Origin of the sequence: Comamonas koreensis, assembly GCF_021026195.1 — a bacterium.
Taxonomy (GTDB): Bacteria; Pseudomonadota; Gammaproteobacteria; order Burkholderiales; family Burkholderiaceae_C; genus Comamonas; species Comamonas koreensis.
In genome coordinates this window covers 222178-559040 of record NZ_JAJNCT010000010.1, presented here as the reverse complement: position 1 = coordinate 559040, position 336863 = coordinate 222178, and the positions used below count along the sequence as shown (strand labels likewise).

The window sequence follows — 336863 nt, the reverse complement described above, 5'->3', positions numbered from 1 at the left end:
TTGGCATATTCGCCTCCTAAACGCATCATGTCATTCGATGTGTCCGGAAAACCGGGGGAAGCCCAGGCAGCGCAAACTTCATTTGGAGCTTGTTGTCGCTCTTGGCGATGCCTCGGTAGCGCACTGTCTCTTGCTCATGTTTCTCGTCCAAGTGAAGTCCACCTATCGATGTGTCCGGGGAGACTAGACCAGCACACATTTCATGCTCTGCTACCAAGTCAACATCCTGCGCAGCTCGAACGGAGATGCGGCCAATCAGGCCTGCAGGGGCGAGTAGCCCAAAAACTGAAATGCCTCTTTGGTGCTATATGCGGCGCCTAGGAGGTATTTTTGTTTCTGCGCTTAGATTGTGTGCACAGCGTTGATTGCTTCAATGTCTAATCATAGTTGTAAGAAATTGGAAAGGTATTTCTGATAGTATTCATTGATCATCAGGCTCAGGTCGCGTGATGATGCAGGCAAATTTACGCCGACCGTGAAATACATAAGTCGGCTTATTTGATTTCTATCAGGAGAGAATTTTGAAAAAATTTATTATTCTAGCTTCAGCTGCAATTTGTAGTGTAAATTTATATGCTAATGAGCAATCCACAACTGTAGATTTTTACGCTTCGAAAGAAGAGGCACTAGAAGCAGCAAACTTGGAGAAATTCAACACAAAAGAAAACATTGAATTAGTCTCAAAAATTTCAACAAACTTAGAAAAAATAAAAGCTAACCCTGAGTTAGGTTATGCTGGAACTTGGATCCGATATGATTCGGAAAATCGCGCAAAGCATGTTATAGCAATTTCGGGAAACACTGATGAAAGCAAACTAACTGAGTTAGTGCCTGCTCTAGAGATAGTTAATGTGAAATATAGCTATAAAGATTTAGAAGGAAAACGTAGTGAAATATTAAATATATTTAAACCTTATTCTAGCGAGAATAATCCACTAATCCTTAGTATTGCCATTAATGATGAGGAAAATAGGTTGATCGTCCGCACGATGAAGGAAAACTTCTCCATTGTGAATGAGATTTTGAGTAAATATGAATTTTCTTCAGATCTCTTTGATCTTGAAGAACAGTCTGCTCCTGCGAGATTTATGTGGGATCTTTATGGAGGCACTAAAATTGGCTCGACCACAGCTGGAACCAGTGCGATGTACCTCTGCAGTGCAGGATTCAATGTGCTTATTGATGGAATTTATCAAGGAAATGTAACGGCGGCTCATTGTTATGAACAGAATCGAGCTTGGAAAGATGTGCACTTTAATATGGGTGGGAGTCCGACGGGATCGAGAAAGGGAGGGTATATTGGGGAGTATTTGGCAAGTGGGATGCCATTTGCGATGGATGCTGTTCTCTTTGGGAACGTTAACCATGCTCATAATCTTCCGCCTGTGATGATGTATCAGAATAATACGGCAAGATGGGTAAACGATGTGGCGTCTCCAGTTATGGGGCAGACCGTATGCAGGTTTGGTGGGACAACTGGGTGGAGGTGTGGAGTTCAGAAATCAACTAATACAAGTGTCGCTATTAAAGGACGTTTGTATAATTTGGCTGAGGCTACATTCTGTGGGGGCGGTGGCGATTCTGGCGGCCCCGTAGTGAATAGTAATTTCAATGCGTTAGGCGTTTATACCGGGATTCTAGGAGCTTCAAATAATACCTGCGGCGCAGTTGTAGGTGGCGGCACAACAATTTCTATCTATCAACCGCTTATACCTTATTTTGCACATTTTAGCAATGTTAAGATAAAGCTTAATTGAAATTTATATAAATTAAATTAAAAAAATAGGGTGGTAGATTAATTTCTAACTGATTGTCTGGTTGAGGTTTTTGCTGGCCCTATTATTTTCTTTTGAAATTTCTATAGAGAAATCGCCGAAAATAACTGCGTTACCTACCTGTTAAGCAACTATTGTTGTGAAGTTTATGTTAGTGTTGCTCGGGGATGTGAAAATGATCGCATGTTCTGTGACTACTCCTAGGGATCCTCTGCAATACTCTCTGCCATGGTCTGAGCGCGGGCTTGGGCGATCCGCTGCGTTGTCTTCCTTGCCAATAGCTACGGCTATTGGCAAGGAAGACGCCTTGCGGCTCATCCCGATCCGCGCCTATCCCGATCCGCGCCTATCCCGATCCGCGCCTATCCCGATCCGCGCCTATCCCGCTGTGCGATGGTTTTGCAGAGCATCCCTAGGTGTCGCATCCCGTACGATCATAGGGCCGCTTATTGAACAGTTCAGGACGCGTTTGGTGCCACTGCTTCATAGCCCGAATGGGCGTTTTGCTTTGCAGCGGTGATTGCAGTAATTGGTGGTTGTACAAGGCCACGTAGCGCATCAGTGTTTGCTCCAAATCCTCGGCACTGTTAGAGCGGTGGGTGTTGAGGACATCAGAGATGCGGCCGTTGAAGCGTTCAACCATGCTGTTGGTTCTGGATGCCCGGGGCAGGGTCAGGCGATGCTCGATGCCCAGTTGCTCGCAAAGCAAGTCCAGCTCATGGTTGCCACTGGGCTCCTTTTGCCGACTGGCGAATAAGCGATCAGTGAACTCTTTGCCGTTGTCGGTGAGCAGCCTGGTTATCTTGATTGGACAGGCTTTATGCAGGGCTCTCAAAAATGCCTTGGCGCTCGCTGCCGTCTTGGCAGGCTTGATCTGCACGAACACCCAGCGCGTGGCCCTGCCGATGGCCACGAACAGATAGCGGCGCTTGGTCTCGTCCTGCATCTGAGACAAGTACTTCACATCCATGTGCAAATAGCTCTTAAAAGCCTTGTGCACCTCTTTGGGCTCAGCGGGCTTCAAAGCGTTGAGATTGCCCACGCCGTGCCTGCGCAGGCACCGGTTCAGGCCCGAGCGCGACACCGTGGTGCAGATGAACTCGCGGGTGACGGCTAGCAAGTCATCAAGCGGCAGTAGCAGGGCTCGGCGAAGGGGTACCACCAGCATTTCTTGCGCAGGTGTGAGCTGCGTCTACAGCCGATGAGCGGTATGAGAGCGGTCTTGCACGCTTTCACGCTTATTCCATTTGTAGACAGTCTGCTCGGTAATGCCAAAAAGCTGGGCAAGCACGCTGGCGGTCTCATCGCTGGCGGCGATCAGAGCACGCACTGCTGGGGCGGTGCGGGCATTCTTGTGCAAGGCTATTTGCATGACCGGCTCCCGGTGGACTGCACTGACTGTACAAGCTCACGCAGCACTTCGCGAGCTATGAACAAAGGATAGCGGTTTTTATCTATGCAATCGTCAGGGATGCGATACCGAGGATTGATGAATAATGCTGATATTTTTTTAAAATAGAGTCAGGCGATCGTTTTGATTTTCAATTAGAACATTTGACATATCAAATTTATCATAAACTAAAGTATTTTTAATTTTTTGAAAATTTTCAGCTTTTCCTCTAACTAGGATAAGACATTTTTTTTCGTCAATTCCTACGCTATAAATGATATCGGAAGACTTTAGGTATTTATAGGCGATTTCATTTTTTTTACTATTGATTTTATCTAGGGAGCATTGATTTTTATCTATTGAGTTGAATTGATGAAATAATTTAGTATCATTGTAGCTGTGATTGATCAAAATGGTAGAAATGAGTACTGTAAAAATCACACCGATAATATATGTGGTATTTGAAAATTTATACACAATGATCTTTCAAAAATTAACTTGTATATTAGAATATTTTGCTGAAAATCGTTCATGCATCTTAACTGATGCTGATGGGCTTAGCAATTGCCGGGGCAGCGGCATTCGGCTTTGTTCACAAATCCGGGCCGCAGCGTTAGTAGGCTCAGATGGTGATTGAGACGAACTGGGGACGGCGCAAGGAGTTCATCACAAACTGAAAGAGTTACAACGCAGCTTTGAAAGCGCGAGGGGAGCTGATCAGCTCCCTGAATAGGGATATGCAATGGCTGGCCGTTCCTAGCGATAAGCGTGTGTGTCGCCACATATGTATCGACCCAGCAGTTCCTGCACAGGTCAGGCCACTAATGCATACGCCTCAGCGGGAGTTTTCATCTTCAGCGCCTGGTGCGGGCGCTGGTGGTTGTAAAAGCCAATCCAGTCACCAATCACCCGGCTGGCGTTCTGCAGGCTCTCGAAGCGGTGTCGATGCACGCATTGCTCCTTGCGTGTTCGGATCACGCGTTCAACCATGCCATTTTGCTGTGGGCAATGTGGGGTGATGAATTCCTGGCGCAGCCCGTAACTTCTGACCAGCGCCGTGTAATGGCGACTGGTGAACACCAGTCCATTGCCTGAGCGCAGCAGCAACGGCTGGGGCACAGCCCCAAGCGTTCCGAATCGGGCGATAAGGGCCTGCCCCAGCGCACTGGCAGCCGTAGTGGCCCGGCCTGTGCGAGATAAGTGCCAGCCCAGCAACTCCTGCGTATGGCAGTCGATAACCAGGGCTAGAGATGCCCAGCCGTCTCGCCCAGCCCCGATACGGCACAGGTCCGTCGACAAACGCTCATTGGACGCCTTGGCCACAGAAGGTAAAGCCTGCACACGGGGCCGCATGCCAATGGCCCTCTTGCGTACCTGCTAGCCATGGATCTGGAAGATGCGCTGCACGGTGTTGTTGTTGAAACCCAGCAGATGCGCCACTGTCCGGTATCCGAACGACTAGTTCTCCTCGATCATCACCTTGATTGGCCGGGCAAACTGCGCATCGACCTTGGGCTTGGCTTTGACCGCTTGGTAGTAAACGGTGCGACGCGGTACTTCGAACCAGCGGCACAGCTGGCTCAGGCTGGCCGCCACCCATCATTGCGCAAGCCTTGCTGCGCGCGAAGGATCATTTCCCTTCCTCGTCCAGCAAAGCTTGCAGCGTTTTTCGCGCACGCAGCTCCAGCATCGCTTCACCGTAGGCCTGCTGCAGCAGCTGCAACTGGCGCTCATACTGCTCACGCACATCCTCTGGCTTGGCCCGCAAGGCGTTCTCCATACCGCGCTTGCCTTCATCCACCCAGCCTTCAACTTCAGACGGTGACAGGTCGTATGCCCGACTGGCCTCGGCCACAGTGGTTTTTGCCTGGATGATCTCTAATACCAGCGCACTCTTGCGCCTGGCCGTCCACCGTTTGATTTCGTCTTCTGTCTTCATCTTTCAGATCCCTTTTTTCCAAGTTTAGGACCTGTGCAGGTTTTTACTGGGTCAATACATGCATTCTCAAAAACCCAGGGCCCTTGATTCACGGTGATGGCCAAAGTGCTTTGCCCGCCAAGCTCTACTGCAGCTGAGAAGAATACCTTGCTGACGTTGGGCGCATCGGCTACCAAGCGCGAGGGCACTGGTGGTGACGGCATCGCAGTGGCAAAAGGCTCAGGCCTCGGACGCCTGCATGGGATAGAAGTGCCGGCAATCGCGCCAGTCCTGCACCGGCTGGTCGTCCAGATAAGTTGTCGGTTTTGGCAAAAATCCGGAAAAGAACTGGGCAATCCCAAGCTCATTGGCGGTGTGCCGGCAATAGTCGGCACCACCGGAGCTCCAGAGGTACAAGACCGCGCCTTCCAGGTGAAGACGCCGCACCTGTTCAAGCACCGACGGCATCGGAATTCTCTTGGATCCGACGGTACGCACCAAGGTGTCGTCAACATCGATAAATACTATTTTTTTCTGCATATTTTTAAGGCACCCAAGCGTGGATGGAGCCAGCATCGTAGACCAAGGACGGGCCGCCAGATAGGCCTTTTTACCGCTGCTTGCGTCCGCAGGGCATCGGCCAGATTAGATGTGTTCTACCCAAGGTTTGCGCTTGGCGACGCATCCCTGATAAAGCCACTGGGAACCCTGCCCAAGCGCTTGCAGAACATGGTCGAAAAGGCGCTGGGGCTGTCATAACCAAGGTCCAGCGCCACCTGCGTGACCGACTGCCCACCCGACAGCCTGGGGAGGGCCGCGAGCAAACAGGCCTGCTGGCGCCAGGCGCCAAAGCTCATGCCTGTTTGCTGCCGAAAGAAGCGATTGAAGCTGCGCAGGCTTTTGTGCAGCTGTTCGGCCCAGTCCTCTGGCGCGGCTTGTATCTGTGGTGCCTTCAAGAACGCCTTGCACAATGCAGCCAGCACCGCATCCTGCGGGATGGGCGCAAACAAGGGCATGGTCTGGGCCAGGCGCACCTCATGCAGCAGTAGCTGTGCCAGCGCGCCGTCGCGGCCATGTTCGTCATAGAGCGCGGGCAGCGCAATCGATGCCAGCAGCAACTGGTGCAGCAGTGGGCTGACCACCAGGGCCTCGCAGTGTTCGCCCTCGCGCGGCGCGGCAGCCGGTTCGATATACAGGCTGCGTGTGCTGACCCCTTGCATGCGTACCTTGTGCCGTTTGCCTGCCGGAATCCAGACGCCGCTGAACGGCGGTATCACCCAGGCGCCATCATCCGTCTCCACCTCCATCAAACCGCTCATTCCGTACAGCACCTGCGCACGGCGGTGGGTGTGGGTGTCCAGCAAGGTGCCGGGGCGGTAATCGGTGCTGATGGCCAGCAGAGGGCGGGGCACGGCGTCCACCGTATTGAGGGCGATGTTGTGCATTCCTGGATCTTGGCCTAAATGCGAGGGTGCTTGGCTGTTTGTTGAATGTCAGCCGCCGCATTTTTTTCTATCGTGGTGCTTTACCACCTTGGATGTCTGCTTCTCATGTATTTGCTGCTGCTGTGTTTTGGCGTTCTGGCCGGTGTGACCACCGTGCTGTTTGGTTTTGGGGGCGGCTTTGTGGTCGTGCCGCTGCTGTACTCGGTGCTGATCGGGGTCTACGGTGCCGATAGCAAGATGGGGCGCGCTGCGATGCATATCGCGGTCGCCACCTCTACCTGTGTGATGATTTTTGGTTCGGGCATGGCGAGCTGGCGGCACCACCAGGCCGGCACCTTGCCCTGGCGCCAGGTGCGGCCTCTGCTGTGCTATGTCGCCGTGGGCGCAATACCCGGTGCGATCGCGGCGCTGATGCTGAGCGGCAGCTGGATCCGCTGGGCCTTTATCTTCTATCTGGTCTTGACGATTCTGGACAGCCTGTTGCGCTCGGGCTTCACCCACAGCCATCGCAGCGAGATGCGCCCCATGGCCAAACCCGCTGCCGCTGCGGCCGGCCTGTCAATCGGTGCGATTGCTGCTTTTCTGGGCGTGGGCGGCAGTGTGATGACGGTGCCGCTGATGCGCCGGCGCGGCGCCAGCATGACGGCGGCCACGGCCGCAGCCAACCCGCTGTCGCTGCCGATGGCCATCGTGGGCACCGCCACCTATGCGCTGATGGCCTGGAACACCGCATCCTTGGGGGCCTGGCATCTGGGCTTTATCGATCTGCGCGCTTGTACCGCGTTGGTGCTGGGCTCCTGGATCGGAATCCGCACAACATCGCGATGGATTGGTAAGATCCCGGACGGCATCCATGCCAAGGTCTATATAGCTCTGCTGTGCGCCGTGCTTTTGGCGATGGTGCTTGGCTGACGGTATGGCTGGGCCGTTCGCGCCCATGCCGGCGCCCGCGCATGTGGGTGTTTTCCATCCTCAGGAGGTCCGCAAGTGTTCAAAAAACTTTCAGCAGTGTTGGTAGCTACGCTTGTCCTGGCTGGATGCGGATCCGCCCCATCGCAAAGCCGGGCCGAGGTGGACCAGGGGCGTTGCGCGGGCTATGGTTACCAGCCCGGAACCGACGCATTCGCCAAGTGCATGATGACCATCGATGTCGCGCGCGAAAAGCGTGATGCCCAGGACCATCCGAGCGATGCACGCATGAAGGCGCTGAGCATCGAGCGCAATGGCGATACGCGCTTTCCCATTTGCTCTGCAGCCGGTATGGACAACAACCTGGACACTTTCAACAACGCCTGGTATGGGCCGAACTGCCGTCAGCGATGAAGTGCTGCTGCCAGCAGCGCATACCGCCATACCGCGTCAACTGAACTGGTCGGTGTAGTAGCGCGCAGCACAGCAGGAACAGGCAAACAGAGATACTTCTTGAAGCGATTCGGGCGGGCCTTGGGTGTCGAATGTCCTGGGCCTTTTCCCCAGGCCCTTTTCCCAATACTGCTGCGATTGCTGCGTGGCCAGCAGCTGCTGAAAATCAATGGGTGACCCTGTGAATTCACACCAGGTGTCGCAGCAAAACGGCCAGTCAAAGCAGCCCTGCAGAAAATGCGGAATGCCGGGTAACTGGTTGAACGCGTGCCAAGCGCGGGCGGGGTCTTTGGCCAGGCTTTGAACAGTTTGTTCCACATCGCGTCGGTTAGACCGAACTACATTGCCGCCCTGGATGCAGTCGGCGCACAGGTAATACACCTCGGGTTCCTGTTGCGCCAGTTCTTCATCCGCCGCTAGGTGGGGCTGCACAATGGTTCCGGTATAGCCATAGACGGGTACACCGGCGCGCTCGCATTGCTGGCAGACCTCATTCGCGACGCTGCGCAGGGCAGCATCTGCAACATAGGTGAATACGGTTCCCATGGCCTGCCTTTCTCAGATGGCTTGTAGTATCGGCGAACTGCGCTCGGGGCATGCTCTCCACCAATCATCAACAAGACCGCGACAGTTCGTCGCTAGCATCGTTGCTTTCTATCTACCAGGGGGCGAGGAGTGAGCAAGGTTTTGAAGTGGGTAGCGCTCGCGGCGGTGGTTTCAGGTTGTGCATCCAAGCCTCAGTATGCGTGGCGCCAGCAAGGTGTCTCGCAGCACTAGGCGGAATCTGATCTGTCCAAATGCAAGTTCGATATTGAAAAGCGCGGCAACAGTGGCGACAAACGACGTCATCTGCTCAAGCTGTGCATGCAGGGCGAAGGCTATCGCTTTGTACGGGTGAACTAAAGAGCGAATGGACCGTTTGCGCTGAGGCGGTAGATATCTTGATCTGCTGTGCTTATTAAGCCGCCCTGCAACGGATACCAGAGCGCTTCGCAGCAGGCGCCCTCCATGCATCCAGCGGCATGCCAAAGCTTGCGGTAGCCGCGCCATGCGGGTCCAGGAGCGCAGGCGCCCTACGAGCTGCGAGACTCCGCGCTGGCGCTCCAGCACTGCCATTGCGCGGCCGGTCAGCCCCTCTTGGTGCGCTATCTTCGTCATGGTGCCCTTCAACCATTTGCCTCGCTCAAGGGTAACCCCTCAAAGTTCTACCCCCGAGACCAGGTGCAACGCTGCAGGACGGTGACAACCCAAATCGGGCAACGGTGCCCGCTTCTGGGCCGGTGAGCAGCGCTGGGTCCCATGCGAAGCCTTGGGCTGAAGAGCAGAAGGGGGCATGGCGCCAACGCCAGAACGCCGTGCAACCCTCCCCGGGTGCAGAGCCATGCGGAGGCATCGATTGGCGCACAAGCGCTGATGGAGCCGGCTAAGCCAGACCTGCACGCCGACCCGCATCGCAAAGGCTTTCCAGTGTCTCAAGGCCTGACCGCTGAGGACGGCTGCATGAAGCTCTGGGAAGTCGTGGCGCTGCGGGGAGGGGGCTTGGTTGGAAGCGGACCGTCCGGCAGCCTGCCAGGCTGCCCGGGATACTGCGAGGGTGACCGCCACCCAGCGCCAGGCATTGCTCGCGCTGTTCCACATCGGTGACCATCGCTGCCCATAGTGCTCAAGCTGGCGGCAGTTCTGAACCTGGCTGACAACGACCAGGCCTGCAGCCAACAGGCCAAGTGGACCATTCGACGGCCTGAGGCTGATGACGGGGCGGTAATGCCGATCCCACCCCATGCAAAGCGGTCCTTTGAAATACGAGGGTCAAGCCGATCAAAAAATTTACAAAAAATGCGACAAAAAACAGTTGTTAACAAATGTACAAAATATTACAATTGTAGTTTATTTAAATTTGTCGCTAAGGCGCGCTTATGTATTTCTATCAACGTGCAGCATTTGTCGTTTTTTCAGGGTTGTGCATGGCTACAGTGAATGCTGCCCCTGCCACCTACAATCCGGTGGGTGTGCAGCAAAACATTGCCGTGCAAACGGTAACGGACGGCGGATGGACGGAATGTTACAAAGAGACATTCGACAAAAATGGGAAATCCATCGAAGAAATATCCACCGCTTGTGGTGGCACGCAGCTCATGATGGCCTGTCGTCCCACCGGGGATACCAACCTGCAACTGGTGGCGCAAGCTCCCAAAGTTGACGTGATGACGGACACCGGCGAAGTTGACATGACTACCACTCACCAAGCCAATGGAGTTTCATGGTATTTCAATCCGAATTGGTCTTGGGGCTTTGCGGCAGCGGGGCAGGTCGTCACCAAAAGCAGTTGCGACACGCAAAATTCTTCGGGTGCAGGCAGTGAAACCCGCATGTGCATTCATACCGGCGGTGGCTCTTTGGAATCGGGTTACAGATGCGGGGCTACTACGCTGAATGGCAGGGCAACTTTTGAGCGTATCTTCTACACCGCCAACGCGGCTCCCACGGCCGCCAAGCCAGACCCTGTTTCCTCTGTGGGTGTTTCAAATGTGGGGGACCAAGCGCTGACCGTCAACTGGACAGCTCCGAGCGAGAATGGTTCGGTGATCACCAAGTACACCGTGACGGGCGTTCCTGGCGGATCTTGTGTCAGCGAGGTTGTTCCCCCTGCGACCACGCCTGAAACCAGCTGCACCGTCACTGGTCTTACCAACGGCACCTCCTACAAGTTTACGGTGGTGGCCACTAACGCCAATGGCGACAGCGCTCCCTCGCCTGAAAGTGCTGAAGCTGTGCCTAGCGCCGACCTTACCTTCAATGGTGGTGGCGCTAGCATTACGCTTGCTGGCGGCGTCGTTGCAGTCGCTTATTCCCAAGCGCTGCAGGTAACGGGCGGCCTGCCCCCATATACCTTCTCCGTGACAGGCGAATTGCCGCCTGGCCTGAGCCTCGACACGGCTAGCGGCGTGGTATCTGGAACGCCAACGACACCTGGCACATACAGCTTCTCGGTCATGGCTATGGATAGCGCGGTGCAACCTACGCTGGCGGAAAAAGCCGTCCATGTCGCTGAGCAGACCTTCACGATCGTGATCACTGCAGCACCCGTGGTCCAAATCCCCGCTACACCCGTACCCGCGCTGGGCGGCCTGGGTCTGATGCTACTGTCCGGAGTGGTTGCGGGCTCAATGGCTGTGATGCGCCGACGCAAATCGGTCTGATCCGGTAGCCCTCTTCGGAGGGCTTTTTGTTCATTTTTGAGAATGTGCCGCGTGATGGCAGATGAAATGCATGCAGCAAGATCCTCGAGGTGGTTGCGAACCTCGGCGGCGATCCTTGACAACGACAGGCCGAAGTCACTGCGCGGGGCATTCAACTGAACATCGATCGCTGGCTGAACGGGGACGACGGCGAACAAGCTTGCAAAGGGTGTTCAGATTATGTTTCCAGGCGGTTTAGGACGCGGAGCTTTCATTCATATTTCGCGTCATTCATTGCCGGTACAGATGGCCGCCGATTTCATGCAGTGAAAGCATCTCCCGCTCTGAGATGCTCCTCTCTATATCACTCATTGACACAGCCAAATGCGGTCCCGGAGAGTTCGCGTTACAAGGGATGTGCAGCTTGTCCATGCATTCGTCCTGAAGGTTTAGGCTCTCTATGTGAGGGTGTGGTTCAGTCATGTGATCCTCTTCTGGTGTAGTAGCTGAATAACTCCGACTGCTGGCGTGGCCAACCATAAAATGGCGGGAAATGAACCACCGGGCAAACGGGGAAGGTTTACGAAAGAGTTAGCGTGAGTCAGTGAAGTTGGCTTTAGGCGCCCCACGTTGGGGGCTGCCACCCTTTAGCCTTGGAAACTGATGCCATTCTTTTCATCTACCGGTCGGCTAGCCGACCGGATAACTTCATGTATGAACTGCAGCTTCGCCACTGCCTTTCGAGGCAGTACGAAAGGGTAGAAATCGGGCTGGCCCATGCTGCGAGTCAATTCATTCAGCGCATTGGTCAGGACGACCCACGTATTTAGGAAAGACAGGAAAAATTGCGCATCTTCGCGGTCCGGATCCCACAGATCTTCGAGGGTGTAAGGCTCGCTCTCGATTTCCACGTTGTTGGCATCAATGCCGAAGCTAACTGCTGTATCTACCGCATCGGCCATGTGGAGGTAATGGGCCCAGGTTTCCGCCCAGTCTTCCCACGGATGGGTGGTCGCATAGCTCGAGATGAAGTGAAGTGGCCAGTCGGGTGGTGGTCCATTCTTGTAATGGCGCTTCAGGGATTCGCTGTAGTCGATGGATTCATCACCGAACAACTCGCGATAGGGTGAATGCCACGATGTGTCGAGCACCAAGCGATCCCAGTAGTAGTGGCCCACCTCATGGCGAAAATGACCGAGTAATGTTCGATACGACTCGTGCATTTCGGCTCGTATTTTTTCCCGCTTGGCGTCATCCGCTTCAGCAATATTCAGGGTGATGCGGCCTTCGTCATGGCCGGTCAAGACCTTAGGTCCATCGGGAAGCTGCTCAAGCATATCGAACACCAGTCCGTTCGGTCTTACCTTCCGAGTTTCGATGGGTAAGGCCAGAGCGAGGAGTTGGGAGAGCAGTCGGCGCTTTGCCAGTTCCAGTCGTCCATACAGTTTGCGATTCACATCTTTGGAGAGGTCGGGGATGGTGCCCGTCGTACTGCAGGACAGGCATAACGAAGGTGTCAGATTGCGCGGCACCTGACGCTGCTCGGCTGTTCCGCCTGGGATAAGCCAGTTGCACGACGAAGAGGACAATAAATTGGCACATCGATGCACAATCCTGCCGCTCGTATCGTCTGCGATGGACCAATCACTTGAGGTAAGGCCGGGCTCGAGCGCTACCACCGCCCTCGATATGGGGTCGTATCCCAGTGAGCGACCACAGCTTAGACACTGAGAATTGCGAAGGAACACAGGCTTGCCGCAGATGCATCGATAGGAGCGGCTGGGTGTTAGGCTGACGCCAGAGGCTGGGTTAGTGGTCATGGAAGTGTCAAGGTGGTGGATCACCAATGTCTTTGATGACTCTTCAACCTTGCGTAGGCGTAAGTTGCGACTACATGTGCCGTTAACGCTGATCACCTATCGCATCTCTGCTCTCAAGCCTGTGCCCACACGTCGAAATCTTAATTTTCTGGGCCGAAGTTGAAGATGGGAAAATTCAACCGCGGTTTGCACCACCAATCCGTGCAGCCAAGAATAGAAAGAGCCTCCGGCAATTAAAAATTACGGAGGCTCAATTTTTTCATGAGTGCCGAGTAAAATTTACGCACCGATCCATGACATTGTTTGATGACGCCGCGTTGATATTGAAGATGTGTTTTCAACGAGTGTTCGGGCTTTGCCAAGAGGGGGCAGGCTGTTTCTTGATTTTATCTATGCCTTTGCCTGCTGTTGCAACCTCGTTGCAGCGTCTAATAATTGTGGCCCAGGTCGCATTTATGTGATCCTCTTGTTCGCTCTCGTTAAGAGAGTTGAAGGATTTCTTGTTTACCTCCGCTTCAAATTGCTGAATGGCAAGGTCACGTATCCCTCTCGACTCCAAGCGTTCATTCACGTATATCTTTCCAGCTGCTTGATAGGCTAGGTCTTTGTAGTTTGCTGCTTTGGGAACACCTGGTAGATCGCCGCCTTGTGCGTACATGTGTTGAAACAGCGCATGAGAATTGCAAATCATCATGGCATTTGCGAACTGCAGGCTGGGATTTTTCTCTTCGCTGGAGGCTGAGGTGTATCCATAGCTGCACAGGATCAAAAGTGTGACAAGACTCAGTCTTTTAAGCATAGGATTGCTACTCGGTAAATTAACACGCAACGAAATGTAAATAAGGCAAAGTATTGTGACGTGTGATTTTGCTAGCCTCCCCGGCGCCATTAGGGCACGGAGAGGCATTTATTGTTCACGGGTTAGCAGTTACTACATAAAAGCTAACTGGCGGTGGCTGCTGGAGCGATCCCCGTAAACGTTTCCCAGCCCCTTAGCCGACGCACTGGGAGAGTGTTGGGTGGACCTCATAACCACCCCATCCTAAGCGCACAGAACAGCCCCACCCATAGCAGCAGCAGGGCCACAAAAGTAGCCTTGATGTAGATTGGCCAGCTCAAGATCACCTGCCAGATGTTTTTGTTCTTCCATGCCATGTTCGGTCGTTGATTCGTTTCTAGGGCCTGCGCTAAGCAGAAAGCCGATTGGAGCGGCGAGGACAATAACTAGGCCTGTATGGGCAAATAGCCGATAAGAAATCCAGTCTATCGCAGCTCAATGCTCTTGGCCTGGTGTCCACCAAGGGATAGCTTCGAATCCCTGTTCAACTTCACCAGTCGCAAGCGGCTCAAAAATTAGTTCCGCAACTGGGTCTACGCCATCTTCGTAGCTCAGGGCGAATTGCCTCAAGGTAACTTGATAAATGCCAGATGGGATGGACAGCGTCAGATGGCTGCTTGTTATTGGTGGCTCGTCGGCGAACTGCGCTGACATAGTTAACTGGGTGTAGTCCGTGACATGAATCCCAGCGTGACCAACTTGGATGAGAGAGGCGGATTCTCTCAGGGCGGTTATCGGAGAACGTGTCGACGAAATGCGCAGAGGCTCGTTGGCTAGCTCTGGGCCGAGGTGAGCAACAAAGAGAGCGCCAGTGTTCAAATTTTTTAGGAAACACGGAATCAATTGATCCAGTGTCCAGTCTTCACCAATGAATCCGCTATACGCATCAGAACAAACCAGTGCTACGAATCCGTCTTCGTCAACCTCCGTTTGAAGTTCGAAGTTCAACTGAATCATTGAATCCCTCTTTTTAGTAAGTTTCCATTATGCTTGATACCTCAGCCGCAAAGCTATGCCTCCCCTGCACCACTACGGCACTGAACTGACCCCCAGAAGTTGGACACCGATCTAGCTTTCGGTAGGGTTGATGGGAAGATGTGACGAAGATTCCAAGCGGGCTGCGGTCCTGAACTATCTTGAGGGCAATAGAGGGTTCAAGACAGTTGCGCGTGAACATGACATAGATCCTTTTTTGCTTCGCCGGTAGGTCGAGGTGTACCGCGTGCATGGCGAAGCTGGACTTCGAAGAAAGAGTCAATGGGCTTCTTCGGAACCTTGTAATCCGAATTCTTCCACCTCAACAAGTTCTGCAGTGTGGCGCAGCTTCAAGAAGGTCTTCACGACTACATCCATTACTACAATCACCAACGCATCAAGCTAAAACTAAAGGGCCTGAGTCCGGTGCAGTACCCGATTCAGGCTTTCAGTCCCTAGCTTCCAATTGTCCAACTTCTTGGGGTCAATTCAATTTTCGAGCTTTTTTACTTTAGTTTTGCTTTAGTCGTATTCCGAAGCGACTAAGAGAATCCATTCAATACTTCCTTCGTGCTTTGGGTGCTGAGCGTGATTTTGGGGCGGGAAGGGGTCGTTAGCGTTGGCTGCTATTTCACTTTCGCAATTCGCGCATCGATAAATTCCCGAGTAAGGGACCGTAGAGCCAGGTTTGTGCTTCGCAGAAAAAGCTGCGCCTGCTTTGCTTTTGTGAACCCGGCGAACGTCAATATAAATAGCCATTTCTCTCCTCCATTAGTTGAGTCCGCATCTTATTTGTTGAACCTTACAAAGGTTGTAAGCTTCGTTTGTTGAATTTTTACAAATGTGCTGGGTTTTCTGCTGCAGCAAGCGCGGCCCGCACCCGAGCGGGTGCGGCATCTCCTACTGAGAGCTTCCCAGTGCTTGAAGAAGCGAACAGCAACCCCAGCCAATGAGGGTTGTCTGATGGGGTACGAATACCATGGCCAGCCAAGTGCTGGCTTTTCTTTCGGAGCAAGCGCATGGATACACGGCAAGCGTGGGTCACGGCTTTCGGGCTTCTGTTGCTGGCCCGCAGCTAAGCCGGCCAGCTGCCCGTAAAGGTAGACTGGCCAGCTCGCTGGTGTAGACAGTGTGAACGTCGGTTCTAAATTTGCATGCACTAAGATGGCCTACCGTAAGATTGAGTCAGCAAAGAAGCTGCTGGCCAAGGGCCTGTCGACTCGGGACGTAGGCAAGAAACTCGGTTTATCGGTTCCAACGCTGTACCGCCGGGTGCCAGCCTCTGCGCACGCTTAGCGTGCTTTATTGTCGTTTTCCGAGAGGACGCCTACTAAAATGAACCGCATTCGCACATTTCATGATCCAGAGACGGGGAAAACGTGGGGGACACGGATCGATGGGTTGAATGTCATCCTCGCCTCAGGTGGCTTGGGTAAGACGAAGGAGGTTGTCAAGCCACAAGCGGACGAGCCGGCCATGCGTCGCATTCTTGAAAAGGAAGAAGGTGTGCGGCTTCGCAAGGGCATGGTGCTTGCCGATCCCCATGCAATGGCCGGCTCACCCTGCATGCTGCGACATCTCGGTCGCGTATACACGGGCGCGCTGGCGATTGCAGAGTTCGACGGCGGCCTCCTGGTCAATCAATTCGAAGATGCCGGCCAAGGAGACGCGCTGTGGCGAATCGCACGGGATGGAAGCGCGGAACGACTGACGTTCGTTGGCGCGAATACCCTTGCGTGGAAGCTGATACCTGTTCCGACGCTGAACAAAGTGCTGTTTCTCGCTGACCATCAGATTCGGGCATGGGACCCGGCTACCAACGGCGTCGTTGAACTAACGCGGCGGAATGGGATGCCTGTGAGCTTTCTGGATAGCCAGGGTACGTTAGCGGCGTGGCATGAAGAGCCAGAACTCGTCGTGCGCGATCTGGCAACCGAGAAGGATCAATTTCGCTTGAAGGTCGAACCGGTGCTCTACTCAGGCCACAGTCCACAGCTCACCGGCGCACTATCTGCAGACGGATCGATGCTGGCACATTGCGCTCAGGCGGGGAGAATTTTAGTCCATGATGTTGCCAGCGGTACGATCCGCTTCACTATTAGCGGTGGCTTCGAGATGGTCAGCAAGCTCGTGTTCACACCCGACAATCGGCAGTTGATTGTCAAGGAGCTATACGGACGCTGGGGCCTGAAGGCCTACGATCTGGCCACGGGCGAACCAGCTACAGGATGGCCGGATTTGAATGATCTGGGTGATAGCGAGTTTGCGGTCGATAACGCGCGTGACCGTCTGGCTTTCTTCATCCATGACCGAGCACATGTGTACGAATGGTCGACTATGCGCAAGCACTCTGAGTTGCGGATCGATCAAGTTGTCAAGTCCGCCGCTCTTGCGTGGACGCACGACGGCTTGCTGGCCGTTCGAACTGATCTGGGTTGTGTCGGGATCTACCGGGTCGAATAAGAGTCTTCATGGACGCACCGTTTGGCGATTTTGCACAAATACCGTCCCCGGTTATTGTGTTGCATTGACCAGCTGAATCCATAGCCGTTAGCCGCAATCCCACCTTCGAATGGACCAGACGCAACAGCAGCCTCACAGGCCGGCTACCGGCTGGAAGCCGCCCCAGCACTTCCTCTGGCTGAGCTCAAGTCGCTCCGAGTTCAAACTTCAGTGATAAAAATTCAAAACTCGCGGAGAACCGACACCCGCAGGGGTCGACCGGTCAACCCGCGCGCGTAGTGAGTGTGAGCGTCGGTTCTCAATTTGCATGTAGTGAGAAAATTTGCAAGATCAATGAAGACCTACAAGAGGACACTGGTCGGCGCCACAGGCAAAAGAGGAGCGGAATGCAGTACGCACCTATGAAAAAAACCAGCTAACGACCTGCCAAAATAGGTCTAATTAATCTGGTTTTGTCCCGATCTTGTCCCGTTTGTGTTTTTATAGCGCTTATGCTATTGATTCCATTGCAGAATCATGGTCCCCCCGACAGGAATCGAACCTGTATCTAGCGCTTAGGAGGCACTCGTTCTATCCATTGAACTACGGAGAGGGGCAGTGGCCTATTGTAGAGGACTTGCCGGGCCTCCCAGCCAATCTGGCGGGGGACTGCATCCGCTGCACTGATCGGCGAGCGGGGCGCCCTGCCGCGCCGCTTGCTGCCCGGGCTGTAAGAAGTCGCGACTCCGGGCAAACTCCTGCGAAAGTGCAAAATTTCACAGCATGTTTCCTTTCCCTTCCACCCTACTCCCCACATTGGCGGCATTGAGCGACCGCTGGCAACCCATCGGTTCCGTGCAAACGCTGTACGTCAGAGCCGGCAAGGCGCCTGAGCCGCGATCGGTGGCAGAGGCCCAGGCCATCGGCGGCTATGGTCTGGCAGAGGATCGCCATGCGTCCATTTTGTCTCCCCGGCAGCTGCTGGTCGCAGACAACGGTGCCTACCGGCGCTGGGATTTTCCTGAAGGCATGCTCCGAGAGAATCTGCGGGTGGACTTCTCGACCCGGGGACTTGCCTCTGGAGATCTGCTGCGGATTGGCAGTGACGTGGTGCTTTGGATCACGTTTGTCTGTGAACCCTGCCGGCTGCTGGAGCGCAGGGCGCCGGGGATCGCTGCCAAGATCGGCCGAGACCGAGGCATGCTTGCCCGCGTGCTGCGAGGCGGAACCATCCGCCGTGGCGCAGAGATAGCGGTATGCCGCGCGATAGCGCCTGCGCTCAGCGACCAGTGGCAGCAGAGGGTCCAGCAGGTGGCCTGCGCGGTGCCCGAGGGCGCCTGGATCAGCTACCGGCAGCTGGCGGAGATGGCCGGCGTGCAAACGGCCTATTGCAGAGCTTTTCCCAAGGTCCTGGCACAGTTGCCAGCGCCTGTTGCCGCCAGGGTGCGGAGCCCGCGCAGTGGTGCAGGCGAGGCGCCCTGGTCCGGTGCTGGATTCTTTGGCATGGCCCAGGATTGACGCCTACTTGCCTGAGAAACGGCGGCCTCAACGTCGGCAGACCCACTGACAAACAAGCCCCGCCGTTGCGCAACGGCGGGGCTTGTCTTTGTGTGTTGCAAGCGGTCAGGGGCTCAATCAGTCATACCGCAGGGTGTAGATCAGATCCAGCGCGCTGGTAGTACCAGCGGAGCCGCGCAGCTGCAGATTGCGGGTGAAGTCATAGAAGATGTAGAGGGCGCCCAGGGTGCCGGCCAGGCCGGCTTCGTAGGTCACATACAGGTCCTGCGAGATGCGTTTGCCCAGGGACAGGCTGGCGGAGTCGCGGTCGGTACCGCCAAAGCCGATTTCGTCCAGGCCCAGGCCCTTGGCAATATTGCCGGTGATGCTCTCGCCCGAGCCGCCGCTGAGCAAGGCCAGCGCCGCCTGCTGCATCAGTGCGCTGCTGGCGCCACCTTCGGCTGGGTCGCGTCCCATCACCACCCAGGAGATCTTCTCCGCATCGGGCATTTCGGGGTTGGAGTACAGGCGCACGCGCGGCGCCTGTGCCGAGCCGCTGACCTGCACACCCGCCCGCACAGCGATGTTCGGACGCAGCGCCAGAATATCGAGCGAGGGGTTGTTGTACGGGCCATTGAAACGGATCAGGCCGGTTTCCACATTCAGCACCTGGCCCCAGGCGCGGTAGCGGCCTTCTTCGGTGCTGATGACGCCGGTGATACGCGGCATGCCGATGCCGGCGCCGCCGCTGCTTTGCACATTGAGCGTGCCAGTCAGGCGGGTGGTGATGCCATAGCCTTGCAGCGCGAAGTCGTGGCCCATGTCGAGCTTGACGTTCAGGATCAGCGGCTTGGCGGGTGTCACCTGGCCTGCAGGGGCATCGAGCTTGGCCTGGGCGGCCTTGGCCGCTTCCTGCTTGGCCTTCTCGGCAGCGGCTGCGCGGCTGGCCTTGGTGCTGACCACGACATCACTGCCAAGCTTGGGCGAGGATTCATCGGCCAGCATGATGCTGGCGCGGTCCACGGTCAGGTCCCCGGTGATGCTCATCTGGCCTTGCTGCAGCTGGCTGCGCACCTGGCCGGAGACGCTGACCTGGCGGTCGGCACGCACCAGCACCTGCAGGGCCTTGGCCTGGGTGCGGATGTCCATGCGGATATCGGGTGCAGCGCCGTTTTGCGGCATGGTCCAGCTGATGGTGCCGGTGGCATCCAGGGTACCGCCGCTGGTGGGCGCGGCCGTCAGGTTGCCGCTGTAGCCAGCAATGCGGGCACGGCTGCCTTCGCCGCCGTCAAAGTGCAGGCTTTGCAGCTCCAATGTATTGCCGTTGAGCTGCGCACGCAGGCTGCCGTTGCGCAGGTCCACGCCATCCAGCTGCGATTGGACGTGCATCTTGTCGGCGGTGATGGTGCCGCTCCAACGCGGGTCTTGCAGATTGCCCGCCAACTGCACATTGGCTGCCAGGCTGCCCGCTACGCGCCAGCCCGGGGGCGCAAAGCTGGCCCAGATGCCCAGGTCGGGCATTTGCGCCTGCACGCTGCCGCTCAGTGGCGCATCGGGGGCCACGGTGGCGCCCAGGTAGTTCTTGCCTTCGTACTGCAGCGCGGTTTGCACATCGGCCGTCAGCTGGCCGGCATTGACCGAATCCCACTGCACGCGGCTGCGCACCTGGCGGTCTTGCACGGTCACTTCCACCTTGGCAGTGCGGATGCGCGCGATGACGGTCTGGCCCTCTGCCGAGAAGGCCTTGGAGATGGCGCCTTCCTTGCCACTGGAGTGGAAGGTCACGTTCTTCGGCGCACTGCCCTGGGTGTGCAGCTGCAGATCGCCACTGGCGCGCTCGATCTCGAGCTTGGCATTGAGGCCGTTTTGCGTGTTGACATCCCAGCGGCCCTGGACGACGAGGTCCGAATCGAGCGGGCTGTGTTTTTGCGCCTGGCTCGGATCGGGCTTTTGAAAGGCGCGTATCCAGCGCACAGGCAGGCCTTGCAGGGTGCCCGTGCTTTGCAGTTGCACAGCCTTGTCCGCCCCCTGGCTGAACTGCAAGGGGTTCCATTGCAAGGTGACCGTGCCGGGCTGGGGGCCGGTCAGCTGCAACTGGCTGGCGCCGGTGCTGACGCGCAGGGGCTGGCTGCCTGCCGGCAGCTGCAGTTGGAAGTCCAGCGGCTGCTGCAGCTGTACCTGCCAGGGCTCCTTGTTGGGCGGCAGCGTGGCGCGGGCTTGCAGTTTGCTCAAGGCGCCACTCCACCGCTGGGCGGCCGTGCTGTTGGCCGCCAGGCTGACCTGGGCGGCCATTTGCTGCTCGCCATGCTGGGCTTGCGTGCGCAGGTCCAGTTGCACCTTTTTGAGGTTGCCGACCAGGGCCAGCTCGGTATCGCGCAGCTGCCACAAGTCGGCGGCATCGGCGCTGGGGCGCACGCTCAGCTGCGGGGTGGTGATGCTGGCATCGAGTGCAAAGGGCTGGCCACCAGAGGGAATGCCCTCTGGCAATCGGGCCAGCAGGCCGGCCTGCTGCAGCTGGCGCAGCGCATCGCCATAACCGCCGCTAAAGCGCAGCTTGGCATCCAGGCTGCCCTGGGCCAGCATGCCCTCGGGCAGCGCCTGGGCCATGCCCGGCACCTTGCGCAGCCACTGCAGCAGTTGCTCGGCGCTGCTCAGCCGCAGCGCGACATTGCCCTGGCCTTGCTGAGGCGTGGCCTGGGCCTTGGCCTCCAGGTTGGCACCGGGCGCCTGCACGGACAGCTCGCCCGCGCCGCTGCGCTGGTCGATATTGGCCGTGAGCTGCTTGGCGTTGATGTGGGCACCCAGCGCATCAATCTGCGCACTTTGCAGCTGCAGTTCGGGCGCTTTCCACTGACCCTTGGCTACCACGCGGTCGATCGGCAAGCTGGTGCTGGCCGCCGTGGCCTTGGCCGGCGTGCGGCGGTCGGAGGTGATGTTGGCGTCAAAAACAATGGCCTCGTTCTGCGACTGGGCAGACAGGGTGCCAGATAGCGGTGCACTGTCGATGCGGGTATCGACCAGCGCCGGGTTGATGGCGCGCAGTGCTGCCTGGATGCCTGCATGGTGGTCGGCCAGGCGGTAGTGGCCTTGGGCCGTCAGGCTGCCGCTGCCCAGTTGCACCTGGCTGCCGTCGAGGACATCCACGCGCTGGCCGTCAAACAGCGCATGGGTCTGCACGGCACTCACGGGCAGGAGCTGGTGGTTGATGGGGCCGGGCAGGGCGTTGCTGATATCGACCTGGATATCCAGCGGCACCGGCAGCAGCGCTGGGGGCGTGGCGGGGGCGGCATCCTGGGCATCGGCGGCGGTGGTTGCGTCGGCTTTGTTGGCCGTGGGGTCCACCGGCACATCCACCAGCGCTGGCGCGGGATGGGCGGCATGGGTGCTGCTGACCAGCTCCGGCGCAGCCTCGCTCACCGCCAACTGGCCGTTGAGCAAGGTGGTCGGCAGGCTGGGTAAGAAGGCGCCCAGGTTGACGCTTTGCAGCTGGGCCTGTGCGGGGCCCAGCGGCCAGGGGCGCCAGGGGTAGACGGTGGCATCCACATTGGCCTGCATGGGCGCGGCACCGGCCAGTGCTTGGGCAGCGCGGGCAGCCTGGGCCTTGGCGGCTTTCTCTTGCGCGGAAGGTGGCTTGGGCGCAGTCTTTTTGTTGCCGGCGGGTGGTGCGGGTTTGGTGTCCGCTGGTTGGGCGGCTGCAGCGGGCAGCTGGGGGTTGACCTGGGCCTGCACGCGCAAGGCGGCATCCAGGCCCGACAAGGTGCCCGAAACCTGCACACCGGCATCAGCCAGGATGGCGGGCAGGGTGGCAGTGGCGGGCTGGTCGAGCTGGGCTTTTAGATCGGCGTTGATCTGCATGGGGGCCAGCGCATCCACATCGGCCTTCAGCTGCAGGTTGCTATTGAAGGCTTGGACCTGGTCGATCTGCAGCTGGTGCTTGTCGGCCGCATAGAGGTAGTGGCCCTGCAATTGCGTGACGGTGATGGGCTGCGGCGCGGCCCAGACGATCTCGTCCACGCTGAAAGGCACTTCCAGCACGCGCAGCGGCAGCGGTAATTGCTCCAAAGGCTTGGTTGGCTCTTTGGGTTTGTCGATGCCCGACGGCGTGATGGTGAGCTTGGCGATATGGATGGGCGCCAGGCGCAGCTCGCGGTCCAGAATCTTGTCCAGGCTCCAGCCGATGGTGGCCTGGTCGACTTGGACGCTGATCGACGGGTTGCTCCACTGCAACTGGCCAATGCTGCCGCCGCCGCGCAGGCTGCCTTGCACATCCTGGGCTTGCAGTTGCATGTCGGCCGGCAAAAAGCGCTGGGCCAGGGTGATCGTGCGGGCGAGCGAATCGTTCTGCCCGGTCCACCACCAGGCGCCGCCCAGCAAGGCGGCCAGCAGCACGATGAGGGCGATCAGCAGCCACAGCAGGTAGCGCGCGGCACGGCGCAGCCCGCTGCGCTTTTTGGGAGAAGTGGGCCCAGAAGACGGGCGGCTGGGCGGCGACGCCGCTGGCGCTGCGGCGCTGGCCGGGGGTGCAATAGCGTGTGTATCTGCCATGTTTTAGAAGCTGTATCCCAGACGCAAGTGCAAGCGGAAACGTTCGTCTTTCAAGCCATAGGCCACATCGGCCTGCAGCGCGCCCACGGGGCTGCGCCAGCGCAGGCCCGTGCCAATGCCCCAGAAGGGGGTCAAATCACCGGCCTTGTCGGCCACCGAGCCCACATCGGCAAACACGGCCGATTCCCAGGCGCTGATCTCGCCATTGCGCACCAGCGGGCGCTGGTACTCGACACTGCCCACATACATGTAGCGGCCGCCGTAGACCTGGTCATCGGCCACGCGGGTACCGATCTTTTTGTAGCCATAGCCACGCACCGTGGTGTCGCCACCGGTGATGAACAGCTGGGTGGCGGGGATCACGGCTGAATCCTTGGCCATGATGGCGCCGCCCTCGGCCCGCAGCGCGATGCGGGCGCTGCGCGAACTGCCATTGGGCGCCGTGACCTTGCCGGCCGGCACAAAGCCTTGCCAGCGCAGCAGGCTGCGCACAAAGGGCTCGCGGTCTGGTGTGATGGTGTAGCCGGCACCCAGCTCGGCGGCAATGCCGTAGCCGCGCGTGGGGTCGGTATTGTTGTTGAAGTAGCGGCCCGTCCAGCCGTAGTTGACGCTCAGGGCACTACTTGACGGAATCCGCTCCTGGCCCTGCACCGACGAGAAGTCGTACTGCAGAAAAGCGCTGCGGTCGATATGGTCAGAGCTTTTCTTGTGACCACCGCGCAGCTGCATGGAGTTGACGGTGAAGTCGCCATTGAGTTCGCGCTTGACCTCGCCGGCGCCAAAATAGGCCCAGCCGCTTTCCTTGGGCAGATCGGTCCATTCGGTGGACAGCAGCTTCTTGTCGCGCTCGAACGAGAACTTGCTCACTGCCCGCCAGCCCAGCCCGGGCATCTTGTTGTGGATGTGGTCCAGGCTCAGGCGCGGCCCGGTGTCGGTGGACATACCGATACCGAACACCACCTTTTGCAGCTTGGCCTCGCGCACCTGGGCGATCACTGGCGCTTCCTTGGGGTTGGCAGTGTCGGTGTCCAGGGTCAGAAAGACCGAGTCGTAATAGCCGCTCCCTGCCAAGCGGGTCTGCGCATCCAGCATGTCGGCTTCGCTGTAGTTCTGGCCGCTGGGCAGGCGGGCGATGCGGGCAATGCCCTCGGCGTCGTAGCGTTCGGTGCCTTCGATGCGCAAGGGGCCAAACTTGTAGAGCGGGCCGCTGTCATAGCCCACCGAGAGCTTGGCCTCGTTGGTATCGCCATCGATATTGGCCTGGCTGTTGCTGATCTTGGCCGTCGGGTAACGGTTGCGCTGCAGGCTGCGCAGGCCCTCGGACTTGGCGCTGCTCCATTCCTTCTGGGTAAAGCCCTCGCCGGGCTGCAGATCCCAGTTGCGCTGAAAGCGGGCGCGGCGTGCAGCAAAGTTCTTCTCCTGGGTCACTTCGCCACTGTAGTCCAGCTCCACCTCGGTCACCTTGGTCTGCGGGCCGGGCTCCACCTCGATCACCAGCTGCGGGCGTGCCTGGCTGTTTTCCATCGATATGCCGATATCGGCAGGGGCGGTACCGGTGTCATAGGCATCGATCTTGATCTCGGGGCTGAAGTAGCCCAAGGTGCCCAACAGTTCACGCACATCTTCATCGGCACTGCCCAGCAGACGCGTCATCTCGCTCATCTGCAGACCGGGAAAGTTGCGGTAGCGCTTGAGGTCCACATACTGCTCCAGGTACTCCTGCACCTTCTTGGGTGCCTTGACGGTGATATCAAACGCGGGTTCGCTGTTGGCATGCGTCGCGGAATCCTCCGCGTCGTCGCCCTTGGGGGTGCTGCTGCAGCCTGCCAGCAGGGCAGCAGTAAGAATAAAAAACGCCGGCAGGACCGGCGTCGTCAGACGTTGGCGCATGGTCACTTTGACAGCAAACGCATCGTGTCCTCCAGCCCTTTGAGTGACAGGGGAAACATGCGGTCGCCTACGAGTTGTTGTATCAGGCTGATGCTCTGGCGGTATTGCCATACGCCCTGGGGTTCCGGATTGATCCAGGCGTGCTTGGGAAAGGCGTGGGTCAATCGCTTAAGCCACTCGGCCCCAGGCTCCTCATTGTTGTACTCAACAGAGCCTCCGGCTTGTAGGACTTCGTATGGACTCATTGTGGCATCGCCTACAAATATGAGTTTGTAATCTTTGTTGTATTTTCTAATGATATCCCAGGTGGGAAATTTTTCAGCGTAACGCCGTTTATTGTTCTTCCACATGTAGTCGTAGACGCAATTGTGAAAATAATAAAACTCGAGGTGTTTGAACTCGCTTTTGACGGCGCTGAATAACTCCTCGACGCGTTGAATATGGTCGTCCATGGTGCCGCCCACATCCATCAGCAGCAGCACCTTCACATGGTTATGGCGCTCGGGCACCATCTTGATGTCGAGGTAGCCGGCATTGGCGGCGGTGGCGCGAATGGTGTCGGGCAGGTCCAGTTCAAGATCATTGCCTTCACGGGCAAAGCGGCGCAGGCGGCGCAGCGCCACCTTGATATTGCGGGTGCCCAGCTCCTGGGTGTCATCGTAATCGCGGTAGGCGCGCTGCTCCCAGACCTTGACGGCGCTGCGGCTCTTGCCGGGGCCGCCAATGCGCACGCCGGCTGGGTTGTAGCCGCCATGGCCAAAGGGGCTGGTGCCGTTGGTGCCTATCCATTTGCTGCCGCCCTCGTGCCGGCCTTTTTGCTCTTCCAGGCGTTTTTTGAGCGTTTCCATCAGCGCATCCCAGCCCATGGCCTCGATGGCTGCTTTTTGTTCTGCGCTCAGCTCTTTTTCCAGCACCTGCTTGAGCCAGTCCTCCGGCAGCTCCTTCTTCCAGTCGGTGAGCATCTCCATCCCCTTGAAATAGGCGCCGAAGGCCTGGTCGAACTTGTCGAACAGCTTCTCATCCTTGACCAGGCAAAGACGGGCCAGAAAATAAAAGTCGTCCAGGCTCCAGGCGTCCTGGGAGCGGGGGCCGGCCAGGCCCTTGTCCAGCGCTTCGAGCAGGGTCAGCAGCTCCTTGACCGACACCGGCAACTTGGCCGCGCGCAAGGTGTAGAAAAAGTCTATCAACATGGTCTTGTAAACAATCCGTAACAGTTTGACGCTAGCCTCTCCAGGCTAAAGGGTACTCAAAAGGCAAGCTGTCATGGTGATGATCAAAACGGACAAGGCACGCCAGGCGTTGCGTGACCGCGGCAGCCTGTCTGTACAGGAGCGCCAGATTCTGATCTTGTGCGATGGCAACCGCTCGCGTCAAGAGATTGCGCGTTGGGTCGGGGACAGCGCCGGTAGCGTACTGGATGCCTTGATTTCCGCCGGCTACCTGGACGCGCAGCAGTCGCTGGCGCCTCCTCCTCCCCCGCGACCCGCCCCAGCGTCTGCACCAGTACAGCAGTCACCCAGCCCACCCGCTGCGCCGGTGTATGTGGAGCAAACGCGTGCCAGCCAGGGCAGCAAACGCTCGCTGGCGGGCTGCAAGATGTATGCCGTAGGCATTTTGCAGATGCAGCGCAGCGCCGATGCGATGGCGCTGGCCGTGCGGGTACAGCAGGCGGGCGACGAGACCGAGCTGCTCCTGGGCCTGGTCGACATGGTGACCTTCCTGGAGCAGATGACCAATACCGGCTATGCCGACAACGTCAAAACCCATCTGCGCCAGATTCTGCCGGAGCAGTATCTGGGCGTGTTGAACCTGCAGACTGCCTGAGCTGGCAGCTCTTCAAGTCTCAGCGCGGCTGGTCCAGCAGGTACAGCAGCTGGGCCTTGGCCTCGGGCCATTCACCGGCCAGCATGCTGTAGAGCACGGTGTCGCGCACGGTGCCATCGCGGCGCGGCGCATGGTGGCGGATGACGCCATCCTTCTTGGCGCCCAGGCGCTCGATCGCGCGCTGGCTGGCAAAGTTGTAGTTGTCGGTGCGCCAGCCCACGACGGAAGCGCCCAGGGTCTCAAAGGCGTGGGTCAGCAGCAGCAGCTTGCAGGTGGTGTTGACATGGCTGCGCTGCACGCTGCGCGCATACCAGGTGTAGCCAATCTCGACGCGCTTCAACGCGGGCACGATGTCGTGGTAGCTGCTGGTGCCCAGCGGCTGGCCGCTGGCCTCGTCCACCACCGCAAAGGGCATGCGGTTGCCGGCATCGCGCATGGCCAAGGCCTGCTCGATATAGGCGCGGGTGTTTTCGGGCTCGGGCACCGAGGTGACGCGGATGTTCCACAGCTCGCCGTCTTGCGCTGCGGCGCGCAGGCCTGCCTCATGCGCGAGGGTCAGCGGGGTCAGCAGCACGCCACGGGCGCGCAGTTCAGTCGGTTCTACAAAGGCCATATGCCTCTTCCCTATTGTTGGTTTTAGGAGCTTTTGTCGGCATGGCGGCTGCGCCAGCGCCGGGCCAGTTGCAGGCCTGCGCCGCCACCCAGGCCCACCAGCACAATCGCAGCAATGCTACCTGCGCCATAGCCTTCGGAGAACAGTTCCCAGCCGAAGAGGGCGCCCAGCCCCCAGCCCAGCACGGCGCCCGCGACAAAGCCGACGGCATCCGTCAGCCCTTCGATCAGCAGTTGCTGCGGCGTGGCCATGGCTGTTTTAGCGGTTGCGCTGGTTCATGAAGACCAGCTTTTCAAACAGGCTCACGTCCTGCTCGTTTTTCAGCAGCGCACCCACCAGCGGCGGGATGGCGATCTTCTGGTCGGCCGTCTGCAGTACTTCCGGCGGAATGTCTTCGGCCACCAGCAGTTTGAGCCAGTCGATCAGCTCGCTGGTAGACGGTTTTTTCTTCAGGCCCGGCAGGTTGCGGATGTCGAAGAACACCTTCATCGCCGCCGACAGCAGCTCTTGCTTGAGCTGGGGGAAGTGCACGGCCACGATCTGCTGCATGGTCTCGGCATCGGGGAAGCGGATGTAGTGGAAAAAGCAGCGGCGCAGGAAGGCATCGGGCAGCTCTTTTTCGTTGTTCGACGTGATGACCACCAGCGGGCGGTGCTTGGCGCGGATCATCTGGCGCGTCTCGTAGCAGTAGAACTCCATCCGATCGATTTCACGCAAGAGATCATTGGGGAATTCAATATCCGCCTTGTCGATCTCGTCGATCAGCAGGGCCACCGGCTGGTCTGCCGTGAAGGCCTGCCACAGCACACCCTTGATGATGTAGTTGTTGATGTCCTTGACGCGGCCCGCGCTCTCGGGGTCGGCGAGCTGGCTGTCACGCAAACGACTGACCGCATCGTATTCATACAAACCCTGCTGTGCCTTGGTGGTGGACTTGATATGCCACTGCAGCAGCGGCATGCCTAACGCCTGTGCAACCTCCTCCGCCAGCATGGTTTTCCCTGTCCCTGGTTCCCCCTTGACGAGAAGCGGTCTTTGAAGGGTAATTGCCGCATTGACCGCCAGCATGAGGTCATTGGTCGCGACGTAGTTCTGTGTGCCTTGGAATTTCATGGAAGTGGATGCAGAATCGTGATGACGGGGCCGGTACAGCGTTGACTATAAACCCAGATCTCCGCAGCAAAGCGGCGGCCTGAACCACACGATTGTGCGCACAATGAATAAAAGATGGACCACGATATTTGCCTTGCTTGTCGCGTCAGCGACCGGCGCAGTCTGCGCGCAGGAGATCAAGGGCAACGCCAAGGCGGCTGAGGGCAAGGTGGCGATGTGCATCGGCTGCCACGGCATTGTGGGCTACAAGGCCAGCTTCCCCGAGGTTTACCAAGTGCCCAAGATTTCGGGCCAGAGCGAGAAGTACATCGACGCCGCTCTGCACGCCTACAAGAAGGGTGACCGCAAGCACCCGACGATGCGCGCCATTGCCGATTCACTGAGCGACCAGGACATTGCCGATCTGGCTGCGTACTATGCGCAGCACACGGTGGGTGAAACCAAGCTGGCGGACAAACCATCCAAGGTGCCCAGCGCCGAGGTGGCGGAACTGCTGAAAAAGGGCACCTGCGTCAGCTGCCATGGCGACAACTTCTCCAAGCCGCTCGATCCTTCATACGCCAAGCTGGGTGGCCAGCATCCTGACTACCTCTACGCGGCGCTGAAGTCCTATACCGTCGAGAAAAACTCCCGCATCGGCCGCAACCACCCGATCATGGTGGGCATGGCCAAGCAACTGACCCATGCCGAGATGAAGGCGCTGGCCAACTACATCGGCAGTCTGGACGGCCCGCTGCAAATCGTGCCCGAGTCGCGTTTTCGCAGCAAGCAAGCGGCCAACTAAGGCACTGCAGTCGTCAGCCGCTCAGTCCTTGGTGGCCTGGCGCTGCACCGCAGCCACATAGGCATTGCCATCGGGCGGGCGGCCTGAGCGCTGGCTCTCCCACAGCATCGTTCCCAGGCACTCCATGGCCACATGGTGGGCCTCATGCAAGGAGCCCAGGCGCTTGGCCAGCAGCTCCACCGCCTGGCGAATGCCACGCGGCTGGTCAATGCTGCACTGCTCGCTGATCGACAGGTGCATCGACAGGTGCAGGAAGGGATTGGTCTTTTCCGGCGTCAGGTCGTAGTTGCGGGCAATGGCCGCATCCACGTCACTCAGGTCTTCGCGGTATTCCGGGTGCTCATCGATCCACAGGCTGGCCAGGGTCTCGATGGCCTCCATCGGCTGGCCCGCCTGGTGCTTGGCATTGGCGGCGCAGAAAAAACGCCGGACATCGGCTTGGGAGGGGTTGAACATAGGGCGTACAGCGTAGCATGCGTCTGGCAGCTACGCTGGGTTGTGGTTAAGCCGGTGAATGGGCGTCAGATCTGGCTGTGCGGGTCTTCGGGCGGTGGCGGGTAGGGGCTGCTCGGTGCATCCTTGGCTTCCTGCACCTGCTCTTGCCGCTCCTGGCGCTCGCGCGCCATTTGCTCGACCAGCTGCTCGCGGCCCTGCTTGGCAACGGCCAGCATGGTTTCGCGGTCATGGTGGTGTTCGTACATCTTGTCGGAGAGCTCGATGTTGTGCGCGCGGAACACCGTCACCACATACTGCGCATCTTCTTCGCTGTAGCCCATCAACTCCAGCGCCTTCTCGGCCGTTTGCAGGCTGGAGTCAAACACCTCGCGGTCGACATGGTGCACGCCCATGTCGCGCAGCGCATACCAGTGCGCCACATCCTTGGCCCGGGCAACGATCTTGAGGTGCGGAAAATGCTGCTGCACCAGGCGCACGATCTGGTTGGTCTGCAGCTCGTCATCCACCGCAATCACCATCACCTCGGCCTTTTCGGCGCCGGCAATGCGCAGCAGGTCCTGGCGCGTGGCGTCGCCATAGAACACCCGGTAGCCAAAGTTCTGCGCCACTTCCAGCATCTCGACACTGTGGTCCAGGATGACCGCCTTGATGCCCTGGCTCAGCAGCACGCGGGTGACGATCTGGCCGTAGCGGCCAAAGCCGGCGATCAGAACGGGTGCCTCCTGCTGCTCACTGAGTTCGGGCGGAGCGTCGTCGCCCTTGGCCAGGTTGGCAAAGCGGGGCATCAGCCAGCGGTCCATCGCGGCCACGATCAGCGGCGTGGCCACCATCGAGATGGCGACCGAGCCGATCAGCAGGGATGACTGCTGGGGCGTCAGAATGCGCTGGGCCTGGGCGGCGCTGAACACCACAAAGGCGAACTCGCCGCCCTGGGCGAGCAGCAAGGTGAAGAGAGGGCGCTCCTGCACCGGCATGCGCAGCAGCTTGGCCAACCCATAGATGACCACGGACTTGATCAGCAGGAACATCAGCACCAGCACCAGCATCGTGAGCGGCGCCTGCAGGATGACGGAGAAGTCGATGCTCATGCCCACCGCGATAAAGAACAGGCCAAGCAGCAGGCCCTTGAAGGGCTCGATATCGGTTTCCAGCTCGGCGCGGAATTCGCTGTCGGCCAGCAGCACGCCAGCGAGGAAGGCGCCCAGCGCCATCGACAGGCCAATCTGCAGCATCAGGAACGCAATGCCCACCACCAACAACAAGGCCGTGGCGGTCGATATCTCGCGCGATTCGCTTTGGGCAATCCAGCGCAGCACCGGGCGCAGCAGGTAGCGGCCCACCAGGATGACGGCCACGATGATGGCCAGGGTCTTGCCGATCTCCATCAGCACATTGCCATCGTTCTGGGCGGCCTGGTGGCCCACGGCCAGCAGCGGGATCAACGCGAGGATGGGAATAGCGGCCACGTCCTGGAACAGCAGGATCGCAAAGCTGGTCTTGCCGCTGGTGGTAGACATCAGGTTGCGCTCGGCAATGCTTTGCAGCGCGATGGCGGTGGATGACAGCGCCAGGCCCAGTGCGGCAATCAGCGCCAGATGCCAGTCATAGCCAAAGGCCAGGCCGGCGGCAAACAGCCCGGCGGTGCACAGCAGCACCTGGGCGGTGCCCACGCCAAATATGGGCCGGCGCATGCTCCACAAGCGGCTGGGCTGCAGCTCCAGCCCGATGAGGAACAGCATCAGCACCACGCCAAATTCGGAAAAATGCAAGATGTCCTGGACGTTGCTGACCAGTTGCAGGCCGCTGGGGCCAATGATCATGCCTGCCACCAGGTAGCCAATGATGGTGCCCAGCCCCAGTGCGCGGGAGATGGGCACGGCAATCACGGCAGCCGCCAGGTAGAGAAAGGTGTAGGTAAGCCAGACGGGAGCGTGTTCCATGCTTGCGTTTTGTTATCGGTGTTTTGTCGTTGCGGTGCACAGATTACTTTTATTTGCCAGGTCACGGTAATTTATTGCAATGTTTTGCGGTTGGCGCTTGTGGGTATTGCCGCGCTAGCTATCAAAAAAATATATTTGCGGCCATGGCTGCAGCCCCCACGCGCCCCGCCGGGCAGCGCGATAATCCTGGCTTTGCCCCGACGGGGCTGAGTTGGTGGCGGACTGCTCCGCTGCCCCAGGAAGAACCATGGACTTGCATACTTGGATGGCGTATTTCGTTGCGGCTTGCATCATTGCCGTGTCTCCCGGATCGGGCGCCGTGTTGTCAATGAGCCACGGGCTCTCCTACGGCGTGCGCAAGACCAGCGCCACCATCCTGGGCCTGCAACTGGGCCTGCTGCTGATCCTGCTGATTGCCGGTGCCGGTGTGGGCTCGCTGCTGATCGCCTCGGAGACTGCCTTTAACGTCGTCAAGATCGTCGGCGCCTGCTACCTGATCTACATCGGCTTTGCGCAGTGGCGTGCCAAGGGCGGCATCATGGACACCCAGGCCGAGCAGCCGGCCAGCGGCAGCTGGCAAAAGCGCGCACTGAGCGGCTTTTTGACCAATGCCACCAACCCCAAGGGCATCATCTTCATGGTGGCGGTGCTGCCCCAGTTCATGACGCCGGACCGCCCGCTGTGGCTGCAGCTGCTGATTCTGGCTGCCACCACCTTGGCGGTCGACACCGTGGTGATGCATGGCTACGCCGGTAGCGCCAGCGTGCTGCGCCGCCTGCTGCGCGACAGCCGCGCCATGCGTATCCAGAACAAGGTATTTGGCGGCTTGCTGATGCTGGTGGGCATGGGCCTGTTCTTCGTCAAGCGCTCGCAAAGCGCGGCTTGACCTGCGGTAGCCCCGCTGAGGACGCGGGGCAGATGAATAGTTACTGAGCAGGCCTGCCGTCCGGCATCGCAAAGCCATTCTGGCGCCAGGCCTCGAACACCGTCACCGCCACGGCATTGGACAGGTTGAGGCTGCGCTGGCCGGCCACCATCGGCAGGCGCACCCGCTGGCTCGTGGGAAAGCTTTCGCGCACGGCAACCGGCAAGCCCCGGGTCTCACAGCCAAAAACCAGCCAGTCGCCGGGCTGAAAGCGCACTTCAAAAGCCGGGCTGCTGCCATGGGTGGTCATTGCAAACATGCGGTCGGCGGCGGGCTGCATGCGCTCCAGAAAGGCTTCCCAGTTCGCATGGCGCTGGGTGGCGGCGTACTCGTGGTAGTCCAGGCCGGCGCGGCGCATCAAGCGGTCTTCCATCGAAAAGCCCAGCGGCTCGATCAGGTGCAAGCGGCTGCCGGTATTGGCACACAGGCGGATCACATTACCGGTGTTGGGAGGGATTTCGGGTTCGACCAGGACGACGTTGAACATGGCAAATGCGCAAAAACAAGGGCGCCAGTGTAGCGGCCCGGCCAAACAGGGGTGGGTCGCTGCGCTATTGGCCCGGGGCTGGCGTTCTGGCAAACACCAGGGCTTGCACAGCCGGTGCGCCGCGCGTCTGCAGCAGCTGCGCCACCGCGCCCAGGGTGGCGCCGGTGGTCATCACATCATCCACCAGCAGGGGGCAGGCACCCAGATCCTGCGCCTGCAGCCCCGGCCGCAGCGCAAAGGCATGGCGCAGGTTGCGCAGCCGGGCCGCGCGGTCCAGGCCGGCCTGGGCGGGTGTGTCCACCAGCCGCTGCAGGTAGTGGGGCTGCACCACTGCCAGCCGCAACCCAGTGGGGGCTTGCCGGCACAAGGCCTTGGCCAGCAGCAGCGCCTGGTTGTAGCCGCGCTCGCGCATGCGGCCGGCAGACAGCGGCACCGGCAGGATCACGCTGGCCTGCTGCAGGCTGGCCATTACCCCCGGGGTGCGCAGCAGCAGCTGGGCCATGCGGTTTGCCCATGCCAGCTGCTGGTGAAATTTGAGCCGCAGCACCATGCCATCCCAAGGCGGGCTATAGTCCACGGCGGCATGGCAGCGCTGCAACAGCGGTGTATCGCGCAGGCAGCCGGCGCAGACCTCGGTACTGGCAGGCAAGGGCAGCGCGCAGCGGCTGCAGCGGCGCAGGCCCGGCTGCCAGCAGACCTGGGCGCAGGGCGAACAGATCCAGTCACTGGGCCAGCTGCGGCATATCAGGCATTGGCTGGGCACGTGGCCCAGTGCCTGGGCCGCACGCTGCCACAGGCTGGGCCGCTGCTTTTCGGGTGTCGCTGCTGTCATTGCTTTTATCCCAATCCATAATCTGCGCGCCAAAGCGCAGGTGTCCCCCATGGCTGAATTTACCGCACCTCCATCGATTGACCCCCAAGCCGCCCATGCCTGGCAGCGGCGCGCGCCTGCGCACAGCCCCTGGCTGCATGAAGAGGTGGGCCGTCGCATGCAAGACCGCCTGCAGTGGATCGTGCAAAAGCCCGATGCCTGGTGCAGCTGGGAGCCGGTCTATGGCGGGCTGGAGGCGCATCAGCAGGTGGCCGAGCGCTACCCGGCAGCCGATATCCATATCGCGGAAAGCCGCCCAGCCCATGCTGCGCTGCTGCGCAGCCAACTGGACAAGCCCTGGTGGGCGCTGAGCCGCTGGCGCCAGGCCAAGCTGCACTGGGGCCTGCCTGCGCCCGGAAGTGTGCAGATGCTCTGGGCCAATATGGCGCTGCACCAGCATCCCAACCCCCAGCAGCTGTTGCAGACCTGGCACCAGAGCCTGGCGGTGAATGGCTTTGTGATGTTTTCCTGCTTCGGGCCCGACACCCTCAAAGAGCTGCGCGCGGCCTACGCCAGCCAGGGCTGGCCCGCTGCCAGCCATGAGTTCACCGACATGCACGACTGGGGCGACATGCTGGTGCAGGCTGGCTTTGCCGAGCCGGTGATGGACATGGAGCGCATCACCCTGTCTTATTCCGGCGCCGCCCAATTGCGCGCCGAGCTGCGCGAGCTGGGCCGCAACCTGCACCCGGCCCGCTTTGGCGGCCTGCGCGGCCGCCTGTGGCGCGAGCAGCTCGATGCCTTGCTGACCGCCAAGCTGGCCGATGCCCAGGAGCAGGGGCGCCTGGTGCTCTCGTTCGAGATCATCTACGGCCATGCCTTCAAGCCCACGCCACGCATGAAGGTGCAGGGCGAGAGCAGCATCAGCGTGCAGGACATGCAGCAGATGCTGCGCCAGGGGCGCCCAGGCGGCGCCTGATGGCTGGGGCCACCCCTTACGCCTTATGTGTAGGCGATTAGGTGGCTCAGCAAACGACCTAACATATTCAGCGACTGTCCAGTGTTGGACAGTCGCTGTTGTCAATCTCCTATGATCCCGGGATTGCATGGGTTGCAATCTTGCGCGGTTGCGGCCATGCTCGGCGTAATGACCAAGTGGCATGGGTGCAAGCGGAGATGCACCCGGCGGTGTCTGCACCACGCGGTGGGATGGTTTCCCCAGCTATCCCCGCCTGCCCCTATAACGATGAGAAGATGAGAAGTAAGTGACAACTATGAAAAGTGATTCTCATAAGCTGGCTTCTTGGCTGCTGTTGGTGGCATCCGGCCTCACCTCCGCCGCACATGCGGTGCAAAGTCTTCCCGGCGGTCCGGCCGTAGGGCAGATGAATCTGGCTCCCCCCGTTACCCGTATTGCCCAGGAGCAGCACACCCTGCACTGGATGATGCTCTGGATCTGCACCATCATCTTTGTCGGCGTGTTCGCGGTGATGTTCTATTCCATCTGGAAGCACCGCAAATCCAAGGGGGCTGTGCCTGCCACCTTCCATGAATCGGTCACGGTCGAGGTCACCTGGACGGTGCTGCCCTTTATCATCGTGATCCTGATGGCCCTGCCGGCCACCAAGGTGCTGGTCGCGCAAAAGGACACCACCAATGCCGACCTGACCGTGAAGGTGACCGGCTACCAGTGGAAATGGGGCTACGACTACCTGACCGGCGAAGGCGAAGGCCTGAACTTTATCTCCACCCTGGACAGCGGCCAGCGCGCGATGTCCAACAGTGGCGATGTCTCCAAGGCGCCCAATGACTACCTGCTGCGCGTCGACAAGCCTTTGGTCGTGCCAGTCGATAAAAAAGTGCGCATCATCACCACCGCCGCCGATGTGATCCACTCGTTCATGGTGCCGGCCTTTGGTATCAAGCAGGATGCGATTCCCGGCTTTGTGCGTGACACCTGGTTCCGCGCCGAGAAAACCGGCGACTACTATGGTCAGTGTGCCGAGCTTTGCGGCAAGGAACATGCCTACATGCCCATCCATGTGAAGGTGCTGTCGGCCGCTGATTACAGCGCCTGGGTGGCGGAGCAAAAGAAGCTGCTCGCCGCCAAGGCCGATGACCCGAACAAGGTCTGGGAACTGGCCGATCTGGTCGCCCGGGGCGAAAAGGTCTATGCCGCCAACTGCGCCGCCTGCCACCAGGCCAACGGCAAGGGTGCTGGCCCCATCAAGGCGCTGGATGGCAGCCCTGTGGTGCTGGGCCCCACGGCCGACATGATGCACGCCGTGCTGGAAGGCCGCGCCAATGGCGCCATGCCATCCTGGAAGCAGCTGAGCGATACCGACCTGGCAGCGGTTGTTACCTTCACCAAGAACCACTGGGGCAACAAGACCGGCACCATGGTGCAGCCCGCCCAGTTTGTGGCGGCGCGTACCGGCACTTTCCCCGAAGGCGGAGGCACGGCTGGTGTTGCGCCGGCAGCAGCGCCCGCAGCGGCACCTGCTGCCCCTGAGGCGGGCGCTGCTGCTGCCACGCCTGCAAGCCCTGCCGCTGCCGCACCTGCTACCGCTGCTGCAACCGCAGAAGCACCCATCGGCCAAGTGCTGTTTGCCAGCGGCAAGAGTGACCTCGACAGCCAGGCCCAGGAGGCCGTGAAGAAAGCGGCCACGGCGCTGGCTAGCCAGAGCGGCAAGGTGGCATTGTCCGGTTTTGTCGATGGCACCGGCAATGCCGACCAGAATGCCGAATTGGCCAAGAAGCGCGCCCAGGCCGTGGCCGAGCTGCTGGTGGCCCAAGGCGTGGCCGAGGCGCGCATTGAGATGCGCAAGCCGCAGACCATTACCGCAGGTGAGGGCGCTGACAGCCAGGCGCGCCGTGTCGATATTGTTGCTGCACCCTAAGGCGTGCAAGCCCCAGAAGAGCCATCGGAGTCAAGATTTATGAGCGCTGTTCTCCCCACAGACCCCAGCCATAGCGACCACGGCCACGCCGACCATGCCCATGACGACCACCACCATGGTGCGCCCACGGGCTGGCGGCGCTGGGTGTTTGCCACCAACCACAAGGACATCGGCACGCTCTACCTGCTGTTCTCGTTCACCATGCTGATGGTGGGCGGGGTGCTGGCCTTGCTGATCCGTGCCGAGCTGTTCCAGCCCGGGCTGCAGCTGGTCAACCCCGAGCTGTTCAACCAGCTGACGACGATGCACGGGCTGATCATGGTGTTCGGCGCCATCATGCCGGCCTTTGTCGGCTTTGCGAACTGGATGCTGCCGCTGCAGATTGGCGCCAGCGACATGGCTTTTGCCCGCATGAACAACTTCAGCTTCTGGCTGATGATCCCCGCCGGCCTGATGCTGGTGGGCTCGTTCTTCATGCCCGGCGGCGCACCCGCTGCGGGCTGGACCTTGTATGCACCACTGACCCTGCAGATGGGTCCGTCGATGGACACCAGCATTTTTGCGATGCATGTGATGGGCGCCTCGTCCATCATGGGCTCGATCAACATCATCGTCACCATCCTGAACATGCGCGCACCGGGCATGACCCTGATGAAGATGCCGATGTTCGCCTGGACCTGGCTGATCACCGCCTACCTGCTGATCGCCGTGATGCCGGTGCTGGCGGGCGCGATCACGATGACCCTGACGGATCGCCACTTTGGCACCAGCTTCTTCAACCCCGCTGGTGGTGGTGATCCGGTGATGTACCAGCATATCTTCTGGTTCTTCGGCCACCCCGAGGTCTACATCATGATCTTGCCGGCCTTTGGCATCATCAGCCAGATCGTGCCGGCCTTCAGCCGCAAGAAGCTGTTTGGCTATGCCTCGATGGTCTATGCGGTGGCGGCGATTGCGATCCTGTCCTTCATCGTCTGGGCGCACCACATGTTCACCACCGGCATGCCGGTCACCGGCCAGCTGTTCTTCATGTACGCGACTATGCTGATCTCGGTGCCGACGGCGGTGAAGATCTTCAACTGGGTGGCGACGATGTGGCGCGGCTCGATGACCTTCGAGACGCCAATGCTGTTCTCGGTGGGCTTTATCTTTGTGTTCACGATGGGCGGCTTTACCGGCCTGATCCTGTCGATGGCGCCGATCGATATCCAGCTGCAGGACACCTACTATGTGGTGGCGCACTTCCACTATGTGCTGGTGGCGGGCTCGCTGTTCTCGATGTTTGCCGGCTACTACTACTGGGCGCCCAAATGGACGGGCGTGATGTATTCCGAATCGCGCGGCCGCATCCATTTCTGGGGCTCGCTGATCTTCTTCAATATCACCTTCTTCCCGATGCACTTCCTGGGCCTGGCCGGCATGCCACGCCGCTATGCCGACTACCCGATGCAGTTCGCCGATTTCAACATGATCGCGTCGATCGGCGCGTTCGGCTTTGGTCTGATGCAGGTGTACTTCTTCGCCTTTGTGGTCTGGCCTGGCATGCGCCACCGTGGCGAGAAGGCCCCGCAAAAGCCCTGGGAAGGTGCCGAAGGTCTGGAGTGGGAAGTGCCATCGCCCGCGCCTTTCCACACTTTTGAGACCCCGCCCAAACTGGACGCTACCGCCACCAAGGTGATTGGATGATCACGCCGGCGCAGCGCAAGGCCAACCGGCGACTGGCATGGATTCTGGCGTCGATCGCCGTGGCGTTCTTCATCGGATTTCTCGTAAAAATGACGGTGCTCTAGCAGCACAGGGAGCAGCAGGTGAGCAGACACGCAGACAACGCGAAGATGGTGGGCAAGCTGGCCGTGGTTGCCTTTGGCATGTTTGCCTTTGGCTACGCGCTGATCCCGCTGTACAAGCGCATCTGCGAGGTCACGGGCATCAACATCCTGGCGCTGACCGAGCGCGATGTGCCGGGCAACGGCACCGCAGGCAAGAACGTCAAGCTCAACAGCCAGGTCGACGAGAGCCGCACCATCACGGTGGAGTTCGATGCGAATGCGCGCGGGCCCTGGAGCTTCAAGCCGGCGGTGCGCACGATGCAGGTCCACCCCGGCGCGCTGAGCACGGTGATGTATGAGTTCCGCAACGAGCAGGACCACCGCATGTCGGCCCAGGCAATTCCCAGCTACGCGCCCAAGCAGGCCGCGCCGTATTTCAATAAGCTCGAGTGCTTTTGCTTCAACCAGTACACCCTGGAGCCCGGCGAGCGCAAGGAATGGCCGGTGGCCTTTGTGATCGACCCCAAGCTGTCCAAGGATGTGACCACGATCACCCTGTCCTACACCTTCTTTGAAGTCGGCGGCCGCATCCCGGCGGCACCGGCCTCCACGGCGGTGCTGGTGCCTGCAGTGCAGGGTGGCGGGGCGCAGGCAGGGGCATCCTGATGGCCAGCGCCCCCGGCCCGCAACCGCCGCGCAAAGGCAATCTCTGGCGCACGGTCAAGGCCGTAGCCTGGTCCTTCTTGGGGGTGCGCAAGGGTGCGGAATGGCAAGAGGATGGCGTGCAGATCACGCCATTGCAGGTGATCGCCGTGGGTTTGGTGGCGATCTTCCTGTTTGTGCTGGGGTTGATGGCCCTGGTGCAGTGGCTGGTTTGATGCCAGTATTGGCATAGCGGAAGAATGAATCAATAAACGAAATATCAGGAGCAGCGATGAGTGCGACTTCCCATGGCACCACACCGTACTACTATGTTCCGGCCGAGTCCCGCCACCCGGTGATGGCGGCCATTGGCCTGGGCTTTGTGATTGCCGGCGCCGGCAACTGGGTCAACGGCCATACCTGGGGCATGTACCTGCTCTTTGTCGGCATTGCCTGGTGGCTGTTTGTGCTGTACCAGTGGTTTGGCGATGCAATCCGCGAAAGCGAGCAGGGCCTCTACAGCCACCGCATCGACCTGTCCTACCGCTGGAGCATGAGCTGGTTCATCTTCTCGGAGGTGATGTTCTTCGGTGCCTTCTTCACGGCGCTGTGGTGGGCACGCTCCCATTCGCTGCCGGCGCTGGGCAGTCTGGACAATGCCCTTCTCTGGCCCGATTTCAAGGCCGTGTGGCCCAGTGTGGAATTGGGCGCCACCGCCTCGCCCGCCGGCATCGTCGAGCCGTTCCAGACCGTGGGACCTTTCTGGTTGCCCACCATCAATACCGCGCTGCTGCTGACTTCGGGCGTTACCTTGACCATCGCCCACCATGCCTTGCAGGCCGACCAGCGCAGCAAGTGCATCCGCTTCATGTGGATGACCGTGGTGCTGGGCATCATCTTCCTCTGCGTGCAGGGCTATGAGTACTTCCACCTCTACACCGAGCTGAACCTCAAGCTCAACTCCGGCACCTACGGCTCCACCTTCTACATGCTGACGGGCTTCCACGGCCTGCATGTGTTCATCGGCATGCTGATGCTGCTGGTCATCACCCTGCGGCTGCAGAAGGGCCATTTCACCGCCAAGAAGCATTTTGGCTTTGAGGGCGCCGCCTGGTACTGGCACTTTGTCGATGTGGTCTGGCTGGGCCTCTACATCCTGGTGTACTGGATGTAGCGGAAGGTTTACCGCTGCCGGGGCCTCAAGCCCCCAGCGGTATGCCATGGGGCTGCAGGTAGCCCAGCTTCCAGGCCAGCAGAATGCCTGCAAACACCAGCACCGACAGCGCAATGCGCAAGGTCAGTGCCCAGGCCATGCGCTTGCTGCCGGCGTCGGACTGGTTGCCGCGCAGCATGAAAAGCCCGGCCGCTGCCAGGCAGGCCAGGATCACCACAAAGGCGAGTGCGATGAGCAGGTGCATAGTGCTGTCCTCAAGGTTGTCTCGGTGTTCTTGGAATGCGCTGCATGGCGCTCTTATTGCCTCTCTGGCAGCCGGCGCAGCCAACCCATTGTGCGGCAGCACCAGTCAGGGCGCCATCGGCCCGCACCCCAATTGTCTTGCCCAGCAGCATCGCCGCCCGCGCGGTGCTGGTTGCTGCGCTCTGCACCGGGTATAACCAGCCTATGCCCGCGCCTTCTGCTTCCTCCTCCATCCCCAATACCGCCACGGAGCGCCGAGCGAAGCTGCGTTGGGTGTTGATCACCGTTGCCGCAGCGGCCTCGATGCTGCTGACCGCATCGCTCGGCTTCTGGCAGCTGCGCCGCGCCGACCAGAAGCTGGCCTACCAGGCCCAGTTGGAGGCGCGTGCGGCCCTGCCGGCGCTGGACGGGGCCAGTCTGCTGCAACCCATGGGCGAGGCCGAGCGTGCCAGCCTGCAGCACCGCCAGGTGGTGCTGCGCGGCGAATGGCTGCCGCAGTACACGGTCTACCTGGACAACCGCCAGATGCAGGCACGCCCGGGGTTTTATGTGCTGACGCCGCTGCGGCTGGCCGGCCCGGTAGCGCCAGGCCAGCCGCAAACGGTGCTGGTGCAGCGCGGCTGGGTACTGCGCAATTTTGAAGACCGGCTGGCGCTGCCCGAGGTGCAGACACCGGCCGGCACGGTGCAGTTGGAGGGGCGGGTGGCGGGCCAACCAGCGCGGCTTTTTGAGCTGCAGACGTCCGCCGGGAACCCAGGGGTTTCCCGAATCCGGCAGAATCTCGACACCGATGGTTACGCGCAGGAAACCGGCCAGCCACTGGCAGCACTCACCGTGGTGCAGACCGGGCCGGCCACTGAAGGCCTGCTGCGCGACTGGCCCGTAGTAGGCAGCGGCGTGGAAAAGCATTATGGTTATGCATTTCAATGGTTTGGTCTGTGTAGCCTGATTGCGATCCTCTATGTCTGGTTCCAAATTGTCCGACGTGTCCTTCGACGCCGCAGCCACCCAGGCCCCGCCGCCCGCTGATGAAGCGCTGCTGGGCCTGACGGTGCATGGCCTGCCGCCTGCCGAGCAGGCGGAAGCCGCCCTGGAGCAGGCCGAGCGCTCGCGCAGCGGCCGCCTCAAGATGTTCCTGGTGCTGCTGGTCTGTGCGGCGCCGGTGATTGCCTCCTACTTCACCTACTACGTGATCCGTCCCGAAGGGCGGCGCAATTTTGGCGAGCTGGTGAGCCAGCAGCCGACGATTCCGGCCGCGCAGGTCAAGACCCTGGACGGCCAGCCGTTTGCGCTGCAAAGCCTCAAGGGCCAGTGGCTGCTGCTGAGTGCTTCGGGCGCCGCCTGCGACGAGGTCTGCCAGAACAACCTCTACCTGCAGCGCCAGCTGCGCGAGAGCCTGGGCCGCGAGAAAGACCGGCTGGACTGGGTCTGGCTGGTGACCGATGACGGCGAGCCGCCGCAGGCCCTGCGCGCCGCGCTGGACCAGGCCACCGTGCTGCGCGTGCCCCAGGCCTTGGTGGCCCAGTGGCTGCAGCCGGCGGCCGGCCAGCAGCTGGGCGAACATTTGTATGTGGTGGACCCGCTGGGCCACTGGATGATGCGTTTCCCCGCGCAGCTCAGCCGCTCCGATGCGGCCAAGGCACGCAAGGATCTGGAGCGTTTGTTGCGTGCGTCGTCGAGTTGGGACCAGGAAGGGCGGTAGTGGATAGCTAGCATGACTTCGCAGGATTTGTATGATTTCGCGCCGCTGGCGCGTGTGTTGCTCACCGGGGCCATCATTGCGCTGGGCCCCATCGTCTGGATTTGGTGGCGCCACCGTGGCGCCACGCCGCTCAAGCGCCTGCAAGTGCTCGCCGTTCTGACCCTGTTTCTGTCCTTCGACCTGGTGATGTTTGGCGCCTTTACGCGCCTGACCGATTCCGGCCTGGGCTGCCCGGACTGGCCCGGCTGCTACGGCAATGCCAGCCCGATTGGCGCGCATGCCGAGATTTCCGCCGCGCAAGCGGCCATGCCGACCGGCCCCGTCACCCATGGCAAGGCCTGGGTGGAGATGATCCACCGCTACTTGGCCACTGCCGTGGGCGGCCTGATCATTGTGCTGACGGCCAGTGCCTGGCTGCAGCGCAAACGCGGTGGATCCCAGCCGATCAGCCCCTGGTGGCCGACCGCCACCCTGGTCTGGGTGCTGATCCAGGGGGCCTTCGGCGCGCTCACGGTGACGATGAAACTGTTCCCCGCCATCGTGACCCTGCACCTGCTGGGCGGCACCGTGCTCTTGATGCTATTAACCGTGCAGGCAACGCGCCACACGCAATTTGCCGATAATCTAGGGTTAGTCCCAGTGCCGCGCCTGTTGCGGGGCCTGGTGGCGGTCACGGCGCTGCTGGTGTTTGCGCAGGTGACCCTGGGTGGCTGGGTCAGTACCAACTATGCGGTGCTGGCCTGCACCAGCTTTCCCATGTGCAATGGCGCCTGGTGGCCGGCAATGAACTTCGACGGGTTCCAGATCTGGCGCCCGCTCGGCTTTCTGGCCGACGGGTCGCACATCAGCTACGAAGCGCTGGTGGCCATCCACTACATGCACCGGCTGTTTGCCTACCTGGTGATTGCCGCCTTGTTGTGGCTGGGCTGGATGCTGCGCACGGTGCCGCTGCTGCGGCAGCAGCGCCGCTGGCTGATCGGCCTGACGCTGCTGCAATTTGCCACGGGACTGTCGAATGTGGTGCTGGACTGGCCGATGCTGGCGGCTGTTCTGCACACCGGGGGCGCTGCCGCCATCATGGTGGTGCTGACCTGGATCTGGTGTACTGCGGGCGCTGAACCTGCCCGCCGTGCTTCTAGCTGATGACGCTGTATGGAACAAAGACTGAGTGCCCCGATGACCGAACTTGCCGCAACGCCAATGCCGAACCGCTTTGCGCAGTTTTATGCATTGACCAAACCCAAGGTGGTGCAGCTGATTGTGTTTTGCGCACTGATCGGCATGGTGCTGGCCGTGCCCGGTGTGCCGAGCGGCGCCGAGCTGCTGCGCATGGCCGTTGCTTGCGCGGGCATTTGGCTGGTGGCGGGGGCCGCCGCCGCCTTCAACTGCCTGGTGGAGCAGAGCATTGATGCGCGCATGAAGCGCACCGCCTGGCGCCCCACGGCGCGCGGCGAGCTGTCCAACATGCAGACCCTGATGTTTTCTGCAGCGCTGTGCATCGCTGGCTCAGCCATCCTGATCCTCTGGATCAACGCCATCACGATGTGGCTGACCTTTGCCACCTTTGTTGGCTATGCCGTCATCTACACGGTGATCCTCAAGCCGCTGACGCCGCAGAACATCGTGATCGGTGGCGCATCGGGCGCCATGCCGCCGGTGCTGGGCTGGGCCGCGATGACCGGTGATGTCTCGCCCCAGGCGCTGCTGCTGTTCCTGATCATCTTCCTGTGGACGCCCCCGCACTTCTGGGCGCTGGCGCTGTACCGGGTGGAGGACTACCGCAAGTCCGGTCTGCCGATGCTGCCGGTCACCCATGGGAACTATTACACCCGCGTGCAGGTCTTGCTCTACACCGTGGTCTTGTTCGCCGCTGGTCTGCTGCCCTTCATCATCCAGATGAGCTCCTGGATCTACCTGGTGGCGGCCGTCGTGCTCGGTGCCGGGTTCTTTGGCTACGCCTTTGCGCTGTGGCGCAATTACTCCGATGCGCTGGCGCGCAAGACTTTCCGTTTTTCACTGGTCTATCTCAGCCTGCTGTTTGTGGCGCTGCTGGTGGACCACTATGTGACCTGGTAAATCTGCAATGAACAAGCGCAATGCCCTTCGCTGGCTGGCGGGCTCGGCCGTGCTGGCCTCGACCGCCGGTTTTCTGACCGCCTGCAAATCCAAGGCCGATTTCAACGCCATCGACCTGACGGGCAGCAAAGAGTATGGCCAGGATTTCTCCATGCCCGACCAGCATGGCCAGCGCCGCAGCATGGCGGACTTCAAGGGCAAGGTCGTGCTGGTGTTTTTTGGCTTTACCCAGTGCCCCGATGTCTGCCCGACCACCTTGGGTGACCTGGCCGCCGTCAAGCAAAAGCTCGGCGCCAAGGGCGACAAGCTGCAGGTGATCTTTGCCTCGGTCGATCCTGCCCGCGATACGCCCGAAATCCTGCAGGCCTACCTGGCCAACTTTGACCCCAGCTTTCTGGCGCTGCGCGGCAGCGACGAGGAAACGGCCAAGATGGCCAAGGACTTCAAGGTCTACTACAAGCGGGTCGAGGGCCAGACCCCGGGCAGCTACACCATGGACCACACTGCTGGCGACTACATCTTCGACCCCGAGGGCCGTCTGCGCCTGTACAGCCGCTATGGCACCCCGGTCGATACCCTGGCAAAAGACATCGAGCAGCTGATCGACGGCGCCTAAGCGCTCGGGGCAGACAGCCCCTTTGAACAGGTCCTACATCGACCAGATACGCGGCCGCTGCGCCGGCAAGCCCCAGAGGCTGCTGCGCCAGTGGCCCCAGACCGTCTTCCACAACTGCATGGCCGGCTCCACTACGGGCGCCAGGCCGCGTAGCACCAGCATATGCTCGTTCGGCGCAGTCACGCCCGCCATCACCTCTGCAGGGGCGGCTTCCAGCAACTGCTGGGTGCTCTCCAGCAGTGCTTCGCGCTGGGCGCGGGCGATGGGCGAGCCGCTGGCATAGACCAGGCTGCCCATGCAGCGCTGGCCCGCTAGGCCGAGCTGGCCGTTGAGCAGCAGCCCATCATCGGCCCGGATGCGGCCACGCTCCAGAAAATGCCCCGGCCAGGAGATGTGCTGGGAGAACACCCCCTGCACAAAGGGCTGGCCGGCCAGCGGCAGGCCCAGCGCGGTGATGTCCCAGGTCAGCAGCTCGGCGCCAGGTGCCAGCTCCATCTGCAGCTCGTTCGCCGCATCGCAGGCGTTGTAGGCAATGGCCTCCAGCGGCAGCCATTCCAGCCGGGCGCCGGCCTGCAGCTGCAGGCGGGTACGCTGCAAGGCCGGCTGGCCATTGCTCTTGTAAAAGCGCGTGGCCCCTGGCGTGGTGACCAGGGCATGCGCGCCTGCCGCCACTTCGACCGAGATATCCAGCACATCGCCGCCCACCAGGCCGCCGGGCGGGTGCACCAGCACGTTGTGGCAAATGCCCGGGCCCTCTGGGTAGAGGCTTTTGAGAATGCGCAGCGGGCCATCGTGGCTGAAATGCACCGAGGTTTTGCCGGCGTGCTGGCGGTACTGCAGCGCCAATTGGGCATGCCAGCTCATGGTTGTGGCAGGTGCTGAATGCCCGTGGGCCAGCAAAGGCCAGGGGCCGGGATCGGAGGCGAGAAGGGTGTGCAAGACATGCCTGGGCTTTTGCAAGCCACGTGCCAGGAACTGCACCGCTCTGGGGTGCTGGTTGTGCTGAATTGGTGCATGCGCGGCAGGTCTGCATGCTTGTGGTGCAGGTGGATGGAAATGCAGCACGGAAAGCGTGCATGGCCTTGGCATGTGCCTTGCTTTGCACTCTGTATGGAACTGACACCTCGCGAAAAAGACAAGCTGCTGCTCTTTACCGCCGCCTTGCTGGCCGAGCGGCGCATGGCCCGGGGCCTCAAGCTGAACTACCCCGAGGCGGTGGCGCTGATCAGCGCCTTTGTAATGGAAGGTGCGCGTGATGGCCAAACCGTTGCCCAGCTGATGAGCGCTGGCCGCACGGTGTTGACCCGCGCCGATGTGATGGAGGGCATTCCCGAGATGATTGCCGATATCCAGATCGAGGCCACCTTCCCCGATGGCACCAAGCTCGTCACCGTGCACGAGCCCATTGTCTGAACCCCCTCTTTCCCCTGCGCAAGATAGCACCATGAACTTCAAGAAACTCTCTGCCAGCGTGGCGCTTGCCGCTGCCGCCTTCCCCCTGTCTGCACTCGCCCATGTGGGCAGCGATGGCGGTGGCCACCATGGCTTTTTGAGCAGCTTTGGCCATGCCTTTGCCCACCCCTTTACCGGTGCCGACCACATGGCCGCCATGCTGGCCGTGGGTGCCTGGAGTGCGCTGACCGTGACGCCCGCCTGGCGCGCACCTGCCGCCTTTGTGGCCCTGCTGGTAGCCGGCGCACTGGCTGGTTTTGCGGGCCTGTGGGTGCCCGGCGTGGAGCCGATGATTGCCGCATCGGTGCTGGTGCTGGGCCTGCTGGTGGCCGTACAAAAGCAGATGCCCTGGGTGCTGGCCGCAGCGCTGGCCGGGGTGTTTGCGTTTTTCCATGGTGCGGCCCACGGCTTTGAGCTGGCGGCCGATTCTGCACTGGCATCTGCCGGCGCGCTGGCGGGCATGGCGCTGGGCTCGGCCCTGCTGCATGTTGCCGGCATGGTGCTGGGCAAGGTCTTCATGCAGCGCCACCGCTGGCTGGCCAGGCTGGCGGGCGGCGCCACCGCCGTCCTGGGCGCAGCCATGCTGACCCGCATGGCCTGACGAGGAGCCGCACGATGATCCCAGGTGAACTGTTGCTGGACGCGGGCGAACATACGCTGAACCCGGGGCGCCGTACCACCAGCCTGGTGGTGCACAACGCCAGCGACCGGCCCATCCAGGTCGGCTCGCACTACCACTTTGCCGAGACCAATGCCGGCCTAGTGTTCGACCGCCAGGCGGCCCACGGCATGCGCCTGCATATTGCCAGCGGCATGGCGGTGCGCTTTGAGCCCGGCCAGCAACGCACGGTGGAGCTGGTGGACATCGGTGGTGACCGGCAGATCTACGGCTTTCGCGGCCTGGTGCAAGGGGCGCTGGAATGACGCAGAGCAAGCGGTGGCCAGGTTCTAAGACAGGATGGTTCTGATGGCAACGATGGACAGACGTGCATACGCAGAAACCTATGGGCCCACAGTGGGCGACCGCCTGCGCCTGGCCGATACTGCGCTGGTCGTGCAGGTGGAGCAGGACTTCACCCTGCGCGCAGGCGGCTACGGTGAAGAGGTGAAGTTTGGCGGTGGCAAGACCATCCGGGACGGCATGGCGCAAAGCCAGCGCAGCAGTGCGCAGGGCGCGATGGACACGGTGCTGACCAATGCGCTGATCATTGACCACTGGGGCATCGTCAAGGCGGACATGGGACTCAAGGGCGGCCGCATTGCAGCGATTGGCAAGGCGGGCAACCCGGACACGCAACCGGGGGTGGACATCATCATCGGCCCGGGCACCGAGATCATCAGCTGCGAAGGCAATATCGTCACCGCCGGTGGTATCGACACGCACATCCACTTCATCGCGCCCCAGCAGATCGAGGAGGCGCTGACCAGCGGGGTGACCACGATGATTGGCGGTGGCACCGGCCCGGCCACCGGCACCTTTGCGACGACCTGCACGCCCGGCGCCTGGAACATGGAGCGCATGCTGCAGGCGGCCGATGCCTTTCCGATGAACCTGGGTTTTCTGGGCAAGGGCAATGCCAGCCTGCCGCTGGCGCTGCATGAGCAGATCAGCGCCGGCGCGATTGGCCTCAAGCTGCATGAGGACTGGGGCAGCACGCCGGCCGCCATCGACAACTGCCTGGATGTGGCCGAACTCACCGACACCCAGGTGGCGATCCATACCGACACGCTGAACGAGAGCGGCTTTGTCGAAGACACGGTGGCCGCGTTCAAGGGCCGCACCATCCACACCTTCCACACCGAAGGCGCGGGCGGCGGCCATGCGCCGGACATTTTGAAGGTGGTGGGCGAGAGCAATGTGCTGCCCAGCTCCACCAACCCGACGCGGCCCTACACGATCAACACCTTGGACGAGCATGTGGACATGCTGATGGTCTGCCACCATCTGGATGCGGGCATTGCCGAGGACCTGGCCTTTGCCGAGAGCCGTATCCGCAAGGAAACCATTGCGGCCGAGGACATCCTGCACGACATCGGCGCAATCAGCATGTTCAGCTCCGACAGCCAGGCCATGGGCCGGGTGGGCGAGGTGATTCTGCGCACCTGGCAGACGGCGCACAAGATGAAGCTGCAGCGCGGCGCCCTGCCGGGCGACAGCGACCGGCATGACAACTTTCGCATCAAGCGCTACATCGCCAAGTACACCATCAACCCGGCCATTGCCCATGGCATCAGCCATGAGGTGGGCAGCCTGGAAGTAGGCAAGTGGGCGGACATCGTGATCTGGAAGCCGGCCTTTTTTGGCGTCAAGCCCAGCTGCATTCTCAAGGGCGGCTTTATTGCGATGGCGGCCATGGGCGACCCCAATGCCTCGATCCCGACGCCGCAGCCGGTGCACTACCGTCCGATGTTCGGCGCCTTTGGCGGGGCGATGGCCAGGACCTCGCTGACCTTTGTCTCGCAAGCCGGCCTGGCCGCCGGCATTGGCCAGCGCTTTGGGCTGGCCAAGAGCTTGTCGGCCGTCAAGGGCATACGCGGCCTGCAAAAGCAGCAGATGGTGCACAACGACCTGGCGCCGCACATGGAGGTGGATCCCCAGACCTATGCGGTGCGTGCCGATGGCCAGCTGCTGACCTGCGAGCCGGCCAGCAGCCTGCCGATGGCCCAGCGTTATTTTCTGTTTTGAAGCGGTAGAGACCCATGGCAAGCCCATTGATTTTCAAGCGCGACCCGGTGACCGACCCGCGCGTGCTGGCGTTTTTGGAAGAGCACCTGAGCGATATGCGCCGCATCTCGCCGCCCGAGAGCGTGCATGCGCTGGACCCGGAGCAACTGCGTGCGCCCGGAATGTACCTCTGGACCGCCTGGACGGCCGGGCAAGAGCCCCAGGCGCTGGTCGCCACCTGCGCGCTCAAGACCCTGGATGCCGGCCATCTGGAGCTCAAGTCGATGCGGGTGGGCGCCGAGCGGCGCGGCTCGGGCGCAGCCCAGCAGGTGCTGGACCATGTACTGGCCCAAGCCCGGGCAATGGGGGCTGCACGCATCAGCCTGGAGACGGGTACCGAGGCCTTCTTTGCGCCGGCGCGCCGCTTCTATGCGCGCAATGGCTTTGCCCACTGCGCGCCGTTTGGCAGCTACCAGCCCGATCCGAACAGCTGCTTCATGCGCCTGGAGCTGTCATGACGGCGCAAGCGATGCTGCAGGTCTCCAAATGTCTGCCCGGTGGCCAAGGCCTGGCACCCGCCCTGTGCAAGCGCGCAAGCTTTGTCGAACTGGACTGGGATGTGCGCCAGAAATCGCGCTTCTCGGCCACCGACAGCAGCGGCCGCGCGCTGGCGATTTTTCTGCCACGCGGCCAGGCCGTGCGCGGTGGTGATGTGCTGGTCGCCGAAGACGGCTCGGTGGTCGTCGTGCAGGCCGCGCCGCAGAAAGTGCTGCACATCAGCGCCTGCGCGCAGCATGGCTCGGCGTTTGACCTGATGCGTGCCGCCTACCACCTGGGCAACCGCCATGTGCCGATCGAACTGCAGCCCGACCACCTCAAGATCGAGCCCGACCATGTGCTGGCCGACATGCTGCGCAGCATGCATATGACCGTCGTAGAGGCGGAGCTGCCTTTTGAGCCCGAAGGTGGTGCCTATGGCGGGCATGTCACCAACGACGGCCACAGCCACCATGGGCACGGCCACGGGCACAGCCATGACCACCCCCATGACCACGGGCATGGCCATGCCCATCCGCACCACCACGGATGAGCATGCAGCCCCTCAGCCTCTCGCCCGCCAGTTTTTTGCAGCTGATGTGGCTGGCCTCGCCAGCTTTGCCCATTGGTGGCTTCTCCTATTCGGAAGGCTTGGAGGCGGGCGTGAATGCCGCGCTGGTAGGCAACGAGGAGCAGGCCGCAGACTGGATTGACCAGCAGCTGCAGCTGAGCCAGGCACGGGGCGATATGGCGGTGCTGGCCCAGGCGATGCAGGCCTGGCAGCGCGATGAGCGCGTCCGCATTGTTGCGCTCAATGCCTGGGTGCTGCAGACGCGCGAGAGCAGTGAGCTGCGCCTGCAGACCGAGCAGATGGGCCGCTCGCTGGTGGCCTGGCTGCAGAACCGCTATGCCGATGATGCCCAGGCCTTGGCGCTGGTGCACTGGCTGGCGGCCGAGGATGCAAGCTACCCGCTGGCCTTTGCGCTGGCCGCGCACCTGGCGGGGGCGGGCGCGCGCGATGCGCTGCTGGCCTATGCCTTTGGCTGGGCCGAGAACATGGTGCAGGCGGCCATCAAATCGGTACCGCTGGGGCAGAGTGCCGGCCAGCGCATTCTGGCGCGGCTGGCGCAGGCGATACCGGACGCGGCCAACCATGCGCTGGCGCTGGGCGATGACCAGCGCCAGGCTTTTTCCCCGATGCTGGCCATTCTCTCGGCCCGGCATGAACACCAATACTCACGGCTTTTTCGATCATGAGCACTGCACTGCACCACATTCCCCACCGCAGCAAAAAGCTGCCTCCGTTGCGCGTCGGTATCGGCGGGCCGGTGGGCTCGGGCAAGACCACCATCCTCGAGATGCTGTGCAAGGCCATGCGCGACAAATGGGACCTGATCGCCATCACCAACGACATCTACACCAAGGAGGACCAGCGCCTGCTGACCGTCAGCGGCGCGCTGCCGGCCGAGCGCATCATGGGCGTGGAGACGGGCGGCTGCCCGCACACGGCCATCCGCGAGGATGCGTCGATCAACCTCGAAGCGATTGACCGCATGCTCGGCCAGTTTCCCGATGCCGACATCGTCTTTATCGAATCGGGCGGGGACAACCTGGCTGCCACCTTCAGCCCCGAGCTGTCGGACCTGACGATCTATGTGATCGATGTGGCGGCCGGCGAGAAGATCCCGCGCAAGGGCGGCCCCGGCATCACCAAGAGCGATCTGTTTGTGATCAACAAGACCGATCTGGCGCCCTATGTCGGTGCCAATCTGGATGTCATGCGCAGCGACACCGAGCGCATGCGCAGCGGCCCCAAGGGCACCAAGCCCTTTGTGATGACCAACCTGAAGACGCTGGATGGTCTGGACGAGGTGGTCGCTTTTATCGAAAAGCAGGGTCTGCTGCTGGGCTGAGCCCCTGGCTTGGGCGTTTGCAGCTTAGCCCGGGGGCGTGTTCAAGCTGAATGCCGTATCGGGGTGCTCGCGGCCCTGCTGCGCAATCCATTCCAGCCAGTCCTGCGCGGTGATCTGCGTGCGTCCGTGCAGGGCGGGGGGCAGGGCCTCGTACACGAGTACCTCCAGCGGCTGCTGGCCGCCGCTGACCAGCTCCACATCCAGGGTCAGCACGCGCTTGGTGTATTCGCCAATGTCCACCGGCCAGATGCCTTCGATGCGGTCCATCGCCTGCTCCAGCGCATCGCTCAATGGGTAGACCTCGGCCAACACCAGGCCGCTGCCCTGCAGTTGCAGGCCGGGGTACCAGCCCAGGTCATACAAGGTGCCGGTCAGCATGGTGCGCCCCACGCAGGCGAGCTGGTCGGCCAGGCGGGTGATGTCGTTGACGCCGCCGGCGCGCAAGGTGCCATAGACGGCGACATGGCCGGCGCCGCAAGGGCTCCAGCGTGCGGGGATGGGGTGTTCGGGGGGCGGCGTCTGCATCGGAAGGTGGTGGGGGACGGTGGCTCAGCTGGGTTGGGGGGAACGGCCGGCGGCCTGCCGGGTCTTGGCGATTTCGCGGCTGGGCAGCGGGGTCTCACCGGTGGCCATGCGCATCAGCAGGCAGTGCAGCATCTCGGTGGACAGGCCATGGAGCACCAGGCGGTGGCCGGCGCGCAGGGTGGACAGGGGCACCAGCGGGTGCTTGTTGTTGAGCATCACCAGATGCTCGGGCGAGGACAGGATCTTGGCCGCATAGATGGCGACCGTCTCATCGAGCTGCAGCGAATTGCTGGCGCGCCAGAAATCGTTGTCGGTCAGCAGCAGCTGGTAGACCGGCGTGTAGATCTCGATGGCGCTTTGCAGATCGAGAATGTTGAACCGCCCCTGCGGCATCGCCGCCAGCTCCAGCGGCGGATCGCAGAGCATGCCAAAGTTGGGCTCGGCGACAGGGCCCATGTGCTGGCCATGGGTGCGCAAGCTGGTGTTGAGCCGGATGACAAAGTTGAACAGGTTCAGGTCGTGCTTGAGGAACAGCTCGTCCTTGATGTCATCGATCTCCATCGGTGCCAGCGGCTGCGTGGGCACGGGCGTGGGGGCATTGGCACCGATAAAGCTCAGGATCTGCGAGCCCAGGTGGAAGTGGCGCATGATGAGCCAGTTCGCCTCGGGCGAGACAAAGCGGTTCATGCTGAAGGCCAGGGTGCGGTGCAGCAGCTTGGAATGCGCCCAGCGCTTGGGCAGCAGCACCTTCAGGATCTGGATCAGGATGATGCTCAGCCGCGCGAGTGGCCGGATAAAGGGCAGCAGAAACTGGCGCGAGCGGCTGCTGGAATCCTTGAGCCAGGCTGCCTTGACATGGTCGGGCAGCGGAGTGCTGTCGTCCAGGTAGAGCGCCAGCCAGGGGTTGGGATCGCGCTCGTCGTGGGGAATGTCGCGGAAGTCGGTCATCGTGCGGGCTCCGTGGCCGTGGCATCCAGAATGTGCCGGAACTGCATCAGGTAAAGCGCAGCAGTATGGCGTGCGGTGGCGGCAATCGCCGCAGTGGCAGTGCCGGTCGCGTCCAGCGCCATGGCCATCTGCACGGCCATCAGCCAGCGCTCCAGATGGTCTTCGTCATTGGCGCCGTGGTATTCCAGAAAACGGAAGCAGTCCGGTCCCAGCGCCAGGTGCTGGCGCAGCAGCGGCAGCAGGCTGGGAACGATGCGCTGGCCCGTGCCTTCGATGATGTAGATGGCACCCAGGAGCCCAATCGGGTTGGGGGTGGCCGCCAGGCCGTGCAGGTAGCTGTTGAGCGCCTCGCCGCCGGGGTTGCGGCGCAGCTGCTGGATGTCGGTTTGCGTGCCGCCGGCGTTGAGGTAGTCCTGGTGCAGGATCTTGAAGTCGTTCTGCTCCTCGCTGGCATGCACGCCCATCAGCGCGGCCAGCTCGGCATAGGCGCCTGTGAGCGAGGCCGCGCCTTCGCGCATCCACAGGCTGCCTTCGCGTACCTGGGGCACCCACTGGCTCATCCAGCGCACATAGTCGGCCTGCTGGATCTGGCCGCTGTGGATGCGGTGCACCAGCGGCGTGCGCCAGACCTGGGAGCGGTAGTCATGCCAGATGCTGGCCAGCTCGGTCAGCAGGGGTGCCAGGCCTGCCGGGGCGGCGGCCGGGTCATGGGGTGGGGCGATCAGCGCGCTTTGTGCAGCGGCGGCGGGGGTGGCTCGCTGGGCTGGCATGCTGGCACGGGTTGCTGCCGGGCTGGCGGGCGTGTGGTTCTCCACCTCCAGCAGCATATAGCCAGCGGTAAAGCGGCCGGACTCGGGCACAAAGCAGAGCATCGTGTCGCCGGGTTTCAGGCGCTCGTGCTGGGTCTGCAGGTACTCGGCGATCATCACAAAAATGGAGGCCGCACCGGTGTTGCCGCGCCAGGCCAGGTTGCTCCACCAGCGCTCGCGCGGGATGGACAGCTGGGCCTTGTTCAGCAGCTCATCGACGACGGGGATGAATTTCTCCGACGAGTAATGGCACAGAAAGTGGTCGATGCAGCGCTCGGGCAGCCAGCCCTGGTGGGCGATGCGCGCGTACTCGTGGATGCAGACATCAAAGAGGTGGGGCAGCAGGCGGATGTCCTGGCGCAGGGACAGCGCGCCCGCGGCCTCGGCGTCGGCCCAGGACGGGAAATCCAGATGGCTGCGCTGGCGGTCATGCGTCAGGCCCAGCTGCATGCACACGGGGTAGTCGCCGGCAAAGCTGCGCTGGTGTGTCCAGCGCAGCTTCAGGCGCAGGTCGGGGCGCTGGGGCAGCGCGGCGCCCTGGCCCAACAGCACGGCACCGGCGCCATCGCTCAGCATCCAGCGCAAAAAGTGCGCATCAAAATCGGTGTTGTAGTCCTGGCCCGCGTAGCGCGAACGCTTGAAGAGCCGGGACGGCATCTCGCTGGCCACCGCCAGCGCATGGCCATGCGTGCCATGCTCCACCGCCAGCGCCGCGCTTTGCAGCGCGCCGACGCTGGCCGCGCAGACGCCATGCACGCTGAGCAGTTCCATCGGCGGGGCGGCCATCTCGCCCTGGATCATGCTGGCAAAGCCGGGCATCAGCGCGTCGCCGCCCGATGAGCCACTGGCCAGAAAGCCGATGTCGGCCAGCGGGCGTGCAGCCTGCACCAGTGCCGCTTCGATGGCGCCCTTGGCCATCTGCGCATTGCTGTAGCTGGTGCTGCCATCGGGCGCAATCGCGTAGTGGCGTTGCTGGATGCCGTTTTCCGCCAGGATGCGGCGCTTGATGCGCTCGGACAGCCGGTTGAGCGGAGCCACATAGGCATCCATGCCGTCATTGGCAACGGGGGCACCGGGCATGAAGTGTCCGGCGGATTCGATATAGACCTGCGAGTATGCGACTGGCATAGATGACTAGTTTTTCTCCATAGGCGGCATCAGCGACCGGCTGCGGGCCGATCGGCGCACCAACCCTCCTACAAAGACCCGCGCCATATACGGCAACAGGCCTGCCTCGTTGAGCACCGGGTGGACCCGGTGTCGGTATTCATCGGCATGCAGGCGGGTCAACGCGGACCAGTGTGCATGCGGGCATTCATGGTGGGCGGTGTGCAGGCCAATATTAAAGAGCAGGGGGTTGACCATGCCCTCGAAATTGCGTGCGTAGTTCAGCATGCCACTGCCGGTATCGTTTTCCGGCTTGGGGGGCTTGCGTCCATCGGCATGGGCATGTTGCAGGTAGTTGGTGGCCAGCAGCCAGTGCAGGCCATGGAGCTGGGGCAGGATGACAAAGAGCAGCGCCTTTTTCCAGTCCAGCACCAGCAGCCCCGCCCAGCTGCCCAGCCACAGCGCGTACTGGCCCATGCAGTAGCGAAACGCGCCCGGATGCCGTTGGCGCAGGCCACGGAGCCAGCGGATGAACAGCGGATACAACACCCAGGCAGCCTGGAGCGGATGGACCAGGTAACCCCAGAGGTGGTTGGTATCACCGCCAAAGCGGTAGGTGCGGGCGATGTCCTGCTCGCCATGTTTGTAGCGGTGGTGGTTGGCCACATGGGCGGGCCAGAATACAAAGGTGGGATGGCCCTGCAGCAGGGTCAGTGCATAGTCGGTGGCACGGTTGGGCCAGCGGCTGTGTGGCCCGGTCCACATGCGCAGATGCGTGTGGTTATGGTGGATGACGCCGATGCCCAGAGTCAGAAACAGCGCGACCAAATAGAGCCACCAGACCAGGCCATGCTGCCATTGCCAGGCGGCGATCAGTGGCAGCGCCAGCATGTAGAGCAGCGATTGCCAGTCACGCCAATGGCGCAGCCGGGGCAGCTTGCGGGAGGCGGTGGCGGGCAGGGGCGGGCTGTTGTCGGGGGTCATGCCAACCGGGTCAAGCAGCGGGGCGCCCGGGGGCTGGGCGCGGCGGCAGCGGGTCTGCCTCGCTACGCATCAGGCGGTCCATGAAGGCCAGCGCAAAGCCGTAGTTGCCGGCCGGCCGGGCATGGTGCAGGTGGTGGCGGCGGCTGGCAGCCAGCGGGTGGCGGGGCCCCACAAGTGGGAAGAAGTCGTAATTGGCATGGCCGACCGCGTTGAGGAAGATGCTGAACACCGGCACCGAAGCGAGTGACCAGAACGCAAAGTCATGCAGCACCATCGGCAGCAGGATCACATTGCCCAGCATCATCGCCTCGATCGGGTGGAAGCTGTAGGTCGACCACGGTGTGACGACGACCGAGCGGTGGTGGTCACCATGGAAGCGCTTGAACCAGCGCGTGTGCAGCAGGCGGTGGTTGATCCAGAAGTGCACATCGTTCCAGATCAGCAGCACCCAGATCTCGATGGCGATCTGCCAGCCGCTGGGGGCGATGGCGAAATGCGCCCAGCCCAGCTGAACAAAGCCCCAGGGCACGACCATGCCCAGGCCAAACACCAGGATGGAGTGAAAGGACTGGCGCCACTCGCGCTGCAGTTGGTCAGGCTTGAGCGGCCGGGTATCGAGCACCCGGCCGATGCCGCGCTTTTGCAGAAAGCGGGTGAGCGCCGTCATGCCCAGCCCTCCGATCAGGTACAGCGCGCTGAAGAACACGAGGCCCCAGGCCATCACCTGCCAGGCGCTGAGATCGGAGAAGACTTGGGCGGCCGTCATTGCGCGCGGATGTTCTGCTCTTTGATGATGGCGCCCAGCGCCTTCACATCGGCATCAATGCGGTTCTTCAGGCCTTCGGGCGAGCTGCCCACGGCCTGCCAGCCCTGCAGGGCCAGCTTCTGGCGCATCTCGGGGCTGCGCACGATCTCGCCCACGGCGGCGGCCAGCTTGTCGACATGGGCCTTGGGCATGGCCTTGGGCGCTGCCACGGCGTTCCAAATTTCCATGTCGTAGTTGGCAATGCCCAGCTCCTTGAGGCTGGGCAGGCCGGGGGCCAGCGGACTGCGGGCGGCCGAGCTCACACCGATGCCGCGCAGCTTGCCGGCCTGGATCTGGTTCATCGCCAGCGCCGGTGGCAGCATCGACAGCTGCAGGTCGCCGCCCTGGATGCCATTGAACACCTGCGGATAGCCAGGGTAGGGGATGTGCTCGGGCTTGATCTTGGCGCGGCTCTTGAGCAGCTCCATGCCCAGGTGGCCGATGGTGCCCACACCCGGCGAGCCATAGCTCCAGCTGCTGCCCGCCTGGGTGGCGGCCTCGAAGAAGGCCTTGCCCTCAGGGGCTTTGGCCGGCGCCACCAGCACCAGCGGAGCCACGCCAATCAGGCCGACAGGCTGCAGATCGGTCAGCGGGTCATAGCGGATCGACGGATTGAGCAGCTTGGCAATCGTCATATTGCCGTTGATCATCACGCTGAAAGTGTAGCCATCGGTCGCGCGCGCTACATATTCGGCGGCGATATTGCCACCGGCCCCGACCTTGTTTTCGACGATGATCGGTTGGCCCAGTGCTTTTTCCAAGGGCTCGGCCAGTGCGCGGGCGGTCAGGTCAGGGGAGGAGCCGGCCGGAAAGCCCACGATCAGGTGCAGGGGTTTGCTGGGCCAGTTGTCCGCAGCCAGGGCGCCAGTGCTGGCGAGGGTGACCAAAGTGGCTGCCACCAAACAGCGGCGGGACAGGGAAAAATGCATAAGAGCTCCAGATTCGCATGGCTGCCCGCATGGGTGGAGGTTTATCCGTCTGTACGTCCGCCGGGCTCATACGGGCCATAAAAAAAGCGTACAGGTCTTGCGACCCATACGCTTTTATTATCACCAATTGCAATGGCTCTATGTGATGCGAAGGCAGAGCACCGTGTGCGGCTTAGGCATATTCGGCCAGGGCCTTGCGCATTTTCTTCATCGCTGCCGATTCGATTTGGCGAATCCGCTCGGCGCTGACGCCATACACCGCAGCCAGGTCATGCAAGGTCATGCCGCCCGAGCCATCGTCGTTCACCTTGAGCCAGCGCTCTTCCACAATGTGGCGGCTGCGCTCGTCCAGGGTGGCCAGGGCCTCCTGGATACCATCGGTGGCCAGGTAATCGCGCTGGCGCGATTCGATCATCGCGGTGGGCTCATGCGATGCATCGGCCAGATAAGCGATGGGGCCATAGGCTTGCTCGCCGTCATCGGAGGGGCTCGGATCGAGCAGCACATCGCCGCCCGACAAACGCGTTTCCATCTCGATTACGTCTTCGCGCTTGACATTCAGATGCGCGGCCATCGCGTCGATTTCGCTCTCGGAGAGCGTCTCGCGCTGCATCGCGCCGTCTTCCATGCCCGCTTCTGCCTTGAAGCCCTGCTTCATCGAGCGCAGGTTGAAGAACAGCTTGCGCTGGCTCTTGGTGGTGGCCACCTTGACCATGCGCCAGTTCTTCAGGATGTATTCGTGGATCTCGGCCTTGATCCAGTGCATGGCGTAGCTGACTAGACGCACGCCCTGGTCCGGGTCAAAGCGCTTGACGGCCTTCATCAGACCGACATTGCCTTCCTGGATCAGATCGCCGTGCGGCAGACCGTAGCCCATGTACTGGCGGGCAATGGATACCACCAGGCGCAGGTGCGACAGCACCAAGCGGCCAGCGGCCTCGACATCACCGTTTTCCTTGAGTTTTTTCGCATAGCCCAGCTCTTCCTCGGGGGTGAGCATGGGGATGCGATTGACCGCAGTGATGTACGCGTCCAGATTGCCCAGGGGTGGTACCAACGACCATGGGTTTGCAGGAGCCAATGCGGTAGAAATGGTGGCGGCTCCAGAATGAGTTGTCACGCTAGAAGTCCTTTCGTCTATGCAATACATAGTAACACCGGTAGGAGTCCCTTGATGCTGTGGGAGTTCCCATGCTGCGGTGCGGTAATCTCGGGTTTAAGTCTCAACTAAGAATGGCTGGGATTGGCGTTGATAAAGAATAGCTTGCTACTGATTTTGATGCTATTCACATTTCTTTATCGGGGCCATAGCGGCTGGCGGGGCGCTGTCTGACAGCCCTTTCCGCCTTCAGCGCAGTTGGAGTGCTCGGTCTGTGGATAAGTTCCATACCGAAGCCTAAAAAATCTGGATATATTCTCAGTGGTTTGGGGGCTGTGAAGCGGCATCCAAAGCGCAGCCTGTTTGATACAAATCATGGAGTTGAATGATGCACCCCTTGGCCATGGACCCCGGCGCTAGCGGCCTCTGCCTGGTGGCATGGGCCAGCACGACGGTGGACAGCGAATCGGCAGCACAAGCACTGGCCCAGGCAGGCGTACAGGCCCGCCTGGCCGCCTGCGCCCAGGTCGAGAAAATCCATTCGCACTATTGGTGGGACGGTCAGTTGCAGCAGGCGGATGAATGGCGCATCACCTGGAAGACCACGCCCCAAAGTCTGCCCGCTTTGCAGCGTTTGCTGCTGCCGCTGCACCCCTATGCCTTGCCGCAGTGGCTCTGGGGCGAGACGGCAGCCAGCCCGGCGTATGCGGCCTGGGTGGCGGGCGAGGTCGGCCCGGCACTGCAGGCCTGAATGCCATCAGACGGGGATGACCGCCACGCCTTGGGCGTTCAGCGCTTCCAAGGCCTCGGTGTTGGCCGCATGGGCATTGGTGACCAGGGTCTGCTGGCTGGGTGGGCAGGCCACCGCATAGCGGCTGCGAAGTCCTATCTTGCTGTAGTCGGCCAGAACGACCAGGGACGATGACTGCTCGGCCATGGCCGTGGCCAGGCTGGCCTCATGCTCATTGCCAAAGGTCACGCCATCCTGCGCGCTGATGGCCACGGGCGAGAGCAGGGTGACATCGGCGCGGTAGCGGCGGATCTCGTTGAGGGTGACCGGTCCATAGGTACAAGGAATTTCCGGGTTGGTATCGCCGCCCAGCAGCACCACGCGCATGCTGCTGGCGCTGCCGGCCGTGGCTTGGGTGCCAGCGAGCTTGAGGGCGACCGTGATGGAGTTGGTGACTACAACCAGGCGGCTGATCAGGCTGAGTTCTTCGGCCAGGATGGCGGTCGTGGTGCCGGCATCGATAAACACCATCTGCCCCGGCTGCAGGCGTTTGACTGCCGCCTTCGCAATCGCGCGTTTTTCTGCCACGCGCAACGCCTGGCGCTGCACAAACGGGGGCTCGTCCTGTGTGACGCGGGCGACGCCGCCATGCACGCGCCGCACCAGGCCCATGGACTCGAGCGCCAGCAAGTCCTGGCGCACGGTTTCGCGCGAGACCTGCATGTCCTGAATGAGTCTTTCGGTGCTGAGCCGGTCGATCGAGGCGAGCAGCGATTGGATGCGGACGAAGCGGTCTTCTTGCAGCATGGATGTGTTTCCTTCGGGGGGCAGGCTGCTCGGGCAGCCCGCGCTATTTTGCAACACCGGCCCCGGCAGATACGTGCTGGGGCCGGTGGGCCGTTCAGCGGTGGCGCCTTGCGGCCACAGCCATTGCGATCAGCAGCAGTGATGCCAGCAGCAATGCCAGAGGCTGGTTGGCGGGCACCGGCTGGGCGGCAGGCACCGGGGGCACCACCACATCGGCAGGCACAGCGACCAGCACCGGATCGACGATGGCGCCGTTGACCACCCCGTCTTCATCCAGCGGGCCACCGTCAGTGATGGTGTAGCGGACGACGCCCCCGGCAATGCTGGCACCGGTGATCTCGCTGACCGTCCGCTGGCCGTTGCTCGCGGTGTGTACCTTCATGACCCGGCTGTTGGCGGGCAGGTCGGCGGGCAGCTCCAGGCGGACCTGGGCGCTGAAGCCTGCATGGTCGCAGCCCGAGAGCGTGAAGGACAGCAGGCCACTAGCCGCTTGCAGGCCGGCGGGCAGCAGGCCGGCAGGCACGGCGCTGACGCTGGCGTTTGACTGGTCGCAGCGGGTGGCGGCCTGGATGTTCAGGTTCATCGCAGGCAGGTTGCTACCGGGGCTGGGCAGGCCGGTGTCAATCAGGTCCTGCACGGGAGGCTCGGGCTCAGGCACAGGGTTGCCCAGCTCGAAGGAGCCGGTGGCACTCCAGCCGGACCAGTTCAGGTGCGTATCGCGCACCCGCACACGCCAGTACCAGCGCTCATCCTGGCCCAGCTGCAGCACCTGCGCTGGCTGGCCCTGGAAGGGGTCCCAGGCCGAGCCTTTGCTGCCATCGGCCTGCAACAGCTGCGCATAGCACTGGCGGCCGCCCTGGCGCTCGGCACCGCTGTCACCGTCCTCGTCCCACTTGTAGCTGCAGCTCCAGCGGTCGCGCAGGCTGTTGCCGCCGGCAATGATGGCGCCCGTCAGCTTGCCGCGTGCCGTGTTGGCCGCCACATTGGGGTAGATGCGCTGGGGGTTAGCCAGCAGCTGGCCCAGCGGCAGGGTGGTGATGTCGGCATCCTTTTGCGTGTTGGTGCGCACGCCGTTCAGGTAGGTCCAGTTTTCGCTGCGGGTGTCGTTGCCCCAGACGTCGTAGACCGGCTGGCCGGCGGCAAATTGCGGGTCCTTGGAGACCTGCCACTGCGCTTCGTAGAGCGCTGACCCGGCCACTGGGCGGTAGGCCAGCTGCAGACGGGCTGGATCGACCTGGCCCAGCTTGGCCTGGACCAGCTCCGGCTTGAGGGACCAGGCCTGGCTGGTGATGGCGATGCTGTCGTCCGGCGTGTTGCTGGTGGTGGAGGCGCCCAGGTCGTAGCGCTTCCAGGTCAGGGCCGGGGTAGCGCTGCCAAAGCTGGCTTCCAGGGTGCCATAGCCAAAGCTGAGTTTGGTGTTGGCGATCACGTCCAGATCGCTGTCGTCGTCTTGCTTGGCGCCTTCCAGTGCGCCGCTGCCCGAGGCCACATTCAGCCAGAGGTGGCGGCTGTTCATCGAATTGCCGCGCTCATAGAAGTGCACATGGCCGTTGAGGTTGGCGGTGATCGCGCCGGTCGTGCGGCCATAGTCTTCCAGCTGCGCAATGAAATCACAGGTGGCCATCACCTCGCCCTGGCGCCATTTTTCGCTCAGGCAGGGGTGGTGGTTGAGCAGCACCATATAGGGCTTCTTGTCCACGCGGGTCTGGGCCATCAGGCCGCTGAACCAGTCCAGGTGCTCCTGCATGTAGTCGGCGCGGAACAGCCCGCGGCCGTTGTCATAGCTGCTCCATCCCCCGGTGTTGTGCATGGCCGAGGCGGGGTTGAAGTCGCTGCCGACAATGCGCATGCCCAGGTAGTCCAGCTGGTACCAGTGCAGCGGATGCTTCTCCGAGCCATTGGCAGGCATGCGGTTGAAGTATTTGCGGTAGGTCTTGGCCCAGCTCTTTTCAGCGCCGGCACTGGCTTGTTCTCCACCAAAATATTCGTGGTTGCCTGGCGCGGGAATCAGCGGCACGTAAGCGGTGATGGCGGCCAGCGGTCCGAAGAACTGGTCCTTCCAGTTGCTGCGTGTGCCGCCCGATCCGACCAGGTCACCCGGCACCATGAAGCCGGCCAGGTTCTGCGCGCATTGGGCAGCCGCGCCTGCGCAGTCGTTGTTGATGATGCCCTGGGTGATGTTCTTGAGGCGGTTGGCCAGGCCATCCTGGGTGTCAGAGACCACGGCGAACTTGGCGGCAGTGACGCCATCGCCCTCGCGTGGCCAGGTCTTGAACTGGAAAGGGCCTGCCAGCTTGGGTGCTGCGCTGGTGCCTGTCACCACCGCGTACTCATAGAGCGTGTTCGATTGCAGACCGGTGATGTCGGCAAAGAAGATGTTGCTGTCGGCAAAATCGCCGACCGGGTTCTTGGCGGGCAGCAAGGTGTAAGGCCCCGTGCTGCCGGCCAGGCGCCACCAGATGGTGGGTGCGGATTCGCTGGTCTCGAGCATCACGGCCATGTGGTCGGGGCCGGGGTTTTGCAACGTGGGCCCGACGGTCAGCGCGGGCGCGTTGGCGGTGTTGGGCAGCTTGGCGGGGTCAAAGGGCTTGGGCGGCTCGCTGCTGGCTTGCGTCAGCACCACATCATCGAGGCCCCAGTACCAGTTGTTGTCAGTGTTCAGGTAGCTGAAGCGCAGGCTGACCTTCTTGGCACCGGCCGGTGCGCTGAAGGCCAGGTTCTCGTTAAGGTTCAGGCGCGAGGCGCTGGTCTCATGCAGCAGGGTCTGGACCGAACTGTCATCAAAGACGGCCTCCACCTTGATGCTTTCCTTCTTCGTCGAGCCCATCTGGAAATGGTTGAGAAAGGCCAGCGTGTAGCTGCTGCCACCCAGCACCGCAATGCTGGGGCTTTCCATCACGGTGCTGAAGTACAGACCGCTGGTGGGCCGCAGGCCATCCGATTCGGCCACGGCGATCTTGCCGCTGGCCTTGGTCAACTTGGCACGCTCACCGCCCGAGACCTGGGTGGTCCAGTAGCTGGGCGTCACAAACTTCCAGCCCAGCCAGGGCAGTTTGGCGGCGGTCGAGCGGCCGCTGGTGGCCACTGTCTCGGCATTCTCCAGCCGCAGCTTCCAGCCGGCGGGCGCTGTCGTGCCCAGGCCGGCTGGCGCATCGGCGCCCGCTGCATCAAAGTTCTCGCTAAAGACCACCGTCTGGGCCAGCGCCAACCCGCTGATGGCCCAGAGCCCGGCGGCACATAACTGCCGCACGCTTGCTATTTTCATGAAACCTCCTGCCTTCAAGGCCAATGTGGTGAAAGCATGTCTTCACCAGGAAGTGCAAAAAATAACAAGATTGCATGAAACTACAATGACGCGGCCCAGAAAAAGCCCCGCTGGGCAGAGCGGGGCTAGCTCGGGGAGGGCCGGTGCGGCGCTCAGGCCAGCAGGGCCTGCGCGAATTCCTTGGCGCTGAAGGTCTCCAGGTCTTCGACCTTTTCGCCAACGCCGATGAAGTACACGGGGATGGGGCGCTCCTGCGCAATGGCCGCCAGCACACCGCCCTTGGCAGTGCCGTCGAGCTTGGTGACGATGAGGCCCGTCAGCTGCAGGGCATCGTCAAAGGCCCGCACCTGGTTGAGGGCGTTCTGGCCGGTGTTGCCATCAATGACCAGCAGCACCTCATGCGGGGCGCTGCCATCGGCCTTGGTGACGACGCGCTTGATCTTCTTGAGCTCTTCCATCAGGTGCAGCTGGGTGGGCAGGCGGCCGGCGGTATCCACCAGCACGACATCCTTGCCCCGGGCCTTGCCGGCGGTCACGGCATCAAAGCTGACGGCAGCGGGGTCGCCCCCTTCCTGGCTGATGATCTCGACGGTGTTGCGGGTGGCCCAGACGCCGAGCTGCTCGCGCGCCGCAGCGCGGAAGGTGTCGGCCGCCGCCAGCAGCACGCTCTGGCCCGCATCGGCCAGGTGCTTGGTCAGCTTGCCGATCGAGGTGGTCTTGCCAGCGCCGTTGACACCGGCCACCATGATGACCGTGGGGCTGTGCTCGCCAATGACCAGCGGCTTTTCCAGCGGTGCCAGCAGGTCGGCCAGCGCGCTGGCCAGCAGTTCCTTGACGGCGGCGGGGTCGGTGGTCTTGCTGTCCTTGACGCGCTGCCTGAGGTCGTCCAGCAGATGCTGGGTGGCCTTGACACCGGTATCGGCCATCAGCAAGGCCTCTTCCAGCTCTTCGTAGAGCTGTTCGTCGATCTTGGTGCCGGTGAAAACCGTCGCGATGCTGGAGCCGGTTTTGCGCAGCCCGTTCTTCAGGCGGCCCATCCAGCTGTCGCGGCTGCTGGCGGGCTCGGGTGCTATAGTGATAGGAGCTATCGGCGCCTGCGGGGCTTGTGCAGAGGGGGTTTTTGTTACCGTTTCTGCAGCTGTTGGTGCCGGGGCTGCGGCCTTGCCGCCCATGCCCAGGCCACGCAGCCAGCCGGTCTTGGCAGGCTCGGCTGCCACGGGGGGCATGGGGGCCACCGGCGCGCTGGGCACCTGGGGTGCGGGCGCCGCGGTGTCGGCTACCGGAGCGGGCGCTGGCGCTGGCTCGGCGGCGGAAGGGCTGGGGGCTGCGTCGGCAGCGGGAGATTTTTTCTTGAAAAAACTGAACATTGTGCGCTACGTAGAATCAGCCTATTTTATGAAACGTTCCACCATTTTGCTGGCCTTGATGGCCTCCCTGGGCGCTGGGGCTTCTTCAGCGCTGGCGGCATCGCCTGTGTCCAGCGCTGCCGTCGCCTCCAATTCTGCCGGTGCCCAGCAGTTCACCCTGTCCAACGGCATGGGCCTGATCGTACAGCCAGACAAGCGCGCCCCGACGGCCGTGCACATGGTCTGGGTGCGCGTGGGCTCGATGGACGAGGTCGATGGCCGCTCGGGCCTGGCCCATGCGCTGGAGCACATGATGTTCAAGGGCACGGCCACTGTGGCGCCTGGCGATTTTTCGCGCAAGGTGGCGGCGCTGGGCGGGCAGGACAATGCCTTCACCAACCGCGACTACACCGGCTACTACCAGCAGATCCCGTCCGGCAAGCTCGAAGACGTGATGCGCCTGGAATCGGACCGCTTTGCCAACAACCAGTGGCCTGACAGCGAGTTCAAGAAAGAGATCGAGGTCATCAAGGAAGAGCGCCGCATGCGCACCGATGACAACCCGCGTGCCAGCCTGATGGAGCAACTCAATGCCGCGACCTGGCAGGCCTCGCCCTACCACCGCCCGGTGATTGGCTGGATGGGCGACCTCGAATCCATGCACCCCGATGATGCCCGTGCCTTCCACAAGGCCTGGTATGTGCCGGAGAACGCCGTGGTCGTCGTTGCAGGCGATGTGGATGTGAAGAAGGTGCGTGCGCTGGCTGAAAAATACTACGGCAGCATTCCCAGCCGCGCGCTGCCCGAGCGCAAGCCCCGGCCCGAGCCGCTGCAAAAGGGCGAGCGCCGGCTGGACTACAAGGCGCCTGCCGAGCAGGCCTATGTGGTGATGAGCTTCAAGGTGCCCGACCTGCGCAACCTGGTCGAGCCCAAGGACAGCGACAAGGATGCGATGGCGCTGTTGATGCTCGGGTCCGTGCTCAGCGGCTATGACGGCGCGCGCCTGGACCGCCAACTGACCCAGGGTGCCAACCGTGTGGCCGATGCCACCTTCAGCGGTGCCAGCGTGGTCAATCGCGGGCCATCCACCTTCTTGCTCGGCGGCGTGCCATCGCATGGCAAGACCGCCAAAGAGGTAGAGACGGCCTTGCGTGCCGAAGTGGCCCGCGTGGCCAAGGACGGCGTGGGCGAGGCCGAACTGGAGCGGGTGCGCACGCAGTGGCAGGCCTCGACCGTCTATGAACGCGACTCGGTTTTTGGCCAGGCCAATGACCTGGGCTCCAACTGGGTGCTGGGCCTGCCGCTGGACGCCAATGACAAGCTGCTGGCGCTGATGAAAACGGTGACGGCCGCGCAAGTGCAATCGGTGGCAGCCCGCTATTTTGGCGATGACCAGATGACGGTGGCGACCCTGGTTCCCCAGCCGCTGACCGATGCCGACCGCGCCGCGCAAAAGCGCAGCGGTGACGCCACCAAGGATGGATCGGTGCACTGACCAGAACCCCGTGGCGGATGCGCTGTGTGATGCGTCCGCCATCGATTGTTTTCTCCAGGGTCTGTCTCAGATGGCAGCGGGCCCTGGCTAGCAGAGATACCCATGCGAACCTCTTTTTGCAAAACACTGGTCGGCGGCGCAGCAGCCTTGCTGGCCTCCCATTCGGCCTGGGCCTTGCTGCCCATCGAACACTGGACGCAGGACAGTGGCGCCCAAGTCTGGCTGGTCAACAGCCCCACGATCCCGATGGTCGATGTGCAGCTGAACTTTGATGCCGGCAGCCGGCGCGACCCTGCGAACCAGGCCGGCCTGGCCAGCGCTGCGGCCATGATGGCGTCCAAGGGCGTCAAGGCCCAGGGCAGTGCGCCTGCGCTGGACGAAAACGCCGTCGGCGAAGCCTGGGCCGATCTGGGTGCCAGCTTTGGCGCCGGTGCCAGCAGCGATGCGCTGACTTTTTCGCTGCGGTCGCTGACCGATAGCAGCCTGCTGAACCGCGCGGCCGACCTGGCGGCCCGCCAGATGGCCCAGCCCAGCTATGACGACGCCGTCTGGCAACGCGAGCGCGAGCGCTGGAATGCGGCGATCAAGGAGGGCAATACCCGCCCTGCGGTCGTAGCAGGTCGTGCCTTCAACAAAGCGGTGTTTGGCAGCCATCCTTACGGACAGCGGGCCACCGAAGAGACCCTGGCCCAGATCAGCCCGGCCGTGATGCAGCAGTACCTGGCGCGCTCGGTCGATGCCTGCCGCGCCAAGGTGACCCTGGTGGGCGCGTTGGACAAGGCCCAGGCCGATGCACTGGTCAAGCGCCTGCTGGCGCAGGTGCCGGCCACGCCCAAGGCGCAGTGCGCTGCACCGGCCGAGGTGCCTGCAGTGCAGCCGCTGGCCAAGGCCGATGACATCCAGATCGCGTTTGACTCGGCCCAGGCCCAGGTGCTGCTGGGCCAGCCCGGCATCCGCCGCGCCGATCCGGATTTTCTGGCTGTACTGGTGGGCAACCATATTCTGGGCGGCGGCGGATTCGCGTCGCGCCTGATGGAAGAGGTGCGTGAGAAGCGTGGCCTGGTCTATGGCGTGTATTCCTCGTTCAACCCAGGGCTGGATGCCGGCGCCTTCCAGATCGGTCTGCAGACCCGGCCTGACCAGGCGGCGGAGGCGCTCAAGGTGACGCGCGAGGTGCTGCGCGACTTCATCGCCAAGGGCCCCACGGACCAGGAACTGCGCGATGCCAAGGACAACCTGATTGGTGGCTTTGCGCTGCGCGTGGACAGCAATGCCAAGCTCTTGGGCAATGTGACCAATATCGCCTGGAATGGCCTGCCGCTGGACTACCTGGACCACTGGACGGACCGGGTGGAAGCCCTCAGCGCGGACGATGTGCGCAAGGCCATGGCGCGCATGGTGCAGCCGGACAAGCAAGTGACCGTGGTCTTGGGAGCAAAACCATAATGGGACGCAGTGCCATCAAAAGCGAGGGCGCGCTGCGCGCCCTGGTGCAAAAGGCAGCCGCTGCTGCCGAGGCCGCGCCTGACGCGGCGCCCGCCCGCAAGCGCGGCACGGCCGGAAACAGCAGCAATGCTGCCCGCGTGGCCGCATCTGCTGCCGGCGAGATCCGCATCATTGGCGGCCAATGGCGCCGCACCAAGCTGGCGGTACTGACCCGCCCCGACCTGCGGCCCACGCCGGACCGCGTGCGCGAGACCCTGTTCAACTGGCTGGGCCAGGACCTGGCGGGCTGGCGCTGCCTCGATGCCTTTGCCGGCACCGGCGCGCTGGGGCTGGAGGCCGCATCGCGCAACGCAACCCAGGTGCGCATGGTCGAGTCCGATGTGCAGCTGGCCGCGCAGATCAAGCAGCTGGCGCAGAAGCTGGGTGCCACCCAGGTCGAGGTGAGCCGGGGCGATGCGTTGGCAGCGCTGCAGGCCTACCCCGCGCACTGGGATCTGATCTTTCTGGACCCGCCGTTTTCCGGCCAGCTGTTTGTGCCGGCGCTCAAGGCCGCGCATGCGGCGGTGACGGCGCAGGGCTTCATCTACCTCGAAGCCCCCGAAGCCTGGAGCGAAGAGGCGCTGGCCGAACTGGGCCTGGTGCGCCACCGCTACCTGAAGGCGGGTGCCGTGCATGCGCACTTGCTGAAGAAGGCCGAGGCCGCAGAGCACTGAAAGGGAATGCCTGTGGCCTAGCGGGGTGGTGACAGAAATCGTTTATGCTGCGCTGCAATGTGCCAGGTCGGCTGGCACCACCAAGATGCTTTGCAGGAGACATACATGACACTGGCCATCTACCCAGGCACCTTTGACCCCATGACCCTGGGCCACGAAGATGTGGTGCGCAGGGCCTACCAGCTGTTTGGCAATGTGATCGTGGCGGTGGCCGAGGGCCACCACAAGAAGACCATGTTTACGCTCAAGGAGCGCATGGACATGGCGCGCGAAGCGGTCAAGCACTACCCCAGCGTGCGGGTCGAAAGCTATTCGGGACTGCTGCGTGATTTTGTCGTGGCCCAAGGCGGCAATGCCATCGTGCGCGGCCTGCGCGCAGTCACCGATTTCGACTACGAGTTCCAGCTCGCCGGTATGAACCGCTCGCTGATGCCCGATGTCGAAGCTGTGTTCCTGACCCCGAGCACCCGCTACCAGTTCATCAGCAGCACCTTTGTGCGCGAGATTGCCATGCTCAGCGGCGAGGTCGACAAGTTTGTGTCGCCCTATGTCGCCCAGGAGCTGCAGCGCAAGGTGACGCAGCGCAAGGCGGAAGAGGCCTGAGCCTCAGCCTGCATCCGCTGCACTGCTGGCTAGGCGGCTGAGGGCTGGGCCAGCGCGTTGCCAGCGGGGTTGTCCGCAGGGTGTGGGCGCCGCACGATGTCATGCACATAGCGCAGCTTTTGCAGCGCACCGGCAGACAGTGCAAACGGGTAGGCATCCTGCTGGCCCAGGCTGCGGTTGAGGCTGTTGAGCAGCAAGGTCACCGGCACCCATTGCGCCACCATGTCTTCAAAGCTAGGGGCGGGCTGGATGAAAGGGTCAGCCATGGTGACCAGCGGGCTGCCTTCGCCCATTGTCAATCCGGTCTGGTAGCTCGCTGCCGTCTCCAGCACATCGACCATGTGCAGGTAGTGCGCCCAGGATTCGGCCCAGTCTTCCCAGGGATGGGCGCTGGCATAGGCGCTCACATGTTGCGCACTCCATTGCATGTAGCCTGGCGGGTTGGCATAGTAGTTCTGCAGCGCCTGCGGGTAGCTCTCGCGCTCATCGCCAAAGAGCTGGCGAAAGCTGTCGAGCTCGCCACCATCGCGCACCAGCTTGTCCCAGAAGAAATGCCCGGACTCATGGCGCAGATGGCCCAGCAAGGTGCGGTAAGGCTCATGCAGTGCCACGCGGCGGCGCACACGCTCGTCATCGTCGGCCTCGGCGATATTGATGGTGATGAGCCCGTTGGCATGGCCGGTCATCACCGGCTGGTCGGGCACATCGGCAAGGAACTGGTAGTGGGGCGTCCAGTCGGGCAGGTCGGGGTGCAAGCCCAGTCGCGCCAAGGTGTAGTAGAGCCGGCGCTTGGCGCTCTCGAGCTTCTGCCAGCGCAAAGTGTTGCCGGTGACTGAGAGATCGGGCAGCACCAGGGTCTGCCGGCAGGAGCTGCACAGGGTAAAGGGCGCATCGGCCGGAATTGCAAAATTGCATGCCTGGTACTGGTCGCGGTTGCCGCACATGCGGTAGCGCTGGCCGCTGGGTGAGGCCTTGGTGGTGATGCGTTGCCACAGTGGGCCAGGTGCCGCCACCGGGCTGTCTGCGTCCGATGCCGCCATCGCGCCTACATCGTCGCAGTCGGGCAGGTAGGCCAGCGCCGCGCCGCAGTTGACGCAGTGCACGCTCTCGAAAAAAACCAGGTGACCGCATTGGTCGCAGTGGAACAGGCGCATCAAACTAGCTTAACGCATCGCTGCTCTGTTGACCATGGCCTGCAGGTCAGACCAGGCCTTGTGTGCAGGCACAAAAAAACCAGCTGGCTTGCACCAGCTGGTTCTTGGCAGAGCGGAGTCGCGAAGCTTATTGCTTGACGATCAGGCTGTTGCGCACCTCGGTCACGCCCTTCACGCCGCGAGCGATCTGGCCGGCGCGGTCCTTTTCCATTTGCGACTTGGCAAAGCCGGACAGTTGCACGATACCGCCGTCCATGGTCTTGACATTGATGGAGCTGGCCGAGGTGTCCTTGTCTTCAGCCAGCTTGGCCTTGACAGCAGTGGTCACGGCAGAGCCGTCAATGTATTCACCCACGGTTTCTTGCTTGCGAGCCACGGAGCAGCCAGAGGCCAACACCAGAGTTGCACCAGCGAAAGCAGCGATAGCGATAGTACGGGAGAGTTTCATTTTTGTTTCCTCGCAAAGTATTGTTAGGGTGCTTGAAAATCGATCGGCATTTGCACCGCACTTATCCGTTGTATGCCGATAGATGCTTGAAAATCAGTCGCGGCGGCGGGTTGCCATGATGACCAGGGTTGCCAATGCGGCACCGGCAGCCATCGCAATGGCCATCGACTTGCCGGGTTGGTCGGCAACGTACTCGTTGGCACGCTCTTGCGCACGGTAGAACTGCTCACGGGCACGGTGCGACGAGTCGGCCGCCAGGCCAATTCCGCGCTCTGCCCAGTCCTGGGCGCGAGAGGCGATATGGTCGATGGAGTGGTTCTTTTCATGGCCGTATTCATCGACAGCACGCTCGGCCTTGTTGGCAGCGGACTTGACTGCACGACGGGTGCTGTCTACCGCCTTTTCAGCGCCGTCAAGCACGTCGTTAGCCGTGTCTTTGACTTTGTCCACAGCGTCCTTGGCAATTTTTTCGGTATCCATGAAATAGCCTCTTTCTATGATGTTCAATGAAGATCTTGCAGTGTACGTTGACCTGCTCGAACCAGATAAATGTATCGTGTGGTGAGCACAGCTTCAAGGGCTGTCAAAGTGCTACTTTTTCAACAATCCCATCAGGAACGATGCGATGGCCAGCACGATGAAGATCACAAACAGAATCTTGGCAATGCCGACCGCGCTGGCTGCAATACCGCCAAAGCCGAAGACGGCTGCAATCAGAGCAATGACCAGGAAGACAACGGCGTAATGCAGCATATTTTTCTCCTCATGTTGTTTGCTGTGCAAGAAGGTGCGAGCAATGACTGCATTCTGGCTGCTGCCCGCAGGGCGTCTTGCCAGCAGGTGCGAAGAACAGGTGTAGGACGGTTCCCGCTGTCGCGTGCCCGCTGCGGCAACGCGGCAGCTGCGCGGCCGCATGCAGCAAGGGCCGCCTGTCGGCGGCCCTTGCGCGGTCTGTGCTGTGGTGGAGGCGGATTCTGGCGCAGCGGGGAAGGCGGATAAAAGGGCTGCCCACCGCCTCAGTTCTGCGGCAGGTTGGCCGAGATCGTGGTTCCCTGCTGGGGCGCGGAGGCAATGTGCAGCCGCCCGCCGCTGGCCTCGATGCGGTGGCGCATGCCGGCCAGGCCGTGGGAGTTCGGATGGGCCTGGCTGGGGTCGAAGCCGACGCCATCATCGCGCACCTGTACGAACACATGCTTGGGGTGGCTCTGAAGGCTGATGAGCACGTTGCGCGCCTGCGCATACTTTCCGATATTGGTGAGCGACTCCTGGATCAGGCGATAGATGCTCAGCTGCATGGCCTCGGGCACATTGATCTGCTCCAGGCTCAGCTCCACTGCCACATTGCTGCTTTCAGAAAACTCCTTGGCCAGGATCTCCAGCGAGGCGGTGAGGCCCAGGTTGGATAGCGACGAGGGCCGCAGGTTTTCGATGATGCGGCGCTTCAAGGCAATGCCGCTGTTGAGCGTTTCGATCAGGTGCTTGATGCGCTCCTGCACATCGGGTGCGGCCATGTCGATCTTGGATTTGAGCCGTGCCACATCGAGCTTGGCCGTGGTCAGCAACGCGCCCAGTTCATCGTGCAGCTCGCGCGCCAGATGGGCGCGTTCGTCTTCACGCACCTGCTGCAAGTGGGTGGCCAGCTCGCCCAGGGTGGCGGTGCGCTGGCGTACCTGCTTTTCGAGCTGGTCACGCTCGTCCTCCAGCATGCGCTGCTCGCGCAGCATCAGGCCGGTGAGGCGGTTGGACTGGCGCAAGTACAGGTAGAACGCGAGCAGCCCCACGATGCTGACGATGGCGATACCCAGCCGGGCAAGGGTGAGCGATTTGAGAATCTCGGCCTCGTTGTGCATGCGCCGTTCATTGCTGTGGATTACCAGCTCATTGCTGAGCTTGCGCATGCTCTCCATCGTGGCCTTGGCTTCCGGGCTTTTGACCAGGAAGCGCCAAGCCTCGTCGAGGCCCTGGCGGCGCAGCGCGATACTGGTGTCCATCTGGCTCAGACGCTTGGCCACTTCGCGGCCCAGCATCGACGAGGTCTGCAGGTCTTCAGGAAAGACGCTGTAGATGGCGCGCAGTTCATCGACTGCGTTGTTGACGTTGGTGCAGGCCTGCTGGTAGTCGGCCAGGTTGCTGTCCTCGCCGCTCAGCAGGTAGCCGCGTGCATGGGTTTCAGCATCCACGACCTGCTGCATCAGCTTGTCCAGGGTGGTGCGTGTCTGGTAGGTGACCGTGAGGTTCTGCAGCGAATCGTGCGAGCGGTAGTAACCAGCTTCGTTGATGCCGATCAGCACGGCAGCGGCCAAAAAGGCGGCAGGCAGACTGATGGCCCATTTGCGCAAGCGAGACCAACGCATGGAGCTTCCTTTTTTGATGGTTTTTGGTTTATGCGAGTGATAATAGAGCAAACTTCGGGCAGCGCCTGCATCTTGCAGGTGCTGCAGTTTGCGCTGCATGAGGGGATATATGATTAAAGTTGGTATCGTCGATGACCACGCGATTGTGCGCTCGGGCCTCAAGCAATTTTTGGCAGAGCATGTCGACCTGCGGGTAGTGGGGGAGGCGGCCAATGGCCGGGAAGCCATTGACCTGGTGCGCAAGGAAGAGATCGATGTGCTGATCATGGATCTGTCCATGCCCGGCCAAAGCGGTATCGACGCGCTGGCCATGCTGCGTGCCAAGGCGCCCGACATGGGCATTCTGATCCTGAGCGGCTACCCCGAAGCCCATTATGCGATCAACCTGATCCGCCAGGGCGCAAGCGGTTACCTGAACAAGGAGTGCGATCCGTCCGAAATTGTCGAGGCGCTGCGCACCATTTCGCTGGGCAAGCGCTACCTGACACCTGCGGTGGCCGATCTGCTGGCCCAGCAGCTGCACCGCAAGGAAGACGCACCGCCGCACGAGCAGCTTTCGGAGCGTGAATTTCAGGTGTTTTTGAAGCTCGCCAAGGGTGAGACAGCGGGCAATATTGCCGACCAGCTGTCGCTCAGCGTCAAAACGGTGAGCACTTACCGCACGCGTTTGATGGAAAAAATGGGCCTGGCATCGAACAGCGACCTGACCTACTACGCACTCAAAAATGGTCTCATCGACTGAGCGCGCATGCCTTTGTGAAACCAGCGGCCTACCCAGGCCGCTTTTTTGTAGTTGCCAACTGGGCCACATGCTGGCCTTCACTGCAACTGTGATGTGCGCTCCACGCAATAGTCGATGAGCGCGTCGATGTCTTCGGACTTGTCGAACACCCGATTGGCGCCGAGTTGCGCGCAACGTTCGCGCATGCTGGGCGTGGCGTAGTTGCTGAGAATCACCAGGTGCTGGTGCGGCGCACGTTCCTGCAATTTCTCCAGCACCCCCAGGCCGCTGCCTTCAAGCAAAAAGATGTCAACCACGGCCAAATCCCAGTCTGTGGAAGGATTGCTGAGCCACTCCGTAGCGTCAATTTCGGTGCTGGCATGCCCCACGGTCTCCACCTGTGCCAAGTCCTCTAACGTGGCTATCAGGTTGTCGCGGATGGTCTTGTTGTCTTCCACCAGATAAGTTTTCAAACGGCGATGCATATACGGCTACACGGGTGTGTCTTACCGTAACAATGATAGCAACAAGCCATGCGTACACCATCGGTCTGAAAGGATGGCGTAAGTAGGACAACACCTCGTAGGTTTAATTTAAATCAATAAATATATACAAAAAACAAATAACAGGGCCAAATATCAGGTATGAAGATGCCCGCAGACCGGGCAGGCGGGATGGCGGCCGATGCGCATCGTGCTCCACTCCATGTCCTTGAGCTCCGGCATCATCTGCCGGCCATCCCATCCAGGCCGCGGCCAATGCTGGCGATGAGCATCAGATATGCAGATGCCCGCAGACCGGGCAGGCAGGATTGCGGCCAATGCTGGCGATGAGCATCAGGTATGCAGTTGCCCGCAGACCGGGCAGCCGGGGTTACGGCTGATGCGCATCGTACTCCACTCCATGTCCTTGAGCTCCAGCATCATCAGCCGGCCGTCGAGGCTGCGGCCAATGCCGGCGATGAGCTTGAGCGCCTCGGCAGCCTGCATCGTACCGATAATGCCCACCAGCGGCGCAAACACACCCATGGTGGAGCAGCTGGCCTCCTCGAACTGCTCGTCGGGTGCGAACAGGCAGGCATAGCAGGCGGCGCCTTCGTGGCGCCTGTCAAACACGCTGATCTGGCCATCAAAGCGGATGGCCGCGCCGCTCACCAGGGGCTTGGCCTGCGCCACGCAGGCGGCATTGATGGCCTGGCGCGTGCGGTAGTTGTCGGTGCAGTCCAGCACCACGCTGGCATCGGCCACCAGGGCCTGCAGCCGCAGTTCATCGACCCGCTCCTGCACGGTACCGATATGGACATGCGGGTTGATGGCCTGCAGGCTGGCTGCGCAGGAGCTGACCTTGGTCTGGCCCACGCGCTCGGTGGTGTGGGCAATCTGGCGCTGCAGGTTGGTCAGGTCCACTGTGTCGTCATCGACCAGGGTGATGCGGCCCACACCAGCGGATGCCAGGTACATGGCCGCGGGGCTGCCCAGGCCGCCCGCGCCAATCACCACCGCATGCGCCGCGAGGATGGCCTCTTGGCCTTCGATGCCGATCTCGTCCAGAAAGATGTGGCGCGAGTAGCGCAGCAGTTGCTCGTCGTTCATGGGGCCTATTGTCGGAAAAAACAAAGGCCGCAGCAGAAACTCTGCTTGCGGCCTTTTGATGCAGCCTCAAAAAGGCTGGATTGGGGCTTTACTTTTTGGGCTCGGTCGCGGGCGGCAGCTTGGTGTCGTCCGTGTTCGACTCTGCGGGCTTGTCGCTGGCGCTGGTCTTTTCCTCGTCCTTCTTCTCGGCAGGGCGCTCGGTCTTGGTCTGGCTGACCTGTACAGGCTCGCCCTTGAGCTGGTGCAGCGCTTGCTGCAGCTGGAAGTCCTTGTCCGAGCCAAACTCGGGCGGACGGCGCTCGGAGGCGGGCTTCTTGCTCTCTTCGTCCAGGCGCTTCAACGCGGCTTCGCGGGCTTTTTCGCGGGCCTCGTCCTTGACTTCAGGGCCTTGGCCGCTGGACAAGTGCTTCTCCAGATCCGCTTCACGGGTGCGCAACGCGGCGAACAGATCGCCTTCTGCCGACTCGTCCACCATGATGTCGGGCACGATGCCCTTGGCTTGGATCGACTTGCCGCTTGGCGTGTAGTAACGTGCCGTGGTCAGCTTGATGCCGGTGTCCGGACCCAGGGGGCGCACGGTTTGCACCGAGCCCTTGCCAAAGGTCTGGGCGCCCATGATGGTGGCACGCTTGTGGTCCTGCAGCGCGCCCGAGACGATCTCGGATGCGGAGGCAGAGCCTTCGTTGACCAGCACGACCAGCGGAATGTTCTTGATGGCGGCGGGCAGCGACTTGATCGGATCGCTGCCACGGCGAGCATAGAACTCGGGCGAGGCGCGGAAGATGGCCTTGCTCTCGGCCAGCTGGCCGTCGGTGGTCACCACGGTCACATTTGGCTGCAGGAAGGCCGCCGAGATGGCCACGGCCGCGTCGAGCAAACCACCGGGGTCATTGCGCAGATCCAGCACCAGGCCCTTCAGGTTCGGGTCCTGCTTGTACAAGTCGTCGACCTTGCGCACAAAGTCGTCCACCGTGCGTTCCTGGAACTGCGAGACGCGCACCCAACCGTAGCCCGGCTCGATCATCTTGGCCTTGACGGACTGGGTCTTGATCTCGGTACGGGTGATCGTCACAGGGAAGCTGCGGCTCTCGTCCTTGCGCAGGATCGTCAGCACCACCTTGGTGTTGGGCTCGCCACGCATGCGCTTGACGGCATCGTTGAGCGACAGGCCCTTGACTGCCGTGTCGTCGATCTTGGTGATCAGGTCATTGGTCTTGAGGCCGGCCAGGTCAGCGGGCGAGCCTTCGATCGGGGAGACGATGCGAATCAGGCCGTCTTCCTGGGTGATCTCGATGCCGACACCGACGAACTTGCCGCTGGTGCCTTCCTGAAACTCGCGGAAGGACTTCTTGTCGAAGTACTGCGAGTGGGGGTCGAGCCCGGAGACCATGCCGGAGATGGCATCGGTGATGAGCTTCTTGTCATCGGCCGGCTCGACATAGTCGGTCTTGATCAGGCCGAAAACGGCCGACAGCTGTTGGATTTCTTCCAGCGGCATGGGGGACATCACGCCCCTTGCGACCGTCTGCAAAGACACAGTGGTGAGCGCGCCGGCGACCACGCCCAGTGAAACCCAACCGGCAATCTTCAATTTTTGGCCCATATGCTCACAACTTTCTATAGCGTGCCAATATACACCCAAGCGCCTGCACCGGTGCGGCGCAGCAGCCGTTTTCGGGTGATAAGACAAGTATTTACTTTCGGCAGCCGCCCATTGGCGCCGGCATGCGGCGCTGGCTGACAGTCGTCATTTCCGTCCGCCTGCTGATCCGGGCAGGCGCTAGATCTAGCCGGAAGGCGCTGGCTTTTTGCCAGAACGGCGAGGCGCCCCATCCTTGTCTACAGCCCCTGGGCTGCCTCGCTCGGACTCCAGGCGCAGGCAGTAGTTCCCGTGGGGGCTTGCACGGCCGCCCGTGGGTGGCGGGCAGCCCGGTGCTTCAGGCCTTGCCTTGCGAGGCGACAGCTGCAGCGGCCTTGGCGGCGGCTTCAGCGTCACCCAGGTAGTAGTGGCGCAGCGGCTTCAGGTTGGCGTCCAGCTCATAGACCAGCGGGATGCCATTGGGGATGTTCAGGTTCACGATGTCGCTGTCGGAGACGCCATCGAGGTACTTGATCAGCGCGCGGATGGAGTTGCCGTGGGCGGCAATCACCACACGCTCACCGCGCTGGATGGCCGGTGCAATGGCATCGTTCCAGAACGGCACGACGCGCTCGACGGTGTCCTTGAGGCATTCGGTCAGCGGCACCTGGTCGGCAGCGCTGGCGTAGCGGCGGTCGGTTTTTTCGCAGCGTGGGTCGTCAGATTCCAGCGCGGGTGGTGGGGTGTCATAGCTGCGGCGCCAGACCAGCACCTGCTCGTCGCCAAACTTCTTGGCGGTTTCCGCCTTGTTCAGGCCTTGCAGCGCGCCGTAGTGGCGCTCGTTGAGCTGCCAGCACTTGTGCACCGGCAGCCAGGTGCGGTCCATCTCGTCCAAGGTGTGCCAGAGAGTGCGGATCGCGCGCTTGAGCACGCTGGTGTAGGCCACATCGAAGTCATAGCCTTCTGCCTTGAGCAGCTGGCCGGCTTGCTTGGCTTGTGCCACGCCGGTGTCGGTCAGGTCCACATCGGTCCAGCCGGTGAAGCGGTTTTCCAGGTTCCAGGTCGATTCACCGTGGCGAATCAGGACAAGCTTGTACATGCAATCCTCGTGCGATAGTCAAAAATCGAAAAATCGGTGCGTGTCGCTGGCGGGTGGCGCTACAGGGCCTGGGCAGCCCGCTGCATTCACAATGGCGCCGATTGTAGAGGCAGGCACAAATCCCGGGTGCCTGCACAGCTTGGCGGCGCTAGCGACGCGCGCTTCAAAGGCTTTTATCCTGCAGCGGCTCGGTGGCCCTTTTAGAATGCGAGGCTGTTTGAGCATTTTTTGACAAGGGACTTGTGTGAACTTTCTGATCGACAACTGGTATCTGATCGTGCTGGTACTGGGCTCGGGCGCGATGCTGATGATGCCCGCCATGAAGAACATGGGCGGCGGCACGCTCAGCCCCGCCAACGCCGTGGCACTGATCAACCGCGAAAAAGCGGTGGTGGTGGATGTCTCGGACGCGCAGGAATTCAGCGCAGGCCATATCAGCAACGCCAAGAACGTGCCCCTGGACCAGCTCGAAGCGCAGCTGCCCTCCGTCGTGAAGAACAAGGCCTTGCCGCTGATCCTTGTCTGCGCACAGGGCCAGCGCTCGCAGCGTGCCGTGGCCGTGGCCAAGAAGCTGGGCTACACCAACGTGCAGGCCCTGGCCGGTGGCATGAAGGGCTGGCGCGCTGCCAGCATGCCGCTCAAGAAGGCTTGATTTTTGGGGCGCATGGCCCCATGTACTGCCTTTAGATACCCACTATTGGGCTGGCGGCCTCTCGCAGGGCCGCAGCCGCAGGACACTCTGATGCAAGCTGTAAAGATGTACACCACCGCCTACTGCCCTTATTGCACGCGTGCCAAGCAGGTGCTGCAAGCCAAGGGGGTTGCGCAGATTGAAGAAATCCGCATCGACACCGATCCCGAGCAACGGGCGGTGATGATGGAGGCCACCGGCCGCCGCACCGTGCCGCAGATCTTCATTGGTGACACCCACGTCGGCGGCTGTGATGACCTGATTGCGCTGGACCAGCGCGGTGAACTGGTCCCCTTGCTCCAATCCTGAGCCCCGCGCTTGCGCGTGCTCGCCAGCGGGCACCCGGGCTTTTCCATGCTGCCACTCAGCCATTGCATAATGGCAGGCTGCATGCGAGGGGCGCACACACCGGGCGGCATCGCAGCTGCACTCCATTCCTTTTTCTAGCGAAAGACAGACAACCATGGCGGATCAAGAAAATCCCGTGTTCCAAATTCAACGCGTGTACCTGAAGGACGCATCGCTGGAGCAACCCAACTCGCCAGCCATTCTGCTGGAGCAGACCCAGCCCAGCGTGGATATCCAGCTGGGCGTGGAAGCCACCCCTGTGGCCGATGGCATTTTCGAAGTGGCCGTGACCGCCACCGTGCAGACCAAGATCGAAGACAAGACCGTGTTCCTGGTGGAAGCCAAGCAAGCCGGTATCTTCGAGATCCGTGGCATCCCTGACGACCAGATGGGCGCCGTGATCGGTGTGGCATGCCCACAGATCGTCTACCCTTACCTGCGCGGCAACGTGGCAGACATCGTGACGCGCGCCGGCTTCCCGCCTGTGCACCTGGCGGAAATCAACTTCCAGGCCATGTACGAACAGCAACAAGCCCAGGCCAATGGCGCTGGTGCAGGTGCCGCACTGGCCCAGTAATCGCCGCTGCTGACAACGCTAGGGCCTTGCAGTCTCGGTTGCAAGGCCTTTGTTGTATCTGCCGGGGGCCGGCAGCAGGCAGCGCCAGCATGTGAGTTGAGGTAAGAGGGGGTTTGTGGCTATGAAGATCTTGGTGATTGGCGCGGGTGCCTGGGGAACGGCTTTGGCCATGCATGCGGCCGCACGCCACAGCGTGCAGTTGTGGGCGCGCGATGCGCAGCAGGCCAGCCAGCTGCAAACCAGCCGTGAGAACCAGCGCTATCTGCCAGGCATCCGCTTGCCCGATGCACTGGAGGTACGCAGTGGCGATCTGCCAGCGCTGGTGGCCCAGGCCGAGCTGATTGTGCTGGGCACGCCGATGGCGGCACTGCGCAGCGGCCTGGCCATGCTGCGCGACTGCCAGGTGCCGGTGGCCTGGCTCAGCAAGGGTTTTGAGGCTGTGCCCGCCGATGCACCCGCCGGCAGCCATGGGCTGCTGGGCAACGAGGTCTGCGCCCAGGTGGCGCCCGCGCTGCATGCCGGCGTGCTGAGTGGTCCCAGCTTTGCGCAGGAAGTGGCCCAGCACCAGCCCACCGCCTTGGTGGCGGCCAGCCGCCATGCCGATGTGCGCGATGCGCTGGTCGCAGCCTTCCATGGCGACAACCTGCGCGTCTATGCCAATGAGGACATCAGCGGGGTCGAAGTCGGCGGCGCCGTGAAGAACGTGCTGGCCATTGCCACCGGCCTCTGCGATGGCCTGAATTTGGGGCTGAATGCCCGTGCCGCGCTGGTGACCCGTGGCCTGGCCGAGATGACGCGCCTGGGCGTAGCACTGGGCGCGCACACCGATACCTTCATGGGCCTGTCGGGCCTGGGCGATCTGGTGCTGACGGCCACAGGGGATCTTTCGCGCAACCGCAAGATCGGCCTCTTGCTGGCCCAGGGCCAGAGCCTGGAGCAGGCAGTGCAGTCGCTCGGCCATGTGGCCGAAGGGGTGTACAGCGCCCGCACGGTGCTGCAACGTGCCCAGAAGCTGGGCGTGGAGATGCCGATCACGGCCGCTGTCGTGGCCTTGCTCGACGGCAGCCTGTCAGCCCCCGATGTGGTGCAGGCGCTGATGGGGCGCGAGCCCCGCGCTGAATAATCAGGACTTGGCCAGCAGACCGATCAGGGCCGGCAGCATGGCATCGCCGTGCTGGGCCTGGACCTGGTTCTGCAAGGTCGTCGATGCCGCATCGGCGATCAGGCTTGCGGCTTCGGCATCGTGGGCCATAGTGGCGTAGTAGCTCAAATCCTTGGCCGCGTTGGAGATCGAGAACGCGATGCCCGAGGGGTCGTCGGCAAGGATGTAGGACTGCAGACGGTCCAGCGCCACACCTGCGCCGCCGCCGGATGCCAGCACGCTGTGGAAGGCCTGCATGTCCATGCCCTGCTTGCGCGCGCAGGCGGTGGCCTCGGCCAGCAGGCTCATCTGGCCCACCGAGACAAAGTTGTGCAACAGCTTCATGCGGTGGCCGTCGCCCAGCGCGCCCACATGGGTGACCTGGCTGGTGAAGGTGGCCAGCACTGGTTGCACCTGGGCGAGTACGGCGGCATCACCGCCGACCAGCAGATTGAGCTGGCCGTCATGCGCCTGCTTGGAGGTCTTGGTCATCGGCGCATCGATGAATTTTCCGCCCGCAGCCTGCACGGCCTGGGCCATGCGCACGGTCGATGCGGGCACGGCGGTCGAGCAGTCGATCACCACCGTGCCCGGGCGCAGCGCCGACAGCAGGCCCTGCTCGCCGGTCAGCACGGCTTCGACCTGGGGCGAACCGGTCACGCAGAGAATGACCACATCGCAGTGGCTGGCCAACTCCGCCGGACTTTGGCAGGTGCGCGTGCCCAGGCTCAGCAGCTCGGTCAGCGGCTGGTTGCCGGGGTGCTCCAGCACATAGAGTTGAAAGCCTTTGGCGGCGACGTTGCGGGCGATGCCGTGGCCCATCAGGCCGACCCCGATCAGGCCGACGACCGGCTGGGCTGTTTGCGATGGCATGTAAATCTCCTGGCGGTGTGCACAAATAAGCAAGGGTTCCCAGCGTACCGCAAGGCCTTTGGGCCATGGCGGGCGCATGGGTGGCCGCAGTCAACTTGGCGACCGGCTGCCGCGTCCTCTGTGCCAGACCAGACAGACACAAGCCCCGTACCACCTGCTGGGCAGTACGAGGCTTGGCGGCGGATGCGTGGCTGCTATCAGCGTTGTGGGCGGCCCCACTGGCGCCTGCGTGCCTGGATCCACACCAGCGCGATCGTCAGCGCGGACAGGATCGCCATCGCCCAGTTGCCAAGGGTGGGCACTTTTTCAGGGGTGGGCTGGGGATCTGGATCCAGCGGGATGATCTCGCTGCTGATTTCGGCGTCTGCCGTGGCCGTGCAGCCCGTGCTGGCGTCGCAGATCGCACCTGGGCCGGGCTCGATGGTGACGACGCTCGTCAGGCTGCCCGATTCGGCCACCTTACCGGAGAGGCCAAATACCAGCTCGCCGCCTGGCGGCAGTTCAAAACTGAAAGGTGCATTGCCCAGATCACTGGGGCAGACCGCACCGTTGGCCGCGCTGCAGGACCAGGCTGCTTCGCTCAGCGCCGTTGGCATTGCATTGCTGAGGGTCACCAGGCTGGCATCGGATGCGCCCGGGTTGCGCACGGTGATCGTGTAGTTCGCTGTCTCTCCTGGGGCGTAGCTAGGCTTGTCGATGGTTTTTTGGATGGTCAGCGAGGTCTGGCACAGCAAGTCATTGGGCTGTATATGGGCCAGCATCCCCGAGCCCCAGCCTCCATCGAAGACCGAGAAGATCAAGGTGTTGAGACCGGTAACCCAGGGTCCCGTCAGGGGGGCATTTCGTACGGAGATAGCGTCAAAGCCTCCTTGCGGCAAAGGCTGGAACACGCCATTGATCGATACGCCTCGCATGCCATCGTCACTGTAGTAGTCCATGCTCAGCTTCAGCGCGCTGGGGGGAATGCCGGCAGGCAGATTGAACTGCATGCGGTAGTAGTTGGTGACCGTGGGATTAAAGGGGTACGGGCGAGGGCGGGTCGTGGCGTTGGGTAGGGGAGAGATCCAGTTGGTCTGGCCGCCCAGGGCGCTGCCCGATACCCAAGCGGTAGGCAATGCTGCCAACGTGGGAACGGAGCTTGGCTTCCAGGTGGCGTCCGGGCTGGGACCCAGCGCACCCGTTGGATCGGTCTGGCTGGAGGATACCCACCATTGCATATCCTCGCCGCCGTTGGGGACCAGCGCACCCGCTTCAAAGTCATAACCTGTATTCAGAATGGCGTTGTTGGCCTGGCAGCTGAACGTCGGAATATAGGGTACGGGCTGCGCGCTCGCCCATTGGCAGGCCAACAAGGTGGCGGCCGTAGCCATCCATTTTGCAAACATATGAACTCTTTCTACAGTCGAAGGGAGGGTTTGAGTTTATTTGTATTGCAAAAATGATTTCAATAAAAAATATCAATAATATTAAGAACTGTATTTGTCTGTAAATCATCGCTGAAATACGCAAGATATTTACAACGTTGCTAGCAGGTTGTCGTGGAATACAAGTGAATACCCGCTGATCCCTGCGCCGTCGGCGGGCCGGACGGTGCGTCTGCATGCGGAGCTGTCTGTCGCCCCCGGTTCGCAGCCGCCACTTAACTTGCATCAAGCTGTATGTATTTCCGCACGAAGCTGATGTGTGTATGGAAAGCGACTGTATATTGCGGCGCGGAGCAAGCGGTGCCCCGCGCTCCATGGTCTCAGCGCTGGCGCAGCTCGGCCAGCACTTCCAGTGCGCGGTCGGTGCGCACATCGTGCTCGGCGGCCAGGCGCTTGGCGACCTGGTCGACCTCTGCACCGACGGCCCCTGCCACCAGCGCGATATTGCGCGCATGCAAGGCCATGTGGCCGCGCTGGATGCCTTCGGTGGCCAGCGCGCGCAAGGCGCCCAGGTTTTGCGCCAAGCCCACGGCGGCCGCGATCTCGCCCAGCTCCTGGGCCGATTTCACATCCATGATCTTCAGCGCCAGACGGGCCAGCGGATGGGTCTTGGTGGCGCCGCCGACCAGGCCCACGGGCATCGGCAGCTCGATGGTGCCGACCAGCGCGCCGCTGCCGTCTTTCTCCCAGGTGGTGAGCGAGGTATAGCGCCCGTTGCGGCTGGCATAGGCATGAGCGCCAGCCTCCACCGCGCGCCAGTCGTTGCCGGTGGCGACGATGACCGGGTCGATGCCGTTCATGATGCCCTTGTTGTGGGTCGCCGCGCGGTAGGGGTCGATGGCGGCAAAGGTGTAGGCGTCGAGCACGCCCTCGATGATTTCCTCGCCGCTGCGCTCGGTGGTCTTCAAGGTCTGGGGCGTCAGGCGTACACGGGCGCGGGCCAGGCGCAGATCGGCCAAGTTGGACAGAATGCGCAGCCGTACCGAGCCGCCGCTGATTTGCTCGACCAACGGCGAGACCGATTCGGCCATGGTGTTGACGGTGTTGGCGCCCATCGCATCGCGCACATCAACGATCAGGTGCATGACCACCATGGGGCCACGGGGCGAGTCGGGGAAGACATGGACCTCGATGTCCTTGCAGCCGCCACCCAGGCCGATCAGCACCTTGTCGCGGCTGTTGGCCAGCTCCAGGATCTGGGCACGCGCCTGGTACAGCGCCAGCCGCACGCCGTAGGGGTCCTGGATGCCGACGATCTGCACCTGGGCGCGCATCAGCGGCTGGGTGCTGGAGGTCTGAAAACCCCCGTCCTCGCGTGCCAGCTTGGCCATGTATGAGGCCGCCGCGATGATCGAGGGCTCTTCAACCGCCAGCGGCACCAGCACATCGCGGCCATTGATCTGGAAGTTGCCGGCCACGCCCATCGGCAGCTCAAAGGTGCCGATCACGTTCTCGATCATGCCGTCGGCCACGCTGCTGGGCAGGGCCCCTGGCTGGGTCAGCAGCGCGCGGTCTTCGTCGCTCAGCTGGCAGGCCTTGGCGATGACGTCCCAGCGCTGGGCGGGGCTGAGGGCGCGGAACTGCGGCAGGCGGGAATCGGTGGCCATGGTGTCTCCTGGTGATTTTTTGCTGGAATGCGTTGAGGTCCAGCCCGCAATCTACCTAAACTGTACCGCTATAGACAGGTACAGTTTGCCGGGACAGTGCTGCTGCAACGCAGCATCGTGCCCAGCCTTTCTCCAGGAGCACCCATGCCCACCGCCACCGGCCGCAAGGCCTCGATTGCTGAAAACCTGGCCGCCATGCTGGGCCGGCAGATTGCAGGCGGCGTGCTGCGCGCAGGTGACAAGCTGCCCTCCTTGCGCGCGCTGGCGCAGCTGCATGGCTATGCCAAGAACACCGTGGTGGCGGCCTTTGAGCTGCTGGTATCGCGCGGTTTGGTGGAGGCGCGGCGGGGATCGGGCTTTTATGTGCTGGCCCAGCGGCCAGCGGCGGGCCTGGCTGTGGGGGAGGGTGCTGCGCCACTGCAGCGCGCGATGGATGTGGTCTGGCTGATGCGCGAGCAGCTCAAGACCCAGCCCGACGCGCTGGCGCTGGGCGATGGTTTTCCGCCGATCGGCTGGCTGGCCGATATGCGCCTGGACCGCTACCACCAGAAGGTGGTGCGCACGGGGTTGGGCGCGCTGTTCCGCTACGGCAGTCGCATGGGCTATGCGCCCTTGCGCGACAGCCTGGTGCGCAAGCTCGGCATGTTCGGCCTGGAGGTGAGCTCTCAGCAGCTGCTGCTGACCCAGGGCGCCAATGACGCACTCGACCTGGTCATCCGCCACTGGGTGACGCCGGGCACGACCGTGCTGGTGGACGATCCCGGCTACTACCTGCTGTTTGGCAAGCTCCAACTGGCCGGCGCGCGCGTGCTGGGCGTGCCGCGCCAGGCCGATGGCCCCGATGTGCAGGCGCTGGAGCGCCTGCTGCAGACCGAGCGGCCGCGCCTGTTCTTTACCCAATCGCTGGCGCATAACCCCACTGGCTCGGACCTGAGCGCTGCCAAGGCCTACCGCATCCTGCAGTTGGCGGCCCAGCAGCAGATGCTGGTGGTTGAAAACGACCCGCTGGCCGATTTCAAACCAACCACGGCCACGCGCCTGTCGGTGCTGAACCAGCTGACTAACACCATCTACATCGGCAGTTTTTCCAAGTCATTCTCGGCGGCGCTGCGGGTGGGCTTCATCGCCTGCCACCCCGATCTGGCCAGCGACCTGGCCGATCTGCGCAGCCTCATCCATGTGAGCGGTTCGGAGTACTGCGAGCGCATGGTCGATGTGATGCTGCGCGAGGGCCAGTATGAGCGGCACCTGGTGCGGCTGCGCGGGCGCCTGGGCCAGGCCACGGCGCAGGCGCTGGACTGGATGGACCGCCAGGGCTGCGAGGTGTTTGCGCGCAGCGAGCAGTCGCTCTACCTCTGGGCGGCCTTCCCCGGTTGCGAGGATTCAGCCCAGCTGGCCAGCGCGCTGCTGGCGCGGCAGGTGACGATGGCGCCGGGCCGGGTGTTCAGCCTGGACAGCAGCGCCACCTCGCGCTGGTCGCGCTGCAATGTCGGGGCCATGCAATCGCCGCGCCTGGATGCGGCAATGGCGCCATGGCGCGCGGCGCCGGGCTGATCAGAGGCCGAGTTCCAGTGCCAGCAGCTCGTCCACCGTCTGGCGGCGGCGGATGAGGCGCGCCTTGCCGTCTTCGACCAGCACCTCGGCCGCCAGCGGGCGGCTGTTGTAGTTGCTGGACATCGAGGCGCCGTAGGCACCGGTGTCGTGGATCACCAGCAGATCGCCCACCTGCGCATCACCCAGCGGACGGGGCAGCACCACGCCGGATTCGCCCTGGGTGAAGACATCACCGGACTCGCAGAGCGGGCCGGCGACGACGGCATCGCCCTGCGCAGGCAGCACGCCGACGCCACGGCGCTGCACATGCATGCCGTGGTAGCTGCCGTACATCGACGGACGCATCAGCTCGTTGAAGCCGGTATCGACCAGCACAAAGTGGTTGCTGCCGGCATCCTTGGTGGCGCGCACGGTGCCCAGCAGCACACCGGATTCGGCCACCAGGTAACGGCCCGGCTCCAGCTCCAGGCCCAGGTGGTGGCCCACCAGTGCCTCGGCCTGCTTGCGGGCCGCATCCCAGAGGCCAAAGTAGTGCTGGGTGTCGATGGTGGCATCGCCCTCCTTGTAGGGGATGGACAGGCCGCCGCCGGCCGAGATGGCCTGCAGGCGGTGGCCGGCTGCGTGGGTGCGCTGCACCAGCTGCACCATCGCGCCGCAAACTTCCTGCAGGTGGCCGTAGTCCACGCCCGAGCCGATGTGCATGTGCAGACCCACCAGCTGCAGGCCGCGCTCGGCGATCACCGCCAGCGCCATCGTCAGGTCGCTGTGCCAGATGCCGTGCTTGCTGTGCTCGCCGCCGGTATTGGTCTTGTTGCTGTGGCCATGGCCAAAGCCGGGGTTGATGCGCAGCCAGACCGCATGGCCGGGCGATGCCTGGCCCAGCTGGTGCAGCATGTCGATGGAGCCGGCATTGACGGGGATTTGGTGCTCGACCACGGTGGCCAGGGTGGCCTCGTCCATCACATCGGCGGTGAACACGATGTCGGAAGGCTCGCCAAAACCGCCCTGGTAGCCGGCTGCCAGCGCGCGCAGCACTTCGCCGCGCGAGACCGCATCCACCTTGACGCCTTGCGCACGCATCAGCTGCAGCACATGGATGTTGGAGCAGGCCTTTTGCGCAAAGCGCACGGTGTCGAAGGCCTGCAGCTCGGCAATGCGCTGGCGGATGGTGTCCGCGTCATACACCCACAGCGGGGTGTTGAAGTCATCGGCCAGCTGCCACAGCAGATCGGGGGTAAAGGGGTTGCTCATAGTCGGTGTGCCGCAGGGCTTGGAATCGGGGAGTCGGAGAGATTGGAGAAATCAGCTGCCCAGTGTGCCTGGGGCGGGGTATTTGGTCTAATGCTTATTTGTCGGCATGTCATTCATAATGGATATGTCTCTGTCGTCGTGCCTCCTGCCCATGCCCCGTTCGCCAAGCCCCGCTCCCTCCGCTTCCGATCCATCCCGGGAGCCGAGCCCGTCAGCGCCCCGGCTGCAGCACCGCCATATCGAGGTGTTCCGCGCCGTCATGCTGGCGGGCGGGGTGACCGGCGCGGCGGGGCTGCTGTTCAGCTCCCAGCCCACGGTGAGCCGCGATCTGGCGCGCATGGAGCAGCTGCTGGGCTACCCGCTGTTTGAGCGGGTGCAAGGCCGGCTGCGGCCCAATGCCCGCGCCTTGGCGCTGTGGGAAGAGGTTCAGCGCAGCTGGCAGGGCTTGGACCGGGTGATTGACCGCGCGGTGGCGCTGTCGCGCCCGCAAGCTGCGCGCATCAGCGTGCTGAGCATGCCGGCACTCAGCCATGCGCTGCTGCCGGCGGCGCTGGCGCGGATGCAGCAGGCGCAGGGGCCAGTGGCGGTCAGCGTCGCCACGCAGGAGGCGCCACTGTTGCAGCAATGGATGGCCGCCCAGCGCTATGACCTGGGCCTGACCGAGCATGGCGAGGCACCGGCCGGCACCCGTGCCGTGGCCTTGCCGGCATTGGACGAGGTGGCGGTTCTGCCCGCCGGCCACCCGCTGGCGCGCAGGCCCAGGCTGGAGCCCGCTGACTTTGCGGACCAGGCCTTTATCAGCCTGGCCGAGGGCGACCCCTACCGCACCCAGATCGACCAGGTGTTTGCCGATGCCGGCGTGGGCCGGCAAATGCTGCTGGAGACGCACAGCGCCGTGGCGGTCTGCGCGATGGTGCAAAACGGCCTGGGCCTGGCGATTGTGAACCCCTTCACTGCGCAGGCCTGCATGGGCCAGGGCCTGGTGCAGCGGCCGCTGGCCTTTTCGATTCCGTTCCGCACCCAGGTGCTGCTGCCGCTGCACCGGGCGGCGGTCCCCGAGGTCGATGCCTTGGTGACAGCGCTGGGCCAGGCTGCAGCCACGCTGCCGACCTACAATGCGCAGCACGCCGGACCGCGTTGATATGCCGCTGATATACCGGTGGTCTGACCAGGAGAAATACCCCATGCCCCGTGCCCCGTTTCGCTCTCTCGCCCGGCCACTGTGCGCCAGCGCCCTGTTGCTGGCGTTGCTCTCAGGTTGCGCCAGCACCGGCAGCCAGCCGCCCAAGACGGCCCAGGCCGCGCCACCGGTTCAGGTGAAGGTGTTTGTGGCGGCCATGTTCGAGATCGGTGCCAACACCGGCGACCGGGCCGGCGAGTTCCAGCACTGGTATGAGCGCTACTTCCGCAATGCCCAGCCTATCCAGGTGCCGGGCGCGCTGGGGCCGGTGTTCTGCAATACCGATGGCGTCTGCGGCAGCGTGCTGGGCATGGGCAAGGTCAATGCCTCGGCCTCGATGCAGGCCATCGTGCTGAACCCGCAGTTCAATTTTGACCAGGCCTACTATGTGATCAGCGGCGTGGCCGGCACGCCGCCATCGCGCGGCACCATTGGTGATGTGACCTGGGGCAGCTGGCTGGTCGACTATGACCTGGGCCACCGCTGGGCGCCGGAAGAGGGCCAGGCCGGCGCGCCCGTCTTTATGCCGCGCAAGGGCTATGAGGACTACCGCCGCTTTGCGCTGAACCCGGCCTTGACCCAGGCCGCCTATGCGATGACCCGCGCCGTGCCGCTGCAGGACAGCGAATCGGCCCAGCGCTACCGCATGCGCTACCCCGATGCGGCGGCGCGCAAGGTGCCCAGCGTGCATGTGGGCACGCATATGACGGGCGACACCTTCTTCCATGGCCCGGGTCTGTCCAAGGAGGCGCAGTACATCGCCAAGCTCTACGGTGCGGACGACTATGTCGCCACCGAGATGGAAGCCGCCGCCATTGCGCTGGTGCTCAAGCGCAGCCATGGCACGGACCGGATTCTGAGCCTGCGCGGCTCGGTCAATTTTGACCAGGGCAACCCGCAGGAAACGACCCAGGCCCACCTGGACCCCAAGCCCGGCGAAACCGCAGGCGGCTTTGCCGAAACGGTGGCCAATGTGGCGGCCGTGGGCGGCGTCTTTGTCGACACGGTGGTGAAGGACTGGCCGCAATGGAAAGACGGCGTGCCAGCGCAGCGCTGAGCTGAACCGCTACGCACAGCAGGCCCCCATACGCTGGGGGCCTTTTTTGTGGCTTATTTCCAGGGCTGGCTCAGGATGGATGCCAGGCTCTTGACGCCATCGAAGTAGTTGCCCAGGCGCATGTTCTCGTTCTTGCTGTGCTGGTTGTTGTCCGCATTGACCATGGGCACGATCACAAAGGGCACCTTCAACGCCTGCACCGCTGCACCCGTGGGCACCGTGCCGCCCATCATGCGGATCTGCACAGGCGCCTGGCCCCAGGCTTGCTGCATGCCCTGGCGCAGCCAGTCGCCAATGGGGGCGTTCAGGTCGGTACGCACGGCGCTGGACGAGGCCGATACGCCGCCCATCTTCAGGCTGGCCAGCTTGGGATACTGGGCGCGCTGCTCGGCGCTGGGCTCGCCGTCAATCAGGGTGAAGCCCTGGCCTTCGATATGGGTCTTGAGCAGCTGCAGCAGGCGCTCGGGTGGGGTCTCGGGCACCGTGCGCAGGTCCAGCTCGGCAATCGCCTGGGCGGGCACCACGGTACGGGCCTTGGCCCCCACATCCGCACTTTGCAGGCCGCGCACATTGAGCGAGGGGTACTGCATCGCTTCCTGGTAGTTGTTGCCCACCTTCTCGGCCTGGGCAATGCCCAGGCGCTTGCGCAGCGCGGTCTCGTCATCGGGCACAGCCTTCATCACGGCCTGGGTCTGGGCATCAAAGCTGATGCCGTCGTAGTAGCCCTTGACGAGCACGCGGCCATCGGGCGCCTTCATCGAGGCGAGCAGCTGCGCCATCGTGAACGCGGGGTTGGCGGCGTAGTTGCCGTAGTGGCCGCTGTGCAGATCCTGGCTGGGGCCATAGATGGTCAAGGTGGCCTGGGCCACGCCCCGGTTGCCAAACACCAGGGTGGGGCGGTTGCTGGCATGCATGGGGCCATCGAGCACCAGCAGTGCATCGGCCTTCAGGGCATCCAGGTTGGCATGGATGACGCCGCCCAGCGATGGCGAACCTTTTTCCTCTTCGGAGTCGAGCAGGATCTTGATATTGGTGCTGGGCGCCAGGCCCTGCTGCTGCAGTGCATCGATGGCGGCCATCAGCATGATGATGGGGGCCTTGTCATCGGACGAAGAACGGCCAAACACGCGCCACTCGGGGTTGGGCTGGGCGCCGTAGAGCTGCTCCAGTGCAATCTCTTTCCAGGCGCCATCGGCCTGGCGTTCCTTCAGCACCGGCTTCCAGGGGCTCTCCTGCTGCCATTCGGACGGGGTCACGGCCTGGCCGTCCATATGGGCGTAGAACAGCACCGTCTTGGTGGCGCCGGGCACTGGGGGCAGGGTGGCCAGCACCATGGGCTTGCCCTGGTTGGGCAGCAGCTGGGCCTGGAAGCCGCGCTTCTCCAGCGCCGCCTTGAACCACTGCGCATTCTTCTCGATGTCGGCCGCCACGTTCGAGTCATTGGGCAGGGCCAGCACCTCGATCCATTCACGCAGGCTGGCGCTGCTGGCTTGTTGCACGGCGGCATCGGAGGGGGCAGCGGCCTGGGCCAGGCCGGCGGCGCACAGCGCGGCGCTGAGCAGGGTGAGGGTCGAGAACTTCATGCAAGGGCTCCGTCAGAGAAATGGAAATACGAGGATAAGCAATGGCCTGGAGTATCTCCGAGTGCGCGCTCACCCACGGGCGCGCAGGCGGGCGCATTGTCGCCAGGGCGCCAATTATGAATGTGCTGCACGCAGGCGTTCGTACTGCGCGATCAGGCCGTCAAAGGACTGCTGCAGCGCCTGCAGCGGCGGTGCGCCATCGGGCCAGGCCTCCAGCTGTTGCAGCGCCAGCGCGGCTGCCTCCAGGGTCGAGAGCTGGCCTGCGCGCGGCGCCTTGCGGATGCGGTAGCCGGCCGGCCCGGTATCGGTCAACGCCAGGCGGGGCAACCGGGCCAGCAGCGGGTTGGCATAGAGCATCTTGCGGCTCTTGCGCCAGGTCCCGTCGATCAGCACCAGGCGCTGGACGGGTGCTGGCGCGTCGCGGCCCGTCAGCGCCATCAGGGCGGCGGGCTGGTCGGGTGTCTGGGGGTAGAGCAGCAGGGTGTGCTGGGGGGCTTCTGCGCCGGGCCAGGCGCCGTACAGCCATTGCTCCAGCTGCTGCGGCGCAAAGGCCTCCCCCACTTCCAGCCGGCTGCCCGGCAGGCACAGGTGCAGCAGGCGCGCGGTGCCCTTGGCCTCCTGCAGCTCCAGCGGGTGCTGCAGGATCAGCACCTGGGTAGCAGCCTGCAGCGGCTGCGCCAGCGCGCAGATGCAGGCGCTTTGCGGACGGTGGCAGCGGGGGCATTGGAGGCGGCGCGGGGCAGAGGACACGGGGCAGGCAGGGAGCGGACAGATGGCTATTGTCCTGCAAGGACAAGGCGGCGCCGCTATGCTGGCGCCCCTATGACAGCGCACAAGCCCTTTTCTGCCCGCATCGATATGGGCCAGCCCTTGTCCGGTGCCGAGCGCCTGCGCCTGACCCTGTCCGGCCCGGACCGGGTGCTGGAGGCACAGGATGCAGCTACCTTGCGCGCCTTGCTGGATGCCGTGGAACAGGCCGCCCGCGCGGGCGCCTGCTGCGTGGGCGGCCTGCGCTATGAGGCCGCCTCGGCGCTGAACCCCTATCTGCCGACACAGCCCGCGCCCAGCGGCGAGCCCCTGGCCTGGTTTGCGGTCTGGGATGCGCCACCCGTTGACTTGGAGCCATTCCCTGAGGCCGACACGCCCGCCGTGCAACTGCAATGGCACGGTACGCTGAGCCGCCAGCAGTTTGATGCGCAGATGGCGCGCATCCATGCGGACATCCGCAACGGCGCTTACTACCAGATCAACTACACCCAGCAGCTGCAAGGCCAGAGCGCCTTGCCCGGCAGCGATCAGCTGGATGGCGCCGCGCTGTTTGCCGCGTTGCAGCAGGCCCAGCCCGGCGGCTATGCGCTGCATATCGACCGGGGCGATGAGCAGCTGCTGTCGGTATCGCCCGAGCTGTTTTTCGACTGGCACCAACCGGCCAGCGGCGCGGGTGATATCTTGACCCGCCCGATGAAGGGCACGGCCGCAAGGGGCAGCAACCCTGCACAGGACGAGGCCCAGGCCCAGGGCTTGCGCGCATCGGCCAAGGAGCGGGCCGAGAACGTGATGGTGGTTGACCTGCTGCGCAATGACCTGGCGCGCATTGCGCAGCTGGGCAGCGTGCAGGTGCCGCAGCTGTTTGCTTTGCAGGCGCTGCCCACGGTGTGGCAGATGACCTCGGACGTGCGGGCCCGGCTGCCCCAGGGCACCGGCCTGGTCGATGTGATGCAGGCCTTGTTCCCCTGCGGCTCGGTCACCGGCGCGCCCAAGCGGGCGGCGATGCAGGCGATTGCCGAGTTGGAACTAGAGCCGCGCGGCTGGTACTGCGGCGCCTTGGGCGTTGTGCGCTCCGATGGTGCTGGTGGTATACGCGCCACTTTCAACGTCCCCATCCGCACGGTGGCCTTGCGCGGCACGCAGCTGCAATGCGGCATTGGCAGCGGCATCACCGCTGATGCCACGGCTGACGGCGAGTGGCGCGAATGGATGCACAAGCGTGCCTTTCTGGAGCGGGCCAGCATGCCCTTTGAGCTGATCGAAACCCTGGCGCTGGACGATGGCCAGCTGCGCCATGCCGCGCTGCACCTGGAGCGCATGGCCGCAGCGGCCGCGCATTTTGGCTACCGCTGGGATGGGGTGGCCGCGCGAGCGGCTTTGGACTGCCTGGCCCAAGCCCATCCGCAAGGCCTGTGGCGCCTGCGCCTGCTGCTCCATGCCCAGGGCAGGTTCCAGGCCGAGGCCTTTGCCTGCCCGCCATCGCCTGCGCAGGTCAGTCTGCAATGGGCGGCTGCGCCGCTGGCCGAGGCGCATGGCGAGTTTGTGCGCTTCAAGACCAGCCGCCGCGCGCACTACGAGCGCTGGGCGCCGCAGGACAGCAGCGTGTTCGACACCCTGTTGTGGAACGAGGCCGGTGAGATCACCGAGACCACCCGGGGCAATATCGCCATGCAAATCGACGGCCGCTGGATCACGCCCGCACTGCACTGCGGCCTGCTGCCTGGCGTGGGGCGCCGCCTGGCGCTGGAGGCGGGCCAGGTGGTGGAAGGTGTGGTGACCTTGAGCGATGTACCGCGTGTGCAGGCCTGGGCTTTTCTCAACAGCCTGCGCGGCTGGATACCGGCGCAGGTGCTGGGTAAGGCGCCGGTCTGGCCGCAGCCTGACGCCGGCCCATAGGCTTATTGCTGGCGGGAAGACGCCAGCAGTTTTCTCAGCGCTCGAACCTCGGCCAAGAGGCGTGGCATGTCTTGCCGCGCAGCGGCGATGAAATCCTGGTCCGCCACGGTCGCGCCGCTCAGTTCGATGTCTTCGCCTCGGGCGGCACCTTCACCGGTTTGGATGAAGTCGGAACCGCATGTATGGTCGCGACCTTCAACATAAGAAGTCCATGGCGCTGCTTGCGTGGCTGCCAAGCGCTGTTCCATCGCGAGCAAATCTTCATCGGTCAAAGAAGAAGGCATAAGGGTTGAGCGTTCAAGATAGGAGGCTTGTGCAGCATGTCGCTCCCGTGACGAATGGGCCAGACTCCAAGGGTTTTTGTGCCGCACGTTAGGATGGAGGCTGTTTAGCAACCCTTCGGATTTTATGCCCGACAACCCGGACCCTGAGCCTCTCCCGTGCGCGACCACCCTGTCGCTGTCCTTTAGTTCTAGCCCCAGTACACCGCTGACGGTGTCTCTGCCCCTCGAAGGGAGCGCCGCATGATCGAGCTGCTCTCCGACCCGCAGATATGGATTGGTCTTCTCACCCTGGTGGTGCTTGAGATCGTTCTGGGCATAGACAATCTCATCTTTATCGCGATCCTTGCCGACAAGTTGCCGCCACACCAGCGGGACAAGGCACGTGTCATCGGCCTGTCCCTGGCCCTGGTGATGCGACTGGGTCTGCTGACGGCCATCTCCTGGCTGGTTACCCTCACCCAACCGCTGTTTTCCGTCGGGCCGCTCAGTTTTTCGGGGCGCGACCTGATCTTGCTGCTGGGCGGTCTGTTCCTGCTGTTCAAGGCCACGACCGAGCTCCATGAGCGCATGGAAGGCGTGAGCATGAGCAAGTCGAGCAGCACGGTCTACGCCAGCTTCTCAGCCGTGGTCGCGCAGATCGTGGTGCTGGATGCAGTCTTCTCGCTGGATGCGGTGATCACCGCGGTGGGCATGGTCAACAACCTGGGCGTGATGATGGCGGCCGTCATCATCTCGATCGGTGTGATGCTGTTTGCCTCCAAGCCGCTGACCCGCTTTGTCAATGCGCACCCGACCATCGTCATCCTCTGCCTGAGCTTCCTGCTGATGATCGGCTTCAGCCTGGTGGCCGAAGGCCTGGGCTTCCATGTGCCCAAGGGCTATCTGTACGCCGCCATTGGTTTCTCGATCCTGATCGAGACCTTCAACCAGGTGTCCTCACGCAACGCGATCCGCCATGAGCAGCGCGTGCCGATGCGTGAGCGCACGGCGATGAAAGTGCTGTCCTTGATGGCTGGCCGCAGCGGCAATGACCAGACCGAGCATGCGCAGGACGACCCGACCGCTGCCGAGGCCGAGCTGACCTTTGCACCGGAAGAGCGCATCATGGTCAGCGGCGTGCTGTCGCTGGGCGACCGCAAGGTGCGCTCGATCATGACCCCGGTCTCGGATGTGGACTGGGTGGACCTGAGCGACGATGCCGAGGCCATCCAGCGCTCGCTCAATGACAACCCGCACAGCCACTTGCCGGTGTGCATGGGCCAGGTGGACCAGCTCCAGGGTGTGGCGCGTGCCAAGGACATGCTGATGGACCTGATGCAGCATGGCGCCATCCAGCCCGCCACCATCCGCAAGCCGCTGATGGTGCCCGAAGGCGCTGGCGTGATCGCGCTGATCAACGACCTGCGCCAGTCCAAGGGCCATATGGTGATCGTGATCAATGAATTCCATGTGATGAGTGGCGTGGTGACGCCGGTCGATGTGCTCGAAGCGATTGCTGGTGAGTTCCCCGACGAGGACGAGAGCTTCACGATCCAGGCGGTGGAGGGCGAGCCCGACACCTGGATCGCCAGCGGCGCCGCCGATGTGCATATGGTGCAGCAGCTGCTGGGTTCGAATGAGCTGGTCTCGTCTGCTGATGCCTTCACCACCTTGGGCGGTCTGCTCACCGAGTTCAACGGTGCGCTGCCCCAGCAAGGCGATGTGGTGGTGATCGATGGCTGGCAGTTTGCCGTCACCGAGGCCACCGATGGCGTGATGCGCAAGATCCGCATCGAGAAGGAAAACAAGGGCCAGATGCCCTCGGAGCACTGAACCCTGCCTAGGCGGCTGCCTGGCGCTGCCGCTGCATGAAAAAGGCCTGCCGTCTTGCGAGAGACGGCAGGCCTTTGTATTGGTGGCGCCGCGAAGCTCGCGGCCGCTACAGGCTGCTTACAGCGAGCCCTTGTAGTAAGCGCCCCGGTCCATGTCGACAATGTCCACGCTCAGCTGCACCAGCATGCCTTCGGGGTGGGGCGTGAACTCGCGCAGCACGGCGCCGATGCGATCGGACAGGTCGCGCTTGGCCTCGGGCGTGCGGCCGGCCAGCAGGCGCAGCTCGGCATGCACAAAGCCGCGCAGTGCCGTGGGGTCGGCGCCAATGACGAACTGCTCGGTGCGCACAACGCGGCTCTTGAGGTCCTGCTCGTTCTGCACCTGGCCGCTGGCGATCACGGCTGCGTTGAGGGCGTCGAGCAGATGGGCCTCGGGGAAGTTCTCGAGGTTGTTGGTGTATTCGATGACGAGATGCGGCATGGTGGTCTCCGTTGGAATAGGGCGATAGCAGGGAAAAGGGGTGGGTGCGTGGGCAGGCGCTGGCTCAGACGGGCGTGTACGACAGCCGCACATAGATGGGCGCAAAGGCTTCGGCCTGGGTGATTTCGATCAAGGTTTCCTTGGCCAACTCCAGCAGCGCAATAAAGGTCACCACCAGCACGGTGCTGCCTTTCTCGGGCTCGAAGATGTCCTCGAACTCCACAAAGCGCCGGCCTTGCAGGCGCTTGAGGATGGCGCTCATGTACTCGCGCACCGAGAGCTCTTCGCGGGTGATCTTGTGGGTCTGCACCAGCTTGGCGCGTTTGAGGATGTCGCGCCAGGCTTCCTGCAGCTCGGACATCTCCACATCCGGAAAGCGCGGCTGCAGTGCCTGCTCTATAAAGACCTGGGCTTTGATGAAATCGCGCCCGTACTGCGGCACGGCGCCCAGGCCCTGGGCGGCCAGCTTCATCTGCTCGTACTCCAGCAGGCGGCGCACCAGCTCGGCCCGGGGGTCTTCGGCTTCTTCACCCTCGGCCTGCTTTTTGGGCGGCAGCAGCATGCGCGACTTGATCTCGATCAGCATCGCGGCCATCAGCAGGTATTCGGCGGCCAGCTCCAGGTTGCGGCTGCGGATCTCGTCCACATAGCTCAGGTACTGGCGGGTGACGCTCAGCATCGGAATGTCGAGGATGTTGAAGTTCTGCTTGCGGATCAGGTAGAGCAGCAAGTCCAGCGGACCTTCAAAAGCCTCCAGGAACACCTCGAGCGCATCGGGCGGGATGTAGAGATCCGTCGGCATGGCGAACAGGGGTTCGCCGTAGAGACGGGCGAGCGCCACCTGGTCCACCACCTCGGGCATGGCGGCGTCACCTGCGGCGGGGCGTGCGTCGTCCTCAGCCGTGTTCAGGTTGCCGGGTGTTGCCATGCGCGGGGGCTATGCGGGATCGAAAGCCGCTGCGGGGCCAGGCGGCCGGCAGCGGGCTGGGCGATCAATCGTGGTTGGTTTGGTACACGTAGGGCTTTTGCGCCACACGTGCAGTCTGGTACTCGGCTTGCTGCTGGCGGTCCAGATCCTTGTCCCACAGCAGGGCGCGGCCTTCGCGCTGGCCTTGCTCCAGCTCGGGCTTGTCGGCCTTGAGCTTCAGCAGGAACTGGGTGGTGTCGGATTGGTAGTCGGGGCGGCGAAAGAAAGACATAGCGTATATTTACCTCTTGTGCCTGGATTCTACCGAACCTCACCATGTCCTTCCTGACCAAATTTGCAATCGCCGCCTCTGCGCTGGCCGTTTCCGTGTATTTGGCGGGCTGCGACCAGCAGCGCATCAAGGAACTGGAGGAGCACGTCTCGACCGAGCAGGACGTGCGCGACCGTTTTGGCGAGCCCAACCAGATCTGGGACGAGGCCGATGGCTCGCACACCTTGGAATACACGCGCCAGCCTGCCGGTGCGCAGAACTACATGATCACCATTGGCACCGACGGCAAGATGAGCGCGCTGCGCCAGGTGCTGGCCCCGGCTTACTTTGCGAAGGTGCAGCCGGGCATGGACCAGCAGCAGATCCGCCGCCTGCTGGGCCAGCCGGCCAAGCGCACCAGCTATCCGCTGAAGAACGAAGCCGAATGGGACTGGGGCTGGATTGATCCGCCCAATACCAAGATGCTGTTTACCGTGGTGTTTGATGCCCAGGGCAAGGTGCTGCGCAGCAACAGCACCCAGGTGGTGCCCAGCCGCTGATGGCGGCTTCCATTGGCGCTGATGACCCAGAACTGTTGCGGATATGCCTCAGGACCTTCTGCAAAACTCCCTGCCGTGGTCTGAACGCGGGCTCGGGCGATCCGCTGCGTGGTCTTCCTTGTCAATAGCTACGGCTATTGACCGCGAAAGACGCCTTGCGTCTCATCCCGATCCGCGCCCATCCCGCTTGGCGAGGGTCTTGCAGAAGATCCTTTACCGTAACGGGCTGAAACTCTTTAAAATTCGGGTTTATACCTAGCATCACCCATGCCAGGCAGCCCCGCGCGCCACCCTTGCGCGGGCACGAAACTTGCTGTCAACCCGACATGTCCTCACCGCTATCCCGCCCCACCGCTACCACGGGCCTGCCCGGCACCGTGGCCGTTGCTCCTGCCGCGCTGCCGGGGCCTGCCATGCGCCATGGCCGCTTTGAAGATGCACAGGCGCTGTTTACCGGCTCGCTGTTTGTCTCGATCACCTTGGGCCTGTTCGCGCAGGCGGGTTTGCTGACGGGCAGCACAGCGGGCCTGGCCTTTTTGCTGCACTACGCCACGGGGCTGCCGTTTGGCGCGATTTTCTTCGCGATCAATCTGCCTTTTTACTGGTTCGCCTGGACGCGCATGGGGCCGGAGTTCACCGTCAAGACCTTTATCTCGGTAGCGATGCTGGCGCTGCTGGTCGATATCGGCCCGCGCTTTATCCATATCGATTACCTCAACCCGTTGTATGCCGCCATCGCCGGTGGCCTGCTGATGGGCACGGGCTGCCTCTTTTTGGCGCGCCACCGCTCCAGCCTGGGCGGCGCCACCATCGTGTCGCTCTACCTGCAGGACCGCTATGGCATCCGCGCCGGCAAGGTGCAGATGGTCATCGACTGCACCGTGGTGCTGCTGGCGCTGTGGGTGGTGCCATTCGAGCGCGTGGCCTACTCGGTGCTGGCGGCCGTGGTGATGAGCGTCTTCCTGTGGATCAGCCACCGGCCCGGTCGCTACGCGGGTAACTGAGCGCTATCCAATCCGGGTTGTTCAGGGACCGCTGGGGATGGCGGTTTCTGGTGCCGCTGCAGGCTTGGCCGGCGGCATTGGCGGGGTAGGTGCGGGCCCTTGCGTTGCCAGCTGCTCGCTGGGCTGCGGCGGCGGGAAGGTTTCGCCCGGCCGGGGCTCCCGGTAGCGCACTGTTATTCCGCTGTTGTCCTGTTCTTCGCCGGTCGCCATGTCATAGGCCTTGCCAACGCCTTTGCCCACCACCTTGGCGGTGCCCACGGCCGCATCGGCGGCCAGCCCCACCGCCGTGGCGGTCACGCTAACGGCGGCGGCGCCGACGGCCACAACGCTGCAGCCGCCCAGCAGCAAGGCCGAGGCGCAGTAAAAAGCCCCTGCGGCTACGGAGCGCAGGGGCTGCAAGAGGCGGCGGTCAGCGGCCATCCGGATCAATGGATGCGCATGCCTGGCAGCGCGCCGGGGAAGGGCTCCAACACATAGATGCCGGGGTGGGCCTTCTCGTCGGCATGGCTGGCAGCCAGCACCATGCCTTCGGAGATTCCGAACTTCATCTTGCGCGGCGCCAGGTTGGCGACCAGCACGGTGAGCTTGCCTTGCAGCTGCTCGGGCGTGTACATGCTGCTGATGCCGCTGAACACATTGCGGGTCTTGGGATGGCCGTCTTCACCCTTTTCACCAACGTCCAGGGTCAGCTGCAGCAGCTTGGTCGAGCCTTCGACGGCCTTACATTCGACAATCCTGGCAATGCGCAGGTCGATGCGGGCAAAGTCGTCGATGCCAATGGTGTCGGCCAGCGGCTCGCCACCGGGGGCGTTCGGGTCCACCACGGCTTCGGCTTTCTTCTCCGCCTTCTTGGCCTTGGCAGGCGCTGCAGCGGCCGCCGCCTTTTCCTGGCTGGCAGGGGTTTCGAACAGCGCTTCGAGCTGCAGCGGGTCCACGCGTTGCATCAGATGCTGGTAGATGCCGATCTGGTGACCAGCGCCCAGCGGCTTGTCCACGTCGGCAAATTGCTCGGGCGGCACGATCAGGAAGTTCGCCACCTCGGCAGCCACACCCGGCAGGATCGGCTTGAGGTAGATGGTCAGGATACGGAAGGCTTCGATGCAGACCGTGCAGACATCGTGCAGGCGCTGCTCCATGCCGTCCTTTTTGGCCAGCTCCCAGGGCTTGTTGGCATCGACATAGCTGTTGACCTTGTCGCACAGCTGCATGATCTCGCGGGCGGCGCGGGCGGTGTCGCGTGCCTCGTAGGCGGCCACAATCGCCTCCTTTTGCGCGCGCAGCAGGGCCAGCAGCTCCTGGCCGTCGGCGCTCACCTCGCCCAGGCGGCCTTCAAAGCGCTTGCTGATAAAGCCGGCAGCGCGCGAGGCGATGTTCACATACTTGCCGATCAGGTCGGAATTGACGCGCAGCATGAAGTCTTCGGCGGTGAAGTCGATGTCTTCGTTCTTGCCATTGAGCTTGGCGCCCAGGTAGTAGCGCAGCCACTCGGGGTTCATCTTGAGGGCCAGGTACTTGAGCGGATCGAGGCCGGTGCCACGGCTCTTGCTCATCTTCTCGCCGTTGTTCACGGTCAGGAAGCCGTGCACGCAGATCTTGGTGGGGGTCTTGCGGCCGCTGAACTTCAGCATCGCCGGCCAGAACAGGGTGTGGAAGGTGATGATGTCCTTGCCGATGAAGTGGTACTGCTCCAGCGCCGGATCGGCCATGTAGGCGTCGTAGTCCTCGCCGCGCTGGGCCAGCAGGTTCTTCAGCGAGGCCAGGTAGCCCACAGGCGCATCCAGCCAGACATAGAAGTACTTGCCCGGTGCGTCAGGGATTTCGATGCCGAAGTAGGGCGCATCGCGCGAGATGTCCCAGTCGTCCAGGCCTTCGCTGGTCGAGCCATCGGGGTTGGTGCGCACGCCGAACCATTCCTTGATCTTGGCGGCCACTTCGGGCTGCACATGCTGGCCGTCCTGGGTCCACTGGGTCAGGAACTCGACCGCGCGCGGGTCGGACAGCTTGAAGAAGAAATGCTCCGAACTCTTCATCACCGGCTTGGCGCCAGACAGTGCCGAGTAGGGGTTGATCAGGTCGGTGGGCGCATAGACGGAGCTGCAGACTTCGCAGTTGTCGCCGTACTGGTCCTTGGCGTGGCAGCGCGGGCATTCGCCCTTGATGAAGCGGTCAGGCAGGAACATGTTCTTCTCGGGGTCGAAGAACTGCTCGATGGTGCGCGTCTCGATAAAGCCGGCGGCCTTCAGGTCCAGGTAGATCTGCTTGGACAGCTCGTGGTTCTCGGGGCTGTCGGTATTGCTCCAGTTGTCAAAACCGATGTGGAAGCCGTCGAGGTACTGCTTGCGGCCGGCGGCGATGTCGGCGACAAACTGCTGGGGCGTCTTGCCGGCTTTTTCGGCGGCAATCATGATGGGCGCGCCATGGGCGTCATCGGCGCCGACAAAGTTCACCGCATTGCCCTGCATTCGCTGCGCACGCACCCAGGTATCGGCCTGGATGTATTCCATGATGTGGCCGATGTGGAAGTTGCCGTTGGCATACGGCAGGGCGGTGGTGACGAAAATCTTTCGTTGAGACATAGGGTTGCGGAACTTTCTAATCACAGAGAGGACGCAGGCCGGTGGCCGTTGCGGATTCTGGTCACAGGGAGGGTGGCGCAGCCAGCCCTCGCGCGCGCAGGCGCTCCAGAACCGGCCAATTCTAGGCGCTTACGGGGCCAGATGGCGCGACCAGGGGATTGGCGGGGCCCGCCGGGCGGCTGCCCCAGCCAAAAAAGGCGCAGACCTCGTCGCGCCGCGCCATGGTATCGGCCCGGCCCAGCGCAATCAGTGCGCGGGTATAGCCCGGCTCAAACAGCAGATAGCTGGCCAGCGCAGCGCTGCCCACGTTCTGGCTGTGCACCGACACGCCCATCGCACCCAGCAGCGCCCGCACCGGCGTGGGCAGCTCTTGCAGGTGCTCCAGCGCCAACGCGTCCAGCGATTGCGATGGCGTGATCACCAGCAAATCCAGCGGCCGCAGTGCGCTGCGGGCGCGCTCGGCTTCCGGGATCAGGCTCAGCGTGTGGTTGATGCGCTGGGCCCGTTCCACATCGACCGACAGCGCATCAAGAAAGATGGTGGACAGTGCATGGCCGGCCACCTGGGCCAGCGACGGAAACGGCGGGTGCTCGCCCTGGGGCAGGTGCAGCACCTCGTGCGAGCGGCCTACACCGACCACCACAATGCGCTGAGCGCCCAGGTGCACGGCAGGCGCCAACGGGGCGGTCTGGCGCATCGCGCCGTCGCCCAGGTAGTTGTACTGGCCACGCAGCATCAGCTCGGCGGGTGGAAAGATAAAGGGGATCGACGACGAGGCCATCAGGTGCTGGTGGCTGATGCGGTCCTGGATGGCGCGGCGCTGCGTGCGCGACCAGCTGGGCACATGCGGGCCGGCTTCGTAGAAGGTGATGTGCTCGCCGGTGGTGTAGCTCGATGCGGTGATGGCCAGCGCCGACAGCTTGCCGCTGTGCAGCAGCTGGGGTATTTTTTCCAGCGGCAGCTCGGCCTGCAGCAGATCCAGCAAGGGGGCGTTGTCCAGCAGCGAGCGCGGTTTGCTGTGGTGCCAGCGGGTCAGTGCCCAGCCCAGGGTCAGCAGGCTGAGCCAGCGCGCCCCGCTGCGCATGACTCCAAAGGCATCGGCACGGTAGACCTGGCTGGTGGAGAAATTGCGCCACACCCGCGAGAGCCGCTGCACCGCCAGGTCGAAATGGTCCGCGCCACAGGCCAGGCCGGCCGCATTGATCGCGCCGGCCGAGGTGCCTACTGCTATGGGGAAGGGCGTAGGTTCATGGTCGGCCCCGGCGTTCTGGCGCAAGCGCGACAGCGCCTGCAAAACCCCCACCTGGTAGGCGGCGCGCGCGCCGCCCCCCGAGAGCACGATGGCGGTGGCGGCGGAATGGGGGCTGTAGTGCAGAGCGGGAGACATGGGCAGCACCATAGCCGAAACGGGGGTGCTGCGCCAAGCGCTGCTGTCGCTGGGCTGTGCCCCAACGGAAAAAAATCAGGCCTTCGCCGCCGCCTTTTTCAGCAGGGTTGCCAGCGCCAGGTTCTGCAGCAGCACGATTTTCTGGTCGCGGGCAAACGTGCGCGCGTTGTCACTGAGCTCGCCTTGCAGCAGCACATAGACGCTGGCCGCGCCCGCCTGGCTGGCGGCCTCATGCAGCGCCCGCAGCGGCTCGATGCCATGCACGCCAGCCTTGCTGCGCTTGGTTTGCACCAGGGTGGTCTGGCCGTTGCGCGCCAGCTGCAGATCGGCCGCGCCTTGCTGCACGGCTGTGACGGTATAGCCCTCGGCCTGCCAAGCGCGGCTCAGCCAGGCCTGCAGATCGCGGCTGGACATGGCGCTGGCCTGCGCCAGCAGCGCCTCGGTGGCTGCAGCGCTGGGCTGGTTCCACTGGCGCTTGGCGGCCATGGCGCCGATCACCAGAAAAGGCAGGCTGCCGGCGGCGCCGACAAAGCGGATGTCCTTGGGCAGCAGCGCCAGGCATAGCACCACGATGATGGCTCCGACCACCACACTGATCCACCACGACGAGCGCAGCAAGATCGCAAACACGGAGTTCTCGGCCATTTTCAGTTTCACGGGTGCAGGTCTTTCAAGAGGTGCAGGGGAAAAGCCCAGATTGTCGCTGGTTCGCAAGGGCAAGCGCGGTTCGCTAGACTTATTGCTGTCTCAGGAATAGAAAACACGATGACAGTGACCGAAACAACGTTACTGGCCGCGCTGGCCAGCGTTCAAGACCCCCACACGGGCAAAGATTTTGTCAGCACGCGTGCCGTGCGCAACCTCCAGATCAATGGCGGCGATGTCGCCTTTGATGTGGAGATGGGCTACCCCGCCAAAAGCCTGGTGCCGCAGCTGCGCAGCCAGTTCGTGGCGGCCGCCAAGTCGGTGCCGGGCGTGGAGAACGTCTCGGTGAGCATCAGCAACAAGGTGATCACGCATGCGGTGCAGCGCGGTGTGCCGCTGATCCCGGGCGTGAAGAACATCATTGCCGTGGCATCGGGCAAGGGCGGCGTGGGCAAGAGCACCACCACCGCCAACCTGGCGCTGGCCCTGGCGGCCGAGGGCGCCAGCGTCGGCGTGCTGGATGCCGATATCTACGGCCCCAGCCAGACGATGATGATGGGCGTGGACGGCAAGCCCGAGAGCAGCGATGGCAAGACCATGGAGCCCAAGCTCAACCATGGCGTGCAGGTGATGTCGATCGGCCTGCTGGTCGACCAGGACCAGGCGATGATCTGGCGCGGCCCGATGGCCGTGCAGGCGCTGGAGCAGATGCTGCGCCAGACCAACTGGGCCGGCCTCGACTACCTGCTGATCGACATGCCACCGGGCACCGGCGACATCCAGCTGACCCTGAGCCAGCGCGTGCCGCTGACCGGTGCCGTGATCGTCACCACGCCGCAGGACATTGCCTTGCTCGACGCGCGCAAGGGCATCAAGATGTTCGAGAAGGTCGGCGTGCCGCTGCTGGGCGTGATCGAGAACATGGCCATGCATGTCTGCACCCACTGCGGCCATGTGGAGCATATCTTTGGCGCCGATGGCGGCAAGCACATGGCCGCCGACTACCAGCTCGACTACCTGGGCGCGCTGCCGCTGTCGATGCAGATCCGCGAGCAGGCCGACAGTGGCACCCCCACCGTGGTGGCGGCGCCTGACAGCGAAGTGGCCGCCATCTACAAGCAGGTGGCCCGCAGCATCGCCGTCAAGATTGCGCAGCAGGCCAAGGACTTCTCGTCGAAGTTCCCGACCATCTCCGTCAGCAGCAACACCTGATGAACCTGCTCGCTGCCATGCGCTACCTGGCCGCGCTCCATGCGCATGGCCATTTCGCGCGGGCAGCACAGGCCTGCCATATCACCCAGCCGGCCCTGTCCAATGCGCTGCGCGCGCTGGAGGCCGAGTTTGGCGTGGCCATCGTGCGCCGGGGCCGGGTGTTTGCCGGCTTCACGCCCGAGGGTGAGCAGGTGCTGCAAACCGGCCTGGAGATGCTGCAAAGCGAGGCGCGCCTGCGCCAACGCCTGAGCGCCCAGGCGGGCCAGTTGCAAGGGCAGCTGCGCATGGCGGCCGTGCCCACGGCCATGCCGATGCTGCTGCGCTTTGCCAGCCTGCTGCGCCGCCAGCACCCGGGCCTGGTGCCTGTGCTGCATGCGATGAGTTCCCCCGATATTGAACGCGGCCTCGAAGAGTTGAGCCTGGATCTGGCGCTGGGCTACAGCGACCGCATCCGCCGCCCGCGCACCCATTGCGCGCCCCAGTACCAGGAACACTACTACCTGTTGCAAGCGGCGCCGAACCCGGCCTGCGTGGCCGATTCCCTGCATGCGGCCGAGCCCCTGGGCTGGGCCCAGGCCGCGCAGCAGCCGCTGTGCCTGCTGACGCCCGATATGCACAACCGCCAGATTGTGGAGCGCAGCTTGTTGGCCGTCGGCGTGCAGGTGCAGCCGGCCATGGAGACCAATTCCGTCCAGGCATTGCTGCAGGCGGTGGGCGAGGGCCAGGTGGCCAGCATCGTGCCCGGCGCCGTGTTGGCCACCGTGCGGCACACGCCGGGCCTGCGTGCCTGGCCGCTGGTGGAGCCGGTGGTCGAGAGCGAAGTCGCCTTTCTCTACCAGCAATCCCAGCAGGGCATGCCAGCGCTTGAGGCGGCGCGCGCGCTGATGGCGCAGGCTGAATGGCAGCAGCAGTGCCTGCAGCATGCCGGCGCCTTGGCTGCGGCGGCACCGGCAGCCCAGGCATAGTTTTGCGAATGCTGGCATTGCGGCATTGAATTTGACGCTGGCAGGGCAGCGGGTTGAAATGCAGGGCTCAACGAGTCCTGCCATGCAAGAACAAAAAATCGCCTTCTACAAAGGCCCAGCCGGTGGCTGGGGCGCCCTGAACAGTGTCAAGAACACGCTGCTGCACCACGACATCGCCGTCAAGGGGGCCAAGACGCTGCTGTCCGCCAACCAGCCCGACGGCTTTGACTGCCCGGGCTGCGCCTGGCCCGACCGCAACCATGCCTCGACCTTCGAGTTCTGCGAGAACGGCGTCAAGGCCGTTGCCGCCGAGGCCACGGCCCGCCGCGCAGGCCCCGAGCTGTTTGCCCGCTACAGCGTGCGCGAGCTCGCCCAGCAAAGCGATTTCTGGCTGGAGGACCAGGGCCGGCTGACGCATCCGATGGTCTATGACCCGGCCAGCGACCACTACCTGCCGATTGCCTGGGACGATGCCTTTGCGCTGATCGCCCGGCACCTGAACGCGCTGCCCAGCCCGGACCAGGCGGTGTTCTACACCTCGGGGCGGGCCAGCAATGAGGCGGCCTTCCTCTACCAGCTGTTTGTGCGCGAATACGGCACCAACAATTTCCCCGATTGCTCCAACATGTGCCATGAGCCCAGCGGCTCGGCCATGCGCGAGCAGATTGGCGTGGGCAAGGGCACGGTGACCCTGGCGGATTTTGAAGAGGCTGATGCGATCTTCATCTTTGGCCAGAACCCGGGCACCAACCACCCGCGCATGCTCGGCGAGCTGCGCGAGGCGCACAAGCGTGGCGCGCGCATCGTCAGCTTCAACCCCTTGCGCGAGCGCGGACTGGAGCGCTTTGCCGACCCGCAGGACAAGCTGGAGATGGCGACGCTGGGCTCGACCCCCATCAGCACGCACTACTTTCAGCTGCGCGTGGGCGGCGACCTGGCGGCGCTGCGGGGCATGCTCAAGCATGTGCTGGAGCAAGAGGCGGCCCGGGGCGGCGTGCTGGACCATGGCTTCATCGCCGCGCACACCACCGGTTTTGAGGCGCTGGCGCAGAGCCTGCACGAGGAAGACTGGGCGCTGCTGGCGCAGGAGTCGGGCCTGAGCGAAGCGCAGATGCGGGCAGCAGCCGATGTCTACCTGGGCGCGGACAAGGTGATTGCCTGCTGGGGCATGGGCATCACCCAGCATGCGCATTCGGTCGCCACCATCCAGATGATTCTGAACCTGCTGCTGCTGCGCGGCCATATCGGCCGCCCCGGGGCAGGGCCTTGCCCGGTGCGCGGCCACAGCAATGTGCAGGGCGACCGCAGCATGGGCATTTGGGAAAAACCGCCCCCAGCGCTGCTGGACCGGCTGCAAGAGGTCTATGGCTTTGCGCCACCGCGCGCCCACGGGATGGACACGGTGGAGGCCATTGCCAGCATGCGCGACGGCCAGGCCCAGGTGTTTTTTGCGCTGGGGGGCAATTTTGCCGCTGCCACGCCCGATACCTATGAAACCTGGAAAGGCCTGCAGCGCTGCGCGCTGACCGTGCAGGTCACCACCAAGCTCAACCGCAGCCATGTGGTGCATGGCCGCCAGGCCTTGCTGCTGCCCTGCCTGGGGCGCACCGAGATCGACCTGCAAAACGGCCAGCCCCAGGGCGTGACGGTGGAGGATTCGATGAGCATGGTGCACTTGTCGATGGGCATGAACCCACCGGCCTCGGCCCATCTGCTGTCCGAGCCGGCGATTGTGGCGCGCCTGGCCCATGCCACCCTGGGCGCGCGCAGCCGGGTGGACTGGCTGGCGCTGGCCGCCGACTACGCGCTGATCCGCGACGAGATCGCCAAGGTCTTCCCCGACTTTGCCGACTTCAACCAGCGCGTGGCCGTGCCCGGTGGCTTTCGGCTGCGCAACACGGCCAGCGAGCGCATCTGGGCCACCGCCAGTGGCAAGGCCAGCTTCCACGCCCATGCGGTGCCGGTAGATACCCCTGTGCACCGGGCGCGTGCGCGGCTGCGTGACCAGCGCGTGTTCACGTTGCTGACCACCCGCTCGCACGACCAGTACAACACCACCATCTATGGCATGGACGACCGCTACCGGGGCGTGTTTGGCCAGCGCCGGGTGGTCTTCATCCATGCCGATGACATCCGCGATCTGGGCCTGGCCGATGGCGACTGGGTCAATATCCGCACCGTCTGGGACGATGGCCAGCAGCGCTGTGTCGAGGGCTTCAAGCTGGTGGCCTATGACATTCCGCGCGGCAACCTGGCCGCCTACTACCCGGAGACCAATCCGCTGGTGCCCTTGTCGGCCGTGGCCGCGCATGCGGGCACGCCCACCTCCAAATCCATTCCGGTGGTGCTGGAGCCCGGCCTGGCGCCGCAGTGATGGGGAGCTTGGGCGCCGCCGCTCCGGCAATCTCGCCGCTGGCGCAGCGCATGTTGCAGGCCTTGGCGCAGGAGCAGCAGGCGCGTGGCGGCCAGGCGGTTGCGCTGGTGCGTATCGCCAAATGCCTGGATGCCCCTGCCAGCGGCCTGCTGCGCGAGCTGGCCATGCTCAACCTGCTGCTGGAGCAGGCCCTGCAACCCGCTTGGGTGCAGGCGGAGGCGGTGGAGGGGCGCTGGATGCTGGCCTTGACGGCGGCCGGCGCCGCAGCCGCCGCGCAGATCACCGAGGGCTGATCTGCGCCCCAGGGTAGTGGGGCTGTGAATCAGGCGGCGACCGGGTGGCGCGCTTTGCGGGCCTGCTTGGTCTGGTACATCGCCAGGTCGGCCTGCTGCAAGGCGGTGTCCGCATCGGTGCCCGGCGTGACGGCTACCAGGCCCACGCTGGCGCCGGTGTAGTTCAGGCTCAGGCCCTGGCCCAGGCAGAGCGACTCGGCCCGGGTGCTGGCAAACAGACGTGCCTGTGTCTCCGTGAGGGCCGGGGCCACCGATTCGTTCAGGTAGGGGCCGAGTCCGGCAAAGACAAATTCGTCACCGCCCTGGCGGGCAATCAGGTCCGAGTCGCGCATGGCCCCGCGCATCTGGTCGGCCAGCAGCTGCAAAAAGCGGTCGCCCGCCTCATGACCGTAGCCGTCGTTGATGGCCTTGAAGCCATCCATGTCGATCATGCCGACGAGCACGTAACGCTCCTGGCGGCGGGCAATGGTCTGCAGTTGGTCGAACTGCTCGATCAGTGCGCGGCGGTTGGGCAGGCCGGTCAGGGCATCGGTGCGCGCCAGACGCTGCAGCTCTTCGTTCTGTACCTGGATCTGCACCAGCAGCTGCTCACGCTCGACCTGCTGGCCCAGGATCTGGGCAAACAGGCGCATCACATCGCGGGTATCGGGCTGCAGCGGTTTGCGCGATGCGCTGGCGCCGCACAGTGTGCCGTAAAGCGCGCCATCGGACAGGTGCACCGGCGTGCTGGCATAGGTCTGGATGCCCAGCGCCTGCGCGGCCTGCGAGTCGCCCCAGTGGCGGCTTACATCGTCGGTGTAGAGGCAGTTCTCATCGATGGCGCGTTTGCACAAGGTGTCTTCCCAAGGCACGTTCAGGTTCTCGGGGATCTGCAGGCTTTGGGTATTGCGCGCAAACAGCACTTGCTGGACGCGCTGGCCCAGATCGATGCGGGTGAGGTAGGTGGATTCCAGACTGGTGACTCTTTGCAGCATCTCCAGCAAGGGGCGTGTCAGCTCCTCCAGACTGCGAGCTTTGGCAAACGTCTGGCCCAATTGTGAAATCAAGGCTTGCATAGGAATGGCTCGTGGAGAGATTGTTGTTTCATATCGTAACTCGCAATTGCCCGCTTGGGGATGATCTCTTTCAATGGGGCGCTTGAGGGGCGTCTACAAAATCTCCTGCCCGACAGGCATCCAAGAATTGCTGGGGTATCTGGCAGTGCAGGCGGTGGTGCTTTTTCTAAAACATGCTGGTTTAGATCCCCTTTGCTGTGGCCTTGACCCTGCTTGCGGCATGCTCTTTACTGGGGTGGAGATCGCCCCGGCGCCAGGAAATCCGGCAAGGTCTGGGGGTAAACGCGCATCAGTTATGTTTGCTGCATGAAACACAACTTTTTTGCGCTGGGCTGGCGCCAGCTGATGCGGGACTGGCGCGCCGGTGAGCTGCGCCTCCTGCTGGTGGCGGTGGCCCTGGCCGTGGCGGCGCTCACGTCCGTGAGCTTTTTCTCCGACCGCCTCCAGGCGGGGCTGCAGCGCGATGCCAGCCAGTTGCTGGGCGGCGATGTAGTGGTGGTGAGCGACAACCGCACGCCAGCGGCCTTCAGCGACAAGGCCCAGGCGCTGGGCTTAAAGGGCGTGACGACGGTCACGTTCCCGACGATGGCGCGCTCGGACGATGCCGATGGCGGGGAATCACGCCTGGTGGGCCTCAAGGCGGTGCAGGCCGGCTACCCGCTGCGCGGCAGCCTGCGTACGGCCCCGGCAGCGGGCCAGCCCGATGCGCCGACCCGCGACATTCCTGCGCCCGGTGAGGTCTGGGTGGACCCGAGCCTGATCGAGGCGTTGGGCCTGAAGACCGGCGCGGTGCTGTGGCTGGGCGACAAGCGCTTCACCATTGGCCGGGTGCTGACGATCGAGCCGGACCGGGGCGCGGGGTTTCTGGGCTTTTCTCCCCGTGTGATGCTGGATTGGAATGACCTGGCCGCCACTGGCCTGGTGCAGCCTGCCAGCCGCTTGCTGTACCGCTTTGCGGTGGCGGGTGAACCTGCTGCGGCAGCGCAGTTCTTGCAATGGGCCGAGACCGAAGTGGCCCAGCCCCATACCCATGGCGTGCGCATCGAGTCGCTGCAAAGCGGCCGGCCCGAGATGGAGCAGACCCTGGAGCGTGCGCAGAAATTCCTGAACCTGGTGGCCCTGCTGGCGGCGCTGCTGTCGGCTGTGGCCGTGGCACTGGCCGCGCGTACCTTTGCCAGCGCCCACCTCAACGGCGCGGCGCTGTTGCGCGTGCTGGGTCTGGCCCAGCGCGCCATCGCCGGCGCCTATGTGGTCGAGTTTGTGATTGTTGGCCTGGCCGCCAGCCTGCTGGGCGTTGCGCTGGGCTATGCGATGCACTACCTGTTTGTCTGGCTGATGGCCGGCCTGCTGGCCGTGACCTTGCCTGCTGCCAGCGGCTGGCCCATGGTGATGGGCGTGGGCATGGGCATGACCTTGCTGCTGGCCTTTGGCCTGCCGCCTGTGCTGCAGCTGGCCCAGGTGCCGCCGCTGCGCGTGCTGCGCCGCGACCTGGGTGCCTTGCGCCCGGCATCGGCCACCGTGCTGCTGCTGGGGGTGCTGGGCTTTGCGGCCATGCTGCTGCTGGTCAGCGGCGATGCCAAGCTGGGCGGCATTGCCGTCGGCGGCTTTGCGATGGCGATCGTGGTGTTTGGCCTGCTCAGCGCGGCGGCCATCACTTTGCTGCGCCGGGTGGTGAACGAGCGCACGGCGCCGCGCTGGCTGTTGCTGGCCACGCGCCAGGTGGCCGCCCGGCCCTGGTTTGCCGTGGTGCAGGTCAGCAGCCTGGCCGTGGGCCTGATGGCCTTGGTGCTGCTGGTGCTGCTGCGCACCGACCTGATCCAGACCTGGCGCCAGACCACGCCGCCCGATGCGATGAACCGCTTTGTCATCAACATCATGCCGGACCAGGCCGATACCTTCCAGCAGCGCCTGCGCCAGGCCGGTATCGACAAATGGGACTGGTACCCGATGATTCGCGGCCGTCTGATCCAGATCAATGGCAAGGATGTGGGCCCGAGCGACTACACCGAGGACCGCGCCAAGCGCCTGGTGGACCGCGAGTTCAACATCTCCCACAGCGATGTGCTGCAGGAGCACAACCAGATCGTGCAAGGCCGGTGGACGCCGGGCGAGGCCGGTGGTGTCAGCGTGGAAGAGGGCATTGCCGAAACCCTGGGCCTGAAGATGGGCGACCGCCTGCTGTTTGACATGGGCGGCGTGCAACACGAAAGCACCATCACCAGCCTGCGAAAGGTGGACTGGGGCTCGATGCGTGCGAATTTCTTTGTGATGTACCCGGTCGCGAAGATGGACGAGGTGGCCGTCACCTACCTGGCGGCCTACCGCGCGCCGGACACCCCCGGCTTTGACAATGCGCTGGTGCGCGAGTTTCCCAACATCACCAATGTGGACTTGCGCGCCACCGTGGCCCAGCTGCAGCAGGTGCTGGGCCAGGTGATCCGCGCGGTGGAGTTCCTGTTTGGCTTTACCTTGGCCGCTGGCCTGGTGGTGCTGTTTGCCGCGATCACCGCGACGCGCGAGGAGCGCGCCCGCGAGTACGCCATCATGCGGGCCGTGGGCGCGCGCAGCCAGTTGCTGCAGCAGGTGCAACGGGCCGAGCTGGCCGGTGTGGGCCTGTTGGCCGGTGTGCTCGCCAGCGTAGTGGCCATGGCCATTGGCTGGGCGCTCGCCCAGTTTGTGTTTGACTTTGCCTGGGTGCCGCGCTGGTGGGTGCCGCTGGCCGGCGGTGTCTGCGGTGCCTTGCTGGCACTGGTGGCTGGCTGGTGGGGCCTGCGCGAAGTGCTGCGCCGCCCGGTCGTGGTGACTCTGCGCGAAGCGGTGTGAAGGCCTGCAAAAGCAGTAATATCGCGGGCCCAAGGCGGTGGCCGCTGTCCATATGCAGCGGCCGCCGCCTGATCCCTTGACCCTGAGAGCCATCTATGCACATCGAAGAAAAGCCCCCGTTTGACACCCCCTTTGAATGGATAGGCGGCGAGGAAAAAGTGCGGGCGCTGGTGGACCGCTTCTACGACCTGATGGACCTGGAGCCCGGTTACAAGGAACTGCGCGAGGCCCATGGCAGCAGCTTGCAGGATGCGCGCGACAAGCTGTTCTGGTTTCTCTGCGGCTGGCTGGGCGGCCCCGACCATTACCAGCAGCGCTTTGGCCATCCGCGCCTGCGCATGCGCCATATGCCGTTCTCGATCGGCATTCTGGAGCGCGACCAGTGGCTGGCCTGCATGGACCAGGCCATGGGCGATGTTGGGGTGGACGAGAAACTGCGCAGCCGCCTGGGCCAGAGCTTTTTCCAGACCGCTGACTGGATGCGCAACCGCTGACAAGGCCCGGATCCACCGCGATGCATCTGCGGGTTTCTGCGGGTGCCCGTGCTGTGGCTGCGGCCCCGCAGCCCAATACCTGATTTCTTGACTTCTGTCATGCGCCGGGTTCGCAAAATGCAACGCCAACCCTGGTTTGCATTCCCAATGGGGGAGCCGCAGCGCTTTGGCCCATAATCAAGCCACTAAAAATTATCGAGGGTGGATGAGGGTTATGAATACCAATTTGATGGTGGTCTCTGCGGTGATTGCCGCCTTGCTGGTCTGGGGCGTGTTGGTCTACAACCGCTTGATGGCCTTGCGCAACCGCACCAGCAATGCCTTGGCGCAGATCGATGTGCAGCTCAAGCGGCGCTATGACCTGGTGCCCAATCTGGTGGCGGTGGCCAAAAAATACCTGGAGCACGAGTCCCAGACCTTGGAGGCCGTGATCCGCGCGCGCGGCCAGGCCCAGGCAGCGGCCAGTGCGCTGCGCGCTGCGCCCGGCAAGCCCGAGGTGGCCGAGGCGATGGTGGCGGCAGAAGGCGCGCTGGGTGGCGCGTTGGGCCGTTTGATGGTGCTGACCGAGAGCTACCCCGATCTGAAGGCCGATGACACCATGCGCTCGCTGAGCGAAGAGCTGGGCAGCACCGAGAACCGCATCGGCTACGCGCGCCAGGCCTACAACGACCAGGTGCTGGAGTTCAACAACGCCTCCCGCGCCTTCCCGGCGATTGTCGTGGCCTCGATCCTCGGCTTCCATGCGATGCCGATGCTGCAGTCGACGCAAAGCGCCCAGGAACGCGAAGCCGTTCGTGTGCAGTTCTAAGGGCCATGGCCCGGTGCGCTGCCAAGCCGTAGCCGCCACCGCATGAAATTCTGGGATTTCCAAGCCAGCGCAAGGCGCCGCACCTGGGGCTTGTTGGCCGCCTTTGCGTTGCTCGTTCTGGGCATTGTGGTCGGAGTGCACCTGGCGCTGGCGCTGGTGTTCTGGACCCCTGCGCTGGTGGCGGTGGCTTTCAGCACACTGCGGCTGGAGCAGGTGGCGGTGCATTACCCGGCCGGTTTTTTGGCCACCAATATCGGCATTGTGACCCTGATGGTGCTGGGCGGCGCATGGATCAAGCGCAGCAACCTGCGCCAGGGCGGCCTGCACCTGGCCAGGCAACTGGGCGCGCGGGAGCTGCGCCCGTCGGTATCGCATGCCGAGCAGCAGTACCAGAACATTGTGGATGAGCTTTGCATTGCTGCCGGTGCCCGGCGGCCCCAGGCCATGGTGCTGCCGCGTGACCTGTCACTCAACGCCTTTGCCGCCGCCTGGGAGGCCGAGGATGCGGTGATCGTCGTGTCGATGGGCGCATTGGAGTACCTCAGCCGCGACGAGCTCAAGGGCGTGGTCGCGCATGAGCTGTCCCATCTGCACGAGGGCGATACGCGGCTCAACATGGAGCTGGCCGGCTATGTGTTCGGGCTGGAGATGCTTTTCAACTACGGGCGCGATTGGGTCGAACGCGGCGTGTCGCTGTTTGGCCGGCCGCTGATGGCCGTGGGCTGGCTGGGCTGGTTGGCGGCCCAGGCGCTCAAGGCGGCGGTATCGCGCCAGCGCGAGTACCTGGCCGATGCCCGCGCTGTGCAGTGGACGCGCAACCCCGATGGCCTGGGCCGCGTGCTGCGCAAGGCACTGTGGCAGCAGGACTACCCCTCCCAGGCCGATGCGCTCCAGACGCGGGGCAGCACGGCCGGGCTGTATTCGCCGCTGGTCGATCACATGCTACTGGTAGAGGTGCACAGCATCGAAGAGATGCAGGACTTCTGGCACCTGGGCGGCGCGCGCTGGCTGGCCAGCCATCCCCGCTTGGAAGAGCGCATCGCCCGCATCTATGGCGAAGAGGATGCGCACGAGGCACTGCCGCTGCAGGACCCGGACAAGCGCTGGGTCAACCCCTTCAGCGCGCCCCTGCCGCTGGGCAAGCCCGAAGCTTCTTAAAAACGCACGGTCAGCGCTTGGGCCTGGCGCTGCGGTACTGCGCCGCCCAGGATGCCACCTGCTGGGCCACCGGGTCGGGTGCCGGCTCGGCGGCGGCCTGCTGGGCCAGCGCCTGCATCTCCAGCAGCGCATCGGCCACGTTGACGGCACTGGCCGTCATCGATGCGGCACGCAGCAGCACCACCAGCGCGCCAGCGCCGCCTTCGGCCGGGCGGGCCTGCACAAAGGCCAGCACCTCGTTTTTCTGCACCAGCCAGCTGTGCACCCGGCCTTTGAGCACCGGCATGCGCCCGGGCGAGCCCAAGCCCTTGCCATGCACCACGCGCACGCAGCGCAGCCCCTGGCGTTGGGACTGGCGGATAAACGTACCCAGCGCCTGGCGCGCCTCGTCGGTGCGCAGACCATGCAGATCGATCTGGCGCTGGATGGTCCAGTGCCCGGCACGCAGCTTGTGGACGACATCGCGGCCAATGCCTTTGCGTCTGAAGCTCAGCTGGTCATCGGTATCGAGCAGGGTGCTGGCGTCGAACTCGTCGCTCATCGCTTCGAGCAGCACGCGTTTTTCATCGGCCCAGTGCTGCAGCGGCAGCGGATCGGGCAGCGCCATCTCAGCGTGGATCTGGCCACTGCTGGGCAGCGGGCGCACGGCGCCCACGGTCTGCCGGAACAGCAGGCGGTCGCGTTCGGTCTGGCGCAGCGCCTGTTGGCGGGCGGCTTCCTGCAGCTGGCGCTGGGCCGCCTGCTCGGCCTGCAAGGCCGTCAGCGCCTTGCGCAGCTGCTTGAGCTCGCGCAGGGATGAAGCGCCTCGGGCTTTGTCCTGTTTACTCACATCTCACCTTCCTCGGCCATCGACAGTGCAGCCCCGGGGCCCACAATGATATGGTCCAGCACACGCACATCGACCAGGGACAAGGCGGCCTGCAGGCTCTGGGTGAGTTGCTTGTCCGCCTGGCTGGGCGTGACCTGGCCGCTGGGGTGATTGTGCGCCAATATCACCGCTGCGCTGTGGTGGTGCAGTGCGCGCACCACCACTTCGCGCGGATAGACGCTGGCCTGGCCCAGGGTGCCCCGGAACAACTCCTCCAGCGCAATCAGCTGGTGCTGGCTATCGAGAAACAGCACGGCAAACACCTCATGCTGCTTGTGGGCCAGGTGCAGCTGCACATAGGCTTTGACGGTGGAGGCCCGGTCGAGCAGGCTGCGCTGCTGCAGTTGCTGGGCCATCGCGCGCCGGGCCAGCTCCAGCACGGCGATCAGCTCGGCGCGCTTGGCGGGCCCCAGGCCCTTGACCTGGGAGAGCTCGGCGCTGCTGGCCTGCAGCAGGCCGTTGATGCTGCCAAAGCTGCCAACACTGCCAACACTGCCAAGGGCATCCGACTGGCGCGGCGCCAGCAGCTCGGCCGCCCATTGCAGCACGCTTTTGCCGGCCATGCCGGTGCGCAGCACAATGGCCAGCAGCTCGGCATCGCTGAGCGCACCCGCGCCTTTGGCAAGCAGTTTCTCGCGTGGCTGGCAGTCGCTGGGGAGGTCTTTGAGGGGCATGCAGTCCTTTCAGTCCGGCTGGCCGGTCACAGGGTGGGCGCCAGACGGGCGGGGCAGGGGCGGTGCATGCCATGCGCAGGCAGGGGCAAGGCAGCAAAGATGGGTGTTCATGGGCACTCCTGGAGGTTCGCTGTCGGCCGGTGGCCTTGTGCCCGGGCAAAAACCTCCATGGGGTCGGGTTCTGCCGGGCATCTTTTGATATAGGTTGCATGCAGGGGTTTCACCCTACAACCTACAATACACCCCAGTTTATAGGGATTTGCATGACTACTCCGATGGCCCCCGTGACGCCGCTGCCTGTTGATGCGCCAGTGGTACAACCCGGATCGTTTCTGACCTTGCACTACCGCCTGGCTGGCCCGGCGGGCGATGTGATCAACACCTTTGAAGGCAAGCCCGCGACCCTGTCGCTGGGCATGGGCGAGCTCTCGCCTGCGGTCGAAAACCTGCTGCTGGGTCTGCCCGAGGGCACGCATGCGACCTTTCACGTGCCCGCTGGCGAGGCCTTTGGCGAGCGCAACCCCGAGATGGTGCAGTGGGTGGCACGGCGCCTGCTCAACGAGCTGGGCGACCCGATGGAGCAGTACACGCTGGGCGATGTGGTGCAGTTCCCCACCCCCGATGGTGCCAGCACCTACGCCGGTGTGGCGATGCAGGTGCGCGACGACGGCGCCGTGCAATTCGACTTCAACCACCCGCTGGCCAGCCAGCCGGTGACCTTTGAAGTCCAGCTGATCGGAGTGCTCTGAGCATGTTGCGGCCCCAGGAAATCGTATTGGCCGAGCCGCGCGGCTTTTGCGCCGGTGTGGACCGGGCGATCGAGATCGTCGAGCGTGCGATCGAAAAGTTTGGTGCGCCCATCTATGTGCGCCACGAGATCGTGCATAACACCTATGTGGTCAACGACCTCAAGGCCAAGGGTGCGATCTTCATCGAAGAATTGGACGACGTGCCCCCGGGCGCGACCTTGATCTTCTCGGCCCATGGCGTGAGCAAGGCCGTGCAGCTGGAGGCCGAGCGCCGCGGTTTCAGCATCTTCGATGCCACCTGCCCGCTGGTGACCAAGGTCCATGTGGAAGTGGCCAAGCTGGCCAAAGAGGGCTATGAGTTCATCATGATCGGCCACAAGGGGCATCCCGAGGTCGAGGGCACGATGGGCCAGCTGTCCGAAGGTATCCACCTGGTCGAAGAAGTGGGCGATGTGGCCCATGTCAACCCCGGCCAGACCGACAAACTGGCGGTGGTGACGCAGACCACGCTGAGCGTGGACGATGCCGCCGAGATCACTGCGGCCGTCAAGCGGCGCTTTCCGCAGATCCGCGAGCCCAAGCAGCAGGACATTTGCTACGCGACGCAGAACCGCCAGGATGCCGTCAAGGTAATGAGCAGCCAGGTGGATCTCGTCATCGTCGTGGGCAGCCCCACCAGCTCCAACAGCAACCGCCTGCGCGAGCTGGCCGTCAAGCTGGGCACGCCGGGCTATATGGTGGACAACGCCGATGAGCTGAAGCCCGAATGGTTTGATGGCATCGCCCGCGTCGGCCTGACGGCGGGCGCCTCGGCCCCCGAGGTGCTGGTCAAGCAGGTGATCGAGCGCATCAAGGTGCTGGGCGCCACATCGGTGCGCAAGATGGATGGCATCGAGGAGACCGTGAAGTTCCCGCTGCCCAAGGGCCTGAAAATCGATGTCGGCGGGCTGGAGATTTCTGCACGATCTCCGGAGACGGGTCGCTGAACAAGGCCTGGTGGCCTGGCGGCTCGTCCACTTCCCTTTGATCGCGGTGGGCGGCGCCCACCTCACCCCCCTTTCATGGGCAGGCCTCGGCGCTGCCCCACCCCAAGAGGTTATTCATGCTTGATATTTTGTTGCTTCGCAAAGACCTGGACTCGGTCATCGCCCGCTTGCAGACCCGCAAGAACCCCCAGCAGTTTCTGAATGTCGAGGCCTTCAAGGCCCTGGAAGCCGAGCGCAAGACCATCCAGACCCGCACCGAAGAGCTGCAGGCCAAGCGCAACCAGCTGTCCAAGCAAATCGGCATGCTGATGGGCAAGGGCGAGAAGGACGCTGCCGAAGCCGCCAAGGCCGATGTGGCCGCGATGAAGACCGAGCTGGAGCAGTCGGCCACGCGCCTGGATGCGCTGCAGGCCGAGCTGCAGGCCATGCTGGTGGCCGTGCCCAACCTGCCGCACGAGAGCGTGCCAGTGGGCGAGGACGAATCGGCGAACGTCGAGGTGCGCCGCTGGGGCACGCCCCGCAGCTTTGATTTCGAGATCAAGGACCATGTCGATGTGGGCACACCACTGGGCCTGGACTTTGAGGCCGGCGTCAAGCTGACCGGCTCGCGCTTCACGGTGATGAAGGGCCCCATCGCCCGCCTGCACCGCGCGCTGGCGCAGTTCATGATTGACCTGCAGACCGAGCAGCATGGCTACACCGAGTGCTATGTGCCCTACATCGTCAACAGCGACTCGCTCAAGGGCACGGGCCAGCTGCCCAAGTTCGAAGGGGACCTGTTCGCCGCCAACAAGGGTGGCCAGGATGCCGAGCCGGTGCCCGACACCGCAGCGCTCTACCTGATCCCGACCTCGGAAGTGCCGCTGACCAACCTGGTGCGCGACGAAGTGCTGAGCGAAGACCAGCTGCCGATCAAGCTGACGGCGCACAGCCCCTGCTTCCGCTCGGAGGCGGGCTCGGCCGGCCGCGACACGCGTGGTCTGATCCGCCAGCACCAGTTCGACAAGGTCGAGATGGTGCAGGTGGTGCACCCGGACAAGAGCTATGAAGCGCTGGAAGAGATGACACGCCATGCCGAAGACGTGCTGCAGCGCCTGGGCCTGCCGTACCGCGTGCTGGCGCTGTCGACCGGTGACATGGGCTTTGGCGCTGCCAAGACCTATGATCTGGAAGTCTGGCTGCCCGCGCAGAACACCTACCGCGAAATCAGCTCGGTCAGCAACTGCGAAGCCTTCCAGGCCCGCCGCATGCAGGCCCGCTTCAAGAACGCGCAAGGCCGCAACGAGCTGGTCCACACCTTGAACGGCTCGGGCCTGGCCGTGGGCCGCACCCTGGTGGCCGTGCTGGAGAACTACCAGAACGCCGACGGCTCGGTGACCGTGCCTGAGGCACTGCAGCCCTACCTGGGCGGCGTCGCCGTGCTGAAGGTCTAAGCTTTCAGGCTCTCACCTCCCCAAGCCGGTGCAGCGATGCACCGGCTTTTTTGTTGCTGCCGCCTCATGCCAGCGCCAGGCGCGCCTCTCCCCAAACGGGCATGTAAAACAGGCGCGGGCGCGGCAGCTGTGCCGTCCAGGCGCTGTAGGTGCGCGCGGCGATCTGGTGCAGCGGGCGGATGTGCTGGGGCAACTGCGCCAGGATCTGCGCCTGGCTTTGCACGGCGGGGCCCGCAGCGCTGCGCAGCTCAGGCGCGCCTTCATCGCACCAGTCGCGCACGCTCTGGGCGGTGACCTCCAGATGGCCTTGGAAGGCCCAGTGCGGCCCATGCACAAAGCCCTTGTTCAGGCAGTGGCTGCCGTACATGCTGCGGCTGGCGCCTTGCGGAATTTCAAAGCTGTCGTAGTGCCAGTGGAAGATGGTGGCCTCGGCGGGCAGGTCCATGCAGGCCTGCGCCTGCGGGGTGATCCAGACGCGGCTCCAGCCGATGTTGGCGCAGGGGTTGCGCCAGACGCGCGCGCCCATCGCACGGGCCAGCATCTGCGCGCCAAAGCAGTGGCCGAGCACGGGCACGTCCGCCGCCAGGGCGTTTTGCAGCAGGCAGCGTTCCTGCTCGATCCAGCGCAGCTGCTCATTGGCGCAATGGTTGCTGCCGAGCACGACGATGCCACGGTAATCACGCGCCCGCATGGCTGCGATGCCCTCGTTGCAGGGCCTTATCAATGCATAGGGGATGCCGTGCTGCTGCAAGTGCGCGAGCAGCACGCCTGGGCCCTGCGAGGTTTCATGCTGGAGGATGGCGACAGGTTTCATGGAGGCTGGCTTGCAGGTCAAGCCCTGGGTGAAGAGGCCCCCACTGTAGAAAGCCTGGCATTGAGCGCATGTCTAGACTGCGTGTGCCGCCATCAAGATCGCATCAAGCTGGCGCGACCTGCCTTGTGGTCTTTTTCGGCGCTGCTGCAGCGCGCCGTGCTCCTCTCTATGATCGTCAGCAGGTGGCCCCCAGCACTTGCGCCTGCACCCCCGCCGGGCCGCAGCGATGGGCCCCAGCCATGTACAGAAAGCTGAGGTAAAGCATGTCGGATCAACCCTACCAACCGCCCAAGGTCTGGACCTGGGACAAAGGCAACGGAGGCGCCTTCGCCCATATCAACCGCCCCGAAGCGGGCGCCACGCATGACAAGGTACTGCCCGTGGGCGAGCACCCCTTGCAGCTGTATTCGCTGGGAACGCCCAATGGCGTCAAGGTGACGATCATGCTCGAAGAGCTGCTGGAGCTGGGCATTGCCGAGGCCGAGTACGACGCCTGGCTGATCAATATCGGCGAAGGCGACCAATTTGGCAGCGGCTTTGTCGATGTCAACCCGAACTCCAAGATCCCCGCGCTGCTGGACCGCAGTGGCAGCACCCCTGTGCGGGTGTTCGAGTCGGGCTCCATCCTGGTGCACCTGGCCGAGAAGTTTGGCCAGTTCCTGCCCAAGGAGGCAGCGGCCCGCACCGAGGTGCTGAACTGGCTGTTCTGGCAGGTGGGCAGCGCGGCATTTCTGGGCGGCGGCTTTGGCCACTTCTATGCCTATGCGCCCGAGAAGATGGCCTACCCGATCAACCGCTATGCGATGGAAGTCAAGCGCCAGCTCGATGTGCTCGACCGCCAGCTCGCCGAGCACCGCTTTATCGCTGGGCAGCACTACAGCATTGCCGACATGGCTGCCTGGCCCTGGTATGGCGCGCTGCTGAACAACGAGGTCTACAACGCGGCCGAGTTCCTGGATGTCCAGTCCTACCAGCATGTGCGCCGCTGGACCGATGAGATCGCGCAGCGCCCTGCGGTGCAACGCGGCAAGCGGGTCAACAAGGTGCGCGGTAGCTCGCCGATGCCTGAGCGGCACAGCGCGGCGGATTTTCTGCGCTGACCACCCTGCCTGGCGGACTGGGCCGATCAGGCCCGCCAGAAGTACCAGCCCGCCAGTACCAGGACCAGCACCACCACGAACACCGCTGTCCAGGCACCCGAGCTTTGCACCCGGCCGGGCTCGTGGCCGGGTTCCATCCAGGCGGCCGCATCTGCGGGTGCGGATGCTGGGTGGCCGGGGGAATTGGGGGAACTGGGGGGGTGGGGCAAACGGGCTTCCACCTGCCACTGCTGTGGGTCGCCGGATTCAATGCGGTCCTTGGCGTCCTTCAAGCCGATGCCGGTCGCATCCTTGAGCAGCTTGATGGCGACGATCTTGTCGCCCCGGGCCAAGGCGTTCTCGATGGCGGCGCGCAGTGCCTCACCCTCGCGTGGTGGTTCCAGCCCATCGTCGCCATCCAGTTGCGACTCCAGCGCCTGCTTGGCTTCTGCCAGGCCCATGCCGGTTTCTTCGCGCAGGCGCTTGATCGCGGCAATCTTGTCGTTATTGCGCCAGAGCGACGCGATATGGGCAGGGATGGGAGCGGACATGGGCAAGGCTGCGGATGGTGGAGCAGCAGCCTTTGTACCCCGTTTGTGCCGCTGTGCTTATAGGACGGAGGCTGACATTACGGCCTCCTGGATGGGCGCCTTAACCCGGTGTCCAACCCTTGGGCACGCGCGGCTTGTCGATGCCTGCCAGGCCGCAGAGCACATCGGCCATGCCGGAGAAATCCAGGCCGCCGTGCTGGCTGGCGCGGGCCAGGCTGTAGGACTCATGCACCGCAGCAGCCACCGGCATGGGCACCTTGCTGGCATGGGCGGCAGCGACGACCAGCGACATGTCCTTGTGCGCCAGGTCAATCGTGAAGCCCGGTGTGGTGTCGCCCAGCAGCACCTTGTTGGCAAAGTTCATGCGCAGCTGGCCATTGGTGGCCGAGGTGCCCAGCAGCACCTGCAAGGTCTTGGTGATGTCCAGGCCAAAGCGCTGCGACAGCGCCAGTGCCTCGGCATTCACCTGCGTCAGGGTGACGGCCAGGTAGTTGTTGACCAGCTTGGTGCGCCCGCCTGTGCCCACCGGGCCGCAGTGGTGGGTGGTGGTGCCCATCGCATTCAGCAAGGGCTGCACGCGGGCCAGATCGGCATCGCTGGCGCCCACCATGAAGAGCGATTCGCCCCGGTCGGCATGCTCGGCCAGGCGGCCCACGGGGGCATCCACCATGCTCAGGCCCTTGGTGGCCGCCTGCTGCGCCAGCCGGTCGGTGGCCAGCGGGTCGATGGTGCTCATGTCCATCAGGATGCTGCCGGGCTGGGCATGCGCAAAGATGCCGCCATCACCCAGCGCGATCTGTTCCACCTCCAGCGAAGAGGGCAGCATGGTGACGATGATGCTGCAGTCACGGGCCAGTTCGGGCACGTCGGCGCTTTGCGCGCCCATGGCGACCAGGTCCTTGACGGCCGTCTGGTTGAGATCATGGACGACCAGCGCGAAACCCTTTTTGACGAGGTTGGCGGCCATGGGCTTGCCCATGCGACCCAGGCCGATAAAACCGATCTTGTCTGCCATGCATGTCTCCTTGTTGTATGCATCCATGATGGCAGGCGCGGGGCCCTGGCCCCTGTCAAACACAGGACATCAGCCCGGCAGCGCAAAGGCGGCCAGCACCGCCAGCACGGCAGCGGCTGCCGGGTTGTGGCTGCCATCGCGGCGGTGGGCCACGGCCATCGGGCGCATCAGGCGGGGCCAGAGATGGCGCACCTGCACGCCGGGCAGCTGCAGCTGGTCTTCGACCTCTTCGAGCGGCAGGATGACGGCGCTCTGGCTGGCAGCAGCCAGGCTTTTGAGGGCACCGGGGTAGCTCAGGGTCAGAAAAGGCCGGGGGTGGTGGCCGGCCTGCCCGAACCAGCCGGCGATCAGCCCATGCATCTGCGTGGCCGGTGCAAACGAGGCCCAGCGCCTGCCGGCCAGCCAGTCCGGCGTTACCCGCTTGGGCGCCTTCCAGGCGGCGGGCAGCAGCACCACCATCGGGTCATTGCGCCAGGGCGTCAGCACAATCTCGGCGCTGCTGGGCTGGGGGCTGGCCACAATGGCCACATCCAGCGAGCCGGCACGCAGGCGCTGCATCGCATCGGCCGAGCCCACCGCTTCGAGCTTGACTTCCACCCCCGGGCTGCGGCTGCTCAGCTGCTCCAGCATCATCGGCAGCAAGCGGGTGCTGACCCCTGCCGACACGCCCACCTTGACCAGGCCTTCGCGGCCGCTGGCGCGGCGCTGCACCAGGTCGATCAGCTCATCGCTGGCATCGAGCAGCTTGCGGCCATGGGCCACCAGCAGCTCCCCCGCTGCGGTGAGCACGGCCTGGCGCCGCCCGCGCAGCAGCAGGGCGGTGTCCATGCGCGTTTCCAACTCCTTGATATGCAGGCTGATGGCCGGTGGCGACAGGTGCAGCGCCTGCGCGGCCGCTGCAAAGGTGCCCAGGTCGGCAATGGCGACCAGGGTCTGCACCTGGTCGAGGTTGAGGTTTCGCATCAGTTTTTCTGAAGTGAATGCATAGGAAATTCAACTTTACAGAAGTCTGGCGGACGCCGAGCATCGGTGGCCATGCAAAACCCTCGACCACTGCCTGAACCCTTGCCCCATCCGCCACCGCTAGCGGCCCCGCTGCCGCGCAGCTGGCTGGCCCGGCGCTGGCATGGCTGGCTGAATCTATGCCAGCGCGCCGAGCGGCGCATCAGCGAGAACTTCCGGGTGCCGCCAGGCGGAGGCTAGGACTGTGTACCGCTTCTCCATGGCGCCAACTGCCAGCGGTCGCCGTCGAATGCCAGCCGGTGTGTCAAGGCCAGTGCATCGAGCAGCGCCTCATCGTGCGAGACGACGACCAGGCAGCCGGGGTAGCTGCGCAGCATCTGCTCCAGCGCTTGCAGCGCCGGCAGGTCCAGGTGGTTGTCGGGCTCGTCCAGCAACAGCAGTTGCGCGGGCGCATCGCGGTAGAGCGCGCAGGCCATGGCGGCTTTGAGCCGTTCGCCACCGCTCAGCTGGCCGCTGGGCTGCAGAATGCAGCGCGCATCCAGCCCCAGTTGCGCCAGGCGCATGCGCAGTACGCCTTCCGGTGTCTGCTGGTTGCCTTGCTGCAGCTGGGACAGCAGGCTGCGCGCCGGATCGAGCAGGCTTTGCTGCTGATCCAGCATGGCCCAGGGCACATGCAGCTGGCGCTGGCCTGCGCCAGGCGCCAACTGGCCCGCCAGGATCTGCAGCAGACTGCTTTTGCCGCAGCCGTTGGGCCCCGTGATGGCCAGGCGCTGGCCCGCGCGCAGCTGCAGGTTCAGCGGCTGGGTGCCCGCCAGGCGGGGGGACTGCAGGTCCTGCAATTCGGCAACCAGGGCATCGCTGCTGCGGCCCCGGTCAAAGGCCTCGGGTGGCAACTGCCAGTGGATGGGGCCGGCCTGCCAGTCGATGGCCTGGGCGGCTTCGCTGACGCGGGCGTTCAAGGCCTCCCGGGCAGCGGCATGCTGGGCTACGAGCTTGCCCGAGCTGGCCTCGGCACGCTGCTTGGCGCGGCCCAGCAGGATCTTGGCCTGGTTGGCTTGCTTGCCTTGTTGGTCGCCCCGCGCCTGTTTGCGTTGCTGGCGCTCCTGCTGGCCCTGCAGCGCTAGTTCGCTGCGCTTGCGCTCCTGCTTGCTGCGGGCCAGCGCATCCAGCGCATGCTGCGCGCGCTGCTGCTGCGCCTGCTGGTAGCCGCCGAAGGAGCCGCTGTACATGCGCAGCCCCTGGCTGCTCAGCTCGGCGATCACCTCCATCTGGGCGAGCAGGCGCCGGTCATGGCTGATCAGCAGCAGGCCGCCGGGCCAGTGCTGCAGGCGCTGCGCCAGTGCCGCGCGGCCAGCGGCATCCAGGTGGTTGCTGGGCTCGTCCAGAATCAGAAAATCGGCCTGGGCCAGTTGCGCGCCTAACAGCGCCACGCGCATCGCCTGGCCGCCGCTCAAGGTGTGGGCCGGGGTCTGGGCGGGCAGGGCGGGCAAGCCGCTGTCGTGCAGCAGGGTTTGGAACTGCTGGCGCAGATCCCAGCGCTCGGCCAGCAGCGCAAAGTCCAGCGGGTCGCTGCTGCCTTGCTCGATGCGATCCAAGGCGGCCAGCGCAGGCGCCAGGCCGGCCAGCTCGGCAATGCTCTGCGCGGGGTGCTGCACCAGCAGGTTTTGCGCCAGGTAGTGGATACGGCCTGCGCGGCTGATGCGGCCGCTCGTGGGCTCCAGCGCGCCGGCCAGCAGCCGGGCCAGCACCGTTTTGCCCACGCCATTGCGGCCGACCAGCGCGGTGTGCTGGCGGTCAAAGCGGGCGTGGAGATCGGAGAAAAGCTGCCGGCCTTGCGGCAGCGAATAGGAGACGCCATGCAGCGCCAAATGGGTGTCTGTCATACCAGTGCGAATACATCGATGCCGAGCATCCCCGAGCCATGGCTGGTGAGCCTTGCAGCCTTGGCACCTGTTAGACAGGGCAGCCGCTGCAATCAAGGGGCGGGACGTGGGCCGTCAGCAGGACGGCAGCATCAATAACGCATGGGTAGAAGACCTCGCACAGGTAAGGAAGCGGCCCATTGTAGGCCGCATGGCGCAGCGGTCAAGGCCGCTGCGGCCAGACCCTCAGCCCATCATGGATGCAAAAGCCTGCTGGTACTGCTGTAGCTTGTGCGGGAAGTGGGCCGCGCCGGTGTCGAACACCCAGTGCTCGATGGTGGGCGCGGCCGCCAGCCCCAGGCTGTGCAGCTGCTGCAAGGCATCGAGCTGGGTTTTGAAGCCATGCAGCATGGGGCCGTTGACGTCCTCATCGGAGTGGATGCCGGTGTCCAGAATGCTGGGCGCTATCGCCACGCTGCGCGCGCCGCGCAGATGGCCTACCCGCAGCGCGCAAGCCACGGCGGCCGCGCTGGTGGCGGGGCTCCAGTCTTCGGGATGGCCCATGCCGATCACCAGGATGGCGGGGGCTTGCGCGGCGCCTGCCGGTGGTGTGATCAACAGCGTCTCCAGCGGCTGGGCGCGGAAGGCGCCATCGCGCCGGGCCTGGGCCAGCTGGCCGCCCAGGGCTGCATCGAGGTGGGCCAGGCCGCCTGCCATGGGCTGGTGGTCCACTTCATGCGTGAACATGCAGGCGCAGGAGAGATCGACCTGCGCGCCAGTGGCGTCCACCGTCACCAGTTCCAGCCGCACACCACGGTACTGCCCGATATCGCCACGTTCTACTGCTGCTGCTGCTGCTGCCATTGGGGGATCTCCTGTTGGATGGGGTTGCGCTGCGGCGGGGTGCCGCAGGGGTCTCGGTCCATCCTAACAAGCGCCTCAACCGGGTGCTGTGGGAGGGAGTCCAACGTCGGCGTCTTGCTGCGCCAGCTGTTCTTGCAGCAGCTCAACAAAGGCGCGCACCTTCACCGGGCGAAAGCGCGCGGCGGGAAACACGGCATGGATGCCACCCGAAGGCAGTTTCCAATCCGGCAGCACCTGCAGCAGCCGGCCGCTGTGCAGGTCGTCGGCGACGGCATAGTCGGGCAGCACCGACAGGCCTGCGCCGTGGCGCACCGCCTCGCGCACGGCCATCGTGGCGTTGAGCGACAGCACAGACGGCATGCTGACGTTCTGGCGCTCCAGGGCCGTGCGCGAAAAGCTCCAGTGCAGGGGATCGCGCAGCGCGGTGTTGGCCACAAAGGGCAGGGTGGCCAGCTGTTGCGGCTCCTGTACGCTGGCAAGCTGCTGGGTCCAGGCGGGTGAGGCCACCAGCAGCTGGCGAAAGCTGCCGATCTGGCGCGCCTGCAGGTGCAGCTCGGTCAGCCAGCCCACGCGGATGGCCAGCTCCACCTTGCCGTCCATCAGGTCCAGCGATTGGTCGCTGAGCGAGGCATCGACCTTGCACTGTGGGTAGCGGCGGCAGAAGGCGGTGATGGCCGGCACGATGGCGGCGATGCCGTAGTCGAGCGGTGCCGTCAGCCGCAAGGTGCCCGAGGGCGCCTCGGCCCCCTGGGCCAGCTCGTCAAAGGCATCGGCCGCTTCCTTGAGGATCAGCGCGCAGCGCTGGTAAAAGGCCTGGCCCGCATCGGTGGGCACCACCTTGCGGGTGCTGCGCGTCAGCAGGCTGGTGCGGAAGTCGGCCTCCAGCCGCGCCACCTGCTGGCTGACCACTGCCTTGGTGATGCCCAGGCGCTCGGCGGCGGCCGTGAAGCTGCCGGTTTCCACCACCGCACTGAAATAGGCCAGGCGCTTGAGGTTGGAGAAGTTGCCGATCGCCGCATCCTCCAGATTGTTTGCTTTTTGCATACGAGTTATCTATTTGATTGCGGTTTATTTGTCAATCCAAATTGACTACTATGGCGCCATCGCATTCGATAAGCAATGAATATGAATCGCCTGTACTACCTCTTTGATCCTCTGTGTGGCTGGTGCTATGGCGCCGGCCCGGTGCTGGACAGCCTGGCGCAGCAAGCTGCCGAGCAGCTGCAATTGCTGCCCAGCGGACTTTTCTCGGGCGAAGGCGCCCGCCCCATGGACGAGGCCTTTGCCGCCTATGCCTGGAGCAATGACCAGCGCATCGAGCGCTTGACCGGCCAGCCTTTCAGCCAGCGCTATCGCAGCGAGGTGCTGGAGAAACCACAGCAGATGTTTGACAGCGGCCCGGCCACAGTGGCGCTGACTGCCGTGCACCTGACGGCACCTGAGCGCGAGGCCGAGGCGCTCAAGGCCATCCAGCATGCGCGCTATGTGGATGGGCTGGACAACACCGCCATCCCCGTATTGCTGGAGCTGCTGCGCGGCCTGGGCCTGAACGACGCTGCCGCCCGGCTGGCCCAGCCCGATGCCGCTTTGATGGACGCCAACAACAGCCGCATGGCCCAGGCCCGGCAGCTGATGCGCCAGCTGGGCGCCCAGGGTGTGCCCAGCTTTGTGCTGGAGCGCAATGGCCAGCGCCAGCTGCTGAACGCCAGCGCCGCTTTCTCCAACCCCCAGGCGTTTGTGGCGCAGTGCCTAGCCGCCTGAATCTGTACGGAGACTCTCTATGACCACCCGCAACCTGGACACCATCCGTGCTACCTATGAAGGCAGCCCCGAGGACAACGCCCGCCATTTGATGGCAGCGCTGGCGCCCGAGGTGCTGTGGATCGAGGCGGCCGGATCGCCCTATGCCGGCACGTATGTGGGCGCGGCGCAGATCGTGGCGGGCGTGTTTGCGCGCCTGGGCAACGACTGGGCGGACTTCCGCGTGCAGGTGCACAGCTACCTGGCCGATGGCGACTGGGTGGCCGCCTTTGGCCGCTACACCGGCACCCACCGCGCCAGCGGCCGGGCGATGGCGGCGAGCTTTTCGCACCTCTACCAGCTGCGCGATGGCCAGATCATCCGCATGGAGCAGGTGGTGGACAGCGCCGCCATGCGCCAGGCGATGCAGCCATGACCGCCATGCAGACGCCGGACGAGCTGCGCCAGTTGCAAATGCTGGCAGCCCAGCTGCAAGCGGGCGAGTGGCATGCCGCCCACGACGGCGTGCAGCGCATCCCCGGCCTGCTGGCCTCCTGGTTGCACGGCATCGTGCATTTGCAGGAAGGCGATCTGGAAGACGCCGAGAACTGGTACGAGCGCGCCGGCAAGCGCTTTCGCCAGCGCGAAAGCTACGCGCAGGAACTGGCCCAGCTGCAGGCGGCCCTTGCGCAAGCAATGGCAGAGGGCCCTGCCCATGCCTGAATCACCGGGTTGCAGCCCCGGCTGCGCCCACCTTTGTTGAATCCTTTTTTGAAAGCAAACCAGACCATGAAGCAACGCTACTACGCCCTGTCCGCCTGCGCACTCGCCGCCGCTCTGTTGGTGGGCTGTGACCGCAGCAGCAGCACATCGGCGCCCGCTGCCACAGCGGCCAGCGCGCCCGCAGCAACCGCGCCGGCCGACACCCAACAGGCCGCACTGACCACCGAGGTCTTCAACCCGGGTGAGCAGGCGATCTTCGCCGTGTCTTCGGTGCTGGTGCAGGGCAAGACTGAGGTGCTGCTGATCGATGCGCAGTTCTCGGCCGAGCAGGCGCGCAAGCTGGCTGACAAGATCAAGGCCACCGGCAAGCGCCTGACGACCATCTACATCAGCCATGGCGACCCGGACTTCTACTTTGGTCTGGACACCCTGCAGGCCGCTTTCCCAGAAGCCAAGATTGTGGCCACACCGCAGACCATTGCCCATATCGAGGCCACCAAGGATGAGAAGCTCAAGGTTTGGGGCCCGCAACTGGGCGAGAACGCGCCCAAGCAACTGGTGGTGCCCCAGCCGCTGCAGGGTGACAGCCTGCAGGTGGATGGCCAGACCTTGCAGCTGATTGGCCTGGATGGCCCGACGCCGGACCGCACGGTGGTCTGGATTCCGTCGATCAAGACGGTGGCCGGTGGCATCCCGGTGATGGCCGGTGAGCATGTCTGGATGGCCGATACCCAGACGCCGCAGTCGCACAGCGACTGGCTGGCGACGCTGGCGCGCATCAAGGCACTGGGCCCCGATGTGGTGATCCCCGGCCACTTTGCCGGCACGATGCCCGCGGGCACGGCGGCCGTGGACTTTACCGCCGATTACATCCGCGCCTTTGACGAAGAAACGGCCAAGGCCAAGGACGGCGCTGCGCTGGAAGCGGCGATGAAGCAGCGCTTTCCCCACCTGGGCGGTCTGGAAGGCCTGGCGCTGAGCGCCAAGGTGGCCAAGGGCGAGATGCAGTGGCATTGATGAGGGGCTGATACGGCCCACAGCACGGCACCCCGGCGGGATCGGCTATCCCCGCTGGGGTGCATTGCTTTTTGCCTACAATGCGTGTTTTGGCTGGAATCTCCAGCCCCCTTTGGCGTGCGCGCCCGATTCCAGGCCTTTTTCCGTTGTTTGTTAATGCAGCACATTCGTAATTTTTCCATCATTGCCCATATTGACCATGGCAAGTCGACCTTGGCGGACCGCCTGATCCAGTATTGCGGAGGCCTGGCCGAGCGCGACATGGAGGCACAGGTGCTGGACTCGATGGACATCGAGAAAGAGCGCGGTATCACCATCAAGGCGCAGACAGCCGCCTTGCAGTACAAGGCCAAGGACGGCAAGGTCTACAACCTGAACCTGATCGACACCCCCGGCCACGTGGACTTCTCCTATGAAGTCTCGCGTTCGCTGTCGGCCTGCGAAGGCGCGCTGCTGGTGGTCGATGCGTCGCAGGGCGTTGAAGCCCAGACGGTGGCCAACTGCTACACCGCACTGGACCTGGGCGTGGAAGTGTTCGCCGTGCTCAACAAGATGGATCTGCCCAATGCAGACCCGGACAATGCCAAGGCCGAGATCGAGGATGTGATCGGCATTGACGCCAGCGACGCGATTCCCTGCTCGGCCAAGACCGGCATGGGCATTGAAGAAATTCTGGAAGCCGTGGTGGCCAAGGTGCCGCCACCCAAGGGCGAGCCCGAAGCACCCCTGCGCGCGATGATCGTGGACAGCTGGTTTGACCCCTATGTGGGCGTCGTGATGCTGGTGCGCGTGGTCGATGGCCAGCTCAAGAAGAACGAGCGCTTCAAGATGATGGCCACCGGCGCGGCCTATGAAGCCAACAGCCTGGGCGTGTTCACGCCCGCCAATGAGCCGCGCGATGTGCTCAAGGCCGGTGAGGTGGGCTACATCATTGCCGGTATCAAGGAGCTGAAGGCCGCCAAGGTGGGTGACACCATCACGTTGGAAAAGAAGCTGCCCAACAACCTGGGCCCCGCCAGCGCGCCGCTGCCGGGCTTCAAGGAAGTCAAATCCCAGGTGTTTGCCGGCCTGTACCCGACCGAGGCCTCTGAATATGACCAGCTGCGTGATGCGCTGGAAAAACTGCAGCTCAACGATGCAGCACTGCATTACGAGCCCGAAGTGTCGCAGGCGCTGGGCTTTGGCTTCCGTTGCGGCTTCCTGGGCCTGCTGCACATGGAAATCGTGCAGGAGCGCCTGGAGCGCGAGTTCGACCAGGACCTGATCACCACCGCGCCCAGCGTGGTCTACCAGGTGCTCAAGGCCGATGGCGAGCTCATCGATGTGGAAAACCCCTCGAAGATGCCCGATGCCGGCCGTCTGGAAGAGGTGCGGGAACCGATCGTGACCGTGCACCTCTATATGCCGCAGGACTATGTGGGCCCGGTGATGACCCTGGCGAACCAGAAGCGCGGTGTTCAGATGGACATGGCCTACCACGGACGCCAGGTGATGCTCACCTACGAAATGCCGCTGGGCGAAATCGTGCTGGACTTCTTTGACAAGCTCAAATCGGTCTCGCGCGGCTATGCCTCGATGGACTACGAGTTCAAGGAATACCGGGCCTCCGACGTGGTCAAGGTCGACATCCTGCTCAACGGCGAGAAGGTGGACGCGCTGTCCATCATCGTGCACCGTTCGCAGTCGGTCTACCGGGGCCGTGCGGTGGTGGCCAAGATGCGCGAAATCATCAGCCGCCAGATGTTCGATGTGGCGATCCAGGCGGCGATTGGTGCCAACATCATCGCCCGCGAGACCGTCAAGGCGATGCGCAAGAACGTGCTGGCCAAGTGCTATGGTGGCGACATCACGCGTAAGCGCAAGCTGCTGGAAAAGCAGAAGGCCGGTAAGAAGCGCATGAAACAGATCGGTTCGGTCGAAGTGCCCCAAGAGGCGTTCCTGGCGATTCTGCAAGTGGACGATTAAGAAGAGAAGAAGCCAAAAGCAAAGCTATGCAACTCCTGACAACACTGATTCTGGCCGCCTTTGTGGCCTATATGGGCGCCTGGTACAGCGGCGCCATCGAAGGCAATTTTGCACTGCTGCTGTTTTTGGCCACGGTGATCACCGGCGCCTACTGGCTGGCGGAGCGCTTTTACTTCTTCCCCCGGCGCCAGGCAGCTGCCGCGCAGCTGGAGGTCTCGGCGGCCGAGCGCCGCCGGCAGCTCGATGCCCAGGGTATCGACAAGGTGGACGGCATCGACGTGCAAGAGGGCAAGACGCGCCTTCTGATGCAGCCCTGGTGGCTGGACTGGACCGCTGGTCTGTTCCCGGTGATCGCCGTGGTCTTCATCCTGCGCTCCTTTCTGTTCGAGCCGTTCAAGATCCCGTCGGGCTCGATGATCCCGACCCTGCAGGTTGGCGACCTGATCCTGGTCAACAAGTTCACCTATGGCGTGCGCCTGCCGGTGATCAACAAGAAGATCACCGAAGGCAATGCCCCCAAGCGCGGCGATGTGATGGTGTTCCGCTACCCGCCACAGCCCAGCATGGACTACATCAAGCGTGTGGTCGGTGTGCCCGGTGACGAGGTGGCCTACATCAACAAGCGCCTGACGATCAATGGCAAGGTCGTGCCGACCACCAACCAGCCCGATTACTTCGAGCAGGATGCGATGCGCTACTTCAAGCAGATTGAAGAGCAGTTGGGTGACAAGCCGCACCGCTCCATCATCAACCCGGACGTGCCCAATTTCGTCCAGGGCGTGACGGACTTCAAGTACAAGGACAACTGCCGCTACAGCGTTGAAGGCGTGACCTGCAAGGTGCCCGAAGGCCATTACTTCATGATGGGCGACAACCGCGACAACTCGTTGGATTCCCGTTACTGGGGCTTTGTGCCCGATGCCAATATTGTGGGCCGGGCCTTCTTTGTGTGGATGAATTTCGGTAACATCAAGCGTATCGGACCGTTTAACTAAAAAAGTTTTCTAAGAGGGATTGACTATGCAGGCTATGAAACATGCACCCAGACACCGCCAACGCGGCATGTCGTTCATCGGTGTGGTGCTCTGGGGTTTCATCATCGTGGCTCTGGCCATTGTGGGCAGCAAGGCAGTCCCTGTCGTGATCGAGAACATGAACATCAAGAAGGCAGCGATCAAGGCTGCCCGCCAGGGCACGACAGTGCAGGAGGTGCGCAGCATTTATGAGCGCTCGCAGGCCATTGATGACATGACCTCGGTCAATGCCAATGATTTGGAAGTGACCAAGGACACGGACGGCAAGATTGTGGTGTCGTACAACTACGAGCGGGACATTCCGCTGTACGGGCCCGTTTATCTGGTCTTCCGTTTTAACGATAGTGTGAAGTAGGTGGAATCAGAACTCAGTCGATTGCAGGAACGCCTGCAGTATTCTTTTGCGAACGGTGCGTTGCTGCAGCGAGCGGTAACGCACCGTAGTTTTTGTGCAGATCACAATGAGCGCCTGGAGTTTCTGGGTGACTCGGTGCTGGGCCTGGCGGTGTCGACGATGCTGTTCCAGAAGCTCAAGGGCACCCCGGAGGGCGAGCTCTCGCGCATGCGTGCCAACCTGGTCAAGCAAGACACCTTGCACCAGATTGCGCTGCGCCTGCAGCTGGCCAAGGTGCTGCGCCTGGGCGAAGGCGAGTCCAAATCGGGCGGGCGTGAGCGCCCTTCGATCCTTGCCGATGCGGTCGAGGCGATTATCGGAGCGGTTTACTTGGATGCCGGCTATACGCAGGCCGAGGCGATCGTGCATCATCTCTACGAGCGTGTAGAGATCTCGCAGCACATGCCCGCCGCGTCCAAGGATGCCAAGACGGCGCTGCAGGAGTGGCTGCAGGCACGCAAGAAATCGGTTCCGGAGTATGTGGTGACCGGCACAACCGGGGCTGCGCATGCGCAGACCTTCCATGTCGACTGCGTGGTGCCGGCCTTCCAGGCCCGCAGCGAAGGCGCTGGCGCATCGCGCCGTGCAGCCGAGCAGGCGGCAGCCGCCATCATGTTGCAACAACTGCAGACCCAGCATCGCTAAGCTTTTATGACCTCGAAAAAATCTCCTTCTCCAAGCGCTGCTGGCCAAGACCCTGCAGAGCTGTTGCCTTCGGGCCAGACCCTCTCCGACCTGGACGCGATGCTGGCCGCCGCCAAGCCTGGTGCGACCGTGGCCCGCGTCAGCGCCCCCGATGCCGAGCAGGCCGAGGCGCCCGCCGCGCCTACCGGCCCGCAGCGCTGCGGCCTGATTGCCATCGTCGGCAAGCCCAATGTGGGCAAGTCCACCTTGATGAATGCGCTGGTCGGCCAGAAGATCTCGATCACCTCGCGCAAGGCGCAGACCACGCGCCACCGCATCACCGGTATCCGCACAAAGGACAACACCCAGTTCGTGTTTGTCGATACGCCCGGCTTCCAGACCCGCCATTCGCGCGCGTTGAACAAGTCGCTCAACAAGACGGTGATGGGTGCCATCGGCGATGTGGACCTGATCCTGTTCGTCGTCGAGGCGGGCAGCTTTACGCTGGCCGATGCCAAGGTGCTGTCGCTGTTCAAGCCCGGCATTCCGACCCTGCTGATTGCCAACAAGCTCGACACCGTGCACCGCCGCCACGAGATTGCGCCCTGGCTGCGTGACATGCAGGAGCGCCACCCCTTTGCCGAGTTCGTGCCGATGTCCGCCAAGAACAAGGGCGATATCGATCGCCTGTTCGGCATCTGCGAAAAATACCTGCCCGAGCAGGCCTGGTTCTATGGTCCCGAAGAGCTGACCGACCGCAGCGAGAAGTTTCTGGCATCCGAGACGGTGCGCGAAAAGCTCTTCCGCTTTACTGGCGATGAGCTGCCCTACACCTCGACCGTTGTCATCGACAAGTTCGACGAAGAGCCTAGCAAGACGCATGGCCGCTTCATGCGCATTGCCGCGACCATCGTCGTCGAGCGCGATGGCCACAAGGCCATGGTGATTGGCGAGAAGGGCGAAAAGCTCAAGCGCATCAGCACCGAAGCGCGCCAGGAGCTGGAAAAGCTGCTGGGTGCCAAGGTGTTCCTGGAGGTCTGGGTCAAGGTCAAGTCCGGCTGGGCCGACGACGAGGCCCGGGTCAAGTCCTTCGGCTACGAATAAGCGTCAACGGGCACAACACCGGCGCACAGCCTGCTGTGCCCGGTTGGCGCCCAGTGCCTGGTACCTGACCTCTTCTGTGGCCCTGCGCGGGCCACGCAATGCAACCCCCTGAGCCATGGCTGTCAAGCGCGTCAATGAGGAACCGGCCTATATCCTGCACCGGTATGACTGGAGTGAATCCAGCCTGGTGCTGGAGTGCTTTACCCGCCACCGGGGGCGCGTGGCGCTGGTTGCCAAGGGCGTCAAGAAACCCACTTCCAACTTTCGTCCGGTGCTGCTGGCCTTGCAGCCGCTGCGCCTGTCCTGGGGCATCGCGGGCGAGGGCGGCTCGGACATCCACACGCTCAAAAGCGCTGAATGGGTGGGCGGCCACACGATGCCGGTGGGCGGTGGCCTGCTGTCGGGCCTCTACCTCAATGAGCTGCTGATGCGGCTGCTGGCGCGCGAGGACCCCTTTGCCAACCTGTTCGACATCTATGCCGGTGTGGTGCGCGTGCTGGCCACCGACCATGGCGATGTGCTCGAGCCCGTGCTGCGCGCCTTCGAGCTGCTGCTGCTGCGCGAGCTGGGGCTGCTGCCCTCGCTGGCGGCGCAGACGCTGTCGCTGCAGCCGCTCCAACCCGCCACGCGCTATGTGCTGGTGCCCGATGCCGGCCTGCGCGAGGCCCATGGGCAGGACAGGGCGGGCCTGACCGGTGCACAATGGGAGGCCCTGGAGGAAGCGCTGTCGGCGGCAAATCCCTATCCGGCTGTTCTGAGGGCTTGCGTGTTGTGTGCCGGCGAGTTAAAAGTTCAGTTGCGTACGCTGCTGCAACACCACTGTGGTCAGCCGGTATTGCGTACGCGCCAGTTGATGATGGATATCCAATCGCTATGACTACCCCCGTGAAAACTGCCCTGTCTATCAACCTCAACAAGGTGGCACTGGTACGTAACACCCGCCACCTGGAGATTCCCAGCGTGACGCGTGCGGCACGGCTGTGCCTGGAAGCGGGCGCGCAGGGGATCACCGTGCACCCCCGGCCGGACGAGCGCCACATCCGCCCCGGCGATGTGGAAAAGCTCGCAGGCGTGATCGCCACCTGGCCGGTCAAGCGCGAGTACAACATCGAAGGCAATCCTTTCCAGAATCTGATGGACTATGTGCGCAAGTACCGTCCGCACCAGGCTACCTTTGTGCCCGATGGCGAGGACCAGTTCACCAGCGACCATGGCTGGAGCTTTCCGCAGGATGCCGAGCGCCTCAAGCCCCTGATTGACGAGTGCAAGGCTTTGGGCGTGCGCGTGAGCCTGTTCATGGACCCGATCCCGGAGCAGATGGCCGCTGCCAAGGCCGTGGGCGCCGACCGGGTCGAGCTGTACACCGAGCCCTATGCGGCCGCCTTTGGCACGCCCGAGCAAGGCACGCAGTTGGCACGCTACGTGGCAGCGGCCAAGGCCGCACAGGCTGTGGGCCTGGGCGTCAATGCCGGCCATGACCTGAGCCTGCGCAACCTCACCCCCTTTGTGACCCATGTGCCCCAGGTGCTGGAAGTGTCGATCGGCCACGCCTTTGTGACCGACGCGCTGGAGATGGGCTACGCCGAAGCCGTGCGCGCCTACCGCCGCTCGCTCGATGCCCGCGCCGATGGCGTGCTGCTCTAAACCCCCAGGTCTGTGACAGCATGATCTACGGTATTGGCACCGACATCTGCGACATCCGCCGCATCCGCGCGACCTTGGAGCGCCAGGGCGAGCGCTTTGCCCACAAGGTGCTGGCCGAGGGCGAGCTGGCCGTCTGGCGCCGCCGCAGCGAGCGCTGGCCCGACCGGGGCGTGCGCTACATGGCCACGCGCTTTTCGGCCAAGGAGGCCTTCAGCAAGGCCGTGGGCCTGGGCATGCGCATGCCGATGACCTGGCGCCACTGCGAGGTCATCAACCTGCCCAGCGGAAAGCCCGGCATCCGGCTGCATGGTGAGCTGGCCACCTGGTTCGAGGCGCAAGGCCTGACCGCCCATATCACCGTGACCGACGAGGTCGACTACGCCGCCAGCTTTTGCGTGGTCGAGAAGCTCTGACTCCCGATTCCCCGGGCCCTGCCAGGGCCCGTTTCTGACTTTTCTGCACCCCTTCCATGCACGCTCCTCTGATCATTGATATCGCCGGCAAGGCCCTGACCGATGCCGACCGCGCCCGCCTGGCCCACCCGCTGGTCGGGGGCATCATCCTGTTTGCCCGCAACTGGGAGAGCCGCTCGGCGCTGGTGCAGCTGTGCGCGCAGATCAAGGCCATCAAGCCCGATCTGCTGATCTGTGTGGACCACGAGGGCGGGCGCGTGCAGCGCTTCCGTACGGATGGCTTCACGCACCTGCCATCGATGCGGCATTTTGGCCAGATGTGGATGGACGACGGCCAGGGCAGCAAGCACCGCCCGGGCAGCGGCGCAATGCGGGCGATGAATGCCGCTACCGCTGCCGGCTATGTGCTGGGCGCCGAGCTGCGGGCCTGCGCGGTGGATTTCAGCTTCACCCCGGTGCTGGATCTGGACTATGGCGAAAGCTCGGTCATCGGTGACCGCAGCTTTCACCGTGACCCGCGCGTGGTCGCGATGCTGGCCAAGAGCCTGATGCACGGCCTGCTGCAGGCGGGCATGGGCAACTGCGGCAAGCATTTCCCCGGCCATGGTTTTGTCAAGGCCGATTCGCATGTCGATATCCCCGTTGACGGGCGCAGCCTGAGCGCCATCCTGGCCGAGGATGCCGCGCCTTACCCCTGGCTGAGCAGCGTGCTGACGGCGGTGATGCCCGCGCATGTGATTTATCCCAAGGTGGACAAGCGCCCGGCCGGCTTCAGCGAGAAATGGCTCAAGGACGTGCTGCGCAGCCGCCTGCGCTACGACGGTGCGATCTTCAGCGACGACCTGAGCATGGAGGGCGCGCGCCGCATCAATGGCAGCGTGATCAGCTACACTGAGGCCGCGCTGGCCGCCTTGTCTGCTGGCTGCGACATGGTGCTGCTGTGCAACCAGAGCCTGGGCCTGGGCGCCCATGTGGATGAGCTGCTCGACGGCATGGACGACGCGCTGCGCAGTGGCCGCTGGCAGCCGGACGAGGATTCGGAATCGCGCCGCCTGGCGCTGCTGCCCGAAACCGTGCCCCAGCCCTGGGATGAGCTGATGCGCCAGCCGGCCTACCAGGACGCGCTGGATCTGCTGGGCTGAGCGGGAAGGGCCTCCCGTGTTGCTGGCTGAGGTGGCGGTTTAAGCCTCGCCTCAGCCCCGTCCTCTAGATTGCTCTCTGACCCCACGAATGGCAGAGAGCTATGTCCCTTCACAACCCCTTGCGCCGCGTGGCGCTGGCCGGCCGCGAGGCCCTGGCGCTGACGCGGCCGTATTTTGTATCCGAGGACAAGGTCCGTGCCTGGGGCCTGCTGGCGGCCATTGTGGCGCTGAACCTGGCTGCCGTGTTCATGCTGGTGCAGATCAACAGCTGGAACCGGGTGTTCTACGATGCGCTGCAGAACAAGCAGGCCGATGTGTTCTGGCACCAGCTCTGGCGCTTTCTGTGGCTGGCGCTGGTCTACATCGTCATTGCGGTCTACAAGTTCTACCTCACCCAGCTGCTGCAATGGCACTGGCGCCGCTGGCTCACCGAGCACCTGCAAGGCCGCTGGCTGGCCAACAAGGCCTTCTACCGCATGGAGCTGGGCCGCTACAGCGGCAGCCAGCAGATGCCGGACAACCCCGACCAGCGCATCCAGGAAGACATCAACCTGTTCAGCAGCTACACCGTGGCGCTCAGCATGGGCCTGCTCAACGCCCTGGTCACCTTTGTCAGCTTTGTCGGCATCCTCTGGGGGCTGAGTGCAGCGATGGACCTGGACCTGTCTGCCGTGCTGGGCGGCGGCAGCCTGCATATTCCCGGCTTCATGGTCTGGATGGCCGTCGTGTACTGCCTGGTGGGCAGTGCCATATCGCTGTGGCTGGGCAAGCCGCAGGTGGGCCTGAATATCCAGCAACAGCGCCTGGAGGCCAACTACCGCCACCACATGATCCGCGTGCGCGAGCATGCCGAAGCCATTGCGATGGACGGCGGCGAGCGGGTAGAGGGCGAGCAGCTGCGCCTGCGCTTTGGCGATGTGCTGGGCAACTACCTGTTGCTGATCCGCCAGCAAAAAAAACTCGCCTGGTTCACCAATTTCTTTGGTCAGGCTGCCGTGGTGTTTCCCTTCATCATTGCCGCGCCGCGCTTTTTCAGCGGCGCCATCCAGCTGGGCCAGCTGATGCAGATTGCCTCGGCCTTCAACCAGGTGCAGGATTCGCTCAGCTGGATCGTCAACAACTACAGCGATATAGCGGCCTGGCGCGCCACCACGCGGCGTCTGGCGAGCTTTGAGGCCGGTCTGCAGGCCCAGGCCCAAGGCCAGGGCCCGATGCTGGAGGCAGCTGACCATCTGCAAACCCAGGGCCTGCAAGTGGCGCTGCCCGATGGCCGGGTCGTGATCGACAATGCGGCATTGCAGCTGGGAGCTGGCCAGGATGTGCTGATCAGCGGGCGTTCGGGCAGTGGCAAATCGACCTTGCTGCGCAGCCTGGCCGGCATCTGGCCCTTTGCGCGCGGCCGGGTGCAGCGGCCGATGGACAGCATGTTCATTGCGCAGCGCCCTTATTTCCCCGCTGGCAGCCTGCGCCAGGCCCTGGCTTACCCGCAGCCCGCTGCGGACTATGGCGATGCCCAGCTGCAGGCGGCCTTGCGCGCAGCGCAGCTGGCACCGTTGGTGAAGCGGCTTGATGAGGCCGCCGCCTGGAATGCCGTGCTCTCGGGCGGGGAGCAGCAGCGCCTGGCGATTGCGCGGGTCTTGCTCAAACGCCCGGCCTGGGTGTTTGCAGATGAGGCCACCAGCGCGCTGGACCAGGCGACCGAGGCCGAGGTCTATGCGGCGCTGGTGGCGCTGGTGCGAGAGCGTGGGGGATCGCTGGTGTCCGTCGCCCATCGCGACAGCGTGCAGGCCTTCCATGGCGGGCGCTGGCAGCTCGATCCAGCGCAGCATGCGGTGCTGACGGCCTCTGCAACGCGTTAGGCTGCATCGCCTCAGCCTATGACCCGCTGCGCGGGGCCCAAAAAAATGCCTGCACAAGGCAGGCATTTGTCAGCTTTGGCTAGTCAAGGCGGAGGTCAGGCAACGGCGCCGACACCCAGCAGGGCGATCACCAGGAAGATGACCGTGATGGCGATGAAGATGAAGAAAAGGATCTTCGCAATACCCGCTGCGCCGGAGGCAACACCGGTAAAACCGAACACACCGGCGAGCAACGAGATCACCGCAAAAATAATGGCCCACTTAAGCATCGAACACCTCCTGTTGTCATGTGATGGTTGATCTTAAGCAGGGGGGCGAATCAGCGCCGTGGGCCGAAGAGGCAAGTACCGGTAGGCTGGCGCTGACAGCCGCCTGGAATGCGCGGTGTCATGGCACGGCGGGCGTATCGGCTGGCGCAGCCGGGCTGGCCTCTGGCGGCTGCTGGGGCGGGGGATCATCGGTCCAGCGGCGCACCACCTTCTGGAAGATGTGGGTGTTGGGGATTTGCAGCACCACGCTTTGGCTGCGGTCCGCCACAAAATCTTCCAGTGTCGTGTAGAGCATGTTGATATCGACCACCCGGCCCTTGGCACCAGGCTTGTCTAGGCCGTCCAGCACCTCGATGTAGTCGCCCAGCCGGTAGGGCCGCACGGTGAAGATCAGCACCGCGCAGAAGAAGTTGGACAGCACGCTCCAGGCAGCGAAGAAAGCCACGGCGCCGACCGCCGCAAAGCCGGAGAACGCCGTCCACAGCACCGTGGCGCTGACCCCCAGGCGCTCCAGAATCAGCAGGCAGGTGCCGCCAATGATGAGCCAGCGCACCAGGCCCTTGATGGGCACGGCCAGCTCCAGTGGCCAGTGGTAGTGCTGGGCCACGCGGGTGATGAGCTTGCGGGTGACATAGTTGAGCGTGATGGCCAGCAGCAGGATCAGGGTGATCTGTATGGCGGGCACGATGATGTCCACCCATTCAGTGGCCCATTCGGGGATCAGGAGTTTGAGTCGGTTCATGGCGGGAGCGGAGCATGCCACGGGCGCTGAAGGGGCCCGTGCTGGGAGAAGCGCTGATTATCGGGGACGACGGAGCGGTGTTCAGGCCAGCGGCAGCTGGCTTTGCTGAGCGCGGCAGGCCTCGTCGTGCCAGTCGACCATAGCCTGGATGTCCATGCCCATGTGGGCCTGGCCCAACTGCGCAATGAACTGGCAGGCGCTGTACTGCGCCGCTCGCTGGTCGTAGACCTGCGTCCATTCCGCCCGGGCCGCCAGCTGGTTGGCCGCGACCGGCCAGCGCCGCACCTGCGGGCTTGGGCCGGACAGGCCCATGCGCCAGGGCTTGCCGGTCACGCGGGCGCGAAAGCACTGCTGCTGCAGGCACAGGCGCTGGTAGACCGGATCGACCTGCAACGCGGCGAACAGTGCCTGCACCGCGCTGTCCGTGGGCCGCATGGCCTCGTGGGTGACGATGATGCGCAGCCCCTTGGGCGTGCTGTAAACGCGCAGACCCCAGTCGGGGTGCTGCTGGCTGAAGGCGGTGACCCGCTCCAGCGCCAGTTGCCGGGGATCGGCGCTGCCGGCCTGTTTTTGGCGCAGGTTCAACCAGCGCCTGAGCCACAGCGCCAAGACCACGACCGCACCCGCCAGCACCGCCACAGCGGGCAGCACACCGCCCAATGGAAACATGACGAAGCCCGCTGCCAGCGCCAAGAGTGCCGCGATCAGCAGCGGCGTTGCGCTGGGTGGCTTCGGTTGCGGCGGGAAGTCCATGTCGGCGATGGCGACATCGGGGGTGTTGAGGCAGTGCGCGCCATAGCTGTTGCGCGTCATCACCGTCTGGCCGCGCTGGCCCAGAATTTCTTCCCGGATGGGAGTCTGGCCGTTCAGGCCATATTCACCCAAGCGCTCCATGCGCTGAAAGCTGGCATCGAGGTTGCGCAGCTGCGGGGCACTGAGCACCTGGTCGAGCGCGGCCTGGGCACGCTGCTGGGCGTGGGCTTGAGCGGCATCAGGGCTTTGGTCGGACCAGCCCCAGCGTTGAACGGTGGCGCCATGGCGCGGGCTGGTTTCATGGCGCAGGCGTGCTTGCGCCCAGTAACGGGGTATTTGCATGCAGGCCAGTATATCGGCGGCGGCCGGCCATGAAAAAGCGGCACAGGCTCTGGGCAGAACCTGTGCCGCTGGGCGCTGGGTGCACGCCGAGGGCCTGCCGCGCGCTTTATTGCTCCCGGCGCAGCGCGGGGAACAGGATGATGTCGCGGATGCTGGCGCTGTCGGTCAGCAGCATCATGAAGCGGTCGATACCGATACCGCAGCCGCCGGTGGGCGGCATGCCGTACTCGAGCGCGCGCACAAAGTCGTGGTCGTAGTACATGGCTTCGTCATCGCCGCCATCCTTGGCAGCAACCTGGGCGTTGAAGCGGGCGGCCTGGTCTTCGGCGTCGTTGAGCTCGGAGAAGCCGTTGCCGAATTCGCGGCCGGTGATGTAGAGCTCAAAGCGCTCAGTCACTTCGGGGCGGTCATCGTTGGCGCGGGCCAGCGGGCTGATCTCGGTCGGGTGCTCCATGATGAAGGTGGGGTTCCAGAGCTTGTCTTCAACCACTTCCTCGAAGTACAGCACCTGCAGGCTGGCCAGGGTGCGGCCCGCCAGCTTGTCCTTCTCTTCCTTCATGCCCAGCTTCTTCAGGGCATTGGTGAGCCATTCGCGGTTGCCCACGTTCTCGCCAGCATCGGTGTACTTGACGATGGCTTCGGTGATGGTCAGGCGCTCGAAAGGCTTGGTCAGATCCACCGGCTTGCCGCCATAGGTCAGCTCCAAGGTGCCCACGGCCTTCATCGCGGCGTCGCGGATCAGCGCTTCGGTGTAGTCCATCAGGTCGCGGTAGTTCCAGTAGGCCGCGTAGAACTCCATCATCGTAAACTCAGGGTTGTGGCGTACCGACACCCCTTCGTTGCGGAAGTTGCGGTTGATCTCGAACACGCGCTCGAAGCCACCGACGATCAGGCGCTTGAGGTAGAGCTCAGGGGCGATGCGCAGATACATCTCCTGGTCCAGCGCATTGTGGTGGGTGATGAAGGGCTTGGCATTGGCACCGCCGGGGATCGGGTGCAACATGGGGGTCTCGACTTCGAGGAAGCCGTGCTCAACCATGAACTCACGGATGCCGGACACCGCCTTGGAGCGGGCCACAAACCGCTTGCGCGCGTCTTCGTCGGTCATCAGGTCGACATAGCGCTGGCGCACCTTCTGCTCCAGATCGGCCATGCCGTGGAACTTGTCGGGCATGGGGCGCAGGCTCTTGGTGAGCATGCGGATCTTGGTCACCTTGATCGACAGCTCGCCGGTCTTGGTCTTCATCAGCTGGCCTTCGGCGCCGATGATGTCGCCCAGATCCCATTTCTTGAAATCGGCGTACAGCTCTTCGCCTACCGCATCGCGGGTGACGTAAAGCTGGATGCGGCCGGTGGCATCCTGCACGGTGGCAAAACTGGCCTTGCCCATCACGCGCTTGAGCATCATGCGGCCGCCGACGCTGACCGACAGTGCGGCAGCGTCCAGGTCGGCGGCGTCCTTCTCGGCATGGGCCGCAATCAGGTCGGCTGCGCGGTCGGCGGGCTTGAAGTCATTGGGGAAAGCCACACCTTTGCCTTGGCGCTGTGCTTCGCGCAGGGCTTTGAGTTTTTCGCGGCGCTCGGCAATCAGTTGGTTTTCGTCGTGCGCAACCGGCGCGGTCTCGGGAGTGGTGTGGTTTTCAGACATGAAGAGGCCAGCATTGCGCTGGTAAACGGCCAAAACCTGTCATTTTAAGATTTTTAGCGGGCCCTGTGCCGGCAAAAGCCGTAGTGTCCGACTGCTGCACCGCTTTTCGTCCCTGGCGCATCGGGGGATTTGCTGGCGCCGGCCAGGCTCGCGGCTCTAGAATATGAGCTTCAAGCCCTTTGTCATTGGCCTGCCAGCTTCATTTTTAATAGCAAATTCGCATTCTCGGGATGGCTCCCGACTGGAAACACCGATGCTTTTTCAAATCCTGTCCCTGCTGCTCAATATTGCAGGTGGTCTGCTGACCGGCGCCTGCCTGCTGCGCTGGTACATGCAGTACCAGCGCGTCTCCTTCAACAACCCGCTGGGGCAGTTGGTGCTGGCGCTGACCAGCTGGATGGTGCTGCCGCTGCGCAGAATCACCAAGGGCCTGCGCGGCGGCGACTGGGCCAGCATCCTGGGAGCCTGGCTGGTGCAGGTGGTCCAGTTTGTGCTGCTCTGGCTGGCCTCGGGCGGCCTGGCATCCCTGCTGTCGGTGCTGGTGGTGGCCACCATTGGGGTGGCCAATATCGGCATCTCCACGATGGTCGTCGTGACCCTGGTGCATGTCGTGCTGTCCTGGCTGTCCTCGGGCAATGCAGTGATGAATGCCGTGTTCTACCAGCTCACGGCGCCCCTGCTGCGCCCCCTGCGCAAGATCATTCCGCTGATTGGTGGCGTGGATCTGTCCCCCATTGTGCTGCTGGTGGGCTTGCAGATCATCTCCATCATGCTCGCGCACCTGCAGTCGCGGCTGCTGCTGGCTGTGTGATCTGACACTTGTGGGGCGCAAGCCCGGACGCGAAAAAACCGCCTAGGGCGGTTTTTTTGTGGGGGTAGCGGTCCTGAGTTGACCGCTGGGGTATCGGGCCGATCAGGCCACGGCGTCAGCAGGCAGGCGCTGCAGCATGGCCAGGCTGCTGGCGATGCGGTCGCGCAGCTCGCGGCGGTCGACGATCATGTCCACGCCGCCCTTTTGTTGCAGGAACTCGGCGCGCTGGAAGCCTTCGGGCAGCTTCACGCGCACGGTGTTCTCGATCACGCGGGGGCCGGCAAAGCCGATCAGCGCCTTGGGTTCGGCCATGACGATATCGCCCATGAAGGCAAAACCGGCGGACACGCCGCCCATGGTCGGATCGGTCAGCACGCTGATGTAGGGCAGGCCCTTCTTGGCAAAGCGGGTCAGCGCGGCATTGGTCTTGGCCATCTGCATCAGGCTGAGCAGGCCTTCCTGCATGCGCGCACCACCGGTGGCGGTGAAGCACACAAACGGCACCTTTTGCTCAATGGCGGTTTCGACGCCGCGCACAAAGCGCTCGCCGACGACCGAGCCCATCGAGCCGCCCATGAATTCAAACTCGAAGCAGGCGACCACCAGGTTGACGCTCTTGACCGAGCCGCCCATCACTACCAGGGCATCGGTCTCACCGGTGTTTTCCAGCGCTTCCTTGAGGCGTTCGGGGTACTTGCGGCTGTCCTTGAACTTCAGCGCATCGACGGGCAGCACTTCCTGCCCAATCTCATAGCGGCCTTCGGCGTCGAGGAACTGGTTCAGGCGCGCGCGCGCCGACATGCGGTGGTGGTGGCTGCACTTGGGGCAGACATTGAAGTTGTGCTCCAGGTCGGCCTTGTACAGCACGGCTTCGCAGGCTGGACACTTGATCCACAGACCTTCGGGCATCTGGCGACGCTCGGCCGGGTCGGTGTGTTGGATCTTGGCGGGTAACAGTTTCTCTAGCCAGGACATGGTTGTTTTCCTTTGCTCTCGCACTCATGGGGCTGTGCACTGCACAGCCCGGGAGGCGCATTATGCGTCAAGCGCCTTGCGGATGCCACGCAAAAAATCGGAGACCAGCGCCACGACTTTCTCGTGCGGCTGGTTTTCGATCAGCTGGATGATGCGGGTGCCGATCACCACGGCATCGGCCACCTTGCCGATGGCCTGGGCCGTCTGCGCATCGCGAATGCCAAAGCCTACGCCGACAGGGATGTGCACATGCTGGCGGATTTGCGGCAGCATCGCTTCGACGGCGCCGGTATCGAGCGTGCCCGCACCGGTGACGCCCTTGAGCGAGACGTAGTACACATAGCCACTGGCCACGCGTGCGACTTGCTGCATGCGCTCTTGCGTGGAGGTGGGGGCCAGCAGGAAGATCAGGTCCATGCCGTGTGCGCGCAGATCGGCCGCAAAGGCTTCGCATTCTTCGGGCGGGTAGTCTACCACCAGCAGGCCATCGACTCCGGCGGCAGCGGCATCGCGCACAAAGGCGCCCTTGCCGTGCACCTGGTCATAGCGCTCGACCGGGTTGGCGTAGCCCATCAGCACCACGGGGGTGGTGTTGTCCTTCACACGGAACTCGGCCACCATGGCCAGCACCTGCTTCATGCCAATGCCCAGCGACAGCGCCTTTTCTCCGGCCTTCTGGATGACGATGCCGTCGGCCATCGGGTCCGAGAAGGGCACGCCCAGCTCGATCACATTGGCGCCCGCATCGACCATGCCGTGCATCAGCGCAGGTGTGATGTCGGCAAACGGAAAACCGGCGGTGACATAGGGAATCAAGGCCTTGCGGCCGGCCAGCTTCAGCTGGTCAAAAGTAGCGGCGATACGGCTCATTTGGTGTAGCTTCCCTTGACGGCCACGCCGCGGCTGGAGGGTTGGGCATAAAAGTCGACGCCCGAGAGATCGGCCACGGTGCCGATGTCCTTGTCGCCCCGGCCCGACAGGCTCACGAGGATGGACTGGTCCTGGCGCATGGTCTTGGCCAGCTTCATCGCATAGGCCACGGCGTGGCTGGATTCCAGCGCCGGGATGATGCCCTCGGTATGGCAGAGGTAGTGGAAGGCATCGAGCGCCTCCTGGTCGGTGATGCCGACATACTGGGCTCGGCCGATTTCCTGCAACCAGGCGTGCTCGGGGCCCACGCCGGGGTAGTCCAGGCCGGCGCTGATGGAATGGGTCTCGGTGATCTGGCCGTTGTCGTCCTGCAGGATGTAGGTGCGGTTGCCATGCAGCACACCGGAAGAGCCGCGCTGCAGCGATGCCGAATGCTTGCCGCTGTCCAGGCCTTCGCCGGCCGCTTCCACGCCGATCAGGCGCGTGTTCTCATAGGGGATGTAGGGGTAGAAGATACCCATGGCATTGCTGCCGCCCCCGACGCAGGCAATCACCGCATCGGGCTGCTCAGCAGCCATGTTCTGCTCCTTGAACAGCGCCGGCATCTGGGTCAGGCACTCGTTGCCGATCACGCTCTGGAAATCGCGCACCATCATCGGGTAGGGGTGGGGGCCGGCCACGGTGCCGATGATGTAGAAGGTGTTGTCCACATTGGCCACCCAGTCGCGCATGGCTTCGTTCAGCGCGTCCTTCAGGGTCTTGCTGCCCGACTCGACCGGCACCACGGTGGCGCCCAGGAGCTTCATGCGGTAGACGTTGGGGCTTTGGCGGCGCACGTCTTCGCTGCCCATGTACACCACGCATTCGAGGCCATAGCGGGCGCAGATGGTGGCAGTGGCCACACCGTGCTGGCCGGCGCCGGTCTCGGCAATGATGCGCGGCTTGCCCATGCGCTTAGCCAGCATCGCCTGGCCGATCACATTGTTGATCTTGTGGGCGCCGGTGTGGTTGAGGTCCTCGCGCTTGAGGTAGATCTGCGCGCCACCCATCTCGCGCGACATGCGCGCAGCGTGGTAGACGGGCGAGGGGCGGCCGACATAGTGGGCCAGCTCGTACTGGAATTCGCGCAGGAACTCCGGATCGTTCTGGTACTTGTCATAGGCCTCGCGCAGCTCGACCAGGGCGTGGGTCAGGGTTTCGCTGGCAAAGCTGCCGCCATAGGGGCCGAAATGGCCTGCGGTATCGGGTTGCTGGTATTCAAACATGGAAGGGATTCTTGGCAAGTAGTGTGTCAGCGGCACGCACGGCAGCGACAAACTGTTGGATTTTTTCGGCGTCCTTGGTGCCCTTGATGGCCTTGCCATCGGCACCGGTCATCTCAACGCCGGAGCTCACATCCACCGCGAGCGAGAGGCAGCGCGGTCTGACTTGCACAATGCCATCGGTCACGTTTGCAGGCGTGAGTCCACCAGACAAAACGAGATGAGAGGCTACGTTTGTTGGAAGCAGTGACCAATTGAATGCTTTGCCGCCCCCGCCGAACCCCTCGACATGGGCGTCGAGCAGGATGGCCTTGGCGTGTGAATATCGATGCGCATATTCTACGAGGTCGAACTGCACCGCAGCGTCGCCAAGGGGTATGCGTGCGGCGCGCAAAAAGCTGCGCTCGCCGCCGCCGGTCGATGCCAGGCATTGCTCTGGCGTTTCGTCACCATGGAACTGCGCGATCGCGCCGGGCACCTTGCCGCAGGCGGCCATGACCTTGGCAGGCGGTTCATTGACAAACAGCAGCACCGGCGTCACAAAGGCCGGCAGGCGGCGCGCCAGTTCGGCGGCGCGCTCGACGGTGACGGCACGGGGGCTGGCGGGGTAGAGCACAAAGCCAATGGCATCGGCCCCAGCGGCCACAGCCGCGTCCACATCCTGTTCGCGGGTCAGGCCACAGATCTTTATGCGGGTGCGGCCCGCGCTTGCTTGCATGGTGGTCAATGGAGCTCCTTGTTCAGGCAAACCAGTCAAAGGAAATGGCCTCGGTGGGCAGGCCCCAGTGCGCATCGTACTGGGGGCCCAGAAAGTACAGGCCATCGGGCGAGAAGGTGGGGGCGGCGGTCTCGCGGCTGCGCGCTTCGAGCACCTCCAGCATCCATTCCGGCGGCTTGGTGCCCTGGCCAATCACGACCAGGCAGCCCATGATGTTGCGGATCATGTGGTGCAGAAAGGCGCTGCCCTGGAAGTCAAAGCGCCAGTAGCACGAAGGCACGCCATCGCGCGAGGCGCTGGGGCGCTGGGTGCTGCGGCCAATATTGATCGCATACAGGGTCTTGACCGGCGACTTGGCCTGGCAGCCGGCGGCACGAAACGAGGAGAAATCGTGCTCGCCCAGCAGGTACTGCACGGCGCGCTCCATGGCTTGCAGGTCGAGCGGCTGGAACACCCAGCCGACCCGGCCGGCCTCGACGCTGGGGCGCACCGGCGACTGCAGCAAGGCATAGCCATAGCGGCGCGAGGTGGCGCAGGCGCGGCTGTGGAAGGCCTCAGGCACGGATCGCGCCCACTGGACGGCGATGTCCTTGGGCAAAAAGGTATTGGTGCCGCGCACCCAGGAGGCCTCGGCGCGCTCGACGGGGGCGTCGAAATGCACCACCTGCATGAGGCCGTGCACACCGGCATCGGTGCGGCCAGCGCAAAGGGTGGAGATGGGGGAGGCGGCAAAGCGGCTCAGCGCCGCTTCAAGATGGTCTTGGACAGTGTTCCCACTCGGCTGGCTTTGCCAGCCCTGGTAGGCCTGTCCGTTATAGGTGATGCCCAGGGCGATTCGCATGGCGCCATCATAAAGGGGCTGGCTGACCGGGCCGTAAAAAAGCCCCGCAGAGCGGGGCTGGTGGGCGAAGCGCTGTTGATCAGCGGCTTTGGTCCAGCAAGCGCTGGGCCTGGGCCTTGACCGTGGCGCTGGAGGACTCGGCCATGACCTCTTCGGCCAGCGAGCGGGCACCTTCCTTGTCGCCAATGGCCAGGAATTCCTGGGCCAGGGTCAGCTTGGTGGCCAGCGGATCACTGTCATCGATCTCCAGACCGGCCATGTCATCGGCCAGGGTGACCGGATGCGTGTGGTCTGGCTCGCCGGAGCCCGGCAGATCCAGTGACAGCGAGGTCATGTCGAAGTCCATGGTCGGCACGTTCTTGTCGCCGATGGGCATCTGCGCGGTGCTCTGGCTGTCAAAGTCGCTCAGCTGGAAGTCCAGTGCGCCGGGCTGGGTCTCCAGGCTCTGGGCAGCGCTGTGGCTTGCGCTGGGCGACAGCTCCGACGGAATGCTCAGCGCTTCGGCCAGCTGGCGGTCAAAGTCTTCCATCGACAGCGCAGGCTTGCCAGCGGCAGGTGCCAGCGCTTCAAAGGCCAGGCCCGCATCAGCAGCAGGTGCGGGCGGCGCGGCCACAGGGGCGGCGGGTGCTGCCGATGCCTGGAACTGCGAGGCTGCATCCGGGGTTTCGGTCAGCTGGCTGCTCATTGCGAAATCCAGACCCGTGGAGGGGCTGAACGCGCTGGCAGGGCTGGCAGCAGCGATCGTCGTAGGGGGCAGCGTGTTCTCGAACGGGATAGGTTCGGCGCGTGCAGCTGCGGCGGCAGCGGCCAGCGCGGCGGGCGTAGCGATATCGGTAGCAGAAGGCACCGCAGCGGTGTTGTTCTGGTAGATGGGGTTGCTGGAGTCCAGTTCCTGGCCCAGCGCGGCGATGCGCAGCCAGTCCGGGCCAGCGCCACCAGTCAGCTGGCGGGCATCCTTGGCGATGCTCTCCAGCGCCAGGCGGTCCTTGCGCTTGGCGTAGATCTCTGCCAGCTTGGCATGCAGTGCGCTGCGGGTGGGGGTGGTGCGCAGCGCTTCCTTGAGGATTTCCTCGGCTTGCAAGTCACGGCCATAGGCCAGGTAGACATCAGCTTCGGCCACAGGGTCCACATCGCCGGCATCGAGCTGGCTGGGGGTGTAGGCCAGCGAGGAGTTGCCGGTGGTCATTGCGCTCACCGAGGTGTCGATGTGCTGGCCTCCACTGGCGCCAAAGAACGAGTCCTGGGCCAGGCTGCTCTCGAGCACCGAGTCGGTTGCGGCATCCACCCCTTGCTTGCGCTTTTTGTTGCGGTACCAGAGTCCACCCAGCAGCGCGAGGATGGCCAGGCCGCCCGCCACGGGCAGTAGTGGGTTGTCCAGCAGCTCGTCGACAAAGCTGGGCTCCTGGACAGGAGCAGGTGCTGGAGCGGGCTTAGGCTTGGGTGCGGGGGCCGGAGCTGCTGCAGGCGCAGCAGCGTCAGCGGTGCCAGCAGCAGGTGCAGTCGCAGGGGCGGGCGCCGTTGCCGCTGGCGTGGCGGGCGTTGCTGGTGCAGACGCGGTGGCAGCAGGTGCCGGAGCCGCTGGGGTTGCGGCCGCAGGCGTGTTGCCGGTGGCTGGCACGGTTGCGGTACCAGCGGGCTTGCCGTCTGCAGAAGCCGAAGGAGCCGCAGCGGATGCACCGGCGGCGGCCGAGCCTGCTGCGGCTTGCTTGAGCTTGTTCAGCTCTTCGATGTTCTTGTTCAGCTCCGAGGTACGTTCCTGGGTCGCATTGGCCTGCTGGGCGCTGGCGACACTGGCTTCCGCCGACTTCGTACCCTTGGCGGCTTCCTTGCTCAGCTTGAGCTGGTCCGGTGCCACGTTCTGGACCTTTTTGTCGTCGACCGAGGCTTCGACCTTGCCGCTGGCGGCGCGGGTGTCGGTAGCGACTTGGACAGGAGCTGCCTTGGCGGCGAGCTGGCTGCGGTAGCTGTTGAAGTCGCGGCTTTGTGCGGCCACCATCTGGCGCGCCTGGCGGGGTGATACCGCGCGGGCTTGCTCGGCCGACGGCATGGTCAGGTTCACGCCCGCCTTCATGCGGTTGACGTTGCCACCCACAAAGGCGTGCGGGTTGCTTTGGACCACGGCGATCAGCATCTGGTCCAGCGATATATCGGCAGGCTTGTTTTGCGCCGCGATGCGGCCCAAGGTGTCTCCACGCTGGGTACGCACGGTGTCGCCGCCGGCGTTGTTGCTGGCGGTGGCTGGAATATTGGCTCGCGCTGCCGGTGCAGGGCGTGTTGCGGCCGCCGCAGGGCGGGTGGCAGGGGCTGGTGCCGGCGTGGCCGATGCCAGCGGCTCCTCGATCACCCGCACAGGTGGTGCTGGTGGGCGCGCTGCCGGTGCAGCCGCAGCGCTGAGCTGCGGTGCCACGGTGACCGCAGGTTCTGGCCTGCGCAGATTGGGCGGATCAAACAGCATGGTGTAGCTGCGCACCACCTGGCCGGAGTTCCAGTTGGCGTCGATCACATAGTCGACAAAGGGATCGTTGACGGGGCGCTGCGTGGTCAACACAATCACGGCCGTGCCATTGGCGCGGCGCTGCAGCTGGGCGCGCACGGCGCTGGCGGTGCCAGAGTAGTCCATGCCCTGCGTGCGGAACACGGCCGACGAGGCCGTCTTGACCTGCAAGGTGTCGGCCTCGGCGTCGGTGATTTGCGGAACTTCGATTTCCGCGCGCAGGGGCTCGCCCAGCGCGGATTTCACATTGATCTTGCCCAGCGCGAGCGCTGATGCTTCCCCTGTGTACAGGCCAAAGGCTGCCATGGCGGCGGCAAGCGCAGTGATTTTCCAGCGATGCATAGTGCTATTTGATTGAATAGTAGAAGCGTGCGGGGTTGTTTTTGTACCCATGAGAAAGCCCTCCCCCTAAGACGCGAAATCGGTAATTATCAGTAAAAAGAACCTTAACAGTAATGTCTTGGGGTGACAAGTTAAGGAACGGGCTTGCCTTTTGATAGGCAGCCTGGGCTGGGCCCGGCCTGCATGAATGTTGTGTTGGAGCAACTTTTCAGAGGGCGGCGCCTGCACACCCCGATCCCTCGGCGCTGGGACCAGTCACCAGAAAAAACACCTTCCGGCTGCATCGGGCAGATCCGGAAGGTGTGGTGTGGGTTGGCGGGAAATCAGCCGGCCATCAAGCGGCGAGCAGGATGCGCAGCATGCGGCGCAGCGGCTCGGCAGCGCCCCAGAGCAGCTGGTCGCCGATCACGAAGGCCGACAGGTACTCGGGGCCCATGTTCAGCTTGCGCACACGGCCCACGGCCACTTCCAGGCCACCGGTCACGGCAGCGGGGGTCAGTTCCTGGACGGTCACGGCGCGCTCATTGGGCACCCACTTGACCCAGTCGTTGCCGCCCTTGATCAGCGCTTCGATCTCGGCCAGCGGCAGGTCCTTGTTCAGCTTCAGGGTCAGCGCCAGGCTGTGGCAGCGCATCGCGCCAATGCGCACGCACAGGCCATCGACGGGGATGGTGGCATCAGTGCCCAGGATCTTGTTGACCTCGGCCTGGCCCTTCCACTCTTCCTTGGACTGGCCGTTGTCCAGCTGGGCGTCGATCCAGGGAATCAGGCCGCCGGCCAGGGGGGCGCCGAAGAACTCGGTGGGCACATCGCTGCGGATGGCCTGGGCGACCTTGCGGTCGATTTCCAGAATGGCCGAAGCGGGCGTGGCCAGCTCGTCGGCCACAGCGGCGTGCACCACGCCCATGCCCTTGAGCAGCTCGCGCATGTGGTTGGCGCCGCCACCGGATGCGGCTTGGTAGGTCATCGACGAGACCCATTCGACCAGACCGGCGTTGAACAGGCCCGACAGGCCCATCAGCAAGATGGAGTTGGTGCAGTTGCCGCCGATCCAGTTCTTGCCGCCAGCGGCCAGCTTGCGCTGGATCAGTGCGTCATTGACAGGGTCCAGCACGATGACGGCGTCTTCTTGCATGCGCAGCGACGAGGCAGCATCGATCCAGTGGCCGTTCCAGCCGGCAGCGCGGATCTTGGGGAAGACTCCCTTGGTGTAGTCGCCGCCTTGGCAGGTGATGATGATGTCGCACTTGGACAGCTCGGCGATGTCATTGGCATCCTTGAGCTGGGTGTGCACGGTGGCCATCGCAGGGGCCTTGCCACCGGCGTTGGAGGTCGAGAAAAACACCGGCTCGATCAGCGCGAAGTCACCCTCGGCCTGCATGCGGTCCATCAACACCGAGCCGACCATGCCGCGCCAGCCCACCAAACCTACCAATTGCTTGCTCATAAAACGCCCTTGTCTACCTAAACGAAAGGAAATGCCACGGGGGCTGAGGGCCTGGCTCGTCGGCCAGTTGGAGGCGCACGACGAACCAGGCTGAATCAGCCGGTAATCTTCGTGGTGGTTGTGAATGTGTATGCGCGCGCAGCCATACCCGCCTCAATGGGGGTGGTGGTGTTCAGCCAAGAAATAGGGCAGTGCGCAGACATAGGGAGCTATTCTAGCGCCAAATTTTAAAACCTGTGCAAGAAATTTTATAAGTTTCGAGTGCTGGCGCATCGAAGCGCATGCATATATGACGCTGAAAAGTATTTTTCGACCATTTATGTCTTTTTAATTCGTCGAAATGACTAAAGTCGAAAGCGCGCTGTGCTTCTGTCGTCGTTTTGGTGTTGAAACGGGGTGGCTGCTTGCGCGGTACCAGCGCTTCATTGTTCTGCAGGCGCAAAAAAGCGACCCGCAGGTCGCTCTTGGTGAGGCATCGTGAAGAGGACTATTTACAGCGCGGCCACCACGGCATCGCCCATTTGCTGGGTGCCGACCTTGGTCGTGCCTTCGCTGTAGATATCGGGCGTGCGCAGGCCCTGGGCCAGCACCTTTTGCACAGCCGCTTCAATCTTCTGGGCAGCGGCTTCCTGGCCCAGGCTGAAGCGCAGCATCATCGCGGCCGACAGGATGGTGGCCAGCGGGTTGGCGACGCCCTTGCCGGCGATGTCCGGTGCCGAGCCGTGGCTGGGCTCATACAGGCCTTGCTTCTTGTCGTTGAGGCTGGCCGAGGGCAGCATGCCGATCGAGCCGGTCAGCATCGAGGCTTCGTCGCTCAGGATGTCGCCAAACATATTGCCGGTGACGACGACGTCGAAACGCTTGGGTTCCTTGACCAGCTGCATCGCGGCGTTGTCGACATACATGTGGTCCAGCTGCACATCGGGGTACTGCTTGCCCACTTCGGTCATCACGTCCTTCCACAGCTGGAAGGTCTCCAGCACATTGGCCTTGTCGACGCTGGTCACGCGCTTGCTGCGCTTTTGCGCGGCCTGGAAGGCCACATGGCCGATGCGCTCGATTTCGGGGCGGGTGTAGCGCATCGTGTCGAACGCTTCTTCGGCGCCGGGGAAGTGGCCGTCCGGTGCGCTGCGGCGGCCGCGTGGCTGGCCGAAATAGATGTCGCCGGTCAGTTCGCGGATGATCAGGATGTCGAGGCCGGACACCAGCTCAGGCTTCAGGCTGGAGGCGTGGGTCAGCTCCTTGTAGCAGATCGCGGGGCGGAAGTTGGCGAACAGGCCCAGCGCCTTGCGCAGGCCCAGAATCGCCTGTTCGGGGCGCAGTGCGCGTTCCAGCGTGTCGTATTTCCAGTCGCCCACAGCGCCAAACAGGATGGCGTCCGATGCCTTGGCCAGCTCCAGCGTGGCGGGTGGCAGCGGGTGGCCGGAGGCCTCATAGGCGGCGCCACCGACGGGTGCGCTTTGCAGGTGCAGGTCCAGCTTCAGGGCGTCGAGCACCTTCACGGCTTCTGCAACGATTTCTGGACCAATGCCGTCTCCGGGCAATACAGCGATTTTCATGGTTTTTTCTCAGTCAGGATGGCAGGGCCGCGCCCGGTGGGGCGCAGCAGGGATGGCGGTGAACCGTCTCTCGTGGCGCTCAGGCCTTGGCTTGCACCAGGCTGTGTGCCAGCCAGGGCTTGGTGGCCAAGCGGTTGGCTTCATAGGCCTGGATCTTGTCCTTGTGGCGCAGGGTCAGGCCAATGTCGTCAAAGCCGTTGAGCAGGCAGTACTTGCGGAAGGCGATCACATCGAAGGGGATGCTTTCGCCGCCGGGACGCAGGATGACCTGCTGGTCCAGGTCGATGGTCAGGCTGTAGCCGGGGTTGACCGCGACTTCATTGAACAGCATGTCGATCGTGGCCTCGGGCAGCACGATGGGCAGCAGGCCGTTCTTGAAGCAGTTGTTGAAGAAGATGTCTGCAAAGCTGGGTGCGAGGATCGCGCGGAAGCCGAACTGGTCCAGCGCCCACGGGGCGTGCTCACGGCTGGAGCCGCAGCCGAAGTTCTTGCGGGCGATCAGGATGCTGGCACCCTGGAAACGCTGCTGGTTCAGCACGAAGTCCGGGTTGGGCTTGCGGGCGGACTCGGGCACGCCAGGCTGGCCGGGCTGGTCCAGGTAGCGCCATTCGTCGAAGGCGTTGACGCCAAAGCCGGTCTTCTTGATCGACTTCAGGAACTGCTTGGGGATGATGGCGTCGGTGTCGACGTTCTCGCGGTCCATGGGCGCCACGAGGCCGGTGTGGATGGTGAATTTCTGCATTTCAAGCCTTTGGGCTACCCGCCATCATCGGATGAGCGCGGGCAGCGGTATGTGTGATGGTTTAGCGTGCTGCGCGAGAGATGGCGTTGCCCGCTCCCTGCACATCCTGGCCAATGCCGTGGACGGTGTTGCAGCCCGACAGCAGCGCGGCGAGCGCGATGGTGATGAAGGCAAAACGGGTTTTCATCGCATAGCTCCTGGGGTCATGCAAAACGGCGGATATCCACAAAGTGGCCGTGCACGGCAGCGGCGGCTGCCATCGCGGGGCTGACCAGGTGGGTGCGGCCACCGGCGCCCTGGCGGCCTTCAAAGTTGCGGTTGCTGGTCGATGCGCAGCGCTCGCCGGGCTCCAGGCGGTCGGCATTCATCGCCAGGCACATCGAGCAACCGGGCTCGCGCCACTCAAAACCGGCGGCGGTGAAGATCTGGTCCAGGCCTTCGGCTTCGGCCTGGGCCTTGACCAGGCCCGAGCCGGGCACCACCATGGCCAGCTTCACATTTTTTGCCACTTTCTGGCCCAGCTTCTTGACCACGGCAGCGGCTTCGCGCATGTCTTCGATGCGGCTGTTGGTGCAGCTGCCGATGAACACCTTGTCGACGAAGATGTCGTTGATCGGCTTGCCCGGCTCCAGGTTCATATAGGTCAGTGCACGCTCGATAGCGCCGCGCTTGTTCGGGTCCTTTTCCTTGTCTGGATCGGGCACGGTCGCATCGACACCCAGCACCATCTCGGGGCTGGTGCCCCAGGTGACCTGGGGCACGATGTCTTCGGCGCGCAGGGTGACCACGGTGTCGAACTTGGCATCGACGTCGGAATGCAGGGTCTTCCAGTAGCTGACGGCCTGGTCCCATTCCACGCCGGTAGGTGCCAGCGGGCGGCCCTTGACGTAGTCGATGGTCTTGCTGTCCACGGCCACGAGACCGGCGCGCGCGCCAGCTTCAATCGCCATGTTGCAGACCGTCATGCGGCCTTCGATGGACAGGTCACGGATGGCGGAGCCGGCGAACTCGATGGTGTAGCCGGTGCCGCCTGCGGTGCCGATGCGGCCGATGATGGCCAGCACGATGTCCTTGGCAGTCACGCCCGGGGCGACCTTGCCGTCCACCTTGATCAGCATGTTCTTGGCCTTCTTGGCCAGCAGGGTCTGGGTGGCCATCACGTGCTCGACCTCGGAGGTGCCGATGCCATGGGCCAGTGCGCCAAAGGCGCCATGGGTGCTGGTGTGGCTGTCGCCGCAGACCACGGTCATGCCGGGCAGGGTGGCGCCTTGCTCAGGGCCCATCACGTGGACGATGCCCTGGCCCTTGTCCATGAAGGGGAAGAAGGCGGCTGCGCCGAATTCGCCGATGTTGTCGTTCAAGGTGACGATCTGCTCCTTGCTGATCGGGTCCTCGATGCCGTCATAGCCGCGCTCCCAGCCGGTGGTGGGGGTGTTGTGGTCGGCGGTGGCGACCACGGAGCTGACGCGCCAGAGCTTGCGGCCTGCCATGCGCAGACCTTCAAAGGCCTGGGGGCTGGTCACTTCGTGCACCAGATGGCGGTCGATATACAGCACGGCGGTGCCATCCTCTTCGGTGTGGATGGTGTGCTCGTCAAAAATCTTGTCGTAGAGGGTGCGTCCGGTCATCGTGGTTCTCTTTGGGTCAAGGGTCTCATCAAGGGGGCGAAATACGGAATATCAGAGATGGGCAAAGGTCTGCAGGTGCGCGGCCAGGTCGGCGTCTTGCTGGTCTGCGGCCTGGGCCTCATCGGCGGGCCGGGGGCTCAGGTGCTCGACCAGCAAGCGGGCGGTCACCGGCAGCGCCTCAAAATCGCGGGCCATCAGGCGCAGCTCGCGGTGCGCCCAGGCGTCGGCCAGGCGGATGCCGCGCAGGTTGCCCACGCCATGCATCAGCGCAAAGGCGCGATCCGGCAGCAGGCCAATGCCCAAGCCGTTGTCGATCATGCGGCACATGGCATCGAGGCTGGTGACCTGGATGCGCTGGCGCAGTGGCCGGCGCAGCTGGGCCGATGCGGTGCGCATCGCCTGGCTGATGCTGCTGCCCGATTGCAGGCCGACGATGTCCCATTCCAGTGCTTCTTCAAAGCTGATCGTGTTGCGCTGGGCCAGCGCATGGTCCAGCGGCACGACCAGCATCAGGTGGTCGCTGCGGTAGGGGCGCGACTGCAGATCAAGCTCGGCGGTGTTGGCGACGGCATCGGGGTTGCAGATGCCCAGGTCGGCCGTGCCTTCATGCACCGCCTGGATCACCTGCGCGCTCAGGTGCTCCTGCAGGTCGATCTTGATCTGGCTGTGCGCGCGTGCAAAACTGCCCAGGTCCTCGGGCAGAAACTGCACGATCGCCGAAATATTGGCATGGATGCGCACATGGCCGCGCACGCCATCGGCGTACTCGCTGAGCTCGCCCTGCATGCGTTCCAGCCCGAACAGCACATTGCGGGCATGGTGCAGCAGGCTCTCGCCCGCTGGGGTCAAGGTGACGCCCCGGCTGTGGCGGTACAGCAGCTGGGTGTCGACGGCCGTTTCCAGGTCGGACAAGCGCTTGCTGACGGCCGAGGCTGCGATGAACTCCCGCTCTGCCGCGCGGCCAATGCTGCCCAGCTCGCACACCGCCACAAACAGCTGGAGCGAGGTCAGGTCGATGCGGCGCGCAAAACTGCGCTCTGAGCTTTTCATGGCGGGGAGGTATCGTATTTTTAGAAATCAGCAGCCATTTTATAGGCAAATAGCGCAACTGGTATCGCGAATGACGATGGCTGATGTGTCATTTGCATGAAAACGTAGCTAGGCGGCCAACCGGGATTTGTCGCCAGCAGGCGCGGAATGTGTTCGTTTTTGTAAAGCCTTGACCCCATTCGGCAGGCCCACGGCGATTGAGCAGACATCGCAAGCAGCGATGCTCTAGAAACGGAATTACCGATGTTTTCTCGCTCCCCTTCTTCTGGCCTGTTCAATGCGCGTTCTGGTGGCCTGGCGGCCATTGCCATCGCGGTGGCCGCCTTGCTGGCCGGCTGCTCGCCAGATGCCGGGCAGAGCGCGCCGCCTGCAGAAGTGCAACTGGCGGCCCCGGCTGCACCCGCGCCGGTAGCGCCGATGGCGGCGCGCTCCATGGCCAAGATGGCGAGCAAGGAGATGGCGCCCGCCGCCGATATGGCCATGGGGCAGGGCGGTGCGGCCGCGCCCAGCGCGCGCTTTTTGGCGATCAGCCACCGCATCCAGGTGGAGACGCCTGCTGCCGATCTGGCGGGGCTGTGGGAAGAGGTCAAGGCGCGCTGCGAGCGGCTGGACTGCTATGTCGAGGGCTCGCAACTGCGGCGCGAAACCCCGCAGTCGGCTGCCGAGGCCATGCTGGCGATGCGGGTCAGCCCCCGGGATTTTGCTGCGCTGACCTCGTCGCTGGGCGCCGGCGCCCGGGTGCTCAACCACCAGACCACGACCGAGGACAAGACCTATGAGGTGGTGGACGTGGAGGCGCAAATCAAGAACCGGACCGAATACCGGGACAGCCTGCGCGCGCTGATGCTGGAGAAGAATGTCAAACGCAGCCTGCAGGACCTGATGGCCATCCGCGACACGCTCTCCCAGGTGCAGGCAGAGATCGATGCGGCCAACACCCACCGCGCGCTGCTGCAGCGCGATACCGCCAAGCAGTTTGTGCAGATGCGGTTCCAGCCCACGCGCGCCATCGTCAGTGGCACCTACAGCCCCTGGCAGCAAACCTGGCAGCGCAGCTGGGATGGCCTGACCCGCAGCGTGCAGTCGCTGATTCTGACCGCTGCACAAGCGCTGCCCTGGTTGCTGGTGCTGGCCCTGGTGGTGCTGCTGCCGCTGCGCTTCGCCATCAAGCGCTGGATGCGCCGCAGCGCTGCCCGGGCGCAAGTGGTGCAAAAGGCAGACACCAAGGACTGAGGCGCGCAGCGGCCATGAAAAAAGCACCAGCGAGGCTGGTGCTTGTAGAAGAGGCGCCGCATCGGCTGGATGCGGCGTTTCTTTCTATCAGGTGAACAGGTTCTTCAGGCGGTCGGCCCAGGACTGGTTATTGGGCGTGTGCTTGGCACCGCCCTTTTTCAGCGATTCATCGAGTTCCTTGAGCAGCTTGCGCTGGTGCTCGGTGAGCTTGACGGGCGTCTCCACGACGATGTGCACATACAAGTCGCCCGGGTAGCTGGCGCGCACGCCCTTGATGCCCTTGCCGCGCAGGCGGAACTGCTTGCCGGTCTGGGTGCCCTCGGGGATGTCGATTGCCGCCTTGCCGCTCAAGGTGGGTACTTCGATTTCGCCGCCCAGTGCCGCGGTGACCATGCTGACAGGCACTTCGCAGTGCAGGTCATCGCCATCGCGCTCGAACACCTCATGCTTGCGCACGCGGATCTCGATATACAGATCGCCGGGCGGGCCGCCATTCTGGCCGGGTTCGCCGTCGCCGGTAGAGCGGATGCGCATGCCGTCGTCGATACCGGCGGGGATGCTCACTTCCAAGGTCTTTTGCGACTTGGTGCGGCCCTGGCCGTGGCAGCTGGTGCAAGGCTCAGGGATGATTTTGCCGGTGCCGCGGCAGTGCGGGCAGGTTTGCTGCACCGCGAAAAATCCTTGGCGCATCTGCACCTGGCCGCTGCCGTGGCAGGTGCTGCAGGTCTTGACCTGGGTGCCGGGCTTGGCGCCGCTGCCGTGGCAGGTGTCGCACTCGTCCCACGAAGGAATCTTGATCTGGGCGTTCTTGCCCGCAGCCGCCTCTTCGAGGCTGATGTCCATCGCGTAGGACAGGTCGTTGCCCCGGTAGACCTGGGGGCCACCGCCGCCACGACGCCCACCACCAAACATCTCGCCAAAGATGTCGCCAAACGATTCGGCAAAACCACCAAAGCCCTCGCCGCCCATGCCTGAGCGCATGTTGGGATCGACCCCGGCGTGCCCGTACTGGTCGTAAGCACTGCGCTTTTGGCCGTCGGAGAGCATTTCGTAGGCTTCTTTGCACTCCTTGAATTTCTCCTCCGCTTCCTTGGCCTTGTCGCCCTGGTTGCGGTCGGGGTGGTACTTCATGGCCAGCTTGCGGTAGGCCGTCTTGATGTCGACTTCCGTGGCGGATTTGCTCACGCCGAGGACTTCGTAGTAATCGCGTTTGGACATGGTGTTCTTGAATTCTGTGGGTAGTTAACCAGCGGCGTTCAGGTACGCCCGGGCATGGGTGCCCACAAAGCTGCGGCCAGGATTGTCGCCGTCAATCCATTGCTGCGGTGGAAATAGCTCAAACAAGCCCACCTTGAAGAGCGTGGGGATTGCCATCTTCAGCTCTTCTTCAACGGCACCGCGCTCGCCGGCATTGTAGAGAGCGATGTTGTAGAGCATGGTGGCCACGGTGCCGGTCTGCACCCGGCTGCCGTCTTTGAGCGTAACGGCAGGCAGGTCTGCCACGCCGTCGGTGATCTTCTGGTTGACACGGCTGAGCTCTGCAACATGCAGTGCGTCGGTCGCAGGTGCTGTGGTAGATGTCATCGTGTACCTTTGGATGCTGGCTGGAATGCGGGCGGAGCCTGCGCTGAGTCGCACTGGGTGCTGCACTACAGAAGAAAGGGCGATTCTGTAGAAAAACCATGCCGGAGTGCGGCGATGCGAACTCCGGCATGGGTGCTTGGCAGCAGTCGGCTCCAGGCCCGTCGGAAGGGGATTAGTCCTTCTTCACTTCCTTGACTTCGGCATCGACGACATTGTCATCGGCTGCCGCAGCGCCGGCCGCGCCTGCTGCTGCACCGGCGGCTCCTGCCTGTGCAGCCTGGGCGTCGGCATACACCTTCTCGCCCAGCTTCTGGCTGGCAGTCATCAAGGCCGTGGTCTTGGCTTCGATGGCGTCCTTGTCTTCGGTCTTCAGGGCTTCTTCCAGCTCCTGGACCGCCGTGTCGATGGCCGACTTCTCTGCGGCATCGAGCTTGTCGCCATGCTCGCCCAGGCTCTTCTTGACGCTGTGGACAGCGGCTTCGCCTTGGTTGCGGGCCTGCACCAGCTCCAGCTTCTTCTTGTCGTCGGCGGCGTTCAGCTCGGCGTCCTTGACCATCTTCTGGATCTCGTCCTCGGACAGACCGGAACTGGCCTTGATGGTGATCTTGTTTTCCTTGCCGGTGCCCTTGTCCTTGGCAGAGACGTTCAAGATACCGTTGGCGTCGATGTCGAAAGCCACCTCGATCTGGGGCGTGCCACGTGGGGCGGCTGGAATGCCTTCCAGGTTGAACTCGCCCAGCAGCTTGTTGGCGCTGGCGATTTCACGCTCGCCCTGGAACACCTTGATGGTCACGGCAGGCTGGTTGTCCTCGGCCGTCGAGTAGGTCTGCGCGAACTTGGTCGGGATCGTGGTGTTCTTCGTGATCATCTTGGTCATCACGCCGCCCAGGGTTTCGATACCCAGGGAAAGAGGCGTCACGTCCAGCAGCAGCACGTCGGAGCGGTCACCGCCCAGCACCTGGCCTTGCACGGCAGCGCCCACGGCCACGGCTTCGTCAGGGTTCACATCCTTGCGGGGATCCTTGCCGAAGAATTCCTTGACCTTCTCCTGCACCTTGGGCATACGGCTCATGCCGCCGACCAGGATCACATCGTCGATGTCGGACACGGCGATGCCAGCGTCCTTGATCGCGGTGCGGCAAGGGGCGATGGTGCGCTCGATCAGCTCGTCCACCAGGCTTTCGAGCTTGGCGCGGGTGAGCTTGATGTTCAGGTGCTTGGGACCCGAAGCGTCAGCGGTGATGTAGGGCAGGTTGATGTCGGTGGCAGCCGAGCTGGACAGCTCGATCTTGGCCTTTTCAGCCGCTTCCTTCAGGCGTTGCAGAGCCAGCACGTCCTTGGACAGGTCCACGCCTTGCTCTTTCTTGAACTCGGTGATGATGTATTCGATCACGCGTTGGTCAAAGTCTTCACCGCCCAGGAAGGTGTCGCCATTGGTCGACAGCACTTCGAACTGCTTTTCGCCATCCACATCGGCAATTTCGATGATGGACACGTCAAAGGTACCACCGCCCAGGTCATACACGGCGATCTTGCGGTCACCCTTGCCGCCCTTGTCCAGGCCGAAGGCCAGGGCTGCAGCGGTAGGTTCGTTGATGATGCGCTTGACTTCCAGACCGGCGATGCGGCCGGCGTCCTTGGTGGCCTGGCGCTGTGCGTCATTGAAGTACGCAGGCACGGTGATCACGGCTTCGGTGACGGGCTCGCCCAGGAAGTCCTCAGCGGTCTTCTTCATCTTGCGCAGCACTTCTGCGGAGATCTGTGGCGGGGCCAGCTTCTGGTCACGCACTTGCACCCAGGCGTCGCCATTGTCGGCCTTGACGATCTGGAACGGCATCAGGTCGATGTCCTTTTGCACTTCCTTCTCGTCGAACTTGCGGCCGATCAGACGCTTGGCAGCGTAAATCGTGTTCTTGGGGTTGGTGACGGCCTGGCGCTTGGCAGAAGCGCCCACCAGGATTTCGCCGTCTTCCTGGTATGCAACGATCGATGGCGTGGTGCGTGCACCTTCGCTGTTTTCGATCACGCGGGTGGTGTTGCCTTCCATCACGGCCACGCAGCTGTTGGTCGTGCCCAAATCAATACCGATAATCTTTCCCATTTCTCTACTCCTGTATTCTTGAGGCGGCGTTGCGCCCTAATTGACTGTTATTTGTGGCTTTTTTACCGTTGTTCAAGTGCGCAACGCAAAAAAGCCGGGAGGTGCGTTTTATTGAGGTGCGGCAACGGTCACCAGTGCAGGGCGCAGCACGCGCTCGGCAATGGCATACCCCTTTTGCAGCACGGCCACCACGGTGTTGGGGTCCTGCGCCGCAGGCACGGCAGAGATCGCTTGGTGGTGGTGGGGGTCGAACTTGTCGCCGGCAGCCGGGTTGATGGCAACCACCTTGTTGCGTTCAAGTGCGGAGACGAGCTGGCGCAAGGTGGCATCCGAGCCTTCGCGCAGTTGCTCGGGGCTGGCATTCTGGATCGCCAATGCGGCGTCCAGGCTGTCGATCACCGGCAGCAGGCTTTCGGCAAAGCTTTCGACGCCGAACTTGCGGGCCTTGGCCACTTCATCATCGGCGCGGCGGCGGGCGTTTTCAACTTCTGCCTTGGCACGCAGGTACTGGTCGGCCAGCTCGGCGTTCTTGGCCTTCAACTCCGCCAGCTCTGCTTCCAGTTGCGACTGGTTGGCAGCAGCAGCGGCTTCCAGCTCTTCGGCGGACATGGGGTTTTGGCCTTCGGGGTGGAGGTTGTCTGACATTGTGCTGTTCGTATGGGGTTAACAAAAAGGACTCTTGTGGCCGCACCTGGGGGCATTTCCTTGCTTTTCAAGGGGCTTATTTGGCTTTTTAACCTCCTGGCCATGCGCGCCGAGGCAGCAGCGGCCCGTGTTTATAAACCATGTTTGACGGCATTCGAATTGGTTTGTATAATCTCTGGTTTCCCTTGCCACACCGTGGTGCAATCTTTGCAAAGAGAGGCATTAGCGGGTGGCGCAATCCACAAGGAGTTTGCATGCGTCACTATGAGATCGTGCTGCTGATCCACCCCGATCAGAGCGAACAAGTTCCAGCTATGCTGGAGCGTTACAAAGGCATGATTACCGCCGGCGGCGGTAAGATCCACCGCGTTGAAGACTGGGGCCGCCGTCAACTGGCCTACATGATCAACAAGCTGGCCAAGGCCCACTATCTGTGCCTGAATATCGAAGCCGACCAGGCTGTGATGGCTGAACTGGAACACGCATTCAAGTTCAACGACGCTGTGCTGCGCCAACTGACTGTGCAGAAGAAGAAGGCTGAAACCGCTCCTTCCGCCATGATGAAGACCGTGGAACGCGAAGAAGCGCGCAAGGCCAACCAGGCTGAGCACGCCGCTGCAGAGCGTTAATCACACAGGAGGTGGAGAACCGCGTACTTGTCACTGCCGTCATCGCTGAAATCAAGATTTTGCGATACACGCCGGCCGGGCTACCTGCTGTAGATGTCGTGCTGGAGCACCGCTCCACCCAGACCGAAGCAGCCCAACCCCGACAAGTCAATGCCGTGCTCAAGGCGGTTGCCTTTGGTGCACTGGCAGAGCGAATCGCTCGGCAGGCTGTAGGGAGCACCTGGACATTCCAGGGTTTTCTGGCCACACCGCGCAACAGCAAATCGCTGGTTCTGCACATCCAGGATATTCAACAAGATACTTATTGAGAGGTCCGAAAATGGCCACGTTCAAGAAATTCAACAAAGACAAGCGCCCAAAGCGCAACACCCAGTCGCTGCTGTTCAAGCGCAAGCGTTTCTGCCGCTTCACCGTGGCTGGCGTCGAAGAAATCGACTACAAGGATGTCGACACCCTGCGTGACTTCGTTGCTGAAAACGGCAAGATCATTCCCGCACGTCTGACCGGCACCCGCGCCATCTACCAACGTCAGTTGAACACTGCCATCAAGCGCGCTCGCTTCCTGGCCATGGTTCCTTACTCTGACCAACACAAGATCTAAGGAGCACGAACATGCAAATCATTCTGCTCGACAAGGTCGTGAACCTGGGCAACCTGGGTGAAATCGTCAAGGTCAAGGACGGCTACGCACGTAACTTCCTGATCCCTTCGGGCCGCGCACGCCGTGCTACCGAAGCCGCCAAGGCTGAGTTCGAAGCCAAGCGCGCTGAGCTGGAAAAGGCTGCTGCTGAGAAGCTGGCTGCTGCACAAGCCCAAGGCGAGAAGCTGGCCGGCCAGACCGTGAAGCTGACCCAAAAGGCAGGTGTCGATGGCCGTCTGTTCGGCTCCGTCACCAACCACGACATCGCTGATGAACTGGGCAAGATGGGTTTCCAAGTGGTCAAGTCGCAAGTGCGTCTGCCTAACGGTCCTATCAAGACCGTGAGCGAGACCGCTGTGGAAGTGGCTCTGCACACCGACGTGGTGGTGGAAGTGAACGTGTCCGTCTACGGCGAACACGTGTAAATTCCTCACGCTTTGCGTTGGAAGCCGCCTTCGGGCGGCTTTTTCGTTTCTGGTCACCGCGTTCCCCGGATGCGGGTTTTGTTCGCCGCCGCCAGCCTTGTGCGGCATCTGCGCTATTCTTGTGGATTGCTGGCTGCCAAGCCGGCGTTTGCTCATTTGGATTCCCCATGTCAGAGACTTTTCCTCCCCTGGATGACGCTGCCTTCATCACCCCCGACAAGCAGGTGGCACAGCTGCGCATACCGCCGCATTCGATCGAATCGGAGTCCAGCGTGCTCGGTGGCCTGCTGCTGGACAACAATGCCTGGGACCGCGTTGGCGATGTGCTGGCCGAGGACAACTTCTACCGCCATGAGCACAAGCTGATCTTCGCGGCCATGGCCAGCATGATCAATGCCGGCAAGCCCGCCGATGTGATCACGGTCTATGAGCACCTGCAAAGCATCGGCAAGGCCGAGGAAGTGGGCGGGCTGGCCTACCTGAACCAGCTGGCCCAGTATGTGCCCAGCGCCACCAATATCCGCCGCTATGGCGAGATCGTGCGCGAGCGCTCGATTCTGCGCAAGCTCGTTACTGCCAGCGACGAGATCGCCACCAATGCCTTCAACCAGCAGGGTAAGACGGTGGACCGCATTCTGGACGAGGCCGAGCAGAAGATCTTTGCGATTGGCGAGGAAGGCTCGCGCATGAAGCAGGGCTTCCAGTCGCTGGACAACCTGGTCGTGGATTTGCTCGACCGGGTGCAGGAGATGGCGGACAACCCGGTCGATGTGACCGGCGTGCCCACCGGCTTTGCCGACCTCGACCGCATGACGAGTGGCCTGCAGGCCGGGGACCTGGTGGTGCTGGCCGCCCGTCCTTCGATGGGCAAGACCTCGTTTGCGGTGAACATTGCCGAGCATGTGGCGCTCAACGAAGGTCTGCCGGTGGCCATCTTCTCGATGGAAATGGGCGCCGCCCAATTGGCGGTGCGTATCGTCGGCTCGATTGGCCGGGTGAACCAGGGCAATCTGCGCACCGGCAAGCTGACTGATGAGGAATGGCCGCGCCTGTCCGAAGCGATCGAGCGGCTGCGCACCGTCTCGCTGCACATCGATGAGACCCCGGGCCTGACGCCATCGGAGCTGCGCGCCAACTCGCGCCGCCTGGCCCGCCAGTGCGGCAAGCTCGGTCTGATCGTGGTCGACTACCTCCAGCTGATGAGTGGCTCGGGCTCTGCCGCCAGCTCGGACAACCGGGCGACCGAACTGGGTGAGATCTCGCGCGGTTTGAAGATGCTGGCCAAGGAGCTGCAATGCCCGGTGATTGCGCTGTCGCAGCTCAACCGCTCGGTGGAGCAGCGTACCGACAAGCGCCCGATGATGTCCGACTTGCGGGAATCGGGCGCCATCGAACAGGACGCGGACATCATCATGTTCATCTACCGCGACGACTACTACAACAAAGAGAGCAACGAGCCCAATGTGGCCGAGGTCATCATCGGCAAGCAGCGTAACGGCCCGACTGGCACGGTCAAGCTGTTCTTCCAGAAGAACCAGACCCGCTTTGAAAACCTGGCCGTGGGCGGCGACGACTACTGATGCCAGCCAGGGCCGGGCAGGCTGGCGCAGCGCTCAGTCCTGCTGTCCCTGGCTTTGCTGGATCACCCACTGCTCAAACGCCTGCAGCGCCGGCGAAGGCTCTCGGTACGTGGGGTAGCTGAACCAGTAGCTCTGCGTGCCCGGCAAGGTTTGGGTATGGGCAGGAATTACCTGGCCGGCGTCCAGCGCGGTTTGCACCAGCACCTCAGGCACCAGGCCCACGCCCAGGCCGGCAGCGGCCGCCATGATGACCATGGAAAACAGCTCATAGCGCGGCCCGCGCGAGGCCTGCACCGAGTAATCCCAGCCCAGGCCGCTGTACCAATCGCGCCAGGCGGCGGGGCGGCTTTCCAGGCCGATGTGTACCAGCTGCTGCCAGTCCTCCTGCGTGGCCAGCGCGTGCTGCGCCGCAAAGGCGGGGCTGCAGATGGGGATACAGGCACCGTCGCGGGCAATGCGCTGGCCCTGGGTCTTGGACCAGAGGCCGTCGCCCGAGTAGATGGCGCCGTCAAAGCCGCTTTCCTCGAACGCAAACGGCTCGGAGCGCACCGACAGGTGGACGTGGATGTCCGGGTGCTGCTGCGCAAAGGCCGGCAGGCGCGGCACCAGCCACTGCGTGGCAAAGCTGGAGACGACGGCCAGGTGGATCGCATAGCCCTGTGCGCGGCTGTTGGCGATCTCTTGCGTGTCGCGCTCCAGGCCATTGAGGTGCACACGCACGCGCTGCGCATATCGTTTACCCGCATCTGTCAGCATCACGCGGCGTTTGTGGCGCACAAAAAGCGGCACACCCAGGCGGTCCTCCAGCGCCGCCACATGGCGGCTGACGGCACTGGCGGTCAACGCTAACTCATTGGCAGCGCGGGAGAAATTGCCGTGCCGGGCCGAGGCTTCAAAAGCCATCAACAGGCCGATATTGGGAATCGCGTTGCGCATGGATGGAGACTTTGTTCAAAAAACGCACTATGTCTCACCATTTTCTCATTTTGTTGTTCCTGATAGTTCACATAGTATTTTTAAGTTCGGCGATTTAGCCCCATGCGCTGCGCTTGCCGACTGCCGCATGCCCCGATGTGCAGCCCTGTCACGGGCGGGGTGTACAAAGTGCCGTGCCTGCATCGGTGCCTGCCGCGCCTTAAGCTGCAGGGCAGCGCCCCCCATCATGGTCCGGGCCCGCCGAGTGGGCCGGACAGTTTCTGTTGTGATAGTGAATAGGAAAGACGAGCGATGACGCAATCCACCCAACGTTTGAACGATATCCTGAAGGCGCTTGCGCTCGACTTGAAGCCATTGGCAGGGCAGGACATCACCAGCCGCTCGCCTGCCGATGGCGCCACCCTGGCCGTCTTGAAGGCCCACAGCGCGCAGCAGGCGCAAGACGCCATCGCGGCAGCCCACCAGGCCTACCTGCAGTGGCGCACCGTGCCCGCACCGGTGCGTGGTGAGCTGGTGCGCCGCTTTGGCCAGACCCTGCGCCAGCACAAGGCCGCGCTGGGCGCGCTGGTGTCGATCGAAGCGGGCAAGATCACCTCCGAAGGCCTGGGTGAAGTCCAGGAAATGATCGATATCTGCGACTTTGCCGTTGGCCTGTCGCGCCAGCTCCATGGCCTGACGATTGCCAGCGAGCGCCCCGGCCACCGCATGATGGAAACCTGGCACCCGATGGGCGTCGTGGGCATCATCTCGGCCTTCAACTTCCCGGTGGCCGTCTGGTGCTGGAACAGCGCGCTGGCGCTGGTCTGCGGTGACTCGGTGGTCTGGAAGCCTTCCGAGAAGACCCCGCTGACCGCCGTGGCCTGCCAGCACCTGCTGGAGCAGACCATTGCCGCCTTCAACCAGGAGCAGCCCGGTGCCGTACCGGCCGGCCTGGCCCAGCTGCTGATTGGCGCCCGTGAAGTGGGTGAAGTGCTGGTGGACAGCCCCCTGGTGCCCGTGGTCAGCGCCACAGGTTCGACCCGCATGGGCCGCCAGGTCGGCGTCAAGGTCGCCGAGCGTTTTGGCCGCTCCATCCTGGAGCTGGGTGGCAACAACGCAATGATCGTCACGCCATCGGCCGATCTGGAGCTGGCCGCCCGCGCCATCACCTTTGCCGCTGTAGGTACCGCTGGCCAGCGTTGCACCACTCTGCGTCGCCTGATCGTGCACAAGTCGGTGGCCGACCAGCTGGTGGCTCGCCTGGAAAAGATCTACGGCAGCGTCACCGTGGGTGACCCGCTGACCGACGGCACCCTCGTAGGTCCGCTGATCGACAAGGCCTCGTTCGACGGCATGCAGGCCGCACTGGCCCAGGCCAAGGAGGAGGGCGGCACCGTCATCGGTGGCCAGCGTGAGCGCGAAGACCTGGGCCAGGACGCCTACTATGTGCGCCCCGCGTTGGTGAAGATGCCTGCGCAGACCAAGGTGATGGAGCACGAAACCTTTGCGCCCATCCTCTACATCGTCACCTACGAAGGCAGCGCCGACGATGCGATTGCCGTGCAGAACGCCGTGCCACAGGGCCTGTCTTCCGCCATCTTCACCAGCGACCTGCGCGATGCGGAGCGCTTCATGTCGTCGGCCGGCAGTGACTGCGGCATTGCCAACGTCAATATCGGCACCTCGGGTGCGGAAATCGGTGGCGCCTTCGGTGGCGAGAAGGAAACCGGCGGTGGCCGCGAATCCGGCTCGGACGCCTGGAAGGGCTATATGCGCCGTGCCACCAACACCATCAACTACAGTGGCGCGCTGCCATTGGCGCAAGGCGTACGCTTTGACGTGTGATGAGCGGGCAGCCGCAGGCTGGCGCCGTGGGCATGCAGCCCGCTGCCCGGGCTGGCAGGCATCCCAACCGGGGCGGCCGCTGCGCCGCCGGGTGTGTGCTGCCAGCGCAGGCCACTGATATGCCTGTGCCCTGTGCGGCCTCCCACCCAGACAGGGGCTTGGTGCTCCTGTCTCCCACTACGCCAGCATCCGCCAAGGGCTGGCCTGCCACCGTTGCAGGCCGGCCCTTGTTGCATCCGATGCTGCCGTTTTTTGTGGCGCTGCGCAGCCGTTTGCTGCGCTGGCGCAATGTGTAGCCAGGCCAGATGCGGTCCAATCCCCCGCTTCTGGCGCATCGATGACAAGACAAAGGAGACAAGACATGGCAGACAAGCAACAAGCACGCACCGGTGGCCAGCTGGTGGTGGACCAGCTGCTGATCCACGGTGTGCAGCAGATTTTCACGGTGCCGGGCGAGAGCTTTCTGGCCGTGCTCGATGCACTGTATGACGCGCCTATCGAAACGACGATCTGCCGCCAGGAGGGTGGCGCCGCGATGATGGCCGAAGCCCAGGGCAAGCTGACCGGCCAGCCCGGGATCTGCATGGTGACCCGGGGGCCTGGTGCGACCAATGCCTCGGCCGGCTTGCACATCGCGATGCAGGACTCGACCCCGATGATCCTCTTCGTCGGCCAGATCGAGCGCTCGGCACGTGGCCGCGAGGCCTTCCAGGAGCTGGACTACCGCGCCGTGTTTGGCAGCATGGTCAAGTGGGCCACCGAGATCGATGATGCGGCGCGCATTCCCGAGACCATTGCCCGCGCCTTTGCGGTGGCCACCAGCGGCCGCCCCGGCCCGGTGGTGATTGCGCTGCCTGAAGACATGCTGCGCGATGCCGTCAGCGTGCCCGATGCCCGCCGCTACCAGCCCGCGCCCGCGCACGCCGCCGATGCCGATGTGGCCACCGTCGTGGCCCAAATGGCCGCTGCGCAAAACCCCATCATCATTGCCGGCGGCTCGCGCTGGAGTGCGCAGGCCCATGCGGATATCGCCGCCTTTGCGGCCGCCCACGCGGTGCCGGTGGCCTGCTCCTTCCGCCGCCAGATGGTCTTCCCCGCCCACCATGGCAACTATGCCGGCGATGTGGGTCTGGGCGTCAATCCCAAGCTTATCGAACGCGTCAAGAAGGCCGATCTGGTGCTGCTGCTGGGCGGGCGCATGTCCGAGGTGCCATCGCAGGGCTACAGCCTGCTGGGCATCCCGGCCAGCAGCGGCCAGCGGCTCATCCATGTGCACCCGGATCCGGATGAGCTGGGCCGGGTCTACCAGGCCGACCAGGCGATTGTGGCGGCGCCCGACTCCTTCTGCGCGGCCCTGGCCCGCCAGCCTGCTGCTGCGCCGCGCGCCGAGCGCCAGGCGCTGGTGCAGCAGGCCCATGCCGACTACCTGGCCTGGAGCAACCCCGCCCCGATCCAGGTGCCCGGCGCACTGCAGATGGGCCAGTTGATGGCCCATGTGCGCGAGGTGTTGCCTGCCGACACGGTCTGGTGCAATGGCGCTGGCAACTTTGCCACCTGGGTGCACCGCTTCTGGCCGTTCACGCACTATGGCAGCCAGCTGGCCCCCACCAGCGGCAGCATGGGCTATGGCCTGCCCGCCGCTGTGGGTGCCAAGCGCCTGGACAAGCAGCGCAGCGTCGTCTGCATCGCCGGCGATGGCGACTTTCTGATGCATGGCCAGGAGTTTGCAACCGCCGTGCAGTACCAGCTGCCCGTCATCGTGCTGCTGATCGACAACGGCATGTACGGCACCATCCGCATGCACCAGGAGCGCGACTATCCGAACCGGGTCAGCGCCACCGAGCTGCGCAACCCCGACTTTGTGGCCTACGCCAAGGCCTTTGGCGGCAATGCGGCCCTGGTCGAGAAGACCGAAGACTTTGCGCCTGCGCTGGCTGCCATGCGCAGCTGGGCGGAACAGCACCAGCTGCCGGTGATCCTGCACTGCAAGCTCGATCCGCAGGCGATTACGCCGGCGCGTAGCCTGGACCAGATCCGAGGCACCGGCGTTTGAGTCCCGGCTGAAGGCGCAAAAAAAGGCACCGAGCAAAAACTCGGTGCCTTTGTCTTGGGCGTTTGGCGGAGGCTGTGCAGCCCCCGTCGCAACCTAACGCTGTTTACAGCACATCACTGGCAAAGTCGGCCAGGCGCGAGCGCTCACCGCGTGCCAAGGTGATGTGGCCGCTGTGTGGCCAGCCCTTGAAGCGATCCACCACATAGGTGAGGCCCGAGGAGCCTTCGGTCAGGTAAGGCGTATCGATCTGGGCCAGGTTGCCCATGCAGATGATCTTGGTGCCGGGGCCGGCGCGGGTGATCAGGGTCTTCATCTGCTTGGGCGTCAGGTTCTGCGCCTCGTCAATGATCACGTACTTGTTCAGGAAGGTGCGGCCGCGCATGAAGTTCATGCTCTTGATCTTGATGCGGCTGCGGATCAGGTCATTGGTGGCAGAGCGCCCCCATTCGCCCGGGTTGCCGCCGTCGCCCTTGGCCAGGAACTCCAGGTTGTCGTCCAGCGCGCCCATCCAGGGGCCCATCTTCTCTTCTTCGGTACCAGGCAGAAAGCCGATGTCCTCGCCCACGCTGACGGTAGCGCGGGTCATGATGATCTCGGTGTAGCGGCGCTCGTCCAGCACCTGGTTCAGACCGGCGGCCAAGGCCATCAAGGTCTTGCCGGTGCCAGCCGTACCGGCCAGCGTGACAAAGTCCACGTCCGGGTCCATCAGCAGGTTCATCGCGAAGTTCTGCTCGCGGTTGCGCGTGGTCACGCCCCACACATTGTTCTTCTGGTGGCCGTAGTCCTTCAAGGTCTCCAGCACGGCGGTCTTGTCGCGGATCTCGATCACGCGGGCAAACAGGCTGTTTTCGCCGGGGGCTTCGTAGTAGACGAACTGGTTGATGTGCAATTGCTGGGTGATGGCGCCGCTGATGCGGTAGCAGGTCGAGGCGCCCGATTGCCAGCTCTCGACTTTCTTGCCGACCTTGGCCCAGAAATCCAGCGGCAGCTGCAGCATGCCGGTGTAGAGCAGGTCGCCGTCTTCCAGGGTCTTGTCGTTTTGGTAGTCCTCTGCCTCCAGACCCAGCGCACGCGCCTTGACGCGCATGTTGATGTCCTTAGAGACCAGCACCACGGGGCGGTCCGGGTGGCGCTGTCGCAGGGCCTCGACCACGCCCAGAATCTGGTTGTCGGCCTTGCCCTGGGGCAGGCTCTCGGGCAGCTGGTAGTGCAGCGGCTCGGTCTGGAAGAACAGGCAGCCGCTGGCACCCTTCTGGCCGGTGGCATCCAGGCGAATGCCCTGGGCCAGATGGGCCTCCTGGCTGGCGACCAGCGCATCGAGCGTGCGGCTGGCCTGGCGGCCGTTACGGGCCACTTCGGTCATGCCCTTCTTGTGGCCGTCGAGCTCTTCGAGCACGATCATCGGCAGGTAGATGTCGTGCTCTTCAAAGCGGAACAGGCTGCTGGGGTCGTGCAGCAGTACATTCGTGTCCAGCACAAAGAGCTTGGCCTTATCGCTGCGCGGCTTGGCGGCCTTGGCAGGCTTGCTGGCCACTACGGGGCTGGCTTCGGCCACGGCCGGGCTGCGGGCCGGTTGCGCAGGCTTGGCGGCTGCTGGCGCCTTGGCGCTTGCGGCCACAGGCGCAGGGGCTTGCACCGGGGTAGGGGCGGCCGCCACTTTCTTGCTGCGGCTGCTGGCCTTGGGCGCAGCAGCGGCTGTTGCACGGCGCGGCGCAGGGCTTGCAGCCACGGCGACAGGCGCGGTGTCCAGGTCTAAAACATCGTCGTCTTGTTCATCGCGCGCAGTGGCGGCGGATGCACGGGATTTGGCGTTGGTCTTGGCGGAAAAGTCACCAGCGGAAAGCTGGCTGCCACGGCGGGTAGGTGCGGGAGGCAAGGGCATGGAGCTCGGGGCCTTTATCTAAACACTCGCCAAATGGGCGAACTCACTCCAGACGCCTGCCATCCCTGATGCAAAAAAGGCCATCTCGCAAGCAAGACAGCCTTTTTCATGGGGAATGACAGAACAATCCGGACTCACATACATATGGAGCCCATTATGCACATTCTGGGCGCCCCGAAACCAGCAATCGCAGTCATGGATCGCCGTATCGGCCCAGAAAGACGGAAACAGCAACGGCGCGCATCCGCAGATGGCGCGCCGCCGCGCAGTTGCCGCCTGGCGCAGCTGTTTAGGCAGCCTTCTTTTGCGCAGCCTTCATCGACTTGACGGCCTTGAGCACTTCTTCGACGTGGCCCAGTACCTTCAGGCCGCGCCATTCTTGCACCAAGATGCCATCAGGGCCGACCAGGAAGGTCGAGCGCTCGATGCCCTTGACCTTCTTGCCGTACATGATCTTGTTCTTGACGACGCCGAACATGTGGCACAGCTTTTCTTCGGTATCAGCGATCAGCTCGAAGGGCAGTTCAAGCTTTTCCTTGAAGTCGTCGTGCGACTTCATGTTGTCGCGCGACACGCCGAAGACGGCTGCACCGGCCTTGACGAAATCCGCGTACTTGTCGCGGAATTGCATGGCTTCGGTGGTACAACCGGGGGTGTTATCCTTGGGGTAGAAGTACAGCACCAGAATTTGCCCCTGATGCGACGAATTGGAGACCTTCAGGCCTCCCGTCGCTTGTGCATCAAATTCTGGCAAGGGTTTGTTGACAACAACAGCCATAGCTCTCTATTTTCTCCGGAGTAATCGCAAAAAGGCCGCAGGAATCAAAGTATTCATCTAGTTGTTATTCAGGCCCGCGGCCGCAAGCGAGTATTTTAACCCGAATCGAAATATTTATCGAGCCCCACTGATAAACACAGGCTATCGATTGTGGTTATAGCGCAGGAGCCTCTACCAGGGCAGCCAGTAACACCTTGCGTCCTTCACCCGCCAATACGTTGTAGGTACGGCACGCAGCGGGCGTATCCATGGTCTCGAAGCCGATACGTTTTGCAATCAGTGGCGCCAGCCAGGCGGGCGAAGGAAAACGTAACCGATTGCCACTGCCGAAAATGATCGTTTCGACATCGGCCTCGGCCAGCTGGGCGAAAAGGGCTGGCCCCAGGTCCTCGAAGCGGGCGCAGTCCCAGGGCTGCAGGCTGCCGTTGGAGCTGACCACCAGGCTGTGCGAGTAGGTCTGCTTGTCCACCGCCAGCCAGCCCGGGCCATAGCCGGTGACGGTCAAGGTGTCGGATTTATCGGGCTGGAACTTCATGGCGCGGGCTTTCGGCAAACGGGGCAAGGACAGGGCGGGGCCCGGTGCCACGGGCACAGGGAGCCACTACAGAGCGATCAACGCAAGGATCTGTGGTCAAATTATAGTTTTCACCTAGTTGGGTTGTGGGTTCGAGGTATTGGCGTGGGCGCCAGCCGGCTGCAATCCCGTGTTTTCAGAGGTAGTGGTTTCTGTCATGAAGACGATTCAAAAATCCGCCAAGCTGGCCAATGTGTGTTACGACATTCGAGGGCCGATCATGGACGCGGCGAAGCGGATGGAGGACGAAGGACAGAAGATCACCAAGCTCAACATCGGCAACCTGGCGGTGTTCGGCTTCGATGCCCCTGAAGAGGTGCAGCAGGACATGATCCGCAACCTGCCCAACTCGGCAGGCTACTCCGACAGCAAGGGCATCTTTGCCGCGCGCAAGGCGGTGATGCACGAAACCCAGCGCCTGGGCATCAAGGGCGTGGGTCTGGACGATATCTACCTGGGCAATGGCGCCTCCGAGCTGATCAGCCTGGCCACCAATGCGCTGCTGGACACCGGCGACGAAATGCTGCTGCCGGCCCCTGATTACCCGCTGTGGACGGCTGCCACCAGCCTGTCGGGCGGCACGCCGGTGCACTATATGTGCGACGAAGAAAACGGTTGGATGCCCAACCTGGCCGACATCCGCGCCAAGATCACGCCCCGCACCAAGGGTATCGTCGTCATCAACCCCAACAACCCCACGGGCGCGCTGTATTCCGACGCACTGCTGCGCGACATCGTGCAGATCGCGCGTGAGCACGGCCTGGTCATCTTTGCCGATGAGGTCTATGACAAGGTGCTGTACGAAGATGCCAAGCACACACCGATGGCCTCGCTGTCGCAGGATGTGCTGACGATCACCTTCAATTCGCTCTCCAAGGCCTACCGCAGCTGCGGCTACCGCGCCGGCTGGATGGTGATCTCCGGCGACAAGAGCGGTGCTGCCGACTATATCGAGGGCCTGAACATGCTCTCGAACATGCGCCTCTGCGCCAATGTGCCCGGCCAGTGGGCGGTGCAGACCGCGCTGGGCGGCCACCAGAGCATTGACGAGCTGGTGCAAGAAGGCGGCCGCCTGCGCAAGCAGCGCGACCTGGCCTGGGAGCTGATCAACGCGATCCCCGGTGTCAGCTGCGTCAAGCCACAAGGCGCGCTCTACATGTTCCCCAAGCTCGACCCTGCGATCTACCCGATCGAGGACGACCAGGAATTCTTCCTGCAGGTGCTCAAGGAGACCCGCGTGATGCTGGTCCAGGGCACCGGCTTCAACTGGCCACGGCCTGACCACTTTCGCATTGTGTTCCTGCCCCATGAGGCGGACCTGCGCGAAGCGATCAACCGCCTGGCCGCCTTCCTGGCCAAGTACCGCCTTCGCCACGGAACCGAGCAGCTTGCACAAGCCCATAAGGCCGATATCAAGCTGGTCAAGACCAAGGCAGAAAAATCCGCTGCCTGAGTCGCCGCTTTTCCTATCTGACAACGACAGGCGTCCAGCAGGGCGCCTTGTTGGTTATTCAACGTATTCAAGAGACTTTATGAAACCGATCCAAGTAGGCTTGTTGGGCATCGGCACCGTCGGTAGCGGTGTCTTCAACGTGTTGCAACGTAACCATGACGAAATTCGCCGCCGCGCTGGCCGCGATATTGCAGTGACCATGGTGGCCGATCTGGACGAGACCCGTGCGCGCGCCGTGGTGGGTGACCAGGTGGCCGTGGTCAAGGATGCCCGCGAAGTGATCGCCAATCCCGACATCGATGTGGTGATCGAGCTGATCGGCGGCTACGGCGTGGCCAAGACCCTGGTGCTGGAGGCGATTGCCGCCGGCAAGCATGTGGTGACGGCCAATAAGGCCCTGCTCGCCGTGCATGGCTCGGAGATCTTCAAGGCCGCTGCCGACAAGGGCGTGATGGTGGCCTACGAAGCGGCCGTGGCCGGTGGCATCCCGATCATCAAGGCGCTGCGCGAAGGCCTGACCGCCAACCAGATCCAGTGGATTGCCGGCATCATCAACGGCACCACCAACTTCATCCTGTCCGAGATGCGTGACAAGGGTCTGGACTTTGACGTGGTGCTGAAAGAAGCACAACGCCTGGGCTATGCTGAAGCCGACCCGACCTTCGACATTGAAGGTGTGGACGCCGCCCACAAGGCCACCTTGATGAGCGCCATCGCCTTTGGCGTGCCGGTGCAGTTCGACAAGGCCTATGTCGAGGGCATCACCAAGCTGTCGTCCATCGATATCCGCTACGCCGAGCAACTGGGCTACCGCATCAAGCTGCTGGGCATCACCAAGCGCACCGACAAGGGCATTGAGCTGCGGGTGCACCCCTCGCTGGTGCCCGCCAAGCGCCTGATCGCCAATGTGGAAGGCGCGATGAATGCCGTGGTGGTGCATGGCGATGCCGTGGGCACGACCCTGTACTACGGCAAGGGCGCAGGCTCCGAGCCGACCGCCTCGGCCGTGATTGCCGACCTGGTCGACATCGCCCGCCTGGAAGGCGCCGCTGTGGCCCACCGTGTGCCGCCGCTGGCCTTCCAGAGCAGCACCTTGCGTGAAGCGGGCCAGGAACTGCCGGTGCTGCCGATGGCCGACATCACCACCAGCTACTACCTGCGCATGCGCGTGGCCGATGAGGCGGGCGTGCTGGCCAAGGTCACCGGCCTGCTCGCTGGCGCCGGTATCAGCATCGACGCGGTGCTGCAGCGCGAAGCGGACGAAATCGGTGGCGAGGGTTCGACCCAGACCGACCTGATCATCCTGACGCACGAAACGCGCGAAGGCGATATGGACAAGGCGCTGGCCGAAATCCAGGGCCTGCCCACCGTGCTGGCACCGATCACCCGCATCCGCAAGGAAGAGCTGAACTAAACAGCTGCTGCGACCCCCGTGTCGCAACATCGGGCACCTGCCGCCTCAAGAACCGCCTGTGGCCCTTCCGGCCCCGGCGGTTTTTTTAGGTGCTCAATAGCCGCGATAGCGCCCGCTTCATTCTGTTACTTGTCGGTATTTGTTTACTTCATTATTTTTATAAATAATGGCCGCTCACAAAGGCAGCGCCTCCGGGCTGGACCCGGCGGCGCTGCTGATCGATAACAAAGACGGGGAGTTGCACGATGTCGGAGACCGACAAAAAATGGCTGGCGCTGGCCAAGCGCTGGGGAGTGTTGTTTGGGATTCCGCTGCTGATGCTGGCCATCGGCATCTGGCAATGGTCGCGGGCGGATACGCCGGTGACCGATGTGAGCGCGCAAATCGCAGAGTACCAGCAGGTGGTGCGCCAGCTCGAAGCGATCGAGGCCGAAAAGCCCGGGCGCAGTGCCACGGTTCGAGACAGCCAGGGCAAGGAATACCCGGTCTGGAAGGTCAAAAACGAGTACCTGATGGCCATCAAGGACCTGCAAACCCAGGGCCTGAATGTCACCACCCGTAACTTGCAGCCGGTGCTGGCGGGCTGCACCATCGCGTTCAGCGTGCTGGCGCTGTTCTGGTCGGCACTGGGGGTGGTGTACCAGCGCGGCATGGGTGCCAAGGCCATGCAGTCGCGGGAGCAGCTGCTTGCCACCTTCCAGAAGGGCCGCAAGCTCTTGCCCACCTACATGGTGGTCATGGTGCTGCTGCTGTTTGGTGCGGCCATCCCGCTGCTGGTCTACGAGATGATGCCCATCCTGCGCCACCGCAACTACAGCAAGGGCGACATGAAGCTCATGTTCATCCTCGGCGGCCTGGCGCTGTTCCTGCTGTACTCGGGCTGCAAGGTGCTGATCGATGTCTGGAAGGCATCGCGCAAGCCGCTGGAGAACGAGCCCATCGAGGTGATGGGCCAGACCGTGAGCCGCCAGCAGGCGCCTGAGCTCTGGGCCTTTGTGGACGGTGTGGCCGCCAAGACAGGTGCGGGCATGCCCGATGCGCTGGTGGTGGGGCTGAACGAAGGCTTTTTTGTGACCGAGCACCCGGTGCAGCTGTCCAATGGCGCCTTGCTGCCCCAGGGCCGCGTGCTCTACCTGCCCTTGCCCTACATGGCCTTTCTCAATGCCGGCGAAGTCGCTGCCGTGATCGGCCACGAACTGGGCCACTTCATCGGCGAAGACACGCTCTACAGCCAGCGCTTCTCGCCCATCTACAGCGCCACCATCCACCACCTGGTGGCCATCAGTGGCGGCGAGCGGCATGAGGAGTCTTGGATGGACATCCTGCGCCGCCCGGCCACCTTGTTCGGAGAGATGTTTCTGGACAGCTTCCACGAAGCAGTGCGCTACTGGAGCCGCAAGCGCGAACTGGCCGCCGATGCGGTGGGCGCGCAGGTGGTGAGCCCGCAGGCCGTCGCCTCGTCCTTGCTGCGCATCAGCGCGCTGGCGCCGCATGTGGATGAGGCCCTGCAGGCCAACTGGGACCGGGGCGAGACCGTCGAAGGTGGGGTGCTGGGCCATGTGCGCCAGCTGGTGGCCGCCAAGGGCATGACTGACCCGAGCGAGCACCTGGACAAGCGCCAGGCCCACCCCACCGATACCCACCCCGAGCTGGCCGAGCGCCTGGCTGCGCTGGGTGTGCCCGTCAGTCCCGAGTTGCTGGCGCGCGCCATGGATGCCCAGGGCAGCCAGCTGCTGCAGGAGTTTGGCCTGGAGCAGGGCGCTCCTGCCGCCAGCAGCCGCACCCTGGCCGGGGCGGTCGCGCCAGCCCCGGTTGCCGATCTGAATGCCGCCTTGCAAAACGAGCTCAGCAGCGCAGCCGCGGCCAACCGCAGCGCCAAGCTGGTGGAGCTGCGCGAGATCGCGGCGCTGGCCACGCCCGAAACCGTGATCCATGAGCGCTCGGCCTTCATGATGGGCTTGTTCGGCTTTCTGGCCCTGGCCTGTTTTGGCGGGGCGGTGGCCTTGTTCATGGCGGGCCTGCATATGGCCGTCGGTGCGGGTGTGCTGGCCGGTGGTCTTGTCTGCCTGTGGGTGGCGCGGCTGTTCTGGCGCGATGGCCAGAGCCCGGCCATGGTGCTGCAGCCTGCGGGTGTGCGCCTGTTCAACGCGCAGGAGTTGCTGCCCTGGTCGGCAATCGATGATTTCGAGTTCAACCAGGCCAACCATATGCTCACCGTCATCATGGCGCTGGAGCCCGGTGTGCAGCCTCCCGCCATGGGTGTGGGCAAGCGCCGCGCGCAGTTTCAGAAGAAAAAGCAGCGCGTGGTGGTGATGCTCAAGGGCGTCAAGAAGATGAAGAACCAGGCCTTTGCCGAGCTGGTGGTGAACCAGTGGCGCGCCTACTATGCCCGCCAGGAACTGGCGCGCATGGGTGAGCAGGCCTGACGGCTGCTCCACAACCCTGCCAGGCCTCGGACTTTGTCCGGGGCTTTTTTATGCCAGCAGCTGCCTTGCGGATCGCAGCCTGGCCGCTGCTGCCAGCTGCTGTGCCCCACATTCCTGCGCAAGCTGTGCCAGTACTGGCGACTGCAGGATAATAGGTAGTTGCTCCTTGCCCGTGAGCGGGCTGTGTCCACTTATTTCGCACCCTCCATGCTGTATCTCTCCACGCGCGGCCATGCCGAACAAAAACGTTTTTGCGACATTTTGCTCGAGGGCCTGGCGCCCGATGGCGGCCTTTACATGCCGGTGCAGTACCCGCAGATTGACGATGCCAAGCTGACGGCGCTGCGCGAGACGCTCCAGAACCAGGGCTATGCCGCGCTGGCGTTCGAGATTCTGTCGCTGTACATCGACGACATCCCGGCCGAGGACCTGCGCGCGCTGTGCAACAAGACCTATACCGAAGCGGTGTTCGGCACGGCGGCGATTGTTCCAGTGCGCCAGCTCGAAGGCCAGCTGATGATCGAGGCGCTCTCCAATGGCCCCACCTTGGCCTTCAAGGACATGGCCATGCAGCTGCTGGGCAACCTGTTCGAGTACGAACTGGCGCGCCGTGGCGAAGAGCTCAATATTTTGGGTGCCACCAGTGGTGACACCGGCAGCGCGGCGGAATACGCGATGCGCGGCAAAAAGGGCGTGCGCGTGTTCATGACCAGCCCGCATGGCCGCATGAGCCCCTTCCAGCAGGCACAGATGTTCAGCCTGCAGGACGAGAACATCCACAACATCGCCATCGAAGGCGTGTTTGACGACTGCCAGGACATCGTCAAGGCGGTCAGCAATGACCACGCCTTCAAGGCGCAGTACAAGATCGGTACCGTCAACTCCATCAACTGGGCGCGCTTGCTGGCCCAGGTGGTCTACTACTTTGCCGGCTACCTGCAGGCCACCAGCAAGAACAGCGAGAAGGTGAGCTTCACGGTGCCGAGCGGCAACTTTGGCAATGTCTGCGCCGGCCATGTGGCGCGCCAGATGGGCCTGCCGATTGCCAAGCTGGTGGTGGCCACCAACGAGAACGATGTGCTGGACGAATTCTTCCGCACCGGCGTCTACCAGGTGCGTGGCGCTGCCCACACCTTCGAGACCTCCAGCCCTTCGATGGACATCTCCAAGGCCAGCAACTTCGAGCGCTTTGTGTTCGACCTGGTGGGCCGCGATGGCGCCCGTCTGCAGCAGCTGTTCTCGCAAGGCGTGGCCCAAGAAGGCCGTTTTGACCTGCAGGCCGATCCGGCCTTCAAGGATGCAGCAGGCCGCTATGGCTTTGTCAGCGGCAAGAGCAGCCATGCCGACCGCCTGGCCACCATCCAGGACACCTACCAGCGCCTGGGCCAGATGATCGACACCCATACCGCCGATGGCGTGAAGGTGGCGCGCGAGCACCTGGGTGCCGAGCCGATGATCGTGCTGGAAACTGCGTTGCCGATCAAGTTTGCCGCCACCATCGAAGAGGCCCTGGGCCATCTGCCCGAGCGCCCCGCCAAGTTTGATGGCATCGAAGCCCTGCCCAAGCGCGTGGTCGTGATGCCTGCCGATGTGGACCAGGTCAAGACCTATATCAAGGACCACTGCCGCTGAACCGGCTAAGCTGCCGCCATCGCCTCGTGCCTGGATGCCGAGGCGGGCAGTGGATTCATCAAGGAGGCGGGTATGCAGGTGGTGTGTTTTGCAGGCTATTCCGGCAGTGGCAAGACGACCTTGATCGAGCAGGTCATCCCGGTGCTGATCGCGCAGGGCCAGCAGGTGTCGGTCATCAAGCATGCCCACCACCGCTTTGATATCGACACCCCCGGCAAGGACACCTGGCGCCACCGCCAGGCCGGCGCCTACGAGGTGCTGGCTGCCTCCGACCAGCGCGTGGTGCTGATGCGCGAGCTGCCCCAGACGCAGGAGCCCGATGTGCATGCGCTGATCGCCCAGCTCGACAGCCAGGTGGACTGGGTGCTGGTGGAAGGCTTCAAGGACTGCGACCTGCCCAAGCTGGAGGTGCTGGCCAATGCGCCAGAGGCCAACGGCAAGGCGCCGCTCTATCCGCAGGATGCGGCCGTGCAGGCGGTGGTGCTGTCGCCCGCCCGCCAGTTGCTGCCCGCCACGGCCTTGCCACAGCTGTCCCGCGATATCCCTGCCGACGTGGCGCAGTGGCTGCTGGCGCACAGCGCCCGCTTTGCCTATACCCCGCCCTGTGTATTTGCGATCGATACCGCCGGCTGAGCGGGCTGTATCGATGTTCGGCCCGCCTGGAGGCGGCCGACAACCCAAGGAATGATTGAATGAACAGCCAGCCCCGTCCCCCTCTGAAATCACTCGATGCCGCCCTGGCCGAGCTGCTGGCCTATGCCCAGCCGCTGGAAGGCCATGAGCTGCTGGACACCTTTGATGCCGATGGCCGCGTGCTGGCGCAGGACCTGGTCGCTGCCTTGCAGGTGCCGCCTTTCGACAACAGCGCGATGGACGGCTATGCGCTGCGCGCGGCCGACCTGAGCGGGCCCGAGCTGGCCCTGCCGGTGAGCCAGCGCATTGCAGCGGGCAGCATCGGCGAGCCGCTGGCTGCCGGCACCGCCGCCCGCATCTTTACCGGAGCAGCCGTGCCAGCGGGCGCCGATGCCGTGGTGATGCAGGAAGAATGCAGCCTGCTGGACGATGGCCGGGTGCAGATCAATGCGGCGGTCAAGGCAGGGCAGAACATCCGTAAAAGTGGCGAAGACATGCAGCTGGGCAGCACGGTGCTGACCGCCGGCACGCGCCTGGGCCCTGCCGAGCTGGGCCTGGCTGCCAGCATGGGCTGTGCACGCTTGCAACTGGCGCGCCGCCCGCGCATGGCCTTGTTCTCTACCGGTGACGAGCTGGTCATGCCCGGCGATGTGGCGCCCCAGGACTTGCCCGCCGGCAGCATCTACAACAGCAACCGCTTCTTCTTGCGCGCCATGCTGCAGCGCCTGGGCTGCGAGGTGCGTGATCTGGGCATCGTGCCCGACAGCTACGAGGCCACCGTGGCCGCGCTGCAGGCCGCCGCGCAGCACAGCGACCTGGTGCTGACCAGTGGTGGTGTGTCGGTGGGCGAGGAAGACCATATCAAGCCGGCCGTGCAGGCCTTGGGCAGCCTCGATCTCTGGGCGATTGCGGTCAAGCCGGGCAAGCCCTTTGCCTATGGCCGGGTGGGCCAGGCCCATTTCATCGGCCTGCCGGGCAACCCGGTCTCCAGCTTTGTGACCTTTGCGCTCCTGGTGCGGCCTTTTCTGCTGCGCCTGCAAGGCGTGCAGGCGCTGGCGCCGCAGGCGATCGATATGCGTGCCGATTTCGACTGGCCGCGTGCCGACAAGCGCCGCGAGTTTTTGCGGGTGCGCCTCAATGCGCAAGGCGGACTGGAGCGTTTTGCCAACCAGGGCTCGGGCGTGCTGACCTCGGCAGTCTGGGCTGATGGCCTGGTCGACAACCCACCCGGCCAGTCGATTGCGCGGGGTGACACCGTGCGCTTTGTGCCCTTTGCCCAGCTGCTGGGTTGAGCCTGGGCTGCCAACGAGGGGAGAACACCATGACCATGAAGACCGTACAACTGCGCTATTTCGCCGCCATCCGCGAGGCCATTGGCAGCGGCAGCGAGTCCTTTGCCACCGATGCCGACACTGTCGCCGAGCTGCGCGAGGCCCTGCTGGCACGGGGCGAGCCCTATGCCAGCTGCCTGGCCCGGGGGCGCGCGGTGCGCACCGCCGTCAACCAGGTGCTCAGCGATGACAGCGCGGTGCTGGAAGCGGGTGCCGAGGTGGCGTTTTTTCCGCCGGTGACGGGCGGTTAAGCGCTCTTAAGCAGCGCCATCTTCTGCGGGGCTGGGCAGCAGCAACTCGGGCGCTTTCCATTCCAGCAGTTCGGACAGGCGCAGTACCACCCAGCGGGCTTCCTCGGCGCTGATGCCGGCGTCTGGCGTTTGCAGACCGCTGTAGATGGTCTGCAGGATGGCGCTCTCGGAGGGCGCGCTTTGGTGGTAGAGGATCTGCGCCTGCTCGACCAGCATCTGCGCCAAGTCTTCGCAGAGCTCATAGCGCTGGGCGATCTCATTGAGCGGCTGGCGCAGGCGCTGGTTGCGGCCCTGGAAGAGGGCGATGAAGGAATCAGGGACAAAGATCTGGCTGCCGTCTTGCATGGGAGTCCGTCAGGTGATTGGCGTGTTCAGGGCGTAAAGCGCTTTTCGAAGCGGGCCACATCTTCTTCCAGCTCAAAGGTCACCACCTGGCCCATTTTCTTGTCGCTCTCGCGGCAGGCGGCGTAGACGCTGGTCTTGCCGACCAGGTCCATCGCCGGGATGTCGATGATCGCGTAGGGGTAGGGCACGAACACGTGGTACTCGAACACAATCCGGTGCTGGTTGCGCGGATTGGGGTAGAGCAGGAAGCCGTGGGCATTCAGGGTCTGACTGGGCATGGAAAGCATCCAAAGAGAAAACAGGTCTTGCTAGCGCGCGGGCAGGCGGCGGAATGCGGGCATTCCAGCAGCCCAAAGCTTGCAGAGGGCCACCAGTGTGCCGCAATCGCGAAGCTGGGGTGGCCCGCCATGGTTTGCAGCCGGGCCCGGCGGGCATGCTAGGCTTGGGTTTTGCTGCCTTTTTGCCGAGCCCCGCCCATGCTGCACACCCATATCGCCGTACAAACCGCTGACTTTGATGTAAGCGAGGAGTTGCGCCTGCTGCGCGCCGCCGATGGCCGCATTGGCGCGGTCTGCAGCTTTGTCGGCACCGTGCGCGACCGCAATGCGGGCAGCCAGGTGGCGACCATGGAGCTGGAGCACTACCCCGGCATGACGGAAAAATCGATTGCCCATATGGTCGAGGCCGCCAGCCAGCGCTTTGACATCTTTGGCGCCCGCATCATCCACCGCGTGGGGCTGCTGGCGCCTGGCGACCAGATTGTGCTGGTCGCCGTCTCCTCGGCGCACCGGGGAGAGAGCTTCCAGGCCTGCGAGTTCTTGATGGACTACCTCAAGACCGAGGCGCCGTTCTGGAAGAAGGAAGACACGCCGGAAGGCGCACGCTGGGTCGATGCCCGCGTCAGCGACGAAGCGGCGATGGCGCGCTGGGGTCTGCCCAAGCGCTGACTGCGCCCCGCCTGTTTACACCAAGCTTGACCGGGCGCAAGCTGTGGCCAGCGCATGGCTGCTGCAATGGATGCGGGGAACAGGCCGTTTTTGCACGGGCCCACAGGCCGTAGGATATAGCGCACAGCGTTTGGCGATGTGCACTGACAAGGCCTATATGTGCAGCGAGGTTCTTGAAAATTCGAGGTACAGCGCAAAATATTCCCCAGTAACAATTGTTGAGTGGGGAACATTCATGCGAATCGACAAACTGACAACCAAATTTCAAGAAGCGCTGGCCGACGCCCAATCGTTGGCCCTGGGCAATGACAATGCCTATATTGAACCGGTCCATGTGCTGGCGGCCATGCTGCGCCAGCCCGATGGCCCCAAATCGCTGCTGGCGCGCGCAGGCGCCAATGCCACGGCGATGAGCACGGCGGCAGAAAACGCGATCAAGCGCCTGCCGCAGGTGCAAGGCCAGGACCAGGTGACGGTGGGCCCCGATCTTCAGCGCATGCTGCAGGCCACCGAGAAGGAGGCCATCAAGCGTGGCGACCAGTTCTATGCCAGCGAGCTGTTCTTGCTGGCGCTCACCGATGACAAGGGTGAGGCGGGCCGCATCGTCAAGGAAGGCGGCCTGAGCCGCAAGGCGCTGGAAGCAGCGATTGACGCCGTGCGCGGCGGTCAAGCTATGGACAGCGCCGATGGCGAAAGCCAGCGCGAAGCCTTGAAGAAATACACGCTGGACCTGACCGAACGCGCCAAGCTGGGCAAGCTCGATCCGGTCATTGGCCGCGATGACGAAATCCGCCGCACCATCCAGGTGCTGCAGCGCCGCAGCAAGAACAACCCCGTGCTGATCGGTGAGCCCGGCGTGGGCAAGACGGCCATCGTCGAAGGCCTGGCCCAGCGCATTGTCGCCGGCGAAGTGCCGGACACCTTGCGCGACAAGAAGGTGCTGGTGCTGGACATGGCGGGCCTGCTGGCCGGCGCCAAGTACCGTGGTGATTTTGAAGAGCGCCTCAAATCCGTGCTCAAGGAAGTCGCGCAGGAAGAGGGCCGGGTGATTCTCTTCATCGACGAAATCCACACCATGGTCGGCGCGGGCAAGGCCGATGGCGCCATGGATGCGGGCAATATGCTCAAGCCTGCGCTGTCGCGCGGCGAGTTGCACTGCATTGGCGCGACCACCTTGGACGAGTACCGCAAGTACATCGAAAAGGATGCGGCGCTGGAGCGGCGCTTCCAGAAGGTGCTGGTCAATGAGCCTTCGGTGGAAGACACCATCGCCATCCTGCGCGGCCTGCAGGAAAAGTACGAAGCCCACCATGGCGTGGACATTACCGATCCGGCCATCGTGGCAGCGGCCGAGCTGTCTGCGCGCTATATCACCGACCGCTTCCTGCCCGACAAGGCGATCGACCTGATCGACGAGGCAGCGGCCAAGATCAAGATCGAGATCGACTCCAAGCCCGAGGTCATGGACAAGCTTGAGCGCCGCATGATCCAGCTCAAGATCGAGCGTGAGGCGATGAAGAAGGAAAAGGACGAGGCCTCGCAAAAGCGCCTGTCGCTGATCGAAGAGGACCTGTCCAAGATCGAGCGCGAATACGCCGACATGGAAGAGATCTGGAAAGCCGAGAAGGCCGACGCGATGGGCTCGGAGCAGCTGCGCAAGGAGCTGGACCAGGTGCGCTTCCAGATCCAGGAAGCCACCCGCAGCGGTGACTTCAACAAGGTCGCCGAGCTGCAGTACGGCAAGCTGCCCGCGCTGGAAAAGCAGCTGGCCGAAGTGCAGGCCGACGAGAAAACCGAAGGCGCCAAGGACAAGGGCCACAAGCTGCTGCGCACGCAGGTGGGTGCCGAAGAGATTGCCGAAGTGGTCAGCCGCGCCACGGGGATTCCTGTGTCCAAGATGATGCAGGGCGAGCGTGACAAGCTCTTGCGCATGGAAGACAAGCTCCACGAACGCGTGGTGGGCCAGGACGAGGCGATTTCTGCGGTGTCCAACGCCATCCGCCGCTCGCGCTCTGGCCTGTCCGATCCGAACCGGCCAACCGGCTCCTTCCTGTTCCTGGGCCCGACCGGCGTGGGCAAGACCGAGCTGTGCAAGGCGCTGGCGGGCTTCCTGTTTGACAGCGAAGACCACCTGATCCGCATCGACATGAGCGAGTTCATGGAGAAGCATTCGGTCTCGCGCCTCATTGGTGCGCCTCCGGGTTATGTCGGCTATGACGAAGGCGGTTACCTGACTGAGGCCGTGCGCCGCAAGCCCTATAGCGTGATCTTGCTCGACGAGGTGGAAAAGGCCCACCCCGATGTGTTCAATATCCTGCTGCAGGTGCTGGACGACGGCCGCCTGACCGATGGCCAGGGCCGCACGGTGGACTTCAAGAACACCGTGATCGTGATGACCAGCAATATTGGCTCGCAGCTGATCCAGGCGATGGTGGGCGAATCGTATGAGGATGTAAAAGACGCGGTCTGGGGGGAACTGAAAAACCATTTCCGTCCCGAATTCCTCAACCGCATCGATGAAACCGTGGTGTTCCATGGCCTCGACGCCCAGCACATCGAGTCGATTGCACGCATCCAGCTGAAGCAACTCGAAAACCGCTTGGCGAAGATGGATCTGCATCTGCAGGTCTCCGATGCGGCGATGGCCGAGTTGGCCAAGGTGGGCTTTGATCCGGTGTTTGGTGCCCGGCCGCTGAAGCGGGCGATCCAGCAGCGCATCGAGAACCCGCTGTCGCGTTTACTGCTCGAAGGCGTTTACCCGCCCAAGAGCAATATTCCGGTGACGGTGGATCCGGTGCAGGCACCGGGCGAGTTCCATTTTGGCAAGGCGGAAGTGCAGTAATGCACTGAGCGAAGGGCCATGCAAAACCATGCATGGCCCTTCATCTTTACGCTGCGATATGCTTGTTGACAGTGACAGGGGCTTGAAAAAGCCCGGCAACGGCATAACATGGGTAACAAGCGCTGTCATACAGCGATGAAAGGAAGTGCGTTGAACGAGTTGTTGGCAACTGTGGTGAGCTGGACTTTGCGAATTGCGATGGTGCTGGCTGGTCTGGTGTTTTTTGTCAGTCTGATGGTCGTGGCCGCAATCGCTGCCATGCTCTGGGCTGTGCGCCTGCTGTGGGCCAAAGTCACCGGCAAACCCGTGGTGCCTTTCGCGTTCAAGATGAACCCCGCATCGGGCTGGACCACGGTCTATCGCAGCACGGCGCGCTGGTCGGCCAACAAGGGCGCACGCGCTTCCGAGTCGGCAGCCAGCCCATCGGGCATGCGCGCTTCCGTGATCGATGTGACGGATGTGGAGCCTCGTGAAATCCGTTCACAACACTGACTGACCTGATGCAGGCTGCGGCCTGCTGGTGTGCAAAGCCCGGTTGTGCCTGATGCAGACCGGGTTTTTTTATGGGGCCAAGCTATGGATGTGAGCGAGTTGCACAGCCGTTTTGAGGCCATGCGCGCGGCCAGCCGCGCGCAGGCCGATACGCCGTTGCTGCTGCGGCGCGAGCGCTTGCTGCGCCTGCAAAAGCTGCTGCAGGATAACGAAGCGCGGCTGTGCGCCAGCGTGCAGGCCGATTTTGGCCAGCGCTCGGCCCGGGTGACGACCTTGACGGAGCTGCTGCCGCTGCACAGCCAACTGCGCCAGGCGCTAGGTGCCCTGCGGCGCTGGGCAGCGCCCCGGCCCGAGGCCACGCCTTGGCATTTTTGGCCTGCGCGCGCCTGGGTGCAGGCCATGCCGTTGGGCGTGGTCGGGGTGATTGCCCCCTGGAACTACCCCTTGCTGCTGTCCTTGGGCCCATTGGTCAGCGCGCTGGCCGCCGGCAACCGCGTGATCATCAAGCCCAGCGAATACACCCCCGAGACCATGCACTTGCTCGCCGAGCTGGTGCCCAGTTACTTCGCCGACGACGAGGTGGGCTTGCTCGCGGGGGATGCCGGGGCCTCGGCCGAGCTGGCCTCCCTGCCGCTGGATCACCTGCTTTTCACCGGCTCGGCCGCCACCGGCCGCAAGGTGGCGCTGGCCGCCGCCAACCAGCTGGTGCCCACGACCTTGGAGTTGGGCGGCAAATCGCCCTGCCTGCTGGAGCAAAGCTGCGATATCCAGGATGCGGCGCGCAAGATTGCCCACGCCAAGCTGCTCAATGCCGGCCAGACCTGCATCGCCCCGGATTATGTCCTGCTGCCGCGCGGCAGCGCTGCCGCTTTTGTTGAAGCCTATGCCCAGGCGGTGCAGCACATGTACCCGCAGCAGCAAGGCAATCCCGATTACACCTCTGTCATCCATGCAGCCCATGCCAGCCGGGTGCTGGGCATGCTGGCCCAGGCGGAGCAGGCGGGTGCCCAGGTGATTCGACTGCAAAGCGGTGGGGCGGAGGTCTCCCAAAGCCGCATCGGCGATGGCATCAGCCGCCAGTTGGCGCCGGCCTTGGTGCTGGGCGTGAGCGCGCAGATGCAGCTGATGCAGGAGGAGATCTTTGGACCGGTGCTGCCGGTGCTGCAGTACGACGACCGCGAGGAGGCGATTGCAGCCATCAACCAGGGCGAGATACCGCTGGCGCTGTACTGGTTTGGCCAGGACCGCCGCCAGGGCCGGGATGTGGCCCAGCGCGTGCGGGCGGCCGGCATGTGCATGAATGACTGCCTGCTGCAGTTTGCCCATGGCAGTCTGCCCTTTGGCGGCTGGGGCAAGAGTGGCTGGGGTGCGCTGCATGGCTACCATGGATTCATGCGCTTTTCTCATGCCAAGCCTGTGCTGCGTCAAGGTACCTGGTCGGCCGCGAAATGGCTGTATCCGCCCTATGGCAGGCGCTTTGACGGGTTGATGCGCTGGCTGAGCCGCAGCTTTATGCGCTAAGCCATTGATTTTGCTTTGGAGATGCGCCTCGGGTAAACGCCTAGCGCAAATGCAGTCATTTGCAAACCCCTGCACAAATTGACCTACAAGCCAATTGTGGGGCTACCCAAATGATGTCAGGAGTGAGACAATGGCCGGCTTTCGCGCACCATATCTCTGCAGCGCGCTGTTCACGCGCTGACTCTTCCATATGCCCTTAAAAAAGCCCTCAGCGGTGCCTTGTTGCCTGCTGATGCTGCGTGAGCCATGGTGTGTTGCAGGTGGGGGATGTTGAGCCTCAGGGTGCTCCATTCCCACTTGACACCCGGCCGGGCGTGATGGTCGCAGTGTACGACGAGATATACGTGCTTTTTGGTTAATTCATTGATTTTTGTTTTCGGTTACCCATGTCTGAAACTATCCAGGTTCGTCCCGCAACTCTCCGTGATGCCAAAGCCATTGCCCAAATCCATGCCGCCGCTTCGGTGGAGAGCTATCGCGGTGTTTTGCCCGATGACCAACTGAAGTCCATCTCTTCCGTCGAAAAGCGCCAGGCTTACTGGCGCGAAGCCATCGAATTCTGTGAGCCACAGGTCCAAGTGGCCGTCGAAAACGACAAGATCGTCGGTTTCATCGGTTTTGACCGTTCGCGCGACGCCAAGACCCGTCCCACCACCGGTGAGATCTGGGCGATCTATGCTGCCCCCACCCACTGGGACCAGGGCGTGGGCGTGGCGCTGTGGGATGCCGCGCGTGACGGCCTGTCCGAAGAAGGCTGCACCTCGGTGACCGCCTGGGTGCCGCTGCGCAATGAGCGCGCACTGCGTTTCCATGAGTCTGCCGGTTTCAAGCGCGAGATGTCGACCGCCAAGACGGCCACCGTCGGTGCCATCAAGATCGAAGAAGTGCGCATGCAGCGCTCCTTGATGAACCGCTGATCCTTGCTGGCCGGGCATGCACCGGCCCTGCGTTGGCAGGGCGGCGATGCCCTGCTCTCAAGAGGCCGTCTTGGACGGCCTCTTTGTTTTTCCCTCGTTGGCAGCTGGCGCATCGCTGGCCTGCCCCAGAAAGCCTTTTGTATGACCACTGCCCAGCCAGAGAGTTTGCCCACCATCCACTGGGAGGAAGACGGCGAGCCGCGCAGCGCGCGCTGGCGCAGCGAGCGCGGTGCTGCCGCTGCCAGCCGCGTGGTGCTGGCCGATGACACCTTGCCCGCCGATGTGGCCTACCGCATGGCCTGTGAGGGCACGGCGCTCTTGTGGCGCGGTGATTTCCAAAATGCGCGCATGCTGCTGCAGTCGCTGACGCGCCGTCTCGACAAGACCGGTGAGCGCAAGACCAAGAAAAAGCCTGCTGCACCTGCAGTGGCCGGCATGCCCACGCCACAGCTGGCCCTGCCCTTCCACCAGCAGCGCCAGCTGCAAGCGCAGCGCGCCCGTGTGCTGTCGATGGTGCTGATCGAGCTGGACCCGCAGTACGCCATCCACCTGCGCCGTGCGCCACAGGTGCAGGCCGCCTGCGTCGATGCCTGGGGCGCGCCCGAGGGCGATCTGGCCCAGGTGGTGTCCTTGCGCGAGCTGCAGGCCCTGGTGGGCGCCCATGAGTGGCGCAAAAAGGGTGTGGAAATCCCCGCGCTGGCCAAGCTGGCCCCCAAGGCCTATGACCGCATCCACCCGCACTACGGCGTTTTCTCGCCGGTGCGGGGCGAGTATGTCGATCTGATTGCCCAGGCGCCGCTGCCCACCGCACTGGCCAAACAGTCGCTGGCCTATGACATCGGCACCGGTACCGGCGTGATCGCCGCGGTGCTGGCGCGCCGTGGCATCCAGAAGGTGCTGGCCACCGATACCGATCCGCGTGCACTGGCTTGCGCCCAGGAAAACCTGGAGCGCCTGGGTGTGGACCAGAAGGTGGAGCTGGCGCAGATCGATCTGTTCCCCGAAGGCAAGGCCGCGCTCGTGGTCTGCAACCCGCCCTGGGTGCCCGCCAAGCCCAGCGCGCCGGTCGAGCGTGCGGTGTACGACGAAGGCAGCCGCATGCTGCGCGGCTTTCTGGCAGGCGTGTCGGCGCACCTGGTGCCCGGTGGCGAGGCCTGGCTGATCCTGTCCGATTTTGCCGAGCACCTGGGCCTGCGCAGCCGCGAGGAGCTGCTCACCTGGATCTCCCAAGCCGGCTTGCAAGTCGTTGGCAAGAACCATATCCGCCCGCGCCACCCCAAGGCCCAGGATGCCGCCAACCCGCTGCACCAGGCCCGTGCGGCCGAGATGACCACGCTATGGCGCCTGCAGGTGGCTTGGTGATCTGCCGGATGATGCCGGTGGCCCCGTCCTTGGGCGCTTGCTGAACGGGGCCAACCATGCGCTTGTTGCTTGCGCCCATGGAGGGCCTGCTTGATTTTGTGCTGCGCGATGTGCTCACCAGCATTGGCGGTGCCGACCGCTGCGTGTCGGAGTTCATCCGCATCACCGGCAGCTTGCTGCCCGACAAGGTCTACCTGCGCACCATGCCGGAGTTGCACAATGGTAGCTGCACGGCAGCGGGCACGCCGGTGCGCGCCCAGCTGCTGGGCAGCGATGCCGCCAGCATGGCGGCCAATGCCGTGCAGCTGGCAGCGCTGGCGCCCGAGGGCATTGATCTGAACTTTGGCTGCCCGGCCAAGGTGGTCAACCGCCATGGCGGCGGTGCCGCCTTGCTGCAGGACCCGGCCGCCATCCATGCGGTGGTCAGCGCGGTGCGAGCAGCCGTGCCTGCCGCCATGCCGGTGTCGGCCAAGATGCGCCTGGGCTTTAGCGACCGGGCGCTGATGCTGGACTGTGCCTTGGCGATGCAGGAGGCGGGTGCCTGTGAGCTGGTCGTGCATGGCCGCACCAAGCTCGATGGCTACCGCCCGCCTGCCTACTGGGACCAGATTGCGCGGATCCGCGAGGCCGTGCGCATCCCCGTCGTAGCCAATGGGGAGATCTGGACCGTGGAGGACGCCTTGCGTTGCCAGGCAGAATCCGGTTGCCAGGACCTGATGCTGGGCCGTGGCATTGTGGCCGACCCGGGCCTGGCCTGGCGCATCCGCAAAGCCGTCGCCGAGCGCGACGGCCTGCCGTTGCCCACAGGCATGCGCGATGTGCAGTGGCCGGACCTGCTGCCGGCCTTGCTGCGCTTTTGGCACCTGGTCTGTGAGGACCTGGAGCCACGCCAGCGCGCCGGCCGCCTGAAGCAATGGCTGAACCTGATGCGCCGGGCCTTCCCCGAAGCCGAGAAAGCCTACCAGCATGTGCGGGTGATGACGGACCAGGCAGCGATCACCGTGTGGCTGGATGACTTGCAGCAGCAGACGCTGCTGCAAACAGCTGCTTAAAGCAAAGAGTCCGGTGTAAACGGGCTGATGATTTTCAGCATCAGCCGCAGCGGCAGGCTGGCATCAGGCTCGGTGGTCTGGTCTTTCAAGCGGCTGTTCTGCGGTGCCTGCCATACCAGGTCGCCGTCTTTCAGCACCACATGCCAGGCGGCACTCTCCAGACCCTTCTCGATCATGCCGGCTGCCTGGCCCGAGAGCTTGCGGCTGCGCACCAGCACCGCTATTTCGGTGTTCTGCAATTTGGAGCGCTGGTCCAGGTTCATCGAACCCACGACCAGCAACTGGCCGTCAAGCACCAGCACCTTGCTGTGCAGCATCACGCGGCGCCCTTCACGGAAGCTGTTCTGCCCGCTGCCCAGGCCAAAGGCGGCGCGCAGGTCGCTCTCATCGCTGACCAGCTCGTACAGCTCAACGCCATCGCGCAGCAAGGTCTCGCGGTGGCGGGCATAGCCGATATGCGCAATCGGCGCATCATTGGAGGACAGCGAGTTGGTCAGAATGCGTACGCGCACGCCGCGCTGCACGGCATCCTTGAAAGCCTGGCGCATCGTTTCACCGGGCACGAAGTAGGGTGAGACGATCAGCAAATCCTTCTTGGCATAGCCCAGCAGTTGCACCAGGCCATCCACCACGGAATCGGCGCTGGGGCTGTGGCCGGGATTGCGGGTTTCGGCCAGCACGCGCAGTTGTGCCAGGCGCTTGTTTTCCAAAACGCCTGGCGCGGCGCTCAGCGGGTTGGTCTGGCCGTCGGAATCGACGGACGGTATCTTGCTGGGCGCATCGGCCAGTACCACTGAATGGGCCCAGACCAGCGGAACCGTTTTCAGATCCACTGGCTGCATGTCCCAGGCACGTTCACGTTGCTCGGGCGAGATGGCGCCGCCAGGGCGCGGCTCGCCATCAGGAGGGGAGGGCAGTGCGCCGCTGGTGCTGCGCGCGCTGGACTCGGGCGCCGTTTCCGTCGCATCGTCATCACCGCCTTTGCTGGGGCGGGCCTGGTAGGTCTTTTGCATGTCCTCCAGCGCCTGTTTGCTGATCAGCGACTGAACCGGGTAGGCGCGCTCGTTGTTCCAGTAGCTGTCAAAGCTGCTCGACAGATCCCGCACGGCCGGGCCCATGATGAGCACATCGGTGTCCAGGAAGTTGGAGCTCTCGTCATTGTCGAAATAGGCATCGCCCAGATTGCGCCCGCCCATGATGCCCATCGTGTTGTCGGCAAGGAACAGCTTGTTGTGCATGCGCTGCTGCGCGCGCTGGAAATCGGTGGCCGCATTCCACATGCGGCTGATGGGAGAGTCGCGGTCACCTGGGAGCGGGTTGAACATGCGCATCTCGATGTTGGGCTCAAAGGCCAGGCGCATCACCTGCGCATTGCGCCCTGTGCCGTGAAAGTCGTCGAGCAGCACACGCACGCGTACGCCCCGGCGCGCCGCATTCACCACACCTTCGAGCAAACGTGCGGTACTCGCATCGGCATGGATGGCGTAGTACTGCACATCCAGGGTGTATTTGGCGCCTTGCACCAGAGCCAGCCGCGCACCATATGCCGCTTGCGCGCCAGCCAGAATCTCAAAACCGGATGCCCCGGGGCCCGCCTTGCTCTCGGCCTTCTGGCGCTGCTGGCTGATCTGCACCAGCGGGCTGCTGGCCTCAGGCGCCTGCGCGGACGAAGCGGGGCGTTCCACCTGCGCAGGGAGCTTGCTGGCGCAGGCGCTGAGCAAGAATGTTGTACATACCAACACGATTCCACACCGCAGCTTGTGCCAAGGTGATCTCTCCACGAAGCGCGATGGAAATAAAGCAGAGGTCAGCGAAGCAATCGGCATAGTGGCAGGTTCAGTCAGTGGGCTGGCGCTATTGTGCGGGAGCGCAGGCCGTTTCGGAGGCGGCGTCGACGCTTTGGCGGTGCTGTCGTACAGGGCCGAGCGTCTGATGCGTCGTGGCGCCGCAACGCAGCTGCGCGCCAGAGGATCGGGTCGGCAGGGTTTGTGCCCGGGCGGTTCCTGCGGGCGCTTCTGTACGATTGCAAAAAACATTTGAATGCTTGCTTTTCATAGCCATAAGGAGGCCTGCTTATGACCAGATCACTGCGCCTTTGCACCTTTGCCTTGCTGCTGGCGGCCATCGCGATGCCGCCCCAAGCCGCCTGGGCCGCACGCAAGAAAACCACCGAGGCCACCCAGGCGCCCAGGAAGCCGGCCAAGGTCAAGGTCAAACGCCAGCGCAGCAGCAGTGCTGAAACCCCCGCCGAGCGCGACCGCCGCCTGCTGCGCGAATGCAAGGGCCTGCCCAACGCTGGCGCCTGCCTGGGCTATGCCAACTAAACTCTTTCGTCAGAATGCGGCGTGGCCCTGGACACGGGCCAGCACACGAAAGTCGGCGCCAAAGGGCTCGATGGAGCGGATGTCCAAGTCCGGCGCCTGGTCCAGCTGCTGCAGCGCCATACCGGCAAACGCGGGCAGCCCCTGGCCGACGAGCTTGGGAGCCAGGTAGAACAGGCACTCATCGACCAGGCCCGCTTGCAGCAGCGCGCCATTCAGGATGCCACCCGCTTCCACATGCAGTTCGTTGACTTCCCGTTGACCCAGGTCTTGCATCAACGCCGCCAGGTCAATGCGGGCGTTGGGGACTGTTGAAACTGGACCCGGCAGGCGCACAATGGTCGCGCCAGCGGCCTCCAGTGCAGCCTGGCGTGCGCTGTCTTCGCTGCGGGTGTAGATCAGCACCTCGCGTTCAGCGGCAAAGATGCGGGCTTGAGGAGGGGTGCGCAGCTGGCTGTCCAGCACCACCAGGCGGGGCTGGCGCGGGGTGTCCACATAGCGCACATCCAGGGCCGGGTCATCGGCCAGCACGGTGCCCACGCCGGTCAGGATGGCGCAGGCCCGGGCGCGCCAGAAATGGCCATCGGCCCGGGCGGCTTCGCCGGTGATCCACTGGCTGCGGCCATCGGGCAAGGCGGTGGCACCATCGAGCGACATGGCGGCCTTGACACGCACCCAGGGCTGCCTGCGTACCATGCGGCTGAAAAAGCCGATGTTCAACTCCCGCGAGGCCTCCCCACCGTCTTGCGGCGCGCACACCACCACCTCGACGCCGGCGGCACGCAGCCGGCCAAAGCCATTGCCGGCAACCAGCGGGTTCGGGTCGGTGATGGCCCCCACCACCTTGGCCACACCGGCTGCTGCCAGTGCATCGCAGCAAGGCCCTGTACGGCCATGGTGCGCGCAGGGCTCCAACGTGACATAGGCGGTTGCACCCACGGTGCTATGGCCTCGGGCCGCTGCATCGCGCAAGGCCATGATTTCGGCATGCGGCCCACCGGCCCGCTGGGTGTGGCCTTGGCCTATGACCTGGCCATCGGCAGCCACCAGCACGCAACCGACGCGGGGGTTGGGGGAAGTAATGAACAGGGCGCTGGCAGCCAGGTCCAGCGCGGATTGCATCGATTGATCAGTCATGGAGCTTTGTCGCAATAGGGGCCATACCTAGACGCGTGGCAGTCAACGCCAGGCCGGCTTGGCGATTATCGGCGCAAGACCGCGCCAGCGCTGCATGGCCTGTTTTTCAACGCGAGCGAATTTAATTTTTTAATGGGAGAGGGCTTTACGTGATTGCATGAAATATAAATAATCAAAACTATGAATTCAATAGTTTTAATTGATTTATTAAACTGTAAAAGTTGGCGCAGGCATCTTGGGCTGACCGCCGTCGAGTTGATGGTGGTCATCAGCCTGCTGGCCATTATTGCGAGCATCGCGGTGCCCAATTTCAACGGCCTGCTGCAGCGCTGGCGGGTGCGGCAATCGCTGGAGGCCATGCATTCTGCGATCCATCTTGCGCGCTCCGAGGCGATCAAACGCAGTGGCCAGGTGGCCTTGCAGCGCATCTCCACCAGCGGGCACTGCCAGGCCCGCGCGCGAACCAACGATTGGAGCTGTGGCTGGCAGGTCTGTGTGCATGGCTTGGGTCAGCAGCTATGTGCGCCAGATGCTCTGGTCATCCAGCGTTTTGAGGCGCCGCCAGGTTTGCAGGTGCAGCGCAGCAGTCTGGGGGAGGGCATCCGGTTTGACCGCTGGGGCATGCCGGTGGGGGGCTTCAGCTTTTCGCTGCTTCCCAAGGGCAAAGGCCTGGAGGATGCTGCCGCCAAAGGGCTGTGTACCAGCCGAGGCGGTCGGGTGCGGATCGCCGACAAGCCGCCTTGCCCGGCACGGGGATGACTGAGGTTCCAGTCCATGTTCATGCCATCCCATACCCAGGCTTCCTATTCGCGCGGCATCAGCTTGCTGGAGTCGATGGTTGCCATCGTCGTGCTGGTCCTCGGCGTGTTGTCGATGCTGGCCATGCAGATGCATACGCTGGCGGACACACAGACCAGTACCCGCCGGGTGCAGGCCATCCGTCTGATCGAAGACCTGGGGGAGCGTATACGCGCCAATCCCCATGCCTGGGACCAGTTGGAGCGCTATGTCAGCGACTGGCAGGACGCTGCCGGCTCCTCCATTGCCGCATCTTGCACTGCGCGGCCCTGTAGCGCTGCTGAGCTGGCCGAGCATGAATTGACCCAGTGGCGGCTGCAGGTCAAGCGCAGCTTGCCGCTGGGTCAGTCCCGGATTTTTCTGGCACCCGGCGAAAACCAGGCTGCCAACCGGCGCCAACTGGGCGTAATGATCCGCTGGCGCGAAAGCACGCATGCCAGCCCAGACTCCACAAGCCAGGCGCAGTACCGCAACCAGGTCGATACCACCAGGAGTGTGGGCGAAGGGCCCAGCACCAATGCGGTCGAGGAACGCGGCGGCGAGGTGGTTTGCCAGGACGACGATGGTGATTTGCGCTACACCTGCCATCTCCAGTACCTGGCCCTGAATGCGCGCTGTACCGCAGAGCGCATGGGCGGCGCGGTGCATTACCACTGCGGGGGGGCTTGATATGCCAACCCATCTCAGTCCCTTATCGCCGTTGTCGCACTGTGAATCGGTATTGCTGCCCTTGTCCAAACCTCGGCGTCGACAACAAGGCTTTAGTCTGGTCGAGCTGATGGTGGGTATGGCGCTGGGCTTGCTGGTGATCGCCGCTGCCAGCATGGCCTTGCTGGCTTCCCGCAGCCTGTCCGTGACTGTCAGCGATGCCAGCCACTTGCAGCAGCAGGCCAGCTATGCGTTGCGCATCATCGGGCTGCAGCTGCGCCAGGCGGGCGGCCTGTACCTCAACCCGAACCTGCCCGACGGCGCCGATGGATCACTGAGCGCAGCGCTGGCGCCTGCGGCTTTTGAGACCACCGCACCCGCCGTGGGCAGTGCCCGTGGCTATGCCCCCCAGTCCGATGCACTGCGGGGCAGCCATAACAGTCTGGTGACGGGCTACCGGCGCTACAAGGAGCCCGTCTTTGCCCAGTCCGCCCTGGCCGCGCAAGCGCGCAACTGCCTGGGCGGACCGGTGGATGCCAGCGCTGACCAGCGGCTGGAATCGCACTTTCGGCTGCGCGGCCATGTGCTGCGCTGTGGCGGTAACGATACCGCTGCATCGCCCCAGCCCCTGGTTGAGAACGTGGCGGCTTTTCAGCTGCGCTATTTGCGCATGCAGGCAGCGGGCACGGCGCAACCGCAACTCCAGTATGTGAATGCGCAGCAGGCGGGCCGCGATTGGTCAGAGGTGGTGGCGGTGGAAGTGTGCCTGGTGCTGTTCGGCAGCCGGCCCAGTTCGTTGCCTGCAGGCAGCGGCTATACCGGTTGCGATGGCGAATGGGTGGCGGTCGCTGATTTGCCCGGCCCGCGCAGAGAGCGCATGCACCGCGTCTTTCGCAATCTGTTCCAGCTGCGCAGCCAGGGAAGCCTATGAGACGCCTGGGCCATCTTTATCCTGGCAGCCTTGCGCAACGCGCGCGGGGTGCTGCGTTGCTGACAGTGCTGGTCTTCAGCATGCTGTCGATGCTGCTGGCGTTGTGGGCGGCGCGGACCGCCTGGTATGGCGAGCTGGTGGTCGGCAACGATGCCGATTACCAGCGGGCCTTTGAAGCTGCAGAAGCCTTGCTGTTGGACGCCGAACTCGATATTCGCGGCGAGCGGGCCGATGGCCGACCCTGTGCTTATGGAGGGTTGCCGCATGGGGCGGCAGCCAGTATGTGCCGCAGCGGGGGCACCACCAAGGTACCGATGGAGAACGCCGACCTGCCTGCCTTCTTGGCAACACTCAGTGCCCAGCCGCAACGCTGCATCGATGCGCTCTGTGCCAAGCGCGTAGGGCGCCAGGATATCTGGAATGCGCCTGCCCCTGGCACCGCAGCCCGGCAGGCGGGCGAGCAAGACCTGTTCGCATTGATTCGCGCTGGCACCGGCGCGCGATACGGCCAGTACACCGGCGCACAACTGGGCGATGCAGACCGGCCAGCCCATCCCATTCTGGCCGACCGGGGTGCGGCCGAAGCGGGCGGCTGGTACTGGATCGAGGTCATCCCCTATACCGACAGCAAACCCGGCCTGGTCAGCAATGCACCGGCCAGGCAGCTGGAGCTGGTGGGCCTGTCCCCCCATGTCGTCTACCGCATCACCGCTGCGGCCTTTGGCAGGAAGCCGGACACCTTGGTGGTGCTGGAGCAGAGCTATGCCCGCCCAAGGCGCAAAGACTGAGAGGCAGATATGGATCGCAAGAACGCAGGCATGGCTTCACTGTGCAACCCCACCAGCGCTCGGAGCTGCATACTGGCTTGGACCGCTCTGATGCCTGCTGCCGCCTGGCCGCTGGAGCTGGCCACCGAGCCCGCCGGAGGTGCCAGCACTTTTGTGGCCCCCAATGTCATTGTCTCCATTGATGACTCTGCCGCCATGCAGCGCCGCATGGGCAGCACGGAGGCGGGTTTGGCCAGCATTACCGCGCCGGATGGCGAGGGCCAGTGGGATGCGCGGGCAGCGCGCATGGCCGTGTTGCGCCATGCGCTCAAGGATGTCCTGGGGGATGGACAGCAGCTACCCGATGGCGCCATACGCCTGGCCTGGCAGGCCATGTGGAACCATGGCGCAGCGCCCGGTGGCGGGCCAGCGGGCATGGTGCAAGGCCAGCGCCGCCGGGCTGGGGCCAGCTCGGTCAACAGCCCGCGTCTGGCCAGCAATGGTCTGCAGACGCTGCAGGGCCGGCATCGCCAGCAATTTCTGGCCTTTGCCGAATCGCTCAGCACCGGGCACAGCAGTGACCTGCACCACCTGTTCGGCCAGGCCGATGCCTATCTGCGCCGGCCCCTGGGCCCGCAAGGCCCCTGGTCCAGCCAACCGGGAGCCGCCACGGTTGCCAGCAGCACTTACCTGGGCTGCCGCCGCAACTTCCACATTGTGTTGGCCGGCAGCCGCTGGTCTGGCCCGGCTACCGGCGGTGCGCAAGACGACCACACACGCGCCAAGACCTTGCCCGACGGCCAGGTCTACGGCGGCGGCAGCGCCGCGCAAAGGGCCGCCACCCAGCTCTACAGCGATGCGGTGCCCAGCACCTTGGCGGACTGGGCTTTCCGCAGCTGGGCCGACCCCTTGCAGCGGTCAGGCCTGAGCGGCCGCCTGGCGCCTGAGGCTGACTACCGCCATGCGCCGCCCCGCGAGCGTTTTGCCGACGGTAGCGGCCAAACTGCCGTGCTGGAGCGCTACTGGAACCCGCGCTACAACCCCGCCAGTTGGCCGCATCTGCAAACCTATACGGTGGGCATTGGGCTGGAGGCCAGCACCTGGCCCGGCGCGCCACAGATCCTGGCACCTACGCAACAGCTGCCCTTGGGCTACGACGGCAGCTTTGCGGCGCTGGCCAAAGGAAATGTGGTTTGGCCCGATATGCAGGCGCAGGGCGAAGGCGTGCGCGCACTGGATCTCTGGCATGCAGCGATCAATGGGCGAGGTCGCTTTTATGCGGCGACAGATGCAGGCGATGTGGCGACGGCACTGCGCAGCATCTTGGCCGATATCCAGGCCCAGCATGCAGGCCGTACGCTGGGCGCAGCCAAAGCCAGCACGGGTGCTGCCAGCGCCAGCCAAGCCATCGCGCAGGATGCCTTGCTGTTTACCGCCAGCTACGACCCGGGCCGTGCCTGGTCGGGTGCCATCCAGGCGCAGGCGATGGGCAGCGATGGCCGCTTGCGAGCGGCACCCGGCTGGGGCGGGCAGACAACGGCCGACAAACTCGATGCGATTGCCTGGCAGCAGCGCCTGGTGCTGACCTGGGGCGATGTGCAGCAGCGCGGCGTGCCTTTTCGCTGGGCGGCGGATGACAGTTACTTGAGCGCAGAGCACAAGCTGGCCTTGCAAGGCCAAGCCGATAGCGCGCAAGGCCAGGCAAGCGGCGAGCAGCGCCTGAACTACCTGCGGGGCGAGCGCCGGCAGGAAGCCCAGCACGGCGGCAGCCTGCGCAACCGGCACTCGCGCCAGGGCGATATCGTGCATTCGCAAATCTGGTACCTGGGCAAGCCTTCTGCGCGCCATACCGACGCGAGCTATCTCGACTTTGTGCTGCGCCACCAAAACCGCTTGCCCATGCTCTATGTCGGTGGCAATGACGGCATGCTGCACGGCTTCTCGGCCCGCAGCGGCGAAGAAAAAATAGCCTATGTGCCCCGGGGCGTGATCCCCGGTCTGCGTGCGTTGACCAGCCCAGGCTACGATGGCCAGCACCGCTATTTTGTCGACGGCTCGCCACTGGCTGGGGATGCCAACCTCGGCACCGCCAGCAGCCCGCGCTGGCGCAGCCTGCTGGCGGGCACCTTGGGTGCCGGTGGCAAAGGCTATTTTGTGCTCGATGTCACCGAGCCCGAGACCGGGTTTGCCGAGGCGCAAGCCGCCGGTCTGGTGCTGATGGACCGCAGCTGGCATGCGACGGAATCCGCACCGCGCTGCGAGGCGGAGACGGGCGCTGCGCTGCAGTCTTGCATCCGCCTGGCCGAGGCCTTTGCCGATATCGGCCATATCACCGCCAGCCCCTCGCGCGACGACATCGACCCGCAGCGCACAACACAAATCGCCCAGCTCAACAATGGCCGCTGGGCGCTGGTGCTGGGCAATGGCTACAACAGCGCCAACGGCAGGCCGGTGCTGCTGATCCAGTACCTCGATGGCGCGCAAGAGCTGCTGCGTTTGGTGGCGACCGGCGCCACCACGGCGCAGACTTGCCGGCAGGAGGCCGCGCCCCAGGCGGCGTGCCGCCAGGTGCAGGACAACGGGCTTTCCGCGCCCAGGCTGGTCGATATCAATGGCGATGGCCGGCCCGATGTGGTCTACGCCGGCGACAACCAGGGCAATCTCTGGAAGTTTCTGATCAGTGCCGACAACGATGCGGCATGGGGCGTGGCGCAGTGGGGCGCGCTCGCGGCGACCACCAGCAACCAGGGCACGTCCGGCGTGCCGCTCTACCAGGCGCGGGGCGGCCCGCGCAGTGCGCCGGGGCAGCGCAGCTTGCACCAGCCGATCAGCACCGCCCCCTTGGTGCGCAGCAATGACCGCTTGCGCACCCTGCAGCAGGCGGGTGGCCAGCGCCAGGTGCCTGTGGGCGGCCTGATGGTGGCTTTTGGCACCGGCCGCAATGCCAGCCGCCAAGACCCGCAAGACGACAGTGTGCAGAGCCTGTATGCCGTGCTCGACACCAGCCGCTACAAGAGGGTGGGCGAGCGCGGTGAGCGGGTGGAGGTATGCGCCTCGGCGGCCGATGCGGAATGCCAGTCGGCGCTGGGCAGCGATGCTGATTTGCCCAGTCCGGTGGCGCCAAGCCAGCTGCTGCAGCGCCGCATCAACCCGAGCGCCTTAAATACCCGCAGCAGCGACAGCCGCGAGTTCTGGGCGATGGAGGAAAGCGAAGGCGCCGACGCGCTGGATTGGAACCAGCACCGAGGCTGGTTTCTGGACCTGCCCGAAGCAGGCGAGCGGCTGTTGCAGCCCCTGGGTTTTTTCAGCGGCAGCAACTTGCTGGCGGTGATCAGCGAGGTGCCAGCACATGCCCGCGATGGCGAACCCGGCCAGGAGCGTTGTGAGCCGGCGGAGGGCACTGAAGCACGCCAGTATTTCAGCCTGCTCAACCTCATCGATGGCTCGCGGCCGCGCTTGCAGTTGCTGGATGCCGATGGCGATGGGGTGTTCGATCCGCAGTCCGATGGCCGGGCATCGCGCATGTCGCTGGGTGCTGGCCCGCATGCGATGCTGCGCGTGCGCGATGACGAGGGGCAGCAGCGCATCCGCCTCGACGGCGAATCTCTGCGTGATCTGCCCGAAGTGCCGATCCGGCCCACCTGGCGACAGGCGCGATGAAAAGGTCGGGCATGCAAATTCGTCCTTCTACGGCATGCACTGGCTTGACCTTGATCGAGCTGATGATGGTGCTGGCCATCATCGGCATCTTGAGCGCGGTGGCTTTGCCCAACTACAGCGAATACCTGCGCCGGGGCCACCGCACGGAGGCCCGAACGGGGCTGTTCCAAGCCGCGCAATGGCTGGAGCGTGCTGCCACCGCCAATGGTGTCTATCCGCTGGAACTGCCTGCGGCGTTGACATGGCAAGAACTGCCGGACAAGCGCTACACCATTGGTTTTGCCGACGGCAACAGCCCTGCGCGCTATACCCTGGTGGCAACTCGTAAACCGGGGGCGCAGCAGCGGGACCGCTGTGGCAACTACACGTTGACGCAGGATGGGCGGCAAGGCAATCTGCAGCTGGCGCAAGGCAGCAGCACGGCGGAGTGCTGGCGCTGATGCGCGGACTGCTTCGGTCAGAAGAGGCCGCAAATGCAGACGCTTATTGCGCGCTCCAACGGTCGTTCCAGCTGCGCAGCTCCTGCATGTCGCGGCGGTCTTTCTTCGTGGGGCGGCCGGCCTGCAGGCTATTGGCAGGCTCGGGCGCCAGGCGGCGCTGCTCGCTGAGCACTTCGCGCTGGCGAATGCTGTCGGCAGTCTCCTCGTACATCTGCTGGGCCACCGGGGCGGGGCCGCGGGTAGCGGCCATGCCCAGCACGGCGACGGTGCGCGGCGTCTGCGCCTGCAGCAGCTCGACGGTGTCTTGCGCACGCACTTCCTTGGAAGGTTTGGCGACGGTGCCGTTGACCTTCACATGGCCCTTGTGGATGGCCTCGACCGCAATGGCGCGGGTCTTGTAAAAGCGGGCGCACCACAGCCATTTGTCGATGCGCATTGTGGGAGTCTGGTCGGTCTCAGTGTGGGCCATCTTCGGCAGGTGGTTGGACATTCGGTTTGAACTCTACTACAGCATCGAAACCTTGGATATGGCCATGGTGCTGGCGGTTGTGCAACGACAGGCGGGCGCCCAGCGCCGTCACGATGGAGTGGCAGATCGCCAAGCCCAGGCCGGAGCCATCGCGCAGGTTGCCAGTGACAAAGGGCTCGGTCAGCCGCGCCTGCATCTCGGCGCTGACGCCGGGGCCCCAGTCGCTGATGCGCAAGCTGGCAGCCGGGCCTTGCTGCGTCAGCTGCAGCAGCAGTGGCGCATCGGGTGGCGAGTGCTGGATGGCATTGTGCAAAAGGTTGCGCACCAGCTCGCGCAGCATCCAGGGGTGGGCGGCCAGCAGTACCTCATCGCTTTGCAGCTCGAACTGCAGGTTCTTGTCGGCCAGCAGTGGCGATAGCTCGATCACCATGTCCCGCACGATGGCTGTCAGGTCGACGGTCTGGGTGTGTTCGGACTGGTGCAGCTGCTCGACCTTGGCCAGCGACAGCATCTGGTTGGCCAGCAAGGTGGCGCGGTCCACGGTGGCGGCAATTTCCCTGAGTGCCTGCTCGGGCTCCACATCGCCGCGCTGGGCCGACTGCACCTGCACCTTCAGCACCGCCAGCGGCGTGCGCAGCTGGTGCGAGGCATCGCGCACAAAGCGCTTCTGGTGCTGCACCAGGTGCGACAGCCGCGCCATCACCCGGTTGGTGGCATCGACCAGTGGCAGCACTTCTGATGGCGTCGCGGCCGGGGTTTTGAGCGGCTGCAATGCATGGTCGCTGCGCGCATTGAGCTGGTCGCTCAGCTGCAGAATCGGCAAGGTGGCGCGCCGCACCACCACCACCACCACGACGGCAATGCAGCCAAACAGCAAGGCCTGCTGCACCAGCGTGCCCCAGAGCATGTCGCGGGCCAGCGATTCGCGGATCTCCAGGGTCTCTGCCACCTGGATCAAGGCCATGCCCCGGCCGGTGGCGCTGGCCACCGGCTGCAGCAGCGCGGCCATGCGCACCGGCATGCCGCGGAACTCGGCATTGTAGAAATCCACGAGCGCGGCATAGGGCGGCTGCTGGGCGATGCGCCCGCGCCAGATCGGCAGCTCGGCAAAGCCGCCAATCAGCTCGCCGCTCATGTTGGAGACGCGGTAGAACAGCCGCGATTGGTTGTCCGCCTCAAAAGCCTCCAGCGCCGAATAGGGCACGGCCGAATCAACAATCGCCAGGTCGTCGTAACCGGCGACGGTCAGCTGCTCGCCAATCACCTTGGCCGATGCCAGCAGGCTGCGGTCGTAAGCGGTGTTGATGGCCTGCAGCGATTGCCGGTAGAGGCTGCTGGTGTTGTAGATGATGAATACCACCACGGGCAGCAAGATGCCCAGCAGCAGGTTGCGGCGCAGCGAGCGTATGCGCGGCGGCTGGGACCGGCCCGGGGCCTTGCTGCTGTCAGGCGCCATCGGCGGCACCGGGCTTGAGCAGGTAGCCCAGGCCGCGCAGGGTCATCAGCTGCATATTCGTCGGTGCCAGCTTTTTGCGCAGGCGGTAGGCCACTACCTCGACCGCCTCCAGCTGCACATCGGTCTCGCCAGCAAAGACGGCGCTGAACAGACGCTCCTTGGTCACCGCCTGGCCCATAGGCTGGCTCAGCACGCGCAGAAAAGCCACTTCGCGCGGCGTCAGTTCAAACAGCTGGCCGCGCCAGTAAAACGATTCGGAGGCCTTGTCATAGCGCAGTGCCATGCCGGGCGCCACAGCCGGTGCTGCGGGCTCGGCCACCAAGGGTTGCGCGCGCCGCACCAGCGCGCGGATGCGCGCTTCCAGCTCGTCCAGGTCAAAGGGCTTGGCCAGGTAGTCATCGGCACCCGAGTTCAGGCCCAGAATGCGGTCGCCGACGGTGCCACGCGCAGTCAGGATCAGGGTGGGGGCGGCCAGGCCTTCGCTGCGCGCCTGGGCAATGATTTCCAGCCCGTCCATCGTCGGCAAGCTCAGGTCCAGCACCACCACATCGGGCGCGAGCTTGCGCCAGGCCGGCAGCGCCGCACCGCCATCGGTGATGGGCGTGACCTCCATGCCCCGCCGGCGCAAGGTGCGCTGCAAGGTGGTCTGCATCGTGGGGTCGTCTTCGATCAGCAAGAGGTGCATGGCGGGAGTGTGCACCAATTCCTCGGCGCCTCCAGACTCAGTGTTTTCCCTAGCTCTGGACCGCCTGGCTGACAGCCATTTGACAGCTAGGGCCACGATGATTCAGGCACTAACAACACGATCAGGAGACAACCATGCGCCGTGATGCATTCCTCAAATCCATGCTTGCGCTGGCCGCTGCCGGCAGCCTGCCGATGCAGGCCTTTGCTGCCACCAATGTCAAGATGCTGCTGCCCGCCAACCCCGGTGGCGGCTGGGACACGACCGGCCGTGCGCTGGGCAAGGCGTTGCAGGATGCCGGCGTCGCTGGCACCGTGACCTATGACAACAAGGGCGGCGCCGCAGGCGCCATCGGCCTGGCGCAGTTCGTCAATGGCAGCAAGGGCGATCCGAACGCGATGATGGTCATGGGCGCCGTCATGCTGGGCGGCATCATCACCGGCAAGCCACCGGTGGACCTGAACCAGGCCACGCCGCTGGCGCGCCTGACCAGCGAATACAACGTCTTCGTGCTGCCCGCCAACTCGCCCTACAAGAGCATGGCCGAAGTGGTCGCCCAGCTCAAGAAGGACCCTGGCTCGATCAAGTGGGGCGGCGGCTCGCGCGGCTCGACCGAGCACATTGCTGCGGCGATGATTGCCCGTGCCGTGGGTGTGGACCCGGCCAAGATCAACTATGTCGCCTTCCGGGGCGGCGGTGAGGCGATTGCTGCCGTGCTGGGTGGCAATGTCACCGTCGGCGGCAGCGGCTTCAGCGAGTTTGCCGAGTACATCGCTACCGGCAAGATGCGCCCGATCGCCGTCACCTCGGCCCAGCGCCTGGAAGGCTCGACCGTGCCCACGCTCAAGGAGCAGGGCATTGATGTGGAAATCGGCAACTGGCGCGGCGTCTATGGCGCGCCCGGCATCTCGGCGGACCAGCGCGCGCAGCTGATCGCGATGCTGGAAAAAGCCACCAAGAGCAGCAGCTGGGCCGAGTCGATGAAGAAGAACGACTGGACCTCGGCATGGCTCGCCGGCGATGCCTTCAGCCAGTTCGTCACGGCCGAGTTCGCCAATCTCAAGGACACCATGACCCGCGCAGGCATGGTCTAAGCGCAGCCGGCATGGCCGCTGGCGGCCATGCGCTGCGCATTGCGCTCCCCTTTGCCATCTGTCTGAGGCACCGGCCTGGCCCGGTGCCCGGCTGGGCTGTTGCCGCCTGATCGGTGGCATGAGGGAGGCGCCGTCATCTTTTCAGGAGTTTCGATATGAGCAACACCGCAGATTCTTCGGGGCCCGACGCCAACGGCGCCGCCGCGCCTGCGCCGGAGGCTTTCGAGCATGCGCACACACCGCGCACTACCTCGCAGCTGCTGGTCGGCATAGCGGTCTTGGTGATCGCTGGCCTGCTGTCCTGGGGGGCATTGCACATCCCCTCGCAGGCGGGCTACAGCGGCGTGGGGCCGGATTTTCTGCCCTGGCTGTCTGCCAGCGTGCTGGGCCTGTGCGGCATCTGGCTGTGCTGGGAGGCGCTGACCGGCGGCTTCCACCACCTCGATGCCCCCGATGGCGCCCAGCACGGTGACTGGGGTGCGCTCACCTGGGTTTGCGCAGGGCTGATCAGCAGCGCGGCGCTGATCACCACATTGGGCTTCATCCTCAGCTGCAGCCTGTGCTATGTGCTGGCCACGCAAGGGCTGCGCCGTGCCACCGGCCAAACGCAGGCGGGCTCGTTCAAGACCATGGGCAAGGACCTGGTGACGGGTCTGCTGATCTCTGCGCCCGTGTTCTGGGCCTTTACCCAATTCCTGGCAATCAACTTGCCCGGACTGACCGAGACAGGGTGGCTGTGATGGAAATTTTCAATGCACTGATTCAAGGCTTCATGACGGCGGCCACGCCGGTGAACCTGCTTTGGGCCCTGGTGGGCTGCGCCTTGGGCACGGCCGTGGGCGTGCTGCCCGGCATTGGCCCCGCTGTGGCTGTGGCGATGCTGCTGCCAATCACGGCCAAGGTCGAGGTGACCGCCTCGATGATCTTCTTTGCTGGCATCTACTACGGCGCCATGTATGGCGGCTCGACCACCTCGATCCTGCTCAACACCCCGGGTGAGACGGCGAGCATGGTGACGGCGATGGAGGGCAACAAGATGGCCAAGAGCGGCCGCGCCGGTGCGGCGCTGGCGACCTCGGCCATCGGCTCCTTTGTGGCCGGCACGATTGCCACCGTGGTGGTGACCTTGTTTGCGCCCACCGTGGCCGAGTTTGCCGTGCGCCTGGGCCCGCCCGAGTACTTCATGCTGATGGTGCTGGCCTTCACCACCGTCAGTGCGGTGCTGGGCAAGAGCAGCCTGCGCGGTTTGACCGCCTTGTTCCTGGGCCTGGCCGTGGGCTGCATCGGCATGGACCAGATCACGGGCGCCGCGCGCTACACGATGGGCAAGCCCGAGCTGCTCGATGGCATCGACATCGTGCTGGTTGCAGTGGGCCTGTTTGCGGTGGCCGAGGTGCTGTACTTTGCGCTCTACGAAGCCAAGACCCGTGACACGCAAAACAAAATGGGCCGCGTGCACATGACGCGCCGCGACTGGAAGCGCTCGATACCCGCCTGGATCCGTGGCACGGTCATCGGCACGCCGTTTGGCTGCATCCCAGCGGGCGGCACCGAGATCCCGACCTTTCTGAGCTATGCGGCCGAGAAAAAACTGGCCAAGGGCGATGACAAGGCCGAGTTCGGCAGCACTGGCGCCATCGAAGGCGTGGCCGGCCCCGAAGCGGCCAACAATGCCACGGTGACGGCCGCGCTGATCCCGCTGCTGACCCTGGGCATTCCCACCAGCAATACCACGGCGGTGCTGCTGGGCGCGTTCCAGAACTACGGCATCAACCCCGGCCCCCAGCTGTTCACCAGCTCGGCAGCGCTGGTGTGGGCGCTGATTGCCTCGCTCTACATCGGCAATGTGATGCTGCTGGTGCTGAACTTGCCGATGGTCGGCATGTGGGTCAAGCTGCTGAAAATCCCCAAGCCGCAGCTCTATGCCGGCATCCTGATTTTCGCCACCGTTGGCGCCTATGGCATGCGCCAGAGCACCTTCGATTTGTTCCTGCTGCTGGGCATTGGCGTGCTGGGTGTGGTGATGCGGCGCTTTGACTTCCCCACCGCGCCGGTCGTGGTCGGCATGATCCTGGGCCCGCTGGCCGAGGCCCAGATGCGCAACGCCGTCGCCATTGGCGAGGGCAGCTGGACCATCTTCCTGCAGCGCCCGATGTCGCTGACCCTGATCATCATCGTGCTGGCGGTGCTGATCGTCCCCCGGGTTCTGAAGTGGATGGGCAACAAAAAGGCGCTGCAGGCTGCAGCGGCCTGATGCCCGGCACCTCAACCGGTCCTTCTCTTGGCACCCTGCGGGGTGCCTTTTTTATGCCTTTGCCATGCGCATCGTTCCCGTGCTGCAACACTGTATTGCCCATTTGCGGGCTAGGCAGTGGCGGTGCCATGGCCTACCATTTGCAGATTACCAACTGGTGCTGCCAAGGCAGCGTGGAAACGGCCTGCGTTCATGGATTTCATTGTTGCCCTGGTGCGCGAATACGGTGTTGGCATCGTCTTTCTCAATGTGCTGATCGAGCAGTTGGGCGCGCCCATTCCCGCGTATCCGGTGCTGATGGTCACCGGTGCCATCCACGGCGGTTCGCTGTCGCAGCAGTTGCTGCTGATCGCAGTGGCGGTGTTGGCGGCATTGATCGCAGATGGCGTCTGGTATGCGATGGGGCGGCGCTACGGCAGGCGGGTGCTGGCCCGGGTCTGCAAGATTTCGCTGTCGCCCGATTCCTGCGTGCAGAACACCGAATCGCTCTACGGCCGCTGGGGCGCCAAGTCGCTGCTGATCGCCAAGTTTGTGCCCGGCTTTGCGTCGATTGCCAGCGCGCTGGCTGGCGCCGTAGGCACCACGCCGAGCCGCTTTGTGCTGTTCGATGGCCTGGGCGCCTTGCTCTGGGTGGGCTCGGCAGTGCTGCTGGGCGGGCTGTTCAGCTCCACGGTCGAGGACCTGCTGGCCGTGCTGGCGCAGCTGGGCCAGTGGGGCTTGCTGCTGCTGGGCATTGTGTTTGCCGTCTTCATTGCGCGCCGCTGGTGGAGCCGCCGCCAGGTGATCCGCTCGCTGCGCATGGAGCGGCTCACGGTCGATGAACTCAATGACATGCTGAGCGGCGATGAACTGCCCGTCATCCTCGATGTGCGTGCCGGTACGGCATTCGAGGCATCGCACATTCCCGGCGCCCATTCCTATGACCCGCATGCCAAGGGTGCGCGCCTGCCGGCCATTGATCCCGAGGCCTCGGTCATCATCTACTGCGCCTGCCCCAATGAGGTGTCGGCTGCCCGCATGGCCCAGCTGCTGCGCCGTGCCGGCATCCGGCGGGTGCGGCCGCTGCTGGGCGGTATCGATGCCTGGGTCGATGCGGGCTACCAAGTGCATGGCAGCAGCGCTGCGCCGGCTTGATCAGCAGCGATTTATAGGCAGAGGAAGGCCAGCGCCGCAATGGCGGTGGGCAGCAAGGCCCCCAGCAACAGGCCGCCAATGCTGATGGTCGCGTTGCTGAAGCCATGCTTGAGCAGCGCGACACCGGCAGGGTTGGGGGCATTGGCAATCACCGTCAGGCCACCACCGGCGACGGCACCGGCCATCAGCATGTACTTGGCCGCATCGCTCATGCCTTCGATCTGCGAGCCCAGGTAGGTCAGCGCCGCGTTGTCGGTGATGGCGGTCAGCCCCAGCGCCCCAAAGAACAGCACCAACGGCGCCATGCTGGCCACCAGCGGCTGCAGCCACCAGCTTTGCAGGCCGCCCAGCACCACCAGGCCCGCCAGGAAAAAGCCCACCAGCAGCGCTTCCTTGAGGATCAGCGGGCTTTGGTACTTAGCATAGGCATGGGTGTAGCCCAGAAACAGCAGAAACACGCCGAGGAACAGCACCGGGTGGTGGGCAAGCACGACCACGGCCGCCAGCAAGGCCGCATGCACGGCCACCACACCCAGCGGCATGTGCGCCTGCGCGTCCTCGCTTGGCGGTGCTGCCGCCAGATGGCCGCGCATGCACCAGGTGGCAATGCTGGCGTTGACCAGCACGGCAATCACCGCTTTCCAGCCAAACTGGCTCAGCATGAAGGCGCTGTCCCAGCCCCAGGTCGCCGCCACCATCAGCACCGGCGGCGCAGCGTAGGAGGTGAGCGTGCCGCCAATCGAGATATTGACAAAGAGCACGCCCAGCGCCAGGTACTTGAGGCGGGTGGGCATGCGCGGGGTAAAGACCAGCGGGGCGAGGGTCAGCGCGGCAATGGTCATCGCAGCTGGCTCGGTGATCAGCGATCCCATCAGCGGCACGGCGGCCAGGCCCAGCCAGGCCAGGCTCAGGGCCGTGGGCAGCGGCGTGGCGCTGGCCAATGCGGCCAGTGTGCGCTGCACCGTCATCACGATGGGGCGGGATGCCGCCATCACCATGACGACAAAAACGAACAGGGGTTCGGTGTAGTTGCGCGACTCGGCGTAGTCAATCGCCTGGGTCGGGCCGCTGGCAAAGGCCATGACGCCGATCAGCACCATGGCCCAGAAGCCGAAGACGATCTCGACCTCGCCCAAAAGATGGAAAACGCCCGCGTGGCGTGGATAGCGGTGCGACAGGCGTTCGAATTGCTTGGCGAGAAAGGTGTGGAGCAGCGCAATGGCAAAAATGCCGGCGGCCAGATACTCAATGGAAAACATGGTGTGCTTTGGGCTGAAGCATGCAGCGGTTGGCAAGCAGCCAGACACAGACGACGATTGTCAGCGCGCTGATGGCAAACCGGAGCAGGCAACGGGGTTCCAGCGAGGCGGCCCGACCTTCGCTCACAACCTGCCGCTACACCCTATGTGACGACACCCAAGCCCTCCATTTTACAAAAAAATAATCAGATATGGGTTTTCAATGTCTTTTTGCAGACTTTGCACAAGCTCTCAGACCGGCGGATTGCGGCGCTTGCTGCGCAGCCACCAGGCCGCGACCAGCGAGAACAGCACGATCACGCCGACCAGCAGCCAAAAGCCCAAGGGGTCTTGGCTAAGCGGGATGCCGCCCACATTCATGCCGAACAGACCGGCCATCATGTTCACCGGCAGCGCCAGCACGGTGATCATCGTCAAGGTGTAGAGCGAACGGTTGGTGTCCTCGTTGGTGCCGGCGGCAATCTCTTCCTGCAGCAGCTTGATGCGCTCTTCGAGCGATTGCATATCGCGCAGAAACACGGAGAACTCCTCGCTGGCGGCGCGCAGCGCATGCAGGTCTTCGTCACGCATCCACTGTGGCGGCGTCTGCAGCAGGCGGAACATGGCCGAGGGCTCAGGCGCCAGCAAACGCTTCAGCCGCACCAGCAGGCGGCGCAGCGCGCCCAGCTGGCGCGGCTGCATGCGCGTGCGCCCACTCAGCATGGTGTCCTCGATCTGGTCAACGCGGTGGGTCACATCGCGCACGATGCGCACCAGCACGTCGGCTTGGGCGCGCAGCAGGCGCTCCAGCAGTTGCGGGCTGGAGCCGGGCGTGTCACCCTGGCGAATCTGCTGGCGCAGCGCATCGACCGAGCGCAGCGGATGGGCACGCGCCGATATCACCCACTGGGGCGAGGCCTGGATCCACATCGTGTGGATGTCGCTGGACTCGAACTGGAAGTCGAAATCGATGTCGTTGATGACGGCGAGCAGCGCATCATCCATGCGCTCGATACGGGTCGAGGCCAGGCCATCGCGCAGCGCCTCGAAGTACTGCTCATCGAGCGCCGCATACTGCTGCAGCCAGCGCAGGCAATGGGCATGGGAGAGGTTGAAATGCAGCCAGATAAAGCCCGTGGTGTTGGGCGGTGCGGCCAGCCAGGCCTGCGCTTGCTCGGCATTCAGCGCGGTGGCGGGGCCATGGCCGTCAAAGGCATAGCCCCAGATCAGGCCGCTGTTGTCATGGGGGGTGACCAGCGGAAGCGGGTCGGTCTCCCGCGGCAGGGGTTCGTTCAAGATAGCACTCCGGGGACGGGCGGTTGCCCCTCGCCAAACCCCGTATTTTTGGTGGCTACCGTGACTTTTTCATGACAAAGCCATGACGCGCGCTGGCGTGCTCAGTCGGGCATCGAGCAGTGGCCGCCGCTGGCGTGCTGGCCCGAGCCCGCTGCGATCAGCGGCGCCTCGTAGCGCAGGTCCACCGGCTGGCTGTGGACATAATCCCAGGCGATGAAGGCGACCAGCAGCACCCAGAAGGCGCTGCGCAAAACGGTGGTGTTCATATGCGGCTCCTGCGCTTAAAAACCAAAATGGCGGCGAATGCGCAGCCCGAAGATCGTGCCGACAAAGGCCAGCGGCACCCAGATCCAGCCATGGATGCTGCCGGTGCTGATGCCAGAGAGCATCGCGCCCACATTGCAGCCAAAGGCCAGGCGCGAGCTATAGCCCAGCACCAGGCCGGCGACCAGGGCCACCAGCCATTGGGTGCCGGTCAGCGCCTTGGCGGCCGCGGGCTTGCCCGCAGCAATCCACAGCGCACCGGCCAGAATGCCGATGTTGGTGATGCTGGTGATGTCCAGCAGCACGGTTTCATGCAGGCGCTGGGCATTGCCCGGCTGGCTCCAGAACCAGTTGCCTGCCAGGTCCACCATGCCGGTGCCGTTCGCTACCTTGGCGGCCCAGAGGCCAAAGCCATAGACGATGCCCCAAGGCTGGCCGGCAATCACCAGGTTCAGGGTCGCGAAGATGGCCAGGCCAATCGCGCCCATCACCCACTTGCGCTGCCACAGGCCGGGCATGCTGCGCTGCTGCGCCGCATTGGCCTTGGCGCAATAGGCCTGGACCGCAAAGCCGATGACGGCCAGGGCCGCCAAGGTGGCGAGCAGCGCAGGCAGCCAGCCCCAGGTGCTGACCAGGCCCACGGCCGGCATGCGGCCCAGGTCCAGCCACCAGCCCAGGTGCAGCGATCCCAGAAAGCTGCCGATGGCAAACATCGGCAGGATGGCCGTGTTCATCGGGATGCCCATGCCCGCCTTGTACAAGGTGCCGCTGCCGCAGCCATCGGCAATCTGCATGCACAGGCCAAACACAAAGGCCCCCACCAGCAGGCTGATGCTGGGCGGGCCCAGCGCGGCCGTCAGCTCAGGGTAGTGGCCCAGCAGCGGCATGGCCATGGCGGCGGCCAGTGCCAGCAGCAGCAACTGGCCAAACACGCCGCGCGGGTCCTTGTCCTCGACCAGCATGCGCCAGCCGGTGGTAAAGCCAAAGCGCTGGCCGGCCAGGATGGCACCCAGGCCGATACCGACCAGGAACAGCGCCGCCTGGCGCAGCGATACCGACCACAGCAGCCAGCCAAAAAAGGCCGCCATCAGGATCGACAAGGGAAGTCGTTTCATCACGATCACCGTTGAGAGTCAATACAACAAAAAGCTGCCAGCACCTTTGCGGGAGTGCTGGCAGCCAAAGAACCGGGTCTGGCTTACTTGAACTTGCGCTGCCACCATTGCTTGGCGTCATAGGCCAGCGATTCGGCGCGGCCAGGCTGGTTTTCCATCGCCGGGGCATCGGGCTGCTGGGTCCAGTCCACCATCGAGCCGGCATACAGCTTGACATTGGGCAGGCCAGCCATTTCGCTCAGGCCAAACCAGTCGGTGGCGGCCCAGTGGCCGGTATTGCAGAAGGCGACGGTGTCCTGCCCGTCCTTGCGGCTGACCTTGTCGGCGATCTGCCGGGCGGTGGCCGGGTCGACAAACTGGGCCGTGCCCTTGACAAACCACTGGTTGAAATCCAGCTGCTGCGCGCCGGGCAGGGTGCCCGAGAGCTTGGCCGCTGGCGCCCGGGTCTTGCCCTGGTAGAAGGCGTCAGGGCGGGAATCGACCAGCGCGGCATTGCTCAGGTCCACATGGGAGCGCACCTGGTCGCGCGTGGCAATCAGGCTCTCGTCCAGCACGGGCTGGTAGCTGCTGGCCTGCACCTGGGGCGCCTCGGTGCTAACGGGCTTGCCCTCGGCCACCCAGGTCTTCATGCCGCCGTTGACGATGGACAGGTCCTTCAGGCCCAGCACCTTCAGGCTCCAGTAGACACGCGCCATCGCGCCAAAATCGGTGGCATCGGCGCCGGTGGACACGACGACGGCATGCGTGGCCGGGGTCAGGCCCAGCGACTGCACCAAGGCGGTGAGCTTGGGCAGATCGGGCAGCTCACCGGGGTTGGTGGCCGGGCCGCGCCACTTGCCATAGGGCGCGTTGAGCGCGCCGGGGATATGGCCTTCGGCATAGAGCTTGGGCTCGCGGATATCGATGACGACGGGCGCGGCAGCGCTTTGTTGGGCGGTAGCCAGCTCGGCGGGGCTCAAAAGCGGCTGCGCGGCATGGGCTGCCGTGAGCCAGCTGCTGGCAAACAGAGCGCTGGCCACAGCCAGATGGCGAAGGGTTGTCATGGCAATAGCTTGTAGAGGCAAATCAATGGGCTCTATTGTCCCGCGATTGCGGTCCGTCAGCACGCTATGCACAGATTGAATATATGGCGGTAAGGTTATATGCCCTGATGGAATAAAGGGCGCGCTACCTGCCTGGTCTGTCTATACCCAGAGCCCCGCGCGAAAGCCGCGCGCCGCGTAATAGGACTGCACGCCATTGTGGTAGCTGAACACGCGCTCATAGCGCCGGTCGCCAAACAGCGCGCCACCCAGGCGGCGCATCTCGTCGGGCGTGGCCAGCCAGCTGGAGGTCTTGCAGTCAAACGCGCCCAGGGTCTGCAGATGGCGGTACTGCTGCTCATCGAGCAATTGCACACCCATCGCTGCGGCCATGCCTAGCGCGCTGCCGGCGGGCTTGTTTTCCTTGCGGGCGGCCAGTGCCTGCTCGTCAAAGCAGAGGCTGCGCCGGCCGCTGGGGCTTTCGGCGGCGCAATCGGCAAACAGCAGCCGGCCGCTCGCGTCCTGCAATATGACATCGGGCTCGCCGCCGGTGGCCTCCATCTGGGCCAGCGCTTCGTGGGCGGCCGTGTTCTTGTCCAGGCGCTGCTGCACCTGCGCCCAGGCCAGTTGGGGGTGGCGCGGCATGTGGGCTTCAAAGCGTGCTTGCAGCACGGCCACCAAAGTCTGCAGTTCGGTCTTGTTCATGGCGTTCAAATCCTTGTCAAGCGGCTGCCACTTTTGCGCACTTCTACAATCGGCGCAAGCTTTTTGAAGGATTACCCAACGGCGGCACCTGCCGCCGCGCTGCATTATGGATATTGTTGTCAACGAAGAACTCAAGGCCTACATCGACCCGCTGACCCCTGACGAGCATGCCTCGCTGGAGCGCAGCATTTTGGCCGAAGGCTGCCGCGATGCGCTGGTGCTCTGGGGCAATGTGCTGGTCGACGGCCACAACCGCTACGGCATCTGCCAAAAGCATGGCCTGCCTTTCAACACGGTACAGAACACCCAGTTCCAGTCGATGGAAGATGTTTACCTGTGGATGATCGACCAGCACCTGGGGCGCCGCAGCGTCTCGGATTTTCAGCGTGGCGTGCTGGCGCTGCGCAAGCGCGAGATTCTGGAGCACCGCAAGCTGGAGAAGGCCCACCCGGTGCCTGCGCAGCCCGCCGAAGGCGAGGCGCCAGCGGTCAGCAATGCCGACGAGGCTTTCTCGCCGGTCGATGCTGCCGAGCTGGAAAAGGTAGCCACCCGCGAGGCCATCGCCAAGGCGGCCCGCCTGTCGAGCAGCCAGGTCGCGCAGATCGAGAAGATCCAGAAGAGCGCCGCACCGGCGCTGGTCGAGGCCTTGAAGGCCGGCGACATCTCCATCAATGCCGCCGCCGTGGTGGCGACCTTGCCGCATGAAGAGCAGCAGGCCGCTGCCCAGGGCGGCAAGGATGGCTTGAAGCAGGTGGTCAAGCAGGTGCGCGATGCCAAGCGCAAGCCCAAGGAAGAGGCGCCCGAAGCCGAAGAACCCGCCAGCGCCCCTTCGGCCGCGCATGGCGCCGAAGCGGTGGATGCGGCGCTGGACAAGGCCCAGCAGCAGATCAGCGACTTGCGCGCCCGTGTGCAGGAGCTGGAGTTGGAAAACGCCCAGCTGCGCTTGCAGCTGGCGGCAGCCTCGTCGCAGGATCTGCCTGTCCCAGACGAAGCCTGATCCAGGCTTTCGTCCTTTCGCGCTCCGCCTTTAATCCAGCGGCGGGCGTTTGGCCGGCTTGGGCAGCAGCCGCTGGCGTGAGCGCTGGGCACGGGGCCGTGCTGCATCGGCACGCTGGCAGGCCAGGCGGTACTGCAGCAGGCTGGCCTCGGCCGCCTGCACCAGCGCAAGCGGCAGGCGCTGTGCCTCGGGCATGGGGTGCTCGGCGTTGGCGGGCAGCTCGCACTGGTCCATCAGCAGCGCCAGGCCCTGGCCCACATGCTCGGCCGTGTAGACATGGAACTGCCCGGCCTCCACCGCCTGCACCACGCGCTCGGCCAGCATCAGATGGCGCTGGTTGCGCGCGGGGATCAGCACGCCATGGCTGCCATCCAGGCCTTGCTCGGCACAGAGGTCAAACCAGCCTTCGATCTTTTCATTGAGGCCGCCCACGGGCAGCACCTCGCCATGCTGGTTGAGCGCGCCGGTGACGGCAATGCTCTGGCGCAGTGGCAGGCCCGACAGCGATGACAGCAGCGCATAGAGCTCGGCGCAGCTGGCCGAGTCGCCTTCTACACCGCTGTATTCCTGCTCAAACACCACCGAGGCGTTGAGCGCCAAGGGCGCAAGATGGCCAAACAAGGCCGTCAGATAGCCTTGCAAAATCAGCACGCCCTTGTCGTGGATGGGGCCGGACATGGCCACCTCGCGCTCGATGTTCATCACCCCTTCCTGGCCGGCATGGGTGCGCGCGCTGATGCGCACCGGCAGGCCAAAACGGTGGTCGCCGGTGTCAATCTGCGACATGCCATTGATCTGGCCGACCTGGCTGCCGGTAAAGGAGATCAGGTGCTCGCCGTCGCTGATGGCGGCATGCAGGTCCTGCTCCATCGCGTTGTGGCGCAGGCGCTGCGCGGCCAGTGCGGCCTCCACATCGGCGGCCTGTACCAGACGGTCCTGCCCTGAGCGTCGGGCACGCTGCGCGCTTTCCAGCAGCAAGGCTTCGAGCTGGTTCAAGCGGCCGCTTTGGCGCTGCTGGTCATCGGCCTCGCGGTGGGATTGCTCCAGCAGCCGGGCGACTGCGCTGGCGTCGCAGTGCGGCATCTGGTAGAGCTTGCAGCGCTGCGCCATCAGTGCGGCGGTGGCGCGGTAGGTGGCGGCCGAGGCCTTGAACTGCTCGGCAAAATCGACCTTGACCCGAAAGCGCCGGGCCATGTCGGGGTCGCTCTCCTGCAGCTGGTAGTAGGCCTCTTCAGAGCCGACGAGTACGAGCTTGAAGTTCAGCGGCAGCAGCTCGGGCAGCATCGCGCCGCTGCTGCTGGGGCCTTGGGCGGCATGGGCATCTTCAATGCGCAGCTGGCGCGTGCGCAGCACCCGGCGCAGCGCCTGCCAGCTGTCTTCGTCACCCAGCAGGTCGCGCAGGTGCAGCATCAAGAAGCCGCCATCGGCACGCAGCACGCTGCCCGCGCGGATGCAGGAGAAATCACTGCGGCGCTCGTCCTCTTCGGGCGGGTCGATGGTGCCAAACAGGTTGCGCAGGCTGGGCTGGTCCTCCAGCACCACAGGGGCATGGGCCTCGCCATGGTGGTCCACGATCAGGTTGAGCTGGCTGAGTGCGCGCAGCGCCTTGCGCTTGGCCTCCAGCAGGGCGCGGGCATCGTCGCGCGCATCCTGGCTTTCGCCTTCGCCCTCAATGCTGTCGGTCTGGTCGAGCAGCGCATCGGCATCCTGCGCAATGCTGCCCGGCACCCACAGCGCCATGTTCTTGAGCCAGTCTGCCTGCATCTGCGACAGCCAGCGCTGCAAGGTCGCCGCATGCTCGGCGCTGGGCGTCAGGCCCTCCAGCACCTGCGCCGATGCGGCCTGCCACAGCGGCGTGGCCAGCGATTGGTAGAACAGGTTCAGCGCCGCATCGCGCGCCATCTGTGCCTGCCGCACCTGTCCGCGGAACTGCGCCAGCTGCACGCGCAGCTGGTATTCCAGGTCTTCGGCGGGGGCTGTGGGGCTGGGGGCATCGGCGGCATCTTCGCCTTCGCCGGGCGACAGCAGCAGCGCGGGGTCGGCGTCGTTGTCTACCTGAGGCGGGGTGGCGCTAGCCAGCGCTGGGGACAGGTCATCAGACTCTGCCGGGGGCTGGTCTTGCTGCACATCCGCTGCATTCAACACAACAGGCGACTCGGCAGCGGGCTGGCCGGCATCCGGGCCGCTGGCGTCGCCAGGCGCGTTGTCCTGGCTGTCCACCACCAGTTGGCCTTCCTCACGGCGAATGCGCAGGCCGGCGCCCTGGGCCCAGTCGTGCAGCGTAGCAAAGGCGGCTTCTTCGGCCTGGCGGGCCTGGTTGTAGAGCTGCTCGATCTGGCTGCGGTGCTGCGCTTGCTGCACGGCTTTGTCGAGCTGCTCGGGCAGCTTGTCCACCATGGCCTCGATGCGGCGGCGCAGGCTGCGGCCCTGGCCGGCGGGCAGGCGCAGCGCCTGGGGGCGCTCGGGCACGGCGAAGTTGTGCACAAAGGCGATATCTTGCGCAGCGGGGCGGCGTTGCGCCTCGGCCTGCATGGCCTGGCGCAGCAGCGATGTGCGGCCGCTGCCTTCCTCGCCCAGCACAAACAGGTGGTAGTCGGGCGGGTCCATCGCCAGGCCAAACTCGGCTGCCGCCTGCGCGCGTTGCTGGCCGATCCAGGAGAAGGGCTCGTGCACCAGCTCGGCGGTGCTGGCAAAGCCCAGTTGGGCCGGATCAATGCGCAGGCGCAGTTGGTCGGCCTGCAGCAGCTCGGCGCACAGCAGCGGGTTGGCAGGTTGGGAAGGGGTCAATGGCGTGTCGGACAAGGGGATATTTTTCTGGAGGGCCCCAGGGGCGCGGGGCGCCTGGGGCCTTGTGGGTGGGTCGAGGGGTGCCTGGACAAAGCGCAAGCGGGGCTAGAGCGCCAGCCGCATGATGTGCTGCGGGCCGTAGCCGCCATCCAGGTACAGTTCGCCGGTGTCTTCAAAGCCGCACTGGCGGTACAGCGGTATCGCGGCGGCGTTCTTGCAGTTCACCGTCAAAAATACGTACGTAGCAGCCAAGCCCTGCGCCCGCAGGTAGGCGGGCAGCGCTTGCAGGCTGCGCTTGGCCAGGCCCTTGCCCTGAAAGCGCTGGTCGATGAAGAAGCTGCGCAGGCCCAGGCTGTCCGCCGGCGCAAAGGGGTAGTGTTGCGCATAGTCCTGGTCGATCAGGAAAAAGCCGGCAATCTGCTCGCCATCGGCAATCAGATGGGCGCCGAGCCGGGGGTGCAGCTCGGCCAGGGTCTGGGCAATCGGGGCGACAAAGGGCAGCTGCGCCTCGTGCAAGGACAGACCCAGCACGCGCTCGCGCTGCTCGGGCCGGTAAGGGGAGAGGAGGGTCATGGTGGTGCGGTCTGTGGCAGCGTGGTGCGGGGCGGCTCAGCGGGGCTGGGATGGCGCCGTGCCGGTGTCCCAGCCTTGCAGGTGCTGCAGGGCCAGTTCGCGCAGCGCCTGGATCCAGCGGGACTGGTCGTTCAAACAGGCAATGTAGTCGAACTGCTGGCCGCCTGCATGCACAAAGGCTTCGCGCACCTCCTGGTTGATCTCTTCAAGCGTCTCCAGGCAATCGGCGGGAAAGCCGGGGCACATGACCTGCACATGGCGCAGGCCTTGCTGGGCCAGCGCGATCAGGCTGGGTTCGGTATAGGGCTCCAGCCATTTGGCCTTGCCAAAGCGCGACTGGAAGGTCAGCAGGTACTCGCTCTCGGCCAGGCCCAGCTCGGCGGCCAGCAGGCGGGCCGTCTCCTGCGATTGCTGCTGGTAGGGATCGCCCAGGCGCACATTGCGCTCGGGAATGCCGTGGAAGCTCATCACCAGCTTGGGCGCGCGGCCGTCCAGCTGCCACTGCTTGCGCACACTCTGGGCCAGCGCCTGGATATAGCCAGGGTCTCGGTGGTAGCTGCGCACAAAGCGGATCTCGGGAATGTCGCGCGCGCTGGCGCACCAGGCATTGACGGCATCCACCACGCTGGCCGTGGTGGTGGCCGAGTACTGCGGGTACAGCGGCAGCACCAGCACACGGCGCACACCCTCGGCCTTGAAGGCATCGAGCTGGCTGGCGATCGAGGGGTTGCCATAGCGCATGGCTGGCCGCACCAGCACCTGGTGGCCCGCTTCGCCCAAGGTGCCGCGCAGCAGCTTGGCCTGCTTCTCCGTCCAGACGGCCAGCGGCGAGCCCTCGGGCATCCAGATGCTGCGGTACTTGGCGGCCGACTTGGCCGGACGCGTGCGCAAAATCACGCCGTGCAGCAGCGGCTTCCAGACCAGCGGCGGGATCTCGACGACGCGCTGGTCGCTCAGAAACTCGGCCAGGTAGCGGCGGGTGGCCGCTGTGGTGGGCGCATCCGGTGTGCCCAGGTTGCACAGCAGGATGCCGGTTTTGTCAGGGAGGGGTTGGCCAAGAGGCTCGGGTCGGAAGCGTGAAACCATGGCTGGGATTGTCGCAGCTTGGCAGTGGGCCCCGGCGCATACCCCTGGCCGCAGCGGGCCTGCGCGCCCTTGTCCGACACCGGACCGCTGGGGCGCGCTGGCCCGCAGCGATCCGCTATGCTTGGCGCCATGCTCGATCTCTCCCGAATCCGTGCCATCAGCCTTGATCTGGATGACACCCTCTGGCCGGTGCTGCCGACCCTGAAGGCGGCCGAAGCCGCACAGCACGCATTTTTGCTGGACCATGCGCCGGCAACCGCTGCCTTGCTGCAGGACGCGGCCGAGGCCCAGCGCATTCGCCAGTCGGTGCGCGATGACTTTGTGCACCTGTCGCATGACATGACGCATTTCCGCCAGCAGTTCATCCGCCGCGCGCTGCAGCAAAGCGGTGGCGATGAGGCGCTGGTCGAGGCCGTATTTGCCCAGTTCTTTGCGGCCCGCAACCGGGTGACTTGGTTTGCCGAGGTCGAAGACGCGCTGGCCTGGCTGTCCTCGCGCTACCCGCTGGTCGCCGTCTCCAACGGCAATGCCCAGCTGGACCTGGTGGGTCTGTCGCCCTGGTTTGTGGCCAGCACCAGCGCACGCGAGGTGGGCGTGGCCAAGCCCGACCGGCGCATTTTTGCCGCTGCATCCGCGCGCGCCGGCATCGATCTGCCCGCCTTCTTGCATGTGGGCGACGACGCCGAGCTGGATGTGCAAGGCGCGCTGGCCTGCGGCATGCAGGCCGCCTGGGTGCAGCGCCAGGAGCTGGACCACCACCAGCGCAGCGAAGCCGGCCAGGCCTTGCGCTGGCCCTTGAGCAGCCCCCCGCCCCAGGCGCTGGTGCGCAATTTGACCGAGTTGTGTGGTCTGCTGGGGCGGCCCGCTCCCTGACAGACCGGCATCGCCACGGCGGCAATTGCTGCACCCACTGCAGCTATCAACTGTATGGTGCGCTATTTATCTGTTGCCATGCAGGCTCTAAGCTGGCGCCATCGACAAAACCGCAAGGAGTGATGCATGGCGCAAGTGATTCGTTTGGCAGCAGCCGGTGGCCCGGAATGCATGCAACTGCAGCAGCTGGAGCTGGCCGCACCCGGCCCGGGTGAGGTCTTGCTCGCGCAAGAAGCGGTGGGCGTGAACCCGCTCGATCTGCTGCAGCGCAAGGGCATTGCGCCCATCCCGCTGCCCTCTGGCCTGGGGTTGGAAGGCGCTGGCCAGGTGCTGGCGCTGGGCGCCGGGGTGAGCCAGTTTGCCGTCGGCGACCGGGTGGCCTATGCCACCGGCCCGCTGGGCGCCTATGCGAGTGAACGCCTCTACCCGGCCGAGCGCCTGGTCAAGCTGCCCGATGGCATCAGCGCCGAGCAGGCCGCCGCCGTGCTGTTCAAAGGCATTACCGCGCAGTACCTGCTGACGAGCACCTATGCCGTCGGCCCCGGCACCGTCGTGCTGCTCTATGGCGCATCCGGCGGAGTGGGCCAGCTGATGGCCTCCTGGGCCAAGCACCTGGGCGCTACCGTCATCGGCGTGGTCTCCAAACCGCAAAGCCAGGCCCGGGCGCTGGCCGCCGGTTGCGACCAGGCGCTGGTGTTCGATCCCCAGACCCTGGCCGCGCAGGTGCGCGATGCCACCGGCGGCCGCATGGCCGATGTGGTCTATGACGGCCTGGGCAAGCTGTCCTTTGCCGCATCGCTGGACTGCCTGCGACCCCGGGGCCTGATGGTCTCCTTTGGCGCGACCACCGGTGCGCCGCCCGCCATCGACATGGCCACGCTCAACGCCAAGGGCTCGCTCTACATTACCCGCCCCTCGCTGGCCGCGCACACCGCGACCGCGGCCGAGTACCAGCAACGCGCCAGCGCCGTGCTGCAGGCGGTGGAGCAGGGCATCATCCAACCGGCCATTGGGCGCCGCTATGCGCTGGCGGATGTGGCTGCCGCGCATGCGGATCTGGAGGCGGGGCAGACCCAGGGCGCGGTGGTGCTGCTGCCTTGATGCAAAGCCGCTGCGGCGGCGGCGGCGTTGCCGCATCGTCCACCGTGTCTTGGCCTATAGTGCGGACACCAGCCACTCCGCCCCACCACCATGCCCCTGCTCGACAGCCAACACGCCGATGAACTCAGCGCCTTGCTGGCGGTGTTCGATGCCGGGTCCTTTGTCGCGGCGGCCGCGCAGCTGCAGCGCCACCCGACGGTGCTGTCGCGCCGGCTGAGTGCGCTGGAGGCGCGGTTGGGGATTCGCTTGCTGGAGCGGTCTACGCGCCAGCTGCGGTTTACCAGCGCAGGCCAGCATTTTGTGGCCCAGGTGCGCGAGGCCATGGCCTTGCTGGACCAGGCCCAGCGCCAGGCCAGCGAGGCCGCAGCGGTTGTGCGCGGGTCGCTGCGGCTGTCCTTGCCGGCCAGCATGGGGCGGCGCTGGCTCAGCCCCATGGTGGCGGGGTTTGCCAAGGCCCATCCGCAGGTGGTGATGGATGTGGTCTATGCCGAGCGCTTTGTGGACATCATTGGCGAGCATTTTGATGCGGCGATCCGCATTGGGTCGCTGGCCGACAGCAGCCTGGTGGCGACCCGGCTGTGCGACCACCGGCGCCTGGTCTGCGCTGCACCCAGCTATCTGGCCGAGCAGGGCTGGCCGCATACGCCGCAGGATCTGGCCCGGCACCGCTGCCTGGGCTTTACCGGGCTGCGCAGCTATCCGCAGTGGCAGTTCTCGCGTGGGGCCGAATCCTGCCTGGTCAGCATCCGCGCCAGCATGGTCAGCAATGACAACGAGGCCCTGCTGGTGGCCGCACGCCAGGGCCTGGGCATCATCGCGGGCGGCGACTGGCTGCTGGGCCCCGAGGTGGCAGCCGGCCATTTGCAGGAGGTGTTGCCGCAGTGGCAGCTGCAGGCCGATGCCGGCATCTACCTGGTGCGGCCGTCCAGCCAATGGAGCAGTGCCGCATCCAGCGCCTGGCGCGACTGGGTAATTGCGCATTTTGCGCAGGGTGCGCCTTGGCGCCAGGCTGCGGGTGCTGTTTGAATCCTGATCAGGCCAGCGCGTGGGCGGCGGCGATGCCGCTGCGCACTGCGCCTTCCAAGGTGGCCGGGTAGGGCCCGTCGATGTAGTCGCCGCAGGCCAGCAGGCCGGGTGCAATCAGCATGCCGGGGCGCTGCATGCCGGGGGTACAGGCAAAGGTGGCGCGCTTTTCCACCACGGTTTTGAGGGGCTGCAAGGCCAGGCCCAGTTGGGCTTGTGCCTGGGCGATGACCTGCTGCTCGATCTCGGCGCGGTCGCCCTCGCTGGTGCTGATGACAAAGGCCAAGAGGCCGGCAGGGTCGCCCAGCTGGGCACGGTCAAACACAAACTGCGCGGGCTGGCTGGGGCTGCTGTGCAGCGCCAACCAAGGGGCATGCAGGCTATGGCCTTGGGCGTTGGGGGCCGGGTTCCAGGCGTAGACGGTGGCAATGGCGGTGTGCGTCAGGCGCCCGGCGTCGTCGGCCCAGGCCAGGGCCTCAGCGTGGTCGTTGGCTGGATGGGCAAAGGCGGCTTGCACCAGGCGCGCCGCCTCCCAGGCCGGGCAGGCCAGCAGGACCTGGTCATAGTGCTGCCCCTGGATCTGCCAGCCAGCACTGGCCTGCACCAACTGCGGCACCCGGCTGCCCAGATGGCAGTCATGGCCCCGGGCCTGCAGCCAGCTGGCGGCGGCAACGGGGAACAGCTGGCCCAGGTCCACCAGCGGCAGCCAGAAGTGCGAACCCTTGTCGACTGCGAACAGGCTGTCTTGCAGCACGCGCAGAAAGACCTGTCCACTGGCCTGGTGCAGAGGGGTGTTCAGCGCCGAGATGCACAGCGGCTCAAAAAACTCGGACCGCAGGCGCGGGGGCAGGCCGGCGCAGAGATCGGCCACGCTGGCCTGTGGCGCGCAGCGAAAGCCCTGGCGTTGCCAAGCAGCGGCCCGGCGCAGCAGGTGCAGCCGCTCCAGCAAGGACCAGCCTTTGGCGGTGGCAATGCCGATCAGCGCATCCCAGGGCGGTGCGCAGTCGGGAAAACGGATGCCCCGGCCATCGGGGTAGCGCATGGCCAGCGGCCGTTGGATGAACGACGCATCGGTGCTGACCCCCACCCGCTCCATCAGTGCGCGGCAGGCGGTGTAGGCGCCAATCAGAATATGCTGGCCGTTGTCGACGGTGATCTCCTCGCCGCTGGGCAAAGCCAAGGCCAGGCCGCGCGCGCGGCCGCCCCAGTGGGCTGAGGATTCCCAGACCGTCACTTGGTGGGCGCTGGCCGAGGCGAGCTCGACGGCGGCGGCCATGCCGGCCCAGCCGCCACCGACCACGGCGATGCGTTGGCTGCTGGCCACGTTACATGCGGCCCAGTGCCTGCATGCGCCAGGCCAGCCAGAGCTTGCGCAGGGGGGTCAGGCTCACGCGCTGGTGCAGCACCTGGAACTTGTCCTGCTCGATCTCGCGCAGCAGGGTGCGGTAGATGCTGGCCATCATCAGTCCGGGCTTCTGGGCACGGTAATCGGCCTGCGGCAGCAGGGCCAGTGCCTCGTCATAGAGCTGGTGGGCGCGCTGGGCCTGGAAACGCATCAGCGCCTCGAAGCGGTCCGAGTACTTGCGGTTGAGAATCTCATGCGCCTTGACATCGAACTGCTGCAGCTCGTTGACGGGCAGGTAGATGCGGCCGCGCATCGCGTCCTCGCCCACATCGCGGATGATGTTGGTGAGCTGGAACGCCAGGCCCAGCTTGTGGGCGTACTGCGTGGTTTGCGGGCTGGTCTGGCCAAAGATGCGGGCTGCCACTTCGCCGACGATGCCGGCCACCAGGTGGCAGTAGCGTTGCAGGCCTGGAAAATCCAGGTAACGGGTTTGCTCCAGGTCCATCTGGCAGCCTTCAATCACCGCCAGAAGGTGCTCGGCCTGGATGGAGAAGGTGCCGGCATGGGGCATCAGTGCCTGCATCACGGGGTGGCTGGGTTGGCCGGCAAAGCTCTTGCGGACCTCGCTCTGCCACCAGGCCAGCTTGGTCGCCGCCACGCCCGGGTCGCTCACCTCGTCGACGACATCGTCGACCTCTCTGCAAAAGGCATAAAAGGCGGTGATCGCTGCACGCCTGTCCTTGGGCAGAAAGAGGAAGGCATAGTAAAAGCTGCTGCCTGAGGCTGCGGCCTTGTTTTGAACATACTGCTGGGGCGTGGTCATAAGCGCCGTATTGTCCCATGGGCCAGAGGCCCGGGAAGAGATTACCCCGGCGACTGCTGCTCCAGCCATTGCAGCGCCTTGCCGGACTGGTACCTCCTCCCCGGTGCCGTAGCCTCAACTGCCCGCATCAACGGGGTGAGCGCTTGCACAGCTTTGTTGACATTGCCCAGGGGCTGCGCTGGCGGATACCAAGGTATGCAGGTTTTCTCAACAAATTCATGATGGTAGCAAGATGCTGGGACAAGATGCCCTGCTGTTGGCGAGGCGAAGGAAGTCTTTTGTTGCAATAGTGCCTGGTTATTGACATCTGCGCGTCCATATAATCGCGGTCGCCATGGAGCACAAGGGACGGACCATCTCGCCAGGACGCCAGGACCAAAGCCAACAATAAGTCCGAACGTTCATTCATACGGCGGTATGCGCGGAGGCAGGTTGCGCACAAAGCGATTGACGCAATGTGGGCCACTTATTTGTCTGCCAACCATCATGCGGGTTGCGGGCTGATCACCATTGAGGGGGTCAGCCCGTTTTCCTTCTGGGCCTGTTTCCCGTCACGTTATTGGCCGCTTGCATAATGCTGCCATGCGCATACTCCTGGTAGAAGATGATCAGATGATTGGCGAAGTGGTGCTGGATGCACTGCGTGCCGAATCATGGGCGGTGGATTGGGTCAAGGACGGGGCGATGGCGCAGACGGCGCTGGCGACTGCCGGCTATGACCTGGTGCTGCTGGACCTGGGCCTGCCCAAGGTGGATGGACTGCAGGTGTTGCGCGAGATGCGCGCGCGCCAGGTCCGCATTCCGGTGCTGGTGGCGACAGCGCGTGATGCCATCGCCGAGCGGGTGGCGGGGCTTGACGCCGGCGCCGACGACTACATCATCAAACCCTATGACCTGGACGAGCTGCTGGCGCGCATTCGTGCGCTGTTGCGCCGTGCCAGCGGCCGGGCCGAGCCCGAGTACTGCTGGGGCCAGGTGCGGCTGGTGCCCGCCTCGCGCGAGGCCTTTGTGGCCGGGCAGCCGGTGCAGCTGTCAGCCCGCGAATGGGCGGTGCTTGAGCCTTTGATCGCCCGGCCTGGCCGCGTGCTCTCCCGCGCACAGCTGGAGGAGAAGCTCTATTCCTGGCGCGATGACATTAGCAGCAATGCGGTCGAGGTCTATATCCACGGGGTGCGCAAAAAACTGGGTGCCGAGCTGATCCAGAATGTGCGCGGCCTGGGCTATCTGGTGCCGGTCGAGTCGCTGCCCACCGGGGTGGCACCTTGAGCAAGCCGCTGTGGACCGGGCGGCCTTTTTCGCTGCGAGCGCGGCTGATCTGGGCGCTGCTGGGTGTGGTGGTGGTGGCCGCTGGGCTGCAGGCCGTCAGCATTTACCGCACCGCGCGGGCAGAGACCGAGGCGCTGTTCGATGTGCAGATGCAGCGCATTGCGCTGGCGTTGTCGGCCGGGCTGGCCTCCGAGGTGGCCTCGGACGCGCTGGCCGATCCGCAGGCCAAGGCGCAGGACATGATCGTGCAGATTTGGCGCTCGGACGGCATCATGCTCTACCGCTCCAGCAATTCGCGCCTGCTGCCCCAGGTCGCCGTGCTGGGTTTCAGCGATGCGCGTGCCCATGGCGTGGCCTTTCGCATCTACGCGCTGCAGACGCCGACCCAGGTCATTCAGGTGGCGCAGGAGGCGGCATCGCGCGGCCAGATGGCTGGCCAGGTGGCCTTGCGCTCCATCGTGCCGGTGCTGCTGCTGGCCCCGCTGATCATGCTGGTGGTGTGGTGGGTGGTGGCCCATACCCTGGCGCCGCTGGCGCGCACGCGCGAGCAGCTGGCGGCGCGCCAGGCCGATGACTTGTCACCGCTGGCCGATGCCGATCTGCCGCTGGAAGTGCAGCCCCTGGTGCAGGAGATGAACCTGCTGCTGGCACGCTTGCAGGCTGCGTTTGATGCGCTGCAGCGCTTTGTCGGCGATGCCGCCCACGAGCTGCGCACACCGCTGGCGGCCCTGCGCCTGCAGGTGCAGGGCCTCGCCCGCGCGCCCGATGATGCTGCGCGGCGCGTGGCCAGCGAGCGGGTGATGGCGGGCATCGACCGGGCCACGCGCATGGTCGAACAACTGCTGCATCTGGCCCGCCAGGAGGCCGGGCAGATGCAGGCAGCGCCTGCGCAGCCAGTCGCCGTGGCTGCACTGTGCGAGATGACGGTGGATGAGCTGCAACCGCTGGCCCAGCAGGCCGGCTTGACCTTGCAGCACGAACTGGACGAGACCCTGGCGCCCGTGCAGGGCCAGGCCGATGCGCTGGGCCTGCTGCTGCGCAACCTGCTGGAAAACGCGCTGCGCTACACCCCTGCCGGCGGCCAGGTGCGCTGCCGCTGGTACCGCGATGCAGAGGGCCGGCAGGTGCTCAGCGTCGAAGACAGCGGGCCCGGCGTGGTCCCCGAAGAGCGCGAACGGGTGCTGGACCGCTTCTACCGCGTGCCCGGCACCAGCGCGCATGGCAGCGGGTTGGGGCTGGCGATTGTCAGTGCCGTGGCACGCCAGCATGGCGCGCAGCTGCTGCTGGATGCGTCCGAAGAGCTGGGCGGCCTGCGCGTGCGGGTCATCTTCTGAGCGCGCCGTGGCCAACTGATTCTTTGCGCTATCCGCTTGTTCAATCTGCGAGTGTCGCGGGTTGGCACGGTAAAGCGGCGGGTGGCCGTTCAGCGTTTCAGAAGCGCATAAGACACCTTGACGGGACCGGCATGAACTGGTGGTTGTGGCACCTCGCAGCCCCAGCGGCGCTGTCCGGGTCAGTGCGCAAGGCATTTGACACCGAAGACAACGCAGCGGATGGCCGGGGCCCGTGCTGAGTTCGGCGATGCGTTGCGCCGACAGTTCCTGGCAATGGCGCGTCTAAGTTTCTTCTAAGTCTGGGCAGGCACATTAGCTCCATCGACATCATGCTAGTGGTCTTCAGGAGTACAAAAATGTCTGTTCCTTCTTTTCAACTTGGTTCGCGCAAACTGGTAGCTGCCTTGCTGACGGCAGGTGTGTTGGGCGGCGTTGGTGCCTCTGCACTGCAGCATGTGCAATGGAGCGCCCATGCCGAAGGCACGCCTGCGGTCATGGCGCAAGCAGCGCCTGCTGCAGCGCCGATGGTGAGCCTGCCCAACTTCAGCACCATCACCCAGCAGGCCGGGCCTGCGGTGGTCAATATCAGTGTGCGCGGCACGCGCAAGGTCTCGGACGATGAGGACGACGGCGACGATGCCGACGCCGCACCCTCGGCCAACCGGGGCCAGCAGATCGACCCCAATGACCCGATGCTGCAGTTCTTCCGCCAGTTCGGCTTTGGCGTGCCGCAGCAAGGCATGCCGCGCGGGTTTGGCCGCCAGGTGCCGCAAGAGGTGCCGATGGCCGGTGAAGGCTCGGGCTTCATCATCAGCCCTGATGGCACGATCCTGACCAATGCCCACGTGGTCAAGGGCGCCAAGACGGTGACAGTGAAGCTGACCGACCGGCGCGAGTTCAAGGCCAAGGTGCTGGGCTCGGACCCCAAGACCGATATCGCGGTGATCAAGATCGATGCCAAGGATTTGCCCGTTGCCAAGATCGGCGACTCCAAGGCCATCCAGCAAGGTGAATGGGTGCTGGCCATTGGCTCGCCCTTTGGCTTCGAGAACTCGGTGACGGCCGGTGTGGTCAGCGCCAAGGGGCGTGCATTGCCCGATGACAGCTCGGTGCCCTTCATCCAGACCGATGTGGCGATCAACCCCGGCAACTCCGGCGGTCCGCTGATCAATGCCCGGGGCGAAGTGGTGGGCATCAACTCGCAGATCTACAGCAAGAGCGGCGGCTACCAAGGCCTGTCTTTTGCAATCCCGATTGACCTGGCGGTCAACATCAAGGACCAGATTGTCTCGCACGGCAAGGTCGACCATGCCCGCCTCGGTGTCGTGATCCAGGAGGTCAACCAGGCCTTTGCCGATTCCTTCAAGCTGCCCAAGCCCGAAGGCGCCCTGGTGGCCAGTGTGGAAAAGGGCGGCCCTGCCGACAAGGCCGGCCTGCAGCCCGGCGATGTGATCACCGGCTACAACGGCCAGGCGATTGTCTCGTCCAACGACCTGCCTGCGGCCATTGCCACGGCGCGGCCTGGCACCAAGGCCGAGTTGCAAGTCTGGCGCGGCGGCAAGGCCACCAGCTTGCAGGCTACCTTGGGCGGCAATGTCAGCAAGGGCGAGCAGGTGGCTGGCAATGAGAAGGTCGGCAAGGGCAAGCTGGGCCTGGCGCTGCGCGAGCTGACGCCCCAGGAAAAGCAGGCCAGCGGCAGCCAGCAGGGCTTGATCGTCGAGCAAGCGGCCGGGCCTGCAGCGCTGGCCGGTGTGCAACCCGGTGACGTGGTGCTGTCCGTCAACGGCGCGGCGGTGAACGGGATCGAGGATCTGCGCAAGCAGGTCGCCCAGTCCGACAAGTCGGTGGCGCTGCTGATCGAGCGCAATGGCCAGAAGATTTTTGTACCCGTGCAGCTGGGCTAAGAACGTTGAGAAAGGCTAGACCGTGTCAAACACATTCCCCACTTGGACAAGGGATGGCTGAGCCCTGAGCCGCCTGGCCGCAAGGCCCGTAAACACTCTCCTCGGGGGTTCCCATAACCCCTTTAGGCCGGATCGCAGGATTCGGCCTTTTTTTGTGGGGATGGCCGCGGGCGAATAGCGGGCAGATCGCGGCTTACATGCGCCAGGCGCGCCACAGCATCAGCGGCACATCGCCCTTGCCAATGGTGCGGCGCTGCCACAGGCTCTGGCCTTGCAGCGCCTCGACCTTGTCCAGAATGCGCAAGCCCCCTTGCACGACCAGGCGCAGCTCCCAGCCGGCGCGGCCGGGCACGCGGTGCACCAGCGGCGCGCCTTCTTCCATCAGACGGCGGGCCCAGGCGGCCTGGTCCATCACCAGCTGGCGCAGCGCCGGGCTGTCCTGGCGCTGCTGCATGGCGGCCGTGGTGATACCGGCGGCCTGGCAGTCGGCATCATTGAGGTAGTAGCGGCCACGCGGAATATCGACGCTCAGGTCCTGCCAGAAGTTGATCAGCTGCAGCGCGCTGCAGATGGCATCGCTCTGAACCAGGGATGGGGCATCGTCCACGCCATAGAGATGCAGCAGCAAGCGGCCCACCGGGTTGGCCGAGCGGCGGCAGTAGTCGAGCAGCTCGCTGCGGTCGGCATAGCGCGCGCTTCGGGCGGTCTTGTCGATGTCCTGCATGAAGGCGCTGATCAAATCATCCAGCAAGGCGACCGGCAACTGCCACTGCACGATGGCGGCCTGTAGAGGCGCAAACACGGCCTGCCAGCGCGCCTGTGGCGGCTTTCCCGCAGCGATATGGGTCAGCGCATCGCGGTAGGCCTGCAGCTCGGCCAGGCGGGCGGGGGCATCGGCGTCGCCCTCGTCGGCAATGTCATCGGCCGTGCGCGCAAAGTGGTAGATCGCCGCAATGGGAGGGCGCAGTGCCGGCGGGCACAGCCAGGAGGCCACCGGAAAATTCTCGTAGTGGGTGACGGGCGTGGTCACGGCGTGCGTGGCGGCAGTCGCAGAAGAGGAGGGCGTGGAATCTTTCACAGCGCCGATGCTAGCGCATCCCACGCTGTGTAGCGGCCAAGCATTGACAGGCAAGGGCGAACTGTCTAAATTAGTGACCGTTTGGTCATTAAGGGCCCTCTGCACAGCGCGCGTCCGGGTGTTGGGCAGAGGGTCCTTGGTGCATTTCCCTCTTTTTCTTCTGCCGGGCCAGGTTCTTCCTGGCCTCTCACCGCCCGCATGCACACCATGTTCCTACCTCTTCGAGCGCCCAGTGCGCGTGCCGCAGTGCTGCTGCTGTCGATGGCTGCCTTGGCCAGCTTGACGGCCTGTTCGCGCCAGGAATCTCCTCCCGAGCCAATCCGGGCGGTCAAGCTGCAAACGGTGGGTGCGGCCCCGCTGCAGGCGCAGACGGCGTTTGCCGGCGATATCCGGGCGCGCACCGAGGCGCAGCTGGGCTTTCGTGTGGCGGGCAAGGTGCTGAGCCGCAATGTGGAGCTGGGCCAGGCCATCAAGCCCGGCCAGTTGCTGGCCCAGCTCGATGGCACCGACTACGCGCTGGCGGCGCAAGGTGCGCAGGCCCAGGTGCAGGCCGCCACCACGCAGCGTGATCTGGAGGCGGCCAACTACCGCCGCTTCAAGGAGCTGCGCGACAAGAACTTCATCAGCGCGGCCGAGATGGAGCGCCATGCGGCGGCACTGAAATCGGCCCAGGCCCAGCTCGACCAGGCCAAGGCCAATGCGGCCAGCCAAGGTAACCAGACGGCCTATACGCGCCTGGTGTCCGAGGTGGCCGGTGTGGTGACTGCGGTGAATGTGGAGCCTGGCCAGGTGGTGTCTGCCGGCACGCCCGTGCTGCGCGTAGCCAAGGATGGTGCGCGTGATGCGGTGTTTGCCGTGCCTGAGGACCGCATTGCCCAGCTCAAGCCCGGCCAGCCGGTGCAGGTCAAGGTCTGGCCTGAAGAGCAGTTGCTGGGCGCCCACATCCGCGAGGTGGCGGCCAGCGCCGATGCCGCTACGCGCACCTACCAGGTCAAGGCCTCGCTGGATGCGGCGCCCAATGATGTGCTGCCCAAGCTGGGCGCCACGGTGACCGTGCTGCCGCCCGAGCGCCCCGCCGGCGCCGACAAGGCGGCCGATGTGATCAAGCTGCCTTTGTCGGCGCTGTGGGACCAGGCCGGCAGCAGCAAGGTCTGGGTGTATGACCCGGCCAGCTCCACGGTGCAACCCCAGGCAGTGGTGGTGGCGCGCATGGACGGCAATGACGCCGTCATCCAGAGCGGTCTGCAGGCCGGGCAGCAGGTGGTGGTTGCCGGCGTGCATGTGCTCAATGCCGGCCAGAAGGTGACGGTGTTCCAGTCCAAGTACGCGGCCTCTGCGCCCGCGCAGACCCAGGCCGATGCTCCGGTGGTGAATGCGCCTGCCGCTGCAGATGCCGCTGCGCCTGCAGCTGCACCAAAGCAATAAGAGGTGACCATGCAAACACCTCAGAACACGCCGCAAGGCGCTGGCACGCCACCTTCGTCCCCGGAGCCCGATGGCGAGAAGCACAGCAGCAGCAAGGGCTTCAACCTCTCGCGCTGGGCGCTGCAGCATGTGCCGCTCACGCGCTACCTGCTCATCATGCTGCTGGTGCTGGGCATCGGCGCCTATTTTCAGCTGGGCCAGGATGAGGACCCGCCGTTCACCTTCCGTGCGATGGTGGTGTCCGCCGCCTGGCCAGGCGCCACGGCCCAGCAGATGGCCGAGCAGGTCACCGACAAGGTCGAGCGCACCCTGCAGGACGTGCCCAATGCCGACAAGATCGTCAGCTACTCCAAGCCCGGCGAGATGCTGGTCATCCTGAACCTGCGCGAAGACACGCGCCCGCAGGATGTGCCGCAGACCTGGCTGGCGGTGCGCAAAAAGGTGGGCGATATGCGCGCCAGCTTGCCCCAGGGCGTGCTCGGCCCCTTCTACAACGATGACTTTGGCGATGTCTACGGCGTGATCTATGCGCTGCAGGGCGAGGGCTATAGCTACGCCGAACTCAAGGAATATGCCGACAGCGTGCGCCAGAGCCTGCTGCGGGTGAAGGATGTCGCCAAGGTCGAACTCTTTGGCGTGCAGGACGAGAAGCTCTATATCGAGATCTCGCGCAGCAAGCTGGCCCAGCTGGGGCTGGACATGAACCAGGTCATCGCCCAGCTCGGCCAGCAAAACGCCGTGCAAAGCGGTGGCGAGGTGCAGGCCGGTGCCGACCGGGTGCAGGTCGAGGTGACGGGCGAGTTCCGCCAGTTGGACGACGTCAAGGCCATGCCGATCCGCGGCCCCAACGGCAACCAGCTCAAGCTGGGCGATATTGCCGACATCTACCGCAGCTATCTGGATCCGGCCAAGACCAAGGTGCATTTCCAGGGTCAGCCGACGGTGGCCCTGGGTATCTCCATGCGCAAGGGCGGCGATGTGATTGCGCTGGGCAAGCACCTGCATGAGGCGGTCGACAAGATCGTGCCCACCTTGCCCGCCGGCCTGAGCCTGGAGAACGTGCAGGACCAGCCCAAGGCCGTGTCCACCTCGGTGAACGAGTTTGTGCGCGTGCTGATCGAGGCGGTGGTCATTGTGCTGGCCGTGAGCTTTGTGAGCCTGGGCATGCACATCCGCAAGGGCAAGGACCCGCTGTGGCGCCGCATCAGCCTGGATCCGCGCCCGGGGCTGGTGGTGGGCATCACCATTCCGCTGGTGCTCTGCGCCACCTTCCTGGCGATGTGGTACTGGGGCATTGGCCTGCACAAGGTCTCGCTGGGTTCGCTGATCATTGCGCTGGGCCTGCTGGTGGACGATGCCATCATTGCGGTCGAGATGATGGTGCGCAAGATGGAAGAGGGCTATGACAAGCTGAGCGCGGCTACTGCCGCCTATGACATCACTGCCAAGCCGATGCTGACGGGTACCTTGATCACGGCGGCGGGCTTCATGCCGATTGGCATCGCCAAGTCCACGACCGGCGAGTACACCTTTGCGATCTTTGCGGTGACGGTGATTGCGCTGGTCATCAGCTGGGTGGCCTCGGTCTACTTTGTGCCCTACCTGGGTACGGTGTTCCTGAAGAAGCCCAAGCATGCGCCGCAAGAGGAGGGTGGCGAGCATGCGATGTTCGACACGCCTTTCTACAACCGCTTCCGCCGCACTGTCTCCTGGTGCGTGGAGCACCGCTGGCTGACGATTGGCGCCACGGTGCTGGTGTTTGCACTCGGCCTGTTTGGCATGAGCCGGGTGCAGCAGCAGTTCTTCCCCGATTCCAACCGCACCGAGATCCTGATGGATGTCTGGCTGCCCGAGGGATCGAGCATGGCTGCCAACGAGGAGGTGACACGGCGCATCGAGCAGCGCATGCTGGCCCAGGAGGGCATTGAGTCCGTCACCTCCTGGATCGGCTCGGGCGTGCCGCGCTTCTACCTGCCGCTGGACCAGATCTTCCCGCAGTCCAATGTGTCGCAGCTGATCCTGCTGCCCCACAACCTGGCCGACCGCGACAGCTTGATGAAGCGCCTGCCGACCTTGCTGGCCCAGGAGTTCCCGGAAGTGCGCGCCCGCGTCAAGCTGCTGCCCAGCGGCCCGCCGGTGCCCTACCCGGTGCAGTTCCGCGTGATGGGCCAGGACCCCAAGCTGCTGCGCACGCTGGCCAGCGAGGTGCGTGCCAAGCTGGAAGCCTCGCCCGATATGCGGGGTGTGAACGACAACTGGAACGAATCCATCAAGGTGCTGCGCCTGGAGGTGGACCAGAGCAAGGCCCGTGCGCTGGGCGTGAGCAACCAGAGCATTGCCCAGGCCACGCGCACCCAGCTGTCGGGCAACACCATCGGCCAGTACCGCGAAGGCGACAAGCTGATCGACATGGTGCTGCGCCAGCCGGTGGACGAGCGCCAGGCCGTGACCGATGTGGGCAACGCCTATGTGGCGTCAAGCAGCGGCCAGGCCATTCTGCTGTCGCAGATTGCCAAGCCCAGCTTTGTCTGGGAGCCGGGCATTCTCTGGCGCCAGGGCCGGGAGTATGCGATCACCGTGCAAGGCGATGTGGCCGCCGGCCTGCAAGGCCCGACCGTGACACAAAAGCTCTGGCCCGATCTGCAGAAGCTGCAGCAGGGCTGGGCCGACAAGGGCCTGAACCAGTACCGCATCGAGATTGCCGGTGCGGTGGAGGAGAGCGCCAAGGGCTCGGACTCCATCATGGCGGGCATGCCCATCATGGTCTTCATCGTCTTCACCTTGCTGATGCTGCAGCTGCACAGCTTCAGCCGCTCGGTGCTGGTCTATATCACCGGCTTCCTGGGCATCGCGGGCGTGACTGCTGCCTTGCTGCTGCTGAACCGGCCTTTTGGTTTTGTCGCCTTGCTGGGTGTCATCGCACTGATGGGCATGATCCAGCGCAACTCGGTGATCCTGATCGACCAGATCGAGGCCAACCATGCGGCGGGCCTGTCGACCTGGGATGCCATTGTCGAAGCTGCCACCCACCGGCTGCGCCCGATTGCGCTGACCGCCGCTGCTGCCGTGCTGGCGATGATCCCGCTGTCGCGCAGCATCTTCTGGGGGCCGATGGCCGTTGCCATCATGGGCGGCCTGGTCGTTGCCACGGTGCTGACCTTGCTGGCGCTGCCGGCGATGTATGCGGCCTGGTTCCGCGTGAAAAAGGAGCACAGCGACGTGCCACTGTCGGCTGCGGTTTGAGTGGTGTTTGCCAGGGGCCCTCGGCATAACCCTCGCCAAGCGGGATGGACGCGGATCGGGATGAGATGCAAGGCGTCTTTTGCAGTCAATAGCGAGCTATTGACAAGGAAGACAACACAGCAGATCGCCCGAGACCGCGTTCAGACCACGGCAGGGAGTTATGCAGAGGGTCCCTTAGCGAGTTTTTGCTCAGGTTTGCCCAGGGCAGCAGTGGCTTGCATTAGAATCGCGGATTGACCTAAAAACAGGCGGGTTGGCTGACAAGCTGGCTGCGGCCGCAGCGCGCGGGTGGCGAAATTGGTAGACGCACCAGGTTTAGGTCCTGACGCCAGCAATGGTGTGGGGGTTCGAGTCCCCCCCCGCGCACCAAAATTTAATAGCAGAAGGTATAAGCACCATCTGCTGTTGCAATGCATATGAGCCGAATTTCCTGCAGGAGATTCGGCTTTTTTCTTGGCGTTTTGCGCCAACGGCTGCCGGCCTCTGGGGCTGACCCTGCACCAAGACGGTATTGGCATCCAGGAAAAGAGCTGGCTTTATATATAATGTTCGGTTTCGGTCGATGGCGCCTTGCGCTGCACCGCTTTCGTGACAACGCTGGTTTTTGCTGCGTCACGCCAGGTGTTGCTTGCTACTGAATGCGCTGTCATCGTTTGATTTTTGGGTGTGCTGGGCTTAGGGCCAGTCGCCTATCTACTGGGACCCCAGGTTGTAAAACGGTGCCAATCCCCGTTGATGCCATCCCCGATGTGACACGGAATGTCCTCGCATCGGACGCAAGCTTTGCCGCTTGCAGGCTGGCTTGAATGGCGTTTGCACACCGTGGCCGGAAGGGTTCGTGCCTAACTAGGATTAACCATGGCAGTGAATGTTGAAACCCTTGAAAAGCTCGAGCGCAAAATTTCGCTGAGCTTGCCTCTCGCATCCGTGCAAACCGAAGTGGACAGCCGCTTGAAGCGCCTGGCCCGCACCGTGAAGATGGACGGCTTCCGTCCAGGCAAGGTGCCGATGAACGTGGTGGCACAGCGCTATGGCTATTCCGTGCAGTACGAAGTGCTCAACGAGAAGGTCGGCGAGGCGTTTGCCAAGGCCGCCAACGAAGCCGAGCTGCGCGTGGCCGGTCAGCCCAAGATCACTGAAAAAGAAGGCGCACCCGAGGGTGAGCTGGCATTTGATGCCGTGTTCGAAGTGTTCCCCGAAGTCAAGATCGGTGACCTGGCTTCCGCGGAAGTCGAGAAGCTGGCTGCCGACGTGGACGACGCCGCCATCGAAAAGACCATCGACATCCTGCGCAAGCAGCGTCGCACCTTCGCCCAGCGCCCAGCCGACACGGCTGCCGTGGATGGCGACCGCGTGACCGTGGACTTCGAAGGCAAGATCGACGGCGAACCCTTCGCTGGCGGCAAGGCTGAAGCATTCCAGTTCCTGATCGGCGAAGGCCAGATGCTCAAGGAATTCGAAGACGCAGTGCGCGGCATGAAGACCGGCGAATCCAAGACCTTCCCCCTGGCATTCCCAGAGGACTACCACGGCAAGGAAGTGGCTGGCAAGACCGCCGACTTCCTGGTGACCGTCAAGAAGGTGGAAGCCGCCAACCTGCCCGAAGTGAACGAAGCACTGGCCAAGTCCCTGGGCATTGCTGACGGTTCCGTCGAAGGCCTGCGCGCCGACATCAAGAAGAACCTGGAGCGTGAAGTCAAGTTCCGCGTTCAGTCGCGCAACAAGCAAGCCGTCATGGAAGCCCTGGTTTCCAAGGCTGAGCTGGACCTGCCCAAGGCCAGCATCGATGCCGAAGTCGGCCGTCTGCTGGAAGGCGCCCGTGAAGAGCTGAAGCAACGCGGCATCAAGGACGCTGAAAAGGCGGAAATCCCTGCTGACGTGTTCCTGCCCCAAGCCGAGCGCCGCGTGCGTCTGGGTCTGGTGGTGGCCGAGCTGGTCAAGGCCAACAAGCTGGAAGCCACGCCTGAGCAAATCAAGGCCCACATCGACGAGCTGGCATCGAGCTACGAGAAGCCAGAAGACGTCGTGCGTTGGTACTTTGGTGACCGCCAACGTCTGGCCGAAGTCGAAGCCGTTGTGATCGAAAACAACGTGACCGAATTCGTGCTGGGCAAGGCCAAGGTCAGCAACAAGACCGTGTCCTTCGACGAACTGATGGGCCAGCAAGGCTGAGAAGCGCGCGGGGCGGCCATGGCCGCCAGCGCGGCGGCCAACTGAAAACAGGGGCTTGTGCTTTTGGGCGCAGGCCCCATTTTATTGGGGTACAGTTAGCGCAGTCACAGTGCATTGACGCTAGCTTCCACCTATCCTGAACGGAGATGTAATGAGCGCACAAGATATTCAGAACTTGGGTTTGATCCCGATGGTGATCGAGCAATCGGGCCGTGGTGAGCGCTCGTTTGACATTTACTCGCGTCTGCTCAAGGACCGCGTGATTTTCCTGGTGGGCGAAGTCAACGACCAGACCGCCAACCTGGTGGTCGCCCAGATGCTGTTCCTGGAAAGCGAAAACCCCGACAAGGAGATTTCGCTCTACATCAACTCGCCTGGCGGCAGCGTGACGGCCGGCATGGCCATCTATGACACCATGCAGTTCATCAAGCCACAGGTCTCGACCATGTGCCTGGGCTTTGCTGCCAGCATGGGTGCTTTCCTGCTGGCCGCTGGCGAGAAGGGCAAGCGCTACTCGCTGCCCAACTCCAAGATCATGATCCACCAGGTGCTGGGCGGCGCCCGTGGCCAGGCGACGGACATCGAAATCCATGCCCGCGACATCATCCGCACCAAGGAGCAGATGAACCGCATCCTGGCAGACCGCACTGGCCAGCCTTATGAAAAGGTCAAGGCCGACACCGAGCGCGACTACTTCATGACGGCGCCAGAAGCCCAGGAGTACGGTTTGGTCGATACTGTGGTAGAAAAGCGCCCATAAGTAGGCTTTTCCGGTGAAGCGGCCCCAACCCTACCGGTTGAGGCCGCTTTGTAGTTGGTTATCATTGTTTCCACATAGATTCGATTGAAGGCATTGCCCCCATGGCCGAGAAAAAAGGCTCATCCAGCGAAAAAACCCTGTACTGCTCCTTCTGCGGCAAGAGCCAGCATGAGGTGAAGAAACTCATTGCCGGACCGTCCGTGTTCATCTGCGATGAGTGCATCAACCTCTGCAATGACATCGTGCGCGACGAAGTGGCGGCAGAAGGCAAGGAGGGCGAGAAGGCCAAGGGCAATGATCTGCCGACACCGGCCGAGATCAAGGCCACCCTGGACAACTATGTCATCGGTCAGGATCCCGCCAAACGCACCTTGGCTGTGGCGGTGTACAACCACTACAAGCGCCTGGCGCACAAGGACAAGGCCGGCAAGGACGATGTGGAGCTGGCCAAGAGCAATATCTTGCTGATCGGCCCCACCGGCTCGGGCAAGACCTTGCTGGCCCAGACGCTGGCCCGCCAGCTGAACGTGCCCTTTGTGATGGCGGACGCCACCACGTTGACGGAAGCGGGCTATGTCGGCGAGGACGTCGAGAACATCGTGCAAAAGCTGCTGCAAAGCTGCAACTACGATGTGGAGCGCGCCCAGCGCGGCATCGTCTACATCGACGAAATCGACAAGATCACGCGCAAGGCGGACAACCCCTCGATCACCCGTGATGTGTCGGGCGAAGGCGTGCAGCAGGCGCTGCTCAAGCTGATCGAAGGCACGATGGCCTCGATCCCGCCCCAAGGCGGCCGCAAGCACCCGAACCAGGATTTCCTGCAGGTCGACACGACCAATATCCTGTTCATCTGCGGCGGCGCGTTTGCCGGGCTTGAGAAGGTCATCGAGAACCGTTCCGAAGCGTCGGGCATCGGTTTCAGTGCCACCGTCAAGAGCAAGCAGCAACGCTCCATCTCCGAGGCTTTCCGCGACATCGAGCCGGAAGACCTGATCAAGTTCGGCATCATCCCCGAGCTGGTGGGTCGTCTGCCGGTGGTCACCGCGCTGGCCGAGCTGTCGGAAGACGCGCTGGTCCAGATCCTGACCCAGCCCAAGAATGCGCTGGTCAAGCAGTACAACAAGCTGCTGGGCATGGAAGGCGTGGAGCTGGAGGTGCGCCCGGATGCCCTGATCGCGATTGCGAAGAAGGCGCTGGCCCGCAAGACCGGCGCGCGTGGTTTGCGCTCGATTCTGGAGCAGTCGCTGATGACCACCATGTTTGACCTGCCCACCACCGACAATGTGGCCAAGGTGGTGGTCGAAGAGGCGACCATCAACGAAGGCAAGCCGCCCCTCCTGGTGTACCGGGAAGCGGCCAAGAAGGCCTGACAGGCTGCGATGGCAGAGACCGCATGGGCTCTGCCATCGGTGTTTTACAAGGATCGTCTGGCGCTGCCGGGCGCCATCCCAAGGGCTTGAGGGTGCATTTGCTGGCCTGCACCCGCCCTGGCCCCTGGTTTTTCATGGCCAAGGGTTGAAAAATCACTTTTACGAATCATCTTCGTACAAGTTTCAAAAGGATTTTCATGTCCGACAACCAAACCCCTTCCTCCCATCCCCTGGAATTGCCCATGCTCCCGCTGCGGGACGTGGTCGTTTTTCCGCACATGGTGATCCCGCTGTTCGTTGGCCGTCCCAAGAGCATTAAGGCCTTGGAGACCGCGATGGAGGGCGACCGCAAGATCATGCTGGTGGCCCAGAAGACGGCCGCCAAGGACGATCCCACCGTCAACGACATGTTCAATGTTGGTTGCGTCTCGACCATTCTGCAGATGCTCAAACTCCCCGATGGCACCGTCAAAGTGCTGGTCGAGGGCGTGCAGCGCGCGCTGGTGCAGGAGATTGCGGAAGGCGAGGACTACTTCACCGCCCGGATCGAACCGGTAGAGGCCGGCGACAGCGCCGACAAGGCCAGCGAGATCGAGGCCCTGCGCCGCGCCGTGATGCAGCAGTTTGACCAGTACGTCAAGCTCAACAAGAAGATCCCGTCCGAGATCCTGACCTCCATCTCCGGCATCGACGACGCCGGCCGCCTGGCTGACACCATTGCCGCCCATCTGCCGCTGAAGCTGGAGAACAAGCAGGCCGTGCTGGAGCTGCAAAAGGTGCAGGACCGCCTGGAAAACCTGTACGACCAGCTCGAACGCGAAGTCGACATCCTCAATGTCGACAAGAAGATCCGTGGCCGCGTCAAGAAGCAGATGGAAAAGAGCCAGCGCGACTTCTACCTGAACGAGCAGGTCAAGGCCATCCAGAAGGAGCTGGGCGAGGGTGAAGACGGCGCCGATCTGGAAGACCTTGAGAAGAAGATCAAGCTCGCCAAGATGACGCAGGATGCGCGCAAGAAGGCCGAGGGCGAGCTCAAGAAGCTCAAGCTGATGTCGCCGATGTCGGCCGAGGCCTCGGTGGTGCGCAACTACATCGAAACCCTGGTGAACCTGCCCTGGGGCAAGAAGACCAAGGTCAAGAAAGACCTGGTGGTCGCCGAGGATGTGCTGAACGAAGACCACTACGGCCTGGACAAGGTCAAGGACCGCATCCTGGAATACCTCGCAGTGCAACAGCGCGTGGACAAGGTCAAGGCACCGATCCTGTGCCTGGTCGGCCCTCCTGGCGTGGGCAAGACCTCGCTGGGCCAGTCGATTGCCAAGGCCACCGGCCGCAAGTATGTGCGCATGGCGCTGGGCGGCATGCGTGACGAGGCCGAGATCCGCGGTCACCGCCGCACCTACATCGGCGCGATGCCGGGCAAGGTGCTGCAGAACCTGTCCAAGGTCGGCACACGCAATCCGCTGTTCCTGCTTGACGAAATCGACAAGCTGGGCATGGACTTCCGGGGCGACCCATCCAGCGCCTTGTTGGAGGTGCTCGACCCCGAGCAGAACAGCAAGTTTGGCGACCACTATGTGGAAGTCGACTTCGACCTCAGCGATGTGATGTTCGTGGCGACCTCGAACTCGATGAACATCCCGCCCGCCTTGCTGGACCGGATGGAAGTGATCCGCCTGGCCGGTTACACCGAGGACGAGAAGACCAATATCGCGATGCGCTACCTGCTGCCCAAGCAGATCGAGAACAACGGCGTCAAGGCCGGCGAGCTCGAACTGCGCGAGGACGCTGTGCGCGACATCGTGCGCTACTACACCCGTGAAGCCGGTGTGCGTTCGCTCGAGCGTGAGCTGTCCAAGATCTGCCGCAAGGTGGTCAAGAACATCCAGCTGGGCAAGGCGCAGGCACCGGTGCAGGTGACGGCCGACAACCTGCCCGACTACCTGGGTGTGCGCAAGTTCACTTATGGCCATGCCGAGCAGAAGAACCAGGTCGGTCAGGTCGTGGGCCTGGCCTGGACCGAGGTGGGCGGCGATCTGCTGACCATCGAAGCCGCTGCCATGCCCGGCAAGGGCGTCATCAACCGCACCGGCTCGCTGGGCGATGTGATGAAGGAATCGGTCGAAGCAGCCCGCACCGTGGTGCGCAGCCGTGCACGCTCCCTGGGTATCCGCGACGACGTGTTCGAAAAGCGCGACATCCACATCCACGTGCCCGATGGCGCCACCCCCAAGGATGGCCCGAGCGCTGGTGCCGCGATGACGACCGCGCTGGTGTCGGTGCTGACCGGTATCCCCGTGCGTGCCGATGTGGCGATGACCGGCGAGATCACCTTGCGCGGTGAAGTCACCGCCATCGGTGGCCTGAAGGAAAAGCTGCTGGCCGCACTGCGTGGTGGCATCAAGACCGTGATGATCCCGGAAGAGAACGTCAAGGACCTGGCCGAGATCCCCGACAACGTCAAGAGCGGTCTGGAGATCGTGCCGGTGCGCTGGATCGACAAGGTGCTGGAAGTGGCGCTGGAAGTCAAACCCACGCCGTTGAGCGACAGCGATGCGCCTGCCGCTGAGCCGGTGCCCGTGGTGCCTGCAGTGGCTGTGGCAGCTACGGCCGCCAAGGCCGCACCAGCGCGCCGCTCGCGTGCCGTCAAGCACTGATAAACCGCAAAGCAGCAAGGAAAACCGGCCCGTCATCAAAAACGGGCCGGTTTGCCAAAAAGACCAAAAAATATGCGTTACAATGCATACCATCGCGGAGCCCGGTATATAATAGCGGACTTCCGGTAAAGCGGATATGCGGGAATAGCTCAGTTGGTAGAGCGATACCTTGCCAAGGTATAGGTCGACGGTTCGAACCCGTTTTCCCGCTCCAAATTGGCTGTGTTGATGGCTTCAGCATGGCAACAATCCATGGCGCGATAGCAAAGCGGTTATGCCCCGGATTGCAAATCCGGTTAGTCCAGTTCGACTCTGGATCGCGCCTCCAGGACATGCTTGTCAGTACGTTTTGGGTTCGTTGAGATACGAACAATGTTTGCGGGAATAGCTCAGTTGGTAGAGCGATACCTTGCCAAGGTATAGGTCGACGGTTCGAACCCGTTTTCCCGCTCCAGTTTTCAAAGCTGGTGTGGATCCGTTCATGCTAGTTTTTGCGGGAATAGCTCAGTTGGTAGAGCGATACCTTGCCAAGGTATAGGTCGACGGTTCGAACCCGTTTTCCCGCTCCAGTTTCAAAGCTGGTGTGGATCCGTTCATGCTGGTTTTTGCGGGAATAGCTCAGTTGGTAGAGCGATACCTTGCCAAGGTATAGGTCGACGGTTCGAACCCGTTTTCCCGCTCCAACACATTGCGAAAAGAGCCTCAGGGCTCTTTTTTGCTTTTCAGCTTCGGCCTTTTGCGTGGCGGAGCTGGCTGCCACCGCGAGCCTGCGGGTCGCGCAGCATTCGCAGCTTCCTTCTTCTCTCTATCCCTCAGCCGCATGTGCTTGCGATCGCCGCTGCAGCGTTGCGCGCTGCCACGATCTGCAGCGGTCTTCGTCCAACAGCGTAGCTGGAGCAGCTAGAATGGCAGGCTGCGTGCCTCGATGGTGAAATTGGTAGACACCCGGGACTTAAAATCCCGTGCCGCGAAAGTGGCGTGCCGGTTCGATCCCGGCTCGAGGCACCATCAACATGATGAATTCCAGTAGGAATTCACTCGCCACACAGAGTCCCGTGAAGCTCCAAGAATTCACGAGCATCTCCTGCAGACACTCAAGCAAACCCATCAGCGATGCAGCACTCAACTGTGCCGCTGCAGGCAGCCTAACGGTCCTCCTTCAGCGGAAACCGCTGACCCGGAAAGAACACCCGCTCAATCTCTCGCAGCGTGCGTGCGCCAATCGTGTGGATCTTCAATAACTTATGCGGATAGGCCTCACGCAGTTGCTCGGGCGTCTTGATGCCCGCGCGCGCGAGCGTGCGCACCGTCACCAGCGGCAGCCTGCCATTCAAGGACGAATCCTGGGCAAACCGGATGGACGGCGGGGCAAAGTCTGGCTCATAGCACTGGTCGGGGAAAAAGGCCATCTCAATATGGCGCAAGCGCATCATGCCGATGCCATGCATGCGCAGTAACCGCAGCGGATAGGCTTGGCGGACACCTTCCACCGAATCCACGCCGTTTTTGACCAGGATTCGGATGATACGGTCTGACAAAAGACCGTCGAGAGGGGTCTGCGTGGGCGGTGCTTTGTTGTATTCATTCGACATCCAGGCCGATCCTAGGGCTTGGTATACCGGAGCAAGGACAGCCGCCAGAGGGCATCGGCTGTAGGCCTTCGCAGACAGAACATGCAAGCCCCATGAAGAGACGGCTCAACACATTCGCTACTTTGGGTGTGCGCTCCGTGCCTAACGGTCTCGCGGACTTTGTTTTTCCACGCTGCTCTGCATCTCTTCGCGGTCTGCCGACTCGTCCTCTTCCAATAGGTGCAGCGGTCCCATCCAGCGGAACGGCCTGCGGTTGGGGCTTTGTTGGCGTGCCAGCGCATCGACTGACTGCAGCCAATGGGCCAGTTCCTCGGCCCGCATCGTGGCACTGCGCTGGGTGCCCAAGCGGCTCAGAAAGCGGCCCAGTTCCTCGTGCCAGGCAGCGTAGTCGCCGCAGCCATGGGTGCACCAGTGCGGGCGCATGCCCAGCCAGGCCTTGATACTGGGGTGCTGGCTCAGCGCGCTGGTGTCGAGGATGCAATGCACATCGACATGCGGGGGGAACATCGCTTCGACCTCGCGCAGAAACACCAGAAACTCCTGGTGCCGCAGGCGTGGCTTGCACTGTGCGCTGGGGCTTTTGCTGACGGTGTTCAGTGCCTTACAAAGCGCGGCCGATAGGGGGTGCGGGCAGCCTTCGCTATCGGACAGGCTTGGGGGGGCACTGGGCTTTTCCGGGGCGGCGGGCAGGCTGAGCGGGCTTTTGGTATCCAGGCAGATGACCAGGGCCTTGTCGCTGCCGCTCAGGTAGAGCGCGGCAGGTGCCTGCAGTTGCTCCAGCAGGAGCGGATCACTGAAGAGCGCGAAGTGGGGCGGTGATTTGGTCTTGCCAAGCAGCTGCAGATAGCGGGCCACGCTGCTTTTGGACATGCCCGTGCGTGCAGCCAGCGCGCGCACGCTGTCGGATGCGGCATCCTCAGACGCCAGTGCTGCTTTGGCGGTGGTGGTGATGGCCAGCAGCTGGCGGTCATCGATGGTGCGGGGTTTGCCGGTGCGCATGCTGTCGTAGAGCCCCAGGATGCGATGGCTCGCAAAGCGGCGGCGCCATTTGCCTACCGTCGCCTGGGTCAGCGCCATGCTGTTGGCAATGCTGACGTTGCTGTCGCCTTCCACACTGCGCAGGATGATCCTGGCGCGGGTGGAGAGATGGGCGGGCTGGCCGGGGCTGTTGGCCATGATTTCCAGCTGTTCGCGTTCCCGCGCAGTCAGTGTGATTCCTGACTTGGGTCTGCCTTTTTCCATCGAGTTTCTCCGTTTCTTGGAATCTTCTGCGCGGCCCTTTGCAACGGGAATGGCTACGGATCGGTAAGCGGTGTAAGGCGTCTTCGCAGGTTTGCGGGCAGCTATTGATAACAACGGGCGGCGCCGCAGATCTACCGATTTCGTATCCAGACTACTTCAGGGTTTTCCAGAAGGTTCCTTGCTATGTATTGGAGCGGCTATTAATGCTGCTTATTTAGTGGACAGATGAAGTGATTGCAAGTTAATTATGGCAATTTATTATGGGACAGTATCGAATATCGATTGTGTATATATGTGGTGTAGTTATGGGACGAGGCGCCGTGTGTTCAGCTTGGGTCATGATTTCTATGGAATTATTGGATTTTTGCGCAGTTGCTGCTGAGGATTGTTCAATAACCCATTGATGTCATCAATATGACAGAAGAAAAATTTCATCTCGCAACAAATTAATTTTGACAAATAAGCTCATTCAGTCTATTTAGGCATGGAAACACTTTGTTAACATTTTAATGAAAATGGCATGTACATTGGCAAAACAGATAGATACCATTGCGCCGTTCAGTAATTGCGCTGCGCGGTCGCATGGCATGGTTTCTGAAAACCTTGAATTTCATCTGAATAGTCCATGAATGAGGAGCTCGCCTTGAATATGACAAATCACACCAATTCCCCTATCGCAACTGTTGCCAAGCCAGTGGCCAAGCGTAAATCGCGCGGTCAGGGTATGACGGAATACATCATTATCTTGGGCCTGATCGCCATTGCTGCCATTGCCGCTTTCAGCTTTTTCGGCCAAACCGTTCGCAGCCAGGTTGCGGGTATGGCCAAGGAAGTCGGCGGTGAATCGGGCAAGGAAGGTATTACTGCCGCACAGGCAGCATCGGGTAAGGCGCTGACCAATGCCCAGAAGAACATGAATATGTCGACCTATACCGAAGGCGGTAACGACGGCGCCAAGTAAGAGCCGCTATCGCAACCCGGGGTGCCTTGCTGCAAAGCCGCAGGCCTTGGCCTCTGTCGGATAGTGCTAATGCCTGCATCTTAGGCTGGGTACTCAGTGCAAACCCTTGGGTGTGCCGGGTTGAGATAATGGCTTTGAGCCATCAACGGGAGGGAGGGCCTCCGGAATTCAGCGAATTACATAATAGTGGCCATCATGCATAAACCATCTTCGTATCAGTGTGGAGATCGCGTACAAAAAGGCCAGGTGATTGTCTATTTGTTGGCCATCATTCCGGTGGTTTGTCTCAGCATATTCCTGGTCTATAACACGGCCATTGTTGCGCGAGACAAAATGAAGCTGCAAAACAATGCCGATGCGATGACTTATAGCGCGTCCACAGTATTTGCGCGGCAGATGAATTTTCTGGCCTATACCAACCGGGCCATGGCTGCGAATGAAGCGGGCGTGGCCATGCTGGCGAGCTTTCAGACGTCTGTTGGCATGGTGGTGAGCACGGCGGCCAACATACAAGTGGCGCGGGTGGAGATCGAAGGGCAGAAGGGTGTCTGGAACCTGGCCCAGGCTGCAGCAGCCGCTGCGCGTTATGACTTCATCAGCGCCATCAATTACCTGGTGAAGTGGGGTGGCAATGTGCAGGCTGCTGCCAAGTACCAGCGCCAGGCCAACAACATCGCCAAGGTGATCGAGCCCTCAGCCCGCCCGTTCCAGATCATGGTCGATGCACTGCGGGTGCTGAACACCGCCATCTCGCTGGCCCAGGCAGCAACCACGGGCGTCAGCATTCCCGAGGCCATCGTGGTCGCCAAGGATGTGCTCAACGACAACGACGACAAGGCCTATTTGCCCGTGGCTGCCAATGCGCCACTGATTGCCAGCTCGTCGCTGGAGTTTCTCAACTTCATCAAGCTCTACAGCACCACGTCGGACCGCCGCAACGACGAAGACGATTTTTTTGATGCAATGCGCTTTGCCCATGCAGCCCAGGCTACGCGCGATGACTTCACCAAGGACCGGCGCATTTTTCCGGCCCTGATCGGACAGGGCATCAGCGGCATGCAGAACGAGGACTCCAGCTTTGACCTGTCCAGTGGCCCGATTGCCACGGCCATGCAGGAGCTGCTCAAAGGCACGGTGTCCTGGAAGGGCGGTACCGAGCTGGTCGCCACCCGGGGCTCGGATCTGGCCGATGAACGTGGCCGCATCCGCTGGCAATCTGCCGATTCGGTAAACGTTGCCGGTGCCGGAATGCTGCTGGCTGAGCGCTTTGTCGGTGATTTCGGGTTGGGCGCGGCCGCTGCCACCGGCGGCTCCGGCTATGCGGACAAAGGCTGGTCCGGCAACCGCTTGGCCTTGCGTTCTTACGACAAGAACTTCAAACCACGCAATGTGGATCCCGAATACCAAAGCGATGAAAAGCGCAACTACGGCAAGCTGACCTCGGATGGCCTGTCCGACAGCGCCATCTATGCGGCCGGCCGCGACCGCGATGGCAACAATTTGCTGGTGCCTTATGCCGTGCTGCAGTTCAACTCGGCCTACAAGTACAAGCCGCGCACCGACATTGGCCTGGCCACCAGGAATTTCTCTCTGCCCCGCTACTGGGATGTGCGCCAGGTGCGCACGCTCAAGGGCCGGGACCAGGACAAATGGTATGGCGACCTGTCAATGACCAGCATCAACCCACGCAAGTGGGGCAGCCTGACCGACAAGGGACCCACCATCTCGGTGATGGTGGCACGCCGGGGCAGTGATGTGCGCACCGGAGAGCAGGCCGGCTTTGGCTATGCCAAGGATGACTACAGCATCGGTCTGCGCGACCGCTTGTTTGGTGGCGACATGAGTGCGCTGTCCTCCGCCCAGCTGTATTTCAAGCGGCCACAGGACCGCTGGCAGCGCCGCGACATGACCAAGGACCAGTACAAGTCGCTGCAGATTGCCGGCCGCACGATCAAGGTCGGGTTCACCGGTGGCTTTATCGAGCACAAGAACCTTTTCTCGCCGTACTGGCAGGTCCACCATGTCGAGCCCTCCATCTGGGCGCGTGGCGTGGCCGTGGCTGGCTCGGCTTTGGGCGGGTCGGATGGCCTGTTTGGCGGCGGCGAGCCCGACAACCAGGATGCGGCGCAATGATGTACCCGAACCTCCCTATGAAGGCCCCGCGCCGCGCGCAGCGGGGCAGCGCTCTGGTCGAGGTCACCTTGATCAGCGGTTTTGCAGCGCTCCTGATGGCGGCTGTGCCGTTGATCGCCGACTACGGCCAGGCACGCATGCAGGTCACGGCGGCGGCCAAGCTCAATGCCTGGCAGCGCTCGGTCTGGTTTCCTGCAGCGACGGAGACCGAGGTCATGTCGGCCGACCAGTACAAGGGCGCGAGCGGCGCCATCCGCAAGTCCGATGCCGAGCTGGGCAATGATCTGCGCCGCCATGTGTTCCGCGACCCCAAGCAGGACACCGACACCGGCGTGCATGGCGAGACCGTATCCGAGTTCACATCCGGCCAGGCGCGTATGCCCGACTTCAACGAGTCGCTCACCGCCAGGACCACGGCTGCACCGCTGCCCTCGGTCGCTGCGTTCATGGACACCATCTTCTCCAAGGTCGGTGAGGTGCAGAACCTGGCCAAGGGCGAGTCGATCGCCAAGTTCCGCTTTGTCACCCAGGGCTATATGCGCACCGAGGTGGCACTGGAGCGGGGTGCCGGTTTTTCCGCCCAGCGCTTCCCAACCGAATTTGGCAAGGTGGAGTCGGCCTTGCACAAGAACGACACGCCGCTGCCGCTCAAGCTGGAGATCAAGGACCATGTGACCATGCTGTCCGAGCCCTGGAGCGCCGGCGGCACCAACCGCGAGGAATCCAAGATCCAGGGCCTGGTGCCGATGAAGCTGTTGGACCGGCCTGAGTACCAGGACTTCCGCGCGCCGCTGGGGCAGCTGGGCAGCACGCTCAAGTGGCTCTGGCCCACCTTCGACGTCAACTCGCTCACCATGGGCCTGACACCTGGTGATGCGCAGGAGAAGTCGGTGCCACTGGATCGCTACGAATGGCTGCAGAAGGTGCCTGCGAATGAGCATTACAACGACAACCCGGGTGAGCATGAATGCGGGCCGCTGGAGAAGCCCGACGGCAAGGATTGCTTCCGTTTCTACCGCGCGTTCCCGCCACCGCCGGTGGTCAACACCTTGCCATGACGATGATGCCGTTGTGCTGGCCTGGGTGGGGAACCGGAGCTGCCCGGCGGCTAAGCGGGCTGGGCACACGGCTGGCCTGGCTGCTGGTCGCTATATGGGCCGCCCTGCCGCTGGCAGTACCTGCCGCCCCCGGCAGCGCGATTGCCTGGCCGGCCATCCTGTTCCCCGACAAGAACCTGTCGCCGTACTGGGTGGCCGAGCTGATCGTGCAGAACAAGATACCGATGCAGATCCAGGCCTTTGATGTCGACGGCGACACCCGCAAGGCCCAGCGCTTTTACCAGGAGTGGCTGGGCGGCAAGGCCGATTATTCGGAGACCACGTTGGAGGGCATTCCTATCGTCGGGGCGCGCGACGGCAATTTCCGCATCACCGTGGAGTTCCGGCCCTTGCCCAGCGGCAAGCAGCAGGTGCGCATCTCCTCGGCCTGGCTGCACGGCGCGGTGCCGCAACTGGTTAGTGACCAGCTGCAGCGCCGCAGCTACCTGGCCGTGCCCATGGGCACCGATGAGTTCTCGGACACCTTTTCGTTTGATGCAGACCGGGTCAACCGCACCACCGTCTGGGGCAATACCCTGAGCGTCGAGGCCAATGAACTCTACATCCGCGAACAGGCACTGGTGGCCGGCTGGACGGTGCTGAGCCGCAAGACCATCAAGGGCGGCACGCGCGCCCAGGTGGTGCTGCGGCGCGGCGGCCAGGAGGCGGTGATCGCCATCGCCCACAACGGCGTGGGTTGCTCCATCGTCATCAGCAACACCTTGCCGCAGGCCTAGCCGTTTCTCCTCATGCCGATACCGAAGCACCCCACCCTTTTTCCTCACGCCAGCCGGCAGTCCGGGCAGATCATGACCGAGTACCTGATCGTCGCGGGCGTGTTGGCGGCCGTCTTTTTCGCACCCATGCCGGGTGCCGACAAGTCTTTGTTTCAGCTGCTGATTGATGCCTTTCGCGCAGCCTGGGCTTCCTATTCCTACACGATCTCTTTGCCATGGTGACCCCAAACTCTCCCAAACCGAATCGTTTCTCGCGGCTGGCCAATGGCTCGCGCCGTGCCGCCCCGCTGATCGCCGCCATCACCCTGGGTGTGGTCGCCGCCGGCCTGGGCTGGTACTACCTCAAGACCTCCGAGGCCGAGATCCAGGCCAACCTGGAATCCGAAGCCGAGCGCCTGCGCACCGATGTGGTCGTGCCGATCCAGAACATTCCCGCCGGTACCGCACTGCAGCCCGAGATGGTGGCCAAGCGCAGCGTGCCCTCAGCCTATGTGCATGCCGATGTGCTGACGCCGGACATGATCGACGGCTTTCTGGGCCGCCAGCTGTCGGTGGACATCAGCGCCGGCAAGCCGCTGCTGGCCAACTTTTTTGTGACGCCGCGCAAGCTGTTCTCCGAAGAGCTCGAAGCCGGCGTGCGCGCGGTGACCATCCCGGTCGATGAGGTCAGCACCATCTCGGGCATGCTGCGTGCGGGCGACCATATCGACTTCCTGTTCATCGCCGACAAGGATGGCGGCACCCAGGCGGAAGATGCCATCGTCGTGCCGCTGTTGCAGGACGTGGTGGTGCGCGCCACCGGCCAGATCACCTCGGAGCAGTTCTCCGAGCTGCGCAAGCGCCCCGACATCGCCAATACCGTCGATCCCTACCGCCAGCGCAGCTACACCACAGTGACCGTGGGCCTGCCGCCGGTTGATGCGCAGCGCCTGATCCTGGCACAGAAGCTCGGCAAGATCGTCGCGGCACTGCGCAATGCCGATGACCGCCAGAAGCTCGACACCGGCACCAACGCCCAGCAGCTGGCCAGCTACATCGACAGCTTCCGACCCCAGCAGCCCGTGGTGCGCGCAGCGCCCGGCCGTGCGCCGGCGATGGTCGAGTACATCGTCGGTGGTGGTGGCGTCAAAACCCAGGTGCAAACGCCGTTGGCCGCCTTGCTGGGCGCTGCGGCCGTGCCCGGCGCCACCGTGCCCACGCCCCAGGCGCCCGCAGTTGCCGGTGCTTACTGATTGTTTTTGTCCTGATTTATTCCCTGGCCCCGCTGCGCCATTCGCTCCAAAGATTTGCTAGACCATGAATTCCTCGATGATCTGTATGTCCCGTCCCCGTCCGGCCCTTCAGACCTGGGGTGCGACGGCTTGCGTCGCGCTCGTCCTGGCCCTGCCTACGGCGCCCTTGTCGGCTGCGCAGCCCTCTGCCGGCACCACGCAGCCCTCAGCCCCCGGCGCACTCGGTGATCTGCTGCGCGCTGCGCAATCGGCATCGCTGCAGGCGGAGGCCGAGCAGCGTGGACAAGGCGGAGACGGTGGCGATTTCGCCCGCGACACCGAGGGCCAGGCTGCGCCTATGACCTCGCCGGGCTTTCGCACCTTGCCCACCGTCAGCGTCAACACCCAGCCTGCGGCAGATGCCTCCAGCATCGGTGGCGTGCAGCCCTTGGTGATCAAGCACCTGCCCGCATCGCTGTCGCTCTATGTGGGGCAGATGACCTTGATCGAGGTGCGCGATGTTGTGCGTGTGGCCGTCGGCAACGGCAAGATCATGGAAGCGCGCGTGGTGGACCAGAAGAGCCTGTTGCTGACGGCATTGGACGCCGGTGAAAGCACGATCCATGTCTGGCGCAAGGACGGCCAGGTCAGCAGCCTCAAGGCGCGTGTCAACGTGGTCGATCTGGACCGCATCGAAGGCGAGATCTCGATGCTGACCGCCGGTATCACCGGTGTGAGCATCTCCCGTGTCGGTGAAAAGATCATCCTGGACGGCTCCAACCTCGACCCCGCTGCCGTCACACGGCTGCGCGAGATTGCGCGCATGTACGGCCCGGCCGTCGTGTCCTTCGCCACCTCGGAGCGCCTGCGTGTCGACCGCATGATCGAGATGGACGTGCGCATTGTGGAGTTCTCGCGCTCGGCGCTGGACGACCTGGGCATGAAGTGGGACACGACAGGTGGCGGCTTCAACTTTGGCCTGTTCTCCGATATCGCCTCCAACGGCGGCTACCGCATCCTGCCGGAGAACTCGCCCTTTCTGAACATGGACAGCGGCTACGGCCAAGGCTTTCTGGACCAGCGCCGGCGCAAGGCACGCTACTACTTTGGTTTGAGCACGGCGCTGACCTCGGCCATCAACCTGCAGGTGCAGCGCGGCAATGCGATGCTGCTGGCCTCGCCCAAGCTCACCACCCGCAGTGGCGGCGAAGCGCGTTTCCTCTCGGGCGGTGAAATCCCCTTGCCTGCAATGAGCGCGCTGGGTACTGGCTCGGTCAACTACAAGCCCTATGGCCTGCGTCTGCATGTCAAGCCCATGGCCGATGGCGCCGGCAACATCTCTGGCTCGATCCTGGCCGAGGTCAGCAACATCGACCAGTCCATCTCGGTCGATGGCATCCCGGGGCTGCTGACGCGCCGCACCGAGAGTGAGTTCAACGTCGATGACGGTGACACCATCATCCTCTCGGGCCTCATCAGCCGCCAGTCCTCGCGCGCTACCGATGGCCTGCCGGGCCTGCGCAATGTGCCGGTGCTGGGCTGGGCCTTCAAGAACAACAACGACAGCGATAACCAGATCGAGACCGTGGTGTTCATCACCCCGCGTGTGGTCACCGCGCGCGATTCGCGCCCCCGCCTGGAGCGCAGCCAGCAGATGGAGGAGCAGATCTCCAACGGTTTTACCGACCTGACCGAAGACCTCTACCGTAACTCCAAAAAGGTCGAACCGCCGATGCCCGAGCGGGGTCTGGACCCCGAGAGCTATTCGCACAACTGATGGCTGCGGCCGCTGATCCCGGAGAAGACCGTGCATAAGTTACTAGTCAATTCGCCCCGCCAGAAGGCGCAGGAGTTCGAGCTCGGTGCCGAGACTTTCACCATCGGCAAATCCAGCGACCGCTCCCTGCATCTGACCGGCTGGAACGTGGCCCGCGACCATGCGGTGGTGATGCTGCATGACGGCGACGTCTTCATCGAAGACCGGGGCAGCCTGTTTGGCACCTGGGTCAACAACGAGCGCGTGACCCGCTATGGCCCCTGCCGAGGGGGTGAGGAAGTGGTGGTTGGTGGGCACTCGATCATCGTGGTGCTCGATGACAAGCTGGGCGGACAGCGCGAAGAAACGCAGAGCCCCGGCCAGACCTCCCAGCCATTACTGGAGCACCAGCGCCCCACGCGCACGGAGCCGCGCCCGGAAGACCCCATGCTGCAGTGGCGCCGCCTGCTGCACCGCCAGCTGCTGGAGCAGCTCGAAGCGCGCCGCATCGACACCATCAAGATGAAGGACGATGAGCTGCGCTCCAATGTGCGCGCACTGATTGCCGAAATCATCCGCGACACACCCAGCCTACCCGAGACCATTGATCGCAACGAACTGAGCCAGCAACTGCTGGATGAGGCGATTGGCCTGGGCCCGCTGGAAGTGCTGCTGCAGGACGACTCGGTGACCGAAGTGATGGTCAACCGTTTTGACGAGATCTGGATCGAGCGGCGCGGCCGGCTGGAGCGCACCGATGTGTCCTTCACCAGCGACCTGGCCGTCAACGGCGCAATCGAGCGCATTGTGACGCCGCTGGGCCGGCGTATTGACGAGAGCTCGCCAATGGTCGATGCGCGCCTGAAGGACGGCTCGCGGGTGAACGCCATCATCCCGCCGCTGGCGATTCGCGGCCCCAGCATCACCATCCGTAAGTTTCCGAAGAAGCGCATGGGCGCCGAGGGCATGGTGCAGTACCAGTCGATCTCGCAGGCCATGGTCGATTTTCTGCAGCTGGCTGTCGAGAACAAGCTCAACATCGTGGTCTCGGGCGGTACCGGCACCGGCAAGACCACCTTGCTGAACATGATGTCCAACTTCATCCCCAACGACGAGCGGATACTGACGGTGGAGGATGCCGCCGAACTTTCGTTGAACCAGCCCAACCTGGTATCGCTGGAAGCGCGCCCGGCCAACGTCGAAGGCAAGGGCGCCGTGTCGATCCGGGACCTGGTCAAGAACTCGCTGCGGATGCGCCCCGACCGCATCGTCGTCGGTGAGTGCCGAAGCGGCGAAGCGCTGGACATGCTGCAGGCGATGAACACCGGCCACGATGGCTCGCTCACCACCTTGCACGCCAACTCGCCGCGCGATGCCGCAGCCCGTATGGAAGTGCTGGTGACCATGGCGGGCATGAACATTCCGGTTACCGCCATCCGAGAGCAGATCGCCTCGGCCATCCACCTGATGGTGCAGCTCACCCGCTTTCCCTGCGGCAGCCGCAAAATCACCCAGATCACCGAGGTGCTCAACTGCACCGATGGCGTGATCCAGATGCAGGATATCTTTGTGTTCCGCAAGACCGGGCTGGATGCCGAGTTCCGCACCCAGGGCCGCTTTGAGGCGACCGGGGTGATCCCGGACTTTGTCGCCAGGCTGGTCGAGCACGGTGTGCCGGTGAACATGGAGGAACTGTTCTTCCAGGGAGAAGCGGCATGAAGAACTGGCAGTTCCTCGGCTTTTTGCTGGCCGCCGCCGGCTTTGTGGTGCTCTCGGGCTGGCTCGTCTACAGCCGCATGGGGGAGTGGCGCGACAAGTCCAATGTCTACCTGCGCGGCCGGGGTCTCCGGATTCTGGGCATCTCGGAGTTCCATGCGCAAAAGGCGCTGACCCTGGCGACCGGCCACGTGGCCATGGTGGTCGTGGCCGGCATCCTCACCTACCTGATTGCACGCAACTGGTTGCTGGTGGTGGTGGTCTGCGGCGCTGTCTACTTTTTGCCAGCGCGCTATTTCGCCTGGCAGCGCAAGAAGCGGCGTGAGCGCATCGAGGCCGAGCTGCCCGATGCCTTGCTCTTCATTGCCAGCGCATTGCGTGCGGGCAGTGCGCTGTCGGTGGCACTGCAGATTCTGGTGCGTGACCAGAAAGGGCCATTGGGCGATGAGTTCGCCATCGTGCTCAAGGAGCAGCGCATTGGCCTGTCTTTCGACGACGCGGTGCAGAACATGGCGCGGCGCATCCAGATTCCGGACTTCATGCTGGTGGTGGTGGCCTTGCGCGTGGCCAAGGAAGTGGGGGGCAACCTGTCCGAGCCGCTGCAGCTGCTGGCCGAGACCCTGCGCAAGAAAGCCATGCTGGAAGGGCGCATCAAGGCGCTGACGGCACAAGGCCGCATCCAGGGCCTGGTGATGACCATGTTCCCCGTGGTGCTGGGCGGCATTCTGTACCTGATGCAGCCGACCATGCACCTGCTGTTTGTCACCCCCATCGGCTGGGGGGTACTGGCCGTGATGATCGTGATGCTCACCCTGGGCTACATGTCCATCAAGAAAATTGTCGCGATTGACATCTGAGCCATGAAAAACGCCATTCTGCTTGCCGCCATCTTTCTGTCCGCTGTGATGGCGGCCATTATCTTGCTGTACTTTGTGGCCATTGTGCGCAAGGCCCGGCCGTCCGTGCGCGAGCACATGGACCCGCTGCCCTGGGGCATCCGGCTCATCTGGCCGGCCGTCAACGTGCTGCAGTTCCATGTCTCGGAGATTGCGCCCACCTCCAGCCTGCTGCGCTGGAAGCGCAAGCTGCAGCTGGCCGGCCTGGAGTATGTGCTCAAGGCCGAGGAGATCATCGCCGTGCGTGTGATCTCGATGGCATTGGTCGGGCTGGCCTTTGCGGGCGCCACGATGGCGCTGAAGATCGATGGGCAGTGGGTGCGTCTGGCCTGTCTGGCGGGCTTGCTGCTGGGCTGGATGCTGCCGGCCATCTGGGTCAACGACCGCAAGAAACGCCGCGACAAGGAAGTGCTGCGCACCTTGCCCGGTTACCTCGACCTGATCACGCTCTGCTGCCAGGCGGGGCTGGGCTTGACGGCGGCGATCTCGCAGGCGGTGCAAAAGGGCCCCCCTGGTGCGATGCACGAAGAGCTCGAGCGCCTGCTGCGCGAAATGCGCACCGGCATGAGCCGTATGGATGCGTTCAACGCCATGGCCGAGCGCATGGACAACAAGCATGTGCGCGGCCTGGTCTCCAACCTGACCCAGGCCGAATCGCTGGGTGCCAGCGTCACCGACACCCTGGTCGCCATCTCCGAGCAGCGCCGTACCGAGCGCTTTCAGCACGCCGAAAAGCTGGCGATGGAAGCGCCCGTGAAGATGCTCGGCCCGTTGGTGATCTTTATCTTTCCGGTCACCTTCATGGTGATCTTTTTTCCACTCGCGGTGCAGATGTACCAAACCTTGAAATGAAGGCGCCTGGTATGCCCGCACTCAAAGTCCAGCTGGCCCAGCGCTTTTCCGAGCGCGCCTTTGGGCTGATCTTTCGCCCGCCGCCCGCCAGCGGTGAGGCGCTGGCGTTCGACCGCTGCGCGGCCGTGCACACCTGCTTCATGCGCTATGCGATCGATGTGGTGTTTGTCGATGCGCAGCAGCAGGTGCTGCGCATCAGCGCCGGCCTGGCGCCCTGGCGCATGGCCTGGTGCCGGGGCGCACAACGGGTGCTGGAGCTGCGCAGTGGCGAGGCAGCGCGCCTGGGGCTGGCACCGGGCCAGCGGCTGCAACTGTGTTGAAAGGGCTTGAAATGCGCATGAAAAAACCAAGCGGCGCCCGGCAGCGCGGCGTGTCGATGACGGAGACCTTGATCGCGCTGCCGGTGGTGCTGGTGTTCACGCTGTCGCTGATCCAGTTTGCGCTGATCTACCGCGCCAGGCTGACCCTGCAGTACGCCGCCAATGAGGCGGCACGCGTGGGTTCGCTCAACAACGCACTGCCGCTGCCCTACGACCTGCGCATTCCGCTGGCCAAGAAGGGCATGCTGGCCGATGTGAGCCTGGGCAATGTCAAATCCGCGCTCACCAAGGGCAGTGTCTGGCAAGGCTTTGTGCGGGGGATGATGCCGCTGTATGTGTCCGAATCCAGCGTCTCGGGCCTGCTCAAGGGCTGGGTCAACACCAACACCGACCTGATCCAGGGCAGCTGTATCGAGTACGTCAACCCCACGCAGAACACCTTTTTGGACTGGGCCATGGTGGAGAACTATGGCGAATCGCGCGGCATTGTACGCATCCCCAACGACAGCCTGCGCTACCGCAAGCCGCTGCCCTATGAGCGCGATGCGCGTACCGGCGCGACCGACGCCTACAACGGCGACACCCCGAACCTGGAAGACACGCGGCTGCGTGGTGCCGTCTCCAACAAGACCTTGGGCGAGACCAATATCCTGCACCTGCGGGTGCACTATGGCTACAAGCTCAGCGTGCCGATCGCCGGGCCCATCATCATCAAGGCCATGCAGGGCTACCGCTATGTCTCCAAGCACATCGGCTCGGTGCTGACCACGGGCGACGATGTGCTCAGTGCCGAAGCCACCGACCTCTCGGCCATTGATGCCTTCTTTCTGGCGAGCGACCGCTTTCCGCTGACGCAGGAGGCCTCGGTGGGCATGCAGTCCTCGCTGTACTGGCATCCCTTCTATTCCTTTGGGCCGGCCCGCGATACCTCGGACCTCAATGCCAGCTTCAAATGGGAAGTGGCCGACGGCAACAGCGGCCTGGGTGACTACGCCACCCTGGTGCCCGACCTGGTCGGCAATATCCGCAACGGGGCGCAGTGGGTGACCGCCCATGTGGGCAATGCGGCCATGGACGGCCTCAAGGATGTGGTGGGCCTGCGCAATGCCTTCTGCCCTGCGATCTGGGCCAATCCGATGGGGGTGGAGAATGTTCCCAATCCATTCGATGCGGCGCCTTGATGGGCCACTGGCCGCAGCGGCAGCGCTGCTGCTGACCGCCATGCTGGGCGCTGCGCCGGCGGTGGCGCAGACGGTGTGCAAGGACGCTGGCGTGGAATACATCCTTGGCGGTGCCGCTGCCGCCGGACCCGGCTGCAAGGCCGCTGCTGCGGCAGCCGTTGCTGCACCGCCCGCACGCCGTACGCTGCGCACGGCAGCCGCCGCCCCAGCCCCAGCCCACACCCAGTCGCCAAGCCCGCGCCCGCGTGAGCGCGCCGATTTTGGCCAGGACGAGCGCCGCCTGATCCTGGAGACCGAGCTGAAAAAGGCCCAGCAGGTGCTGCAGGGCTTCTCCCAGGCGTTGGGTGGATCAGCGAATGGCGCGGTACCTGCCGACAAGACCCGCGCGCTGGCCGATGTGCGCGCACTGACTGCCGAGCTGGCGCGGCTGCCGCCAGCGGTACGCTGAGGGCCTAGTCAGGGTTCTCCAAGGACCGCACCAAATCGGCCGCATGCGGGTAGCCCGAGGCCCTGGCCCGTTGGGCCCAGTACAGCGCGCTGGCGCTGTCATGCTCGTAGATGCCGATCTGGGCCAGGTTGAACTGGGCCGAGGCATGGCCCAGGTCGGCCGCCAGGATCAGCCAGTCGCGCGCCTGGGCATCGTCGTTCTCTACCGAGCGCAGATGCTGGTAGACGTTCAAGGCCGCGCGTTTGTCGCCCTCCTGGGCCAGGCGCTTTTGGCGCAGCAGTTCCGCCTCCGACATGCGCGCAATGCCGGCGCTGTTGGCACCCGGCTCATAGCGGATGCCGGTGGGCGGGGCCGGCAACGGGGCATAGGGGATTTGCTGGCAGCCAGTGCTGGCCAGCACGGCCAACAAGGCAAGGGGGAGGGCGACGGGCGTTATGCGCATCGCCGCATTGTGGCATTGCGGTGCCGTCAACGCCTTCAGCGCACAAAGGTGGACGGCTGCAGATCCGGTGTGGTGGCCTTGCGCCGCTCCAGCCAGAAAGCCTCGTTCCTGGTCAGCATCTGGAAATCCTGCGCATCCTGCAGCTTTTGCGCCGCATCCATCGGCCAGTTGGGGTTGTAGATCAGCTCGCGCGCCAGGGCGACCAGGTCCGCATGGCCATTGCGCAAAATGGCCTCGGCCTGCTGTGCATGCACGATCAGGCCCACGGCCATCGTGCAGGCGCCGGTGGCGGCCTTGATGGCCGAGGCCAGTTCCACCTGGTAGCCATAGGTGGCGGACTCGCCGCCGCGCAGTGGCGAGCCGGCAATGCCACCCGAGGAGCAGTCGATCGCATCCACCCCCAGCGGCAGCAGGCGCTGGACCAGTGCGATGCTGTCTTCCAAGGTCCAGCCGCCGGGCGCCCCATCGCTGCAGGACAGGCGCACCAGCAGCGGCAGACCCGCTGGCCACACGGCGCGCACCGCTTCGACGACCGTCAGCAGCAGCCGGCAGCGGTTGTCAAAGCTGCCACCCCAGGCATCGTCGCGCTGGTTGGCCAGCGGCGACAAAAAGCTGTGCAGCAGATAGCCATGGCCGGCATGCAGCTCCAGCACCTGGTAGCCGGCGCGCGCGGCGCGGCTGGCGGCAGCGGCAAAGGCCTCCACCACCTGCTGGATGTGCTGCAGCGACATGGGTGTCGGCGTGTCCAGGCCCTTGCCGGCCGGGATGGCGCTTGGGCCCATCGGCATCCAGGCCTCCCAGTCGGCGATATCCGGCTGGGAGGGCAAGGGCCCTCTGCCCTGGGCAGGGGTCAGCTGCCGGGCCTTGCGGCCCGCATGCATCAGCTGGATGCCTGGCGTGGTGCCGCAGTCGCGCATCAGCTGCACGATGCGCTGCAGGGGCGCCACCATGTCGTCCTGCCACAGACCGATATCGCCCAGGGTGCCGCAGCCACGCCGCTCCACACCGGTGCCTTCCTGGAACACCAGGCCGCTGCCGCCTGCGGCCAGGCGGCCCAGGTGCATCAAATGCCAATCCTGCACCTGGCCTTGGCGGCCCTGGTACTGCCACATGGGGGCGGCCACGATGCGGTTCTTGAGCACGACATCGCGCAGCTGCAGCGGGCTGAAAAGCTGGTTCTGGGTTTCGCGGTGGGCCATGGTGCGGCGGCCTACTTCTTGACGAGAGGGCAGGCCGATTCGGACAGCGGCAGGAAGGCCTTGTCCGCCGGCACCGTGCTGATGACCTTGTAGTAGTCCCAAGGCGCCTTGGACTCCTGCGGTGACTTGACCTGGAACAGGTACATGTCGTGCACCATCATGCCGTCTTCGCGCAGGCGGCCGTTCTTGGTGAACACATCGTTGATCGGCATCTCGCGCATCTTGGCCATCACCGCCTTGGCATCGGTGCTGCCGGCGGCTTCCACCGCCTTCAGGTAGTGCTTGACCGAGGAGTAGGCGCCCATCTGGCTCATGTTGGGCATGGCATTGACCTTGGCGAAGTACTTCTTCGAGAAGGCACGCGTCTCGTCATTCATGTCCCAGTAAAAGGCCTCGGACAGCAGCATGCCCTGCGCGGTGCGCAGGCCTACAGAATGCACATCGTTGATGTACATCAGCAGCGAGGCGAGCTTTTGCTTGCTCTCGGGGGTGATGCCGAACTCGCGCGCAGCCTTGATCGAGTTGACCAGGTCATTGCCAAAGTTGGCCAGGCCGATCACATCGGCCTTGCTGGCCTGGGCCTGCACCACGGCAGACGAGAAATCCGAGCCATTGAGCGGGTGCCGTGTCTCGCCGATCACCTTGCCGCCGACCGTGCTGATCGCCTGGGTGGTGGCCTTGACGATGTCATAGCCGCCGGAGTAGTCGGCGGTCAGAAAGTACCACTGCTTGCCGAATTTCTCGGCCGCCGCCTTGCCCACGGCATTGGCCAGCGAATAGGAGTTGTAGGCCCAGTGGGCCACCGTGGGGCCGCACATGTCGCCGGTGATGCGGTCGCTGGCCGGGCCGCTCATCACCAGCACCTTGCCTTTTTCCTTGGCAATGTTCAGCACCGCCAGCGCAGCAGCCGAGCCGCCCACGTCCTGGATCGCGTCCACGCCGGTGTCGTACCATTCGCGCGCCTTGGCCGCTGCCGAGTCGGCCTTGCTCTGGTGGTCAAAGGTCAGCAGCTCCACCTTGCGGCCCAGCACCTGGCCGCCGGCCTCGTCCAGCGCCATCTGGGCGGCGGTGATGCTGCCCTTGCCGGTGATGGCCGAGTAGACGCCGGACTGGTCAACGATCAGGCCGATGCGCACCGGCGGGCCCGATTGCGCCATGGCGCCCAGCGACAGGCAGAGCAGCGCTGCCGCCAGGCCCAGGGGTTGGAGGGGGGTGCGCAGAGCGCGGATGTGAGAGATAGCCATGTTCTTGTCTCCTGTTCAGCCGGTGGTCAGTACCTGGGATTCGCGGATCATCTGTTGCCAGCGCAGGCGCTCGGCCTGCAGGAATTTCTCGTAGGCGTCCGGGCCCTGGGCGGTGACCGAGACGCCTTGCTTTTCCAGCAGGTTCTTCAGCTCGGGCGCCTGCAACTGGGCGACGGTGACCTTGCCCAGGCGGTCGACCACATCGGCGCCGGTCTTGCGCGGCACAAAAAAGCCGTTCCAGATCGGCGCGGCAAAGCCGGGGTAGCCCAGCTCGGCCACGGTGGGGATTTCGGGCCAGGAGGCCATGCGCTGCGCGCTCAAGGTGGCCAGTACGCGCAGCTTGCCCGACTGCACCTGCGGCCGGGTGAAAAGCGCCGTCATCGTGCCCACATCCACGCGCTGCTGCAGCAGATCGGGCAGGGCCGGGGCCTCGCCCTTGTAGGGCGCATGGATCATCTGCGCGCCGCTGAGCTTGCCCAGGTACTGCAAGGCCACATGCAGCGGGCCCAGCGGCCCGGTGGACATATAGCGCAGCTTGTCCGGGTGCTGCTTGGCATCGGCCAGCAGCTCGCCCAGGGTCTGGTAGGGGCTGTCCTGGGCCACCGCCAGCACATAGTCCACATTGCAGATCGAGGCCACCGCCGCAAAGTCGCGCTGGGGCCGGTAGCCCAGGTCGGGCATCGTGTGCTCCAACACGATATTGGTGCCCACGCCGCCCATCAGGATGTTGTAGCCATCGGGTTCGGCATGGGCCACCTGGTTGGCGCCGATGGCCCCTGCCGCGCCGACCTTGTTGTCGACCACCACCGGTTGGCCCAGGCCGGGCTCCAGCGCCTTAGCCAGCAAGCGGCCCAGCACATCGGTGGCGCCGCCGGCCGCAAAGGGCACCACCAGCCGCACCGGCCGCGACGGGTAGGGGCTCTGCGCCCAGGCCTGGTGGCTGGCCAGCAGGCTGGCTGCACCCCAGGCGGTGCTGCGTGCCAGCCACCGTCGCCTGCCGGGATTGACCGGTGCTTGTTCCAGGGAAAGCTTGTCGTTCATGGCATTGTCTCCGTTCCGTTTTTTGTGGTGTGCCGTGTCCTAAGCGAGATGCGAGAGGCGCTATAGCCGGGTGGCGCTGATCGTCAGTCCTCCATCGATATGCAAGGTCTGGCCGGTGATGTAGCCGGCGAGAGGATGCAGCAGAAAGTCGATCGCATGGGCGATCTCGACCGGCTCGGACACCCGCTGCAGCGGCACGGCGGCGAGCAGCGCTTCGGTCTGCGGCGCGCCGGGCGGGCTGGCGGTCTTGAACAGTTCGGTGGCCACGGGGCCGGGGGCGATCACATTGACGGTGATCTGGTCCGTGGCCAGCTCCAGCGCCCAGGTGCGGCTCATGCCGATGACGGCGGCCTTGGTGGCGCTGTAGGCGGTGCGGTTGGGTTTGCCCAGCGCGGCGCGCGAGGAGATATTGACGACCCGGCCAGCGCGCGCCTGGCGCATGCCTGGCAGCAGCGCCTGCATGCACACCAGGCAGGCGTTCACGTTCAGCGCCATGGCCTCGTTCATGTCGGCCACGCTGGTGTGGGCCAGGTCGGTGGTGTGGGCCAGTGCGGCGTTGTTGACCAGGCCATAGAAGGGGGCCTGCGCGGCCAGCTGCTCCACCTGCTGGCGCGTGGCCTCCAGGTCCATCAGGTCGCAGGCGATGAACTGCTCATCGGCCTGCGCGTCGGTGGGGATGCTGCGGGCCAGGCCAATGGGCTGGTAGCCCTTGTCGGCCAGGTAGCGCATGGTGGCGCGGCCAATGCCCCGGCTGGCGCCGGTGACCAAAACGCGGGGTTTGCGGTTGCTGTCTGTCATGCCAGGCCTTTCAAAATTTGCCGACCGATGATGGTCTTTTGCACTTCGGTCGCCCCTTCGTAGATGCGCATGGGGCGGACTTCGCGGTAGAGGCGCTCGACCACGCTGCCGCAAGTGATGCCCATGCCGCCCCAGAGCTGCACGGCCGCATCCACGACCTGGAAGGCGGCCTCGGTGCCCTGCATCTTGGCCATGGCCGCCTCGGTGCTGATGCGGCGCTGGCGCACATCGCGGCACCAGGCGGCCTTGTGCACCAGCAGGCGCGCGGCCTCCAACTGTGTGGCCATGTCGGCCAGCTTGTGCTGCACGGTCTGCATCTCGGCCATCGCCTGGCCATAGAGCTGGCGCTGGCTGACCCGCGCAAGGGTTTCATCGAGCGCACGCTGGCCCATGCCCAGCGCGGCGGCACCGACGGAGCTGCGGAAGATATCGAGCACGCCCATCGCCACCTTGAAGCCTTCGCCGGGCTGGCCTAGCAGACGGTTGGCAGGCACCTTGCAGTGCTCAAAATGGATCTCCGCGAGCGGATGGGGCGCGATGATGTCGATCGCGCGGTGGATGCGCAGGCCCGGGGTGTCGGCATCGACCAGCAAGGCCGACAGGCCGCTGGCGCCCTTGGCCTCTTCGGTGCGGGCGATGACAACGTAGAAGTCGGCAATGCCGCCGTTGGAGATATAGGACTTGGCGCCATCGAGCAGATAGTGGTCGCCTTGCAGCAGGGCCCGCGTCTTGGTGGCCGCTACATCGGATCCGCCATCGGGCTCGGTCAGCGCAAAGGCCGCTACCTTGCGGCCCTCGCTGCAAGCCTGCACATAGGGCGCCACCAGGCGGGGATCGCCCTTTTGCCACAGCGCGGCGCTGCCAATGCCCTGCATGCTGAAGACAAAATCCGCCAGCGGCGCGTAGTAGCCCAGGCATTCGCGCACCAGGCAGATGGCGCGCAGGTCCACCGCTGGCGCCATGCCATCTGCCATCGCCGGCGCGGCATACTCCAGCAGGCCATGCCGGGCCAGGCTCTGCAGCCAGTGGCGGCATTCGGCCTGCAGGTCCTGCGGGGTTTCATCGGCCAGAAGCGCGCGGTTGTCGCTGATCCAGCGGTTGAGCCGGGCGATGACCTCGTCATGCCGCGTATCAAAGAAAGGCGTTTCGGCCAGGGTCCATTGCTGCTTCATGCGGTGGCCTCCTGGGCGAGCAGGCGCTGGGCCAGGTCGCGCAGCTCATTGCGTTTGACCTTCTTGCCATTGGGCCCCATGGTGTAGGGAAAGGTATCGACCCGGAAGATGCGGATGGGCACCTTGTAGCGGGCAATCTGCTGCTGCAACTGGGCCTTGATGGCCTCTTCATCCCAAGGTCCATTGGCGCTGTCGCTGGGATCCAGCACAAAGGCCACCGGGCGCGAGCTGCCCGAGGCATTGACGGCGACCACCTGGCAGGCGCTGGCGCCGCTGAGCGCGATCACAGACTCTTCGATCTCGGCCGGGTTGACCAGAAATCCCCCGATGCGCAGCACATCGCCCAGGCGCGAGATATGGGTAAAGCCGCCGTCGCCATTGAGGTAGCCCAGATCGCCGGAGCGCAGATAGCCGTCTTCGGTAAAAGCTTGCTGCGTGGCCTGTGCATCGTGCAGGTACTGCTGCATCAGGGTGGGGCTGTAGAACTCCAGCTCGCCGGGCTCTTGCGCCTGGGCGAGGGTACCGGTCTCCAGATTGCGCACGCGCACCCGCGCCTGCGGGCAGACCGGAAATCCGCCGGACTGGGCGCGGCGCGGCAGGGGGGCGGCCGGGTCCTGGTGGGCGAACAGCGCAAAGGTCTCGCTCATGCCAAAGCAGCCCACCATCGGGATGCCGAACTGGCCTGCGCGGGCCGGCAGCGCATCGAGCCCGGGCACAAAGTTGGCATGGCCAAAAAAGCGCAGCGCCTGCGGCTGCCAGCCGGCGGGCAGGTCGGCGATGAGCTTGTCGACCATGTCATTGGTGCCAAACATGTGGGTGATGGGCTCGTGCTGCAGGCAAGCTGCCGCACGCGCGGTATCAAATTCCTCATGCAGCACCAGGCAGGCGCCTGCGGCCAGGGTGGCCATCGCTGCGGTGTAGCCAAAGGCCCCGCACAGTGGCAGCGCCAGCAGGCTGCGGCAGTGCGCGTCGATGCCAAAGCCGGGGGCCACATCCTGCGCATGCTGGGCCACGCTGGACTGGCGGTGCACGATGAGCTTGGGCTGGCTGGTGGTGCCCGACGAGGACAGGATGATGCAGGTCTGATCGCCCTGGCAGGCGCTGGGGGGCTGGGGCATTGCGGGCGCTGCCATCAGCGTTTGCCAGGGCTGGATCGGCAGCGCCGTGCCAGCGACTGGCATCGGTGCTGCTGCCGAGGTGGGCGGGCCCAGGCTGGCGTCGATCAGGCACTTCAGGCTGCCGCCTTGCTGCGCCAGGATCTGCTCCAGGCTGTTGCCGGGCAGCAGGCTGGCTGCGCTGGCGGCAGCGCCATTCATAACGGCAAGCGCATTGGCGGTGGTGCGGTCAAAGGCCAGTGCCTTGCAACCGGAGCGGTCGATAAAGCTGCTGATTTCCTTGACGCCCAGCTTGAGGTTGAGGCTCAGGGTGGTGATGCCCAGCTCGGCGCAGGCCAGGTGCAGCAGCAGCCAGTGGGGGGTATTGGGCAGCCACAGGCCCAGCACATCGCCGGCCGCGAGGCCTTGCTGGCGCAGGCCGTTGGCACATTGCTGCACCTGGCTGCGCAGCTGCGCATAGCTGTGGGTGCTGCCGCCAAACTGCAGCGCGGGCGCGTCGCCCGCGCCCAGTGCCAGCAGGCTGCGCATATCGTTGGCCCGCGCGCTGCAGGGCGCGCTGGCCATGGGTTGGGAGGTCATAGGCGGCCTTCAGACGGTGGCGACCGGGGTCACGGGTGAGCCCACGGCACCGGGCAGACGCAGCGCCGGCGCAGTCAGCATGAAGCGGTAGCGGCCATGGGCCTCTAGCCACTGCGCCAGCGGGTGCAGGTACCAGAGTTCGCCAAACGGCATGCCGAGCTTGAACAGGCACAGCTCATGCAGCGGCAGAAAGGCGCAACTGCCATCGATTGGCCGGCCGGGCACCGATTCGATGCCGTAGTTGTCTGCGACCAAGGTGGTGATGTGGCTGTCGATGATCCATTGCTGCAGCTCGGGATCGCGCCCATCAAGCACCGCTCCCACGGTCTCGGGCATGTCCGGCTTGGGGGGGCCATCGCAGGCGAGCAGCAGTTCGCTGAAGCCGGTGTAGAGCGCCACGATGTCGCCTTTGGTGACCTCGATGCCATCGGCTTGCAGCACCTCCTTGAGCATCTTGCCCGAGACGAGAGTGTGGCCGTCGCCAAAGTGGCGGCGCAGGTTGACCAGCACACCCCGGCCCTGGATGGCCTGCTCGGCCAGGCGCTCCACGCCCAGCGCCTTGGCGCGGGATTGGCCACCCATGTCCGGCAGGTCATCGGGTGCCAGGATGTCGATGCCAGCCTGGAAGCCGTTGTAGTAGACCAGCTCGTCCACGCCATCGCCATTGATGTCGAAATGGCTGCCCACGTGCGACAGCGCATCCCATTGCGTCGAGTACTGCAGGTAGATCTCGGCATAGTCGTCGCTGACCACATCGGTGTAGAGCGGGTTTTCACGCGAGAGCGCAAAGTTCAGGCCCGGGCCCAGCGGCCGGCGCGAGGGCTTGATGATGGGCGGGTGTCGGCGCGGGTTGAGTGCATTGCCGCCGGGTTTGTCCAGCGGCAGGCTCAGACAGAAGCGCTCGCCCGTCTGTATTTCCTGCGCCGCTTCCTTCACCTTGTCCGCCGTCAGGTAGTTCAGGCGGCCGAGCTGGTCGTCGGGGCCAAAATCGCCCCAGTTCGATTGCGCGGGGCGCTGGGTCCAGCGGGGTGAGCCAGCGCTGCCGACAACAGGGGCAAGGTGCGGGGCATGTACAGGGCGGTAGGCGTTCATAGGGTTTTCCAGGTAAACGGGGGAGACAGGCCCCGGCAGCCTTCTGCATTAGCTTGTGCGGGCCTTGTGGGGTGACGACCAACTATGAAACGGGAAGCGCTGGGATGGCAAAAGCTGGCAGCAGGGATGTTCACGATATGAACTCAGGTTTTCCCGGGGCGCAGAGCCCTGCACGCCTGGTCAAGGTGCTGCGGCTGCTGACGCGCCACCATGTGCAAGGCCTGTCGATTGCCGATCTGACGGCGCTGTCGGGGCTGGACCGTTCGACCGCGCGGCGGCTGCTGATGGTGCTGGCGCAATCCGGCTATGCGGCCAAGGATGCCGAATCGGGCCGCTACCGCCTGGGGGTGGAGGCCATGCTGACGGGCCTGGCCGCGATGGCCAAGCCGCCCATCTTTGAGGTTTGCCACCCGGTGATGGTGAGCGTGGCACGGCGCACCGGCGATACGGTGTTTCTGATCATCCGCGTCGGCGACTTTGCCCATTGCCTGCATGTGCAGCCGGGCAGCACGGTGCTGCCTGCCCACAGCCTGATGACCGGCCAGATCCGCCTGCTGGGCCAGGGCACGGCCAGCCTGGCCTTGGCCGCCAGCCTGCGCGATGCAGAGCTGGAGCAGATCTACCAGCGCCGCCGGCTCGACTACGAGGCCGCCGGCATCAGCCAGGAGCGGCTGATGGACATGGTGCGCCAGACGCGCAAGCGCGGCCATTCGCTGAGCGTCAACCTGCTGACCTCGGGCGCCACCGGCGTAGGGCTGGCGATCGAGTTCCAGACCGCCCATAGCGCGCATATCGCCGCCATCAGCGTGGCCAACCATGATGCGCAGATGGATGCCAGGCACCAGGCCCAGGCGCTGCAGGTGCTGCGCGATGAGCTGGCGCAGGCGGGTATTGCGCAGGTGGGCGGCGGCGATCGCGTAGGACGGTAGCGCAGAGTGGTGGCTGGCAGGCCTGGGTGCGGAACCTGGGCCGCGCCCTGGGCTCCAAGTGCCTTCTTTTGTGCACTTTTAATGCGGAGCCCTGATCCATGACGACTGAAGAAATTCGTGCCACTTTGACCCTGTGCCTGCTTGCCTCGTTCGCCGATGGCGAGAAGCACGAGCGTGAGCGCGAGCAGATCCGCCAGGTGGCCGAGGGCCTGGCGGCTGACCAGCAGATCAACCTGCCCCACCTCTACCAGGATGTGCTGCTGCGCCGCGTGCAACTGAGCGATGTACTGGCCCAGCTGCAGACGACCGAATCGCGCCAGCTCGCCTATGAGATGGCGCTTTGCGTTTGCGAGGCCGATGGCAGCACCAGCCCCAAGGAAGCAGAATTTTTGGCGCAGCTGCGCGAGGCTTTTGGTGCGGCGGGGCAGGCATCCACCGCGCCCGCTTCTGCCGCAGCGCCTGCACTGGCTGCTGCTACGGGGATGGCTGCGGCCACCTTGGCCACGCCGCCCGCGCAGGCGCTGGCTGGCAACCTGGTCGATGCGCCTTTGAACGCTGCCTTGCCCGAAGCCCCGCTGGCGCTGACAGAGCCAGCGCCCCATCCGGCTGCCGCTGACCCGCTGGTGCCGGCACAGACCGAGCGCCGCCCCTCGACCTTGTCGGTGGAGGCCATGGACCAGAAGATCCTCAAGGCCTCGATTCTCAACGGTGCCATTGAGCTGTTGCCCGAGAACCTCTCGACGCTGGCCATCATTCCGCTGCAGATGCGGCTGGTCTACCAGATCGGGCAGAACTACGGCTACGAGCTGGACAAGGGCCATATCAAGGACCTGCTGGGTGCCCTGGGTGTGGGCTTGACCTCGCAGTACCTGGAGCAGGCAGGGCGCAAGCTTTTGGGTGGTTTGTTGGGCAAGGCGGGCAAGGGCCTGCTCGGTGGCCTGGGCAAGCAGGCGGTCAGCAGCGGCATGAGCTTTGCCTCCACCTATGCGCTCGGCCATGTCGCGAACCAGTACTACGCCGGCGGGCGCCAGCTGTCGACCGAAATGCTGAAAAACGCCTACCAGCATGTAATGCAGGATGGCCGCCAGCTCCAGTCGCGCTACCAGGCACAGATGCAGGAAACCGCCAGCGGTCTGAATACCGCCAAGATCCTGTCGATGGTGCGAGGCGGTCAGTGAAAATATATCTAAATGTAACAATAACTGTAGGCCAGAGCCTGAAAAAAATGCAGGACGATACCGTCGGTATTGTCGGAATTTATTGATCGCTGATCGATTTTTTGCGACCGAACCCTAGCCAACCCGCCTTCATAGGCGGGTTTTTTTGTCTGGGTGCTGCACGATGAGATGTCTTACAGAAACCAGCACTTATCCCATATTTCTCCTGTGAAAAATGGCTCACGAAGGCCGGAAAAACCGGTTTGCATCCTGAAGTTGGGGCGCCGATGGAGGCACCTTTCTCAAACAGTGGGACAGGCGCGCAGAGCTGGCTTGGCTTATAGACCGGAACTAGCTGCGGTTATATGTTATTTCAATAAATTAATTTACGTTTTACCAAAGATTCAAAGTACGGTTGCCCCTGTGAATGGTTGTGTTTGTAAGAGTAATCAGCGGCACTTACTCTCGCGCGTCGGTTGGCCTGGTCTGAGTGGATCTCTGCCCCATCCTGGCGTCTTGGCGTGGTGCACAAGGAGACGCTATGAACCCGATTAGAGCGCAGAGGACACTTCGCCGTCTGCTGTACGGTGGGCTCGCGAGCCTGGCCCTCGTCTGCAGTTTTAACGCTTTGGCGGCATCTACAGGAGCTGGCCGGGCCTATGGCCTGCAGGTGACTGCCGATGTTCCGGGGGTAGGGCTCGGCGTCCCGATTGCCGATACCGGGCAGAAAACGGCACCGCCGGATTTCAACACCCCTGTGTCGGTCCTCAATGCATCGGTCGCTGCAGGCGTGGGCAATTTGCTGACGGTGCGCACGGGTGTTCTCAACGCTGCCACGCAGAGCAAGCTGGCGCAAAACAGTGTGGTGTCCTCGTCGTCCGTCAATGGCTTGGCCCTCAAGCTCGCCGGGCTGGCGCTTGGAGCCGATACCGTCAGTTCGCAAGCCAAGATGTCCTGCGTCAATGGGACGCTGACGCCAGAGGGCAGTGCACAAATTCTGGGAGCCTCCGGATCGCTTGTCGGCGTCAGTGTTGCAGCAAACACCCGGGTCGATCTGACGATTGGTGTGCCCACCTTCGGAACCATGGTGGGGGTCATTCTCCACACCAATGAGCAAACCCTGAGTCCAGACGGCAAGACCTTCAGCGTCAATGCGCTGCGGGTGGAGCTCGTGGCGTCTGCGGTGGGTATTCGCTTGCTCGGCGCTTCGGTCATCGTGGGCAACTCCTCCGTCACGATGGCCGATTGTGCGCCCACGGTCACCTTGGGTTCCTTGCCCTTGATTACCACCAGCAACCAGGCGGCTATCCCCGTCAGCGGAAGCTGCAGCGCTGGCAGTGGCAATGTGACGATCAGCTCCACGCCCACCGGCGTGGCGCAGTCGCTGCCTTGCTCGGCCACTGGCAGCTATTCCGGTTCGGTGAACACCACAGCGTTGGCCGATGGCCCCGTGACGCTGACGGCATCACAGCCTCCCGCAGGGCCGGCCAGATCTGCGAGCCAGTCCACTACCAAGAATACGGCCCCGGTCTTGCAACCGCCGGTCGTGACGGTGGTCTCTGCGCCCCATATCACGGCGGCCAACCAAGCGTCCTATAGTGTCTCAGGGACTTGCTCGGCCAATGGTGCTGCGGTATCCATCCTGGTCGGCGCAGTGCCCGCATCGGCACAGTGCAGCGGCGGCCTCTGGTCCGCCTCCGGCCTGAATGTCACCGCCGTGCCCAATGGATCGGTCACCGTCACGGCCTCGCAAACTGTCAGTGGTCTGGTCGGCACGGCTACCTTCACCACCAGCAAGGATGCCGCAGGAGTTCTGCCTGTCGTGGTCGTTACCTCGGCACCTGCGATCACCGCAGCGAACCAGGCTTCCTATACCGTCTCGGGCAGCTGTTCGGTGAATGGCACCAACGTTTCTGTCGTGATCGACACCGTGTCTGATTCGGTGCCCTGCAGCGGCAATATCTGGGCCGCTGCAGGCCTGGACGTCACTGCCCTGCCCAATGGTCCCGTCACGGTCACGGCCTCGCAGACCGTGGGTAGCCAAACAGGATCGGGCAGTCTGGGTACCACGAAAGATGCGGCCGGCGCCATCCCGGTGGTGACCATCGGCCTGGCACCCGCCATCACGCAGGCCAACCAGGCGGGCTACACGGTCTCCGGTACCTGCTCGGTCAATGGCAACAACGTGGCGGTGCTGGTGGGCTCTGTAGCTGCCTCTGCGCTGTGCACCAACGGCAGCTGGTCGACTGCAGGCCTGGATGTCAGTGCCTTGCCCAATGGTGCGGTCACGGTCATGGCTTCGCAGACCGTGGGCGCGCAAACCGGATCCGCGACCCTGGTCACGAGCAAGGATGTGACGGGTGCTGTGCCTGTCGTCGCCGTTACCTCGGCTCCCACGATCACCCCAGCGAACCAGGCGTCTTACACGGTCTCAGGCAGCTGTTCGGTCAACAGCACTGACGTGGCTGTTCTGATCGGCTCCATCGCTGCCACGGCGACCTGCAATGGAGGCCTCTGGTCGTCGGCAGGCCTCGATGTCAGCAGCTTGCTGGATGGATCGGTCACGGTGACAGCCTCACAGACGGTAGGCAACCAGACAGGATCAGGCAGCCTGCTGACCACCAAGAACACCGTGGTGGATGCCCCCGTGGTGACCATCACTTCGGCACCCGCCATTACAGCGCTGAATGTGGCGTCCTACACCGTTTCAGGCACCTGCTCGGCCAACGGCACGAATGTCGCTGTTCTGGTCGGTTCCGTGGCGGCCTCGGCAGCTTGTACCGGCAGCATCTGGTCCAGCTCGGGCATGGATGTCAGCGGCTTGGCGGATGGTCCAGTCCTGGTCACAGCCTCGCAAACCGTCAGTGCCCAGACCGGATCAGGCAGCCTGGTGACTGCGAAGGACACAGCGGGTATTGCCCCCGTGGTGTCCATCAGCTCGGCGCCTGCCATCACGGCAACGAACCAATCGGCCTATACCGTCTCGGGCACCTGCTCGGTCATTGACACGAATGTAGCGGTATTGATCGGCTCCATCCCTGCGTCGGCGATGTGCAATGCCGGGCTCTGGACCACCTCGGCGGTGAATGTCGGCACCTTGCCGGATGGCGCGGTCACGGTGACAGCGTCGCAGACCGCCGATGGCCGAACAGGATCGGGCACGCTGGTCATCAGCAAAGACACGGCCGGCGTCGCACCCGCAGTTGTTGTCACCTCGGCTCCTCCTATCACCATCGCCAACCAGGCTTCCTATATCGTTTCGGGCACCTGCTCGGCCAACGGCAGCACGGTGAGCGTTCTGGTGGGCTCCGTCGCCGCTTCGGCCCTATGCGATAGCAGTGCCTGGGCTACTGCAGGCCTGGACGTCAGCAGTTTGCCGGATGGACCCGTCACGATCACGGCCTCACAAACGGTGAATGCCCAGACGGGATCGGGCAGCCTGGTGACGAGCAAGACTGCGGTCGGGATCGCTCCTGTGGTGACCATCACCTCGGCGCCCCTCATCACTGCAGCGAACCAGTCCGCGTATACCGTCTCTGGCACCTGCTCGGCCAATGGCTCGGGCGTTGGGGTGCTGATCGGCTCCGTCGCTGCCTCGGCGCAGTGCAGTGGCGGCATTTGGGCCACTGCAGGCGTTGATGTCAGTGGCTTGGCAAACGGGCCCGTTTCGGTTGTTGCCTCGCAGACGGTGGGCGACCTGACGGGCTCGGGCAGTTTGGTCATCGTCAAGGACTCGCAGGGCATCGCCCCCGTCGTCACCATTACTTCGGCACCCGCGATCACGGCAGCCAACCAGACGGCCTATACCGTCTCTGGCACCTGCTCGGAAAACGGTGTGGTGCTGATGGTGCATGTAGGCGACGTGGTCGCTGTGCCGCAGCCGGTTTGCAGCGGTGGCATCTGGTCCACTGCAGCCTTGGATGTCAGTGGCTTGCCGGATGAAACGGTGCTGGTGACGGCTTCGCAGACGGTGGGTACCCAGACGGGGACCGGTAGCCTGGTGACTACCAAGGACACTGCAGGCGTGGCGCCTGTGGTGGTCATCACCTCGGCGCCCGCCATCGCAGCGGATAACCAATTGGCTTATTCCGTCTCTGGTACCTGCACGGTGAACGGCACGGACGTGGCTGTCCTGGTTGGATCGGTAGCCGCATCTGCACCCTGCAGCGGCGGCCTGTGGGCCACCGCAGCGCTGGATGTCAGTGGCTTGGCAGATGGATCGGTCACGGTAACGGCCTCGCAGACAGCGGGCAGCCTCACGGGATCGGGCAGTTTGGTGACCAGCAAGAGTGTGGCAGTGGCAGTACCTTCGGTGGCCATCACCTCGGCACCGGCGATCACGGCCGCCAACCAGGCTGCCTATGTCGTATCCGGCAGTTGCTCGGTCAATGGCGCCGATGTGTCTGTTCTGGTCGGCCAGGTCGCTGCAACGGCGCCTTGCAGCAGCGGTACCTGGATTACCGCTGGCATGGACGTGAGCGGCTTGCCCGCTGGCGCGGTCACGGTCATGGCATCGCAAACGGCGGGTAGCCAAACGGGCTCGGTGAGCCTGGTGATCAACAAGGAGCCGGCGGGGATCGTGCCCGTGGTGGCCATCACCCTGCCACCTGACATTACCGTATCTAACCAGGCGGCCTACACCGTCTCGGGCACCTGCTCGGTGGCCGGTACCAACGTGGCGGTTCAGGTTGGATCCATCGCCGCATCGGTGGCATGCGACGGCAGCAGTTGGACCACGGCTCCGCTGGATGTCAGTGGCTTGCCGGATGGATTGGTGACGGTGACCGCCTCGCAGACCGTGAGTGGCGGCTCGGGATCGGCCAGTGTGGTGGTCAACAAGACGGCGGCCGCTACTGCGCCTGTGGTGACCATTGGCTTGGCTCCCGCCATTACGCTGGCCAACCAGGCGTCCTACACGGTCTCGGGCACTTGCTCGGCGAGCGGCACCAGTGTCGCCGTCCAGGTCGGCAGTGTCCCAGCGTCTGCAACCTGTGACGCGGGAGCCTGGACTGCGTCGGGTCTGAATGTCAGTGCCTTGCCTGACGGGGTGGTCGTCGTGACCGCAGAGCAAATCGTTGGCGGCTTGTCCGGGTCGGACAGCGTGGAGACCACCAAGGCCACTGCAGCGATTGTTCCTGTGGTGGTCATCACCTCCGCACCTGCAATCACCGCCTTGAATGAGGCCGCCTATACCGTCTCGGGCACCTGCTCGGTCAACGGTGAAGTGGTGACGGTACTCGTCGGCTCGATACCCGCATCGGCAACCTGCAGCGATGGCATCTGGGCCACCGAGCCCACCAATGTCAGTGGGCTGGCTGATGGACAGATTACGGTGCAGGCCTCGCAAGACGCCGGTGGCCAGACGGGAACAGTCAGCCTGGTGATCAGCAAGGACTCTGCCGGAGCTGCGCCCGCCGTGGGTGTGATCTCGGCACCGCCGATCACGGCAGCGAACCAATCGGCTTACACCGTCTCGGGTACCTGCTCAGCCAATGGCGCAGCGGTGGCTGTTCAAATCGGCTCGGTTCCTGCATCGGCGCAGTGCAATGCCGGTATCTGGTCGAGCACGGCCGTGGATGTCAGTGCCTTGCCCGATGGCCCGGTCACCGTGACAGTTTCGCAAACGCTGGGCACCCAAACCGGCACGGGCAGCCTGGTGACCACCAAGGACGCGACCGGAATCGTACCCGTGGTGAGCGTGACGTCGGCACCTGCGATCACGTTGGCGAACCAGGCAGCCTATACCGTCTCGGGCTCTTGCTCGGTGGACGGCAGCAACGTGGCGGTCCTGGTCGGCTCGGTATCGGCGTCGGCAGTGTGCAATGCGGGCATCTGGTCCTCAGCAGCTGTTGATGTCACTGCCTTGCCTGATGGAGCAGTCACCGTCATGGCCTCGCAAACTGCCAGTGGTCAAACGGGATCGGGCAGCTTGGTGACCAGCAAGGAGACGGCAGGCGCCGCCCCGGTGGTGACCGTCAGCTCGGCACCTGCCATTACGGCAGCCAACCAGGCGTCGTATACCGTCTCGGGCAGCTGCTCGGCCGACGGCATCCCTGTTGCGGTTCAGGTCGGTTCGGTTGCTGCAAGCGCGCCATGCGCGGCTGGCAACTGGTCCGCCGCTGGTCTGGATGTCACTGGCCTGGCCGATGGACCGGTCACCGTAACTGCGGCGCAGACCGTCGGCAGTGTGCTGGGCTCGGGTAGCCTGGTGACCCTCAAGGACACCGCAGGTGTCGTCCCGGTGGTGACCGTTACTTCGGCTCCCGCCATCACGGCTGCCAACCAGGGCTCGTATGTCGTCTCGGGCAGCTGCTCGGTCAACAATACGACGGTGGCTGTACAGATCGGCTCGGTGTCGTCATCGGCGCCATGCGCCGGAAACCTCTGGACCATCCCCGCAGTGGATGTCAGTGGTCTGCCCGATGGATCGGTCACGGTGACCGCTGCGCAGACGGTTGGCGCCCTGCAGGGATCGGGCAGCCTGGTGACCAACAAGAGCACAGGTGGTGTCCAACCCGTGGTGACGATTACCTCGGCTGCGGACATCACGGCAGCCAACCAGTCGGCCTATAGCGTCTCGGGAACCTGCTCGGTCAACGGCACCAATGTGGATGTGCTGGTCGGCTCGGTGTCCGCATCGGTGCCCTGCACCAGCGGCAGTTGGATGACCGCAGCGTTGAATGTCAGTGGCTTGCAGGACGGCACGGTCACCGTGACGGCTCAGCAAACGGTGGGGGCCCTGGTGGGGTCGGCCAATGTGCAGGTCAACAAGGGCACTGGCGTAGCTACACCTGTGGTGACCATTACGTCGGCACCTGCCATCACGGCAGCCAATGCATCGGCGTACTCCGTCTCGGGCACTTGCTCGGTCAACGGCAGCAATGTGGATGTGCAGGTCGGCTCGGTGTCTGCAACGGCGCCGTGCATGGGTGGCCTCTGGGCGACCGAGGGCATGGACGTGAGTGGGCTGGCGGATGGGCCGGTTGCGGTGACGGCGACCCAAGTGGCGGGTGGCCAGACGGGCACGGGCAGCTTTGCCACCAGCAAGGACACCGCAGGCGTGGCACCGGTGGTGGCAATCACCTCGGCGCCGGTGATCACGGCAGCCAACCAGTCGGCCTATAGCGTATCGGGCAATTGCTCGGCAGATGGCGCTGCTGTCACGGTGCTGATTGGATCCATCCCGGCATCGGCACAGTGCAACGCGGGCATCTGGGCCAGCTCGGGTGTGGATGTCAGCGGCCTGCCCGATGGCGCGGTCACCATCATGGCCTCGCAAACCGCTGGTGCCCAAACGGGATCGGGTAGCCTGGTGACCACCAAGGACTCGGCGGGCGCTTCACCTGCGGTGGCCATTACCTCGGCGCCAGCCATCACGGCGGCGAACCAGTCGGCCTATACCGTCTCGGGCACCTGCTCGGCCGATGGCGGCAATGTGGCTGTGCTGGTGGGCTCCGTCTCGGCATCGGCGGTGTGCACCGGGGGCATCTGGGCCAGTCCGGCCATGGATGTCAGTGGCTTGGCTGATGGACCGGTCTCCGTGTCGGTGTCGCTGACGGCGGGTGGACAGACGGGCACCGGCGGCTTTGTGACCAGCAAGGATGCGGCGGGGGCTATTCCTGCTGTGGCGATTACTTCGGCACCTGCGATCACGGCGGCCAACCAAGCGTCCTATACCGTATCGGGTACCTGCTCGGTCGGTGGTACCAATGTGACGGTTCTGGTTGGCAGCATCTCTGCGACGGCCGTGTGCAGCGGTGGCACCTGGTCCGTTACGGGCCTGGATGTCAGCGGCTTGCCCAATGGACCGGTGACGGTGACGGTGGCGCAGACGGCGGGAGGCCAGACGGGCTCCGGCGGTTTTGTGACCAGCAAGGACGCGGCTGGGGTAGTGCCTGCCGTGGCCGTGACCTCGGCGCCGGCGATCACGGCGGCCAACCAGACTGCCTATACCGTATCGGGCACCTGCTCGGTCGATGGCGCCAATGTCACTGTGCTGGTCGGCTCCATCTCTGTCACAGCATTGTGCAGTGGTGGAACCTGGTCGACACCTGGCCTGGATGTCAGCGGCTTGCCAGATGGCGCGGTCACGGTGACTGTCGCACAGACAGCGGGTGGCCAGACGGGAACCGGTGGTTTTGTGACCAGCAAGAGTGCGGGTGGCGGCACGCCAGTGTTTGCCATCACTTCGGCGCCAGCCATCTCCTTGTCCAACCAAGCGTCCTACACCGTCTCGGGCACTTGCGCGGCCAGCGGCAGCAATGTGACCGTCGTGGTCGGCTCCCTGTCTGTGTCGGTGCCTTGCAATGGCGGCACCTGGTCCACGGCAGGGCTGGATGTCCGTGGCTTGCCTGATGGTGCGGTCATGGTGACGGCTTCGCAGACGGTGGATGGTGCAGTGGTCTCCAGTTCCCAGAACGCGGTCAAGGACACCGTGGCACCCGTCGTCTCGATCGGCATGGCGCCGAGCATCGATACGTCTAACCAGGGCGCCTACAGCCCTGCGGGCGGCTGCACCTCGGGTGACGGCACCATGACGGTGAAGGTGGGTACTGTCCAGGCTTCGGCAGCGTGCATCAACGGCAGCTGGACGGCGCCTGGCATGGATGTCCGTGGTCTGCCCGATGGAGCAGTTGCCGTGACGGCATCGCAGACGGACCAAGCCGGCAACACGGGCAGCATCACCCGCGAAGTCTCGAAGTCGACCGGCTCTGGCGGCGAGCCGCCCGAGCCTCCCGTTGCCCGGATTGCGCCCCAGAACGGTACCTGGATCATCAGCGATGAGCTCAATGGCGAGCCAGGCCGTGGCATGGGTATCGACATCCAGGACGGCGTGCTGTTCATGCAGGTCTACAACTACCGCCAGTCGGGGGAGGCGACCTTCCACACGGCACTGGGCACCTTGCGCGACAACAAAGTGACCGCTCCGCTGTACTTCTACGAAGGCGGGCGCTACTTTGGCAGCGAGCAACGCGATGGCCATGCGGCCGGCAGCCCTGGCAATGTGGTCATCACCTTCACCAGCCGCAGCACCGGTACGATCCAGTTCCCGGGCGAGCCGGTAAAGGCCATGCACCGCTTTGACTATGAGGGCACGCCCGCTGGTGTCTTCTCCGATCCGGCCTTTGTCGACCGCTGGGCCATGGTCGAGCTCAACAGCAGCAACCAACCGGTGCGCAGCTGGTGGGCCGATATCGGCACGAGCGAGCAGGTCTCGATGAGCGAGGATTGGGCGGCAGCAGCGATGGGCTGGCCATACCCACCTACCGTGGCAACGGCGGTCCATGGCTTTGGCGGCACCTTGTCGGGCCATCTGGTGGCGCAATGCAGCTACGGCGGCCGGGGTCTGGTGTTCAACTGCTCGGGCAACCGTGCGGGGGCTAACGGTGCGCCGGTGATCGCGATGACGATGCAGCGTGGTGTGGACCAGCTCAGCGGCACGGTGAAGGAGGGCGGTGGCGACACCCGGCGCCTGGTGGGCTTCCGCGTGGCCCGTGCTGCCTACGCCTGGCAGGACAACCAGAGCGTGCGCACCAGCTACTACGCGCCAGGCTACTTGCCGGAGTCGGGCACCTGGGTCGTCAGCAGTGAGTTGCGGGGCCTGCCAGGTCGCGGTATTTCCATCGAGCTGCAAAAGCCGCTGAACCAGGAAGACCATCTGTTGTTCATGTCGGTGTACGACTACCAGAGCGACGGCAAGGCGACGTTCCACAGTGTGCTTGGCGCGCATGACGCATCGACCACACCAGAGCCCAACACCCCCGATCTGCCCACGGTGCAGTACCAGGGCGGGCGTTACTTTGGTGGCCCGGCTGCGAGTGCTCGCTTCAAGGCGGATGCGGGACCGACCCAGTCGATCCACTTCAGTGCGCCGTCGGTAGGGACGCTGGCCTTCCCGGGTGAAGAGCCGGTGCAGATCGAACGCTTCTACTACAGCCTGAACAAGGGATCGGCCCAGTCGCTGCGCGGGTCCTGGTCGGTGCTGTCTGCCACGGATGCGATGCCCAGCCGGATCTTCCGCTTCCAAAAGCGCGATGAGAACTCGGTCATCGATACCGACTCGGGCTATGTCTGTGTCGCCGAAGTGCTGCGCCAGTACAACTTCCGCTGCACGGGTCCTGCGGGCGCACCGGCCTTCCGTTTTGTTGCCGGATTCTATGGCGCCAGCTCCGGCATTGTGGGAGACGCCGAAGATGCCCCAGCCATCACCGTGATGCGGGTGACGGATCCGAACGGCGAGATGGTGCAGGCAGGCGACTGAGGGCAGGGAGCCACCGCTGGCCGGCCAAGGCGCAGCGGTGGCAACTGAGCCGGGTTGCGGTCCAGATAAAGCATCTGCTTGCGGGGTGAAGGCTATGGCGCTGTTGCCAAATCGGCATCGAATCTATGCCAGGATGTAACCGACGCTGTAAGCCGAGGCCTTGATTTGACGGTGGAAGGCGCTGTCAGATATGTCAGACGGAGCAGGGTTGAGAGGGCTCCCGGGGCTATGAACCTCTCCACCGCACCTGGCCCACGGTGATTGAAGGGCTCTTTGGTGACTGCGATGGCTGCGAGCGAGCATGGCAGAAAACTGCATTTATGCGCGATTTCTCCTCTGTAAATCCGCAGTGCAGCAGCAAGGGTGGGCCCGACATGGCCGGCTTGGACAGGTCCGCTCCCCTGTGCCGTGCGGCCCGCAAAGCGCCGGGGCTGCGGTAACCAGCTATTGGTCGGAAATGCTTGTGCTTATAAGTGTGCTCAATAAAATAATTTACCGTTTACCAAAGATTCGCAGTACCTTTGCGCTTGTGAGTAGTTGTGTTTGTATGAGCAATCAGCAGCACCTGTCCTCGGCCGGTTGGTGGGGTCTGAGTGGATCACACCCAACGGGCGTTCTGGCGGTGCAGAAGGAGACGCTATGAACCCGATTGGTGCACAGAGAACTATCCGCCGTCTGCTGTACGGGGGGCTTGCAGGCCTGGCCTTCGTCTGCAGCACTTCCGCCCTGGCGGCATCCTCAGGATCCGGGCGGGCCTATGGCCTGCAGGTCACAGCCGATGTACTCGGGGCAGGGCTGGGCGTCCCATTTGCGGATACCGGCCAAAAGAGTGCACCACCGGATTTCAACACGCCGGTTTCTGTAGCGAGTGTGGGCGTGACCGCCGGAGCCAATCTGCTGAACGTGGGCACGGGTGTCATCAACTCCTCCACCCAAAGCAATCTGGCGCAGAACAACGTGGTATCCAACAGCTCCGTGGACGGTTTGAATCTGACGCTGGCGGGGTTGTCGCTGGGTGCCAATACCATCAGCTCTCAAGCCCGTATGGCCTGCGTCAACGGTGTGCCGCAAGGCTCGGGCGATGCCCAGATCCTCGGCGGAACCGGCGCGCTCAGCGGCGTCAGTGCAAGCCTCAATGGTCTGGTGAACCTGACGATCGGGGTGCCAACCATTGGCACGGAGGTGGGTGTCAAGCTCTACACCAATGAGCAAAGCCAAAGCGGCACCTCCATGAGCGTGACCGCGCTGCGCATTGAGTTGGTGGCCAAGGCCTTGACCTTGCCTTTGCTCAACGCCTCGGTGATCGTCGGCAACTCCACCGCATCGATGCCCGATTGCAAGCCCACGGTGACCTTGAATCCGCTGCCGCCGATCAATGCGGGCAACCAGACCTCCGTGCCCATCAGCGGCACCTGCAGCGCTGGCAGCGGCAATGTGGCCATCAGCTCCAGTCCTGCCGGCGTCAGCCAGTCGCTGCCCTGTTCCGCAGGCGGTACGTACGCTGGCTCGGTGAATGCACAAGGCCTGCCCGATGGCACGGTGACGATCACGGCAACGCAGACGGTCGCCGGACAGCCACCTGGTTCCGCGAGCCAGTCGACCACCAAATCCACGGGGTCGGTGCCGCCACTGCCGGTGGTGTCCGTCGTCGCGGCTCCACAGATCACCGCGTCCAACCAGGCTTCGTACACCGTCTCGGGCACCTGCTCAGCCAATGGTGAAACGGTGGCCGTCATGGTTGGATCGGTCCCGGCATCGGCATTGTGCGGTGGCGGTGTCTGGTCGGCCTCGGGTATCAATGTCAGCGGCCTTCCCGACGGGGCGGTGACCGTGACCGCGTCGCAAACTGTCGGCGGGCAAACCGGATCGGGCAGCTTGGTGACGGGCAAGGACGCGACCGCACCGGCAGTGGCCATTACCTCGGCCCCGGTGATCAATGCAGGCAATCAATCGGCCTACGGCGTAGCCGGTAGCTGCTCTGAAAACGGCGTTGTGGTGACCGTGCGCGTGGGTAGCGTGGCAGCGGTGCCGCAGCCCGTTTGCAACAGCGGTATCTGGTCTGCCTCGGGCATGGATGTCAGTGGCTTGCCTGCGGGTTCTGTCACGGTGACTGCCATGCAAACCGATGCCGCAGGCAATACCGGCAGCGCCAGCCGCGCAACCAGCAAGGAGAGCACGGCCGCTGCTGTGACCGTGGTTGTCGCGCCGCGCATCAACAGTGGTAACCAGGCCAGTTATGGCGGCGTCTCCGGTGCCTGCAGCGCTTCTGGCGGTGGGGTGACGGTAGCGATCGGCAGTGTCAGCAGCTCGGCGGCCTGCAATGCCGGCAACTGGGTGGTGAGCGGTGTCGACGTGCGCAGCCTGCCAGAGGGCACGGTGGTGGTGAAAGCCTCGCAGACGGTGGCAGGCACTGTCATCTCCGGCTCGCTGAACACGGTGAAGGACACGACGGCGCCGGCGGTCTCGATCAGCACCGCGCCGACCATCGACACCTCCAACCAGAATTCGTACAGCCCAGCGGGAACGTGCACCAGCGGTGATGGTGCGGTGACGGTGAGCGTCGGTGCGATCAAGGTGACGGTGGCTTGCGTCAACGGTAACTGGACTGCACCCGGTATGCAGGTAGGGGCCTTGCCCAAGGGCTCGGTCACGGTGACGGCATCGCAGACCGATGACGCGGGCAATACCGGCAGCAGCACGCGCCAGGTCTCGAAAACCTCCGACGCCACCGGCGAGTTGCCCACCACCCTGATTGCGGCCCAGAGTGGCACCTGGATCATCAGCGATGAACTCAATGGCGAGCCAGGGCGTGGCATGGGCATCGACATCCAGGATGGCGTGCTGTTCATGCAGGTCTACAACTACCGCCAATCAGGTGCGCCGACCTTCCATACCGCACTCGGTACCTTGCACGACAACACGGTGACCGCTCCGCTGTACTTCTATGAAGGCGGGCGCTTCTTTGGCAGCGAGCAACGCGATGGCCATGAAGCGGGCAGCCCTGGTAATGTCGTGATCACGTTCACCAGCCGCAGCAGGGGCACGATCCAGTTCCCCGGCGAACCTGTCAAGGCCATGCAGCGCTACGACTATGAGGGCACGCCAGCCGGCGTCTTCTCCGACCCGGCCTTTGTGGATCGCTGGGCCATGGTCGAGTTCAACAGCAACAACCAGCCGGTGCGCAGCTGGTGGGCGGACATTGGCAGCAGCGAACAGGTCGCGATGAGCGAAGCGCTGACCACCGCCGCGATCACCTGGCCCTATCCTCCAACCGCCGCGACCACTGTGCACGGCTTTGGCGGTACCTTGAGCGGCCATGTGCTGGCGCAGTGCAGCTATGGTGGCTCGGGGGTGGTCTTCAACTGCTCTGGCAACCGAGCAGGGGGTGCGGGTAGCGGTGGCCCAGTGGCGCTGACCTTGCAGCGTGGTGTCGACCAGCTGAGCGGAACCGTGCGCGAAGGCGGCGACGAGGCGCGGCGCCTGGTGGGCTTCCGCGTGGCGCGCGCCGCCTACACCCGGCAGAACAACCAGAATGTGCGCACCAGCTACTACGCGCCAGGCTATGCGCCGGAATCGGGCACCTGGATCGTCAGCAGCGAATTGCGCGGCCTGCCTGGACGCGGTATTTCGATTGAGCTGCAAAAGCCCACGAACGCTGAGGACCATATGCTGTTCATGTCGGTATACAACTACGAAAGCAATGGCCAGGCGACCTTCCACAGCCTGCTGGGCGCGCACGATGCCTCCACCACGCCAGAGCCCAACACGCCTGATCTGCCTACCGTGCAGTACCAGGGCGGGCGCTACTTTGGTGGCCCGGCAGCGGTGGCGCGTTTCAAGGCGGATGCGGGACTGACCAAGTCGATCCACTTCAGCGCGCCGTCGGTAGGGACGCTGGCCTTCCCGGGTGAAGAGCCGGTACAGATCGAGCGCTTCTACTACGGCGTCAACAAGGGCTCGGCCCAGTCGCTGCGCGGCTCGTGGGTGCTGCTGTCGGCCAGCACGGCGATACCGAGCCGCATCCTCCGCTTCCAGACCCGGGACGCCAACTCGGTGATCGACACGAGCTCGGGCTATGTCTGTGTCGCCGAAGTGCTGCGCCAGTACAACTTCCGCTGCACGGGCCCTGCGGGCGCACCGGCCTTCCGCTTCGTTGCAGGCTTCTATGGTGCCAGCACCGGCATCGTGGGAGACGCAGAGGATGCACCGGTCATCACCGTGGTGCGGGTGACCGACCCGAACGGCGAGATGGTGCAGGCGGGCGACTGAGGCTGAGGGCGCCACCGCTGGCCTGGCAAGGCACAGCGGTGGCTTCCAACCCTGCAGAACCTGGCCCCAGGCCGGAACTGTTAAAATGCCCTAGCGCATTGCAATACAGAGCAACGGTTTCGCAGAAAACACCTGCAAACCGTTGTTTTTTATTGCCCGCGCCACAGGCACTGGCCGGGCATTGCGAAGCGTGCCGGCAGTGTTGAAGACCGTTTTGCAGCCCCGACCTTTGGTAGCGGTAGAGCCAAGCGTGAGCCAGCAGGCACCCTGCTGGCTTTTTCTTCGTCTGTGATCGACAAACCGGGCACAATGTCCGATATTGTGGATATTGCGCCGCTCGGGTGGGTGGCGCATGGAGAGTCGCCGGTCCGGCCCTGTAACAGAGGCTGTGCTGGCGCCTTGTGGAGAGCGATGCGGCGTGCCGTGTCATCAGGCGTGGGGTTGGCCAGTGCAAGCAGGCGGCCCCCATTTAGGAAGGTACAGAACATGCCCAGTTACAACCCACCCTTTGAGATCCATGTCCACGGACAAGTGCTGCTGCGTTCCGATGTCGGCTTTGACCAGCTGCAAGAGGCCTTGAAACCGCTGTGGGGCTACGCGGGCGCCAAGTCGCTGGTCGATGGCGCGGAGAGCGCTTACGAGGAGGAGCCCGGCATTCTGTTCGAGCCCAAGGACCATGTGCTGCAGATGTGCTGGACCGTGCGCGGCGATGATGATTTTCGCCAGTCGCTGGACGACATGTGCATGAATCTCAACGAACTGGCCGACCAGGGCGCAGCGATCGAGGTCACCTTCTACGACGCCGAGTTCGACGACGAGGAGCAGGACCGCAGCGCAGAGTCGCGCGACGACTTCATGATGCTGTTTGTGGGCCCGACGCCTGCGGCCATCATGCAGGTGCAACGCGACATGCTGGTGCAGGACGTGGTCAGCACGATGGAGCGCCACTTCGATGCCGGCGAGCTCGTCGGTGTGGTGGGCGAGATCGACAAGCTGTTCAGCCAGCGCTTTGATGCGCTGGTCGATTCGCTGGAGATCGGCAAGCCACCCCGTGGTACCGGTGGCCCTGGTGGCGGCCATGGCGGTGGCGGACGCCGCCCACGCCACCTGCATTGATCATTGGCTGCGCTGCCAAAGGCGCAGCATTCCTTGTATCTGACCCCAAGGCAGCCGCTGTGCTGCCTTTGTTATTGGCCTTGCCCATGTCCAGCCCAGTCTTGCTTCCCTATCTGCAGTCCTACCCCGCCAGTTTGCAGCAGCAGGCGGGCAGCCTGGTGCAATCGGGCAAGCTGGGCCAGTGGCTGCTGCAGCGCCATCCGCAGCCGCACCAGATGCGATCGGACAAGGCCTTGCATGCCTATGTGATGGGCCTCAAGGGCGAGCACATGCGCAACAGCGCGGCGCTGGCCAAGGTGGTCTATGACAGCAAGCTGCAACTGGTCTACCAGGCGCTGGGCATCCATGTGCGTACCGGCAAGAACCATGGCGGCAAGACCCAGTCGCGCCATGAAATCCGCATTGGCAGCCTGTTCAAGCATGCGCCCGAGGCCTTTTTGCGCATGATCGCCGTGCATGAGCTCGCGCACCTGCGCGAGTCCGACCACAACAAGGCCTTCTACCAGCTGTGCGAGTACATGGAGCCGTCCTACCACCAGCTGGAGCTGGAGGTGCGCCTCTACCTGACCTGGCTGGACCAGGGCGGCCACCGGCTGTGGCAGCAGGGGGCTGATGCGGCGGACAGCGCCAGCTGATCAGTCCGCGGCCTGGCAGAACTGAGGCGGCAACCCCAGCCACTGGGCGGCAGCGTATTGCAGCGCGGCCAGCTCGCCGGTGGTCGCCAGGCTGAACGCATCGTCGGCACCAGGGGCCTGCGCTGGCTTGCGCAGCATGCCGGTGGCATGCAGCAGGCTGTAGGTGCGGCGCGCCACGGGCGTGGCCGTGTCGATCAGCGCCACCTGGTCGCCCACCAGCGCGCGCAAGGTATCAGCGGCAAAAATATAGTGCGTGCAGCCCAGCACCAGGGTGTCGATCTGGCCGGGCTGTGTGCCAAAGTCACCCATCGCGGCCAGGTAGGTCTGGCACAGGCCCTGGATATGCGCAGCATCGGCGGCTGCATCGCGCCCAGGCCGGGTGCTGTCTTCAATCGCGCGCGCCAGCCCATTGCAGGCCTGCACCGCAAAGCGGGTTTGCGTGGCATGCGCGGCCTGCAGGGTGGCAAAGCGGCTGCTGTTCACGGTGCCCTGGGTGGCAATCACGCCCACCACATGGGTCTGGCTGTGCTGGGCGGCGGGCTTGAGGGCGGGCTCCACACCGATGATGGGCAGGCCCGGGTGCTGCTCGCGCAGGCCCTCGATGGCCGCTGCAGTGGCCGTGTTGCAGGCAATGACCAGCGCCTTGATGCCATGGCGCTCGCGCATCTGCTGCGTGATGTGGGCGCAGCGCTGCTGCACAAAGGCGTCGCCACGCTCGCCATAGGGGGCGTTGCCGCTGTCGGCCACATAGACGAACTGCTCATCGGGCAGCACATCGCGCAGTGCACGCAGCACGCTCAGGCCGCCGATACCGCTGTCAAAAACACCAATGGGGGAAAGAGGGCTGGGCATGGAAGCGTGCAGGGTGGGGGCTATGGAAAAAGAAGCAGGCGCCGTGATTGTAGGCAGGCTGCAGCTTTTATGCACCGGTCGCCGCCAGCAGCATCATGCAGGTGCAGACAATACTGGTGAGCCAGACGCCCAAGGCCACGCCCAGCACATGGGGCCAGCGCGACAGGCCTGGCCGCCAGCGCCGCAGCATGCAATGCGCAGGCGTGATCAGCAAGGCCTGCAAAAAGCTCGCCGAGATGAGGATGGGCCAGAGGTTGTCACCCCGGATGGCATCGAGCAGCGCGCCATCGCCAGCCCAGACAAAGAGCTGCTCGGCGGGCGCATAGCTGGCAAAGCCGGGCAGGCCCAGTAAAACAAAGGATAGCCCCCAGCACCCAGCGCTCCAGAGAAGAGGTGTGCGCTGGGCCGTCGCCCACCGCCATAGTTTCTGTAAAGAAGACATCCTGATATTGTGCCCATGAACGGTTGCCGCAGCTTTGCAGCCCACGCCCCGGCGTCGTTTGACCGCAGCGATGCCCCAGGTTTTTGGCAAAGATTTCCCCTTATGCCCAGCACAGCCTTGGGCGGCGGTGTATAAATTTGCCCTGTCAATCTGGGCTTTGCCCGGCATTGTTGCCAGCAGCCACCGCTGCTGCCCAACCAACAACTAGGAAAACGCAGCCATGGGCGCGCAATGGAAAGCAAAGGGCAAGGCGCTGGTCGCCGATGCCAAGGGAAAACTCTTTGGCAAACTGGTCAAGGAAATCACGGTCGCGGCGCGTTTGGGCGGGGGTGACCCGGCCAGCAACTCGCGCCTGCGCATGGCTGTGGAAGCGGCCCGCAAGGCATCGATGCCCAAGGACACCTTGGAGCGCGCGATCAAGAAGGGCTCGGGCGCTGGCGCCGATGCGGTCAACTACTCGACCGTGCTGTTCGAAGGCTATGCACCGCACCGCGTGCCGGTGATGGTGGAGTGCCTGACCGACAACCCCAACCGCACGGCACCCAATATGCGCGTGTGCTTCCGCAAGGGCCAACTGACCGCAGTGGCCTGGGATTTTGACCATGTGGGCATGGTCGAAGGTGAGCCAGAAAACGGCGCCGATGTGGAATTGGCTGCCATCGAAGCGGGTGCGCAGGATTTCGAGCCGGCCGAAGAAGAGGGCGTGACCCTGTTCATCACCGAGCCCACGGACCTGGACACCGTCAGCAAGGCCTTGCCCGAACAGGGCATCAAGGTGCTGTCGGCCAAGCTGGGTTACAAGGCCAAGACCCCCATCAGCATGGGCAGCCTGCCTGCCGAAGCGCAGGAAGAAGTGCAAGCCTTCCTGGCCGGTCTGGAAAACGACGACGACGTGCAAAACATCTATGTCGGTCTGGTGGACTGAGCACCGCCCAGCAACCCCAACCGAAACGGCCGATCAGGCCGTTTTTTCATGGGCGCATGCGAGGCCGTCGTAGGCAGTTTGCGCTTCTTCATCATCTGCCCATTGACACACCGGTCCAGATATGCAGAAATTCGCTTGCGCTGGTCGTCGGCGCAGTTTAGATAAGAGCCCATACCATGAAAAAACTCATCGTCCTTGCCAGCATCGCGCTGGCATCCCAGTTCGCGCTGGCAGCCGACAAGACCCCCACGGCCCAGCAGCAGCTGATGGGCACCTGCAACACCGAGGCCAAGACCAAGGAACTCAAGGGCGATCAACGCAAGGCGTTCATGTCCAGCTGCCTGTCTGACGGCCGCAAGCGCCAGCAGGAGCGCATGAAGACCTGTAATGTCGACGCTACCGGCAAGAAGGGCGACGAGCGCAAGGCCTTCATGAGCGAGTGCCTGAAGAAGTAAGCCATTGTCCGCTACGGCGCTGATGCGCTGGGTCTGCCCAAGCGGCAAGAAAAAACGCCAAGCATGCACAGATGCTTGGCGTTTTGCGTGGTGGGCCCGAAGCCCGCACAGACCGCTACACGAGCCGCTTAGAAGCGGTGGCGGATGCCGACGCCAAAGCTGGTGCCGTTGCCAAAGTCCTTGACCTTGTCGTACATCACGATGGCGTAGCCGTCGGTGCGCTTGGAGAAGTCGTAGTTGTAGCCGACGGAGACGGTGTCACGCTTGGCATTGCTGTCTTGCAGCTTGCTGTGCGCCCAACCGGCGAGGATGCGGCTGGTGGCGCCCAGCGGCACGGTGGCTCCCAGGCTGGCGGTCTTGATCTTGCTGTCTGTGTCCTTGCCCGTGGTCTGGCCATAGGTGGCATAGGCCTTGGCAAAACCTGCGTCATAGCTGGTGCCGACCATCCAGTTGCGGTAGTTCTGGTCGAGGACGGTAGAGACGGGATTGCTCAGATCCACGGTTTCGTAGAAGGCTGTCACGGCCAAGGGGCCGCTGGCATAGGTCGCGTTCAGACCGATGTTGTTCTTGCCACCGTCCCCGGCCTGTTCGCCAAACTGGTAGTGCAGGTTGCCGCTGAAACCACCGACCTTGGGGGTGCTGTAGATGACCTGGTTGCCCCAGCCGGTGTCGGAGGGGTTGCTTTTTTGCCAGCCGCTTTTGTTGAACAGCGACACGTTTTGGTGCAGCACCAGCGGGGAGAAGGTGAACGAATCACCAAAGGGGTTCATCGAGATGGTCGGCACAAAGTTGGGCGCCACGGTGCGGCCCAAGGTGACGGCACCAAAATCGCCGGACAGCGACACCAACGCATCGCGCGACCAGAAAATGTCGCCGTTGAAGCGGCCGGGCGTGCCGGTGTCGGCGCGCATGAAGCTGGTCAGCAGGAAGCTGGCCTTGAGGCCGCCGCCCAGATCTTCGGTGCCCTTGAAGCCAAACCAGGAGGTGGTCATGCCTCCGCTGCCCAGGGTGGAGGTGCGTCCGTCATCGCCGGGGGATTTCATCGAGCCGATATACATATCGACCAAGCCGGTTGCAGTCACCGACGATTGGGCTTGCGCCGCAGAGGCGCAGACGGCCATCACGGCCAGGGCGAGCAGTTTGTTATTCATGGCATTCCTTTGTTACAAACGTGTGAATTTGTGATAGCGGCGAATTGTGAAGTCAGTGCCGACCGCTCTGAGCAATATGTGTGCCAAAAGCTAAAAAAACCGCTGGTAAAGACCCGTGGTGTGGCGTGAACGCCGCATATTCCGGGTATACGGTTTTTGAATGCACTGGAAGGCGGGTAGCTGGTTAGTGCGGCTTCGTGCGCGTCGCAAGCACCAACTTTTGGCGTGCAGATCTGGGGCAAGGATTGATGTAGCTCAATGTGCACAGGCTGCAATCGCGGCAAAGTGCGGCCCATGCCTGACTTACTCTGCCTGGATGAATTTGCCCCCCACAGCGCCAGCGCGGGTGCTTTGCTGCGCCAGCGCCACCAGCCATTGATGGATGTGTTGTACCTGGAGCGGGGCTCGGTCGCTTTTGGCGTGCAGGAAGAGGGGCGCATGCGCCACCTGCTCGGGGTGATGGAGGGCCCCTGCTGGCTGGATGCTGCCCCCGCGTTGGCCAACCAGCCCTGCGCTGTGGATATGGTGGCGCAGACCGCCGTGCAATGGCGAGCGGTGCCGGTGGAGCAACTGCGCGGCTACCTGCTGCAATGGCCGGCAGAGGCCCAGGGCCTGGTGGCCAGCATGGCCCAGGGCTACTGCCAGCAGGCTGCGCTGGCGGTCAGCCGGGTGGCGCAGGACGCCGTGGCGCGTTGCGCCGAATGGCTGCTGCTGCATGCCGAGCCCGGTGACCAGGGTCTCAGGGTGCAGCTGGCGCAATCCAAGCGCCAGATTGCCGCCCACCTGGGCATCGCGCCCGAGACGCTCTCGCGTGTGCTGCGCCAGCTGCGCGATCAGGGCCTGCTTGACGGCCTGGGCAAAAACCTCTGGCTGCCGCAGCCCGAATCGCTGCGCCAACTCGCCAAAGCCTGATGGGCGCATTTGTAACCCGGGTTTTCTCCGTCCGGTTTTGTCCCGATACCCGCGCTGGTACATAACCGCCAATATGTGGCACCTGAAAGGAGGTGCCGCATGCCAGAGTCTGTTATTTGCCATCACCAGAATCTGGTTCCCGCCGCCATGGTGGCCAGGTAGCGCGGCATGGATGGCAGGCAGGTGCATTGGCAGCCCGATCCTCCACCGCCGGTAGAAGGCCTGCGCGATACGGCCGGGCCCTGGCTGTGGCGGCTGTGGGTGGTGGTGCCCTTGATGGTGCTGCTGGGCACGGCGCTGCTGCAGTGGCTGGCGATCCATGCCAGCCAGCAGACGGTGATCACCCAGCTATCGACCCAGCAGGCGGATGAAGCAGAGATGCTGGCCCGGCTGATGGGCAGCAAGCTGGAGCAGAGCCAGAAGGTGCTGGGCGCGCTGGCCGAAGCGGCAGCGCCCTGGGTGCAAGGCCCCGCGTCCCAACCGCCCCCGCTGCTGGAGCAAGGACTGGCGGCTACGCGCTACTTTGACAGCCTGGTGTTTGCGCGCGGCGCCCAGGTCATCCGGCGGCAGGTGCGCGATGCGGGCCAGGGCGACGAGGCCGTCGAGCCCGCCGAGCGGGATCTGCTGCGCCGGGTCATGGTCGATGGCAAACCGCAGGTGTCCGAACCCTTCAAAAGTGCCGCCGGCGGTCCGAGCATTGCGCTGGGCATTCCACTGCGCGACAAGCAGGGCAGCGTGCAGGGCGCCATGGCCGGGGTGCTGCGCCTGCAGTCGCAAAGCCTGCTGCCGGTATCGCTGGCGGCCACCCCGCCTGACAGCGGGCAACTGGTGCTGATGACGGCTGCTGGTGTGTTGATCTCCCACCCCGATCCGACCCGGATTCTGGGTACCTCCGACGATGACCCCTTGCTGGCCCAGGTGCTGCAGCGCTGGCAGGAGCGCGCAGCCGCTGGTGGCCCTCTTTCTGCGCAGTCCTGGTGGCTGGCACCCCATCTCGTGAGCGTGGCGCAAATGCCTTCCGTCCGCTGGCTGGTGCTGCGGGTGATGCCTCATGACCAGAGCCTGCAAAGCTGGGGCCGCCAATGGCGCAGCTGGTGGTGGCTGCTGCTGATGCCGCTGGCTCTGGCAGCGCTGACCTGGTTGTGGCTTTGGGGCCATAGCCGGCGTTTCAAGCTGCTGGTGGCGCAGACACCGCTGCCGATTGCACCGGCGCCGGTGCTGTCGCTGGCCTCGGGTCCTGTCCAGACTGCCGACCTGGCCAGCGGCCCGCCGCCCGACGAGATCGACCGCATGGGTATGCACCTCCAAGAGTTGGGCCAGCAGCGCGACTCGCTCGCCGAGCAATTGCGCCAGCAGCAGCAATTGGCCGAGAGTGTGCTCGCGCATGCGCGCTTTTCTTTTTTGCTGCTGCAGGGAGACCAGATCCAGCAGGTGTCGCAGGCGCTGGCGCATCTGCTGGGCTACAGCCGCCAGGACTTGCAAGGCCAGCCGGTACGCATGCTGGCGATGGCCGACCAGGATTTTGACGAGGCCTGGGAACAACTGGCCCCGGATCTGGAGCGCCAGGGCAGTGCCGAGACCAGTGTGGTGCTGCGCCACCAGTCGGGCGCGCCCGTGATGGTCAGCCTGCATCTGGTGAACATCGCGGAGGCGGGATCGGAGTTGCGCTGGTGCTTTGTGCGCGCCGGCCAGGCCCGGGTGGCCGCGCAGTCGCCCAGCCGCATGGACAAGCTCACCCTGCTGCCCAACTACGAAGCGCTGCTGCTGCACCTGACCGCCTTGCTGCAGGCCCGGCGCGAGGGGCTGGACCAGTCCTCGCCCAGTGCGCCGGTGCTGTTCTATGTGAATGTGGACAATATGTCCGCCATCAATGCGCTGGCCGGCCATGCGCAGGGCGATCTGGTGCTGCAGCATGTGGCGCGCCAGCTGCAGCTGCTGCAGCCATTCCAGGGCTATGCGGCGCGGGTGGCGGGCGACAAGTTTGCGCTGGTGCTGCGCCAGTGCAGCCCGGAAAAGGCCCATGAGCTGGCCGCCCAGCTCTGCGACACCTTGCAGAACTGGCAGCCCCAGCTGCGCAGCAAGCATTTTGTGGTCACCGTCAGCATCGGCCTGCTGCAGATCGATGCCTCGTTTGCCGATGCGCTGCAGGCGGTGCGCGCGGCCGACATGGCCAGCTACAGCGCCAAACGCCAGGGCGGCAACCGCGCCTGCTGGCGCGAGGCCAAGGTGGCTTGAAGACTTCGTTGGCCCCGGCTTGGGGTAAGAACCGGGACGCCCTGCAGGTCCCGGCTGCTAAGCTTGAATGTCCACATTCAAAATACTCGCATGCGCGACCAAGCCCTGTTTGACAAGATTGACCTGCACCTGATCCGGGTGCTGCACACGGTGCTGACCGAGCGCAGCGTCTCGCGGGCGGCCTTGCGGCTGGGCATGTACCAGCCGGCGGTGTCGGCGGCGCTCAAGCGCCTGCGCGATCTGGCGGGCGATCCTCTGCTGGTGCGTTCGGGCGCGGCGATGACGCCGACCGACAAGGGCCAGCGCATGGTCGAGCCCGCGGCCGCCATCCTGCGCGCTGCCGAGAGCCTGTTCAGCAATGCCCGCGATTTTGACCCGCAGACGGCGACCCGTACTTTCCGTATTGCAGCGAGTGATTACTTCGATCCGCTGTTTCTGCCTGCGCTGGTGGCGCGCATCAAGTCCGAGGCGCCGCTGTGTGTAGTGGAGATCTATCCGCTGTCGTCCGAGACCCATTACCACGCCCAGCTCGCCAACGGCGATATCGACGTGGTGGTGGGCAACTGGCTGCAGCCCACCGGCGATCTGCACATGACCAGCCTGATGAGTGACGACGTGGTGAGCATGGTGAGCAGCCGCCACCCGGCCGTGCGGCGGGGTTGGGATGTGGAGGCCTGGCTGCAGGCCGAGCATATTGCGCCGACGGCCACGCACCCGGGCGCGCGCGGCATCATTGATGCCCGCCTCGATGCGCTGGGGGTGGAACGGCGCATCATGGCGCGCTGCGCCCATTTCAGTGCGATACCGGCGATGGTGGCATCGAGCTTGCTTGTGCTGACCACGGGGCGCCAGTTCTGTGAGCGCTTTGTCGACAAGCATGCGCTGACGATTCTGGACTGCCCGCTGGCGCTGCCGCCGCTGGACTATTACCTGCTGTGGCATGCCCGAACCCATGCCTCCGATGCCGCCATCTGGCTGCGTGCCTGTTTGAAAAAAACCGCTCTCTCTTTGCGCAGCCCGGCGGGCCTTTCGGTGTGAGTGCGCGCATCTTGAGGCCAAATGCCCACATTGGGTAACAATTTGAGGGACAATTGCCGCCCATGAAAGAACAGACCCCGACACCGACAACCGATGGCGCGGCCGCGCCCCGGTTACAGCTGATCGGCATTACCAAGCGCTACCCAGCGGTTGTAGCCAATAACAAAGTATCGTTAAAAGTACGGGCCGGGGAAATCCACGCCGTGCTGGGCGAGAACGGCGCTGGCAAGTCCACGTTGATGAAGATCATCTACGGCTCGGTCAAGCCCGATGAGGGCCAGATCCTGGTCGATGGCCAGCCGGCGCAGATCCGCAACCCCCAGGAGGCGCGCCAACTGGGCATCAGCATGGTGTTCCAGCATTTCAGCCTGTTCGACACCTTGACCGTAGCCGAGAACGTCTGGCTGGGCCAAAACAAGAGCCTGTCGCTCGCAGAAGTGACTGCTCGCATCACCGAGGTGGCCAGCGAATATGGGCTGGACATTGACCCCCAGCGGCCGGTGCACAGCCTGTCGGTGGGCGAGATGCAGCGGGTGGAGATCATCCGTGGCCTGCTGACCCGGCCCCGGGTGCTGATTCTCGATGAGCCGACCTCGGTGCTCACGCCCCAGGCGGTCGAGAAGCTGTTCATCGTGCTGCGCAAGCTGGCCGCCGAGGGCTGCAGCATTCTTTACATCAGCCACAAGCTCCATGAAATCCGCGCGCTCTGCACCGCCTGCACGGTGCTGCGTGGCGGTGAAGTGACGGGCGAATGCGATCCGCGCGAGCAAAGCAATGCCTCGCTGTCGCGCATGATGATTGGCGCCGAGCCCCCGATGCTGGAGCTGCGCCCCAGCCAGGCGGGTGCGACGGTGCTGACGGTGCAGCAACTGCGCCTGGCCAAGCAGGACCCGTTTGGTGTGGACCTGGACGGCATCTCGTTGCAGGTGCGGGCCGGCGAGGTGGTGGGCATTGCCGGTGTCTCGGGCAATGGCCAGAAGGAGCTGCTGTATGCGCTCTCGGGCGAAGACATGCGCGCCGAGCCGCAGGCCGTGTTGATGGACACGACGCCGATGGGGCGCATGGGCCCGGGCCAGCGCCGCGCGCTGGGCCTGCATTTTGTACCTGAGGAGCGCCTGGGCCGGGGCGCCGTGCCCAGCATGAGTCTGGCGCACAACCTGGTGCTGACCCGCAATGAGATGCTGGGCGCAGGTGGTTGGCTGCGCATGGGCCAGCTCGACCAGATGGCACGCGGCATCATTGCGCGCTTTGGCGTCAAGGCCGGTGGGCCGCATGCCAGTGCGCAGTCGCTCTCGGGCGGCAACCTGCAAAAGTTCATCGTGGGCCGGGAGATCGATGCCAAGCCCCGCCTGCTGATCGTCTCGCAGCCCACCTGGGGGGTGGATGTGGGCGCGGCAGCGCAGATCCGGGGCGAGATCCTGGCGCTGCGCGATGCGGGCTGCGCCGTCTTGGTGCTCAGTGAGGAGTTGGAAGAATTGTTTGAAATCAGTGACCGCCTGCATGTGATTGCCAAGGGGCGCCTGTCGCCATCGGTGGCGCGGGCTGATGCCTCGGTGCAGCTGATCGGCGAATGGATGAGCGGCCTTTGGGAAGGCCGCAGTGCCGCCCCGGCTGCCGTGGCTGCGGTTGCTGCTGAGGAGGGCCGCCATGCTTAAGCTGGAGCAACGCCCCCAGGCCTCGCGCTTCTGGACCTTTGGCTCACCGGTGCTGGCCTTGCTGATCACGGTGCTGATCGGTGTGGGCCTGTTCGTGCTGCTGGGCAAGGACCCCGTCAAGGGCCTGCAGGCCTTTTTCTGGGAACCGATCAAGTCCGGCTATGCGCTGGGCGAATTGACGATGAAGGCCACGCCGCTGCTGCTGATTGCGCTGGGCCTGGCGGTCTGCTTTCGCTCCAATGTCTGGAACATTGGTGCCGAAGGCCAGTTTGTCATCGGCGCCGTGGCTGCGGGCGGCATGGCCTTGCTGGCCGACAAGAACACCGGCCCCTGGATCGTGCCTGTCATCCTGCTGGCCGGCATGCTTGGCGGCATGGTCTGGGCCGGCATCGTTGCTTGGCTGCGCGACCGCTTCAATGCCAACGAGATTCTGGTCAGCCTGATGCTGGTCTATGTCGCGACCCTGGTGCTGGGCTACCTGGTCTATGGGCCCTGGAAGGACCCGATGGGCTACAACTTCCCGCAGACCAAGAGCTTCGAGAAGATCACGCAAATCCCCAAATTGGTGCAAGGCATGCGCATGAACATCGGCGTGCTGATCGCACTGGCCGGTGCTGCGATGCTCTGGATCTACCTGTTCCGCACCCGTGCTGGCTTGGCCCAGCAGGTCGGTGGCCTGGCGCCATCGGCAGCCCGCTATGCCGGCTTCTCGTCGCGCAAGGCCTTGTGGACGGCGCTGATGATCTCGGGCGCCACCGCCGGCCTGGCTGGCGCGCTGGAAGTGGCCGGCCCCCTGGGCCAGCTCACCCCCTATGTGCCCGCCGGCTATGGCTTTGCGGCCATCATCGTCGCCTTTGTCGGCCGCCTGCATCCGGTGGGCATGGTTTTCTCCGCGATTCTTATGAGCATGTTCTATATCGGCGGCGAGCTGGCGCAGTCGCGCCTGGGTCTGCCCAAGGCCCTGACCGGCGTTTTCCAGGGGCTGCTGCTGTTCACCTTGCTGGCCTGTGACACCTTGGTGGTCTACCGCCTGCGTTGGGTGGCATCGCGCGCCGCAGTGAAGGGAGGCCTGTGATGGAATCCTATGCACTGCTTTTGGGCGCCACCTTGAGCGCTGGCACCGTGTTGGCGCTGGCCGCGCTGGGCCTGCTGATCAATGAGAAGGCGGGTATCGTCAACCTGGGTGCCGAGGGCATGATGCTGTGCGCGGCCATCGCCGGTTTTGCCACCGTGGTCCACACCGGCAGCACCTGGCTGGGCTTTGGCGCGGGCATGCTGGCGGGTGCTGTGCTGGCCGCCATCTTTGGCGTGCTGGTGATCTGGCTCAACACCAACCAGTACGCGACTGGCCTGGCGCTGTCCTTGTTCGGCGCGGGCTTCTCGGCCTTTGTCGGCCTGTCCTATGTGCAGGCCAAGCTGCCCAGCCTGCCCAAGTACGCCATCCCTGGCCTGGCCGATATCCCGCTGCTGGGCCCGGCGCTGTTTACCCTGCATCCGCTGGTCTATGGCGCGATGGCGCTGGTGCTGGTGATGATGTGGTTCCTTTACCGCACCCGCGCCGGCCTGGTGCTGCGTGCCGTCGGTGAATCGCCCACATCCGCCCATGCGCTGGGCTACCCGGTGCGCCGCATCCGCCTGATGGCTGTGGTGTTTGGCGGCGCGATGTGTGGCCTGGCTGGTGCCTACATCTCGACCGTCTACACGCCCCTGTGGGTCGAAGGCATGGTCTCGGGCCGGGGCTGGATTGCGCTGGCGCTGACCACCTTTGCCACCTGGCGCCCCGCGCGGGTGCTGCTGGGCGCCTACCTGTTCGGTGGTGTCACCATGCTGCAGTTCCACCTGCAGGCCAGCGGTGTGCAACTGGCCAGCCAGCTGCTGTCCATGCTGCCTTACCTGGCCACCATCGTGGTGCTGGTGCTGATCTCGCGCAATCCAACCTGGATTCGCGCCAACATGCCTGCCTCTTTGGGCAAGCCTTTCTATCCGGGCTCATAGGCGCGTGTCTCCACGCGCCCATAACGATAACAACGGCCCGGCATTCGTTCGTTTTTCATAAAAACCAAGGATTCATCCATGCAAACCGTGCGCAAGCGCTCCGTGATCAAGCTGATCGGCCTGTCGGCCCTCTCTCTGGCAGCGCTGACTGCCTGTGGCAAGAAGGAAGAGCCAGCGGCTCCTGCGGCGCCCGCGCCGGCAGCAGCAGCGCCGGCTGCTGACAAGCTCAAGGTCAGCTTCATGTATGTGAGCCCGATTGGCGATGGCGGCTGGACTTTCCAGCACGAGCTGGCGCGCAAGGCGATTGCGCAGAAGTTTGGCGACAAGATCGAGACCTCGATGGTAGAGAGCGTGCCCGAGTCGGCCGATGCCGAACGCGTGCTGCGCGACATGGCAGGCCAGGGCAACAAGCTCATTTTTGCGACCAGCTTTGGCTACCAGGAGTTTGTGCAGAAGGCGGCCGCAGATCTGCCCAACGTAAAGTTTGAGCACGCCACCGGCTACAAGCAGGCCGACAACGTGGCGGTCTACGACACCAAGACCTTCGAAGGCGCCTACCTGGCCGGTATCGTGGCCGGCTCGATGACCAAGACCAAGACCGTCGGTGTGGTCGCCTCGGTGCCGATTCCGGAAGTGGTGCGCAACATCAACAGCTTTGTGCTGGGCGCGCAAAGCGTGGACCCCAGCATCCAGGCCAAGGTGGTCTGGGTGAACGAATGGTTTGCGCCACCCAAGGAATCGGAAGCGGCCACCAGCCTGATCAATGGCGGCGTGGACGTGATGTACCAGAACACCAACTCGCCGGCCGTCCTCAAGACCGCTGAAGAGCGCGGCGTCTACGCCTTTGGCAAGGACGGCGACATGAGCGCCTTCGCACCCAAGGCCCACCTGGGCTCGGCGGTGATCGACTGGACGCCTTACTACAGCAAGGTGGTGGAAGACACCCTGGCTGGCAAGTGGCAGTCGGGCAACTTCTGGTGGGGCGTGAAGGAAGGCGCGATGGACCTGGTCAAGATCGCCGACCAGGTGCCCCAGGAAGCCAAGGACAAGGTGGCCAAGGCCAAGCAAGGCCTGAAGGACGGCAGCTTCGCCGTCTGGACCGGCCCGATCGTGGACAACAAGGGCCAGGAAGTGCTGGCCAGCGGCGTGGTGGGCGATGACGCCTTCCTGCGTGGCATCAACTTCTATGTCAAGGGCATCGAAGGCGCAGTGCCGGGCGCCAAGTAAAGGCGCTGCCCGGCTGCCGCCTTTGAAAGCGGCAGCCGGGCTTGCTGGCAAACAAACAACAAAGCAGCGCCGCGAACTGGCCAGCACTTGGAACCTGGCCCGATTTATGCATATATTGGCCGGGCGATGTTCTACCCCGCTGCAGGCCCGCATGCTGGCCTGTACAGCTCGACATTCCAACAACATTCGAGGACACAGAGATGACTGATTTCCATAAGCGTTCGCTGATCAAGGTCGCCGCGCTCTCCGCGCTGGCCGCTGCCGCCGTGGTGGGTTGCAGCAAGAAGGAAGAGGCGCCCGCGCCCGCACCGGCTGCTGCCCCAGCGGCCGCGGCGCCTGCTGCCGAGCCCTTGAAGATTTCCTTTGCCTACGTCGGCCCGGTGGGCGACGGCGGCTGGACCTTCGCACACGACCAGGCGCGCAAGGCGCTGGAGAAGGAATTTGGCGACAAGATCCAGACCAGCTATGTGGAAAGCGTGCCCGAAGGCGCAGACGCCGAGCGCGTGCTGCGCGATATGGCTACCCAGGGCAACAAGCTGGTATTTGGCACCACCTTTGGCTACATGGACGTGATCCAGAAGCTGGCGCCCGATTTTGCCGATATCAAGTGGGAACACGCCACGGGCTACAAGGTGGCCGGCAATGTCAGCACCTATGACAGCCGCACCTACGAAGGCGCTTACCTGGCCGGCATCATCGCCGGCTCGATGACCAAGAGCAACACACTGGGCGTGGTGGGCTCGGTGCCAATCCCCGAAGTGATCCGCAACATCAACAGCTTCACCCTGGGTGCGCAAAGCGTCAACCCCAAGATCAGCACCAAGGTGGTCTGGGTCAATGAATGGTTCAGCCCTCCGAAGGAAACCGAAGCGGCCACCAGCCTGATCAATGGCGGCGCCGACATTCTGTTCCAGAACACCGACTCGCCCGCTGTGCTCAAGACCGCCGAAGAAAAGGGCAAGCGCGCTTTTGGTTGGGATTCGGACATGACCGCCTACGGCCCCAAGGCCCACCTGGGCTCGGCCATCATCAACTGGACGCCGTACTACATTGACACCACCCGCAGCGCGCTGGAAGGCAAGTGGACCAGCCGCCAGACCTGGTGGGGTGTGAAGGAAGGCACGATCGACCTGGTGTCCATCGCCGAAGACGTGCCTGCCGAAGCCAAGGCCAAGGTGGAAGAAGTCAAGAAGGGCCTGAAAGACGGTACCTTCAGCATCTGGAAGGGCCCCATCCTGGGCCAGGACGGCAAGGAAATCCTGGCCGCCGACAAGGTTGCCGACGACGAATTCCTCAAGGGCATCAGCTTCTACATCAAGGGCGTGGAAGGCAATGTCCCTGGCAAGTGATGCGCGGGCGTTGCGCCGCATTTAAACGCGAGTAGCACAGGTGTTCTTTATGCCAGTGCTAACATCGTGACCCAAGGCTGCCTCAGGGCAGCCTTGTCATTTATACAAAGAGATTCCCCGATGATCGAAGCCCAACAATGGCACCCGGTTGCCTTGTCTGATGCGGTGGTGAGCGCCCCGCTGCCGGTGCGCCTGCTGGACCAGGAACTGGTGCTGTGGCGCGATGCGCAAGGCCAGGTGCAGGCCTTTGTCGACCGCTGCCCGCACCGTGGCGCCCGCCTGTCGCTGGGCCGCGTGCAGGATGGCCAGCTGGAGTGCCCCTACCATGGCTGGCAGTTTGCCAGCGGCGGCCAGTGTGTGAAGGTGCCGGCCGTGCCCGCCTTTGTGCCGCCGGCCAAGCACTGTGTTGCATCCTATGGCGTGCAGGAGGCCCATGGCCTGGTGTGGGTGCAGCTGGCGACCGATGCGGAGGGCCAGCCGGCCACGCCGCTGCCGGTGTTCGAGGCCGAGGCCGATGAGCGCCTGCGCAAGCTCAACTGCGGACCCTACGATGTGGAGGCCAGCGCGCCCCGCATCATCGAGAACTTTCTGGACATGTCGCACTTCGGCTTTGTGCACGAGGGCTGGCTGGGCAGCCGCGATGCAACCGAGATGTCGCACTACGAGGTGGAAACCACGGAGCGGGGCGTCAAGGCCACTGGCTGCAAGGCGATCCAGCCCCAGTCGAACCTGCATTCGACCAAGCCCGCTGAAGTGGACTACACCTATGAGGTGACTGCCCCCTATACCGCCTTGCTGACCAAGGTGCCCGAGAGCGGTTCGAGCAAGCAGGGCTGGCGCGAGGCCATTGGCCTGTTTGTCTGCCCGGTCACGCCCGATCGCAGCCGTGTCTGGTTCCGCCTGGCGGTGGCTGATTTCGACAGCACGGACGAGCAGCTGCAGCAGTTTCAGCATACGATCTTTACCCAGGACCAGCCCGTGCTGGAGTCCCAGATGCCCAAGCCGCTGCCACTCGATGCCAAGGCAGAACTGAACTCACCGGCCGACCGCATGTCGGTGGCCTACCGCCGCTACCTCAAGGCCAGTGGCGTCACTTTTGGAGTGTGTTGAGATGTACACCGTCCCACAAATCGATGCCGCCCGCCTGCCAGGCCTGCTGCGTGCCATGCCCAAGGCAGAACTGCACATGCACATCGAAGGCTCGCTGGAGCCCGAGCTGATTTTTGCGCTGGCCCAGCGCAACGGCGTGGCCTTGCCCTATGCCGATGTCGAGAGCCTGCGCGCCGCATACGCCTTCACCAACCTGCAGAGCTTTCTCGATATCTACTACGCGGGTGCCAGTGTCTTGCTGACCGAGCAGGACTTCTACGACATGGCCATGGCCTACCTGGAGCGCGCCGTAGCCGACAACGTGGTGCACACCGAGATCTTCTTCGATCCGCAGACGCACACCGCCCGTGGTGTGGCGATGGCCCATGTGATCCAGGGTCTGCACAAGGCCTGTGTGGATGCGGAAAAGCGCTGGGGCATCAGCTCGCAGCTGATCCTGAATTTTCTGCGCCACCTGAGCGAAGAAGAAGCGCTGCAGACCCTGGAAGAGGCGCTGCCTTACCGCGCCTATTTCAGCGGCGTGGGCCTGGACAGCAGCGAGGTCGGCAACCCGCCGGAGAAGTTTGCCCGCGTGTTCACCCGCTGCAAGGACCTGGGCCTGCGCCGCGTGGCCCATGCCGGTGAGGAGGGGCCACCCGCCTATATCTGGGGTGCGCTGGATTTGCTGCATGCCGAGCGGGTGGACCATGGCGTGCAAGCCGTGCACGATGACGCGCTGATGCAGCGCCTGCGCGACGAGCGCATTCCGCTCACCGTCTGCCCGCTGTCCAACCAGAAGCTGCAGGTCTTCCCCGACCTGGCCGACCACAATATGCCGCAGCTGCTGGCGGCCGGCCTGGTGGCCACCGTCAACTCGGACGATCCGGCCTACTTCGGTGGCTATATCAACGAGAACTTTGTGCAGCTGTTTGCCGCCACCGGCATGCACTCCGAGCAGGCCTACCAGCTGGCGGCCAACAGCTTTGAGGCGAGCTTTGTGCCAGCCAGCCGCAAGCAGGCCTGGCTGGGCCAGCTGCAGATGGCCTTTGCAGAGGCCGCCCGCCAAGGCTAAACGCAACAAGGGCGCCGTAAGGCGCCCTTGTTCTTTGGTGGGTGACGGCCTTAAGCCGCTACCGGCACCGATTCGGACAGCATTGCATTGCGCAGCTGCAGCGCATAGCCTTCCAGTACGGCACCACCGGGTTCCTTGCGCGGCCAGCTGAAGCTCACGCCATCATCGGCATGGCGCGGCACCACATGCAGGTGGAAGTGCGCGACGGTCTGGCCGCCTTCGACGCCATTGGCCTGGAGCAAGGTGAGGCCTGCGGGCTCGAAAGCGATCTTGGCAGCCAGTGCCACCTTGCGTGCGGTCTGCATCACCGCAGCCGATTCCTCGTCGGTGATCTCGAAAATATTGGCCGCATGGCGCTTGGTCGCCACCAACACATGGCCGGGGTTGACCTGGCCTAGGTCCATGAAGGCAATCGTCAAGGCGTCTTCATACACCTTGGCCGAGGGAATTTCTCCTTGCACGATTCGGCAGAAAATGCAGACACCGGCAGGGGACGGATCAACAAAATGCGGCATGGGACGGGCTTCCTCCTTGCAATGGTGCAGCGGGCGCTGTCTTGGCAGCGCCGCAGACTGTTTTAACCAACAGGTAAAACAAACACTATAGACCGCAGGGATGACCTGCGCATGGGTCGAGGACTGGGGTTTTCCCTGGTTAACGATGTGCCTACTGTCAGCGTACTGCCCGTGTCGCACGCCACCCCAAGCTGGCGCGGCCAACAGCCCTGTATCCGCGCATAGAAACTATTGCTGAGCTTATATAACGGCAGCCCTTGGCAGCCGCTAAGCTTGGCGCCATGCATATTTACCGATCCGCCTTGTTGCGCTTTGCCGAAGATGGCCAGGCGCTGTATGAAGAAGATGGCCTGCTGGCCGTGGCACCCGGCGCCGATGGGCGCGAGCGCGTGCTGGCCGCAGGCAGCTGGCAGGCGCTGTCTGCCCAGTTGCTGGCCCAGGCGGGGGCCGATGCCGTGGTCGAGCACCTGCCAGGCCGCATCATCGCGCCGGGCTTTGTGGACATGCACATCCACTACCCGCAGACCGATGTGATCGGCTCGCCCGCCAGCGGCCTCTTGCCCTGGCTCAATGACTACACCTTTCCCCATGAATCGCGCTTTGTCGATGCCCCCTACGCGGGCGAAGTCGCGCATTTCTTTGTCGATGAGCTGCTGCGCAATGGCGTGACCACGTCGCTGACGTTTGCGACCTCGCACCCGGCGTCGGCCGATGCGCTGTTTGCCGAGGCGCAAAAGCGCCAGATGCGGCTGATCACCGGCAAGGTGCTGCAGGACCGCCATTCGCCCGACGGCGTGCGCGATGAGACCGAACAAAGCCTGGTCGACACCGAGGCGCTGATCCGCCGCTGGCATGGCGTGGACCGCCTCGGCTATGCGATCACGCCGCGCTTTGCCCCCACCAGCACCGATGCCCAGCTGCGCGGTGCCGGCGAGCTGGCGGCGCGCTACAGCGATGTCTGGATCCAGTCGCATGTGGCGGAAAACCTGGACGAGATTGCCTGGGTGCGCGAGCTCTTCCCCGACAGCCGCAGCTACCTGCAGGTCTATGCCGACCGGGGCCTGATGCGCGAGCGCGCCGTCTATGCGCACTGCATCTACCTCGATGCGCGTGACCGCGCGCTGATGCACGAGACCGGCACCGCTGCGGCCATCAGCCCGACCAGCAACCTGTTTCTGGCCAGCGGCTTTTTTGACTATGCCCAGGCCGATGCGGCGCAGATGCTGTACGGCCTGGCCAGCGATGTGGGCGGCGGCACCAGCTTCAGCCCTTTCCGCACCATGCTGGCGGCCTATTTTGTGGGCCGCGAGGGGCGCGACAAGCAGGGCCTGTCGCTGGCGCCCAGCCATCTGTGGTGGCAGCACACGGCGGGCGCGGCGCGGGCGCTGGGCCTGGCGGGCGTCGTGGGCAACCTGCAACCGGGCTGCGAGGCCGACTTTGTCGTGGTCAATCCGCAGGCCACGCCACTGATCGCCCGCAAGACGGCGCAGGCCCGCAATCTGGAAGAGCTGCTGTTCAGTCTGATCGTGCTGGGCGATGACCGCCTGATCGAGCGCAGCCAGATCGCGCAGAAGCTGGGCTGATCCTGGTGCAGCGGTCGTGGAGCAAGGCCCCGGGGCGGCTGCAGATGCCGCCCGCTGGGGCCATGCCTTTCGCTACAATGCCGCCTAGGAGTTTTTTCAGACATGAGCATTCAAAGCGACAAGTGGATTCGCCGCATGGCGGAACAGCACGGCATGATCGAGCCCTTCGAGCCCGGTCAGGTGCGCCAGGTGGATGGCAAGAAAATCATCAGCTACGGCACCTCCAGCTATGGCTACGACATCCGCTGCGCCCGCGAATTCAAGGTGTTCACCAACATCCACAGCACCGTGGTCGATCCCAAGAACTTCGACGAGAAGAGCTTTGTCGATTTCGAGGGCGATTACTGCATCATTCCGCCCAACAGCTTCGCGCTGGCCCGCACCGTCGAGTACTTCCGCATTCCGCGCGATGTGCTGACCGTCTGCCTGGGCAAGAGCACCTATGCGCGCTGCGGCATCATCGTCAATGTGACGCCGTTCGAGCCGGAGTGGGAAGGTTATGTGACCCTGGAGTTCTCCAACACCACGCCGCTGCCAGCCAAAATCTACGCCGGTGAGGGCTGCGCACAGGTGCTGTTCCTGCGCGGTGATGAGCCTTGCGAGGTGAGCTACAAGGACCGCAATGGCAAGTACCAGGGCCAGCACGGCGTCACCTTGCCAAAGGCCTGAAAACGCCCCGCCCAGCCCCGCAGCCACTCCCGTTTTGGAGTGGCTTTTTTACTGGCGGGTGGCAGCGTCGCCCGGGGCTTTGCAAATTTTCTTCAATGGGGGCGCTGCAGGCAAATTTTCTGCGTGCTCGGGAGCCGGTCTTACGGACCGGCCCACCCCAAATGCGCTACTGTAGGCGGATCAATAACAGAGGCAGTGCCAGGGCACTGCAAGGAGAGCGACCATGAAATGGGAAGGCAACCGCGAATCGAGCAATGTGGAAGACCGCCGAGGCAGTGGCGGTGGAGGCGGCGGAGGCTTTGGCCTGGGCGGGCGCAGCATCGGCATCGGCACCGTGGTGCTGGCGCTGATTGGCTGGGGCGTGTTCGGCATCAACCCGCTCACCACCATTGGCGTGCTTTCGGGTGGCGGCTCGCCCGCACCCACGCAGCAAGGCCCGGCCAAGGCGCCGCCGGCCAATGACCAGGGTGCCAAGTTCGTCTCCACGGTGCTGGCATCGACCGAAGATGTCTGGACCGATATCTTTACCAAGGGCGGCGCCCAGTACCGCGCACCTCGCCTGGTGTTGTTCACTGGCGTCACGCGCACCGCCTGCGGCACCGGCCAATCGGCGATGGGCCCGTTCTACTGCCCTGGTGACCAGAAGGTCTACCTGGACATGGACTTTTTCAACACCATGAGCCGCCAGCTGGGCGCGCCAGGTGAGTTTGCGCGTGCCTATGTGGTGGCGCACGAGGTGGGCCACCATGTGCAGAACCTGCTGGGTATCTCGGGCAAGGTCGATGCGATGCGCGGCCGCATCAGCGAGCGCGAGCAAAACGCGCTGTCGGTGCGCCTGGAGCTGCAGGCCGACTGCTATGCCGGCATCTGGGCCAACCATTCGCAGCAGGCCAAGAGCTGGCTGGAGCAGGGCGATATCGAATCGGCCGTGAATGCCGCCCAGCAGATTGGTGACGACAAGCTGCAGCGCGAAGCCACCGGCACCGTGCGCCCCGACAGCTTTACCCACGGCTCCAGCGCCCAGCGCGTGCGCTGGTTCACCCAGGGCTACAAGACCGGCAGCGTCCAGTCTTGCGACACCTTCCAGGCCGGTAGCCTGTGATGCACCGGGCCCAGGCCGCAAAAACCGGGCTGGGCCCCTCCGCTGCAATACCCCGGGCTGCAGTCTCTGGCAGCAGCACCTACGCTGGTCTGCCAGGATTTGCACTGGCTCGGGGCGAATCCGTAAGGCAAGACAGGGTTAAGCCAAGCGCCGATTTGTCTGCAGTGCGACAATAGGGGGCTTACATGACAAATTCTTTCTCCAACCTTCATCTGGCCGAGCCCCTGGCCAAAGCCATCTCCGAGATGGGCTACGCATCCATGACTCCCATTCAGGCACAGGCGATCCCTGTGGTGCTGACTGGCAAGGACGTCATGGGCGCGGCACAAACTGGCACGGGCAAGACAGCTGCTTTCTCACTGCCGCTGCTGCAGCGGATGATGGTGCACGAAAACAGCTCGGCATCGCCTGCCCGCCACCCGGTGCGCGCGCTGGTGCTGCTGCCTACGCGTGAACTGGCCGACCAGGTCGCCCAGCAGATTGCCCAGTTCGCCAAGCACACCAAGCTGCGCAGCACCGTGGTGTTCGGCGGCATGGACATGAAGCCCCAGACGCTGGAGCTGAAAAAGGGCGTCGAAATCCTGGTGGCGACGCCTGGACGCCTGTTGGACCACATCGAGGCCAAGAACGCGGTGCTCAACCAGGTGGAATATGTGGTGCTGGACGAGGCCGACCGCATGCTCGACATCGGTTTTCTGCCCGATCTGCAGCGCATCCTGTCCTTCCTGCCCAAAAAGCGCACCACCTTGCTGTTCTCGGCCACGTTCTCGCCCGAGATCAAGCGCCTGGCCGGCAGCTACCTGCAAGACCCGATCACGATCGAGGTTGCACGCCCCAATGAAACCGCGTCCACCGTCGAGCAGCGGTTTTACGCCGCCTCGGACGACGACAAGCGCCGTGTGCTGACCAAGGTGCTGCGGGATCGCCAGATCCGCCAGGCCTTTGTGTTCGTCAACAGCAAGCTGGGCTGCTCGCGCCTGGCCCGCACCCTGGAGCGTGAAGGCCTGCGGGCTGCTGCGCTGCACGGCGACAAGAGCCAGGACGAGCGCCTCAAGGCGCTCGAAGCCTTCAAGCAGGGCGACGTGGATCTGCTGGTCTGTACCGATGTGGCCGCACGCGGTCTGGACATCAAGGATGTGCCCGCCGTCTTCAACTTCGATGTGCCTTTCAATGCCGAAGACTATGTGCACCGCATTGGCCGTACCGGCCGTGCTGGTGCATCGGGCCTGGCCGTCACCCTGGTCTCGCATGCCGATACCCGCCATGTGTCGGACATTGAGAAACTGATCAAGAAAAAGATCGACGTCGAGAACTTTGCACTGGATGCGCAGCCCCAGCGTGAGCGTTTCAACGACGGCAACCGCGAACGCCGTGAGCGTGAAGCCGGCCGTGAGCGTGACAGCTCGCGCAGCCGCGACCGCCGCGCACCCCGCGAAGACGAAGGCCAGGACCGCCGCGAGCGCTACCGCCCGGCACCCGTCTCGCGCGATCCCTTCTTTGACAAGCCTTACGAGCCCAAGGCGGCCGAGCCTGCTGCCTGGGATGCAAATGCCAAGCCAGCGCCGGCACGCGGCCCCGGCATCAAGCCACGCCGCAAGGTGGCGGCACTGTTCAAGCCGTCGCCTGCTTCTGAATAATCTCGGTAACGATGATTGACCAAGGCCTCAGCTACACGCTGAGGCCTTTTTTTTAGAACCTGTTGACGATCTCTACGCAGCCGCGTTGAAGTGCAATCGGGATGAGTTCGAAGGGCTGGTTCGCAGCTTGCACCGGGGTGCAAGCAAGAGCCAGTGCGAAGAAATCGCCCGATTCCACTCCAACCCGTAGGGACAGTGGCTTTGCGGCCGCCCGGGCAGGGGCACCTTAGCTATTTTGTTCGCAGCCTCACATTCCGCAAAGTGACTGTCGCGGCGCGAGGAGATCGTTAACAGGTTCTTAGCCCGGCTGCTGGGCCTGCTCGCAATCGACATGAATCAGCTCGCGCTCGGCCAGCGCAGTGCCAAAGCGCACCGCGCTCAGGCAGCCGCCCCAGACGCAGCCGGTATCCAGCGCCAGCAGGTGGGGGCGTTGCAGATCGCCCAGGGTGGACCAGTGGCCAAAGGCGATGGTGGTGTTGGCAGTGGCGCGGCCGGGCAGGTCAAACCAGGCGGTCAGGCCTTCAGGGGCTTCGGCCAGGCTTTCGGTGCTCTCAAAATCCAGGCTGCCATCGGCATGGCAAAAGCGCATGCGGGTGAGCACATTGGTGATCATGCGCAGGCGCTCCATGCCGCTCAGTTGCGGATCCCACTGCGCTGGCGTATTGCCATACATGGCGTGCAAGAAGCTGGTCAACGCGTCGCTGCGCAGCACGGCCTCTACCTCGGCGGCATAGCGCAGCGTGTCGGCGGCGTCCCAGCTGCGGTGCACGCCGGCATGCACCATCAGCAACTGCTCGCCACCCAAGGTGTGCGTGCGGGCCAGTGGCTGCTGGCGCACCCACTCCAGCAACTGCGCAGCATCCGGCGCCTGCAGCACTTCCAGCAAGGTATCGCGCCGTGAGAACTTGCGCCGGCCATGCGCCGCGGCCAGCAGGTGCAGGTCATGGTTGCCGAGCAAGGCCAGGATGCTGCCGTCCGAAGCTATGCAGCGGCGCAAGGTCTGGGCCGATTCCGGGCCCCGGTTGACCAGGTCGCCCAGCAGATACACGGTGTCGCGGCTGGGCGAGAAATCGATTTTGGTCAGCAGACGGCCCAAAGCGCTATCGCAGCCTTGGATATCGCCGATACAGTAAAGTGACATGCTTGTAGAACTACCTGTGAACTATTTTGTTAGACGTACTCTTGATCGCGCTTTTGACCTTGTTGAACGGGGTCTTCGCCATGTCCGAACTGGCGCTCGCCAGCAGCCGCAAGTCCCGTTTGCTGGCCATGGCCGAAAGTGGCGACAAGGGCGCCAAGGCGGCGCTGGATCTGCTCAGCAATCCTACCCAATTTCTGTCCTCGATTCAGGTTGGCATCACCTCGATCGGCATGCTCAACGGCATTTTTGGTGAAGCAGCGTTCAGCGACGGGCTTGCGCAGTGGCTGATCACCTGGGGCATGCCGGCCTCGTTTGCCTCGGTGGTGGCCACCACCACGGTGATTATTGTCATTACCTTCATGACCATTGTGTTTGGCGAGCTGGTGCCCAAGCGCATTGGCCAGATGTACCCCGAGGCCTCGTCGCGCCTCATTGCGCTGCCGCTGACCTGGGTGTCCAGGATTGCCAAGCCCTTTGTGTGGCTGCTGGCAATCTCTGCGCAAGGCGTGCTCAAGCTGCTGCGCATCAAGGATGAGTCAGACCGCGCCGTGACCGAAGAGGAAATCGTTGCCAGCCTGGATGAAGGGCGAGACGCTGGTGTGATCGAGCACCACGAACACCAGATGGTGCAAAACGTATTCCATCTGGATGACCGTCCGCTGATTTCGATGATGGTGCCACGTGGCGATGTGGAATGGCTGGATGCCAATTTGACGGTGGCGCAGGCCTTGCATGAGGTGCGTGCCTCCAGCGGCAAGGGCGCACATTCGTGGTACCCGGTTTGCCGTGAATCTCTGGACAACGTGGTGGGCCTGGTCAGCGTGGCGCACCTGCTCGACGTGGCCGATACCCAGAACACCTCGATTGCGAAGGTGGCCGTGGCGGCCAGCTATGTGCCTGAAACGCTCAGCGGCTTTGAACTGCTGGAGCAATTCCGCGCGCGCGCGGGCCGCATGATTTTTGTCGTCGATGAATACGGGGTAGTGCAGGGCATCATCACGCCGCGCGATGTGCTGGAAGCGATTACCGGTGAACTCAAGCCCGGTGCCGCCAGCGAAGCCTGGGCAGTACAAAATGAAGATGGCTCCTGGTACCTGGATGGCCTGATGCCGGTGTCTGAATTGAAGGCGCGATTGGAAATCAAGGAGTTACCGGATGAGGACAAGGGCCGCTATAACACCCTGGCTGGCATGCTGATGGCAGAGTCGGGCCATCTGCCACCTTTGGGTGAAAAGATTTACTGCGCGGGCTGGGTATTTGAGGTGTTGGCACTGGAAGGCAAGCGCGTCGACAAAGTAATGGCCCGGGTCGATGCGATGGAGCTTGATTACTAAAAGTTACAGGTGGATGGGTCTGGGTTTACCATTCCTTTAAATAGAAAAATGTGTGGGCTTACTCGGTTATCGCATTTTTGGGTATACTGCCCACGTTAACTGAATTGAATGGATATTAAACATGCCTACTTTGAAGGAAATCGATGCCCAACTGGCAGCCCTGCAACAACAGCGTGAAGAAGTTCGTCGCAACGAACTCAAGACCGCCGTTGATCAGGTGCGCAAGCTGGTGGCGGATTACGGTCTGACTGAACAGGACGTATTCCCTCCTGCACGCGGTCGCTCGGCTTCCGCCGGCTCCAAAGTTGCTCCTAAGTACCGCGATCCTGCAACAGGCGCTACCTGGACGGGCCGTGGCAAGGCGCCAAAGTGGATCGAAGGCCAGGATCGTGAAAAGTTCGCGATTTAAGTTGGACGTCCTTCAAAGAAAGACCTGCTTCGGCAGGTTTTTTTTCGTTGCGGGGTCGACGAGCTGCAGTGCTTTATAAAAATTAGCACATATCTTCTTAATTTCTCCTATTTTTGTAGGAAAGGATTGTTGCTAGCTATCCGCATGGCTATCCCCCATATCCGAACGATGCTAAATGTATGCAATTGCTCATAGTGCCTTGCTATAATTGCCATTGTTAATCTATAGGCTTATCCATTTTTTTTACGATTTTGTAGATTCTATGGAGGTATTGCGGAGGCTTGGTTGCTGTCGGAGTGGTTCGCATTTCCATACCCGGGACGCTTGGCATGGATGGTTAATGTGCTGGCTTGAACCGCATCGTGATTGCATAGGCGATTGCAGGGCTTAGGCATTGGATGACATATGCAAGACCCGGCCCGGGAGTAGACTGCTTGCAGCGTTCGGTCTAATACCCGCTAAACAGGAGTCACGATGAAATCAGGTGTGCAAGAGACAGCGCAGCACGCGTTCGCCTCGACCTTCAAATCCCTCTCGATCGCTTCGTCCAAGAAGTCAGAAAAAAGCAGCAAGGGCAAGTTCTACTCGCTGCCCGAGCTGAGCAAGCAATTCCCCAATATCCAGCGTCTGCCGATGTCCCTGCGCATCGTGCTGGAGTCCGTCTTGCGCAATTGCGACGGCCAGCGCGTGTTGCCCGAGCACGTGGAGCAGCTGGCCAACTGGAAGCCGCAGGCCGAGCGTACCGAAGAGATTCCCTTTGTCGTCGCACGTGTGGTGCTGCAGGATTTCACTGGCGTGCCGCTGCTCGCCGATCTGGCGGCAATGCGCAGCACGGCCGAGCGCATGGGCAAGAACGCCAGCGCCATCGAGCCGCTGGTGCCCGTCGATCTGGTGGTGGACCACTCGATCATGGTCGATTACTACGGCAGCAAGAATGCGCTGGACCTGAACATGAAGCTGGAGTTCGAGCGCAACAACGAGCGCTACCAGTTCATGAAATGGGGCATGCAGGCCTTTGACACCTTTGGCGTCGTGCCTCCGGGCTTTGGCATCGTGCACCAGGTCAATCTGGAATACCTGGCGCGCGGCGTGCACCAGGACAAGCAACACGTCTATTACCCGGATTCGCTGGTGGGCACCGACAGCCACACCACGATGATCAATGGCGTGGGCGTGGTGGCCTGGGGCGTGGGCGGTATCGAGGCCGAGGCCGCGATGCTGGGCCAGCCGGTCTACTTCCTCACCCCCGATGTGGTGGGTTTTGAGCTCTCGGGCAGCCTGCGCGAAGGCGTGACTGCTACCGACCTGGTGCTGACCGTGACCGAGATGCTGCGCCGCGAAAAGGTGGTGGGCAAGTTCGTCGAGTTCTTTGGCGAGGGCACGCGCAGCCTGTCGGTGCCCGACCGCGCCACCATCGGCAATATGGCGCCCGAATACGGTGCCACGATGGGCTTCTTCCCGGTCGACGACAAGACCATGGAGTACTTCAAGGGCACCGGCCGCAGCAAGGCCGAGATTGCCGCCTTTGAGGCTTACTTCAAGGCCCAGGGTCTGTATGGCGTGCCCAAGGCCGGTGATATTGACTACTCCCAGGTTGTGCGGCTGGACCTGGCCACAGTAGCGCCCAGTCTGGCCGGCCCCAAGCGGCCGCAGGACCGCATCGAGATTGGCCAGGTTGCTGCCCAGTTCGACACCCTGTTCAGCGCTCCGGTTGCCCAGAACGGCTTCAACCTGCCGGCGGACCAACTGGCTCGCCCGGTCAAGGTGCATATCAATGGCGCTGGCGAGACCGCCGAGCCGCAGACCAGGCCTTTGCCTGCTGGCTCGCCCCGCAATGCGGAGGAGATGGTTGCCAACAAGCCTGCCGTGGTTGACGAAGAGGCCGCGTTGGAAGCCGCCGATGCCCATGCCGAGCGCATCGAAGGCCGTGATGTGGAACTGCACAACGGCGATGTGCTGATTGCCGCCATCACCAGCTGCACCAACACATCCAACCCCAGCGTGATGCTGGCTGCGGGCCTGCTGGCCAAGAAGGCTGTCAAGGCGGGGCTGCGGGTGCAGTCGCATATCAAGACATCGCTGGCGCCCGGCTCGCGTCTGGTGACCTTGTACCTGACCGAATCGGGCTTGCTGCCTTACCTGGAGCAACTGGGCTTCAGCATTGCCGGTTATGGCTGCACCACCTGTATCGGCAATGCCGGTGATCTGTTGCCCGAATTCAACAGCGCCATCCAGCACCATGACCTGGTCTGCGCGGCCGTGCTGTCGGGCAACCGCAACTTCGAGGCACGTATCCATCCCAATATCCGCGCCAACTTCCTCGCCAGCCCACCGCTGGTGGTGGCCTATGCGATTGCCGGTAATGTGCGCAAGGACCTGATGACCGAGCCCGTTGGGCAAGGCAAGAACGGTCGCGATGTCTATCTGGGCGATATCTGGCCGACGACTGACGAGGTGCAGGCACTGATGAAGTTCGCGATGAACGGCAAGGCCTTCCGTGCCAACTATGAAAAGGTCAGCAGCGAACCTGGCAAGCTCTGGGAAAAGATCAAGGGCGTCACCGGTGCCACCTACACCTGGCCGGACAGCACCTATATCGCCGAGCCTCCTTTCTTCAAGGATTTCTCGCTGGCTGCGCCTGAGCCCACTGCCGAGCAACGCGACAATGCGGTGCGCAAGGCCAGGGTGATGGCTTTATTTGGGGATTCGATCACCACTGACCATATCTCGCCCGCCGGTTCGATCAAGGACAGCTCGCCTGCCGGCCAGTGGCTGCTGGCCAACGGCGTCAAGAAAAGCGACTTCAACAGCTATGGATCGCGCCGGGGCAACCATGAGGTGATGATGCGCGGCACCTTTGCCAATGTGCGTATCAAGAACCTGATGCTGGAGGCCAAACCGGATGGATCCCGTGAGGAGGGGGGCTTGACGCTCTACCAGAATCCGGGCGAGGAACAAGGCAGTAAGCTCTTCATTTACGATGCCGCCATGCGCTATAAGGCTGCAGGCACGCCTACGGTGGTGTTCGCGGGTGAAGAATACGGCACCGGCTCCAGCCGCGACTGGGCGGCCAAGGGCACCCAGTTGCTGGGCATCAAGGCCGTTGTGGCGCGCAGTTTTGAGCGTATCCACCGCGCCAATCTGGTGGGCATGGGCGTGCTGCCGCTGCAGTTCAAGCAGGGCGAGAGCTGGGAGACGCTGAAGCTGCGCGGTGATGAGCTGATCGACATCGTGCCCGACCCCTCTTTGGCTCCGCGCAGCAAGGCCAAGCTCATCATCCAGCGCGCCGATGGAAGCGTTACCGAAGCTGAGCTTGTGTTGCGTATTGACACGCCTATCGAGGTCGAGTACTACAAGGACGGGGGTATACTGCCCTTCGTTTTGCGCCAGCTGCTGTAAGAGCTGACCTACGCGTGACTAACACGGGCCTTGTTTGCAACGAGGCCCGTTTGCATTTGTTGACCGTTACTGGTCAAATAGATGGAAGTTAGTTTACTTTTAATTACATTTAGCCACCTATGGCCCACCCCTACACCCCCTTGTCGCTAGGCCGGCGCATGCATGAGATCCATACGCGGATCATGTGGTGTTTGCTCGCTGGCGGGGTGCTGTTGGCGGGCCTGGTGTCCACCGATGCGCAGGGCGTGGGCTTTGCCCGGGCGCTGCAGACCTGGGTGCAGGTCCTGCTGCTGCTCGCTGCTCTGGCGACTCTGGGCTGGGGCGGGCGCTTGCTGCTGCAGGGCACCGCCGGCAGCGCCTTCATGGGCCGCCCGCTCTGGGTGTGCTGCGCCGTGGTGCTGGGCGGTTTTGCGGTGGTGCTGGCACTGCCGCTGCGCATGTCCGAGCACGGCAGCCGGCCGGCTTTGTGGATGGAGCTGGCTGTCAATATTTTGCTATCAATAAGCCTATTGATAGTCTCCATAGATTTATTGTCGTCTGCACGGCGCAACAGTCCGGGTGCGGTGGCTCGGGCCAGCCAATGGCTGTACCTGCAAAGCAATCGCGCGGTGCTGACGGCAACGGCGCTCCTGGTGGCGCTCACGGCGGTGGTCGCGCAGGGCCTGGTTGATCTGGACGGCGTGCGCCGCTATCTTTTGCCGCTGGGCATGCTGGCCTGCTGTGCCTGGGCTGCGCAGCAGAGCCGCCACTTTGCCGGCCAGTCCGGCCGCTGGACGGTGTTGAGAATCGCAGCCGCCTTGGCCGTGGGTGCCGCAGCTATCTTGTTCGGTGCGGGCAGCCACTGGGCCATGCTGCTGGAGCAGGCCGCCTGGTGCTATGCGCTGTCGGTGCTGGCGCTGGTGTTGATCATGGCCTCGCTGCGCCACAGCCTGGTCGGCTGGGCATCCGCCCATCCCTCGCGCCTGCAGGGCGAGGAATGGCTGGAGCAGGCCCCCATCGGCGTGGTGCGGGTTGATGGCACAGGCGCCATCGTGCATGCCAACCGCACCCAGCTGGACTGGCTGGGCGTGCCCAGCCTGGTAGACCAGCCCTGGACCGAGGCGCTCGCACCCAGCCTGCGCGGCCAGGCCCCGGATTGGCTGGCACGCCTGCGCGCGGGGCAATCGCTGGCCTTTGAGCAAAGCATTGATACGCCCCAGGGCCTGCGCCATTTCCAGACCGATATCCTGGTCGCCCCGCAAGGCCGTGATGCCCATGCCTTCATGCTGCTGTCGCACGATGTTTCCATGCAAAAGCTGATGGTCGGCCGCGTGCAGGAGCAGCAGTCGCAGCTGGTGTCGCTGGTCAGTGCCATCCCGGACCTGGTCGTGCTCAAGGGTGCGGACGGACGCTTTCTGCACTGCAACCAGGCTTTCGAGCGTCTGGTGGGTCTGACCCATGCGCAAATCATTGGCCGTACCACCTCCGATCTGGGGCTGCAGGCGCGCATGCCTTCGGATTGGGAGACGGACCTACGAGCGCGCAATGCAAATACCCCGGTGGTCTATGAGGAAACCCTGCAGTTTGCCGACAACGGCTACCAGGGGCGTTTTGAAATCACCAAATCGGCGATCCGGGCAGCGAATGGCGAGGTCACCGGCCTGCTGTGCATCTCGCGCGATCTGGCCGAGCGCAGCCGCGCCCGCAAGGAAATCGAGCGGCTGGAGTTCTTCGACGTGCTCACCGGCCTGCCCAACCGCCGCATGCTGATGGACCGGCTGGAGTGGTCCATCATTGCCTGCAAGCAGCGCGGCACCTATGCGGCGCTGCTGTTCATCGACCTGGACAATTTCAAGGACCTCAATGATTCGCTGGGCCACCAAAAGGGTGACCGGCTGCTGTGCGAAGTGGGCAAACGCCTGATTGCCAGCGTGCGCAGCGGCGACGTGGTGGCGCGCTTTGGCGGCGACGAGTTTGTGGTGCTGGTCGAGAACCTCGGCGCGGAGCGCACGCAGGCCGAGGCCCATGTGCGCGCCGTGGTCGAGCATGTGATCACCCGTTTCAAGCAGCCGTTTGCGCTCGATGGCCAGTCCCACCACAGCACGCCCAGCATTGGCGTGACCGTGTTTGGCGACCATGAATCGCTGACGGTGCAGGAGCTGCTCAAGCGCGCCGACCTGGCCATGTACGAAGCCAAATCGGCCGGCCGCAACACCCAGCGCTTCTTTGACCCGCAGATGCAGGCCATTGTCAATGCGCGTGCCAATCTGGAAAACGACCTGCGCCAGGCCATCCATGACGGCGAACTGCAGGTGTACTACCAACCAGTGATGAACGGCAGCGGCAGCCTGGTGGGCGCCGAAGCCCTCGTGCGCTGGCGCCACCCGGCACGTGGCCTGGTCATGCCGATCGAGTTCATCGACCTGGCCGAGCAGACCGGGCTGATTGTGGACCTGGGCAATTTTGTGATGCGCACCGCCTGCGAGCAGCTGGCGCTGTGGGCGGCCAGCCCCTCCACCCAGGCGCTGACCATGTCGGTCAATGTCAGCCCCAGGCAGTTCCACAACCAGGGCTTTGTTGACGAGGTGCTGGGCATTGTGGCGCAGACGGGCGCCAACCCCGCACGCCTGAAGCTGGAGCTGACCGAGAACCTGCTGCTCGGCGACGTCAACGAGACCGTGAACCGCATGCGCCAGCTCAAGGAGCGCGGCGTGGGCTTCTCGCTCGATGACTTTGGCGTGGGTTACTCATCGCTGGCCTATCTCAAGCGCCTGCCGCTGGACCAGCTGAAGATCGACCGCAGCTTTGTCAGCGATGTGCTGAGCGATGTCAGCGATGCGGTGATCGTGCGTACCATTCTGGCGCTGGCCCAGAGCCTGGAGCTCGAAGTGGTGGCCGAAGGCGTGGAGAACTCCGAGCAGGTGGACTTCCTCGTCAGCAATGGCTGCAAGCGCTTCCAGGGCTTTCACTTTGGCCGCCCGGTGCCGATTGGCGAGTTCGAGCGCCTGCACAGCTTCCCTATCTGCCGTCCGGCTTGAGCCGCACCATCGCCGGGTGCTGCAGCCAGGCACTGGGCTGTTGCGCTAGCGCACAAGCCCGCCCCTGCAATCTGGGCACAATGGCGACATGCAAGAACAGATTTTGATCGCCGGCGGCGGCATCGGCGGCCTGGCTGCGGCGCTGGCCGCCATTCGCGCGGGCACCGAGGTGCGCTTGTTTGAGCGCGCTGCGCAGTTCAGCGAAGTGGGTGCCGGTGTGCAACTGGGTCCCAATGTGGTGCGGCGCCTGCAGGCCTGGGGCCTGCAAAGGCCGCTGCAGGCGGTGGCGGCTTTTCCGCAGGCGCTGGTGTCGCGCAATGCGATCAGCGGGCAAGAGCTGGCCCGGCTGGACCTGGGCGCGCAAGCGGTGGCCCGCTATGGCGCTGCCTACGCTACCATCCATCGCGCCGATCTGCACCAGCTTCTGCTCGATGCAGTAAGGCCCAGCGCCGACCTGCACCTCAATCTGGACAATCCCGTGGACTACCACGAGGACAACGGCCGGGTCGTCACCATCACCACCAAGCAGGGCAAGCAGATTGAAGGCGATGCGCTGGTGGGCGCCGACGGCGTCTGGAGCCGCACGCGCCTGCGCTTGCTGCATGATGCGCCACCGCGCGTGACCGGCCACCTGGCCTACCGGGCGCTGGTGCGCCAGAGCGATCTGCCTGCTGCCTGGCGTACCGACGTGGTGACCGCCTGGATGGGGCCGCGCTTTCATGCGGTGCAGTACCCCGTGCGGGGTGGCGAACTGCAGAACCTGGTCATCATTGTGGAAGGTGCAGCGCCTGATGACCTGGAGCACTGGGACCATGCCGGCAATGGTGCCGATCTGCAGCGCTGTCTGGCCGGTGCGCACCGGCAGCTGCTGGGCCTGGTGGATGCGGTGAATGCCACAGGCGCTGCCTGGCGGCTCTGGCCGCTGGCGGACCGTGCACCGATGGCCGGCCCCCAGGAGATGGCACAGGGCCTGGTCGTATTGCTGGGCGATGCCGCCCACCCGATGCGGCCCTATCTGGCCCAGGGTGCCGGCATGGCGATTGAAGATGCTGCCGAGCTGCAGCGCGCGTTGACCATGCACGACCTGGAGATGCCGTTGCGCCTGCGGCGCTATGCGCTCAACCGCTGGCAGCGCAATGCCCGGGTGCAGGCGCGAGCAATCCGCAATGGTGAGATTTTCCATGCGCGCGGCCTTGTCGCATTGGGGCGCGATACAGCACTGCGCGCGCTGGGCGCCAAGCTGATGGATGTGCCCTGGCTGTACCGGGGCGATGGATCCTCGGCCTCGGTGCTGTAGCCATCGCCTGGTTAAGGGCTGGCGGGGCTCTTTGGGGCCAGCAGTGGGGACTGCGGCAGAAACCGGAAGGCCAGGCAGCCCAGCATCAGCATGCCGGCCACAAACAGCATCACATACTGGTAGATCTCGCCACCATGCTGCTGCGCATAGGAGGCGACGATGCCCGAGAGCCACTGCATCAGCGCGACGCCCAGGAACATCGCCATCGTGTAGACCGACAGCGCGCGGCCCGTGGTTTCCTTGGGGTAGGAAGAACGCACATCGGCATACTGCAGCACCGAGTAGCCCGAGGCCAGGCCCATGAACATGATCAGCGCCACGGTGGCTGCCGCATGGTGCACAAAGGCCAGCGCACAGAAGGTGCAGGCCATCACCGCAGCTCCGGCGATGATGCGGCGCCGGCGGCGCGCCGGGCCCGGATCGAGCCGGCCAAAAACCGACGGCGTGAACAGCGAGATCATCGAGACGATCAGAGCCACATTGCCGGTCGCCACCAGCGAGAAGCCATAGCGGTCGATCAGCATGGGGCTGAGCCAGAGGCCGCGCACCGTCAGAAACGAGGCATAGCCGACCATGCCCATGATGGCGATGGCCCAGGTATGGGGCACCAGCAGCAGGCCGCCAAAGCCTTTGACGGCCGTGAGCCAGCTGGGCTTGGGCAGGTCATCGCTGGGCAGGTGCGGCTCATGCACGCGCAGAAATATCGCAATCCAGGACAGCGCGCAGAGCACCGCCAGCAGGCCAAAGCCCCAACGCCAGCCATGGTGCTGCACCAGCCAAGCCAGCGGCGTGCCGGTAAACAGCAGGCCCAACCCCCCCACGCCCATGCCGACGCCGGACATGAAGGCAAAGCGGTCGCTCGGAAAATGCCGTGCAATGAACATGGTGCAGGCCAAGAAGGCCGGCGAGCAGCCGATGCCGATCAGCAGCTGGCCCAGCATCAGCCCGTGGTAGCTGGGCGCCAGTGCGGATATCAGCGAGCCGGCAATGGCCAGCGGAAAGGCGGTGAGCACGGTCTTGCGCAGGCCATACAGGTCCATGCCCACGCCCATGAAGAGCTGGGTCACCCCGAAGGACAAACCAAACAGCCCGGCAAAGGCACCCAGCGACTCGGCCGAGAGGCCGAAATCGGTGCGCAGCCCATCGGCAATGATGGAGGTGACGGTGCGGAAGGCCTGGCTCAGCGAGAAGGCCGACAGCAAGGTCAGCAGCATGGCCCAGAGCAGGGTGGACGAGGGCGCCGCAGGGCGTCCGGTGGGGGAGGGTGTAGGTGGGACCGGCATGGCTGAGAGTGCGGGCAACAAGCCAGGGCCAGAGGGTGCAGGTCCTTTTTGTATGCGCCATCGGCCAGCAGGGGGCGGGCGCGGCTTGTTATATGCGCCTGCCACTATAGAGGACTCTGGCCGGCTCTGCACGGTGCAGTGTCACTTGGGGCAACCCCTGGGCGGGGTTGCGGAGGCTTAGAACAGTTGCTTAGAGATTGGTACGCAGGGTCCAGATCTCGGGGAAGAGCACCACATCGAGCATTTTCTTGAGGTAGCTCACGCCGCCGGTGCCGCCGGTGCCGCGCTTGAAGCCGATCACGCGCTCGACGGTGGTCAGATGGCGGAAGCGCCAGAGGCGGAAGGCATCCTCGATATCGGTCAACTTCTCGCCCAGCTGGTAGAGGTCCCAGTACTTGTGCGGATCGCTGTACACGGTGATCCAGGCCTGCTTGACGCCTTCGCTCTCCACATAGGGCTGGGTCCAGTCGCGCTGCAGTGCCTCGGCCGGCACGGCAATGCCTTCGCGGGCCAGCAGCTGCAAGGCAATGTCGTAGAGCGATGGCGATTCATAAGCCGCCTGCACCTGGGCCAGCAGGTCTGCGCGGTGCGCATGGGGCTTGAGCATGGCGGCGTTCTTGTTGCCCAGCGAGAACTCGATGCAGCGGTACTGTGCGCTCTGAAAGCCGCTGGAGTTGGCCAGGTAGGGGCGCATGGCCGTGTACTCGGGCGGCGTCATCGTCGACAGCACGGTCCAGGCACTGACCAGCTGCTCCATGATGCGCGAGACGCGCGCGAGCATCTTGAAGGCCTCGGGCTTGGTGTTGGCCTCGGGGTTGGCAATGGCCTGCATGGCCGCGCGCAGCTCATGCAGCATCAGCTTCATCCACAACTCGCTGGTCTGGTGCTGCACGATGAACAGCATCTCGTCGTGCGCGGGCGACAGCGGGTGCTGGGCATTCAGGATCTCGTCCAGGTGCAGGTAGTCGCCATAGCTCATGTCTTTGCTGAAGTCGAGCTGGGCGCGCTCTTCATGCACAATGGATTCGGGCTTGCTGTTGGTGTCTCGCATGGTGTGTGGGGCAGTGGAAGCGGCTTCAATTGCAGCGCAAGAATGGCACTGCGCAACGGGGCCGCAAGGCCTAAAGTGGCTGCATCGATTGTACTGAGGTGATCCGCATGAAACAGTCTGCCCCATCCACACCACGCTCCACGTCGGCTGCCAGCATGTCCAACGCCGCTGCGCTGGCCGCCACCCGCGCACAGCAAACCCTGGCCGATCCGCGCTGGGCCGATGTGCAAGGCCGCCACGCTGCGGCCGACGGCCGCTTTGTCTATGCCGTGCGCAGCACCGGTATTTTTTGCCGGCCGTCCTGCAGCTCGCGCCTGGCCAAGCCCGAGAACGTCAGCTTTTTCGACACCGCAGCGCAGGCCCAGGCCGCCGGCTACCGCGCCTGCAAGCGCTGCCAGCCCGAGGCAGCAGCCAAGCCCGGCCATGCGGCCTTGATGGCCCAGCTCTGCGACTGGATCGCCAGCGCCGAAGAAGAGCCTAGCCTGGCCGAGCTGGCCGAGCGGGCCGGCATGAGCCCCTTCCATCTGCAGCGCGTCTTCAAGGCCGCAGTGGGCGTATCGCCCAAGGCCTATGCCAAGGCCCAGCGCCGCCAGCGGCTGCAAACCGCGCTGGGTGATGCGCAAGAGGCGCCCCGCGTCATCGATGCGATCTTTGATGCCGGCTTTGCCAGCACCGCGCAGCTGTACCGCGACAGCCAGGCCGTGCTGGGGATGACCCCGCGCCAGTACCGCACCGGCGGCGCGGCGCAGCAGATCCGCTTTGGCGTGGCCGAATGCAGCCTGGGCCCCATCCTGGTGGCCGCCACTGCGCAAGGCATTTGCGCCATCTTGCTGGGCGACGATGCCGATGCGCTGGTGCAGGACCTGCAGCAGCGTTTTCCCAAAGCCCAGCTGGCGGGTGGCGATGCAGCCTTTGAGCGCTGGATGGCCCAGGTCATCGGCTTTGTTGACGAACCCACGCGCGGCCTGGCGCTGCCGCTGGATGTGCGCGGCACCGCCTTTCAGCAGCAGGTCTGGCAGGCGCTGCGGTTGATTCCGGTCGGCAGCACCGTCAGCTACAGCGAACTGGCGCGCAAGCTGGGCATGCCCCAGGCCAGCCGCGCTGTTGCTGGTGCCTGCGCGGCCAATGCGATTGCCGTGGCCATTCCCTGCCACCGGGTGGTGCGCAATGACGGCGGCATCTCCGGCTACCGCTGGGGCGTGGACCGCAAGCGCGCACTGCTGCAGCACGAGGCCGAGCTGGCGCCGCAGGCGCCGCGCGTAGCCCGCCATGGGTAAGCGCCTGGCCTGCGCTGCGCAGGTTGCGTTGCCGCTGGATGTTGAGACCAGTGCAACGCCCGCAGGCTTAGCCGGTTCCGACACGGATAGCGCGGGTGAGGCAAGCTTGCGGCGCTATGACTGGACCGCCGTTGAAAGCCAGCTGGACCGCCAAGGCTGGGGCCTGCTACCCCGTTTACTGGATGCGGCGCAGTGCCAGCAGATCGCCGCGATGTACGACGAGGCGGCGCATTTTCGCAGCCGCATCCAGATGCAGCGCCATGCCTTTGGCCGGGGGGAGTACCAGTACTTTGCCTACCCGCTGCCAGCGTTGCTGCAGGCCTTGCGCACGGCGCTCTATGCCCGGCTGCAACCCGTGGCGGAGCAATGGCGCCAGCAGTTCACATCCACAGCCCCGCCTTGGCCTGCGCAGCATGCGGCCTTGCTGGCGCAGTGCCATGCAGCGGGCCAGTTGCGGCCCACACCGCTGCTGCTGCGCTATGGCGCAGACGACTACAACTGCCTGCACCAGGACCTGTATGGTGCGCTGGTGTTTCCGCTGCAGGTGATCGTGCTGCTGTCGCAGCCGGGCGAGGATTTTGACGGCGGCGAACTGGTGCTGACCGAGCAGCGCCCCCGCATGCAGTCGCGCGCGCAGGTGCTGCCGCTGCAGCGTGGCGATGCTGCCATCATTGCGGTGCGCGAGCGGCCGGTGCAGGGCACGCGCGGCAGCTACCGCGTGCAGCACCGGCATGGGGTGTCCACGGTGCTGCGTGGCCAGCGCCATACGCTGGGCATTGTGTTCCACGACGCGGAATAGCCGTAGCGCATGAAAACAGCTGTGACTGCATTGCCTTCCATCCATCCCCTATAGTGGGGAACCGCGCCCGCCGCCGCCTTCCGCACGCCCTCCCATGCCCCTGGTCCTGAGCACCCAAGTCGCCCTGCCTGCCAACTACCGCCCGCAGGACATGCTGGCCCTGCATGCCCGGGATGCGCTGCAGGCTTCCGAGAAGGTCGAGGGGCTGCGGGTCAGCAAGGGCCTGACCTGGCAAGGCCGGCCAGCGTTGCTGCAGCTGGAGCTGGCGGAGGGCGCCGCGCTGGCGGTTGCCAGCTTGGCGGTCGATGGGCCGGCCGACACCGGCGATGACCAGACCGCATTGGATGCGATGGTGGCGCGCATGCTGGGCCTGGGCGAGGGGGCGGACCAGCTGGCGCTGCAGCATGGCAAGCACCCGGTGCTGGGCCCCTTGCTGCTGAGCCAGATGGGGCTGCGTGTGCCCGCCAGCAGCAGCCCGTTTGAGGCCCTGGTATGGGCCATCACCGGCCAGCAGATTAGCGTGGCGGCGGCCATTGCACTGCGCCGCCGCCTGATTGCGGCCACGGCCGTGCAGCACAGCAGCGGCATGCTCTGCCACCCGGATGCCAGCGCGCTGGCGGCGCTGACGCCCGAGCAGCTGCGGGCCGCAGGCTTCTCGGTCAGCAAGATCGCCACGCTGGAGCGTGTCTTCGCCGCCGTGCTGGATGGCAGCCTGCCGCTCGATGCCTGGGGCACCCAGCCCTTACAGGCGCAAGACGCCCAGGCGATTGAAGATGCGCTGCTGGCCATCAAGGGCATTGGCCCCTGGACGGTGCACTACGCACTGCTGCGCGGCTTTGGCTGGCTGGATGGCAGCCTGCATGGCGATGTGGCGGTGCGCAATGCGCTGGCCCGCTTGCTGGAGGTGCCCAGCGTCTCGCAGCGCGAGGCCGAGCAGTGGCTGGGCGCGTTTGCGCCCTGGCGGGCGCTGGTGGCGGCCCACCTCTGGGCCAGCCTGTCGGCCAAAAGCTACTGAGCGGTCGCATCAGCGACTTGCAGCGCATCGCCACTGGCCGGGCGCAGCAGGCCCAGCACCACCAGGGCCGAGACCGTGGCTATCGCCGCCAGCACCTGCAGCAGCTGTGCAAAGGCCTGGCCATAGGCCTTTTGCAAACCCAACGTCGCTGCCGCATCGGGCTGGGCAGGCAGCAAGGCCAGCGCCTGGCGCAGCTCACCCATTGCCAGCTGCTGGGCGGCAGTCTGCAGGCTGGCCACCTCCAGGGATGCCGGCAGGTGCGGCGTGATAAAGCCGGCCAGCAGCGCGGTCACCATTGCCAGCGCAATGCCTTCACCGGCCACGCGCACGGTGCTGAAAATACCGGTGGCCATGCCCGCGCGTTCCTTGGGCACCATGCTGACCGACAGCCCATCCATCAGGCCCCAGGGCAGGCCCGCGCCGCTGCCGATCAGCAACAGCGGCAGCACACGTGCCATGCCACCGGCCTCCACGGGGATCTGCGCCAACCACAGCAGGCCGCCGGCCGCGAGCAGCAAGCCCGCTGCCGAAATGGGACCGGGGCCGAACCAGCGCGTCAGCCAGGCTGCGGCCAGTGGTACTACCAGCATCGGCGCGGACAGCGCCAGCATCCACCAGCCGGCCGCCACCTCGCTGTAGCCGCCAATGCCGATCAGCTGCAGCGGCAGCAGCACCAGCAGCACCACATAGCAGTAGCAGGTCGCAATCGGCAGCACCTGCACGCCGATAAAGCGCGGGTAGTGGAACAGGCTCAGGTCCAGCATGGGCCGGGCCACGCGCCGTTCCACGGCGATGAAGAGCAACAGCGCAATGGCAGAGGCCAGCAGCAGCGCGATGACCAGCGGGCTGTGCCAGCCCCGCGCGGCGGCCTCCACCATGCCCAGGGTCAGCAAGGCCAGCATGCTGGTGAACAGCAGCGCACCCGGCCAGTCCAGGCCCTGGGCTTGCGGGTCGCGCGATTCGCGCATCGCGACCATGCCGACTAGCAAGGCCAGCAGCCCCAGGCCGGTGCAGAGCGCAAAGCCGGCCTGCCAACCGGTGTGCTCAATCAGCCAGCCTGTCAGCAGCGGGCCAAAGGCCAGGCCGGTGCCAAAGGTGGTGCCCAGCAGGCTGAAGGCCTGGGCGCGCTGCGCTGCTGCAAACTCCTGCGCCAGCGCGGCCGTGCCGCCGGCCAAGGTGGCGGCAGCGGCCACGCCTTGCAGCGCGCGCAGCAGGTCAATCTGCCAGACGCTGCGCGCCAGCATCAGCGCCAGGCCCGCGAGGCAGAAGGTGGACAGGCCCAGCAAAAACAGCCGCTTGCGCCCCCACTGGTCGGCCAGCGCGCCGGCGGCCATCAGGCAGCTGCCAAAGCCGAGCATGAAGGCATTGGTGATCCAGCCCAGGCTGGTGGCGCTGCCACCCAGTGCGCGGCCAATCGCCGGCGTGGCCACGGCCCCGCCAGAAAAACTCAGCGGCAGCACCAGCGCTGCCATACAAACGGATGCCAGAACCATCCAGGGCCCGCGCCCGGTGGCGGGTAAAAATTGAGGCATAGCCAACTCCTGCAAAAACACGCTGTTGAGCTTAATGAGGAATGGATAGCTAATAAATGGGCCAGTCGTTGTTTGATTAACAACCAAATTTCCGTAATATGCGCGCATGGACAACCTGAACCACATCGCCGCCTTTGTGCAGGCGGCCGAGCGCCGCAGTTTTGTGGCTGCTGCCCGCGCCTTGGGCATCTCGGCATCGGCCGTCGGCAAGAGCGTGGCCAAGCTGGAGGCGCAGCTGGGCACGCAGCTGCTGGTGCGCACCACGCGGCGGGTGTCGCTGTCGCACGAGGGCGAGCTGATGTACACGCACTGGCGCCGCATTCTGGATGACCTGCAGGATGCGCAGGCGCTGCTGTCAAGCACGCAGAGCAGCCCCCGGGGCCTGCTGCGCATTGGCCTGCCCACCATTGGCTACCGCTTCTTGCTGCCGGTGATTCCGGCTTTCCGCGCGCACTACCCGGATATCGAGCTGGACCTGGACTTCAACGACCGGCTGGTCGATGTGGTCGAGGCGCGCCTGGATGCGGTGATCCGCAGCGGCGTGCTGGCCGATTCCAGCCTCAGCGCGCGGCGCCTGGGCCTGTTCCGCTTTGTGCTCTGCGCATCCCCGGCCTATCTGGCGCAGCGCGGCCGGCCGCAGCGGCCCGGGGATCTGGCGGCGCATGACTGCCTGCGTTTTCGCTTTCCCACCTCGGGCAAGCTGCAGCCCTGGCAGATGGGGCGCGATAGCGCCGACGCCGCGCATGATGCTGCCGCCCACCCGCCGGCGCTGACCTGCAACAACATGGAGGCGTTGCGCGGCGCGGCCATTGGCGGCCTGGGCATTGCCTATATGCCCGATTTTCTGGCCCGCGACGCGCTGGCCGATGGCAGTCTGCAGACGGTGCTGGACGACTGTCTGACCTATGCCGGCCAGTTCAGCATCCTTTGGCCCTCGGGCCGGCTGATGTCGCCGCGCCTGCGTGTGTTTGTGGACTTTGTGGCCGAGCGGTTGTTCCAGCCATCTTCGTGATGACGGCACTGCAAGGGGCCATCAGCCCCCATGCGCAGGCGCCGCCACCAGCAGGATGAAATGCGCCACGCCCCGGCCTTCGTTGGCAAAGTGGTGCTCGGTGTCCATCGCCAGCTGGGCGCTGTCGCCCGCCTGCAGCAGCACTGAATCAGTACCGGTGAAGACGCGCAGGCTGCCGGTCTCGACATAGAAGACCTCGCGCGTGCCCGGGCGGTGCGGCGCAAAGTGGCTGGAAGCCTGGCCTGGCGGCACGGCATAGTGCAGCAGCTCCAGCCCCGGCTGCGGGCGGGCCAGGGCCAGGCGCACGATGCCAGTGTCTTCATGCACAAAGCGCGCATGTTCGCCCGCACGGGTGATCTGCGCCGGCGCAGGGCTTTGCACCAGCTCGCTCAGCTCGCAGCCCAGGCCGCGCGCAATGGCCATGGCGTTGCGCAGGCTGACGCTGAGCAGGCCCCGCTCCACCCTGGACAGCGCCCCCGAGGTGACGCCGCTGGCCTGGGCCAATTGGTCCAGGGTGATGGCCAGCTGCGCACGGCGGGCGCGCACGGCCAGGCCGAATTGCAGGTCGGAATCGGTGCTGGGTGGGGAATTTTCAGTCGACATGGATTGACTATATTTCGTGTAGGAAATATTATTTGCTTATATGCAATTTCAACAAGAGTTCCTTCAATGTACCTGTTCTTGAGTGCGTCACCGGTCCTGGCTGTCATCGCGGGGCTGCTGCTGGGGCTGCGTTCGCTGTATGCGGCGCTGATCGGGGTGGTGCTGGCGCTGGCCGGCTGCCTGCTGGCTTTTCCGCTCAGTGGGCCTGTGGCGCTGCAGGCAGTGACCAGCTGGATGCCGGTGCTGGCCGAGGTGCTGCTGATCGTGGGCGGCGGCCTGCTGCTGTCCGAAGTGCTGCGCGCTGCCGGGGCGCAAAAGGCGCTGGCGCAGTGGGTGATGGGCCGCACCGGCGAAGGCGTGGGCGCCGTGCTGCTGGTGGTGCATGGGGTCACGCCCTTTGCCGAATCGCTGACCGGCTTTGGCATTGGCATCACCATCGGCATTCCGCTGCTGGCGCACAGCGGTTTGCCGGCGCGCAAGATCGCGCTGATTGGGCTGCTGGGCCTCTGCGCCGTGCCCTGGGGTTCGATGGGCCCGGGCACCTTGATTGCGGCCACCATGGCCGGGCTTGGCTTTGATGCGCTGGGTGTGGCATCGGCGATGGTGAGTGTGATTCCGATGGTGGTTGTCGGTGTGGTGGCAGCGGGGCTGGCCAGTGCGCCGGACCGGCGTGCGGGTGCCATGCTGCAGGGTGCCCTGTCGGGCCTGGTGCTGGCGCTGGCCATTGGGCTGAGCAATGCGCTGGCAGGCACCTCGGCCGCTGGTGCGCTGGGCGCTTTGCTGATGACCGTGCTCTGGCTCTGGCTGGGCCGGCGCGGTGCGACTGCCTCTGCGGGCCAGGCTGCGGCGCCGCTGGGGCCTTTGGGTTGGCGCGCGTTGGCAGCCTATGGTTTGTTGCTGCTGGGCGTGCTGGTGGCGGGTGCGGTGCTACGGGCCTTGCAAGGCGCAGGCGCCTGGCATTTGCTGGCATCACCTGCGCTGTGGCTGTTTGTGGCGGCGGCCTGGTTTGCGCGTGGCCTGCCGGCGGCCAGCAGCCTGCAGCGGGTCTGGCAATCCTGGCGCCAGGTGGCGCCGGTCACAGGTTTGTTCATCGTGCTGGGCGTGGTGATGGCCGTGTCGGGCATGGCGGCGCAACTGGCCCATGCCTTGGCGCAGGGCGGTAGCGCCTATGTGTTTGCCGCGCCTTTTGTGGGGGCCTTGGGTGGTTTTGTGACCGGCTCCAACACGGGCGCCAATGCGATGTTTGCGGCCACCCAGGCCGAGATTGCGCAGGCCCTGGGCGTGGCGGTGCTGCCGTTTATGGCGGTCCACAATGTCAGCGCGGCACTGCTGCTGATGGCCTCTCCCGGCAAGGTGGAGATGGCCTGCCAGCTGGTGCCCGGTGCTGCGCAGGCCGAGCGCGCCTGGGTACAGTCCAGGGTGCTGCTGGTGACCGGGCTGGCCGTGCTGCTGATGGCGGCGCTGAATGTGCTGCTCAGCGTGTTGCTGGCGCAGCCATAGGCATCACGGTGTTGGCCAGCTCAGGCAGCTGCGGCTGGGTCTGGCGCGCGGAGGTGCTGCTGAGCCAGCGGCCCAGGTGCTTGCGCTGGCAGACCTGCAATTCGCTCAGCAGCGCATGGCTGGGCTCGGGGATGTGCCAGCGGCTGCGCAGATCGGCCTGCATGCGCAGCAGCAGGTGGGCGGTCATCTCGGCATCGGCCAGTGCCCGGTGGGCCTTGTCGGCCGGCGGCAGCTGCAGGTGGCGCACGATCTTGCCCAGCGAGTGGCTGGGTGCCTCGGGGTAGAGGCGGCGCGACAGCAACACGGTGCAGGCAAACAGCTTGCCGGCAGGCGCTGCGGCCGGGCTGGCTGCGCAGCCAGCGCGTTCCAGCTCATCCAGCCAGAACTTGCTGTCAAACGATGCGTTGTGTGCCACCAGCGGCGCCGTGCCGACAAAGTCCGCTGCCTCGCGCATCACCTGCTCTGCGGGCGCTGCCGCCTGCAGCATCGCGGTGGTGATGCCGGTGAGCTGGGTGATGAAGCTGGGCATGCGCTGGCCGGCGTTCATCAGGTTCTGGTAGCGGTCGACGATGCGGCCGTTCTCGACCATGACGATGCCAACCTCGGCCGCCCGCGCGCCATGCGCGGGGCTCATGCCGGTGGTTTCAAAGTCGAGAATGGCAATGCGTTCGGACATGGCGGGGCGGATGCTGGACGGGCTGTGCAATCAGGTCACCGCGTTGATGCGGTTGAACTCGGGCTTTTGCCATTCGCCCGATTCCAGCACTTGGCGCAGGTGCTCGACCGCGTTCCACACGTCTTCAAAACGGGTGTAGAGAGGGGTGAAGCCAAAACGCAGAATGTCCTTGTGCGGGCCCTTGCCGCCATCGCCCTTGCGGAAGTCGCCGATGACGCCACGGGCGATCAGCGCTTGCACGATGGCATAGGCGCCGCTGCCCTGGCCGTCCACGCCCGCACCGTCGTCGCGGGTCAGGCAGACCTGGGAGCCGCGCGCAAAGATATCGCGTGGCGTGGCCAGGCCCAGGCCGTAGCCGGCGCAGCGGGTCTCCACCAGCTCGATGAACAGGTCGGTCAGCGCGATGGACTTGCGGCGCAGCGCCGTCATGCCACCGTACTTCTCGGCTTCGCTGAAGATGTCCAGGCCGCACTGCAGGGCCGACAGCGCAATCATCGGCTGGGTGCCGCACATGTAGCGGCGGATGCCGGGCGCAGGCTGGTAGTCGCTGTTGAAAGCAAATTGCTCGGCATGGCCAAACCAGCCCGACAGCGGCTGCCAGAACTTGTCGGTATGGCGCGCATGCACCCAGACAAAGGCCGGGGCGCCAGGGCCGCCGTTGAGGTACTTGTAGCTGCAGCCCACGGCGTAGTCGGCGTTGGCGGCATTCAGGTCCACCGGCACGGCGCCGGCGGCATGGGCCAGGTCCCAGACGGTCAGCACGCCCTGCGCATGCGCGTCGCGCGTGACCTGGGTCATGTCGTGCATGTGGCCGGTGCGGTAGTTCACGTGGCTGAGCAGCAGCACGGCCACATCGGTGGTCAGGCAGGCGGGCAGCTCCTCGGGCTCGATCAGCACCAGCTCCAGGTTGTGCTGCTTGCACAGCGATTCGGCGATGTACAGATCAGTGGGGAAGTTGCTGCGCTCGCTGATGACCTTGGTGCGCGGTGCCGGGTCGGAGAACTCTTGCTGCGACAGGCGGATGGCTGCGCTCAGCACCTTGTAGAGGTTGACCGAGGTGGTGTCGGTGAACACGACCTCGCCAGGCTTGGCGCCGATCCAGGGCGCAAACTGGTCGCCCAGGCGCTGGGGCAGGTCGATCCAGCCGGCATCGTTCCAGCTGCGGATGAGGCCCTGGCCCCATTCACGCTGCACCACATCGGCAACGCGTGCCGCGGTGGCCTTGGGCAGCGGGCCCAGCGAGTTGCCGTCCAGGTAGATCACGCCTTCGGGCAGGTCGAACAGGTGGCGCAGCGGTGCCAGCGGCTCATGCTGGTCAACGTCGCGGCAGGCTTCCAAGGTGGTCATGGCTAGGTCTCTTTGTCAATGGTGGCGGGCAGGCGCTGGTGGGCCAGGCGCCTGCCGCAAGGGAGGAGGGGGTTCAGGCCGTGGCCTGATTGTAGGTGCCGGGCAGCGCGCGCAGCACGGCGCGCACCGGCGATGCATCGGCCTGCACGAGCTTGAGCGGCAGCGCGATCAGCTCGTAGTCGCCTTCGGGCACGGCGTCCAGCACCAGGTTCTCCAGCACGCGCATGTCGTGGCGGCGAATGGTCTGGTGGCTGGGCAGGGCCTTGCTGTCGGCCGGGTCGATGCTGGCGGTGTCAATGCCGATCAGGCGCACGCCCAGCGCGGCCAGGCGCTCGACGGTCTCGGCCGCATAACCGGTCAGGCCGGCATCCCATTGGGTTTGCGGCATCTGCTGGTAGGTGCGCACCAGCACGCGCTCGGGCAGGTCGTCGCTTATCGCGTGTTCGATGTGCTGCCATTCGATCAGCGGGCCGCAGCCGATCGCATGGACCACGCGGCAGCGGCCCAGGTAGGGCGCCAGATCCACCTGGCCGATGGTGGCGCCATCGGGCGCATAGTGCAGCGGCGCATCGGCATGGGCGCCGGCATGCGGGGTGCTGGTGATGCTGGCCACATTGACCGGGCAACCCGGCCCGATGCTGGCCACCCATTGCTGCTGGAAGGGCGTGTCGCCAGGGAACACCGGCATGCCCACATAGACGGGCGGCGAGATGTCCCAAAGGCTTGGCGCAGAGTGAGGCGTGTTTGGCATAGCTATGCAATGTATCAGCGCTTGCGGTACCAGATCAGGTAGACGGCGGTCATCACCAGCAGCATGGGCACGCCGATCAGGGTGGTCATGTGGAACACGTCGGTGAAATAGGTGGTGATGATGACGGCCAGCATCAGCACGGCGCCCAGCAGGGTCAGCACCGGAAAGCCCCACATGCGGAACTGCAGACGCTCGCCCGGATGCTCGCGCTGCCAGCGGCGGCGGAAGAAGAGGTGGGTGACAAACACCATGAACCAGGCAAACATGGCGCCGAACATCGAGATCGACATCATCAAGGTGAGCGACTCCTCGGGCTTGAGCACGTTGAGCACCATGGCCACAGCCATGCCCAGGCAAGAGATGGCAATCGCGCCCATCGGCACGCCCCGGCTGTTGACCTTGCCCAGCGCTGCCGGCGCATAGCCGCCGCGCGAGAGGCTGAACATCATGCGTGAGGTGACATAGAGCTGCGCATTCATCGCCGAGAGGCTGGCGACCAGCACCACAAAATTGAGCACGCTGGCCGCGCCGGGGATGCCGACGATCTCCATCACCTTGACGAAGGGGCTCTTGTCGGTGCTGGCATGGCTCCAGGGCACGATGGCCAGCATCAAGGCCAGCGACAGCAGGTAGAACAGCACCAGGCGCAGCACCGTGGTCTTGAACGCCGAGGTGACCGCCTGGCGCGGGTTCTGCGCCTCACCGGCGGCAATCGCGATCGACTCCAGGCTGAGGTAGCTGAAGATGGCGATGATCACCCCCACCCAGGTGCCCCACCAGCCATTGGGGAAAAAGCCCCGGTCTGCGGTGTAGTTGGAGAACCCCACGCCTTCGGGCCGCGAGCCGAACACCACATAGGCGCCGATCAGGATAAAGGCGACGATGGCCACGACCTTGACCATGGAGAACACATACTCCATCTGCCCAAAGGCCTTAACGCTGGTGGCATTGACGGCGGCCAGAATGACCGAGAACAGCGCCACCCAGACCCACTGCTCCACCTCGGGGAACCAGTACTTCATGTACTTGCCAACGGCGGTAACTTCCATCCCCACCGCCAGCACCACGGCCGCCCAGTAGGCATAACGCACCACAAAGCCGGCGAGGGGGCTGAGGTAGTGCTCGGCATAGGCGCCAAACGAGCCGCTGGTCGGATGCGCGACGGTCATCTCGGCCAGGCAGCCCATCAGCAGCAGGCCGATGAGTGCGCCGATGGCGTAGCTGATGAGCACGCTGGGCCCGGCGAAGCCGATGGCAAATGCGCTGCCCATGAAGAGGCCGGTGCCGATGGCGCCGCCGATGGCGATCATCGTCATTTGGGCTGCAGTGAGTTGCTGCAGCAGCCCGCGTTCGCGGCGGGCAATCGATTCAAAAGGGGACACGGGTTTTTTGCCTGTTATGCCTGGGGTGGCGCTGGGGTGGCTTTGGTTGCTGCCTCTGCGCGCTGGAAGGTGGGGATTTTAGGATTTGTGGGAAATCCATGTTGTTTGTTTTTCTTGTTTTGCTTTTATCTTCTTGTTTGCTTGCTTGTTCGCTTGGCTAGCAGCTGCTGGCCGGGTCTCGCCCCGGCGGGCGAGGTACTTTTCTTGCGCGGCCCCGGATCGCCGGCCGAAGAAAAGTACCCAAAAGAAGGCCGCCCCTGCTGCTTGCGACCCTTCGCGTTGCGAAGGGCAACCTGTGTCGTGGCGTTTGCGGGGTGTGCCGCGAAACTCTCTATGCGCCAAAGGCGCTCCGTTCGGACAGGCGCGGCAAGCTAGTTGACGAAGCGCTGGCACTCTTCGGTGCCAACGCCACCCCGCAAACGCCACGCCCCAGGCGCATGCAAAAGGGGGGATTCGGAATAGCTTCTTTGGGTGGTGGAGGATGCTGGCCTTTGCTTCTTGCTGGTTGGCTGGCCGTTGTGCTTGTTAATTAGTTCTGTTTACTACTGCGTAGGGCAGCTGGCCGGGTCTCGCCCCGGCGGGCGAGGTACTTTTCTTGCGCGGCCAAGAAAAGTACCCAAAAGAAGGCCGCCCCTGCTGCCTGCGACCCTTCGCTTTGCGAAGGGCAACCTGTGTCGTGGCGTTTGCGGGGTGTGCCGCGAAACTCTCTACGCGCCAAGGCGCTCCGTTCGGACAGACGCGGCAAGCTAGTTGACGAAGCGCTGGCACTCTTCGGTGCCAACGCCACCCCGCAAACGCCACGCCCCAGGCGCATGCAAAAGGGGGTGTTCAAAAATACCAACAG

The 336863-nt window shown here is 63.9% G+C and carries 294 protein-coding genes, 8 tRNA genes and 6 pseudogenes; 174 read left to right on the top strand and 134 right to left on the bottom strand.

Features of this window, described 5'->3' with window-relative positions; genetic code table 11:
• Positions 1 to 521: 521 nt before the first annotated feature.
• On the top strand, positions 522 to 1757 hold the full coding sequence (locus LPW39_RS13010) for a S1 family peptidase (RefSeq protein ID WP_230775448.1): 1236 nt from the start codon (positions 522 to 524) through the stop codon (positions 1755 to 1757).
• 430 nt (positions 1758 to 2187) lie between these two features.
• Here LPW39_RS13010 and LPW39_RS13005 read toward each other — a convergent pair.
• Together LPW39_RS13005 and LPW39_RS13000 are read right to left on the bottom strand one after the other, a co-directional pair.
• Positions 2188 to 3147 (bottom strand): annotated as a pseudogene (locus LPW39_RS13005) (IS481 family transposase).
• Between the two features lie 138 nt (positions 3148 to 3285).
• Positions 3286 to 3642 carry a hypothetical protein gene (locus tag LPW39_RS13000; protein WP_230775446.1) on the bottom strand — a complete coding sequence of 119 codons (357 nt, stop codon included), beginning with the start codon at positions 3640 to 3642 and terminating at the stop codon, positions 3286 to 3288.
• A 149-nt stretch (positions 3643 to 3791) separates the two neighbouring features.
• Between LPW39_RS13000 and LPW39_RS12995 the strand changes: the two are divergent.
• Positions 3792 to 3935: pseudogene (locus tag LPW39_RS12995) on the top strand (IS5/IS1182 family transposase); the annotation flags it as partial.
• A 43-nt stretch (positions 3936 to 3978) separates the two neighbouring features.
• Here the strand turns inward: LPW39_RS12995 and LPW39_RS12990 are convergent.
• From LPW39_RS12990 to LPW39_RS12970, 5 genes are all read right to left on the bottom strand, one after another.
• The gene (locus LPW39_RS12990) at positions 3979 to 4518 is read right to left on the bottom strand and encodes an integrase core domain-containing protein (RefSeq protein WP_230775444.1); all 540 of its coding nucleotides are present in this window, start codon (positions 4516 to 4518) and stop codon (positions 3979 to 3981) included.
• Between the two features lie 105 nt (positions 4519 to 4623).
• Positions 4624 to 4761, bottom strand: coding sequence for a hypothetical protein (locus tag LPW39_RS12985; RefSeq protein WP_230775442.1), 138 nt, complete (start codon positions 4759 to 4761; stop codon positions 4624 to 4626).
• A 34-nt stretch (positions 4762 to 4795) separates the two neighbouring features.
• The gene (locus LPW39_RS12980; protein WP_230775440.1) at positions 4796 to 5104 is read right to left on the bottom strand and encodes a DUF1153 domain-containing protein; all 309 of its coding nucleotides are present in this window, start codon (positions 5102 to 5104) and stop codon (positions 4796 to 4798) included.
• Positions 5105 to 5323: 219 nt separating this feature from the next.
• On the bottom strand, positions 5324 to 5659 hold the full coding sequence (locus tag LPW39_RS12975) for a DUF705 domain-containing protein (protein WP_230775438.1): 336 nt from the start codon (positions 5657 to 5659) through the stop codon (positions 5324 to 5326).
• An 80-nt stretch (positions 5660 to 5739) separates the two neighbouring features.
• The gene (locus tag LPW39_RS12970; protein ID WP_230775436.1) at positions 5740 to 6528 is read right to left on the bottom strand and encodes an AraC family transcriptional regulator; all 789 of its coding nucleotides are present in this window, start codon (positions 6526 to 6528) and stop codon (positions 5740 to 5742) included.
• 105 nt (positions 6529 to 6633) lie between these two features.
• On the opposite strand from LPW39_RS12970, the gene LPW39_RS12965 reads away from it, so the two are divergent.
• Both LPW39_RS12965 and LPW39_RS12960 read left to right on the top strand, forming a co-directional pair.
• Positions 6634 to 7440, top strand: coding sequence for a sulfite exporter TauE/SafE family protein (locus LPW39_RS12965; protein WP_230775434.1), 807 nt, complete (start codon positions 6634 to 6636; stop codon positions 7438 to 7440).
• A 75-nt stretch (positions 7441 to 7515) separates the two neighbouring features.
• Positions 7516 to 7851: a hypothetical protein gene (locus tag LPW39_RS12960; RefSeq protein ID WP_230775432.1), complete on the top strand. Its 336-nt coding sequence runs from the start codon at positions 7516 to 7518 to the stop codon at positions 7849 to 7851.
• 36 nt (positions 7852 to 7887) lie between these two features.
• Here LPW39_RS12960 and LPW39_RS12955 read toward each other — a convergent pair whose 3' ends face one another.
• Positions 7888 to 8436 carry a hypothetical protein gene (locus LPW39_RS12955; protein ID WP_230775430.1) on the bottom strand — a complete coding sequence of 183 codons (549 nt, stop codon included), beginning with the start codon at positions 8434 to 8436 and terminating at the stop codon, positions 7888 to 7890.
• A 1370-nt stretch (positions 8437 to 9806) separates the two neighbouring features.
• On the opposite strand from LPW39_RS12955, the gene LPW39_RS12950 reads away from it, so the two are divergent.
• Positions 9807 to 11090 (top strand): fibronectin type III domain-containing protein, encoded by a 1284-nt coding sequence (locus tag LPW39_RS12950; RefSeq protein WP_230775428.1) that lies wholly within the window; start codon positions 9807 to 9809, stop codon positions 11088 to 11090.
• A gap of 626 nt (positions 11091 to 11716) precedes the next feature.
• On the opposite strand, the gene LPW39_RS12945 is transcribed toward LPW39_RS12950, so the two are convergent.
• The 4 genes from LPW39_RS12945 to LPW39_RS12935 form a co-directional block, all read right to left on the bottom strand.
• Positions 11717 to 12889 carry a zinc-binding metallopeptidase family protein gene (locus tag LPW39_RS12945; protein WP_230775420.1) on the bottom strand — a complete coding sequence of 391 codons (1173 nt, stop codon included), beginning with the start codon at positions 12887 to 12889 and terminating at the stop codon, positions 11717 to 11719.
• 337 nt (positions 12890 to 13226) lie between these two features.
• Complete coding sequence (locus tag LPW39_RS12940) at positions 13227 to 13688, bottom strand: hypothetical protein (protein ID WP_230775418.1); 462 nt, start codon at positions 13686 to 13688, stop codon at positions 13227 to 13229.
• A gap of 227 nt (positions 13689 to 13915) precedes the next feature.
• Positions 13916 to 14044: a hypothetical protein gene (locus LPW39_RS23455; RefSeq protein ID WP_269075820.1), complete on the bottom strand. Its 129-nt coding sequence runs from the start codon at positions 14042 to 14044 to the stop codon at positions 13916 to 13918.
• Between the two features lie 118 nt (positions 14045 to 14162).
• On the bottom strand, positions 14163 to 14684 hold the full coding sequence (locus tag LPW39_RS12935) for a hypothetical protein (RefSeq protein WP_230775416.1): 522 nt from the start codon (positions 14682 to 14684) through the stop codon (positions 14163 to 14165).
• Positions 14685 to 14990: 306 nt separating this feature from the next.
• On the opposite strand from LPW39_RS12935, the pseudogene LPW39_RS12930 reads away from it, so the two are divergent.
• The 3 genes and pseudogenes from LPW39_RS12930 to LPW39_RS12920 all read left to right on the top strand — a co-directional run.
• Positions 14991 to 15161: pseudogene (locus tag LPW39_RS12930) on the top strand (IS3 family transposase); the annotation flags it as partial.
• A 702-nt stretch (positions 15162 to 15863) separates the two neighbouring features.
• Positions 15864 to 15998, top strand: a pseudogene (locus LPW39_RS12925) (helix-turn-helix domain-containing protein); the annotation flags it as partial.
• 39 nt (positions 15999 to 16037) lie between these two features.
• Positions 16038 to 17165, top strand: a complete 1128-nt coding sequence (locus LPW39_RS12920; RefSeq protein ID WP_230775414.1) for a WD40 repeat domain-containing protein — start codon at positions 16038 to 16040, stop codon at positions 17163 to 17165.
• Positions 17166 to 17682: 517 nt separating this feature from the next.
• On the opposite strand, the gene LPW39_RS12915 is transcribed toward LPW39_RS12920, so the two are convergent.
• Positions 17683 to 17757 (bottom strand) — tRNA-Arg (locus tag LPW39_RS12915).
• Between the two features lie 170 nt (positions 17758 to 17927).
• On the opposite strand from LPW39_RS12915, the gene LPW39_RS12910 reads away from it, so the two are divergent.
• Positions 17928 to 18662 carry an MOSC domain-containing protein gene (locus tag LPW39_RS12910; protein ID WP_230775412.1) on the top strand — a complete coding sequence of 245 codons (735 nt, stop codon included), beginning with the start codon at positions 17928 to 17930 and terminating at the stop codon, positions 18660 to 18662.
• Between the two features lie 117 nt (positions 18663 to 18779).
• On the opposite strand, the gene LPW39_RS12905 is transcribed toward LPW39_RS12910, so the two are convergent.
• The 3 genes from LPW39_RS12905 to LPW39_RS12895 are packed head-to-tail and all read right to left on the bottom strand — an operon-like array spanning position 18780 to position 26266.
• The gene (locus tag LPW39_RS12905; protein ID WP_230775410.1) at positions 18780 to 23186 is read right to left on the bottom strand and encodes a translocation/assembly module TamB domain-containing protein; all 4407 of its coding nucleotides are present in this window, start codon (positions 23184 to 23186) and stop codon (positions 18780 to 18782) included.
• 3 nt (positions 23187 to 23189) lie between these two features.
• Positions 23190 to 25076, bottom strand: coding sequence for an autotransporter assembly complex protein TamA (locus LPW39_RS12900; protein ID WP_230775403.1), 1887 nt, complete (start codon positions 25074 to 25076; stop codon positions 23190 to 23192).
• A 2-nt stretch (positions 25077 to 25078) separates the two neighbouring features.
• Entirely contained in the window at positions 25079 to 26266 is a 1188-nt protein-coding gene (locus LPW39_RS12895) for a vWA domain-containing protein (protein ID WP_230775401.1), read from the bottom strand.
• A gap of 73 nt (positions 26267 to 26339) precedes the next feature.
• On the opposite strand from LPW39_RS12895, the gene LPW39_RS12890 reads away from it, so the two are divergent.
• Positions 26340 to 26900, top strand: coding sequence for a hypothetical protein (locus tag LPW39_RS12890; RefSeq protein ID WP_230775399.1), 561 nt, complete (start codon positions 26340 to 26342; stop codon positions 26898 to 26900).
• A 19-nt stretch (positions 26901 to 26919) separates the two neighbouring features.
• Here LPW39_RS12890 and LPW39_RS12885 read toward each other — a convergent pair whose 3' ends face one another.
• Genes LPW39_RS12885 through LPW39_RS12875 form a run of 3 tightly spaced genes read right to left on the bottom strand, consistent with a single transcriptional unit; the run spans position 26920 to position 28626 of the window.
• Positions 26920 to 27513 (bottom strand): GNAT family N-acetyltransferase, encoded by a 594-nt coding sequence (locus tag LPW39_RS12885; protein ID WP_230775397.1) that lies wholly within the window; start codon positions 27511 to 27513, stop codon positions 26920 to 26922.
• Between the two features lie 23 nt (positions 27514 to 27536).
• Entirely contained in the window at positions 27537 to 27764 is a 228-nt protein-coding gene (locus LPW39_RS12880; RefSeq protein ID WP_230775395.1) for a hypothetical protein, read from the bottom strand.
• A gap of 7 nt (positions 27765 to 27771) precedes the next feature.
• Positions 27772 to 28626 carry an AAA family ATPase gene (locus LPW39_RS12875; protein ID WP_133855311.1) on the bottom strand — a complete coding sequence of 285 codons (855 nt, stop codon included), beginning with the start codon at positions 28624 to 28626 and terminating at the stop codon, positions 27772 to 27774.
• Between the two features lie 103 nt (positions 28627 to 28729).
• Here LPW39_RS12875 and LPW39_RS12870 point away from each other — a divergent pair, with 103 nt between their 5' ends.
• Positions 28730 to 29410, top strand: a complete 681-nt coding sequence (locus LPW39_RS12870; RefSeq protein WP_230775394.1) for a c-type cytochrome — start codon at positions 28730 to 28732, stop codon at positions 29408 to 29410.
• A gap of 21 nt (positions 29411 to 29431) precedes the next feature.
• Here the strand turns inward: LPW39_RS12870 and LPW39_RS12865 are convergent, their stop codons facing one another.
• Together LPW39_RS12865 and kefC are read right to left on the bottom strand one after the other, a co-directional pair.
• Positions 29432 to 29866 carry a DUF1841 family protein gene (locus LPW39_RS12865; RefSeq protein WP_230775393.1) on the bottom strand — a complete coding sequence of 145 codons (435 nt, stop codon included), beginning with the start codon at positions 29864 to 29866 and terminating at the stop codon, positions 29432 to 29434.
• 65 nt (positions 29867 to 29931) lie between these two features.
• On the bottom strand, positions 29932 to 31806 hold the full coding sequence (kefC, locus tag LPW39_RS12860; RefSeq protein ID WP_230775391.1) for a glutathione-regulated potassium-efflux system protein KefC: 1875 nt from the start codon (positions 31804 to 31806) through the stop codon (positions 29932 to 29934).
• 247 nt (positions 31807 to 32053) lie between these two features.
• On the opposite strand from kefC, the gene LPW39_RS12855 reads away from it, so the two are divergent.
• On the top strand, positions 32054 to 32692 hold the full coding sequence (locus LPW39_RS12855) for a LysE family transporter (RefSeq protein ID WP_230775389.1): 639 nt from the start codon (positions 32054 to 32056) through the stop codon (positions 32690 to 32692).
• Between the two features lie 40 nt (positions 32693 to 32732).
• On the opposite strand, the gene trmL is transcribed toward LPW39_RS12855, so the two are convergent.
• Positions 32733 to 33218 carry a tRNA (uridine(34)/cytosine(34)/5-carboxymethylaminomethyluridine(34)-2'-O)-methyltransferase TrmL gene (gene trmL / locus LPW39_RS12850; protein WP_230775387.1) on the bottom strand — a complete coding sequence of 162 codons (486 nt, stop codon included), beginning with the start codon at positions 33216 to 33218 and terminating at the stop codon, positions 32733 to 32735.
• A 64-nt stretch (positions 33219 to 33282) separates the two neighbouring features.
• Positions 33283 to 34050, bottom strand: a complete 768-nt coding sequence (locus LPW39_RS12845) for a ComF family protein (RefSeq protein WP_230775380.1) — start codon at positions 34048 to 34050, stop codon at positions 33283 to 33285.
• A 49-nt stretch (positions 34051 to 34099) separates the two neighbouring features.
• Between LPW39_RS12845 and LPW39_RS12840 the strand changes: the two genes are divergently transcribed.
• The 7 genes from LPW39_RS12840 to LPW39_RS12810 all read left to right on the top strand — a co-directional run bounded on the left by LPW39_RS12840 (position 34100) and on the right by LPW39_RS12810 (position 40514).
• Positions 34100 to 35008, top strand: a complete 909-nt coding sequence (locus LPW39_RS12840) for a methyltransferase domain-containing protein (RefSeq protein ID WP_230775378.1) — start codon at positions 34100 to 34102, stop codon at positions 35006 to 35008.
• A 295-nt stretch (positions 35009 to 35303) separates the two neighbouring features.
• Positions 35304 to 36929, top strand: a complete 1626-nt coding sequence (gene coxB / locus LPW39_RS12835) for a cytochrome c oxidase subunit II (protein WP_230775376.1) — start codon at positions 35304 to 35306, stop codon at positions 36927 to 36929.
• Positions 36930 to 36968: 39 nt separating this feature from the next.
• Entirely contained in the window at positions 36969 to 38615 is a 1647-nt protein-coding gene (gene ctaD / locus LPW39_RS12830) for a cytochrome c oxidase subunit I (protein ID WP_230775374.1), read from the top strand.
• On the top strand, positions 38612 to 38719 hold the full coding sequence (locus LPW39_RS12825) for a cytochrome oxidase small assembly protein (RefSeq protein WP_230775372.1): 108 nt from the start codon (positions 38612 to 38614) through the stop codon (positions 38717 to 38719). Before ctaD ends, LPW39_RS12825 begins: the two co-directional genes overlap by 4 nt.
• 18 nt (positions 38720 to 38737) lie before the next feature.
• Complete coding sequence (locus LPW39_RS12820; RefSeq protein ID WP_133855320.1) at positions 38738 to 39364, top strand: cytochrome c oxidase assembly protein; 627 nt, start codon at positions 38738 to 38740, stop codon at positions 39362 to 39364.
• Positions 39364 to 39576: a DUF2970 domain-containing protein gene (locus LPW39_RS12815; protein WP_230775370.1), complete on the top strand. Its 213-nt coding sequence runs from the start codon at positions 39364 to 39366 to the stop codon at positions 39574 to 39576. Before LPW39_RS12820 ends, LPW39_RS12815 begins: the two co-directional genes overlap by 1 nt.
• 56 nt (positions 39577 to 39632) lie before the next feature.
• On the top strand, positions 39633 to 40514 hold the full coding sequence (locus tag LPW39_RS12810) for a cytochrome c oxidase subunit 3 (RefSeq protein ID WP_230775368.1): 882 nt from the start codon (positions 39633 to 39635) through the stop codon (positions 40512 to 40514).
• Between the two features lie 25 nt (positions 40515 to 40539).
• Here LPW39_RS12810 and LPW39_RS12805 read toward each other — a convergent pair whose 3' ends face one another.
• Positions 40540 to 40758, bottom strand: a complete 219-nt coding sequence (locus LPW39_RS12805; protein WP_133855322.1) for a DUF2909 domain-containing protein — start codon at positions 40756 to 40758, stop codon at positions 40540 to 40542.
• 203 nt (positions 40759 to 40961) lie between these two features.
• Between LPW39_RS12805 and LPW39_RS12800 the strand changes: the two genes are divergently transcribed.
• The 5 genes from LPW39_RS12800 to LPW39_RS12780 are packed head-to-tail and all read left to right on the top strand — an operon-like array spanning position 40962 to position 45151.
• Entirely contained in the window at positions 40962 to 41786 is an 825-nt protein-coding gene (locus LPW39_RS12800) for an SURF1 family protein (RefSeq protein ID WP_230775366.1), read from the top strand.
• On the top strand, positions 41719 to 42459 hold the full coding sequence (locus LPW39_RS12795) for an SCO family protein (RefSeq protein ID WP_230775364.1): 741 nt from the start codon (positions 41719 to 41721) through the stop codon (positions 42457 to 42459). The genes LPW39_RS12800 and LPW39_RS12795 overlap by 68 nt, the downstream gene beginning before the upstream one ends.
• Before the next feature lie 12 nt (positions 42460 to 42471).
• On the top strand, positions 42472 to 43602 hold the full coding sequence (locus LPW39_RS12790; protein WP_230775362.1) for a COX15/CtaA family protein: 1131 nt from the start codon (positions 42472 to 42474) through the stop codon (positions 43600 to 43602).
• A gap of 33 nt (positions 43603 to 43635) precedes the next feature.
• Positions 43636 to 44535 carry a heme o synthase gene (gene cyoE / locus LPW39_RS12785; RefSeq protein ID WP_133855325.1) on the top strand — a complete coding sequence of 300 codons (900 nt, stop codon included), beginning with the start codon at positions 43636 to 43638 and terminating at the stop codon, positions 44533 to 44535.
• Positions 44536 to 44542: 7 nt separating this feature from the next.
• Positions 44543 to 45151, top strand: a complete 609-nt coding sequence (locus LPW39_RS12780; RefSeq protein ID WP_230775360.1) for an SCO family protein — start codon at positions 44543 to 44545, stop codon at positions 45149 to 45151.
• A 33-nt stretch (positions 45152 to 45184) separates the two neighbouring features.
• On the opposite strand, the gene LPW39_RS12775 is transcribed toward LPW39_RS12780, so the two are convergent.
• Complete coding sequence (locus tag LPW39_RS12775) at positions 45185 to 46015, bottom strand: urease accessory protein UreD (RefSeq protein ID WP_230775358.1); 831 nt, start codon at positions 46013 to 46015, stop codon at positions 45185 to 45187.
• Between the two features lie 246 nt (positions 46016 to 46261).
• Between LPW39_RS12775 and LPW39_RS12770 the strand changes: the two genes are divergently transcribed.
• Genes LPW39_RS12770 through ureG form a run of 8 tightly spaced genes read left to right on the top strand, consistent with a single transcriptional unit; the run spans position 46262 to position 51718 of the window.
• Entirely contained in the window at positions 46262 to 46564 is a 303-nt protein-coding gene (locus LPW39_RS12770) for an urease subunit gamma (protein ID WP_230775356.1), read from the top strand.
• A 31-nt stretch (positions 46565 to 46595) separates the two neighbouring features.
• Positions 46596 to 47204, top strand: coding sequence for a HupE/UreJ family protein (locus LPW39_RS12765; protein ID WP_230775354.1), 609 nt, complete (start codon positions 46596 to 46598; stop codon positions 47202 to 47204).
• Positions 47205 to 47218: 14 nt separating this feature from the next.
• Positions 47219 to 47527 (top strand): urease subunit beta, encoded by a 309-nt coding sequence (locus LPW39_RS12760; RefSeq protein WP_230775352.1) that lies wholly within the window; start codon positions 47219 to 47221, stop codon positions 47525 to 47527.
• A gap of 43 nt (positions 47528 to 47570) precedes the next feature.
• Positions 47571 to 49289 (top strand): urease subunit alpha, encoded by a 1719-nt coding sequence (gene ureC / locus LPW39_RS12755; protein ID WP_230775344.1) that lies wholly within the window; start codon positions 47571 to 47573, stop codon positions 49287 to 49289.
• Positions 49290 to 49303: 14 nt separating this feature from the next.
• Entirely contained in the window at positions 49304 to 49786 is a 483-nt protein-coding gene (locus tag LPW39_RS12750) for a GNAT family N-acetyltransferase (RefSeq protein WP_230775343.1), read from the top strand.
• Positions 49783 to 50358 (top strand): urease accessory protein UreE, encoded by a 576-nt coding sequence (gene ureE, locus LPW39_RS12745; protein ID WP_230775341.1) that lies wholly within the window; start codon positions 49783 to 49785, stop codon positions 50356 to 50358. The genes LPW39_RS12750 and ureE overlap by 4 nt, the downstream gene beginning before the upstream one ends.
• Positions 50359 to 50360: 2 nt before the next feature.
• On the top strand, positions 50361 to 51062 hold the full coding sequence (locus LPW39_RS12740; protein ID WP_407928834.1) for an urease accessory protein UreF: 702 nt from the start codon (positions 50361 to 50363) through the stop codon (positions 51060 to 51062).
• Positions 51059 to 51718 carry an urease accessory protein UreG gene (ureG, locus tag LPW39_RS12735; protein WP_133855334.1) on the top strand — a complete coding sequence of 220 codons (660 nt, stop codon included), beginning with the start codon at positions 51059 to 51061 and terminating at the stop codon, positions 51716 to 51718. Before LPW39_RS12740 ends, ureG begins: the two co-directional genes overlap by 4 nt.
• Before the next feature lie 24 nt (positions 51719 to 51742).
• Here ureG and LPW39_RS12730 read toward each other — a convergent pair whose 3' ends face one another.
• The 7 genes from LPW39_RS12730 to rpoH form a co-directional block, all read right to left on the bottom strand.
• Complete coding sequence (locus LPW39_RS12730; protein WP_230775336.1) at positions 51743 to 52243, bottom strand: gamma-glutamylcyclotransferase family protein; 501 nt, start codon at positions 52241 to 52243, stop codon at positions 51743 to 51745.
• A 24-nt stretch (positions 52244 to 52267) separates the two neighbouring features.
• Positions 52268 to 53191 (bottom strand): DUF6999 family protein, encoded by a 924-nt coding sequence (locus tag LPW39_RS12725; protein ID WP_230775335.1) that lies wholly within the window; start codon positions 53189 to 53191, stop codon positions 52268 to 52270.
• Positions 53188 to 55128 (bottom strand): iron-containing redox enzyme family protein, encoded by a 1941-nt coding sequence (locus LPW39_RS12720; protein ID WP_230775333.1) that lies wholly within the window; start codon positions 55126 to 55128, stop codon positions 53188 to 53190. The genes LPW39_RS12725 and LPW39_RS12720 overlap by 4 nt, the downstream gene beginning before the upstream one ends.
• Before the next feature lie 6 nt (positions 55129 to 55134).
• Positions 55135 to 56091, bottom strand: coding sequence for a fatty acid desaturase (locus LPW39_RS12715; protein WP_230775331.1), 957 nt, complete (start codon positions 56089 to 56091; stop codon positions 55135 to 55137).
• Positions 56092 to 56101: 10 nt separating this feature from the next.
• Entirely contained in the window at positions 56102 to 56857 is a 756-nt protein-coding gene (locus tag LPW39_RS12710; RefSeq protein WP_230775329.1) for a sterol desaturase family protein, read from the bottom strand.
• Positions 56854 to 57825 (bottom strand): Bug family tripartite tricarboxylate transporter substrate binding protein, encoded by a 972-nt coding sequence (locus LPW39_RS12705; protein WP_230775321.1) that lies wholly within the window; start codon positions 57823 to 57825, stop codon positions 56854 to 56856. The genes LPW39_RS12710 and LPW39_RS12705 overlap by 4 nt, the downstream gene beginning before the upstream one ends.
• A gap of 172 nt (positions 57826 to 57997) precedes the next feature.
• On the bottom strand, positions 57998 to 58975 hold the full coding sequence (gene rpoH, locus LPW39_RS12700) for an RNA polymerase sigma factor RpoH (protein WP_269075819.1): 978 nt from the start codon (positions 58973 to 58975) through the stop codon (positions 57998 to 58000).
• 334 nt (positions 58976 to 59309) lie between these two features.
• Here rpoH and cutA point away from each other — a divergent pair, with 334 nt between their 5' ends.
• The gene (gene cutA / locus LPW39_RS12695; RefSeq protein WP_230775319.1) at positions 59310 to 59675 is read left to right on the top strand and encodes a divalent-cation tolerance protein CutA; all 366 of its coding nucleotides are present in this window, start codon (positions 59310 to 59312) and stop codon (positions 59673 to 59675) included.
• A 6-nt stretch (positions 59676 to 59681) separates the two neighbouring features.
• On the opposite strand, the gene LPW39_RS12690 is transcribed toward cutA, so the two are convergent.
• From LPW39_RS12690 to ftsY, 3 genes are all read right to left on the bottom strand, one after another.
• Positions 59682 to 60461, bottom strand: a complete 780-nt coding sequence (locus tag LPW39_RS12690) for a DeoR/GlpR family DNA-binding transcription regulator (RefSeq protein ID WP_230775317.1) — start codon at positions 60459 to 60461, stop codon at positions 59682 to 59684.
• Between the two features lie 94 nt (positions 60462 to 60555).
• Positions 60556 to 63726, bottom strand: a complete 3171-nt coding sequence (locus LPW39_RS12685; protein ID WP_230775315.1) for a metallophosphoesterase family protein — start codon at positions 63724 to 63726, stop codon at positions 60556 to 60558.
• A gap of 152 nt (positions 63727 to 63878) precedes the next feature.
• Positions 63879 to 65093 carry a signal recognition particle-docking protein FtsY gene (ftsY, locus tag LPW39_RS12680; protein WP_230775313.1) on the bottom strand — a complete coding sequence of 405 codons (1215 nt, stop codon included), beginning with the start codon at positions 65091 to 65093 and terminating at the stop codon, positions 63879 to 63881.
• 28 nt (positions 65094 to 65121) lie between these two features.
• Here ftsY and LPW39_RS12675 point away from each other — a divergent pair, with 28 nt between their 5' ends.
• The 4 genes from LPW39_RS12675 (at position 65122) to coaD (ending at position 69329) form a co-directional block, all read left to right on the top strand.
• Positions 65122 to 66567 carry a M16 family metallopeptidase gene (locus LPW39_RS12675; protein ID WP_230775305.1) on the top strand — a complete coding sequence of 482 codons (1446 nt, stop codon included), beginning with the start codon at positions 65122 to 65124 and terminating at the stop codon, positions 66565 to 66567.
• A 102-nt stretch (positions 66568 to 66669) separates the two neighbouring features.
• Positions 66670 to 68013 carry a M16 family metallopeptidase gene (locus tag LPW39_RS12670; RefSeq protein ID WP_230775303.1) on the top strand — a complete coding sequence of 448 codons (1344 nt, stop codon included), beginning with the start codon at positions 66670 to 66672 and terminating at the stop codon, positions 68011 to 68013.
• A complete protein-coding gene (rsmD, locus tag LPW39_RS12665; RefSeq protein WP_230775302.1) occupies positions 68013 to 68726 on the top strand; it encodes a 16S rRNA (guanine(966)-N(2))-methyltransferase RsmD in 714 nt (237 codons plus the stop codon). Before LPW39_RS12670 ends, rsmD begins: the two co-directional genes overlap by 1 nt.
• Positions 68727 to 68831: 105 nt before the next feature.
• Positions 68832 to 69329, top strand: coding sequence for a pantetheine-phosphate adenylyltransferase (gene coaD / locus LPW39_RS12660; protein ID WP_133855346.1), 498 nt, complete (start codon positions 68832 to 68834; stop codon positions 69327 to 69329).
• A 29-nt stretch (positions 69330 to 69358) separates the two neighbouring features.
• On the opposite strand, the gene LPW39_RS12655 is transcribed toward coaD, so the two are convergent.
• From LPW39_RS12655 to LPW39_RS12635, 5 genes are all read right to left on the bottom strand, one after another.
• Positions 69359 to 70483 carry a zinc-binding metallopeptidase family protein gene (locus LPW39_RS12655; protein ID WP_230775295.1) on the bottom strand — a complete coding sequence of 375 codons (1125 nt, stop codon included), beginning with the start codon at positions 70481 to 70483 and terminating at the stop codon, positions 69359 to 69361.
• Between the two features lie 127 nt (positions 70484 to 70610).
• Positions 70611 to 70931, bottom strand: a complete 321-nt coding sequence (locus tag LPW39_RS12650; RefSeq protein ID WP_230775293.1) for a BON domain-containing protein — start codon at positions 70929 to 70931, stop codon at positions 70611 to 70613.
• Positions 70932 to 71024: 93 nt separating this feature from the next.
• The gene (locus LPW39_RS12645; protein WP_230775291.1) at positions 71025 to 71411 is read right to left on the bottom strand and encodes a hypothetical protein; all 387 of its coding nucleotides are present in this window, start codon (positions 71409 to 71411) and stop codon (positions 71025 to 71027) included.
• 111 nt (positions 71412 to 71522) lie between these two features.
• Positions 71523 to 71684 (bottom strand): DUF1328 domain-containing protein, encoded by a 162-nt coding sequence (locus tag LPW39_RS12640; RefSeq protein ID WP_230775502.1) that lies wholly within the window; start codon positions 71682 to 71684, stop codon positions 71523 to 71525.
• 263 nt (positions 71685 to 71947) lie between these two features.
• Positions 71948 to 73285, bottom strand: a complete 1338-nt coding sequence (locus tag LPW39_RS12635; RefSeq protein WP_230775289.1) for a sensor histidine kinase — start codon at positions 73283 to 73285, stop codon at positions 71948 to 71950.
• Between the two features lie 109 nt (positions 73286 to 73394).
• Here LPW39_RS12635 and LPW39_RS12630 point away from each other — a divergent pair, with 109 nt between their 5' ends.
• A complete protein-coding gene (locus tag LPW39_RS12630; protein WP_021026242.1) occupies positions 73395 to 74027 on the top strand; it encodes a response regulator in 633 nt (210 codons plus the stop codon).
• Between the two features lie 77 nt (positions 74028 to 74104).
• Here LPW39_RS12630 and LPW39_RS12625 read toward each other — a convergent pair whose 3' ends face one another.
• From LPW39_RS12625 to gpmA, 4 genes are all read right to left on the bottom strand, one after another.
• Positions 74105 to 74491 carry a response regulator gene (locus LPW39_RS12625; RefSeq protein ID WP_230775287.1) on the bottom strand — a complete coding sequence of 129 codons (387 nt, stop codon included), beginning with the start codon at positions 74489 to 74491 and terminating at the stop codon, positions 74105 to 74107.
• 351 nt (positions 74492 to 74842) lie between these two features.
• Positions 74843 to 75598: a HesA/MoeB/ThiF family protein gene (locus LPW39_RS12620; protein WP_230775285.1), complete on the bottom strand. Its 756-nt coding sequence runs from the start codon at positions 75596 to 75598 to the stop codon at positions 74843 to 74845.
• 88 nt (positions 75599 to 75686) lie between these two features.
• Positions 75687 to 77201: a S41 family peptidase gene (locus LPW39_RS12615; RefSeq protein ID WP_230775283.1), complete on the bottom strand. Its 1515-nt coding sequence runs from the start codon at positions 77199 to 77201 to the stop codon at positions 75687 to 75689.
• Positions 77202 to 77535: 334 nt separating this feature from the next.
• The gene (gene gpmA / locus LPW39_RS12610) at positions 77536 to 78276 is read right to left on the bottom strand and encodes a 2,3-diphosphoglycerate-dependent phosphoglycerate mutase (protein WP_230775281.1); all 741 of its coding nucleotides are present in this window, start codon (positions 78274 to 78276) and stop codon (positions 77536 to 77538) included.
• A gap of 244 nt (positions 78277 to 78520) precedes the next feature.
• On the opposite strand from gpmA, the gene LPW39_RS12605 reads away from it, so the two are divergent.
• From LPW39_RS12605 to LPW39_RS12590, 4 genes are all read left to right on the top strand, one after another.
• On the top strand, positions 78521 to 78928 hold the full coding sequence (locus LPW39_RS12605; RefSeq protein ID WP_133855353.1) for a rhodanese-like domain-containing protein: 408 nt from the start codon (positions 78521 to 78523) through the stop codon (positions 78926 to 78928).
• Between the two features lie 90 nt (positions 78929 to 79018).
• A complete protein-coding gene (gene grxC / locus LPW39_RS12600; protein WP_133855354.1) occupies positions 79019 to 79276 on the top strand; it encodes a glutaredoxin 3 in 258 nt (85 codons plus the stop codon).
• A 154-nt stretch (positions 79277 to 79430) separates the two neighbouring features.
• Positions 79431 to 79892: a protein-export chaperone SecB gene (gene secB / locus LPW39_RS12595; RefSeq protein WP_116924716.1), complete on the top strand. Its 462-nt coding sequence runs from the start codon at positions 79431 to 79433 to the stop codon at positions 79890 to 79892.
• Between the two features lie 121 nt (positions 79893 to 80013).
• Positions 80014 to 81015: an NAD(P)H-dependent glycerol-3-phosphate dehydrogenase gene (locus tag LPW39_RS12590; RefSeq protein ID WP_230775500.1), complete on the top strand. Its 1002-nt coding sequence runs from the start codon at positions 80014 to 80016 to the stop codon at positions 81013 to 81015.
• Here LPW39_RS12590 and LPW39_RS12585 read toward each other — a convergent pair whose 3' ends face one another.
• The 3 genes from LPW39_RS12585 to LPW39_RS12575 form a co-directional block, all read right to left on the bottom strand.
• Positions 81016 to 81984 (bottom strand): NAD(P)-dependent oxidoreductase, encoded by a 969-nt coding sequence (locus tag LPW39_RS12585; protein ID WP_330166614.1) that lies wholly within the window; start codon positions 81982 to 81984, stop codon positions 81016 to 81018.
• A gap of 119 nt (positions 81985 to 82103) precedes the next feature.
• A complete protein-coding gene (locus LPW39_RS12580) occupies positions 82104 to 83291 on the bottom strand; it encodes an IPTL-CTERM sorting domain-containing protein (RefSeq protein WP_230775280.1) in 1188 nt (395 codons plus the stop codon).
• Between the two features lie 359 nt (positions 83292 to 83650).
• Positions 83651 to 84937: a hydroxymethylglutaryl-CoA reductase, degradative gene (locus LPW39_RS12575; protein ID WP_230775279.1), complete on the bottom strand. Its 1287-nt coding sequence runs from the start codon at positions 84935 to 84937 to the stop codon at positions 83651 to 83653.
• A 144-nt stretch (positions 84938 to 85081) separates the two neighbouring features.
• Here LPW39_RS12575 and LPW39_RS12570 point away from each other — a divergent pair, with 144 nt between their 5' ends.
• The gene (locus LPW39_RS12570; protein WP_230775277.1) at positions 85082 to 86491 is read left to right on the top strand and encodes an aminotransferase-like domain-containing protein; all 1410 of its coding nucleotides are present in this window, start codon (positions 85082 to 85084) and stop codon (positions 86489 to 86491) included.
• Here the strand turns inward: LPW39_RS12570 and lysA are convergent, their stop codons facing one another.
• On the bottom strand, positions 86492 to 87742 hold the full coding sequence (lysA, locus tag LPW39_RS12565; RefSeq protein ID WP_230775275.1) for a diaminopimelate decarboxylase: 1251 nt from the start codon (positions 87740 to 87742) through the stop codon (positions 86492 to 86494).
• A 151-nt stretch (positions 87743 to 87893) separates the two neighbouring features.
• Between lysA and LPW39_RS12560 the strand changes: the two genes are divergently transcribed.
• Together LPW39_RS12560 and LPW39_RS12555 are read left to right on the top strand one after the other, a co-directional pair.
• Complete coding sequence (locus LPW39_RS12560) at positions 87894 to 88883, top strand: LysR family transcriptional regulator (RefSeq protein WP_230775273.1); 990 nt, start codon at positions 87894 to 87896, stop codon at positions 88881 to 88883.
• 43 nt (positions 88884 to 88926) lie between these two features.
• Entirely contained in the window at positions 88927 to 89979 is a 1053-nt protein-coding gene (locus LPW39_RS12555; protein ID WP_230775271.1) for a purine-nucleoside phosphorylase, read from the top strand.
• 53 nt (positions 89980 to 90032) lie between these two features.
• Here the strand turns inward: LPW39_RS12555 and LPW39_RS12550 are convergent, their stop codons facing one another.
• Both LPW39_RS12550 and LPW39_RS12545 read right to left on the bottom strand, forming a co-directional pair.
• Entirely contained in the window at positions 90033 to 91562 is a 1530-nt protein-coding gene (locus LPW39_RS12550) for a M20/M25/M40 family metallo-hydrolase (RefSeq protein ID WP_230775269.1), read from the bottom strand.
• Positions 91563 to 91676: 114 nt separating this feature from the next.
• Entirely contained in the window at positions 91677 to 92312 is a 636-nt protein-coding gene (locus LPW39_RS12545) for a tRNA-uridine aminocarboxypropyltransferase (protein ID WP_230775267.1), read from the bottom strand.
• 72 nt (positions 92313 to 92384) lie between these two features.
• Between LPW39_RS12545 and LPW39_RS12540 the strand changes: the two genes are divergently transcribed.
• Complete coding sequence (locus tag LPW39_RS12540; protein ID WP_230775265.1) at positions 92385 to 94226, top strand: chorismate-binding protein; 1842 nt, start codon at positions 92385 to 92387, stop codon at positions 94224 to 94226.
• Between the two features lie 2 nt (positions 94227 to 94228).
• Here LPW39_RS12540 and LPW39_RS12535 read toward each other — a convergent pair whose 3' ends face one another.
• On the bottom strand, positions 94229 to 94510 hold the full coding sequence (locus LPW39_RS12535) for a hypothetical protein (RefSeq protein ID WP_230775256.1): 282 nt from the start codon (positions 94508 to 94510) through the stop codon (positions 94229 to 94231).
• 243 nt (positions 94511 to 94753) lie between these two features.
• On the opposite strand from LPW39_RS12535, the gene LPW39_RS12530 reads away from it, so the two are divergent.
• Positions 94754 to 96322 (top strand): TerC family protein, encoded by a 1569-nt coding sequence (locus tag LPW39_RS12530; RefSeq protein WP_230775498.1) that lies wholly within the window; start codon positions 94754 to 94756, stop codon positions 96320 to 96322.
• Between the two features lie 117 nt (positions 96323 to 96439).
• Here LPW39_RS12530 and LPW39_RS12525 read toward each other — a convergent pair whose 3' ends face one another.
• The 3 genes from LPW39_RS12525 to LPW39_RS12515 all read right to left on the bottom strand — a co-directional run bounded on the left by LPW39_RS12525 (position 96440) and on the right by LPW39_RS12515 (position 98001).
• Positions 96440 to 96802, bottom strand: coding sequence for a 5-carboxymethyl-2-hydroxymuconate Delta-isomerase (locus LPW39_RS12525; RefSeq protein ID WP_133855365.1), 363 nt, complete (start codon positions 96800 to 96802; stop codon positions 96440 to 96442).
• Positions 96803 to 96866: 64 nt separating this feature from the next.
• Positions 96867 to 97664 (bottom strand): segregation and condensation protein A, encoded by a 798-nt coding sequence (locus LPW39_RS12520; protein WP_230775496.1) that lies wholly within the window; start codon positions 97662 to 97664, stop codon positions 96867 to 96869.
• A 130-nt stretch (positions 97665 to 97794) separates the two neighbouring features.
• On the bottom strand, positions 97795 to 98001 hold the full coding sequence (locus LPW39_RS12515) for a DUF3460 family protein (RefSeq protein WP_021026491.1): 207 nt from the start codon (positions 97999 to 98001) through the stop codon (positions 97795 to 97797).
• Positions 98002 to 98045: 44 nt separating this feature from the next.
• On the opposite strand from LPW39_RS12515, the gene LPW39_RS12510 reads away from it, so the two are divergent.
• A complete protein-coding gene (locus LPW39_RS12510; protein ID WP_230775254.1) occupies positions 98046 to 98540 on the top strand; it encodes an outer membrane protein assembly factor BamE in 495 nt (164 codons plus the stop codon).
• A 413-nt stretch (positions 98541 to 98953) separates the two neighbouring features.
• A complete protein-coding gene (locus LPW39_RS12505; protein WP_407928837.1) occupies positions 98954 to 99544 on the top strand; it encodes a YitT family protein in 591 nt (196 codons plus the stop codon).
• A gap of 21 nt (positions 99545 to 99565) precedes the next feature.
• Here LPW39_RS12505 and LPW39_RS12500 read toward each other — a convergent pair whose 3' ends face one another.
• From LPW39_RS12500 to LPW39_RS12485, 4 genes are all read right to left on the bottom strand, one after another.
• Positions 99566 to 99964 carry a hypothetical protein gene (locus LPW39_RS12500; RefSeq protein WP_230775250.1) on the bottom strand — a complete coding sequence of 133 codons (399 nt, stop codon included), beginning with the start codon at positions 99962 to 99964 and terminating at the stop codon, positions 99566 to 99568.
• Positions 99965 to 99969: 5 nt separating this feature from the next.
• Complete coding sequence (metG, locus tag LPW39_RS12495; RefSeq protein ID WP_230775248.1) at positions 99970 to 102120, bottom strand: methionine--tRNA ligase; 2151 nt, start codon at positions 102118 to 102120, stop codon at positions 99970 to 99972.
• A 121-nt stretch (positions 102121 to 102241) separates the two neighbouring features.
• Positions 102242 to 103507 (bottom strand): patatin-like phospholipase family protein, encoded by a 1266-nt coding sequence (locus LPW39_RS12490; RefSeq protein ID WP_230775238.1) that lies wholly within the window; start codon positions 103505 to 103507, stop codon positions 102242 to 102244.
• 75 nt (positions 103508 to 103582) lie between these two features.
• The gene (locus LPW39_RS12485; RefSeq protein ID WP_230775236.1) at positions 103583 to 104164 is read right to left on the bottom strand and encodes a restriction endonuclease; all 582 of its coding nucleotides are present in this window, start codon (positions 104162 to 104164) and stop codon (positions 103583 to 103585) included.
• 108 nt (positions 104165 to 104272) lie between these two features.
• Between LPW39_RS12485 and apbC the strand changes: the two genes are divergently transcribed.
• The 4 genes from apbC to LPW39_RS12465 all read left to right on the top strand — a co-directional run bounded on the left by apbC (position 104273) and on the right by LPW39_RS12465 (position 108996).
• Positions 104273 to 105364 (top strand): iron-sulfur cluster carrier protein ApbC, encoded by a 1092-nt coding sequence (gene apbC, locus LPW39_RS12480; protein ID WP_230775234.1) that lies wholly within the window; start codon positions 104273 to 104275, stop codon positions 105362 to 105364.
• Entirely contained in the window at positions 105364 to 106329 is a 966-nt protein-coding gene (locus LPW39_RS12475; protein WP_230775232.1) for a LysR family transcriptional regulator, read from the top strand. The genes apbC and LPW39_RS12475 overlap by 1 nt, the downstream gene beginning before the upstream one ends.
• An 82-nt stretch (positions 106330 to 106411) precedes the next feature.
• Positions 106412 to 108703 carry an FdhF/YdeP family oxidoreductase gene (locus LPW39_RS12470; RefSeq protein WP_230775230.1) on the top strand — a complete coding sequence of 764 codons (2292 nt, stop codon included), beginning with the start codon at positions 106412 to 106414 and terminating at the stop codon, positions 108701 to 108703.
• Positions 108703 to 108996 (top strand): hypothetical protein, encoded by a 294-nt coding sequence (locus tag LPW39_RS12465; RefSeq protein ID WP_230775221.1) that lies wholly within the window; start codon positions 108703 to 108705, stop codon positions 108994 to 108996. Before LPW39_RS12470 ends, LPW39_RS12465 begins: the two co-directional genes overlap by 1 nt.
• A gap of 29 nt (positions 108997 to 109025) precedes the next feature.
• Here LPW39_RS12465 and LPW39_RS12460 read toward each other — a convergent pair whose 3' ends face one another.
• The gene (locus LPW39_RS12460) at positions 109026 to 110051 is read right to left on the bottom strand and encodes a sensor domain-containing diguanylate cyclase (protein ID WP_230775219.1); all 1026 of its coding nucleotides are present in this window, start codon (positions 110049 to 110051) and stop codon (positions 109026 to 109028) included.
• Positions 110052 to 110357: 306 nt separating this feature from the next.
• On the opposite strand from LPW39_RS12460, the gene LPW39_RS12455 reads away from it, so the two are divergent.
• The 4 genes from LPW39_RS12455 to LPW39_RS12440 all read left to right on the top strand — a co-directional run bounded on the left by LPW39_RS12455 (position 110358) and on the right by LPW39_RS12440 (position 115334).
• Positions 110358 to 112874: an ABC transporter permease gene (locus tag LPW39_RS12455; RefSeq protein WP_230775217.1), complete on the top strand. Its 2517-nt coding sequence runs from the start codon at positions 110358 to 110360 to the stop codon at positions 112872 to 112874.
• 95 nt (positions 112875 to 112969) lie between these two features.
• Positions 112970 to 113368 carry a group II truncated hemoglobin gene (locus LPW39_RS12450; RefSeq protein WP_230775215.1) on the top strand — a complete coding sequence of 133 codons (399 nt, stop codon included), beginning with the start codon at positions 112970 to 112972 and terminating at the stop codon, positions 113366 to 113368.
• A 214-nt stretch (positions 113369 to 113582) separates the two neighbouring features.
• Complete coding sequence (locus LPW39_RS12445) at positions 113583 to 114176, top strand: LemA family protein (RefSeq protein ID WP_230775213.1); 594 nt, start codon at positions 113583 to 113585, stop codon at positions 114174 to 114176.
• A 42-nt stretch (positions 114177 to 114218) separates the two neighbouring features.
• Positions 114219 to 115334: a M48 family metalloprotease gene (locus tag LPW39_RS12440; protein WP_230775211.1), complete on the top strand. Its 1116-nt coding sequence runs from the start codon at positions 114219 to 114221 to the stop codon at positions 115332 to 115334.
• 169 nt (positions 115335 to 115503) lie between these two features.
• On the opposite strand, the pseudogene LPW39_RS12435 reads toward LPW39_RS12440, so the two are convergent.
• Together LPW39_RS12435 and radC are read right to left on the bottom strand one after the other, a co-directional pair.
• Positions 115504 to 116163: pseudogene (locus LPW39_RS12435) on the bottom strand (Smr/MutS family protein); the annotation flags it as partial.
• Positions 116160 to 116876, bottom strand: coding sequence for a RadC family protein (gene radC, locus LPW39_RS12430; RefSeq protein WP_230775201.1), 717 nt, complete (start codon positions 116874 to 116876; stop codon positions 116160 to 116162). The gene radC and the pseudogene LPW39_RS12435, both read right to left, overlap by 4 nt.
• A 263-nt stretch (positions 116877 to 117139) precedes the next feature.
• On the opposite strand from radC, the gene LPW39_RS12425 reads away from it, so the two are divergent.
• The 3 genes from LPW39_RS12425 (at position 117140) to serS (ending at position 120044) form a co-directional block, all read left to right on the top strand.
• Positions 117140 to 117625 carry an FKBP-type peptidyl-prolyl cis-trans isomerase gene (locus tag LPW39_RS12425; protein WP_230775199.1) on the top strand — a complete coding sequence of 162 codons (486 nt, stop codon included), beginning with the start codon at positions 117140 to 117142 and terminating at the stop codon, positions 117623 to 117625.
• 2 nt (positions 117626 to 117627) lie between these two features.
• On the top strand, positions 117628 to 118611 hold the full coding sequence (gene ispH, locus LPW39_RS12420) for a 4-hydroxy-3-methylbut-2-enyl diphosphate reductase (RefSeq protein WP_230775197.1): 984 nt from the start codon (positions 117628 to 117630) through the stop codon (positions 118609 to 118611).
• 116 nt (positions 118612 to 118727) lie between these two features.
• Positions 118728 to 120044 carry a serine--tRNA ligase gene (gene serS / locus LPW39_RS12415; RefSeq protein WP_133855383.1) on the top strand — a complete coding sequence of 439 codons (1317 nt, stop codon included), beginning with the start codon at positions 118728 to 118730 and terminating at the stop codon, positions 120042 to 120044.
• A gap of 64 nt (positions 120045 to 120108) precedes the next feature.
• On the opposite strand, the gene LPW39_RS12410 is transcribed toward serS, so the two are convergent.
• Positions 120109 to 120858 carry a type 1 glutamine amidotransferase gene (locus LPW39_RS12410; protein ID WP_230775195.1) on the bottom strand — a complete coding sequence of 250 codons (750 nt, stop codon included), beginning with the start codon at positions 120856 to 120858 and terminating at the stop codon, positions 120109 to 120111.
• Between the two features lie 263 nt (positions 120859 to 121121).
• Here LPW39_RS12410 and yghU point away from each other — a divergent pair, with 263 nt between their 5' ends.
• Positions 121122 to 121958 (top strand): glutathione-dependent disulfide-bond oxidoreductase, encoded by an 837-nt coding sequence (gene yghU, locus LPW39_RS12405; RefSeq protein WP_230775193.1) that lies wholly within the window; start codon positions 121122 to 121124, stop codon positions 121956 to 121958.
• A 26-nt stretch (positions 121959 to 121984) separates the two neighbouring features.
• Here the strand turns inward: yghU and LPW39_RS12400 are convergent, their stop codons facing one another.
• The 6 genes from LPW39_RS12400 to LPW39_RS12375 form a co-directional block, all read right to left on the bottom strand.
• Positions 121985 to 122488 carry a ribosomal protein L7/L12 gene (locus tag LPW39_RS12400; protein WP_230775192.1) on the bottom strand — a complete coding sequence of 168 codons (504 nt, stop codon included), beginning with the start codon at positions 122486 to 122488 and terminating at the stop codon, positions 121985 to 121987.
• Positions 122489 to 122588: 100 nt separating this feature from the next.
• Positions 122589 to 123503 (bottom strand): NAD(P)-dependent oxidoreductase, encoded by a 915-nt coding sequence (locus LPW39_RS12395; RefSeq protein ID WP_230775190.1) that lies wholly within the window; start codon positions 123501 to 123503, stop codon positions 122589 to 122591.
• A gap of 69 nt (positions 123504 to 123572) precedes the next feature.
• The gene (locus LPW39_RS12390) at positions 123573 to 124466 is read right to left on the bottom strand and encodes a LysR family transcriptional regulator (protein ID WP_230775188.1); all 894 of its coding nucleotides are present in this window, start codon (positions 124464 to 124466) and stop codon (positions 123573 to 123575) included.
• 236 nt (positions 124467 to 124702) lie between these two features.
• The gene (locus LPW39_RS12385; protein ID WP_230775186.1) at positions 124703 to 126349 is read right to left on the bottom strand and encodes an ABC-F family ATP-binding cassette domain-containing protein; all 1647 of its coding nucleotides are present in this window, start codon (positions 126347 to 126349) and stop codon (positions 124703 to 124705) included.
• Between the two features lie 225 nt (positions 126350 to 126574).
• On the bottom strand, positions 126575 to 127192 hold the full coding sequence (locus tag LPW39_RS12380) for a M17 family peptidase N-terminal domain-containing protein (protein ID WP_230775177.1): 618 nt from the start codon (positions 127190 to 127192) through the stop codon (positions 126575 to 126577).
• Positions 127193 to 127267: 75 nt separating this feature from the next.
• Positions 127268 to 128236 (bottom strand): LysR family transcriptional regulator, encoded by a 969-nt coding sequence (locus LPW39_RS12375; RefSeq protein WP_230775175.1) that lies wholly within the window; start codon positions 128234 to 128236, stop codon positions 127268 to 127270.
• 81 nt (positions 128237 to 128317) lie between these two features.
• On the opposite strand from LPW39_RS12375, the gene LPW39_RS12370 reads away from it, so the two are divergent.
• From LPW39_RS12370 to LPW39_RS12305, 14 genes are all read left to right on the top strand, one after another.
• Complete coding sequence (locus tag LPW39_RS12370; protein WP_230775172.1) at positions 128318 to 128953, top strand: DsbA family protein; 636 nt, start codon at positions 128318 to 128320, stop codon at positions 128951 to 128953.
• A gap of 19 nt (positions 128954 to 128972) precedes the next feature.
• Positions 128973 to 129368 (top strand): nuclear transport factor 2 family protein, encoded by a 396-nt coding sequence (locus LPW39_RS12365; protein WP_230775165.1) that lies wholly within the window; start codon positions 128973 to 128975, stop codon positions 129366 to 129368.
• A complete protein-coding gene (locus LPW39_RS12360) occupies positions 129365 to 129655 on the top strand; it encodes a hypothetical protein (protein ID WP_230775163.1) in 291 nt (96 codons plus the stop codon). The genes LPW39_RS12365 and LPW39_RS12360 overlap by 4 nt, the downstream gene beginning before the upstream one ends.
• A gap of 66 nt (positions 129656 to 129721) precedes the next feature.
• A complete protein-coding gene (locus tag LPW39_RS12355) occupies positions 129722 to 130672 on the top strand; it encodes an MBL fold metallo-hydrolase (RefSeq protein ID WP_230775161.1) in 951 nt (316 codons plus the stop codon).
• 156 nt (positions 130673 to 130828) lie between these two features.
• Positions 130829 to 132637 (top strand): translation elongation factor 4, encoded by a 1809-nt coding sequence (gene lepA, locus LPW39_RS12350; RefSeq protein ID WP_230775159.1) that lies wholly within the window; start codon positions 130829 to 130831, stop codon positions 132635 to 132637.
• Positions 132638 to 132663: 26 nt separating this feature from the next.
• Positions 132664 to 133632, top strand: a complete 969-nt coding sequence (gene lepB / locus LPW39_RS12345; protein ID WP_230775150.1) for a signal peptidase I — start codon at positions 132664 to 132666, stop codon at positions 133630 to 133632.
• A 34-nt stretch (positions 133633 to 133666) separates the two neighbouring features.
• The gene (locus tag LPW39_RS12340) at positions 133667 to 134026 is read left to right on the top strand and encodes a DUF4845 domain-containing protein (protein ID WP_230775149.1); all 360 of its coding nucleotides are present in this window, start codon (positions 133667 to 133669) and stop codon (positions 134024 to 134026) included.
• Positions 134027 to 134710 carry a ribonuclease III gene (rnc, locus tag LPW39_RS12335; RefSeq protein ID WP_027010793.1) on the top strand — a complete coding sequence of 228 codons (684 nt, stop codon included), beginning with the start codon at positions 134027 to 134029 and terminating at the stop codon, positions 134708 to 134710. It abuts the gene before it with no gap.
• A gap of 6 nt (positions 134711 to 134716) precedes the next feature.
• A complete protein-coding gene (gene era, locus LPW39_RS12330; RefSeq protein WP_407928833.1) occupies positions 134717 to 135793 on the top strand; it encodes a GTPase Era in 1077 nt (358 codons plus the stop codon).
• A gap of 115 nt (positions 135794 to 135908) precedes the next feature.
• Complete coding sequence (recO, locus tag LPW39_RS12325) at positions 135909 to 136670, top strand: DNA repair protein RecO (RefSeq protein WP_230775147.1); 762 nt, start codon at positions 135909 to 135911, stop codon at positions 136668 to 136670.
• Positions 136667 to 137437 carry a pyridoxine 5'-phosphate synthase gene (locus tag LPW39_RS12320; RefSeq protein WP_230775144.1) on the top strand — a complete coding sequence of 257 codons (771 nt, stop codon included), beginning with the start codon at positions 136667 to 136669 and terminating at the stop codon, positions 137435 to 137437. Before recO ends, LPW39_RS12320 begins: the two co-directional genes overlap by 4 nt.
• Positions 137438 to 137457: 20 nt before the next feature.
• Entirely contained in the window at positions 137458 to 137850 is a 393-nt protein-coding gene (gene acpS, locus LPW39_RS12315) for a holo-ACP synthase (protein WP_230775142.1), read from the top strand.
• A gap of 56 nt (positions 137851 to 137906) precedes the next feature.
• Positions 137907 to 138992, top strand: coding sequence for a beta-N-acetylhexosaminidase (gene nagZ, locus LPW39_RS12310; protein ID WP_230775140.1), 1086 nt, complete (start codon positions 137907 to 137909; stop codon positions 138990 to 138992).
• A gap of 101 nt (positions 138993 to 139093) precedes the next feature.
• Positions 139094 to 140851 (top strand): ABC transporter ATP-binding protein/permease, encoded by a 1758-nt coding sequence (locus LPW39_RS12305; RefSeq protein ID WP_230775138.1) that lies wholly within the window; start codon positions 139094 to 139096, stop codon positions 140849 to 140851.
• 95 nt (positions 140852 to 140946) lie between these two features.
• On the opposite strand, the gene LPW39_RS12300 is transcribed toward LPW39_RS12305, so the two are convergent.
• The 4 genes from LPW39_RS12300 to lysS form a co-directional block, all read right to left on the bottom strand.
• Positions 140947 to 141120 carry a DUF1328 domain-containing protein gene (locus tag LPW39_RS12300; protein WP_021026435.1) on the bottom strand — a complete coding sequence of 58 codons (174 nt, stop codon included), beginning with the start codon at positions 141118 to 141120 and terminating at the stop codon, positions 140947 to 140949.
• A gap of 118 nt (positions 141121 to 141238) precedes the next feature.
• Positions 141239 to 141862, bottom strand: a complete 624-nt coding sequence (locus tag LPW39_RS12295) for a mechanosensitive ion channel domain-containing protein (protein WP_230775136.1) — start codon at positions 141860 to 141862, stop codon at positions 141239 to 141241.
• 81 nt (positions 141863 to 141943) lie between these two features.
• On the bottom strand, positions 141944 to 142957 hold the full coding sequence (locus LPW39_RS12290; protein WP_230775134.1) for a hypothetical protein: 1014 nt from the start codon (positions 142955 to 142957) through the stop codon (positions 141944 to 141946).
• Positions 142958 to 143063: 106 nt separating this feature from the next.
• Positions 143064 to 144605: a lysine--tRNA ligase gene (gene lysS, locus LPW39_RS12285; RefSeq protein WP_230775132.1), complete on the bottom strand. Its 1542-nt coding sequence runs from the start codon at positions 144603 to 144605 to the stop codon at positions 143064 to 143066.
• Positions 144606 to 144858: 253 nt separating this feature from the next.
• Between lysS and LPW39_RS12280 the strand changes: the two genes are divergently transcribed.
• Positions 144859 to 145416 (top strand): YggT family protein, encoded by a 558-nt coding sequence (locus LPW39_RS12280; protein ID WP_230775130.1) that lies wholly within the window; start codon positions 144859 to 144861, stop codon positions 145414 to 145416.
• Between the two features lie 102 nt (positions 145417 to 145518).
• On the opposite strand, the gene accD is transcribed toward LPW39_RS12280, so the two are convergent.
• The 12 genes from accD to LPW39_RS12220 all read right to left on the bottom strand — a co-directional run bounded on the left by accD (position 145519) and on the right by LPW39_RS12220 (position 159344).
• A complete protein-coding gene (accD, locus tag LPW39_RS12275) occupies positions 145519 to 146391 on the bottom strand; it encodes an acetyl-CoA carboxylase, carboxyltransferase subunit beta (RefSeq protein WP_133855407.1) in 873 nt (290 codons plus the stop codon).
• A gap of 60 nt (positions 146392 to 146451) precedes the next feature.
• The gene (gene trpA, locus LPW39_RS12270) at positions 146452 to 147261 is read right to left on the bottom strand and encodes a tryptophan synthase subunit alpha (protein ID WP_230775128.1); all 810 of its coding nucleotides are present in this window, start codon (positions 147259 to 147261) and stop codon (positions 146452 to 146454) included.
• On the bottom strand, positions 147258 to 148526 hold the full coding sequence (gene trpB / locus LPW39_RS12265; protein WP_230775118.1) for a tryptophan synthase subunit beta: 1269 nt from the start codon (positions 148524 to 148526) through the stop codon (positions 147258 to 147260). Before trpB ends, trpA begins: the two co-directional genes overlap by 4 nt.
• The gene (locus tag LPW39_RS12260) at positions 148519 to 149241 is read right to left on the bottom strand and encodes a phosphoribosylanthranilate isomerase (protein WP_230775492.1); all 723 of its coding nucleotides are present in this window, start codon (positions 149239 to 149241) and stop codon (positions 148519 to 148521) included. The genes trpB and LPW39_RS12260 overlap by 8 nt, the downstream gene beginning before the upstream one ends.
• A 22-nt stretch (positions 149242 to 149263) precedes the next feature.
• Positions 149264 to 150082, bottom strand: coding sequence for a tRNA pseudouridine(38-40) synthase TruA (gene truA / locus LPW39_RS12255; protein ID WP_230775116.1), 819 nt, complete (start codon positions 150080 to 150082; stop codon positions 149264 to 149266).
• A 79-nt stretch (positions 150083 to 150161) separates the two neighbouring features.
• Positions 150162 to 152918 carry a FimV/HubP family polar landmark protein gene (locus tag LPW39_RS12250; RefSeq protein ID WP_230775108.1) on the bottom strand — a complete coding sequence of 919 codons (2757 nt, stop codon included), beginning with the start codon at positions 152916 to 152918 and terminating at the stop codon, positions 150162 to 150164.
• Positions 152919 to 153252: 334 nt separating this feature from the next.
• A complete protein-coding gene (gene asd / locus LPW39_RS12245) occupies positions 153253 to 154365 on the bottom strand; it encodes an aspartate-semialdehyde dehydrogenase (protein WP_230775106.1) in 1113 nt (370 codons plus the stop codon).
• A 491-nt stretch (positions 154366 to 154856) separates the two neighbouring features.
• Positions 154857 to 155924 (bottom strand): 3-isopropylmalate dehydrogenase, encoded by a 1068-nt coding sequence (gene leuB, locus LPW39_RS12240; RefSeq protein ID WP_133855413.1) that lies wholly within the window; start codon positions 155922 to 155924, stop codon positions 154857 to 154859.
• Between the two features lie 79 nt (positions 155925 to 156003).
• Complete coding sequence (leuD, locus tag LPW39_RS12235) at positions 156004 to 156666, bottom strand: 3-isopropylmalate dehydratase small subunit (RefSeq protein WP_133855414.1); 663 nt, start codon at positions 156664 to 156666, stop codon at positions 156004 to 156006.
• Between the two features lie 61 nt (positions 156667 to 156727).
• Positions 156728 to 156853 (bottom strand): entericidin A/B family lipoprotein, encoded by a 126-nt coding sequence (locus tag LPW39_RS12230; RefSeq protein WP_133855415.1) that lies wholly within the window; start codon positions 156851 to 156853, stop codon positions 156728 to 156730.
• Between the two features lie 16 nt (positions 156854 to 156869).
• Positions 156870 to 158294: a 3-isopropylmalate dehydratase large subunit gene (leuC, locus tag LPW39_RS12225; protein WP_116924770.1), complete on the bottom strand. Its 1425-nt coding sequence runs from the start codon at positions 158292 to 158294 to the stop codon at positions 156870 to 156872.
• Positions 158295 to 158345: 51 nt separating this feature from the next.
• Positions 158346 to 159344 (bottom strand): LysR family transcriptional regulator, encoded by a 999-nt coding sequence (locus LPW39_RS12220; RefSeq protein ID WP_133855417.1) that lies wholly within the window; start codon positions 159342 to 159344, stop codon positions 158346 to 158348.
• 243 nt (positions 159345 to 159587) lie between these two features.
• Here LPW39_RS12220 and LPW39_RS12215 point away from each other — a divergent pair, with 243 nt between their 5' ends.
• The gene (locus LPW39_RS12215) at positions 159588 to 160577 is read left to right on the top strand and encodes a DUF4349 domain-containing protein (RefSeq protein ID WP_230775104.1); all 990 of its coding nucleotides are present in this window, start codon (positions 159588 to 159590) and stop codon (positions 160575 to 160577) included.
• An 87-nt stretch (positions 160578 to 160664) separates the two neighbouring features.
• On the opposite strand, the gene dnaJ is transcribed toward LPW39_RS12215, so the two are convergent.
• The 4 genes and pseudogenes from dnaJ to grpE all read right to left on the bottom strand — a co-directional run bounded on the left by dnaJ (position 160665) and on the right by grpE (position 164907).
• On the bottom strand, positions 160665 to 161795 hold the full coding sequence (dnaJ, locus tag LPW39_RS12210) for a molecular chaperone DnaJ (protein ID WP_230775102.1): 1131 nt from the start codon (positions 161793 to 161795) through the stop codon (positions 160665 to 160667).
• A gap of 24 nt (positions 161796 to 161819) precedes the next feature.
• Positions 161820 to 162161 (bottom strand): DUF7709 family protein, encoded by a 342-nt coding sequence (locus tag LPW39_RS12205; RefSeq protein ID WP_230775100.1) that lies wholly within the window; start codon positions 162159 to 162161, stop codon positions 161820 to 161822.
• Positions 162162 to 162333: 172 nt separating this feature from the next.
• A pseudogene (gene dnaK / locus LPW39_RS12200) lies at positions 162334 to 164268 on the bottom strand (molecular chaperone DnaK); the annotation flags it as partial.
• 102 nt (positions 164269 to 164370) lie between these two features.
• Positions 164371 to 164907, bottom strand: a complete 537-nt coding sequence (gene grpE, locus LPW39_RS12195; RefSeq protein WP_116924775.1) for a nucleotide exchange factor GrpE — start codon at positions 164905 to 164907, stop codon at positions 164371 to 164373.
• Between the two features lie 254 nt (positions 164908 to 165161).
• On the opposite strand from grpE, the gene rpsF reads away from it, so the two are divergent.
• The 5 genes from rpsF (at position 165162) to dnaB (ending at position 168181) form a co-directional block, all read left to right on the top strand.
• Positions 165162 to 165536 carry a 30S ribosomal protein S6 gene (gene rpsF / locus LPW39_RS12190; protein WP_230775490.1) on the top strand — a complete coding sequence of 125 codons (375 nt, stop codon included), beginning with the start codon at positions 165162 to 165164 and terminating at the stop codon, positions 165534 to 165536.
• Between the two features lie 11 nt (positions 165537 to 165547).
• Positions 165548 to 165844 carry a primosomal replication protein N gene (priB, locus tag LPW39_RS12185; RefSeq protein ID WP_230775098.1) on the top strand — a complete coding sequence of 99 codons (297 nt, stop codon included), beginning with the start codon at positions 165548 to 165550 and terminating at the stop codon, positions 165842 to 165844.
• Positions 165845 to 165855: 11 nt separating this feature from the next.
• Positions 165856 to 166137 (top strand): 30S ribosomal protein S18, encoded by a 282-nt coding sequence (gene rpsR, locus LPW39_RS12180; RefSeq protein ID WP_021028346.1) that lies wholly within the window; start codon positions 165856 to 165858, stop codon positions 166135 to 166137.
• A gap of 11 nt (positions 166138 to 166148) precedes the next feature.
• A complete protein-coding gene (rplI, locus tag LPW39_RS12175; RefSeq protein ID WP_230775089.1) occupies positions 166149 to 166601 on the top strand; it encodes a 50S ribosomal protein L9 in 453 nt (150 codons plus the stop codon).
• Positions 166602 to 166768: 167 nt separating this feature from the next.
• Entirely contained in the window at positions 166769 to 168181 is a 1413-nt protein-coding gene (dnaB, locus tag LPW39_RS12170; protein WP_133855424.1) for a replicative DNA helicase, read from the top strand.
• Positions 168182 to 168214: 33 nt separating this feature from the next.
• On the opposite strand, the gene LPW39_RS12165 is transcribed toward dnaB, so the two are convergent.
• Positions 168215 to 169117 carry a LysR substrate-binding domain-containing protein gene (locus LPW39_RS12165; protein WP_230775087.1) on the bottom strand — a complete coding sequence of 301 codons (903 nt, stop codon included), beginning with the start codon at positions 169115 to 169117 and terminating at the stop codon, positions 168215 to 168217.
• 291 nt (positions 169118 to 169408) lie between these two features.
• On the opposite strand from LPW39_RS12165, the gene amaB reads away from it, so the two are divergent.
• Both amaB and LPW39_RS12155 read left to right on the top strand, forming a co-directional pair.
• On the top strand, positions 169409 to 170941 hold the full coding sequence (amaB, locus tag LPW39_RS12160; RefSeq protein WP_230775085.1) for an L-piperidine-6-carboxylate dehydrogenase: 1533 nt from the start codon (positions 169409 to 169411) through the stop codon (positions 170939 to 170941).
• A 361-nt stretch (positions 170942 to 171302) separates the two neighbouring features.
• A complete protein-coding gene (locus LPW39_RS12155; protein WP_230775083.1) occupies positions 171303 to 172994 on the top strand; it encodes a thiamine pyrophosphate-binding protein in 1692 nt (563 codons plus the stop codon).
• A 103-nt stretch (positions 172995 to 173097) separates the two neighbouring features.
• Here the strand turns inward: LPW39_RS12155 and LPW39_RS12150 are convergent, their stop codons facing one another.
• The 3 genes from LPW39_RS12150 to LPW39_RS12140 form a co-directional block, all read right to left on the bottom strand.
• Positions 173098 to 174876 (bottom strand): PhoH family protein, encoded by a 1779-nt coding sequence (locus LPW39_RS12150; RefSeq protein WP_230775081.1) that lies wholly within the window; start codon positions 174874 to 174876, stop codon positions 173098 to 173100.
• A gap of 289 nt (positions 174877 to 175165) precedes the next feature.
• Positions 175166 to 175654, bottom strand: coding sequence for a peroxiredoxin (locus tag LPW39_RS12145; protein ID WP_133855429.1), 489 nt, complete (start codon positions 175652 to 175654; stop codon positions 175166 to 175168).
• Between the two features lie 154 nt (positions 175655 to 175808).
• Positions 175809 to 176189: an Mth938-like domain-containing protein gene (locus LPW39_RS12140; protein WP_230775079.1), complete on the bottom strand. Its 381-nt coding sequence runs from the start codon at positions 176187 to 176189 to the stop codon at positions 175809 to 175811.
• Between the two features lie 196 nt (positions 176190 to 176385).
• Here LPW39_RS12140 and LPW39_RS12135 point away from each other — a divergent pair, with 196 nt between their 5' ends.
• The 7 genes from LPW39_RS12135 (at position 176386) to LPW39_RS12105 (ending at position 185368) form a co-directional block, all read left to right on the top strand.
• On the top strand, positions 176386 to 177681 hold the full coding sequence (locus LPW39_RS12135; RefSeq protein ID WP_230775077.1) for a pyridoxal phosphate-dependent aminotransferase: 1296 nt from the start codon (positions 176386 to 176388) through the stop codon (positions 177679 to 177681).
• A gap of 79 nt (positions 177682 to 177760) precedes the next feature.
• A complete protein-coding gene (locus LPW39_RS12130) occupies positions 177761 to 179095 on the top strand; it encodes a homoserine dehydrogenase (RefSeq protein ID WP_230775075.1) in 1335 nt (444 codons plus the stop codon).
• A 245-nt stretch (positions 179096 to 179340) separates the two neighbouring features.
• Entirely contained in the window at positions 179341 to 181521 is a 2181-nt protein-coding gene (locus tag LPW39_RS12125) for a M48 family metallopeptidase (RefSeq protein WP_230775073.1), read from the top strand.
• Between the two features lie 207 nt (positions 181522 to 181728).
• Positions 181729 to 183153 carry a threonine synthase gene (gene thrC, locus LPW39_RS12120; protein ID WP_230775063.1) on the top strand — a complete coding sequence of 475 codons (1425 nt, stop codon included), beginning with the start codon at positions 181729 to 181731 and terminating at the stop codon, positions 183151 to 183153.
• Between the two features lie 72 nt (positions 183154 to 183225).
• Positions 183226 to 183786: a molybdopterin-guanine dinucleotide biosynthesis protein B gene (mobB, locus tag LPW39_RS12115; protein WP_230775061.1), complete on the top strand. Its 561-nt coding sequence runs from the start codon at positions 183226 to 183228 to the stop codon at positions 183784 to 183786.
• Positions 183787 to 183845: 59 nt separating this feature from the next.
• Positions 183846 to 185078 (top strand): molybdopterin molybdotransferase MoeA, encoded by a 1233-nt coding sequence (locus LPW39_RS12110; RefSeq protein ID WP_230775059.1) that lies wholly within the window; start codon positions 183846 to 183848, stop codon positions 185076 to 185078.
• 29 nt (positions 185079 to 185107) lie between these two features.
• Positions 185108 to 185368: a MoaD/ThiS family protein gene (locus tag LPW39_RS12105; RefSeq protein ID WP_407928832.1), complete on the top strand. Its 261-nt coding sequence runs from the start codon at positions 185108 to 185110 to the stop codon at positions 185366 to 185368.
• 6 nt (positions 185369 to 185374) lie between these two features.
• Here LPW39_RS12105 and LPW39_RS12100 read toward each other — a convergent pair whose 3' ends face one another.
• Both LPW39_RS12100 and LPW39_RS12095 read right to left on the bottom strand, forming a co-directional pair.
• Positions 185375 to 185713 carry a hypothetical protein gene (locus LPW39_RS12100; protein WP_230775057.1) on the bottom strand — a complete coding sequence of 113 codons (339 nt, stop codon included), beginning with the start codon at positions 185711 to 185713 and terminating at the stop codon, positions 185375 to 185377.
• A 26-nt stretch (positions 185714 to 185739) separates the two neighbouring features.
• Positions 185740 to 185991, bottom strand: coding sequence for a hypothetical protein (locus LPW39_RS12095; protein WP_230775055.1), 252 nt, complete (start codon positions 185989 to 185991; stop codon positions 185740 to 185742).
• Between the two features lie 198 nt (positions 185992 to 186189).
• Between LPW39_RS12095 and moaE the strand changes: the two genes are divergently transcribed.
• From moaE to LPW39_RS12060, 7 genes are all read left to right on the top strand, one after another.
• Positions 186190 to 186660 carry a molybdopterin synthase catalytic subunit MoaE gene (moaE, locus tag LPW39_RS12090; protein ID WP_230775053.1) on the top strand — a complete coding sequence of 157 codons (471 nt, stop codon included), beginning with the start codon at positions 186190 to 186192 and terminating at the stop codon, positions 186658 to 186660.
• A gap of 235 nt (positions 186661 to 186895) precedes the next feature.
• Positions 186896 to 189502 (top strand): ATP-dependent chaperone ClpB, encoded by a 2607-nt coding sequence (clpB, locus tag LPW39_RS12085; RefSeq protein ID WP_230775052.1) that lies wholly within the window; start codon positions 186896 to 186898, stop codon positions 189500 to 189502.
• A gap of 150 nt (positions 189503 to 189652) precedes the next feature.
• A complete protein-coding gene (locus LPW39_RS12080; RefSeq protein WP_230775051.1) occupies positions 189653 to 189994 on the top strand; it encodes a hypothetical protein in 342 nt (113 codons plus the stop codon).
• A gap of 45 nt (positions 189995 to 190039) precedes the next feature.
• The gene (locus LPW39_RS12075; RefSeq protein WP_330166613.1) at positions 190040 to 191515 is read left to right on the top strand and encodes an aldehyde dehydrogenase family protein; all 1476 of its coding nucleotides are present in this window, start codon (positions 190040 to 190042) and stop codon (positions 191513 to 191515) included.
• A 386-nt stretch (positions 191516 to 191901) separates the two neighbouring features.
• Positions 191902 to 192432 carry a GNAT family N-acetyltransferase gene (locus LPW39_RS12070; protein WP_133855444.1) on the top strand — a complete coding sequence of 177 codons (531 nt, stop codon included), beginning with the start codon at positions 191902 to 191904 and terminating at the stop codon, positions 192430 to 192432.
• Positions 192433 to 192573: 141 nt separating this feature from the next.
• Complete coding sequence (locus tag LPW39_RS12065; RefSeq protein ID WP_230775049.1) at positions 192574 to 193794, top strand: methyltransferase; 1221 nt, start codon at positions 192574 to 192576, stop codon at positions 193792 to 193794.
• Between the two features lie 56 nt (positions 193795 to 193850).
• A complete protein-coding gene (locus LPW39_RS12060) occupies positions 193851 to 194846 on the top strand; it encodes a tRNA dihydrouridine synthase (RefSeq protein WP_230775048.1) in 996 nt (331 codons plus the stop codon).
• Here LPW39_RS12060 and LPW39_RS12055 read toward each other — a convergent pair.
• On the bottom strand, positions 194843 to 196672 hold the full coding sequence (locus tag LPW39_RS12055) for a phospholipase D-like domain-containing protein (protein WP_269075817.1): 1830 nt from the start codon (positions 196670 to 196672) through the stop codon (positions 194843 to 194845). The genes LPW39_RS12060 and LPW39_RS12055 overlap by 4 nt on opposite strands.
• Positions 196673 to 196921: 249 nt before the next feature.
• On the opposite strand from LPW39_RS12055, the gene LPW39_RS12050 reads away from it, so the two are divergent.
• The gene (locus LPW39_RS12050; RefSeq protein WP_330166612.1) at positions 196922 to 197170 is read left to right on the top strand and encodes a hypothetical protein; all 249 of its coding nucleotides are present in this window, start codon (positions 196922 to 196924) and stop codon (positions 197168 to 197170) included.
• A gap of 9 nt (positions 197171 to 197179) precedes the next feature.
• Here the strand turns inward: LPW39_RS12050 and ribD are convergent, their stop codons facing one another.
• Positions 197180 to 198304: a bifunctional diaminohydroxyphosphoribosylaminopyrimidine deaminase/5-amino-6-(5-phosphoribosylamino)uracil reductase RibD gene (gene ribD, locus LPW39_RS12045; protein ID WP_230775044.1), complete on the bottom strand. Its 1125-nt coding sequence runs from the start codon at positions 198302 to 198304 to the stop codon at positions 197180 to 197182.
• Positions 198305 to 198484: 180 nt separating this feature from the next.
• On the opposite strand from ribD, the gene LPW39_RS12040 reads away from it, so the two are divergent.
• The 6 genes from LPW39_RS12040 to LPW39_RS12015 all read left to right on the top strand — a co-directional run bounded on the left by LPW39_RS12040 (position 198485) and on the right by LPW39_RS12015 (position 205548).
• Positions 198485 to 199063: a GspH/FimT family pseudopilin gene (locus LPW39_RS12040; protein WP_230775036.1), complete on the top strand. Its 579-nt coding sequence runs from the start codon at positions 198485 to 198487 to the stop codon at positions 199061 to 199063.
• 15 nt (positions 199064 to 199078) lie between these two features.
• A complete protein-coding gene (pilV, locus tag LPW39_RS12035; RefSeq protein WP_230775028.1) occupies positions 199079 to 199771 on the top strand; it encodes a type IV pilus modification protein PilV in 693 nt (230 codons plus the stop codon).
• A 61-nt stretch (positions 199772 to 199832) separates the two neighbouring features.
• Positions 199833 to 200681, top strand: coding sequence for a PilW family protein (locus tag LPW39_RS12030; protein ID WP_230775018.1), 849 nt, complete (start codon positions 199833 to 199835; stop codon positions 200679 to 200681).
• Between the two features lie 80 nt (positions 200682 to 200761).
• Entirely contained in the window at positions 200762 to 201469 is a 708-nt protein-coding gene (locus tag LPW39_RS12025) for a pilus assembly PilX family protein (protein ID WP_230775015.1), read from the top strand.
• A gap of 90 nt (positions 201470 to 201559) precedes the next feature.
• Positions 201560 to 205108: a pilus assembly protein gene (locus LPW39_RS12020; RefSeq protein ID WP_230775013.1), complete on the top strand. Its 3549-nt coding sequence runs from the start codon at positions 201560 to 201562 to the stop codon at positions 205106 to 205108.
• A gap of 11 nt (positions 205109 to 205119) precedes the next feature.
• Positions 205120 to 205548, top strand: a complete 429-nt coding sequence (locus tag LPW39_RS12015; RefSeq protein WP_230775011.1) for a type IV pilin protein — start codon at positions 205120 to 205122, stop codon at positions 205546 to 205548.
• A 43-nt stretch (positions 205549 to 205591) separates the two neighbouring features.
• Here the strand turns inward: LPW39_RS12015 and LPW39_RS12010 are convergent, their stop codons facing one another.
• The 3 genes from LPW39_RS12010 to LPW39_RS12000 are packed head-to-tail and all read right to left on the bottom strand — an operon-like array spanning position 205592 to position 208158.
• Positions 205592 to 206038, bottom strand: coding sequence for an RNA-binding S4 domain-containing protein (locus tag LPW39_RS12010; RefSeq protein WP_230775004.1), 447 nt, complete (start codon positions 206036 to 206038; stop codon positions 205592 to 205594).
• Entirely contained in the window at positions 206004 to 207473 is a 1470-nt protein-coding gene (locus LPW39_RS12005) for a sensor histidine kinase (RefSeq protein WP_230775002.1), read from the bottom strand. Before LPW39_RS12005 ends, LPW39_RS12010 begins: the two co-directional genes overlap by 35 nt.
• Positions 207463 to 208158 carry a response regulator transcription factor gene (locus tag LPW39_RS12000; RefSeq protein ID WP_230775484.1) on the bottom strand — a complete coding sequence of 232 codons (696 nt, stop codon included), beginning with the start codon at positions 208156 to 208158 and terminating at the stop codon, positions 207463 to 207465. Before LPW39_RS12000 ends, LPW39_RS12005 begins: the two co-directional genes overlap by 11 nt.
• A 134-nt stretch (positions 208159 to 208292) precedes the next feature.
• Between LPW39_RS12000 and LPW39_RS11995 the strand changes: the two genes are divergently transcribed.
• The 4 genes from LPW39_RS11995 to LPW39_RS11980 all read left to right on the top strand — a co-directional run bounded on the left by LPW39_RS11995 (position 208293) and on the right by LPW39_RS11980 (position 212640).
• A complete protein-coding gene (locus LPW39_RS11995; protein WP_230775000.1) occupies positions 208293 to 209252 on the top strand; it encodes a Bug family tripartite tricarboxylate transporter substrate binding protein in 960 nt (319 codons plus the stop codon).
• Between the two features lie 155 nt (positions 209253 to 209407).
• A complete protein-coding gene (locus LPW39_RS11990; RefSeq protein ID WP_133855459.1) occupies positions 209408 to 209992 on the top strand; it encodes a tripartite tricarboxylate transporter TctB family protein in 585 nt (194 codons plus the stop codon).
• The gene (locus tag LPW39_RS11985; protein WP_230774998.1) at positions 209992 to 211506 is read left to right on the top strand and encodes a tripartite tricarboxylate transporter permease; all 1515 of its coding nucleotides are present in this window, start codon (positions 209992 to 209994) and stop codon (positions 211504 to 211506) included. The genes LPW39_RS11990 and LPW39_RS11985 overlap by 1 nt, the downstream gene beginning before the upstream one ends.
• A 192-nt stretch (positions 211507 to 211698) precedes the next feature.
• Positions 211699 to 212640 carry a DedA family protein/thiosulfate sulfurtransferase GlpE gene (locus LPW39_RS11980; RefSeq protein ID WP_230774996.1) on the top strand — a complete coding sequence of 314 codons (942 nt, stop codon included), beginning with the start codon at positions 211699 to 211701 and terminating at the stop codon, positions 212638 to 212640.
• A gap of 11 nt (positions 212641 to 212651) precedes the next feature.
• Here LPW39_RS11980 and LPW39_RS11975 read toward each other — a convergent pair whose 3' ends face one another.
• The 6 genes from LPW39_RS11975 to LPW39_RS11950 form a co-directional block, all read right to left on the bottom strand.
• Positions 212652 to 213899, bottom strand: a complete 1248-nt coding sequence (locus tag LPW39_RS11975; protein WP_230774994.1) for a putative Na+/H+ antiporter — start codon at positions 213897 to 213899, stop codon at positions 212652 to 212654.
• A gap of 231 nt (positions 213900 to 214130) precedes the next feature.
• Positions 214131 to 215174, bottom strand: coding sequence for a transporter (locus tag LPW39_RS11970; RefSeq protein ID WP_230774992.1), 1044 nt, complete (start codon positions 215172 to 215174; stop codon positions 214131 to 214133).
• 101 nt (positions 215175 to 215275) lie between these two features.
• Complete coding sequence (locus LPW39_RS11965; RefSeq protein ID WP_166656448.1) at positions 215276 to 215440, bottom strand: hypothetical protein; 165 nt, start codon at positions 215438 to 215440, stop codon at positions 215276 to 215278.
• 15 nt (positions 215441 to 215455) lie between these two features.
• Positions 215456 to 216553, bottom strand: a complete 1098-nt coding sequence (locus LPW39_RS11960; RefSeq protein ID WP_230774990.1) for a YeeE/YedE thiosulfate transporter family protein — start codon at positions 216551 to 216553, stop codon at positions 215456 to 215458.
• An 83-nt stretch (positions 216554 to 216636) separates the two neighbouring features.
• Complete coding sequence (locus tag LPW39_RS11955; RefSeq protein WP_230774988.1) at positions 216637 to 217596, bottom strand: sulfurtransferase; 960 nt, start codon at positions 217594 to 217596, stop codon at positions 216637 to 216639.
• Positions 217597 to 217737: 141 nt separating this feature from the next.
• Positions 217738 to 218280, bottom strand: a complete 543-nt coding sequence (locus LPW39_RS11950) for a DUF4256 domain-containing protein (protein WP_230774986.1) — start codon at positions 218278 to 218280, stop codon at positions 217738 to 217740.
• A 106-nt stretch (positions 218281 to 218386) separates the two neighbouring features.
• Here LPW39_RS11950 and LPW39_RS11945 point away from each other — a divergent pair, with 106 nt between their 5' ends.
• Positions 218387 to 219277 carry a plasmid replication/partition related protein gene (locus LPW39_RS11945; RefSeq protein ID WP_230774984.1) on the top strand — a complete coding sequence of 297 codons (891 nt, stop codon included), beginning with the start codon at positions 218387 to 218389 and terminating at the stop codon, positions 219275 to 219277.
• A 30-nt stretch (positions 219278 to 219307) separates the two neighbouring features.
• Here the strand turns inward: LPW39_RS11945 and LPW39_RS11940 are convergent, their stop codons facing one another.
• The 3 genes from LPW39_RS11940 to hemH form a co-directional block, all read right to left on the bottom strand.
• The gene (locus tag LPW39_RS11940) at positions 219308 to 222079 is read right to left on the bottom strand and encodes an ATP-binding protein (protein ID WP_230774982.1); all 2772 of its coding nucleotides are present in this window, start codon (positions 222077 to 222079) and stop codon (positions 219308 to 219310) included.
• A 90-nt stretch (positions 222080 to 222169) separates the two neighbouring features.
• On the bottom strand, positions 222170 to 222637 hold the full coding sequence (locus LPW39_RS11935; protein WP_230774981.1) for a GNAT family N-acetyltransferase: 468 nt from the start codon (positions 222635 to 222637) through the stop codon (positions 222170 to 222172).
• A gap of 36 nt (positions 222638 to 222673) precedes the next feature.
• Positions 222674 to 223723 (bottom strand): ferrochelatase, encoded by a 1050-nt coding sequence (hemH, locus tag LPW39_RS11930; RefSeq protein ID WP_230774979.1) that lies wholly within the window; start codon positions 223721 to 223723, stop codon positions 222674 to 222676.
• 129 nt (positions 223724 to 223852) lie between these two features.
• On the opposite strand from hemH, the gene LPW39_RS11925 reads away from it, so the two are divergent.
• The 3 genes from LPW39_RS11925 to LPW39_RS11915 all read left to right on the top strand — a co-directional run bounded on the left by LPW39_RS11925 (position 223853) and on the right by LPW39_RS11915 (position 226723).
• Entirely contained in the window at positions 223853 to 224596 is a 744-nt protein-coding gene (locus LPW39_RS11925; protein ID WP_230774970.1) for an HAD-IA family hydrolase, read from the top strand.
• A gap of 126 nt (positions 224597 to 224722) precedes the next feature.
• Positions 224723 to 225697, top strand: coding sequence for a quinone oxidoreductase family protein (locus tag LPW39_RS11920; protein WP_230774968.1), 975 nt, complete (start codon positions 224723 to 224725; stop codon positions 225695 to 225697).
• A 90-nt stretch (positions 225698 to 225787) separates the two neighbouring features.
• Complete coding sequence (locus tag LPW39_RS11915) at positions 225788 to 226723, top strand: LysR family transcriptional regulator (protein WP_230774965.1); 936 nt, start codon at positions 225788 to 225790, stop codon at positions 226721 to 226723.
• A gap of 7 nt (positions 226724 to 226730) precedes the next feature.
• Here the strand turns inward: LPW39_RS11915 and hpnE are convergent, their stop codons facing one another.
• On the bottom strand, positions 226731 to 228044 hold the full coding sequence (hpnE, locus tag LPW39_RS11910; protein WP_330166611.1) for a hydroxysqualene dehydroxylase HpnE: 1314 nt from the start codon (positions 228042 to 228044) through the stop codon (positions 226731 to 226733).
• Between the two features lies 1 nt (position 228045).
• A complete protein-coding gene (gene hpnD, locus LPW39_RS11905) occupies positions 228046 to 228888 on the bottom strand; it encodes a presqualene diphosphate synthase HpnD (RefSeq protein WP_230774963.1) in 843 nt (280 codons plus the stop codon).
• Positions 228889 to 229470: 582 nt separating this feature from the next.
• Here hpnD and LPW39_RS11900 point away from each other — a divergent pair.
• From LPW39_RS11900 to LPW39_RS11890, 3 genes are all read left to right on the top strand, one after another.
• The gene (locus tag LPW39_RS11900) at positions 229471 to 230154 is read left to right on the top strand and encodes a response regulator (protein ID WP_230774955.1); all 684 of its coding nucleotides are present in this window, start codon (positions 229471 to 229473) and stop codon (positions 230152 to 230154) included.
• Entirely contained in the window at positions 230151 to 231488 is a 1338-nt protein-coding gene (locus LPW39_RS11895; RefSeq protein ID WP_230774947.1) for an ATP-binding protein, read from the top strand. The genes LPW39_RS11900 and LPW39_RS11895 overlap by 4 nt, the downstream gene beginning before the upstream one ends.
• 356 nt (positions 231489 to 231844) lie before the next feature.
• Positions 231845 to 233392 (top strand): DegQ family serine endoprotease, encoded by a 1548-nt coding sequence (locus tag LPW39_RS11890; protein WP_230774945.1) that lies wholly within the window; start codon positions 231845 to 231847, stop codon positions 233390 to 233392.
• Positions 233393 to 233585: 193 nt separating this feature from the next.
• Here the strand turns inward: LPW39_RS11890 and hpnC are convergent, their stop codons facing one another.
• The gene (gene hpnC, locus LPW39_RS11885) at positions 233586 to 234470 is read right to left on the bottom strand and encodes a squalene synthase HpnC (protein WP_230774943.1); all 885 of its coding nucleotides are present in this window, start codon (positions 234468 to 234470) and stop codon (positions 233586 to 233588) included.
• Between the two features lie 207 nt (positions 234471 to 234677).
• Here hpnC and LPW39_RS11880 point away from each other — a divergent pair, with 207 nt between their 5' ends.
• From LPW39_RS11880 to LPW39_RS11820, 13 genes are all read left to right on the top strand, one after another.
• Positions 234678 to 235895: an efflux RND transporter periplasmic adaptor subunit gene (locus tag LPW39_RS11880; RefSeq protein ID WP_230774941.1), complete on the top strand. Its 1218-nt coding sequence runs from the start codon at positions 234678 to 234680 to the stop codon at positions 235893 to 235895.
• Positions 235896 to 235904: 9 nt separating this feature from the next.
• Complete coding sequence (locus LPW39_RS11875; RefSeq protein ID WP_230774939.1) at positions 235905 to 239138, top strand: efflux RND transporter permease subunit; 3234 nt, start codon at positions 235905 to 235907, stop codon at positions 239136 to 239138.
• 282 nt (positions 239139 to 239420) lie between these two features.
• Positions 239421 to 239507: transfer RNA gene (locus tag LPW39_RS11870), tRNA-Leu, on the top strand.
• A gap of 489 nt (positions 239508 to 239996) precedes the next feature.
• Complete coding sequence (gene tig / locus LPW39_RS11865; protein WP_230774937.1) at positions 239997 to 241310, top strand: trigger factor; 1314 nt, start codon at positions 239997 to 239999, stop codon at positions 241308 to 241310.
• A 151-nt stretch (positions 241311 to 241461) separates the two neighbouring features.
• Positions 241462 to 242070: an ATP-dependent Clp endopeptidase proteolytic subunit ClpP gene (gene clpP, locus LPW39_RS11860; protein ID WP_182327230.1), complete on the top strand. Its 609-nt coding sequence runs from the start codon at positions 241462 to 241464 to the stop codon at positions 242068 to 242070.
• A 101-nt stretch (positions 242071 to 242171) separates the two neighbouring features.
• Positions 242172 to 243443, top strand: a complete 1272-nt coding sequence (clpX, locus tag LPW39_RS11855; RefSeq protein ID WP_230774929.1) for an ATP-dependent Clp protease ATP-binding subunit ClpX — start codon at positions 242172 to 242174, stop codon at positions 243441 to 243443.
• Between the two features lie 197 nt (positions 243444 to 243640).
• On the top strand, positions 243641 to 246100 hold the full coding sequence (lon, locus tag LPW39_RS11850) for an endopeptidase La (RefSeq protein WP_230774927.1): 2460 nt from the start codon (positions 243641 to 243643) through the stop codon (positions 246098 to 246100).
• Between the two features lie 138 nt (positions 246101 to 246238).
• Positions 246239 to 246314, top strand: a tRNA-Gly gene (locus tag LPW39_RS11845).
• A gap of 40 nt (positions 246315 to 246354) precedes the next feature.
• A tRNA-Cys gene (locus LPW39_RS11840) sits at positions 246355 to 246428 on the top strand.
• A gap of 50 nt (positions 246429 to 246478) precedes the next feature.
• A tRNA-Gly gene (locus LPW39_RS11835) sits at positions 246479 to 246554 on the top strand.
• Positions 246555 to 246593: 39 nt separating this feature from the next.
• A tRNA-Gly gene (locus tag LPW39_RS11830) sits at positions 246594 to 246669 on the top strand.
• Positions 246670 to 246707: 38 nt separating this feature from the next.
• Positions 246708 to 246783, top strand: a tRNA-Gly gene (locus tag LPW39_RS11825).
• A 236-nt stretch (positions 246784 to 247019) separates the two neighbouring features.
• Positions 247020 to 247108, top strand: a tRNA-Leu gene (locus LPW39_RS11820).
• Positions 247109 to 247245: 137 nt separating this feature from the next.
• Here LPW39_RS11820 and LPW39_RS11815 read toward each other — a convergent pair.
• Positions 247246 to 247692, bottom strand: a complete 447-nt coding sequence (locus LPW39_RS11815) for a helix-hairpin-helix domain-containing protein (RefSeq protein ID WP_230774925.1) — start codon at positions 247690 to 247692, stop codon at positions 247246 to 247248.
• Between the two features lie 141 nt (positions 247693 to 247833).
• Complete coding sequence (locus tag LPW39_RS11810) at positions 247834 to 248868, bottom strand: helix-turn-helix domain-containing protein (protein ID WP_230774923.1); 1035 nt, start codon at positions 248866 to 248868, stop codon at positions 247834 to 247836.
• Between the two features lie 691 nt (positions 248869 to 249559).
• Between LPW39_RS11810 and LPW39_RS11805 the strand changes: the two genes are divergently transcribed.
• The 13 genes from LPW39_RS11805 to LPW39_RS11745 all read left to right on the top strand — a co-directional run bounded on the left by LPW39_RS11805 (position 249560) and on the right by LPW39_RS11745 (position 262242).
• Positions 249560 to 249895 (top strand): pilus assembly protein, encoded by a 336-nt coding sequence (locus tag LPW39_RS11805; protein ID WP_407928831.1) that lies wholly within the window; start codon positions 249560 to 249562, stop codon positions 249893 to 249895.
• Between the two features lie 333 nt (positions 249896 to 250228).
• The gene (locus tag LPW39_RS11800) at positions 250229 to 252028 is read left to right on the top strand and encodes a hypothetical protein (RefSeq protein ID WP_230774921.1); all 1800 of its coding nucleotides are present in this window, start codon (positions 250229 to 250231) and stop codon (positions 252026 to 252028) included.
• The gene (locus LPW39_RS11795; RefSeq protein WP_230774918.1) at positions 252025 to 253086 is read left to right on the top strand and encodes a hypothetical protein; all 1062 of its coding nucleotides are present in this window, start codon (positions 252025 to 252027) and stop codon (positions 253084 to 253086) included. The genes LPW39_RS11800 and LPW39_RS11795 overlap by 4 nt, the downstream gene beginning before the upstream one ends.
• Positions 253083 to 253862, top strand: coding sequence for a hypothetical protein (locus tag LPW39_RS11790; protein ID WP_230774916.1), 780 nt, complete (start codon positions 253083 to 253085; stop codon positions 253860 to 253862). The genes LPW39_RS11795 and LPW39_RS11790 overlap by 4 nt, the downstream gene beginning before the upstream one ends.
• A gap of 72 nt (positions 253863 to 253934) precedes the next feature.
• The gene (locus tag LPW39_RS11785; protein WP_230774914.1) at positions 253935 to 254084 is read left to right on the top strand and encodes a hypothetical protein; all 150 of its coding nucleotides are present in this window, start codon (positions 253935 to 253937) and stop codon (positions 254082 to 254084) included.
• Entirely contained in the window at positions 254078 to 255094 is a 1017-nt protein-coding gene (cpaB, locus tag LPW39_RS11780; protein ID WP_230774912.1) for a Flp pilus assembly protein CpaB, read from the top strand. Before LPW39_RS11785 ends, cpaB begins: the two co-directional genes overlap by 7 nt.
• Before the next feature lie 85 nt (positions 255095 to 255179).
• Positions 255180 to 256850 carry a type II and III secretion system protein family protein gene (locus tag LPW39_RS11775; RefSeq protein ID WP_230774910.1) on the top strand — a complete coding sequence of 557 codons (1671 nt, stop codon included), beginning with the start codon at positions 255180 to 255182 and terminating at the stop codon, positions 256848 to 256850.
• Positions 256851 to 256880: 30 nt separating this feature from the next.
• Positions 256881 to 258548 carry an ATPase, T2SS/T4P/T4SS family gene (locus tag LPW39_RS11770; protein ID WP_230774908.1) on the top strand — a complete coding sequence of 556 codons (1668 nt, stop codon included), beginning with the start codon at positions 256881 to 256883 and terminating at the stop codon, positions 258546 to 258548.
• A complete protein-coding gene (locus LPW39_RS11765) occupies positions 258545 to 259402 on the top strand; it encodes a type II secretion system F family protein (protein ID WP_230774900.1) in 858 nt (285 codons plus the stop codon). Before LPW39_RS11770 ends, LPW39_RS11765 begins: the two co-directional genes overlap by 4 nt.
• Positions 259403 to 259405: 3 nt before the next feature.
• Complete coding sequence (locus LPW39_RS11760; RefSeq protein WP_230774893.1) at positions 259406 to 260293, top strand: type II secretion system F family protein; 888 nt, start codon at positions 259406 to 259408, stop codon at positions 260291 to 260293.
• Between the two features lie 11 nt (positions 260294 to 260304).
• Positions 260305 to 260613, top strand: coding sequence for a DUF192 domain-containing protein (locus LPW39_RS11755; protein ID WP_230774891.1), 309 nt, complete (start codon positions 260305 to 260307; stop codon positions 260611 to 260613).
• A gap of 17 nt (positions 260614 to 260630) precedes the next feature.
• Positions 260631 to 261794 carry a TadE/TadG family type IV pilus assembly protein gene (locus tag LPW39_RS11750; protein WP_230774889.1) on the top strand — a complete coding sequence of 388 codons (1164 nt, stop codon included), beginning with the start codon at positions 260631 to 260633 and terminating at the stop codon, positions 261792 to 261794.
• Positions 261763 to 262242: a hypothetical protein gene (locus tag LPW39_RS11745; protein WP_230774887.1), complete on the top strand. Its 480-nt coding sequence runs from the start codon at positions 261763 to 261765 to the stop codon at positions 262240 to 262242. Before LPW39_RS11750 ends, LPW39_RS11745 begins: the two co-directional genes overlap by 32 nt.
• Before the next feature lie 4 nt (positions 262243 to 262246).
• Here LPW39_RS11745 and LPW39_RS11740 read toward each other — a convergent pair whose 3' ends face one another.
• From LPW39_RS11740 to LPW39_RS11705, 8 genes are read right to left on the bottom strand one after another with little or no spacing between them, the layout of a single operon-like run.
• Entirely contained in the window at positions 262247 to 262684 is a 438-nt protein-coding gene (locus LPW39_RS11740; protein WP_230774885.1) for an SEL1-like repeat protein, read from the bottom strand.
• A 35-nt stretch (positions 262685 to 262719) separates the two neighbouring features.
• Positions 262720 to 263883: an NADH:flavin oxidoreductase/NADH oxidase gene (locus tag LPW39_RS11735; RefSeq protein WP_230774883.1), complete on the bottom strand. Its 1164-nt coding sequence runs from the start codon at positions 263881 to 263883 to the stop codon at positions 262720 to 262722.
• Between the two features lie 11 nt (positions 263884 to 263894).
• Positions 263895 to 265127, bottom strand: a complete 1233-nt coding sequence (locus LPW39_RS11730; protein WP_230774881.1) for an ABC transporter substrate-binding protein — start codon at positions 265125 to 265127, stop codon at positions 263895 to 263897.
• Positions 265128 to 265142: 15 nt separating this feature from the next.
• A complete protein-coding gene (locus LPW39_RS11725; protein WP_230774879.1) occupies positions 265143 to 266168 on the bottom strand; it encodes a Bug family tripartite tricarboxylate transporter substrate binding protein in 1026 nt (341 codons plus the stop codon).
• Between the two features lie 60 nt (positions 266169 to 266228).
• Complete coding sequence (locus LPW39_RS11720; protein WP_230774877.1) at positions 266229 to 266966, bottom strand: SDR family oxidoreductase; 738 nt, start codon at positions 266964 to 266966, stop codon at positions 266229 to 266231.
• The gene (locus tag LPW39_RS11715; RefSeq protein WP_230774875.1) at positions 266963 to 268138 is read right to left on the bottom strand and encodes an acyl-CoA dehydrogenase family protein; all 1176 of its coding nucleotides are present in this window, start codon (positions 268136 to 268138) and stop codon (positions 266963 to 266965) included. Before LPW39_RS11715 ends, LPW39_RS11720 begins: the two co-directional genes overlap by 4 nt.
• Positions 268135 to 269832 (bottom strand): AMP-binding protein, encoded by a 1698-nt coding sequence (locus tag LPW39_RS11710; protein WP_230774873.1) that lies wholly within the window; start codon positions 269830 to 269832, stop codon positions 268135 to 268137. Before LPW39_RS11710 ends, LPW39_RS11715 begins: the two co-directional genes overlap by 4 nt.
• Before the next feature lie 9 nt (positions 269833 to 269841).
• Positions 269842 to 270924, bottom strand: coding sequence for a cyclase family protein (locus LPW39_RS11705; protein ID WP_230774871.1), 1083 nt, complete (start codon positions 270922 to 270924; stop codon positions 269842 to 269844).
• A 137-nt stretch (positions 270925 to 271061) separates the two neighbouring features.
• On the opposite strand from LPW39_RS11705, the gene LPW39_RS11700 reads away from it, so the two are divergent.
• From LPW39_RS11700 to LPW39_RS11675, 6 genes are all read left to right on the top strand, one after another.
• Positions 271062 to 271853: an IclR family transcriptional regulator gene (locus LPW39_RS11700; protein WP_230774869.1), complete on the top strand. Its 792-nt coding sequence runs from the start codon at positions 271062 to 271064 to the stop codon at positions 271851 to 271853.
• Between the two features lie 98 nt (positions 271854 to 271951).
• The gene (locus LPW39_RS11695; protein ID WP_230774867.1) at positions 271952 to 273031 is read left to right on the top strand and encodes a TerB family tellurite resistance protein; all 1080 of its coding nucleotides are present in this window, start codon (positions 271952 to 271954) and stop codon (positions 273029 to 273031) included.
• A gap of 520 nt (positions 273032 to 273551) precedes the next feature.
• Entirely contained in the window at positions 273552 to 283271 is a 9720-nt protein-coding gene (locus LPW39_RS11690) for a hypothetical protein (RefSeq protein ID WP_230774865.1), read from the top strand.
• A 639-nt stretch (positions 283272 to 283910) separates the two neighbouring features.
• Positions 283911 to 287540 (top strand): choice-of-anchor P family protein, encoded by a 3630-nt coding sequence (locus LPW39_RS11685; protein ID WP_230774863.1) that lies wholly within the window; start codon positions 283911 to 283913, stop codon positions 287538 to 287540.
• Between the two features lie 486 nt (positions 287541 to 288026).
• Complete coding sequence (locus LPW39_RS11680) at positions 288027 to 288656, top strand: DUF6806 family protein (RefSeq protein ID WP_230774861.1); 630 nt, start codon at positions 288027 to 288029, stop codon at positions 288654 to 288656.
• Positions 288657 to 288742: 86 nt separating this feature from the next.
• Positions 288743 to 289291: a YgjP-like metallopeptidase domain-containing protein gene (locus LPW39_RS11675; protein ID WP_230774858.1), complete on the top strand. Its 549-nt coding sequence runs from the start codon at positions 288743 to 288745 to the stop codon at positions 289289 to 289291.
• On the opposite strand, the gene murI is transcribed toward LPW39_RS11675, so the two are convergent.
• Entirely contained in the window at positions 289292 to 290143 is an 852-nt protein-coding gene (gene murI, locus LPW39_RS11670) for a glutamate racemase (protein WP_230774856.1), read from the bottom strand.
• Positions 290144 to 290210: 67 nt separating this feature from the next.
• Positions 290211 to 290585, bottom strand: coding sequence for a hypothetical protein (locus LPW39_RS11665; protein WP_230774848.1), 375 nt, complete (start codon positions 290583 to 290585; stop codon positions 290211 to 290213).
• Positions 290586 to 290805: 220 nt separating this feature from the next.
• Between LPW39_RS11665 and LPW39_RS11660 the strand changes: the two genes are divergently transcribed.
• Positions 290806 to 291510, top strand: coding sequence for a YebC/PmpR family DNA-binding transcriptional regulator (locus tag LPW39_RS11660; protein ID WP_133857816.1), 705 nt, complete (start codon positions 290806 to 290808; stop codon positions 291508 to 291510).
• A 176-nt stretch (positions 291511 to 291686) separates the two neighbouring features.
• Positions 291687 to 291965 carry a PsiF family protein gene (locus tag LPW39_RS11655; RefSeq protein ID WP_021027750.1) on the top strand — a complete coding sequence of 93 codons (279 nt, stop codon included), beginning with the start codon at positions 291687 to 291689 and terminating at the stop codon, positions 291963 to 291965.
• A gap of 128 nt (positions 291966 to 292093) precedes the next feature.
• Here LPW39_RS11655 and LPW39_RS11650 read toward each other — a convergent pair whose 3' ends face one another.
• Positions 292094 to 293116, bottom strand: a complete 1023-nt coding sequence (locus tag LPW39_RS11650) for a porin (RefSeq protein WP_230774846.1) — start codon at positions 293114 to 293116, stop codon at positions 292094 to 292096.
• A 294-nt stretch (positions 293117 to 293410) separates the two neighbouring features.
• Between LPW39_RS11650 and LPW39_RS11645 the strand changes: the two genes are divergently transcribed.
• The 10 genes from LPW39_RS11645 (at position 293411) to LPW39_RS11600 (ending at position 305688) form a co-directional block, all read left to right on the top strand.
• The gene (locus LPW39_RS11645; RefSeq protein WP_230774844.1) at positions 293411 to 294028 is read left to right on the top strand and encodes a Crp/Fnr family transcriptional regulator; all 618 of its coding nucleotides are present in this window, start codon (positions 293411 to 293413) and stop codon (positions 294026 to 294028) included.
• A 168-nt stretch (positions 294029 to 294196) separates the two neighbouring features.
• On the top strand, positions 294197 to 296263 hold the full coding sequence (locus LPW39_RS11640) for a sensor domain-containing diguanylate cyclase (RefSeq protein ID WP_230774842.1): 2067 nt from the start codon (positions 294197 to 294199) through the stop codon (positions 296261 to 296263).
• A gap of 90 nt (positions 296264 to 296353) precedes the next feature.
• Positions 296354 to 297301: a LysR family transcriptional regulator gene (locus tag LPW39_RS11635; RefSeq protein ID WP_230774833.1), complete on the top strand. Its 948-nt coding sequence runs from the start codon at positions 296354 to 296356 to the stop codon at positions 297299 to 297301.
• A 62-nt stretch (positions 297302 to 297363) separates the two neighbouring features.
• Positions 297364 to 298956 (top strand): ABC transporter ATP-binding protein, encoded by a 1593-nt coding sequence (locus LPW39_RS11630; protein WP_230774830.1) that lies wholly within the window; start codon positions 297364 to 297366, stop codon positions 298954 to 298956.
• Complete coding sequence (locus LPW39_RS11625; RefSeq protein WP_230774829.1) at positions 298949 to 300031, top strand: ABC transporter permease; 1083 nt, start codon at positions 298949 to 298951, stop codon at positions 300029 to 300031. The genes LPW39_RS11630 and LPW39_RS11625 overlap by 8 nt, the downstream gene beginning before the upstream one ends.
• Positions 300031 to 300951, top strand: coding sequence for an ABC transporter permease (locus LPW39_RS11620; RefSeq protein WP_021027743.1), 921 nt, complete (start codon positions 300031 to 300033; stop codon positions 300949 to 300951). Before LPW39_RS11625 ends, LPW39_RS11620 begins: the two co-directional genes overlap by 1 nt.
• Positions 300952 to 301029: 78 nt before the next feature.
• On the top strand, positions 301030 to 302178 hold the full coding sequence (locus tag LPW39_RS11615; protein ID WP_230774827.1) for a BMP family ABC transporter substrate-binding protein: 1149 nt from the start codon (positions 301030 to 301032) through the stop codon (positions 302176 to 302178).
• A 200-nt stretch (positions 302179 to 302378) separates the two neighbouring features.
• The gene (locus LPW39_RS11610) at positions 302379 to 303527 is read left to right on the top strand and encodes a BMP family ABC transporter substrate-binding protein (RefSeq protein ID WP_230774825.1); all 1149 of its coding nucleotides are present in this window, start codon (positions 302379 to 302381) and stop codon (positions 303525 to 303527) included.
• Positions 303528 to 303647: 120 nt separating this feature from the next.
• Positions 303648 to 304637, top strand: coding sequence for an aromatic ring-hydroxylating dioxygenase subunit alpha (locus LPW39_RS11605; RefSeq protein WP_230774823.1), 990 nt, complete (start codon positions 303648 to 303650; stop codon positions 304635 to 304637).
• 1 nt (position 304638) lies between these two features.
• Positions 304639 to 305688, top strand: a complete 1050-nt coding sequence (locus tag LPW39_RS11600) for an adenosine deaminase (RefSeq protein ID WP_230774821.1) — start codon at positions 304639 to 304641, stop codon at positions 305686 to 305688.
• A 50-nt stretch (positions 305689 to 305738) separates the two neighbouring features.
• Here LPW39_RS11600 and LPW39_RS11595 read toward each other — a convergent pair whose 3' ends face one another.
• Complete coding sequence (locus tag LPW39_RS11595; RefSeq protein ID WP_133857827.1) at positions 305739 to 306203, bottom strand: HIT family protein; 465 nt, start codon at positions 306201 to 306203, stop codon at positions 305739 to 305741.
• Between the two features lie 281 nt (positions 306204 to 306484).
• Between LPW39_RS11595 and guaD the strand changes: the two genes are divergently transcribed.
• The 4 genes from guaD (at position 306485) to LPW39_RS11575 (ending at position 311194) form a co-directional block, all read left to right on the top strand.
• Positions 306485 to 307786, top strand: a complete 1302-nt coding sequence (guaD, locus tag LPW39_RS11590; RefSeq protein WP_230774819.1) for a guanine deaminase — start codon at positions 306485 to 306487, stop codon at positions 307784 to 307786.
• Positions 307787 to 307888: 102 nt separating this feature from the next.
• The gene (gene dcd / locus LPW39_RS11585) at positions 307889 to 308455 is read left to right on the top strand and encodes a dCTP deaminase (RefSeq protein WP_021027736.1); all 567 of its coding nucleotides are present in this window, start codon (positions 307889 to 307891) and stop codon (positions 308453 to 308455) included.
• 223 nt (positions 308456 to 308678) lie between these two features.
• Entirely contained in the window at positions 308679 to 309557 is an 879-nt protein-coding gene (gene ypfJ, locus LPW39_RS11580) for a KPN_02809 family neutral zinc metallopeptidase (protein ID WP_230774817.1), read from the top strand.
• A 185-nt stretch (positions 309558 to 309742) separates the two neighbouring features.
• Positions 309743 to 311194: a DEAD/DEAH box helicase gene (locus LPW39_RS11575; protein ID WP_230774815.1), complete on the top strand. Its 1452-nt coding sequence runs from the start codon at positions 309743 to 309745 to the stop codon at positions 311192 to 311194.
• Between the two features lie 298 nt (positions 311195 to 311492).
• On the opposite strand, the gene LPW39_RS11570 is transcribed toward LPW39_RS11575, so the two are convergent.
• On the bottom strand, positions 311493 to 312335 hold the full coding sequence (locus LPW39_RS11570; protein ID WP_230774813.1) for a symmetrical bis(5'-nucleosyl)-tetraphosphatase: 843 nt from the start codon (positions 312333 to 312335) through the stop codon (positions 311493 to 311495).
• Between the two features lie 53 nt (positions 312336 to 312388).
• On the opposite strand from LPW39_RS11570, the gene LPW39_RS11565 reads away from it, so the two are divergent.
• The 5 genes from LPW39_RS11565 (at position 312389) to LPW39_RS11545 (ending at position 321791) form a co-directional block, all read left to right on the top strand.
• A complete protein-coding gene (locus LPW39_RS11565; protein WP_330166610.1) occupies positions 312389 to 313669 on the top strand; it encodes a hemolysin family protein in 1281 nt (426 codons plus the stop codon).
• A gap of 121 nt (positions 313670 to 313790) precedes the next feature.
• Positions 313791 to 314078: an H-NS histone family protein gene (locus LPW39_RS11560; RefSeq protein ID WP_021027731.1), complete on the top strand. Its 288-nt coding sequence runs from the start codon at positions 313791 to 313793 to the stop codon at positions 314076 to 314078.
• Positions 314079 to 314552: 474 nt separating this feature from the next.
• Entirely contained in the window at positions 314553 to 317477 is a 2925-nt protein-coding gene (locus tag LPW39_RS11555) for an aconitate hydratase (protein ID WP_230774811.1), read from the top strand.
• Between the two features lie 158 nt (positions 317478 to 317635).
• The gene (locus tag LPW39_RS11550; protein WP_230774809.1) at positions 317636 to 320494 is read left to right on the top strand and encodes a putative bifunctional diguanylate cyclase/phosphodiesterase; all 2859 of its coding nucleotides are present in this window, start codon (positions 317636 to 317638) and stop codon (positions 320492 to 320494) included.
• Between the two features lie 88 nt (positions 320495 to 320582).
• The gene (locus LPW39_RS11545) at positions 320583 to 321791 is read left to right on the top strand and encodes an FAD-dependent monooxygenase (RefSeq protein ID WP_230774807.1); all 1209 of its coding nucleotides are present in this window, start codon (positions 320583 to 320585) and stop codon (positions 321789 to 321791) included.
• An 11-nt stretch (positions 321792 to 321802) separates the two neighbouring features.
• Here the strand turns inward: LPW39_RS11545 and LPW39_RS11540 are convergent, their stop codons facing one another.
• Positions 321803 to 323074, bottom strand: coding sequence for an MFS transporter (locus LPW39_RS11540; RefSeq protein WP_230774805.1), 1272 nt, complete (start codon positions 323072 to 323074; stop codon positions 321803 to 321805).
• A 190-nt stretch (positions 323075 to 323264) separates the two neighbouring features.
• The gene (gene kynA / locus LPW39_RS11535; protein ID WP_230774803.1) at positions 323265 to 324125 is read right to left on the bottom strand and encodes a tryptophan 2,3-dioxygenase; all 861 of its coding nucleotides are present in this window, start codon (positions 324123 to 324125) and stop codon (positions 323265 to 323267) included.
• A gap of 155 nt (positions 324126 to 324280) precedes the next feature.
• Between kynA and ada the strand changes: the two genes are divergently transcribed.
• From ada to LPW39_RS11520, 3 genes are all read left to right on the top strand, one after another.
• Entirely contained in the window at positions 324281 to 325402 is a 1122-nt protein-coding gene (gene ada, locus LPW39_RS11530) for a bifunctional DNA-binding transcriptional regulator/O6-methylguanine-DNA methyltransferase Ada (protein WP_230775471.1), read from the top strand.
• The gene (locus LPW39_RS11525; protein WP_230774793.1) at positions 325395 to 326201 is read left to right on the top strand and encodes a 2OG-Fe(II) oxygenase; all 807 of its coding nucleotides are present in this window, start codon (positions 325395 to 325397) and stop codon (positions 326199 to 326201) included. Before ada ends, LPW39_RS11525 begins: the two co-directional genes overlap by 8 nt.
• 94 nt (positions 326202 to 326295) lie before the next feature.
• Positions 326296 to 327216 carry a DNA-3-methyladenine glycosylase 2 gene (locus tag LPW39_RS11520; RefSeq protein ID WP_230774791.1) on the top strand — a complete coding sequence of 307 codons (921 nt, stop codon included), beginning with the start codon at positions 326296 to 326298 and terminating at the stop codon, positions 327214 to 327216.
• Here the strand turns inward: LPW39_RS11520 and LPW39_RS11515 are convergent.
• Positions 327210 to 328748, bottom strand: coding sequence for an MFS transporter (locus LPW39_RS11515; protein WP_230774789.1), 1539 nt, complete (start codon positions 328746 to 328748; stop codon positions 327210 to 327212). The genes LPW39_RS11520 and LPW39_RS11515 overlap by 7 nt on opposite strands.
• 106 nt (positions 328749 to 328854) lie before the next feature.
• Between LPW39_RS11515 and LPW39_RS11510 the strand changes: the two genes are divergently transcribed.
• Positions 328855 to 329760 carry a LysR family transcriptional regulator gene (locus LPW39_RS11510; protein ID WP_230774787.1) on the top strand — a complete coding sequence of 302 codons (906 nt, stop codon included), beginning with the start codon at positions 328855 to 328857 and terminating at the stop codon, positions 329758 to 329760.
• A 21-nt stretch (positions 329761 to 329781) separates the two neighbouring features.
• On the opposite strand, the gene LPW39_RS11505 is transcribed toward LPW39_RS11510, so the two are convergent.
• A complete protein-coding gene (locus LPW39_RS11505; RefSeq protein ID WP_230774785.1) occupies positions 329782 to 330363 on the bottom strand; it encodes a helix-turn-helix domain-containing protein in 582 nt (193 codons plus the stop codon).
• A 66-nt stretch (positions 330364 to 330429) separates the two neighbouring features.
• Between LPW39_RS11505 and LPW39_RS11500 the strand changes: the two genes are divergently transcribed.
• Positions 330430 to 331863, top strand: coding sequence for an L-lactate permease (locus tag LPW39_RS11500; RefSeq protein ID WP_230774783.1), 1434 nt, complete (start codon positions 330430 to 330432; stop codon positions 331861 to 331863).
• On the opposite strand, the gene LPW39_RS11495 is transcribed toward LPW39_RS11500, so the two are convergent.
• The 4 genes from LPW39_RS11495 to LPW39_RS11480 all read right to left on the bottom strand — a co-directional run bounded on the left by LPW39_RS11495 (position 331838) and on the right by LPW39_RS11480 (position 336019).
• Complete coding sequence (locus tag LPW39_RS11495; RefSeq protein WP_230774781.1) at positions 331838 to 332539, bottom strand: 3'-5' exonuclease; 702 nt, start codon at positions 332537 to 332539, stop codon at positions 331838 to 331840. The two genes, LPW39_RS11500 and LPW39_RS11495, sit on opposite strands and share 26 nt — an antisense overlap.
• 30 nt (positions 332540 to 332569) lie before the next feature.
• A complete protein-coding gene (gene kynU / locus LPW39_RS11490; RefSeq protein ID WP_230774779.1) occupies positions 332570 to 333886 on the bottom strand; it encodes a kynureninase in 1317 nt (438 codons plus the stop codon).
• A 73-nt stretch (positions 333887 to 333959) separates the two neighbouring features.
• On the bottom strand, positions 333960 to 334637 hold the full coding sequence (gene kynB / locus LPW39_RS11485; protein WP_230774777.1) for an arylformamidase: 678 nt from the start codon (positions 334635 to 334637) through the stop codon (positions 333960 to 333962).
• Between the two features lie 14 nt (positions 334638 to 334651).
• Positions 334652 to 336019 (bottom strand): amino acid permease, encoded by a 1368-nt coding sequence (locus tag LPW39_RS11480; RefSeq protein ID WP_230774768.1) that lies wholly within the window; start codon positions 336017 to 336019, stop codon positions 334652 to 334654.
• Positions 336020 to 336863: the final 844 nt, after the last annotated feature.

Excerpts from the sequence above, each read along its gene's own strand:
- LPW39_RS12990 (WP_230775444.1), bottom strand. The coding sequence starts at position 4,518 with ATGCGGCCCCGTGTGCAGGCTTTACCTTCTGTGGCCAAGGCGTCCAAT.
- LPW39_RS12980 (WP_230775440.1), bottom strand. The coding sequence starts at position 5,104 with ATGAAGACAGAAGACGAAATCAAACGGTGGACGGCCAGGCGCAAGAGT.
- LPW39_RS12975 (WP_230775438.1), bottom strand. The coding sequence starts at position 5,659 with ATGCTGGCTCCATCCACGCTTGGGTGCCTTAAAAATATGCAGAAAAAA.
- LPW39_RS12970 (WP_230775436.1), bottom strand. The coding sequence starts at position 6,528 with ATGCACAACATCGCCCTCAATACGGTGGACGCCGTGCCCCGCCCTCTG.
- LPW39_RS12965 (WP_230775434.1), top strand. The coding sequence starts at position 6,634 with ATGTATTTGCTGCTGCTGTGTTTTGGCGTTCTGGCCGGTGTGACCACC.
- LPW39_RS12955 (WP_230775430.1), bottom strand. The coding sequence starts at position 8,436 with ATGGGAACCGTATTCACCTATGTTGCAGATGCTGCCCTGCGCAGCGTC.
- LPW39_RS12950 (WP_230775428.1), top strand. The coding sequence starts at position 9,807 with ATGTATTTCTATCAACGTGCAGCATTTGTCGTTTTTTCAGGGTTGTGC.
- LPW39_RS12945 (WP_230775420.1), bottom strand. The coding sequence starts at position 12,889 with ATGACCACTAACCCAGCCTCTGGCGTCAGCCTAACACCCAGCCGCTCC.
- LPW39_RS12940 (WP_230775418.1), bottom strand. The coding sequence starts at position 13,688 with ATGCTTAAAAGACTGAGTCTTGTCACACTTTTGATCCTGTGCAGCTAT.
- LPW39_RS23455 (WP_269075820.1), bottom strand. The coding sequence starts at position 14,044 with ATGGCATGGAAGAACAAAAACATCTGGCAGGTGATCTTGAGCTGGCCA.
- LPW39_RS12935 (WP_230775416.1), bottom strand. The coding sequence starts at position 14,684 with ATGATTCAGTTGAACTTCGAACTTCAAACGGAGGTTGACGAAGACGGA.
- LPW39_RS12920 (WP_230775414.1), top strand. The coding sequence starts at position 16,038 with ATGAACCGCATTCGCACATTTCATGATCCAGAGACGGGGAAAACGTGG.
- LPW39_RS12910 (WP_230775412.1), top strand. The coding sequence starts at position 17,928 with ATGTTTCCTTTCCCTTCCACCCTACTCCCCACATTGGCGGCATTGAGC.
- LPW39_RS12905 (WP_230775410.1), bottom strand. The coding sequence starts at position 23,186 with ATGGCAGATACACACGCTATTGCACCCCCGGCCAGCGCCGCAGCGCCA.
- LPW39_RS12900 (WP_230775403.1), bottom strand. The coding sequence starts at position 25,076 with ATGCGCCAACGTCTGACGACGCCGGTCCTGCCGGCGTTTTTTATTCTT.
- LPW39_RS12895 (WP_230775401.1), bottom strand. The coding sequence starts at position 26,266 with ATGTTGATAGACTTTTTCTACACCTTGCGCGCGGCCAAGTTGCCGGTG.
- LPW39_RS12890 (WP_230775399.1), top strand. The coding sequence starts at position 26,340 with ATGGTGATGATCAAAACGGACAAGGCACGCCAGGCGTTGCGTGACCGC.
- LPW39_RS12885 (WP_230775397.1), bottom strand. The coding sequence starts at position 27,513 with ATGGCCTTTGTAGAACCGACTGAACTGCGCGCCCGTGGCGTGCTGCTG.
- LPW39_RS12880 (WP_230775395.1), bottom strand. The coding sequence starts at position 27,764 with ATGGCCACGCCGCAGCAACTGCTGATCGAAGGGCTGACGGATGCCGTC.
- LPW39_RS12875 (WP_133855311.1), bottom strand. The coding sequence starts at position 28,626 with ATGAAATTCCAAGGCACACAGAACTACGTCGCGACCAATGACCTCATG.
- LPW39_RS12870 (WP_230775394.1), top strand. The coding sequence starts at position 28,730 with ATGAATAAAAGATGGACCACGATATTTGCCTTGCTTGTCGCGTCAGCG.
- LPW39_RS12865 (WP_230775393.1), bottom strand. The coding sequence starts at position 29,866 with ATGTTCAACCCCTCCCAAGCCGATGTCCGGCGTTTTTTCTGCGCCGCC.
- kefC (WP_230775391.1), bottom strand. The coding sequence starts at position 31,806 with ATGGAACACGCTCCCGTCTGGCTTACCTACACCTTTCTCTACCTGGCG.
- LPW39_RS12855 (WP_230775389.1), top strand. The coding sequence starts at position 32,054 with ATGGACTTGCATACTTGGATGGCGTATTTCGTTGCGGCTTGCATCATT.
- trmL (WP_230775387.1), bottom strand. The coding sequence starts at position 33,218 with ATGTTCAACGTCGTCCTGGTCGAACCCGAAATCCCTCCCAACACCGGT.
- LPW39_RS12845 (WP_230775380.1), bottom strand. The coding sequence starts at position 34,050 with ATGACAGCAGCGACACCCGAAAAGCAGCGGCCCAGCCTGTGGCAGCGT.
- LPW39_RS12840 (WP_230775378.1), top strand. The coding sequence starts at position 34,100 with ATGGCTGAATTTACCGCACCTCCATCGATTGACCCCCAAGCCGCCCAT.
- coxB (WP_230775376.1), top strand. The coding sequence starts at position 35,304 with ATGAAAAGTGATTCTCATAAGCTGGCTTCTTGGCTGCTGTTGGTGGCA.
- ctaD (WP_230775374.1), top strand. The coding sequence starts at position 36,969 with ATGAGCGCTGTTCTCCCCACAGACCCCAGCCATAGCGACCACGGCCAC.
- LPW39_RS12825 (WP_230775372.1), top strand. The coding sequence starts at position 38,612 with ATGATCACGCCGGCGCAGCGCAAGGCCAACCGGCGACTGGCATGGATT.
- LPW39_RS12815 (WP_230775370.1), top strand. The coding sequence starts at position 39,364 with ATGGCCAGCGCCCCCGGCCCGCAACCGCCGCGCAAAGGCAATCTCTGG.
- LPW39_RS12810 (WP_230775368.1), top strand. The coding sequence starts at position 39,633 with ATGAGTGCGACTTCCCATGGCACCACACCGTACTACTATGTTCCGGCC.
- LPW39_RS12805 (WP_133855322.1), bottom strand. The coding sequence starts at position 40,758 with ATGCACCTGCTCATCGCACTCGCCTTTGTGGTGATCCTGGCCTGCCTG.
- LPW39_RS12800 (WP_230775366.1), top strand. The coding sequence starts at position 40,962 with ATGCCCGCGCCTTCTGCTTCCTCCTCCATCCCCAATACCGCCACGGAG.
- LPW39_RS12795 (WP_230775364.1), top strand. The coding sequence starts at position 41,719 with ATGTCTGGTTCCAAATTGTCCGACGTGTCCTTCGACGCCGCAGCCACC.
- LPW39_RS12790 (WP_230775362.1), top strand. The coding sequence starts at position 42,472 with ATGACTTCGCAGGATTTGTATGATTTCGCGCCGCTGGCGCGTGTGTTG.
- cyoE (WP_133855325.1), top strand. The coding sequence starts at position 43,636 with ATGACCGAACTTGCCGCAACGCCAATGCCGAACCGCTTTGCGCAGTTT.
- LPW39_RS12780 (WP_230775360.1), top strand. The coding sequence starts at position 44,543 with ATGAACAAGCGCAATGCCCTTCGCTGGCTGGCGGGCTCGGCCGTGCTG.
- LPW39_RS12775 (WP_230775358.1), bottom strand. The coding sequence starts at position 46,015 with ATGAGCTGGCATGCCCAATTGGCGCTGCAGTACCGCCAGCACGCCGGC.
- LPW39_RS12770 (WP_230775356.1), top strand. The coding sequence starts at position 46,262 with ATGGAACTGACACCTCGCGAAAAAGACAAGCTGCTGCTCTTTACCGCC.
- LPW39_RS12765 (WP_230775354.1), top strand. The coding sequence starts at position 46,596 with ATGAACTTCAAGAAACTCTCTGCCAGCGTGGCGCTTGCCGCTGCCGCC.
- LPW39_RS12760 (WP_230775352.1), top strand. The coding sequence starts at position 47,219 with ATGATCCCAGGTGAACTGTTGCTGGACGCGGGCGAACATACGCTGAAC.
- ureC (WP_230775344.1), top strand. The coding sequence starts at position 47,571 with ATGGCAACGATGGACAGACGTGCATACGCAGAAACCTATGGGCCCACA.
- LPW39_RS12750 (WP_230775343.1), top strand. The coding sequence starts at position 49,304 with ATGGCAAGCCCATTGATTTTCAAGCGCGACCCGGTGACCGACCCGCGC.
- ureE (WP_230775341.1), top strand. The coding sequence starts at position 49,783 with ATGACGGCGCAAGCGATGCTGCAGGTCTCCAAATGTCTGCCCGGTGGC.
- LPW39_RS12740 (WP_407928834.1), top strand. The coding sequence starts at position 50,361 with ATGCAGCCCCTCAGCCTCTCGCCCGCCAGTTTTTTGCAGCTGATGTGG.
- ureG (WP_133855334.1), top strand. The coding sequence starts at position 51,059 with ATGAGCACTGCACTGCACCACATTCCCCACCGCAGCAAAAAGCTGCCT.
- LPW39_RS12730 (WP_230775336.1), bottom strand. The coding sequence starts at position 52,243 with ATGCAGACGCCGCCCCCCGAACACCCCATCCCCGCACGCTGGAGCCCT.
- LPW39_RS12725 (WP_230775335.1), bottom strand. The coding sequence starts at position 53,191 with ATGACCGACTTCCGCGACATTCCCCACGACGAGCGCGATCCCAACCCC.
- LPW39_RS12720 (WP_230775333.1), bottom strand. The coding sequence starts at position 55,128 with ATGCCAGTCGCATACTCGCAGGTCTATATCGAATCCGCCGGACACTTC.
- LPW39_RS12715 (WP_230775331.1), bottom strand. The coding sequence starts at position 56,091 with ATGACCCCCGACAACAGCCCGCCCCTGCCCGCCACCGCCTCCCGCAAG.
- LPW39_RS12710 (WP_230775329.1), bottom strand. The coding sequence starts at position 56,857 with ATGACGGCCGCCCAAGTCTTCTCCGATCTCAGCGCCTGGCAGGTGATG.
- LPW39_RS12705 (WP_230775321.1), bottom strand. The coding sequence starts at position 57,825 with ATGCATTTTTCCCTGTCCCGCCGCTGTTTGGTGGCAGCCACTTTGGTC.
- rpoH (WP_269075819.1), bottom strand. The coding sequence starts at position 58,975 with ATGTATTGCATAGACGAAAGGACTTCTAGCGTGACAACTCATTCTGGA.
- cutA (WP_230775319.1), top strand. The coding sequence starts at position 59,310 with ATGATGCACCCCTTGGCCATGGACCCCGGCGCTAGCGGCCTCTGCCTG.
- LPW39_RS12690 (WP_230775317.1), bottom strand. The coding sequence starts at position 60,461 with ATGCTGCAAGAAGACCGCTTCGTCCGCATCCAATCGCTGCTCGCCTCG.
- LPW39_RS12685 (WP_230775315.1), bottom strand. The coding sequence starts at position 63,726 with ATGAAAATAGCAAGCGTGCGGCAGTTATGTGCCGCCGGGCTCTGGGCC.
- ftsY (WP_230775313.1), bottom strand. The coding sequence starts at position 65,093 with ATGTTCAGTTTTTTCAAGAAAAAATCTCCCGCTGCCGACGCAGCCCCC.
- LPW39_RS12675 (WP_230775305.1), top strand. The coding sequence starts at position 65,122 with ATGAAACGTTCCACCATTTTGCTGGCCTTGATGGCCTCCCTGGGCGCT.
- LPW39_RS12670 (WP_230775303.1), top strand. The coding sequence starts at position 66,670 with ATGCGAACCTCTTTTTGCAAAACACTGGTCGGCGGCGCAGCAGCCTTG.
- rsmD (WP_230775302.1), top strand. The coding sequence starts at position 68,013 with ATGGGACGCAGTGCCATCAAAAGCGAGGGCGCGCTGCGCGCCCTGGTG.
- coaD (WP_133855346.1), top strand. The coding sequence starts at position 68,832 with ATGACACTGGCCATCTACCCAGGCACCTTTGACCCCATGACCCTGGGC.
- LPW39_RS12655 (WP_230775295.1), bottom strand. The coding sequence starts at position 70,483 with ATGCGCCTGTTCCACTGCGACCAATGCGGTCACCTGGTTTTTTTCGAG.
- LPW39_RS12650 (WP_230775293.1), bottom strand. The coding sequence starts at position 70,931 with ATGAAACTCTCCCGTACTATCGCTATCGCTGCTTTCGCTGGTGCAACT.
- LPW39_RS12645 (WP_230775291.1), bottom strand. The coding sequence starts at position 71,411 with ATGGATACCGAAAAAATTGCCAAGGACGCTGTGGACAAAGTCAAAGAC.
- LPW39_RS12640 (WP_230775502.1), bottom strand. The coding sequence starts at position 71,684 with ATGCTGCATTACGCCGTTGTCTTCCTGGTCATTGCTCTGATTGCAGCC.
- LPW39_RS12635 (WP_230775289.1), bottom strand. The coding sequence starts at position 73,285 with ATGCGTTGGTCTCGCTTGCGCAAATGGGCCATCAGTCTGCCTGCCGCC.
- LPW39_RS12630 (WP_021026242.1), top strand. The coding sequence starts at position 73,395 with ATGATTAAAGTTGGTATCGTCGATGACCACGCGATTGTGCGCTCGGGC.
- LPW39_RS12625 (WP_230775287.1), bottom strand. The coding sequence starts at position 74,491 with ATGCATCGCCGTTTGAAAACTTATCTGGTGGAAGACAACAAGACCATC.
- LPW39_RS12620 (WP_230775285.1), bottom strand. The coding sequence starts at position 75,598 with ATGAACGACGAGCAACTGCTGCGCTACTCGCGCCACATCTTTCTGGAC.
- LPW39_RS12615 (WP_230775283.1), bottom strand. The coding sequence starts at position 77,201 with ATGGGCCAAAAATTGAAGATTGCCGGTTGGGTTTCACTGGGCGTGGTC.
- gpmA (WP_230775281.1), bottom strand. The coding sequence starts at position 78,276 with ATGTACAAGCTTGTCCTGATTCGCCACGGTGAATCGACCTGGAACCTG.
- grxC (WP_133855354.1), top strand. The coding sequence starts at position 79,019 with ATGCAAGCTGTAAAGATGTACACCACCGCCTACTGCCCTTATTGCACG.
- secB (WP_116924716.1), top strand. The coding sequence starts at position 79,431 with ATGGCGGATCAAGAAAATCCCGTGTTCCAAATTCAACGCGTGTACCTG.
- LPW39_RS12590 (WP_230775500.1), top strand. The coding sequence starts at position 80,014 with ATGAAGATCTTGGTGATTGGCGCGGGTGCCTGGGGAACGGCTTTGGCC.
- LPW39_RS12585 (WP_330166614.1), bottom strand. The coding sequence starts at position 81,984 with ATGCGCCCGCCATGGCCCAAAGGCCTTGCGGTACGCTGGGAACCCTTG.
- LPW39_RS12580 (WP_230775280.1), bottom strand. The coding sequence starts at position 83,291 with ATGTTTGCAAAATGGATGGCTACGGCCGCCACCTTGTTGGCCTGCCAA.
- LPW39_RS12575 (WP_230775279.1), bottom strand. The coding sequence starts at position 84,937 with ATGGCCACCGATTCCCGCCTGCCGCAGTTCCGCGCCCTCAGCCCCGCC.
- LPW39_RS12570 (WP_230775277.1), top strand. The coding sequence starts at position 85,082 with ATGCCCACCGCCACCGGCCGCAAGGCCTCGATTGCTGAAAACCTGGCC.
- lysA (WP_230775275.1), bottom strand. The coding sequence starts at position 87,742 with ATGAGCAACCCCTTTACCCCCGATCTGCTGTGGCAGCTGGCCGATGAC.
- LPW39_RS12560 (WP_230775273.1), top strand. The coding sequence starts at position 87,894 with ATGCCCCGTTCGCCAAGCCCCGCTCCCTCCGCTTCCGATCCATCCCGG.
- LPW39_RS12555 (WP_230775271.1), top strand. The coding sequence starts at position 88,927 with ATGCCCCGTGCCCCGTTTCGCTCTCTCGCCCGGCCACTGTGCGCCAGC.
- LPW39_RS12550 (WP_230775269.1), bottom strand. The coding sequence starts at position 91,562 with ATGAAGTTCTCGACCCTCACCCTGCTCAGCGCCGCGCTGTGCGCCGCC.
- LPW39_RS12540 (WP_230775265.1), top strand. The coding sequence starts at position 92,385 with ATGACAGCGCACAAGCCCTTTTCTGCCCGCATCGATATGGGCCAGCCC.
- LPW39_RS12535 (WP_230775256.1), bottom strand. The coding sequence starts at position 94,510 with ATGCCTTCTTCTTTGACCGATGAAGATTTGCTCGCGATGGAACAGCGC.
- LPW39_RS12525 (WP_133855365.1), bottom strand. The coding sequence starts at position 96,802 with ATGCCGCATCTCGTCATCGAATACACCAACAACCTCGAGAACTTCCCC.
- LPW39_RS12520 (WP_230775496.1), bottom strand. The coding sequence starts at position 97,664 with ATGCCCGAGGTGGTGGACCAGGTGGCGCTCGCCCGTCTCTACGGCGAA.
- LPW39_RS12515 (WP_021026491.1), bottom strand. The coding sequence starts at position 98,001 with ATGTCTTTCTTTCGCCGCCCCGACTACCAATCCGACACCACCCAGTTC.
- LPW39_RS12510 (WP_230775254.1), top strand. The coding sequence starts at position 98,046 with ATGTCCTTCCTGACCAAATTTGCAATCGCCGCCTCTGCGCTGGCCGTT.
- LPW39_RS12505 (WP_407928837.1), top strand. The coding sequence starts at position 98,954 with ATGCGCCATGGCCGCTTTGAAGATGCACAGGCGCTGTTTACCGGCTCG.
- LPW39_RS12500 (WP_230775250.1), bottom strand. The coding sequence starts at position 99,964 with ATGGCCGCTGACCGCCGCCTCTTGCAGCCCCTGCGCTCCGTAGCCGCA.
- metG (WP_230775248.1), bottom strand. The coding sequence starts at position 102,120 with ATGTCTCAACGAAAGATTTTCGTCACCACCGCCCTGCCGTATGCCAAC.
- LPW39_RS12490 (WP_230775238.1), bottom strand. The coding sequence starts at position 103,507 with ATGTCTCCCGCTCTGCACTACAGCCCCCATTCCGCCGCCACCGCCATC.
- apbC (WP_230775234.1), top strand. The coding sequence starts at position 104,273 with ATGACAGTGACCGAAACAACGTTACTGGCCGCGCTGGCCAGCGTTCAA.
- LPW39_RS12475 (WP_230775232.1), top strand. The coding sequence starts at position 105,364 with ATGAACCTGCTCGCTGCCATGCGCTACCTGGCCGCGCTCCATGCGCAT.
- LPW39_RS12470 (WP_230775230.1), top strand. The coding sequence starts at position 106,412 with ATGCAAGAACAAAAAATCGCCTTCTACAAAGGCCCAGCCGGTGGCTGG.
- LPW39_RS12465 (WP_230775221.1), top strand. The coding sequence starts at position 108,703 with ATGGGGAGCTTGGGCGCCGCCGCTCCGGCAATCTCGCCGCTGGCGCAG.
- LPW39_RS12460 (WP_230775219.1), bottom strand. The coding sequence starts at position 110,051 with ATGCAAGCCTTGATTTCACAATTGGGCCAGACGTTTGCCAAAGCTCGC.
- LPW39_RS12455 (WP_230775217.1), top strand. The coding sequence starts at position 110,358 with ATGAAACACAACTTTTTTGCGCTGGGCTGGCGCCAGCTGATGCGGGAC.
- LPW39_RS12450 (WP_230775215.1), top strand. The coding sequence starts at position 112,970 with ATGCACATCGAAGAAAAGCCCCCGTTTGACACCCCCTTTGAATGGATA.
- LPW39_RS12445 (WP_230775213.1), top strand. The coding sequence starts at position 113,583 with ATGAATACCAATTTGATGGTGGTCTCTGCGGTGATTGCCGCCTTGCTG.
- LPW39_RS12440 (WP_230775211.1), top strand. The coding sequence starts at position 114,219 with ATGAAATTCTGGGATTTCCAAGCCAGCGCAAGGCGCCGCACCTGGGGC.
- radC (WP_230775201.1), bottom strand. The coding sequence starts at position 116,876 with ATGCCCCTCAAAGACCTCCCCAGCGACTGCCAGCCACGCGAGAAACTG.
- LPW39_RS12425 (WP_230775199.1), top strand. The coding sequence starts at position 117,140 with ATGACTACTCCGATGGCCCCCGTGACGCCGCTGCCTGTTGATGCGCCA.
- ispH (WP_230775197.1), top strand. The coding sequence starts at position 117,628 with ATGTTGCGGCCCCAGGAAATCGTATTGGCCGAGCCGCGCGGCTTTTGC.
- serS (WP_133855383.1), top strand. The coding sequence starts at position 118,728 with ATGCTTGATATTTTGTTGCTTCGCAAAGACCTGGACTCGGTCATCGCC.
- LPW39_RS12410 (WP_230775195.1), bottom strand. The coding sequence starts at position 120,858 with ATGAAACCTGTCGCCATCCTCCAGCATGAAACCTCGCAGGGCCCAGGC.
- yghU (WP_230775193.1), top strand. The coding sequence starts at position 121,122 with ATGTCGGATCAACCCTACCAACCGCCCAAGGTCTGGACCTGGGACAAA.
- LPW39_RS12400 (WP_230775192.1), bottom strand. The coding sequence starts at position 122,488 with ATGTCCGCTCCCATCCCTGCCCATATCGCGTCGCTCTGGCGCAATAAC.
- LPW39_RS12395 (WP_230775190.1), bottom strand. The coding sequence starts at position 123,503 with ATGGCAGACAAGATCGGTTTTATCGGCCTGGGTCGCATGGGCAAGCCC.
- LPW39_RS12390 (WP_230775188.1), bottom strand. The coding sequence starts at position 124,466 with ATGCGAAACCTCAACCTCGACCAGGTGCAGACCCTGGTCGCCATTGCC.
- LPW39_RS12385 (WP_230775186.1), bottom strand. The coding sequence starts at position 126,349 with ATGACAGACACCCATTTGGCGCTGCATGGCGTCTCCTATTCGCTGCCG.
- LPW39_RS12380 (WP_230775177.1), bottom strand. The coding sequence starts at position 127,192 with ATGGCAGCAGCAGCAGCAGCAGTAGAACGTGGCGATATCGGGCAGTAC.
- LPW39_RS12375 (WP_230775175.1), bottom strand. The coding sequence starts at position 128,236 with ATGCAAAAAGCAAACAATCTGGAGGATGCGGCGATCGGCAACTTCTCC.
- LPW39_RS12370 (WP_230775172.1), top strand. The coding sequence starts at position 128,318 with ATGAATCGCCTGTACTACCTCTTTGATCCTCTGTGTGGCTGGTGCTAT.
- LPW39_RS12365 (WP_230775165.1), top strand. The coding sequence starts at position 128,973 with ATGACCACCCGCAACCTGGACACCATCCGTGCTACCTATGAAGGCAGC.
- LPW39_RS12360 (WP_230775163.1), top strand. The coding sequence starts at position 129,365 with ATGACCGCCATGCAGACGCCGGACGAGCTGCGCCAGTTGCAAATGCTG.
- LPW39_RS12355 (WP_230775161.1), top strand. The coding sequence starts at position 129,722 with ATGAAGCAACGCTACTACGCCCTGTCCGCCTGCGCACTCGCCGCCGCT.
- lepA (WP_230775159.1), top strand. The coding sequence starts at position 130,829 with ATGCAGCACATTCGTAATTTTTCCATCATTGCCCATATTGACCATGGC.
- lepB (WP_230775150.1), top strand. The coding sequence starts at position 132,664 with ATGCAACTCCTGACAACACTGATTCTGGCCGCCTTTGTGGCCTATATG.
- LPW39_RS12340 (WP_230775149.1), top strand. The coding sequence starts at position 133,667 with ATGAAACATGCACCCAGACACCGCCAACGCGGCATGTCGTTCATCGGT.
- era (WP_407928833.1), top strand. The coding sequence starts at position 134,717 with ATGACCTCGAAAAAATCTCCTTCTCCAAGCGCTGCTGGCCAAGACCCT.
- recO (WP_230775147.1), top strand. The coding sequence starts at position 135,909 with ATGGCTGTCAAGCGCGTCAATGAGGAACCGGCCTATATCCTGCACCGG.
- LPW39_RS12320 (WP_230775144.1), top strand. The coding sequence starts at position 136,667 with ATGACTACCCCCGTGAAAACTGCCCTGTCTATCAACCTCAACAAGGTG.
- acpS (WP_230775142.1), top strand. The coding sequence starts at position 137,458 with ATGATCTACGGTATTGGCACCGACATCTGCGACATCCGCCGCATCCGC.
- nagZ (WP_230775140.1), top strand. The coding sequence starts at position 137,907 with ATGCACGCTCCTCTGATCATTGATATCGCCGGCAAGGCCCTGACCGAT.
- LPW39_RS12305 (WP_230775138.1), top strand. The coding sequence starts at position 139,094 with ATGTCCCTTCACAACCCCTTGCGCCGCGTGGCGCTGGCCGGCCGCGAG.
- LPW39_RS12300 (WP_021026435.1), bottom strand. The coding sequence starts at position 141,120 with ATGCTTAAGTGGGCCATTATTTTTGCGGTGATCTCGTTGCTCGCCGGT.
- LPW39_RS12295 (WP_230775136.1), bottom strand. The coding sequence starts at position 141,862 with ATGAACCGACTCAAACTCCTGATCCCCGAATGGGCCACTGAATGGGTG.
- LPW39_RS12290 (WP_230775134.1), bottom strand. The coding sequence starts at position 142,957 with ATGCAAATACCCCGTTACTGGGCGCAAGCACGCCTGCGCCATGAAACC.
- lysS (WP_230775132.1), bottom strand. The coding sequence starts at position 144,605 with ATGTCTGAAAACCACACCACTCCCGAGACCGCGCCGGTTGCGCACGAC.
- LPW39_RS12280 (WP_230775130.1), top strand. The coding sequence starts at position 144,859 with ATGCTTTTTCAAATCCTGTCCCTGCTGCTCAATATTGCAGGTGGTCTG.
- accD (WP_133855407.1), bottom strand. The coding sequence starts at position 146,391 with ATGTCCTGGCTAGAGAAACTGTTACCCGCCAAGATCCAACACACCGAC.
- trpA (WP_230775128.1), bottom strand. The coding sequence starts at position 147,261 with ATGAGCCGTATCGCCGCTACTTTTGACCAGCTGAAGCTGGCCGGCCGC.
- trpB (WP_230775118.1), bottom strand. The coding sequence starts at position 148,526 with ATGTTTGAATACCAGCAACCCGATACCGCAGGCCATTTCGGCCCCTAT.
- LPW39_RS12260 (WP_230775492.1), bottom strand. The coding sequence starts at position 149,241 with ATGCAAGCAAGCGCGGGCCGCACCCGCATAAAGATCTGTGGCCTGACC.
- truA (WP_230775116.1), bottom strand. The coding sequence starts at position 150,082 with ATGCGAATCGCCCTGGGCATCACCTATAACGGACAGGCCTACCAGGGC.
- LPW39_RS12250 (WP_230775108.1), bottom strand. The coding sequence starts at position 152,918 with ATGCATCGCTGGAAAATCACTGCGCTTGCCGCCGCCATGGCAGCCTTT.
- asd (WP_230775106.1), bottom strand. The coding sequence starts at position 154,365 with ATGAGCAAGCAATTGGTAGGTTTGGTGGGCTGGCGCGGCATGGTCGGC.
- leuB (WP_133855413.1), bottom strand. The coding sequence starts at position 155,924 with ATGAAAATCGCTGTATTGCCCGGAGACGGCATTGGTCCAGAAATCGTT.
- leuD (WP_133855414.1), bottom strand. The coding sequence starts at position 156,666 with ATGCAGAAATTCACCATCCACACCGGCCTCGTGGCGCCCATGGACCGC.
- LPW39_RS12230 (WP_133855415.1), bottom strand. The coding sequence starts at position 156,853 with ATGAAAACCCGTTTTGCCTTCATCACCATCGCGCTCGCCGCGCTGCTG.
- leuC (WP_116924770.1), bottom strand. The coding sequence starts at position 158,294 with ATGACCGGACGCACCCTCTACGACAAGATTTTTGACGAGCACACCATC.
- LPW39_RS12220 (WP_133855417.1), bottom strand. The coding sequence starts at position 159,344 with ATGAAAAGCTCAGAGCGCAGTTTTGCGCGCCGCATCGACCTGACCTCG.
- LPW39_RS12215 (WP_230775104.1), top strand. The coding sequence starts at position 159,588 with ATGTTTTCTCGCTCCCCTTCTTCTGGCCTGTTCAATGCGCGTTCTGGT.
- dnaJ (WP_230775102.1), bottom strand. The coding sequence starts at position 161,795 with ATGTCCAAACGCGATTACTACGAAGTCCTCGGCGTGAGCAAATCCGCC.
- LPW39_RS12205 (WP_230775100.1), bottom strand. The coding sequence starts at position 162,161 with ATGACATCTACCACAGCACCTGCGACCGACGCACTGCATGTTGCAGAG.
- grpE (WP_116924775.1), bottom strand. The coding sequence starts at position 164,907 with ATGTCAGACAACCTCCACCCCGAAGGCCAAAACCCCATGTCCGCCGAA.
- rpsF (WP_230775490.1), top strand. The coding sequence starts at position 165,162 with ATGCGTCACTATGAGATCGTGCTGCTGATCCACCCCGATCAGAGCGAA.
- rpsR (WP_021028346.1), top strand. The coding sequence starts at position 165,856 with ATGGCCACGTTCAAGAAATTCAACAAAGACAAGCGCCCAAAGCGCAAC.
- rplI (WP_230775089.1), top strand. The coding sequence starts at position 166,149 with ATGCAAATCATTCTGCTCGACAAGGTCGTGAACCTGGGCAACCTGGGT.
- dnaB (WP_133855424.1), top strand. The coding sequence starts at position 166,769 with ATGTCAGAGACTTTTCCTCCCCTGGATGACGCTGCCTTCATCACCCCC.
- LPW39_RS12165 (WP_230775087.1), bottom strand. The coding sequence starts at position 169,117 with ATGCGCAACGCGATTCCCAATATCGGCCTGTTGATGGCTTTTGAAGCC.
- amaB (WP_230775085.1), top strand. The coding sequence starts at position 169,409 with ATGACGCAATCCACCCAACGTTTGAACGATATCCTGAAGGCGCTTGCG.
- LPW39_RS12155 (WP_230775083.1), top strand. The coding sequence starts at position 171,303 with ATGGCAGACAAGCAACAAGCACGCACCGGTGGCCAGCTGGTGGTGGAC.
- LPW39_RS12150 (WP_230775081.1), bottom strand. The coding sequence starts at position 174,876 with ATGCCCTTGCCTCCCGCACCTACCCGCCGTGGCAGCCAGCTTTCCGCT.
- LPW39_RS12145 (WP_133855429.1), bottom strand. The coding sequence starts at position 175,654 with ATGGCTGTTGTTGTCAACAAACCCTTGCCAGAATTTGATGCACAAGCG.
- LPW39_RS12140 (WP_230775079.1), bottom strand. The coding sequence starts at position 176,189 with ATGAAGTTCCAGCCCGATAAATCCGACACCTTGACCGTCACCGGCTAT.
- LPW39_RS12135 (WP_230775077.1), top strand. The coding sequence starts at position 176,386 with ATGAAGACGATTCAAAAATCCGCCAAGCTGGCCAATGTGTGTTACGAC.
- LPW39_RS12130 (WP_230775075.1), top strand. The coding sequence starts at position 177,761 with ATGAAACCGATCCAAGTAGGCTTGTTGGGCATCGGCACCGTCGGTAGC.
- LPW39_RS12125 (WP_230775073.1), top strand. The coding sequence starts at position 179,341 with ATGTCGGAGACCGACAAAAAATGGCTGGCGCTGGCCAAGCGCTGGGGA.
- thrC (WP_230775063.1), top strand. The coding sequence starts at position 181,729 with ATGCTGTATCTCTCCACGCGCGGCCATGCCGAACAAAAACGTTTTTGC.
- mobB (WP_230775061.1), top strand. The coding sequence starts at position 183,226 with ATGCAGGTGGTGTGTTTTGCAGGCTATTCCGGCAGTGGCAAGACGACC.
- LPW39_RS12110 (WP_230775059.1), top strand. The coding sequence starts at position 183,846 with ATGAACAGCCAGCCCCGTCCCCCTCTGAAATCACTCGATGCCGCCCTG.
- LPW39_RS12105 (WP_407928832.1), top strand. The coding sequence starts at position 185,108 with ATGACCATGAAGACCGTACAACTGCGCTATTTCGCCGCCATCCGCGAG.
- LPW39_RS12100 (WP_230775057.1), bottom strand. The coding sequence starts at position 185,713 with ATGCAAGACGGCAGCCAGATCTTTGTCCCTGATTCCTTCATCGCCCTC.
- LPW39_RS12095 (WP_230775055.1), bottom strand. The coding sequence starts at position 185,991 with ATGCCCAGTCAGACCCTGAATGCCCACGGCTTCCTGCTCTACCCCAAT.
- moaE (WP_230775053.1), top strand. The coding sequence starts at position 186,190 with ATGCTGCACACCCATATCGCCGTACAAACCGCTGACTTTGATGTAAGC.
- clpB (WP_230775052.1), top strand. The coding sequence starts at position 186,896 with ATGCGAATCGACAAACTGACAACCAAATTTCAAGAAGCGCTGGCCGAC.
- LPW39_RS12070 (WP_133855444.1), top strand. The coding sequence starts at position 191,902 with ATGTCTGAAACTATCCAGGTTCGTCCCGCAACTCTCCGTGATGCCAAA.
- LPW39_RS12065 (WP_230775049.1), top strand. The coding sequence starts at position 192,574 with ATGACCACTGCCCAGCCAGAGAGTTTGCCCACCATCCACTGGGAGGAA.
- LPW39_RS12060 (WP_230775048.1), top strand. The coding sequence starts at position 193,851 with ATGCGCTTGTTGCTTGCGCCCATGGAGGGCCTGCTTGATTTTGTGCTG.
- LPW39_RS12055 (WP_269075817.1), bottom strand. The coding sequence starts at position 196,672 with ATGCCGATTGCTTCGCTGACCTCTGCTTTATTTCCATCGCGCTTCGTG.
- LPW39_RS12050 (WP_330166612.1), top strand. The coding sequence starts at position 196,922 with ATGACCAGATCACTGCGCCTTTGCACCTTTGCCTTGCTGCTGGCGGCC.
- ribD (WP_230775044.1), bottom strand. The coding sequence starts at position 198,304 with ATGACTGATCAATCGATGCAATCCGCGCTGGACCTGGCTGCCAGCGCC.
- LPW39_RS12040 (WP_230775036.1), top strand. The coding sequence starts at position 198,485 with ATGAATTCAATAGTTTTAATTGATTTATTAAACTGTAAAAGTTGGCGC.
- pilV (WP_230775028.1), top strand. The coding sequence starts at position 199,079 with ATGTTCATGCCATCCCATACCCAGGCTTCCTATTCGCGCGGCATCAGC.
- LPW39_RS12025 (WP_230775015.1), top strand. The coding sequence starts at position 200,762 with ATGCTGTCGATGCTGCTGGCGTTGTGGGCGGCGCGGACCGCCTGGTAT.
- LPW39_RS12020 (WP_230775013.1), top strand. The coding sequence starts at position 201,560 with ATGCCTGCTGCCGCCTGGCCGCTGGAGCTGGCCACCGAGCCCGCCGGA.
- LPW39_RS12015 (WP_230775011.1), top strand. The coding sequence starts at position 205,120 with ATGCAAATTCGTCCTTCTACGGCATGCACTGGCTTGACCTTGATCGAG.
- LPW39_RS12010 (WP_230775004.1), bottom strand. The coding sequence starts at position 206,038 with ATGTCCAACCACCTGCCGAAGATGGCCCACACTGAGACCGACCAGACT.
- LPW39_RS12005 (WP_230775002.1), bottom strand. The coding sequence starts at position 207,473 with ATGGCGCCTGACAGCAGCAAGGCCCCGGGCCGGTCCCAGCCGCCGCGC.
- LPW39_RS12000 (WP_230775484.1), bottom strand. The coding sequence starts at position 208,158 with ATGCACCTCTTGCTGATCGAAGACGACCCCACGATGCAGACCACCTTG.
- LPW39_RS11995 (WP_230775000.1), top strand. The coding sequence starts at position 208,293 with ATGCGCCGTGATGCATTCCTCAAATCCATGCTTGCGCTGGCCGCTGCC.
- LPW39_RS11990 (WP_133855459.1), top strand. The coding sequence starts at position 209,408 with ATGAGCAACACCGCAGATTCTTCGGGGCCCGACGCCAACGGCGCCGCC.
- LPW39_RS11985 (WP_230774998.1), top strand. The coding sequence starts at position 209,992 with ATGGAAATTTTCAATGCACTGATTCAAGGCTTCATGACGGCGGCCACG.
- LPW39_RS11980 (WP_230774996.1), top strand. The coding sequence starts at position 211,699 with ATGGATTTCATTGTTGCCCTGGTGCGCGAATACGGTGTTGGCATCGTC.
- LPW39_RS11975 (WP_230774994.1), bottom strand. The coding sequence starts at position 213,899 with ATGTTTTCCATTGAGTATCTGGCCGCCGGCATTTTTGCCATTGCGCTG.
- LPW39_RS11965 (WP_166656448.1), bottom strand. The coding sequence starts at position 215,440 with ATGAACACCACCGTTTTGCGCAGCGCCTTCTGGGTGCTGCTGGTCGCC.
- LPW39_RS11960 (WP_230774990.1), bottom strand. The coding sequence starts at position 216,553 with ATGAAACGACTTCCCTTGTCGATCCTGATGGCGGCCTTTTTTGGCTGG.
- LPW39_RS11955 (WP_230774988.1), bottom strand. The coding sequence starts at position 217,596 with ATGACAACCCTTCGCCATCTGGCTGTGGCCAGCGCTCTGTTTGCCAGC.
- LPW39_RS11950 (WP_230774986.1), bottom strand. The coding sequence starts at position 218,280 with ATGAACAAGACCGAACTGCAGACTTTGGTGGCCGTGCTGCAAGCACGC.
- LPW39_RS11945 (WP_230774984.1), top strand. The coding sequence starts at position 218,387 with ATGGATATTGTTGTCAACGAAGAACTCAAGGCCTACATCGACCCGCTG.
- LPW39_RS11935 (WP_230774981.1), bottom strand. The coding sequence starts at position 222,637 with ATGACCCTCCTCTCCCCTTACCGGCCCGAGCAGCGCGAGCGCGTGCTG.
- hemH (WP_230774979.1), bottom strand. The coding sequence starts at position 223,723 with ATGGTTTCACGCTTCCGACCCGAGCCTCTTGGCCAACCCCTCCCTGAC.
- LPW39_RS11925 (WP_230774970.1), top strand. The coding sequence starts at position 223,853 with ATGCTCGATCTCTCCCGAATCCGTGCCATCAGCCTTGATCTGGATGAC.
- LPW39_RS11920 (WP_230774968.1), top strand. The coding sequence starts at position 224,723 with ATGGCGCAAGTGATTCGTTTGGCAGCAGCCGGTGGCCCGGAATGCATG.
- LPW39_RS11915 (WP_230774965.1), top strand. The coding sequence starts at position 225,788 with ATGCCCCTGCTCGACAGCCAACACGCCGATGAACTCAGCGCCTTGCTG.
- hpnD (WP_230774963.1), bottom strand. The coding sequence starts at position 228,888 with ATGACCACGCCCCAGCAGTATGTTCAAAACAAGGCCGCAGCCTCAGGC.
- LPW39_RS11900 (WP_230774955.1), top strand. The coding sequence starts at position 229,471 with ATGCGCATACTCCTGGTAGAAGATGATCAGATGATTGGCGAAGTGGTG.
- LPW39_RS11890 (WP_230774945.1), top strand. The coding sequence starts at position 231,845 with ATGTCTGTTCCTTCTTTTCAACTTGGTTCGCGCAAACTGGTAGCTGCC.
- LPW39_RS11880 (WP_230774941.1), top strand. The coding sequence starts at position 234,678 with ATGTTCCTACCTCTTCGAGCGCCCAGTGCGCGTGCCGCAGTGCTGCTG.
- LPW39_RS11875 (WP_230774939.1), top strand. The coding sequence starts at position 235,905 with ATGCAAACACCTCAGAACACGCCGCAAGGCGCTGGCACGCCACCTTCG.
- tig (WP_230774937.1), top strand. The coding sequence starts at position 239,997 with ATGGCAGTGAATGTTGAAACCCTTGAAAAGCTCGAGCGCAAAATTTCG.
- clpP (WP_182327230.1), top strand. The coding sequence starts at position 241,462 with ATGAGCGCACAAGATATTCAGAACTTGGGTTTGATCCCGATGGTGATC.
- clpX (WP_230774929.1), top strand. The coding sequence starts at position 242,172 with ATGGCCGAGAAAAAAGGCTCATCCAGCGAAAAAACCCTGTACTGCTCC.
- lon (WP_230774927.1), top strand. The coding sequence starts at position 243,641 with ATGTCCGACAACCAAACCCCTTCCTCCCATCCCCTGGAATTGCCCATG.
- LPW39_RS11815 (WP_230774925.1), bottom strand. The coding sequence starts at position 247,692 with ATGTCGAATGAATACAACAAAGCACCGCCCACGCAGACCCCTCTCGAC.
- LPW39_RS11810 (WP_230774923.1), bottom strand. The coding sequence starts at position 248,868 with ATGGCCAACAGCCCCGGCCAGCCCGCCCATCTCTCCACCCGCGCCAGG.
- LPW39_RS11805 (WP_407928831.1), top strand. The coding sequence starts at position 249,560 with ATGAATGAGGAGCTCGCCTTGAATATGACAAATCACACCAATTCCCCT.
- LPW39_RS11800 (WP_230774921.1), top strand. The coding sequence starts at position 250,229 with ATGAAGCTGCAAAACAATGCCGATGCGATGACTTATAGCGCGTCCACA.
- LPW39_RS11795 (WP_230774918.1), top strand. The coding sequence starts at position 252,025 with ATGATGTACCCGAACCTCCCTATGAAGGCCCCGCGCCGCGCGCAGCGG.
- LPW39_RS11790 (WP_230774916.1), top strand. The coding sequence starts at position 253,083 with ATGACGATGATGCCGTTGTGCTGGCCTGGGTGGGGAACCGGAGCTGCC.
- LPW39_RS11785 (WP_230774914.1), top strand. The coding sequence starts at position 253,935 with ATGACCGAGTACCTGATCGTCGCGGGCGTGTTGGCGGCCGTCTTTTTC.
- cpaB (WP_230774912.1), top strand. The coding sequence starts at position 254,078 with ATGGTGACCCCAAACTCTCCCAAACCGAATCGTTTCTCGCGGCTGGCC.
- LPW39_RS11775 (WP_230774910.1), top strand. The coding sequence starts at position 255,180 with ATGTCCCGTCCCCGTCCGGCCCTTCAGACCTGGGGTGCGACGGCTTGC.
- LPW39_RS11765 (WP_230774900.1), top strand. The coding sequence starts at position 258,545 with ATGAAGAACTGGCAGTTCCTCGGCTTTTTGCTGGCCGCCGCCGGCTTT.
- LPW39_RS11760 (WP_230774893.1), top strand. The coding sequence starts at position 259,406 with ATGAAAAACGCCATTCTGCTTGCCGCCATCTTTCTGTCCGCTGTGATG.
- LPW39_RS11755 (WP_230774891.1), top strand. The coding sequence starts at position 260,305 with ATGCCCGCACTCAAAGTCCAGCTGGCCCAGCGCTTTTCCGAGCGCGCC.
- LPW39_RS11750 (WP_230774889.1), top strand. The coding sequence starts at position 260,631 with ATGAAAAAACCAAGCGGCGCCCGGCAGCGCGGCGTGTCGATGACGGAG.
- LPW39_RS11745 (WP_230774887.1), top strand. The coding sequence starts at position 261,763 with ATGTTCCCAATCCATTCGATGCGGCGCCTTGATGGGCCACTGGCCGCA.
- LPW39_RS11740 (WP_230774885.1), bottom strand. The coding sequence starts at position 262,684 with ATGCGCATAACGCCCGTCGCCCTCCCCCTTGCCTTGTTGGCCGTGCTG.
- LPW39_RS11735 (WP_230774883.1), bottom strand. The coding sequence starts at position 263,883 with ATGGCCCACCGCGAAACCCAGAACCAGCTTTTCAGCCCGCTGCAGCTG.
- LPW39_RS11730 (WP_230774881.1), bottom strand. The coding sequence starts at position 265,127 with ATGGCTATCTCTCACATCCGCGCTCTGCGCACCCCCCTCCAACCCCTG.
- LPW39_RS11725 (WP_230774879.1), bottom strand. The coding sequence starts at position 266,168 with ATGAACGACAAGCTTTCCCTGGAACAAGCACCGGTCAATCCCGGCAGG.
- LPW39_RS11720 (WP_230774877.1), bottom strand. The coding sequence starts at position 266,966 with ATGACAGACAGCAACCGCAAACCCCGCGTTTTGGTCACCGGCGCCAGC.
- LPW39_RS11715 (WP_230774875.1), bottom strand. The coding sequence starts at position 268,138 with ATGAAGCAGCAATGGACCCTGGCCGAAACGCCTTTCTTTGATACGCGG.
- LPW39_RS11710 (WP_230774873.1), bottom strand. The coding sequence starts at position 269,832 with ATGACCTCCCAACCCATGGCCAGCGCGCCCTGCAGCGCGCGGGCCAAC.
- LPW39_RS11705 (WP_230774871.1), bottom strand. The coding sequence starts at position 270,924 with ATGAACGCCTACCGCCCTGTACATGCCCCGCACCTTGCCCCTGTTGTC.
- LPW39_RS11700 (WP_230774869.1), top strand. The coding sequence starts at position 271,062 with ATGAACTCAGGTTTTCCCGGGGCGCAGAGCCCTGCACGCCTGGTCAAG.
- LPW39_RS11695 (WP_230774867.1), top strand. The coding sequence starts at position 271,952 with ATGACGACTGAAGAAATTCGTGCCACTTTGACCCTGTGCCTGCTTGCC.
- LPW39_RS11690 (WP_230774865.1), top strand. The coding sequence starts at position 273,552 with ATGAACCCGATTAGAGCGCAGAGGACACTTCGCCGTCTGCTGTACGGT.
- LPW39_RS11685 (WP_230774863.1), top strand. The coding sequence starts at position 283,911 with ATGAACCCGATTGGTGCACAGAGAACTATCCGCCGTCTGCTGTACGGG.
- LPW39_RS11680 (WP_230774861.1), top strand. The coding sequence starts at position 288,027 with ATGCCCAGTTACAACCCACCCTTTGAGATCCATGTCCACGGACAAGTG.
- LPW39_RS11675 (WP_230774858.1), top strand. The coding sequence starts at position 288,743 with ATGTCCAGCCCAGTCTTGCTTCCCTATCTGCAGTCCTACCCCGCCAGT.
- murI (WP_230774856.1), bottom strand. The coding sequence starts at position 290,143 with ATGCCCAGCCCTCTTTCCCCCATTGGTGTTTTTGACAGCGGTATCGGC.
- LPW39_RS11665 (WP_230774848.1), bottom strand. The coding sequence starts at position 290,585 with ATGTCTTCTTTACAGAAACTATGGCGGTGGGCGACGGCCCAGCGCACA.
- LPW39_RS11660 (WP_133857816.1), top strand. The coding sequence starts at position 290,806 with ATGGGCGCGCAATGGAAAGCAAAGGGCAAGGCGCTGGTCGCCGATGCC.
- LPW39_RS11655 (WP_021027750.1), top strand. The coding sequence starts at position 291,687 with ATGAAAAAACTCATCGTCCTTGCCAGCATCGCGCTGGCATCCCAGTTC.
- LPW39_RS11650 (WP_230774846.1), bottom strand. The coding sequence starts at position 293,116 with ATGAATAACAAACTGCTCGCCCTGGCCGTGATGGCCGTCTGCGCCTCT.
- LPW39_RS11645 (WP_230774844.1), top strand. The coding sequence starts at position 293,411 with ATGCCTGACTTACTCTGCCTGGATGAATTTGCCCCCCACAGCGCCAGC.
- LPW39_RS11640 (WP_230774842.1), top strand. The coding sequence starts at position 294,197 with ATGGATGGCAGGCAGGTGCATTGGCAGCCCGATCCTCCACCGCCGGTA.
- LPW39_RS11635 (WP_230774833.1), top strand. The coding sequence starts at position 296,354 with ATGCGCGACCAAGCCCTGTTTGACAAGATTGACCTGCACCTGATCCGG.
- LPW39_RS11630 (WP_230774830.1), top strand. The coding sequence starts at position 297,364 with ATGAAAGAACAGACCCCGACACCGACAACCGATGGCGCGGCCGCGCCC.
- LPW39_RS11625 (WP_230774829.1), top strand. The coding sequence starts at position 298,949 with ATGCTTAAGCTGGAGCAACGCCCCCAGGCCTCGCGCTTCTGGACCTTT.
- LPW39_RS11620 (WP_021027743.1), top strand. The coding sequence starts at position 300,031 with ATGGAATCCTATGCACTGCTTTTGGGCGCCACCTTGAGCGCTGGCACC.
- LPW39_RS11615 (WP_230774827.1), top strand. The coding sequence starts at position 301,030 with ATGCAAACCGTGCGCAAGCGCTCCGTGATCAAGCTGATCGGCCTGTCG.
- LPW39_RS11610 (WP_230774825.1), top strand. The coding sequence starts at position 302,379 with ATGACTGATTTCCATAAGCGTTCGCTGATCAAGGTCGCCGCGCTCTCC.
- LPW39_RS11605 (WP_230774823.1), top strand. The coding sequence starts at position 303,648 with ATGATCGAAGCCCAACAATGGCACCCGGTTGCCTTGTCTGATGCGGTG.
- LPW39_RS11600 (WP_230774821.1), top strand. The coding sequence starts at position 304,639 with ATGTACACCGTCCCACAAATCGATGCCGCCCGCCTGCCAGGCCTGCTG.
- LPW39_RS11595 (WP_133857827.1), bottom strand. The coding sequence starts at position 306,203 with ATGCCGCATTTTGTTGATCCGTCCCCTGCCGGTGTCTGCATTTTCTGC.
- guaD (WP_230774819.1), top strand. The coding sequence starts at position 306,485 with ATGCATATTTACCGATCCGCCTTGTTGCGCTTTGCCGAAGATGGCCAG.
- dcd (WP_021027736.1), top strand. The coding sequence starts at position 307,889 with ATGAGCATTCAAAGCGACAAGTGGATTCGCCGCATGGCGGAACAGCAC.
- ypfJ (WP_230774817.1), top strand. The coding sequence starts at position 308,679 with ATGAAATGGGAAGGCAACCGCGAATCGAGCAATGTGGAAGACCGCCGA.
- LPW39_RS11575 (WP_230774815.1), top strand. The coding sequence starts at position 309,743 with ATGACAAATTCTTTCTCCAACCTTCATCTGGCCGAGCCCCTGGCCAAA.
- LPW39_RS11570 (WP_230774813.1), bottom strand. The coding sequence starts at position 312,335 with ATGTCACTTTACTGTATCGGCGATATCCAAGGCTGCGATAGCGCTTTG.
- LPW39_RS11560 (WP_021027731.1), top strand. The coding sequence starts at position 313,791 with ATGCCTACTTTGAAGGAAATCGATGCCCAACTGGCAGCCCTGCAACAA.
- LPW39_RS11555 (WP_230774811.1), top strand. The coding sequence starts at position 314,553 with ATGAAATCAGGTGTGCAAGAGACAGCGCAGCACGCGTTCGCCTCGACC.
- LPW39_RS11550 (WP_230774809.1), top strand. The coding sequence starts at position 317,636 with ATGCATGAGATCCATACGCGGATCATGTGGTGTTTGCTCGCTGGCGGG.
- LPW39_RS11545 (WP_230774807.1), top strand. The coding sequence starts at position 320,583 with ATGCAAGAACAGATTTTGATCGCCGGCGGCGGCATCGGCGGCCTGGCT.
- LPW39_RS11540 (WP_230774805.1), bottom strand. The coding sequence starts at position 323,074 with ATGCCGGTCCCACCTACACCCTCCCCCACCGGACGCCCTGCGGCGCCC.
- kynA (WP_230774803.1), bottom strand. The coding sequence starts at position 324,125 with ATGCGAGACACCAACAGCAAGCCCGAATCCATTGTGCATGAAGAGCGC.
- ada (WP_230775471.1), top strand. The coding sequence starts at position 324,281 with ATGTCCAACGCCGCTGCGCTGGCCGCCACCCGCGCACAGCAAACCCTG.
- LPW39_RS11525 (WP_230774793.1), top strand. The coding sequence starts at position 325,395 with ATGGGTAAGCGCCTGGCCTGCGCTGCGCAGGTTGCGTTGCCGCTGGAT.
- LPW39_RS11520 (WP_230774791.1), top strand. The coding sequence starts at position 326,296 with ATGCCCCTGGTCCTGAGCACCCAAGTCGCCCTGCCTGCCAACTACCGC.
- LPW39_RS11515 (WP_230774789.1), bottom strand. The coding sequence starts at position 328,748 with ATGCCTCAATTTTTACCCGCCACCGGGCGCGGGCCCTGGATGGTTCTG.
- LPW39_RS11510 (WP_230774787.1), top strand. The coding sequence starts at position 328,855 with ATGGACAACCTGAACCACATCGCCGCCTTTGTGCAGGCGGCCGAGCGC.
- LPW39_RS11505 (WP_230774785.1), bottom strand. The coding sequence starts at position 330,363 with ATGTCGACTGAAAATTCCCCACCCAGCACCGATTCCGACCTGCAATTC.
- LPW39_RS11500 (WP_230774783.1), top strand. The coding sequence starts at position 330,430 with ATGTACCTGTTCTTGAGTGCGTCACCGGTCCTGGCTGTCATCGCGGGG.
- LPW39_RS11495 (WP_230774781.1), bottom strand. The coding sequence starts at position 332,539 with ATGTCCGAACGCATTGCCATTCTCGACTTTGAAACCACCGGCATGAGC.
- kynU (WP_230774779.1), bottom strand. The coding sequence starts at position 333,886 with ATGACCACCTTGGAAGCCTGCCGCGACGTTGACCAGCATGAGCCGCTG.
- kynB (WP_230774777.1), bottom strand. The coding sequence starts at position 334,637 with ATGCCAAACACGCCTCACTCTGCGCCAAGCCTTTGGGACATCTCGCCG.